Source organism: Achromobacter sp. HZ34 (assembly GCF_002209485.1).
In the GTDB taxonomy this organism is placed as follows: domain Bacteria; phylum Pseudomonadota; class Gammaproteobacteria; order Burkholderiales; family Burkholderiaceae_B; genus Bordetella_C.
This window is the reverse complement of the sequence record NZ_NJIX01000003.1, coordinates 226388-685933: the sequence shown is the minus strand read 5'-3', so window position 1 is coordinate 685933 and position 459546 is coordinate 226388. Positions and strand designations below refer to the sequence as shown.

Here is a 459546-nt window from a genome sequence, read left to right as displayed (position 1 = left end):
GCGTGGCGCAGATCAATGCGAAATCGACCGGTACCGCGCGGCCGCCGCCTAACGGTGTCACTTCGCGGGCCTGCAGCACACGCAGCAGACGTGCCTGCAAGGACAAGGGCATGTCGCCGATCTCATCGAGGAACAGCACGCCGCCCTGGGCCTGGCGCAGCAGGCCTTTGCTGCCCTGCCTGCGTGCACCGGTGAAGGCGCCATCCTCGTAGCCGAATAGTTCGGACTCGATCAGCGTTTCCGGCAGCGCGGCGCAATTGACCGCCACGAATGGACCGCCAGCGCGTTCACTGCGCTCATGCATCTGCCGCGCGAAGATTTCCTTGCCTGTGCCCGTCTCGCCTTGCAGCAATACGGCGACGCCGGCATCCAGCAAGCGCACCGTGCGCGCCAGTTCGCTCAGCGTCGCCGGATCGAACCAGTACGATTGCGATGGAACGGCCGGCTGCTCGTCCTGCGTCCGTTGATGCCGCGCGCGCCGCTCGCGCGTGGAAGCGACCGGCAGGGACGCTGCTGGTGCCGCAGTGCGCAACGACAGATCATGCCGCTCCGCCGCAAGCGCCGGCGCGCTGTGGAACCCGCCCTGATCCGGCCAGCGCACCCGCGCGTGCAGCATCTGTCCATCCTGGCGATGCAGGCGCCCGGCGGCGGCAGCTTGTCCGGGCGAGCCGGCGAACAGGTCGTCATAGCGGAACACCCCCAGGCCCGCGCGGTCGATGCCAAGCAGCGCCAAGGCGTGGCGATTGGCCGCGACCAGTGTGTCGCCGTCAAAGGCCAGCCGGGCCGCCGTGTCCCGCTCCAGGCCATCCGCCCGCGTGTGCAGGCGCAGCATCAGGCAGGACGCCGCCAGATCCTCGAACAGCGCGCTCTCCACCTGGTCGATGGCAGCCCGCAGACTGTCCCCGGCATCGCGCCAACGGCCATCCGCGTGGCACGTCAAATCCAGCAGGCCCAGCGTCCGCCCAGCGGGATCCAGGATGGGCATGGCCGCGCAGGTCAGCACGCGATTCGGCTCGAAATAGTGCTCGGCGCCTTGCACGGCAATGGCGCGGCGCTCGACCAGCGCGGTGCCGATGGCATTGGTCCCCGCAGCCGCTTCACTCCACGACGCGCCGGGCGCCAGGGCCAGTTGGCTGGCACGGTCCAGGAAGTCGGCACTGCCGCCGCTGTCCAGCACCAGGCCTGCCGCATCGGTCAGCACCACCAGGCCCCCGGCGGCGCGGGCACGCTGTTTCATGTCCGCCATGACCGGTGCGCACAAGCGGCGCAAGGCAGCGTGACGGTCCAGTTCCTGGCGCAGCTCGGTCTGGGTCAGCAACGCCGGCAGGCGGGCACCGCGCATGTCCTGGCCGGACTCGGCGCAGCGGCGCCACGAACGCAGGATGGGATCGGCCAACAGATGCTCCGGAACGACACCCTTCTGCCGGAACAGCCGGCGCGCCGCGCTTAGCGCGGCCTGGTGGGACGGTATGGACATGATGGTCTCCGGTAGGCGTTCTGCGACACCTGTCGCCGTTCTCTGTCGCAAAACGCGACAGCACGGTCCGGCACGCGCCAGCGGCCGGCGGGCTACGGCGTACTTTCGCACGCGTCCTTGGCCTTGTCCACGCGCGTAACTTTCCCACACCGGTTCCCACACCGGTGACGGCCCGATCCCTGCGCGGCAGTGCATTGAGGGGCGGAGCGCCTGGGACCAAATTGGCATGCATATTGCAACAACACAATCAGGCCCGTCGCCAGGGTCATCATTCAAAACAGGAGACAGCATGGATACCGCTACCCGCGTCGCCCCGGATGCCTACGGCACCCCCGTCAACTTCAAGAAGCAATACGACAACTTCATCGGCGGCCGTTGGCAGGCGCCCGCCGAGGGGCAGTATTTCGACAATGTGACCCCAGTCACCGGCCAGGTGCTATCCCGCAATGCACGTTCGACCGCGCGCGACATCGAACTGGCGCTGGATGCAGCGCACAAAGCCGCTCCCGCCTGGGGCAAGACTTCCGTCGCCGAACGCACCCGCATGCTGAACCGCATCGCCGACATCATCGAAGAAAACCTGGAACTGCTGGCCACGGCGGAAACCTGGGACAACGGCAAGCCAATACGCGAAGCCCGCGCCGCCGACCTGCCCCTGGCCGTGGATCACTTCCGCTACTACGCCGCCGCCATCCGCGCCCAGGAAAGCGGCCTGTCGGAAATCGATGCCGATACTGTCGCCTACCACTTCAAGGAACCGCTGGGCGTGGTCGGCCAGATCATCCCCTGGAACTTCCCCATCCTGATGGCCGCCTGGAAGGTCGCCCCCGCACTGGCCGCCGGCAACTGCGTGGTGCTCAAGCCCGCCGAACAGACACCCACCGGCATCCTGGTGCTGGCCGAACTGATCGCCGACGTGCTGCCTCCAGGGGTGCTCAACATCGTCACGGGTTTCGGCCTGGAAGCGGGCAAGCCCCTGGCCTCCAACAAGCGCATCGCCAAGATCGCCTTCACCGGTGAAACCACCACCGGGCGGCTGATCATGCAGTACGCCTCGCAGAACCTGATTCCCGTGACGCTGGAACTGGGCGGCAAGTCACCCAATATTTTCTTCGCCGACGTCGCGTCGCAGGACGATGATTTCTTCGACAAGGCCATTGAAGGCTTCGTCATGTTCGCGCTGAACCAGGGCGAGGTGTGCACCTGCCCCAGCCGCGCGCTGATCCAGGAATCCATCTACGACCGCTTCATGGAACGCGCGCTCAAGCGCGTGGCCGCCATCAAGCAGGGCAATCCGCTGGACGCCGACACGATGATAGGCGCACAGGCTTCCAGCGAGCAGCTGGAGAAGATCCTGTCCTACCTGGACATCGGCAAGCAGGAAGGCGCCAAGGTGTTGGCGGGTGGCGCCCGCGCGCAGTTGAACGGCGAGTTGAAGGACGGCTATTACGTGCAGCCCACGGTGTTCGAAGGCAAGAACAACATGCGCGTGTTCCAGGAGGAAATCTTCGGACCGGTAGTGGCCGTCACCACCTTCAAGGATGCCGACGATGCGCTGGCGATTGCCAACGATACCTTGTACGGCCTGGGCGCGGGCGTGTGGTCGCGCGACGGCAATACCGCCTATCGCATGGGCCGCGCCATCCAGGCCGGCCGCGTGTGGACCAACTGCTATCACGCCTATCCGGCGCATGCGGCGTTCGGTGGGTATAAACAGTCCGGCATCGGGCGCGAAACGCACAAGATGATGCTGGACCATTATCAACAGACCAAGAACCTGCTGGTCAGCTACAGCCCGAAGAAGCTGGGCTTCTTTTAAACAGGCTTCTCTGAACCGGGCTTGTTCTGGCGCAGGACGCTGCGGGAGCAGGGCGGGGCGGCGTGGGGCCGCCCCATCTGTTGCCCCATTCTGATACCGGGGCCGGCCCCCGGCCGGCATACCCAGACACTCCAGCATCAATGACCCCTGCCGCTTACGGCAAGCAGGCAGCGCTACAAGGGAGCAAGGCATCATGGCCACTGTGCAATCGACAGGCGACGCTCACACCGCCGTGCGCGCCGAAGGAGACATCGGCAAGGTCACAGCCACGCCCGTCGCGTTGGCATTGATCGCGGAACTGACCGCGGAATACGGGCCCATCATGTTCCACCAATCCGGCGGCTGCTGCGACGGCTCGTCGCCCATGTGTTATCCGCAGGGCGAATTCCTGCTGGCCGACCACGATGTCCTGCTGGGTGAAATCGGCGGCGCGCCCTTCTACATCGGCGGCGCGCAATATGAAGCGTGGAAGCACACCGACCTGATCATCGACGTCGTCCCCGGCCGTGGCGGCATGTTCTCGCTCGACAACGGCCGCGAGAAACGCTTCCTGACCCGCTCGTCCATCTGCGCCATGCCACCGGCGCAATGAACGACCAGGCGATCAGGCGATCAGGCGCGCCAGTTCCGCGCCAGGATCCGGCGCGCGCATGAAGGCTTCGCCCACCAGGAAGGCATCGACGCCCTTGGAACGCATCAGTTGCACATCCTCCGGCTTGAGGATGCCGCTTTCCGTCACGACGCGGCGGCCGGCGGGAATGCGCGGCAGCAGATCGAGCGTGTTGTTCAAGGAAGTCTCGAACGTGCGCAGGTTGCGATTGTTGATGCCCAGCAGCGACGTGCGCATGCCCAGGGCCACCTCCAGTTCCTGCGCGTCGTGCACTTCCACCAGCACGTCCATGCCCAGGTCCATCGCGCACGCTTCCATGTCCTTCAGTTGCGACGGCGTCAACGCGGCGGCGATCAGCAGCACGCAGTCCGCGCCCAAGGCACGCGCATTGATGATCTGGTAGCTGTCGATCACGAAGTCCTTGCGCAGCACCGGCAGCGGGCATGACGCGCGCGCCTGGCGCAGATGGTCGTGCGAACCCTGGAAGAACTGCACGTCGGTCAGCACCGACAAGCAGGCCGCGCCATGCGCCGCATACGTCGCGGCAATCTCGGCGGGGTTGAAGTTGTCACGCAATACGCCGCGCGAAGGCGAGGCTTTCTTGATCTCGGCAATGACGCCGGGCTTGCCGGCGGCGATCTTGTCTTCGATGGCTTGCGCGAAACCGCGCACGTCTTGACGGGCCTGCGCTTCGCGCAGCAGTTCCGCTTCACTGCGCAGTTGGCGCGCGGTGGCGACTTCCTCGGCCTTGACGGCGAGGATCTTCGCAAGAATGTCGTTCATTTCAAATATTTCCCGTTCAGACCTTCCGGGTGTAGGCGCAGAATTGTTCCAACTTGTCCCGGGCAGCGCCGTTGTTAATAGTTTCAAAAGCGAGTTTCAAACCCGCGTCGATGGAGGGCGCGCCGTTGCCGGCGTAAATCGCCAGGCCTGCATTCAATGCGACGATGTCGCGCGCCGGTCCGGCCGTGCCCGACAGGGCTTCGACGATCAGGTCGCGCGATTCCTCTCGATTGGACACCTTGATGCCACGGTTGGACATCATGGATAGCCCGTAGTCCTCTGGATGGATTTCGTACTCACTGATTACGCCGTCCTTCAGTTCACCGATCAAGGTGGCAGCGCCCAGCGAGGCTTCGTCCATCCCGTCCTTGCCATGCACCACCAGTACATGGCGCGAACCCAGCCGCTCCAGCACGCGCACCTGGATGCCGACCAGATCCGGATGGAACACGCCCATCAACTGGTTGGCCGCGCCGGCGGGGTTGGTCAATGGACCGAGAATATTGAAAATGGTTCGCACGCCCAATTCCTTGCGCACCGCCGCCACGTTCTTCATGGCGCCATGGTGGGCCGGCGCGAACATGAAACCTATGCCCGTGGCCTCGATGCATTCGGCCACTTGCTCGGGCGTCAATTGCAGGTTGGCGCCCAGGGCTTCCAGCACATCCGCGCTACCGGAGGACGACGAGGCACTGCGATTGCCATGCTTGGCGATCTTCACGCCGGCGGCCGCGGCCACGAACATGGCCGTGGTCGAGATGTTGAAGGTGTGGCTGCCGTCGCCGCCCGTGCCGCACATGTCCAGCAGGTCTTCGGGATAGGGCGTGTGCACCGGCGTCGCGAACTCACGCATCACCTGCGCGGCGGCGGTGATCTCGCCTATCGTTTCCTTCTTCACGCGCAGCCCCATCAGCAGCGCGCTGGCGATCTGCGGTGACAGTTCGCCGCGCATCAGCATACGCATCAGGTGAAGCATTTCGTCGTGAAAAATTTCACGATGCTCGATGCAACGGGTCAGCGCTTCGGAGGGAGAGATGGTCATGGTCTACGCCTTTGCGGCTTGTCGTCAGATATTCAGGAAGTTGCGCATGAGCGCATGGCCATGCTCGCTCAATACCGATTCCGGGTGGAACTGTACTCCGTAAATCGGCAGGGTTTTATGACGCACGCCCATGATGTCACCGTCGTCGGCGGTGGCGGTCACCTGCAGGCAGTCCGGCAGGGTCTTGGGATCGATGGTCAGCGAGTTGTAGCGAATCACCGTGTAGGGCGTCGGCAGGTTGGTGAAGATGTCCGTGCCCGTATGGATGATGCGTACCGTCTTGCCGTGCATGATGTTGGGCGCGCGCACGATGTCGCCACCGAAGGCGGTACCGATGGCCTGGTGGCCCAGGCATACGCCCAGGATGGGCAGCTTGCCCGCGAATTCCTTGATCAGCGCCACCGAGATGCCGGCCTCGTTCGGCGAGCAGGGGCCGGGCGACACGCAGATGCGGTCCGGCTTCATGGCGTGGATTTCTTCCAGGGTGATCTGGTCGTTGCGCGCCACCTTGACGTCCTCGCCCAGTTCGCCGAAGTACTGCACGAGGTTGTAGGTGAAGGAGTCGTAATTGTCGAGCATGAGCAGCCGGGACATAGTCAACCTCTTGAGCGTCAGAGCGAAATGGGAGAAAGGGAGGGCTGCGCGGCGCGCACACGTCCGTCGCGGGCCGGCCTGGCGGCGGCGGCGGGGAGTGTCGGGAGGATAGGACGGTAGAGCATCGGGCAATCTCCTGGGTTCTTGGAGCCGCCGTGCCGGGGAGCCGTCTGGGACATGACCTCGCTGCCGGTACGGCGGCAAGGTGCGATTCATAAACGCAACAACGTGCCGCTTCTTAAGAGAAGCGCCACCACTGGGTGTTGTTCGTTGCGTAGAGCATCACGGGTTCGAATTACCGGAAAAAATCGCGAAATAAACGCCGTCGAGTGTAGCGCAAAGCCGCAAAGGCTGTCGACACGCGATTTATTAGATGATGATCGTAATATTAAATAGTATGATGATCGTCATCCAATGGCAGGGCGTCTTCCCTGCCGTGAACACGGAGTGCCATTTCATGCAGAACAGCAAGGCTGCCGGCGACGGGCCGGCCGCGCCCGGGGCCGCCCTCGAATCCGCATCCCAGGTCCCATCCCAGGCCTCGACCGAGGCGCCGCCTCGGGCGTCCAACCAGGCCGCCCCCGAGACTCCGCGCAAACGGCGGCGCCTTCTTTGGATCATCCTGGTGCTGGTGGGCGTCGCCGTTATCGCGGGCGCGGCGTACTGGTGGCTGGAAGGCCGCTTCCACGAGTCCACGGACGACGCCTACGTGGGCGGCAATGTGACGGTGATATCGCCACGGGTATCGGGCTATGTGGCGCGCATCCTGGTGCAGGACAATGCCTTCGTCCACGCCGGCCAGCCGCTGCTGGAACTGGACCCCGCCGATTTCCATGCCCGCCTGGACGAGGCCCGGGCCGAAGCCGATGCGGCTCGGGCCGCCCTGGTCCGCCTGGCCGCGCAGGCCGACCTGGCGCAGGCGGATATCACCCAGGCGCAGGCTCAAGCCGCGGTGGAGCAGGCCGCCATCGTCCTGGCCGAACGCGACGACCGTCGCTATGCCAATCTCGCCGATACCCATTCGGGCACGCAACAGGATGCGCAACGGGCGCAGACGACGCTGGCCCAGGCCCGCGCGCGTCTGCGAGCCGCCCAGGCCGCCGTCAGCGCACGCCAGCACGAGGCGGCGGTGGTGGCGGCGCAAACCGGCGAAGCCCGCGCGCGCGTCGAACAGGCCGAGGCCAGCTTGCGTGCCGCCAACTTGAATGTGGGCTACACGACGCTGGCCGCGCCGGTCGATGGCTATGTGGGCAACCGTTCCGCGCACCCGGGCACCTTCGTCGCCGCAGGCACGCAGCTGATGTCCCTGGTGCCGGCGCAAGGCTTGTGGGTGGATGCCAATTTCAAGGAAGACCAGATCCGTGAGATGCGTCCCGGCCAGGCGGTGCGGATCGCCGCCGACGTCGACAGCGGGCTCAGCGTGACCGGCCATGTGCAAAGCCTGGCGCCGGCCACGGGCGCCGTGTTCAGCGTGATTCCCGCGCAGAATGCGACCGGCAACTTCACCAAGATCGTGCAGCGGGTGCCCGTGCGCATCGTGCTGGATTCCCAGATGGCCGCGCTGGGCACCTTGCGCGCGGGACTGTCGGTGACGGCCACCGTCGATATCAGGAAGCCCTGATCATGAACGCCACGGCAACAGCCTCAGGCAGCGCTGGCGCGCCGCCGCCCCATCCGCCCGTGCTGCCCTTCGCCATCATGTGCATGGGCATGTTCGTCGCGCTGCTGGACATCCAGATCGTGGCGGCGTCGCTGCAGGACATCGGCGGCGGCCTGTCGGCGGGACAGGATCAGATCGGCTGGTTGCAGACGGCCTATCTGATCGCCGAGATCATCGTGATCCCGATGTCGGGATGGCTGACCCGCGTGTTCTCCACGCGCTGGCTGTTCGCGGCGTCAGCCTTCGGTTTCACGGTGGCCAGCCTGCTGTGCGGCCTGGCCTGGAACATCGAAAGCATGATCGTGTTCCGCGCCCTGCAAGGCTTGATCGGGGCATCGATGATACCCACGGTCTTCACCTCCACCTTCCATTACTTCCCCGGCAAGCGCCAGCCCCTGGCCGCCGCCACCGTGGCGACCATCGCGTCGGTGGCGCCCGCGCTGGGACCGGTGATCGGCGGATGGATCACCGACACGCTGTCGTGGCGCTGGATCTTCTACATCAATCTGGTGCCGGGCCTGCTGGTGGCCCTGAGCACCGCGGCGCTGGTGGATATCGACGAACCTGACCTGTCCTTGCTGAAGGGCGCCGATTATCCCGGCATCGTGTTGCTGGCGGTGTTCCTGGGCTTCCTCGAATACGTGCTGGAAGAGGGCTCGCGCTGGAACTGGTTCGACGATGCCGGCATACGCCAGGCGGCGTGGGTGGCCGGCGTGGGAGGCGTGCTGTTCGTCTGGCGCAGCCTGGTGTTCGAGCGGCCCATCGTGGACTTGCGTGCCCTGACCAACCGCAATTTCCTGATCGGCTGCATCCTGTCCTTCATCACCGGCATGGGCATCTTCAGCACCATCTACCTGCTGCCGCTGTTCCTCGGCTACGTGCGGGGTCTGTCGGCCTTGCAGACCGGCACCATCGTGTGCGCGACGGGCCTGGGGTCTTTCCTGGGCGTTCCCGTGTACGTGGCGCTGGCACGCCGTGTCGATGCGCGCTGGCTGATGACGCTGGGGCTGGCGATGTTCGGCCTGTCCATGTTGAGCTTCAGCAATATCACCTCGGATTGGGATGGCGACCAGTTGTTCTGGCCGCAGATCATCCGCGGCTTTCCGCAGGTCTTCGCGGTGGCGCCCGCCGTCACGCTGGGCTTGGGCAGCCTGGCGATGGCGCGCCTGAAATACGCCAGCGGGCTGTTCAACATGATGCGCAACCTGGGCGGTGCCGTCGGCATTGCCCTGTGTGGGGCCATCTTGAACAACCGTACCAATCTGCATTTCGATCGCATTGCCGGGGCGCTCAATAGCGCCAATCCGGCGCTGCAGTCCTTGCTGGATGGCGCGCAGGCCCGCTTCGGGCAGGTGCTGGGTGACGCGGCGCACGCGCAGACCGCGGCCCTGGTGCAACTGCGCGCGCTGGTTTACCGCGAGGCATCGACCATGGCGTATGCGGACGCCTTCATCGTCATGGCGTCCGCATTCGCGCTGGCCGTCGTGCTCGCCCCCATGCTGCGCAAGGTCGGCGCGCGGCCGGCCGGTACTGATACAGGACATTGAGATGGAAACGTTGAATACATGGGCACGTGTCGCCACGGCCACCACCGGGTTGGCGTTGGCCTTGAGCCTGGCCGGTTGCATGTCGGGCCCCGACTATGCGCGGCCGGACATCGCCATGCCCGATGCGTATCACGCGCAGGCCACGGCGGCGGCGGATCGCGCGCCGGCCGCGGACCTGGCGCAATGGTGGGCAGGGTTTCGGGATCCGGTGCTGGACGGCCTGATCCAGCGGGCCTTGGCGCAGAGCCTGGATTTGGCCGCCGCGCAGGCCCGTGTAGCGCAGGCGCGGGCAGCGGCTGGGGAGGCGGCGACGGCGTGGCTGCCGCAAGGAGCGCTGGACGGCAGTGTGTCGCGTGAACGGCAGTCCACGGTCGGCCCGCTGGGCACGATCGCCAGCCAGTCGCCCGGCTATGACCGTAATCAGACCGTACGTACGCTGGGTGCCGGCGCCAGTTGGGAACTGGACCTGGCGGGTGGCCTGCACCGCAGGGCCGAGGCCTTGCGTGCACAGGCCGACGCCGCCGAGGCCGCGCATATGGGCGTGCGGATTTCCATCGCCGCGGAGACGGCCGATGCCTATTTCCAATTGCGCGGGGCGCAAGCCGCGCTGGTCCTGATGCGGGCGCAAGTCGACACCGACACCCGCTATGTTGCCGTCATGGAAGATCGCATGCGGCAGGGCGTGGCCCTGGACCGCGACCGCGACGACGCCGTCGCACGGCTGCGCCAGGACGATGCCCTGTTGCCGCCTTTGCGCGCGCAGGTGGAGAAGCAGGGCAATCGCCTGGACGTGTTGCTGGGCGATAGTCCGGGCGCCGATGTCGCAGGCGTGCGCAGGAACGGCAGCCCCGCCGATGCGGCTGCGCTACCCAAGGACTTCAGCGTGACCTGGACGCTGCCTGGCATCCCCGGCAGCTTGCAGCCTTCTGCCTTGCTGCGGCGCCGGCCCGACGTCGTGGCGGCGGAGCGGCGCCTGGCCGCCGCCACGGCGGGCATCGGTGCGGCGCTGGCGCAGTACTACCCTGATGTGTCCTTGTCCGGCCTGCTCGGGTTCGAGCGGTTGGGCGATGGCAATCTCTTCTCCAGCCAGGCCTTCCAGCCGGCGGCGCTGGCGGGCCTGCACTGGCGGCTGTTCGATTTCGGCCGCGTGGACGCCGAAGTGGCCCAGGCGCGCGGCGCCCAGGCCGAGGCTTGGGCGGCGTACCGGCAGGCGGTGCTGCGCGCCAGTGAAGACGCGGAGAACGCGCTGGTGACACTTGCCCAGGTCGATGACCAGGCCGCCGCGCTGCAAGGCGTGCTGGCCGCCAGCACGCGTGCCAAACAATCGGCGCAACGGGGCTATGGCCAAGGCACGGCCAGCATGGTGGAGATCCTGCTGCGCGAAAGGGAGGTGCTGCAGTCCAGGCGCGCATGGGTGCTGGCCGATGTCGACCGCGCCCGCGCCACGGTCGACGCTTATCGCAGCCTCGGCGGCGGCTGGAATGGGCAGGATGCCCAGGTCGGGCAGGGGGCGGGGGCCGGGGTGGCAGGGCAGGGCGGGCCGGAGGCGCAGGCCAGGCCAGACGCGCAACGCGGCCAAGACCGGCAGGACGGTCCAGGGACCATCTCATGATAAGTTGCGTGTCATCTCATTGAGGCCAGAACCATGCGCTATCGCCCGGAACATAAAGAGGAAAGCCGCCGCAAGGTGCTGGCGGCGGCCGCGCGGGCCATTCGTGAGCAGGGGCCCAACGGCGTCAGTGTTGCGGCGGTCATGGGCGAGGCAGGGCTGACCCACGGCGGCTTCTATGCGCATTTCCCGTCCAAGAGCGCGCTGATCGCGCAAAGCATCGAATTCATGTTCGACGAAATGACGGCGCGGCTCGACGAGGTGATGCGGGACAAGCCGCCGCGCGCAGCGCTGGCGGCATATGTCGACAGCTATCTATCGGGCGTGCACTGCGAGACGCGCAATGCCGGCTGCCCCATCGCGGCCTTGGGATCCGAAGTGCCACGGCTGGACGCCGAAGCCAGGCAAGCCTTCGCGCGCGGCATGGCCCGGCGCCAGGAGCGCATCGCGGGCTTGTTGACCGGCATGGGCATGGACGCGGCCGACGCCACGCGCGCGGCCCGCTCCATCCAGTCCGAGTTGCTGGGCGCGCTGGTCAGTGCCCGTCTCGTGGAAGACGCGGACCGCGCCGCCATCCTGGACGTTTCGCGCCAGTCCCTGCGCGAACGCTACAAGCTGGACGACGCGGGCTGATGGACGCGCACGGCATGCGGCGATAGCCACGCCGCGCCCCCGTTGGCGCATGACTGTGAACGCGTAATCAAGCGGCCGCGGCACACGCCACAGCATGCATCACTGCGCCGGCGCCGCGGCCTTGTCGAGGAACCAGAGCAGATCCCCGCGCGGCGCCACCAGCCCCGCCGGCGTGCGCGGATCATGGCGGCGGGCCCGCGCGACCGGCTCCCGTTTGGCCTGTCCCTGAGCCAGGAACATGACGGTATCCGCGCTATCCAGCACGGGATATGTCAGCGTGATGCGCGGCTCCGGCTTCTGTCCGACCACCGCCACCGCCCATTCCTTCTCTTCCAGCAACTGCGGCGCTCCAGGAAACAGCGAGGCCGTGTGGCCGTCATCGCCTATCCCCAGCAGATTCAGATCGAACAGAGGCCGGTTGACGTCCAGACGCTCCGCGCCGTAGAAATCCCGCAGCGTCTGCGCATAACGCTGGGCGGCCGCTTCCGGCGTGCCGTCAGTGGGCACCGGATGCACGTTACCGGCCGGGATGGGCACATGATCGATCAACGCCAGTTTCGCCATGCGGTAGTTGCTGTCCGGATGGTCGTGGGGCACGAAGCGTTCGTCGCCCCAGAACAGATGTACCCGCTTCCAATCGATGCGACGCGCCAGGTCCGGACGGGCCAGCCGTTCATACAAAGGCTTGGGCGTGGACCCGCCAGACAGCGCCAGCGCATAACGATCCTCGCTGGCCTCGATATGTTCGACCAGCCATTTGGCTGCGCCTTCGACCAGTTCGGCAGGCGTGGCGAAAACTTGCAAGGTGCCGCTGGCGGCGGGAGTATGGGTAGATCCGGTCATGGCTTGCTCCAGGTTAAGGGCCTATGCACAGGTCCAGAGGGTTGGGGCCAGGGGGGCTCAGTCCTTCTTCTCGACGTGACCGCCAAAACCAAAACGCATGGCGGACAGGATCTTGTCCGCATACGTATGTTCCTGGCGTGAACGGAAACGCGCAAACAGGGCGCCGGCCAATACCGGCACCGGTACCGCCTGTTCCACGGCGGCATCGATGGTCCAGCGGCCTTCGCCACTGTCGGCCACCTCGCCGGAGAACGTGCTCAATTCGGCGTCGCGCGCCAGCGCGATGGCCGTCAGGTCGAGCAGCCAGGACGACACCACGCTGCCGCGGCGCCAGACTTCCGCGACGTCGGCCACGTTGACAGGCAGGCGCTGGTCTTCAGGCGTGCTGTCCGATCCCTTGGACCGGAGCAGGTCGAAGCCTTCCGCATAGGCCTGCATCAAACCGTATTCGATACCGTTGTGCACCATCTTCACGTAGTGCCCGGCGCCGGCAGGGCCGGCGTGGATATAGCCTTGCTCGGCACGCGGATCGCTGCCCTCGCGTCCCGGCGTGCGGGCGATGTCGCCCAGTCCCGGCGCCAGGCAGGCGAAGATGGGATCCAGATGATCCACCACCTTCTTCTCGCCGCCTATCATCATGCAGTAGCCGCGTTCCAGGCCCCAGACACCACCGGACGTACCGACGTCGACATATTCGATGCCGCGCGTGGCCAACTCGCGGGCGCGCCGCATGTCGTCCTTGTACATGGTGTTGCCGCCATCGATGATGATGTCACCGGGCTGCAGCAGTCCGGCCAGTTCCTGGATCGTGGCCTCCGTGATGGCGCCGGCGGGCAGCATGACCCACACGGCGCGCGGCGCGGGCAGCGCCTGCACCAGGGCCGCGACGCTGGCCGCGGCGCCGCCGCCATCGGCGCTCAAGGCGGTGACGGCGGCCGCGGCGCGGTCATAACCGGTCACGGCATGGCCGCCGCGCAGCAGACGGCGGGCAATGTTGGCGCCCATGCGACCCAAACCGATCAATCCTATATGCATCTTCTTTTCCTTCCATGGCAGAAGCCGGCGCGGGCGTCGGCCCCGCACGGCGATATGCCCGCTACTTTATCGCGCTGGCGAATCTGACGCCCGCCTGTCAGATCTTCAGGACGATCTTGCCCAGGTGGGCATTGGTCGCCATGCGTTCCAGCGCCTCGGCCGCCTGCTCCAGCGGAAACACACTGTCGATGGGCAGGCGCAATGTGCCATCCGCAACCGCCTTGCCCAGGTCGGCCTGCATCGCGGCCGTGATGGCGCGCACTTCCTCGACCGTGCGCGTACGAAACGTCACACCGGTATAAGTGATGCGGCGCAGGGCATGCAGGTTGAAGTCCACCTGGCCTTGGCCGCCGCCCAGGCGGCCGACGTTGACGATGCGGCCAAGAATGGCAGCAGCCTGCATGGTGCGCTGGAAATCCGGGCCGGAAATCTGGTCGATGATGACGTCCGCGCCCTTGCCGTGGGTATGGGCCACGGCCTGGTCGGTCCAGTCTTCATCCTTGGGGTCCAGCGCGACGTCGGCGCCGAACTCGTGCAGGCGGGCCCGGCGCGCGGCATTGGTGGACGTACCGATGACCTGCGCGGCCCCCAGATACCTGGCGATCTGCATGGCCATCAGGCCGACGCCGGAACTGGCGCCATGGATCAGTACCGATTCGCCGCGCTTGAGCTGGGCGCGCGTTACCAGGGCATCGTGCATGGTCTGCAGCGCCAGCATCAACGTGGCCCCTTCCTCGAAGGACACATCGGCGGAAGGGATAGGCATGGAGCGGCCCCAATCGGTCACCGCGTATTCCGCGAAGGCGCCGGGGCCGGTGCACATGACGCGCTCGCCGACCTTGCGTTCCGTGACCCGCGAGCCGACATCGACGATTTCGCCGGCCCATTCCATGCCCAGCACGCTCTCGTTCTGCGCAGCCAGCGTGGCCAGGTCGATGCGGTTCAATCCGGCCGCGCGCACGCGCACCAGGATCTCGTTAGGTTGGGGAATAGGCAGACCGACATCCCGCAGGACAGCGCCTTGGTCGGTGGAGAGAATGGCTTTCATGCAGTGTGGCTACGACTCGGACAGCGAGGGCGCATGATACGCCGGGTCACCCTGCCATGTATTGCAGCGCTGTCATGAAGGCGCCCGGCCTGGCGAATAAGAGGTATCAGCGTAGGCAAACTCGCCGGTTAATGTCAGCAATTAGTTGTAGGTGAATGTATTTGCGACGGTGCTGAAAAATTTTCTGGATGCATCGTCGTGGTGCGGCGCATTGGATTTGGCACCGCTACGGCCCTCGGCGCGGGGCCATGAACGGCTTCGGACACCATTCAGGTGCGCAATGGTGGCGCGGTGCCGAGCCCTGGCGCAGTGGCTGCCCCACTATCGTGCAGCCCCAGGGCGGCCTGCGCGGCACATCGGTGCGAGGGCGCTTTTATTCAGGCAAACTTTGAAGGTAAACTTCATATATTCCCGCATCGAACCACGCCCCGATGGTGTTGCTGACAGATCCCGGCGCGCGTCCCTTGCCTGACGGCCCCTCCCGGACGTCGGTTTCGAAGGTAACTCCATGACCACCCCACGCGCCCGTTCGGGCACCCAGGAAACGCTGCGCATCGCGGCGGACCTGCGTGCGTCCATCAGCCGTTTGCGTCGGCGCCTGCGTGATGAAACGCCGACGGCCGCGCTGACATGGCCGCAGGTCACGGCGCTGGCGCAGCTGGAGCGTCTGGCCTGCGCCACAGTCACCACGCTGGCGCGCGCGGAAGGGGTCAAGCCCCAATCGATGGGCGCCCTGGTGGCGTCGCTGCACGAGGCGGGCTACATCAACGGTGTGCCGGACCCTGACGACGGCCGCCAGACTTTGTGGTCGATGACGCCCAAGGGCCAGGCCTGGTTCAAGGCGCATCGCGCGGCGCGCGAAGACTGGCTTTCCGGCGCCATCCATACGCGCCTGGATCCGGCCGAGCGCAAGACGCTGGCGCAGGCGGTGCGCCTGCTGGAAAGGCTGGCACAGGTATGAGCAGCGTCATGTCCTTTCCCCGCGTCCTGCTGCCCCGTCTGCGTACCTGGTCCTTGCTCATCGCGGTGTCCGCCTTGCTGGCCGCACTGCTGCATCATGCCGGCCTGCCCGCGGGCCTGATGCTCGGCCCCATGCTGGCGGCCGTGCTGGCCATGGTGGCGGGCATGCAGGTGCGGCTGTCCAGTCCCTTGTTCATCGCCGCGCAAGGCCTGATCGGCTGCATGATCGCGCGAGGCATCCCGCCTTCGGTGGTGGGCACGGTGGCCGATAAGTGGCCCTTGTTCTTCGGCGGCGTGGCCGCGGTCACCATCGCGGCCAACGGGCTGGGTTATGTGCTGGCGCGCTGGCGCGTGTTTCCGGGGACCACGGCCGTGTGGGGCGCATCGCCCGGCGCGGCGGCCGCGATGACGCTGATGGCGGCATCCTATGGCGCCGACACCCGCCTGGTCGCCTTCATGCAATACCTGCGCGTGGTGTGTGTGGCCGTGGTGGCGTCGCTGGTGGCGCATCTGTTCGTGGAGAGCGGGGTACCGGAGGCCGCGCCGCCCGTGGCGATCGATTGGTTTCCGCCGGTGTCGCCGTGGGCCTTTCTGGTGACGATGGTGCTGGCGCTGGGCGGTTCGTGGCTGGGAAATGCGCTGCGGATTCCGGCGGGCGCCTTGCTGCTGCCCATGGGCATCGGCATTGCCCTGCATCTGATCGAGGGCATGACGCTGGAGCTGCCGCCCTGGTTGCTGGCGATGGCCTATGCGGCAGTCGGCTGGAATATCGGGCTGCGCTTCACGCGTCCCATCCTGGCGGTGGCGTGGCGGGCGCTACCCAAGGTGCTGGTCTCGACGTTTGCGTTGATCGGTATCTGCGGGCTGTTCGCCGTGGCCTTGGTGAAGCTGGCGGGGATCGATCCCTTGACGGCCTACCTGGCCACCAGCCCGGGCGGCGCCGACTCGGTTGCCATCATCGCCGCCACCAGCCACGACGTGGACATGTCCTTCGTGCTGGCGATGCAGACCTTGCGCTTCGTGCTGGTGGTGATGACGGGGCCTGCCATCGCCCGCTTCATCGCCGGTCGGGTGACGCGCGGGCGGGCGTTGGAAGGGGTTTAGGCGGGGCTTGTTTCCGTCTCCGGCGACAGCGCGCCCTTCACTTTTTCCATCGCGACGATGGAAATATCGAACGCGTCCAGGACCTGCTTCTGGAACGCGGCGAAGTCCGCTGGATCTTCCAGGGCGTTGATGGCCCTCGAACCATTACCCAGGGTATGGCCGAGGGGTTTCAGGACTTTCTGCGCGTCCCAGTACGAATCTTGCTCGGCTTGTGTGAGCACGTTGCGGAACGCTTCCTGGGCGGCGGGTTTGCTTTGCTCTTGCGCGCTCGGGGCGGTGGTGCCGACGGCTGGCCTGGTCTTGAACGCGTTGTTCCGAGGGTCGAGCAGGTCGTACATGCTGGTCAATCCGCGGAATTTGAGGCCACGAAACTCGTCCATGCCTGCCACCTTTTGCACGTCCTTCCTGCCGCTCTTCGCTATATTCAAGCCTATATCGAGGGTGGTCACCGCGATTTCTTCCGGGGTTTGAGGAATCGACCTGTTGGCGGTGGCGTAGGTATCGTTCGCGGCGGCCGGCGGATTCGTCTGCGCGGAGGCCGGGAAAATCATCTCACGCATGGCGTTGAAGCCATCGCGCAGGCGATTCAGCTGCGCCGCGACGAAACTGCCGATCCCGCTGTACCAGGGCTGGGATGGCGTTTCCTCGGGCGGCCGCGGATTGAAGACGAAGTTGGAATTCTCCCCTGTGACCATGGCGGCAATCGTTGCAGAAGGCTGGACGGATGGCGCGCCGAGATTGCCGGGCTTGGGCAGAGGAGGGGTCGGAGCGGGACCGAGCGGCCAGTTGTCATCGCCCTGCGCGAACAGCCACCTTGAGGGAATCAGATGCTGCCGCTGCGGCCGTGGCGGCGCTGCATGCTCGGCCGAAGGCTGGCTGGCCTCGGACTTCGGTACGTCATCCTCCGCGTCGATATACGGGATGTCGTCCGCAGTCCCGCCGATGTGGGAATGTGACGTGCCTTCGGACGCCGGGGTTGCGGATTTTTCGGCGATGGTTCGGGATTTGGCCGCTACAGTCGGAGGCGTCGGGACGTACCAGATGGAAGACCCTGACGAACCCGAGCCCCTTGAGGCGGCGGACGGTGGCGGGCTTGCGTCATCGGAGCAATAACCTGCATCCTCTGAATCCGTGCGGTTGCGGGTCGCACGGTGGTCGGGAGAGGTTTGCACGGCGAGGATCTTGGCATTGCCCTTCTTGCGGGACTGGATCAGATCGTGTCCCGCGGAATTGAGTGTCACCCTTTCCTGCCCGACCTGGACCGTGATCGCCGGCACGAGGGAAAGGAATCCCGGGCTGCTCGCGAGTTTGGACTGTTCTCGCTCGATACTGGCCGAGTCCGGCGAATGGGTGGGGGAGGTCACAGTGAGGGCGGTCGATCGCATGGCGTGCTCTTATCCAGAAAGATGGCCGGCCCAGGAGTGAATGAGCGATGCTCAAGGCCGAACTATGCTGGTAAGTAACGGCGACCCATGATGAGTTTCCTCACGCCGAAGCAAATCCGTCCGCCGCAAACAGGACTTCATGACATGCCGGCTCCACGCTACCTTCAAACAAAACGCCTTCCCTTCGGGAAGGCGTTGACTTTGATAGTGGGAGGGCGCGCATGCGCGCCGCAAACTCAGACCGGCTCGTCCAGCCCGTTCTGCACCTGCTCGGCAGCCCGCAGAACCGCACGCGCCTTGGCTTCCGTTTCAGCCCATTCGGCTTCGGGATTGGAATCCGCGACGATCCCGGCAGCGGCCTGCACATACAGCGTGCCATTCTTGATCACCCCCGTGCGGATGGCGATGGCCACATCCATTTCACCGCCATAGCTCAGATAGCCCGCCGCGCCGCCGTAGATGCCGCGCCGCACGGGCTCCAGCTCGTCGATCAGTTCCATGGCGCGTACCTTGGGCGCACCGGTCAGCGTACCGGCGGGGAAGGCCGCGCGCAGTACGTCCATGCTGGTCATCTGGGGATTCAGATTGCCCGTGACGTTGGACACCAGGTGCATGACGTGCGAATAACGCTCGATGGCCATGGTGTCGGTCACCTTGACCGAACCCACCTCGGCCACGCGGCCGACGTCATTGCGCGCCAGGTCGATCAGCATCACGTGCTCGGCGACTTCCTTGGGATCGGCACGCAACTCGGCGGCCAGGGCGGCATCTTCCTCGGGCGTGCCGCCGCGCTTGCGCGTGCCGGCCAGCGGACGAACGGTGATCTGCGATTTTTCAGCGCCTTGCTCGATCACGCGTTCCTGCCGCACCAGGATCTCGGGCGAAGAGCCCACGACCTGGAAATCGCCAAAATTCCAGAAGTACATATAGGGCGACGGATTCAGGGACCGCAGCGCGCGATACAGCGACAGCGGCGAATCGCGGAAGGGCTTGGCGATGACCTGGCCCACCTGCACCTGCATCAGGTCGCCGGCGGCGATGTATTCCTTGGCGCGCAGCACCGCGGCCAGGTAGTCCGCCTTCTTGAAGTCGCGCCTTTCCTCGGTCTGCATGCTGGCGTGGCTGTAGGGAATTTCCACCGGCTTGCGCAGCTTGGCGCGCAGTTCACGCAGACGCAGCTGGGCCTGGGCATACGCTTCGGGCTTGCGGGGATCGGCGTAGACCATCAGGTAGATGCGGCCGGCCAGGTTGTCGACGATGACCAGTTCGTCCACATGCAGCAGCATGATGTCGGGCGTGCCTTCGTCCATGCCGGCCGGGAAGGGCTTGACCGCCGGGCCCAGGCGCGGCTCGATATGGCGCACCGTGTCGTAGCCGAAATAGCCGGCCAGGCCGCCGGCGAAGCGCGGCATGCCCGGGCGCAGCGCCACTTTGAAACGGGACTGGTATTGCTCGATGAAAGCGAGCGGATCGCCCTGGTGGGTCTCGATCACCTTGCCGTCGTGCAGGACTTCGGTGGTCGTGCCGGTGGCGCGGATCACCGTGCTGGCCGGCAGGCCGATGAAGGAGTAGCGGCCGAAACGTTCGCCGCCGACCACCGATTCCAGCAGGCAGCTCATGCGGCCACCCTGCGGGCCGGCGTGGGCCAGTTTCAGGTAGATGGCCAGCGGGGTGTCCAGGTCGGCGTAGGTCTCCGCCACCAGGGGGATGCGGTTATAGCCTTCCTTGGCCAGCGCTTTGAATTCCAGTTCGGTCATGTCGGTCTCGGGTGGTGTGTGGTTGCACGCCGGGCGTAAACAGCAAAAAGCCCGGCCATCATTCTGGTTCCGGGCTTGGGGATCGTCCTGCTGTGTGCGGCGCCGTGTACGAATACGTTCAGCGCGGCGCGTCGGTCATCGCCACCCGGAAGACAAACGCCACCAGCGCCAGGTGGCGCGAGCGGGTTGCGACAGGGTCAGGGCGATCATGATCGTTATGACTATGCGGTAAGAGCTATGCGGTAAGAATGTCAGGCCGTTTTCAGGACGGCGCCATCGCGCGCGATCCAGTCGGCGGCCTCGACTAGCGTGGCAACTATACCATCGACTTCCAGGGTACGCACGTCGACGCCCTCGTTGTAGCCATAAGGCACTACCAGCGTCCGCGTGCCGGCGCCGCGGCCGGCCTGGGTGTCGTTCAGCGAATCGCCGATGGTGACGGCGTACTCGGGCGCCACGTCCAGCAGCGCGCAGGCATGCTGCACGGGCTGCGGATCCGGCTTCTTGCGCGCGCAGGTGTCGCCGCAGACCACGGCCTGGAAAAAGCCGGCCAGGCCCGTGCGTTGCAGCAGGGGCAGCGTAAATTCGGTCGGCTTGTTGGTGACCACGGCCAGCTTCAGGCCCAGCTCGCGCATGGCTTTCAGGCCATCCAGGACGCCGTCGAAAATCCTGGCCTTGTCGCCGTTGACCAGATGGTAGTGGCGATAGAAGGACTCGCGCGCACGCTGGAACAGTGACTCGTCGCATTCACTGTCGGACTGTGAAGCGGCCAACGAAGCCGCCAGCGTGCGGCGCACCAGGTTGTCCACGCCCTTGCCGACGAAGGTGGCGATGACGTCTTCGCGCAGCACCTCCATGCCCAGTTCCACGCGCATGGCGTTGGCGGCCATCGCCAGGTCGGGAATGGAGTCCAGCAAAGTGCCATCGAGGTCCAGCAAGGCGGCGCGGAAAGTGGTCATGGGTGGCGATTCCTGTTCAGGCTTTCAAGGTCTTGGCGCGCGCCAGTTCCTGGCGCATGGCGTCGATCGTGGCTTTGTAGTCGGGCTTGCCGAAGATGGCCGAGCCGGCGACGAAGGTATCGGCCCCGGCTGCGTGGATCTGTGCGATGTTCTCGACCTTCACGCCACCGTCGACTTCCAGCGCGATGTGGTGGCCGCCGGCTTCGGTCCAGCGGTCGATGCGGGCGCGCGCCTGGCGCAGCTTGACCAGGGCATTGTCGATGAAGCTCTGGCCGCCGAAACCGGGGTTGACCGACATGATCAGCACCAGGTCCAGCTTGTCCATCACGTAGTCCAGGTGTTCCAGCGACGTGGCCGGATTGAAGACCAGGCCGGCCTTGCAGCCATGGTCGCGGATCAGTGACAGGGTGCGGTCGATATGGCGCGTGGCTTCGGGGTGGAAGGAAATGATGTCGGCGCCGGCCTTGGCGAACTCGGGAATCAGCGCATCCACCGGCTCCACCATCAGGTGCACGTCGATCGGCGCCTTGACGTGCGGCCGGATGGCGGCACAGACCATGGGGCCGATGGTCAGGTTGGGGACGTAATGGTTGTCCATGACGTCGAAGTGGATCCAGTCCGCGCCGGCCTCGACGACGTTGCGCACTTCCTCGCCCAGGCGGGCGAAATCGGCGGACAGGATGCTGGGGGCGATGCGGGGGGCGGGAGTCAGGGACATGATGGTCGGCGCTCGTACAGAGAGGAAGGACGACGGAAAGGGCGACGGGAATTCAGGGGATAATGTGCCATTATTGCAGTTTGCCCGTCGGGCATGCTGTCACGCCACCCTGGAGAGCCGGAAATCCCGTGAAACCCTACGATCTTTCGGTGACTGTCGAGCCGCAATTCGTGCCCGACCAGTCCGACCCCGGCGAGCAGCAATATGTGTTCGCTTACACGGTCCGCATCACCAATACCGGGCAGCACCCGGCGCAGGTCATCAGCCGCCATTGGGTCATCGTCGATGGCAACGAACGTGTGCAGGAAGTGCGCGGCCTGGGCGTGGTGGGCCAGCAGCCCCTGCTGGCGCCGGGCGAGACTTTCGAATACACCAGCGGCTGTCCCTTGCCCACCCCGGTCGGCACCATGCGTGGCACCTACCACTGCGTCGGCGAAAACGGCATTCCGTTCGAAGTGGCCATTCCCGAATTCCTGCTCGCGATGCCGCGTACCTTGCATTGAAGCGCCCCGCAATGCCCCAGACTTTTCCCAGATTTTCCCCAGGTTTTTTCGCGGATTCCTGCGCGGATTTTTCCCCGAGTTTTTCCCGTCCAATGCGTGCCGGCTTGCTGGCCGCCGTGGTCCTCCTGGCCGGTTGCTCGACGCTGGAATCCGAGCCTGAAACCCCGGCCACACCGGGCACCGTACCCGCCGTCGCCGCGCCCGAAGGGGCGTTGACGGTGCCGCCCCTGTCGGCCCTGCCGGACACGCCCGCACGCGCCATGGCCGGGCGTTTCCAACGTGTCAATTACGCCGATCTGCCGCGCTGGCGCGAGGACGACCTGATGCATTTCTGGCCGCTCTTCCTGCGCAATTGCAAAGGCTTGATGCGGCCGACGTCGGGTAGCCTGGCGGTGCCGGCGCGCGCTGCCCCGCGCGCCTGGCAACCGGTCTGCGCGGCGGCCATCGATCCCGCCCGCATGCCGGCCGCCAACGATCCGGAAAGCGTGCGGCGCTTCCTGCAGACCTATCTGCAGCCCTGGCGCCTGTTGGGCGCCGACGGCAAGCCGGCGAGCAATACCGTGACCGGTTACTACGAGCCCCTGGTGCGCGGCTCGCGCACGCAGAGCGGCCTGCATCAATGGCCGCTGTATGCGCCGCCGGCCGACCTGTTGACGGTGGACCTGGGTTCGATTTATCCGGAACTGGCCGGCAAGCGTGTGCGCGCCAAGCTGGACGGCAAGCGCGTGGTGCCCTACGACACCCGCGCCGCCATGGACGCCAATCCCGCGCGCCGCCCGCCGGCCCTGGTCTATGTCGATGATCCCGTCGACAATTTCTTCCTGCAGGTGCAGGGATCGGGCCGGGTGCAGCTGACGGATGGGCCGGACGCCGGCAAGGTCATCCGCCTGGCTTATGCCGATCACAATGGCCAGCCCTATGTCTCGATCGGCCGCTGGCTGGTGGAAAAAGGCCAGATGACAGCGGATCAGGCGTCGATGCAGAACATTCGCGCCTGGGCGCAACGCAATCCGGGCCGGGTGCAGGAAATGCTCAATGCCAATCCCGCGGTGGTGTTTTTCCGCGAGGAACCCGTCAACGATCCGGAACTGGGACCGCGCGGCGCCTATGGCCTGCCCCTGGCTGCCCGGCGTTCGGTGGCGGTGGATGCCAGCTTCGTGCCGCTGGGTACGCCGGTTTTCCTGGACACGACCATGCCGGCATCGGAACAGCCCTTCGACCGCCTGGTCTTTGCCCAGGACACGGGCACGGCCATACGCGGCGGGGCGCGCACCGACGTCTATTGGGGTTACGGTGACGAGGCCGGACAATTGGCGGGCCGCATGAAACAGCGTGGCCAGATGTGGGTGTTGTGGCCCAAACAGGCAGGGGAGCCGTCGGCGCGATGAGCAAGGAAATCCTGGTTTGCGGCGCCGGCATCGTCGGCCTGGCGACCGCCCTGGCCCTGGCCCGGCGCAAGCAGCCGGTGGCGGTCCTGGCGCCGCGGCCGGCACCGCTGCCGCCGGCCGGCGACCCTTATTACCCGCGCGTCTACGCCATTTCACCGGCCAGCCAGCGCTTCCTGGCCGAGCTGGGCATCTGGGATGCGCTGCCGGCCGAACGCATCATGCCGGTGCAGGCCATGGAAATCCATGGCGATGCCGACGGCTGCGTCACCCTCGACGCTTGGCAGGCGGCCGTGCCGCAACTGACCTGGATCGTCGAATCCAGCGAAATCGAGCGCGTGCTGATGCAGGCCACCCGTTTATCGGGTATTTCCTGGATCCAGGACCGCTGCGTGGGCTATCAAGGCGGGGCGGTGCTGACGGAGCAGGGCGCCCAATTGCGCGCCGACCTGATCATCGGCGCGGACGGCGCCAAGTCGCCTCTGCGCCAGGCCGCCGGCTTGCAGCAGCAATCCGCGCCCTATGACGATATCGCCCTCGTGACCCACCTGGATGCCGAGCTGCCGCATCAGGGCACGGCTCTGCAATGGTTCCGCGAGGACGGTGTGCTGGCGCTGCTGCCGCTGCCCGACAGCGCGCGCGGGCCCCAGGTGTCGCTGGTCTGGTCCCTGCGCAGCGCCGCGGCCCGGGCCATCCTGGCCTTGCCGCCCGCAGAGCAGGCGGCGCGTCTGCAGGCCGACCTGGCGCTGGCCACCGCGGGCCGGCTGGGCCGCTTGACCGTCAATGCGCCGGTGCATGGTTTTCCGCTGTTCCTGGAGCAGTCGCAGATGATCGCGCCCGGGGTGGCCCTGGTGGGTGATGCGGCGCATCGGGTGCATCCGCTGGCCGGGCAGGGGCTGAACCTGGGCCTGGGCGACGCGCTGGCGCTGGCCCAGGCGGTGGGCGAACGTGAGTCTTTCCGCGCGGCGGGCGACATTCGCGTATTGCGCCGTTACAAACGGGCCCGTGCGGAGCCGCTGCTGGCCATGCGCCTGGGCACGGATGGGCTGCATCGCCTGTTCGATAGCCACGCGACGCCCCTGGCCTGGCTGCGCAATGCCGGGATGAACTGGGTCGACCGGACCCCTGCGCTGAAACGTCGCCTTATCGCCCAGGCCTCCGGGCTATGATCGATCATATATAGCCCGGCGCTATCAAGCGCCAGCAATACCGGGCAGCGATGAACCGGATGGCCGCATCGGTGTCCAACGCCTATGACCCGCCTCGACGCGGGCGTTGTATTGCCTATTGGAGATGTAATGAATTTACGATTATGGTCCGTCGCCGCCGCGCTGGCGGGGGCGCTGGCGCTGACGGCAACCGTGCAGGCACAGGACAAGGCGGTTTCCACGCAGTCCGCCGGCCAGCCGGCCGGCCCGGGCGAGAAGGTCACGGGTACCGGGCAGCCGGGCGCCGCGGGCGACAAGGTCTACGGCACCGACCGGCCGGCGCCCGCGGGTGCCAAGGTCGTCGGTACCAGCCAGATGCAGGGCGCGACGGACCCCGCCGTCGCCGAGGCTATCAAGGGCCGGTTTGCCGAGCGCTTCCCCGATATGCAGGTCACCGCCGTGCGGCGTACGCCCTATGGCCTCTTCGAAGTGCAGGTCGGGATGGATCTGGTCTACACCGACGAGGACGTATCCTGGGTGATGGAAGGTCCGCTGATCGATGCCGCCACGCGCCGGGACGTCACGCGTGAACGCCAGGAAAAGCTGGGCGAGGTGCCTTTCGACCAGTTGCCGCTGGATCTGGCCATCAAGCAGGTGCGCGGCAATGGCGCGCGCAAGGTGGCGATTTTCGAAGATCCCAACTGCGGGTATTGCAAGCAGCTGCGCCATACGCTGGAAGGGCAGACGAATCTGACCATCTACACCTTCCTGTACCCGATCCTGGCGCCGGACTCCAAGACCAAGGTGCGTGACGTCTGGTGCGCGTCCAACAAGGCGGCCACGTGGGACGACTGGATGCTGCACGGCAAGACGCCGCCGACGGCGAATTGCAATGCACCTGTGGATAAGTTGCTGACCCTGGGCCAGAAACTGATGGTGCGCGGCACGCCCACGCTGTTCTTCGCCAATGGCTCCCGCGTCAGCGGCGCCTTGCCGATCGAGGAATTGCAGGCCCGGCTGGACGCGAAGTAGGAATGGCGGCCCTGGGCATCGCTGCGGGCCTGGATCGCCAGGCGCTTTGCCAAGGGCCAATGCCGGAGCCCCTGGCTGCAGCTTCGTGAACGCTCTTTGCACATATCGCCGTCGCTTTGCGACGGCGATTCTTTTATGCTCCCATCGCAGAAGCAAACACCGGCCATGAAGTACCGATGACAAGCGGTACCGCCGCCGACCAAACGCAGTACCGGCAAATCCTGCCTCGGCTCGCGCCCCCTCATTCTTCCCTCCCAGGAGACGGCTTTGAATATCGCGATTCTTGACGACTACCACGGCGTCGCTGCCGATTACGCCGACTGGTCGGCGCTGGGCCCGCAGGCCAAAGTGCAGGTTTTCCGTGAAGCCCTGCCCGAAGCCGACCGTGCCGCCGCACTGCAACCCTTCGACGTCATCGTGATCATGCGCGAGCGCACGCCCTTCCCGGCGGCACTGATCGATGCCTTGCCCAATCTGCGCCTGCTGGTCACCACCGGTCTGCGCAACAATTCCATCGACATGGCCGCCTGCAAAGCCCGCGGCATCACGGTTTGCGGCGCACCGGGCGCGGGCGACGCCGTCAACGCCACGGCGGAACTGGCGTGGACCCTGATCCTGGGCCTGTTCAAGAACCTCTGCACCGAAGACGTGACCATGCGCCGGGGCGGCTGGCAGACCGGCATGCCCTTGCCGCTGGCCCGCAAGCGCCTGGGCGTGCTGGGGCTGGGCAAGCTGGGCCAGGCCGTGGCCCGCGTCGGCAAGGCCTTCGATATGGACGTGGTGGCCTGGAGTCCCAACCTGACGCCGGAGCGGGCACAGGAGGGCGGCGCCACCTACGTCAGCAAACACGATCTGTTCGCCACGTCGGATGTGGTCAGCGTCCACATCATCCTGTCCGACCGCACGCGCAATGTGGTCGATGCAGAGTGCTTCAGCGCGATGAAGTCCACTGCTTATCTGGTCAATACTTCACGGGCGGGGCTGGTGGACCAGGACGCCATGATGAACGCCTTGCGCCACAAGCGCATCGCCGGCGCCGGCCTGGATGTCTACGGTGTCGAACCGCTGCCGGCCGACGATCCCATCCGCCATCTGGACAACGTGGTGTTGACCCCGCACCTGGGCTACGTCAACGAAGACAATTTCCGCGCTTTCTACGCCAACGCCCTGGCTGCCATCCAGGCCTGGGTGGCCGGCAAGCCGATTCGGGAACTTTGAGAAATACAGGGTCCGCCTGATGGCCGACCCTGGCCTGGCCGCCCGGCCACGCGGCGCCCTGGCCGGGCGCTTTCCGGCTGGGCGCCGCCGGCTGGGTACCCCCGGCTAGGCGCCCCCGGCCAACTGCCCCGGCGGGGCGCGCACCCGCCGTTAAATCGCTCCCCCATCCATGAAAACGCCCGCGGCTTGCCGCGGGCGTTTTGCACTTATGATCGAAGCGCATTTATCCCGGCTCATGGGAGAAATCATGGAAAGGATCCCCGTCGACGTGCGCCATTGCGATACCTTGCGGATCGCGCTGGAATGCCACACCTGTTTCGAATGGCTGATGCCCGCCGCCGATGCCTTTCGCGCACGCTGGCCCGACGTCGAAGTGGACCTGGTCACGGGCTATCAATCCGACCCGGTGGCCCTGCTGCACGAAGGCCGCGCCGACATCGCGCTGGTGAACAACCTTGAGCCCCAGCCCGGCACGGAATTCTTTCACCTGTTGCGCTACCGCCTGATGGCCATCCTGGCCAACGACCATCCGCTGGCGCAAAAAAAAGTCCTCGAAGCCGAGGACTTTCGCGATGCGATGCTGGTGACCTATCCGATACCGGAAGACGCGCTGACCATCGTGCGCCAGGTACTCAAGCCGGCCGCCATCCCATTCACCCGGCGCACCATGGCGCTGACGCTTGCCATCGTGATGCTGGTGTCCGGCAGCCGCGGCATCGCCGTGCTGCCGCGCTGGGTGGTGCAGACCTACCTGCAGCGCAAGTATGTGTCGGCGCGGCCCATCACGGAACCCGGCTTGACCGCGGAGGTCTGGGCGGCGACTCGCACGGAAGACTGCGACAAGCCCCATCTGCTGGCGTTCATGACGCTGGTGCGCGAGACCAGCACCACGCACCTGGCCGACATCGTGTGATGCCCGCTGCGGCCAGGCGGGTGCACCTCGCCGGCCGCAGCGCACAGGTCGCCTCACGAAACCGCCGTGAGGCGCGCCCGTTACGCCATCTGTACCTGCGCCTGCACCGCGTCCGTTTCGTCCGGCGTGAGCGGCGCCACTTCCTCGGGGGCTGGCGGCGTCGTGCGCTGCCGCAAATGAATCGCATGGTCGGCCTGGCTTTCCCAGATGCCTGCATGCACGCGCGCCAGCACCACGGGATCGTCCAGCAGCTTGATCTTCTGCGGTTCGGTCAGCACTTCCACGCCCAGGTCCAGCACGCGTTCCACCTGTTGCTGGCGCTGTGCTTCGTTCAGCGCGTTGGGCCGGTGGCGGCCCGTGGCCATGGCGCAGGCCAGGGCGTTGACCGTGGGATTGGCCACCGCATCCTCGAACCTGGGGATATGCGGTACCGCCCGGTTCTGCGCGGTATAGCGCCGGGTGGCCTGCAATTCGGTGGGCGGCTGGGTCTCTTCCGGGATGCGGAACAGGCGATCCAGATACGCCCGCCGGCCCAGGTCGACCCGGCTGGAGGCCACCGACAGCGGGATGATCAGCAGCAGGGACGCCAGGATGGGCGCCATCCACAGCAGGAAGATGGGATTGAGCCAGGCCACCAGGGCCGCCCAGCAAATGCCCAGCAACGTCTGGCCGCCGTGGCGCTTGAAGGCGTCGCCCCAGGTGGTCGCGTCGTTGTCGCGCGCCGGCGAAATCCACTTGGCCGAGAGCCCCAGGAAGGCCGCCACCACGAAGCGGGTGTGGAACAGCATGCGCACCGGTGCCAGCAGCATCGAGAACATCACTTCCAGCAGCATGCTGCGCAGCGCGCGGCCACGGCCGCCATACAGCTTGGCGCCGCGCGCCCACACCAGCAGGATGCCGAGGATCTTGGGCAGGAACAGCAGCACGAAGGTCGTCGAGAACAGCGCGATGGCCTTGTCCGGATGCCATTGCGGCCAGATCGGGAACAACTGGCGCGGTTCGACGAAGTACTGCGGTTCGGTCAGGGTATGCACCGCCAGCAGCGCCGTCGACAGCAACAGGAACAGGAACCACAGCGGCGCCGACAGATAGGACATCACGCCGGTCACGAACACCGCACGGTGTACCGGATGGAAACCGCGGATGAAGAACAGCCGGAAGTTCATCAGGTTGCCGTGGCACCAGCGCTGGTCCCGCTGCACTTCTTCCAGCAGATTGGGCGGCAGTTCTTCGTAGCTGCCCGGCAGGTCGTAGGCGATCCACACCCCCCAGCCGGCGCGCCGCATCAGGGCTGCCTCGACGAAGTCATGCGACAGGATGGCGCCGGAGAACGACCCCTTCCCGGGTAGTGGCGCCAGCACGCAGTGGCGCATGAACGGCGCCAGCCGGATGATGGCGTTATGTCCCCAATAGTGCGACTCGCCCAGCTGCCAGTAATGCATGCCGGCCGTGAACAGCGGGCCATAGACACGGGTGGCGAACTGCTGGATGCGGGCGTACAGGCTGTCCATGCCGCTGGCTTGCGGCGAGCTCTGGATGATGCCGGCGTCGGGGCTGGCTTCCATCAGCTGTACGAGTTTCTTCAGGCATTCGCCGGTCATCACGCTGTCGGCGTCCAGCACCACCATATAGCGGTAGTTGGCGCCCCAGCGGCGGCAGAAGTCGTCGATATTGCCGCTCTTGCGTTTGACGCGGCGGCGGCGGCGGCGATAGAAGATGCGGCCGACGCCCTGTACCGCCTTGCACAGCTCGACCCAGGCGCGCTGTTCGGCCACGCAGATGTCGGCCTTGTAGCTGTCGCTGAGAATGAAGATGTCGAAGCGTTCCAGTGAATCCGTCTGGGCCAGCGATTCATACGTGGCCCGCAGTCCGGCGAAGACGCGCGAGACGTCCTCGTTGCAGATCGGCATGACGATGGCCGTGCGGGCGGTTGGCTCGATGTCCTTGTCGTCGACCCCGCGCGCTGAAATACTGTAGCGGTCGCGGCCGATGAGCAGTTGCAGGAAGCCCATCATGGCCGTCCAGAAACCGGCCGACACCCAGGCGAACAGCAGGGCGAACAGGAACAGGATGCCGATTTCCAGGATCTGCCGGCCCTGGTAGGGCAGCACGCCCTTCATGTAGTAGGTGGCGATGACCGTCTGCACCACCACCAGGAACAGCAGCGCCATGCGCCGGCGGCTGCCGGCCTGGCGCCAGCGCGGATCCATTTGCGGGGCGACGGCCTGGTAGTCCGGCGCCACGCTTTCCCTTTGGCCCCGCAGGCGGCGCCAGCCGCGCACCAGCGGATTGGGCGTCCAGGGTTCGGGCGACATCGGGGTGCGGTTCAGCGGCGGGGCCGAAGGCAGGCAGATGCCGGCGATTTCGGTCTGCGTCGCGAGCTGGGCCGCTTCCTGGTCCACGGCGTCGCCGGCTGCCAGCCGGCCGCGGGCCGATGCGGCCACGGCGTTGTCCAGGGGCGGAGCGCCGTCGGCCAGCTTTTGGTGAACGGCGGTAAGCGGCGCTTCGCCTGAACTCGCCGCCTCCGCCGCCAGCCGCTCGAACGCCGCCCGATTTTCGGGCGGCAGCGCAAGGCGGCTCAGGTAGTCCGAGACGTCATTGAGAGAGGAGGAGTTATTTTGCTTCAGGTTCATTGGGCAGGCGGTAGCTCCAGGTTTCCGACAGCGGCGCCTGGCCGTTGGTCAGGAAAGCCCGCATTTCCACCGGTTTTGTCTGGTCTTTCACATTCACCCGCAACGTCAGGCGGCGGCCGCCCGTCACGCTGTTGGGACGTACGCTGTTCTCGACGATCTGGCCATTGCCGTCGACCCACGTGTCAGCGGTGACGGTGGAGTCGGCCGGCAGCGACTTGAGCGAGTCACCGACGAAGTCCACCACGAAGGTGATGCTGCCGTCGGAGCGGCGCACCAGATCCGCACCCTTCACTTCATCGCGTGAACGGCGGGTCTGTGCCACCCAGGCCAAGGGCGTAGCGTGGGCCTTGCTGTCGGTCATCGTCCAGGTCATGCGGTAATCCGCATCCAGGGGCTCGCCCTTGCCGGGCGGCTTCTCCGGCACCCAGAAGGCGACGATGTTGTCATTGGTTTCATCTTTCGTGGGGATCTCGATCAGCTGCACGCTGCCCTTGCCCCAGTCGGTCTTGGGCTCGATCCACAGGCTGGGCCGCTTCTCGTAGTGATCGTCCAGGTCTTCATAGCGGCTGAATTCGCGGCCGCGCTGCAGCAGGCCGAAGCCCTTGGGGTTCTCCGCGGAGAACGCGCTGACTTGCAGGCGACGCGGATTCGTCAGCGGACGCCAGACCCATTCGTCGTTGCCGGTGTGGATGGCCAGGCCATCCGAGTCGTGCATTTCAGGACGGTAGTTGGCGACCGGCGAAGGCTGGTTCGAGCCGAACAGGTACATGCTGGTCAGGGGTGCCACACCCAGGCGGCCCACCTGGTCGCGCAGGAAGATGCGGGCCTTGACGTCGATCACCGTGTCCTGGCTGTTGGGCCGCAGCACGAAGCGATAGGCGCCGGTCGCACGCGGCGAGTCGAGCAGGGCGTAGATGGTGAGGTAATTGTCCTCGGGGGCCGGGCGGGCGATCCAGAATTCGCGGAAGCGCGGGAATTCCTCGCCGGAGGGCAGGGCGGTGTCGATGGCCAGGCCGCGTGCGGACAGGCCATACGTCTGGCCTTTGCCGATGACGCGGAAGTAGCTGGCGCCCAGGAACGAGGCCAGCTCGTCGTCCTTCTTATCGGCGCTGTTGACCGGAAACAGCACGCGGAAGCCGGCGAAGCCCAGGTTCTTCAGGGCCGACGGGTCCAGCTTCAGGCTGCCGTAATCGAAGTCATTGGGATCGAACTGGATCTCGTGCACGCCAGCCGCGTCGATCTCGTTGATCTTCACGGGGGTGTTGAAGTGCATGCCCTCGTGATAGAAATTCAGCTGGAACTTGGTGCCCGCGCCGCGCCAGTGCAGGCGGTCGTTCTTGAACCGCACCTGCTGGTAGCCGGCGAACTTCAGCTCCTGCAGCGAATCGGGCAGGTTGGGTTCGGGTGCCTTATAGCTTTTGTCGGCCAGTTCCCTGGCCTGCTTCATGACATCGAAAAACGAGAAGGCGCGCGCGGATTGGGCATAGCCCATTCCGGCGAAGGCGGCCGTCGTCAAGACAAGGGCAGACAACGCGCCGGTCAACCGGCGAAAGGAAAACGAGAACACGTGAGTCGGCCTCTGGCTCCAATGGGTGGGATGGATGTTACAGCGCGATTTTTGCACAATGTCCACATCGATTGTGCCGGGAGCCCGGGAAACGTGAAATAAATTCTTGCGAGGCGTTATTCCTTAATTCAGAGTGATTGAACCGTGAAGAAGACATCACCATGCAAATAACTATTCCCGATGATTACCAGGATTGCGTGCGCGGACTGGATTGCTATGCGTCCCTGGCCGCGCATCGAGTGACCATCTACCAGGACAATACCAAGGACCTGGATGAACTGGCGCGCCGCTTTGCCGACGCCGATGCCATTGTGCTGACGCGGGAACGCACGGCGGTGGGTGCGGCGCTGCTGGACCGCTTGCCGCGCCTGCGCTTGATCAGCCAGATCGGCAAGACCGCCTCCCATATCGACCTGGCCGCCTGTACGGCGCGCGGCATTGCCGTGGCCGAAGGCAAGGGCAGCGGCGCCGCCACGGCGGAACTGACCTGGGCCCTGATGCTGGCCAGCCGCCGCCATCTGGTGCGCGAAGCCAATGGCCTGCGTGCGGGACGCTGGCAAGCCACCTTGGGCCAGGAACTGTGCGGACAGCGCCTGGGCGTGTGGAGTTATGGCCGAATCGGGCGCCAGGTGGCTGCATACGGCGCGGCCTTCGGCATGCATGTGTGGGTGTGGGGCGGTCCCGCATCGACGGCCGCGGCGCGGGCCAACGGTATCGAGGTGGCGCCCACGCGCGAAGCCTTCTTCGCGCAGAGCGATGTGCTGACCCTGCATCTGCGCTTGAGCGAGACGACACGGGCCGCGATCACGCCGGCCGACCTGGCACGCATGCGGCCCGGTGCCTTGCTGGTGAACACCAGCCGCGCTGAACTCATCGAGGCCGGCGCGCTGGCGGCGGCGCTGCAGGCGGGCGCGCCCGGCTACGCGGCCGTCGACACCTTCGAGTCGGAGCCGGTGCTGGGGGCCGATCACCCCTTGCTGCATCTGGATAACGCGTTGTGCACGCCACACCTGGGCTTCGTTGAAAAGGACAACTATGAAGCCTACTTTGGCATGGCCTTCGACAACATCAACCGTTTTTTTGCCGGCGCGCCGACGAATTTGGCCAATCCGGAAGTGTTGACGCGATTGCGCGGGGCCTGACGACGTTCGGCCCCGGGTAGTCGATGCCGCCGCCCGGATGCCTATTCTTCGAAATCCCCCGTCCCCAGCGGCGTCACACCGTCGGTGGGGGCGTTGAGCGCTTCCTCGGCCGCGCGGCGTATGCGGTCGCTGCCGCGTTCAAAAGCCTTGAGCAGGCCGCTGCCGGTGCTGTCTTCGGCACCGAAGCATTCCCGCAGGGCGTCGCCGGAAATTTCAAACTTGCGGGGCTCGCCCTTGATGGTCAAGGAAAAGATGATCTCATCGTCCTTGAACTGGGCATTGGTCGCGCTGGCAAAAGTTCCCATAGTGCATCTCCCGTGGGTGAAACAAGCGTCATGCGCACGCACCTTGCAGTGCGTGCGCATGACGCTGTGAAACTGGCCCGCGCCCGTCAGGGGCACACCCCCGGCGACTGGCGGGCCGGCCGTCCAAGCGGGAGGCTTAGCGGGAACCGCCGGTATTGGGAGCGGAATTGGTCGGTTCGGCCATATTACCGCTGGTGCCGTGGTTCATGCTGCCAGAGCTGCTCTTGGTGCTCTTGCTATGCGATTTGCCGTTATGGGTGGCATCGCTGTTCTTGGTGCCCTTCTGCGTGTTGGCGCTGGGCGTGGCACCAGAATTCTTCGACGTCGGATTGGCGGTGCCAGGAGGAACCTTGGCATTGTTCGGCGGCGTGGCCGTCGTGTCATTCGGCGTGGTCGACGGCGTGGTGGGGGCCATCGTCTGTGCTTGGGCCGCGCCCGCGATGCAGAACGAGGCGATGGCCAGGGCGGAAGTCAGGCGGCGAAGCTTCATGAGTATCTCCTTGACGTTGCTGGAACTTGGTTTGAACAGAATGGAAAGCGCAGACCATTCCGCAAGCACCGTGCCATCCGCCTTCCAGGCGAGGGTATATCCCACGCGAAATGACACATTTGGCCCTGGCTGGCGCCACCTCGAACGAATAGTCCCCGGTCGGCCCGTCGATTCGTGAATCAATAAGTAACCATTCCGCGGCGGTACTTGACGCCCGTATTCGGCCTTAACGCCGGCTGGATTTCACTGCGAACGTGAATTTCATGGTGAAGCGGGGATCCACCCCAGCAGCCTGAACCAGGCGTAATCCAGCGGCACCAGGATGGCGAAGGTGATGACCGCGACGGCCAGGCACAGCATCAGGCCGGCGCGCGGCGGCACTTTGCCCATGCCCATGGCGACGACGAAGGGCGCGGCCTGATAGGGCAGCACCGGCGTCGCATAGCCGATCACCTGGATCATGAGCACCGTCAGCAGGGGCAGGCCGCTGCCGTCGGCCAGGGCCTGCGCCAGCGGGGTGTACAGCGCGGGCACGCCGTTGGCGGTGACGACGAAGTTGAGTACGCCGGTCAATCCGACCAGCGCGTAGAAGCTGCGCAGGGGCTGGGCGGGGTCCAGCGGCAGCAGGGGCAGGAGCCAGCGTCCGATGGCATGGCCCAGGCCGGATGCGGTGACCAGCGCGGCCAGGCCCAGGATGGCGGCGACGTACAGGCAGGTGCGCACGTTCACGCCGGCGGCGAATTCGTCGCCGTTGAGGAAGCCCACGCGCGGCAGCAGGCACACGCAGGCGGCGGCCAGCCCCACCCAGGCCGGCGAGATGCCGTGCCAGGTGTCGGTCATCCACAGCAGCAGGGTAATGACCAGCAGCACGCTCAGGCGTTTTTCGGCGCGGGTGAGCGGCGTGCGGGCGGTGGCCGCGACGATGGCTTGCGGTCTTGCGGGGAACATCAGGCAGATGGTGGCCAGCAGGACCAACCCTTTCAGGATCGCCAATACCGGGGTATGCAGCCACAGGTAGGACAGATAGGCGAAATGCACGCCATAGGCCTGCTCCGCCGCGCCTGCCATGACCAGGTTGGGCACGTTGGCGGGCAGGATGCTGGCGGACAGCTGGTAGGTGCCCATGCCGACGGCTAGCGCCAGGCCGATGCGTCCGCGGCTGCCTTCCGTCAGGCCGGCGCGGTCCGCCAGCGCCATCACGATGGGCATCAGCAGGGCGATGCGGCCCATGTTCGACGGCATGACGAAGGCCAGGCCGTAGGTCAGCAGGATCACGCCGCCCACCATGCGTGGCCATGAGCCGTTGAGCCGTGTGGCCAGGGTGCCGGCCATGCGGTCGGCCAGGCCCACCTTGCGGATGGCCAGGCCCAGCACGAAGCCGCTCAGTACCAGCCAGAACGCCGCCGAGGCGAAGCCGGAGAAGATCACGTCGACCGACGCGACGTGCAGGATCGCGGCGGCCGCGAAGAACAGCAATGCGACCAGGTACTCGGGCAGGCGCGCGGTGGCCCACAGCACGATGGTCACGGTCACCAGAATGGCGGCCGGCAACAAACCAGGATCCACGAACAGTCTCCTCAACTCAGATTGAACCAGTGGTTATCGGGCGCCAGCCCGAAGACGATGGGTGGGATTCCCCCGCCATCGATCCGCAGCCACAGGGGCGCCAGCCTGAAGACGATGGTGGGATTCCCCCCGCCATCGACACCGTAGCCACTGGGGCGCCAGCCCAAGGAGGGGGCCGGTGGGGGTTCCCCCCACACAAAAAACACCCTTCGTCAGCAGCGAACGCCTTATCCAACTTATATTTATGCCCGGCGCGGAGAATATGACGAAACCGGCAAATTTGAAAATCGCGCTTGCATGGCCCTTGCATGGGCGGCCGGCTCACCGCGTGACGATGAAAACCTCCGTCAAGCCACCCTCCGGCCTGGTCTGCACCCCTTGCCCAGCCTGCAGCACCACCGACTTGCGCCGGTTCCAACGCCCTTCGCTAACTTCAACCGTGCCGGATCTCACTTCCACACGCACGGCGGAACCCGCGCGCCGCAAGCCGAAGCTGCCTTCGTCGGTACGCGCCACCACTCCACCGGCTTTCGCTTCGAATGGGCGATCCGCATCCTTGTTGATCGTGAATTCCGCGGCGCCATCGCTCAGCCTGACTTCACGCCGGTGCTTGTAATACTGCACCTCCAGCGCGGTGCCGGTTTCCAGAACGACTCGCGATCCATCGGGCAGCTCGGGCGGCGCCTGATCCGCCGTGGCAGCAGGCAGATGCACGCTATAGGTGGGCGTAGCCAATATCTCCGGCAGCGTCAGCACCGCCATCAACACCATCATGGTGGCTACGCCAAAACGGCCCGCGCGGCGGCGCCGCAGTTCGTCGCGGCGAGCGATCGGATGCGTGGGCAGCGGACGGCGGAAAGGCATGGGGGCGGGCAGCGGACGAAAAACGGGAATTCTACGCGGCGCGTTCATCCCTCACGGAACTCGTCATCGAAACCTGGCCCCAAGTTTCGAACGACCCACAGCGCGTCCGTTCCCGACCTCGATGCCCTAGCCATCGGAATAGCATTCCCGCGCCCTGCCTGACTGCCCACTTCATCGAAACCGCCGCGGGCGAATGATGGCGGATCCGCGATTTTTATCCGGATAGCAGGGGTGAGGGTGGGGGAAATGCCATGTTCTTGCGTCTATATCTATAAGATGCTCCGTTGCAAATTCACGGAACTGGTCTACGAGCGCTCGGTCCCAAGTTTCGACCGAGACGAAATCCCGTAAAAGACACTGATGCCCAAGTCACCGAAACGGCCTCTTTTCCGCATAGCCACTGTTGTCGTCGTCGTCCTGCTGGCGCTGTCGGCCTGGGCCTTGCTGCGTACGCGCGAGGTCGTCGATACCTCTCCCATCACCCGTGGCGACATCGAAGTCAGCGTCACCGCCCTGGGCACGCTGCAGCCGCGCAGCTATGTGGACGTCGGCGCGCAGGCCTCCGGCGAAATCCGCCGCATCGCCGTGCAGCCGGGTAGCCAGGTCAAGAAGGGCGACCTGCTGGTGGAGATCGATCCCGCCGTGCAACAGGCCAAGGTCGATGCCGACATCGCGACGCTGGACAGCTTGCGGGCCCAGCGCACCGAGCAGGAAGCCCAGCGCGACCTGGCCCGGCAGCAATATGAACGCCAGCGCCGCATGGCGCGCGAAGGGTCCACCCGCGACGAGGATGTCCAGACGGCTTATGCCGATTTGCAGGTGGCGCAAGCCCGCATCGCCAACCTGACGGCGCAGATTGCCGGCGCCTCGTCCACCTTGAAGGGCGACCAGGCCCAGTTGGGCTACACCCGCATCTACGCGCCCATGTCCGGCACCGTCGTCACGCTGGATGCGCGGGAAGGGCAGACGTTGAACGCCACCTACCAGACGCCCAAGATCCTGCGGATTGCCGACCTGTCCTCGATGACGGTCTGGACCGAGGTGTCCGAGGCTGACGTGCGGCGCGTGAAACCGGGCATGAAGGTGTATTTCAAGACCCTGGGGGACGACCGCCGCTGGACTGGAAGCGTGCGCCAGATCCTGCCCGCGCCCCCCAATCCGCCTGAAAGCGATACGAGCGGCGGTGGCCAGAAAGCGGCCAGCGCCTCCACCGCGGGCAAGGTCGTGCTGTATACCGTCCTGTTCGACGTCGACAATGCGGACGGCGCATTGATGCCGCAGATGAGCGCGCAAGTGTTCTTCATCGAAAGCGCTGCCACCAACGTGGTGCTGGCGCCGATACCGTCCCTGCACGCCGTGAAGGACAAGCCGGGGGTCTACACCGCCCAGGTACAGGAGGCGGAAGGGCGCATCGTCACCCGCGAAGTCCAGACGGGCGTGCGTGATCGCCTGCAGGCCGAAGTCTTGTCGGGCTTGCAGGCGGGCGATCGCATCGTCACGGCGATCCACCGCGTGCGCGCGGCGGACGGGAAAGTGCAATGGTAGGGCCTGCGCTGATCGACCTGCGCGACATCCGCAAATCCTACGGCGGCACCGATGGCAGCCCGGCCACCGAGGTGCTGCGCGGCGTATCGCTGTCCATAGCCGAAGGCGAGTTCGTGGCCATCATGGGCGCATCGGGCTCGGGCAAGTCCACGCTGATGAACATCCTGGGCTGCCTGGACCGCCCCACGTCCGGCCAATACCGCTATGCCGGGCAGGACATCGCCACGTTCTCCGCCGACGAACTGGCGTGGCTGCGGCGCGAGGCTTTCGGTTTCGTATTCCAGGGCTATCACCTGATACGCACGCTGGATGCCTTGCGCAACGTCGAGGTTCCCGCGGTCTACGCCGGCGGTTCGGTGCGCGAACGGGAAAGCCGTGCCCGTGCCCTGCTGACCCGCCTGGGCCTGGACGAACGCATGGAGCATCTGCCCAATCAGCTGTCGGGCGGACAGCAGCAGCGCACGTCCATCGCCCGCGCCCTGATGAACGGTGGCCAGATCATCCTGGCCGACGAGCCCACCGGTGCGCTGGACAGCAAGAGCGGCGCGGAAGTGATGGTGCTGCTCAGGGAACTGGCGGATGCGGGACACACCATCATCCTGATCACGCACGACCGGGACGTGGCGCGCCAGGCGCGACGGATCATCGAAGTGCGTGACGGCCAGGTGATGGCGGACTATGCCGTCGATGCGGTCGATGCGGTGGCACCCACCGCCACGGCCGCGCCGCCGATACTGGCGTCCAGACCGATCGCAGGCAGCGACTTCACCAGGCGCATGCAGGAAGGCGTGGCGCATACCGCCAGCGCCTGGGCCGACATCCGTGAAGCGCTGATCTCGGCGCGGCGTGCCTTGGCGGTCAACCGCTTTCGCACGATATTGACCTTGCTGGGCATCATCATCGGCGTGGCTTCGGTCGTCGTCATGATGGCCATAGGCGCGGGCACGCAGGCGAAGGTACTGGAGAAGATGGCCGTGTACGGCACGAACCGCATGTACGTGATTCCCGGCAGCGACAACCCGCGTGCATTGGGCGGTACGTTGACGGAAGCGGACGTGGCCATCGTGCGCCGGGTGCCCAATGTCGCGGACGCCATTCCGTTTCTCAAGGGGCAGGTGACGTTGCGCGCGGGCAACGTGGACACGTCCGTGTCCGTATGGTCGGTGGCCAGCCATGCTCCTGCCATCCTGAACTGGCAGCCGGCGCGCGGGCTGTTCTTCACCGATACCGATGAGCGCGAACTGGCCACCGTGGTGGTATTGGGCAAGAAAGTCCGCCAGCGGCTATATGGCGAGCGCAACCCGGTGGGGCAGTACGTACTCGTCAACAACGTGCCTTTCCAGGTCATCGGGGAGATGAACGAGAAAGGGGCCACCACTGGCGATTCCGATGACGACGACGTGGCGCTGATTCCTTTTTCCACGGGCAGCAGGCGCGTGCTGGGCACAACCAACCTGTCGTGGATTTCGGTTCTGGTCGACGATGTTTCCAAGGCCGGCGCGACGGAGAAGCTGATCACGGAGGCGCTGACCGAGGCGCATCACGTGCAGGACTTCAAGACCTTCAATATGGCAGCGGTGGTGCAGGCGCAGAAGGAGACGCAGCAGACGCTGACGCTGATGCTGGGCTTGATCGCGGCGGTGTCATTGCTGGTGGGAGGCATAGGGGTGATGAATATCATGCTGATGACGGTGCGCGAGCGCACGCGGGAGATAGGCATCCGCATGGCTACCGGAGCGCGGCAGCGCGATATCCAGCGCCAGTTCCTGAGCGAGGCGGTGGTGGTGTCGCTGGTGGGCGGCGTGGCTGGCGTGGTGATCGGCCTGGCCATAGGCATCGCCTTGATCGCCCTGGGTGCGCCGGTGATTTTCTCGATCCGCGCCATCCTGGGGGCATTCGCGTGCGCCTTGGCAACCGGTCTGATCTTCGGCTTCATGCCGGCCCGCCAGGCCGCCAGGCTGGATCCCGTCGTGGCATTGGCGAGCGAATGACGACGGCTGGATATTCCCTCAACCCGGATTTTGCTGAAGGTGCATCCGCCCTGGCCATAGCCCCGCCCGCACCCGCGCGGGCAGCGCGCGTCCTGTCGCGTGGCATGGCCTGCATCGCGGTGCTGGCCGCGGCACTGTCGTTGAGCGGTTGCGGGTTGCCGGTGGCGCATACGGATGCTGGGCTGTCTTTGCCTGCCGCCTGGCAGGCGCCCCACGCAGCGGGCGCGACCGACGCCGCGCGGGTGGACGCGCAATGGTGGCGTGGCTATGGCGATGCCGAGCTGTCCCGCCTGATCGGCCAGGCGCGGGCCGACAGCTATGACGTTGCCGCCGCGGTGGCACGGGTACGCCAGGCCGAGGCCTCCGCGCGCATCGCCGGTGCGCCATTGCTGCCCGAGCTCAATGGCAACCTGCAGGCCGAGCGGGTCAAGCAAAGCGGCTTCCCCGCCCAGACCCTTTACAGCGCTGGCCTGTCGGCCAGTTACGAGCTGGACCTGTGGGGCGGCAATCGCGCGGCCCGGCAGTCCGCGCTGGCCACGCTTACCGCCAGCGAATACAGCCGTGATGCCGTCCTGATGACCCTGACGGCCGGCGTCGCCAATACCTATCTGCAGACCTTGGCCTTACGCGAGCGGGCCGACATCGCGCGGCGCAACTTGGCGACAGGCGAACGGATCCTTGCCTTCATCGAGTCGCAATACCGGGCGGGTGCCGCGACGGCATTGGACCTGAGCCAGCAGCGCGGCCTGGTTGCCAGCCTGCGCCAGGCGGTGACGCTGTTCGACCAGCAGGCGCGCGAAAGCCAGACTGCCCTGGCCATCCTGACGGGCAAGCCGCCGCAAGGTTTCGCCGTGGCCGCCAACACGCTGGACACCCTGCATGCGCCCAGCGCCGCTGCCGGCGTGCCGTCCGACCTGCTGACGCAACGGCCCGACGTCGCCCAGGCCGAACGCCAGCTGGCGGCGGCCGATGCCGACGTCACCGTGGCGCGTGCCGCCATGTTGCCCAGCGTCACGCTGACGGCGTCTTACGGTTCTGGCAACGATCATGTGCGCGGCCTGTTCGATCATCCCTTGCACGACCTCGTTGCCGGGGTGACCGCGCCCATCTTCAATAATGGCCGTCTGTCGGGCCAGCGCGACCTGGCGCTGGCGCGCCGTGAAGAGTTGCTGGCGGACTACCGCGGCGCCATCGTCAACGCCTTGGGCGATGTGGAAACGGCGCTCAACGCCCTGGATGGTTATGCGCGCCAGCAGCAGGACCAGGACGAAGTCGTGGCCCAGGCCCGCGAAGCCGTACGCCTGGCCGAGTCCCGCTACCGTGCCGGCGCCGAAACTTTGCTGACCCTGCTGGACACGCAACGCACCCAATTCAACGCCGAAGACGCCGCCGTCCAGCTGCGCCTGTCCCGCCTGCAGGCGTCGGTGTCCTTGTACAAAGCGTTAGGGGGCGGCTGGAAAGAGGGTATCGTCGCGGATGCCGCATTCCAGGGCCACCAGCCCAAGTCGGACGCGCTGGCCAGGCGCATGTAGCAGAGGCAGCGCAAAGTCTACCTCCGGCGCGGCAACGAGAACGCCATCATGGGTGTGTTCTCAACCGCGCTCCAGCGTGCCAGCGCGGCGCTTGCGGGCCGACAGGATATGCCGGCGCATCAATATCTCGGCCAATTCCCCATCGCGGTCCTCGATCGCGGCGACGATCCGCTCATGCTCCAGCACTGCGCGCCGACGCAGTTGCTGGTAATCCGTGGGGGTGCCGCGATACAAGCGCAGCAGCGGGTACAGCTCACCACACAGCAGGCTGATCAACATCGGGTTGTGGCTGCTGCGCGCCACCGCGTGATGAAAATCCTGATCGGCCTTTTCGTACGCGACATCTGGCGTACCCTCATTCCCGCCGGCGTCGAGGCTCCAGCTGTCCGGCGCGCGTACCGAGGCACGTAGTCGATCGATCTCCTCCGCGCTTGCATGCTCGGCTGCCAGGCGCGCGGCCATGCCTTCCAGCGCCTCGCGCACCACATACAACTCGGCCAGCGACTGCACGGAAGGCATCACCACCCGCGCGCCTTGATTCGCCGAGCGCGTGATCAGATTTCGCGCCTGCAAGCGGTGCAGAGCCTCTCGCAGAGGGCCCCGGCTGATTCCGTACTCGCGCGCCAGCGCCGGCTCGCTGATTTTCGCGCCGGCGGCCAGTTCGCCCGCCAGGATGGCATTCGACAGGCGTTGATATGCCTGTTCGGCCAGTGTCGGCTCTTTCGCATCAGCTTCCATGGTGCCCCCGGAGTGTTGACAATATACCCTCAGAATGTAGGACTTCTTTGGTATTTCTGGTGATTTTTCTCAAATGTGTTGACATTATACGGTTCGAACTGGAAGATGCGGCGTAAGTTAAGAGGAGACGAAGATGAATGCAAGGGTTTCCCGTACGCCCGCCGGGCAACTGCGCGACCTGCTCGCCAAGCCCGGTATTTTGATCTGTCCTGGCGTGTTCGACGGCTATAGTCTGCGCCTGGTCGAACAGATGGGATTCCAGACTGCCAACATCACAGGCGCGGGCCTCAGCGAAAGCAACCTGGGCTGGGCCGACGTCGGCATCATGGGCTACAGCGAAAACGTCCGTGCCTCGGGCGCATTGGCGGCTATCAGCTCCATTCCCTTGTCTGCCGATGGCGACACCGGCTATGGCAACGCGTTGAACGTTTACTTCACGGTGCAAGGTTTCGAACGCGCCGGGATCGCCAGCCTGTTGATCGAAGACCAGGTCTGGCCCAAGCGCTGTGGTCACATGGAAGGCAAGCAGGTGATCTCGGCCGAAGAGCACGTCGAGAAGATCCACGCTGCCGTCCAGGCGCGCAAGGATCCCGACTTCGTGATCAAGGCGCGCACCGATGCCACCGCGATCCATGGCTTGAAGGAAGCCATCCGTCGTCTCAATATGTACGCTGAGGCAGGCGCCGATCTGCTGTTTGCCGACGCGTTGATGAGCGCCGAAGACATCGCCACTGTGGCACGCGAAGTCAGCAAACCGCTGTCGGTGAACATGGGCTTCGGGATTCGCAATCGACCGACCACGCCGCTGTTGTCGGCCAGGCAGCTTGAAGACATGGGCGTGAAGGCCGTGTCGTATCCGCGTATGCTGACCGCCGCCGCGATCCAGGGCATGAAGAACGCCCTGGCCGTGTTCGGCACCATGATCGAGACCGGCGAGCCGGTCGACCGCCCCGACCTGCTGGTGCCCTTCGATGAATTGAACGAACTGATGGGCCACGGCAAACTCGGCGAGCTGCAGAAAACCTTCACGCCTCGCGGTTGATACAGTTCAAGCGCGAGATGGCCATGAACAACTCCTTCGGTACGCTCCGCGCCCTGACGGCGGACCTTCATTATTACAGTCTGCCGGTACTGGGCGAGACCCTCCACGTGGACCTGCGGCGCATGCCGGTCTCGCTCAAGGTCTTGCTGGAGAATCTGCTGCGTCATGAAGACGGTGTCATCGTGACGCGCGAGGACATCCTCTCGCTGGCGCGTTGGCCGGAGGGCGATGCCCTCGGCCGCGAGTTGTCCTTTCATCCGGCGCGCGTGCTGATGCCCGATTCTTCAGGCGTGCCCCTGTTGATCGATCTCGCCTCGATGCGCGATGCGATGGTCGCGCGCGGGCTCGATCCGCAGCGGGTCGATCCGGTCGTTCCCACTCAGCTGGTTATCGATCACTCGGTACGAGTCGACCGCTCGGGCAGCCCTGACGCCTTTGCCTACAACCTGAAGGCCGAGCTCGAGCGCAACCGCGAGCGCTACGGCGTGGTGCGCTGGGCCATGTCGCAGTTCAGGAATTTGCGCGTGGTGCCGCCAGGCAACGGCATCGTGCATCAGGTCAATATCGAGTATTTCGCCCAGGTGGTCAGCACCGCCGAGCGCGACGGCGTGATCCTGGCGTTTCCGGACAGTCTGGTCGGCATGGACAGCCACACACCGATGGTCAACGGCATGGGCGTGTTCGGCTGGGGCGTGGGTGGCATCGAAGCGGCGACCGCGATGTTCGGTCAGCCAGTCGGCCTGCAGACGCCCCGGATCGTGGGCTGCCGCCTGAACGGCGCGCCGCGCCCCGGCGTGATGTGCACCGATATCGTGCTGGCTTTGACGCGCTTTCTGCGGGAAGCTGATGTACTAGCGGCGGTAGTCGAATTCTGCGGCCCGGCGCTGGATCATCTGACGCTGCCCGATCGCGCCACGATCGCCAACATGGCCGCGGAATACGGCGCCACCATGGGCTTCTTCCCCATCGACGACGAGACCTTGCGTTATTTGCGCCAGACCGGCCGCACGCCACAACATATAAAGTGCGTGGAGCTTTATGCCCGAGCCCAGGGCCTGTGGCGCGACCAGCCGCCGGACTTCCAGACGCTGCTGGAGTTCGACTTGTCGACCGTGGCGCCGGCGCTGGCCGGCCCTTCGCGGCCTGAGGCGCTAGTGCCGCTCTGCGACGTCGGCCAACGCTTTCGCGCCACCTATTCCGAGCGCGGCACCGCCGAAGCCGCGGCGCCGCCTGGCGGCAGCCGCCAGCGGCCACTGCGGCATGGCGATATCGTCATCGCCTCGATTGCGTCGTGCACCAATACCGCCAACCCTCATCAGGTCATCGCCGCCGGCTTGCTGGCGCGTAACGCGGTGCAACGTGGGCTGAGCATGCCAGGGTGGATCAAGACATCGTTCTCGCCTGGTTCGCGGGCGGTCTCGGCCATGCTCGACAAGGCAGGCCTGAGTCCCGCACTCGACACGCTGGGCTTCAACGTGGTCGGCTTCGGCTGCATGGCCTGTGGCAGCAACAGCGGCGTGCTGGCAGCGGAAGTCAGCGCGGAGATCAACGCTGGCAAGCTGGTGATGGCAGGCATCATCTCCAGTAACCGCAACTTCGACGGCCGCCTCAACCCGGCAGTGCGCGGTACTTTCCTGGGCTCGCCACCGCTGGTGGTGGCCTATGCACTGGCCGGCTCGATCCTGTGCGACATCACGCGCGATCCGCTCGGAGAGGGCAAGGATGGGCGCCCTGTCTTCCTGGCCGATATATGGCCCGGCGACGACGAAATTCACGAAGTCCTCACCCATTCGCTGACTCAGGATCTGTTCCGCGACGCCTACGACACCTTCGCGGACCCGGGTCCCGAATGGCACGACATTCCCTACGGCAAAGCGCCGGTGTTCGCCTGGGACGAGCGCAGCATGTTCCTGCGCGCGCCGCCCTTCCTCGATCTGCCGGGCGACAGCACCGCGCCGATCGAAGGCGCGCGCATGCTGCTGATGGTGGGCGACGATCTGACCACCGACCACATTTCTCCGGGCAGCCTGGTTCCGCCCGATAGCGACGCGGGCGTCTATCTGGCCGAGCACGGCGTAGCGCCCGAGCGCTTCGGGACCTATATCAGCCGGCGCGCCAATCACGAGGTGATGGTGCGCGGCACCTTCGCCAACCCGCGCCTGCGCAATGAGATGGAGCCGGACAAGGAAGGCGGCTATACGCGCCATCAGCCGGCTGGCGAAGCGATGTCCATTTTCCACGCCGCGCAGCGCTATGCGGCTGAGGGCGTGCCGCTGGTGGTGGTGGCCGGCAGCAACTACGGCTGTGGCTCATCGCGCGATTGGGCCGCCAAGGGTACGCGCCTGCTCGGCGTACGCGCGGTGCTGGCCGAGAGCTTCGAGCGCATCCATCGCTCGAATCTGGTCGGCATGGGCGTGTTGCCGCTGGAATTCCCGCCCGGCGTGACCCGCCTGACTTTGGGCCTGACGGGCGCGGAGCGCTTCGACATTCCCAATATCGCCGGCGCGCTGCACCCCGGCACCAAAGTCGATGTTCGCATCACCTATGCGGACGGGCGCGCCGCGACCCTCTCCCTGACCAGCCGCGTCGACACCCAGCGCGAAGCCGACTGGGTTGGCCATGGCGGCGTGCTTCCCTACGTCCTGAATCAATTGGTGGCTGCATGACCTCGACCTCCCTCGCGACACCCGCAGCGTCGGTGACGCCGGACATGGCGCCGGCCGCCAGCTTGACTGCTCGCATTTGCGAACGCATCGTCGCCGCCGCGCAGACGCCGTTGGAAGGTGACCTGCTACGCGCGGCACGGCAATTATTCCTTGACGGCCTAGCCGTCGCGGTCGCAGGCGCAAGACTCGAACATTCCCCGCGCCTGCTGCTGGAGCACTTCAAGGATCCACTTACCGGTAGCGGCAGCGGTGCCACCGCCGCCGTGCTGGGCCTGGACGACCGTCTGGGCACGATCGCCGCGGCGATGGTGAATGGCGCCTCGATGCACGTGCTGGATTTCGAGCCGATGTGGGTGCCCGCCACCCATGCGTTGTCGCCCGCGCTGGCGGCCACCCTCGCGCTGGGCGAGGCGATCGGTGCGAGCGGTGCGCAACTGCTCAAGGCGATGGTGCTCGGCATTGAAATTCAAGGACGCCTGCGCCAGGCCGCGGGCAAGCTGCAATCGCATCAGCTCAAGTTCCATCCACCTGGCTTTGTCGGTCCGATCGGCGCCGCGGTGGCCTGCGGCTATCTGCTCGACTTCACGGCTGAGCAGTATGCGAATGCAATCGGCATCGCCGGCTCGCGCTGCGGCAGCTTGTTCGTCAACCTGGGGACGATGACCAAATCCAGCCACTGCGCGTACGCCGCCGCGGCTGGCCTTGAAGCGGCACTGCTGACGCGACGCTGCTTCACTGCCACGCAAACCTTGTTCGACGAGGCGCCGCAAAGCTACGGCGACGCGTTCTTCCCGGTCGGATTCCAGGGCGAACGGCTGCTCGAGTTCGGACGCCCCTTCCGCGTGCTGGACCCTGGCTACGCAATCAAGGTCTTCCCGGCCAAGTTCACCACCCACTATGCAATCACCGCCGCCTTGCTGGCGCGCCCGCAGATTCCCGACTTGGCGGCCGTCAAGCAGATCCGCATGCGCGCCGCCGACGTTCCGTCGAGCGATCGGCCGCATCCGAAGGGGGGCCTGGACGGCAAGTTCAGTCTGCAGTACACCGCCGCGGCCGCGCTCGTCGACGGGCAGGTCGGCTTGTCGACGTTCACCGACGAGATGTTGGCGCGACCGGCCATGCAATCGCTGCTGGGCAAGATGCAGGTGACCTTGTCGCGCGACATCCCCAGCATCTATACGGAAGGCCGTTACCTGGAAATGGAAGTCGAGCTCGACGACGGTACCGTGGTGTGCACCCGTTGCGATCGGCCCCGCGGCTCGTGGGGCGCGGAGCCCATCACCGAGCAGGAGCATCACGCCAAAGCGCGCGACTGCCTGGCGACGTGGCTCGACGCCGCGGCGGTTGAACATTGCGTGGCCGCTTGCGATCGCATTGAACAGCTCGACTCGCGCGGTGTCGCCGAACTGTTGGCGCTGGCCAGCAGCGGGCGGCTTGATCCACCGGTATAGCGAAGACTTGGGACCCACCAGCCTGAAAGCAGGGAGACAATGCTGTCAAACAATACCAATCCGCGCGGCACGACCGACGCAGAGCCCCACTCGGGCACCACGGATGGCGCTCAAGGCCTGTTGACCATGCCCGGCGCGAGCAGTGAGCCTGAGGCGCCATCCACGCCGGTCATGCACACCATGCGGACTTTCTCGATCGGCGGACAGCGCTACGGCGTCGATCTGGCTCATCTGGGTTTTGTCACAGCGATCGTGGCGTGGTGCGCCTGGTATGGCGTGGACGCCTGGCGCGCGCAGAAAACCATCACCAACCTGATCCTGATCGTGCCCGCCGTGGTCGGCGCCCTGGTGTTGTACGTTGTGATCGCGCTGAAGTGCTTCAAGCGCGTCCCTCCCCAAAGCGTTCCCGCCCGCGGTTTTACCCTCGCCACTGGACGCAACCCGCTCAAGCCCGGCATGGCGAGCAGGATCGCCGTCACGATGGCGATGCTGCTCGCCTTCGTGATTGTCGGCCCGACACTCGGTTTCGACATCGCCTGCTTCGCCTACATCGCGGCCATGCTGCTGTTCACCGGCGAGCGCCGTCTCTGGGTGCTGCTTGGCGTGCCGCTGCTGTTCTGCGCACTGGTGCTTTACTGCTTTACCCAACTGCTCTACACCCCGCTGCCACTGATGTTCTTCCGAGGCAACTCATGATCGACATGCACGCCCTGTTGTCCGCTCTGCAGATGCTTGGGCACTCTTGGCAACCCTGGCTGGTCATCGTACCCGGCATCCTGATCGGCCTGACGGTGCATGCCGTGCCAGGCCTGACCACGTCGATGGCTTTGGCGATCTGCCTGCCATTGATCCCCTACATGGATTTCCTGCAGGCGCTGATTTTCATGACGGCGATGTATGGCGGCGCCTTGTTCGGCGTGGCAATCCCGGCCGTGCTGTTGAATGTGCCCGGGTCGGCAGCAGCGGTCGGTACCACTTTCGACGGCTTTCCGATGGCGCAGGCCGGCAAGCACAATGAGGCGCTTGGGCTGGCCTTGTGCTCTTCCTGCCTGGGGCAGTTCCTGGCCTATCTGATCCTGCTTGCGCTGGCCGAGCCTATTGCCAATTTCTCGATGAAGCTGGGCCCGCCCGAAATGCTGGTCGTGTCGCTATGGGGCCTGGCGCTGATAGCGCGCCTGCGCGGCCGACATCTGGCGCGTGGCCTGCTGGCGGGGGTGTTCGGCCTGCTGCTGGGCACGGTGGGCATGAGCGCTCAAGGTGCCGCGCGCGGCACCTTCGGCATGTCGGACCTGCTCGACGGCGTTCCGCTGGTACCGGCGATCGTCGGATTGTTCGCGGCCGCCGAGTTGTTCAATCTGGTGGGGCGGGACTACATCGTCGACGACGCGACCCGCCGGCGCGTTGACGGTCGCCGCATCCTGGCCGGCATCGTCGAAACCTTCCGGCATCCCGGCACGGTATTGCGCGGCGCCTTGCTGGGCACCGGCATCGGCGTGTTGCCCGGCGGCCATGCGATCGCCAATCTGCTCTCGTATTCCGAAGCACGCCGCGCCGCGCGCGACCCGGAGCGTTTCGGCAAGGGTGACCCGCGTGGCATCGTCGCGGCAGAGTCGGCCAATGCCAGCTCCGAGGGCGGCTCGATGGCCACGCTGCTCGCGCTGGGCATTCCGACGGGCGGTGCCACCGCGGTGATGCTGATTGCGTTTGGCATGCATAACATCACTGGCGGCCCAGCTTTCATGCGCGACCACAAGGATCTGGTCTACGCGGTGATTCTATCCAGCCTGGCGCAAGTCTTTTTCCTTGGCGTGCTCGGGTTCGGGTTCATCTACATCGCTGGTTTCACCGTCAAGGTGCGCCTCCGCATGCTGGTGCCGATCGTGCTGGGACTGGCGGTGATAGGCAGCTACGCTCTGGCGCAGAACCTGGCGGGGCCGCTCACGCTGGGCGTTTTCGCGGTGATCGGCTGGCTGATGCAGCGCTTCGATTACCCGGTTGCGGCGATGGTGGTGGGCATGCTGCTTGGACGCGAGACCGAGGGCGCCTTGCTGCGCAGCTATCAAATGAGCGGCGGCGACCTGCACTACTTCCTGACGCGGCCGATCGCATTGGTACTACTGGGACTGCTGATTGTGTCGCTGGCCTGGCCGCTGCTGCGCGATCGCCTCAAGCGCCGCACGCGCGCCGCGGTGCTCGGCGACACGCATTAGCGCCGGCCGTGCTCAAGGATGGGCCAGCGAATCGGCAGGCCCCACCCATGAAAAATCGGCAGTTCGCTGAATATGATGGAGGAGACCATGACAATCAACCGCAGAAGCTTTCTGGCCAGCAGCATCGCGGCGCTGGCGGCTCCCGCGCTGACGCGCACCGCGTTTGCCGCCGACGATGGCTGGCCGCGTCGCCCGCTCACCATACTCACGCCGTTCGATGTCGGCGGCAGCGCCGATCGCATGGCGCGCGGCTTTGCACAGTACATGCCGAAGTATCTTGGCAAGCCGGTCCAGGTCGTCGACCGGGCGGGCGCTGGCGGCATGATCGGCACCACCTGGTTCATGCATCAACCCGCCGACGGCTATACCGTGATGCTGACGCCGGCAACGCCCTTCATTCCCGTCAACATCCTGGTCACCAACGCGCCTTACAAACTGTCCGACATGACCTTCGTGAACGCGCAGTGGAAAGACGATACCGTCCTGCTGGTGCCGAAGGATCGCCCGTGGAAAACCGCCAAGGAGCTTATCGACGCGATCAAGGCCAGCCCGGGCAAGATTTCCACCGGCGTCGATTTCGGCTCGGTGGGCCATATCACCACGATGGCCTTGCTCGACGCACTGGGTCTGAAACCCGAGGCAATACGCATAGTCACCTTCGACGGCGCCGGCGCGATGCGCACTGCGCTGGCCGGCGGCCAGATCGACTTCAATATCGGCCAGGTCGAAGGGGCAGACTTCATCAAGGATTTCATCCGCCCGCTGGCGTTGTTTCTCGACCATCGCCGACCCGATTACGATGTGCCGCCGATCAACGAAGTGCTGGCCGACTATCACACCTCAGTGCCCATCATTCCCGGCTCGGTGCGCTCGTTCGTTTACCGGGCCGAGTTCAAGGCCCAGCACCCGGACGACTACGCGAAGTTTGTCGCTGCCTATCGGGCCACCATGGCCGACGACGGCTTCAAGAAGTTCCTGGCTGATAACAGGATGGGCAACGACTGGGTCGGTGAAGAAGAGACCACGCGCATCATGCAGGTCAGCTTCGACACGCTGGCCAAGTATAAGGACTTGATCAAGCCGTCGTGATCGGCACAGTATTTCTCTTCATCCTTGGCGCTTGCCTGTCGCTTCTGCTCAGCCTTCACCGCTCAAATCAAGCCCGTGCTGGCCATCCAATCGGAACGCGCCGGGGTTGCACCCAGCTGACAGCACGATAGACCGCACTTTGCGCGCTCCAGCTTCGCGCAGTCGGTCGCAATATTTATGCGGCGACGACGCGTTTCCGTCCGGAGAAAGGGGATGCGCTCGTGGCCAGGCTCAGCGACACGGGCACAGGCGCGGGCCCCACATCAATGCCGTTGAGGCGGTCGCGCACAAGGGCGAATGTTGTCAGCGGGGCTCATAGCCAAGATTCGAGAACTGCCCCTGGCTCAACCGAGCCCACCCGAACCACAAATGAAAAACGCCCAGCCGAAGCTGGGCGTTTTGGAAATCTTTGGTGGCCTGGGGCGGAATCGAACCACCGACACAAGGATTTTCAATCCTCTGCTCTACCGACTGAGCTACCAGGCCAACGAAGTCCGCAACTATACACAATTTTTTGAATCCGTGCTGACCGGAAAGCAGAAAAGTTGAGCAAAATTAAAGGTTGCGCACTTATTGCTCACCTGGCCTGCGTCGCAATCTGTCATTTTTACGCCAAGCGCTATAATCGTCTCGCCCTGGGAGCCCCGCGTCTGGCGATCCACCCGGTTCCACCACGCCCGGCCCTCCCCCCAGTCCGCATAGCGCGCGGATTTCGCACAAATGTCGGTAGACGTTCTTACTTTCGGCCTGAATCACACCTCCGCTCCGGTTTCGGTGCGCGAGCGCGTGTCGATGCCCGTCGATCTGTTGCGTCCCGCCCTCGATGGCCTGCGTAGCGCCTTCGGCGGCAGGGTGCGCGAAGCGGCCATTCTGTCTACCTGTAATCGCACCGAGGTCTATTGCGCGGCCGACCCGCTGGTCGCCGAGCAATTGCCCGCATGGCTGGCCGACGTCAATCGCCTGCGGGCCGTCGACCTGCAGCCGCACCTGTATCGCCACCAGCAGGATGGCGCCGTGCGCCACGCCTTCCGCGTCGCCAGCGGTCTCGATTCCATGGTGCTGGGCGAAACCCAGATCGTCGGCCAGATGAAGGACGCCGTGCGCGCCGCCGGTGAAGCCGGCTCGCTGGGCACGCTGCTGCACCAACTGTTCCAGCGCACGTTCTCGGTCGCCAAGGAAGTGCGCTCGCAAACCGCCATCGGCGCCGAATCGGTGTCCATGGCCGCCGCCGCGGTGCGCCTGGCCGAACGCGTGTTCGGCAATATGTCTGAAGCCCGCACGCTGTTCATCGGCGCGGGCGAAATGATAGAACTCTGTGCTACCCACTTCGCCGCCCAGAAGCCGCGCGACATGGTGGTGGCCAATCGCACCGCCGAGCGCGCCGAAACCCTGGCCGGACGCTTCGGCGCCGGCACCATGAAACTGGCCGACCTGCCGGACCGCCTGGCGGAATTCGACGTCATCGTGTCCTGTACGGCAAGCTCACTGCCCATCCTCGGCCTGGGGATGGTGGAAAGGGCTACGCGCCAGCGCCGCCACCGCCCCATCGTCATGATCGATCTGGCCGTGCCGCGCGACATCGAACCCGAAGTGGGCCGCCTGGACGACGTCTACCTGTATTCCGTCGATGACCTGGGCCGCGTGGTGCAGAGCGGCACCGACGCACGCCGCGCCGCCGTCGTGCAGGCCGAATCCATCATCGAAGACCGCGTGCAGAATTTCATGCATTGGCTTGAGACCCGCGCCGTGGTGCCGGTGATCCAGGACCTGCATGCGGCCGCCGACGACGTGCGCGCGGCCGAACTGGACCGCGCCCGCCGCCTGCTGGCGCGCGGCGAGTCCCCCGAGGCGGTGCTGGAACAACTGGCCCACGCCCTGACACAGAAGTACCTTCACGCGCCGTTGGCCGCACTGAACCGCAGCGAAGGTGAAGACCGCACGCAGCTGTTGGCCATGGTGCCGCGCCTCTTCCCCGGCCGCGACAATCGGCGTTAGCGACTCTCGTCGCGTGCTCGCCGCCGGCGCGGCCGTTCAGGTCCGCGCCTTCATTTTCCCGTTTCCTTTCTGCGCTGACCTATGAAATCTTCCATGCGAGAACGCCTGGAGCAATTGTCCAGGCGGTTGATCGAGCTGGATGCCCTGCTCGCCGAGCCGGATGCCGCTTCCGATATGGACCGCTTCCGCAAGCTTTCGCGCGAGCGCGCGGAAATCGAACCGGTGGTGCAGGGTTTCGCCGTCTACACCCGCGCCGAGGACGATCTGGCCACCGCGCAGGAACTGCTGGCCGACCCGGAAATGAAGGCCATGGCCGAGGACGAGATCAAGAGCGCCAAGGCCAGGATCGAGGAGCTGGGCGCTTCGCTGCAACTGCTGCTATTGCCGCGCGATCCGGACGACGGCCGCAGCCTGTTCCTGGAAATCCGCGCCGGTACCGGCGGCGACGAAAGCGCGCTGTTCGCCGGCGATCTGCTGCGCATGTACACGCGCTACGCCGAACGCGTGGGCTGGAAAGTCGAGCTGATGTCGGAAAGCGCGTCGGAACTGGGCGGCTACAAGGAAGTCATCGTCCGCATCGACGGTGACGGCGCCTACGGCCGCCTGAAGTTCGAATCCGGCGGCCACCGGGTGCAGCGCGTGCCGGCCACCGAAGCCCAAGGCCGTATCCATACCTCGGCCTGCACCGTGGCGGTGATGCCGGAAGCCGACGAGATGACCGACATCGTCATCAACCCGGCCGACCTGCGTATCGACACCTTCCGTGCCAGCGGCGCGGGCGGCCAGCACATCAACAAGACCGATTCCGCGGTCCGCATCACCCACTTGCCGACCGGGCTGGTGGTGGAATGCCAGGATGATCGCTCCCAGCACCGCAACAAGGACAAGGCCATGCAGGTGCTGGTGGCCCGTCTGCGCGACAAGGAATTGCGCGAGCGGCAAAGCAAGGAGGCGGCGCAGCGCAAGAGCCTGATCGGCAGCGGCGACCGTTCCGAGCGCATCCGTACCTACAACTTCCCGCAGGGCCGGCTGACCGACCACCGCATCAACCTGACTTTGTACAAGCTGCTGCAGATCATGGAAGGCGACCTGGACGAGCTGGTCCGCGCCCTGATCGCCGAACACCAGGCCGAGCTGCTGGCCACGCTGGGCGAGGACTGAGTGGCCACCGCCAAGGACATCCTGTTTGCCGCCGGGCTGCCCCGGCTGGAAGCGCGCATGCTGCTGGAGTACGTCTTGCAGAAGCCGCGCAGCTGGATCCTGGCGCACGACACCGACCCGCTGCCGGCCCAGGCCGTGCGCGCCTACACCGTGCTGGCGGCGCGCCGCGCGGCCGGCGAGCCCATCGCCTACCTGCTGGGCGAACGTGAATTCATGGGCCATTCCTTCAAGGTGGGGCCGGATGTGCTGATCCCCCGGCCGGAAACCGAGCTGCTGGTGGAAACCGGGCTGGAATGGCTGAAGGGCTTCGACTCGCTGTCGGTGCTGGACATGGGGACGGGCAGCGGCGCCATCGCCATTTCCATCGCGCTGGCCCGCCCCGACGTGGCGGTGCTGGCGACCGATTACAGCCTGGCCGCGCTGAAGGTGGCGGCCGAGAACTCGATCAAGCTGAAGGCTCGGGTGCATTTTTCCCCGGGTGATTGGTACCAGGCCCTGACGGCCGTGAAGAAATTCGACCTGATCGTTTCCAACCCCCCTTATATTTCCCGCCAGGACCCCCATCTTGAACAGGGTGACTTGCGCTTCGAGCCCCGCCAGGCCCTGACCGACGATGCCGACGGCCTGCAGGCCCTGCGTACCATCATCGCCGGGGCGCCCGATCACCTGAAACCGGGCGGCGCCCTGTGGGTCGAGCATGGCTGGGACCAGGCGTCCGCGGTGCGCGGCTTGCTGCAGCAGGCCGGCTTGCGCGGCGTCGACAGCCGGCGCGACCTGGCCGGTATCGAGCGAATTTCCGGCGGGTACCTATAATCAGGCCATTCGGTAGTTTTATCCCAAGACCCCATTTTTTTCATACGGGCCTTCCGGCCCAGCGAGTGAACCATGAGCGACGTTCAAGAATTCCTGCGTGAAACCGTCACCCAGCACCCCGTAGTGCTGTTCATGAAGGGTACCGCGCAGTTCCCGCAATGCGGTTTTTCCGGCCGCGCCATCCAGCTGCTCAAGGGCTGTGGCGTGAAGAAGCTGGTCACCGTCAACGTGCTGGAAGACGACGAAGTCCGCCAGGGCATCAAGACGTTTTCCAGCTGGCCGACGATTCCCCAGCTGTACATCGCCGGTGAGTTCGTCGGCGGTTCGGACATCATGACCGAACTGAACGAAAGCGGTGAACTGAAGAAGATGCTCGAAGAAGCGGGAGCCACTGCGTGACGCAGCCCAAGCGCCGGCTGGTGGTCGGCGTGACCGGCGCCACCGGTTCGCTGTACGCGGTGCGCCTGCTGCAGGCATTGCAGGAGGTCGACGATGTCGAGTCGCATCTGGTGGTGTCGGCTTCAGGCGTGCTCAACGCCAAGCATGAGCTGGACATGAGCCGACAGGCGCTGCACGCACTGGCGGACCACGCCTACAGCGTGCGCGATGTCGGGGCTACGCTGGCCAGCGGCGCGTTCACCACCGCCGGCATGGTGATCGTGCCGTGCTCGATGCGTACGTTGGCGGCGGTGGCCGTGGGGCTTTCCGACAACCTGATCACGCGCGCGGCCGATGTCACGCTCAAGGAGCGGCGCCGCCTGGTGATGATGGTGCGGGAAACGCCTTATAACCTGGCGCACCTGCGCAATATGACGGCCGTCACCGAAATGGGCGGCATCGTGTTTCCGCCCCTGCCGGCCTTCTATTTCAAGCCGTCCTCGATCGAGGAAATGGTCGACCAGACCGTGGCGCGCGTGCTGGACCTGTTCGGTATCGCGGTGCCCAGGCCGCAGTGGGAAGGCACCTGACGGGGCCGCGCCCCACGGGTCAGGGTGCCCAGACGGCGCCTTGGCGGGCCCCCGCGCCCAATCGATTCATTCGAACCTGACGAAGGACAGCGGTGTTTCGCGCGGGCCGCTCTGTTGGGCGTCCTGCGGTGCCGGCGCCGCGCAGCCATCGCCGCCTTGCTCGCCGCCATCCAGGCCGTCCACCGGATCTTCCAGGTCGAAGGCCGTGTCGCCGTTCGCGTCGGGCTGGCCGGTGGGGCGCAGGCCGGCGAAATCGAACAGCTGGCGGTCCATCAGATGCGATGGTGCCACGCTGGCCAGGGCGTTGAAAACACTCCACGACCGCCCCGGATATTTGCGATCCCACTCCCTCAGCATGCGTCCGACTTCCTTGCGCTTGAGGTTTTCCTGCGTGCCGCACAGGTTGCAGGGAATGATGGGGAAGTTCTTTTCCACCGCATAAGCCGCGAGGTCGGACTCCTCGATATAGGCCAGCGGGCGGATGATGGTGTGGCGGCCGTCGTCGGAGACCAGCTTCGGCGGCATGGCCTTGAGCTTGCCGCCATAGAACATGTTCAGGAAGAACGTGCCCAGGATGTCATCGCGATGATGGCCCAGGGCGATCTTGGTACAGCCCAGTTCGTCAGCCACGCGGTACAGGATGCCGCGGCGCAGGCGCGAGCATAGCGAGCACATGGTCTTGCCTTCCGGTACCAGGCGCTTGACCACCGAATAGGTGTCGCGCGTTTCGATGTGGAAGGGGACGCCCAGGTCACGCAGGTAATTGGGCAGGATGTCGGCCGGGAAGTCCGGCTGCTTCTGGTCCAGGTTGACGGCGATCAGGTCGAAAGGGAAGGGCGCCCGTTCGCGCAGCCGCATCAGCACGTCGAGCATGCCGTAGGAGTCCTTGCCGCCGGACAGGCAGACCATGACGCGGTCGCCCGCCTCGATCATGTTGTAGTCGGAGATCGCGCGCGTGGTTTCGCGCGCCAGCCGCTTGGCCAGCTTGTTGGCTTCCAGGCGGGCCTTGGCACGGCCGTCCCTGGCGGCCTCGGCCGCTGTCCTGGCTTGCGTGGCTTGCAGCGTTGCCGCGGCGTGGGCCACGGCGGGATCGAGAGCATTCATGATGGGGCAGGCAGGTCAGCGAGTCGTGTAGGTCTCCACGCCCACGGCGGCGCAGTCGGAAAAGGCCATCGGCTTGCTGATGCGGATGCGCACCGCGCGGATGTCCTTGAAGTCATTCATCAGGCGCTCGGCCACCTGGTCGGTCAGGGTCTCGATGAGATTGACGTGCGAGTGCGTGCACACCGCCACGATGACTTCGCGCAGCGCGCGATAGTCCAGCACGCTGTGGATGTCATGGTCGTCCACGTCGCGGGTGATGTCGACGTCGATTTCGGCATCGACGTGCAGCGGTTGCGTGGCGCGGCGTTCGTGTTCCAGGATGCCGATGCGGGCGTCCAGGGCGAGGCGGGAAAAGATGATGCGGCGGGTAGGCATGATGGGGAGCGGAGAAATGAGCCCCTGCATTGTAGTTCCCCGGGCGCGATGGCGGATCGACGCCGGTGTGCGCGGCGCGGCCCCGGCCCGCGTGCGCGGCCCCGCGGGATTGCTGCCCCGCCGGCTGCCACGCCGGCAGCCACCCAGGCAGCCACCCCGCCACGCGCTGATCGCCAGGGCCGCGGCTGGCCCGGGGGGCGCGGCCGCTACAATTCTCTTCATATTCAACTTGAGCAAAGATTGAAATGCCGCAATATCGCGACGCCATCATCGTGGGGGGCGGCCCGGCCGGGGCGTCTTGCGCCATCTGGCTGGCCCGGCTGGGACTGGCGCCGCTGCTGGTGGAGGCCGATGCGCGCCTGGGCGGCCTGCCCAATGACAATCCTTTCGCGGACGACTGGATCGCCACGTTGCCGGGCGTGACCGGCCAGCAGGTGGGCGCCAACATCGCCCGCAGCGTCGAGGCGGCCGGTGTGCCGGTGCTGCGCGGCCACCGCGCCGTGGCGGTCGCCCGCGCTGACGAGGGCTACAAGGTGACCGTGCAGGCGGTGTCTGCAGCAGGGCGGACGGTTAGGGAGAAAGACCAGGGCGGCAGCCAAGGCGCCGGTGCTGCGTCGAGCGGCGGCTCCGACGGGCTGGCGGCCGCTCGGTCCGCGGAGGGGGCAGAAGACGCTTCCACCATCCTGTTCGGCCGTCATCTGGTGATTGCCTCCGGCGTGCGCGCCCGCAATCTGGCGGGGGCGGCGCCGGGTGACCGTTGGCCCGGCGTGCTGGTGGGGCCGGGCTCGGCCATCGTGGAGCAGGACTATGCGGGCCTGTCCGTGGCCATCCTGGGGGGCGGCGACAACGGTTTCGAGAATTACGCCTATGTGAAGCGCCGCGGCGCGCGCACGGTGCATCTGTATGCCCGTGGCGTGCGGGCACGGCCGCAACTGGTCGACGCGGTGCCGGCGGCGGACTTGCGGGTGGGCAGCTACCGGGTCGACCCGGTCGCCCGCCACGTCGACGGCCATCCCTACGATCTGCTGCTGGTGCTGTACGGCTGGGAGCCGCAGGCGGATTTCGCCGCCGGGCTCGACCTGCGGCGCGATGAGCGTGGCTATATCCACACGGACTTCGCCACCGCGCGCGCCAGCGCCGAGGGGGTCTACGCCATCGGCGAGGTCGCCAATCGCATGCACCCCTGTGTGGTCACATCGATGGCCGACGGCGTGGTCGCCGCGAAGGCGATCCAGGCCGCTTTGCAACGGTAGCCCGGCTTCCCTTCCTACCGCGCGGCGCCCGTCAACACGCATTCCAGCGGCGCCTGCGGCGCCAGCCGTACGCGGAAGCTGCGTAGCTCGTCACGGCGGAACACCTGCATGGTGACCGTATCGCCAGGCCGGTACTGCGCTATCAGCAACTCCAGGCCGGCCGGCCCGGCTACACGCAGCCCGTCGATGGCAACCAGTTCATCCCCCGCCGACAGGCCCGCCTTGTGCGCGGCGCCGCCTTCCAGCACGCCAGCCAGCGCCACCCCCTCACCTTGCTTGCGCGTGCGGGCATCCAGGCTGGGCAGGTTGGATGCCGTCGTCCATTGCAAGGTAATGCCCTGTGCGGCCAGCAGTTCGGCCAAGGGCAGGTCCGCATGGCCCTCCGTATAGCGTTCGATGAAGGCCCGCACGTCCACGCCGGTGGCCTCGCGCACCAGGGCAGGCAAGGCATCCTCGGCGATGCCTTGCGGCCGGCCCTGATAGAAATCGCGGCCGTAGCGTTGCCACAGCAGCCGCATGACGTCGTCGAGCGAATGGCGGTCGGCGGATTCCTGGCGTATGGTCAGGTCCAGCCCCAGCGCCACCAGGGAACCCTTGGTGTAGTAGCTGACGATGGCGTTGGGCGAGTTCTCGTCCTGCTTGTAGTAGCGCGTCCAGGCATCGTAGGAACTTTGCGCCACCGATTGCTTGAGCCGGCCGGGGCCGCGCGTCACCGCGGTGATGGTCTTGCCCAGCATGCGCAGGTAATCGTTGCTGGTGATGGTGCCTGAACGCAGCAGGAACAGATCGTCGTAATACGACGTGAAGCCTTCGAACACCCACAGCAGCCGGGTCAGCGCCGGTGTGCGCAGATCATAGGGCGCGAACGCCGCCGGCTTGATGCGCTTGACGTTCCAGGTGTGGAAGTATTCATGGCTGACCAGGCCCAGGAACGTACGGTAACCCTCGCCCTGGCCGATCTGCCCCTTCACCGGCAGATCCTTGCGCGCGGTCATCAGCGCGGTCGACGCGCGATGCTCCAGCCCGCCGTAGCCGTCGCCCGTGACCATGGTCATGAAGACGTAGCGGTCGCTGCTGTCCAGAAAGGGCGCGCGCTTGCTGCCCGGCTCGAAGAAGGCGATCTGCGTGGCGCAGATGCGTTGCACATCCTCGACGATGCGCGGCAGGTCCAGGCGCGGCATCACGCCCGTGAACACCAGCTCATGTTCGGCCCCATGCGCTTCGAAGCGCGCCACTTGCGGCGTGCCCATTTCCACCGGATGGTCGATCAGTGCGTCATAGTCAGGCGCGCGATACAGCCCGAAGCCATGCCGCCGCGCCGCGCCGGCGATGCCGCGTGCTTCAGGCAGGCTGGTGTAGACCTTCCAGTCGGCGATGCCCGGCGGCGGCGCGATGTCCAGCAGGCAGGGCTGCTGGGCCTGGCCCTCGACGCACAGGAACACGCTGGTGCCATTGAAGAAGCCGTGCGTTTCGTCCAGATGCGCACCGCGCACCGACAGGTCCCACGCGTACACCGTATATTCCACCACCAGCGGCCCGTCGCAAGGCGCGACTTTCCAGGTATGGTTATCGGTCTTGCGCACCCGCAGGCGCCGTCCGCCGGCGCGCGCGGCCAGGGTTTCGATCTGGCGCGAGAAATCCCGGATCAGGTAACTGCCCGGAATCCAGGCCGGCAGCGACAGGGACTGGCCATCGACATCCGGCTGGTCTATGGTCAGCGTGACGCGGTAGCGATGGCCGGCCAGGTCGTGGGGTTCCAAGCGGTAAATTATGGGATGCGTCATGAGGATGCGGTCGCTTGCGTATTAATGTGCTTATTAATGTGTATTGATTGCTGCATTCTAAATGCTAAAAAATCGGTCTTGATCCCCTCTGAAGCTGTGCGAGTATGCCGCCCCCGCGGGGGCGGCCCTTCAAACAGCTTTGAATATTTATGCAACCTTGGTCGCGCCCCGCGGGGGCCGGCCTTCAGGAGACAACCATGAGCGAATCGTTGGTGCTGGTCGAAACCCGTGGCCGGGTGGGTTTATTGACGCTTAATCGGCCCAAGGCCCTGAACGCGCTCAACGACGCCTTGATGGACGAACTGGGCGCGGCCTTGCTGGCGTTCGATGGCGATGACAGCATCGGTGCCATCGTCATCACCGGCAGCGAAAAAGCGTTCGCCGCCGGCGCCGACATCGGCGCCATGAAAGACTGGTCGTATATGGACGTGTACCGCAGCGACTACATCACGCGCAATTGGGAAACGCTCAAGCGCGTGCGCAAGCCGGTCATCGCCGCGGTGGGCGGCTACGCCCTGGGCGGCGGCTGCGAACTGGCCATGATGTGCGACATGCTGATCGCCGCCGACAGCGCCAGGTTCGGCCAGCCCGAAATCAAGCTGGGCGTGATTCCCGGCGCTGGCGGGACCCAGCGCCTGCCGCGTGCCGTCGGCAAGGCCAAGGCCATGGATCTGGTCCTGACCGGGCGCATGATGGGCGCCGAGGAAGCCGAGCGGGCAGGGCTGGTCTCGCGCGTGGTGCCGGCCGCCAAGCTGCTGGACGAGGCCATCGAGGCGGCCACCGTGATCGCCTCGATGTCGATCGCTTCGGTGATGATGGCGAAGGAGTCGGTCAACCGTGCTTTCGAGAGCTCGCTCAATGAAGGCCTGCTGTTCGAGCGCCGCGTCTTCCACTCCCTGTTCGGGACCGAGGACCAGAAAGAAGGCATGACCGCCTTCATCGAAAAGCGCGAAGCCCGCTTCAAGCATCGTTAGTATTTGTTGCATCGGCTGGCGGGGCTGGCGCGCCCCGCCAGATCGCACCATACCTGAAGCCAGCACGAGGCGTGCGCTCGTGTGGGCTCGGCGGCGTGGCGGCGGGCTGTAAGCGGTGCAGCCCGCCCTGTCACCGTTGCGACTTGAAACGCATGGGCGAAATCTGTTTCGCGGCCCGGGGCCTATCCTGACAGCCGGCATCTCGCTTGCTGATGAGCGCGCCTATTCAGCCTCAGCAGCCCAAGGCAATCTCAAAGGAGCCCCCCGATGCGTAATCTCTCACGTCCTCACCCATTGCGCCTGGCCGTCCTGGCCTGCGCGATCGGCATGAGCTGCGCGGCCGCGGCCCAGTCGCCCCAGCCGACCTTCCGCCTGGTCTCCGAAACGCCTGCCGCCGCGCCGGTGGCCGCCGCCACCGTCAGCGGGCAGGAACTGCATGACATCGCGGTCGATGCGTATGTATATGCCTATCCCATGGTGCTGATGGAGCTGACGCGCCGTGGTGCCACCAATGTGCAGACGCCGCTGGATGGCCGCGCACCGGTGAACATGTTCGGCCACAAGACCGCGTTCCCGGATGCGAACACCCCGAATGCGCGCTGGCCCAGCACCGACACCCTCTATTCCAGCATGTGGTACGACGTCAGCCGTGAACCGCTGATCGTGCGCGTGCCCGATGCCGGCAACCGCTATTACTACCTGACCCTGCTGGACATGTGGACGGACGTGTTCGCTTCGCGCGGCACGCGCACGGTGGGCAACAAGCCCCAGGCTTTCGCCATCGTCGGTCCGTACTGGCAAGGCACGGTGCCCCCCGGCGTGGACGTGGTGCGCAGCCCCACCTCCACCGGCTGGGTGCTGGGCAACGTCCAGACCAACGGTCCGGCCGACTATCCTGGCGTCAACCAGTTCCAGTCGGGCCTGGTGACGCAGCCCCTGAGCACGGTCAGCCCGGCATACAGCCAACCCGGCCAAAGCGCCCGCACCTATATGCCGGTGGCCGGCAACGTCGATCCCAACGTCAACACGCAGACACCGCCGGCGGACCAGATCGCCACGATGGACGCCGCCACCTTCTGGGGCATTTTCCTTGACGTGGTCCGCAACAACCCGCCGCACGCCAACGACAATCCCATGCTGGATCGCCTGCGCCGCATCGGCCTGGGCAACGGCCAGGCGCTGGCCTACAGCAGGCTCGATCCGGCGGTGCAGCAGGCCCTGGCGCAAGCCGGTCCGGAGGCCGGCCGCCGTATCGCCGACTACGTGGCCGGGCTGGGCGACGGCTACAACGGCTGGAACACCGTATCCGAAGGCATCGGCACCTACGGCACCGACTATCTGCGCCGCGCCGCCATCGCTTACGCGGGCCTGGGCGCCGGCGTGCCGGAAGACGTGATGTATCCGGTCACCTCGATCGACTCCAAGGGCCGCGCCCTGGACGGTGACGAGGATTATGTCCTGCACTTCGACAAGGGCCAGCTGCCGCCGGTGAACGCCTTCTGGTCGCTGATGCTGTACGGCCCGAACCAGGCCTTCACCGCCAACCAGGCCAACAAGTACGCACTCCACAGCACCGATTCGTTGAAATACAACAGTGACGGTTCGCTGGACATCTACATCGGCCACAAGGTGCCGAGCCGCGAGAAGCAGAGCAACTGGCTGCCCTCGCCGGAATCGGGTCCGTACATGTTGAACATGCGCCTGTACTGGCCACGCAGCATTGCCCTGGACGGCAGCTGGGCGCCGCCGCCGGTGAAGCGCGACTGATAGTGCTCGGTGTTTTACCCGCCGGATGGAAGGTCATCCGGCGGGCCTCCGCTGATCGCGGCCGGCCGTGGCTTGTCCCCATGGTCGGGATCGCGTTAGGGGCGGCCTGCGAGGGCCGCCTTTTTTTGCCTTTTCAAAGCGATATGTCCCCAGATGAGTGTTGTACACTCAGCGCCTCGTCAGCTATTCCGTTTGCGATGGGCGTCACTAACACGCTATACTCCAAGAGTTTGACGCTTGCAGGATAAACAACGCGACGCGTCGTCAGCAGGGAATTTTCATTACATAAGCTTCACTATAGACATCACGACATAGACATCCCCACGGGTGCACATTGGGTCCTGAAGAGCAGGCCCAAGCGCTGTGCCCACGCGGTTAGAAGCATCTCTGGCTGTTCGGTTTTCGTAGAAATTTCAGGTAGATAGGTCGGGTTAACAGTCCGCTTGCAGTTCACCATGCGGCGCGTGAGCGTCGGCGTGTCGTGACCCGAGCGGGTGGCCGAAAATCCCTGATTGTTACGAATCCAGTTGGTTGGAGGGGTCCCGGGCAGTACAGGCCGGGCGCTGGCGGGGGAGGTAAATGAGTGGTGAGAAATAGTGAAGACAACCGGGAGGCGGTGGCCGATGAAAGTCGGCGGTCGTGACCAGGGGGCGGCATGGTAGTGCATGAGACGGAAAACCGGGACGCATCAGTAGCGGACCGGGTCGCGCGGAACGCGGCACACGCTCATGCGCACGAGCCGGAAGGCATCAAGCTCAGTGCCGCGGACAAGGCGGCGCTGGATGCGAGAGCCGGTCGGGGGCTGGTGCGGGCGATCATGGCTCAAGGTGTGATGGCATTGCTGGCGACGGTGATTGCCGGGGCGGTAGCGGGGTCGGCGGCAGCTTGGTCGGCGTTGGCGGGGGCGGGGGCTTATTTCCTACCGAATACCCTGTTTGCGCTGCGCTTGTTGCTCAACGCGCACCAACCTGGACGGGCCAACCCGTTCACGTTTTTCCTGGGTGAAGCATTCAAGCTGGGCATGACGGTTTTATTGTTGGGGCTCACGGTGTATCTGGGCCGCGGGCATATCGTCTGGCCGGCGCTGTTGATCGGTTTGTTGTGCGTGCTCAAAGGGCATGTATTGCTGCTGATGACAGGCAAGTTGTCATAGCGACGCATCAAAGTTTTTGTTCTAACGGCTGGCGCCTGCGCCAGCGACAGCATACAGGGTAGGAATCACATGGCTGCCGCCAGCGACGTGTCGCCTCAGTCGGAATATATCCAGCACCATCTGGTGCATCTGAATAATTTGGGTGAAAAGCAGTCCGCCATCGCCCAATTCAATATCGTCAACTACGACTCGCTGTTCTGGTCCATCCTGATGGGCCTGGTCGTGGTGTTCTTCCTCTGGCGTGCTGCCCGCAAGGCCACCAGTGGCGTTCCGGGCCGGTTCCAGATGTTCGTGGAATCGCTGGTCGACATGGTCGAAGAACAGGCCAAGGGCATCGTCCACAATGAAGTGTCGCGTCGTTTCGTGTCGCCGCTGGCGCTGACGGTGTTCCTGTGGATCGTCATGATGAACGCGCTGGACTTCGTTCCCGTCGATCTGCCCGCCACCATCTTCCGTTGGATCGGCCTGGGTTCGCATCACGGCGATCCCCTGTACTACCACCGCATTCTGCCGACCGCCGACCTGAACGTGCCGATGGGCATGTCGCTGGGCGTGCTGCTGCTGATGTTCTATTACGGCATCAAGATCAAGCACCCGGGCGGTTTCGTCAAAGACCTGATCAGCGCACCTTTCCATGGCCACGGCGTCATGGCAATCGTCCTGCTGCCGTTCAACCTGCTGTTGAACCTCATCGAGTACGCCGCCAAGTCCGTTTCGCTGGGCATGCGGTTGTTCGGCAACATGTTTGCCGGTGAACTCCTGTTCATGCTGATCGCCCTGCTGGGCGGCGCCTGGACGGGTTTCAACGCCACCAGCATCGGTTTGGGGATTGGCCAGATTCTGGCCGGCTCCATCTGGGCTATTTTCCACATCCTGATCGTGTTGCTGCAGGGCTTCATCTTCATGATGTTGACCCTGGTCTACATCGGCCAGGCACACGAAGGGCATTGATAGACCGGTAGCCCGGACGCCCCGAGTTCGTCGATGCGGGGGAGTATTCCCGTATCGGCAGCAAGATCTTCTTGCATAGCGCTGTACCTCTTGCTTTACCCCTTACCAATATTTTTGACTTCAGATTTCTAAACAAGGAGTTGTCATGACCAACGTAGCTTTCGTTGCTCTCGCTTGCGGTCTCATCATCGGTCTGGGCGCTATCGGCGCTTGCATCGGTATCGCGCTGATGGGGGGCAAATACCTGGAAGCTTCGGCTCGTCAGCCTGAACTGATGAACGCCCTGCAAACCAAGATGTTCCTGCTGGCTGGCCTGATCGACGCCGCGTTCCTGATCGGTGTTGGTATCGCCATGCTGTTCGCGTTCGCCAACCCGTTCGTCGGCTAAAGGCGAAGTCCCGTCGCCTGGCGGCGGGCATGGAGTCCGGCGGCGCGCCTCGCGTCTTACCGCCGGCACAGTATCGAGTGCTCGCGGCGTCTTCGATGAAGACGCCGGAGCCTTAAGGGTTTAAAGGGAACGACCGTGAATCTGAACGCGACAATCATCTTCCAGATGCTCGTGTTCTTCGTTCTGGGCTGGTTCACGATGAAATTCGTGTGGCCGCCCCTGACGAAGGCGATGGACGAACGCCGCCAGAAAATTGCTGACGGCCTGGCCTCCGCCGAAAAGGGCAAGGCTGACCTGGCTCAGGCGCAGGCGCGCATCAGCCTCATCGAGGCCTCTGCCAAGTCCGAAAACCACGCCCGTATCGTCGAGGCGGAAAAGCAGGCGAACCAGCTGATCGAGCAGGCCCGCCGCGAAGCCGAAGCGGAACGTGCGCGTATCGTGGCGCAAGCCAAGCAGGACGCCGAGCTGGAAGGTCAGCGCGTGCGTGACTCCCTGCGCGACGACGTGGCTGCCCTGGCAGTCAAGGGCGCCGAACAGATCCTCAAGCGCGAGGTTGACGCCCGCGCCCACGCCGAGCTGCTCAACCAGCTCAAGGCGCAGCTTTAATCCAGGAACGTCATGGCTGAACTATCGACTGTCGCCAGACCTTACGCCGAGGCACTCTTCGGCGCCGCGCTCGACGACAAGACCAGCGGGCTGCAAAGCTGGTCCGATCTGGTGAGCGCAATGGCACAAGTGGCGTCCAATGCGGACGTGCGCGAGGCCATGGCCGACCCGCGTCTGGACGACGCACAGCGCGCGCAGACCTTCACCGGCCTGCTGAAGGGCGAGGTGCCTCAGGCAGCACGCAACTTCATCGAGCTGCTCGCCCAGAATGACCGCTTGCTGCTCCTGCCTGAAATCGCCAGCCAGTTCGTGACGCTGAAGAATCGTCACGAAGGGTCGGCGCAGGCTGACATCACCAGCGCATTCGAAATGTCCGAAGCCCAGGTCAAGGACCTGACCTCGGCGCTCGAACTGAAGTTCGGGCTGAAGCTCAAGCCGCGCGTCACGGTGGACTCGTCGCTGATCGGCGGCGTGCGCGTGGCGGTCGGCGACCAGGTACTCGATACATCCGTGCAAGCCCAATTGGCCCGCATGCGCGACACGCTGTCGGCGTAAGCCAGGCGACTAAACAGGATTCCAGGAGTCTGAACATGCAACTCAATCCCTCCGAGATCAGCGAACTGCTCAAGAGCCGCATCGAGGGCCTGGGCGCTTCGACCGATATTCGCACCCAGGGCACGGTGGTTTCCGTGACCGACGGTATTACCCGCATCCATGGTCTGTCCGACGTGATGCAGGGCGAAATGCTCGAATTTCCCAACAACGTTTTCGGCCTCGCGCTGAACCTCGAGCGCGACTCCGTCGGCGCCGTGATTCTGGGCGACTACACCGGCGTTTCCGAAGGCGACCAGGTCAAGACGACCGGCCGCATCCTGGAAGTCCCGGTCGGTCCGGAACTGAAAGGCCGCGTGGTCAACACGCTGGGCGAGCCCATCGACGGCAAGGGCCCGGTCAACACCAAGGAAACCGACATCATCGAAAAAGTGGCGCCTGGCGTTATCGCCCGCCGCTCGGTGTCGCAACCCCTGCAGACCGGCGTCAAGGCTATCGACGCCATGGTGCCCATCGGCCGTGGCCAGCGCGAGCTGATCATCGGCGACCGCCAGACCGGCAAGACCGCCGTGGCTGTCGATACCATCATCAGCCAGAAGGGCAAGGGCGTCACCTGCGTGTACGTCGCCATCGGCCAGAAGGCATCGACCATCAACAACGTCCTGCGCAAGCTCGAAGAGCACGGCGCCATGGACTACACGATCATCGTCGCCGCCACGGCTTCGGATTCGGCCGCCATGCAATACCTGGCCCCGTACGCCGGTTGCACGATGGGCGAATACTTCCGCGACCGCGGCGAAGACGCGCTGATCATTTATGACGATCTGACCAAGCAGGCCTGGGCCTACCGTCAGGTGTCGCTGCTGCTGCGCCGCCCGCCGGGCCGCGAAGCCTACCCCGGCGACGTGTTCTACCTGCACTCGCGCCTGCTGGAACGCGCTGCCCGCGTGAACGAAGAGTACGTCGAAAAGTTCACCAACGGCGCCGTGAAGGGCAAGACCGGTTCGTTGACCGCCCTGCCCATCATCGAAACCCAAGCCGGTGACGTTTCCGCTTTCGTGCCGACCAACGTGATCTCGATCACGGACGGCCAGATCTTCCTGGAAACCGACCTGTTCAACGCCGGTGTCCGCCCCGCCATCAACGCCGGTATCTCGGTGTCGCGCGTCGGTGGTGCTGCCCAGACCAAGGTCGTCAAGAAGCTGTCCGGCGGTATCCGTACCGACTTGGCGCAGTACCGTGAACTGGCCGCCTTCGCGCAGTTCGCTTCCGATCTGGACGACGCCACCCGTCGCCAGCTGGAACGCGGCAAGCGCGTGGTCGAACTGCTCAAGCAGCCGCAATACCAGCCGCTGCAAGTGTGGGAACTGGCCATCACGCTGTACACGGTCAACAACGGCTATCTGGACGACGTCGATGTGCCGCAGGTGCTGGCTTTCGAAAAGGCCCTGAAGGATCACGTCAAGGCCAAGCACGAAGGTCTGATCCAGCGCGTCGAGGACACCAAGGAACTGTCGAAGGATGACGAGGCCGAACTGGCCGCCGCCATCGCGGAGTTCAAGAAGCACGGTGCGTTTTAAGACACCTTGACTGCCCGTTAGGTTGGCGCCGGCGGATTCCGCCGGTCCCAGCGTAACGGGGCCGGCGCCGCCCTCCAGCCGCCGGCCCGTCACACCAGGAAAGCGCAATGCCCGGAATCAAGGAAATCCGAACCAAGATCAAGAGCGTGCAAAACACGCGCAAGATCACCAAGGCGATGGAAATGGTCGCCGCATCCAAGATGCGCAAGGCGCAGGAGCGGATGCGCGCGGGCCGTCCGTATGCCACCAAGGTGCGCGAGATCGCTGCGCACCTTATGCAGGCCAATCCCGAGTACAGCCACCCCTTCCTGATCGAACGCGAACAGGTCAAGGCGGTGGGTGTGGTTCTGGTGACCACCGACAAGGGCTTGTGCGGCGGTTTGAACACGAACGTGTCGCGCGTGGCCCTGGCCAAGCTCAAGGAGTTCCAGCAAAAGGGCGTGCAAGTGCAGGCCACGGCGCTGGGCAACAAGGGCCTGGGGCTGCTGACCCGCATCAAGGCGAACCTGGTGTCGCAGGAAATCGGGCTGGGCGATGCGCCCAACCTCGAACGCCTGCTGGGCGCCATCAAGGTTCAGGTCGATGCGTATCTGGACGGCCGTATCGACGAGCTGTACGTGGCCACGACCCGCTTCATCAACACGATGAAGCAGGAGCCCGTGTTCCTGCGTCTGCTGCCGCTGCCGGATGCCAAGATGGAAGATCCCTTCCACAGCCCGAATTCCACCGAAGCGAGCCACGCTGAAGTGAAGTCGGAGTACAGCTGGGACTACATCTACGAACCCGACGCGCGTACGGTCATCGACGAGCTGTTGCATCGCTATGTCGAAGGCGTGTTGTACCAGGCAGTCGCCGAGAACATGGCCTCGGAGCAGTCGGCTCGCATGGTGGCCATGAAGGCCGCCTCGGACAATGCCAAGAAGGTTATCGGCGAATTGCAGCTGGTCTACAACAAGACCCGCCAAGCCGCGATCACCAAGGAAATTTCGGAAATCGTGGGGGGCGCCGCCGCCGTCTGACGTCCAGCAGGACGTCCGCGGATGCTGCATCCCGACAGGAAAGTTATCAAAGGAATCGACATGAGCAACGGAACCATCGTTCAGTGCATCGGCGCCGTGGTGGATATTCAGTTCCCCCGCGATCACATGCCCAAGATCTATGAAGCCCTCACCCTGGTGGATGAAGGGACTTCGTTCGTGGAAAAGGGCCTGACCCTCGAAGTCCAGCAACAGCTGGGCGACGGCGTGGTTCGTACCATCGCGCTGGGCTCCAGCGACGGCCTGCGCCGCGGCATGCAAGTCGCCGGCACCGGCGCCCCCATCTCGGTGCCGGTCGGCGTCGGCACGCTGGGTCGCATCATGGATGTGCTGGGTCGTCCGATCGACGAAGCCGGCCCCATTCAGCACGAAGAAAAGCGCGCCATCCACCAGGAAGCGCCGCGCTTTGACGAACTGTCGCCTTCCGTCGAACTGCTGGAAACCGGCATCAAGGTTATCGACCTGGTGTGCCCGTTCGCCAAGGGCGGCAAGGTCGGCCTGTTCGGCGGCGCCGGCGTGGGCAAGACCGTCAACATGATGGAACTGATCAACAACATCGCCAAGCAGCACAGCGGCTTGTCGGTGTTCGCCGGTGTGGGCGAGCGTACCCGCGAAGGCAACGACTTCTACCATGAAATGGAAGAGTCGAACGTTCTGGACAAGGTCGCCATGGTGTTCGGCCAGATGAACGAACCTCCCGGCAACCGTCTGCGCGTGGCGCTGACCGGCCTGAGCATGGCCGAGAAGTTCCGCGACGAAGGCCGCGACATCCTGTTCTTCGTCGACAACATCTACCGCTACACCCTGGCCGGCACGGAAGTGTCCGCGCTGCTGGGCCGTATGCCGTCGGCAGTGGGTTACCAGCCGACGCTGGCCGAGGAAATGGGCAAGCTGCAAGAGCGCATCACCTCGACCAAGACTGGCTCGATCACCTCCATCCAGGCCGTTTACGTGCCGGCGGATGACTTGACCGACCCGTCGCCTGCCACCACCTTCCAGCATTTGGACTCGACCGTGGTGCTGTCGCGTGATATCGCCGCCCTGGGTATCTACCCCGCCGTCGAACCGTTGGACTCGACCAGCCGCCAGCTGGACCCGCAAGTGGTTGGCGAAGAGCACTACGCCACTGCCCGCGCCGTTCAACAGACGCTGCAGAAGTACAAGGAACTGCGCGACATCATCGCCATTCTGGGTATGGACGAACTGTCGCCGGAAGACAAGCTGAGCGTGGCGCGCGCCCGCAAGATCCAGCGTTTCCTGTCGCAGCCTTTCCACGTGGCCGAAGTGTTCACCGGCTCGCCTGGCAAGTACGTGCCCTTGGCCGAAACCATCCGTGGTTTCAAGATGATCGTCAACGGCGAGTGCGATGCGCTGCCCGAGCAGGCTTTCTACATGGTCGGTACCATCGACGAGGCCTTCGAGAAGGCCAAGAAACTGCAATAAGGATCGGATATGGCTACCCTGCATGTTGATGTCGTCAGCGCGGAAGCGTCGATTTTCTCCGGTGAGGCGAAATTCGTGGTTCTGCCTGGCGAAGCGGGCGAGCTCGGCATCCTGCCGGGGCACACCCCGCTGATTTCGCGGATTCGTCCGGGGACGCTGAAAATCGTGCGAGCCGACGATGGCGAAGAAAACGTCTTCGTCGCCGGGGGCATCCTGGAAGTGCAACCGGGCAGCGTGACGGTCTTGGCCGACACCGCTATCCGCGCTGCCGACCTGGATGAAGCCAAGGCCGAAGCCGCGCGCAAGAAGGCCGAAGAGGCCTTGCGCAATGCCAAGGACACGGCGGACATCGCCGTGGTCGAAGCTGAACTGGCGATGCTGACGGCGCAAGCCATCGCGGCGCGCCGTTTGCGCGGCGGTCGCGGTACGCACTAAGCGCTTCAGCGCTGAGCGATCCTGCTGGTGTGTCGGCAGCCCTTGCGGGCTTGCTTACCCCAGCAAAAAAAACCAGGCCTCGGGCCTGGTTTTTTTGTGCCTTGCGCAACATGTCTGCATATCTGGCTAAAATGTTGAGATCGATTGTCATTCAACTATTCAGTCAGCCCCGCGGAGACCTCCAGGATGGCCAAGCTGCCGATCAAGACGTGGTACGCGATACACAAATGGACCAGCCTGGTCTGCACGATTTTCCTGCTCATCATCTGTGTGACCGGGTTGCCGCTGGTTTTCCACGAGGAAATCGAGCACTGGCTCGATGATGCCAAGCCCTACGCCCAGGTGCCGGAAGGCACGCCGCGCGCCAGCCTGGACGGGATGGTGGCGACCGCCTCGCGCATGTTTCCCAACGAGGCCATCGAGTACGTCTTCATCGACGACGATGAACCGCAGGTCTATCTGGGCATGACCCCCAATCGTGCCGACAAATCGCTCAACCATGCGCTGCGTTTCGACGCGCACACCGGTGAAGTGGTGAAGGCCATCGGGTCCTCGGCGCAGGAAGGCCATAGCTTCATGGACGTCATGCTGCGCCTGCATATGGACCTGTTCGCGGATCTGCCTGGCGAACTGTTCCTGGGTTTCATGGGCCTGCTGTTCGTGGTGGCCGTGGTTTCGGGTGTCGTCCTGTACGGCCCCTTCATGAAGAAGATCGAATTCGGCACGGTGCGCGGCGACCGTTCCGCACGCATCAAATGGCTGGACCTGCATAACCTGCTGGGCGTTGTCACGCTGGTCTGGGCTTTCGTGGTCGGCCTGACGGGCGTGATCAACGAGCTCTCCACGCCGATGTTCCGCTACTGGCAGTCCACCGCCTTGCAGGGACTGCTGGAACCTTATCGCGGCAAGCCGACGCCGCAACTGGGCCAGTTGGCGTCCCTGGACGCCATTGCCGCGACCGTGAGCAAGTCGTCGCCTGGCATGACGTTGACGTCCATCACCTTCCCCGGCAACGCCTATGGCAGCCCTTATCACTTCATCACCTGGTCCAAGGGCCAGACGCCGCTGACTTCGCGCCTGTTCAGCCCCGCGCTGCTGGACGCGCAGACGGGTAAATTATCCGCCCAGGTCGAGATGCCCTGGTACCTGCGCGCGCTGGAAGTGTCACGGCCCCTGCATTTCGGCGACTACGGCGGCATGCCCCTGAAGATCATCTGGGCCTTGCTGGACGTGGTGACCATCATCGTGCTGGGCAGCGGCCTGTATCTGTGGATCGCGCGGCGCCGCACCGCTGCCGCACGCATCGCGGAACTGGAAGCGCGCCACAAGGCCTGGGCCGACGCACGCGCCTGACGCCCCACCGGCGACCAAAGCATCCGTGCAGCTTTTCCCTTAAGTGGGCGTTGCAATGCGGAGCTTCCGTATTGCCCGGGTACTCACCGATCTCTAGCCTTGGGTCTCCAAGGCAAAAGACATACGGGAGTAGCGAACAATGCGCGAGACGCTGGACTGCGGTGTATTGATGGTGCCGCCGCATCACGGCTGGATGCTGGAATGGATCAGCCGGCATGCCCAGGCCCTGGGCCGTTTGCGGCTCTATCCCGTGCACTTCGACGAGAAAACCCTGGGCGGTCCGGCCGGCACGGCGTCAGCCGTGCATGCGTCCACGGCGGCCATGGTGCCCACGGTGCCTGGCGGCGCGCCGGCGATGGAAGTCCCCGCCGAGGTGCTGTCACGCCTGGCCATCCCCCTGCGCCGCTACGACGTGTGCGTCCTGCCGGTCACCCCCGCTACGGTGGCCTGGACCCGCACTGCACTGGCTTGCGCCCGTTCGCAATTGCATACGCCGTTGCTGGCCCTGGCGCGGGGCCTGAAGGCCGCGGCCGTGCAGGACCTGCTGGTGTTGGGGCTGCAGGACTTCGCCCTGCATCGCGCCTGCGCGGACGAGTTGCGCGCGCGCCTGTCGCGCCTGGCCGAAACGGCGCCGCGCGCGGACCTGGCGCCCGTGGCCTATACGCTGCAGGCACCGGTGGCCCTGTCCATCAATGACACGATGGTCAGCTATGACGTCATCAGGCGGGGGGCGGAGCGCCCGGGGCGGGCGCGGCCCGGTAGCGACCGTCCGCATGCGCCGGGCGCGCCGGGGCTGAATGCCGCGGCGGCCCCTGCAGCCACCGCGGACGCCGATGGCAGATATGACGAGGATCCCGATGCGATCTCCTTCCTGGACGAACTCGCCAGCCAGCGCCGTTCGGCGGACCGGGCCGCGCTGGGGGCGTGCGGCGCCGCCGGCCCGCGCCGCATGCCGGGCATCACCCCGGACGAGCCGTTTCGCGTGGCCAAGTCCCGGGTGGTCGGTTGTTTCGAGCGCGATTACGTCCGCACGGCGCTGTCGCGCCACGCCGGTAACGTGGCCAGCGCTGCCCGCGCGTCGGCCAAGCACAGGCGCGCCTTTTGGGCTTTGATGCGCAAGCATGCCATCGACGCCGACCCCTATCGCGTCCACGAAGGCGCGGAGGAAGACGACTGACCGGGCATGCCCGAGGCCAGAGGGTAAAATGGCCGGCTTGATCAAGAGAAAGAACCAGAGAAGCCTGTGTCCACTGCCACGCTGAAGAACGACGTATTCCTGCGCGCGCTGTCGCGCGAGCCGGTCCCGTACACGCCCGTGTGGCTGATGCGCCAGGCCGGCCGCTACCTGCCGGAATACAATGCGACCCGGGCCCGCGCGGGCTCCTTCATGGGCCTGGCACAGAACCCGGCGTTCGCCGCCGAAGTGACCCTGCAGCCGCTGGAGCGTTATCCGCTGGACGCGGCCATCCTGTTCTCCGACATTCTTACCGTGCCCCACGCCATGGGCCTGGGCCTGGAGTTTCGTGCGGGCGAGGGGCCGCATTTCGACCGTCCCGTGCGCGACGAAAGCGATGTCGACGCGCTGAGGGTGCCGGACATGGACGCGCTGCGTTACGTCTTCGATGCGGTGTCGCTGATCCGCCGCGAGCTGGACGGCCGCGTGCCCCTGATCGGTTTCGCGGGCAGCCCCTGGACCGTCGCGTGTTACATGGTCGAAGGCAAGGGCAGTTCGGACTACCGCCTGATCAAGTCCATGCTGTACGGCCGTCCCGACCTGCTGCATCGCATCCTGGAAATCAACGCGCAAGCCACGGCGAACTATCTCAACGCCCAGATCGACGCCGGCGCCCAGGCCGTCATGCTGTTCGACAGCTGGGGCGGCGTGCTGGCCGACGGCCTGTACCAGCAGTTCTCCCTGGCGTATACGCGCCAGGTGGTCGCGGCCCTGAAGCGGGAAAACGAAGGCCGGCGCGTGCCGGTGATCGTGTTCACCAAGGGCGGCGGCCTGTGGCTGGAAGATATCGCCGCCTGTGGCGCCGACGCCGTGGGCCTGGACTGGACGGTCAACCTGGCCCAGGCACGCCGGCGCGTGAACGACAGCGTGGCACTGCAGGGCAACCTCGATCCCATGTCCTTGTTCGGTGGCGGTCCCGCCGTCCGGGCCGAGGCCCGCCGCGTCATCGACGGGTTTGGCAAGGTTGGACAGGGTGGTCATGTGTTCAATCTGGGCCACGGAATTTCGCAATTCACTCCGCCTGAAGCTGTAGCTGAATTGGTCGACGAAGTGCATGGCTACAGCCGCGCGTTTCACGCCAGCTAGCGCTTATGTGAGTAATCGCTTCGCCGGTTTGGCGCTACCACGGCCCGCTTCAAATCCAAGTTGTGCACAGCAACGAGGGTATAAGCAAAACAGTGCATCTTCTTAGTTTCAATCTGGAAAGTTTCGCTAAGTGCTTGATTGATAGCGATAAAATTAAATCAAAAAATATTTGGCGTGAATCTTGAGCTTGTGGTAGCCCGGCAGTGAGGGGATATCCCAAAGATTTTCCCCAAAGTTATCCACAGGACGTCAGGCTACGTTTCAGCGGTGTTTCAAGTCACGGCGGGACAGAGCCTTAGCGTCCATTTGCAGAATTCACTTTAATTCCAGCCACCACTCCAGACCCTCATCCTTTTTGCCGATTGTGTCCCTTCCCATGCCGCCATCCGCTCCGCCCGCTGACTTGCTAGCCGACGCGCCGGGCGAACTGGCCGCGCCTGGACCTTCGGATGCCATGGGGGCACCGGCCGCGGCTGCGACAACGGCGGCGCTGGGTGCGATGGGAGCGCCGGACGCACCGGAGGCGCCGGGTGTAGCCGGTGCAAGCGGCGCGGCGGGCGTTGCCTGGGTGAGGGTGGCGCTGGACGTGCCTCTGCCGGGTCCTTTCGACTACCGCGCGCAGGCGCCGCTGGCGGCGGGGCTGCGCGTGATCGTGCCGTTCGGCCGTCGCCGCATGATAGGCGTGGTTGTGGATAATCCCGCCGAGCCGTCCTTCGATCCTGCCCAGGTCAAGGCGATCGAGCGGGTGCTGGACGATCTGCCGCCTTTCGGGGCCGATTGGCTGCGCCTGGCCGCGTTCGCCGCCGATTATTACCAGCGCCCCCTGGGCGAGGTGATGTTGCCGGCCTTGCCGCCGCCCTTGCGCAAGGTGTCGGCCTACGAAGGCCAACGGTCGGCGACCGGCCCGGTCGCCCGGATGGACCAGCGCGCCGCGCCCAATCCGTCCAAAAAGAAACGGACCTCCAAGGCCTTACAGGCCACCACGGCCTCCCCCGCCGCCCCCATGGCATTGGCCGGCGCCCCCGTGGCTGCCGTCGCGCCCGTCCTCAACCCAGACCAGCAGGCCGCTGTCGACGCCATCGCCGCCGTGCAGGGCTTCAAGCCGGTGCTGTTGCATGGGGTCACCGGCAGCGGCAAGACCGAGGTCTACCTGCATGCAGCCGAGCGCGTGCTCGCGGCTGGCCGCCAGGTCTTGCTGATGGTGCCGGAAATCAACCTGACCCCGCAGCTGGAAGCTGTCCTGCGCGCGCGCCTGGACACCGTGGCGGGCCCGGGTGCACTGGCCGTGCTGCACAGCGGCCTGGCCGACGGCGAACGCCTGCAGGCCTGGGCCCGCGCCCAGCGCGGCCAGGCGCGCGTGCTGCTTGGCACCCGCATGTCCGTGTTCGCCGCGCTGCCCGACCTGGGCCTGATCATCGTCGACGAAGAGCACGACGCGTCCTACAAGCAGCAGGACGGGCTGCGCTATTCCGCGCGCGACCTGGCCATCTGGCGCGCCCACGACCTGGATATCCCCGTCCTGCTGGGTTCCGCCACGCCTTCGCTGGAAAGCTGGCTGCATGCCGAACGAGGCCGCTATCTGCGCCTGACCCTGGCCGGCCGCGCCAAGTCCAGCAGCCTGCCGGCGATACGCCTGGTCGACACGCGCCGCCTGGCGATGAAGCAGGGCCTGTCGCCGCAGCTGACCGATGCCATCGGCAAGCGCCTGGAACGCGGCGAGCAATCGCTGGTGTTCCTGAACCGGCGCGGCTATGCACCGGTGCTGCATTGTTCGTCCTGCGCCTGGGTCAGCAATTGCCCGCGTTGTTCCGCCTACACGGTGCTGCACCGGGGACCGGGCGCGGGCGGCCACTTGCTGGCCTGCCACCACTGCGGCTTCCAGGCGCGCGTGCCGCGCGCCTGCCCGGAGTGCGGCGACCAGGATCTGCAACCCATGGGCCGCGGCACGCAACGCGTGGAGGAGCACCTGGGCGAGCTGTTCCCCGGCGCCCGCATCCTGCGCATCGACGCCGACAGTACGCGCCGCAAGGGCAGCGCGCAGGCGCTGTTCGCCAGCGTCCACGCCGGCGAGGTCGATATCCTGGTCGGCACACAGATGGTAGCCAAGGGGCATGATTTCTCGCGCCTGGGCCTGGTCGGCGTGATCAATGCCGACTCCATGCTGTTCGCCCATGATTTCCGCGCCCCTGAACGCCTGTTCGCGCAGTTGATGCAGGTGGCGGGGCGGGCCGGCCGCCATACCGAAGGCGGCGAAGTATTGATCCAGACCGGCTATCCCGAACAGCCGGTCTACCAGGCGCTGCTGCGGCACGACTATGCCGGCTTCGCCCGCCACGCCCTGCGCGAACGGGAAAGCACCGGCTTGCCGCCTTATGCCTACCAGGCCCTGCTTACCGCCGAGGCGCGCGAGCTGGCGCAGGCGCTGGCCTTCCTGCAGGAAGCGCGTGCCTTGCCGGAAAGCACCGGCGCTTTCGGCACCCTGGCGTCGACGATTACGCGCTACGATCCTGTACCGCTGCGCGTCGTCCGGGTGGCCAACGTCGAGCGCGCCCAACTGCTGGTGGAAAGCGGCCATCGCCCCGCGCTGCAGGCCTTCCTGTCCACCTGGTCCGCCATGCTGCCGCAAGTGGCCAGCGCCCACCGCGTGCGCTGGCAGCTCGAAGTCGATCCCCTGGAAATCTGATCCCGCCATGTCCAACTCCGTTCCCGCCGGTTTGAATGCGCCGCAGCGCGAGGCCGTCCTGTACCTGGGCGGCCCCTGCCTGGTGCTGGCTGGCGCGGGCAGCGGCAAGACGCGCGTCATCACGCAGAAGATCGCCTACCTGCTGCAGGATTGCGGCTACCAGGGCCGCAACATCGTGGCGCTGACCTTCACCAACAAGGCGGCGCGCGAGATGGACGAGCGGGTCAAGACCCTGGTCGAGCGCAAGCTGTCCAAGGGCCTGACCATCAGCACCTTCCACGCGCTGGGCGTGCGCCTGTTGCGCGAGGAAGCGCGCCATGCCGGGCTCAAGCCGCAGTTCTCCATCCTGGATGCGGACGACGCCATGGGCATCGTGCAGGAACTGCTGGCCACCACCGACAAAAGCCGCCTGCGCGCCGTGCAGCAGACCATTTCGCTGTGGAAAAATGCCTTGCTGGATCCGGATGGCGCGGAGAAGTCCGCCTCCACGCCTTCGGAGTTCGAGGCCGCGCGCGTCTATCGCAGCTATGCCGCCACGCTGGCGGCTTACCAGGCGGTCGATTTCGACGACCTGATCCTGGTGCCGGCGCGGCTGCTGGAAAACAATGAAGAGGTGCGCACGCGCTGGCAGAACCGCGTGCGTTATCTGCTGGTCGACGAGTACCAGGACACTAATGTGTGCCAGTACCGGCTGGTGCAGCTGCTGACGGGCGATCGCGCCATGTTTACGGCGGTCGGCGACGATGACCAGGCCATCTATGCGTGGCGCGGCGCCACCATCGAGAACCTGGCCAAGTTGCCCAAGGACTATCCCAGCCTGAAGCTGATCAAGCTGGAGCAGAATTACCGTTCGGTGCAGCGCATCCTGGCCGCGGCCAACGAGGTCATCGGCAAGAATCCCAAGCTGTTCGACAAGAAGTTGTGGTCGGACCTGGCGCATGGCGAACCCATCGTCGTCACGCCCATGGACGGCGAAGAGGCCGAGGCCGAAGCGACCGCCATGAAGATATCCGCGTCGCGCTTCGAACGGCAGGCGCAGTGGAAGGACTATGCGATCTTGTATCGCAGCAATCATCAGTCGCGCATCATGGAACAGGCGCTGCGCAATCTGAAGATTCCGTACACCATCGCCGGCGGCCAGAGTTTTTTCGACAAGGCGGAGATCCGCGATGTGCTGGCGTATCTGCGCCTGATCGCCAACGACGAAGATGATCCCGCCTTCATCCGTGCGGCGACCACGCCCAAGCGCGGCATCGGCCAGACCACCTTGCAGACCTTGGGCCAGTACGCGGCCGACCGGCAGCTGTCCCTGTTCGCGGCGGTGTTCGAGCATGGGCTGGAAACCCGCCTGCAGCCGCGCCAGCTGGAACAGTTGCGGGTGTTCGCGGAGTTCATCCAGCGGATCCAGTGGCGGGCCGGGCGCGGCAAGGCGGGCGAGAAGCCGACGTCGGCGGAACCGGCTGGCGTCATCCTGGACGACCTGCTGGGGGCCATTCAGTACGAGCGCCATCTCTACGACATCATGGAAGAGAAGCCGGCGCAGTCGCGCTGGGCCAACGTGATGGAGTTGACTTCCTGGCTCAAGCGCAAGTCCGAGGAAGATGGACTGACCTTGTTCGAGCTGGTGCAGCATGTCGCCTTGGTGACCATGCTGGAGCGGGGGGAAGAGGAAACGCCTGATGCGGTGAAGATGACGACGCTGCATGCGTCCAAGGGCCTGGAGTATCCGCACGTCTACATGGTGGGCGTGGAAGAGGGCTTGTTGCCGCACATGGGCAAGGACGAGGAGGAAGGCGATCCGGCCAAGGCGGCCGAGTCGCTGGCGAGCCGCATCGAGGAAGAGCGGCGCTTGATGTATGTCGGTATCACGCGGGCGCAACGCACGCTCAACCTGAGCTGGTGCAAGAAGCGCCGGCGGGCCCGCGAAGACCTGGTACGCGAGCCTTCGCGTTTCATCGAGGAAATGGGACTGGGGGATGCCCGTTTCCCCGAAGACGAGGAAACCCGCGCCATGAGCCCGAAACAACGCCTGGATATGTTGAAGGCGTTATTAAAAAAATAGGCAGGCGCATTGCGCAGGCCTGTTCGATTTGGAACGTCGTGCAGGTGGTCTGGCGACTCCGCTGACGCCGCCTCGTGAGCAGGCTTCTTCAGAAAATTTTTGAAGGGGTTTTTTAAAAAAACCCCTTTTTCATTTTTCTGAAGAACTCCGCTCTTACTCCAGGTCGCGCAGCAGCAACTGCCAGAACTGAGCCCGCGGGGCCAGCGTGCTGACCAGGATGTATTCATTCAACGTGTGCGCGCCATCGCCATCGGCGCCCAGGCCGTCCAGCGTAGGCACCCCCATCGCCGACGTGAAATTCGCGTCGCTGCCCCCACCCGTCATCGGCGCATCGTCCAACTCGAAACCCGCTGCCGTGGCGAACAGGCGGGCCTTGCCCAGCAACTGCGTCGTGGCCTCGGACTTCACCATCGGCGGGCGATTCAGTTCCACATCGATGTCCAGCGACACGTCCGGACCGACCGCCGTCAAACCCCGCATGCGCGTCAAGGTGTCCTCGGCCGCTTCCATCGTCGGCACGCGGAAATCCACCACGCAATTGCACAAGGCCGGCACCGTGTTGGTCACCGTACCGCCGCTGATGGTCCCGACGCTGACCGTGACACCACGCTCGTAATCCGTCATCGCTTCCAGGGCCAACACCTGATGCGCCATTTCCCGGATCGCGCTGCGGCCCTTCTCATGCTGCATGCCGGCATGCGACGGCCGTCCCTTGACCTGCAGGCGCAGCATGCCGGTGCCCTTGCGCGCGGTCACGCACTTGCCGCCGTTGGGGCGGGCCGGCTCGCACACCAGGCCATAGCGCGCATTGCCGGCATAGGACTCGATGGCGGCACGCGACGCATGGCTGCCGGTTTCCTCGTCGGGCACCAGCAGGAAATCGATCGGCAGGCGGGTCGCGTCCGGCTTGGCCAGCGTGGCCAAGGCCGTCAGCGCCAGATAGATGCCGCCCTTCATGTCATAGCTGCCCGGCCCGTAGAGCTTGTCGCCGTCGATGCGGCAGGGGTTCTCGTTCAAGGTGCCGACCGGATGCACCGTGTCCATGTGCGCCAGCACCAGGACACCGGGGCGCGTGTCGCCCTGGGCACGGTTGGTCACGTACAGCAGCGGACCAACGGCGTCGCCCAGCGACGTCAACTGCGTGGTCAGGCCGGCGGCGCGCGCCTGCTGTTCCACCAGCGCGGCCATGGCGGCCACGCCGGCCGGCGAGTTCGACGGCGACTCGCATTCGATCCATTTGCGGATGCCCTCGGCCAGCGCGGCCGAATCAGGCAGATTGGAAGAGATGGGCAGGGCGGACATGATGTGGCCTCTCGGTTTGATACCCGGTTCGGTATCGTTGGATTGTGTACGTGCTGAATGACGCGGTGTTTGTCCAAAGGTTGCCTGGCAGCGGAAACAGGTCGGACGCGGCGCGCTCGCACTTCGGCGCGGCGGCGGCCTTCCTGGCTCCGCGCTCAGGCGACGTTCTTGCCGGCCAGTGCCGCCATCGTGGCGTCATCGGGCATGCCGCCGTCGAACCACAGGCTGGCGCAGACGGCCGACATGGCCTTGCCGTCATGGCCGATGCCGGGCACGGAAATCAACTGCCAGTTGAACGGCACGCCGCGCCGCTCCGCTTCACGGCGGCCGGCTTCGAAATAATGCCGGGCGCGCGCATAGCGATGCGGTCCCTGCCGCAGTGCCGCGGGTTCGGAAGGAAGGTTGGGATCGCTGGTGACGATATCCTGGTCGCCGGCCAGCAGCGTCATTGGATAGGCCAGCAGGCGCAACAGATGGTCTTCGGTCAGCCCCACGCCATCCAGTCCTTCCGGATAGGGATGGTCGAACGTCGGCAGCGTGTACCAGCCCGGATTGCCCGCCGTCACCGCCTTGAACGGCGCATGCGACTGGCTCGACATCAGGCGATGGACGAATTGCCCGCCGGCGGAGTGGCCGAACAGATAGGCCTGGTCGGTGGTGGTGATCTCGGCTTCACGCAGGTCGGCGAAGATGCGCTGCGGCAGCACGTAGGTCCAGCCGGCCACCGGACGCACATTGCCGCCCGGCGTGAAGACGCGGCCGTTGTTGTAGCTCTCGACCCCCGGCCAGATTTCATTGGAGAAGGTCGGCGCGACGATCAGCAGCTTGTGCTTGTCGGCCGCGGGGATCCAGAAGTCGCGATAGTCGTCGCCGTTGCGCAGGACGCCGTGCTGCACGATGACGACCGGCCGGTCCGGCGTATAGCCATAGGGTCGGTAAGTCTGCAGCGTGAAGGGACGATCGCTGTTGCGGTCCTCGTCCAGGTAGGCCATGGCATTGCGCCCGGCGTGGTTCAGTTCAAGGATCAGGCGTTCGACGTTATTCGATGGCACGGGCATGATGGGATCTCGGTTTGCGGGGCGGTGGCTCACGCGCTCGCGCTGTTCAAATGGCAGGCTGACCAGTGCCCTGGCGCTATTTCTTCCAGCGGCGGCACTTGTTCACGGCAGCGCGGCATCGCATGCGGGCAGCGCGGATTGAAGGCACAACCCGGCGGTGGCGCCAGCGGCGACGGAATCTCTCCCTTGATCGGCACGAACTGGCGGCCGCGCCGCGCCACGTCCGGTACTTCGGCCAGCAGCGCCTGCGTATAGGGGTGGTTGGCGCGGGCGAAGATTTCCGCCGCGGTGGAGATCTCAACGATCTTGCCCAGGTACATGATGGCCACGCGATCGGAGATGTGCTTCACCACGCCAAGATCGTGGCTGATGAACAGATACGTCAGGTCGTGCTGCTCGCGCAGGTCCATGAACAGGTTGATCACCTGTGCCTGGATGGACACGTCCAGCGCCGCCACCGGTTCGTCGCAGACCAGGAAGGACGGCGACACCATCAGGGCGCGGGCAATGCCGATGCGCTGGCGCTGGCCGCCGGAAATCTGGTGCGGCAGGCGCTCGCGGTATTCGGGGTCCAGGCCCACCGAGGCCAGGATGCTCTCGATGCGCGCGGGAATCTCCGCCGCCGGCGCCAGCTTGTGCACCTTCAGCGCCTCGCCGAGGATCTGCTTGACGCGTTGGCGCGGATTCAAGGAAGCCTGCGGATCCTGGAAGACCATCTGCACGCCCAGCACGTAGTCCAGGCGTTCACGGCCGCGCAGTTCCGTGACCGGGCGGCCCTGGTAGCGCAGGTCCCCTTCGGTCTGGCGATACAAGCCGGCCACCACGCGGCCCAGGGTCGACTTGCCGCAACCGGATTCGCCCACCAGGCCCAGCACCTCGCCCCGCGCGATCGACAGGCTGACACCGTTGACGGCGTGTACCGTGCGCCGGTCCAGCGGCCTGCCGGCCAGGGCCAGCAGGCGCTGCGCCAGGTCGGGGCGCTGTTCGAAACGTTTGTGGACGTTGTCCAGTTCGATCACTGGCGCGCCGGGGGCTATGCCGGCGGCCTTGGCCGGCGCCGCCGTAGCGGGCGACGGCACGGTAGTGTCCTGTGTGCTCATATCCTGCATACTCATTGCACCACCTTCACATCCACCTGCGCGGCCGGCGCCGGGCCGGCGGCCTTGACTGGCGCATGGCAGTGAAAGCTGCGCTTGCCCTCGTTGGTCACGCCGGGGAAGGTCTCCGTACAGCGCGTGATGGCGTTCGGACAGCGCGGCCGGAACGGACAGCCCGAGGGCCGTGCCGACAGCGTGGGCGCCATGCCGTTGATCTGCTGCAGGCGCCCGCCCGGCGTGGCGGTGCCGGGCATCGAACGCAGCAGGCCTTGCGTGTAGGGGTGGCGCGGCGCTTCCAGCACTTCCGCCACGGGTCCGGTCTCGACGATACGGCCGGCGTACATCACGGCCACGCGATCGGCCAGTTCAGCCACCACGCCCAGGTCATGGGTGATCCAGATCAGCGCGGTGTCATTGTTGCGGCAGATCTCCTGCATGCGATACAGGATCTGCCCCTGGATGGTGACATCCAGCGCCGTGGTCGGCTCGTCGGCGATGATCAGGTCCGGGTTGTTCAGCATGGCGATGGCGATCGCCACGCGCTGGCGCATGCCGCCGGAGAACTCGTGCGGATAGCTGCGCAGGCGCGATTCGGGCGAGGGTATCCCCACCATGGCCAGCGCGTCGCGGCAGCGTGCCATGGCTTCGGCCTTGCTGACGTTTTCGTGGGTCAGGATGGCCTCGGCCATCTGCTCACCGACGCGCAGCACCGGATTGAGCGTCATCAGGGGATCCTGGAAGATCATCGCGATGCGGTTGCCACGCAGGCGGCGCATGCTTTCTTCATCCAGTTTGCGCAGGTCCTTGCCCTTGAACTTGACCTCGCCTTCGACCACTTCGCCGGGTGGGTCGATCAGGCCCAGCAGGGAAAAGCCGGTGACCGACTTGCCGGAACCCGATTCGCCGACCAGGCCCAGGATTTCACCCCGGCGCAGCGTCAGGTTGACGCCGTCGACGGCCGGCCAGGCGCCGGCGGTAGTGTGGAATGCGGTGCGCAGATTGCGCACGTCGAGAATAATGTCGCTCATCGTCGCGGGTCCAGGCTGGCGCGCAGACGGTCGCCCAGGATATTGATGGTCAGGATCAGCAGCAGCAGCGCGATACCGGGGAACAGGCTGATCCAGTAGTCGCCCGACAGCAGGTACTGGAAGCCATTGGCGATCAGCAGTCCCAGGGAGGGTTCGGTGATGGGCACGCCCACGCCAAGAAAGGACAGCGTCGCTTCCAGCGCAATGGCGTTGGCGATCTGCACGGTGGCGTAGACCATGACGGGCCCCATGCAGTTGGGCATCAGGTGGAACAGGATGATGCGCCAGGCGGGAAAGCCCAGGTTGGTGGCGGCTTCCACGTATTCCTTGCGCCGTTCCTGCAGGGCGCGGCCCCGCATGATGCGGGCGTAATGCGCCCATTGCACCAGCACCAGCGCCAGGATCACCTTGTCCACGCCGCGTCCCATCACGGCCAGCAGCACCAGCGCCACCAGGATGGAAGGAAAGCCGAGCACGAAGTCCACCACGCGCATCAGCACCGCATCGATGAGGCCGCCGGCGTAGGCGGCCACCAGGCCCACCACGCTGCCTACCGCGGTGGCCAGGAATACCGCGCTCAGGCCCACCAGCAGGCTGATGCGCAGCCCGTACAGGATGGCGCTGAGCATGTCGCGGCCCTGGTCATCGGTGCCGAGCCAGTACATATGGCCGTCCATCGAGGCCGAACGGGGCGGCAGGCGGCCGTCGAGCAGGTTCAGGTTGGCAAGGTCGTAGGGATTCTGCGGCGCGAAATAGGGGGCCAGCAGAATCACCACCGCCAGCACCAGCAGCACCAGCAGGGTGCCGCGCGCAGTGGGCACCGCATGGAGTTTCTTCAGGATGGCCGCGCGGCGTGGCGTCTCCGCGATGGGAGGCACGGTGCGCGTGCGGGCGGAATGGTCAGGAGTGGGCATGAGAGAGGGCCTGGAGTGTCAATGCGCCGGTGCGAGCAGGCGTACGCGCGGATCGAGCACGGCATAGAGAATGTCGACGATCAGGTTGATGACCACGAACAGCATGGTGACCAGCATCACGTAGGCGACGACCACCGGGCGGTCCAGCTGGTAGACGCTGTCGATGAGCAGCTTGCCCATGCCAGGCCAGGCGAACACGGTTTCGGTGATGGTGGAATAGGCGATCAGGTGGCCCATTTCCATGCCGATGACGGTGACCACCGGAATGAGGATGTTGCGCAGGATGTGGCGGCTGACGATGCGGCCGGGCCGCAAGCCCTTGGCGCGCGCGAATTTGACGTATTCCTGGTTCTGCGCCTCGGCCACGCCGGACGCCGTCATCCGCAGCACCAGCGCAACATTGGCCAGCGCCAGGTTGATGGCGGGCATGATCAGGTGGGCCCAGCCGTCACGCGTGAACAGGGACAGCGGCACGCCTGCCACGGATACCGTGTCGCCCCGTCCCGATGCCGGCAACCAGCCCAGCCACACCGCGAACAGCAGGATCAGCATCATGCCCTGCCAGAAGTTGGGCAGCGAGAAGCCGAGCACCGACGTGCCCATGATGGTCTTGCCTAGCGGGGTGTCGCGGTACAGGCCCGCCACCAGGCCCAGCGGAATGCCGACCAGACAGGTCATGCCAATGGCTACCAGCACCAGTTCGAAAGTGGCCGGCATGCGTTGCAGGATCATGTCCAGCGCGGGGACACCCTGAACGAAGGAATTGCCCAGGTCCCCGTGCACGGCGTTCCACAGGAAGTGGGTGTATTGCTGCCATAGCGGCAGGTCCAGGCCCAGGCGGATGATCATGGCCTGGCGGTCGGCGGGGCTGGCTTCCGGGCTGACCAGCAGCTCGATCGGGTCGCCCACCGCATAGACCGCACAGAAGACGACGACCGAAACGGCTAATAGAACGAACAGGCTTTGCAAGAGCCTGCGCAGGATGAACAATGCCACGCGGAGTTCCCTAACAGTATTGGCGCGCATCCAAGAGGGACGCGGGCGATACTTTAACCCGATGAACAGGGGCTGGCGGCGTGCCTGGCCCCTGTTACGCGGGGTTTGGGCATGCCTGCCAGGGGATAGCGGCGGTGGAGCGGAAAAAGCTAGGGCAAACACCTACGCTGGCGCGGCGGGCGAGCGCCGTCGCGGGCCGGGTCCCGCACATCGATCTCTACCCGCTGGTCCCACACCCCCGCCTGGTCGTGCACAGGATCCAGGCGCCGCGGATCCAGCCTGATGCTGTCCCGCCTGAGCCCTTTGGTGTGCGCCAGGTAGTCGGCCATCTTTTCCAGCTTGGGCATGACCGACTGTGCGTTGGCCCGGGTATAGCCGGTGAGGGTGATCTCCGATGCGTCCCTGCCGAAAGACTTCTTCACGTCGAAGGCGATGATGTCGAGACTGCGGCGTTCCACGGTGGACAGGCCCACGGGCAGCATGGACGCATGGCGCATGGATGCATGTCGCACGAACGATGCAGGCGTGGTGGCCCATGGCGTCACCTCTTCCAGGATCGCGTAGCTCTGCCTGCGCCGGTTGCCGTCCCTGACGACGGGGGGCGTGGGCGCGGCGGCCGGCTCCGGTGCCGGCGCGGCGGCCTCCCGCCGGGTCTTCTTGCTGGTGGCTGCGACATAGTGGATATCCACCGACCCATGCTTGCTCTGGTCGTCCCAGAAGGCGATCCTCTTGATCTTGATTTCGAACAGGCGCGGGTTCAGGCCGTGGTCGACCATGTGGCGCTTGAGCTGCTCGACCAGGGACAACACGCGATCCGTATCGTCCTTGGAGTAGCCCGTCAGTTCGATACGCTCCAGGTCTTCCGTCTTGCGTTGGGCCAGTTCCGCGTTGAACTCGGCGCGAAGCCGAGCAGTTTCCGCGGCCTCGCGGGATGGCTCCGGATCCGTGGAGCGGCGCCGGCGCTGCTTCGAACGCGCGCTTTTATCCGCCGTCTCGTCCGGATTTTCGTCCGAGTTGTCGAGCATGAGCTCGCGCATGTCCGCCATGCGCGAGGCCTTCGACATTTCATCGAGCGTGGCCAGCATCCTGTAGGTCGCGTCCATCATGGGCGCCGTAAGGGCTGCATCGCGCGGGGCTGGTTTGGCGCTGGCGTCGGGCGGCAGGGCACAGAAAATCGGTGAGTGGAATCGCATCATGGGCATCGCAAGTCTTCCTGGACAAAAAGCGTTGCAAGAGTGCCTCTGAGTAGGAGGCACGCCCGATTTCGTTCCCGGATTTCCATCTGCCGCATGCGCTCACGCCAGATCCTTGCCCGCCTGGTCCGGGCCGATCTTGCGTACGTGGAACAGGGTGACCCGCGGGGTCTCGGGGCTGGAGACCAGGCGCAAGTCGACCAGCACCTTGTCACCCAGCCTGCGAGGCAGGTCGGCAGGCCTGCCATGTGTGACGCGCACGATGCGCGCTGCCGGGATGCCGCATTGCTGCTCCAGGCCAGTGCTGACGGCGTTCACCATGGCATCCATTTCTTGCGCCGATTTCTCGCCAGGAAAACCGTGGACGGTGATGCTGTGGAATTGCGCGGGATCGCGCAGGTTGCAAAGATTGGTGAACGTGGGGGCGTCGGAGGTTGCCGACGCTGGCGTGCCGATGGGCGCGGGTGTAGCCACCGCGGTGGGCGTGGCTTGGGAAAACGACAGCGTGCTGGACATCGCGCAGCTCCAATAAAAAGTAAGAAGCTGTTATGTGGCGCGATGTCCTTAACCATTCCCACCTGAACGATTTATTTTTTCAGTCCCCCAGTTCAGCCTTTCAGATCCGCTGCGCGATCGGTTGGGCCAGCCGCACCATCGTCACGCCGGGCCGCACATTGACCGCGGGCATGATCAGCACGCAGTCGTCGTAGGGCGTGGTGACGGCTTCGCCATCCGACCAGGCGATGACAGTGCCCGCATGGGGCAGCTTTTCCAGGCCTTTCCAGGGTTGGGAGAAGCGGAAGTCCATGCTCTTGGCGGCGATGGCATCGGTCACGCGCAGTGCCTCCTGGCTGGGCGCGGCCGGCGCGAACCACGTGCCCGGCAGGTGTGCCGCCTCGACGATGCCGGAGGCCACCAGGAAACGCGCCACCTGGTCGATCGCCACCTGATGAGCGGAGGGGGCGCCGTGAAAGCCGCACTCGATCAGCAGCGAGCGTGCACCATTGTCCTGTGCGGTGCCGAAGCGGCCGTAATCGCGCATGCGCACGCCGGCAGCGTGGCCGGCATCGGCGATGATGTGCGCCGGATTGCCCAGCGTCAGCGCGAGGTCGATATTGTGCTGGTGCACGCCGGACATCTGCAGCGGCACCGTGGAATTGCTCATGGAGTGGATGTCCAGCAGCCAGTCCGCCTTTTTCACCCAGGGCAGGATCTGCGCGGCACGGCGCCGTTCCTGCGTGGAGGAATCCGCCAGCTTGTCGTCCGACCAGACGCGGTTCATGTCTTCGTCGACGAAGCGCGAATCCGTATAGGACGCGGCATCGAAACGGTCGAAAGCGGCCAGGTTGCAGAACGCCAGGGTGAGGGCGCCGCGGCGCGGCCGCAAGCCGGCAGCCAGGACGTCCTTGAGCGCCCAGGCACCGCACAGTTCGTTGCCGTGTATCAGGGCGGTGATCATCACCGTGGGGCCGGGCTGGCCGGAGTCGAAATGCCAGACGCCTTCGGTGCCGGTGTTGCCGGCGCGCTCCACATTGATGTCGGGATAGGCGAGTTCGAAAGGGCGCAGGGGAATGCCGGTGCTGCTGGCGGTGGACATCGGGCCTCCGGGGGTAGGTCGCTCGGAAAATGGGAAAGGCAAGCGGAAGAGCAAGGATACGCATTGGTGAGCATCGGTCAAGCAGTCCGCGTGGGCGACCGCCACGCGCCGCAGGCGACCTCTCAGGCAGTTGCAGCAGACCGCTGACCCGGCCCGTATTTCCCCGCAACGACGCAACGAATTAGTCAAAAATTTCACGTCATTTGCATCGCGTTTGGCTAGTTGTGCCGGGGCCGGTTATAGTTTGCACCCATCCTCCCAGGCCGGTCCGCCACCATGCAAACCGACTACGCAGAACTTGTCCGACGCACGATACGCAGTGTTCCGGATTGGCCCAAGCCCGGCGTGGTGTTTCGCGACATCACCCCTGTGCTGCAAGACCCCCGCACTTTTCGCGCCCTGATCGATCTTTTCGTCTACCGCTACATGCGTCAAAGACTGGATCTGGTCGCGGGTGTGGACGCACGCGGATTCATCATAGGCAGCGTGCTCGCCTATGAGCTGAACCTGGGCTTCGTGCCGGTGCGCAAGCAGGGCAAGCTGCCCTACCGCACGGTGGCGGAACCTTATTCGCTGGAATACGGCAATTCGGCGGTGGAAATCCACACGGATGCGGTGCGCACCGGCCAGCGCGTGCTGCTGGTCGATGACCTCATCGCCACCGGCGGCACCATGCTCGCCGCCGTCAAGCTGCTACAGCGGCTGGGCGCCAATGTGGTGGAGGCCGCGACCATCATCGATCTGCCCGACCTGGGCGGCGCGGCTGCCGTCGCCAGTACCGGCACGCCGCTGTATTCGATCTGTCGCTACGACGCCGACGGCAGCGAAAGCGCGGCCGGCGCCGGCGTTTAAGGCCGGGTCCGGGGCCTCACTGATCCGGGCGACCCGGGCGCTGCCATCGCCCCGGGTGCCGCCATCTCTAGTGCTGGTCCTTCAGGCGCGGCTTGATGTAGTCCAGGAACGCGCGCGTCTTGGCCGGCAAGGTTCGCGACGGCAGCAGCGCGAACAGCGGCACCGGCGTCAGGTTCCAGTCCGGCAGTACCCGCACCAGGCCCGTACGCTCGATGGCACGTTCCATGGCGTCGTAGACCAGCAGGGGCACGATGCCCATGCCCCGCACCGCCAGCCGGCCCAGCATGCCCATATTGTTCGAGGCCAGGCGGCCGATCACCTGCACCCGTTCGGCCCGTTCGCCGGAATGCAGCATCCAGAACTGATACGCATCGCTTACCAGCGGCCGCAGGCATTCATGATGGCTGAGGTCGGCCGGCGTGCGCGGCTCGCCATGGCGGGCCAGGTAGGATGGCGCCGCGTACAACTGGTGCGCCATCAGCACCACCTGGCGCGAGATCAGGCTGGAATCGGGCTGTTGCCCGAAGCGCAGCACCAGGTCGTAGGGGTTGCTGATGGGATCGATCGGCCGCACGCTCAGGTCGAAGTCGCACTCGATGTCGGGGTACTCGGCGATGAAGTCGCGGATGATCACCGGCAGGAACAGGCTGGCCAGGCTGGGCGGCAGCGAGATGCGCAGGCGGCCCTTGGGCTGGGCCGCCATGTCCTGCAGCTGGTCGTGGGCGATGCGCGCCTCTTCGACGATATGGCGGCAGCGTTCGAAATAGATCGCGCCGGCCTCGGTCAGGTCGATGCGCCGCGTGCTGCGGTTCAGCAGCTTCATGCCCACCGAACGTTCCAGCTCGGTGACGCGGCGCGACAACGTGGCCGACGGGATGTTCAGCGCTTCGGCCGCATGGCTGAAGTTCTTGCGCTTGGCCACCTCGACGAACAAGGCGATATCGTTAAGCTGGATATCCACGTTTGAAGTCCCAGCGCCCGGCAGGGCAGATGCAGAATCGACATTCAGGCGCGGCCGCGGGTGCGCCGCCGCGCCTGCCAGGGCCGGCGCACTCGCGGGCCCTGGAAACAGGGGAAAAACTACAGGAAAAGCTTATACGCCGGATTCTCGGTTTCGTTCCAGTACGGGTAGTCCACTTCTTCCAGGAAGGTCTTGAACTGCTTCTTGTCCCCGGGTGGAACCTGGATGCCGATCAGGATGCGGCCGTAGTCGGCGCCCTGGTTGCGATAGTGGAACAGGCTGATGTTCCACTCCGGCTTCATCGAGTTGAGGAAGCGCATCAAGGCGCCCGGCCGTTCGGGAAATTCGAAGCGATACAGCACCTCGTTCTGCGTCAGCGTCGAGCGGCCTCCCACCATGTGACGCAGGTGGGTCTTGGCCATTTCATCGTGGGTCAGGTCCAGCGTATCGAAACCATGCTTGCGGAAGTGGCCCGCGATCTTGTCCGACTCGGCCGGCGAGGCCACCTGCACGCCCACGAACACGTGCGCGCGCGCGCTGTCGGATATGCGGTAGTTGAATTCCGTGACGCTGCGGTCGCCCACCAGTTCACAGAACTTGCGGAAGCTGCCGCGTTGCTCGGGCATCGATACGGCGAAGACCGCCTCGCGCATTTCGCCCACTTCGGCGCGGTCGGCGACGAAGCGCAGGCGGTCGAAATTCATGTTGGCGCCACAGGAAATGGCCACCACCGTCTTGTTCTTCCACTTGTGCTGCGCCAGGTATTGCTTGGCGCCGGCCACGGCCAGGGCGCCGGCCGGTTCCAGCACGCTGCGCGTGTCCTGGAAGACGTCCTTGATGGCGGCGCAGATGGCGTCGGTGTCGACCACCACGAAATCATCCACGTACTGCTTGACCAGGCGGAAGGTCTCGGCGCCCACCTGCTTGACCGCGGTGCCGTCGGAAAACAGGCCGACATCGTTGAGCATGACGCGGCGGCCCGCCTTGATGCTGCGCACCATGGCGTCCGAATCCTCGGTCTGGACGCCGATCACCTTGATGCCGGGACGCAGTTGCTTGATATAGGTGGCCACGCCGGAAATCAGGCCGCCGCCGCCGACGGCGACGAACACCGCATCCAGGTCGCCGGGATGCTGGCGCAGGATCTCCATGCCCACCGTGCCCTGGCCGGCGATCACGTCGGGATCGTCGAAGGGATGGACGAAGGTCAGCTTTTCCTTCTTTTCCAGCTTGGCGGCATGGGCGTAGGCGTCGGAGTAGCTTTCGCCTTCCAGCACCACCTCACCGCCCAGGCGGCGCACCGCGTCGATCTTCACTTGCGGCGTGGTGGTGGGCATGACGATGACGGCGCGGCAACCCAGGCGGCGGGCCGACAGGGCCACGCCCTGCGCGTGATTGCCGGCCGAGGCCGCGATGACGCCGCGCGCGCGCGCGGCCGGCGTCAGGTTGGCCATCTTGTTGTAGGCACCCCGCAGCTTGAAACTGAATACCGGCTGCGTGTCTTCCCGCTTGAGCAGAATCGCGTTCGAAATTCGCTGGGACAGCAGAGGTGCCGGGTCCAGGGACGTCTCGACGGCAACGTCGTAGACTTTCGAAGTGAGTATGCGTTTCAGGTAATCGGTAGACATGAGGGGGGGTGGGAAATTTCGGCTTGACGGGAGGTGGTTCTCAGGGTTGCTAGCGTCGGGCAGATTACCACAGGGCATAAGGCCGATAACGCGCTCGCGGGCCCGGCTAAACTGCCGCAATGGAAGAATCCCTGATGTCCTCGATCGACTGGCTGCTGCAGGTGCTCGCCCTGCCCAATGTGGGCCTGAGCGCCATCTTCATCATCAGCCTGATATCCGCCACGCTCCTGCCGCTGGGCTCGGAGCCTGCCGTGTTCGGGTACGTCAAGCTGGCGCCCGACATGTTCTGGCCGGCCATCCTGGTGGCGACGGCGGGCAACACCATCGGCGGCGCCATCAGCTACGCCATGGGCCTGGGCGCCTGGCGGGCGGCGGAGAAATGGAAGGAAAAGCATCCGCACAAGGCCGACGAGGCCAAGTCCACCGCCACCGAGAGCCGCTGGCACAAGCGCGCCCACGACTGGTGCCACCGGGTGGGGCCGCCGGCCCTGCTGCTGTCCTGGCTGCCGGCCGTGGGCGATCCCCTGTGCGCCGTTGCGGGATGGCTACGTTTGTCGTTTTGGCCTTGCGTGGTCTACATGGCAATCGGTAAATTCCTGCGCTACCTCGCCATGACTGGCGGCCTGATCTGGCTGTTCCCGCAAACCTGACCGGTGCGGCAATTTCTCAGATTCTTGTAAGCATGTGGCCGCGCAACGCTTTTTCGGCGCCACTCGGGGGGTATGCCCTGGGTCTGGCGTGGCCATGACGTAAAATGCGCTTTTAAGGGCCCACCCTCAGCATCCATGAACGCCCCCATCGCCAGCATGATCCTCGACGCGGCGACGCCGCCGGCTCCCGGCACCCGCCTGCGAGAAATTCCCTACAACTACACCTCGTTTTCCGACAAGGAAATCGTTGGCCGTCTGCTCGGCGCGGACGCGTGGCAGTTGCTGTCCGATCTGCGGGGCGAGCGCCGTACCGGGCGCTCCGCGCGCATGCTGTACGAGGTATTGGGCGACATCTGGGTCGTGCGCCGCAATCCGTATCTGCAGGACGACCTGCTGGAAAATCCCAAGCGCCGGCGCCAGCTGATCGAGGCCTTGCACCATCGCCTGGGCGAAATCGACAAGCGGCGTGAACCGACGCGCATCGACTTCCAGGAAGGCCGGGACCTGTATCGCGACGAGAAGGTGTTGCAGCTGATCGAGCGCGCCCGTGCCGCCATCGCCGCCTTCGAAGCGCAATTCGACGAAACCGCCGCCCTGCGCAAGCAGGCGCAGAAAGTCCTGGGCCGCATCACCGCCCGCGACAACATCAAGTTCGATGGCCTGTCGCGCGTGGCCCACGTCACCGACGCCACCGACTGGCGTGTCGAGTACCCCTTCGTGGTGCTGACGCCGGACAATGAAGACGAGATCGCCGCCATGGTGCGCGGCTGTATCGAGCTTGGCCTGACCATCATTCCCCGGGGGGGCGGCACCGGCTACACCGGCGGCGCCATTCCGCTGTCGTGGAAGTCGGCCGTCATCAACACCGAGAAGTTCGAAACCCTGGGCCAGGTGGAGTCCTGTACCCTGCCGGGCCGCGATGGGGAAGTTGCGACCATTTTCACCGGTGCGGGCGTGGTCACCAAGCGCGTGGCCGACGCCGCGGCCGCGGCGGGATTCGTCTTCGCCGTCGATCCCACTTCGGCGGAAGCGTCCTGCGTGGGCGGCAATATCGCCATGAACGCGGGCGGCAAGAAAGCCGTGCTGTGGGGCACCGCGCTGGACAATCTGGCCTGGTGGCGCATGGTCGATCCGGAAGGCAACTGGCTGGAAGTGACGCGCCTGGCGCACAACATGGGCAAGATCCATGATGTCGACGTGGTCCGTTTCGAACTCCAGTGGTTCGACGGCCGCGGCAAGCCCGGCACCACGCCCCTGCGCAGCGAAGTCCTGGAAATCGAAGGGCGGCGTTTCCGCAAGGAAGGCCTGGGCAAGGACGTCACCGACAAGTTCCTGGCCGGCCTGCCCGGCGTGCAGAAGGAAGGCTGCGACGGGCTGATCACGTCCGCGCGCTGGGTGCTGCATCGCATGCCCGCGCACACGCGCACCGTCTGCATGGAATTCTTCGGCCAGGCGCGCGACGCCATCCCGTCGATCGTCGAGGTCAAGCATTACCTGGACACCGACGGCAAGAAGCGCGGCGCCATCCTGGCGGGCCTGGAACACCTGGACGAACGTTATCTGCGCGCGGTGGGCTACGTCACCAAGAGCAAGCGCGGCGTCCTGCCCAAGATGGTGCTGATCGGCGACATCGTCGGCGATGACGACGCCGGCGTGGCCGCGGCCGCCAGCGAAGTGGTGCGCCTGGCCAATACCCGTCACGGCGAAGGCTTCGTGGCGGTGAGCGCCGAAGCGCGCAAGAAATTCTGGGCCGACCGCTCGCGCACCGCGGCCATCGCGCGTCACACCAACGCCTTCAAGATCAATGAAGACGTCGTGATCCCGCTGAACCGCATGGGCGAGTACACGGACCACATCGAACGCATCAATATCGAACTGTCCACGCGCAACAAGCTCAAGCTGCTGGACGCGCTGGATGCCTTCCTGGCCGAACCCCTGCCGCTGGGCAAGTCGGAAGACGCCGAGGACGCCGAGATCACGCGCACGGAACTGCTCAACGAGCGTACCCGCCACGCGCAGGAGATCATCGACGGCACCCGTGCGCGTTGGCGCTGGATGCTGGACCATCTGGACCTGCCGCTGACGCAGGCGCTGCCGGACCTGGCGCGCCTGGGCCTGGTGCACCTGCAGTCGACCCTGGCCGACCGCCTGGCGGCGCAGCCGGACGCGCGCGTGTTCGATGTGGTGCAGGACCGCACGCTGCGGACGTCGTGGAGGACCGAAGTGCTGGCGGAAATGCAGCGCGTCTTCCCGGGCGATGCCTGCAAAAAGGTACTGGACGAAATGCGCGCCATCCATGCGCGCGTGCTCAAGAGCCGGGTGTTCGTGGCCTTGCACATGCACGCGGGCGACGGCAACGTGCATACCAACATCCCCGTCAACTCCGATGATTATGAAATGCTGGGCGAGGCCAACGAGGCCGTGGCGCGCATCATGCAGATCGCGCGCGACCTGGACGGCGTGATTTCGGGCGAGCACGGCATCGGCCTGACCAAATATGAATTCCTGACCCAGGAGGAGCTGCAGCCCTTCCAGGACTACAAGCGCAAGGTCGACCCGCAAGGGCGCTTCAATGCCGGCAAGCTGATGCCTGGCGCCGACCTCACGCATGCCTGGACGCCCAGCTTCAACCTGATGGGGCATGAATCGCTGATCATGCAACAGAGCGAGATCGGCGCGATCTCGGCGTCGGTCAAGGACTGCCTGCGTTGCGGCAAGTGCAAGCCGGTGTGCGCCACGCATGTGCCGCGTGCCAACCTGCTCTATTCGCCGCGCAACAAGATTCTTGCCACGTCGCTGCTGGTGGAAGCCTTCCTGTACGAGGAACAGACTCGCCGTGGCGTCAGCCTGAAGCATTGGGAAGAATTCGAGGATGTGGCCGACCACTGCACGGTCTGCCACAAGTGCTACAACCCCTGTCCGGTGGACATCGACTTCGGCGACGTGTCGATGAACATGCGCGCGCTGCTGCGCCGCATGGGCAAGAAGTCCTTCAATCCGGGCACCGCGGCGGCCATGTTCTTCCTGAACGCCAAGGATCCGGCCACCATCAACGCCACCCGCAAGGCCATGGTGGGCGTGGGCTACAAGATGCAGCGCACCGCCAACGAGCTGCTGTCGGGCCTGGCGCGCAAGCAGACGCGCAAGCCGCCGGCGACGGTGGGCAAGGCGCCGCTGCGCGAGCAGGTGGTGCACTTCATCAACAAGAAGATGCCGGGCGGCCTGCCCAAGCAGACGGCGCGCAAGCTGCTGGATATCGAGGACGCCAATTACGTTCCCATCATCCGCGATCCGCAGGCGACGTCGGCTGAAACCGAGGCGGTGTTCTATTTCCCGGGCTGCGGTTCGGAACGGCTGTTCTCGCAGGTCGGGTTGGCTACACAGGCCATGCTATGGCATGCGGGGGTGCAGACCGTGCTGCCGCCCGGCTATCTGTGCTGCGGCTATCCGCAGCGCGGCAACGGCATGAACGACAAGGCCGACCAGATCATCACCGACAACCGGGTGCTGTTCCATCGGGTGGCCAACACGCTGAACTACCTGGACATCAAGACGGTGGTGGTCAGCTGCGGCACCTGCTACGACCAGTTGGCGGGCTATGAGTTCGAGAAGATCTTCCCCGGCTGCCGGCTGATCGATATCCACGAGTATCTGCTGGAGAAGGGCATCAAGCTGGACGGGGTGCAGGGGGTGCGCTACATGTACCACGATCCCTGCCACACGCCGATGAAGCTGCAGGACCCCATGAAGACCGTGAAGTCGCTGGTTGGCGACGGCGCCATCAAGAGCGACCGTTGCTGCGGCGAATCCGGCACGCTGGCGGTGTCGCGGCCGGATGTCTCGACCCAGGTGCGCTTCCGCAAGGAAGAGGAGTTGCGCAAGGGCGGGGACGCGATCCGGGCTGACGGCTTTGACGGCGACGTCAAGGTGCTGACGTCATGCCCGTCCTGCCTGCAGGGCTTGTCGCGCTACCAGGGCGATACGAAGATGGAGGCCGACTATATCGTGGTGGAGATGGCGCGCCATATCCTGGGTGAAGACTGGATGGCTTCATACGTGAAGCGGGCTAACGCTGGAGGCATCGAACGGGTGCTGGTCTGATTTTTTCTTGGAGCGTGCCGCTGAGGCGGCGCGCCCCGTGATCCCGATTCCGTGCATGAGGCGCCCGCTTGAGCGGGCGCTTTTTTTTCGCCGCGTGCCTAAGCCATTCCCTTAGTTCGGATCGTCGGAAACAATCAAAAAAACCAGCAAACTGTCGCGTAACATTTGAGTGATTAAACTGAATAAAATCGAGATAAACGCGATACAGAGCGCAAATTTACGACAATTCGAGGTAGATTTGACGAAATTTGAAGTCAATTTATGCAAAAAATTGCCGAACAATTGTCGTGCGCAATACAATTATGTTTCTATCGGTTTCCAGCTAAATTAATTCGCGCGCATCGGGCGGCGCCACTCATATAACGGAGAAGATGAATTCATGGAAATGAAGGCGCCCGCGACCATTCCATATTTTTTGCAGGAACAGGTCAGACGCATGATCGTGGACGGGACTCTGCGTCCCGGCCAACCGTTGCGCGAACAAGAACTCGAAAGGCGCTTCGGTACCAGTCGCAGTCCCATCCGCGAGGCGCTGCGCCTGCTGGAATTGAGCGGTCTGGTCACCCACGCCCAACGGCGCGGCTTCCGTGTGGCGCTGTACAGCGAACAGGAAATCCGCCACATCTACCAGCTGCGGGCGGAGCTCGAAGCCTACGCCATAATCCGGTTGGCGGAGCACAGCGACCTGGCGCCGCTCATGGTCGACCTGCACGGCTTGTACGCGCGGCTGCAGGATTGCCGGCCCGGCGAAGGCGAGCTGGATTGCCTGGACCTGACCCGCGAATTCTTCAACACCATCGTCCTGCTCAATGACAACAGGCCACTGACGGCCGCGCTATCCAAGCTGACCGACCGTTGCGAGCCGCTGCGCCACATCGTGCTCAGGCGCGAGGTCACGCCCATCGCACAAGTGGTCGAAGGCGTCGGCCGCATCGTCAGCGCGCTGCGCGACCATGACCTCGTGCGCGCCGCGGCTGTCCGCCGCGAGATGACCGAGGCTTTCCTGACGGTGGTGGTCCGGGCGTACGCCGCCGAGGTCTACCCGGAGATCGTGGCAAGCGCGTGAAGACCGGGCCTGCAATGGCAGGCTTCCGCTTCACGCGCGGCTCCCGCCAACCGCGCGGCCGCCAGGTCTCAAGCGATCGGGCCGCCCGGCATGGTGCGCACGGCGATGCCGGCTTTTTCCAGCGCGGCGCGGATGCCGGTGGCGAAGATCACGGCATTGGGCTGGTCGCCATGGATACACAGGGTGTCGGCCTGCACGGGAACGTCCTTGCCGTTGACGGAGCGCACCTTGCCTTCAGAGGCCATGCGGACCACCTGGGCCACGGCCGTCTCCAGATCCTCGATCATGGCGCCGGGGCGGCTGCGGGGCGATAGCGAGCCATCGTCCTGGTAGGTGCGGTCGGCGAAAACTTCGCTGGCCACCGGCATGCCCAGTTCTTGCGCGGCCCGCAGCAGTTCGCTGCCGGCCAGGCCGTACAGGACCAGGGACGCGTCGACGTCGTGCACGGCGCGGCAGATGGCCTGCGCCAGCGCCACGTCCTTGACCGCCATGTTGTACAAGGCGCCGTGCGCCTTGACGTGATGCAGGCGCGCGCCCTGGGCCGCGGCGACGCCGGCCAGGGCGCCCACTTGATAGACCACCATGTCGTAGGCTTCGGTCGGGCTGATCTGCATGACGCGGCGGCCGAAGCCGGCCAGATCGGGCAGGCTGGGATGCGCGCCCAGGGCCACGCCCTGCGCCAGGGCCGCGGCGACGGTGTGGCGCATGGTGCCGGGATCGCCGCCGTGGAAACCACAGGCGATATTGGCCGAAGTGACGTACTGCAATACGGCTTCGTCATTGCCCATGTGCCAGGCGCCGTAACTCTCGCCCATGTCGCAGTTCAAATCTATGGTAGATGCCATGCTCGATTCTGATCCTGTGATTGTCGAATGCCGCGGTTGCGCCGCGCGGCCCTGTGCGCAGTGTAATCACAGTGCGTGCGCGAATACAAAAACGCCGCCGGTGGGGACACGGGCGGCGGTCGTGGGATTGCGGCAGGGCGCCAGGACTTACTTGGCGAACAGCGATTCCATATTCTTGAACGACTTGAATTCCAGGGCGTTGCCCGACGGATCCAGGAAGAACATGGTGGCCTGTTCGCCCACTTCACCCTTGAAGCGGATGTAGGGCTCGATCACGAACTTGGTGCCGGCGCGGGTCAGTTTGCCGGCCATGTCTTCCCAGGCTTCCATGGGCAGGATGGCGCCGAAGTGGCGCACCGGCACGTCGTGGTCATCGACGGGGCTGGTCTGCTTGTGGCCGCATTCGTCCGGCGCCAGGTGGGCGACGATCTGGTGGCCGTAGAAGTCGAAGTCCACCCATTCCGGGGCGCTACGCCCCTCCGGACAGCCCAGCAGGTCGCCGTAGAAGGCGCGCGCTTCGGCGATGTCCCGCACGGGGAAGGCGAGGTGGAAAGGAGGAATGACGGCGGTTTGAGCACTCATGATGAATCCAGGAACGGGAAACGGAAAAACACAGTGAGAGGGGGGATCACGCCTGGCCGGCAAATGGCCCGGCGCTTCAGACAAGACGAAGTTTAGGGCTTGTTTTTTCGATTGAAAAACGATATTTTTTGATCCTTAGCAATCAGAAAAATGATGCTCGTTAATCTGTCCTGATACGCTGCGGCTCTAACCCCGCCAAGCCTCAACGCCGGCCGTTGCTACAAGGCCGGGCCCTCGGCCCCAGCCCGAGCCCCGCCTCGGCCCCGGCCCCGGCGCCCCCGCGGCTCCCGGCCGGGGGCCGGGGTCTTATGAAAAGCCCCCGACCCCCCGACCCCCGACTCCATGACCATGCTTCGTGAATTCAAAACCTTCGTCGCCGTGGCGCGTGATGGCACCTTTACGGGGGCGGGCCAGCAGCTGGGCCTGACGCAATCCGCCGTCAGCGCCCAGATCCGCCGGCTGGAGGATTTCATCGGGGCAGACCTGTTCGACCGCGGCGCGCGTAACGCGTCCCTGAACGCGGCGGGCCGGGAAGTACTGGCGCACACGGAAGAATTGCTGGGCCTGGTCGACCGCATGGTGCGCCAGGTGGGCAGCGGCCACGTCTCCGGCGCCCTGCGTGTGGCGGCCATCGCCTCGGTGCAGCAGAGCCTGCTGGTCCAGGCCGTGGCCGCGCTGCGCGCCGACTATCCAGACGTCAGCGTGCGCATCGTGCCCGGTGTCTCGCTGGCGCTGCTGGGGCAGGTGGACGCGGGCGAGGTCGACCTGGCGGTCCTGATCCGTCCGCCTTTCACCCTGCCGCCGGAGCTGGACTGGCGGCCCTTGCTGGCCGAGCCCATGCTGGTGGCGGTGCCCGCCGCGCTGCCCGACATGCCCTGGCGCGACGCCCTGGCCAGGCTCCCCTTCATCCGCTATGAGCGCGCGTCCTTCGGCGGCCGCCTGGTCGACAATTTCCTGCGCCGCCACCGCATCGCGGTGCACGAAGCGGTCGAGCTGGACGAAATCGACGCCATCGCCAACCTGGTGCGCAACGGCCTGGGCGTGGCCGTGCTGCCGCATACGCGGCAATTGAATACGGAAGGCTTGCTCCTGCTGGACCTGGGCGCCGCCGCCTTCAACCGGGAAATCGGCATCGTCTCGCGCCGCAATACCGACCCCGACGGCCTGGCCGGCCAGATGTCCCGCTGCCTCATCGCCGCCGCGGGCGCCGGCTGACCTGCCCAGGCCTTACAGCGCTTTTTCGCAACGTATCGTGATCGGATGCGCACGTAGCGCCGCGATCACCTTATCGTTGACGTTGCCGTCCACGTCGGTCACCACATAACCGATCTCGCCGCGCGTCTGCAGGTTCTGGCTGAGGATGTTCAGCCCTTGCTCGGCCAGCAGATTATCCAGCGTCCCCAACGCGCCCGGCACGTTCTTGTGGATATGCAGGATGCGCGCCGTACCCGAGTGTTCGACAAACGGCAGCTCGGGGAAATTCACCGCCCCCTTGGTGGTGCCGCTCTGCATGAAGCGCACCAGCTTCTCCGCCACTTCACGGCCGATGTTTTCCTGCGATTCCTGCGTGCTGCCGGCAATATGCGGCGTCAGGATCACATTGGGCAGGCCTACCAGCGGACTGGCCAGGGGCTCGTCCTTGCTCTTGGGCTCCACCGGGAACACGTCCAGCGCCGCGCCGCCCACATGCTTGGAGGTCAGCGCCGCGTGCAGGGCGTCGATATCCACCACGGTGCCGCGCGAAGCGTTGATCAGGATCGCGCCCGGCTTCATCTGCGCCAGGGTTTCGGCATTCATGATGTTTTCCGTGCTGCGGCCGCCCGGCACGTGCAGGGTGACCACATCGCTTTGCGCCAGCAATTCGGCCAGGGTCGACACCGCGCGCGCATTGCCCAGCGGCAGCTTGGCTTCGACATCGTGGAACACCACGCGCATGCCCACGCTTTCAGCCAACGTGCCGACCTGCGAGCCGATATTGCCGTAGCCGACCACGCCCAGCGTCTTGCCGCGCGCTTCATAGGCGCCATTGGCCGTCTTGTCCCAATGACCCTCGTGCACACGGTCATTCTTCTCCGGCACGCGGCGCAGCAACAGGATGGCCTCGCCCAGCACCAGCTCGGCCACCGAGCGGGTGTTCGAGAACGGTGCATTGAAGACGGGCACGCCGCCGAGCATGGCGCTGTCCAGATCGACCTGGTTGGTGCCGATGCAGAAGCAGCCGACCACGCGCACCGACGGAAATTCCTTGAACAGCGACGCATCCAGGTGGGTGCGCGAACGGATGCCGACCACTTCCGCGCCCGCCAGCGCCGCGCGCAACTCGGCGGGCGGCAGCGACGAGGAGTAGGTCGCGATATCGTTGAATCCCGAATCGCGGAAAACGGCAATGCCGCTGGGATGGACATTCTCGAAGAGGACGATCTGCGCCATGCTGCTTAGCTCCAAATACAAATGAGAATCATATTCTATGAGTGCGGATAGTACTGCCGCACGCGCTCGATGTCGCGCAGGGGGGCTGCATGGTCGACGCGGTGAGGCACCTCAGGCGAACTGACTTTCAGCTGTACGCGTAGCCGCCCGTACGTATTAACCCTGAGCACGCTAGAGTAGCTCGTGCCCGCAACCGGCATGCCCCAAGCCCATGGCGCAGGGAGGGGAATGAATTCTTCTTCGTTGTCCTGGCCGGGGTTGTCCTTCCTGTCTATCCCGCAAGATATCCCGCCGGCCGTGCCGCCTTGTTCTTATTCCGCGACGCGTTCGGCCGGGAAGGTCAGCGAGAACGTGCTGCCCTTGCCCACGTCGCTGACGATGCCCAGCTCCGCATCGTGGCGCATGGCGATGTGCTTGGTGATCGCCAACCCCAGCCCGGTCCCGCCCACGGCACGCGAGCGGCCGCGATCGACTCGGTAGAAACGCTCGGTCAAACGCGGAATGTGGCGCGGCGCGATACCGATGCCGGTGTCGTGCACGCTGTAGCGGGCGCCGCCATCGGGCAGGCGTTCCCAGGTGGAGGTGATGGTGCCGCCGTCGGGCGTGTAGCGCACCGCATTGGTCAGCAGGTTGGCGAAGGCCGAGGTCAATTCATTTTCCGCACCCAGCACGTCCAGGCTGTCGTCGATGTGCCATTGCATGTCGTGCCGTCCGGCCGACAACGCTTCCACCTGCTGGCGCACGTTCTGCAACAGCGTGCCGATGCGCACGGGATGCGGCTCCGCGCTGGGCGACGATTCCAGCGTGGACAGGGTCAGCAGGTCGGCCACGATGGCCTGCATGCGCTGGGCCTGCTCGTGCATCATGGAAAGGTACTGGTCGCGCTGTTCCTGCGTCAGCGCTTCCTGCGGCATGTCGCGCAGTGTCTCCAGGAAACCGGCCAGCACCGTCAGCGGCGTGCGCAGTTCATGCGAAACGTTGGCGACGAAATCGCGCCGCGTGGTTTCCAGCTTCTCGATCTGCGTGACGTCGCGCGTGATCAGCAGGCGCTGGTCACGGGCGTAGGCGGTCAGCTGCATCATCAGCAGGCGCTCCTGGCTGCCGATCGCCACGCGTACGAGTATGGGTTCGGGCCAGTCCGCCTGGCGGCTGTAGTCGATGAATTCCGGGGCGCGTACCAGGTTCAGCAGATTGGCCCCGCGGTCGGCGGGCAGGCGCAGGCCCAGGTGCTGGCGGGCCACGCGGTTGCACCAGTCGATCTGCAGGTCCTGGTTCAGGGTAACGGCGCCGTCGGGCAAGGCCTGGGCCGCGGCCAGCATGCCTTGCATGGCGTCGCGGCTCTCGCCCAACTGGCGAGTCTGGGCACGCACGTAGCGGTACAGGGGGGCAAGGATGTCATCCCAGGGGCCGACCGCCACCGGCGGCGATTCCTCGGGATTGCGCGCCCAGTGGGCGGCGCGCTGGGTGCGCAGGCTGCGGCTGATCAACATCAGCGACAGGGCCACGCACATCAGGATCCAGCCGAACGGCGCGCCCAACAGCCATTGAACGAGGGCGGCAGCAACCGCCCACAAGACTATGAAAACGATCGTACGCAGCCAGATCATGGTGCGGCATTCTACCCTGGTGGAGTCGCGCTCAGCGCGAGGGAAGCTGGGCAGTAAACCGGTAGCCGCTGCCGCGCACCGTCTCCACGTGCAGGTCGTGGCCGCTGGGCTCCAGCGCCTTGCGCAGGCGGCGGATGTGCACGTCCACGGTGCGCTCTTCCACGAAGACGTGGTCGCCCCAGACCTGGTCCAGCAACTGCGAGCGCGAGAACACCCGTTCCGGATGCGTCATGAAGAAATGCAGCAGGCGGAATTCGGTGGGCCCGATCTGCAACGAATGGCCGCTACCGTTCAGGCGGTGCGTGACGGGGTCCAGGCGCAGGCCGGCGACGTCGATCACGTCATCGGTCAGCTGCGGCGCGCGGCGGCGCAGCACGGCCTTGATACGCGCCATCAGCTCCTTCGGCGAGAAGGGCTTGGTGATGTAGTCGTCGGCGCCGGCTTCCAGGCCGTCGACCTTGTCCTGCTCCGAACCCTTGGCGGTGAGCATGATGACGGGAACGGTGCGGGTGCGCTCTTCATTGCGCAGCTTGCGGGCCAGGGACAGGCCGGAGGTGCCGGGCAGCATCCAGTCCAGCAGGATGAGGTCGGGCAACTCGGCGCGAATCAGCGTTTGAGCCTGGTCAGCGTCGAAGGCGCGCAAGACCTTGTGGCCCGCGAACGACAGGTTGACCGCAATCAACTCCTGGATCGCGGGTTCGTCTTCGACAACGAGTATGGTGCTGGACATGGATGTTTGTTAACAGTAATACGGATCTGTTTGATGGCGGGACGAGGCCGGCCTGAGGCGCGGCGGCGTCGAAACATTGCGATAGTATGGCCGTAATATTTCAGGTATGTGACGGCAGCCGCCCAGGGCGCCATGTTTGTCCTTATTTTTGCGGGGGCGGTTCCTGGGGCATGGCTCGTGGTCTCAGGACGATCCCGCGGCGATGCCAGGGCAGTCCGATGACGATCCCGGGCGATCTCCGGGTGGCGCTGGCCGGCAATCGGCTACCATTGCGCCTTGACCCCGGAATCCACCATGCAAAACCCTTCCACGCCCCCCGAGTCGTCCGCCGGAACCACCCATTTCGGCTTTTCGACGGTCCAGGAAAATGACAAGGCGCGCAAAGTCGCCGAAGTGTTTCACTCCGTCGCCTCGCGCTACGACGTCATGAACGACCTGATGTCGGCGGGCCTGCATCGGATCTGGAAGGCCTTCACCATAGGGCGCGCCGCCATCCGGCCAGGGATGCGGGTGCTGGACATCGCCGGCGGCACGGGCGATCTGGCCAAGGCGTTCGCGCGCCGCGCCGGCCCCACCGGGGAAGTGTGGCTGACCGACATCAACGATTCCATGCTGCGGGTCGGGCGCGACCGCATGACCGATGCCGGCCTGCTGCTGCCCGCGGCGGTGTGCGACGCCGAAAAGCTGCCTTTCCCCGATGGCTATTTCGACCGTGTCAGCGTGGCCTTCGGCTTGCGCAACATGACGCACAAGGATCGCGCGCTGGCGGAAATGACGCGTGTGCTCAAGCCGGGCGGCAAGCTGCTGGTGCTGGAGTTCTCGCGGGTCGCCAAGCCCCTGGCGCCCGCCTATGACTGGTATTCCTTCAACATCCTGCCCTGGCTGGGCCGCAAGGTTGCCGGCGACGAGGCCAGCTACCGTTATCTGGCTGAATCGATACGCATGCATCCCGACCAGGACACGCTGGCCGACATGCTGCGCACCGCGGGCCTGGAGCGCGTGCAGTACTTCAACCTGACAGCCGGCGTCGCCGCGCTGCACGAGGGCGTGCGACTGGCATAAGCGCCACACGCGCGGCTTCCCTGGGGACGGCGCTTGTCCTGGGCGGCAATCTCGGCTATCCTCTGCTTTCAGCAATCTGTAAGCAATCGCCTGACCCTGCATCTTGAGTGTGCAGGGTCTACCTGAAAGGGCTCCGCCCTATCGGGCAATGGCGGGATACCCAGGAGTATTCGTCATGTCCAGCCGTCTCTTTACCCGGTTTACCGCCGCGGCCTTGATCGCCGTGGCCGGTGCCGCGATGATCGCCACCTCTTTCGATGCCGAAGCCAAGCGCATCGGCGGTGGCAGCAGCGCGGGCCGCCAATCCAGTAACGTCACCACCCAACGCCAGGCCACCACGCCGCCGAGCGCCGCCAGCAATACCGCCGGTGCCACCAGCGCTGCCGCGCCGGCCGCGGGCGCAGCCGCCGGTGCCGCCGCCGCGGGCGCGCGCACGGGCGCTTCGCGCTGGCTGGGCCCCATCGCCGGTATCGCGGCGGGCCTGGGCATCGCCGCCCTGCTGTCGCATATGGGCCTGGGCGGTGCCTTCGCCGAAATGCTGTCCAGCATGCTGCTGATCGGCCTGGTCATCTTCGCCGTCCTGTTCATCGTGCGCCGCCTGCGTGGCGCGGCGCCGCGCCCTGCCATGCAGGGTGCCTATGGCATGAACCGCGACAACGGCGCGGCCGACCAGAAGGCGCCGGCCTGGCGCGATGCCATCCTGCCGCCCAAGGCGGCCGAGGCGGCACCGGTCGTGCAGCAAACCGCTTTCCAAGGCAACACGTCGGGTGGTGCGCAAGGCAATTCGCAGGATGCAGGCCAGGGCAATGACTGGGTCATTCCCGGCGACTTCGACACGCCGCGTTTCCTTAACGAAGCGAAGGAACAATTCAAGCGTATCCAAGGCATCTGGGACAGCGGCGACACCGATCGCCTGCGTGAATTGCTCACCGATGACCTGATCATTGAACTCAAGCCGCAAATGCTGGAACGCAAGGGCGAACCCACCAAGACCGATGTGGTCCTGCTGAACGCCGAGCTGCTTGGTATCGAATCCGTGTCCGACGGGCACCTGGCCAGCGTGCGCTTCTCCGGCATGCTGCGTGAGGCCCCCGGCGCCGAAGCCTTCCGTTTCGAGGAAGTCTGGAACTTGTTCAAGCCTGCCCAAGGTGGTTGGTTGCTCGCCGGGATTCAGCAGATTCCCGTCGAGTTCGCCAGCTGAGGGTGGCCTGAGCGGGCGGAAAGCAGGTGCAACCTGCCTTCCGCCCTCCCGTCCGCCGCTCCCGGGGGGGAGGGCGCGGACACGCGATAGTCGGCGGTACCAAGCCTTCGATCGCGTCGTCCAGCCAACGGCGGACGGGTCAAAGAGCATGTGGGTTTTCTTCTCTTGCGGTGCGCCTTGCTCGGGCAGCCGCCCTGACACCGGCTCTTTCGAGCCGGTTTTTTTCGTTAGTGCACGCTGGCTCCGGTCATGCCGCGGCCCACAGCGCGCGGGCGGCTTCGGTGGCCTCGGCGCAAACGGCTTCAAGGTCGGCGTGGACAGGACGTCCGCCGCGCACGACGATTTCTCCGGCGACGATGACCGTATCGACGTCGCGGCCCTGGCCAGTGTGGACGAGGGTACCCACCGGACGGGTAAGTGGGACGAGATGCGGGCGCCGCGCGTCCAGGATGACCAGATCGGCGGCCTTGCCGACGGCCAGGCTGCCGATGTCCTCGCCCATGCCCATGGCATCGGCGCCGCCTTGGGTGGCCATGTGGAACACGTGTTCCGGCTGCCACTGCTCGTCGACCTTGCCTTCCTGGATGCGCGCAGTGGCAAGCGCCCAGCGCATGACTTCGATCATGTCGCCATGCTGCGTGTCCGTGGCCAGGGCGATGTTCAAGCCGGCGCGGCGCAGCATGGGCGTGGGCGCCAGGCGCCCCGATGCCGCGTTGCACTTGGGGATATGAACAACGTGCACGCCTGCCCGCGCCATGCGCCGCGCGTCATCCTCGTCGACATAAATGCAGTGGCCGGCCAGAAGCTGGTCGTTCAGCAGGCCCGCTTCCGCGAATACCTGCGCCGACGTCCTGCCACGGCGTGCCTGCACCCGCTCGACTTCGGCGCGGCTCTGGCCCAGGTGCGTATTGACCCGCAGACCGCGTGTCCGGGAGGCCTCGGCGACGGCGTGGAGCAGCGTGTCCGAGCACGTGTCCGCGGCATGCGCGGCCAGTTGCACGGTGACACGGGAATGCCGGCTCCACGCGTCGACCAGTTGCAGGCCCTGGTCGAGCAAGTGCATGCCGGCGTCCACATCATGCACCCACTCGCCACTGCTTGCCACGCGATCGAAGTCCACGTCCAGGATGCGCCAACTCGCCGCGACACGCAGGCCCAGTTCGGCAATGGCGGCAGTGGTGACGTCGGCATGCGTGAAATGGTCGCCGATGACAGTCGACCCCGCCAGCAAGGCTTCGAGCGCGCCCAGGCGGGCGAAGGCACGCGCCTGTTCCGGGGTCAGGTCCGACGCCTTGGGGATGCCGGGTGTGTAGGAGGGCGCGAATCCCAGGTCCGCGGCGACGCCGCGCACCATGGTCAGCACTGAGTGGGTATGTACGTTGACCAAGCCAGGCGTGACCAACCGACCGTCAGCCTCCAGCGTCGCGCTGGCGCCCTGTGGCGGTGCGACGGTATCCAGCCAGGCGATACGACCGTCACGGATCCCCAGGAATGCGTGCGTCAGGCAGGGTCGCGTGGGATCGGCGGTAAGTATCGTGGCGCCGCTGACGAGAAGGTCCAAGGGCGCGGAAGCGAGGGGAGCGGTCTGCATGCGTCGGCGTCTCGGAATCAGGGTTGGGCCGTGTCAGGACGGGCGGCATCGGTCAGCGCGGCCAGCCAGGGCAGGTGGCGATGGCGCGAGCGGGTCGCGCGCGCAGGCACGGGTTTTTCGCAATGCAGGAAGCGGCCCACGCCGGCCTGCCCCAGATACACGCCGTTCTCATATACCACCTTGCCGCGCGACAGCGTAATGGCGGGCCATGCCTGCAACTGGCGGCCTTCATAGGGGGTGTAGTCGACCTCATGATGCAGGTCGGTGTTGCGCACGATGTGCGGTGTGCCGGTATCCCAGATCACCATGTCGGCATCCGCCCCGATGGCGATGGTGCCCTTGCGGGGATAGAGGCCATACAGCTTGGCTGGATTGGTCGACGTGAGCGCGACGAAAGTATTGATGTCGATGCGGTCCTCCAGCACGCCTTCGGAGAACAGCAAGGCCAGCCGCGTTTCCAGCCCGGGTATGCCATTGGGCACATGGTTGAAAGGCGTGTCCGGACCTTGCGCCTGCTTGCCTTGGGGATCGTCGTAGCGGAAAGGTGCATGGTCCGAGGAAAACACCTGGAACGTGCCATTGGCCAGACCGTTCCAGATCGCCTGCTGGCTGGCCGCGTCGCGCGGCGGCGGGCTGCAGATGCAACGGGCGCCGTGCATGCCTTCACCTTCCAGGTCAGCCGCGGTCAGGAACAGGTACTGCGGGCAGGTCTCCGCGTAAATGGACAAGCCGCGGGTCTGGGCCCAGCGAATCTGGTCGGTGGCCTCGGGGCCGGAGACGTGCACGATCAGGATGGGCGTATCGAGCAGTTCCGCCAGCGAGATGGCGCGGTGCGTGGCCTCGCGCTCCACGACGGGCGGGCGTGACAAGGCGTGATAGCGCGGGCTTTGCAGGCCGCGAGCCAGCAGGCGTTCGGTGAGCCACGCGATGCAGTCGCTGCTTTCGGCGTGGATCATGGTCATCGCGCCTTCGCGCCGCGCCACATCCAGGACGTCGAGGATCTGGCCGTCGTCCAATTTCATGTCGTCATACGTCATGTAGATCTTGAACGACGTATAGCCTTGTCCGATGAGCGCGGGCAGCTCCGTCTGCACGACATGCGGCGTCGCGTCCGAGACGATCATGTGAAATGCGTAGTCTATGCAGGCCTGGCCGTCGGCCGCGGCATGGTAGTCGCTTACCGCCTGCGCCAGCGACTGGCCTTTCATCTGGGCCGCGAAGGGAATCACCGTGGTGGTGCCGCCGCAGGCCGCCGACCGCGTGCCGCTGAGGAAATCGTCGGCCATGCGCGAGCCGTCGCTGGTCGGCTGGGCCAGATGGCAATGGGCGTCGACCCCGCCCGGCAGCACCCAGCGTCCGCCTGCGTCGATTTCCTTGACGGCGGCGGGAAGCCCTTGCGCCAACGCAACGATGCGGCCTTCGCGCACGCCGATGTCGGCTTCGAAAATGTCGCCCGCGGTGGCTACGCGGGCATTGCGCACAACCAGATCCAACATGGCGGATGCGTTCATGCCAGATCCTGGAACAAAGAACCCCAGCCCCGGATGCGGCGCGTATCGCCGCCGGCAAGCTTGATCGACTTCCAGACCGCGGTCGAAACGGTGTCGTAGATGGGTATGCCGATCTCCTGTTCGAGTTCGGCGACCAGCGGCGCGCCACGCAGGTTGGTGCAGAAGATGGAGATGGCTTGCGGCCGTGCCTCGGCCACTTCGCGCACCATGCGCCGGATGGTGGCGTCATCGACTTCGGAGAATGAAAAATTGTCGCGCTTGCCCAGGTGGCGTTCGGCCACGCAGTCGTAGCCGCTGGCCGCATAGTTGGCCAGGATGCGCGCCTGCACGTCGTCGGTGTAGGGCGTCACGAGACCGAAGCGGGTCACGTTACTCAAATCGAATATTTCGTTCAGGGCGAGAACGGATGTGCAGGCCGCGATCCCGGTGCGTTCCTCGATGCGGCGGCAGAGTTGCCGGTCGGCTTCGAAGCCCAGCCATCCTGAAGACGTACCGTTCCAGCAGATGGCCGACATGCGGGCGTGCGACAGCAGTTCCGCCGCTTGCAGGATGGCTGCATCGTCGAACTGCGCCAGCGCGCTATCGGAAAGGGCGATCTCGGTCACCACGAAGCGGCCGAAATGCGCGCTGGCATCGTCCAGGCCGGCCAGCATCGCGCTGGTCACGGGTTCGAGGATGGTGTTGGAGGAGGGCGTGAGCATGCCCAGCAGCAGGCGTTTGGTCATGGAGGAGGCTCGATGTCTGTTCGTCGGCAAGGACGGTTCAAAGGCTTGGATGAAATGGGCCGGCCGGCCCGGCGGCGTCAGGCCGCGCGTGCCAGCGCGGCTTCCTCGCGGATCAGGCCCAGCACATGGCGCTTGATTTCATTGAAGTGAGGTGTCGTCGTGTCGCGAGGCCGGGGCAGGTCGATGGGAATCAGTTCGCGGATGCGGCCGGGACGATGCGTCATGACGGCTACCTGTGTGCCCAGGATCAATGCTTCCTCGACGCTATGCGTCACGAACACGATGGTCGACCGCGACTTCTGCCAGATCGTCACCAGTTCTTCCTGGATATCGGCCTTGGTCTGCGCGTCGAGGGCCGCGAAAGGTTCATCCATGAGGATGACGCCGGGATTGAGCAGTAGCGCGCGGGCGATGCCCACGCGCTGGCTCATGCCGCCGGAGAGTTCGGCGGGGTAGTGTTCCTCGAACCCGGTCAGCCCGACGAGATCGATGAAGGGCTGAGCCTGCCTGCGCCGTTCCGCCTTGCCGGCACCGCGCAGGCGGTAGGGGAAGGCGACGTTTTCCCACACCGGCAGCCAGGGCATCAGCGTTGCCTGTTGGAACACCATGCCGCGGTCCGCGCCGGGTGCGGTGACGGGCTTGCCGTTGACCAGGACGCGGCCCTGGGTGGGATGCTCGAACCCCGCCAGCATGTTCAACAGGGTCGACTTGCCGCAACCGGACGGCCCCAGCAGGCAAAGCAGTTCGTGCTCACCCAGGCTCAGCGAGACGTCGCGCAGCGTGACGAGTTCGGTATTGCGGCGGGCATCGCGGAAGGTCTTGCCGATGCCTTCGAAAATGACATGACTCATGATTCGTCCTTCAACGGTGGCCGCCCTGCAGCGTGGTGCCCCGTTGCCAGTGCAGCGCCGACGCCATCAGGCGTTTGAGCAGCAGGTCCGACAGATAGCCCAGCAGGCCGATGCTGGCCATGGCGGCCACCACGATGTCGTAACGCAGGAAGTAGTAGGAGTCCCAGAGCGAATAGCCGAGTCCGCTCTTCACCGCCACCATTTCGGCGGTGACCGTCAGCATCCACGCCGATCCGATGGCGATACGCAGGCCGGCGAAAATGCTGGGCAACGACGCCGGCAGTACCACGTGCCTGAGCAGTTGGCCCTGCGTGGCATCCATCATGGATGCGGCGCGGATCAGGTTGCGGTCGACGTTCTTCACCCCGTGAATGGTGTTCATCAGGATGGGGAAGAAGGCGCCAAGGAAGACCAGGAAGATGGCCGGCTTGTCGGCGATGCCGAACCAGATGATGGCCAGCGGAATCCAGGAAACGGGGGGGATGGGCCGCAGGACCTGGACCGTGGGTTCCAGCGTCTTTTCCACCCACTTCCACCAGCCGATGGCGACCCCCAGCACGATCCCGCTCACCGCGGCGATGGCATAGCCTGCCAGCACGCGCGACAGGCTGGCCAGGGCGGCGGCCAGCCAGTGTCCGCTATAGGACTGTGTACTGCCGTCGGTGCCGAAGATCCAGTCGGCCCAGGTCAGGAACACGCGGGAAGGGGCGGGCAGCAGGGCCGGCGGTATCAGGCCGGAACGCGCGAACGCCTCCCAGCCCGCCAGGATGATGAGCGGCACGATGAACCGCTCCTTGTTGGTGAAAAGGCGCATGGTCATCCGCTCCGCGTATCAGAAGCCCAGTTCCGTCTTGGGCTTGCCGGTGGCCTTGGACAGGAAGTCGTAATTCATATGCTCGGGAATCTGCGCGGACACGTCGGTGGCGACGTAGTGCAGGTCCCGCATCATCTTGGCGATGGCCAGGGTGGGCTTGAGGTACATGTCGTAGTCGGGCTCGGCGTTCTGCAACGCCTGCTTCGCCACGGCCGGATCCAGCGCGGTGTACTTGGTGATCACATCCACCCAGGCCTGCTGGTCCGTCTTCAGCTTGCCCACCAGGGCCACCACGGCGTCGACGGTGGCCTGTACTTCCTGCGGGTGGTTCTTGATGACGTCGGAGCGGGTGACGATGAGATTGGTCAGCTTGCCGGCCGCTTGGTCATAGGGAAAGTCGAAGTGCTTGCCCGCGCCCGTGATGCGGATCTGCGACGCGAACGGCTCCACCGTCGATACCAGGTCGATCTCGCCTCGCTGCAAGGCCGCCGCGTGATCCGCCGGATTCGGGATGTTGAGGAACTGGACGTCCTTGTCGGGATCGATGCCATGCTTGGCCAGCACGCCCCGCATGTGCAGATCCTGGGCGTTGCCGCGCGAAGCGGCTACCCGCAGCGGTTTGCCGGCTTTCTTGCGCTCTTCCACCAGCTTTTTCAGCCCGGGCCAGTCTTCGCCCTGCAGCGCCACGCCGGGCGCCATCAGCATTTCCGAGCCGCCGTTGACCTGACCCGAGATCGCCACCACGTCAAACCCCTTGTCGAGCGCGGTAACGAAGTGCAGATAGGTCACCTGGGCGACATCGATGCTCTTGGATACCAGGGCAGTCAACACATCGTTGCCCGAAGTAAAGGGGGTGGCCTCGATCGTGACGCCCTTGGCGAGTTGCGGGGTCAAGGCCATGGGCAGGCAGTGCGCGCATTTGGCGAAGCCCAGGGTGATGGTCGGCGTGGCGGCCTTTGCGGTAGGGGCGTATTGCACGATGGCGGCCATGGCCAGGGCGGCCAGCGTCCGGAAGAAAGGCATGTAAGGCTCCTGAAGTATCGATGGGGGCCGCGGACAGCCCGGGCTTGAGCGATGCTGCAGCCTTTCATGCAAAGACTGTGCCAATTTCTATATGGATTGCGCACAATCGTGGAAGCATTTGTTCGACAAGGGTTTTGTGGTCAAGACTTGGTGTTAACCCGGCATTCAGCCCTTGGTCGTTTAAGTGTCCGTGATCGAAAGTGGGGAATGCCTGCACCGGAATTTGCCCACAGTTGGTGCCATTCATCAATTACAAAGTTTTCTCTTTCCAAGGCTTTTGTGCGCAATCTAAAATGCGATTGTTCCGGCGCGGCGAGATGGGCCCGACAGGGTCTCCATCCGGCTTTGCACCTGCATTCCCTAGCTACTTCCTTATTCCGACATGACGTCTCCCCTCGACTCCGGCGCTTCAGCGGCCATCGCCAGCCCCCGCGGCCGCCGGCCCAAGTCCCTGTCCAATGACGAGATCCACGCCAAGTTGCAGCAGGCTGTCCTGGAGCACCGTCTCAAGCCCGGCACTCGCCTGGTGGAGGACCACCTGGCCGAAGTCGCCGGCTCCACCCGTGCCCGGATCCGCCAGGTACTTTTGCGCCTGGCGCATGAGAGCCTGGTCACGCTGGTGCCGAACCGGGGGGCGTGCGTCGCCAGCCCGACGGTGGAGGAAGCGCGCGAGGTCTTCGCCATGCGGCATCTGCTCGAACCGTCGATGGTGCAATGGCTGGCGGAGCGCCCGCGGCAGGCTGACGTACAGCGCTTGCGCGAGCACGTGGCGCAGGAGGCCGCGGCGCGAGCCGAAGGCGACAGGCCGCGCATCATCCGCCTGTCGGGTGAATTCCACATGCTGCTGGCGGAGCTGACCGGCAATCGCATCCTGTCGCGTTCCCTGCGGGAACTCTGCGCCCAGACCTGCCTGGTCATCACCCTCTACGACAAGCCGAATACCCCGGCCTGCCCCTATCACGAACACGAGGACGTCATCGATGCCATCGAGGCCGGCAACGGATCGCGGGCGGCGGAGTTGATGCGGCATCACCTGCACCATATCGAGCAGACGCTGGCGCTGGATGACCCTGCGGGGGAGGCACCGGTGGACCTGCAGGCGCTTTTTGCCTGAGGCCGGAGCCGCGCTGCCGCGGCCAGCCCTGGTTCATTCAGCCGCCATGGCCGGTGGGGCGCGGCGCCGGTGCATCTCGCGCTCGTATCTCCCGGTTCCGGTTAACCGGTAAACTCGACCCTTACTGTTTACCGTCCCTGCCGGCGGCCCGATCGGGCTGCAACAGAACCTCATGCTGCCTTTCCCTGCCTTGCCCCGACCATCGCGCCTGCTGTGTAGTGCGCTCAACGCCCTGCTCAAGCGCGAGGAGTGGGCGCGCGATCGTCTGGCCCGCCATGCGGGCAAGACGGTACGGTTCTCGTTCGGCCGGATGCAGCTGGCCCTGACGGTGGATGTGCAAGGCTACGCGGACGTGGCTGACGACGCCATCGTGCCCGATGTCACGCTGACGCTGGACAGCGGCAAGTTCAGCCTGGCGCGCCTGCTGGGTGGCGAAGGCAAGGCGCTGGCGCGGGCATCGGCCCGCGAGCGCGCCGATGCGTTCGCCGACATGACGCATATCTCCGGTGACGCGGGTCTGGCCCAGGTGGTGGCCGAACTGGCCGCCAACCTGCGTTGGGACGTGGAAGATGAACTGGCGCTGGTGGTCGGCGATATCCCTGCCACGCGTCTGACACAAGGCGCGCGCAGCGTGACCCGTGGCGCCCGCGACGTGGCCCAGCGTATCGGCGGCAATGTGGCCGAGTACCTGTCGTACGAGCAGGGCATGCTGGCCAATCGTCCCGTGGTGGAAGGCTGGCGCGGCGACCTTGCCCGCGCGACGGCCGGCGCCGATGCCCTGGCTGCCCGCCTGGCACGGCTGGAAGCGCGTCTCAGCCGTCTGGATGGGGGTGGTTCAGGCAACGCTGCCGCGAAGGCTGCGCCGAACACCGCCGCCTCGAACATTGCCTCTCCTGGCAGCGGTAATTCCAATAACGGCACCAACCACGGCATGTCGAATAGCAGCCGGTCAGCGATGGGGCAAGCCTGAACACCATGCTGAGCTTTCTGCGCTTTATCCGTATCGTTTTCGTCGCCTGGCGCTATGGCCTGGATGAACTGGTGCTCTCCGGCCTGAAGCACCCGATGGCCGCGCTGCTGCTGCGCTTCGTGCGCTTCGGCCGGCGGCCGCGTGCGCCGCGCGGGGTGCGCCTGCGCCGCGCGCTGGAATCGCTGGGCCCCATTTTCGTCAAGTTCGGCCAGGTACTGTCGACCCGCCGCGACCTGATCCCGGCGGATATCGCCGCGGAACTGGCGTTGCTGCAGGACCGCGTGCCGCCTTTCCCGTCGAAGCAGGCGGCCGAGTGCATCGAGACCGCGCTAGGTGCGCCACCTGCCACGCTGTTCAAGCATTTCGAGGTCGATCCCGTCGCCTCGGCCTCCATCGCCCAGGTGCACTTTGCCGTGCTGCATGACGGCCGCGAAGTGGCGGTCAAGGTGCTGCGGCCGGGCATGCTCAGCATCATCGAAAAAGACATGGCGCTGCTGCGCATGCTGGCCGGTGTGATCGAGCGCCTCGGCGCGGACGGCCGGCGCCTGAAGCCGCGCGAGGTGGTGGCGGAGTTCGACAAGTACCTGCATGACGAACTGGACCTGGTGCGCGAAGCCTCCAATTGCAGCCAGTTGCGCCGTAACTTCGGCCCGGAGTCGAATCGCGGCGGCGTGCTCATCGTGCCCGAGGTGATCTGGGAGTTCACCACCAGCACCGTCTTCACGATGGAGCGCATGTACGGCATTCCGGTGGGGCAGGTCGATCGCATGCGTGCCGCCGGCATCGACATTCCCAAGCTGGCGCGCACCGGCGTGGAGATTTTCTTCACCCAGGTGTTCAGCGACGGCTTTTTCCACGCCGATATGCACCCGGGCAATATCTACGTGTCGGACCGGCCGCAGACCTTGGGCCACTACATCGCGCTGGATTTCGGCATCGTCGGCTCGCTGTCGGAGTTCGACAAGAACTACCTGGCGCAGAACTTCCTGGCCTTCTTCCGCCGCGATTATCGCCGCGTGGCGCAATTGCATATCGAGTCGGGGTGGGTACCCCCCGAGACCCGCGAGGAAGAGCTGGAGGGCGCCGTACGCGCTGTCTGCGAGCCTTACTTCGATCGACCGCTGTCCGAGATTTCCCTGGGCCAGGTGTTGTTGCGCCTGTTCCAGACCTCGCGCCGCTTCAATGTGGAAATTCAGCCACAGTTGGTGCTGTTGCAAAAAACCTTGCTCAATGTGGAAGGGCTGGGGCGCGAGCTCGATCCCAACCTGGATTTGTGGAAGACCGCCAAGCCTTATCTCGAACGCTGGATGCGCGAACGCATGGGCTTGTCCGGGATCCGCAAACAGCTGGAGAAAGAGGCCGCGCAGTGGTCCCAGATGCTGCCGGCGCTGCCGCGCCTGCTGCACGAACAGCTGTCTCGGCCCAATGTGGAGCCGGCCGTGCTGGTCGAACTGGGCCGTCTGCGCAAGGCCCGCGAGCACGGCAATCGGCTGCTGACGGCCATTGCGGCGGTGCTTGCCGTGGGGGTGGCGCTGGTTATCTGGTTCCACGTCCGTTAGCATCCTGGGCGCTTGAACAGGGACTTGACTCGTAACCGTTCCAGGTGTGAGTCATGTTTCTGACATAATTCTGTCATTACACGTTCGCACGCGAGAGCGATAAAGGCGACTGCGGGCTTTGGGGGCCCGTGGGTCGTACGCGCTAAGTTTCCCGTTCGGCCGATTACAAACCCGATCCCGGGCGCAGCCATGCGCCCGCGTCCGGCAGGGGAGACTTGCGCAATGAACGCGGTCGATGGCCTGAGGGACGGGATCTTTGAACCACATCAGGGCCTATATCTCATGCTTTATCCGGAACTCTTCAAAACCATGGAAGCCGTACGCTGGAATATGTCGACCGACATACCCTGGGACGACTTCGATCGGAGCAAGCTGTCGGACGAGCAGGCCAATACGATCAAGATGAATGCCATCACGGAGTGGGCAGCGTTGCCCGCGACCGAGATGTTCCTGCGCGACAACCACGGCGACAGCGATTTCAGCGCTTTCATATCGGTCTGGTTTTTCGAAGAGCAGAAGCACTCGCTGGTGCTCATGGAGTATTTGCGCCGCTTCTGCCCGGAACTGCTGCCGACGGAGGAAGAACTGCACAAGGTGCGTTTCGAATTCGATCGCGCGCCCGCGCTGGAAACGTTGATGCTGCATTTCTGCGGCGAGGTCCGCTTGAATCACTGGTACCGCTGCGCCGCCCAATGGCACACCGAGCCGGTGATCCGCGCCATCTACAGCACCATCGCCAAGGATGAGGCGCGCCATGCGGGTGCGTATCTGCAGTACATGCGACGCGCGCTGAACGACCGAGGCGCCGATACCAGCCAGCAGGCCAAGATGGCCTTCTCGAAGATCGGCATGTTGATGGCATCGGCGGGGCGCACGCAGCAGGCGATGCACCCCACCAATCTGCACGTCAACAAGGACATGTTCCCGAATGACACGGTGCAGTCGAAGCTGCCGGATCCGGGCTGGCTGGAGCGCTGGCTGGATTCGCAGATCCGTTTCGACGGCGGCTGGGAGCAGAAGGTGGGGGACCGCATCCTGCACATCCTGTCCAAGCTGCTGGACCGCACGTTCGAATCCGCCAAGGATCTGAACCGCTATCGCAAGGAAACCATGGCGGCGATGGGCGGCAAGTCCGGTCTCATCCTGCCGCCGGGTGTGGGCGACACGGCACTCGCCGGCGTCTGAGCGACGCTTGCTTGCGCAAGGCGAGGCCGGGCAGGGCTCGGGCTGGTGTGGGTAGCGCAGCGCTGGCCGTCCCGTAAAATGCGCGCATGACTGCCCGTTTCGAATCCAAGATGCTCACCCGCCAGGAATGCGCCGCCGCCATCGCGGAGGGCCGCCTGGCGCGCCCGTTGGTGTTCACCAATGGCGTGTTCGATATCCTGCACCGTGGCCACGTCACGTACCTGGACGAGGCGGCCCAGCTGGGCGCGACACTGGTCGTGGCGGTCAACACGGACGCGTCGGCCCGCCGGCTGGGCAAGGGGCCCGAGCGGCCGCTGAACAATGAGCAGGATCGCGCCGCCATGCTGGCGGCCTTGGCGTGCATCGGTGCCGTCACGTGGTTCGACGAAGACACGCCGCAGGAATTGATCGCGGAGTTACGCCCTGACATCATCGTCAAGGGCGGCGACTACGACATGGAAAAGTTGCCGGAGACGGCGCTGGTACGCAGCTGGGGCGGACGCGCCGTCGCGGTCCCGTTCGAATTCCAACGGTCTACCACGGCCTTGGTGAAGAAGATCCAGGGCGGTAAATAGCGCTCGACCAAAGCCCGATTGGGCCGCCAGCGGCTTGCCACGACCCTTTTTCTTGTGGGGCCCTGCGGAGCCCCACGCCCCCCCAAAAAAAAGACCTGTGCATGGCACAGGTCTTTTTTGATCACGAAAGTTGCGGGCAGGCTATGCCAACGTCCCCTGGCCCCGGCGTTCGATAGCGTCACGGCTCGCGGCGCCGGGAATGGGGACCGGAGGGCCCACATAAAATCTGTCTTCTTCCAGAAGGAAGAACGGCCCTGCCGTCCAGCGAAAACCCCTGTCCTCAGAACTTGAACTGGGAGACAGTAGCGCCGCGCAGGGGCTTGACGATGGTTTCGAACAGGTTGACCGTCTCGAAACTGGCCGCGGTGCTGCGCGTGATGCGACAGGCCGTCATCACCGGCGCCTGGCCGACGATCACGACCATGCGGCCGCCGATGCGCAATTGGTACTTCAGCCCATCCGGCACCACAGGCACGGAGCCAGTGATCAGGATGGCGTCGTATTCGGTGCTGCCCCAGCCATTGCGGCCGTCGCCGGTTTCGATCTTGACGTTGCCGACATTGTTCAGCTGCAGGTTCTGCTGCGCGAAAGCAACCAGGCGGCTGTCGATCTCAATCGAGGTCACCTGCTGCGCCAGCGCGGCCAGCAGGGCGGCCTGGTAGCCGGAACCCGTGCCGATTTCCAGCACGGCGTCGGTCGGCTTGAGCAGCAGCTCCTGCGCCAGACGCGCTTCGGTCTTCGGCGGCAGCATGCTCTGGCGGGTGTCCACCGCGTTGATTTCCAGCGGGATCTCCAGATCGGAGAAGGCCAGCGTGCGATACGCCGGGGGCACGAATTGTTCGCGACGCACCTTGAACAAGGCGGCCAATACGTTTTCGTCCAGCACATCCCAAGGGCGGATTTGCTGTTCCACCATGTTGAAGCGGGCTTGTTCGACGTCGGGCAGAGTGGATGCGTTCATGACAGCACGGAAGAATTTCGGAGATGACGGCGGGGGCAATTGTACCGGCTTGCGCGCCAGGGTGGGTTGCAGGGGCCTTCCGCCGGGTACAGCCCGCCAGTCTTACAGAACTCTGACCTACCACCAGGCGTGGAAATGATGCACCGCCCCATGGCCGCTGCCAGCGTCCAGGCGGCTGGAATGCCGGATGGCCTCGGTCAGATAGGCCTTGGCGCGCCGCGCTGCTTCCGGCACGTCGTCGATCTGCGGCAGCAGTGCCGCCAGCGCGGCCGACAGGGTGCAGCCGGTGCCGTGCGTATTGGCCGTGTCGATACGATGGCCGGGCAGTTCGATCATGCGGTCGCCGTCGTGCAGCAGGTCGATGACGTCGTTGCCGGGCAGGTGCCCGCCCTTGACCATGACCCAGCGCCGGCCGTCATAGGCCATCTTGTTGCGCAGGCGCTCGGCCACGCGGCGCATTTCCTTCACCGACTCCACCGGCCGCTCTTCCAGAAGCACGCCGGCCTCCGGCAGATTGGGCGTCAGCATCGTCGCTTGCGGCAGCAGCGCTTCGCGCAGGGCACCGACGGCGTCGCGTTCCAGCAGCAGGTCGCCGCTCTTGGCGACCATCACGGGATCCAGCACCACATGCCAGTCGCGGTCCGCCGGGCGCCAGCGTGCCAGCTTCTCGGCCACCACCTGGATCACCGGCATCTGCCCCAGCATGCCGATCTTGACGGCATCGATGCGCACGTCGGTGAACAGTGTGTCGATCTGCTGGCCGACGAAAGCGGGCGGCACCGGGGAGACGCCGGTGACGCCATGCGTGTTCTGCGCGGTAAGCGCGGCGATGACGCCGCAGCCATAGGCGCCCAGTGCGCTCATGGCCTTGATGTCGGCCAATACACCGGCGCCGCCGGAGGGGTCGACGCCGGCGATGGTCAACGCATTCGGAATGGGACGAGGCTTGCTCACCGCACCACGCCTTCCGTCGGGGAGGTAGGCTCGGCGCTGTACAGCTTGCGCGGCATGCGGCCCGCCAGGTAGGCGGCGCGGCCAGCCTCGACGGCCAGCTTCATCGCGCCGGCCATCAGCACCGGGTTACGGGCGTGGGCGATGGCGCTGTTCATCAGCACGCCGTCGCAGCCCAGTTCCATGGCGATGGCGGCGTCCGAGGCCGTGCCCACGCCGGCATCCACCAGTACGGGAACGCGGGCCTGGTCGATGATCAGGCGCAGGTTCCAGGGGTTGACGATGCCCATGCCGGAGCCGATCAGCGAGGCCAGGGGCATGATGGCCGACGCGCCCAGGTCTTCCAGCATGCGCGACTGGATGGGATCGTCGGCGCAGTACACCATCACCTTGAACCCTTCATCGACCAGCGTCTTCGTGGCCTTGAGCGTTTCCGGCATATTGGGGAAGAGGTTGGTGGGATCGCCCAACACTTCCAGCTTCACCAGATCGTGGCCGTCCAGCAGTTCGCGCGCCAGGCGCAGCGTGCGCACGGCTTCGTCGGCGGTATAGCAGCCGGCGGTATTGGGCAGGTAGGTGAACTGCGAGGGCGGGACGAAGTCGAGCAGGCTGGGTTCGTTGGCGTTCTGGCCGAGGTTCACGCGGCGGACCGCGACGGTGATCAGTTCGGTGCCGCTGGCGTCCAGCGCCTGGCGGGTCTGCTCGAAATCCTTGTACTTGCCGGTGCCCACCACCAGGCGCGAGCGGAAGCTGCGGCCGGCGACGGTAAAAGTGTCTTGGGAGTTCATGATGATGCCAAAAGTGAGGCCGAAATTGAGGCCGTAACGGCGGGGGCCGTCCGACCGGCCACGCCAGGATGACGTCGCGGTTTAACCGCAATCATAAAACAGCAGCGCCCCGAATCCGCCCCGTCGCCGGCAGGGTCTTTGCTCCAGGCGGGGCCAAGCCAGGGGTCAGGGGCCAGAAGCCAGAAGCCAGAAGCCAGAAGCCCAAGGCCCAAGGCCCAAGGCCCGAGGCCCAAGGCCCAAGGCCCGGGCCTCGGGCCCCGACCTCCGACGCATGGCGCCACATCGGATGCTCCCTTCCTGGCAAGCCGCAGCCACAGGGGCGCTAGCCCAATAGGGGGGCAATGGGGGAACCCCCATTTTCAAAAAAACCTCTATCAAAAAACCTCTTCGCCAGCGACCGCGGGCATCGGGTGCTCCCGTCGCTTGCCAAGCCGCAGCCACAGGGGCGCTAGCCCAAAAAAAGGGGCGATGGGGAACCCCCCATCATTAAAAACTTCTCGCCAGCAGCCGCGCGCCGACCGGCTTTGCCATTGCCCCTCAGCGCGGCACTGGCGGCCGGGCCTGGTCCAGGGCCTGGCACAGGGCCTCGGCGGCGTCGATCAGCCGTGGGCCGGGGCGGTACAGCGTATCGGCGTCGACGCCGTAGATATGGCCGGCCAGGGCCGCGGGCAAACGGGTCTCCTTCCAGGACGAGGCCAGCGTGCGCAACTCCTCGATGCCGCTCACACCGGACACCACGGCGTCGGGGCGTGCCGCCAGGACCGTTTCCAGGCCGACTTGCGACGCGGTGGCGGGCGCATCCGCGAAGACATTGACGCCGCCGCAGATGCCGATGGCATCGTTGACGATGCTTTGCTTGTTCAAGGTGAACAGCGGGTTGCTGCCGGCCTGGATGAAGACGCGTACCGGCGGCCGCCCGCGATAGCGCTCGGCCAGCTTGGCCAGGCGTTCGCGCAGGCTGGCCGCTTCCTTGTCGGCCGCGGCTTCGGTGCCGAACAGGCGGCCCAGGGTCGCGACTTCATCGGGGATGGCAGCCAGGGTGCGTGGATCGCTGAAGAACACAGGCACGTTCAGGGTGCGCAGCGTGGGCATCAAGGGCTCGGCCGCGCCCGGCAACCAGGCGATGACCAGATCGGGCCGCAGCTCGGCCACGCGTTCGACATTGGGCCGGGTGCCGTCGCCGATGGAAGGCACCTGCTTGACCTCTTCCGGAAAATCGCTGCCCTGGATGGTGCCGGCCATCGCCTGGCCCGCGCCGGCCGCGTAGACCAGTTCGGTCGCATGCGGCGCCAGCGTGATGACACGGCGCGCCGGTTGCTCCAGCGTAACGGTGCGGCCCTGGTCGTCGGTGACCGTGATCGGGCCGGCCGGCACCGCTGCCGCGGCGTCCGTCTGGGCGGCTGAGCCCGCCTGATCCGATTTGCCCGATTGGCTCGTCCGCCCCATTCCGGCGGCGTGGTCCTTTTGCGCCGTTGCGCCTGCCTGTCCCGCCTTGTCGTCGCCCGCTGGCGGCGCGGCGCCGCAGGACGCCGTGGTCAGCGCTGCCGCCATCAGGCCGGCAATGAAAACGCCCCATCGCGCCGGCGGGCGCAAGGGGGCGAAGAAAGAAGTGCTACGTCGCATGATGTGCTGTGGACAAAGCGCCGCGGACGCGGCGCGATGCCACGATGCTACATGCGCCAGCTCAGGTTCACAAACGCGTTGGAACCTGGCGTGCGATAGCCTTCGACCAAGGTGTACTTCTTGTCGAACACGTTGTTCCAACGGACGCTCACCTGCAGATTGCGCGTCAGTTCATACGATGCCAGCAGGTTGAAAAGGCCATAGCCGGCCAGCTTGTCGCCGGTCATCGCGTCGGTACGGTCTTCGGTCAGGTAGACCTCGCCTCCCAGCAGGAAGCTGCCCCAGCGATGATCCGCCGACAGGCGCAGCACGGTGTCCGAACGCTGCGGCAATTGCTCGTGCGTGTCGGTGTTGCGCGGATTGCTCAGGTCCAGGCTGGCACGGATGCGCGTGTCGCCGAACTTGCGCATGCCCGTGAAGGTGACCCCTTCGAGCAAGGCGTGCGAGATGTTGTACGGCTGATAGACGCTGAACGGATCTGCGGCATCGACGGCCTGGTTGATGATCAGGTTCTTGACCTTGTTGTGATAGTAGGTCACGCCCGCTTCGGCATCGTCGTCCTGGTAGCGCAAGCCCAGCTCATAGTTCTGCGAGGTCTCGGGACGCAGGTTCGGGTTGCCCTGGAAGCCGCCGTCGTTGTGCCAGTACAGCTCGTTGAAGTTCGGCGCACGGAAGCCGGTGCTATAGCCGGCGGTGGCGCGGACCTTCTCGGTGATGTCGAAACCGTAGGTCAGGCCGCCGGTGGTGCGATCGCCGTACTGCGAGTTGTTGTCGTTGCGCAGGCTGGCCTGCAGGTGATGGCGGCCGAAGTCACCCAGGTAGACGCCCGTGAAGGAATTCACGTGGCGGCGCGTCTCGTCGTAGTTGCCGAAGCTGACCGGGAAGTCGTTGAAGTTGCCGATGTCACCGGCGGCGCGCTGTTCCAGGTGCTCATAGGCAAGCGTCAGCTTCTGGCCCTGGGCCAGTTGCAGGTCGTGCTGCCAGGTGAACTGGTTCTGGCGCGTGCGGAACACGCTGCGGCCATCGGGCGTGTTGCCGAAGACTTCATCGCCGGGCGCGTTCTCGCTGCGGTTGTAGTCCAGCGAGCTGCCGAAGCGCAGCGTGCTGGTCCAGAAGTCCGTCAGGCGGTTGGTGCTGGTGACCGAATAAGTTTCCAGCCGCTGGATTGAGCGGTCGTTGAACGCGGGCGAATTGCCCATGTCGTAGCCGCCGTTCACGGACGTGCGGTAGTACTGCACCGACAGCGTCTGGCCGCGCAGCCACTCATAACCCAGCGAAGCGGCTACGTTGTTCTGGTAGTAGCTGTCCTTGTCGGGGTTGTGATAATAATTTTTCTTGTTGGTGGCGTCGAAGCCGTGGCTTTGCTGGTAGCCGGTGGACAGGCTGTAGGTCCAGCCGTTGGACGCGCCCGACAGGCCGGCGTTGTAGCTGCTGGTGCCGTAGGTGCCGAAGCCGACGTCGGCGAAGGCCGACAGCGGCTTGTCGGTGGCGCGCTTGGTGATGATGTTGATGACGCCTCCGATGGCGTCCGAGCCATACAGGCTGCTGGCCGCGCCGCGCACGATTTCGACGTGGTCGATGCTGCTGGCGGGCAGGGCGTTGAGTGCTGCCAGGCCGTTGGTGGCGTTGTTGATGCGTTGGCCGTCCACCAGCACCAGGGTCTGGTTGCTGTTGGCGCCGCGCATGAACAGGCTGGTGACCGTCTGCGGACCGCCGTTGTTGGCGTATTCGATGCCGTGGCTGCGCGACAGCACTTCGGCCAGGCTGCTCTGGCCGGCGCTTTGCAGTTCTTCGCTGCCGATCACGGTGACGTCGCCCAGGACGTCCTTCAGCGGCTGTACGCTGCGGGTGGCGGTGACGACGACGGTATCCAGCTGTGATACAGCAGGGGCGGAATTGGCGGGGGTTTGCTGGGACCAGGCCCAGGCGGGAGCCAGACAGGCGAGCAGGCCTGCGCTACGCAGGACAAAGCGGGACTTCATGAGTGGACCTCGGTAGGACGCGCGACCCCGCACGTCATTCACGAAAAAATCGGAATCACGCCGGATACGGCGGGTTGGTGCCCTTGCCTGGCAAGTGATTCCACGGGCGAATCGGCCGGTATCGGGCTGTCGCGCGTCGCCGCGCGAGGACCGTTGCGGGGGCAGCACAGGCTGAGGAGGCATGTTTACCCGTGTGTGGGCGGCCTTCCTTCCTGTTTCCCGTTTGACTTTCACCCGCCGGGCCCGGCGCGGCAGGCGCCGCGAGCAGGTCCGGTTGCGTTGAAAGCACCGATTCGAGGTTGCGGACTGTAACACGGCACTTAGGGCTTACAGGGGTTTTGTTACCATTACGCTTTGATTTAGCGGGACTTTTGTTGTCCTCACGCCACCCGCTTATTTGCCATACTCCTGGGTCCGCGCAAGCGTCCCATTCAATCAGGATCGACCGTGTCTTATCCCGCCATGCCCTACCCCTTGTCCGCTTATACGCACGGCGCCGATTTCGTGCGCGGACTTGCCGACCGCATCCTGATCCTGGACGGCGCGATGGGCACCATGATCCAGCGCTACAAGCTGACCGAGGCCGACTTCCGCGGCCAGCGCTTCGCGGAACATGGCAAGGACCTGAAGGGCGACAACGAACTGCTGACGCTGACCCGGCCGGACGTGATTTCCGAGATCCACCGGCAGTACCTGGCCGCCGGCGCCGACGTCATCGAAACCAATACCTTCGGCGCCACGTCCATCGCCCAGGGCGACTACGACCTGCCGGAACTGGCTTACGAACTGAACAAGGAATCGGCGCGCCTGGCGCGCGCGGCCTGTGACCAGTACAGCACGCCCGATCATCCGCGCTTCGTCGCGGGCGCGTTGGGGCCGCAGCCGAAGACGGCGTCGATCTCGCCGGACGTCAATGACCCCGGCGCGCGCAACGTCACTTTCGACGAACTGCGGGTGGCATATGTCGAACAGCTCAACGGCCTGCTCGACGGCGGCATCGACGTGGTGCTGATCGAAACCATCTTCGACACGCTCAACGCCAAGGCCGCCATCTACGCGGTCGAGGAAGTCTTCGAAGCGCGCAATGTGCGCCTGCCGGTGATGATCTCCGGCACCGTTACCGACGCGTCCGGCCGCATCCTGTCGGGGCAGACGGTGGAAGCCTTCTGGAATTCGGTACGGCACGCCCGCCCGGTGACCATCGGCCTGAACTGCGCGCTGGGAGCGGCGCTGATGCGGCCCTACGTGGCCGAGCTGTCGAAGATCTGCGACGCGTATGTGTGTGTGTACCCCAACGCCGGCCTGCCCAACCCGATGAGCGACACCGGCTTCGACGAGGAGCCTGCCGATACCTCGGCGCTGCTGGAGGAATTCGCGCGCGCCGGCCTGGTCAATATGGCGGGTGGCTGCTGCGGCACGACGCCGGACCATATCGCGGCCATCGCCGCCAAGGTGCGCGAGCTGACGCCGCGCGTGGTGCCCGAGATCGCCGTCAAGACGCGCCTGTCGGGCCTGGAGCCGCTGAACTTCGACGAAGAAACGCTGTTCATCAACGTCGGTGAGCGTACCAACGTCACCGGCAGCAAGATGTTCGCGCGCCTGATCCGCGAGGAAAAGTACGACGAGGCCCTGGCCGTTGCCCGCCAGCAGGTGGAAAACGGCGCCCAGATCATCGACATCAACATGGACGAGGCCATGCTGGATTCGGTGGCCTGCATGAGCCGCTTCCTGAACCTGATCGCGTCCGAGCCCGACATCGCGCGGGTGCCGGTGATGATCGACAGCTCCAAGTGGGAAGTCATCGAGGCCGGCCTGAAGTGCGTGCAGGGCAAGCCGGTGGTGAACTCGATTTCCATGAAGGAAGGCGAGGAAATCTTCCTGCATCACGCGCGCCTGTGCCGCCGCTACGGCGCGGCCATGGTGGTGATGGCCTTCGACGAGCAAGGCCAGGCGGATACGCTGGAACGCCGCAAGCAGATCTGCGGCCGCGCCTACAAGTTGCTGGTCGAGCAGGAAGGGTTCGCGCCGGAAGACATCATTTTCGATCCCAACGTCTTCGCCGTCGCCACGGGTATCGACGAACACAACCACTATGCCGTCGATTTCATCGAGGGAACGCGCTGGATCCGCGACAACCTGCCGCATGCGCGCATTTCCGGCGGCGTCTCCAACGTCAGCTTCTCCTTCCGCGGCAACGAGCCGATGCGCGAAGCCATCCACACGGTCTTCCTGTATTACGCGATTCGCGAAGGCATGACCATGGGCATCGTCAACGCCGGCCAGCTGGGCGTGTATGCCGACCTGGAACCGCGCCTGCGCGACCTGGTGGAAGACGTGGTGCTGGATCGCCCGGAACCGGTCGGCAAGACCGAAGCCGATGACGAACGCACGCCCACGGAGCGCCTGGTGCAGTTCGCCGATACCGTCAAGGGCTCGGGCGCCAAGAAAGAGGAAGACCTGGCCTGGCGCGCCCAGCCGGTGGGCAAGCGCCTGACGCATGCGCTGGTACACGGCATCACCACCTTCATCGTCGAGGACACCGAAGAAGTGCGCCAGGAAGTGGAGGCGCGTGGCGGCCGTCCCATCGAGGTGATCGAAGGCCCGCTGATGGACGGCATGAACGTGGTCGGCGACCTGTTCGGCGAAGGCAAGATGTTCCTGCCGCAGGTGGTGAAGTCCGCGCGCGTGATGAAGCAGGCGGTGGCCCACCTGATCCCCTTCATCGAAGAGGAAAAGCGCCAGATCGCGGCAGCCGGCGGCGATGTGCGCGCCAAGGGCAAGATCGTCATCGCCACCGTCAAGGGCGACGTGCACGACATCGGCAAGAACATCGTCACGGTGGTCCTGCAATGCAATAACTTCGAAGTCGTGAACATGGGCGTGATGGTGCCCTGCGCCAAGATCCTGGAAACGGCCAAGGCGGAGAACGCGGACATCGTCGGCCTGTCCGGCCTGATCACGCCCAGCCTGGAAGAGATGGCCTACGTCGCCGCCGAAATGCAGCGGGATACGTATTTCCGCGACCGCAAGGTGCCGCTGCTGATCGGCGGCGCCACCACCAGCCGCGTGCATACCGCCGTGAAGATCGCGCCGCATTACGAGGGGCCGGTCATCTACGTGCCGGACGCCAGCCGTTCGGTGGGCGTGGCCACCAATCTGGTTTCGGACCAGTCCGCCACCTATCTGGCCGACCTGGCGCAGGAATACGAGGACGTGCGCCGGCGCCATGCCAACCGCAAGGCCACGCCGCTGGTGTCGATCGAGGAAGCGCGCGCCGCGCGGCCCGTCATCGACTGGGCCACCTATACGCCGCCGCGCCCCAAGTACATCGGTCGCCGCAACTTCAAGCACTACGACCTGGCGGAGATCGCCACCTACATGGACTGGACGCCTTTCTTCCAGACCTGGAGCCTGTTCGGCCAATACCCCGCCATCCTCGATGACAAGGTCGTGGGCGAACAGGCGCGCAAGGTGCTGGCCGACGGCCAGGCCATGCTCAAGCGCATCATCGAAGGGCGTTGGCTGACGGCCAATGGCGTGGTGGGTTTCTACCCGGCCAACCGCGTCAATGACGAAGACATCGAGATCTACGCCGACGAGACGCGCGAGAAGGTGCTGTTCACGTGGCGCAACCTGCGCCAGCAAGGGGTCAAGCGCGAAGGCGTCAGCAACAAGTGCCTGGCCGACTACATCGCGCCGAAGGACAGCGGCAAGCTGGACTATATCGGCCTGTTCGCGGTCACCGCCGGCCTGGGCATCGAGAAGAAGGAAGCAGAATTCGAGGCCGCGCAGGACGACTATTCCAGCATCATGCTCAAGGCCCTGGCCGATCGCCTGGCCGAAGGCTTCGCCGAATGCCTGCATGCGCGCGTGCGCAAGGACCTGTGGGGTTACAAGGCGGACGAGACCCTGGACAACGACGCGCTGATCGCCGAGAAATACGTCGGCATCCGGCCGGCGCCGGGTTATCCGGCCTGCCCGGAACACGTGGTCAAGCGCGAGCTGTTCGAAACGCTGGATGCTTCCGCCATCGACATCACGCTGACCGAAAGCTATGCCATGTTCCCGGCGTCCAGCGTGTCGGGTTTCTACTTCAGCCATCCCGATTCGCAGTATTTCAACGTCGGCACCATCGGCGAGGACCAGTTGCACGATTACGTGCAGCGCAGCGGCCGCACGGAAGAAGACGTGCGCCGCACGCTGGCGCCCAACCTGGGGTAGTGCGCCGGACCATGAACGTTCCCGCCAGCACCGCGGTACACGAAGGGTCGGCCCTGCGCCGTCACGCGCTGGGCGATTTCGTGCGGGCGGCGCGCTCGCGCATCACGCCGCAGATGGCGGGGGTGCCGACGGGGCTGCGGCGGCGCACGCCCGGCCTGCGGCGCGAAGAGGTGGCGCAGCTGTGCGGCATCAGCGTCACCTGGTACACGTGGATCGAGCAAGGCCGCGAGGTGTCGGTTTCGCCGGCGGTGTGGGCGCGCATCGCCACCGTCCTGCAATTGGGGCGGGCCGAGCGTGCCTATCTGTTCGAGCTGGCGGAGTGCGCCGACCCCAGCCATCCGCGCGATGAACCCGCGGGAGTGTCGGGGGTGCTGCAGGACAGCGTGGACGCCATCAGCGTGCCGGCCTATGTACTGGACCGCTGCTGGAACCTGATGGCGTACAACCCGCAGATGCGCGAGCTGTTCGACGACTGGCCCGTGCGCGATGCGGCGCCCAATCTGTTGCGCTACATTTTCCTGGATCCGGCCGCGCGCCAGTTGGTGGTGGATTGGGAGCAGCGCGCGCGGCGCGTGGTGGCGGAGTTCCGCGCCGACGCGGGGGCGCATCTGGATGAAGAGGACGTGCGCGCGTTGCTGGACGACCTGACGCGCGCCAGCCCCGCTTTCGGCCATTGGTGGACCCGCCATGCGGTGATCGAACGGGAAGGCGGGCTGCGCGACTTCGACCATCCGCGTATGGGCATCCTGCGCTATCGCCAGGTGACCTTCCGCCTGGCGACGCATACGGACATGAAGCTGATCATGCTGCTCAAGGAGTGAGCAGGCGTTTACCGCCGTTCACTCCGTGAACACCACCAGCTTGCCGTCTTTCCACGTGTACAGCTGCGCCGACAGGCCGTAGGCCGATTGCGCCATGATGCGCGCGGCCATGTCGCGCAGGGAGCGCACGCTGTCGCTGTCTTCGCGGCCGCACACCAGCAGCTCGTCGCGGGCAGGCACGGCCACCACGGGGTCGCCCTTGATCTCGACGCGATCGCGCCATTCCTGCGCCAGGAATACGAAGCTGGCGTCGTAGTTGCCGTCCGCGCGCACGCCGTAGCGGCCGTCCTGGCCTTCCACGGTCAGCGCGGACAACTGGCGGCGCAGGTTCTCCAGCGCCAGCGGCATCAGCTGCTCGCGGGTCAACCCCAGGGCTTCCAGTTCGCCAGGCGCGACGTAGCTCATGGCCTCGGGTTTGTCTTCCACGAAGGCCACCAGCAATTCATCGGTCAGCGGTTCGGTGATGAAAGCTTCCTTGTTCTCGATGCCCGCGGCGTCCAGCTGCTTCAGGCTGGTGGTCAGCCACATGGTGGTCTTGACCAGGGGCAGGATGCTGGCGCGGCGCGTGGCCGGATCGGCTTCCTGGCCGGTAGGGGCGGCATCCAGGTGAGCGGCGATGATGGCATCCATGTCGGCGGGCGACTTCTGGTAGGCCGCGTAGGCATTGCCCAGGAACTGGTTGACTTGCATGCCGCCGGGCATGACCCAGTGCACCTTGACGCCAGCCGCGGTGGCGGCTTCTTCGATCTTCACTTCCGCGTCGGGAAAACGCCCCTGCGCGGCGCTGGCATAGGCCTTGGCGAAATCCGCCACGTCCATGGCGCGCGCCTGCCGGGCAGCAAAAATACGGGAAAAAAAGGTCATCGGGATTCCAGAAAACCCGCGTTGCGGGAAGGGAAAGATACCGCGATGATATCGTCCCCCTCCGCAAACCGCGAAATCCCCTACAGCTTGTGGTAGACCTCGGCGCCCTTGCGGACGAATTCGACGGCCTTTTCCTGCATCCCCTTCTGCAGCGCGTCCTTCTCGCTCGCGCCTATGGTCGCCGCATAGTCACGGACGTCCTGCGTGATCTTCATGCTGCAGAAGTGCGGGCCGCACATCGAGCAGAAGTGCGCCACCTTCATCGAGTCCTTGGGCAAGGTCTCGTCGTGGAACTCCTTGGCCGTGTCCGGATCCAGGCCCAGGTTGAACTGGTCGTCCCAGCGGAACTCGAAGCGCGCCTTCGACAGCGCGTTGTCGCGGATCGACGCGCCAGGATGTCCCTTGGCCAGATCGGCCGCGTGGGCAGCGATCTTGTACGTGATGATGCCGTCCTTGACGTCCTTCTTGTTGGGCAGGCCCAGGTGTTCCTTGGGCGTCACGTAGCACAGCATGGCGGTGCCGTACCAGCCGATCAGCGCGGCGCCGATGCCGGAGGTGATGTGGTCGTAGCCGGGGGCGATGTCGGTCGTCAGCGGTCCCAGTGTGTAGAAGGGCGCTTCGTGGCAATGCTCCAGCTGCAGATCCATGTTCTCCTTGATCATCTGCATGGGCACATGGCCGGGGCCTTCGATCATGACCTGCACGTCATGCTTCCACGCCACCTGGGTCAACTCACCCAGCGTCTTCAGTTCGGCGAATTGTGCTTCGTCATTGGCATCCCAGGCCGAACCCGGGCGCAGGCCGTCGCCCAGCGAGAAGCTGACGTCGTAGGCCTTCATGATTTCACAGATTTCCTCGAAGCGTTCGTAGAGGAAGCTTTCGCGGTGGTGCGCCAGACACCACTTGGCCATGATGGAGCCGCCCCGCGAGACGATGCCCGTCATGCGGTCCGCCGTCATGGGGATGAAGGGCAGGCGCACGCCAGCGTGGATGGTGAAATAATCCACGCCCTGTTCGGCCTGCTCGATCAGCGTGTCGCGGAAGATTTCCCAGGTCAGATCTTCGGCCTTGCCGTCGACTTTTTCCAGGGCCTGGTAGATCGGCACCGTGCCGATCGGCACCGGCGAGTTGCGCACGATCCATTCGCGGGTCTCGTGGATGTGCTTGCCGGTGGACAGGTCCATCACCGTGTCGCCGCCCCAGCGGATCGACCAGGTCATCTTTTCGACTTCTTCGGCGATGCCGGAGCTGACGGCGGAGTTGCCGATGTTGGCGTTGATTTTTACGAGGAAATTACGCCCGATGGCCATCGGCTCCACTTCGGGGTGGTTGATGTTGGCGGGGATGATGGCGCGGCCGCGGGCGATTTCGTCGCGCACGAATTCCGGCGTGATGATGCTGGGAATGGCGGCGCCGAAGGACTGGCCGGGATGCTGGCGCAGCATGCGTTTGACGAGTTTTTCACCCTCGGGGCCACTGGCGCGCAGCGATTCCAGGTATTGTTCGCGGCGCAGGTTCTCGCGGATGGACACGAATTCCATCTCGGGCGTGATGATGCCGCGGCGGGCATAATGCATCTGCGACACGTTGGCACCGGCCTTGGCGCGGCGCGGCGGACGCTGCAGATCGAAACGCATGGCGGTCAGTTTGGGATCGGCCAGGCGCTCCTTGCCGTAGTCGCTGGTAGGGCCCGTCAGCAGTTCCGTGTCGCCGCGTTCCTCGATCCAGCCGCGGCGCAGTTCGGGCAGGCCGCGACGGATGTCGATCTTGGCATCGGGATCGGTGTAGGGGCCGCTGCAGTCATAGACTGTCAGCGGGGGGTTCTTTTCGCCGCCGAACATGGTCGGCGTATCGTCCTGGGAGATTTCCCGGAACGGCACGCGGATGTCCGGGCGTGAACCTTGCTGATAGATCTTGCGGGAACGGGGCAGGGGTGCGACGGCTGCTGCATCGACCTCGGCCGTGGCGGCGAGGAATTTAGGATTGGCGTTCATTGAAGCTCCAAGACTGGTGAGTTGGAGCCGAATCGGGTCGGACCGACACAAGGGATGCGGGTTGTTGCACGAAGTCATCCCATACCGTGTGCCGGAACGCTCCCAGCATCGGCATTATCCGTACTGGTACGAAGGGACTCTCTCAACCTCCCGCCGGCCATGCCGGCAAGGAAGTACCCCCGCGTGAACATCGAAGTATAGAACGGGTTAAAAGCCTGTAGTGTTGTGGTCATGTTTTACGGGCATTACAAATGGAAGCAGTATCACCTTGTGTCGGGCACTCAGCGCCCTGTAAACTTTTTTTGTAACCGTCGGCTTGCCGACGTGATTCAACCAGATCAAAAACAGGAAGAACTCCATGCAGATCACCCTTCGTAAGCTGGCTCCCGCGTTGCTTATCGCCACACTGGCCTTGGCGGGTTGCCAGACCCCTGGTCAGAAAACCGAGGGGTCCCAGCCGTCGACTACCGGTGCATCGACGCCTCCCGGCACGCCTTCGACGACGCCCAGCGCGCCGCCTTCGGGCCAGGCCACGGTGCCGGCGGTGGGCTTCCTGCTGGCGCAGAACAATCCTGGTCCGGGCTTGACCGAAGTGAAGTTGAGCGATGGTTCCATCTATGTGCAGCGCCAGCCCGTGCTGACGCGTGCCGATCTGACCGAGGCAGCGCCGCTGGCCAGCCGCCAGGGTGAAAACTATGTCGGCTTGCGCTTCACCGAAGGCGGTGCCCGCACCTTGACGACCGTGACTACGCAGAACGTCGGCAAGTTGCTGGTGCTGGTGGCCGACGGCAACATCCTGGCTGCCTTGCGCATCAGCGAGCCCTTGACCCGTGGCGTGCTGGCCTTCGGCGTGAATAGCGCCCAGACCGCGCAGGACATCGTTGCCAAGGTGCGTGGCGACCAGCCGGCCGCCGGCGCGCCCACCACCCCGATCACGCCGCCTGCTTCGACAGCACCGCGCCAGTAAAGCCGCAACAGGCGAGGCGCGCAGGCTGTTTGCGCTTCGTCTCCACTGCAGCAATGATTCCGGCCCGCTAAGCGGGCCGGAGTCGTTTGGCAATGAGGGGGGGGCGATCATCCGCCCCATTTGGGCGGATGGCTCGCAGAGACCACGGGCGCTGATGGCTCACGCGATCAGCCTGCGCGGATGAACGGGGAAGGGCGGAGAGGTGGCGGCCGCGGTGGGTCAACCGCGGCGTCGTGCCCACGTTGCAGCCGCTTTGGTATGGCACGGATGCAAAGAGGTACGCGAGCACTACAGGGGAGGGGCAGTGACCGCGCACCGGCCTGGTAAGGCCGGCATGCTGCGGGCACGACGACAACCGCCGACAGGTAAGTGCCGGATAGCCAGAATCCGATCCAGCATTACCCGGCCCGCGCTTTTTACGCAGGCCGGTATGGGGAGGCTACGTTGTGGTGATTTGCCATGCGGCAGCGGCGGACTTCCCCGCAGCATGCTTCGCCACTGCGGCGAAATCCCCCGCCGGCTTACTTCGCCGCGTTGACCATATACCGCACCGCGGCGCGGATATCGTCTTCCGACGCGTTGGCGGCGCCACCCTTGGGGGGCATCGCGCCCTTGCCGGTGAGAGCCACCTTGACCATGGCGTCTTCGCCGGTCTGGATGTACTTGTCCCAGGCGCTCTTGTCGCCGAACTTCGGTGCGCCGGCCACGCCAGAGCTATGGCAGGCGAAGCAGGTGCTCTTGTACAGTTTCTCGCCCGCCGGATTGACGGCCGCCTGGGCGGTCGCGCCTTGGGCGGGAGGCTGCTGGCCGGCCGGCGGTGCCGCTTGTGCCGACGGTGCCTGCTGCGCGGGCGCGGCAGCGGCGGTCGCTGCGTTCCCGGGTGCGGCTGGCGGGGTCTGGGCTGCCGTGGCTTGCGCCGGCGCTTGCTGGGCCTGGGCCGTCTGGCCAGCGGCAGGCGCTGCCGCCTGGCCGCCACCCTGTGGCGCGGCGCCAGCGGCCGGGGCGCCACCTTCTGGCGCAGGCGCTGCCGGTTCCGGCAGATTGCCGCCCGACTTGTTGGCCATGAACACCACTGCGCGCGCTACTTCATAGTCGCTCAGGGAGGGATTGCCTCCCTTGGCGGGCATGGCGCCTTTGCCGTGGAGGGCGATGTTCAGCATCGCCTCGTAGCCTTCCTTGATACGCGGCCCCCAGGCTGCGCTGTCGCCCACCTTGGGCGCGCCGGCCACGCCGGCGGCGTGACAGGACGTACAGACTGCGGCGAAGACTTGTTCGCCGGTCTTGAAGACCTTGGGAGCGGTGATGTCGACGAAGTCGAAACCCGCCACGGGGGCAATGCGTTTATTGATGGCGTCTGGCGTTAGCGCGTTGGAACCTGCGCCGCTGCGGCCTTGCGAGACCACCATATTGACCAGCATCAGGATGATGATGATCGGGATGACGAAAGATAGAACGACCGTAACGATCAACTGCTGGGGGGTCTTGATGAGTGAGGCATGTTCTTGTGTATGTTCTTGCTCTTTGCTCATATCCTAATCCTGCTATCGGTGTACCGGGGCGCCTGCACGGCGGCAACAGTGATTCAAAGCAGGGCGGCAAGCCAGCAAACCGCCATTCGCAGCGAGTGCAAACCGGACGATTATAGCGGCCTGAATCGTCCCTGGAATGGTGCGCCGCCGCAGGCCCAGCACCGATCCTGGATTTAGGTACAATACCGCCTCCCTTGTGCCCGTAGTTCAACGGATAGAATGAGAGCCTCCGAAGCTCTAGATACAGGTTCGATTCCTGTCGGGCGCACCAGATTTACATGAAAAAGCCCCGGCCATATGGCTCGGGGCTTTTTCGTGGGTGCCAGGGGCGCGCGGCGTTCAGGGGGCCAGCGACGCTCCTATCGCCAGCATGCGCTGATGTATCCGCGCCAGGTCGTCTTCGCTTAGCTCCAGCACGGCCGCCATGTGGAACAGGTTCGAGAATTCGAGGGAACGGGGCGTCGCTCCGCCGGTGTACTTGCGCCAGTGCTGTTCGCCCACGCAGGCCAAGGCGGCCATTTGCTTGCCGGTGTAGCCCAATTCGTCCTTGAGCGCCTGGAGGTCTGCTGGTGTTGGAGGGATGTATGCCATGACGAAAAACCCGCCTGTCGGCGGGTTCCTTCGGTTATCCAGCCAGGAGCTTCGCCAGGGCTGCGCCGCTGGTGAACGCGGCTGCGATGAGGATCATCGGATACCAGGCGCGCTCGCGGATCATCTTCGAGGCTTCCGCGTTCAGCTTGCTGGTTTCCGCCATCAGCTTCGCGATCTCCGCTTCGGTTTTGATGGTATCCAAGGCTTTTTCCATTCCGTCTTCCTTGCGGGTATTCGGACTGCACGAGGGACGCGCTATCCATGTGTGGAATATAGCGCATTGCGCCACTTTGCAAAGACTTATGACATGCTGTCGGGACTTTGCGCGAAGGCCCCGGTGGGTCGCACTTCGGCTGTCTCGGTTCCCTGATGCGGACCCCGACTGCGCAAGGAATTCAGTCATAGAAAAGCTCCAAGCCAATTCATTGGCTTGGAGCTTTTTATGCCTCGGGTGGTCGGGCTCAGGTACCCGCCATACTTACCAGACGCCTCACTCGATGAACGACTTGGTGCTGTACATCGAATGCGGCAGGCGGTTCAGGATCGGCAGTCCGGTGGCCCCGCCTCGGCGACGGGCGGCGTGCTGTCCTTCTCCTCATCATCGTCATGGCCGCCGCAAGCGGTGAGCAGTGCGAGCGAACTTGCCAGTGTGGCGGCCAGCACGTTGCGTTTCCAGTACTTCATGGTCCTGTATCCTGATTCTGATTGGAGACAGGATTCTTTAAGGCGCGTATGACGCTCACGTGAATTAAGGAAGAGCAGAGGATAAAGACTCGTCGCTCCGATGGCTGCAATGTTGCCGTGTTAACGCACCGGGTTCGAGGCGGATCCGGGGCTGGTCCGCAGACCGCGTCTCGGTCCCCAGGCGCGGTTTTGTTAGAATCCAGCCCGAGTCAGTGCGAGACGTCCCATCATGGTGCGTCCAATGCGTGCCTCCCCCCGTGATCCGGAATGTCCCTGCAAGCGTCGTCGCCGGGGCATGCGCGGCGTACGACATCGCTCCGGTTTCACCTGCTGTCCGATGGCAGCATCCTTGAGCCTCCGTGCTCATCCGGAAGTCCTGGCACTTCCCACTTGAAGCCTTCCAGCTTCTCAACCAATCGGCATTCGATCCCTTCCTCCCCCACGAGGACGGGCGTGCTTTTGCTTGCGCACAAAAAGGAGATCCCCAGCCCGTGACCCTGTCATTCAGCAACCCAGTGAAGAAAACCTTGCTCGCCATGTCGTTGATGGCGGCCCATGCCGGTGCCGCGCATGCGGAAACCGCCGTCACCCTGTACGGCATCATCGATATCGGTGTGGGCTATGAACGCATCCGCGGCGACGGCTTCCATGCCAGCCGCATCGGCGAAGTGCATGGCGTGGCCAGCGGCTCGCGCGTCGGCTTGCGCGGCGTGGAAGACCTGGGCGAGGGCCTGTCGGCCGTCTTCACGCTGGAAAGCGGTTTCGCGCCGACCAATGGTGAAAGGCAGCAGGGCAACCGCCTGTTCGGCCGCCAGGCGACACTGGGCCTGAATTCCACGAAGTGGGGCCGCGTTGAATTCGGTCGCCAGATCAACATGGCCTCTGAGCTCTTCTCGGCGATCGACCCCTTCGGCACCAGCTATAACGCAGCCAACCTGGGTACTACCCTGGGCGCCACCAATACGATGCGCCTGGATAACCTGGTGCTGTATCACTCCCCCGTCTTCAATGGCTTCCAGCTGGGCGTCGGCTATTCGTTCAATGCGGACGACACCGTGGACGACAGCCCCGGCTTCGCCACGGCGGACAACAACCGCGCCGTCACCGCGGGCCTGTCCTATAGCAATGGCCCGCTGTTCGTGGCGGCGGCTTATGACGGCCTGAGGAGCAACGCTGGCGCGGCCGGCGGACAATCCGACGCCAGGCTGCGCGAATACAGCCTGGGCGCCACTTATGATTTCGACGTGGTAAAGGTCGCGGCGTCCGTGGGCCAGACCCTCGATGGCTGGTATGTCGGCCAGACCCTGGCCATCATGCCTGGCGGCAGCGACCGGGACTTCGGCTATTTCAAGCTGGCCGACGGCTTTCGCGCCACCTCGACCATGCTGGGCCTGACCGTACCCGTCAGCAATTCGACGGCGATATTCACGTCGTGGCAGCGCGCGGCACCGAACAACAGCAAGCTGACCGGCGACGACAAGACCTTCAACGTCTACGCGGTGGGTGCCACGTACACCCTGTCCAAGCGCACTAACGTGTACGCCTATGCTTCCTACGGCGACAACTACGCCTTCCGCGACGGCGTCACGGACACCGCGGTGATCACGGGCATACGCCATCAGTTTTGATTCATCGCGGCGAACGGCTGACGGCTAACCGCGATCGGCGGCGCGGGCCGCCGCGCCGTCACTTCCCCCCGGGTTCGATCCGTGCGACGGCGTTGTTATTCCCCGCTGTCGCCCCCATATTGGCTTCTGGCGTCATTGTCGGTGGTCAGCGCGGTGTTAACGTCACTGGAACGAAATCTGGAGAAATGCTCATGCACACGGAAACTGGTGCGGCCGGCGTAGGTTCGGCCGGCGTAGGTGCGACTGGCAAAGACGCGGCCGGCGCTCAAGCCTCCTTGAGCGAAGAGGACCTGAGCCGCCTGAAGGAGGCGCGCAATATTCTGGAGCATCCCGGTCTTACCGCGCGCCTGTCCAATTACCTGGGCAAACCCATCGAATATGCCCTGGACATGCTGCCGGCCAAGGCTGGCGGCTTGATTACCGAGGCGACCCAGAAGGCCATACATGCCGCGCTGAAAGCCGCATTGCTGACCATGGGCAAGGGCGGCGGCGCGGCGGTGGAAGCCGTGGGACCGGCGCCATCCGCGTCGAAGTGGCTGCACAAGGCAGGCGCGGCGGTCAGCGGTGGCGTGGGCGGCTTCTTCGGCCTGGCGGCGGTCACCGTCGAATTGCCGGTGTCGGTCACCATCATGATGCGGGCCATCGCCGATGTAGCGCGCGGCGAAGGTGCCGACCTGGGCGACCTGAACACGCAGATCGATTGCGTGCAGGTGCTGGGGTTGGGCGGCCGGGCGAAAAACGACGATGCCGCCGAGGTGGGCTATTTCGCGGCACGCGAAGCCATGGCCAAGGCGGCGGTGGACGCTTCCTCGTTCCTGGCCACCGGCGGCAAGCTGGGCGCGACCGCCGCGCCGCCCCTGGTGCGCCTGATCAATGCGGTGGCCAGCCGGTTCGGCGTCCAGGTCACTGAAAAGGTTGCCGCCCAGGCCGTACCGGTAATCGGCGCGGCCGCCGGCGCCGTGATCAACACCGCCTTCGTCAATCACTACCAGCAAATGGCGCGCGGCCACTTCATCGTGCGGCGGCTGGAAAGGAAGTATGGCAAGGCGGTGGTCGAGACGGCGTACCAGCAGCTGGCGAATTAATGGGATTTGTCCCATTGCTTACCGCCCCATCCGGGGCATACTCCCATCTTTGGCGTCTTGCCCCTTTTCCCATCACCGCGCCGACGCGATTCCACGCGCCGAGCCGCAAGAATTTCCATGGTGTCAGCCTAACGCATGCCGCACGCACAACCCGCTTCGTCGCAAACCCCTTCATCGCAGCCCTCTTCGTCACAGCCCGCTTTGTCGCAGTCCTCCGCGGACAGCGCCGGCCAGGATCCCTATCAGTATCTCGAATCGCTCGACAGCGCCGTGGTCGACAAGTGGGTGACGGGGCAAAACCAGCGCACGCTCGATGCCTACGGCAAGGGGCCGGATTTCGATGCCATGGTGGACCGCCTGACGTCCATCTACGATTCGCAGGATCGCATCGTCGCCTGCTCGCGCTGCGGTGACTGGGGTTACAACACCTGGACCGACGCCGATCATCCCCTGGGCCTCGTGCGCCGTACGCGCTGGCAGGCCTGGCTGGACGGCGCGCCGGTGTGGGAGACCATCCTGGACGTGGATGCGCTGGAGCTGAATCAGCCCATGGACGACGCCGAAGGCGATGAAGACGATGCGGGCGATGAAGGCAGCGAAGATGGCGAGGAAGCGATCCGCTGGACCTTGCAGGACTTCGAACTGCGCTATCCCGACTACGACCGGGCGCTGGTCAGCCTGTCGCCGGATGGTGCGGATGCCTGCATCGTCATGGAATTCGACGTCCAGGCGCGTTGCTTCGTGGAAGGCGGTTTCGAGCTGCCTGACGAGGGCCAGCATTCCATCGGCTGGATCGACCGGGACACGGTCTATGTGGGCTGGGACGACAGCGCGGTAAACGACGACCCTGCGCTGACGGATGCCGGCAATCCACGGCAGATCCGCAAGTGGCGACGCGGTACGCCGCTGGAATCGGCACCGATCGAATTCGAGTGCGCGCAGACGGATATCTCCATCAACGTCTGGTACGACTATCTGCAGCGGCGCCATCTGGCCGCACGCGCCACGGCCTTCTTTCGCACGGAATGGTTCTGGCTGGACGAAGCCGGCGCGCAATGGCGGCAGTACGACGTGCCGCCCGAAGCGGAGATCGACGAATGGCGCGGCTGGCTGTTCGTCACGCTGCGCGCGGACTGGCATGTGGGTGGGCAGGTGCATCCCGCCGGTTGCCTGCTGACCATCCGGCGCGATGCCTTCGTGGCCGGCGCGCGCGACTTCTTAGTCTTGTTCACACCGGGGCCGCGCCGCGTGCTGGATGACCTGGACTTTACCCGGCATTGGGTGCTGGTGTCGGAACGGCAGGACAGCGCGCCGCGGCTGACCCTGTGGCGCCTGCCGCAAAGCGACAGCGAGGCCTGGCAGGCGCACCCCTACACCTTGCCGGCAGGCAGCGAAGTTTCGATGGAGTCGATCGATGCGGAGCGCGACGACACGGTGTTGATACACGTCGATCATTTCCTGGTGCCACCATCCTTGTATTACGGGGATCTTGGCGACGCGCGCGCCGGTGGCCCTTCGGGGCCGCGGCCAGGCGCGGATGCCGCTGCGGGAGGCGATGCTATCGCCGGGGCCGATGCCGTGGCCGTGGCCGATGCCGTGGCCGTGGCCGTGGCCGGAGCCGGGGCCGGGGCCAATGCCGATGCCTTTGCCGCCGCGGCCGGCTGGCACCTGTTGGCGCGCATGTCGCCGAAATTCGACAGCGCGGGCATGTCGGCGCAGCTGCGTTACGCCACCGCGCCTGACGGTGTGTCGATTCCTTATTGGGTCGTTGGCCGTCTGCCGGCTGCCGGCGCCGCGCCGCAGCAGTGCCAGCTATACGGCTATGGCGGCTTCGAGGAGCCGCTCGACGCACCTGCCTACTCCGCGACCACGGGAGTTACGTGGCTGGAGCGCGGCGGTATCTACGCCATTGCCTGCATCCGTGGCGGCGGCGAGTTCGGCCCGACGTGGCATCAGGCCGCGCTACGCGAGAAACGGCCAGTGGCGTTCGACGATTTCATCGCCGTGGCGCAGGCGCTCATCGATACGGGCGTGACCACGGCGAAGCAATTGTCGATCAGCGGCGCGAGTAATGGCGGCTTGCTGACCGCCGCTTGCATGGTGCGGCAACCGGACCTGTTCGGGGCGGTGCTGTCCGATGTTCCGGTGCTGGACATGGCGCGCTTCCATCTGCTGTTGCAGGGCGCGACGTGGACAGAGGAATACGGCAATCCGGACGATCCCGCGGCGCTGCAATCGCTACTCGCCTATTCGCCTTATCACCGGGTCCGCGCCGATGTCGACTATCCCCCGGTCCTGTTCAGCGCGTCGGCCAGCGATGACCGGGTGCACCCCGGTCACGCCCGCAAGATGGCGGCGAAGATGCAGGGCGAGGGGCACCAGGACGTCTGGTACCTGGAACGCCGCGAGGGTGGCCATGGCGCGGGGGTGGACGCCCGGACCACGGGCATGACCTCCGCGCTGGAGGCAGGTTTCCTCTGGCGCATGACGGGACAGTGATTGTCGCGGGGCACATTCGCCCTGCATGGCACCGGGCCGTGCCGGCGCTAGCGTTCCGGCAGCGCCAGGTGCGCCGGCAAGGTGATGGGCAAATCCAGCAGAAATCCTGCCAGGGACTTGCCGTGCGAATCCAGGTTGAGGGAATCGTTGACCCCGCCATCCAGCACGTGATCGATGACGAAGTTCATGGCGGATAGATTCGGCAGCAGATGCCGGGTGATGGTGCCCGGCTCGCGATGCGCATAGACCGCGCGCACGGCCTCCGGCGTCACCTGCTCCACGAGAATGTCGTAGTACTCCGGCCGATAGGCGATGACGCTGATGTTGCAGCGGTCGCCTTTGTCGCCGGTACGGCCGTGGGCGATGTCGTAAAGGCGAACCTCTCGCGTCCCGGCGTCCGTGGCATTGGCCGCGCCTTGGGCTGCCGCAGGGGCGGCCGTGGTTAAAGCCATGGCAAGCGCCGGCGTGGTGGCGGAACTGTTCATTGATAGATCTCGTAGGAAGCCGGCACCAGGTCGCGGTCGACGTAGCCGGAGCGGGTTTCCAGCCGCGGCCGGATGGCGGCGCGTACGCCGCCCCCGCCCGCGGGGCCGCAGCAATAGAGGGCGTTGACCTCACGCGTCAGCGCTTCGGCGTCCTCGCGCCGCGTAAATGTGGCGGCCAGACGCAGGCGGACATCGCGCGCACCGCCATCGGGATGTTGCGATAGCAGGGTGCCGCGATCGTCGGCAAGAATGCTCAGCACGCCGATCAGGTCCACGCGCAATTTCACCTGGTCACCCAGGCGCGCACGCACGACATCGGCGGCCAGGCGCGCGCGCGCTTCCGCGCGAGGGCCGCCATAGGAAATCTCCGCTTCGGCCAGCCAGCCGCCTTCGTAATAGGCGTTGACCTTGAGCGTGGGCGGCCGCGCATGCCCGCGCACGCCGGTTAGCGCGACGGTATCGGGACCGGTTTCGGCGATGCGCGCAGCGGAGATGTCGGCGACCACATCCGGCGTCAGGTACGCGGCGGGATCATGCACTTCGTAGAGCAATTGTTCGGTGACCGTGCGGCGGTCGACCACGCCGCCCGTGTGCGCGGCCTTGCCGATCTCGCAGGCGCCGTCGGCATCGATGCGGGCAATCGGAAAACCCACGTGGGCCAGGCCGGGAACGTCCTTGTAGCCTGGGTCGGCGAAATAGCCGCCCGATACCTGCGACCCGCATTCGAGCAGGTGGCCGGCCATGGTGGCGGGGCCCAGGCGATCCCAATCGCTGGCGTCCCAGCCGTAATGCGCCATCGCTGGTCCGACGACCAGGGAAGGATCGGCGACGCGGCCGGTGACGACGATGTCGGCGCCATCGCGCAGGGCCGCGGCGATGGGTTCGGCGCCCAGGTAGGCATTGGCGCTGAGCAGTTCGCCTTGATGCGTCAGGCCGGCCTGGGCCAGCACGTGGGTGCTGTCGGGACGTGCGGTCAGGTCATCGCCCTTGACGACGGCGATGCGGGGCGCGCGCAGGCCCGCCTGGCGTGCCAGTTCGGCGATGCGGCGGGCCGCGCCGGCCGGGTTGGCCTGGCCGAAATTGCTGACGATGGCGATGCGGTGTTCCAGGCAGGCGCCCAGGATGGGCGGCAGAAAGAGGTCGAGCAGCGGCTCATAGCCCTTGCCGGGATTGGCGCGGCGTGCGATCTGGGCCAGCGCCAGGGTGCGTTCGGCCAGCGTTTCGAAGATGAGCGTCCGTTGCCCTTCGCGGCGGCGCAGGGTGTCGACCACCGGAATGGCTGCATCGATACGGTCGCCGGAAAATCCGGCGCCGCAGCCTACCCACAGGGGGAGTTTGCCCATGCTTGCGTCTCGCTCACGTTATTCGAGGAATGACCTATTGTGGGCAACGGGGTGGCCAGAAGTAAAATCGAAAATTCGGAACGATTGATTTGAAAGGCCGATGACGAATCGACGCCTCGGTCTCAAACGGCGCCGGGCGGCTTCCCATCTCTGCCTAACTCGCCCACGTGCGCCAGCAACAGATCATGCAGGGCCTGCGCGGGCATCGACAGTTCCTTGTTCTTGCGGCTCAGGATATAGATCTCCCGCGTCAGCGGCGGCCCGCCCAGGTCGCGGATCACCAGCTCGGGCCGCTGGAACTGGTACAGCGTCAGCGTAGGCACCACGGTGATGCCCACATTGTTCTCCACCATGGCGCTGACGGTGGCCAGGTGTTCCAGCTCCAGCACGTTGTTCAATTCGAGCCTGGCGAACGCCGTGTCCAGCAACTGCCGCACGCTGCTGTGCTTGACGAAATTGATGAAGGGATAGCGGGCAATCTGCTCCAGCGTCACCGGCTTGCGCGTGGTGGCCAGCGGATGCCCACGCGGACAGACCAGGTGGAAACGGTCCGTCCACAGCAACTCGCGACGCAGGTCAGGCGCGTAGTGATCGGTGGTGGCCAGCGCGAAGTCGATCTCGCCATGGGTCAGCAGTTCCACGCATTGCTGCGACATGCCGTCGCTAACGGCGGTGGTCACGGCCGGATATTCTCCGCGGAAGCGGCGCAGCACCGACGGCAGCCAATTGGCCGCGATGGAGGGCAGCGCCGCCACGTGCACCTTGCCGACGCGCCCGGTGGCGTAATCGCGCAGGTCGCGCAAGGCGGTATCGGTCTCGAACAACGTGCGGCGCGCGAAGGCGTCGAACAGGCGTCCGAAGGGCGTCAGCGACACGTTGCGGGTATTGCGCACGAAGAGCTGCGCGCCGAGTTCTTCTTCCAGCGATTTGACCAGGGCGCTGAAGGCAGGCTGCGACAGCCCGATGTCGGCCGCCGCCCGCGTGAAGTTACCGTGATCGGCGGCCGCCACGAAGGCGCGCAACTGCCGGGTAGAAAGATTCATCTGGAATGCCGATGGCGAGGTGGGATTGTTCCGATTTTATTGCCTATGACTATTGCGCTGTTGCGGCAAAAAAAAGGCGGGTTTCCCCGCCCTGCATCCCGGTCCCTCGGCGCGGCGCCATGGCCGCTTTCTTCCTGCTACGTTCCGTGGATGTAGATCGGGCTCGAGTAGATGAAGTAGCCGTCTTCGGTCGTGACACGGACATAGATGGCATTGTCCTCGCCTTCATGCAGGGGCACTCGCACCCGTTGCCGCATGCGGGTGACCTTGTTCTCGTCGGGCAGGCGGAAGATCTGCAGGCGACGCTGGATGCCACCGTTCTCGCGCACGATGGGTTCGAGGCCGATGTCCGCCACCGGGACGTCGATGTCGATCAGCGGCGTGCGAACGCTCAGTGTGCCGGCTTGCGCGTCTTGCAAGCGCACGTCGACGCCGCTGAAACCGCCGGTCGTCAGCGATTGCCAGCGCAGATGCGCCGGGGCGACCTGGTCCAACGTCTTGTCCAGGTTCCAGAAATTGATGGGCTGGGGATCGACGAAGGCATTGCCTTCCAGCGTCGCCTCGCCATCCCATACGGTCTGGCGCCCGCGCCCGCGATACCCGGAACCTTCCCACACCAGGCGGATGCGGCTGCCCAGCTCGGACTCGGTGTAGGGTTGCAGCACATGCACCACGTCCATGCGGTTGCGCACTTCGATACGTTCGATAGGCCCGTGCGTGGCGACGTCGAATTCGAATTCGATGAAATCGCCGTCATAGGCCACGATGGCGCCCATGTCCACGCTGTCCACGGCGCTCTGCGTCACGGGCAGGCCCAGCTTGGGATCGTCGGACCAGCGTTGCGCCGGCTGGGCGAAGTGGGCGCGCACATCCAGGTAGGCGCGGCAGCCGGTGGTGGCGTAGTGGCGCCGCTGGCGCAGGCATTCGGCGATGGCGGGGCGCGTAAGTTCGTCCGCGATCAGGCAGCTCAGGCCGCCGTAGGCGCCGAACAGCGAAGCGCCCGGATGGCTGGCGCCATGGCGGCCCTTGTGGCCGTCGCTATTGGCCAGGATGCCCACGCGGTAGCCTAGCTTGAAGGCGTCCGCCAGCAGCCATTCGAAGGTGCCCCAGTCGGAATGGATTTCGATGGACCGCTCGATGCGCGCGTCATGCGACAGGGTGATGTCAGCGTAACGGCCGCCGATGTGGGCGAAGACCACCACCTCCTCGTCCTTCAGCGCCTCGAACAACTGGTCGGCGCTGTTGCAGTCGCTGTCCAGGTCCGACAGGTCGTCGACCAGCGCATGCGAGGACCGGTGGATGGGCCGTCCTTCACGCAGGTACATGACGTTGCGGTCGCCACCCAGGCCGGTGTTGCCGGACCATTCGTAGCCCGGGAAGATGATGAATCGGCCGTCTTCGTTGTACTTGGCCGTCAGGACATTGAGGTGTTCCCAGAAATCCGTGGTGATCTGGAAGTCATTGCCCTGGTGGCTCATCACGTCGAGGAAGGCGCGCTCGCGCGCGAAGGTGATCAGTTCCTCGGCGGAATTGGTGCCTATGGTCTCTTCGGACTGGCCGTGCAGGTCGCCCCAGAAATGGCCGCGCTGCGCTTGCGCCACCACGCGGCAAGGATTGCTGCGCGCCAGCACCTTGCCATCCTGCAGGACCTCGATTTCCAGATCGCCGGTCGCCTCGGGCACCAACCCGTCGATGACGGTGGCGTACTCGCCCGCTTGCACCGTGACGCTGGCGGGCAACCCGGCCAAGGGCAGGTTGGCGCGCAAGGTGTAGGTCGCGCCCATGCGATGCGACGGGTTGCCCCATTTGTCCTCGCCCTTGAAACCCAGGCGCAGGGGTTTGCCGCTGACGGCCAGGCTGGGCAGGATCGCCTTGTAGCTGGCCGGCGGCCCGGCGATCACGGAAATGGTCGGCGAGTCCTCCAGTTCGACGTAGTTGTAGGTGGCGAAGGCATCGACCAGTACACGGAATTCGAAGGTGGGCTCATGGAAGGTCTGCACACGCATGCCGGGTGAACCCTGGCGCGTATCGCCGAAGCGGACGATGATCTGCTCGCTTTCTTCCAGGTAACCGCGCACCACGCGGATGAACAGCGTCTTGTCCCAGGGGCGGATGTTGCGCTTGCCGTCGTACTCGACCTGCAGGACGGCGCCATTGCTGGCCTCCACCGTGGTGTAGTTCCAGCCCGCGGGATCGTCGAATTGTGGCTTGCCCATGTCGCTGGCGAAACGGTGCACGATCTTCAGCGAACCGGTGTCATCGATGCCGAAATAGCCGGCGGTATAGATCAGCGTGAAGCTTGCGAAGCTGCCGGCTTCGAATTCACCGGAGGGGTCGATGGTGGCGGACCCCATCTGATGGCGTGCGTACAAGGAATGCGGCATGGCGGACTCGCGGACGATGATGAGGGCAGGCAAAAGGACAGTCCATGCTAGCGACACCGCGCCCATGCTCCTATGGTATATAGGCTATTTCTCTATGACGTGACGTTATGGAAGAGTTCGTCGAAGCCGTTTCGCTACGGCAATTGCGCGCCCTGGTGTCCGTGGCCGACAGCGCCAGTTTCACAGGTGCCGCCGAGCAGCTGGGCATGTCGCAGCCGTCAGTGAGCCATCTGATCCGCCGCCTGGAAGCCGAGGTCGGTCAGACCCTGGTGGTGCGCGGCCGCGAAATCAGCCTCACCGGCCAGGGGCAGAACATCGCCGACGTGGCCCGGCGCGCCATCCTGGCGATAGACGCGGCGCTACGTGAATGCCGGGACAACACCTCCTTGAAAGCCGGCTCGGTCAACGTTGCGGTGGGGCACGTCAGCGCGGCCACGCTGCTGCCGCAGATCCTGCATCGCTTCCAGAAAAAGCATCCGGAAATCGAGTTGACCGTGGTCGATTGCATGGTCGAGCAGATTCGCGCCAAGCTGCTGTCGCACGAGGCCGATATCGGCCTGGGTGCCGTGACCGGCGTGGATGATTCGAAGATCCTGATTGAAAAGCTGTGGGACTGCGGCATCAGCCTGTTCATGCGCGACGACCACCCATTGGCCCGGCGTACCAGCATCGACGCGCGGCTGCTGGCCGAACTGTCCTGTATCCAGCTTAATCCCAACGCGCCGGCCTGGCTGGCGATCAGCCGCAAGCTGATCGCGGCGAATATCTATCCCCGGGTGGAGCAGCGCGTGGTGCTGGTGTCGACCGCGGTCGGCATGATCCAGGCGGGCATGGGTGTTGCAATGATGCCGCGTATCGCCGAGATTCATATGCCGCGCGGGATTAAGGGAATTCCCTTGTGCAAGCCGGAGCTGGAGTGGCCGATCGCCATCGCGCGCCTGTCCAATCATCCCTTGTCGCCAGCCGCGCAGGCCTTTGCGGCCGTGGTGCGCGCGACGGTCAAGGAAACCGGCGCGGCGTCCCCGGCATAACGCGACGTCATGATGGTATAGCAAGCATGCTCTAGGGGCAGGGGCGGACATTCGCTACGCTGCGTTTTGTGCAGCGCCGCATCCGCGTCGATGCCGCAGCGGGAGCACTTCCGCGCATCCTTGCCATCATCGACCGTCGGAGTCGTCATGAAAAAAATATCAGGGGTAATCCTGGCTGTCCTGGCCGGCTGTACATTCGCGGCCCACGCCGACACCTTTCCTTCCCACCCGATTACGCTGGTCGTGCCGCTGGCCGCCGGCAGTACCGCCGACATCCTGGCGCGTGCCATCCAGCCCGAGTTGTCCAGGCAGCTGGGCCAGAGCGTGGTGGTGGAAAACAAGGCGGGCGGCAGCGGCCTGATCGCCATGCAGTTCGTCCAGCGCGCGGCGCCCGACGGCTATACGCTGGTGCTGGGCACCAACAATACCTGGGCCATCAACAAGGGGCTGTTCAAGTCGCTGCCCTATGACCCGCAAAGGGATTTCAAGCCGGTCGCCTACCTGTCCGGCGGCTCCAACGTGCTGGTCGTCAAGCCGGACAGCGAGTACGACTCGGTCAAATCCCTGGTGGCGGCGTTGAAGGCGCAGCCGAACAAGCTGACGTTTTCTTCGGGCGGCAACGGCACGACGCATCATCTTTCGGCTGAATACCTGAAATCGCTGACCGCGACGCAAGCCATGCATGTGCCGTATCGCGGCGCTCCGCAAGGCGTTACGGCGGTGATGGCGGGAGAAGTGGACTTTGCCTTCTACAACACGCCCAGCGTGTCCGGCCTGGTGCGGGACGGCAAGCTCAAGGCCCTGGCGACGACCGGTGAAGCGCGCTCGCCGCTGCTGCCCGATGTGCCGACGATGATCGAGGCGGGGGTGCCGGGCTACGTGATTTCCGTCGACTTCGGCCTGATGGCGCCGGCCGGCACGCCGGACAGCATCGTCACGCGGTTGAACCAGGCCGCGCGCACGGTGATGAAGGATCCGGCTTTGCAGAACAAGTTGAAGGGCCAGGGCTACGAAGTCTTCAGCGACGATACGCCCGCCCAGTTCGGCAAGTTCATTCAAGCCGACATCGACAAATGGGTGCCCCTGGTTAAAACGTCGGGCGCGAGTATCGATTGACGCCACGGATCCGCCGGCGGCGGTCCTGGCTGGAGAGCGCCGATGCGCTCTCAGCGCGCTTCATACACCTCGTCCGCGGCCAGCAGGACATCCACCGGCGGGTCGAAGCCGATCACACGGGCGGTTTCCAGGTTCAATGCGATGGTGGCGGGATCGCGCCAGATCTGCCGCAGTTGCCGCGGCTTCGCGCCATTGAAGATGCGCGCGATCGCTTCGGCGAAGAACAAACCGAGCGCCGTGTGGTCCGATTGCGCCAGGCTCATCAAGATGCCGTTGCGCACGTCCTCCGCTCCGTGCATGGAAAAACTCGGCACTTTGGCTGCGCGCAGCACTTGCGACACCATGCCGATGTTCAGGGACGTGATGCCGATATGCGTGGTGACGTAAACCGCGTCCACCTGGGTGCTGACCTCCTGGTAGCACGCCACCACATTGCGCAAGGCGGTCTCGCGATCCAGCCCCTCGGCCCGGGCATCGCAGCGGACCAAAGTGAAATCCAGTTCGCTGGCCAGGCGTTCGATGGCATCCACCGCGCTGATGATGCGGCCCTCCCGCGTGTTCTCGTACACCAGGCCCAGGCTCTTGAACGGCACGGTGTCGTGGAACAGCCGCAGCTGCCGCGCATAGCGTTCCGGATAGATGTGCACGAACAGATTGTCCAGGCCGCTGTCCTTCGGACTCTTGACGATGTTCGCCGCGATGGCATCGCTGGTCGATGCCACGATGGTGGGCACCGGTGCGCCCAGCGTCACCATATCTTGCCCCGCCAGGGTTCCCATGGCGATGACCAGATCGATATCGTGCTGCGCGCGCAGGCGATTGGCGAAGGCTTGCCGCAGCGCCGGCCGTAGATTGTTGTCGAAGCTGGCGGGGATCCAGCACGCATCGGCAACGAACTCCAGCACATCGCTACGCGCATTGGCCGCGACGAACAGCCAGATCTCGTGATCGGTCAACCCTTCGGGTAGCGGTGCGATGTGCAGCCAGCCCAACGCTTGCAGGCCGTCGACGATGACGCGCACGGTGCGCTGGTAGTTGGGGTGCTCGCCGCTGGCCACATAGCCGATACGCCATTTGGCGCCGTCCGGCCGCCGTCTGGGCGAAATCGGCACGTCCAGATTGGCGTTGGCCATCTGCCGGTGCAGCCGGGGCATGGCGGGCGCGGCCTGGGCCTCGGGTTCGACGAGCGGGGCGGGCGCCACCTGCAGGTCGTCCACGCAGGTCGGCGGCGTGCCGGTGCAATGCGCCAGCGTGGCGCCGCACAGCGCCAGCAACAAGGCCACGGTGGGCAGGACGAGGGGCGGGGCAGTACGTGGAGGCAACATGGAATTCCGGAGTTGGTTTGCTACCTGTGAGCCGCGCTCGGCTCGGGTGCACCGGCATGGATACATCGGCCAGCGGCTCATGGACGGCGAATCACGATCAGCGTGATGTCGTCGGATTGTTCGGCGCCGGCCGCATACTGCTTGAGGTCCTGGACGATGCCCAAGGCCAGGGCGGCCGACGACGTCACGGGATAGGCAAGGCGTGCCAGCAGCCGTTTCTCGCTATACAGCCCACCGTCGGAACCGGCGGCTTCGGTGACGCCATCGGTGTAGCCCACCAGCACTTCGCCGCGGCCCAGTTGGGTGACCAGCGGGCGATAGCTGGTGTTCTCGATCACCCCGCAAGCCGGCCCGCTGCGCTCGGTCAGCAGGCGGGCCCGGCCCTGCCCGTCGATGATGGCGGGCGGCGGGTGGCCGCCATTGGCCCAGTTCAACCCGCCGCTTTTCAAATCCAGCACACCCAGCAGCAACGTGACGAACATCATGTTGGGATTGTTTTCCGCCAGGCGGTTGTTGATCCTTTGCAGCATGCGCGCGGGATCGTGTTCGTCTTCGGCGGTAGCTCGTATCAGCGTGCGGGTGACGGCCATGAACAAAGCCGCCGGCACGCCTTTGTCGGAGCAGTCGCCAATGGCGATGCACAAGCGGCCGTCGGGCAGCATGAAGTAGTCGTAGAAGTCGCCGCCCACCTCCTTGGCGGGCAGCATCAGCGCATACAGGTCGGTGCCGTGCAAGGTGGTGTCGGCCGCGGGCGGTGCCGGCAGCAGGCCGGTCTGGATCACCCGGGCAATGTTCAATTCGCTCTCGTACCGTTCGCGGGTGGACGCTTCCTGCATCAGCCGGCCGATGTTTTCGCGCAGGCGGCGATTCATGAACAGGAACGAGGCAGCCAGCCGGCCGACTTCGTCGCGCCGCTGGCGTGGCAGCGCGGCGATATGGTCAGGGACGTTGGCAATGATCGTCAGGTCCTGCTGCGGCAATTGGCGGGCATAGCTGGTCAATTGCTCCAGCGGCCGCACGATGCGGATGGCGAACATCCAGGCGAACAGCAGCGCCAGCAGCAGCGTGCCGCCGAAGATCAGCGCCTGCCTGTGCAGCAGGGCCATGGCCGGCGCGGTGAAGTCGCTTTGCGGCACCACCGCGGCCAGCGTCCACCCCAGCGGCTTGAATCGCACCGCTTCGATGATCCACAGGCCATCGCCATCGTCGTAGTCCAGCCGCTCCGGACGATCGGAAGCGGTGATGCCCTGCAAGGTCTGCTTCAACGTCAGGCCCGTGCGGCGGTCGACGCCGTCCTCCAGGCCCGTTTCGCTGGGCGGCGGGGCCACCATGCTGCCGTCGTCGGCCACGATGAACATGCAGCCCGATCGGGCCAGGGTCAGTTCGCTCAACGTTTCACGCAGGGCGGTGTTCATCTGGTGGCGGCGCATCTCCACCTGGTCGATGACATCCTGCACGCTGTCGCTGACCACCACCACCCAATCCCACGGCGCGAAGTAGCCGAAGTAGGCATAGCGCGCCTGCCCGGGCGAACGCACCGCTTCCGCCTGGCCGTGGATCTGGGCCAGCGAGGGTAGCTCGGGCTTGCGGTACATGGCGAAGCCGCGCCCCAGGGCGCGGCTTTCGTCGTACATGGCCTGGGCCAGGGGCCGGCCCTTGAAATCGGTGAGGCTGGTCAGGTCCTCGCCTATCCAGCGCCGGTCACCGGATGCGATGACGCGCCCATTGGCGTCATAGATGGCCGCGTAGCGCGGATGCCCCAATGTCAGTTCGTTGATCCAGGCGCGTGCCATGCCGCGGGCGTCGTCTTCGGTGACCGTGCCGCGACGGGCCAGTTCGGCGAATTCCAGCAGAATGGCTTGCACCGTTCCGCCGAGTTGCTGCAACTGGCGCCGGCCGCCGCGGACGGTATTGATCTTGTCGTTCAGCAGGGCGGCCCAACGCGCTTCGATGTCCCGCTGCACCAGGTCCACGGCATTGCCCACGGCGTGGGCTTCGCTGGTGGAGACGGTCTGCGTCACGTCACTGCTGCTGACCACCATGACGAAGCCGGCAATCAGCAGCAGCAGGACGACGATCAATAGAAATATCTTGCTGCGTAACGATCGCAGAGGCAGGAGCGAAGGCAAGATCGGGATCACGATGCGAGGATCGGTACACGGCCGGTCAGGCCCGTGAGCAGTTCGGGAGCAATGCCGCCGCAGGCCGCGGCCACGTGCTCCGCCGACAGTGCGGGAGTGCCCCACAGCACCACCGGCGAACCGACGGTGGCATCGGGGTGGGCGCTGAGATCCACCAGCATGCAATCCATCGTCACCTGGCCCAGGCCGGGCGCGGGCCGGCCGTTCACCAGGACCGGCACGCCGCTGGGGGGATGGCTGGGGTAGCCGTGCGCATAGCCGCAATTGATCACCCCGATGCGCATGGTGACCGGGGCGATGAAGGCGCCGTGATAGCCGATCGGGGTGCCGGCCGCAACGGTGCGCACGGCAGCCACGTGGGCATGCAGGGACAGCGCGGGCCGCAGCCCCAGGCTGTTGCCGTGGCGGTCGGGCAGGGGGCTGATGCCATACAGCAGCCGGCCCGGGCGCACCCAGTCGGTGGTCGCCATATGTTGGGAATGGCACAGGATCGCGGCGCTGTTGCAGGTGCTGCGCGGGCCCGGTAGCGGCGCCGTCAGGGCGCGGAAGCGCGCCGCGGCCGCCGCGATACCGGTGGGCGTGTCGGCCGCGGCGAAGTGCTGCAAGTGGCCGATGCCGGCGATGTCGCCCCGCGTCAGCCAGGGCACGCAGCGCGCATAAGCCGCCTGGTAGTCGTCGTATGCCAGGCCGCAATAACCCAGGTCGCCGATATGGCGCAGCCAGATCCAGGGCGGCGGGCAATGCAGGGGGCGGGCTTCCAGCCAGTCGAGCTGTTCCGCATGGGAGATCACCAGATGCAGGCCGGGCTGGTCCAGTTGCGTGACGTCCATGACGTCCTGCAGGCCGCCGTAGACGAGTATGGGGCCTTGCCAGCCTGTGTCACGGCAGGCGGCGACGTCAGCCAGCTGTCCCACCGCCAGGCCGTCGGCGCCGGCGAGCGCGGGAACCACGTGGCGGATGCCATGGCCATAGGCGTCCGCCTTGACGGTGGCCCAGATGCGCGGACCCGCGGCAGCGCTGCTGCCTTTGCCCAAGCGGCGCCGCACTTGCTCCAGATTGTGCGTGATGGCGGCGGGATCCACCCTGGCCACCACGCCCGTGCCGGTCGAAGCTATCGCAAAATGGAGCATCGTTAGAGGCCGTTGATGTCGGACTTGTTTGGAATTGGAAACATCTATGTGGATGCCATACCGATTCCGGTTCCCACATGCGGAATGAACCGGGAACGCATTTCCGTCACATAAGAAGTTTTGCAACGGCGGCGGCGTCGCCCGGCGTGCATATACGGGAGCATTTCCTCATGAGCCTCACCACAGCCCGAATCGGCTCCATCCTCCTCGTTTCTCCCGAGGGGCAAATCAATAGCGCCAATGCCGGCGCCATCGAAGCGGAGCTCATTGCCCTGGTCGACAAGGGGGAACGGCAGGTCATATTGGACATGTCCCGGCTGAACTACATCTCCAGCGCGGGTTTGCGGGTGGTGCTGGTGCTCGCCAAGCGGCTGAAGCAGCAGTCGGGCTCGCTAGTGCTGTGCGACATGCCGTCGCACGTGCGCGAGGTGTTCGATGTCAGCGGCTTCCTGGTGATCCTGACCGTGACGGATACGCGCGAGCAGGCCATCACGCGCCTGACGGCGCATTGACATGGCAGGGCGTCGGCGGATCAGGGGTTGTCCTGCGAGGTGTACTGCAGCTTGTCCAGCGCGAACCCCTGTGTGCTGATGATGCGCAGCGCCTTATCCAGCTCGGGTTTGTCCAGGTTCGGCGTGCGCGACAAGATCCACAGGGAGCGGCGGTTGGGCGAGGCCACGATGGACCAGCGATATTCCTTGTCCAGGCCGATGATCCAGTAGTCGCCGGAGAACGGCGGCATGAAGGTCACTTCCAGCTTGGTGTTGTTGCTGCCGTCGACGACCTCGGCCACGCCGCGGGCCTCGTCGATGCTGCCGTCGCGCTTGCGGCAACGATTGGTCACCTCGACCTTGCCGTCCTTGCGCGGTACATATTGCGCCGACACGTCGCTGACGCATTGCTTCTGGAAGAAACGGGGATAGCGGGCGATCTCGTACCACTTGCCCAGATAGCGGGAGATGTCGACCTGGGCCACTGTCTGCACGGGAGGCGGGTCAGACTGCGCCGCCATACAGGCCGTGCAAGACCCGCTCAGCGCAAGCACCAGGGCACCGTATGCCAACGTCAGATTCAGCGGCTTGCGCATGGTGATACCCCCCTCACGGCCATGGATGCAGGACGGCGCCGCCAGTGGAAGCTACTGGGGCGGCGCCGGTGCATCGATCATACGCGTGGCAGTACCAGCGGCGCCTGCGCGGCCTCCATATAGCGTGCCAAATATGTATCGAAATCTACGTCATCGGCCGCTTCGATGGCCGCCTGTTCCGCTGCCGAGGCGCGCGCCCATTCCTCGTACTGCCGGGTCTTTTCGGCGGGCAGCGGCGTGGCGCGCAGGGTCCGTGCATGCGCCTGGCTTTGCGCCAGCGTGAATTCCTGGAAGGACGCCTTGGCGCTACGCATGTCGTCGATCAGGCGCGCCGAGGGCGTCGCGTCAGGCTGGGTAATTTTTTCGAACTGGGCCGCCAGTGCGCTGCGATAGGCGTTGCCGCCATAGGTGTCGTCCAGCACCTGGGCATAGGGCGCGATGCGGTCCAGCAGCTCGCGGCCCCAGTCGGCCAGCGCGATCGGCGTACCCTCGCGGCTCAACTGCAGGCCGGGGCGCCGGCCTTCGGTCACCACCACGCTGAAATTGTCCGCGCTGTGCTGACAGAAACCATTGGCGGGGAAGAAGGGACTTTCGCTGGCGGCACAGAACAGCAGGAAGGCATCGACGAAGCGGCTGGTGGTGGCGGAGATGCCCACCGGCGCGTAGGGATCGATGTCCAGGCAGCGCACTTCCACATACTGCACACCGCGTTCAGCCAGCGCCGTCATGGGGCGTTCGCCGCGCCGCGTGGCGCGCTTGGGACGGATGCTGGAGTAGTACTCGTTTTCGATCTGCAGGACATTGGTATTGAGCTGGATCCACTCGCCGTCGCGCTGGGTACCGATCTGGCGATACGGCTCCCAAGGCTGCGTCACCGCCGCATGCAGGCGTTCCAGGAAGGTGGACAGGTCGTTGTAGCAAAGCTTGAGTTGCGACTGTGCCTTGTTCTGGTAGCCCAGGTCGCTCATGCGCAGGCTGGTGGCATAGGGCAGGTACAGGGTCTGCGCATCCAGGGCCTGCAGCGGATGATCGCGTCCGCGCAGGAAGTCGCGCGCCAGCGCCGGCGCGGCGCCGAACAGGTACATCAGCAGCCAGGAATAGCGCGAGAAATTACGGATCAGCCCGATGTAGCCGGCCGAACGGCGCGCCTTGTCGTCGGCGCCGGGCAGGTCCAGCACCTGCCACAGGCGATCGTCCAGCGAGAAGTTGTAGTGCACGCCGGCGATGCATTGCATGGTCTTGCCATAGCGTTCCGCCAGGCCCCGCCGGTAGACGTGCTTGAGGGTGCCCGTATTGGACTTGCCGTACCAGGCGATGGGGATGTCGGCTTCCGCCGGCAGATCGGCCGGCATGGACTGGTTCCAAATGAGCTCGTCACCCAGGTTGGCATAGACGTAGCGGTGGGTGTCTTCCAGTTCGCCGATCAGGCTGGCCACGTCCTGGCGGGTGCCGGTGATCAGCTCCAGCAGGGACTCTGAGTAATCGGTGGTGATGCGTTCGTTGGTCAGCGCGGAGCCCAGCGGCGCCGGATGGGGCGTGCGCGCGAGGCGGCCTTGCTCATCCACGCGCAGACCCTCTTTTTCGATGCCTCGCAAGGTATGGCCCAGCAATTCGCGATGGTCTTGCAGGCGGGCGAGGCGAAGGGAGGTGGTATCGGTCACGGCGCGCTTTTCAAAATTAGGCGATAAGGAAGGGGATTTTACGGGTTCCCCGGGAACGGGCGCCGAGTAACCTGCGCCGCCGGGGGACAATCCTGCCGCTGGCGTATTATCGGCGCTTTCCCGGTCGATATGCCATGATGCCCAGGCCCCTTTTCCTGCCGCTGCGCGCTGCCTTGTCGGCCGCGTTTCTGGTGCGGTCTGCGGCCCCGCGTCTGGCCGCGCTTTTCGCCCCTTTTTTTGCCGGGATTTTGGTCATGGCGCTGTCCGCTTGCAGCCCGACCTACGACTGGCGCGAGCTGGACGTGGCCGATGGCGCCGCCCGTGCCGCTTTTCCGGCGCGGGTGCGCACGGAAAGCCGCGACATCACCCTGGATGGCAGTGCCCTGGCATACACGCTGGATGCGGCGCGGGTCGACCAGGCGGTTTTCGCGGTCGGCCACGCTTCCCTGGCGGGCCTGCCCGACGCGCGCCGGGAGGCGCTGGCCAAGGCGCTGATGCGTTCCCTGTACCAGAACCTGAAGGCACAGCCTCCGGCTGACCTGCCGCCGGCCGGCACGGATATCGCCGTGCAGGGCGAGGCGGGCGGCAAGCCTGTCCTGCTGCTGGCCCGGATCTGGGTGCGGGGAGACCTGCTGATCGAAGTGGTGGCTACGGGCCCGGCGGACAAGCTGCCGCGGGCCGAGGCGCAAACCTTCGTGCATTCGCTACGGTTTCGCCAGTAACCGGGCGAGTCGGCTTGCCGGACTGGTCCAGGTCCAGCAGGCCCAGCGAAATCGCGGTAACGACGGCGACACGCCGGTTGCGGGCCGACAGCTTGTGGCAGGCGTTCTGCAGGTGGAAATTGATGGTTCTTTCGCTGACGCCGAGAAGTTGGGCGATTTCGCGGCTGGGCTTGCCTAGGGCTGCCCAATGCAGGCAGGTGTGCTCCCGCAGTGACAGTGCGCGTCTGAGCATGACGTTAACCGTAGGGATGGAGGGGTGCGAGCCATCTTGCGCCGATTTCCCGGCCCCGGCCAGCATTGATCCTGAGACGGCTCACCGCGCTCGATTCGAGCGGCCGCACGAATCACCCTGGGGCGGACGTGTTCCGTGGTCGGCGCCCCTGGTGGTAGAATTCCCGCACAAATTCGTTCGGCGCCGATTTGCCTGATCCGCTTGCGGGCGCCTCATAAATCCAGCTAAAGAGGTCTGCATGACTGCAACCATCCAGCATCCGGCTGTCGGCGCGGTAACGCCCGAAGCCATTCCGGCGCAGGCCGGCGCCCCGATCGCCGCCGACCCCGCCGCTTCTGTTCCTGATACCGTTTCTTCCGGCGCGCCGCCGTCCGGTTCCGTGGGGACGGTCGCGCCGATATTCCTGACTTTCGACACCCCCTTGCCGCTGGCCAGCGGCCAGTCGCTCACACGCTATGAACTGGCCGTCGAGACCTACGGCACGCTGAATGCCGATCGCAGCAATGCGGTGCTGGTGTGCCATGCGCTGAATGCCTCGCATCATGTCGCCGGCATCAATGCGGCGGATCCCAAGGACATCGGCTGGTGGGACAACATGGTCGGCCCCGGCAAGCCGGTGGACACCGAACGCTTCTTCGTCATCGGCATCAACAACCTGGGCTCCTGCTTCGGCTCCACCGGACCGGCTTCGATCAATCCGGATACCGGCGCACCCTGGGGCGCGGCTTTCCCGGTGTTGACGGTGGAAGACTGGGTCCACGCGCAGGCCCGCGTCGCCGACCATTTCGGCATTGCGCGCTTCGCCGCGGTGATGGGCGGTTCGCTGGGCGGCATGCAGGCCCTGAGCTGGGCCACGGTGCTGCCCGAGCGCGTGGCGCACTGCGTGGTCATCGCCAGCACGCCGCGCCTGTCGGCACAAAATATCGCCTTCAACGAGGTGGCCCGGCGCGCCATCATCACCGACCCGGATTTCCACGGCGGCGATTATTACGCACACGGCACGGTGCCGGGGCGCGGCCTGTCGGTGGCCCGCATGATCGGCCACATCACCTATCTGTCGCAGGACGACATGGCCGAGAAGTTCGGTCGCAACCAGCGCGCGCCCGGCGCGGATGGCGCCTACCGTTACGGCTACGACGTCGAGTTCGAGGTCGAGTCCTACCTGCGTTACCAGGGTGAGAAGTTCTCGCGCTATTTCGACGCGAACACCTACCTGCTGATCACGCGCGCGCTGGATTACTTCGATCCCGGCCGCACGCATGGCGGCGATCTGGCGCGCGCCCTGGCGCCGGCGCAGTCCGGCTTCCTGCTGGTGTCCTTTTCCACCGATTGGCGCTTCCCGCCGGAGTGTTCGCGGGAGATTGTGCGCGCGCTGTTGAAGAACGGCCGGCCGGTGACCTACGCGGAAATCGACGCGCCGCACGGCCACGACGCGTTCCTGCTGGACGACGCGCGCTATCACGCCGTGTTGCGCGCCTACTATGACCGCATCGCCCGCGAACTGGGACTGCCGGAACGCGCGGCCGGGGCCGCGCCTTTGACTACGACGGCGGCCGGGGCCGCGCCTTTGACCACCGCTGCCGCCGCGGCACCCGACGCGGGAGCGCTGTAATGACGGGATCGACCTCCATCGCGGCGCCGGGCGTCCTGCGTAACGACCTGGCCCGCATCGCCAGCTGGGTCCAGCCCGGCTCGCGCGTTTTGGACCTGGGCTGCGGCGATGGCGAACTGCTGGCGCATCTGCGCGACGAGCGCCAGGTGAACGGCGCCGGCGTGGAGATCAACGACCAGTCCGTCATCGCCTGCGTGCGGCGCGGCGTCAACGTCATCCAGCAGAACCTGGAAGAGGGCCTGGCGCTGTTCGACGCGCAGCAGTTCGACACCGTGGTGCTGTCGCAAACGCTGCAGTCCATGCATCACACTGAACACATCCTGCGCGAAATGGCGCGGGTGGCGCAGTACGGCGTGGTGTCCTTTCCCAACTTCGGCTACTGGCCGCACGGCTGGCAGATCCTGCGTGGCCGCATGCCGGTGACGGGCCAGATGCCCTACGCCTGGTACAACACGCCCAATATCCACTTGTGCACGCTGCGCGATTTCGAAGGTCTGGCGCAGCAGCTGGGTCTGCGCATCCTGGAGCGCGCCACCTTCAATCACGAGCGCGAGGTGCGCCTGATGCCGAGTTGGCGTAGTACGCTGGCGCTCTATCGTTTCACCGCCGGCTGAGGCCGGGCGGCCAGGTCAGGGAGCCCCGCTATTTCCTTCGTTGCCAACGTCTACACCAGCCGCCGCGTCGCGCCGCTGATGCTGCTCGGTTTTTCCAGCGGGCTGCCGTTGGCGCTGACCGCCGGCACCTTGCAAGCCTGGGCCACCGTCGAAGGGGTATCGCTGCAGGACATCGGTTTCCTGACCCTCGTGGGTACGGCCTACACCCTGAAATTCCTGTGGGCACCGCTGGTCGACCGCTATGTGCCGCCTTTCCTTGGCCGCCGCCGCGGCTGGATGGCCCTGACCCAGGTGCTGCTGGCGCTGGGCATTGCCGGCATGGCGCTGCTGTCGCCGGCCGGCCATCTGGGGGCGCTGGCCCTGGTGGCGGTGGTGGTGGCCTTTCTGTCGGCCACCCAGGACATCGCCTTCGATGCCTACAGCACGGACGTGCTGCACAAAGAGGAGCGCGGCGCGGGCGCCGCCGTCAAGGTGCTGGGCTATCGCGTCGCCATGCTGGTGTCGGGCGGCCTGGCGCTGATCCTGGCGGACAGCTGGCTGGGCTGGCGCGCGACCTATGTCCTGATGGCCGTGCTGATGCTGCTGTGCGTGATCGGCACCTTGTGGGGGCCCGAACCCGAGCACCCCGCACCCCCGCCCCGTTCGTTGAGCAAGGCGGTGACCGAACCGCTGCATGAATTCTTCAGCCGGCGCGGCGCCATGACGGTGCTGCTGCTGATCGTGCTCTACAAGCTGGGCGATGCCTTTGCCGGCGCGCTGTCCACGACCTTCCTGCTGCGCGGCGCCGGTTTCACGCCCACCGAGGTGGGCACGGTGAACAAGGTCCTGGGCCTGGCGTCCACCATCGTCGGTGTGCTGGCGGGCGGGGCGCTGCTGGCGCGGCTGGGGCTGTACCGGTCCCTGATGCTGTTCGGCCTGCTGCAGGCCGTCTCCAACCTGGGCTATTGGGTGGTCGCGGTGGCGCCCCATCACATCTACACGATGGGGTTGGCGGTGGGGCTGGAGAACCTGTGCGGCGGCATGGGGACGGCCGCCTTCGTGGCCTTGCTGATGGCGCTGTGCAAGCAGGAGTTCTCCGCCACCCAGTTCGCCTTGCTGTCGGCCTTGTCGGCCGTGGGGCGCACGTATCTGGCGGGGCCTTTGACGCCGGTGCTGGTCGACCGGCTCGGCTGGCCGGACTTCTTCCTGGTCACGGTGGCGATTGCCTTGCCGGGACTGGTGCTGCTATGGCTGCGACGGGGCGACATCAATGCCCTGGACCGGGATGTGGATTAAAGAAAAGGCCCTTGTCTTTTCCGTTCTGTTCCTCTTTTCTTGAAGAAAAGAAAAGGAAGATTCCCGCCTCTCCAAGAAAGGAGAAGAAGGATGGGAAGCCAGATAATCTAAGGGTTTGCCAGCACAGCGGCGTTCTTTCGTACCAAGTGGGCCGCGCAGTGTGATAATCGTTGCAAAGCATCCTGGAGCACGTCATGTCAGCGCCCACGGAGTACTCGGCATCGTTTTCCGCTTCCACTGCAGCGTCGCCGGCGACCGCAAGTCCCGTAGCGAGCGGCCCCATCCTGCTGGCGACCGACCTCAGCGCCCGCTGCGACCGCGCCCTGGACCGGGCGGTGGTGCTGGCCAAGGAGCGCGGCGTGCCCTTGATCGCGCTGCATGTGCTGGAATCGGTGCCCGCCACCGCCAGCCCCGCGGCGCCATCGTGGCGCCGGCTCAGTGAAGATCATCGGGAACTGGCGCGCTATCGCCTGGGACTGGATCTGGACGATCCCGAACTGTCCGTCGAAATCCACGTGGAAAGCGGTGACGCGTCTGACCGCATCGTCGAACTGGCGACGCGGCATGGCTGCAGCCTGATCGTCACGGGCATCGCCCGCGATGAATCCCTGGGCAAGCTGTTGCTGGGCTCCACCGTCAAGAAGCTGGTGCGGCATGTGTCGGTGCCGGTGCTGGTGGTCAAGAACCGCCCCCATGGTGGTTACCGCGAAGCCGTGGTCGCCACGGACTTTTCACCTGAATCGCGCCATGCCTTGCAGGTCGCGGCGGCGCTGTTTCCCAGCACGTCGCTGCTGCTCTTCCACGCTTACGACACGCCTTTCGGCATGCGCCGCCTGGCCGAGGGGCTGGGCGACGATGCCCAGCGCGACGCCCAGATGGAAATGGACGAATTCCTGGCCGCCACGCCGGGGCTGCCGGCCGGGGTGCCGGCGCGCGCCCTGGTCCAGGATGGCGAACCTGAAACATTGCTGTCGGATTATGTATTCGCGCAGCGCTGCGAAATGGTGGTGGCGGGCACGCGGCGGATCAAGGGCCTGATGGGCGCCATGGTCGGCAGCGTCGCCGAGCGCCTGCTGGAAGCCCTGCCTTGCGATGTAATGCTGGTGCGGGGTGTGGATCCAGACAGCAAGTGATTGCCGTGCGCCAGCCGTCCCAGAACGGCGGCGCCTTCCATAAGTGGGGATGGGAGCAGGGGATACGATCATGCAGACTTCAGTGGAAACGCTATTGGCCGCGGTGTTTGCGGGCGCGGACCGGAAATTTGGCGCGGGCGGCAACGCGGCTGGCGAGCGGGCGCAGGGCGGGACGGTAGCGGGTGGCACCGTATTGCGGGGCCCCATTCTTCTGGCGACGGACTTGAGCGCGCGTTGCGACCGCGCGCTGGATCGCGCCATTTTGCTGGCGCGCCAGTTCGATGTGCCCCTGCTGGCGGTGCACGTGCTGTCGCCGCCGCACTCGCTGTCGCTGGGCGCGCCGGTGCCGACCGACGTCACGCCGTTGGTGCAACAGGCTGAAGCCCGCCTGCTGCGGGATCTGGATGGCCTGGTGGATGGCATCCAGGTGGCCGTGCGGGTGTGTACCGGCGAGCCGGCCGCACGTCTGCGACAGGTGGCGGAGGACGAAAAATGCGCCCTCATCGTCACCGGCCTGGCGCGCGACGAGACCTTGGGCCGCATGTTGCTGGGCACGACCGTGGAAAGGCTGGTGCGGGAGACCTCGCGGCCGGTGCTGGTGGTGAAGCGGCGCGCCCGTGTGCCTTACCAGGACGCCGTGGTGGCCACGGATTTTTCGTCCGGGTCGCGCTGGGCGTTGCGCGCCGCGCTGGCTTTGCTGCCGCCCGAGGCGCTGACGCTGTTTCATGCTTTCGAGCTGCCGCGCGGGCCTTTGCGCGATACCAGTCCGGACACCCAGACGGCCAAGGGATTCCAGCGCATCGCGGAGGAAAGCGCGCTGGACTTCGTCAATGCCACCCCGGAACTGCATGGCAAGCCGCAGCCCCGCTGCCAGGTTGCCGCCGGCCGGGCGGAACGGGTGGTGATCGACTATGTGCGGCAGGCGCAGGCCAGCCTGTTGGTGGCCGGCACGCATGGGACGGGGGGCTTGACCGGCGCTTTGCTGGGCAGCGTGGCCGAGGCCTTGCTGGAACGGGCGCCCAGCGATGTGATGGTGGTCCGGCAGCCGCCTGCGGGGTGATGGGAGCGGGAACGGGCGGGCGCCGCCGCGGCATTGCGCCTGCGGCCGTGGCAATGCGCCTGCGGCCGTGCAATGCGCAGGGCGGCTGGTGGAGCGCAGGGAGCAGCGCCGGGTGGCGCGGCGGCCTTGCCATGGTGCTGTAACCGCGCTGCTCGACAATAGCCAGGGCCCGGGCTATGCTCCGGAGCGCTGTCGAATTCCTTTCGGCGGCGGATTGCACAAAGGACTGGACATGGATTCCATCGAAGCCACCGTCGGCGCCGCCGTCGGCCTGCAGCAAGCCAACGCCATGGCCGAGGCGCAGAACTCGCTGGTGCGCAAGGTGCTGGACAACCAGGCCGATCTGATCACCAGCCTGGTCGATTCGGCGATCCCCCAGCTGTCGTCCTACGGCATGGTCGGCACACAGTTGCACGTAACGGCGTAATAGCCGGCACGACCTGCACGCTTGCCGCTGCGCCCAGCAGGTGCATCGTGCCTGCCCCCGCCCGCGCTGGCCGGACATCGCCTGACGCAAGGGTGCGTGAGGGGCTACCCTCACAAAAAAAAACGCCTTCGTGCCTCGTACTCAGACCTTCGTCTCGTAGTCGATGATCAAAGGCGCGTGGTCGGAAAAGCGTTGATCCTTGTAGATCGCGGCCGTGCGCGCCGTCGCGGCGATGGCCGGCGTGGCGATCTGGTAATCGATCCGCCATCCGACGTTCTTGGCGTAGGCCTGGCCGCGATTGCTCCACCACGTATACGCTTCGCCCGTCGTGTCGGGATGCAGGCGGCGATACACATCAGCCCAGCCCTGCTCGCTCAGCACCTTGGTCATCCAGGCGCGCTCTTCCGGCAGGAAGCCGCTGTTCTTCAGGTTGCCCTTCCAGTTCTTCAGGTCGATTTCCTGGTGCGCGATGTTCCAGTCGCCACACAGGATGACCTCGCGGCCGCATTTGTATAGCTCGGCCAGGTGGCCGTAGAAGTGCTCCATGAAGGCGAACTTGGCCGTCTGGCGGATGTCGCCGCTGGAGCCCGAAGGCAGGTACACCGAAATCACCGACAGCTTGTCGTAGACCAGTTCGATATAGCGGCCTTCGTTGTCGATTTCGGGCACGCCCAAGCCTTCGATCACCTGCAGCGGCTGCTTGCGGGCATAGATGCCGACACCGCTGTAGCCCTTCTTTTCCGCGTAATGGTGATAACCGTAAAGGCCCGCCGGGTTGAGCATCTCCGTGGTCATGTCGGCGGCCTGCGCCTTGAGTTCCTGCAGGCAGGTGAAGTCGGCTTTCTGCGCTTCCAGCCAGGGGAAGAAGCCCTTGGTGGTGGCGGAACGGATGCCGTTGAGATTGGCGGAGATGACTCGGAGCATGGGGATCCTGGTTCGTTGATGCGTCTTCTCGCATGCGGCTGGCGGGCATGCGGCAAGGATGGCCGCGGCGCGCTGGCGTGGCGGCGGGGCCGGACGCGGTAGAGTAACTGAAAGCGCCACGACGGACGTTCTGCTCCAGGCGCACGTGGCGCCCGGCCCGCCCGCGCGCGGCGCCGGGCATGCCGGGCCGGGGCGCGGCGGGATGGAGTTCCGGATCCCGATAAAATGCTGCTTTCGTGCCTCTTTCGGATCCCCAAGCATGTCCACTTCTTCCACCGCCCAGGATTTCGTCCGTTTCGCCCTCGACCAGGGGGTGCTGCGTTTCGGCAGCTTCAAGGTCAAGTCCGGCCGCATCAGCCCGTATTTCTTCAACGCGGGCCTGTTCAATAGCGGCGCGTCCGTCGGCCGCCTGGCCGCGTTCTACGCCCAGGCCCTGGTCGATTCGGGGATTTCCTTCGACATGCTGTTCGGGCCCGCGTACAAGGGCATTCCGCTGGCCACCGCCACCGCCGTGGCCCTGGCCCAGCATCCCGCCAGCGCCGGGCGTGACATTCCCTTTGCGTACAACCGCAAAGAGGCCAAGGACCATGGGGAAGGCGGCACGCTGGTGGGCGCACCCTTGCAAGGCAAGGTCGTGATCATCGATGACGTCATTACCGCGGGCACGTCGGTGCGCGAATCGGTGGAGATCATTCGCGCCGCGGGCGCCGAGCCGGCCGCCGTGCTGATCGCCATGGACCGCATGGAGAGGGCCGGTGCGGATGACGCCCTGTCGGCGCATTCCGCCGTGCAGGATGTGGCGCGCACCTATGGCATGCCGGTCGTCAGCATCGCGTCCTTGAGCGCCATCATGACGCTGTTGGAGCAGGATGCGCAGTTTGCCGAGCATCGGGCATCGGTGCAGGCCTATCGCGCCAAGTATGGCGTGACGGCATAGTCAGCGCTCTGGGCGCTTCGATCTTTGGTGATCAAGGTGCCCTGAAGTCGAAAGCCCTCGGGGTTGGATTAATCCAACCCCGAGGGCTTTCTTTTTGGGAAGGGAGGCTCGGCCGGAAAGGTGGCCGCCGGCAGGCAAGGCACGGCATAGCCTGTCCCGGCCAAATCAGGCAATGCGCGGCCTCGCAAGACGACACGTCACCTCGCAAGCCGCGCTTGGCAAGGCCATGCGCCGCCGGGCCAGGCCGGTGGTTACGCCTCCAGCTTTTGCTTCAACAGGTCATTGACCTGTTGCGGGTTGGCCTTGCCCTTGGCGGCTTTCATGATCTGGCCGACCAGGGAGTTGAAGGCCTTCTGCTTGCCGGCGCGGTATTCCTCGACAATGGCCGGGTTGGCGGCCAGGACTTCGTCGATCATGGCGCCGATGGCACCGCTGTCGCTGATCTGCTTCAGGCCGCGCGCCTCGATGATGGCATCCGGTTGGCCGCCGTTTTCACCGGCCCACATGGCACCGAAGACGTCCCGCGCGATCTTGTTGGAAATGGTGCCGTCGGCGATGCGCCCGATCAGCGCCGCCAGCGCCGCCGCGGGCACCGGCGATTGCGCGATGTCTTTTTCCTCGCGATTCAGCGTGGCCGCCACTTCGCCCATGACCCAGTTGGCCCCCAGCTTGGCCTGGCCGGCCGGCAAGGCCTGCGCCACGGCTTCGAAGTAGTCCGCCAGCCCGCGGCTGACGGTCAACTGCGCGGCGTCGTAGTCCGACAAACCATGATCGCGCACGAAGCGCTCGCGCTTGGCCGAAGGCAGTTCGGGCATGGACTGGCGCACCTGCTCCACCCATTCCGGCGAGATCACCAGCGGCGGCAGGTCGGGGTCGGGGAAGTAGCGATAGTCGTGCGCGTCTTCCTTGCTGCGCATGCTGCGCGTTTCATCGCGGTCGGCGTCGTACAGGCGGGTTTCCTGCACCACCGTGCCGCCGTCCTCGATCAGTTCGATCTGGCGCCGCGCTTCGAACAGGATGGCGCGTTCCAGAAAACGGAAGGAGTTGACGTTCTTGATCTCGGTGCGCGTGCCGAACTCGGCCTGGCCGACCGGCCGCACCGACACGTTGGCGTCGCAGCGGAAGGAACCTTCCTGCATATTGCCGTCGCAGATACCCAGCCACACCACCAGGCTGTGCAGTGCCCGCGCGTAAGCCACGGCTTCGGCGGCGGAACGCATTTCCGGCTCGGTGACGATTTCCAGCAGCGGCGTGCCGGCACGGTTCAGGTCGATGCCGCTGGCGGGGGCGCCGGACGACAACTGGAAGTCGTCGTGCTGCGACTTGCCGGCATCTTCTTCCAGGTGCGCGCGCGTCAGGTTGACCGTCTTGGACTCCTCGCCGACGAAGAACGACAGCGAGCCGCCCACCACGACCGGCAGCTCGAACTGGCTGATCTGATAACCCTTGGGCAGGTCGGGATAGAAGTAGTTCTTGCGCGCGAACACCGAGCGCGGAGCCACCTTGCCCCCCACCGCCAGGCCGAAGCGGATGGCGCGTTCGGCCGCGCCACGGTTCATCACCGGCAGGCTGCCGGGCAAGGCCAGGTCAACCGGATTGGCCTGGGTGTTGGGTGCGGCGCCGAAGCGCGTGCTGCTGCCCGAAAAAATCTTGGAGTCGGTGGAAAGCTGCGTATGCGTTTCCAGGCCGATGACGATTTCCCAGTTCATGTGTCAGACGTCCTGCTTGGACGGCACGCGACGGTGCCAGTCGGTCACTTGTTGGTAGCGGTCGGCGATGGCCAGCAAGCGGCCTTCGTCGAAGTAATTGCCGATGATCTGCAGGCCGACCGGGCGGCGCGCATGGTCGCCCTGGCCGAAGCCGCAGGGAATGGACATGGCGGGCAGGCCGGCCAGGCTGACGCCCAGCGTGTAGATGTCGGCCAGCCAGTCGGCCGTCGGATCGTCACGGTTGTCACCGATGTTCTTGGCCACCGTGGGCGCCACGGGGCCCATGATGACGTCGCAGTGCTCGCCCAGGGCGCGCTGGAAGTCCTGCGCGATCATGCGGCGCAGGCGCTGCGCCTGCAGATAGTAGGCATCGTAATAGCCATGCGACAGCACATAGGCGCCCACCAGGATGCGGCGCTTCACTTCGTCGCCGAAGCCTTCGGCGCGCGAGCGGCTGATCATCTCGTTGAGGTCGCCATACTCGGCGGCGCGATGGCCGTAACGCACGCCGTCGTAGCGCGACAGGTTGCTGGACGCTTCGGCGGGCGCAATGACGTAATAGGCGGGGATGGCCAGTTCGGTGCGCGGCAGCGATACGGGCACGCGCACCGCGCCCAGTTCCTCGAACTGGCGCAGCGCGGCTTCCACCGCGGCGTGCACGTCGTCGGCCAGGCCGGCGCCGAAGTACTCGGCCGGCACGCCGATGCGCAGGCCTGCCAGCGGGCGCGCGCCGGCGCCATCATAGGTGGACTGGGCGGCGGCGAACGCGCGGCCGATGCGGCCCGGTTCGTTCACCACGCCATCGCATTTTTCCAGGCTGGTGGCGTCGCGCGTATCGAAGCCCGCCATGGCGTCGAGCAAGGCCAGTGCGTCACGGCTGCTGGCGGCCAGGGGGCCGGCCTGGTCCAGGCTGGAACCGAAGGCGATCATGCCGTAGCGCGAGACCGTGCCGTAGGTGGGCTTGATGCCGGTGACGCCGCACAGCGCGGCGGGTTGGCGCACCGAGCCGCCCGTGTCGGTACCGGTGGCGGCGGCCACCAGGCGGGCCGCCACCGCGGCGGCCGAGCCGCCCGAGGAGCCGCCCGGCACGGCGGCCGTGTCCCAGGGGTTGCGCACCACGCCGAATGCGGAGTTCTCGTTGCCCGAGCCCATGGCGAACTCGTCGCAGTTCAGCTTGCCGATGGACACCGCGCCGGCCTCTTGCAGGCGCTCGACCACGGTGGCATCGAAGGGGCTGACGTAGTCGGCCAGCATCTTGCTGCCGGCGGTGCTGCGCCAGCCGCGCGTGACGAAGGCGTCCTTGTGCGCGATGGGAATGCCGGCCAGCGGGCCGGCCGTGCCGGCGGCGATGGCCGCATCGGCGGCGCGCGCCTGCGTCAGCGTCAGTTCGGCGTCGATATGCAGGAAGGCATTCAGGTCTTGCGCGGCCTGGGCGGCGTCCAGGGCGCTTTGCGCCAGCTCGACCGCGCTGACCTTGCGCTGGTCCAGCGCGGCGCGCAGGGCGGCGATACCGTCGAATTCGTTATGCAGGGCGGGTTTCGTCATCGTCATTCCAGAACCTTGGGAACCAGGAACAGGCCATCGGCCGCTTCCGGTGCGTTGGCCAGCAGTTCCGCGCGGCGCTCGGGCGAACCGGCTTCCGTCACGGCGTCCTCGCGCAGGCGCAGCACGATATCTTCGTGCGCCGACAGCGGGTGGGCCAAAGGTTCGACACCCGTGGTATCGACGGCTTGCAGCCGTTCGATGATGTGCAGCATGCCGTTGAGCTCGTCCTGCGCACGCGCCAGGCGTTCGGGAGTCAGCTCGATGCGGGCCAGCCGGGCAATGCGGGCCACGTCTTTTTCGTTCAGCGCCATGGGGATGTAATAAATATTGAAGCAGGCAGGTGGATGCGGTCGTCGCGCAGGGGTCATTATCCCCGGGCGCGGCGCAATGGCGTTCACGGCAGGCGGGAAAGCCGCCAAGCACGCTTGTAGGCCACTCTTTCCGTTACAAACCTGGGAATAGCCGGAAAAAGCGGCCTATTTCCCGGGAAATTATAAGTTATGATTCACGGTTTAATCGCTGCACCCGTCAGGCGGGCCCGCCACGCAGGCCAACGCCCGGTAGCAGCGCGTACCCAATTCCTGAATTAGCTGAGCCCCCATCCATGTTCGGATTTCTGCGTAGTTACTTTTCCAGCGATATGGCGATCGACCTTGGCACCGCCAACACGCTGATCTACGTTCGTGGCAAAGGCATTGTGTTGGATGAGCCCTCCGTCGTCGCCATTCGTCACGAAGGCGGCCCCAACGGCAAGAAGATCATCCAGGCAGTCGGCCACGAAGCCAAGCAAATGCTGGGACGCGTTCCCGGCAATATCGAAGCCATCCGGCCCATGAAAGACGGCGTCATTGCCGATTTCACGGTCACGGAGCAGATGCTCAAGCAGTTCATCCGCATGGTGCATCCGCGTAATATGCTGGCTCCCAGCCCGCGTATCATCGTTTGCGTACCCTGCGGATCGACCCAGGTCGAACGCCGCGCCATCCGCGAGTCCGCGCTGGGCGCCGGCGCTTCCCACGTCTACCTGATCGAAGAGCCCATGGCCGCGGCCATCGGCGCCGGCCTGGCGGTTTCCGACGCCAGCGGTTCGATGGTGGTGGACATCGGCGGCGGCACCACCGAAGTGGCGGTGATTTCGCTGGGCGGCATGGTCTACAAGGGTTCGGTGCGCGTCGGCGGGGACAAGTTCGACGAAGCCATCGTCAATTACATCCGCCGCAATTACGGCATGCTGATTGGCGAACCTACCGCTGAACTCATCAAAAAACAGATCGGTTCCGCCTTCCCGGGTTCGGAAGTGCGCGAAATCGAAGTGAAGGGCCGCAATCTGGCCGAAGGTGTGCCGCGCAGTTTCACGGTTTCGTCTAACGAAATCCTGGAATCGCTGACGGATCCCCTGAACCAGATCGTTTCAGCCGTGAAAATTGCGCTGGAACAGACTCCTCCGGAGCTGGGTGCCGACATCACCGACAAGGGCATCGCCCTGACCGGTGGCGGCGCGCTGCTGCGTGACCTCGACCGCCTGCTGCAGGAAGAAACCGGCCTGCCGGTGGTGGTGGCCGACGATCCGCTCACCTGCGTGGTGCGTGGTTGCGGCGAGGCGCTGGAGCATCTGGAAAAGCTGGGCGCCATTTTCATCAACGACTGATTTATCCGCCTTTCCGACGCTACCTGCCCGGTGGCAGCGGCGGGGCGGCCTGGTACCAGGCTACGCGCCTGTGAGTGTCCATGCCCCAACATCACGGCACCGCTCCGCGGCTATTCAGACAAGGACTACCCGCCGAGGCTCGGCTGGTGGTCCTGGTCGCGCTTGCGCTGGCCTTGCTGCTGGGCGATGCCCAGTGGCACGTCATGGAGCCCCTGCGGCGCGCCGTGTCGGTGGTGCTCTATCCCTTCCAGCGTGTCGTGCTGCTGCCGCGCGATGTGGTGCAGCAGGTGAACGAGTGGTTCAACGCCGCCAACCTGGTGCGCAGCGAAAACGAGGCGTTGCAACGCCAGCGTATCGAACTGGCCCAGGTGGCCACGCACGCGACGCAGCTTGCCGCGGAAAATTCACAATTGCGTAGATTGCTGGGCGTGGCCGACAGGCTGGCGCAGCAGACGGTGGCCGTGGAAGTGCTGTACGAACCGCCGAATTCCTTCAGCCACCGCCTGGTGTTCAACAAAGGCAGCAGCCAGGGCCTGGCCCCGGGCATGCCGGTGATCGATGAAGGCGGCGTGGTCGGGCAGATCGTGCGCGTCACGCCCATGACGGCGGAAGCCGCGCTGGTCACGGACGAGCAGGTGTCGATTCCCGTGGAGTTGTCGCGCAATGGCTTGCGTTTGATTGCATTCGGCGCGAACTCGCCGGGCAGCATGGAAGTCCGTTACCTGTCGGCCAATGCCGACATCCAGGAAGGCGATACACTCGTCACCAGCGGCGTCGGCGGCCTGTTCCCGGCCGGCCTGCGCGTGGCCAAGGTGAAGTCGGTCCAGCGGGACACGGCATCGGGCTTCGCGCGCGCCTTGTGCGAGCCGCTGGCTCATCCCGAACGTTATCGCCATTTCCTGGTTCTGCAGGTGGACGTAAGTCGTGCCGAGTCCAACCGCAAGGAGGCCGAACCCAGTGAGTCGGACAAAGCAGACTGAAGCTTCCAGTACAGACCGCATATCTTTGGTGCGCAACCGCCGTTCGGTCGAACCCGAGCGCCTGGTGCGCCCGGCGCATGGCTTCATCGTCTGGGGCTCGCTGATCCTGGTGTGGCTGGCATCGCTGTTGCCCTGGCGGCTGTGGCCGCAGGCGCCGGACGTGCTGGTGCTGGTCATCGCGTTCTGGTGCGTGCATGAACCCAGGCGCGTGGGCATGGTCACCGCTTTCATCTTCGGGCTGCTGATGGATGTGCATGACGCCAGCGTGCTGGGCGATACGGCGTTGCGCTATACGTTGGTGGCCTACGGCGCCGTCATCATCCATCGCCGCCTGCAGCGTTTCGATCTGTGGGGCCAGGCCATGCACATGCTCCCCATCTTCTTCAGCGCGCATCTGCTGACCACCGTGATCTACGCCTGGATGGCCGGCAAGTGGCCGGGCTGGAACTGGGCCGTGGGCGTGGCGCTGACCGCCGCCATCTGGCCGCTGGTCGGCTGGGTGCTGCATCTGCCCACGCGCGGCGCCGACGACGTCGAATCGGCGTCGGTCTGACGCCAGCTGTGCCGCCTCATGTTTGAATTCAAGAAAACCGGCTTGCAGCAGAAACAGCGCTTCAGGCTGCGAGCCTGGGTGGGCGGCCTGTTCGCGCTGATCTGCTTCGGCGCGTTGGTCGGCCGCTTCTGGCTGCTGCAGGTGGATCGCTATGAAGGGCTGTCGGAACGCGCCGACCGCAACCGCATCGCGGTGGTGCCGATTCCGCCACGGCGCGGCGACATCCTCGACCGTAATGGCGTGGTGCTGGCGCGCAACTACCGCACCTATACCCTTGAAGTCGTCCCCGCCAATGCCGGCAACCTGGACAAGTTGTTCGAGGCGATGACCCAGGTGGTGTACATCAGCCCGGCCGACCAGCGCCGCTTCAAGCGCAAGGTGGCGGAGTCCAGCCGTTACGCCAGCCTGGTGCTGCGCAATAACCTGAACGAAACCGAAGCCGCGTGGTTTGCCGCGCATGCTTTCCAGTTTCCCGGCGTCGAGCTGCGCGCGCGCTGGGTGCGCGAGTATCCGCAAGGGACGTCGGCGGCGCACGTGGTCGGCTACATCGGCCGTATCGCGGACAACGATGTGGAAGACCTGGACGCCGCGGGCGAATTGGGTAACTACCGCGGCACGGAAAACATCGGCAAGAAGGGCGTGGAGAAAACCTGGGAAGCCGAGCTGCATGGCAAGACCGGACTGGAAGAGGTCGAGATCACGGCCGGCGGCCGTCCGGTGCGCACGCTGCGCCGCATCGACCCCGTGCCGGGGTCGGACATCCAGCTGTCCATCGACCTGGGGCTGCAGAAGGTGGCGGAAGAGGCCTTTGGCAACCAGCGCGGCGCCCTGGTGGCGATCGATCCTGACACGGGCGAGGTGCTGGCGTTCGTGTCGCAGCCGTCTTTCGATCCCAATCTGTTCGTCGATGGTATCGACGTAGACAGCTGGCGCATGCTGAATGACTCGCCAGACCACCCGCTGATCAACCGGCCGCTGTACGGGACCTATCCCATCGGGTCGACCTACAAGCCCTTCGTGGCCATGGCCGCGCTGGAGCTGGGTAAGCGGCGCGCCACGGATCGCATTGCCGACCCGGGTTATTTCGAATTCGGCGGACAGAAGTTCCGCAACGCTGGCGGCGCCGCGTACGGTCCCACCGACATGCACAAGGCCATCGTGGTGTCGTCCGATACCTACTTCTTCTCGCTGGGGCCGGAACTGGGCGTCAACGCCTTGCATGACTTCACCAAGCAGTTCGGTTTCGGCCAGATCACCGGCATCGACCTCGAAGGTGAGAAGCGCGGCGTGCTGCCGTCCACGGAGTGGAAGCGCAAGGCGTACAAGGACAAGGACAAGCAGCGCTGGTACGCCGGCGAGACGATTTCGGTGGCGGTGGGGCAGGGCTATAACGCGTTCACGCTGCTGCAGCTGGCGCAGGCCACGGCCACCCTGGCCAACGACGGCCTGTTCCGCAAGCCGCATCTGGTGCACGCCATCGAGGACCCGCGCACAGGGAAGTACAAGCCCACGCCGAGCGCGCCCGACTACCAGATTCCCCTGCACAAGGAGAACCTGGCCGTGGTCAAGGGCGCCATGGCGGACGTGGTGAAGGTGGGGACCGCGCGCCAGGCCTTCCGTGGCGCGGCGTACCAGGCCGCCGGCAAGACCGGCACGGCGCAGGTCTACAGCCTGCGCGGTGCGCGCTATCGCGCCGGTGCGGTGGATGAACGCCTGCGCGATCACGCGCTGTTCATGGGGTTTGCGCCGGTGGAGCATCCGCGCATCGCGGTGGCGCTGATCGTCGAGAACGGCGGGTGGGGCGCCAGCGTCGCCGCGCCGATCGCGCGCAAGGTGGAAGATTATTGGCTGCTCAAGGATCACGGGCAGGAGCCGCCGCGCACGCCGAACGTGGCGGCCAGCGATAACGCTGCCATCGATCATGCTGGCTTGAACGCCGTCGCCAGCCGCGCCGCGGCCGTGGCGCGCAAGGCGGATGCCTTGGCGGATTCGGAGGAAGCCGCGGAACGCGACAACGGCGGCCTCGAAAATGCCGATAACGGTGGCAGGAGCGGGGGTGGCGGCAATGGCAACAACGCCAACGTCGGCACCGGTAGTGGCGCCGGCGCCGGTAGCCAGGGCCCGGGCGGCCCCGCTCTCGGTCCTGACGGGCAACCCGAGTCTGTTGGCCGGGTGGCGCCGTCGCGCAATATGGCGGTACCCGCCGATGCGCCCAATGCGCCCGTGCCGGGCCGGCCGGGCGGCATGTCTTCGGTGGGCGCCGCGCCCGGGGTGCCCGGCACGCGCAACAGCGGTAACGGCGCCGCGAACACCACGCCTGGCGTGCGCCCGCGCGCGGTGCGTCCGCCGGAAGCCCTGAGCGATCCGCAGGGACGCACGGCACCGGGCAGCAGCGGCAACGCTGGCGGCACGGGCGGTGTCAATCCGAACGCAAATCCGAACGCAAATCCGGGCGCAAGCAGTGGTGTGAGCCGAGGCACGGCCTTGGGCGCGCCGGCATTCGGCGGCTTGCGTGAAGTGCCGGCACGCCGCTTGGCACCGCAGCCCGGTGGCGCCGCGCAACAAGGACGTCAATGAAACGCATCGCCCTCATCCTGTTGCGCGTCTTTACCGCATTCGATTGGCCCTTGCTGCTCATCCTGGTGATGTTCGCCGGGCTGGGCCTGACCGTCATGCATTCCGCGGTGGGCAGCACCGACTGGCGCTTCGCCGACCAGTCGCGCAACTTCCTCATCGCGTTCGTCGCCATGTGGGTGGTGGCGTTGACGCCGCCGCCACTGCTGATGCGCCTGGCGTTGCCGTTCTACATCGTGGGCGTGGCGCTGCTGGTGGGCGTGGACCTGTTCGGTGAAACCAGCAAGGGCGCAACCCGTTGGCTCAACCTGGGCTTCACCCGCATCCAGCCGTCGGAGATGCTGAAGATCGCCTTGCCCATGATGCTGGCCTGGTACTTCCAGCGCCACGAAGGGCAGGTGCGCATCCGCGACTTCCTGGTGGCTGCCGCGTTGCTGGTCGTGCCGTTCGGCCTGATCGTGCGCCAGCCCGATCTGGGCACGGCGCTGCTGGTGTTCGGCGCGGGCTTCTGCGTCATCTATTTCGCCGGCTTGTCCTTCAAGTTGCTGATCCCCGTGATGCTGGCGGGCGTCATCGGCATCGGCACACTGGTGTCCTACGAAGACCAGCTATGCCAGCCCGAGGTCGACTGGGTGGTGCTGCACGACTACCAGAAACATCGCATCTGCACGCTGCTGGATCCCAGTTCGGATCCCCTGGGCAAGGGCTTCCATACCATCCAGTCCATGATCGCCGTGGGTTCCGGCGGTTTGTACGGCAAGGGGTATATGAAGGGCACACAGACTCACCTGGACTTTATTCCGGAACGCACCACCGACTTCATCTACGCGGTGTACGCGGAGGAATTCGGCCTGTATGGGGGCGTCATGATCCTGGTGCTGTATGGCCTGCTGATCGCGCGGGGGCTGACCATCGCCACCCGCGCCACCACCCAGTTCGGCCGCCTGCTGGCGGGCGCGCTGACGATGATGTTCTTCATCTACGTGTTCGTGAACATCGGCATGGTCACCGGTATCCTGCCGGTGGTGGGCGTGCCCTTGCCCTTCATGAGTTATGGAGGAACGGCCTTGCTCACCGTAGGCGTTGCCTGCGGGATGCTCATGAGCATCAATCGCTACCGCGGGACGAAGGTGTAGCCAGGGGCGTGTAGCGAGGCCGACCACGAAGGCCTACCACGCAGGCTAGGTCAGGCGGGCAGCATGTGCGGCAGGCCCGCCGCGAAAAGACCGTCCAGCAGTTTGCGCACGGGGGCGGGCAGGGCGACGTGGGCCAGGTCGGCTTCGTCGACCCAGCGTTGCGGCATGGGGGCAGCGGGCTGCTCGCCAGTTGTGGAAGGCGCTTCTTTCAACGTCACGAACCACGGTCGCACATGCAGGCGGAAGTGGGTGAAGGTGTGCGCGAAGGCAGCCAGTTCGCTGACGGCGCCGGGCTGCGCGCCCAGCGCTTCACAGGCCATGGCCGGATCCAGCGCGGGATCGAATTCGGGCAGGCTCCACAAGCCGCCCCAGATGCCGGGCGAGGGCCGCTGCTGCAACAGGACGCGGCCGGCGTGGCGCAGCACCAGCATGCCGGTGCTGCGCTCCGGCGTTGCCTTGCGCACCTTGGGCGTAGGCAGTTCGGCCTGGCGTCCCTCGATGCGGGCCACGCAGGTAGCCTGCACCGGGCAGCGCGGACAGTCCGGCTTGCCGCGCGTACAGAGCGTGGCGCCCAGGTCCATCAGCCCTTGCGTATAGCTGGCCATATAGCCGGCCACGGCATCGGTGGCGGATACGCCAGGGTCTTTCCTGGCGCGCGGCTTCGATGAGGCAGCATCGCTCTGGGATGGGGCGGTGTTGGCGCCGCCCGCGGCCGCTATGACGGAAAGAATCGCGGCGTCCGCGGGAGCCGCGGCCACCTGTTCCTCGGCCAGGGTCCACAACCGCGTTTCCACGTCGCGCTTGGACGGATCGCCGGCGATGCCGAAGTGCCGCGTGAATACCCGTTTGACGTTGCCGTCCATGATGGGCGACGTTTCGCCATAGGCAAACGCGGCGATGGCCGCGGCGGTGGAGCGGCCGATGCCGGGCAGGGTGGCGATGGTTTCCGCGTCCGGGGGGAAACGGCCATCCCAGTCGCGCACGATTTCCTGGGCGCAGCGATGCAGGTTGCGCGCCCGTGCGTAATACCCCAGCCCGGCCCAGTAGGGCATGACCTCGTCCTGCTGCGCGGCGGCCAGCGCGGCCAGGTCGGGAAAGCGCTCCAGGAAGCGTTCGTAATAGGGAATGACGGTGGTCACCTGGGTTTGCTGCAGCATGATCTCCGACAACCAGATGCGATACGGGTCGCGGGTGTTCTGCCAGGGAAGGTCATGACGGCCATGGCTGCGTTGCCAGGTAACGATGCGGGGGGCGAAATCCATGGATGTGATTTTATGCCGGGGGCGGCTGGCCGCGGCCGCCTGCATCAGTGTTACCTGGCGCGGGCGACGCATCGGGGTCGTCCCAAGGATGTCCCCTATTGCGGGAACGTCCGCCTGGAGTTACAACCCCAGCACATAACAAGTTATCGGCAAGTCCTGTTCGGCATTGGCCGCCGGCTGCCTGAAGCGTATGCCTGGTTTGGTCCGCGGTGCTCCAAAAGAGCTGACGCTGAGCCGACCCGGGCTATCCACGACAAACTGGAGACAAGATGAACGCCCCCCTTACGCCGGCGCAACGCGCTGCGCTCGCCTCCGTCCAGCTGGACGACAAATACACCCTGCATAGCGGCCGCGCCTGGATGAGCGGCATCCACGCCCTCGTGCGCCTGCCCATGCTGCAGCGCGTGCGCGACCTGGCCGCCGGCTTGAACACCGCCGGCTTCGTGTCGGGCTATCGCGGCTCGCCCCTGGGTGGTGTCGACCTGAATATGTGGAAGGCGGCCAAGTACCTGAAGGAACACCACGTCGAATTCCAGCCGGGCATCAATGAAGACCTCGCCGCTACCGCCGTCTGGGGATCGCAGCAGGTCAACCTGTTTCCCGGCGCGCGCTACGACGGCGTGTTCGGCATGTGGTACGGCAAGGGCCCGGGCGTGGACCGCAGCGGCGACGTGTTCAAGCACGCCAACGCCGCCGGCACGTCCAGACACGGGGGCGTGCTGGTGGTGGCCGGTGACGACCACCCGGCCAAGTCGTCCACGCTGCCGCACCAGAGCGACCATATCTTCAAGGCCTGTCTGATCCCGGTACTGTTCCCGTCCAGCGTGCAGGAAGTGCTGGATTTCGGCCTGCATGGCTGGGCCATGAGCCGCTATGCCGGCGTCTGGGTCGGCATGAAATGCATCACCGACATCGTCGAAGTCTCTGCCTCCGTCGATGTCGGCGCGGATCGCGTGCGCATCCTGCTGCCGGAAGATTTCCGCATGCCGCCCGACGGCCTCAACATTCGGCTGCCGGACACGCCGCTGCAACAGGAAGCCCGCCTGCTCGACTACAAGCTGTACGCGGCCCTGTCCTACGCGCGCGCCAACGGCCTGAACCGCGAGCTATGGCAGGTGCCGGCGGACCAGGCGCGCTTCGGCATCATGACCTCCGGCAAGGCTTATCTGGATACGCGCCAGGCCATGGCGGACCTGGGCCTGACCGACGACGTCTGCCGCCGCATCGGCGTGCGGCTGTTCAAGGTAGGCATGGTGTGGCCGCTGGAAGCCACCGGTACGCAGCGCTTCGCCGAAGGCCTGGACGAAATCCTGGTGGTCGAGGAAAAGCGCCAGGTGCTGGAATATCAATTGAAGGAAGAACTGTTCGGCTGGATCGGCACCGGCCGCAAGATCCCCCGCGTGGTGGGCAAGTTCGACGACAAGGACGGCGGCGAATGGTCGGTGCCGCAGGGCAACTGGCTGCTGCCCGCGCACTACGAATTCTCGCCCGCCATCGTGGCCAAGGTGATAGGCGCGCGTCTGCTGCGTTTCGACCTGCCCGACGACGTGCGCGCCGGCATCCAGGCGCGCCTGGCCGTGATCGACGCCGCCGAACGGGCGCTGGCGCGGCCGCGGGTGGTGGCCGAACGCAAGCCCTGGTTCTGTTCGGGCTGTCCGCACAACACCTCGACGCGCGTGCCGGAGGGCTCGCGCGGGCTGGCCGGTATCGGCTGCCACTACATGGTGACGTGGATGGGCCGCAATACCCAGGTGTTCACGCAGATGGGCGGCGAGGGCGTGCCCTGGATCGGCCAGGCGCCCTTCACCGACGAGAAGCACGTGTTCGCCAACCTGGGCGACGGCACCTATTTCCATTCCGGCCTGCTGGCGATACGCGCGGCGGTGGCTGCCAAGGTGCCCATCACCTACAAGATCCTGTTCAACGACGCCGTGGCCATGACGGGCGGACAGCCGGTGGACGGCCCCATCAGCGTGCCGATGATCACGCGGCAGATGGCGGCCGAGGGCATCGCGAAGATCGTCGTCGTCACCGATGAGCCGGAGAAATACCGCAATGTGCAGGGCCTGGCGCCCGGTGTGCCGGTGCATCACCGCGACGACCTGGACACGGTGATGCGCGAGCTGCGCGAATATCCCGATGTGTCGGTGCTGGTATATGACCAGACCTGCGCCACCGAAAAGCGCCGTCGCCGCAAACACAATGCGTATCCGGACCCCGCCCGCCGCGTGGTCATCAACGAGCGGGTCTGCGAAGGCTGCGGCGACTGTTCGGAGAAATCGCACTGCCTGTCGGTCGAGCCGCTGGAAACGGAATTCGGGCGCAAGCGCGCCATCAATCAATCCAGCTGCAACAAGGACTTCTCCTGCCTCAAGGGCTTCTGTCCCAGCTTCGTCACGGTGGAAGGCGGCAAGTTGCGCCAGCCCAAGGCGCTGGCGCAGGAAGGCGCCATCGATGCCGGCGTGCCTGAACCCACGCTACCGGATCTGCGCAAGGCCTACGGCATCTTCATCGCCGGGGTGGGCGGCACGGGCGTGGTCACCATCGGCCAGTTGCTGGGCATGGCGGCGCATATCGAAGGCAAGGGCTGTTCGGTGCTGGACATGGCGGGGCTGGCGCAGAAGGGCGGTGCCGTGCACTCGCACGTGGTGCTGGCCCAGTCGCAGGAGGACCTGCTGAACACGCGGGTGGCGATGGGCGAAGCCGACGTGGTGCTGGCGGGCGACCTGGTGGTGGCCACCGGGCAGGACGCGCTGGCGCGCATGCGGGTAGATCGCACCCGCTTGCTGCTGAATAGCGATGTGGCGCCCACCGCGGCCTTCGTTGGCAACCCGGACTGGCAACTGCCCGGCGGCGATCTGCTGCAGGACCTGCGGCGCGCTTGCGGTGCGGGCAATGTCGACGCGATGGACGCCGCCGAGTTGGCGACGGGCCTGCTGGGGGACGCCATCTATGCCAATCCCTTGATGATGGGCTACGCCTGGCAGAAGGGCTGGATACCACTGTCGCAGGAAAGCCTGCTGCGCGCCATCGAACTCAATGGGCAGCAGATACCCAGGAACCAGGCGGCCTTTGCCTGGGGCCGCCGCGCCGCGCAGGACCTGGCCGCGGTGCAGGCGCTCATTCAGCCTGTGCCCCAAGCGCTGAACCGCAACGCGGCGGCCGGCGCCGACACGCAATTGGACGACGAAGGCGCGGAGGTCATCGAGATCCGCCGCGGCGCGCGTTCAGCAGGAAATGCCGGCAATGCGGGCAGCACGGACAGCATTGGCAACACCATCGTCACGGCCAATTCCGCGGCGTCGGCGCGTCCCTTGCCGGCATCGGTGCAGGCGCTAGTGCGCACGCGCAGCGACTTCCTCAAGCAATACCAGAACGCCGCCTACGCGCGCGGCTACGAGGAACTGGTGGAACAGGTGGCCCAGGCGGAACGGGCGGCCACCGGCACGGCGCGCCTGACCGAGGCCGTGGCGCGCTATTACTTCAAGCTGCTGGCCTACAAGGACGAGTACGAAGTTGCGCGGCTCTACACCGACGGTGAGTTTCTCGCCGCCGTGAACCGCCAGTTCGAGGGCGACTGGAAGCTGAACTTCCACCTGGCTCCGCCCACCTTTGCCAAGCACGATGCGCAAGGGCATCTGGTGAAGCGGTCCTATGGGCCGTGGATGCTCAAGGCCTTCGGTGTGCTGGCGCGCCTGCGCTTCCTGCGCGGCACGGCCCTGGATCCCTTCGGCCGCACTGCCGAGCGGCGCGCTGAAAGAGCGCTGATCAAGGACTACCGGGAGACGCTGTTGCGCAGCATCCTGCCGAAGCTGGATCGTGGCAACCTGGATGCCGCGGTGGCGCTGGCGAACCTGCCGGAGCATATCCGCGGCTACGGCCACGTCAAGGAAGCTTCGATGGAGAAGGCGGCCACGCAAAGGGCCGCGCTGCTGGAAAAATTCTCGGCGCCGGTGCGGGAAATCGGCGGCGTGCGCGCGGCATGAAGGCCAGGCGGGCGCCGCCCCTTTCCGGCCACGCTCAGACCGTGGGTGCGCTGACCTTGCGGCGCACGGGCATGGAGAAGAGTTCCACGCGCGGCTTGGCGACCGCCTTTTCCTGCAAGGTCTGCGCCACGGCTTCTTCCCGCTTGGCGATGATCTCGGTGGCGCGGGTGCGTGCGTCCATCTTGCGCAACCTTACGCTGCCATCGTGCGGGAAGTAGTTGACGCGCCTTGCGTAGACGTCGCCCAGGTCTTTCGCCTTGACGGGTATGCCTTCCGTCTTCAGGTAGTTCAGTACGAACTGGCCATTACGCTCACCGATGTTCATCTGCTGCATGGCCGACAACACCGCGCCGCCGCCGAACACCTTGGCTTCCAGCCGCTCGCGCACCGCCCCTGCCTTGAGCAATTCGTTGATCAGCATTTCCATCGCAAACGCGCCGTAGCGCATCGTGGCGGAGGCGGGGGACTGGCTGTCGCCTTCCGGCAGCATGAAATGGTTCATCCCGCCCACGCCCGTCTGCGGGTCGCGTATGCACGCGGCGACACAGGAACCGAGCACTGTCGTGATCATCAGGTTTTCGCCAGTGACGTAGTACTCGTTCGGCAGAACCTTGACGGCCTGGCAACTGAACGTACTGTCGAAATAGTGGCGCGTCGCGCGGGCGTCACGGGCGGTCGTCATGGATGCGGATCACGAAATACGGAAAGAGGACAGGAGAAAGATTGCCAAAAGTTTCAAAGTTTTCTGAATTATACGAGGTTAGCGCGCATAAACAGTTAAGCCTTTCTTACGTGACATGGAGGCCGGCACCGCCGGCGCGTCATTGCGTCATGGTTTCCAAGCAATATTGCATGCCGGCGGTGGCTTGATAAGGCGGATTAAGCGGCTTAAAAGCGGGTACTGCGCTTGACTGACCAGCGCGCCGACAGCGCGGCCAGTATGCCGGCGGCGATCACCGCCGCCGCCAGCCAGGGCAGTTCCGGTAGATGAATGGCGAAATCCGCGCCATAACTGCGCGCCAGGGACAGCATGGCGTCGTTCAGCGGCGTCAGCGCCAGGGCGGCCACGCCTATGGCCAGCAGCGCGGCCAATGCGCCGGACAGGGCGCCCAGGTACAGGAAAGGGCGCCGCACGAAGGATTCCGTCGCGCCCACTAGGCGCGCCACGGCGATTTCCTCCCGCTGCGACAGCGCCTGCATGCGTACCGTATTGAAGACCGTGGCCAGCACCACCATGGCGACGCTGGCGGCGACGAAAATCAGCCCGATGCGGCCGAAACGCAACAGCGCCTCCAGCCGCTGCACCCATTGGCTGTCCAGTTGCACCTGTTCCACCTGGTCCCAGGTCTTCCAGGTGGCGGCCAGGTCGTTGGCGATGCCGGCCAGGCCTTCGCCGTCGCGCAGGGTGGCGACCACGGCATCGGGCAGGGGGTTGGACGGCAGCACGGCCAGGGCGTCGGACCAGGCGGGGTTGCGGCGCAGTTCGGCCAGCGCGCTGTCGCGGCCGATCACGCGGACATTACGCACCTGGGCGTCGAAGTCCTTGCGGATGCGGTTGGCGATGCTGTCGGCGCTGCCCGCCGGCGCGTTCAGCTTGAGGAAAACCGTGAGTTCGGGCGCTACCGATACCTGGCGCGCCAGGGGCTGGACCGACACCAGGATGGCACCGCCCAGGATGGGCAGGGCCAGCGCCAAAGCCATCACCAGCAGGTTGGCGGCGGAGGAGAACGGTTGGGCCAGCATGCGGCGCAGGGTGATGCCCAGCGCGTAGCGGTGTTGTCGCAGCCAGGCGTTCATGCTTGGCCCCTGTCGGCGGGGGTTTGGCCGGCAGCTTGGCCGGCAGCCTGGGCGGAAACTGGCATGGAGCCACGGCCCGCGGCCATCCCGCCATTCGCGGTGCCTGCCGGCGCAGTGAGAGGCGTCACGGGCGTCGGATGCGAATCGGCGAAGCGGCCCGGGTCGATACGCAGCACCCTTTGGGCATACTGGGCCATCAGCTCGACGTCGTGCGAGGCGATCAGGGTGGTGACGCCGACCCGGTTGAAGTCGCGGAATACGTTCATGATGCGCAAGGCAGTTTCGTGATCGAGGTTCGCCGTCGGTTCATCCGCGATCAGGATGGCGGGACGGTTGACGATGGCGCGGGCGATGGCCAGGCGCTGTTGCTCGCCACCGGACAGCTCGATGGGATTGGCATCTTCCTTGCCCGCCAGGCCCACCTTGTCCAGGGCGGCGCGCGCCCGGCTGGCGGCCGAGTCCAGCGGCTGGCCGGTAACCGCCAGCGGCAACATGACGTTTTCGAAGGCGCTGCGGTCGTACAGCAGATGGGTATCCTGCAAAATCACGCCCACCGCCCGGCGCAGATACGGGCGTGCGCGCGCCGGCAGCTTGTCCAGGCGCTGGCCGTTGACCTGGATGGAGCCACGGCTGGCCGCTTCCAGTCCGCCGATCAGCTTGAGCAGCGTCGACTTGCCGGCGCCCGATGGCCCGGACACGAAGACGAATTCGCCCGCCGTCACGCGGAAGTTGATATCGGCCAGGATATTGCGGCCGCGCCCGTAGGATTTGAAGACGTGCTGGAATTCGATCATGGCGAATGTGTGCGAGTAGCCGCCAATAGTACCGTGCGGCGGTCCGACAGGGATTTCCCGCATGTCCCTATATTTCTCGGAAAGCTACCATCGACCACGCACTTTGACGGCGGTACCCTCCGGCCCCGCCGCAAACTTCATACAAATCCACGGAGATCGCAATGAAAACCTTCAAGATCGCAGCAATCGGTGCCGTCCTCCTGGCGGTATCGGGCGCCGCCCATGCCGGCACCACGTTCGACAACGTAAAGAAGAAAGGTTTCGTTCAATGCGGCGTGTCGACCGGCGTGCCCGGCTTCTCGGCCACCGACAGCAAAGGCGAATGGAAAGGCCTGGACGTCGACATGTGCCGCGCCATCGCCGCTACCGTGTTCAATGACGCCAGCAAATTCAAGGTCACGCCGCTGAATACGCAGCAGCGTTTCACCGCGCTGCAGTCCGGCGAGATCGACGTGCTGACCCGTAACACCACCCAGACCCTGACGCGCGACACCACGCTGGGCCTGATCGGCACGGGCGTCAACTATTACGACAGCCAGGGCGTGATGGTTTCCAAGGACCTGGGCGTGGACAGCGCGAAGAAGCTGGGCGGCGCCACGGTGTGCGTGCAGCCGGGCACCACCACGGAATTGAACCTGGCCGACTGGTTCCGTGCCAACAAGATCGATTTCAAGCCGGTGGTCATCGACAAGTACGACGAAATCGTGCGCGCCTTCTCGGCGGGCCGTTGCGATGCCTTCACCACCGACAAGTCGCAGCTGGCCTCGACCCGCACCACGCTGGAAAATCCCGACAAGTACGTGATCCTGCCGGAGAACTTCTCCAAGGAGCCGCTGGGCCCCATGGTGCGCCAGGGTGACGACCAATGGTTCAACGTCGTGCGCTGGGCCCTCAACGCCATGCTGGAAGGCGAAGAGTACGGCATCACTTCGAAGAACGTCGACGAAATGCTCAAGAGCACCAATCCCAACGTGCAGCGCATCCTGGGCGTGACGCCGGGCATGGGCAAGAACCTGGGCGTGGACGACAAGTGGGCCTACAACGTCATCAAGAGCGTGGGTAACTACGGCGAAAGCTTCGAAGCCAACCTGGGCGGCGGCAGCCCGATGAAACTGCAGCGCGGCATCAACGCGCAATGGCAGCAGGGCGGCCTGATGTACGGCTGGCCGGTACGCTGATTGCGCCGGGGTCGGCCCTTGCCCAATGGCGGGGGCCGGCCCGGTCGCGGTGGATCCGACGGCGGCGGCCTCTGCCGCCCGTCCCGTTGGATCCTGGCTTACCGCTATCAACCCGTCCAGGACGCGGATACGTTATGACGACTTCTTCCAAAACCCCGCCCACCGGGGCTCCGCCGCGCAAATTGTCCTGGAACGATCCGGGTGTGCGCGCCGTGGTCTACCAGGTCGTCGCGTTGGCCGCCGTGGCCTGGGTGATCTGGTTCCTGGTTTCCAATACGCTGCATAACCTGGCGGTGCGCAATATCGCCACGGGCTTCGGCTTCCTTGGCCGCGAGGCCGGCTTCGCCATCGGCGAGACCTCCATCAATTACTCGCCAGCCAGTACCTATGGCCGCGCCATCATGGTGGGGCTGGTCAATACCCTGCGCGTAGCGGTGATCGGCATCGTGCTGGCGACCATCCTGGGAACGCTGGTAGGGATCGCGCGCCTGTCCAAGAACTGGCTGGTGGCCAAGCTGGCCTCGGCCTATGTCGAGGTGATGCGCAACATACCGCTGCTGCTGCAACTGTTCTTCTGGTACGCCATCATCACGGAAAACATGCCGGGACCGCGGCAGGCGCACCAGCCGTTGCCGGGCGTGTTCATTTCCAATCGCGGGCTCAAGCTGCCCACCCTGCAAGGGGACGCGCTGGACTGGATGCTGGGCGGGCTGGGGGTGGCCATCGTCGCCATCGTCGCCCTGGCGCACTGGGGTAACAAGCAGCAGGAGAAGACCGGCCGCATCTTTCCGCTGACGCGCTGGGCCGTTCTGCTGATCATCGCCTTGCCCCTGGTGGGATGGCTCATCAGCGGGGCGTCGCTGGCGCTGGACGTGCCGGTGCTCAAGGGCTTCAACTTCCAGGGCGGCATGACGCTGTCGCCGGAGTTCGCGGCCTTGCTGGCAGGCCTGGTCATGTACACCGGCGCGTTCGTGGCCGAAGTGGTGCGCTCGGGCATCCAGGCCGTCAACCATGGCCAGACGGAAGCCGCCAGCTCGCTGGGCCTGCGCCGTAGTCTGGTACTGCGCCTGGTGGTGCTGCCGCAGGCGCTGCGGGTCATCATCCCGCCCATGACCAGCCAATACCTGAACCTGACCAAGAACAGCTCGCTGGCGGTGGCCATCGGCTATCCGGACATCGTGTCGGTGGTCAACACCACGCTGAACCAGACCGGGCAGGCCATCGAGGGCATCCTCATCATCATGGCCGCCTACCTGACGGTCAGCCTGTCGATCTCGATCTTCATGAACTGGTACAACAAGCGCCTGGCGCTGGTGGAGCGTTGATATGGCAAGCTCCCACACCCCCACCGAAGCGTTGCCGCCGCCGTCCAGGCACGTGGGCGCCTGGGCCTGGGTCCACACACGGCTGTTCTCGTCGCCGCTGAACATCCTGCTGACGGTGCTCATCGCATGGATGCTGTTGATGTGCGTGCCGGCCGCGGTCGAATGGCTGTTCATCAAAGCGAATTTCTCCGCCTCGTCGGCGCAGGAATGCCGCGCCTCGGGCGGCGCCTGCTGGGCCTTCATCCGGGAAAAGCATCGCCTGATCCTGTTCGGCACTTATCCCTACGACGAACAGTGGCGCCCGCTCATCGCCACCTTCATCCTCATCGGCGTCATCGTCTGCAGCGCCGTGCGGCGGTTCTGGAAGCCCTGGCTGCTGTGGGTCTGGGTGTTGGGGCTGACGCTGGTGGCCGTGCTGATGTGGGGCGGCATGCTGGGCCTGACCTACGTCGAGAACGCCCGCTGGGGCGGCTTGCCGCTGACGCTGATCCTGGCCACCTTCGGCATCGCCTTCGCCTTTCCCATCGGCGTGCTGCTGGCCTTGGGACGGCGCTCGAAGATGCCGGCGATCAAGGCCTTGTGCGTCGTGTACATCGAACTGATCCGCGGCGTGCCGCTGATCAGCCTGCTGTTCATGTCGTCGGTGATGCTGCCGCTGTTCCTGCCGGAAGGCTTCTCCATCGACAAGCTGCTGCGTGCGCAGATCGCCATCATCCTGTTCGCCGCGGCCTACATCGCCGAGACCGTGCGGGGCGGCCTGCAAGCCATCCCCAAGGGGCAGTATGAAGGCGCCGATTCGCTGGGCCTGACGTACTGGCAGCAGATGCGCAAGATCATCCTGCCGCAGGCGCTGAAGATCGTCATTCCGCCCCTGGTCAGCATTTTCATCGCGCTGTTCAAGGACACGTCGCTGGTGGTGATCATCGGTATCTTCGACCTGACCCTGGCGGCCAAGGCGGCCCTGTCGGACGCCGCCTGGCGCGGCTTCGGCGTCGAGGCCTACCTGTTCATCTCGCTGATCTATTTCGTCTTCTGCTTTTCGATGTCCAAGTACAGCCAGGCGCTGGAGCGCCGGCTGGCGCGCGGACACCAACGCTAATCGCGCGGGCTGGCGCATCCGTCACGGTGCGCCGCCCGCCTCAAGGGGAGCACCCTCATGGCCGAAGCCATCATACGCATGCAGGACGTCAACAAGTGGTACGGCCAGTTCCACGTGCTGCGCAATATCAACCTGAACGTCGAACCGGGCGAACGCATCGTCATCTGCGGGCCGTCGGGGTCGGGCAAGTCGACCATGATCCGCTGCATCAACCGGCTGGAAGAACACCAGCAGGGGCAGATCGTGGTGGACGGCACGGAGTTGACCAACGACCTGAAGAAGATCGAAATCATCCGGCGCGACGTCGGCATGGTGTTCCAGCACTTCAACCTGTTCCCCCACCTGACCGTGCTGGAGAACCTGACGCTGGGGCCGGTCTGGGTGCTGAAGAAGTCCAAGGCCGAAGCCGAAGCCACGGCCATGAAGTACCTGGAACGGGTCCGCATTCCGGAGCAGGCCACCAAGTTTCCCGGCCAGTTGTCCGGTGGCCAGCAGCAGCGCGTGGCCATCGCGCGTTCGCTGTGCATGAATCCCAAGGTCATGCTGTTCGATGAGCCTACCTCGGCGCTGGACCCCGAAATGGTCAAGGAAGTGTTGGACGTGATGGTGACGCTGGCGCAGGAAAGCGGCATGACCATGCTGTGCGTGACCCATGAAATGGGCTTCGCGCGCAAGGTGGCCAACCGCGTCATCTTCATGGACCGCGGCGAGATCATCGAGCAGAACACGCCCGACGCCTTCTTCGATAATCCGCAAAACGAGCGCACCAAGCTGTTCCTCAGCCAGATCCTGCATTGAGGGACGGGGCCAGGGACCGCGCACTGGGCCCGGCTGTTGTGCCGGCGCGCCAGAATGCCGCGTTTCTTGAAACGTAGCCTGCTCTTGAGTTTTGTCACTGAATGCGTCGGGTTATGCTACGCGCTGCCTATAAAAATGCATTTGAGGAGATGAACTCATCATGGCTATTACTGCATGGGGCGCGGTGCGCCGCATCCTTTTGGGCGGCGCCCTGGCCCTGGCCGCCGTCGCTCCCGGCCTGACCCAGGCCGCCGACTATCCCGGCAAACCCCTGCGTTTCATCGTGCCTTACCCGCCCGGCGGCCCGCTGGACACGATGGCCCGCCTGCTGGCGGAAAAAGTGCGCGATTCGCTGGGCCAGCCCGTGATCGTGGAAAACCGTGCCGGCGCGGGTGGCAATATCGGCGCCGACCTGGCCGCCAAGGCCAATCCCGATGGCTACACGCTGGTCATGGGTGCGGTGGCGACGCACGCCATCAATCCCTTCCTGTTCGCCAACCTGCCTTATGACCCCATCAAGGACTTCGCCCCGGTCACCATCGTGGCGTCGGTGCCGAACGTGCTGGTCATGAACGATGACTTCGCCAAGAAGAACCACATCGAGAAGCTGGGCGACCTGATCGCCTATGCCAAGGCCAATCCCGGCAAGCTGAACTACGGTTCGGGCGGCAACGGCAGCGCCGGCCATCTTGCGGGCGAGTTGCTCAAGGCGCGTGCCGGCATCAATGTCGAGCACATCCCCTACCAGGGCGCCGCGCCGGCGCAGCTGGCGCTGTTGTCGGGCCAGTCGGACTTCATGTTCGACAACCTGGCCGCGTCGGCACCGCTGATCAAGGACGGCAAGGTCAAGGCGCTGGCCGTGACCACCACGGTGCGGTCCTCGCTGTTGCCGGATGTGCCGACGGTGGAAGAAAGCGGCGTCAAGGGCTTCGACCTGGGCACCTGGTTCGGCGTGTTCACCACCGGCGGCACGCCCGCGGCCGTGGTCGACAAGCTGAACAAGGCCTACAGCCAGGCGCTGATGCAGCCGGACGTGCGCCAGCGTCTGCTGACCATGGGCTCGGAAATCAAGCCCATGAGCGAAAAGGAATTCGCCGCCTTCGTGGTCAGCGAGAAAGACAAGTACAAGGAAATCGTCAAGCTCTCGGGCGCCAAGCTCAACTGATCGATCGCGTGTCTTGATGGTTGTGCGGCCCGGGTTCGTCCCGGGCCGTTTCATTTACCCGGGGAACTGGTTCAACGTGGCTTGCCCGGGTTGGGAGTGAACAGGCGCGGCCTGGGCGGATGCGCCGGGTCGCCCTGCTTCTCCAATGTGGACGCCGCCGCCGGATCGATATCCTTCATCGACATGGCCTGCCTGCGTTCGATGATGGCCTTGCAGTGGCGCCGATAGGGTTTGCCTTGCGCCGGGATTTCCACGCTTTCCGTCTCGCTTCCCCTCACCGCCTCCACGATTTTGCGCAGGACCGAGGGCAGTGCCGCGTTCTGCCGCGTGTGCCGCCGGCCGGTGATGGTTTCGCCGCGCTTGAAACCGGGCATGTGCGCTTGTGGATTCACTGGCATCTGCGCGCGCATCGTTGCGCGGGCGCTGCTTGGCTGGACGCTGAAGGTCCGGTCTTCCAGTATCCCGCGTGAGGGCGCCATATCCGCGGAGCCTTGGCCGCAGGTAGGGAGGAATGCTGCGGGGCTGGGTGCGGGCTGGGTGGAGAGCATGTCCTTTTCCTCGCTGGTGGTTGCGCCAGGCGTATCGTCGGGCGACTTCGTCAGGCGAATATTAAGCAGCGAATCGCCGCAAGGCTGTCTCCGCCATTCTGACGTTGATGTGGGAAAGTACTGTTGAGGCAGGAGAATCCACGCCCTGCCCAGGCAGTCTTCAAGCCGGTTTGGCCTTGCGTCCGCGCGAGATGCCCGCGCCCGCCTCGGGCTTGAGTTCGGCCAGCATGGGCGCCGACGCCAGCACCATGGCGGCGATGGACAGGAAGGCGCAGGCGAAATCGAAGTGGCTCGCGTGCTCGCGGCCGGACAGGGTCATCGACAACTGCATCACCCCCGCGGCCAGCGCCACGCCCGCCGCGCGTGGCAGGTTCTGCGCCATGCCGAAGAACGAAGTGGCGGCGGACAGCTTGTCACCGGGGACGTCGGCATACGCCAGGGCGTTCATGCACGCGAAATTCAGCGAACGCGCCAACCCGACGACGACCAGCAGGATGAAGATAGCCGTTTCGGGCCAGGCCGGGGTCAGCGTGGCGCAGGCGGCCAGCATCGCGGCGAAGGCGAAGGTGCCGCCCAGCAGGATGCTGCGCACGCGGAAGCGCTGCAGGAAGAATTGCGTCATCGGCCGCATGCAGAAGGCGCCGATGGCGCTGGCGAACGAGATCAGCCCGCTGCGCGACGCCGACAGGCCGAAGCCCAGTTGCAGGGTGATGGGCACCAGGAAAGGCATGGCGCCAGCCCCGGCACGGAACAGGCTGCCGGCCACCGTCGACGCCTTATAGGTGGGAATCGCCAGCAGGGAAAAGTCGATGGCGGGATGTTCGACACGGCGGCAATGCCAGACGGTCAGGGCGAACAGCCCCAGCCCGGCCACGATGGCCAGCCAGGCCCAGGAGTCCGGCACGATGCCGCGCCCGACGGTCTCCACGCCCACCATGAAGATGCTCAGCGCGGCACCCATCAGCGTCATGCCGCGCAGGTCCAGCTTGGGCGGCCGTTCGGTCTTGCTGGCCGGAATCAGGCGTGCCACCAGCACCAGGCCCAGCAGGCCGATGGGCAGGTTGATCCAGAAAATGGCGCGCCACGAAAACGTGTCGGTCAGGAAGCCGCCCAGCGGCGGTCCGATCACCGGGCCCACCATCGCCGGCATGGACAGCCAGGTGGTGGCCGACAGCAGGTCTTCGCGCCGCACGCCGCGCAGCAGCACCAGGCGGCCCACGGGTACCATCATGGCGCCGCTGATGCCCTGCAGGATGCGCGCCGCGATCAGCCAGCCCAGGCCGCCGGACAGCGCGCAGGCACAGGACGACGCCGTGAACAAGGCGATGGCCGACATGAAGACGCGCTTGGCGCCGAAGCGGTCGGCCACCCAGCCGCTGACCGGTACGAACACGGTCATGGCCACCAGGTAGGACGTGATGGCGGCGCTCAGGTGCACCGTGTTGACGTGGAGGTCGCGCGCCATGTCCGGCAGCGCGGTGGCAATGGCGGTACTGTCGATGTTCTGCATGAACAGCGTGGTGGCGACCACCATCGCGATGATGCGGAAATTGCCGTGTTGAGTCACGGATTGAGTCAGGGGTTGAGTCACGTGTCGAATCAGGGGTGTTTCGCCCAGCCCTTGCTCAATTCCACGGCCTGGCGCCAGCGTGCCAGCCGGGCCTGGCGCTGGTCGTCCGACCAGGTTGGTTCGAAGCGGCGCTCGGCCTGCCATTTATCCGCGTAGTCCTGCTGGTCGCGCCAGAAGCCCACCGCCAGGCCTGCCAGGCCGGCGGCGCCCAGCGCGGTCGATTCGGCGACGCGCGGGCGCACCACCGGCACGCCCAGCAGATCCGCCTGGATCTGCATCAGCAGGTCGTTGCGGGCGGCGCCGCCGTCCACCCGCAGTTCGGACAGCGGGCTGGGACTGTCGGCATTCATGGCCTGCAGCAGTTCGGTGCTTTGCAGGGCGATCGATTCCAGGGTGGCGCGCGCCACGTGCGCACGGGTGGTGCCGCGCGTCAGCCCTATCATCAGGCCGCGTGCGTAGGGATCCCAATGCGGCGCGCCGAGGCCGGCGAAGGCGGGGACGAGAAATACATCATCGGTGTCCGGCACGCTGGCGGCCAGGGCTTCGACGTCGGCCGACTTGGGGATGATGCCTAGGCCGTCGCGCAGCCATTGCACCGCCGCGCCCGCCATGAAGACGCCGCCTTCCAGCATATAAGTGGTCTGCCAGGGCGCGGACGCGGACGCGGATTTGGCCGCGGGGCTGGCCATTGCCGTGGCCATTGTCGCGGACGCCGACGCGGATGCCGAGCCGGGCAGGCCCCAGCCCACGGTGGACAGCAATTGGTGCTTGGAACGGGCGGGCTGCTCACCCACGTTCATCAACATGAAGCAGCCGGTGCCATAGGTATTCTTGGCCATGCCCGGCGTGAAGCAGGCCTGGCCGAAGGTGGCCGCCTGCTGGTCGCCCGCCACGCCGGCGATGGGGATCGGGCCGCCGAAGCACTCTGGCAGGCTGTGGGCGATGACGCCGCTGCTGGGCGCCAGTGACGGCAACAGGCTGCGCGGGATGTTCAGGCGCTCCAGCAGTTCATCGCTCCAGTCCTGCTTGTGGATGTCGAACAGCAGGGTGCGCGAGGCGTTGCTGGGGTCGGTGCTGTGCACCTGGCCGCCGGTCAGTTGCCACACCAGCCAGCTGTCGATCGTGCCGAAGGCCACTTCGCCCCGTTCGGCGGCGGCGCGGGCGCCCGGGACGTGGTCCAGCAGCCAGGCCAGCTTGGTGCCGGAGAAATAAGCATCCAGGACCAGGCCGGTGCGCTGCTGCAGCCAGTCCGCATGGCCGGCCGCGCGCATTTCGTCGCACCAGGGCGCGGTGCGGCGGTCCTGCCAGACGATGGCGGGCGCCAGCGGCTTGCCGGTCTTGCGATTCCAGATCAGGGTGGTTTCGCGCTGGTTGGTGATGCCGATGGCGGCGATGTCGGCCGCGCTGGCGCCCGCATTGCGCATGGCCTCGCGGGCGACCGCCAGCTGGCTGCGCCAGATTTCATCCGCATCGTGCTCGACCCAGCCCGGCTGTGGGTAGTACTGGCGGAATTCGCGCTGGCCGGTGGCGCGGACTACGCCCTCGCGGTCGAACAGGATGGCCCGCGAACTCGTGGTGCCCTGGTCCAGGGCAAGAATGTATTCATTCTTCATTGTCGTTGTTTACCGTCGCTGCCGCCTTGGCTCTGCGGCCGTTTACCTGGTCGCCAGCGTTCGGGTCCAGGCGGCGGAACGAGAAATACGACGCCGCGCACAGGATGCCGATCACGAGGAAGCCGCTGACGGTGTCTCCGACGGATAGTGTATCGGCTCCGCGCAGGGCCATGCTCACGTTCAATGTGACCGCGGCAACCCCCACCCCGATGCTGACGCCCAATTGTTGCGCCATGGCGGCGAAACTGCTGGCGCGGCTCATGAGCTTGGGCGGAATGTCGGCGTAGGTAAGCGTATTGACGCCGGTGAACTGCAGCGAGCGGAAGAAGCCGCCTACCAGCAGGACGACGATCATCAACCAGGGCGGTGTGTCTGGCCGGAACAGGGCGCAGGCCACGATGAAAACGCCGGTCAACACGGCGTTGACGGTGAGGACGCGGCGAAAGCCGAAGCGCCGCACGATGGGCGTGGCGACGAACTTCATCAGCAGCGCGCCCGCGGCGCCGGCGAAGGTGATCATGCCCGCGGCCAGCGGCGACAGGCCGAAGCCGATCTGCAACAGCATGGCCAGCAGGAAGGGGGTGGCGCCCACCGTGAAGCGGCACAGGTTGCCGGCCAGCGTGGAGATGGCGAAGGTGGGAATACGCATCAGCGACAGGTCGATGATGGGATAGTCGATGCGGCGCGAGTGGCGCACGTACCAGAAGCCGCACAACAGGCCGACCGCGATCAGGCCGAGTAACTGGGTATGGCCCATGACGTCGTGGCCGATGGCTTCGAAACCCGTCACCAGGGCGGCCAGGCAGATGGCGCTGAGGAAGAAGCCCAGCCAGTCCAGCTTTGGTGGATCGGCATCGCGTACTTCCTTGATGTAGCGCAAGGTCAGGGCGATGCCGAAGATGCCCATCGGCACATTGATCAGGAAGATCCAGTGCCAGGACGCATAGGTGACCAGGAAACCGCCCAGCGGTGGCCCGATCATCGGGCCCAGCAGGGCGGGGATGGACAGGAAGGACATGGCCTTGAGCAGGTCCTCCTTGGGCACCAGCCGCAGCAGGATGATTCGCCCCACCGGCACCATCATGGCCCCGGCGATACCCTGGGCGATGCGCGACAGTACCAGTTGGGTCAGGTCCTGCGAAATGGCGCAGGTCACCGAGCTGAGGGTGAACAGGACGATGGCGGCGATGAACACGCGCCGCGCGCCGAACCGGTCGGAGGCCCAGCCACTGATGGGCACGAATACCGCCGCCGCCAACAGGTAGGACGTGATCGCCACGTTCAGCCGCACCGGGGTGGACCCCAACGACGCGGCCATGGCCGGCAGGGCGGTGGCTACCACCGTGGCGTCCAGCATCTGCATGAACAGCGCGCAGCCCACGATGAAGGGAATCATGCGGGCGGCGCGCAGGGCGTCGGGGTCTTGGAGGGATGGCGAGGGCAGAGCCGAGGAGGAGGCGGAAGAAGTCGAGGCAGACATGGGGGTCCGGGAGGCGCGGCGGAGGGCGACAGCAGAAGCCCGCACATTGTAAACCCGGGGCTCTGACGGGCGGCTTGACGCCCCGGCGGGCAGTTTGGCAGCGGTGCAGTAAACTGGCGGCAACTTGCCAATTACCTACCAACTACCCACCGACACTGGTGCCATGGCCAAAACCTACGAATCCGAGATCACCCTGTTCCTGAAGAACTTCAAACAGGCCCATCCCGATGTCGAAAAGCGCCAGCGCGAAGGCCGCGGCCTGCTCTGGGACAAGCCGCAGGATCCTGAACTGCTCGAAGGATTCCGCGCTGCCCGCGTGCAGCAGAAGCCTTACGTCTATTCAGCGGACTGACGCGTTCGGTCCCGGCCATGCCGCAGCATCGTTCCGTGCCAGGTCCCGACCTGGCCGCGCTGGTGGAACCCCCTGTGGATAGCACGCCCGACATCGTCGACAGCGTAGCGTTCGCTCGCCTGTATGGCGAGCCGCTGTTCAAGATGCCGCAGGATCTCTACATCCCGCCGGACGCGCTTGAAATCTTCCTGGAGGCCTTCGAGGGGCCGCTGGATCTGCTGCTGTACCTGATCCGCAAGCAGAACTTCAATGTGCTGGACATCCCCATGGCGGATGTCACCAGACAGTATCTGTCGTATGTCGAACAGATTCGCCTGCACAACCTGGAGCTGGCGGCGGAATACCTGCTCATGGCGGCGATGCTGATCGAGATCAAGTCGCGCATGCTGTTGCCGGTGAAGAAGAGCGACACCGGCGAGGAAGTCGAGGATCCGCGTGCCGAACTGGTGCGGCGCCTGCTCGAATACGAACAAATGAAGCTGGCGGCGCAAAAGCTGGACCAGCTGCCGCAACTGGGCCGCGATTTCACCCGCGCCCAGGCCGTGGCCGAACTGACCGTCGAGCGCGCCATGCCGGATGTCAGTGCCGAGGACCTGCGCCAGGCCTGGGCCGACATCATGAAGCGGGCCAAGCTCAACGCGCACCATCACATCACGCGTGAACAGCTGTCCGTGCGCGATCACATGACGCACATCCTGCGGCGCCTGAACGACGTGCGCTTCATGGAGTTCACCGACATGTTCATGGAGCGCCTGGACGAAGGAGCGACCGCCGCCGTGGTGGTGGTGCATTTCATCGCCATGCTGGAACTGGCGCGCGAGTCGCTGCTGGAAATTACACAGGCCGAGCCCTACGCGCCCATATACGTCCGCCTGGCTTATACCAGCGTGGCGCAGGCGGCCTGAGCGTACGCACGCCAGGCCGCAGCTTTATCCGGAGACATTCTTGAAAGTCGTACACAGCATCCAGGAACTGCGCGATCATTTGCGCGGGCAGAACCGTGTTTCGTTCGTGCCGACGATGGGCAACCTGCACGCGGGCCATCTGGCGCTGATGAAACTGGCGCGCCAGCATGGCGATCCCGTCGTTGCCAGCATTTTCGTCAATCGCCTGCAGTTCGGTCCGTCCGAGGACTTCGATCGCTACCCGCGCACGCTGGCCGAGGACATCGAAAAGCTGGAGCGCCAGCGCGACGTCTACGTGCTGTTCGCGCCGGACGAAAAAGAGATGTACCCGGAGCCGCAGAATTATCGCGTGCAACCGCCCGATGACCTGGGCGACATCCTGGAGGGCGAGTTCCGGCCCGGCTTCTTCAAGGGTGTCTGTACCGTGGTGCTGAAGTTGCTGTCCTGCGTGCAGCCGCGCGTGGCGGTGTTCGGCAAGAAGGACTACCAGCAGCTGATGATCGTGCGCGCCATGTGCCGCCAGTTCCAGTTGCCGGTCGAAGTGCTGGCCCATGAAACGGTGCGCGCCGACGACGGTCTGGCGCTATCCTCGCGTAATCGTTATCTGACCGATGCCGAACGCGCCGAGGCGCCGCGGCTGTATGCGCAGCTGCAGGCCATGCAACAGCGCGTGAAGTCGGGCCTGCAGGATGTGGTGGCGCTGGAGCAGGAAGCGGCTGCCCCCCTGGCCGCGCGCGGCTGGGAGGTCGACTATATGTCGCTGCGCCGCCAACGTGATTTGAAGGCGCCCGACAGCGCCGACTTCCAGGCGGGCGAGCCGCTGGTGGTGCTGGCCGCGGCCAAGCTGGGCAAGACCCGGTTGATCGACAACCTTGAGTTGTAATGCGCCTGCATGGCGCGTACGAACGATGCGTACGAGTCATGCGCTCGCGTAGTACACCTATGTAGGACGGGCCTGTCCACCCTGTAAGTTCTGGCAGCTTACAGGGCAAGGACACGCATGCAAGACTCCCTTCCATCCCAGCCACGGAGGAAGGGTCCCATGATGTCTCGTATGCATGTGCCGGCAATACGGGCGCCGGCCTGTACGCCCCAGCCGGCCTGTTCGCCACAGATAGAACTCACGTTCCGCGAGCGGGAGATCTTGCCCTATCTGATCAGCGGCAAGTCCAACAAATACATCTCCATCGAAATGTCGATATCGATGCGTACGGCGGAAGCCCATCGCGCCAACATCCTGCGCAAGGTTGGCGTACGTTCGACCATGGAGCTGGCATGCCGGATGTGCCCGCACCGGCGGGCCCGGGAATGATCAGGTCAGGGATTGCACTTCGGCGGCGTCTGCTTGCCCAGTTCGTCGATGGGATCGAGGTCAGGCTGGCGCGTCAGCGTGTAGTTCAGATTGGGCGCGACACCGGCCAGCGAGCGCAGGCGCAAGACATTATTGGCGGCGACCACGAATTCGGCGCGTGAGTTGCCGTCGGCGCCCGTCAGGAAGACGCGCGGCGGCTTTTCGTCGGTGGAGTCCCAGCAGCCTTGCTCGGCCACGGCCTTTTCCTTGTGGCTGGCATCTTCCAGGTAGGCGGAACGGCCGCGCCAACGGCCATTGGGCGCCAGGGTCAGGGTGATGCGCTGGGCTTCGCAATTCAGGCCGGCGGCGAAACAGGGCAGGGTGCCCATATAGGTCTGCGGCTGCGGCACCAGCTTGCTGGCCGCCTGGCCGGCCGCGGGGGCGAGCGCCGGCGCGTCGGCGCTGGCGATGGTGACCGGGGCGGCTTGGCCGTCCTCGGTGGTACGGCCTTGCTGCACGGCCTGCTGTTGTTGCGCGGCGGCTTGCTGTTGCTGGCTGGGGGTGGCCGGCTTCAGGTCGATCTGCAACTGCGAGGGGGCGCGGAACATAGGACGGGACCCGGCGTTGTTCGCGTTGTACTGGGCATCGCCCAGCGTGCTGGCGCCCGGCGGATCGTAGTAGCCGGGTTCGCGCTGCTGGGCGCAACCGGTCAGCGGCCCCAGGATGGCCAAGGCGATGAGGCCGGAGGCCGTCAGGCTCGTACGTGCGGAAACAGGGGCAGGCGAGGGTCGTTCGAGCGCGGCGGCAGGCATGATGTATCCAGAAATCAAAATTTAGAGGTAATTCTACGCATGATTGGGGCGCCGCGGGCGGCGGCTTGGGGCGGCGATTTGGACATTCGGCCGCCGCGCTCAATAATGCGCGTCGACGGCCGTTGCCACGGCCCCATAGGGAGCACCATGCAGTCCATATTTGCCATCGGCACCACCAGCGCGATCTTCCTGGCCGCCATCGCGGGCCTGGTGGTCGGGTCCTGGTTGACCAGGGTGGTGGACCGCCTTCCGCGCATCATGGACTACGACTGGGAAGCCCAGTTCCGCGAATGGCGGGGCGAGGCCACGCAGCCGGAAGAAGATCGCCCCAGCCTGTGGCGGCGCGCCTGCCGCTGCCCGGCCTGCCAGGCGCCGGTCACCGGCTGGCGCCGCCTGCCCCTGCTCGGCTGGCTGTTGCTGCGGGGCCGCTGCGGCGCTTGCGGCCAGTCCATCTCGTGGCGTTATCCGGTGCTCGAAGGCATGACGGCCCTGGGCTTCGCCGCCTGTGTCTGGCGTTTCGGGCCGGGTGTCCAGGCCGTGTGGGCCATGCTGCTGGTGGCGGGCTTGCTGGCGCTGGCCTGGATAGACATGGATACCGGCCTGCTGCCCGACGTCATCACGCTGCCGCTGCTGTGGGCGGGCCTGCTGGCCAATGTCGCCGACACCTTCGCGCCCACGACCCAGGCGGTATTGGGCGCGGCGGTGGGCTATGGCCTGTTGTGGCTGCTGTTTCATGGCTACCGCATGCTGACCGGACGCGAAGGCATGGGCTACGGCGACTTCAAGTTGCTGGCGGCCCTGGGGGCCTGGCTGGGCCTGGCGGCACTCCCGCTGCTGCTGCTGGCGGCCTCCCTGACCGGTGCCTTGGCGGGTTTGTTCCTGATCGCCACGCGACGGGCGCGGCGCGGCCAACCGCAACCATTCGGCCCTTATCTGGCGGCGGCTGGTATCGTGGCGTTGTTCTGCGGCGGACTGCCGCCTGGCTGGCTCACGTGATGATTCGTATCCACATCCGCAACGATGGGTAACCAGAGGCAAGTACAAACCCCTTCATGATGTCCGCATCCTCACCTTCCACCCATTTGAAAATCGGCCTGACCGGCGGTATCGGGTCGGGCAAGACTTATGTCGCCGACCTGCTGGCCGAGTGGGGCGCCAGCGTGATCGATACGGACCGGATCGCGCATGCGCTGACGGCCCCGGGTGGTGCCGCCATGCCGGCCATCGAACAGGCCTTCGGCGCGCGCGCACGCCGTGCGGACGGTGCGCTTGACCGCGACTGGATGCGCGAACAGGTGTTCGCCGATGCGCAAGCGCGCGGGCGGCTGGAAGCCATTTTGCATCCGCTGATCGGCGCGCGAACCGACGCCCAAGCCGCGGCCGCGACGGGATGCTATGTGGTCTTCGTGGTGCCCCTGTTGATCGAATCCGGTCGCTGGGTGCAAAGGGTCGATCGCGTCTGTGTAATCGATTGCGATCCCGAGACACAGATTGCACGCGTGCAGTCGCGCAGCGGGCTGACGATATCGACCATCCAGCGTATTATGGCGGCACAGGTCGCGCGGGCAACCCGCCTGGCGGCCGCGCACGACGTGATACTCAACGACGGCGCGACCTCGCCGGAACAATTGCGCGCGCGGGCGAAAACCCTGCATGAACAATGGTGCGCGCTGGCGGCGTCACTGCCGGCGTCCACCCATCGCGGTGCATGATGTTCCCCCAACCATTCCGGCTTCGGCCGGTTTATTGACGGACCTGTATCGAGCGTGATTCTTTACGAATATCCCTTCAACGAGCGTATCCGGGCATACCTGCGCCTTGAATACCTCTTCGACCGGTTGTTCTATTTCGCCCGTCCTGGCGACGCCAAGAATCATCAGATCGCTGTCGCGACCATCTTCGATATCCTCGATGCCATCGAGCGTACCGACATCAAGACTTCGGTATTGCAGGACATGGAGCGTCAGCGTCTGCAACTGGTGGCCTTGCGCGATCACCCCGGCGTGTCGCAGGACGCGCTCGAAGGCATGCTGCGCGAAATGGAAAAGACCACCAGCGGCTTGTCCACCCAGGGCAAGGCCGGCCAGCCGCTGCGTGAAAACGAATGGCTGGTGAGCTTGCGCGGACGCCTGGCGGTGCCGGGCGGCGCCACGCAGATCGAAATGCCCTCCTACCATGCGTGGCAGCACAAGCCCGAGGAAGTGCGCTGCGCCGACCTGCAGGCCTGGATGGCGCCGCTCAAGCCGCTGAGCGAGGGCGTGACCATAGGCTTGCGCCTGATGCGCGAATCGGGCCGCAAGCAGGAGGCGACGGCCGAGCAGGGCGCTTTCCAGCAGATGCTGGGCGGCCGCTCGCACCAGCTGCTGCGGGTCTGGGTGGCCGACGATGCCGGCGTCTTCCCCGAGATAAGCGCCAATAAGTACATGATTTGGATCAGGTTTTCCACGCAGGGCGGGGAAGCCAAGCCACAGCAGGTAAGCCGCGACGTACCGTTCCAGATGTCGCTCTGCAGCACCTGAGCGGTGGAAGGGCGCCGGGGCGCTCTCGCCCGCGCGGAGCAGGCCAGGTCGAGGCCAACGCACGTCTAAATAGCGTGAAATCGATGCGGCTTATCCTGTTTTTGCCCTCAGATCGCTAAATCATGTTGCGGACGATTTCAAATCACAGTCGTTCTCACATAAAAACCCCGGAGTGTGATGGACAATAGCGGCTCTTTTCGCTGAATAGACGCCGGATCCCATCAAATGGTTGAATCGACTCCCGCCGCCAAGTCTTCCCGCACACGTCGCCGTGTGATCGGCTGGACGATCGTTGCCTTGATCGTGGCGGGTATCGCCTGGCTGGTCCTGCGGCCCACCCATCAGGGCGGCAGATGGCAGCGGGGCGGCCAGCCACCCGCCGCGGGTTCGCCAGGCGCGCCGGGCACCTCGGGCACACCTGTCGCCGGGGCTCCCGGATCTCCAACGGCCCCCAATGCCCAGGGCACCCCTGCCGCCGGCGGCCAGGGCGGCGCGGGCCGCGGCTCGCGTCCCGGCGGTCGCGCCGGTGGCGCCGGCGCCGCCGGCATGGGCGAGCCGCCCGTTCCCGTGCGTGTGTTCACCGCCGCCACCCAGGACATGGACATCACACTGCCAGCCCTGGGCACGGTCACCGCCTATAACACCGTGACGGTGCGCAGCCGGGTCGACGGCGAGCTGGTGAAGGTGAATTTCAAGGAAGGCCAGTACGTCAAGGCCGGCGATGTGCTGGCGCAGGTCGATTCGCGGCCCTATGAAGTGCAATTGGCCCAGGCCCTGGGCACGCAGACGCAGAACCTGGCGCAGCTGGACAACGCCCGCCGCGACCTGGGGCGTTACCAGGCGCTGCTGAAGCAGGAATCCATCGCCAAGCAGCAGGTCGATACCCAGGCCGCGCTGGTGCGCCAATACGAAGGCACGGCCAAGACCGACCAGGCCAATGTCGACTCCGCCCGCCTGCAGCTGACCTACGCCCGCATCACCGCGCCGCTGACCGGCCGTCTGGGCCTGCGCCAGGTCGACCAGGGCAACCTGGTGTCCTCCGGCGATACCAATGGCCTGGTGGTGATCACGCAGACCCAGCCGATCGCGGTGGTCTTCACCTTGCCCGAAACCCAGCTGCCCGCCGTGCGCGAACAGATGCGCGCCGGCCACACCCTGGAAGTCCTGGCCTACGACCGCGCCAATACCAAGCAGTTGTCCTCCGGCGTGCTGGAAACCCTGGACAACCAGATCGACGTCACCACCGGCACGCTCAAGATGAAGGCGCGCTTCGACAATGGCGACGACGCCCTGTTTCCCAACCAGTTCGTCAACGTGCGCCTGCGCGTCGAGACGCGCAAGGGCGTGACCGTGATTCCCAATGGCGCCGTGCAGCGCGGCTCCAAGGGCCCGTTCGTGTTCGTGGCCCAGCCCGACAACACCGTGGTGGTGCGCCAGCTCAAGCTGGGGCCCGTCAACAACGACATGGTCGCCATCGATGACGGCTTGAAGCCCGGCGATCGCGTGGTCATCGAGGGCACCGACCGGCTGCGCGCCGGCGCCAAGGTGGAGGTGGTCACCGATCCCTCCAGCACCATCCCCGCCTCGCCCGGCGCCGCGCTGGGTGCCGAACCCGGCGCCAGCACGAGCGTGCCGGCCAGGAACACGCCGTGAGTCCGTCACGCGCCTTCATCCTCCGGCCGGTGGCCACCACGTTGCTGATGGTGGCCATCCTGATCGCGGGTGTGATCGCCTACCGGCTGTTGCCCGTGGCGGCGCTGCCCGAGGTCGACTATCCCACCATCCAGGTGGTGACCTTGTACCCGGGCGCCAGTCCGGACGTCATGACGTCCCTGGTGACCTCGCCGCTGGAACGCCAGTTCGGCCAGATGCCGGGGCTGAACCAGATGTCGTCCACCAGTTCCGGCGGCGCTTCGGTAATCACCCTGCAGTTCAGCCTGGACCTGTCGCTGGATGTGGCCGAGCAGGAGGTACAGGCGGCCATCAACGCCGCCTCCAACCTGCTGCCCAACGACCTGCCGGTGCCGCCCACCTATAACAAGGTGAATCCGGCCGATGCCCCGGTGCTGACCCTGGCCATCACCTCGCCCACCATGCCGCTGCCGCAGGTGCGCGACCTGGTGGAAACGCGCATGGCGCAGAAGCTGTCGCAGGTGCCCGGCGTGGGCCTGGTCAGCATCGCCGGCGGCCAACGCCCGGCGGTGCGCGTGCGCGTCAATCCGCAGGCACTGGCGGGCAACGGCCTGTCCCTGTCGGACCTGCGCACGGCCATCGTCGCCGCCAACACCAATCAGCCCAAGGGCAACCTGGACGGGCCGATGCGCTCGACCACCATCAACGCCAATGACCAGCTGAAGTCGCCGACCGACTATAACGACCTGATCATCGCCTATCGCAACAATGCGCCGCTGCGCCTGTCCGACGTGGCGCAGACGGTGCAGGGCGCCGAAGATATCCGCCAGGCCGCCTGGGCCGGCGAAAAGCCGGCCATCCTGCTGAACGTGCAGCGGCAGCCGGATGCCAACGTGATCGACGTGGTCGACCGCATCCAGGCGCTGATGCCGCAACTGCGCCTGTCGCTGCCGGCCACCCTGGACTTGAGCGTGGTGGCGGACCGCACCCAGACCATCCGCGATTCCATCAACGATGTGCGCTTCGAACTGATGCTGTCGATCGCGCTGGTGGTGATGGTGACCTTCGTGTTCCTGCGCAGCGTCACCGCCACCCTGATTCCCAGCGTGGTGGTGCCGCTGTCGCTGGTGGGCACCTTCGGCATCATGTACCTGGCCGGCTTCACGGTGAACAACCTGACGCTGATGGCGCTGACCATCGCCACCGGTTTCGTGGTCGATGATGCAATCGTCATGATCGAGAACATCGCCCGTCACTTGGAGGAAGGCGAGACGCCGTTGCAGGCCGCGCTGAAGGGCGCCGGGCAGATCGGTTTCACGCTGATCTCGCTGACGTTCTCGCTGATCGCGGTGCTGATCCCGCTGCTGTTCATGACCGAAGTGGTGGGCCGGCTGTTCCGCGAATTCGCCATCACGCTGGCGGTGTCCATCCTGATCTCGCTGGTGGTGTCGCTGACGCTCACGCCGATGATGTGCGCGCGCCTGCTGCGGCCGGAGTCCGAAGCCCGCCATGGCCGCTTCCACCATTTCACCGGCGCCATGATCGACAAGCTGATCGCCGGCTACGACCGCATGCTCAAGGTGGTGCTCAACCACCAGCCCTTGACGCTGCTGGTGGCCTTGGGCACCTTCGTGCTGACCGCGCTGCTTTACCTGATGGTGCCCAAGGGCTTCTTCCCGCCGCAGGACACCGGCATCATCCAGGCCATCACGCAGGCGCCGCAAAGTATTTCCTTCGGCGCCATGGCCGAACGCCAGCAGGAGGCCGCCAAGATCATCCTGGCCGATCCGGCGGTGGCTTCGCTGTCGTCCTTCATCGGCGTGGACGGCAGCAACGCCACGGTCAGCGCGGGCCGCATGCAGATCGTGCTGAAGCCGCGCGACTCCCGCAGCGACTCAATGGCCGATGTCATCGCCCGCCTGGGCGATTCGCTGGCCGGCATGCAGGGCATGACCGCTTATATGCAGCCGGTGCAGGATTTGACGATCGAAGACCGCGTCAGCCGCACGCAGTACCAGATGACGCTGTCCAATCCCGATCTCAAGGTGCTCAGCGAATGGACGCCCAAGGTGATCGAGCGCCTGTCACGCGTGCCGGAACTGGCCGACGTCACCGACGACCTGCAGGACGAAGGGCTGCAGACCTTCGTCGATATCGATCGCGACGCCGCTTCGCGCCTGGGCATCACGGCGGCGACCATAGACGAGGCCCTGTATGACGCCTTCGGCCAGCGCCTGATTTCCACCATCTTCACGCAGTCGGCGCAGTACCGCGTGGTGCTGGAAGTGATGCCGCAGTTCAGCCGCGGGCCGGAGTCGCTGTCGCAGATCTACGTCCCCACCGCGGGCGGCACCCAGGTGCCGCTTTCCAGCGTCGCGCATATTTCCGAAAGCCGCACCGTGCTGGCCGTGAACCGGCTCGACCAGTTCCCGATGGTGACGGTGTCCTTCAACCTGGCGCGAGGCGCGTCGCTGTCGGGCGCGGTCAAGGCCATCCAGGCCGCGGAAAAGGACATGGGCCTGCCCAGCGCCATCGAAACGCGCTTCCAGGGCGCGGCGGCGGCATTCCAGTCGTCCCTCACCAGCACGCTGTGGCTGGTGCTGGCGGCCATCGTCACGATGTACATCGTGCTGGGCGTGCTGTACGAAAGCTTCATCCACCCGGTCACCATCCTGTCGACGCTGCCGTCGGCCGGCGTGGGGGCGCTGCTGGCGCTGCTGCTCACCGGCAACGAGCTGGACATGATAGGCATCATCGGCATCATTTTGCTGATCGGCATCGTCAAGAAGAACGCCATCATGATGATCGACTTCGCCCTGGATGCCGAGCGCAAGCGCGGCATGGCGCCGCGCGAAGCCATCCATGAAGCGGCGCTGCTGCGCTTCCGGCCCATCCTGATGACCACCCTGGCCGCGCTGTTCGGCGCCGTGCCGCTGATGCTGTCGACCGGTACCGGATCCGAATTGCGCCAGCCCCTGGGCCTGGTGATGGTGGGCGGGCTGCTGCTCAGCCAGTTGCTGACGCTGTTCACCACGCCCGTCATCTACCTGATGTTCGACCGCATGGGCCAACGCTGGCGCGCGCGCCGCGCGGCCCGCCGCGGTGAGCCCGCGGCCGGAGCACCGCGATGATCCTGTCGGCGCCCTTCATCTACCGGCCGGTGGCCACCACGCTGCTGGCGCTGGCCGTGGTGCTGGCGGGGGCGCTGTCCTTTTGGCTGCTGCCGGTGGCGCCGCTGCCGCAGGTGGACATTCCCACCATTTCGGTGACGGCGCAGTTGCCGGGCGCCAGTCCGGAGACGATGGCATCCAGCGTGGCGACGCCACTGGAGCGGGCGCTGGGTTCCATCGCCGGCGTGGCGGAGATGACCTCCAGCAGCACCCAGGGCTCGACCCGCGTGACGCTGCAGTTCGACCTCAAGCGCGACATCAACGGCGCCGCGCGCGACGTGCAGGCCGCCATCAATGCCTCGCGCACCCTGCTGCCCACCAGCCTGAAAAGCAATCCGACCTACCGCAAGGCCAATCCGTCGGACGCGCCCATCATGACGCTGGCGCTGACCTCGCCCACCCATACCCAAGGCGAGCTGTACGACCTGGCTTCCACCATCGTGGCGCAGAAGCTGTCCCAGGTGAATGGGGTAGGGGACGTGACGGTGGGCGGCAGCTCGCTGCCGGCGGTGCGGGTGGAACTGCTGCCCGGTGCGCTCAGCAACCAGGGCGTGTCGCTGGACGAAGTGCGCACGGCCTTGTCCAATGCGAATGCCAACCGCCCCAAGGGCTTCGTCGAAAGCGACGACAAGCATTGGGTCATCATGGCCAGCGACCAGTTGAGCAAGGCGGACCAGTACAAGCCGCTGATCGTGTCATGGAAGAACGGCGCCGCGGTGCGCCTGTCGGACGTCGCCACGGTGACCGATTCGGTGGAAGACCTGTTCCAGACGGGCTTCTACAACAACGACAGATCCATCCTGCTGATCGTGCGGCGCCAGGCCGATGCCAACATCATCGACGTGGTCGATGCGGTGCGGGCGCAACTGCCGCAGCTGGAAGCGCAGATGCCCGGCAACGTCGACATCCGCGTGGCGCAGGACCGCACGCCCAGCATCCGCAGCTCGCTGCATGAGGCGGAGATGACGCTGGTGATCGCCGTGTTACTGGTGATGCTGGTGGTGCTGGTGTTCCTGCGCAGCTGGCGCGCGGCGCTGATTCCCAGCATTGCCGTGCCGGTGTCCCTGGTCGGTACGTTCTCCATCATGTACCTGTGCGGCTATACGCTGAACACCATCTCGCTGATGGCGCTGATCGTGGCCACGGGCTTCGTGGTGGATGACGCCATCGTCGTGGTGGAGAACGTCATGCGCCACGTGGAAAGGGGCATGACGCCCATGCGCGCGGCGCTGCGCGGGGCGCGCGAAGTGGGCTTCACGGTTTTGTCGATGAGCCTGTCGCTGGTGGCGGTTTTCATTCCCATCCTGTTGATGGGAGGCGTGGTGGGCCGCCTGTTCCGCGAGTTCGCCGTCACGCTGTCGGCGTCCATCATGGTGTCGCTGGTGACCTCGCTGACCCTGACGCCGATGATGTGCGCGCGCATGCTACGCCACGATGCCGACCGCGTGCAACGGCCGCCGGGGCGGTTCGCGCGCTGGTCCGAGCGGGGCTTCACCTGGCTCAACAAGCTGTACGAGGACACCCTGGCCTGGACGCTGCAGCACAGCCTGCTGATGGTGTTCGTGCTGCTGGTCACCATCTGCCTGAACGTCTATCTGTACGTGCACGTGCCCAAGGGATTCTTCCCGCAGCAGGACACCGGCCAGCTGCTAGGCTTTTTCCGTGTCGACCAGGGCACGTCCTTCCAGGCCACCTTGCCCAAGCTGGAATACATGCGCAAGGTGGTGCAGTCGGATCCCGCCGTGCAAAGCATGACGGGTTACGCGGGCGGACGCGGGGGCAGCAACAGCAGCTTCATGCAGATCCAGCTCAAGCCCCTGTCCGAACGGGGCGTGTCGTCGGAGGTGGTGATCGATCGCTTGCGCGGCCGCTTGCAGAGTATTCCCGGGGCGCGCATGTTCCTGGTGGCGCAGCAGGACATCCGTGTCGGCGGCCGCGCCAGCAGCACCGGTTCCTACGATTACGCGCTGATGGCCGGCGACCTGCAACTGCTGCGGACGTGGATGCCGAAAGTGCAGCAAGCCCTGGCCACGCTGCCCGAACTGGTCGACGTCGATACGGACGTCGAGGACAAGGGGCAGGAAGTCGACCTGGTGATCGACCGCGAAGCGGCCACGCGCCTGGGCGTGGACATGACCGACATCTCGGCGGTCCTGAACAATTCCTTCAGCCAGCGCCAGGTCTCGGTGATGTATGGGCCGCTGAATCAGTATCACGTGGTGATGGGCGTGGACCAGCGCTTCGCGCAGAACGCCGAGTCGCTGCAGAAGATCGACGTCATCTCCAGCAGTGGCGCGCGCGTGCCGCTGGCGTCCTTCGCCCGCTTCCAGGTGGGCGCCGCGCCCTTGAGCGTGCAGCACCAGGGGCTGTTCGTGGCCGACACGATTTCGTTCAGCCTGGCGCCGGGCATCGCGCTGGGGCAGGCCAGCGCCGCCATCGATGCGGCGGTGGCGCGCATCGGCCTGCCGTCCGACCAGATCCAGGCCAGCTTCCAGGGCACGGCGGCGGCCCTGCAGCAGACGCTGTCGCAACAGCCGTGGTTGATCCTGGCCGCGCTGGTCACCATGTACCTGGTGCTGGGCATGCTCTATGAAAGTTTCGTGCATCCACTGACCATCCTGTCGACCTTGCCCTCGGCGGGCATCGGCGCGTTGCTGGCATTGCTGCTGGTACGCATGGAGTTTTCCATCATCGCGCTGATCGGCGTGTTTTTGCTGATCGGCATCGTCAAGAAGAACGCCATCATGATGGTCGACTTCGCCCTGGAAGCGGAGCGGCGCCACGGGCTGAGTCCGCGCGACGCCATCTTCCAGGCCTGCCTGACGCGTTTCCGGCCCATCCTGATGACGTCGATGGCGGCCATCTTCGGTGCCTTGCCCTTGGTGCTGGCCAGCGGCACCGGCGCCGAATTCCGCCAGCCCCTGGGCGTGACCATCGTCGGCGGCCTGGTGGTCAGCCAGCTGCTCACGCTGTACACCACGCCCGTGATCTACCTGTATCTCGACCGGCTACGCCATTGGGCGCGCCGCCGTCAGGCCGCCCGCGCCGTGGCAACCACTACCGACTATTCATGATGCGTCCGTCCTTTCCTTCTTCCAAAGCGCGTGCATCCTTGCGCGCGGTTGCGTCCGCGCGGTTGCCGGCGTCGCGTGCGCGGCCCCTGCTTGCCGTACTCGCCCTGTGCGGCGCGCTGAGCGCCTGCGCTGTCGGCCCCGACTACGTGCGGCCGGGCCTGGACGTCGGCGCGGCGTTCAAGGAAGCGCAGCAGGGCGCACCGGGCTGGACGCCGGCGCAGCCCGGCATCGCCACCGACAGCGGCTGGTGGCATGTGTATGGCGATGCCACGCTCGACGGCCTGATGGACCATCTGAACACGGCCAACCTGGACATCGTCCAGGCCGAAGCCAACTACCGCCAGGCCCAGGCACTAGTGCGCGGGGCGCGATCCTCCTTCTTCCCGACGGTGGGCGCGAACGCCGGTGTGACCCGTTCCGGCAATGGCAGCAGCGGCAGCGGCACCGGCGCCAGTTCGGTCGGCAATGCCTATGTCCTGGGCGGCTCGGTCAACTGGGAGGCCGACCTGTGGGGCTCGATCCGCCGCAACGTCGAGGCCAGCCAGGCCAGCGCCCAGGCCAGTGCCGCCGACCTGGCCGGCGCCCGCCTGAGCGCCCAGAGCACGCTGGCGCAGGACTACTTCCAGCTGCGCATTCTGGATGAACAGAAACGCCTGCTGGAAGAAACCGTGGCCGCCTATGAGCGTTCACTGACGCTGACGCAGAACCGTTTCAATGTGGGCGTGGCCGGCATGGGCGACGTGTCGGTGGCGCAGACCCAGCTGGAAAACACCCGCGCCAATCTGATCGACCTGGAATGGCAGCGCGGCCAGTATGAGCACGCCATCGCGGTGCTGCTGGGCGTGGCGCCTTCCACCTTCGCGCTACCGGCGCAGAAATTCACGCAGCAGGTGCCGGCCATTCCGATGGGCCTGCCTTCGCAACTGCTGGAGCGCCGGCCGGACGTGGCGGGCGCGGAACGCCGCACCGCGCAGGCCAATGCGCAGATCGGCGTGGCGGTGGCGGCCTGGTTCCCCGACCTGACGTTGTCGGCCTCGGGCGGTTTTCGCAGCGGCGAGTTCGCGCAGTGGCTGACGGCGCCGGCGCGCTACTGGTCGATCGGTCCCGCGCTGGCGGCTACCCTGTTCGACGGCGGACTGCGCAATGCGCAGATCGATTCGGCCCGGGCCGCTTATGATGCGCAGGCGGCCGCCTATCGCCAGACGGCGCTGGGCGCGTTGCGTGAAGTCGAGGACTACCTGATCCAGCTGCGTGTCATGTCCAACGAGCAGGACGTGCAGCGGCGCGCCGTGGAGTCCGCGCGCCGTTCGCTGGTGTACACCCGCAACCAGTACGAACAAGGCCTGATCGACTATCTCAGTGTCGCCACGGTGCAGGCCACCGCCCTGTCGACCGAGCGCAACGCGATCAGCCTGCTTGGCAACCGGCTGGTCGCCAGCGTGCAATTGGCTGCCGCCCTGGGCGGCGGCTGGGACGGCGATGTCCAGCCCAAGCTGGCGGCGGACAAGCCCTAGGGGGGAACAGAGCTAGTGCGCGTCAATCCAATCCCGGGCGTAGATCGTCCACCGATCTGGTATCGAAAATGGTTTTTTGAAGTCGTGGGGGCGGTGCCGGTCGTCGGCGCGGCTGTTTTCACGATGGTGCGCTTCTGGCGTTCGCCGCAAGACCGGCTGTTCGCCGACCTGGCGCTGGGGGTGGTGGTCTGGGTATGCCTCGTTTCCCTCCTCAAGATCCAGATCGCGCGGCGCCAGGACTCCAAGGAAGCGCCGGAAGAAACCCATGACGGCTTGTACGCCGCGGTGTCGGTGGCGCACGCGGCCATCAAGAACCTGATCGAATTGCAGAGCGATACGGAGGTCGACCTGCGCGCCACCTTCCATCGCGTCGTGCCGCCTCTGGATAATCCGCAGCGCCTGCAGCAGATCATTGCCTACATCGGCGACAGCGACAGCGCCGGCGCGGGCCGGACGTTTTCCGTCAACACCGGCATTACCGGCCAGGCGGTCCGCAACAAGGAGCCGTACATCATGGAGAGCGTCGCCGCGACCGAGGCGGAGCATCGCGCGGAACTGGTCGCTGATTGGGGTTACACAACGGCGCAGGTGGCCCAAATCAAACCGGGACGCATCACAGCCGCCGCGCTCCCTGTGCTGGACCGAAGTGGACAGCACGTCCTCGGAGTGCTCTACTTGGACTCAAGCGTTCCGCGCATATTCAGTGAGTCCCAATCGTGGCAGATGCTGGTCGCCATTGGTGACGCCGTCGGCGATTACGTAACGCGGAGGTATTGAAGCTATGAACACGCAAACCCAGAAGGCGGCTTATCCCACTCGCTACATCGAGCGTGCGGAAATCGTCTCCAAGCCCGGCGCCAAGATCACCGTCACCCGCCTGCGTCTCACCCAGGCTGGCCGCGCTGCCTTGACCACGGGCAGCACGGGTATCACCACCGGCGTACCGGAAAACGACTCGCTCTTCGACGGCAAGCACCACCAGGTACCCGCCTGACGATACAAAGCCACCCGAGGGTGGCTTTGTTTTAGTGCTCATTGGCCTTTCATCGGCGCTTATATCGGGTCGTTGCCGGTTCTTTATCGAAACACGGCCCGGATTGCCGCCACGCCATGCGCGCCGTGCTGGCGCGCCGCCGTCAACGTCTCCGGTCCTTGACCGCCGATGGCATAAGCCGGCACGCCGGCATCGGCGATGATGGCCTCGAAGCCTTGCCACCCCACACCGGCCTGGCCAGGATGGCTGGCGGTAGCGGCGACGGGTCCGGCGACGATGAAATCCGCCTCCAATTCGCGCGCCACGGCCACTTGATCGGCGTCGTGCGTGGATACCGCCACCTTGGCCTGCGGGCCCAGGGCCGCGCGCAAGGCTTGCGCGGGTCCGGAATCAGCGGCGTGATCGACGGCGCGACCAGCGACGAGGTCGGCAGCATCGGCCGCGCGCAGATGCACACCGTCCGCCTCCGTCCACCAGGCCCGCGGGTGCACGCTGTTGACCAGCACCTGCGCACCGGCAGCGCGGCAGCGCTGCAGCACCGCCTGCAGCGCCGCATGCAGCGAAGGCGCATCGGCCCCATCGGGCCAACCGGGCTCGCGCAATTGCACCAGCCGCAGCCCACCCACCAGGGCCGCATCCAGGCGTTGCAGGAAAGTGGGCAGGCCGTCGGCCTGGCCGATATTGCTGATGCCGTAGGTATCGGGCAATTGCAGCCAGCGCAGCGGCGGCAGCGTGGCCGGCAAGACGTCACCGACGTCCGTTGCGCGCGCCGGATCCACCCACCGCAATTGCTGGTTTTCCAGACCGCGCGGCTCGCCCTCCCATTGCGTCACCCGGCAGAACGCCAGGCGCACCGTGGTGTGCGGATAGACGTGGACGTAGGTGACCCAAGGCGTTGCTTCGGTCACCCGGATGCCCAGTTCTTCCTCCAGCTCGCGCGCCAGGGCCTGCAGCACGGTTTCACCCGGCTCCAGCTTGCCGCCGGGCAATTCCCACCAACCCGACCAGGGCTTGCCTTCGGGACGCTGGCCCAGCAGCAACTGGCCGTCGCCGCGCAGGATCAGGCCGGCCGCGACATCGAGGATCTTCTCAGACATGCCGCGCCGCCCAATCGCGGGCGAACTGGAACGCCACGCGGCCCGAACGCGAGCCACGCTCGATACTCCATTGCAGCGCTTCCGTGCGCGCCGGGGCCACGTGTTCCTCGGGGCAGCCCAGTTCGCGCAGCCAGTGGTAGACGATGTCCAGGTAGTCGTCCTGGCGGAAGGGATAGAACGACAGCCACAGGCCGAAGCGCTCGGACAGCGAAATCTTTTCCTCGACGGTTTCGCCGGGATGGATTTCGCCATCGGGTTGATGCCTGGCCTGCAGGTTCTCGCTCATGTACTCGGGCATGAGGTGCCGGCGATTGGACGTCGCGTAGATCAGCACGTTGTCGCCCGACGCCGTCACGGAGCCGTCCAGCACCGATTTCAATGCCTTGTAGCCCGCCTCGCCTTCTTCGAAGGACAGGTCGTCGCAGAACACGATGAAGCGTTCCGGCCGGTCGCCGATCATCTCGACGATGTCGGCCAGGTCGCCCAGGTCGGACTTGTCGACCTCGATCAGGCGCAGCCCCTGGTCGCCGTAGGTGGCCAGCATGGCCTTGACCAGCGAACTCTTGCCGGTGCCGCGGGCGCCGGTCATCAACACGTTGTTGGCCGGCTTCTTGTCGATGAAGTGGCGGGTGTTGCGATCGATGATGTCCTTCTGGCGCTCGATATGCTGCAGGTCGCCCATATCGATGCGGGAGATGTGGCGCACCGCGTCCAGCCAGCCGCGCGATCCGCGCCGGCGCCAGCGAAAGGCGCGGGCCGTCCAATCGATTTCCGGCGGCGCCGGCGGCAGATAGGCTTCAAGCTGCGCCAACACCCGCTCGGCGCGGGAGATCAGCGTGGTGAAATCGTTGTTGGTCACTTCGATATCCCGGATCAGGAACGATAATCGGCGTTGATGCTGACGTAGTCGTGCGAGAAATCGCAGGTGTAGACCGTGTCCGTCACCGACCCGCGGCCCAATGCGATGCGCACCAGGATCTCCGGCTGCTTCATCACGCGCTGGCCGTCTTCCTCGCGGTATTCGGGATTGCGGCCGCCGCCCGTGGCCACCAGCACGTCGTCCAGCCACAGCCGCAATTTCGCGGTGTCGAGATCGTCGATGCCGGCATAGCCGACCGCCGCCAGGATGCGGCCCAGGTTGGGGTCCGATGCGTAGAAAGCGGTCTTGACCAGGGGCGAATGGGCCACGGCGTAGGCCACTTTGAGCGCCTCTTCCGTCGTGCCCGCTTCTTCCACGCGGATGGTCATGAACTTGGTGGCGCCTTCGGCGTCGCGCACGATCTTCTGGGCCAGTTCGGCGGCGGCGGCCGACAGCGCCTGGTGCAGCTCGGCATAGGCGGCATCGCTGCTGCTGTTGACCTGCAGGCCCGACTGGCCGCTGGCCATGATGATGAAGGAATCGTTGGTGGACGTGTCGCCGTCGACCGTGATGCGGTTGAACGACACGTCGGCGATCTCGCGCGCCATGCGCTTGAGCAGGTCGGGCGCGATGCCGGCGTCGGTGGCCAGGTAGCCCAGCATGGTCGCCATATTGGGCCGGATCATGCCGGCGCCCTTGCTGATGCCGGTGAAGGTGACGGTCTTGCCGCCGATGCTGCGGCGTACCGACGCAATCTTGGGTAGCGTGTCGGTGGTCATGATGCCGTGGGCGGCGCTGAACCAGTTGTTGGGGCCCAGGTTGGCGATGGCGGCGGGCAGCCCGGCCACCACGCGGTCGACCGGCAGCGGTTCCAGGATGACGCCGGTGGAGAAAGGCAGGATCTGGTCGGCTTGTACGCCCAGCAGCTTGGCCAGCGCGGCGCAGGTGTCGTTGCAGCGTTGCAGGCCGTCAGCGCCGGTGCCGGCGTTGGCGTTGCCCGTGTTGATCACCATGGCGGCGATCTGCGTGCCCGCCGCGAGATGCGCTTCGCACACCTGTACCGGCGCGGCGCGGAAGCGGTTGCGGGTGAAGACGCCCGCTACGCTGGTGCCGGGCGCCAGGCGGAATACCGTCAGATCGCGTCGCCCGGTCTTGCGAATGCCGGCTTCGGTTACACCGATTTCGATGCCGGGAACGGGGAAAATGTCGGATTCCGAGGGGATTTGCAGGTTGACGGCCATGTCGCTAGTCTCAAGTTGGCGGGCCGCGCGCGGCGGTCCGGCTGTCACAGGGAAACGCTTATTATCCCAGTGTTTTGCGACCGCCATCGTCGCGGGCTACGCCCAGGGCATCGCGCAGTGTCTGCGCGCGCTCGGCTGCGCCTCCATCCCGCGGCGGCGCCTGGCCCTTCGGCAGCGTTTCCGAACCGCGTCCGACCTGCTTCTGGACCCTTCAGGGCGTGAGCCCGATCGACGCATAGTCCAGCACGCCGGCGGCACGATTCGTCAGCACCGAGCGTACGGTGCCGTCCGCCGCCTGCAAAACGGAATTGCCGGCGGCTACCTCCTGCCCGCCTTCGCGTTTGGCCGAGCGGCCGCGTGACGGACTGAAGATCAGGTCGCCCGGCTGGGCACCCACCAGCGTGGTGCTGGCCGTCGCCACCCGCGTGCCGGGCGGATAGGTCATGGGCCCCCGGGTCAGGGGCTGCGCCAGGGCGCCTTCGAAGGACTGCAACTGGCGCTTGGTGTCCAGCCGCAGTTCGACCTTGATCATGGGCAGGCCCTGCACCTGCATCGGCTCGCTGCCATCGGTGCGCAATAGCCAACCTTCGGCCAGGCGCGGGTCGCTCGCGGGCGTGGTGCCGCTGCGCAGGCTGGCCCAGGTGCCGGCGGGTATCGCCTGCTTGTCGAGCTGGTTGCCGGCCGCCAGGTGGCAGCTGCTGAAATGCAGCTTGCCGTCGGCCGCGGCGACGCGGAATTCGACCATGTGGCCGTGGGTGCAGCGCCAGCCGCCGATGTCCTGGTCCTGGGCAATGTTGGCCGACGCGCCGATGACCGTGGCGGCGGCGCCGTCGCCACGCACGTAGCGGCGCAACTGGTTGATGCGGGCGCCGTCCAGCGCCACGGCGGTCGGGAAGCGCGCCAGTTCGAAATCGCCCAGTTGCCCCGGGGTCTTCAGCACCAGCCGCGTGTTGGCGGGCATGGCGATGCCGCCCAGCTCGGCGCCGTGCTCCAGCACCACGGTGCGGCGCGCCAGATCGGCCGTTGCCGTGCGTGCCGCCAGCCAGCGTTGGGCCTGGCCCGCAGGGAAAATGGCGCCCACCAGGGCCAGGATGCCCATGGCGAACAGGCATTTACGGGGGTGTTCGCGGACGCGCAGGCGTGCTGCGGGGGTGGTACAGAGGACGGCGATCCAGGTGAGCAGTGTGGCAAGACATATCAGCGATGCCACCAGCATCGGATAGAAGTTGCCGCCGGGCAGCGCGACCGGAATCATCGGGAGGGGAGAATAAGTCGGTTGGATGAAGGGTCCGCGACGCAAGCGGGCCATGGACAGCAGTGTAAGCGTTCCCGGCGTTGTGCAGGTAGCCGCGGTTACAGTATGAGCGACTATGCGAAAAATACAAAAGAAGCATTTTGAAACACAGGACCTATTGTCGCGTGTCGCCCTCAGAGCTGCGTAATTTTTGATCTAAGGCAGGTTTTCACCCGCATTTCAAGTGGTATTTCAGGCTGGAGCCTTCTACACTATGCGCCTTTATGACAAGGTGTGTGTGCACTATTAACAGTGCCTGCTCCATAGATTGTCAGATAAAAGACATTTGGGTCAGTTTTTGTAACTGACGCTACGATGGCGCGGGTGGGGCGGATGGGACCCCGGGGCAGCGCGGGGAGAATTTCCACGATGGCGAAGTTGGGGTTGCGCGCGAAGTCTCTGCTCGCGCTGGTATTGGCGTGTCTATTGGCGCTCATTCCCACGGTGTTCCTGGGATGGCATGCGATGGAACAGGTGCGCGAGCATTTCGGCCGCGCGTATGCGGACAATTTCGCCCTGTTGAGCCGCCAGCGCATCCTGGCGCCGGTGTCGCGCGAACTGGCCCTGTCGCAGCGGCTGGCGCATTCCGAAGTGACGCGGCAATGGCTGCAGGCCGAAAACGATCCGGCCAAGCGCGCCCTGTTCTTCCGCGAGGCCGAGGGTTACCGCCACGATTTCCGTTCGCATGCGTATTTCCTCATCGTCGCCAATAGTGGCAACTACTATTTCAACGACGACGACAAGGCGTTCTCGGACCAGCCGCGCTACACGCTGAATCCGGCGGATCCCAATGACAGCTGGTTCTACAGCAGCGTCAAATCCGATGCGGCGTACAACATCAACGTCAATCCGGATGCCAAGCTGCAAGTCACGCGCGTATGGTTCAACATCATCGTGCGCGACGGCGGCAAGCCGGTGGCCATCACCGGCGCCAGCCTGGACCTGAGCGATTTCCTGCGCGAATTCGTCGGCAGCGGCGAACCCGGCGTGACGCCCATGATCATCGATGGCCAGGGCGCCATCCAGGCCCATCCGGATCCGACTCGCATCGCCTACAACTCCGGCACCGGCAACGCCAGCGATAACGCCAAGATCTACAGCATGATCGGCGACGCCGAGGGCAAGGCCGCCTTGCAGCAGACCATGGCCACCGCGCAGGCCCAGCCGGCGCAGGCGCATACGCTGTGGCTGCGCCTGCAAGGCAAGCGGCAACTGGTCTCGGTGGCGTACGTGCCGGAACTGCACTGGTACGTGCTGGGGGCGGTCGACCTGCACGCGGCACGGGTGGTGGACATGACGTGGGTATGGCCCGCGCTGGTGGCCTTGCTGCTGCTGGTGGGCGGCCTGCTGCTGGTGTTCGGGGTGGCCGTCAACCGGCTGGTGCTGCGCCCCATCCGCAATCTGCAGCAATCGGCCCGGGCCATTGCCGACGGCCGCTACGACGTGACCCTGCCGGCGGGCGGCGCCGATGAAGTGGGCGATCTCAGCCGCGCCTTCGGGGTGATGGCCGCCAAGGTACGCAGCCATACCGCCGAACTGGAAAACAAGGTGCGCGAACGCACCGTGGAACTGGAGGCCGCCAACCGCGCGATGGCCGCCGTCAACAAGAAGCTGGGCGATTCCATCGATTACGCCAGCTTGATCCAGCAGGCCATCCTGCCGGACCGCCAGATGGCGCACTCGCTGGGCCTGCGGCACTTCGTGATGTGGAAGCCGCGCGATGTCGTGGGCGGTGACTTCTACGTGTTCCGCGCCGACGGCGACAATTTCCTGCTGGGCGTGATGGACTGCGCCGGGCACGGCGTGCCGGGCGCCCTGATGACGATGCTGGTGCGCGCCGCGGTGGATGTGGCGCTGGCGGAGGTGGGGCCGGCCGATCCGGCCGCCGTGCTGACCCGCACCGACGCGGCCATCCGGGCGATGTTGCGCGATGCCCAGTTCCCCGAAACCGTGGCTACCAACACCGACGCCGGTCTGGTTTATATTGACCGCTCGCGTGGCCGTCTGCTGTTCGCCGGTGCCAAGATTTCCTTATACGAAAGCAATGGCGATGACTGCCGCGAACACAAGGGCGCCCGTCGTGCCTTGGGGGAAAAGCGCCAGGGGGAATATGCCAATGTCGAGTTGCCGTTGACGCAAGGTTCCAGCTTCTACCTGACCACCGACGGTTTCCTCGACCAGGCCGGCGGCGAGTTGGGTTATGGCTTCGGCGGTACGCGGTTCGCCCAAATGCTGCGGCAAAATGCCCGTTTGCCGCTGGCGGAGCAAAGCGATGCCTTCGAGCGGGCCCTGGCCGAGTATCGCGGCAACCTGCCGCAACGCGATGACATTACGATATTGTCTTTCCGGTTCGAATAAACGCTTTACTTCAGTCACGGATCTCTTATGAATGCCTCGGATCTTTACGCGCTACGCGAGCGATTCAACCAGGACCGCACCTTGCTGTGCTTCAACGGTCCGATTTCGCGCAGCCTGATCGAGGAGATCGGCAATGCGTTAAAAAACTACCTTGAGATCGACCAGGCGCGTCCGGCGGAAGCCATGGATGTCTTTTCCGCGTACATCGAAATGACGCAGAACATTCGCAATTACGCATTGGAACAGGGCTATGGTGAAGCCGATGCGGCCGCCACCGTGGTCATCGCGCGCGATCCCGAAGGGCGTTATACGGTGTCGGTGGGCAATCGCGTGGAGTTGGCCGACGGCGAACGCCTGGTACGGCGCGTCGGGGAACTCGCGACGATGGACAAGGCCCAATTGAAGGCCGCCTACAAAACCCAGTTGCGCCAGCCGCGCGACCCGTCCGCCACCACTGGCGCCGGCCTCGGGCTGATCGATCTGGCGCGGCGGGCCAGCGCCGGCATTGAAGCCACCATGAGCCCGCACGGTGACGGCCGCGGTTTTTTCAGCCTGAGCGTTGTCATCTGATTCGTACCGGCTACTTGCAAAGACTACCCACATGAATGATTTGAATATTCCCGCCACGCAGTCGACGCCCGCCATCGAATCGGACGTTTCCCGTGGAGTACTCGTGTTGCGCGGCGACTCCTACCCGGAGAATTCGTTCGAGCTGTTCGGCCCCGTCATCAAATGGGTCGACGAATACCTCGTCAGCAGCCAGGCCCCGCTGGCCTTGTCGCTCGAACTGCAGTATTTGAATACCAGCAGTGTCAAGGCAGTCATGGACATTTTCGACCTGCTCGAAGCGGCCCATGGCGAGTCGCGCGAGGTCTCGGTCATCTGGTATTACGATGCCCGCAACGAGCGCGTCGGCGAATTGGCCGAAGAGTTCAAGGAAGACTGCACCTTCCCCTTTGAAGTCGTAAGCCGGTGATGAAGAAACGCTACCAGGATCTCGAACGGCGGATTCAGATCCTCTTGGCCGATCCGGCCTATGAGGAACATCCGCTGCACGAGGCCCTGGCCGATCTCTGGCAGCATACGAACGACCAGCTCGACCGGCTGGAGCGTATCTCGTATCTGTCCGACGCCTTTCAGTCGATGGCGCGCCAGCGTGAGCGCGGCCTGGTCGATCGCTATGACCGCGAACTGCGCCGGCTGGCCAAGATCGTGCGTATTTCCGACGGCTACCAGGAATTGATGCGTGGCATGAATGCCTCGCTGAAGGAGTCGTCCAGCCGCGATCCGCTGACCAATCTGCTGAATCGGCGCGCCTTGATGGAGCGCCTGAAGGACCTGGCCGATCCTTCCGCCGACGGTGCCGATGGATTCGTGGTGGCGATGCTGGACGTCGACCATTTCAAGCGCATCAACGACCGTTATGGCCACGAAGCGGGCGATCGCGCGCTGATCGTGCTGGCAGAGATCATGCGCACCAACGTGCGCGATACGGACGACGTGGCGCGCTGGGGCGGCGAGGAATTCCTGGTGTTGCTGCCTGCCGTCAAGCTGAGCGAGGGCGAAGGCATCATCGACCGCATGCTGGACGCGGTGCGGCGCAAGACCCTGGAAATGGACGGCGACGAGTTGACCCTGACCGTCAGCGTCGGCATGGCGCGCTATCAGCAGGGCGAGCATATTTCCACTTTGCTCAGCCGCGCCGACCGGGCGCTGTACTTGGCGAAGCAGGCCGGCCGCGACCGCGTCGCGCTGGAAACCGAAAATTGAAAAAGGCACCCCACGGGGTGCCTTCGACTTGGGCCTCGCCTTGGGGGCTGCCTTTCATGCCCCCGAGCGGTAACAGCCTGGCCCTCGACCTTGCCGCGGGTCCTGCGCAGGTCAAGCGATCATCAAAAGAACTTTTTTAATACGTTTTTTAAAAAAACGTTTACCAAAAGCGGTTCTGTGCTCTGCGCGCGCGGCGCCTTCCCGGCTTATTTCATCTCTTTGAACACCGCCTCCGCGGCGTCCAGCGTCTCTTCGATGACGGCATCGTCGTGGGTGGCCGACACGAAGCCCGCTTCGAATGCCGAGGGCGCGAAGTGCACGCCGCGGTCCAGCATGGCGTGGAAGAAATGCTTGAACGCCTCGACATCGGCCGCCGACACTTCGGCCAATGACGTCGGCACCTGGGCCGAGAAGTACAGCCCGAACATGCCGCCGATGGCGTCGGCGCTGAAGTCCAGGCCGGCGGCGCGCGCGCGCTGCTGCAGGCCGTCGGCCAGCTTGCGGGTCTGCGTTGCCAGGTTTTCATAGAACCCCGGCGCGGCGATCAAGCGCATCGTCGCCAGCCCGGCCGCCACCGCGACCGGATTGCCCGACAGCGTGCCCGCCTGGTACACCCCACCCAGCGGCGCGATATGGCGCATCACTTCCGCGCTGCCGCCGAAAGCGCCCACCGGCATGCCGCCGCCGATCACCTTGGCCAGCGTGGTGATGTCGGGCTTGACGCCGGTCAGCCCCTGCACGCCTTGCGGGCCGACGCGGAACCCCGTCATCACTTCATCGAAAATCAGCAGCGCACCGTGGCGGGTGCAGGCCTCGCGCAGGCCTTCCAGGAAACCGGCGCGCGGCTTCACCAGGTTCATATTGCCGGCCACCGGTTCGACGATGATGCAGGCAATGTCCTGCTGGTATTGCTCGAAGGCGGACTGCACGCCTTCCAGATCGTTGTAGTCCAGCACCAGCGTGTGCTCGACGAATTCCGCCGGCACGCCCGCCGACGTGGGATTGCCGAAGGTCAGCAGGCCTGATCCGGCCTTCACCAGCAGGCTGTCGGCGTGGCCGTGGTAACAGCCTTCGAACTTGATGATCTTTTTACGGCCAGTTGCGCCGCGCGCCAGGCGGATGGCCGTCATGGTGGCTTCGGTGCCGGAGCTGACCAGGCGCACCTGCTCCATGGACGGCAGGCGTTCGATCAACAGCTCGGCCAGTTCGATTTCCGCTTCGGTGGGCGCGCCGAAGGACAAGCCATGCACCGCGGCTTCCTGCACCGCGCGCACGACGTCGGGATGGGCGTGGCCAAGGATGGCGGGGCCCCAGGAGCCGACGTAGTCGATATAGCGCTTGCCTTCCGCGTCCCACACATACGGCCCGACAGCGCGCGCGATGAAGCGCGGCGTGCCGCCGACGGAGCGGAAAGCGCGCACCGGCGAGTTGACGCCGCCGGGGATGCTGCGGGAGGCGCGTTCGAAAAGTTCGGCGTTGGTGGACATGACGGTGAATCTCGCTAAAGACGATTGGTACGGCTGGTACGTCGGGGACGATGGGGCGGCGGCGGACGCCGGCCTGGCCGGGCAGGCCGGCCGGCACCCGCTTCAAGGACGCGGCCGGCCCTTGGGCAGGAAGGGATGCGCATAAGCGGCGGCGGCGCTGGCGATGTCGGCCGCTTCGAACAGGCCGTTGACGGCCGCGATGGCGTCGGCGCCGGCCTGCGCCACCAGGGGCGCGTTCTCGGGCGTGATGCCGCCGATGGCGACCACGGCGGGGCGCGGCGCGGCTTGGTCTTCGGTCAAGGCGCGTGCTTCCGTCAGCAATTCCAGGGGGGCGCGCACGGCTTGCGGCTTGGTGGAAGAGGGGAAGACCGCGCCGAAGGCGATGTAGTCGGCGCCCGCGGCCAACATGTCGCGGCCACGCTGGATGTCGTTGTAGCAGGACGCGCCGATGATCAGGTCTGGCGCCTGCGCCCGTACCTGGGCGACCGCGGCATCGTCGCGGCCGACGTGCACGCCGTCGGCGCCGATCTCCAGCGCCAGCTCCCAGTGGTCATTGATCAGGAAAATCACGCCCAGTTCGCGGCACAAGGGCGCCAGCGCCAGCGCCTGCTCCCGTCGCTGCGCGGCGGGGATGTCCTTGCGCCGCAGTTGCAATGCGCGCATGCCGCCGGCGGCGGCTTGCTGGACCGCGCGCAGCAGGCGTGCGGTGTCGTCCCATTCCGGCGTCACGCCGTACAGGCCGCTGGGGAAGCGTTGGGCTTTCATCAGGGCAGCATCCGGTTGGCTATGCGCCGGCCCATGCCGGGCAGGAAGCTGGCTGCCACGGCCGCGTCGGCCAGGGGCAGGGATTTTTCCACGGCTTCAGGGACTTCCATGCCCTGGGCCAGGCAGGCGGCCAGCGTCGTGGCCAGCAGGCCGCCGCTGTCGCTGCTGCGGTCGGGCGGCGGCTGCCAGGGCCAGTTGGTCGTGGTGCCTTCCGGCCCCACCAGCAGATTGACGGCATGGCCAGGTCGCAGCGGTGCACCTAAAGCAAGTACCCACTTTGCGCCGGCACCGACCATGGCGTGGGCCGCCGAGGTGGCTTCACCGATTTCCAGGGTGCCGTCGCTGAGCCACTGCGCCAGGCGGGCGTGTTCGACGACCACCACGTCGGCCTGCGGCAGCACCAGTTCCAGCGTGGCGGCCAGCAGGTCGTCGGCATCGTCCTGGGCGGCGGCATCGGCCGGCAGCGGCGAGCGGTGTCCCAGGTGCAGGACCAGCGGCACCTGGCTGTAGTCGGCGGCGATCTGCGCGACCGCGCTGGCGCATTCGGCGCTGTAGAGGCCGCCCACCTTGATGGCTTGCACCGGCATGTCTTCCAACAGGCAACGGGCCTGGTCGTCGAGCAATTCCGGCGAGATCGAATGGACTTCTTCCATGACCGCCGTGTCCTGCACGGTAATTGCTGTGATCGCCGCCAAACCATGGCAGCCCATGCGAGCGCAGGTCACGGCGTCAGCCGGCAGGCCGTCAGATCCGGTGGGATCGGCGGGGCCAAATATGAGAACGATGGGCGGAGTTGCGGCAGTCACGTGTACAGCGAATCAAAATGACAGCGTCTGATTTTTTGTGCTGAGTCAGACTAATGCCTATTGGGTTTCGGTAAGATCGACCCCATTCTAATGGATCGCGCTTACCGTGTTGCCGATGTCGCTACGAAAATGGGGACTTGGACGACGGGGGGCGCCCGAAAACGATTTGGAAGCTTGAGAGAACTATGAGAACCTGGATGTGTTTGATCTGTGGATGGGTCTACGACGAAGCCACCGGCCTGCCCGAAGAGGGTATCGCCGCGGGCACGCGCTGGGAAGATGTCCCGCCCAACTGGGTCTGTCCTGAATGCGGCGCGCGCAAGGAAGATTTCGAGTTGATGGAAATCTGACAGGGCGTCCGCGCCGGGCCAGTCCGCCAGCAGCCTGTTGCGCTCCCATGCGGTGCGTCACCCTTTAGGAATACGCCATGACCGACGAAAGCCACCCCGATGTACCCGGCGAATCCCCGTCCGTCGACTTTTCCAACCAATTCCTGATGGCCATGCCCAATATGGTCGAAGGCAGCCTGGCGGGTTCCGTCATCTACATCTGCGAGCACACGACCAAGGGCGCGCTGGGCCTGGTGATCAACCGTCCCACCGACCTTACCCTGGGCACGCTGTTCGAGCGGATCGAACTGGACCTGGAGATCGCGCCCGTCAAGGCGACGCCGGTGTTTTTCGGCGGGCCGGTGCAGACCGACCGCGGTTTCGTGCTGCATATGCCGCCGGGGGACTACAACTCCAGCATCAAGCTGGGGGGCCTGGCCCTGACCACCTCGCGTGATGTATTGCAGGCGGTGGCCGAAGGCAATGGCCCGCAGCAGATGCTGGTCACCTTGGGTTATGCGGGCTGGGGTGCCGGCCAGCTGGAAAGCGAAATGGCGCGCAACGCCTGGCTCAACGTGTCGGCCGACCCGCACATCATTTTCGACGTTCCGCCGGAAGATCGTTATCCCGCGGCACTCAAGCTGTTGGGTATCGATCCCGTCATGCTGGCGGGCGATGCCGGCCATGCCTGACGAGACCCTGCTGGCGTTCGATTACGGCATCAAGAAAATCGGCATCGCAATTGGCAATACGCTGACGCGGCAGGCTCGACCCCTGGAAATCCTCTATGGCGAGGCGCTGGGGCCGCGCTTTGCCCGGATCGAGGCGCTGCTGGCCGAATGGCAGCCGCAGCGAGTGGTGGTGGGGCTGGCCTTGACGGCCGACGGGGGCGAGCAGGAGGCTTCCGCGCGTTGCCGCCGGTTCGCCAACCGGCTGCATGGCCGCTTCGGTGTGAAAGTGGAACTGGTGGATGAGCGCGGGTCCAGCATGCAGGCCCAGGCCCTGCTGGGTACCCATGCCGACGACGACGCCATGGCCGCTGCGGTGATTCTTCAACGCTACCTGGATGCGTTGCCGGAGTAAGGGACGCGTTTGAAGGCGTCCAGCTAGGGAGCAAACCCAGGGTGGCGCGGCCAGGAGGCTCGTTTGGAGGAGCCGCCCAGGAGCGCCTGCCCCTTCGCTTGCTCTACGAAATCAAAGAGGAATTTCTTTAGAAATTCCTCTTTTCTTAATCTGCTGCTTAAGCACCCCGGCGCCACGGGCCACCGAGTGATGTGTACGTCACCGTCCGGGTCCGTTCGATGACGGCGTGTCGTGTTATGGTTGCGCCCGGCGAGCCGTCGGCTCGGCCGTCCTATTCTCCTCTGATTCACCCATGACCGTCCTGGACTTCGGCTGCCCGTATTCCGACTTGACTCACGATAGGCTTGCGCCGCGCAGCGAGCGCTTGGCGGCGGCATGCCGGGGCGCCCGGCCATGACGCTGCGGTTGCTGCGATTCATTCCGCGAGTTGTGGTGGTGATTCTGCTGGTCCTGGTGGGCCTGATCCTGGTGGGCACCGTATACCCGTTCATCGGCGTCAAAGGGCGGGCCTTGCTCAATCGCACCTGGTCGCGCTGCCTGATGCGCGTCTGTGGCGTGCGCCTGCTGGTTCGCGGCACGCCACGCATGCGCGAAGCCGTCCTGCTGGTAGGCAACCATGTGTCGTGGATCGACATTTTCGTGATCAACGCCGTGCGACCCACTGCCTTCGTGGCCAAGGCGGAAATCCGCCGCTGGCCCGTGGTGGGCTGGCTGGTGGCCGGTGCCGGCACTTTGTTCATCGAGCGCGGCCAGCGTCACGCGGTGCAGACGGTGGGGGCGGCGATGCAGCGCCGCTTCGCGCATGGCGAGGCTGTCGGCCTGTTTCCCGAGGGCACCACGACCGAGGGGTATGACCTGCTGCCATTCCATGGCAGCCTGTTCGAGCCTGCGCGCCAGGCCGGCGTCACCATCCAGCCGCTGGCCTTGCGTTTCCTGCGCAATGGCAAGCGCGACCATTACGCCGCCTTCGTCGGGGAAGAGTCGCTGGTGGGCAATCTGTGGCGTGTGTTGAGCGAACGCGGCCTGGCCGTGGAAGTGGTCTTCCTGCCGCCGCTGGCCCAGACCGATCCCGATGGCACACCCGTAACCCGACTGGAATTGTCCCGCCGCGCCCGCGAAGGCATCCGCTCCCACTTGCTGTGAGCAATATTCGAACGTCTTCTGCCGGGTATTCGCCGGGCGCGCCCTGCGCATCCCCAATGCTTATGAGCCGGGCGTCGAATCAGCCGTGCCGCCCAGCGCAGGGGCGATAGCCCAAAGAGGAAGCGATGGGGGCTCCCCCATCATAAAAATAAAAAATCTATTTTCGTGAGATTCAGCCGTCCGAGCCCGGATCCAGGCCCTCGCCGCAGGCCACCTGCACCAACTTCCGGTCCCGCATCCGCAGCGCGGTCAGCTTGCCGCCCCAGACGCACCCCGTATCCAGGCAGATGACATCCTTGCGCAGCAACAGGCCCAATGTCGACCAGTGGCCGAACACCACGGTAACGTTGCTGGTGGCGCGATTGGGTACGTCGAACCAGGGAATCAGCCCGGGCGGCCACGCGCCGGGCGCGACCTTGGTGGCGAACTCCATCCGGCCGGACAGCGTGCACAGCCGCATGCGCGTCAGGGCATTGATGATGACTCGCATGCGCTTGCCGCCGCGATACTGCTCATCCCAGCGCGTCGGCAGATTGCCGTACATCTTTTGCAACGCACGTTGCCAGTTGGGCCCGCGCAGGGCGTCCTGCACTTCGCTGGCCAGGGCCAGGGTCTTGGCCACGTCCCATTTCGCCAGGGTACCGGCATGCACCATCAGGTGATCGTGGGCGAAGTGTGCCAAGGGACGGTGGCGTACCCAGTCGATCAACTGCTTGGCGTCGGGCGCCGCCAGGATGTCGTCGATGGTGTCCGACTTGCCCGGCTTGCGCACGCCCGCCGCCGCTGCCAGCAGATGCAGGTCGTGATTGCCCAGCACGGCAACGGCGCGCTCTTCCAGCTCCATCACGCGCCGCAGGGTCGCCAGCGACTTGGGACCGCGGTTGATCAGGTCGCCCGCGAACCAGAACCGCGCGTTGGGGTCTTCATTCAGCGCCGGCTGCGCCAGCAATTGATCCAGCGGCTCGCAGCATCCCTGCAAGTCGCCGATCATCCAGATATCTTGGCCCTTCATACCGGCGACTTGCTCCAGGGCGCACGTTGCGCGAAATTGCGCGAAATCGCGTGCCGGTATTCCATCAACGTCAGCGCCCCAAGGGCCAGCAGCAGGGCGATGGCATTGGGCCCGAGCGCTGTCAGCCATGGCGGCCAGTGGCTGAGCATGCCGACGTTCAGCGCCAGCTGGTTGCACATGAAGAAGGCCACCCCGACCAGGATGCCGATGAAGACCTTGGCGCCTACGCCGCCCCGCCGCGTCTGCATGAAGGCCACCGGCGCGGCGATGGTCATCATCACCAGCAGGGTGAAGGGGTAGACCGCCTTGCGCCACAAGGCGACGACCTGGCGGTCGTATTGCAGGTTGTTATGGCGCAGATAATCGATGTAATCCAGCAGGGTCACCACCGACATCCGTTCCGGCGTCAGTACCCGTGCCAGCAGCCGTTCCGGCGTCAGCGTGGTGTCCAGCACCCGGCGCGGCAATTTGACGACCTGCAGAATCGCTTCCTTGGGCGGCTCGGCCTTGTCCAGGGCATCGACGGCGTTGGGCGCGATGCGGTTCTCGACGACGTTTTCCATGACGAGGTCACCATGGGAGAACACGCCGCGTTCCGCCTTGGACAGGGCAATCAGTTCCTGGTCCTTGCGGAATTCGTACAGGGTGATGCCTTCGACCGCGCCACTGCCGCCCAGCGACAGGATGTTGATGGTGCGGCTGCCGCCGTCCTTGGTCGGCTCCTTGAACCAGTAGCCGCTTTCAAGCCGGCCGTTGCCGGCCTTGCCGCGATAGACCAGGTTGGCCTCGCCGCCCTTGATCTCGGCGGCCGGGGTCACCCATTCCGACAGCATGGTGGCGCCGACCACCGCGGGGATGGTGACGATCCACAACATGCCCAGCAGGCGCATGCCGCTGACGCCCGACACGCGCAGGATGACCAGCTCATTGCGCTGGGCCAGGCTGGCGAGGGCAAGGATGGCGCCGATCAACAGGCCGATCGGCAGCAGGTCGTACAGCCGTGTGGGCAGCGCCAGCGCCTGGATGTAGAACAGGGCCCAGATGGTGAACTTGCCGCCCAGGTTGTCCAGGTCGTCCACCAGGGCGAAGAACGTGAACAGGCCTATCAGCGCCAGCAGCACGACGGTGCAGGAGCGGTAGATTTCACGAGCCAGGTAACGGCGGGCGGTGCGCATTGGAAAGAAGTGTCGCGGGAAAAATCTCGAGCGGGACGAACCGGCATGAACGCGTGGTTCGCCAAACCGGGAAGCTTAACAAATATGCGGGGCTTCTGCGCCGGCCATCGTGGCATTCAGGCGACGTTACATGCTATGCGCGCATGCAAGCAAAACGTTCATGATCTTCATGAATGGCCGCACGCCTGTCAATGCGGTATCTCTGCCTGCGGTATCCGGCGTTGCAGGATGCCCGTGCGGGAGTTCAGGTAGCTGGTGCTGCGATGCTTGTCGTAGTAGCGCGGATTGGGCAGCATGGCCGCCAGGCGCGCGGCCTGGGCCGGGCTCAGGCGCGCCGCGCTGACGTTGAAGTAGTGCTGGGAAGCGGCCTCGGCGCCGAAGACGCCCACTCCCCATTCGGCGACATTCAGGTAAAGCTCCAGGATGCGCTGCTTGCTCATGACCCATTCGATCATGAACGTCAGGATCAGCTCCTGGCCCTTGCGTAAATAGGTGCGTGAGCCGGACAGGAACAGATTCTTCGCCAATTGCTGCGTGATGGTCGAGCCGCCGCGCATTTTGGCGCGCCCCTCGTCAGCCTGCTTCTGGTTGTATTCCCAGGCTTTGCGCATGGCTTCCCATTCGACGCCGTCGTGTTCGAGAAAATTGGAGTCCTCGGATCCGATCACCGCGCGCTTGAGGTTGTTGCTGATCTGGTCATAGTCGACCCAGGTGAACTTGAGCTTCGCGCGCGGGTCGTCCTTGCGCAGCTCGGCCAGCTGAGCGCGCATCACGGAACTGCTCGCCGGATTGCTGTTGGCGTACCAGACCACCATGCAAAACAACCAGAGCTCGTACAGGATGGCCAGGCACAGCAGGGCCATCAAGGTGGCCAGGATGGTGCGTTTGACGGTCCAGTGGCCGCCTGCCGAGCGACGTGTCGCCATGCTTCTTCCCATGCTTGGCCTAGCGGGCCGGCGTTGCCAGGGCCGCGCGCAGCGTTTGCAGCACCGGTTCCGGATCGGGCCTGACCTGGTGCCAGATGTAGAAGCTTTCCGCGGCCTGGCCCACCAGCATCCCCAGGCCATCGGCGCAGCGCGCGGCGCCGTCGGCCGCGGACTGGCGCATGAAGGCGGTCGGTTGGGCGCCGTACATCATGTCATAGGCCAGCGCGCCGGGCGCATAGAGGCCGGCCGGCAGATCGGGCGGCGCGTCGCCCAGACTGCTGGAAGTGGCATTGACGACGACGTCCCAGGGGCCGCCCAGCGCGGCCTCGTCCAGGCCGCCGGCGCTTACCGCCGGGCTGGTGGCGCCGCTGTCGCGCAGCCAGTCGGCGGCCAGGTCGCGGGCCCGCGCAGCGGTGCGATTGACGATATGCAGGCGCGCGCAACCGGCTTGCGCCAGGGGCTGCAGCACGCCGCGCGCGGCGCCGCCGGCACCCAATAGCAGCAGACGCGCGCCTTGCAGGTCCACACCCAGGCGGCGCAGGTCTTGCACCAGGCCGACGCCGTCGGTATTGCAGCCGTGCAGCACGCCGTCGCGTTGCCACAATGTGTTGACTGCACCAGCCAGACGGGCGCGATCGCTCAGGTTGGCCTGGGCCAGTTGCCAGGCTTCCTGCTTGAAGGGCACCGTCACATTCAGGCCGCCGCCGCCTTGCGCGAAGAAATCCCGCACCGTCGCCGTGAAACCGTCCAGGGGAGCCGGCAGCAGGCTGTAGTCCAGGTCTATGCCGGTCTGCCGCGCGAACAGGGCGTGGATCTGCGGCGAACGGCTGTGGGCCACCGGATTGCCGATGACCGCATAGTGGCGCTTGCGACCCGTGGATTGCGTGGAGGACTGCGTCTGGCCCTGGCCGGATGGGGAAGACGGGAGGGTCATGGCGCGTGGGTTTCCAGGGTGTCGTTGACGAAATTCCAGGTCCGCGTGATGGCCAGGACGTCGGTGTCGCGGGCGATCTCGGGCGGGAAGGGCGGGAAAGGGGCAGACATCTGCACGATGCGGCGCGCCGCCTGGTTCAGCACCGCCTGCGGCGAAGGGCTGTCGATCTCGACGTCCGCCACGCTGCCGTCGGCGCGCACATACACTGTCATGCGCAGCGAGCCATACACCTTGCCGCGCGCTTCGTCCGGATAGTATTGGGTGCCTATGGTTTCGACCCGGTTGCGCCAGGCGTCCAGGTAGGGCGCGAAGCGCGAGGCCTCGGCGGCCGGCGCCACGAAGGCGCGGCGCGGCTTCTTGTTATAGGCCTGCACGCGCTGCGACAAGGCGGCCACCTGGGCGTTCTGCAGCACGCTGTCCTGGTCGGCGTCGTCGCGGCCGGGCTCGGCGGCGTGCGGCGTGGGGTCGCCCTGCTGATGGGCGCGGCCGGCCTGGGTCAGCGCCGTCAGCTGCGTCAGCAGTTGCTGCTGCTCGGTCTCCAGCTCTGCCTGCCGCTTGTGCATGGCGTCCAGCACGATGGCGTTGGGCGCGTCGCCGGACTGCGGCAGCGGCGACTGCGCCATGCCCTTCTCGGCGTCGCCGCCCCCTTCGACGTTGGCCTGAGCGCGCGCCTCGGCCTTGGCCGGGGCGTTTTCCGTACGCGTATTGACCAGGATGACTTCCAGTGACTGCGCCGGCGGATGGGGCGTGCGCGGGGGCGCGAAGCGCAGCGCCAGCACCACGGCGTGGACGAACAGCGAGATCACCAGCCCGATCCACAGGTAGTGTTGCGCACGCGCGCTCAGCCAGCGCGCGGATCGGGTCAGGGAGGAGGAAGGCAGAGTGTGTTGCACGCGGGCATTTTAGGCCCGTTTCACGGTTTGCCCAGGGGGCAGGGCTGGTCTACCCCGGGTTCGGCCCGGGTTCGGCCCGAGTTTGGTCCGGGTGCTGGGCCAGACCCGGTCCTCCCTTTGCCCCGTGCGCGGGCCCGCCGCTCATCCCTTTGCCGCAGGCGGAAATATCCAGACCTGCGAGGCCGGCAGCGCCAGACGGCAGGCGCCGGCGGCTCGGCTTTCGTGGCCGTAGGCGCGCAGTGCCATGGCATTGACGGACTCCTCGCCGGGGGTACGGAACAGGTACTCCCACTTGTCGCCCAGGTACATGCCCGTCATCAATTGCATGTCCAGGTGGTTGCCCTCCGGATCATCGGCCAGACGCACCTGCTCCACACGGATGACCGCGGTGGCCTCCTGGCCCACGCTCAAACCCTGCGTCGCCTGGCCCCACAACTGCCAGCCCGTTCCCTCGATGCGTGCCTTGCCGTCGCGGATCTCGGCGACCCGGCCGTTCATGCGATTGTTGCTGCCCATGAATTCGGCGCAGAACAGCGTCTGCGGCGAACCGTACATCTGCTGCGGCGTGCCCTGCTGTTCGATGCGGCCGTTGTTCAGCAGCAGGATGCGATCGGAAATCGCCAGCGCCTCGCTCTGGTCGTGGGTCACCATCAAGGCCGACAGGCCCAGGCGCACGATCAGTTCACGCAGGAACGCGCGGGCTTCTTCGCGCAATTTGGCGTCAAGGTTGGACAGCGGTTCGTCCAGCAGGATCACCGGCGGGTTGTAGACCAGCGCCCGGCCGATGGCCACGCGCTGTTGCTGCCCGCCCGACAATTGATGCGGATGGCGCGCCGCCAGATGACCCAGCCCTAATTGGTCCAGCACTTCCTGCACGCGCTGGCGCGTTTCCGCGGCCGGCGTGCGGCGCAGTTGCAGGGGATAGGCGACGTTGTCGTAAACCGTCTTGTGCGGCCACAGCGCGTAGGACTGGAAGACCAGCCCCAGGTTGCGGTCCTCGGCCGGTACTTCACCCTTGGCGCCGTCGAACACCACGCGTTCGCCGATGGTGATCCTGCCGCGCTTGGCGGCTTCCAGGCCGGCCACCGCGCGCAGCAGCGTCGTCTTGCCGCTGCCCGACGGGCCCAGCAGGGACACCACTTCGCCCTGGCGCAGTTCCATCGACACGCCCTTGAGCACCGGCACGTCGCCGTAGTCCAGGTGCAGGTCTTCCACTGAAAGTTCAATCATGAAGTTTCACTCCGAATCGCAGGGCGATGCCCAGGCCGATGACGACCAGCACGATATTGATAAAGGACAGCGCGGCCACGATGTCGATGGCGCCGGTTGCCCACAGCGATACCAGCATCGACCCGATGGTCTCCGTGCCGGGCGACAGCAGGTACACGCCGGTGGAGTATTCACGCTCGAAGATGAGGAACATCAGCAGCCATGCGCCGATCAGGCCGTGGCGCGCCAGCGGCACGGTGACGTGACGCGTCACCTGGCCGCGGCGGGCGCCCGAGCTGCGCGCGGCTTCTTCCAGTTCCGGCCCGACCTGCAGCAGGGTGGAGGAGATCAGGCGCAGGCCATAGGCCATCCAGACGACGGTGTAGGCCACCCAGACACTGAAGATGGTGCTGCGCACGCTGCGCAGCCATTCGACGAAGTTCTCGCGCAGCCAGTCGGCGTATGGCAGGAAGGACAGCAGGCCGCCTTCGTCCAGGGCATTGTCCAGCCATAGCGGCACGAACAGGAACACCCACAGGAAGGCCAGGCCGGCCAGCAGGCCCGGCACCGCGCGCGGCACCAGCACGCTGTAGTCCAGGAAGCGGGTCACGCCGTCCTGGCGCCGGTGCATGGCCAGGCCGATGAAGCCATAACAGACCACCGCCAGCACGCCGCCGATCACGCCGATGGCCACGGAGTTGACGATGGCGCGGATCAGGTTGGGCGATGCGAACACGCTGCGGAACGCTTCCAGCGACAACACGTCCACCAACCTGACGCCCATGCCCCAGTTGGACACGAAGGCGCGCAGCATCACGCCCACCAGCGGCACCACCACGGTGACGAACAGCCACGCCGCCACCACGCCGCCCGCCGCCCAGCGCCATTTGCCCAACGGCAGGGCACGCGCGCGCGAAGCCTTGCCCTTCATCGTGACGAAGCGGTTGGCGGTGCGCATCAGGCGCCGTTGCAGGGCCACCAGCGGAATGGTCATGCAGATCAGCACCACCGTCACCGCCGCCATCAGGTGGTAGGACGGCACGCCCAGCTTGTTGGTCAGCTTGTACAGATAGGTCGCCAGCACCAGGTTGCCTTCCGGATCGCCCAGCACCAGCACCAGGCCGAAGACTTCCAGGCCCAGGAAAAACAGCAGCACGCTGGCGTAGAGCAGGGCCGGGCGCACCATGGGCAGGCTGACCGTCATCATCACGCGCAGCGGCGACGCACCGGTGATGCGCGCGGCTTCCTCCACGTCGGAACCCATGCTGCGCAGGGCCGAGGAAATGTAGAGATAGGCATGCGGCACGTGCGTCAGGCCGGCGATGATGACGATGCTGGTCATGGAATAGATATTCCATGGCACGAAGCCCAGCAGGTCCTGCGTCCATTTGGAGAAGAAGCCGACCGGGCCCGCGGCCACCACATAGCCGAAGCCCAGCACCATGGGCGAGACGAATACGGGCACCAGGATCAGCGGTTCGATCCAGCGCCGGCCCGGCAGGTCGGTGCGTATCATCAGGAAGGCCAGCATGCCGCCCAGCGGCACGGCGATGATGAACAGGCCGAACGCCAGGATCAGGCCGCTGATCAGGGCTTTATAGAAATCGGGGTCGTCGAAGATGAAGCGAAAGGCGTCCAGGCTGACGACCTTGGACGGCATGAAGAAGGGCGCCGACAGAAAGCTCTGGTAGATGATCAGCGACAGCGGCACATAGATGGCCAGTGCCGTGATCACCACCGTCACGCCGCGCGGCAGCGACTGCCATTTTGAGCGCAATGACTGCATGATGGGATCCTGATAAAGAGCCGGGAACGGGCGGGGGCCGCAGCGGGACCGCCCGCCTGGGCGGCCCCCTCATGCATGGCCCGTATTGGCAACCCCGGGAGGGGCCAAGCGCTTATTTGCCCGCGGCGGCGCGCCAATCCTTGATGAACTCCAGGCGCTTCTTCTGCTCCAGGTAGTCCAGCAGGGTTTCGTTGACCGGGATGGGCTTGAGCGCGTTGCCCAGCTTCTTGGTCATGCCGTCGACGTCGTTGTCACCGGGGATGTCGTCACGGATCGAGGCCATGTCGGCCTGGTTGGCGACGATGTCCTGGCCCTTCTGCGACAGCACGTAGTCCTGCCACAGCTTGGCGGCGTTGCGATGCTTGGACTTCTTGGCGATGAAGGACACGCGCGACAACACCAGCGTGTAGTCGGTGGGATAGACGATGCCGATGGACGTGTCCGTCTTGGCGCGCGCCTCGGCATACGAGCCGAGGATGTTGTAGCCGATCAGGTTCTCACCCGACGACACGCGTTCCATCATCGTGCCGGTGGAGGACTGCACCACCAGGCCGCCCTTGGCGGTGTCGCGCAAGGTGTCGAAGTACTTGCTGTCGTTGGCTTTGTCCTGCACCGCCAGCATGAAGCCCACGGCGGACTTTTCGATGTCGTAGGTGGTGACCTTGTTCTTGAACTTGTCGGTCTGCGACGCGATCAGCTTGGCCAGTGCGGCGTGGGTGCTGGGCACGTCGGCCTGCGCGATCAGGCGCTTGTTGTAGATGAAGACGGCCGGCTCATAGGTGGTGCCGTAGGCGGAATCCTTCCACACGGCCCACGAGGGCAGCTTGCCGATTTCAGGCGACTTGTATTGCAGGGCATAGTCGGTCGCCAGCTTCAGCGCCGAATCCATCGACGAACTCCACACCACGTCGCCGCTATTGCCGCCAGCCGCCTGCTCGCTGATGAAGCGGTTGTACAGCTCGGTGCTGTTCATGTCGTTGTATTCGACCTTGACGCCGGGATAGGCAGCCTCGAAGCCCTTGATGAGGGGGCCGGCGGCCTTGGTGTCGGTGGTCGAGTAGATCACCACGGTGCCTTCCTTCTTGGCGCCATCGATGATCTTCTGGTAATCGGCGGGGTAGCCGGCGGGGACCTGGGCCAGGGCACTGGCGGAAGCAAAGGCGAAAGCGGCGGCGCAGGCGGCCGCGAGGCGGGACTGGGCAAGCATGGGTGTCTCTCCGTATTGGAATTGTTCTAGGCGACTTTTTCGTCGTCTGGACGGCATCTTAGGATCGCAATACTGTCGCCGTCCTGTCGTCGACAATCTACGGGAGAGTGGATAACAGATACCGGGACTCGGCAAAAAGCGTCCTCATCATCAATCGCGATTGGATGCGGCGCAGGCACGCCGGCGGCGCTGATCGCTATGAGGGACGGAACGAGACTAATCCAGGCTCGACGGCGTGGCCGCGGACTCCGCGGGCCGCGGCGACGGCCGCGGTGGCGGGAGCGAGGCCGGCGGCGTGTCGCCCACCAGTCGGGCCCAGTTGCGGATGAAGCGCGCCTGGCGCTGGCGGTCCAGGCCGGCCAGCAAGCCCGGGCCCATGGCGATCGGTTGCACGATGCCTGACGTACGCGTCAGCACGCCGTCGGCCGTCCACGGGCCAGGCGTGCCGGCGATGAGCGAGCCCAAGCCGGCCTGGCGTGCGGTCGCGGCCTGGCCGGCCGGCGACAGCAGCCAGTCGACCAGCGCGCGCGCCAGCGCCGGCTGGCGCGTCTTGCGCGCGATCAGCACCGAACGTGTCAGCACCAGTTCGTAGTCCTGCGGGAAAACCACGCCGATGCGTCCGCTCGCGGCCTCGCGCGCCAGGGCATGCGAGCCCAGCACGTTGTAGCCCAGGTCCAGTTCGTCACGCTCGATGGCGTCGAGGATGTCGGTGGCGCAGGCGGCGCGGCGCACTCCCGCGCGGCCCAGCGCGTGGGCCAGGCCCCAGAAATCGGACGAGACCTGTTCGTCCTGCTCGGCCAGCAGATAGCCGACGCTGCTGCGCGTCAGGTCATAGGTGCCGATACGGCCGTGCAGGGCGGCACCCTCGCTTTCCAGCAGGCGCAGCAGCGCCTGGTGCGAGCGCGGCGCGGTGGCTTCGGTGTAGCGGCGTGGGTTGTAGACGATGACCACCGGTTCCAGCGTGAAGCCGAACACTTCGTTGCGCCAGGTGGCCCATTCCGGCATGCCGGCCGTGCGGGTGGTCTCGTAACGCAGCGCATAGCCATCGTTGGCCAGGCGGATCTGCAGGTCGGTCGCCGGGCTCATCAGCACGTCGACGTCGGGCAGGTGATCCGCCACGGCGGCTTCGTAGAGCGCACGGCTGCCCATTTCGCGATAGGTCACCGCCACGCCGGGATGGGCGTTCTGGAAAGCCTGGATCAGGCCGCTCATCGTGGGCGTGTCGGTGGTGCCGGCGATGGCCAGCACCGGATCGCCGGGCGTGGCGGTCGGATAGCGCGTCGTCTCGGGCTCCCTGCCGCAGGCGCGGGCCGGCACCGCCGCCGGAGCCTGGGCATTGCCCTCGGCACCAGCTTCCGCCGGGGCCTGTGCCCGGGTTTGCGCCAGGGGCTGCGTCGAAGTCTGCGCCCGGGCCGGCGCGGGCGCCGACGTGGCCGCCAGCAAGCCCGCCATGGCAAGCGCCAGCACGGCCAGCGTCTTCTTGTGAGCTGTCTTATGAGCCGTCTTGTATGCCGGCTTCACGCGCCGCATCACCACCTTGGCCGCCAGTCCGCCCCCCGGGCGGTTTTGCAGCCACAGCGTGCCGCCATGCGCATTGGCCACCGTACGCACGATGGCCAGCCCCAGCCCGGACCCCGGCTGGCCGGCACCGCTTGTGCCGCGCTGGAAGCGTTCCTGCACCCGTTCCATCTCGTTGTCCGGAATGCCCGGGCCATCGTCATTCACCGTGATGGCCACGCGCATGGCCGCCACTGGCGTGACGCGAATCTCGACGGGTCCTGCCTCCGCGTAGCGCAAGGCATTGTCGACCAGGTTGCGCAGCATTTCCCGCAAGGCCACGCGATCGCCGGTGACGCGGGCGCGCCGCACCTCCGGCGCGATGAAGATGCGCAGCCGCGTCGCCTCCAGCGGTCCGATATGGTTGCGCGTGTCGTTGACGATTTCAGCGATACCCACGCTGGCGGTGCCGCGCATGCCCAGGCGGTGGGTAATGGTGGCGTCCATCAGCAGTTGGCTGACCAGCTGGCTGGCCAGCGTGGCGTTCTGGTGGATGCGCGTCACGCGCTCATGGAGACGTTGCGGGTCGGTCTCTTCCATCGCCACCTCGGCCTGCGCGCGCAGCGACGCCAGCGGCGTGCGGACTTGATGCGCGGCATCGGCCACCAGCGTATTGATGTTACGCATGGCGCTTTCCAGCCGCGGCATGACGCCGTTCAGCGCCTCCGCCAGCCGCGTGACTTCGCGTGGCGCGGGCATGTCCAGCGGACGCAGGTCGTCAGGATCGCGCCGGCTCAGTTCCTGCTCCATCGCCGCCAGTGGCGCGAACGCGCGGCGCAGGCCGAACCACAGCAGGGCCAGCGCCAGTGGCACGATCACCAACAGCGGCGCGATGGCGCGGTGCCAGATCTCCGTGGTCAAGGTGTTGCGGGCGTCCAGGGTTTCGGCGACACGGATGGTGACCCAGCCGGCGTGCGGGCCGCCCGCCACCAGGCGGCCCACCGTCGCCACGCGTACGGGCTCGTCGCGATAGTCGATGTCATCGAATACGGGGCTGGAAGAGCGCGCCGGCTCCAGGGACCAGGCCAGGTCGTCATAGCCGGTGATGGCCGCGCCATCCGGGCCGCGCGCCGTGTAGAACACGCGGTCCATGCCGGACAGCATGGCCAGCGCGGCGTGCGGCGGCTCGACCACGATGCCGCCGTCATCGATGCGTACCGATCCCGCGATGGTCAATGCCGAGGCGGCCAGCAGGCGGTCGAACGCCCGGTCGGCGGCGCGGCGCGCATCGTGGTGCAGGAATAACGCCACGCCGATGGACGCGCAGCCCAGCAACAGCAGGCCCATGGTGAAAATGCGCCCGTGGATGGAGACACGGCGCGCGGAGTCGCGGCGCTCGATCAAGCCGTGACGCTCTCGCTGATGCGCGCCTGGTAGCCCACGCCGCGCACCGTGACGATGTCCACCGAGGACGACGCCAGCTTCTTGCGCAGGCGCGAAATCAGCAACTCCAGGGCATTCAGCGAGACATCGTCCAGATCGAACAGCTGGCTCATCAGTCTTTCCTTGGCCACCGTGCTGCCCTGGCGGCTGAGCAGGATCTCCAGCAGGCGGAATTCGCGCCGGCCCAGTTCCAGCGGCATGCCGTTCAAGGCGGCGGTACGTCCGGCCAGGTCCAGCGCCAGGTTGCCATAGGTCGCCAGGCTGGTGGTGCGGCCGGCGGGGCGCCGCATCAAGGCGCGCAGGCGGGCTTCCAGCTCGCGCAGGTCGAAGGGTTTGACCAGGTAGTCGTCGGCGCCGAGGTCCAGCATGTCGATCTTGTCTTCGATTTCGGAGCGGGCCGTGACGACCAGCACCGGCGCTTCCACGCCGTTGCCGCGCAGTTCGCGGATGACGTCGAAGCCGCTCTTGCCGGGCAGCATGATGTCCAGCACCAGCGCGTCCCAGGTTTCGTGGCGGGCCCACTGCAAGGCGGACTCGCCGTCGCGTACCCATTGGACGCTGTGGCCCGCATTGCGTAGCTTGCTTTCGACCGCATCGCCAAGGTCGAGATTGTCTTCGACGAGCAGGATGCGCATGTTGTCTCCCCTTGGGGCATGTTTTTGCCGCACGCGCCGATGATAGCTCACCGGCGCGCCGGCCTTATCGCCCGGTGCGCCGGCTTGCTATTCAGGCGGCCGGGGGCGGGGCCTGCGGCGCATCATCCGCCGCATCGCCGGTGGCATCACTCGCTCCATCTCCCGCAGCATCATCTGCCGCATCCGCATCCGCATCCGCATCCGCATCCGCCTGCGCTTGCGCCACTTCGCCGACATAGCGGCATTCGGCTTCCAGCGCCAATTCGTCGGTGCCCAGGATGTCGATGGTGACCTTGGTGCCGCGGTCGAGCGATGGCATACCGCCCACGCGCACCACCAGCGGCGCGTTGCCCAGGCGCACCAGATCGTCGCGCAGCACGCTCGCGGTGGTACGGGTGACGTTCTGCTGCTTGAGCCAGCGCAGGCACCAGTAGCGCTCCATCGAGTTCTGGAAGTCCGCCCAGGCGGCGTATTGCGCGTCGAAGGCGCCGATGATGGCGAACAGGTCGGCATCCTTGGGCTTGAAGGGCGCCACCAGGCGTGCCGATACCCCGTTGTCCACCGTGGCGATGAGCTGCCATTGGTTGACCAGGTCGACGTAGCGACGCAGGGGCGAGGTACTCCACGCATACTGCGGCACGCCGATCGCTTCGTGCGGCAGCGGCTGGGTGCTCATGCGCACGCGGCCGGCCTGTTGCGAACGATAGATACCCGGCACCCCGTGCTGGGCCAGCAGGCCGCCCCACTGGTTATTGGCCAGGATCATGAATTCCGCCACCATGCGGTCCAGCGGCGCGTTGCGCTGGCGCGGCACCAGGCGCACCGGCGTGTCGGGATTGTCGGCGGGGCCGTCCAGGTAGAAGCTGTACTCGACCCGGCTGTTGTTTTCCGGCTTGCCGCGCACTTCCTCGCGTTTGGCGCTCAGGGCCAGCGCGACGCGCCACAGCGGCCGCAGCCAGTGGGCATAGGGCAGGTCGGCCTGCGGATCGGCCAGCGCGGCCTCGGTGATGGCGCCGTCCAGGGTGTTGTGGCGCAGGTTCTCGCGCACCACGATGCGTTCCACGCGGCTGACCGATTCCACCACTTCGCCGGTCGACGGGTTGATGGTCGCGTACAGCGACAGCGCCGGCACCTCACGTCCCGCATCCAGCGAAAATGCCTGGATGACGGCATCCGGCTGCATGGGAATCTTGTCGCCGGGCATGTAGACCGTGGACAGGCGCGCGCGCGCCAGGGCATCCAGTTCGCTGCCACGCGTCACGGCCAGCCCGGGTGCGGCCACGTGCACGCCGACACGGACCAGGCCGTCCGCCAGTTCGGTGACCGACAGCGCATCGTCGATTTCCGTGGTGGTGACGTCGTCGACCGAATAGATTTCCGCGTCCGCCAGCGGCAGTTCCTTGTCCAGCGGCGGCACCACGACTTCCGGAAAACCGGTGCCGCGCGGGAAGTTGACGGCCAGGAAGCGGCGCATATGCAGGGCCAGCGCGTGGGGCCACGCGCCCAGCTCCAGCAGCAGCCGGTCGGGTGTCTTCTGCAGGCGCGCGCAGGCGGCGTCCAGCGCCTTCCATTGCTGGGTGTTCTTGTCGGGCCGGATCAACAGGTTTTCGGCGGCGGCGCGGATTTCGTCCGGCAGTTTGCCGGCGGCCATGTCGTCAACCCAGTGTTCCTGCTGCTCGGCTTGCAGGCGTTTTTTCTCGATGGCGGCCAGGGCGGCGGCCAGGATGTCGGGCGGGGCCGGACGATAGCGTCCCTTGCCGCGCCGATGGAAATACGCCGGCGCGCCGTGCAGGCGCATCAACAGGGCCGCCTGCTCCACCGGCGAAGGCGTGTGGCCGAAGTAGTCGGCCGCCAGCGCGGGCGTGTCGAATTCCTCCTGCGGCGCGCACTCCCACAGGAATTGCAGGTCGATGTCCGCCGCGGCCGTCTCGGCCTGGCGCAGCAGCTCGGTGGGCTCCGGCTTGTCGAAGGTGAACAGGGTGTTGGCCCGCTTGATCTTGCTGCGCTTGCCGGAGTCTGCTTCAACCTGGAGGCTGGCGTCCGTTTCGGACATGATGCGGCCGGCTTTGAAAGCGCCGTCGTCTTCGTAAAACACGTGCATGGTCAGGATCTGTCGGTGGGCGCGGCACGCAAGCGGCCGCGCGCAAATGCGGGGTTCTTGTCAGGCGCCGGGCGCGCCAGCCCGGCGTGGTTCATCTAGGTATATATATGCGTACAGGTGGCAAAAAATTCCGGCTTCGGCATGGCATGCGCGCATGCCGCGGCGGGCTATGAGTGTCCATCCCGCAGCGCGAATTCCAGGACTTCGGGCAGATATTTTTCGAAATCGGCAATGCCATGGTCGCTGCCGGGAATGATGCGCTGGCGGCAGCCGGCGTAAAAATCCCGCATTTCCTGCCAATCGAGCACTTCGTCGCCCGTGGCGGCCACCAGGAAATAGCGCTCGGGCCGGGTCGGACGCTCGATCTCGATGGCGGCCAGTTCCGCCACAAACTCTGGTTGGAATTCGAATGGCTCGCCCGAATGATACATAGTCTGCGCGCCGACCTGGGTGGCGAGGTCGCGCGGCGCGTGCACCGCCGGGTTCAGCAGCACGGCGCGGCAGCCCAGCTGCTCCGCCAGCCAGCCGGCGTAATAGCCGCCCAGCGATGAGCCGATCACCGTCAGGGCGCGCGGGCCGCTGGCTGCCTTGCCGTCGGCGCCGGGGCTGCGTCCGGCCCGGTCCAGCAGTTCATGGGCCAGCGACATGGCCAGTTCGATTGCCTCGCGCGGGCTGGCGGGCAGTTGCGGGCAGCGCCAGTCGTCGGCCAGGCCGCGATCGGCCATGGCCTGCGCCATCAGGCGTGCCTTGAACGAGGCCGGCGAGGACCGGAATCCGTGCAGATAAAGGATCATGATGATTTCCGCCCGGTCGCATCCGGGTCGGCCGGGCTGCCGGCCTGGACCCTGGCCAGGGCATCGAGCAGCTTGCCGTGCACGCCGCCGAAGCCGCCGTTGCTCATCACCAGGATGTGGTCGCCAGGGCGGGCCGCCTGCGCGACGGCGCGCACCAGTTCATCCAGATCGTCGTGGCTGGATGCGCGCGCGCCCAGCGGCGCCAGCACCTTGGCCGGATCCCAGCCCAGGGCGTGCTTGCCGCTGCTGGCGCCGAAGCAGAACACCAGGTCGGCATCGGCCAGCGCCGCCGGCAGGCGGTCGGCCATGGCGCCCAGCTTCATGGTGTTCGAACGAGGCTCCAGCACCGCCAGGATGCGCGCCGGTCCGACCTGGCGGCGCAAGCCTTCCAGGGTGGTGGCGATGGCGGTCGGGTGATGGGCGAAGTCGTCGTAGACCTTGATGCCATGCACGGTGCCGCGCAATTCCATGCGGCGCTTCACGCCCCCGAACACGGACAAGGCGGCGATGCCGGTGGCCGCGGGCACGCCCGCATGGTCCGCTGCCGCCAGGGCGGCCAACGCATTGGCGCGGTTGTGCGCGCCGGTCAGGTCCCAACGCACGCGGCCGACGGTTTGGCCCTCGTGTTGCACCTCGAAGCTGCCGTCGTCGGCGGGGGCGCCAGCCTCCCAGGCCGCGCCCGCGCCGAAACGCACCACGGGCGTCCAGCAGCCGCGCCCCAGCACCCGGTCCAGGGCGGCATCGGCCTGCGGCAGCACGATGCGGCCGCCAGCGGGGATGGTGCGCACCAGATGATGGAACTGGGTTTCGATGGCGGCCAGATCGGGGAAGATGTCGGCGTGATCGTATTCCAGGTTGTTCAGGATGGCGGTGCGCGGCCGGTAGTGGACGAACTTGGACCGCTTGTCGAAAAACGCCGTGTCGTATTCGTCCGCCTCGATGACGAACCAGGGTATTTGCGGGTCGAAACGGGCCGACACCTTGAGGTCGCTCGCCACGCCGCCGATCAGGAAATTAGGCTTGAGCCCGGCGTATTCCAGGATCCAGGCCAGCATGGAACTGGTGGTGGTCTTGCCGTGCGTGCCGGCCACCGCCAGGACGTGCCGGCCGGCCAGTACGTTTTCGCACAGCCACTGCGGGCCGGAAACGTAGGGCGCGCCGGACTCCAGAATGGCTTCCATCAGCGGATTGCCGCGCGTGACGACGTTGCCGATGACGTAGAGGTCGGGCTGGAGCGCCATCTGGTCGGCGCCATAGCCTTCCGTCAACGCGATGCCTTGTTCCTCCAACTGCGTGCTCATGGGGGGGTAGACGCCGGTATCGCAGCCGGTGACGGTATGGCCGGCGGCGCGCGCCACCAGCGCCAGGCCGCCCATGAAAGTGCCGCAGATGCCGAGAATGTGCAGATGCATGAGGTATTTCTCCTGCACGCATTGTAGAGGGTGCCCGCCCCTCGGACTTTTCTGCTGGACCTATCCGTCGCGCGGCAGGTGCCACGGCGCCAGGTAATGGGTAATATCACGGGCATGGACAGACGCACTTTTCTTTTGCGCACGCTCACGCTGGCGACGACGGCCTGGTTGGCGCGCTACATGCCGACGGCCCTGGCCGCCGACGCCACTGCTGGCAAGGACGCAGGCGCAACCGGCGACTTGCTGACCCGCGCGTTTCCCGACCTCGACGGTGGCAGCCATCGCGTCGGCGACTGGCAAGGTAAGCCTGTCTTGATAAATTTCTGGGCGACATGGTGTGCGCCGTGCGTCAAGGAGATGCCCGCGCTCGATGCCTTGAGTAAACAGCACCCGCAGGCACAGTTCGTGGGCATCGGCGTCGATACCGCTGACAACATGCGCAAATTCGTCGCCAAAGTGCCGGTTTCCTACCCTCTGCTGGTGGCAGGTCCGGGGGCGATAGATCTCATGCGTGGCCTGGGAAATGGCCCGGGTGGTTTGCCTTTTTCCGTGCTGTTGGACAAAAATGGCGGAATTAGCCATAAAGTTCTCGGCACGGTGAAGGAAGATGAGGTGAGCGCCTGGTTGAAAACCCTAGGTGCGTGATGTCGAGCTGTTTCCACCATGGACAAATAAGGCAATTTGTCGTAAAAAGCTGCCTTATTGATGGTTTTCGCGGCAGATTAACCTGCCTGCAGTCTCGGCGTCCTCGTGGCGCCGTGTTTGTAAGCGGACTTCCGCATTCAATACTCAATATTCATTAATCCGAGGTCCGGCGCGATCGGATGCCTGCCGGTAGCGGGCATCGGACGGCGCGCGGGGACCGGAAAGTAGCAATGGCGCAACGCATACTGGTCTTGCACGGCCCGAATCTGAATCTGTTGGGCACCCGTGAGCCGGGAATCTACGGCAGCCTCACGTTGGCTCAGATCAACGACAACCTTGTCGCCCTGGCGGGCGAACTGAGTGTCGGGCTGCAGCATTGGCAAGGCAATCACGAAGGAGATCTGGTCGATCGCATCCAGGCCGCGCGCCAGGATGGCACCGACTTCATCGTCATCAACGCCGCCGCCTACACGCACACCAGCGTGGCCGTGCGTGACGCACTGGCCGCGGTTTCCATCCCTTTTATAGAAGTACATCTGTCCAACTTGTATAAGCGCGAGCCTTTCCGGCATCACTCCTATTTGTCGGATCTGGCCGTGGGACTTATTTCGGGCCTGGGCGCGGACGGCTACGAAGCCGCTCTGCGGTATGCGGCGCGGCACTGAACCGCGACATCTCCAAGCTTTTCATCTCCACCTAAGCGTACGGCACCCATCACTACGGGCGCATGCCGTCACAACACCGGGAAGCAGCTTCATGGACCTCCGAAAACTTAAAACCCTGATCGACCTGGTGGCCGAATCGGGCATTGCCGAACTGGAAATCACCGAGGGTGAAGGCAAGGTTCGCATCGTCAAGTTCTCCCAGACCTTGCAGCCCGTGGCCTACCACGCCCCCGAAGCCATGATGGCCGCCGCGCCCGCCGCTGCCGCCGCCGCCCCCGCCGCTGCCCCGGCCGCGCCGGTGGTGCAGGGCCACGCGGTGAAGGCGCCCATGGTCGGCACGTTCTACCGCTCGCCCAACCCGGGCTCCGCGCCCTTCGTCGACGTCGGCCAAACCGTCAAGGAAGGCGATCCGCTGTGCATCATCGAAGCGATGAAGCTGCTCAACGAGATCGAAGCCGACAAGTCCGGCGTCATCAAGGAAATCCTGGTCGAGAACGGCGAGCCCGTCGAATACGGCCAACCTCTGTTCGTCATCGGCTAAAGCGATAGCTTCCATGTTCGAAAAAATCCTGATCGCCAATCGCGGCGAGATCGCGCTGCGCATCCAACGCGCTTGCCGCGAGCTGGGCATCAAAACCGTGGTCGTGCACTCCGAGGCCGACCGCGAAGCCAAATATGTCCGGCTGGCTGACGAGTCCGTGTGTATCGGCCCGGCGCCCTCGCGCGAAAGCTACCTCAATATGCCCGCCATCATCTCGGCGGCCGAAGTCACCGATGCGGAGGCCATCCACCCCGGTTATGGCTTCCTGTCGGAAAATGCCGACTTCGCCGACCGTGTGGAAAAGAGCGGTTTCGTCTTCATCGGCCCGCGCCCGGACTCGATTCGCCTGATGGGCGACAAGGTCAGCGCCAAGCGCGCCATGATCGAAGCCGGCGTTCCGGTGGTGCCCGGTTCCGAAGGCGCCTTGCCCGACAACCCGCAAGAGATCATGCGCATTGCGCGCGAGGTCGGCTACCCGGTCATCATCAAGGCCGCGGGCGGCGGCGGTGGCCGTGGCATGCGCGTGGTCTACACCGAAGCGGCCCTGATCAACGCGGTCACCATGACGCGTTCGGAAGCCGGTGCGGCCTTCAACAACCCGGAAGTCTATATGGAGAAGTTCCTTGAGAACCCGCGCCATGTGGAAATCCAGATCCTGGCCGATGGCGGCCGCAACGCCGTCTGGCTGGGCGAGCGCGACTGCTCCATGCAGCGCCGCCACCAGAAGGTGATCGAAGAAGCGCCCGCGCCCGGCATCGCCCGTCGCCTGATCGAGCGCATCGGCGACCGCTGTGCCGACGCCTGCCGCAAGATCGGCTACCGCGGCGCCGGTACCTTCGAATTCCTGTTCGAGAACGGCGAGTTCTACTTCATCGAGATGAACACCCGCATCCAGGTGGAACATCCGGTGACGGAGCTGATTACCGGTATCGACCTGGTACAGCAGCAGATCCGCATCGCCGCCGGCGAGAAGTTCACGCTGCGCCAGCGCGATGTCCAGTTCAAGGGCCATGCCCTGGAATGCCGTATCAACGCCGAGGATCCGTTCCGTTTCGTGCCCAGCCCTGGCCGCATCACGAACTGGCACACCCCCGGTGGCCCGGGCGTGCGTATCGATTCGCATGCCTATAACGGCTATTTCGTCCCGCCCAACTACGACTCGATGATCGCCAAGGTCATCACCTATGGTGACGATCGCGAGCAGGCCCTGGCCCGCATGCGTATCGCGCTGTCGGAGATGGTGGTCGAAGGCATTTCCACCAACATCCCCCTGCACCGGGAACTGCTGCAGGATGCCCGCTTCATCGAAGGCGGCACCAGCATCCACTACCTGGAGCACAAGCTCGCGCAACGTCCCTGAGCGCTGCTACTACAATCAGGGCCTGTGGGCCCTGTTTTTTTACCGGCAGGGTCAGGTATCTGACGGCCGGACCGGGCTCCGGGACGGCGTATTCAAGACGGAAATCATTATGCGTGAGCTCGTGCTCCATTGCCCCGAGGCGCAGGCGGAAGCCGTGTCCGACGAATTGCTGGCGGCCGGCGTGCTGTCGGTGTCGGTCGAGGATGCGGACCGTGACACTGAACAGGAAAATCCTCTGTTCGGCGAGCCCGGCACCGAGCCCGACGTCCAGGCCTGGGAGCACAACCAGGTCGTCGCCTTGCTGCCCGATGGCGCCGATCCGGCGCAGATCATCGAGGAAGTGGTCGGCGTCCTGGGCCAGGATTACGCCGCCGCGCTGGCGGACTGGTCCCTGCGCGACGTGCCCGATGCCGATTGGGTGCGCCTGACGCAGGCGCAATTCGGCCCCATCCATATTTCCGACCGCATCTGGATCGTGCCCAGCTGGCATCGTGACGATCCCGCCGTGCCCGGCATGGACAAGACGCCGGACGGCGGCGGCATCCATATCGAACTGGATCCGGGCCTGGCTTTCGGCACGGGCAGCCATCCCACGACCCATCTGTGCCTGGCGTGGCTGGAAGCATCGCTGCCGCAGGCGGCCACGGTGCTGGACTACGGCTGCGGTTCCGGCATCCTGGCCATCGCCGCGCGCAAGCTCGGCGCTGGTGAGACGGTGGCGGTGGACATCGATGAACAGGCTGTCATTTCGACCCTGGACAATGCGCGCGTCAACCAGGTCGAGGTGCGGGCCATGTTGCCGGATGCCATGCCCGATGGCTTGAGCGACGTAGTGGTGGCGAACATCCTGTCCAATCCGCTCAAGGTGCTGGCGCCGCTGCTGACCAGCCGCGTGGCGCCCGGTGGCTCGCTGGTGCTGTCCGGCGTGCTGGAACGGCAGGCCGATGAAGTGTGCGCCGTCTATGCGAAATACTTGCAGATGTCGGTATGGCGCGCGCTCGACGGCTGGGTTTGCCTGCATGGCCGCCGGACCTGATCGCCGCTGAAGCGGAACGCGCGCCATGGCCCTGACCACACGCTGCCCTCACTGCGGTACCGCCTTCAAGGTGGTCGCGGACCAATTGCGGGTACGCAATGGGCTGGTCCGTTGCGGCGTCTGCACCCGGGTGTTCGACGGCTACGAGGCGATCGTCGACGAGGACATGCCGGTATTGGCGCCTGCGCCTGAGCCTGTGGTGCCTCCTGCGGTGAAGCCGCAGGTGCCGCCCGTTGTGCAGCCTGTTGTGCAGCCAGTCGTGCAGCCAGTCGTGCAGCCGGCTGCGCCGCCCGTGGTGCAGTCCGTTGTGCCGCCAGCAGCGCCGCCGTGGGATACCCCGGTCACGCCTCCGGTTGCGCCAATCACGCCGGTCGCGCCGGCCACGCCGATCGCACCGATCAAGGTGCGTGAGGATATTTCCGACGCTCAGTTGTGGGCCAAGGAACCCGTCCTGTCCGCCGAACCGCCCGCGGTCCTGCGGGGCCGGGCCGACGCGGGACGGCAGGAGCCTACATTCATCGTCCGCGACGAGCCCGAGGACGAAGACGAACCGTTCGACGACGACGATGCCGCCCTCCCGCTTCCCGGAGAGCGGGCGCCAACGGCTAGCGGCGCGAAAGACAACGTGCGGCACGACCCGCGCGACGGCTTGCGATATGGCTTGCAAGATGGCTTGCAAGGCGACCCGCAGGTCATCCGCCAGCGCCAACGGCCGGTCTACGTCGATCCCGCCGATGACGAATACGACGACGACCTGCACGGCCATCCGGTCACGGACGCCGATGACCGGTCGCGCGACGACTTCGGTGCCGACCGCTTCGGCAGCCGTGTCAGCCATGTCGTCAGTCCTGTCAGCCCCGCCAGCCGCGACGACCACGACAGCCACGAAAGCCCCGTCTACATCTACCCCGACCGCGACCATCGCGCCGACCAGGACGATGACACCGGCCCCGAGGCCTATACCCCGGTCCGAGGCGACGCGCGTACCCGTTACGACGACGACGTCGACGCCGGCATGGCGCCACCGGTCTTCATGGACGAGTCGCGCCTGCGCCGCGCCGCCCTGATCCGCCGCCTGTGGGCGGTCGGTTGCCTGTTGGCCCTGGTCGCGCTGGGCCTGCAGGGCGTCTACGTATACCGGTCGGCGGTGGCCAGCAGCGTGCCAGCATTGCGCCCGGCCTTGCAGTCCGTCTGCGCCGCACTGGGCTGCGAAGTCGGCTACGCCCGCCGGCTGGAGCGCATTTCCATCACGGCATCGACGTTGCAGCCGCCCGCCGGGGCGACCGCTACCGGCGATGGCATCACCCACCTGGTCCTCAGCGTGACCCTGCGCAACCGCTATGACAAGCCGCAACCCTGGCCGGCACTGGTGCTGGAATTGACCGACCTGTCGGATACGGTCGTGGTGCGCAAGGTGTTACGCCCCGAAGACTATCTGCCCACGGGCACGCGCGGCGCTTTCCCCGCCGGCGGTGAGCAAAGCCTGAGTGTCCCGCTGCGTATCGCGGGTGCCCAGGTCAACGGCTACCAGCTGGACAAATTCTTTCCCTGATTTCCCCAATAAAGGACTCCCCATGGCATCCCCTGTGCTGGTTTGCGGCTCGATGGCTTTTGACACGATCGCGGTTTTCGAAGGCCGTTTCAAAGAGCACATCCTGCCGGAGCGTGTCCAGTCCCTGAGCGTCTCCTTCCTGACGCCGTCCATGCGCAAGGAATATGGTGGCTGCGCCGGTAATATCGCCTACAACCTGAAGCTGCTGGGCGGCAATCCGGTCCCGGTCGCCACCGTGGGCGAGGACGCCGGCGATTACCTGGAACGCCTGCGCACGCTGGCAATCGATTCCAGCCGCGTCAAGGTGATTCCCGACACCCTGACCGCGCAATGCTTCATCACCACCGATCTGGACGATAACCAGATCGCCGCCTTCCACCCCGGCGCCATGAGCTTCTCCGCGCAGAACGACGTCAGCGGCGCCGAGGCGGCCTGGGCGATCGTCGCGCCGGACGCCAAGGAAGGCATGTTCGCCCACGCCGAGCGTCTGCACGCAGCAGGCATTCCCTTCATCTTCGACCTGGGCCAGGCCATGCCGCTGTTCGACGGCGCCGACCTGCGCCGCATGCTGCAATGGGCGCAGGTCCTCACGGTCAATGACTATGAGGCAGGCGTGGTGGAACAGCGCACGGGCAGCAGCATTGCTGAGCTGGCACGGGGCTTGCAAGCCGCGATCGTGACGCGGGGCGGCGAAGGTGCCAGCCTGTGGACGAAAGAGGGTGAACAGCAGATCGCGCCGATCGCGGCGGCGCAGGTGGTGGATCCCACCGGTTGCGGCGACGCACATCGTGCCGGTTTGCTGTATGGCCTGAGCCTGGGCTGGAGCTGGCTGGACTGCTGCCGCCTGGGCAACGTGATGGGGGCAATCAAGATCGCCTCCCGCGGTCCGCAGAACCATCGTCCGTCGCGCGGGGAGATTAGTAATACCTTGCTACAGTCGTATGGAATCAGCCTGCCGGTGTGAAGGCCGCTATGCCATGTGCAAGCGCTGGATACGGGGTGGAAACTTTCGACTTAGGCTAAGCACTAAGGTAAAGAAATCGTTGCAGGCTATTGCGAGAACGCCGTTTGGTTCTCGTTAACCCTAGCCGTAGGCGTATTATCTACATCGCAGCAACCCCGATCCAGGAGCTCGCAAAATCATGAATCAAAACAAATCATCTCTTATTCCCACTCGTGCGCGAGCCGTACGTTGGCTGGCCGCTGGCGCGGTCGCCACCTCTTTCGCCTTGCTTGCGGGTTGCGCCAATAACAGCGCGTCCAGCGGCGTGTACAGCTACGATCAGGCTCAACGCGAGCAGATCGTGCGTACCGGCACCGTGACCGGTGTGCGTCCCATCACCATCCAGAACGACAAGTCCTCGGGCGCTGGCCTGGTGGCCGGTGGCGCGCTGGGCGGCGTGGCGGGCAATGCCATCGGTGGCGGCAGCGGCCGCGCCATTGCCACGGTCGGCGGCGTCATTCTTGGCGCGCTGGCGGGTAATGCCGTTGAAAACCGCGTCGGTACCAGCTCCGGCCTGGAAATCACCGTGCGTCTGGACAATGGCGAGTCGCGTGTGGTGGCCCAGGCCGCCGACACCCCGGTCAGCGTTGGCCAGCGTGTCCAGGTGATCAGCGGCAACGGCCCCACCCGTATCGTGCCGATGTAATCCTCAGTCGTTCAAAAGGCCTGGGTCCGGTGCTGCACCGGACCCAGGCCTTTTTCATTTCCGTCTGCAGCGACGGATCGTGCAGGAATTTTCAGAGCGCGAAAATGGAGTAGCTGATACGCGTGATGACCATCACCGCGCATTGGCCCAGCACGACCAGGACCAGCGGGGAGAAGTCGATGCCGCCACGCGGCAGGATACGCCGGATCGGCTCCAGCAGCGGATCGGTGAGCGTCTGCAGCAAGGGCATCACGGGCGCCAGCGGATTGACCCACGACAGGATGGCCTGGGCCAGCGTCACCCACACCAGCAGGTTGAAGGCCCAGCGCACCACCGTCAGGAAAGACACCAGTACGGCGGGCCCCAGGGTGGAGACGGGCATCACCAGGCCCAGCACCAGCAGCCAGGTCAGCAGCAGGTAGACCAGGGCGGTCAGCCAGGCGGCCAGCAGGCTGGCCCAATCGACCAGGCCACGCGCGGGCAACAGTTTGCGCAAGGGCATCACCAGCCAGTTGGTGGCTTGGTAGATCACCCGCGCCAAGGGATTGAACGGATGCATGCGCACCGCGTGCAGCCAGGCCCGCGCGATGAGCGCGGCGCCGAACAGGGTGAATACGGTATCGAGCAGAAAACTGGTGATGTCGCCGAACATGGCCGCCTTGATCGCAAAGTTAGAGTTCTACGGCAATGCGCATTCTCGCATGAATGGGACGCAGCATCTGTCATTGAAAAAGCCACCTGGCTTTGGACCAGGTGGCTTCAGGTACCGCAGGTACTGCTTCGACTGACAGTCAGTCCTTACGGACGGCCGCCCGTCGGGAAGGGCCACGAAGCGGCGGGATTCAGTGCCGTCTTCGCGCCAGGCGCAGCAGCGGTCGAAGGCGCAGCAGCGGCCTTCTTCGCAGCAGCCTTCTTGGCAGGGGCCTTCTTCGCAGCAGGCTTCTTCGCAGCAGCCTTTTTCGCAGGGGCCTTTTTGGCTACAGCCTTTTTGGCGGCCTTCTTGGCAGTCGCTTTCTTGGCGACGGCTTTCTTGGCAACAGCCTTCTTGGCTACAGCTTTCTTGGCGACCTTCTTGGCGGCTACCTTCTTGACTGCGGCTTTCTTGGCCGGAGCCTTCTTGGCGGCGACTTTCTTGGTGGCGACTTTCTTGGCCGCAACCTTCTTCACCGCTTTCTTCACGGCCTTCTTGGCCGCTACTTTCTTGACTGCGACTTTCTTCGCAGCAACCTTCTTCACCGCGGCTTTCTTGGCCGGGGCTTTCTTCACCGCGGCCTTCTTGGCCGGGGCTTTCTTTACCGCCTTCTTGGCGGCTTTCTTGGCAGTTGCCATGGTCTTGCTCCTTAGGTTCAGGGGTCCCAGAACTTAAACCCGTGCACCGGCCCGCCACATGGCGGGTCGCTGCCCGGGCTATTCATCGGCGCATATCCGCTGCCCCTTGCGGGCGGCAGCCACTACGATGTGCGCTAATGAATACGGCACAACCATTTGATATGGCCCCCGCACAACGAGGCGCGAGCCATTTCAAATGGCGCGGGTGGGCGATGCACCGCATCGCCTACCGCTATGTCTAATCAGCCTTCGACACCCTGAGCGGGATCATTCCCAGTTCAGCGCGCCTCCGGTTTGGTATTCGATTACTCGGGTCTCGAAAAAGTTTCGTTCCTTCTTCAGATCGATCATCTCCGCCATCCACGGGAAGGGATTTTCTTCCTGCGGGAACAGCGCTTCGATACCGATCTGCTGGCACCGACGATTCGCGATGAAGCGCAGATAGGACTTGAACATCGGTGCATTCAGGCCCAACACGCCGCGCGGCATCGTGTCTTCGGCGTAAGCATATTCGAGTTCGACCGCTTTGAGGAAGAGTCCACGAATTTCTTCACGGAATTCCGGCGTCCACAAATGCGGATTTTCGAGTTTGACGGTGTTGATCAGATCGATGCCGAAGTTGCAGTGCATGGACTCATCACGCAGGATGTACATGTACTGTTCGGCGGCGCCGGTCATCTTGTTCTGGCGGCCCAACGCAAGAATCTGCGTGAAACCCACGTAGAAGAACAGGCCTTCCATCAAGCACGCGAACACGATCAGCGACTTCAGCAGCGTCTGGTCGGCTTCCGGTGTACCCGTCTTGAAGTTGGGATCGGCGATGGCGTCGATGAACGGAATGAGGAATTCGTCTTTGGCGCGGATGGACGGAACTTCGTTATACGCGTTGAAGATTTCCGACTCGTCCAGGTCCAGGCTTTCGACGATGTACTGATAGGCGTGCGTGTGGATGGCTTCCTCGAATGCCTGGCGCAGCAGGAACTGGCGGCATTCGGGGGCCGTGATGTGGCGATAGGTGCCCAGCACGATATTGTTCGCAGCCAGCGAATCGGCCGTGACGAAGAAGCCCAGATTGCGTTTGACGATGCGACGCTCGTCTTCCGTCAATCCGTTGGGATTTTTCCACAGCGCGATGTCGCGCGACATGTTGATTTCTTGCGGCATCCAATGGTTGGCGCAAGTGGCGAGGTATTTTTCCCACGCCCATTTGTACTTGAACGGCACCAGCTGGTTGACGTCGGTCTCACCATTGATGATGCGCTTGTCGGCTACCTTGACGCGATGCGCGGCGCCTTCGCCCGAAGGCGAGGCAGCTTGCGCTTGCGCGGCGGGCAGGGCGGAGTCACCGAACACGCCGGTGGCCGCGCGCGTCGGCACACCCGCTGCCGGGTTGGAGTTTTGCGCTGCGGGTTGCAGCGCGACGTTGTCGTCTTCCCAATTAATCATGCTTGAATTCTCCGGGGGCAATTACTGGCAGGCTTCGCACTCTTCGAAACCGGGATCGCCCGGTCGCATCGTGCAAGCAGCCCCGAGTATTTCGGGTTCCGGCAAGTTTTGTGCCGGACCCGCCGCCGACGTCGAGGCAGCAGCCGGATTGCCATTGGAAACGGCGTTCAATTCGCCGCCCCGGCCCGTGGATTTTTCCGCGCTGGTGGCGCCAAGCGTGCGCAGGTAGTACGTGGTCTTCAGACCACGCTGCCAGGCAAGCTTGTAGGTGTCGTCGAGTTTCTTGCCCGATGCGCCAGCCATGTAGATATTGAGAGATTGCGATTGGTCGATCCATTTTTGCCGGCGCGAAGCCGCTTCGACCAGCCAGCTCGGTTCGACTTCGAACGCGGTGGCGTAGATCTTGCGGAGTTCAGCGGGCACGCGATCGATGCGGGACAGGCTGCCGTCGAAATACTTGAGATCGGCGACCATCACTTCGTCCCAGAGACCGAGTTTCTTCAAGTCACGTACCAGGTAGTCATTGACGACCGTGAACTCACCGGACAGATTCGATTTAACGTAGAGGTTCTGGTAAGTCGGTTCGATGCAGGCGGATACGCCAATAATATTTGAAATTGTTGCCGTTGGGGCGATTGCTACGCAATTGGAGTTGCGCATGCCGTGTTCTTTGATGCGTGCGCGCAACGCATTCCAATCGAGCGTGCTCGATGCATCGACATCGACATAGCCACCACGCGCTTCACGCAGCAGATCGAGCGTGTCTTGCGGCAGGATGCCGCGATCCCACAACGAGCCTTCATACGATTGATAGCGGCCGCGTTCTTGCGACAGCGCGCTCGATGCCGCGTAGGCGTAGTAGCACACCGCTTCCATCGAACGATCGGCGAACTCGACGGCGTTTTGCGAAGCGTACGGCACGCGCATCATGTGCAGGCAATCCTGGAAGCCCATGATGCCCAGGCCCACCGGGCGATGGCGCTTGTTGGAATTCGCCGCCTTCTCGACCGCGTAGTAATTGATGTCGATGACGTTATCCAGCATGCGCATGGCGATGCTGATGGTGCGTTCGAGCTTCTCGTGATCCAGTTCGAAGCCGCCGTTGGCGGTGGGCTTCATGTGCGCGACCAGGTTCACCGAACCCAGGTTGCACACAGCGATTTCCGAATCGTTGGTGTTCAGCGTGATCTCGGTGCAGAGATTGGAGCTGTGCACCACGCCCACGTGTTGCTGCGGCGAACGGATGTTGCAAGGATCCTTGAACGTGATCCAGGGATGGCCGGTTTCGAACAGCATCGACAGCATCTTGCGCCACAGCGTCAGCGCCGGCATCTTCTTGAACAGCGTCAGGTCGCCGCTGGCCGCGCGGGCTTCGTAGCCCAGGTAGGCCTTCTCGAATTCCTGGCCGAACTTGTCGTGCAGGTCCGGGCAATCCGACGGCGAGAACAGCGTCCAGTCGCCGTTTTCGATGACGCGCTTCATGAACAGGTCGGGAATCCAGTTCGCCGTGTTCATGTCGTGCGTGCGGCGGCGTTCGTCGCCGGTGTTCTTGCGCAGTTCCAGGAATTCTTCGATGTCCAGGTGCCACGTTTCCAGGTACGTGCAGACCGCGCCCTTGCGCTTGCCGCCCTGGTTGACCGCCACGGCGGTGTCGTTGACCACTTTCAGGAAAGGCACGACGCCCTGGCTTTCGCCATTGGTGCCCTTGATGTGGCTGCGCAGCGCGCGCACGGGGGTCCAGTCATTGCCCAGGCCGCCGGCGTACTTGGCCAACAGGGCGTTTTCCTTGATGGCATCGTAGATGCCTTCCAGGTCGTCGGAGACCGTGGTCAGGTAGCACGACGACAGCTGCGAGTGCAGGGTGCCGGCATTGAACAGCGTCGGCGTGGAGCTCATGAAGTCGAACGACGACAGGATCTCGTAGAACTCGATGGCGCGGCCTTCACGGTCCACGCCCGGCTTGGTTTCACCCAGCGCCAGGCCCATGGCGACGCGCATGAAGAAGACCTGCGGCAGTTCGATGCGGCTGCCGCGGATGTGCAGGAAGTAGCGGTCGTACAGCGTCTGCAGGCCCAGGTAGCCGAATTGCAGGTCGCGCTTGGCGTTCAGTGCCTTGGCCAGGCGCGGCAGGTCGAATTGCGCCAGCTTGGCGTCGAGCAGTTGCCCTTCGATGCCGCGGGCGATGAAGGTGGGGAAGTAGTCGGCGTAGCGGGCCAGCATGTCGTCTTGCGACACTTCTTCGCCCAGCACTTCCTTGCGGATCGTGTGCAGCAGCAGGCGGGCGGTGACCGGGCTGTAGGCCGGGTCCTTCTCGACCAGCGCGCGCGCCGACAGGATGGCGGACTTGTAGACTTCGTCGACCGGGATGCCGTCGTACAGGTTCTTGACCGTTTCCTTCAGGATGGCTTCGGTGTCGATGTAGTCGGTCAGGCCTTCGCCGGCGGCGTTGATGGTGGCGCGCAGGGACGACAGGTTGAGCGGGCGCTTGACGCCGTTGTCGGTCACGTTCAGCGTGTGTTCGGGCTCGACGGCTTCAGCGGTCCTGGTCTTCTGGTCGGCGGCGGCACGCTCTTGCGTGCGCTTTTCACGATAGAGGACGTAGGAGCGAGCGACGTCGTGTTCACCCGAGCGCATCAGCGCCAGTTCGGCGTGGTCCTGGATGTCTTCGATATGGAAGGTACCGCCGTTGGGGCGGCTGCGCACGAGCGCATGCACGACCTGGCTGGTCAGCGTCTCGACGATTTGGCGCACACGCGCCGAGGCGGCACCCTGGCCGCCGTTGACGGCCAGGAAGGCCTTGGTCAGCGCGATGGCGATCTTGCTGGGTTCGAATCCGACCACCGCGCCGTTTCGGCGGATGACCTGGTAGCCGGCCCATTGCGCATTGGTGGCGGCGTTTTCGGTTTCGGTAGGCGGCACGGCGGTTGAGGGCCGAGTCACAGAGGCGATCGAAGTCTGCATGGAAGCTCCTGTGCGAAGAAAAGAGACGCGAGGGCTTCGCGTCTGTCTATATATGTAGTGGCGTACGAACCGGGAGGGCGGTCAAGGATGCTCGGCAATGGCAACCTGGCGGATCACCGCATGGCGGCGTCCGAACACAAGATATAGTTGCTTTAACTCTCCCGGGCACTAATTCTAGTGGCTGAATCGGCCGGGGACAAGCCCATCGGCGCAAACAGTTTGAGGCGGATTTGTTACTGGGGTGATCTCCTGGTGGTCCTGCTGTTTCGACCCCTCGTCCCGGCGCGCATTAACAGGCGCTATGGGGCGAAGTGGCCGCTTCACTTCAGGCGGCGTCGATTCCGGCGTAATTTTTGTCGAGGCTGCGTGAGAGACGAGAGGGAAGGGAAGAAGGGAGGGAGAGGGGATCCCCCTCTCCCTTTCCTTGCTTCTTTCCGCACTTCCACTTTTCGTCTTCCCTTCTGCCTCTCTTTCGCTCCGCTCGGAAAAGCCCTGTCGGCGCAAAAGGGGCGATGGGGTCTTTTTCATCAGAAAAAGAAACGCCTTCCTGGCCTCGGTTGAAAAAAGCCGCAGTGGCCATATGGGCGCCAGCCCGGAAAAGGGGCGATGGGGGCTCCCCCATCAACAAACCCTCGCTTGCAAGCAAACTCATCAGGCCGAATCGCTGTGCAACTGTTGCGCAATTGCACAGCGCTGCTATCTCGGCATTGCATCTTATGTACACGCTATTCAGAATGAAGTCTCTTGTCGCATAGCCTTTTTTCCCGGATTTTCCGGGGGTTTTCGACATTTCGAGGATTTCATGAGCAGTCGAGTTGCATTCTCCGATGGCCGTCGTGCCAGCGGATTGTTGTTCAGCGGCATGATGGCCGCGACCTTGGTTTTGACGGGCTGCGTCACCAAGAAACCGGAGCCGACGGCAGCCGCCGCGGCGCAGGCAGCGGACCAGCCGCCCAAGCCGGTCGCCTGCACGCCGGTCGCCGCCGACTCACCCCTGGTTGGCACCTGGTACTCCGTGTCGACGCCGCGTGGCGTGGCCGGCAACCTGCAGGCCGTGACGGTGTTGTCGCCCGATGGGCGCATGACCTATCAAACCCAGCTGAAGATCGGCAAGAAGATCCGTCCCGCGCTTAGCGAAGCCGGTTGCTGGACCTACGCCGAGGGCGTCTACACGATGCAGACCACCACGTCGTACGGCGAGCCGGTCGACATCGGCGATCCCATCTACCGTAACCGTTACCAGATCGAGAAACTCGACGGCAAGCGCGCGCAGATGCGTGAACTGAAGCCGAACGGGCAACTGATCACCGCTACCCGCATGGCGTCCAACTACCGCCTGCCCTGAAGCTGGCTCTGCAACCGGGCCGCCACGGCGACACCGTGGCCCGCAGCGCCCCGCTGGCGGATGCCAGCCTGGACGCCGGGAGCCAAGCCCTGCCTTCAGCCCTGCAGTTGTCCCAACCGCGCCAGCACCACATCCCTGCCTAGCAAAGTTAGCACGGCGTCGATCGCCGGCGTCTGCTGCTGGCCGGTCACGGCCACGCGCAGGGGAATGGCCAGTTGCGGCATCTTCATGCCGCGCTCGGCCAGCACGGCCTTGATGGCGGCCGACAACGCTTCACGCGTCCAGTCGCCGGCGCTCGCGCGCAAGGCGAAATCCGCCAACGCGGTCCGTGCGGTCTCGGTCAGGTGCTGGGCCGCCAGGTCGGCGGCGATGCCCGGGAAGTCGCCGCAGAACAGCATGGCGCCATCGGCCAGCTGTTCCAGGGTCTCGGCGCGGTCCTTCAGCAGGTGCATGACGGCGGCCAGGTCGACCGCGTCGGGCTTGCCACCGCGCTTGGCGATACGCGGCGCCACGCGCGTGGCCAGTTCATCGTCCGCCATCTGGCGAATGTAGTGGGCATTGACCCAGTTGAGCTTCTTCGGATCCCATTGCGAAGCGGACTTCGACAGATGGCGCGTGTCGAACCACTCGACCAGCTGTTCGCGGGTGAACAGCTCGTCATCTCCATGGCTCCAGCCCAGGCGCGCCAGGTAATTGATCATGGCCTCGGGCAGGTAGCCGTCGTTGTCGTATTCCATGACGTTGACCGCGCCGTGGCGCTTGGACAGCTTCTCGCCGTCCGGACCCAGGATCATGGGCACGTGGCCGTATTCGGGCAGTTGCGCGCCCAGGGCCCGCAGGATGTTGATCTGCCGCGGCGTGTTGTTGACGTGGTCATCGCCACGCAGCACATGGGTGATGCCCATGTCCCAGTCGTCGACCACGACGCAGAAGTTGTAGGTGGGCGTGCCATCCGGACGGGCAATGATCAGGTCGTCCAGTTCGCCGTTGTCGAAGCTGATCGGACCCTTGACCATGTCGTTCCAGCTGGTCGCGCCCGTCTGCGGATTGCGGAAGCGCACCACCGGCTTGACGCCTTCCGGCACCGGCGGCAGGGTCTTGCCGGACTCGGGGCGCCAGGTACCGTCGTAGCGTGGCTTCAGGCCGGCCGCGCGGGCCTTCTCGCGCATGGTGTCCAGTTCCTGCGGCGAGCAATAGCAGTGGTAAGCGGTGCCGGCGGCCAGCATCTGCGCCACCACCTCGCGGTAGCGGTCCATCCGCTGCATCTGGTAGAAAGGGCCTTCGTCGGGCTGCATGCCCAGCCAGTCCATGCTGTCGAGGATGGCTTGCACGGCTTCGGGCGTGGAGCGTTCGACGTCCGTGTCCTCGATGCGCAGCACGAAGGTGCCCTTGTGGTGGCGGGCGAAGGCCCAGGAAAACAGCGCGGTGCGCGCGCCGCCCAGGTGCAGGAAGCCAGTGGGCGAGGGCGCGAAGCGGGTGCGGATGGGAGCAGTTTGGGTCATCGAATTAGGCCGGTCATATTGCGTTCTGCACGCATTTTAGAATAGCGTACGTAATTCATGCTTCGACACGCGCTCGCCTCCCTGTTTGGACCCCGCTCACTGGTCATCGTCGCGGACCGGCCGCTGCCCGGCGCGGCCGTCCTGCCGGCCGCGCTGGTGGCGCGCACCACGCGCGTCGACGTGCCGCCCGGCGTGGCCCCGGACATTCCCGCCCACCTGACCGGCCTGGCCGATGACGAAAGGCCGGATCTGGGGCTGGTGTGCGTGTCGCCGTCCGTGTTCGCGGAAACCTTGCGCCGGCTGACGCCGCGCGCCCCACGCGCCCTCATCGTCCTGCCGCACGAGGAGCCCGATCCCTACCCGCGCGGGACGGTGGCCTTGTGCCAGGCCTGGGCCCAGGAAAACCACTGCCAGTTGCTGGGACCGCGCGCGTTCGGCGTGCAGCGTCCCCACGCGGGCTACAACTTCAGCCAGCATCCGACCCTGGCGCGCAGCGGCCGGGTGGCGCTGGTGGCGCAGTCGCGCTCCATCATCGCCGCCGTCATGGATTGGGCCGAGGACGTGCACATCGGTTTTTCCACCGCCATTGCCCTGGGCGACGAGGCCATCGTCAAGCTGGGGCCGGTGCTGGATTACCTGGCGACCGACCCGCGCACGGACAGCATCGCCTTGTACCTGGAGGACGTCGGACCGGCGCGCGAATTCATCAGCGCCTTGCGGGCGGCCGCGTCGGTCAAGCCGGTGGTGGTGCTGAAAGCGGGCCGCGGCCAGGACGACGACGCCGTGTTCGATGCCGTCCTGCGCCGGGCCGGTGCGGTGCGGGTGCGCTATTTCGTGCAGCTGTTCTCGGCGGTGAAGGTACTGGGCTACGCCCGCCGCCCGCGCGGCCGGCGGGTGGCGCTGCTGTCCAATGGCAGCGGGCCGCCGCAGTTGGCGCTGGATCTGCTGGGCCCCGATGCGGCGGTGGAGCGCGCCGACCTGGCGCCGGCCAGCCGCCAGGCCCTGGAAGCGCTGCTGGAGCCGGGCGCGGCGGTGGCCAATCCGGTGATCACCACCGTGCCGCTGACGCCGGACAGGATCGAGGCGGCGCTGGGCATACTCAACGACGATCCCCAGGTCGACGGCGTGCTGGTGCTGCTGGCGCCCGACGCCCTGGCCGACATGCGGGCGGTGGCCGAGCGCCTGGCCCAGGTGGCGCCGCGGGCGCGCAAGCCCATCGTGTCCTGCTTCATGGGCGATGCCGGGATGCGGCCCTTGCGGCGCATGCTGGACGATGCCGGGACGTCGGCTTTCCGCACACCGGAGTCGGCCGCCGACGCGTTCGGCGTGCTGTCCACCCATTTCTATAACCAGCAATTGCTGCTGCAGACCCAGACCGCGCTGCCCCAGGCCGTGCACAGCGGCGACGGCGCCGCGCATGCCATCGTGCGTGGTGCGCGGGAAGCCGGCCGCCTGACCCTGGAACCGGCCGAGGCGCGCGACCTGCTGGCGGCTTTCCAGGTGCCAGTGCAGGACACCATGCCGGTCGGGCTGTATGAACCGCTGTCGCGGCCCCTGGCCATTCGGGTGCAGCGCGACGCGCACTTCGGGCCGGTGATACGTTTCGGCGCGGGCGGGCCGGACGCGGTGCTGAGCCTGGCCGATCGCGGCATGGACCTGCCGCCGCTCAACGGATTCCTGGCGCGCCAATTGATAGAGCGCAGCCGCATCTGGCGCAAGGTGCTGGCGACGCGGTTGGGCACCGTCGTCACCGAAGCCCTGCAGCAGGCCCTGGTACAGGTGTCGGAACTGATCACCGAACTGCCGGACGTGGCCTCGCTGGATATCGATCCGCTGTATGCCGGCGAAACGCGCCTGTACGCGCGGTCGCTGCGCGTCACGTTGACGGCGGACGCGGCGCAAGACAGCCAGCGGCTGGGCGGCTATCCGCACATGGCCATCCATCCGTATCCGTCGCGGCTGGTGCAGGATCGCACCTTTGCCGATGGCACGCCCTGGGTCATCCGGCCTATCCGGCCCGAGGACGGCGAAGCCTTGCAGGATTTCATCCGTAATCTGTCGGAGCGCTCGCGTTACATGCGGTTCGTGTCGATGATGCGTGAGCTGACGCCGCGCATGCTGGCCCGCTACACCCAGGTCGACTATGACCGCGAGGTGGCCCTGGTGGCGACCACCGAGGTGCCGAATCCTGCCCACCGTGGCCACCTGCACGAGGTGATCATCGGCCTGGCCCACTATCTGCGCAATCCGGACGGACGGGGCGCCGAGTACGCGCTGGTCCTGCGCGATGACTGGCAGGGGCGCGGGCTGGGCGGCCAATTGATGCAGGCCCTGATAGCCGCGGCGCGCGAGCAGGGCCTGGAATATATCGACGGCCTGGTGCTGGCGGCCAACCGCCCGATGCTGACGCTGATGCAGCGGCTGGGCTTCACCAATGATCCGGCGCCGGACGACGACGCGACCATGCGCCGGCTATGGCTGCGCCTGGACGGCGATTGACGCCGTCCATTCCCAATTACTGGCGATTGACGCCGTCCATTCCCGATACTGGCGACTGACGCCGTCCGCGCCTAGGCCAGCACTTCCTGCAGGAACGCTGAAATATCCGCCACTTCCTCGGCGCATACCGAGTGCGGCATGGGGTAGTCGTGCCAGCGCACGTCATGGCCCAGGGAGGTCAGCAGGTCGCGCGACGCCGTGGCGCGGGGCAGTTCCACCACCGGGTCGTAGGTGCCGTGCGCCATGAAGATGGGGGTGTCCTGGTTGGCGCCGTGACGCTCGGCCGCCGCCAGGTCCAGCAGCGGCAGGTAGCCGGACAAGGCCATCATGCCGGCCAGTTTCTCCGGCAAACGCAGGCCCGTATGCAGCGTCATGGCGCAGCCTTGCGAAAAGCCGGCCAGCACGATGCGCGAGGTGGGGATGCCGCGGGCATTTTCACGGGCGATGATGGCGCGAATGGCGGCTTCGGAGCGGCGGATGCCAGGACCGTCCTCGCGCCGTACCAGGTCGCGATTGAATATGTCGTACCAGGCGGGCATGGCCATGCCGCCGTTGATCGTCACCGGCTGCACCGGCGCGTTGGGGAATACGAAGCGCACCGCCAGCGTGGCGGGCAGGCGCAGTTCCGGCACGATGGGCACGAAGTCGTTGCCGTCGGCGCCCAGGCCGTGCATCCAGATGACGGTGTGGGTCGGCTGCGGGCCGGTCTGCAGTTCGATGCAGTCGAGCAGGTCGGGCGTGGTGTCTGAGGTCATGCAAGATCCTTCAATGCCTGGAACAGCGCCCGATAGTGCTTGCGCTTGGGCTCCTGCCCCTGCTGCAGCTCGGTATTGGCGCGGGCTTCCTTGCGGGCTTCGCGGATCACCGTGCGCAAATGTTGCACATCGGCGCCCGGATACAGGTTCAGCAGCTCGGTCAAGGCGGTGTCGTCGTCGAGCAGGCGTTCGCGCAGCTTTTCCAGGCGATGCATGGCGGCGGTTTCTTCGCGCGAGCCGTTGCGCCAGATGTCCAGCTGCCGGCGGATGTCGTCGGCAGGGGCGTCGCGCATCAGCTTGCCGACGAAGTGGGTCTGGCGGCGCAGGCCTTCCCGGCTGGTGGTGCGCTGGGCTTCGCGGATGGCTTCATACAGGCGTTCGGCCAGGGGCAACTGGCGTAGCCGTTCCGGCGAGAGCTCGATCAGCTCCTTGCCCAGGTCGGTAAGCGCGAGCATCTCCCGCTTGACGTGCGACTTGCTGGGGCGGGTATAGCCGTGGTCGTCTTCGTCTTCGTCGTCGTTGGCGAGGGGGGCGGGCTGGTCGTGCATGGTGGCTGATAGTGGAGATGACAGGACCTGGGTATGATACCCGTCTCTCTGAAGCGAGCTTTCATGGTCAACTCCTCTTCCTCCCTGCCGATTGCCGAAAACCACGCGCGATTCAGCGAACTGGTCGAAAGCGCCCTGGCGCACGCCCGCAAGATCGGCGCCAGCGATGCCGCGGCCGAAGTTTCCGAAAGCCTCGGGCTATCGGTGTCGGTGCGCAAGAACGATATCGAGACGGTCGAGCAGACGCGCGACCGTTCCCTGGACGTCACCGTCTACGCGGGCCAGCGCCGCGGTTCGGCGTCGACCTCGGATTTTTCGCCCGACGCGCTGCGTGAAACCGTGGAGGCTGCGTGGCATATTGCCAGCGCCACCGCCGAAGACCCCGCCGCGGGCCTGCCAGACGCCGAAAACCTGGCGCGCGACTACCCGGATCTGCAGCTGCACCATCCCTGGGCCATCGATACGGACGCCGCGGCCGAGCTGGCCTTGCGCGCCGAACGGGCCGCGCGTGCGGTCGATTCCCGCATCACCAATACGGAAGGGGCGTCGCTCGGGACGTATGAAGGGCAGTTCGTGATGGGCAACACCCGGGGTTTCCTGGGCGGCTATCCCTATTCGCGGCACAGCCTGTCGGTGGCGCCCATCGCCGGGCGCGGCAACAAGATGCAGCGCGACTTCTGGTATTCCAGCGAGCGTGACGCGCGCAATCTGGCCAATCCCGAGGCGGTCGGCCGCTATGCCGCCGAGCGTGCCTTGTCGCGCTTGTCGGCGCGCCGTATTCCCACCGGCAAGTTTCCGGTGCTGTTCGAGGCGCCCCTGGCGCTGGGCCTGCTCGGTGCGCTGACCCAGGCCACCAATGGTGGCGCGCTGTACCGCAAGGCCACCTTCTTGCTCGACAGCCTGGGCAAGCCGGTGCTGGCGGACCATCTGGATGTGACCGAGGATCCGCACATTCCCGGCGCCATGGGCAGTTCGCCGTTCGACGACGAAGGCGTGGTGACGCGGGCGCGCGATGTGGTGCGGGGTGGGGTGTTGCAGGGTTATTTCCTGTCTACCTATACCGCTCGCAAGCTGGGCATGGCGGTGACGGGCAATGCGGGCGGTTCGCACAACCTGACGTTGGCGTCGCGCAACACCCAGCCGACGGACGATCTGCCGGCCATGTTGCGCAAGATGGGTACCGGGCTGCTGGTTACCGAGTTGATCGGGCAGGGCGTGAATTACGTGACGGGCGACTATTCACGGGGCGCGTTCGGCTACTGGGTCAAGGATGGTGTCATCCAGCACGCGGTCGAGGAAGTGACCATCGCGGGCAACCTGGCCGACATGTTCCGCCAGATCGTGGCGGTGGGCGCGGACGAAATCCTGCGCGGCACCAAGCGCACGGGCTCGATCTTGATAGAGCAGATGGCTATCGCCGGAGCGTAGTAGGCCCCCCGTACCACGCTGCGCGTGGGCCCCCCAGGGGGCGACACCGGCGGACCGGGGGACCCGGTCTACGCTGTCCCCGATGGGACGGCGTTCTTGAGCGAGGCCAGGGCCTGATCGCGCATTCGCCCAGGCCGGCAGACGACCCAAGGGCCATCGCCGTGGGCGACAGCCAGAAAGGAGCAATGGGGAACCCCTATCAAAAAACTTCTTGCTGGATGCACGCTGCACCCAGGTTCGCCGGGCTGCGATGATGGGCGATAGCCCAAGAAGGGGGCGATGGGGGACCCCCCATCATGAAAAACGCTCCCTGCTGGAAGCACACCGCATCCCCAAAAAGCCAGGCAGACGACCGATTTCTGCCTATTCCGGCCGGAATTAGCCGCTTTTGGCGGTTTTCCAGGGTTTCAAGCCGCAACAAATCGAGTAATAATGTCGGGCTTGCCCGCGTTCGGTCCTGTAAGTCAAGACCCGCGCGGCTGAAATTCATCCGCGTTCTTGCACTTTTTTATCCGTCGGACGCGGCGTAGGTCGTCGACAAGTCTTATTCGTCCAGCCCGGGCGCAAGACCCTGGCGTTTACACATACGAGCGTGAGAGAGGGTGTTCCCATGATTTTCACTTATAAGAAATTGCTGGCCGCCGCGGTGCTGGCCGCTTCCCTGCCCGCCGCTCACGCGGCTGATATCAAGCTGGGCGTGGCCGAGGCCCTGTCCGGCGGCGCCGCTCAATACGGCGTGGCCATCCGCAACGGCTTCCAACTGGCCGCTGAAGAAATCAACGCCGCCGGTGGCATCAACGGCAACAAGCTGGCGCTGGTGATCGAAGACGAACAGGGCAAGAAAGAAGAAGCCATCAACGTCTTCAAGAAGCTGATATTCCAGGACAAGGTCCTGATGACCTTCGGCCCGACCCTGTCGAACTCGGCCCAGGCCGCCGACCCCGTCGCCCAGGCCGGCAAGACCGTCGCCTTCGGCACGTCCAACACCGCCGACGGCATCACCTCCATCGGCAACTACGTCTTCCGCAATTCGGTGACCGAGGCCGACGTGCTGCCCGCCACCCTGAAGATGGCCATGGACAAGGCTGGCGTGAAGAAGGTCGCGGTGCTGTATGGCAACGACGACGTCTTCACCAAGAGCGGCTACGACAACTTCAAGAAGGCCCTGGATGACCTGAAAGTCCCGGTCACCACCACGGAAACCTTCGCCAAGGGCGACGTCGACTTCAAGGCCCAGCTGACCAAGATCAAGGGCACCAACCCGGACGCCATCGTGCTGTCGGCGCTGTTGGCCGAAGGCGGCCCCATCATGGTGCAGGCGCGCCAGATCGGCCTGAACGTGCCGTTCATTGGCGGCAACGGCATGAATTCGGTTAAGATCTTCGACCTTGCGCCTGGCGCGGCGTCGAACGATCTGTGGATCGGCAGCCCCTGGTCGATCGAAAACCCGGCCGCTGAGAACACCAAGTTCATCGCTGCCTACAAGGCCAAGTACAACGCGGCGCCGGATCAATTCGCGGCGCAGGCGTATGACGCGATGCACATCGTTGCCGAAGCCCTGAAGAAGACCAAGCTGTCGGGCGATCTCACCGCCGACCGCGCCGCCCTGCGCGAAGCCCTGCCTGGCGTGACCTGGACCGGTGCCACCGGCGCCTTCAAGTTCCGCCAAGCCAAGGACCGCGCCGGCAAGCCCGCCGGTTACGACGCCGAGCAAGCCCCCATCGTCAGCGTGACGAAGGACGGCAAATACGTGATCGTGAAGTAATCCCAAGTATGGCGAGCGCGGCCCCGGCCGTGTTCGACGCCTTGCGGGCCGCGGCCACCGTCGCAGCCCGCAAGGCGTTTTTCGATTCGGAACCCCAGGTATGTTGGAACAACAATTCGTCAATGCCTTGTCGCTGGGCTGTGTCTACGCCCTGTTCGCACTGGGCTTCACGCTGGTCTTCGGCGTGTTGGGCATCATCAATCTGGCTCATGGCGCCGTGTTCATGGTGGGCGCGTATGTCGCGCTGGCCTTCATTACCAAGCTGGGGGCTCCGCTATGGCTTGCCGTCATCGGCGCCTTCGTCGTGGCCGGCGTGGTGGGCGCCCTGATTGACTGGCTGGTGCTCAAGCCGCTGCGCAAGCGCAACGCGCCGCACCTGATCCCCATGATCGCCACCATCGGTGTCGGCATCATCCTCAACAACGGCATGCAGGGCGTCTACGGCGCCAGCAACCAGCGCTTCCCCGCCGGCATCGTGCCGGACCAGACGCTGGTGATCGCGGGCATGCATGTCACGGTCATCGAGCTGGCCATCATCTTCCTGTCCTTCGCGCTGATGGCGGTGCTGATGCTGGTGATGCACCGCACCCAGTTCGGCCGCGCCCTGCGCGCCATCGCCGAGTCGCCCAAGGCGGCCTGGCTGCTGGGGATCAACGTCGAACAGCTGTTCCTGGTGACCTCCTTCATGGCGGGCGCGCTGGGCGGCGTGGCCGGCCTGCTGATCGGCCTGTACTCCAACGCCGTCTTCCCGCTGATGGGCCAGCCCATGCTGCACAAGGGCATCGCCGTCATCATCCTGGGTGGCATGGGCGACATCCGTGGCGCCATGCTGGGCGGCCTGTTCCTGGGCTTCGCCGAGGTGCTGTCGGTCGCGTACATCGGTTCGACGATGCGTGACGCGGTGGCTTTCGGCCTGCTCTTCCTGATTCTGCTGGTGCGCCCCCAGGGCCTGTTCGGCAAAGTGGTGCAACGCAAGGCTTGAGCATGAGCGGACTCGAAAATTTCTGGAATATCTACGGCAACCTGGTCATGTCGCTGGGGACCAACGCCTTGCTGGCGTTGTCCATCTGGCTGACGCTGGCCTGCGGCATGCTGGCCATGGCCAACGCGGCTTTCATGGGCATCGGCGCCTATGCGGCGGCGCTGCTGACGATGAACTACGACATGCCGTTCTCGGTGGCGCTGGCGGGCGGCATGGCCGCGCCGGCCGTCGTCGCGGCGCTGATCGGCCTGCCCACCATCCGGCTATCCGGGGTGTACCTGGCGATGGCGACACTGGGCTTCGGCGAAGTGGTGCGGGTGGCCATCCTGAATACCGAATCGGTGACCGGCGGCGCGCTGGGCCTGAATGGCATTCCGCAACTGACGCAGTGGTGGCATGTGGCGGGCGCGGTGGTGATCGTGCTGCTGGTGCTGTGGCGCGTGCGTGCCTCCAAGGTGGGCCGTGCCTTCGACGCCATCCGTGGCGATGAAACCGCCGCCGGCCTGATGGGCATCGACGTGCGTGCCAACAAGATGCTGGCCTTCATCCTGGGCGCGGCCGTCGCCGGCCTGGCGGGTGCGCTGAACGCCCACCTGACGTTTTTCATCGGCCCGCAGGAATTCGGTTTCGACCGTGGCGTGGAAATCCTCACCATGACCATCCTGGGGGGTATCAACAGCCTGATCGGACCGCTGCTGGGTAGCGCCATCATTACCGTGCTGCCGGAAGCGCTGCGCGGGCTGGGCGATTTCCGCCTGGTCGCCAACGGGGTCATCCTGGTGCTTATCGTTCTGTTCCTGCCGCAAGGCATCTGGGATCCGGCGCGTTTCGCGCGCTGGACGCGCAAGGGAGGCAAGCGCCATGCTTGAGCTCTCCAATATCTCCATGCGTTTCGGCGGCCTGCATGTGCTGCATGACGTCAATTTCAAGGTGCCGCAGGGCTCCATCTTCGGTCTGATCGGCCCCAACGGTGCCGGCAAGACCACGGTGTTCAACATCATCACCGGCCTGTTGCGCCCCAGCGGCGGCAACGTTTCGTTCGATGGCAAGAGCCTGATCGGCGTCAAGCCGCATCGCATCACCCGCGCCGGCGTGGCACGTACCTTCCAGAACATTCGCCTGTTCAAGGAAATGACGCTGCTGGAAAACGTGGTGGTGGGGGCCTACCGGCACATGCACTACGGCGTCGGCGGCCTGTTGTTCAGCCTGCCCAATTTCCGCAAGCACGAGGCCCACGCGCGCGAGCGCGCGCTGGAACTGCTGAGCTGGATGAAGCTGGACCACAAGGCCAACGACCTGGCCGACAATCTGTCCTACGGCGAACAGCGCCGCCTGGAGCTGGCGCGCGCGCTGGCCACCGAGCCGCGCCTGTTGCTGCTGGACGAACCGGTGGCCGGCATGAACACCGGCGAGCGCGCCGAACTGATGCGCGAGATCGAGGCCATCCGCGGCCGCGGCTACACCATCCTGATGATCGAGCACGACATGCGTTTCGTGATGGGGCTGTGCGAGACCATCGCGGTGCTGAACTTCGGCAAGATCATCGCCAGCGGCGAGCCGGACGCGATCCGCAACAATGAACAGGTCATCGAGGCTTACCTGGGCCGCGACGACGAAGAGGACGAGCAAGCCGCGGAGGTGCGCGCATGACCGCCATGCTGGAAATACGCGGCCTGGAAATCAATTACGGACACATCGAGGCCGTGCGCGGCATCGATATGTCGCTGGACGCCGGGCAGATCACCGCGCTGGTGGGCGCCAATGGCGCCGGCAAGTCGACCACCCTGCTGGCCTTGTCGGGCCTGTTGCCCAAGGCCAAGGGCTCGGTGCTGTTCGAAGGCGAGGACATCACGCGCCTGGCCCCGCACCAGATCGTTGCCCGCGGCATCGTGCAGGTGCCCGAAGGGCGCGCCATTCTCACCACCATGACGGTGCGCGAGAACCTGGAACTGGGGGCCTATCGCCGCGGCCGGGCCAAGGTCGAGGACGATCTGGAATACATCTTCAATCTGTTCCCGCGCCTGAAGGAACGCCTGCAAGGCGTGGCCGGCAACCTGTCGGGCGGCGAACAGCAGATGCTGGCGATCGGCCGCGCGCTGATGGCCAAGCCGCGCCTGTTGCTGCTGGATGAGCCGTCCATGGGCCTGGCGCCCATCGTCGTGCAGGAAATCTTCCGCGCCGTGCGCACCATCAATGCCAGCGGCCTGACCCTGTTCCTGGTGGAGCAGAACGTGCGCCAGGCGCTGAAGATCGCGCAGAAGGGCTACGTGCTGGAGAACGGCGCGCTGGCCCTGTCGGGCAGCGGCCGCGAACTGCTGGGCCACCCCCGGGTGCTGGAAGCCTACCTGGGCGGTTGACCAGGCAGGCCGTTCAGTTGAGCGGGACCGTGAAGCAGGCCTCGATTTGCGCACGGTCCATGCCCGCGCGCAGGCACAGGGAAAGCAGGATGCGCGACTTCTGCGGATTGTGGAAGCCCGCGGGGATCAGCTTGTCCTTGCCCTCGTTCCACAGGAAGCCCGCGCCGCACACCGTCGATTTCACGACCGGGATGCCGCGCTCCACGCAGGCATTGGCGTGCGTGACCATGGCGGTGGACATGGTGCCATTGCCCGTGGCGGCAATCACCAGCCCACGCGCGCCCTGGTCCAGGAAATAGTCCAGCACGCCCGGATCATCGTTCAGATGCGTGTGGACCACGGCCACGCGCGGCAAGGCAGCGCCCGAGGACATGTCGAAGGGCGGCGGCAGCAGCGGTTGCGCGGCATGCGCGTAGAACAGCGGCTGGGTGCCCATCATCACGCCCAGGAAGCCGGCATCGTGCGTCTGGAAGGTGTCGACCGCCATGGTGTTCGTCTTGGAGACATGGATGGCCGAGGCGATGCGGTCGTTGGCGCAGACCAGCACGCCGCGGCCACGCGCCTTGGGCGAGGCGGCCAGGGCAAAGGCGTGTATCAGGTTCAGGGGCCCGTCCGCGCTGATGGCGGAGTTTGGCCGCATCGCGCCCACCAGCACCACCGGTTTTTCATGGCGCAAGGTGAACTGCAGGAACGCCGCGGTTTCCTCAAGGGTGGCGGTGCCGTGCGTGATCACCACCCCGGCAACATCGTCCTGCGCCAGCTGGCGGCTGATGCGGCCATGCAGCTCCAGCAGGTCGGCGTCCGTGATGTCGGCGCTGACGACGTTGCGGAACTGTTCCGGCACGGGCGTGCAGAAGGACTCCACCTCGGGGATTTGTGCCAGCAGTTCGGCGCCGCTGAGGACGCCGGCCCGATAGGATGTCGTGTCGAGATTGGACTCGGATTGCCCCGCGATGGTGCCGCCGGTGAAGATGACCGCGACTTTGAGTTTGCTCATGATTTCCCTTGTAGATAGCCTTGCCGCCGGGCAGTGACCGGGCCTTCGCGGTTAGCGATACTTCCTTCGACTTGCGCCGGGAAGAGATTCTTTGCGTGGTGGGCGAGTCGGGTTCCGGCAAGTCCGTCAGCGCCAACGCCAACGCCATCATGGGCCTTCTGCCCGACTTCCTCAAGCCGGTCGTCGGCCGTATCGTCTTCGACGGACGCGACCTGCTGACGCTGCCCGAGAGCGAGCTGCAAGGCATGCGCGGCAGCCGGACAGGCATGATCTTCCAGGAGCCCATGTCGGCACTGACGCCGACCATGACCGTAGGCGACCAGATCATCGAGGTCATGGCCCTGCACAACATGCATACGCCGCAGGAGCGCCGCGCGCGCATGCTGGCGCTGCTGGGGGGAATCTTGCCGATTACTACGGCGTGAGAGTGGTGGCGCGCGTCGTGGCCGCCGATCCCACGGCGGTGGTCGACCAACGCCTGCGCGTCATCGGACTGCGGGGCCTGCGTATCGCGGACGCGTCCATCATTCCCCAAACCCCGTCGGCCAGCACCTGTGCCGCCGCGATGATGGTGGGTGAGCGGGCGGCCGACATGATTCGGGAGGATGGGCGGCGCTCAAGCTGGTGGTCCTTCATCCAGCCTTCCTATATATATAGAGGGCAACAAGCCAACCCGCCGCGTCGCGGCTCTATCCGGGAGTGAGATTGTGAGTGCAAGCTATCGAACAGAAGGTGTCTACGAGGCGGGCGATGTGGTGCTGCAGTCAGGCCTGACGTATCGTGGATTGCGTATCGGCTATGCCACCTACGGCAAGCTCAACGCCAACCGCGACAACGTGATCCTGTTTCCGACCTCCTACGGTGCAACCCACCTGGACCAGGAACACATGATCGAGCCAGGCGGCGCGCTGGACCCGGACCGCTATTTCATCGTCATTCCCAATCTGTTCGGCAACGGCATATCCAGCTCGCCGTCGACCAGCGCGTGGCCTCACGTGGGGCCGCGTTATCCCCACACGACCCTGTACGATGCCGTGCACGTCCAGCAGCGCATGCTGGCCGAGGTCTGGGGGATCGAGGAATTGGCGCTGGTCTATGGGTTTTCCATGGGCGCCATGCAGGCCTATCACTGGGCCGCCCTGTTCCCGGACCGGGTCCGGCGCATCGCCGCGGTGTGCGGCGCGGCGCGCTGTTCCCCGTACAACCGGGTGTTCATCGACGCCGCCAGCCTGGCACTGACCGCGGATGCCGCGTGGCAGGACGGCGAGTTTCGCGCCTTCCCGCAACGGGGGTTCCGGGCGATGGGGCGGGTCTACGCGGCCGCGGGTCTTTCGCAGGATTTCTATCGGGAAGAAGCGTGGCGGACATTGGGCGCCAGTTCGCTGGAGGATTACCTGATCCGTTTCTGGGAAGGGCATTTCTCCCGGCGCGATCCGGCCGATCTGCTGGCGCAGTTCTGGTCCTGGCAGCATGGCGATATCGCCGCCAACGATCAGTACCAGGGAGATTTCGTCGCGGCGCTGCGGGCAATCACGGCCGAGGTATTGCTGATGCCGGGCGATCACGACATGTATTTCCGCGTCGCGGACAGCGAGATCGAAATGGGCCATCTGCGTCGCGCCCAATTGAAGCCCATTCCTTCCATCTGGGGACACCGGGCCGGCAACCCCAACGGCCTGCCGGCCGAGCGCGCCTGGATAGCGCGGGAGGTGCAGGCCCTGCTGGCTCGCGGCTGAGCAAGGGGTGGCAGGGTGTTTTTGCCACGGCCCCGGCGCTTTGCGCCCCGCTGTGTTCAAAAATTGCTCAATCCATGCTAGAATCGCAGACTTCCCTTGTTTTCCGTACTCGCACGGGCGAACCAACAACGCTTAGGCGGGGCGGCGAAGGGGGGGATTCCAGGCGGGATTTCTCCGCCGGAAAACACATATTTCTCTCTAGGAACCATCATGAAGACCTTTGTGGCCAAGCCGCATGAAGTCAAGCGTGACTGGTTTGTGATCGACGCGAAGGGCAAAGTCCTCGGTCGTGTGGCCAGCGAAGTCGCACGTCGTCTGCGTGGCAAGCACAAACCCGTTTTTACGCCGCACGTTGACACTGGTGATTACATCATCATCATCAACGCCGCCGATATCGTCGTTACCGGGAACAAGGCGCTGGACAAGAAGTACTACCGCCACTCGACCTACCCGGGCGGTATCAGCGAGACCAACTTCGGTAAGATGCAGCAGCGTTTCCCCGGCCGTGCCATTGAAAAGGCGGTCAAGGGCATGCTCCCGAAGGGTCCGCTTGGCTATGCCATGTTCAAGAAGCTGAAGGTGTACGCCGATGACAAGCATCCGCACACCGCGCAGCAACCTCAGCTGCTGGAAATCTAAGGAATCGACATGATCGGTAACTGGAATTACGGAACCGGCCGTCGTAAAACTTCGGTGGCGCGTGTGTTCCTCAAGAAAGGCTCGGGCAAGATCGTCGTCAACGGCAAGCCCGTCGACGAGTTCTTCGCTCGTGAAACCGGCCGTATGGTCGTGCGCCAGCCGCTGGAACTGACTGGCCACCTGGAGTCCTTCGACATCCGCGTCAACGTGCATGGCGGTGGCGAGTCGGGTCAAGCCGGTGCAGTGCGCCACGGCATCACCCGCGCGCTCATCGACTACGATGCCACGCTGAAGCCCGCGCTGTCGCAAGCTGGCCTGGTGACCCGCGATGCTCGTGAAGTCGAACGTAAGAAGGTCGGTCTTCGCAAGGCGCGTCGTCGCAAGCAGTTCAGCAAGCGTTAATGCCCAGCAAAAAGGCCGCGAAAGCGGCCTTTTTGTTTATGCTGAACGCTTGGCGCGCTTTCTCTGCTGCAAAAAACATGTCTCGCTCGGTCTTGTTTCGCATTCTGCTCGTCCTGGTGGTCGGTCTGGTGATCGGCGGGGAAGCGATGTACCTGGTTCTGCGGCAGCGCGATGCCGAGCCCGGCGCGCCCACCCCCGCGGCGATGCAGGCCTTGAATACGGAATTGGCCCAGCGCGGCGCCGACCTGGAGTTCGTGCGGCGGCAGTTGGACATGGCCGAGGGCGAGCTGGCGGTGGAACGTTCGACGCGCGAGAGCCTGACGACCCAGGTCAATACGCAACTGGACCAGCTTGGCACCTTGCGTGACAGGCTGGCCTTTTATGAGCAATTGCTGCCGCCCGGCCCTGGCGGCGTGGTCAGCGTGCGTGGCCTGGACGTCGAGCATACGGCGGACGGCCTCAGCTACCGCGTCCTGTTGATGCGCAGCGCCCGCAGCGGCAGTCCGCCTTTCGTCGGCAGCCTCCAGTTCGTGGCCGACGGCACGCAGGACGGCAAGCCGAAAACCGTGGTGCTCAACCTGTTGCGCCCGGGTACTCCCACGGCGGCAAGCGCCACGCCGAAATCCGGGGCTGACACCATCCCCTTCGATTTCGATCAGTATCAGCGCGGTCAGGGGCTGCTGGCCCTGCCCGCTGGCTTTGTCCCCAATTCGATCACCCTCAACGTGCTGGAAGGCGGTGTGGTACGGGCGACACGCTCAGTAAAAGGTCCCTTCTGAGTGATCGACGTCAATAGCCCCGGTCCCGTGTAGGTGTATTGGGCGGGCTTGCGCCGCGCGCAGTATAGTAGACAAATATGCCGGTGCCTCGGTGCCGTCTGAATTCGCCCTCATAGGGCAGGAGTCCCGATTATGAACGCTGTTACCGAAACCGTAGACCTGCAAGCCCCCCCGCCCATTCCCCTGGTGTTCACCGATTCGGCCGCGGCCAAGGTGAAGGATCTGCTGGCTGAAGAAGGCAATCCCGAGCTGAAGTTGCGCGTGTTCGTGCAAGGCGGCGGCTGTTCCGGCTTCCAGTATGGTTTCACCTTCGACGAGACCGTCAACGAAGACGACACCGTGCTGGACAAGGAAGGCGTGCAGTTGCTCGTCGACCCGATGAGCTTCCAATACCTGGTAGGCGCGGAAATCGACTACAAGGAAGATCTGGAAGGCGCGCAATTCGTCATCCGCAACCCGAACGCCAGCACCACTTGCGGCTGCGGCTCGTCGTTCTCGGTTTAAGTTCGCGGTCGCGTCAGGCGGGATAAAGCGCGCCAAGTATGCGCGGCCCGCTTGCACCGGTGACCTCCGGCAAGCCAGCCGGGACGCGGTCCAGGAAAGCCTGGGCCAGCCAGGCGAACGCAAAAGCCTCCACTGCCTGCGCGGGTACCCCCACCTCATCGGTGGGGCGTACCGGCCGTTGCAGGCAGTCGCTCAAATCCCGCATCAGCCCGCTGTTCCTGACGCCGCCCCCGCATATCAGCACTTCCCGCGTGTCCGGCGCGTGCGCCACGATGGCGTCCGCTGCCGTGCGCGCGGTGAAGCGTTGCAGGGTGGCCTGGATGTCCTGGGGCTGCAAGGCACGGCAATAGCCGGCCCAGGCGGCCAGGCGCTGGTCCAGCCAGGTGCGGTTGAACAGGTCGCGGCCGGTGGATTTGGGCGGCGCCAGCTTCAGCCAGGGTTCGCTGGACAGCAGGTAATTGAGAATGTTGTCGTCGGCCTTGCCACTGGCCGCATAGGCCCCGCCGTCGTCGTAGGGCTGGCCGGTCTGGCTTTGGCACCAGTCGTCCAGCAGCATATTGGCGGGACCGGTATCGAAACCGACGATGGGACGGCCGGGGGCCAGCAGCGTCACATTGGCGATGCCGCCCAGGTTGAGGATGGCGCGGGGCGTATCGGCGCCGAAGAGGGCCGCGTGGAACGCTGGCACCAGCGGCGCGCCCTGGCCGCCCGCGGCGACGTCGCGGCTGCGGAAGTCCGCCACCACGTCTATGCCGCAGCGTTCGGCCAGCAGGGCCGGGGCATTCAATTGAACGGTAAAACCCAGGTCGGGGCGATGCCGCACCGTCTGGCCGTGAACCCCGATGGCGGCGACGTCTGCCGCGGCCACGCGGGCCTGGCGTAGCAAGGCCTGCACCACGTCTGCGTAAAGCCCGACCAGGGCCTGCGCGGCAAGGGCCGCGCGTTCGAGTTCGTCGGGACCGCTGGTGTTCAGTGCGAGGAGCGCCTGGCGCAGGTCGGCCGGCATGGTCGCATCGGCTTGCGCCAGCAGTTCGGGCTGGGCGCCGCCCAGCCGTACCAGCACCCCGTCCACCCCATCCGTGCTGGTGCCGGACATCAACCCGATAAGCAAACGTGGTGTGCTCATGGTGTCCGGCTCCAGAGGGATGTTGGCGTGGGGTATGGCCTGGCCTAGTTCATGCCGGCGCTGGCCAGCGCGCCCGGCATGGCTTGCTGGAACTTGGCCAGCAGTTCGATCTGCTGGCGATAACCGGCGGCCAGCTTGGCGAAGGCCGCCTTGTCGTTGCCTTCCAGGCTGCGTGCCACCGGCAGGTCCACCGACAGGGGATCGATCGGTTCGTTGTTGACGCGGAATTCATAGTGCAGGTGGGGGCCGGTGGCCCAGCCGGTCATGCCGACATAGCCGATGACTTCACCCTGCGTTACGCGCGCGCCTTTGCGGATGCCTTCGGCGATCCGGCTCTGGTGCGCGTACAGCGTAGAGTATTTGCCGTCGTGCTTGATGATGACGACGTTGCCATAGCCATTCTGCACACCCGCGAATTCCACCGTGCCATCCGACGTGCTGTGGATGGGCGTGCCGGACGGCGCTGCGTAATCCACACCCTTATGGCCGGTCCACGTCTTGTGGATCGGGTGCATGCGCATGCCGAAGGTCGAGCTGATACGGCTGAATTTCAGCGCGGTGCGCAGGAACGCGCCGCGCAGGCTGGTGCCGTCGAAGCCGTAATAGGCCCCGCTGTTGCTGCCCTCCGGACCGAACCAGACAGCCGTGTAGGTCTTGTCCTGGTTCTTGAACTCCAGGGCCAGCACGCGGCCGGCGCCGGCGTAGCGGCCGTCGTGCGAGCGCACTTCGTAGACCACGCGGAATTCGTCGCCCTGGCGCAGGTTGCGCAGGAAGTCGATCTTGGCGCTGAGGATGTCGGCCATCTGCATGGTGACCGAATCGGGCACGCCGGCTTCGTCGGTGGCAGCGAACAGGGAGGACCGGATGGTGCCCACGGCCACACGGGTCTGGCGATCCGTGTTCTGCGTGACTTCCTCGGCCTTGTAGCCATCGCCGTTGGGAACCACATTCAGGTAGCGGGTTACCACCTGGCCATCGCTTTCATTGCCAGGGGTATGGATATAGCGCAACCACAGCAGCTTGCCGGACTCATCGGTGGCCGCCTGCACGGACCGGCCAGGGTACAGCTTGTAGATGCTGCGCGCGCTGGGGTCGTGGGTCAGGAAAACCTGCAGCTTGTCGTCGTCCAGTTCCAGCCGCTGCAGCACCGCTGCCAGCGTGTCGCCGGGACGGATGCGCGCTTCGCTGATATAGGGGGCGTCGGCGTTGGCGCTGACCTGGTACTCGTCCGGCGTCAGCGTCATGACGCTCTGGACCAGCTGGGACGGGGGGAGGTTGCTGACGTCGCCTTGCGGGACCATGCCGACCGCGGCGGCGGCGGCGAACAATCCAAGGGCGGAGGCGACAAGAACGCCACGGAAAAACTTGGCGCGTTTGGTGATCGGTGCTTCGGCGTCTACTAGCAGCGGGGCATTCGTCTGTGCCGCGCTGGCCGCCGGGTCTTGAAACCCTCGGGTCATCGTCGAAAAAACCTTGGGGACGGAACCCCTGTATGACAGTTGCGTATGATTAGGGCGCTATCCTAGCCCATTCGGCTAAAATTTTCGACCAATTTTCAGATCTTTCCATAGGTAAATGTGCTGAAAATTGCCCTCCGTCTCCTTTCCGACGGCTGGCCGATTTCTCCGTTCAGAATTCCCGTCCTGGTTCAGCAAGGTTGTCCCTGACTATGTCCCACCCTGAAGCTCCCATTACTCCCGAGGTCGAGGCCGACCTGCGCGTTGCCAAGCGTGGCTGCGACGAACTGCTGGTCGAGTCCGAATTCGTACGCAAGCTGGCGCGCAGCCGCGCCACCGGCGTGCCGCTGCGCATCAAGCTGGGACTGGACCCCACGGCGCCCGACATCCACCTGGGGCACACCGTGGTGCTGAATAAAATGCGCCAGCTGCAGGACCTGGGCCACAACGTCATTTTTCTCATCGGCGACTTCACGTCGATGATCGGCGACCCCAGCGGCCGCAACCACACGCGCCCACCGCTGACGCGCGAGCAGATCGAGGCCAACGCCAAGACCTACTATGCCCAGGCCAGCCTGGTGCTGGATCCGGCGCGTACCGAAATCCGCTACAACTCCGAATGGTGCGATCCCCTGGGCGCGCGCGGCATCATCCAGCTGGCCTCGCGCTACACCGTGGCACGCATGATGGAGCGCGACGACTTCACCAAGCGCTTCAAGGGCGGCGTGCCCATCGCGGTGCATGAATTCCTGTACCCATTGATGCAGGGCTACGACTCGGTGGCGCTGAAGTCCGACCTGGAACTGGGCGGCACCGACCAGAAATTCAACCTGCTGGTGGGCCGCGAGCTGCAGAAGGAGTATGGCCAGGAACAGCAGTGCATCCTGACCATGCCTTTGCTGGTGGGGACGGATGGCGTCGAAAAGATGTCCAAGTCCAAGGGCAACTACATCGGTATTTCGGACACCCCGGAATCGATGTTCGGCAAGCTGATGTCGATTTCCGATACCCTGATGTGGCGCTACTTCGAACTATTGTCCTTCCGCACGCTGGAAGACATCGCCGCCCTGAAGGCAGAGATCGACGGCGGCCGCAACCCGCGCGACGCCAAGGTCGCCCTGGGCCAGGAGATCGTCGGCCGTTTCCACGGTGCCGCGGCGGCGCAGGCTGCCCTGGCCGCCTTCGAGGCGCGCTTCCGTGATGGCGCCCTGCCGGAAGACATGCCCGAGGTCAACGTGGCCGGTGCGCCGCTGGGTATCCTGAAGGTGCTGCGCGAGGCCGGCCTGTGCGCGTCCGGCGCCGAGGCCCAGCGCAACATCGAGCAGGGCGGCGTACGCGTCAATGGCGACAAGGTGGAAGACAAATCGTTGCAATTGTCCGCCGGCGAGTATGTCATCCAGGTGGGCAAACGCAAGTTCGCCCGTGTAACCTTGGCCGGGTAGTTGGCGGCGCCGTACGACCGAATCTGTAAGCCTGGATTGGAACTACGCAAGTCAATTCAAAACAGATACGCTTAAGTCTGTCCGACGCATCAGGAGGCATGCCATGAAGCTCGCGAGCTTGTCCTTTTCCGATAACGAGGCTCTTTCCGACCGCTACGCGTTCGGCCGCATCGACGCACAAACCCATATTGCCCTAAGCGATAACTGCAACCCCCAGTTTTCATGGGACGACGTGCCCGAAGGCACGCTTTCGTTCGCCCTGGTGGCGCACGATCCCGACGTGCCCAGCAAGCCGGATGACGTCAACCAGGAGGGGCGCCAGGTGCCGGCGGATTTACCCCGGGTGGATTTCTACCATTGGGTGCTGATCGACCTGGCCCCGGAAACCCGGGAAATCGAGGAGGGTGCTTTTTCCAACGGCATCACGCCGCGTGGCAAGGGCGGTCCGATGGCGCCCCAGGGCACCCGCCAGGGCGTCAACAGCTATACGGACTGGTTTGCGGCCGATCACGACATGAGCGGCGATTATTTCGGCTACGACGGCCCGTGCCCGCCGTGGAACGACGCCATCGTGCACCACTACGTCTTCACCCTGTATGCGCTAAGCGTACCGAAGCTGGACCTGGAGGGCGCCTTTACGGGGGCCGACGTGCTGGCGGCGATCAAGGGCAAGGTGCTGGCGCAGGCCGCGTTGACGGGGACCTACACCCTCAATCCTGACCTGGCGCCCAAGCAGATCGGCACGACTTCGGCCTGACCTGGGGCTGTCCGGGGCGCGCGGCGTCCCGGATGGCGGCGGCAGGGTGCAACGGCGGGCTTGCCCGCCGTTTTCATGTCTGCCGTTTTCATGCCCCGCCGTTTTTATTCCCGCCATTGCGTGGCAATCCACAACCGCCATCTGCGTGAAATATTTTCATGCTTGCTTGAATAGGGTTTTCCCTTGACCTGATTCCGGCGCCTATATGCGCGTTTCGCGGTGTTTTAGCGCGCTTTTCTGTTCGTTTCGTAATGTGGGACGTGACGGCAGGGTCTCTTGGGGGCTGTCATTTGTGGGTCGCGCTGTAAACTACCGCCTATCCCCTGGTTTTCCCCGATTTTCAGACTTTCCTCTCAGGACTTTCCATGTTTGACCGCTCCCGTACGATCTCCCAGGTCGACCCCGATCTCTGGGCCGTTATCCAGAAAGAAAATGTGCGCCAGGAACAGCACATCGAACTGATCGCTTCCGAAAACTACGCCAGTCCCGCCGTCATGCAGGCGCAGGGAACGCAGCTCACCAACAAGTACGCGGAAGGCTACCCTGGCAAGCGTTACTACGGCGGTTGCGAGTTCGTGGACATCGCGGAGCAGTTGGCCATCGATCGACTGAAGCAGCTGTTTGGCGCCGAAGCCGCCAACGTGCAGCCCAACTCGGGTTCGCAAGCCAACCAGGGCGTCTATATGGCGGTCCTGAAGCCGGGCGACACCGTGCTGGGCATGAGCCTGGCCGAAGGCGGTCACCTGACGCACGGCGCGTCGGTCAATGCGTCCGGCAAGCTCTACAATTTCCTGCCCTACGGCCTGGACAGCGCTGAAGTGCTGGACTACGGCAAGGTCGAAGCGCTGGCCCAAGAGCACAAGCCCAAGCTGATCGTGGCCGGCGCTTCCGCCTATTCCCTGCACATCGATTTCGAACGCATGGCCCGCATCGCGCGCGACAACGGCGCGCTTTTCATGGTCGACATCGCCCACTACGCCGGTCTGGTGGCGGGTGGCGCGTATCCCAACCCGGTGCCGCATGCCGACTTCGTCACGTCGACCACGCACAAATCGCTGCGCGGTCCCCGTGGTGGCGTGATCATGATGAAGGCCGAGTTCGAGAAGGCCATCAATTCCGCCATTTTCCCGGGCATCCAGGGCGGTCCCCTGATGCACGTCATCGCCGCCAAGGCCGTGGCGTTCAAGGAAGCGCTGCAGCCGGAATTCAAGGGCTACGCCGAGCAGGTGGTGAAGAACGCCAAGGTGCTGGCGGAAACCCTGGTCAAGCGCGGCCTGCGCATCGTCTCCGGCCGTACCGAAAGCCACGTCATGCTGGTTGATCTGCGTGCCAAGGGCATCACCGGCAAGGAAGCGGAAGCGGTGCTGGGCCAGGCTCACATCACGGTCAACAAGAACGCCATTCCCAACGACCCGGAAAAGCCCTTCGTCACCAGCGGTATCCGCCTGGGTACACCGGCCATCACCACCCGTGGCTTCAAGGAAGCGGAAACCGAACTCACCGCCAACCTGATCGCCGACGTGCTGGACAACCCGCGCGACGAAGCCAACATCGCCGCGGTGCGTACCCGCGTCGATGCGCTGACGGCCAGCCTGCCGGTCTACGGCGGCTGATCAGGGTCCGGCAACGTGCGCTGTCCATTCTGCGGGCATACGGACACCCAGGTCGTCGACAGCCGGGTGTCCGAAGAAGGCGATACCATTCGCCGGCGTCGCCGTTGCCAATCGTGTGACAAGCGCTTCACGACTTACGAACGGGTCGAGTTGACCATGCCGTCTATCGTGAAGCGCAATGGCAGCCGCAGCGATTTCGAGCCAGGCAAGCTGCGCGGCAGCTTGTCGCTGGCGCTGCGCAAGCGCCCGGTCAGCACCGAGGACGTCGACGCCGCCGCGGCGCGCATCGAAGAGACGCTGCTGGCCAGCGGCAAGCGCGAAGTGCCGTCCGCTTATGTCGGCGAGCTGGTCATGAACGAGCTGAAGAAGCTCGACAAGGTGGCCTACGTGCGCTTTGCCTCGGTCTACCGCAGTTTCGAGGACATCGGCGAATTCATCGAAGCCATCCGTGAGATGCAGGGCCCACTGTTGCAAGGCAAGCTGCGCAAGGAATAAGAGGGTCGCTGCTGGCGTCAGCAAGCTTCCCACATTGTTCGCTGTCGATGGACGGCCATCCCCATCAATCGCCGTTGCGCCAGGCGCCTGGCGACAGCGCTTCGAACTTGCGCCAGACACGGCGCAGGTGATGCACCGAACCGAAGCCGGCGCGCTCCGCCACATTTTCCAGGCTCATCCCGCTCTCCCGTACCAGTTCCCGCGCCATGGCGATGCGGATCCGGTGCAGGTATTCCAGCGGCGAACAGCCGGCATGGCGCGCGAACAGGCGGGCCAGATGACGGCTGCTGGTGTGCGCCCGCTTTGCCATGGCCTGCGCCGACCACGGCGCCGCGGGTTCCTGCACGATGGCATCCTGGATCCGGTGTACGACGGGATGCAGGTGATTGCGATGCTCCAGCCAGGGGGAAACGGCGGGGTCGTCGCCCTCGCGGCGCAGATAGACCACCATTTCACGCGCCACCGCGCTGGCCACCCTGGCACCGCACAGGTTGGCGGTCAGGTGCAGGGCCAGGTCGATGCCGGCGGTATAGCCGGCGCTGCTCAGTACGCGCCCGTCCTCCACGAAGATGCGGTTATCGAGCACCCGCGCTTCGGGGGCTATCCGCGCCAGCATGCCCAGGCAGGAATGATGGCTGGTGCAGGCGCGCTGGTCGAGCAGGCCGGCCGCCGCGGCAAGCAGGGCGCCCCAGCACACCGTCATCAGGCGAAAGCCATCGGCGGGATGGCGCCGCGCCAGCCAGTCCACCAGTTGCCGCGTCTCCTGCTCTTGCCAGGCGATCTCCGCACCCACCGTCCCCACCACCACGGCCAGCCCATGCGCGGGCAGCCGTTGCGGCAGCGGCGCCAGCCCGGCCAGGCGCAAGCCGGGCAGGCCGCTATCCATGCCGGCGGCGGGACCGCAAAAATGCAGTTCGAAACTTCCCGGCGCGTATTTGTTAGCCACCCGGAACACCTCGGCCGGACCCGCGACATCCAGCAGGACGGTTCGCGGCAGCAGGATGAAATAGACCGGCGTGGAGACGGGCGGCAGGGCGGCTGCCGGCGCTGCGGGACTGTGGCGTTGGCTTGCCTCCATGAGCGCTAGGCCGCCAAGGCCCCTGCCGCGTCGACGATGCGGGCGAAGCGTCCGTCCAGCACCAGCATCGTACGGTCACGGATATCGGCGGCGGTGTAACGGCGGCCGGCGGCGCTGACCATGGGAAAGGTCAGCGTGGCGTCGGCGACGAAGCGCACCTGGAAGCCGGCGTCGGAGGCGTGGCGCGACGTCGTTTCGCAGCATTGCTCGGTACGGATGCCGCAGACGATGACTTCCTCGATGCCATGTTCGCGTAGCCAATGCTCCAGGGTGGTGCCGTTTCCATCCCTGGAATAGAGCGCGGAATGCACCGTTTTGTGGAATGTCGCCACGGGCGTGTAATGGATTTCCTCCAGCGTGCGCACCAGGCCGGACTGCGGCGAGAAAGGATCATCGGCCGGCGCGTCGGGCTCGTGATGAAAAATCCGCAGCGCGGGAATACCCGCGGCGGCTGCCTGGCCGAGCACCTGCTTGAGCGCAGCGTAAAACACCGGCAATTCTTTGTCGTCCCAATACGGACGCCGCCGGAAGGATTCCTGCACATCAATGACCAGCACTGCTTGTTTCATGTGACTCTCCGGGAAACCGGCGATTGGCGCCGGTATGCAACGCATTGTGCAACCCGGCCCGTTGTCATGCCAGATCCGGGCCGGACCATATGCGGACCGATTCGGACATCGCCATGATGCCCGTGTGGGCAATCCGGCGCCAGCGCAATGACGAGGCCGGGCATACAATTCACACGTGACTACCGAAGCCGACCTGCACTGGATGCGCCACGCATTGGCGCTCGCCCGAACCGTTATGTACACGACCACGCCCAATCCCCGGGTGGGGTGCGTCATCGTGCGCGATGGCCGTGTGATTGGCGAGGGCGCGACGCAGCCGCCTGGCGGTGCGCACGCCGAGGTCGGTGCCCTGCGCGATGCGGCAAGGCGTGGCGAGTCCACCGCCGGCGCCACCTTCTACGTGACCCTGGAACCTTGCAGCCATTACGGCCGCACGCCGCCTTGCGCGGATGCCGTGGTGGCCGCGGCGCCGGCGCGCGTGGTGGTGGCCATGGGCGATCCCAATCCGCTGGTGGCCGGGGCCGGCCTGGCGCGTCTGCGCGACGCCGGCATCGCCGTCACGGCAGGCATCTGCCAGGAAGAAGCTTTGGCGCTGAATGCCGGCTTCGCCGCGCGCATGAGCCGCGGCACGCCCTGGACCTGGCTCAAGCTGGCGGCGTCCCTGGATGGCCGCAGTGCCCTGCATAACGGCATGTCGCAATGGATCACCGGGGCGGAAGCGCGCGCCGATGGGCATGCCTGGCGTGCGCGGGCGGACGTCATCCTGACCGGCATGGGCACCGTGCTGAAGGACGATCCGCAACTGACGGTGCGGGATTTCGACCTGCCGCGCCAGCCGCGCAAGGCGGTTGTGGACAGCGAACTGCGCCTGCCGGAAAACGCCCGCCTGCTCGACGGTTCCGAGGTATGGGTGTTTACCACCAGCGACGACCAGGAGAAGGCCCGGCGCTTGGAGCAGCGCAACGCGCGCGTGATCCGCCTGCCCGCCGCCGGTGGCGACGCAGCGGATGGCGCGCCTGCGGCCAGCGCCTCGGACGGCCGGGCCTCCGCTGGCCGCGCCTTTCCCGGCCGCGTCGACCTGGCAGCGATGCTGCGGTGGATGGGCGAGCAGCAGGTCAATGAAGTGCATGTGGAGGCCGGCGCCGGCTTGAGCGGTGCGTTGCTGGCCGCCGATTGCGTGGACGAGGTGTTGGCCTATATCGCGCCGGTGTTGCTGGGCGATGCCGCCGGCATGGTGGGCCTGCCCATGCTGGAGCACCTGAAGGAAGCGCGCCGTTTTGAATTCATCGATGTAGCGCGGCTGGGCGGCGATGTGCGCCTGCGCGGCCGCTATATGGAACGTTGGCAGCAGTTGATGACGGCTGCTGCCGCCAGTTGAGGCGGGCCGCGCACAGGCGTTGCCCTATTGTTTACCCCTAGTCCTCGGCGGCCAGGCCGCGCAGGCGCACGGCTTGCGTGCCTACTTGCCATCCGGCAACGGAATGGTGGCTCCGGTTCAAGGAAATTACCAGGAGTGAGTTCTTATGTTTACCGGCATCGTGGCGACCGTGGGACGTATCGTACGTGTCCAGCCTTTTGAATCCAATGACGGCGACGCGGGTTTACACCTGCATATCGACGCCGGCGCACTGGACTTGAGCGATGTGGGGCTGGGCGATTCGATCGCCATCCAGGGAGCCTGCATGACCGTGGTCGCTTTGCAGGGTCGTGAATTCCAAGTGGACGTTTCGCGCGAAAGCCTGAATCTCACCACCGGATTGGCGCAGCCTGGCGAAGTGAACCTGGAAAAAGCGCTGCGTCTCGGCGACGCCCTCGGCGGCCATATGGTGTCCGGCCACGTCGATGGCCTGGGTGTCGTGGAGAGCTATGAACAGGTCGGTGAATCGAGGGAGCTTATCATCCGGGCCCCCACGCAAATCGCGAAATATCTCGCTTATAAAGGCTCTGTTACCGTAAATGGCATCAGCCTCACGGTAAATCGCGTGGAAGATATGCCCGAAGGAAAGGGTTCCAACATAAGTATTAACGTTATTCCGCATACCCAAGAGGTGACCACGTTGCGTAACGTAAAGGCGGGCGACAAAGTCAACTTGGAAATCGACACGATTGCACGCTATGTCGAACGCATGCTTAGCGCGCCGGGCGCGAAGGAAATCCATCGCGGCGTGTAGGTCTTCAACAGGATTGGACGGTCGCGCGTTTCTCTGTTTTTTGTGGTGAGAGGCTGATGGCGTATATCGAGATGATTTATTTCAATGCGCGTTTTCCCCTCTCTTTTTGCGGAACTTGTGTTGTTTGTCACTGGACTAAACCATATCGCCGCGGACCGTAATGCCGTGTGTGTGTGTCGAAAGCAACAACGCATTGCGATGTATGACCCACGAATGAACTAATGGCGAATACCTCTAGCAGTGCAGAACACACAGGCACACAATGAGCTAACGGGAGCTTAGTAGACCTTTTCGCACGACGTTGTTGGAGGTGTCACGATGCTGAACATCGTAGAAGGCTTCAAGTCGCAGTACGCCAGGGATCAGGAAGCGGAGCTGACCCTTGAGGAATACCTCAATCTGGCGAAGCGTGATCCGATGGCGTATGCCAGCCCCGCCGAGCGGATGCTGGCTGCGATCGGCGAACCGGAGATCATCGACACTCGCAACGATCTGCGGCTGTCCCGGTTGTTTGCCAATCGCATCATCCGGCGCTATCCAGCCTTCAAGGAATTCTTCGGCATGGAGGACGTGATCAGCCAGATCGTGGCCTTCTTCAAGCATGCCGCGCAGGGCCTGGAAGAACGCAAGCAGATCCTCTACCTGCTGGGACCGGTCGGCGGCGGCAAGTCTTCCATCGCGGAACGCCTGAAATCGCTGATGGAGAGTTACCCCATCTATGCGCTCAAGGGGTCCCCGGTCAACGAGACGCCGCTCGGCCTGTTTCACCCGGATCGTTTTGGCGAACAACTCGAACAGGAATACGGGATTGCGCGGCGCTACCTGAGCGGCATCATGTCGCCTTGGGCCATCAAGCGCCTGAAGGAATTCGACGGCGACATCTCGCAGTTTCGCGTCGTGCGCCTGAACCCGTCCGTGCTGCGCCAATTGGCGATCGCCAAAACCGAGCCGGGCGACGAGAACAACCAGGACATTTCCTCGCTGGTCGGCAAGGTCGACATCCGCAAGCTGGATCGCTATTCGCAGGACGACCCGGATGCGTACAGCTACTCCGGCGGCCTGTGCCAGGCCAACCAGGGTTTGCTCGAATTCGTCGAAATGTTCAAGGCGCCCATCAAGATGCTGCACCCCCTGCTGACGGCCACGCAGGAAGGCAACTTCAAGGGTACCGAAGGCTTCTCGGCGATTCCGTTCAACGGCAGCATCCTGGCCCACTCCAATGAATCGGAGTGGCAGACCTTCCGCAACAACAAGCACAACGAGGCCTTCCTCGATCGTATCTACATCGTCAAGGTGCCGTACTGCCTGCAGGTGTCGGAAGAAGTCTGCATCTACGACAAGCTGCTGCGCAACAGCTCGCTGAGCGAAGCGCCTTGCGCGCCCGGCACCCTGGACATGATGGCGCAGTTCTCCGTGCTGACCCGTATCAAGGAGCCGGAGAATTCCAACATCTATTCCAAGATGCGGGTGTATGACGGCGAGACGCTGAAGGATGTCGATCCAAAGGCCAAGTCGCTGCAGGAGTACAAGGACTACGCCGGTACCGATGAGGGCATGAACGGGGTATCGACGCGTTTCGCGTACAAGATTCTTTCCAGCGTCTTCAACTACGACCAGACCGAAGTTGCGGCCAACCCGGTGCACCTAATGTATGTGCTGGAGCAGCGCATCGGCCGCGAGGACTTCCCCGAGGACACGCGGCGGCGCTATCTGGAATTCATCAAGGGTTACCTGGCGCCGCGTTATGCGGAGTTCATCGGCAAGGAAATCCAGACCGCCTATCTGGAGTCTTATTCGGAATATGGCCAGAACATTTTCGACCGCTACGTCACCTTCGCGGATTGCTGGATCCAGGATGAAGAATTCCGCGATCCGGAAACCGGCGAAAGCTTCGACCGCTCGGCGCTGAACGACGAACTCGAAAAAATCGAGAAACCGGCGGGCATCGCCAATCCGAAGGATTTCCGCAACGAGATCGTCAATTTCGTGTTGCGGGCGCGTGCCAACAATAGTGGCCGCAATCCGACGTGGACCAGCTACGAGAAGCTGCGCGAAGTGATCGAGAAGAAAATGTTCTCGAATACCGAAGACCTGCTGCCCGTCATTTCCTTCAATGCCAAGGCTTCGGCCGAGGACAAGAGCAAGCACCAGAGTTTTGTCGAACGGATGGTCGATAAAGGCTATACCGAGAAACAGGTGCGGCTGCTCTGCGAATGGTATTTGCGGGTCAGAAAATCCTCCTGAGCGGGGTGCTATGAACTCACTTATCGATCGTCGTCTCAATGGACGCAACAAGAGCGCCGTCAATCGGGAACGTTTTCTTCGGCGCTACAAGACTCAGGTACGCAAGGCAGTCCGGGACCTGATTCGCGAGCGCTCGATCGAAGAGATGGATCAGGGCGGGGAGATCAATCTGCCCACCCGCGACATCTCCGAACCCCGGTTCCGGCATGGACCCGGGGGCGATCGGGAGATCGTGCATCCGGGCAACCGCGAGTTCGTCGCGGGCGACACCATAGACCGGCCCCAGGGTGGGGCCGGCCAGGGTGGCGGCAATGAGCCGGGCGAAGGCGACTCGGTGGACCAGTTCACGTTCACCCTGTCGCGTGCCGAGTTCCTCAATTTCTTCTTCGAGGACCTGGAATTGCCGCATCTGGTGCGCACCCAGCTGGGTGACGTCAACCAGAAGAAATGGCAGCGCGCCGGCTACACGACGACCGGGTCGCCCAGCTCGCTTAGCGTCAATCGCACGTTGAAGGCTTCCTTGTCGCGCCGTATCGCCCTGAGCGTGGGCGCGCGCCAGGAATTGACGGCGGCGGAGGACGCGCTGGAAGCGTTGCTGGCCGACAAGGCTTCGGACGAGCTGGTGCAGGCCGCCCGCGATCAGGTGGAAAGCTTGCGCGGCCGGCTGGCACGGGTGCCTTTCCTGGATGAAATCGACCTGCGTTATCGCAATCGCGTGTCGGTGCCGGTGCCGGTGGCGCGCGCCGTCATGTTCTGCCTGATGGACGTTTCGGGCTCCATGGACGAAACCAAGAAGGACATGGCCAAGCGCTTCTTCACGCTGCTTTACCTGTTCCTGACGCGCAAGTACGAGCATGTCGACCTGGTTTTCATCCGCCATACCGACAATGCCGAGGAAGTGGACGAGGACACCTTCTTCCACGATCCGAAGAGCGGCGGCACGGTGGTGTTGTCAGCCCTGGAGCTGATGCACGAGATCATCGCCAAGCGGTATTCGCCGTCGACCTGGAATATCTACGCGGCGCAGGCCAGCGACGGCGATTCCTTCGGTGCCGACGCCGGCCGCAGTGTGCGTTTCCTGTCGGAGCACTTGTTGCCGGCCACGCGGTATTTCGCCTATATCGAGCTGCACGACATCCATGACGTGCGCAAGAGCAGTCTGTGGGCGGAATACGAACGGGAGCCGGCCGAGCACTTCGTCATGCGACGCATATCCGACCGCTCGGAGATTTTCTCGGTGTTTCACGAGTTGTTCCGCAAGGAGGCCGCATGAACGCCATCCTGAATGCGCTGGAAGCCCCCGCCACCGGCGACCTGCCGGGCGGCGGCACGCCCGGTGAAGGGCCTATCTCGACCACGTCGGAATGGACGTTCGAGCTGCTGCAACGCTACGACGAGGCCATCGCCAAGATCGCGGCCGAGTTCAAGCTGGATACCTATCCGAACCAGATCGAGGTCATCACGTCCGAGCAGATGCTGGACGCGTATGCCTCGGCCGGCCTGCCGGTCGGCTATGCGCACTGGTCCTACGGCAAGGATTTCATCGTCAACGAGCAGGCCTATCGCAAGGGCGCGCAAGGCCTGGCGTATGAGATCGTCATCAACTCTGATCCTTGCATCGCCTATCTCATGGAAGAGAATTCCATGGCGATGCAGGCCCTGGTGATCGCCCACGCCAGCTATGGCCACAACTCTTTCTTCAAGGGAAATTACCTGTTCCGCCAGTGGACCGACGCCGAGGGCGTGGTGGACTACCTGGTGTTCGCGCGCAAATACGTGATGGCGTGCGAGGAACGCTACGGTATCGACGCGGTGGAGGAAATTCTCGATTCCTGCCATGCGCTGTCCTCCCACGGGGTCGATCGCTACAAGCGGCCGGCGCCGGTGTCCTATAAGGCAGAGCTGCAACGGGTGGCGGACCGCGAGGAATACCAGCGGCTGCAATTCAACGATCTGTGGCGCACGGTGCCCAAATCGGAAGAGCAGGAAAAGGGCCGCGAAAGCGTCTTTCCGCCGGAGCCGGAGGAGAACGTCCTCTACTTCATCGAAAAGCATTCGCCCAAGCTGCAGACCTGGCAGCGGGAACTGGTGCGTATCGTGCGCAAGATTGCGCAGTACTACTATCCGCAGATGCAGACCAAGGTCATGAACGAGGGCTGGGCCACGTTCTGGCACTACACCATCCTTAACCGCATGCATGAAAAGGGGCTGGTGACCGACGGCTTCATGATCGAGTTCCTGCAGAGCCACACCAATGTGGTGAGCCAGCGGGGTTTCGACCAGCGTGGCTATGGCGGCATCAATCCCTATGCGCTGGGCTTCGCCATGATGACGGACATACGCCGCATCTGCGAACATCCGACCGAGGAGGACCGGCGCTGGTTCCCCGACATCGCGGGTGGGGATTGGCTGAAGACGCTGGACTTCGCCATGCGCAACTTCAAGGACGAGTCCTTCATCTCGCAATACCTGTCGCCCAAGCTGATCCGGGATTTCCGCTTCTTCGCCATTGCCGACCACGCGTCCAACCCCAAGCTGGAAGTGGCGGCGATCCATGACGACGAAGGCTACCGGCGCGTGCGCAAGCTGCTCGCCGAGCAGCACAACCGCGACAACCAGGTGCCGGATATCCAGGTGCTGCGCTACAACCGCGACACCGACCGGTCACTGGTGCTGCGCCATCTGCAGACGCGCGGCCGGCCGCTGGTGGCCGAGGATGCCGAGGAAGTTCTCAAGCATCTCGGGCGCTTGTGGGGCTTCAAGGTGCGCCTGGAGGAAACCGACACCAGCGGGGAACGGATGTCCTATCGGGAAGTGACGCCGTAAGGCGGCTGTCGTGCCACGCAGTCAGAAAAGCCCCGGGGCGAATGCCCGGGGCTTATTTCTTGGCGCAGCTGCAATGCAGTCGCAGCGCTTGCTCCTATTCAGCCAGCCTGGCTTCCTTGATCAGTTCCGACCAGCGCTTGGACTCCGCGTCGATGAGGGCCGAGAATTGCGCGGGCGTGCCCTGTATGGCTTCGGCGCCTTGCTCGGCCAGCATGTGCTGCATGGCTGGCGTGGCGACCACGTCGCGCAGCTCGCGGGACAGGCGGTCCACCAGGTCGGCGGGCATGCCGGCCGGTCCCATGAGACCGTACCAGGATTCCACCACGCAGTCGCAAGCGCCGGCTTCCTTCATCGTGGGGACGTCGGGCAGCATGGCGCTGCGCTTGTCGCCCGCGATGCCCAGGCCCTTGAGCTTGCCTTCCTTCACTTGGGCCGCGACACCGGGCACGTTGGCGAAGAGGATTTGCACGCGTCCGCCCATCAGATCGACCATGGCGGGACCGACCCCTTTGTACGGGACGTGCGTGAACCGGGTGCCGGTCTTGAGCATGAATAATTCGCCCACCATCTGGTTGACCGAGCCTATCCCCGCGGATGCCATGCTCAACTCGCCAGGGTGGGCCTTGGCATAGGCGGTGAGGTCGGCCAGGTTGTTCACCGGCAGGTCGGGTGACGTGACCAGGACATTGGGCAGGCTGGCGAATTCGCCGATGGGCGTGAAGGCGGTCTTGGGATCGAAGCGCAACTGCTTGGACAGGTAAGGCAGGATGGACTGCGCTCCCATCGTGGCCAGTAGCAAGGTGTAGCCGTCCGGGGCCGCGTTGGCCACCAGTTCGGCGCCGATCAGGCCGCCGGCGCCGGCGCGGTTTTCCACGATCACCTGCTGGCCCAGGCGCTGCGACAGGTTGTCGGCCAGGAGCCGGCCCATCAGGTTGACGCTGCCTCCTGGCGCGAAGGGGACGATTAGGCGGATGGGTTTGCTGGGATAGGACTCCGCCGCGTGAGTCGCGAGCGGGAGCGCCAGCGCGGCGCCCAGGATGAGTCGACGCAGAATGTTCATGGTGGTTTTCCCCTTGGAATCTTGTGCTTCGTTCAGTGCTCGATGCTTCTTGCCGGGCCTTCAACGCCCGCAGTGCTCGCAGTGCCCGCAGTGCCCGCAGTACCTTCAGTACCTTCAGTGCTTGCAGTGCTCAGCGCCGCCGGCGGAGTCACTGCCCCGCCGCCGCCAACTCACGGGTCTGTTGCGTGAGCGTCGCGGCGGCGTCGGCGATGCGGCGCCGGCAGGTCTGCGTTTCGTCCAGCAGGTGAGCGCGCATCCGCGCCTGCCGCTCGATGCTTTCAATGACGCGTTCGTGTGCCGGTCCACCGAGGATCTTGCGCGAGGCGACATTGCGCCGCGGATCCAGGCAGTCCGCGACGGTAGCAGCGCTCAGGCCCGCCGGCCGGCCCAGTTCTTCGTGGCAGGCGGCGTCGATCAGGGCGGTGTCGATCCGGTCGGCGGTAATGCCCTGGTCCAGCGCGCTGCGCACCACCGCGCCGACGACATGGTGAGCGTCGCGGAAGGACATGCCAGCCTCGCGCACCAGTGCGTCGGCCAGGTCGGTGGCCGTGGAGAAGTTGCCGCGCGCCTGCGCCAGCATGGTTTGCGGGCGCGGCTGGGCGCGATCGACGATGAGGCGCAACAGCGCCAGACAACGCGTGGACTCGTCCGCGGCCTCGTAGAAACTGCGCATGCTTTCGCGGCTGCCGTCGCCCGTGTGGGTGAAGTTGGTGCCCTTGATGGTGGCCATGGATGCCGTCAACAGGCCGAGCATGTGTCCTGCCTTGCCCTTGAGATGCTCGAGCACGGCCGGGTTCTTCTTCTGCGGCATGATGCTGGACGTGCTGGCCACGCTGTCGGGAAATTCGATCAAGCCGAACTCCGGCGTCGACCAGACGTAATAGTCCTGCGCGACCCGGCTCCACGTGACGGCGGCAATGGTGATCGACGACAGGATCTCCAGGGCAAAGTCGCGCGAGCCCACCGCATCCAGGGCGTTGGGCACGGGCGCGGCGAAACCCAGCCAGCCGGCGGTGATGCCGCGATCGATGGGGAAGGCCGTGCCGGCCAGGGCGCCCGCGCCCAGGGGGCAGGCATCCAGGCGGCGCAGGCCCAGGTTCAGGCGGTCGATGTCGCGGAGTATGGTCTCGGCCACTGCCGTCAGGTAGTAGCCGTAGGTGATGGGCTGGGCCGGCTGCAGATGCGTGTAGCCCGGCATGACCACATCGGCATGTTCACGGGCTCGCGTCAGGGCGGCGTCGTGCACGGCGGCCATGGCGTCGATCAGGTCCAGGATCTTGGCGCGCGCCTTCATGCGGTCGACCGTGGCGCCCATGTCGTTGCGGCTGCGCGCCATGTGCAGGCGGCCGCCCGCGTCGCGGCCGGCGATCTCCATCAGACGCGCTTCGTAGTTGAAGTAGGCCTCTTCGCGGGCGGCGTCCAGTTCGACCGCGTCCGGCCCTTCTTCTTCCATCCGCAACAGCGCGCGGGCCAGGGCGGCGGCGGTGGCCGTGTCCATCAGGCCGGCGCCATGCAGCATCAGCAGATGCGCCTGGTTGATGCTCGTCAGGTAGCCGAAGTTGGCGTGAAATTCGCGCATGAGGCGCGGCGTGTAGATGTACTCGCGTACTTCGGGTGCGAGGGCCTCTTTGAGGCGTCGACTGACCTTGGATTCCATTTTCCTGCTCCGTTGAAACGTCTGCGGACCAGTATGAAAATGCCCCCCTGTAACGTCAAATCAGTTATCTTGGCGCATCGATACATTCTTGATATGGGCGCGGAAGCAAGCGTTTCCGCAGCGGCGCGGCATGAATTTCAAGCAGATAGAAACCTTCCGCGCCGTCATGCTGACGCGCTCGATGACGCTGGCGGCGAGTCAGTTGCACACCTCGCAGCCCAACGTCACCCGTGTGATTTCACAGCTGGAAAAGGAAGTCGGCTTCGCCCTGTTCGAGCGCGTTGCCGGACGCATTTTTCCCACCATCGAAGCAGAGGCTTTGCTGCGTGAAGTCGAACGGGCCTTCGTCGGGCTGGACAGCCTGTCCGAGTCGGCCCGCTCCATACGCCAGTCCGGCACGGGCAGCTTGCGGGTGGGGGCGGTGACGTCGATCGCCATGAGCATCATCCCCGAGGCCATACGCCTGTTCACCGAACGCTATCCCAAGGTGCCGGTGGTGATCCATACCAGCGGGTCGTCGGCCGTCGCACAGTGGACGGCCATGCGGTACTGCGACGTGGGGCTGGTTTCCTTTCTCTCAGACATCCCTGGCATCGAGAGCGCCCTGTTGCGCAAGGAGCGCGGCGTCTGCGTCGTGCCCAGCGACCACCGCCTGGCGCGTAAGCGGCTGATCAAGGCCAGGGACCTGGCGGGCGAGCGCTTCATTTCCCTGCCGCATGGCAGTTCCACGCGGCTGGCCACCGATGCGGCCTTCGAGTCGGACGACCGGGAGCTGACGATAGAAACGCCTTACGCGACCACCATCTGCCGCATGGTGGGGCTGGGACTGGGGGTGGGTATCGTCAATCCCATCGTCAGCCGCAGCATGAAGACGCCTGGTACGAAGGCAATCGCGTTCGAGCCCGTGATTGAATTCAGCAGCTATGTGCTGCGGCCCGCCAATACGCCCAGCACGCGGCTGGTGCGGGCTTTCCTGGCGTGCGTGGACGAGGTGTGGATATAAGGGTTTGTACGGATGTGCCCGTGGGGCGGCACCATCGAGAATCACCCGATTCACCCAGAATCACATTTGCAAATTCCTTCCTTGTCTACCAGCAACACCGCCCCGCCTTCCGCCGATATCCTGCTGTCGTTGCGAGGGGTCACCGTGGACTTTGCCTCCGACTCCGGTCCCGTGCGTGCCGTCGACGGCCTCGACTTCGACGTACGTCCTGGCCAGACCCTGGCCATCGTGGGCGAATCGGGCTCGGGCAAGTCCGTCACTTCCCTGGCCATCATGGGCCTCACCCGCTATACGGGCGGGCGCGTCAGCGCCGGCAGCATCGTGTTGCGCGACAAGGAAGGCCAGGCGCTGGACCTGACCCAGGTTTCCGAAGACCGGATGCGTGCCTTGCGCGGCAACGACATCGCCATGATCTTCCAGGAGCCGATGACGTCGCTGAATCCCGTCTACACGGTGGGCGACCAGATCCAGGAAGCCATCGTGCTGCATCAGCGGCTGGCGCCGGCGGCTGCGCGCCAGGCCGCGCGGGCCCTGCTGGAGAAAGTGCGCCTGCCGGATGCGGAGCAGATGCTGGACCGGTATCCGCACCAGCTGTCCGGCGGCATGCGCCAGCGCGTCATGATCGCCATGGCCCTGTCCTGCCAGCCGCGCCTGCTGATCGCCGACGAGCCCACTACCGCGCTGGACGTCACCATCCAGGCGCAGATCCTCAACATCATTCGCGAGCTGCAGCGCGACCTGGGCACCGCGGTGGTGTTCATCACGCACGATATGGGCGTGGTGGCGGAAATGGCCGACGAGGTGGTCGTCATGCTGCGCGGCAAGAAGGTGGAGCAGGGCACGGTCAAGCAGATTTTCGAGGCGCCCCGGCACGCCTATACCCAGGCCCTGCTGGCGGCCGTGCCGCGCCTGGGCAGCATGACCGGCACCGACCTGCCGCGCCGTACGCAGCAGACGCTGCTGGACGGCGACACACTGCGCCAGGTGGGCGCCGCCTATGACCAGGATACGGCGGACTATCGCCAGCCCTTGCTCAGCGTGCGCGGCCTGACCACGCGCTTCGACGTCAAGCGCAACTTCCTGGGCCGGGCCACGCATCGCGTGCACGCGGTGGAAGGCGTCAGCTTCGATCTCTATCCCGGTGAGACCTTGGCCCTGGTGGGCGAGTCGGGCAGCGGCAAGTCGACCATCGGCAAGACCCTGCAGCAGCTGGTGGCGCCGACGTCAGGCGAGGTGCGCTTCGATGGGCGCGATATCTTCTCGATGGACCGCGCGGGCAGCCAGCGGCTGCGCCAGGAAATCCAGTACATCTTCCAGGATCCATACGCGTCGCTGGATCCGCGCAAGACCGTGGGTTTCAGCATCGCCGAGCCTGTCGTCACGCACGGGCTGCTGGACGGGCAGGCCGCCATCCAGCGGCGCGTCGCCGAGTTGCTGGAGCACGTAGGCCTGGAACCCGGGCATGCCTCGCGTTATCCGCACGAGTTTTCCGGCGGCCAGCGCCAGCGCGTGTGCATCGCGCGCGCCCTGGCCAGCAAGCCGCGGCTGATCATCGCCGACGAATCGGTGTCGGCCCTGGACGTGTCCATTCAGGCGCAGATCCTGAATCTGCTGATGGACCTGCAGAAAGAACACGGCCTGTCCTATCTGTTCATCACACACGACATGGCGGTGGTGGAGCGGGTCAGCCATCGGGTGGCGGTGATGTACCTGGGGCAGATCGTCGAGCTTGGCAGCCGGCGCCGCATCTTCGAGGCGCCGCGCCATGCCTATACGCGCAAGCTGTTGGCGGCAGTGCCGGTGGCCGAGCCTGGCCGCCATATCGATACCAGCCTGGTGTCCGGGGAGATCCCCAGCCCGGTGCGGCGCGTCGGCGATGAGCCGGCGCTTCTGCTGCTGGATGAAGTCGAACCGGGGCATCTGGTGGCCCGTTGATGGTTCACAGGTTGTCCCTTGATCGTCCGTTATTTCGCAGTTGATTGCCCGTTTTGCCATTGCCATTTCCACCGCGAAAGGCACCCTGACCTTGTTCCCTTATCGATTCTGCACCTGGAGGCAATCATGTTTACCCTGAAAAAAACCGCGGCCGCGATGAGCGTGGCGCTGGCGCTGGGCGCCGGGGCATTGTTGCCTTTGTCCGGCGCGCACGCGGCCGGCACCATGACGGTGGCCATCACGCAGGATGCCGGCAGCTGGGACCCGATCGACACGTTCGTGACCTGGTGGGGATCGGTCGGCAGCAACATCTATGACGGCCTGACCATGCGCGGCGCGGACATGAAGCTGCAGCCGGCGCTGGCGACCAGTTGGGAATTCCTGGACAACAACGCGCGCATCCGCTTCAAGCTGCGCGAAGGCGTCAAGTTCCACGACGGCGAGCCCTTCGACGCCAATGCCGTCAAGTTCACCTTCGATCGGCTGCTGAGCCAGGAAGGCGCGAAGGGTCCGCAGCGCTCCAACTACACGTCCATCGACAAGGTGGAAGTGGTCGATGCGCACACGGTCGACTTCATCATGAAGCGCCCCGATCCCGTGATACTGACCAAGCTGGCCGGCTATGGCGGCATGATCGTGCCGCCGAAGTACATCCAGGAGAAAGGGGATGCCTACTTCAACGAACATCCCGTCGGCACCGGCCCGTTCAAGTTCGTCGACTACAAGCCCAAGGTCAGCCTGACGCTGGCGCGCAACGATGACTACTGGGGCGGCAAGCCCAAGCTGGACCAGCTGGTGTATCGCTTCATCGCCGAACCCGCGACGCAGGTGGCGGAGCTGCAGGCAGGACGAGTGGATATCGCCACCGTCATTCCCTTGAACCTGGTCGCCACCATCGACAAGTCGTCCAACGCGCATATCGTCAGCACCAGTGGTCCGGTCACCATCGTGGTGCGCTTCGATACCGTGCATGGCATCACCGCCAAGCGCGAGGTGCGCCGCGCCTTGACCATGGCCGTGGACCGCGACGCCATCATCAAGCAGTTGCTGATGGGCAAGGCCAAGCCTATCGCCAGCTTCCAGGGCGATCTGTCCTTCGGCTACGACCCGGCGCTCAAGCCGCTGCCCTTCAATCCGGCCGAGGCGAAGAAGCTGCTGGCGGCGGCGGGTGTCAAGCCCGGCGAAACCATCCAGCTGGATGTGCGCGGCAGCGATTCCCAGTTCCGTGAAGTGGCGCAGGCCATGGCCGCCTACATGCAGGCGGTGGGCGTGAAGGTCACCATCAAGCCGTACGAGACGCCGGTGCTGATCAACGACATCATCCCGCAGGGCAAGACCGGCGCGATGTGGCAGAACCAGTGGGGCGGCTGGACGTATGACTACGACAACACCGCGTATCTGATGTACCACTCCGGCGAGAAGTGGAATCCCTACGACAAGGACGCCAAGCTGGATGCGATGCTGGAGTCGCAGCGCAATACCTATGACGTCAATGAACGGCAGAAGACCTTGCGCGCGGTGGCGGCGTATGTGGCGGACCAGTCCCTGGACCTGCCGATGTACGCGCTGGATACCGTCGTCGGGGTGAACAATCGCGTCAAGGGCGCGGAGATCCCTGGGGATATCCGCTTCCGCTTCGTCAACGCCAGCGTCGAATAAAGGCCGGGAACGCCGCGGCGTCGATCTTTTGAACAGGGCCCCGGCTTGCCGCCGGGGCTTGCCAAGAAAAGTCTTATGACTGGTTTTATCGTCAAACGCGTGCTGCAAGCCATCTTCGTGGTGCTTGCGGTGACGCTGCTGGTTTCCTACGCGGTGCGCCTGACCGGCGACCCGGCGGTGATGCTGAGCCAGGGTGCCGGCAGCATCACTGAACAGGATCTGCAGAACATTCGCGCCGGGCTGGGGCTGGACCGCCCATTCGCCGTGCAGTACCTGTCCTATATGGGCGGACTGCTGCAGGGGGATTTCGGCCGCAGCTTCGCCGGCGGCACGTCGGTGGCGCGGCTCATCGGCGATGCCTTGCCGGCCACGCTGATGCTGGCTTTCGTCTCGCTGGCGCTGTCCATCCTGATATCCGTGCCGCTGGGGATCCGCGCCGCCGTCAACAAGGGCAAGGCCAGCGACCAGGCGATCCGCATCCTGTCGCTGGTGGGCTTGTCCTTTCCCAACTTCTGGCTGGCCTTGATGCTGGTGCTGCTGTTGTCCATCACCTTTCCGCTGTTGCCGCCTTCAGGGTGGGATGGCCCCATCAGCCTGGTGATGCCGGCGCTGACCATGGCCATCATCCTCAGCGCGACGAATGTGCGGCTGGTGCGCACCACCATGCTGGAGACACTGTCGGCGCAGTACATCATGGTGGCGCGCAGCAAGGGCCTGCGTGAACGCGTGGTGCTGTACAAGCATGCGCTGCGCAACTGCGCCATTCCGCTCATCACCTATATGGGCCTGCAGTTCGGCGGCCTGATCGGCGGCATCGTGGTGATCGAGAAAGTCTTCAACTGGCCGGGCATGGGGACGCTGGCCTTCGACGCCATCGCGTCGCGCGACTATCCCGTGTTGCAAGGGGCGGTCACCGTGCTGGCGCTGGTGATCGTCGTGGTCAATCTGTTGGTCGACACTGCCTACGGCATCGTCGATCCCCGCATTCGTACGCGTTGAGGCGCCATGCAGACGATACTTCCCAATGAAGCCGCGCGGCGTGCCGCCGCCCGTCGCCGATTCCGTTCCCTGGAGTTCGTGCTGGGCGTGGTGCTGACCGCCGTGATGGTGCTGGCGGTGCTGCTGTCCGGCTGGCTGTTTCCCGATGGCGGCGAGGCCATGGACCTGGGCGCGCGCCTGATCGCGCCGTTCCAGTCCTGGGCGCATGTATTCGGTACCGATCCGCTGGGCCGTGACGTGCTGGCGCGCGTGGTGGTGGGTGGGCAGATTTCGCTGACCGCCGGATTCTTCTCGGTGCTGTTCGGCGCCTTGCTGGGCACGGTGATGGGGCTGGTGTCGGGCTATTACCGCGGGGTGTGGGACGTCATCGTGATGCGCTTTGCCGACGTGCAGCTGGCCTTGCCCTTCATCCTGGTGGCGATCACGTTCATTTCCATCCTTGGGGGTGGGCTGTTCAACGTGATCTTCTTCATGGTGATCTCGCAGTGGGTGCAGTATGCGCGGCTGGTGCGCGCGCAGGTACTGGCCTTGCGCGAGCGTGAATTCGTGCAGGCGGCGCGCGCGTTCGGCGTGCGCGACCTGGCGATGCTGCGGCATCACATCGTGCCCAATCTGCTGGGGCCGCTGATCATCCTGATGGCCTTGAACGTGGCCAACAATATCCTGTTGGAAAGCAGCCTGACCTTCCTGGGCCTGGGGGTGGATCCCACCATTCCGAGCTGGGGCGGTATGCTTGCCGATGGCCGGACCTATTTGCAGACCGCGTGGTGGGTCAGCGTGTTTCCCGGTCTGGCCATCATGTTGACGGTGCTGGGCCTGAACCTGCTGGGCGATTGGCTGCGTGACCGTCTCGATCCCACCGGCAAGGTGTAGACATGGCAATACTGCTGGAACAGACTTTCGAGCGCACCCTGGATGCCTGGGTGCAGGAGTTTTCCGACCCCGCTTACCGGGGCGCCCGCGTTCATGCGTGGCTGTTCGAGGGGGCCCCGGCGCGGCGCGCGGCGGAGCGGCGTCTGGCACAGGTGGGCGTGGAGGCGCATTTTTATAGCGCGTACAAGCCGCTGGTGCATTTCTTCCTGGACGAAGTCGAGGTGAACGGGCTGGCTGGCGTAACCGTGCGCTATCCGGTGCATGCCGAGGCGCCACGGCGCCGGTTCACCTTGGAAGCCTATCCGCTGGTCGGCATGCTGGACACCATCGAGGTCACTTTCGAGCCGGGTGGTCCCCAGCTGGAGTATGCCATCGAGCTGCGCTATGCCACCGCTCGCACGGAGCAGAAGAAAGTGTTCGCGCCAAACCATGTCGTGACCGACCATGCCGGCGTTGTCAGCCTGACGCCGACGGGATGGGTGAAGGTGGAAGGGGCGGACGGCAGAGTGTTGCTGGACGAGGCGCGTCCGACTGAGTATTCGCGGATGCACGAGACGATATTGCGCGTCGTCGGCGATCATCCTTGGGGTGACAGCGAGCCTTATTTCGAGCGGCTGGAGATTGCCGTGGATCTGCCGGGAATCGAGCGTGACACCGGCTACGAGGACGAGGTCATCAGTACCTTCGAGGCCATGCACGAGGAGATCTACTTCGGTTTGCTGGAGGTATTCCAGCGCCATTCGGGGCGGCCGCCGGGAAACCGCGGCATGCAGCCGGGGCAGATCGTGCCGGATGTCCGCCAGAGCGAGCGCGAAATCAAGCTGCGCATCGCCACCGAGTCGTTCGCGCCGGTGAAGGAGCTGGTGGCGCGGTCCTTGGGGACGCCGTTGTCGGAGGTCAACGGGCCGCTGTCGCCCGAACGCATTGCGCATGAGATGCACGTCGTGGGCGGCGAGCCTTTCAGCGTGCGGACGCGGCAAGGGCGTGCCGTGCTGGGCAGCTATGTGCGGGGCGCGGAGCCGGCCGTGGTGATTTCCGGCGGGCAGCATGCGAACGAAGCGTCCGGCGTGGTTGGTGCGCTGGCGGCCGCGCATGTGTTGAAGTCGCGGGTGGATTCGCATTTTGTGTTGATCGGGCTGGAGAATCCGGATGGCTATGCGCTGTTTGGACAGCTTTGCCAGGGCAATCCTCGGCATATGCACCATGCTGCACGATATACCGCCCTGGGCGATGATCTGGCTTATCGCGAGAAGGCGCCGTATTACGAACTGGAGGCGCGGTTCAAGGCGTATGAGGTGAGTGGTGCGCAGTTGCACATCAGCCTGCATGGTTATCCGGCACATGAATGGACGCGGCCTTTGTCGGGTTATCTGCCGCGTAATTTCGAGTTGTGGACCGTGCCCAAAGGGTATTTCCTGGTCTTGCGGCACCAGCCGGGGTGGGGCGGCAAGGCGCGCGCGCTGATGGAGAACATCACCGTCCGGCTTGCACGGGAGCATCCGGAGCTGATTCGCTTCAATGCCCGCCAGGTGGCGCTATTCCAGGCGCATGCGCAGGAGCGGGGCTTTGACATGCTCAACGGTATTCCCGTGCAGATAACCGAGTCGGCGAACGAGCGGGTGCCGCTGATGTTGATCAGTGAATTTCCCGATGAGACGGTCTATGGAGACCGGTTCCGGTTTGCGCAGGTCGTGCAGACGGCGACGGTGCTGGCGGCGGTGGACGGTTATTTGAATTGTGTGACGCGGGGTGGGGTGGGGCGGTAGGGCTGGTAGTCAGCTCGTGGTGTCGTCGTCGTGGAGGTTGTGAGCGGCGCCGACGCCTGCGCCCAGGCCCATACCCATGCCCATGCCGGCGCCGCCACCACTACCACCGCCTTCGCCTCCGCCTGTTCCGCCGCCACCACCTCCGCCGCCTCCCACACCCGCATTATCCTTGCCGCCTTCCTTGCCTTTCCCGCCCGAGGGGGCGGGGCGAGCGGGGCCCTGCTCGGGGATGATCACTGCGCGGGGTATGGGTTCCAGGTCCAGCACCTTGCGGATGAAGTTTCTCAGGGACACCACCAGGTCGGCGGTATGGACGGGCCGACCCTGCGCCATTTCGGTGGCTGCGTGCGCCGCCATCCTGACCTGTTCTTCCGTTCCCAGCAGGATGATGTCCGACAGCGCTGCTTCGACTGCATCGCGGATGCGGCGGCGGCGTTCGGATGGATTGCCGTTGTCGCCGTTGGCGGCATCGTTGGGGGCTGGCAGCGTGAGCGCCGTGCCGGTGGGGGCGGGGTCAACGGTACCTGCGGGTGGCGCGGAAGTTTGGGCGGTACCGGATGTCATCGTGGGCGCCGCAGCTGATTTGGCGGCATCGGACGCGGACGTGCTGCCTTTCGTGCCCAGGCGTAGATCACGCAGGTGCGTGGGGTCGACCAGCAGGCTCCCGGTGAACGATCCGCCCAATGTCTTGTAGGCAGCGATAAGCGTACGCAGGCGCTCATTGACCTGCCTGTTTTCGCGCTGCCGCCTTTGCTGGATCGTCTGCATCACGATGAGGCGGATCCCCACGCCGATCAACGTAAATACCGCGAGGCCCAGCAGGGTGGAGAGCAGTGCCTGCCAGGAGCTGAAATCCAGATTGCGCATTGTCGGTGGCCTTTGGGGATTGGTGAGGTATTTTGGCTGACTGACGTTGCCCACGCTTGCCAGCACGTTTCATCTGGATCTGCTAGAATCGCGGATTGCCGTTTTCCGTTTCGGGTCTGCCCGGACGAAAAATCCGGATCAGGACAGGTGGCCGAGCGGTTGAAGGCGCACGCCTGGAAAGCGTGTATACGTCAAAAGCGTATCGGGGGTTCGAATCCCCCTCTGTCCGCCAAGAATTCAACCTGGCCAGTCCAGGAACCAAGGAACCCCGTAGCGTTTATCGCCTGCGGGGTTTTTTCGTTTGATCAACAGCCGGCGAAGACGGCCCACCCATAGCAAGCATTAATGGTGGCAATAGCAGCATTGGTCTCTTTTTTGGAAAGGTGATTTAGCGGATATCGGGTTTATCCCTAGGGCTTGCGAGCGCAGAATTCAGTCATCGGGAACAGCAACAGACCACACGGAATTAGCCGACACGGTCTGCTCCCACTGACTAGGACTAGGAGAACTGCCATGAAGACCATCGCCACCTCGCTGATCGTTTCGTTTGCCCTGATTGGTGCCGCCCAAGCCGGTACCCCCCGCGGCGACATCGACAACGTGCCTTTCCAAGGTACCTACGGCCAAGCCGACAGCTCGACCAGCCGTGCCCAGATTCAAGCCGAACTGCAACAAGCGAAGAACGAAGGCCTGGTTGCCTTCGGTGACAGCGACAACGTCGCGTTCTCGGCTCAAGCCGAATCCAACGTGTCGCGTGCCCAAGTCGCCGCTGACGTTGCGGCAACGCCCGGTGCTACCGCCTTCGGCGACACGAACAACGTGCCTTTCCAAGGCTGATCGCAAGAGCATCGATCAGGGAGCGCGAGATCGTGTTCCAGCATCACCTGATCGAGCATTACCGAATTGCAGGATCGCAGTGAAGAACTCGACAGGCAGCCATCGGCTCAGCCTGCTGAAATAAACCGCGCCACTACGCGCGGCCAGAATAGAAGTCCGGCTTGCCAGGCGTGCTGGCCTGGCGGGCTTCCCGACGCGAGGCGGGAGCAGTTCTCAAACTCCTCGCGATGCAGCAAAACGGCCCCGTGTTTCCTCACACGGGGCCGTCTTTTTTTTAGCGAAACTGTTTATATCGGTGGCAGGCTGCGTGCGGTCTGAGTCCTTGTTCCTAGCCTCGGCCTCTCATGGCGCGCCGCGCCGCCTCGACCAGTAAGCCGCTGCGAGTGGCGCCGTGAGCTTTCGCGTAAGCGTCGATCAATATCATGATTGGCTCGATGCTCCTGGATTGGGCGCGGGACCGGCACTTCGTCACCTTGTTCCGCAAGGCCTTCGAGGGGTACGTCGATAGCTTCCTTGACGCAGTCCAGCGCTTCTTCGAATGTGTCACCTGCTGAAAAACAACCGGGCAGATCGGGTACGGTTACGCCATAGCGAACGCGGTCGCTAGTTTGTAGGACTACGGGAACTCTCGTCGTTCAACTCGCTTTGTATCGCCGAGCACGCCTCGATGGCGGCCGAGAGTAGCGGGCCGTTGATGCGTCGGCCCCTGTAATCATCGACGAAGTAATTGACCCGTTCGGCCAGATGCTGAATGGAGAGCGCCATCGTCATCCCCAAACAGGTGCCAGGATCTATCGTCGGTGTGGTAGTCCGCTCGTGCAGGCTTTATGGGCTTCATGGGAAGCGAGTGTCCTTCATGCGTAAACGTTGATGATACCGACGCCGCTCAAATCCTGGTTTATCTCGCTGCTGCTTTCGATGCTTGCCGCGAAATCCTCGTCGGCCAGTCCGGCATAGAACGACATGTCGCCGTCAGTGACTCGCCATGTATGTCCGTCCTGGAGCAGGTCGACTCGATTTGCAGGAAGACCCCATCTGCCACCGTGTCGGAGGCAACCTCCGCGAGCGACTGATGAAAAGTGTGGGAGGCATAACATTTCCACACTGCCGCTGCCGCGTTGGCCTCTGATGTTTTCACCTGCATCCTCGTGAGTCATATAGACCGCCTTTTACCGTGGTATCCAGCCTCGGGCAGCAATCGTCCTTGCCGCCAATCTGTCTGTGCAACGCGCGTTGCAGCTGCATGTTCTGCAAAATCAGACCGGTCCTACAACGCGGTTTCTCTGCTGCATCTGTTTGATAGCAGCGGGGGGCGGCTTTCCATAGCGATTGTTTATTGGGGGAATAGCAGCATTGCCTTCTTTTTTGGAAAGGTGATTTGGCGAATATCGGGTTTATCCCTAGGGCTTGCAGGCGCAGAATTCAGTCATCGGGAACAGCAACAGACCACACGGAATTAGCCGATACGGTCTGCTCCCACTGACTAGGACTAGGAGAACTGCCATGAAGACCATCGCCACCTCGCTGATCGTTTCGTTTGCCTTGATCGGTGCCGCCCAAGCCGGTACCCCCCGCGGCGACATCGATAACGTGCCTTTCCAAGGTACCTACGGCCAAGCCGACAGCTCGACCAGCCGTGCCCAGATTCAAGCCGAACTGCAACAAGCGAAGAACGAAGGCCTGGTTGCCTTCGGTGACAGCGACAACGTCGCGTTCTCGGCCCAAGCCGAATCCAACGTGTCGCGTGCCCAAGTCGCCGCTGACGTTGCGAAGACGCCTGGTGCCACCGCCTTCGGTGACACGAACAACGTGCCTTTCCAAGGCTGATTGCAGGATCGCAGTAAAGAACTCGACAGGCAGCCACCGGCTCAGCCTGCTGAAATAAACCGCGCCACTGCGCGCGGCCAGAATAGAAGTCCGGCTTGCCAGGCGTGCTGGCCTGGCGGGCTTCCCGGCGCGAGGCGGGAGCAGTTCTCGAAGTCCTCGCGATGCAGCAAAACGGCCCCGTGTTTCCTCACACGGGGCCGTTCTTTTTCGTCGAGACCGGCGATATCACCGGCTATGAACGATCAGGCCGCCGGCCTTTACGATCCGGGCCTGCTCCTTTTACTTGCCCACCGGACGCACCGGCATTCCCGCCGCGACCCAGGCTTCCGTGCCGCCGCGATACCAGAACGTCTTGAACTTGCCTCGGCCCGCACGCAGCGCGGCATTGTAGGAACTGCGGTCGTTCAGCCCCGGGCCGAAGAAAATGACAGGGCTCGCCGTGTCGCCCTTGGTCTGCTTGGCAAGCCATTCCACGAGTTGATCCTGGAACGAGTCAGTCAGGCTGCCATCGCGTCCGGCATCAGGCACCTGGATGGCGCCAGGTATGGTCTGGTCGAGCTTGCCCGTGTCGATCAGCAGGACCTTGTCGTTCGACATCAGGTAGTTGGCCAGCTGCGCCGTGGTCACCACCGTTGCAAGCGGATTCGTCGTCGGCGTGGGCCCCTTGTATGGGGCCGGATAAAGAACCTGCGTCGGCGGCATGCCGAAATCCTTGGCTTCATCGAAGTTGCCGGCCGGGACCGGCACCGGCGCGGCGGCGGTCGTGCGGTTGCCGCCCTGGGGCGCTGCCGCGCCGGCCGAATTCGACGGCGCCGCACCTGCTCCCGCTCCGTTCGACGCGCCCTGGCCCTTCGCCATGGTCCAGCCATCGACGGTGTTCATCTCCATGTCCGAGACCATGTTGAGCATGTAGCTCAGCAGGTTGTAGCACATGGTGATGCTGGCATCTTCATGGCTGTACCACGCGTTCAATTGATCGCAGTCGCGGTAGACCACGGTCAACGGACGCGGCAGTACATAGGTCTTCGCCAGGTCCTGGATGTTGCCGGTGATGCCCTCTTCGAAGGCGGCTTGGAAGTATTTGCCGACCCGGTACTTGGAAGGCTCGAACTTCACGGTGATCTTGGCGCCCGGGGCATTCGCGGGTTGCGTGCCTTCGGGATTCCAGGGGCCTACCCGCGTATACGGCGCCAGGATGGTGCGCCAGGCGCGGTTCTGCTTGGTGTATTCCTGCTCGCAGCGGCCCAGCGTACGGTCGTTCATGCCGGTCGCTTCAGCAATCTTGCCGAACACGTTGGGATTGCCACCATAAATGACGCAGAAAAAGTTGCGGAAGCGCTTCAGGTCGGCGGTATGTTCGTCCTGCCAGGGCGTTTCGCCGTTGCCGTTCGCTTCGTTGATCTTGCCGCTGTAGTACCACTGCAAGGCGCCATAGATGGCGACCTCGCGGCCTATCGTATCGATATCCGCGCTGTTGGACTTGTAGATCGTCGGGTCCACCAGGCGCAGTGCGGAAAAGATATCCACGGCGTCTTCTTCCGGACCGGTCGAGGGCAAATCCAGTTCGTTGATCAGCGCATGGCCGAACTCATGGATGAAGACGCTTTGCACGATACCGAGGTAGGCGGCGACACGGCGTATATCGGTGCCGTCGAACTGGGGAATCGGGCCGACACCAGAGAAGCGTTGCTCCATGGGATTGAGGATGGCACCGGCAGGGTCGCCAGCGGGCGCATTGTTCTTGGCGGAACCACCAGAGCCACCAGAGCCACCAGAGCCACCAGAACCGCCAGAACCGCCAGAACCGCCAGAACCTCCCGAACCGGCGCTGTCGGCGGCTTGCTTGGCCTGCGCCAACGTCATGTTCTTGAAATCACCGATACCGAACAGCCCGGTGTCATAAGCCATCAAACCCACCTGGTCGATTGCCAGCGTGCTCGGCTCCACCGTACCGACTTTCTTGCCATTCAGGAGAAACGTGGCGCCGTCCTCCGACTCGATCATCTGGATAAGGTCTTTACCGCCCAGTTTCGCCGCTTTGGGCTGATTGGCGATCTTGATGTTTTTCCCGCCGACGACGCAGAACAGATTCGCGTCGGCCGAGGCCGTGATTTCCATCAGGCACAAATTGCCGGAGCCCGTGTTGCGCAGGAGCACGCCGATCGACGCATCCGGCTGCTTCGATTCGACCGTGATGCTGGCGGAAAGATAACGGCCGGCGCTGCCCGCCGCGCGCGGGTCGAGCACCAGCGTCTGCTCGGATTGCTTGGCGTTGTCATTTTGCAGAATGAACCAGCCGCCCTGTTCGCGATACGTCCAGCCATCGCGTATCTGGGATTTCTCAGCGCCGCGCAGGGGGCCGAGCGGGTCGGAGCTTGCCGCCGAAGCCGGGTTTGCAGACAGAACGCCAAGGCCACTCGCCAGCGATACCGCCATTGCGCACATTATCCGGCGGGCGATTCGCCGCGCACCTGGATACACGTCTTTCCGATTCATCAAATACTCCACGGCCACTTGGCCGACACCTGAGACCAAAACAACATGTTGTGCGCTGTAAGACGTAATTACGGCATTTAGCAGAACATGCAAGCAAAGGTGAAATATAGACGTGTGCGCCAGAGGGAAGATTAAGTCCCGAGGGTCAAAATGAATCGGAATGTAAATTTAAACAAGCGCGGATTTGATTCGCCCGTATATACAGCGGGGCCGGCAAAATCCTGGATATTTCGCTTCAGTTGCTGCAACGCAACGGATCACCGGAACCGGCAGCGCTGGATAATCGACCAAATGCCTGAAACCTGCGGCTGAATCGCGGATCATTATCCGGTTCGCGCCGCCTGCCTGTTGGGAACCTTTCCGCAGGCCATTATCGATGGGCCATCAACATGCATTTCGATCTGATCCAATCCTTGAGCATCGCCGGGAAAGCCGCCGTTCCAAATGACGACCGCATCGGCTGCGGCGACCAGCACGCCTGGGTGATCGACGGGGCCACTGACTTGGGCCCGCCCGGGCTGATGGGTGAACAGGGCGGCGCCGCCTGGTTGGCCGCGACGGCACACAAGGCGTTTTCAGCCGCGTCGGGGCCCATCGCCGAGATCTGCGTATCGGTGTTCGAGACCGTTGCCGCGTCCTACGAACGCGATCGGCGCCGGGACCCGGTGGCGCGCTGGGAAGTGCCTCGCGCGGCTTTCGCGGCGGTGGCCATCGAGGACGCCAGCGTTGCATGCGCCTACATCTCCGACTGCGTCGTCCTCCATCGCGGCGCGGCAGGGGTGGCTTTCCTGACGCCGGTGCCGGATCGAGGAGTGGAACTGGCCGAGGCCGCCGCATTAGGGCCGGGGGCAGGCGCGGGCGGTGTACGGTCCGCGGCCGTGCTGGCGGATCGGCGTGCGTCGCGCGAGCGCGCGAAGGTGGCGCTGGGAATCGACGCCGGGCTGATCGAGGCCCATACGCAGTATGCGCGGACAGGCTTGGCGGCAGGCGACGACCTGTTCCTGCTGAGCGATGGCTACGCCGCCTTGTTCGATACCTACGGCCGTTACGATGCGGCCAGCTTCGTCGCCCGCGTGCTGGACACAGGGCTGGTGCCGCTGGCGGCAGAACTGCGCCAGATCGAGCTCGAAGACGCGGCGTGCCTGCGCTATCCCCGCTTCAAGCCGAGCGATGACGCCTCGGCCTTGTGGATAAGGGTGGGCTAGCCGGCGCCGGCAGCCTAAGACGAGAGCCGGGGCCGAGGGCGGGGACCATGGCCGCGCTTCGCGGTGCGCCGGTCAGGCCGTGCGGATGAACAGGGCGTGCAGTTTGCTCCAGAAATTTCCGCCCAACACGAAGAAGCTGGCGACCAGCATGGCGTCGCCCAGGATCTGGATGGGCCAGATGGGCTGACCGCTGCCGGGCCATATCCGGTCGATATACGGCGCCAGCACTGAAGAGATCAGCGGCAGCGAGAACATCACGACGCCGATGGCGTGGCGCACGGGGCCGACGGTCCTGACGGGCGCCAGCCGTTTCGCATGGCCGAAAGCGGCCGCCTTCAGCCGCAGGAATCCCGCCTTGCCCATCACTGCGATGCACGCGACCATCACCACCTTGTTGGCGAGGAAAACCACCCCGGTGACGGTCGCAAGGCGTGACCCGGAGATCCCCAGCGCACCGGCCAGCGGCACCAGGAGCCACAATGCGGGCGCCAGGACGAACAAGATGATCCCGAGCCTGAAGCGCCACTTATCCGTGGAGGCGCCTGCCGCGCTATCGTCCGCCGTCGTCATGGTGTGCCCCCCTGGAATGCCTTGTAGCGCCTGGTTTCGGGCGGCCATTATGCGACGCGCGGGCGCGGCAAGAAACCCTCGGGTTGAGGCGGGGCGGCGTCGGCATCGCCGGATGCCGGATGCCAGCCCCCGGTGCGCGGGAACTCCGGCATCTGCTCATTCGCTATCTAGCTCGGGTACGCGGGCCCAGGCAGGGCCGGGGTCGAATCGGGTGATGGCTTGCGCCTTAGCCGCGGTGTCCAGGCCCAGGTCGGCCTGATACACCTGGCCGTCATGGCTGACGATGAAGCTCTTGATGCCTGTGTTGCCGTATTCCACGGGCCAGGCGATGACCGCGAAGCCGCCGAAAAGCTTGCCACGCACCAGGTAATCGTAGGCTCCGCCGGGAGCATGTATTCCCTGTGACTTGAGCAGCTTGAAGAAATAACCGTGGAAGCCGGCATCGCGGCTATTGCTGGGGATCGCATCGACGAAGGCCTGGCCCAGGGGGCTGGGCGTTTGTCCGGGAGCGTCTGGCCAATACAAGCCGTCGTGCTTGCCCTGCGAGCTCACCAGCTTCGAGGCATAGACGAGCAGGCGGTTGTCGTCGTGATGTGTCTGTGCATATTCGCGCTGTGCGTCGTAGACGGCGAGCATGGTCTGGATGACCGCCAATTCGTTGCGGCCGATGCGGCGTAAGCGCATTTCCTCGGCGCCGGCGGCGGTGTCGAAGTGCCAGCCATCGGGGTGTTCGACGAGGGGAATCGGGAAGGTCCAGCCAGCGTTGCCGACGGCGATATGCGCATGTCCGGCTACTCCTGGTTCGACGAAGTGCGATTGCATCCATGCCGAGATGAATGCTTCCCGGTCCGTGGTGCCGAGCGGGGGGATCAATTTTCGGAAGTCGTCGCCGAAGAGGGAACGCAGCTTGGCTTCGCTGTTGTTTTCGATGGCGTTGCCGAAGGCGGTCATGGCGGATGTGGGGGAGTCGAAGCCCATTTGCGCGTGGACGTTCGATGCCATCGTCAGGGCGAGGACGGCGGCTGTCCAGTTTTTCAGCATGCCGGATGAAGGGATTTCCATGGTTGTCTCCTTAGCGTCTGCCGCCACCGCCACCACCGCGCACGCCTCCTCCTCCGCCGCGCGCTGCGCCGCCGGATGGGCGGCTGGCGCCCGACCCTTGCATGCTAGATCTGCCTCGGTCGTAGCTGCGCTGGGCTGCTGCGCCGCCGCCGCTTACGCCAGTGAAGGCGTTGTCGCGCTTGCCACCGCCATGGCCCGGCGTGGGCCGGGCGGCGTTATGCGGGACAGTGCGGTTGGCCGAGTTGCCCTGATGAGTCGTGGACGCACGATTGCCCGTGGCGGCCGAATTGCTTGCGCCGCCCCGGCGGTCCGCGCCTGCGCCCGGTGTCACGTCACGGCGTGCTCCCGTGCTTGCGCCAGCGGCGGCGTTTCGGCCCGCGCCGGTTGCGGCGTTACGTCCCGCGCCATTCCCTGCTCCGCTTGTCTCGTTCCGGCCTGCGCCGGTGCCCGCGCCGGTTGCTGCGTTACGGCCCGCGGACGCGGTTGCAGCGGTGCCCGCGCCCGCCGCCGTAGCCGTATCACGGCCGCGGTATTGGGCGCGCTTGTCCGCACCAGGCACCTGGCCCGCCATCTTGTCCCGGGTGGCATTGTCGCGATACGCCACGCCTTGCCGATGCGCGGGATCGTGCTGCCAGCGGCCGCTTTGCCCCTGGGTGCCTTGTCCCTGCGTACGTTGCCCTTGTATTCCTTGCCCTTGCGCCCTTTGCCCCTCCACTTTCGCGCGGGCGGAATTGCGGTCGATATTCGTCACTTTGTTATAGTCGATGTCGACATCTCCACCGCCCCAGTCGCAGTCGCTGAAGATGGCGCCGGCGGCTGCGACGCCGACGCCCCAGGCCAGGCCGGTCATCAATGCCGTGCCAGGGTAGTAGGCCGGCGGGGGCGGCCAATACGTCGGTGGATAGGCGGGCGCGCTCCATCCTCCGTACACCACCGTCGGGTTGTACGAAGGCACGTAGATGACCTGCGGATCGGTGGATTCGATGCGCACCACCGACGTCCCGCCGGACGCTCCGCTGGAATCTCCACGCGAGGTCCCACCTGAAGCTTCTCCTGAAGTCCCGCCGGTAGTCCCGGCGATATTCCCCCCTGAACCTCCATCCGAAGTCACGCTGACCTGGGGCGCCGCCTCCACGATCACGGTCTGCTGGACGTTGGACGTCAGGTTGCCAGCGTTCTGCGCGCGCTTGCGCAAACGCTGCACGGCGGCGAACACGTCCTGTTGCTGCGCCAGGAAGGCATCGCCCAGCTTCTGGGTCCAATCCAGCTTGTCGTTCATCGGCCCCAGGATCTGCGGGAATGCCACCAATGACTTCACGCTGACATCCCACGATTGGTTCTCGACGGCCTTCACCGCCGCATCGCCTTTGAGCTTGGGGTTCTCCTTGACCCAACGCGACGCATGCAGGATCTCCAGGGGATACGTCGAGGCCATCAATACCTGCGCCAGCAAGGCGTCCGGATATAGCGCGATCGGGGCGACCAGCGCTTCGATTTCCTCCGGTGCGAAAGCCGGGGGCTGCGGCGCCTCCGCAGGCGCGGAAGGATTGGGCGGCGTCTGACCGGCCGCACGCCCCGGTGCGATGGCCATGACAGACACACATATCGACAATGAAAAAGCGACGCTTATGCTTAACCGTTTCATGATGTGCCTCGCTGCCAGGCCCTGATCATTGCCACACAGAGCCGTTCCGAAGGGACCGTCAGGAAGTTGGGAGATCTGGGGCCGTTGGCGCTGCATCAGGGCCACGTTTCTCCTGATAATGGGCAATCGCCTGATCGAGGTTGTGAAACAGGCGCGTGGTTCCCAGCGTTGCGCCCAGTGGCGATCTTCGCACCACTGCCAGCACGGCGGGACTCAGCCCAGTCATCCACAGCGTGACGCGGGATGACGCCAGCCGCTTTTCCGCGTCGTCCATCATGCGCAGCGCGGTGTACTCGATATCGAAAACATTGCTCATGTCCAGCACCACGATCCGCGGCTGGGCGGCGTCGATCAGGTCGCGCATCTTCTGCCCCAGGTTGCCCACGTTGACGAAGAAGATGCGCCCCTCCGGACGGAGTATCAGCAAACCGGGAAAGGACTCATCGTCCGGGTTGGATGAAGATGCAGGGCGAAACACCGTGGTCCCGCGTTTGCGTCGCAGCATATGCACAGGCGGATTGGAGACCTGGTAGGCCAGCGATGCCAGCGACACAACGATGGCAACGAGTATCCCTTGCAGGGTTCCCAGCAGCACGACGCCGGCAAGCGCCACCAGAGCCCAGGCCAGCTCCGTGCGCCGTATCCGCAACACCGCGCGGAATTCCGCCGGCTCGAACAGGCCGACGGAATACACGACCACCACTGCGGCCAACGTCGCCTGTGGCATCAACCCGATGAGCGGCGCCAGCAATGTCATCACGGCGAGTACGACCACGGCTGTCACCAGCTCCGCCACTTGGGTGCGGGCTCCGGCGCGGAAGTTCACCGCGGTCTGGCTGGCACCGCCGCCGGCAGGCATGCCGCCGAACAGCCCGCCCCCGATATTCGCCAGCCCGGTCGCTATCAGTTCCCGGTTGGCGGCGGGAGACGGCTCGGCGTCGCGCACGAAGGCCCGGCCAGCCGCTATCGTTTCGGTGAAACTCATCAATGCCATGCCCAGGGCGATGGGCCACAGTTGCGTGACCAGCGCGAAAGCGGGCAGCGTCAGGGACGGCAACCCCGTCGGTACGTAGCCGATGGACTCTACGCCATAGCCACCCAGGCCCAGCAGGGCCGATGCCGCGATCGCACCGGCCACGACCAATAGCGGCGCGGGCGCACGCGGCACGAAGCGCGTCAGCACCAGCAACACGCCCGCGGTCAGGGCGGCCACCGCGACCGTGGGCAGGGATGTTGCCGGAAATCCCTGGATAATTGCCTGCACATTGGCGACAAAGGCGCCCTTGGGAAAATGAATGCCCAACAGCTTCGGCACCTGGTCGATGACGATGACGATGGCGATGCCAGCCTTGAATCCGATCAGCACCGGTTCCGAGATGAAGTTGGCCAGGAATCCCAGGCGCAGGACGGACGCCAGTACAAGCACCACGCCGACCAGGATGGTCAAGGTCGCGGCGGCCGCGGCGAGCGCCACGGCATCGCCGTCCGGCGCCGCGCGTTCCAGCGCCGTCGCTGTCAGGATGGCCAGCGTGGTGGTGGTGCTGACACTGAGCGTCCGCGACGAGCCCAGCATCGCATAAAGGATCATCGGCAGGAACGCCGTATAAACCCCGGCTTGTACCGGCAGCCCCGCGACGGTGGCATAGGCCAGTGCCTTCGGAATGACCACCGTTGCCGTCGTCAGCCCCGCCAGCAGGTCCTGCCTGGCCCACGCCGCCTGGTATTGGCGCAGCCACGATGGCGCAATGCTTGACTGCTTGCCAGCGCGACCGGGAGAGTCATGGTCCATGGGAGCCAACCCTGAGAAGGACGTACTTTCAGAACTTTTCGGGGATGAACCTGAATTTGTGCTCGGATTCACGGTAGTCGCCGCCTTTCTGGCGCTTCGGCAGCTTGACCCGCTCGCGGGGCAGGGACTTGTACGGGATGCTGGACAGCAGGTGGCTGATGATATTCAAGCGGGCGCGCCGCTTGTTGTCGGCTTGGGCTACGAACCAGGGCGCGAAATCCGTGTCGGTGGCGCGGAACATATCGTCGCGTGCGCGCGAGTAGTCGTACCAGCGGCTGTAGGACAGCAGATCCATCTTCGAAAGCTTCCAGATTTTCCGTTCGTCGCTGATACGCGCTTCCAACCTGCGCTTCTGCTCCTTCTGGCTGACTTCGAGCCAGTATTTGAGCAGGATGACGCCGGAGTCCGTGATGGCGTGCTCGACCAGCGGCACATCCTTCAGGAAGGTGGCGACCTGCTCTTGGGTGCAGAAACCCATCACGCGCTCCACGCCGGCGCGGTTGTACCAGCTGCGGTCGAAGATCACGATCTCTCCCGCGGCGGGCAGATGGGGCAGGTAGCGCTGCACATACATCTGGGTTTTCTCCCGATCGGTGGGGGCAGGCAGGGCGACCACGCGAAACACCCGGGGGCTGACGCGGTCGGTGATGGCCTTGATCGTGCCCCCTTTCCCCGCGCCATCGCGCCCTTCGAAGATTACGCAGACCTTGGCGCCTGCGTGGATCACCCATTCCTGCAGCTTGACCAGTTCGACGTGCAGCCGCCGCAGCGCTTTTTCGTACTGCTTCCCGGAGAGCCTGTCGTGCCCGTCGACTGGCGCGGATGCGCTGTCCGTTTGTTCGCTCTTGGAATCGGCCATCATTGCGCTCCTGAGTCCGCAGCTCATCCGCATCCGTGGTTCAGCCGGTCGGACGCGGATGTTTTCAGGGAATGCCGGTCATGCTTCCGTCTGATCAGGCACATCATGGCGCAGAACCGCGCGTTCGGGCATTGAACCAAGGTCCAATAGCCTGTACGCAACGGCAGTCATACGATCCTCGCTGGATTTGAGCGGGAGCCTCACATGGCGATTGTGCGGGCGAGATATGAGCACGGTGGCGCTCGGGACTATCGCGTCAAGGGCTGGATCAGGCTGCTCGGCGCCGCGTCCCTGTTGCTGCTCGCCGCCTGCGAGAAGGCGGCCAACGAGACTCCGCGCGCACCCATCGAGGTCACCGTCATGACGGTTGCCCAGCGCAATACGCCCGTGCAATTCGAATTCGCCGCCCAGACCCAGAGTTCGCGTGAAGTGGAGATCCGTGCCCGTGTCGATGGCTTCCTGGATAAGCGCACCTACGTGGAAGGGGATCTGGTCAGCGCCGGACAAACGCTATTCCTGATGGACCCCAAGCCCTTCGAAGCCGCGTTGAAGACGGCCAGGGGACAGCTGACCCAGCAACAGGCGCGCTGGACGGTGACCAAGGCCAACCTGGCGCGCGTGCGGCCCTTGGTGGCGCAAAATGCCATCAGCAAGAAAGACCTGGACGATGCAATCGGTAACGAACAGGAAGCCGCTGCCGCGGTGATATCCGCGCAAGGGCAGGTGCAGAGCGCCGAGTTGAACCTCAGCTATACGACGATCAGGTCGCCGCTGGCGGGCTTGTCTAGCTTTGCGGAGCAGCAGGACGGCAGCTACCTGACCGCGGGGCCCGGCGGACTGCTCACCCGCATCTACCAGCTGGATCCGATGTGGGTGAATTTCAGTATTTCCGAAAACGAGATGCTGGCCTGGCGCGACCAGATCGCCAGAGGGAAGCTGCGATTTCCAGAGCGGCAGGATTTCGAAGTCCGCCTGGTGCTGGCCGACGGCAGCGTGTTCCCGACAGTCGGCCACATCAACTTCGCCAACCCGGCCTTCAATACGCAGACGGGAACCTTCCTGGTGCGGGCGTCTTTCGCCAACCCGCAGGGAACGCTGCGTCCGGGCCAGTTCGTGCGCGCGCGCGTTTCAGGTGCCGTGCGCGAGAGCGCGATACTGGTGCCGCAACGCGCTGTGCTGCAAGGATCCAAGAGCCATTTCCTCTGGGTGGTCGACAAGGAAGGCAAGGCGCAGCAGCGGGTGGTCGAAACCGGCAGCTGGCAGGGTGACAACTGGTTCATCACGGACGGGCTCAAGGCGGGTGAGCGGGTCGTCGTCGACGGCGCGATCCGCGTGGTCGCCGAAACGGCGCTGAAAATCACCGACGCCACCCAGGCGGCGAGTTCTCCAACGGGGCAGGGCGCGCCGCCGCGCCCTGACAAGAGCGTGACGAATTGACCGGACGGGCGAATGAATATCTCCCATTACTGCATCGACCGGCCGATTTTCGCGTCGGTCATTTCCATCGTCATCACCCTGGGCGGCGCGGTGGCGATGCTGGCCTTGCCCATCGCGCAGTTTCCAGAGATAACGCCGCCGCAGATCACCATCAGCGCCACCTATCCGGGCGCGAACGCGGAGGTGGTGGCGAATAACGTCGCCGCGCCGATCGAGCAGCAGGTCAACGGCGCCGACAACATGATCTACATGAACTCGTCCAGTTCATCGACGGGTAACCTGACGATCAACGCCTTTTTCCAGATCGGCACCAACCCGGAGCTGGCCCAGGTCGATGTACAAAATCGCGTCAATTTGGCGCTGCCGCAATTGCCGTCGTCCGTACAGGCGCAAGGCATACAGGTGCAGAAGAAGTCGTCCGCGTTCATGATGGTGATCGCGGTCTACTCGCCCACGCAGCGCTACGACGCCACCTATATCGCCAACTACACCAATATTTATGTACTGGATGCGCTCAAGCGGATACCAGGGGCCAACCAATCTTCGATATTCGGCAATCCCGACTATGCGATGCGCATCTGGCTGAAACCGGACCGGATGGCGCAGTTGAGCGTGACCGCTTCGGACGTGCAGAAGGCGGTATCCAACCAGAACCAGCAGTTCGCCGTCGGCCGGATCGGCCAATCGCCAACCGGCGCGCCTGTCGAACAGTCCTTCCCCGTCACCACGACGGGCCGGCTGACGGAGCCGGCGGAGTTCGACAACATCATCATCCGCGCGGCCAGCGGCGGCGCCGCCATTGTGCGCCTGAAGGATATCGGCTACGCCGAGCTGGGGCAGAAAGACTATTCGATCCGCAGCCGCTACCAGGGCAAGCCCGCGACGGTCCTGGCGGTCTACCAGCAACCTGGCGCCAACGCGCTGGATGTGTCCGCGAAGGTGCGGGCGGCGCTGGCGGAGATGAAGAAGTCCTTTCCCGAGGGCCTGGACTACAGCATCGCCATGGACACTACCGAGTTCACGCGGGCGTCGATCTCCGACGTGATCAAGACCTTCTTCGAGGCATTGGTCCTGGTGGTCATCGTCGTCTACGTATTTCTGCAAAGCCTGCGCGCCACGATCATTCCAGTGTTGGCAGTACCGGTTTCCATTGTCGGCACGTTCAGCGGCATGCTGGCGCTGGGGTTCTCGATCAATATGCTGACCCTGTTCGGCATGATCCTGGCCATCGGCATCGTGGTGGACGACGCCATCGTGGTGATCGAGAACGTCGAACGGAATATGACCGTGCACAAGCTCAGTCCCAATGCCGCCGCCAAGCGGGCCATGGACGAAGTTTCCGGGCCGGTGGTGGCGATCGTCCTGGTGCTGTGCGCGGTGTTCGTGCCCGTGGCTTTCCTGGGCGGCATCACCGGCCAGATGTACAAGCAATTCGCCATCACCATCGCCATCTCGGTGATCATCTCGGGGATCGTTGCCCTGACGCTGTCACCCGCGTTGGCCGCGCTGCTGCTCAAGCCCGGCCATCACGAGAAAAAAGGCTTCTTCCGCTGGTTCGAAAACGCTTTCGGCAGGATGACCGCGCACTATTCGACCGCCGTGAAGAAAGTCATCAAGCACTCCCTGATCGGCCTGTTGCTGTTCGGGGGAATGATCGTGCTGACCGTGGTCATGATGCGGGCCATCCCGTCGTCGTTCCTGCCGCCCGAAGACCAGGGCTACCTGCTGGGGGCGGTGATCATGCCGGATGCGGCCAGCCTGGATCGTACGGGTGCGGTTTCCGGGAATGTCACGGACTACTTCATGGCGCAACCGGCGGTCCAAAGCGTGGCGGTGGTGGACGGCTACAGCCTGCTGGACAACCAGAACCGCAACAACGCGGCGACGTTCTTCGTCGGATTCAAGGGTTTCGAAGAACGATACAACTCCGACAATATCAAGACGCAGAACGCACGCGCGGTGCTGCTGGGCGCCTATCGACACCTGTCCCAGGTGAAGGAGGGCATCATCCTGCCGGTCAATCCGCCGTCGATACCTGGCCTGGGAACCACGGGCGGCACGGAAATGTGGATCCAGAGCATGGGCGACGCCACCATCCCGCAACTGGCCCAGGTGGTGGAAGACTACACCGCTCGCGCGCGCCAACGCCCCGAATTTGCCCGGGTCACTTCGACGTTCTCGGCCGCTTCGCAGCAGCTGCTCGCCGATGTCGACCGCGATAAGTCGGAGACGCTGGGGGTGCCCATCGAAGAGGTATACAGCGCGATGCAGACCCTGTTCGGGTCGCTATATGTGTCGCAGTTCAATCGGTCGAGCCGGCTCTGGCAGGTGATCCTGCAGGCGGAGTCGTCGTATCGCGTCCGGCCCGAGGATCTGGAACAGATCTTCGTGCGCGGCAAGGGCGGGGCCATGGTGCCCCTGAAGTCCGTGGTGACGACCCGATTCGTTACCGGGCCGGATCTGGTGACCCGCTTCAACAATTTCCCGGCCGTCAAGATCACCGCCGACGTGGCGCCCGGCTACAGCGCCGGCCAGGTCATCGCCGCGCTCGAAGCGGTGGCCAGGGAAGTGCTGCCGCCGGGATACGGCACCGCGTGGAGCGGCGAGGCCTACGAGGCGCGGCAGGCCGGCAGTACGTCGGCGCTGGTGCTGGCCTTCGGGCTGATCATGGTGTTCCTGATCCTGGCGGCGCAATACGAGAAATGGAGCCTGCCGCTGGGCGTGCTGTTGACCGTGCCATTCGCGATATTTGGCGCTGCCCTGGCGACTATGTTGCGTGGCCTGGAGAACGATGTCTATTTCCAGATCGGTTTGACCATGCTGGTGGCGCTGGCCGCGAAGAACGCGATTCTCATTTTCGAATTCGCGGTCTTGAACCGCGAGGCCGGCAAGTCGGTCTACGACGCCGCGCTGGTCTCCGCCAACGAACGCCTGCGCCCCATCGTGATGACGTCGCTGGCGTTCATTCTGGGCTGCGTACCGCTGGCGATCGCCACGGGTGCCTCGGCGAACAGCCGTCACTCGATCGGCACCGGCGTCATCGGCGGCATGCTGGGTGCGACGGTGATCGCGGTGTTCTTCATTCCGATGTTCTTCTATGTGCTGGAGACCATGTCGGAGAGGTCTTCCAAAAAAAAGGAAAAGAAGGAAGGCAAGGAAAGCAGGGAACCCGCGGAGCGGGCGGAACCCCCGAAACACCAGGATGCATGATATGCGCGCCGCGGCCGGCCCCTTCCTGCTGGTATGCCTCGTCAGTGGCGGCTGCACGCTGGGTCCGGATTACCAGCGTCCAGCCGTGGACACGCCTGCCACCTTCCGCTTCAACGATGTCGATGCCAAAACCATCGTGGACACCGGCTGGTGGGAGCAGTTCAATGACCCCGCCTTGGATGCGGTTGTCGCCACTGCCTTGGCCGAAAACAAGGACGTGAAAATCGCGGCCGCGCGTATCGACCAATTCCTGGGCCAGTTCCAGACCACGCGCGCGCAGTTGTACCCTCAGCTGGGGGCGGGCTTGAACTCCCAGCGCCAGCGTCTGCCGCTGGGATCGCCGGACCTGCCGGTGGGCGTGGACCCCGTGTTCAACCAGTTCTCCGCGGTGCTTTCGGCCTCGTGGGAAATCGACGTGTTCGGCAAGTTACGCCGGCAAACGGAGGCCGCGCGGGCGGCGTTACTGGCTAGCGAAGAAGGGCGGCGGGCGACGATACTGGCCCTGGTCGCATCGGTGGCCTCGACCTATGTCAACCTGGTATCGCTGGATCGGCAACTCGACATCGCCAAGGCCACCTCCGAAAGCCGCGCGGAGTCGGTGCATGTTTTCTCGCTGCGTTTCAAGTATGGCGAAGTGTCGCAGATGGAGCTGGCGCAAAGCCAGTCCGAATACGAGGCATCCCTGGCCACGATACCGCAATTGGAATTGCAGATCGCGCAGCAGGAGGACGCGCTGTCGGTCCTGTTGGGACGTAATCCAGGGCCGATCCAACGGGGCCGCAGCCTGGATGAGCTGTCCGCGCCCCTGGTGCCAGCGGGATTGCCGTCGGAATTGCTCACGCGGAGGCCGGACCTGCGGCAGGCAGAGCAGAACCTGGTCGCCGCCAACGCGCTGATTGGCGCCGCCCGCGCGTTGTATTTTCCATCGATCTCCCTGACCGGCCTGCTGGGGACCGCCAGTGGCCAGTTCTCTAATCTGTTCACGGGTCCGTCCAAGGTATGGTCGTATGCGGGCGCGGTGACAGTGCCGATATTCACGGCCGGTGCCATCAGCGGCCAGGTCAAGCAGGCGGAGGCGCAGCGCGAGCAGGCCTTGCTTGAGTATGAGAAGGCTATCCAGGTGGCGTTCCAGGAGGTTGCCGACGCCCTTGTGGGTGTGCAGAAGACCCGGGCCGCGCTGGTGGTGCAGGGCCGCCAGGTCGATTCACTGCGCACGTATGCGCGCATGGCGCGGTTGCGCTATGAGGGCGGCTATACGAGCTATATCGAAGTGCTGGACTCCGAGCGCAGCCTGTTCAATGCGCAGCTGACGTATGCGCAGACCCAAGGGACGGTCTTTATCTCCATCGTCAATCTCTATAAGGCGATGGGGGGCGGCTGGGTGGAGGAGGCGGAGAAGATGACGATGTCGGCGACTCCGACTCGGACCCCGTGAGCGGTCCGGCCTGAAGGCGCGATGCCAAGGCAAGACCAGGCTGCGCGTGTTCAAACAGCGCAACCGGATGATGGCGAAAGGCTGGCGAACTACGGTCACTCGTCGTATTTATTGATCCTTTGTCCCTGCACCCCCAGCCCGGCCATCAAGCCTTCCTGGCTGAAGATGAAGGCGTACACGTCTGCCTTCAATGTGGTGGTAGTCATCGATTTGGCCATCCCGCTATCGACCACGACCACGCTCGGTCCGACCCCCAGCGACAATCCGGCGCCGCTCGACAATTCGGCGATCGCCGTATCCGTCATCAGGAACAGCACCTCCGAGTAGGATTGCGCGCCGGCTTGCAAGCCGAAGGATAGTCCGCTGGCGCCGTAATAGCCGATGACCTTGCCTGCCTTGTTGAACATCACGCCGTTGCCGGTATGTCCGCCGACCAGCAGGCCCGCCTTGACGACATCGGGAAAGACGAGGACCGCCTTGGCGTCGGGCCGCAGCACGTCCCTGGCCCAGGGTTCCTCGGCGAACAACTGAGTGAGCGCCCTGCGTGCGTCATCGTCCAATTTGGGATCGCCGCCTCCCTTGACGGTGGGGTTGTTGGAACAGGCCGTCATGGCGAGGAAGAATGGAATGACGATGACAAGCCGAAGAATCTTGTTCATGGGGATGCCTCTTCGTGAGTACGGTCGGTTCGATGCGGCCATGTGGCGATGGTCATTGAAGCCCCGGGTTGCGCGCGGATTCCGTCCAGGTAGCTTTACGGTCATCGCTCCGGTGCTCGTCATAGTGAGGTACCCCCGGCGCTGTAGCCATTGGACCTTGGTCCAATGGCAATCCCGTGCCATTCGCGCGTTCATTGTGTTCTGGACGCGCTGCGCTACGAGCACAGTATGCGCAGGCGAGTTGCCTCATGTGGGGCCGCAGTAGCCTCCTGGTATCCGCGGGAGGGAAAGGGGAATGCCATGAATACTGAATCCGCCGGCGATCAGCATCTGGATCACCTGTTCTCGAACTCCGCCGCGCGAATGGACCGCTGGCGCGACCTCAATGCCAAGGCGCAGGCCTGGGCCGCGGAAACGCGCAGTGGTGGCAGGCAACGTGGCAGCGCACCCATGCTGGAAGCGCTCGAGGGCGTGCGTCCCATGGAAGCGTATTTCGCCTACCCCGGCGCGCTGTTGTTGCGGCTGCTTGACGAACGCATCGCGGACGGTGACGCCAGGGGCGCGGCGCGCCTGGTCCTGCGTATAAGCAATGCTTTGCTGTCAGGCAGTTACCGGTACGAGGAGGGCGTCTGGGAAGAAAGCGACGACGCGGATGCTGATGTGCCTGACCGCATGCCTCCCGGACTGGGCGAAGTCGGCACACGGCGGCCGTATTTCGAAGCGCTGTTCGTCACACCGGCGTCGACCGCGCGCCTGGCGGCCTTGGCCAGGGAAATCCGTCACTTACGGCGGCCGGACGACCTCATGGTTTATGAGGCCGTGATGGTGGGGAGTTTCGAGGACGCCTTTCTCGCCGCCGTGCTCAATGGCAAGTTGGAAGCGGTCGTGATCTACGACGGCATTCCGATTCCCTCCGCGCATGATGTCCCGCTGTTGCGCGAATTCCTGCGTATCCACAAGCATCTGGATACATCGACCGCCACCCCGCGCGAGGTCGCCATCCAGCTGGCGCAGGCGATCAAGAATCTACGGCCCGAACTCGATATCTATGTGTTGACGGACCGGAAGGTGGAAGAGCTTGCGGGCGATCGCAGGGCTTCCATGATACGCCGCGTTTTCTACGAGGTGGAGGAGCCGATGGAGGTGCATCTGAACATTCTGGAAGGCGTGCGCGATCGCTACGCCACACCTTACTTCGACAACCTGAAACGCTACGCCACCCGGCCTATCGGCACGTTTCATGCGTTGCCCATTGCGCGGGGAAAGTCCATCATCAAGTCGAACTGGATCCGCGATTTCGGCGAGTTCTACGGCCTGAATCTGTTCCTCGCGGAAACGTCGGCGACGACCGGCGGCATGGACAGCATGCTGGAGCCCACCGGCAACATCAAGGTCGCTCAGGAGAATTTTGCACGCGCAGTCGGGGCAGACCAGGTTTTCTTTGTGACCAATGGCACGTCGACGTCCAACAAAATGGTCTATCAGGCGGTTACCAAGCCAGGCGACATCGTGATCGTGGACCGCAACTGCCACAAGTCGCACCACTACGGCATGGTGCTCTCGGGTGCGCAGCCGCTGTACGTCGAGGCGTTTCCGATGACCGAGTACTCGATGTATGGGGCGGTGCCGCTGCGCACCATCAAACAGGCGTTGCTGAACCTGAAGACGGAAGGGCGGCTGGATCGCGTGGTAATGGTAACGCTGACCAATTGCACCTTCGACGGCCACATCTACAACACGCGCCGCGTTATGGAAGAATGCCTGGCCATCAAGCCCGACCTGATTTTCCTCTGGGATGAAGCCTGGTTCGGTTTCGCGCGATGGTCACCGTTCCTGCGGCCTCGCACGGCCATGGGTGCAGCGGCGGCGCTGCAGCAGTGGCGCGCCGATCCGGCTGCCCAGGAGGCCTGGGACGCACAGGTGCAGGAGGTGGGCGCAGACCTGGACCCGAAAGACGAGCGCCTGCTCGACAGACGCCTGGTGCCCGACCCCACCCGGATGCGCATCCGCGTCTATGAAACGGATTCCGTGCACAAGTCGATGTCCAGCTTGCGGCAGGGATCGATCGTGGCTGTGCGCGACGAGGACTACCAGCATCATGCCTCGGCGTTCCGCGAGGCGGTATTCATTCATGCGTCGACTTCGCCCAATGCCCAGATCATCGGCTCCCTGGACATCGCGCGCCGGCAGATGGAACTGGAAGGCTATGAGCTGGTCATGCGCGCGATCGAGATCGCCTTGGCGATCCGCAAGGCCATCGCCAGTCATCCCTTGATCTCGAAGTACTTCAGCGTGCTCGGCGCCGACAAGATGGTTCCGGAAGAATTCCGTCCTTCCGGATTCGTCGACTACCTGCGGCCTGGCGGCAACTGGATGATCGCGGCCAAGGCCTTGATGGAAGATGAGTTCTGCCTGGATCCCACGCGGCTGACGCTGGTGTGCGGTACCGCCGGCTACGACGGCACTGCCTTCAAGAATCTGCTGGCTTCCCGCTACAACATCCAGTTGAACAAGACTTCGCGCAACAGCGTGCTGCTGCAGAGCAATATCAACAATACCCGTAGCGACGTCGCCCTCTTGATCAAGGTCCTGCTGGAGATTTCCGAGGAGATCGAAGCGCGCATCGGCAAGGATGGCGACGCGGGGCGCGCCGCCTTCGACAGCCAGGTCAAGAACCTGATGGAGGATGTGCCGAATCTGCCCAACTTCAGCCGCTTCCATGACGGCTATCGCGAGGATCCTGGCAGCGTGACGCTGGAAGGCGATATGCGCTCGGCCTTCTTCGCCGCGTATAACGAGGATGAGTGCGAATACCTGCCGCTCAGGAGCCAGGCCGTGGACGACAGGCTGGCGAACGGACCGGACCTGGTCTCGGCCAACTTCGTCATTCCCTATCCACCCGGCTTTCCCATCATGGTGCCCGGGCAGATCATCGATGCCCACACCATCGAATTCATGCGCAAGCTCGATGTGAAGGAGATCCACGGCTACAACGGGGCGCGCGGACTAAAGCTGATCAAGCCGTCCGCCATCAAAGGTCGCAGCCCCGCGGCTTGACGCGCACGTCGCACCGGGCTTGTCACGACGACGGGCCGGTGCATCGCTTCCCATCCAGGAATCGAGGAGAGAGCCATGGAATGGTTTTTCGGATTTCTGAAGTCGAGTCCCTATATCCTGTTGTTCTTCACCGTGGGCCTGGCCGTCTGGCTGGGGCGCCTGACCATCAAGGGCTACGGCCTGGGGATGGTGGCCGGCGCCGTGATCGTGGGCGCGGTGCTGTCGATCTGGGCGTCGACCTATGGCATCAAGCTGCAGCTGGATAATTTCGTTCGGCTGCTTTTCTATTATCTGTTCATGTACGGCGTCGGTTTGCGCGTGGGGCCGTCCTTCATCAACAGCCTGAGCCGCGACAGCTGGGGCTTCACGCTGCTGGCGGTACTCGCGCCCGTGCTGGGCCTGGTGCTGGTGGTCCTGGGTGTCATCTGGACCGGCCTGCCGGTGGGTACCGCGGGGGGCATACTTGCGGGCAGCCAGACCATGTCTGCGGCCATCGGGTCGGCGGAGCAGGCCATCACTGATGGCGTCGTGGCACTGCCGCCAGGCCTGACGCGAGAAGGCGCGACGGGCATGATTGCGCTGTCCTACGGCATTACCTACATATGGGGAACAGTCGGCATCATCCTGATCGTCAAGTACCTGCCCCGCTGGTGGGGCGTGGACGCCAGGGCGGCCGCGAAGAGGTACGAAGATGAAGTGGGCGTGACCAATGTGGATGACGCCGGCCTGTCTGGCTACCGCGCGGGGGGGCTGCGCGCCTATCGGCTGGAGAACCCGGCCAATGTGGGCAAGAGCATCAGGCAGTTCCGCGAGGAAAACCCGGAGTATCGGGTCATCAACGTGCGGCGCAACGACGAGTCGCTCGGCGCGGATCCCGATGTCGTCATGCTGCGGGGCGACGTGGTCGCCTTGGGCGGACGCTTGGAATCCTTGACTGAAAAAATGGGATTGCTCGGGCACGAAGTTGCCGACCCCAAGGCCCTGAATGTGCCGCTTGACCAGGTGGAGATCCTGGTGACATCCAAGGATGTGGTCGGCAAGCCGCTCAAGTCCTTTCGTAATTCTGAAATCGCAGGACAGGTGCAGTTGACCAAGATCGAGCGGTCGGGCGTGCCCATGCCGATCGGCCTGGAGACGACGCTGAAGAAGCGTGACGTGCTGTTCGTCACGGGTCTCAAGCCCGCCGTGAAGCGTGCAGGTGAGCTGTTCGGCATCATCGCGCGCCCCAGCACCGCGACCGATCTGTTGACACTGTCCGTCGGCATGATCCTGGGATTCCTGATCGGCAAGATCGAGTTCCCCGCCCTCGGCAGCAAGGTCGGGCTGGGCAATGCGGGCGGCCTGCTCGTGTCCGGCATCATCGTAGCGTCCATCTCGTCGCGCTTGCGGTTTTTCGGCAGTACGCCGAATGCCGCGCGCAACGTGCTCGAGGATCTTGGGCTGGTGGTGTTCGTCGCGATCGTGGGCTTGAACGCCGGCGCTACCCTGCTGGAGCAGTTGACGGGAGCGATTGCGCTGAAAATATTCCTGGTCGGCTTTGTCGCTTGCACCATACCGCCTTTCATCGTCTGGGCGATCGGCTACCACCTGCTCAAGACCAATCCTGCCGTATTGATGGGCGTTACGGCGGGTGCGCGCAGCCATTCCGGTCCCTGCCGCGAGGCGGCCAAGGAAATCGATAGTTCGGTGCCGTGGATGGGGTTCCCCGTGGCGTATGCGATCTCCGGGGTACTGCTAACCATTTTCGGCTACTTCGCGATGGTCCTGGCGCATTAGACGGGGCAGGGATCTGAAGGGGCGGGGCGCGCAAGGCGGAACGCAACAGGAGATGAACATGTCGTTCGACTGGATCGTGGCGCTGCTGCGCCGCTCGCCGGAAATGGCGCTGTTCCTGGCGGTCCCTATCGGGTATGTGCTGGGCAGCATCAAGATCGGCAATTTTTCACTGGGAACCGTTACTGGCGCCTTGATCGTTGGTCTGGCCATCGGTCAGGCCGGCGTTGCCATCGACCGGCAATTGCGCTGGAGCCTGTTCTACCTTTTCCTTTTTGCAAACGGTTATTCCGCGGGACCGCAATTCTTCCAGGCGCTGAAGCGGGACGGGTTGAAGCCCATGGTGCTTTCACTGGTGATCGTTGTCTTCGCCGTGGCGCTTGCGGTAACCATGGGAAGGCTGCTCGGCCTGGACCCGGGTCTGACCGCGGGCCTGTTCGGCGGCGCGCTGACGCAATCGTCGGCCATGGGTACGGCGACCGACGCCATCATGAACCTGCCTGTGCCGCCAGAAGCCCAGCGCATGATGATCAACCACATTGCAGTAGCCGATGCACTGACATACGTATTCGGGGCGGTTGGCTCGATTTTTTTCCTGAGCGTTCTCGCGCCCATGATCCTGCGTGTCGACCTGCGTAAGGAAGCGGCGCTGCTGCAGGAACAGTACGGTATGCAGGACAACGCCGACGGCAGGCTGTCCGGCTACCGGCAGTTCGCGGCGCGTGCGTACAGGATATCGCCCGAGCAAGAGATGGCGGGTCTGCGTGTTGGCGAAGCTGAGCGGAAGTATGAAGGGTATCGCTATTTCGTCGAACGTATCCACCGGGGCGATCACGATATCGAACCGACCGCGGACGCGGTCTTGTTGCCAGGAGACGTCGTGGTGGTACAAGGACGTACCCAGGCGCTGGTGAACGTTGGTCCGCGTTTCGGCAGCGAATTGAACGCGCCCGAGCTGCTCGATTTTCCGGTGTCGATAGAGAAGATCCTTGCCACGCAGAGCGCGGTCATCGGTCCCACCCTGGGCGAACTGCTGAACGGGGGAGCGCTCAATCTGCGCAGCGTGGGCATGCGGTCGTTGACGCGCGGCGGGCATGATATTCCGTTCGGCCTGGCGACCCGGATCAGCCGTGGCGATGTCGTCGAATTGGTCGGCCCCACACAGGCGGTCCAGCGGGTGGCGGCGGAGATCGGCCACTCATTGCCCCCGCCCTCTTCGACCAAACTTTCCGTGCTGGGCTTCGGCGTCCTGGCGGGTCTGCTGGTCGGCTTGCCTTTCGTGGATCTGGGCGTGCTCAGGCTGACGTTAGGATCCAGCGTCGGCGTGCTGCTCGCCGGCTTGTTATTCGGCTGGCTGCGCACGCGCCGGCCCGCCCTGGGCGAGATTCCGCAGCCCGTGCTGGATTTCCTGATCAACTTCGGGCTGGCTGCCTTCGTTGCGGGGGCGGGTTTGCAGGCTGGACCGGACTTCGTTCGCGCGCTCAAGGAGCTCGGGATTTTCATCGTCCTGGCTGGTGTCGTCGTTACCTGGGTACCGCTGCTCATGGCTCTGTTGGTCGGGCGCTATATCATGAGGATGAACCCGCTGCTGCTGCTTGGCGGGTTGGCCGGCGCGCAGACGTTTACCGCCGCGTTGGCCGCGGTGCAGGAGAAGGCCGACAGCCGTATCCCGGTCCTTGGTTATACGGTGCCATACGCCACTTCCAATATCCTGCTGACGACCTGCGGCGCCGTGGTGGTGGTGCTGGCCTATGGGTGATGCGCCAGCGGGCATTGCCGGTACGCTGACGTACCGGCGCGACGCTGATCCATCGCCGCTCAGGGCGGCAATGTCGCATGGATCGCCCGCGCGATGTCCGCGCTGACGTCCGCCAAGGCTCGGCTGTGGGCATCGACCAGTTCGTCATAGCTCTGCGAACTCAGCGGCTCTTGCGCGAACGTGCGGCCGCTGTCTGCCTTGCCCGTCTTGGCGGAGCGCACTGTCCAGAGCGCCGCGATCGTTGCCGCATCGCCGGGCACGGACTCGAAGCGCTGTACCTCGATCGATACCCGATATGACTGGTCTTGCTGGTCCCATTGCTCGGTGGTGGATACCAGCGCCCCGGGCAAGGACTGCGCCAGGTCGGCGGCCAGCACATGCGCGATCTGCTCTTTCAGCGGTTCGGCCCAGCGGGTGTACTCATCGATCCTGACCTGTGCGGCGCTGGTGCGCAGCACGAACTGCGGGCGGTCCACCATTTCCGGTACCGAGACTTTGTCGATCGCGATGCTGACAGGAGTAGCCAGATGCACGTTTTCTTGTGGCGTCTGCGCGTTCAAGGTGTAGAACTTCGCGGGTGGCGAGGTCGCGCAGGCAGCCAGGGCTAGCGGCAGCGTTGCCGCCGCAAGGTTCATTGATGAAGAGTGTCGTGCCATTATCTGATCTCCGGTTTTCCACGTAGAAGCGCCTCGGGATGGCGCTCCAGGTAATCGGCCAGTGCGCGGATCGACGCCGCCATCCTGGCCAGATCTCGCATGGTTTCGGCGGTACCTTGCAGGAGCGCAGGCACCGGTTGCATGGATCGGTTGGCTGATTCCAGCGCGGTGCGCGCGGCAAGCAAAGCCGCGCGGGCGTCGGGCGCCACGCTGGTGTTGAGCGTCTTCATCAGTGCGCTGGCGTCTTTCAATCCCTGGCGCAGGTCCTTGCCTATGTCATCCAGGGGCAGCTTGTTGAATTTGTCGACCAGGCCGGTGATCGAATCCTGCAGGGATTGCAGGTTGCCCGGGGTGGTCGGCAATTCTGGCGTGCCCTCGCCGAAGGTCACCGAGGCCTTGGGCGCCTTCGGGAAGAAATCCATCGCGACGTATAGCTGCCCCGTCAGCAGGTTGCCAGTCCTGAGTTGGCCCCGCAGGCCGTTCTCGACCAGCCATTGCGCCATTTGTCGCGGATCTCGCGCCAGTCTGCCGCCTTGCGACCCCGACACATAGCGCGACGTGAAGCGTTCCGGGTAGATGCGCACTTCCACGGGAATGCTGAAGTCCCTGGCGCTGGCGTCGAAGCGCGTATAGATGCCGGTCACCTCGCCAATGACGATGCCGCGGAAATCGACGGGCGCGCCCACCGCCAGGCCGCGCACCGACTCGCGGAAATTGAAGATGTAGGTGTCGGCGATGCGGTCCTGGCGCTTCATGGCATCGGTGCGGTTCATGAACAGCGTGAATTCGCTGTTGGCGTCCGCCGCATTCGCTCCCACGGCCTCCGGTGGGTTCTGGAAAGCCAGGCCGCCGCCGATGACGGAAACGAGGGATTGGGTCTCCACCCTGATGCCGCTGGAGTCGAGCGAGACGTCGACGCCGCTGGCATGCCAGAAGCGCGTACCCGGCTTTACGTAGCGGTCGTAGGGGGCGTTGACGAAGACGTGGAGGACGATGCCTTCACCCTCGGCATCGAGCGCGTAGGAAATCACCTGGCCCACCTTCAGCCGCCGGAAGTACACCGGCGCGCCGACATCGAGCGACCCCAATGTCTCGCTCTTGAGCACGTATTCGCGGCCGGGCACGTCGCTGGTGAACACCGGGGGCTCCTCCAGCCCGGTGAAGTCGCGTCGCTTGCGGGTTTGCGAGCCGTTGTCCATGCCTATGTAGGAGCCGGACAGCAGGGTGCCGAGGCCGGACACGGACCCGCCGGAGATACGGGGACTCACCACCCAGAAGCGCGTGTCCTCCACCAGCAGGTTGGCGGCGCTCTTGGCGAGCTCGGCGGTGGCGATGACTTTTTTGTTGTCCGGTGCCAGGTCCACGCTATTGATCACGCCGATGTCTACGCTCTTGAACTTGATCTTCGTCTTGCCTGCTTCCAATCCCTCGCCGGTGGCGAAGCTGATGGTGATGGTGGGACCTTTTTCCAGGATCGCCCGGGCCGCGAGCCAGCCCCCGATCACGATGGCAATCAGCGGCACCAGCCAGACGAGCTGCACGCCCCAGCGCGAGGGCGGCCGGGCGACCGCTTCGGGAATGGCGTCCGTGCCCGCATCGTCGCGCCCGGCGTCGGGGTCAGGCATGGCGCTTCTCCGGTCGATCCCACAGCAGGCGCGGGTCGAACGCCCGCGCGGCCAGCATCGTCAGCACCACCACCGCGCCGAAGGCGATGGCCGCCGGTCCCGCCCTGATAGTGGCCAGCGCGCTGAACTGCACCAGCGCGACGAGCATGGCGATGACGTAGATATCCAGCATCGACCAGGGTCCGACGAATTCCAGCAGGCGATAGATGCGCGTGTTGCGCTGGAGCATGCCGCGCGCGTGCAGCTGTACGCTGATCACGAGAAACATGAGCGCGAGGATCTTCAGCATGGGCACCGCGACGCTGGCGATGAACACGACGATGGCCAGCGGCCAGGAGCCGGAAATCCACAGGTAGACCACGCCGCTCATGATGGTGTCGTGCTGCGCGCCGAACAGGGAGCTGGTGTACATCATGGGCAGCAGGTTGGCGGGGATGTACAGCGCCATCGCGGCCACCAGTAGGGCCCAGGTGCGGGCGATGCTGTCAGGCTTGCGAAAGTGCACTCGCGCCCCGCAGCGGGGACAGTCGCCTTCGTGGGCGTGCGCCAGTGGCGCGGATAGCAGTCCGCATTGATGGCAGGTGAAAAGGCCCGCGCGCGCGGCGCATGGCGCGGATGGCCCGGGCCAGGCATCCGGGATGTCCTGGTGCCGCCAGACGGTCCGGGGGTCGAACGATGCGGCCATGGCCGCCAGTGAAATCATCGCGGCACCGAAGGCCCACAGGCCGACAGCAGGCACCACGCTGGCGATATGCACCAGTTTCACCAGCGCGACCAGGATGCCGACGAGCAGGACTTCCGTCATGCTCCATGGCCGTGCCAGCTGCAGGACGCGATAGGCCAGGTGGCGCCGCGGCGGCGCGAGCTTGAGCTTCAAGGGAACCAGCAGGTAGAGGATGGCCAGGATCTGCAGCGCGGGCATCAGGATGGTGGTGGTGAGGACCAGCGCGCTGACCGGCCACATGCCATCGCGATACAGCAGCACACCCGCGCCAGACAAGGTGGTCTGGACTATCGTGCCGCCGACCTTCAGCCCGAGTATTGGAAAAGTGTTGGCGACGAAGAGGAATACGGTTGCCGCCAGGGCCCAGGCCAGGGTTCGATCGATGCTGGCGTGACGGCTGCGATACAGTTCCGCTCCGCAGCGGCGGCAGCGCGCGGTGCCGCCGGGCGGCAGCGCCGTCTCGCGCTGTAGCAGGTCGCAGTCGTGGCAAGCAATAAGGCCCATACGGCTCATGGTGTTTCGCTTCCCCGTGGCGGTTTCCGTGTCGTGCGATCGCTACGCCTTGCGGTTGGCCGCGGAGGCGCTGTTTGTGGCTGCCTCGGTGGCTGTGCTGGCGTCTGTCACGGCGGCGGCGCTGGCAGCCGCCCTTACAGCCGTCCTCACCGCTTCAAGGAAGGCCTCATCGTCGAAGGGCTTGCGCAAGTACGCCATGGCGCCTGCCGCCAAGGCGCGCTGGCGCAACTCGGCCTCGTCATGCGCCGTGATGAAAACCACGGGGACGCCGTTGCCGGACAAGCGCTGCTGCACCTGCAGTCCGTTCAGGCCGGGCATATGCATGTCGAGGACGATGCAGGCCGGGCGGTAGGATGGTGTCGACTCGAACCGGTGCAGGAAGAGGTCCCCTGTCTTGAACGTATCGGCGGCGATGCCGATGGAGCGCAATAGCCGCTGGATGGCACGGCTTACCGAATCGTCGTCATCCACGACGGCGACGAGCGGCATGGCGTGGTTCATGGCGAACATTTCCCTGTTGGGTACCGTCCGTGAGGCGCAACTGACGGCAGGGACAAAGGTATGACAGGGGCTGGAATGCGGATATTGGACCTTGGTCCAATGCCGCGCTATGGCTTCGGCGCCTGCGCGGGAAGCAGCGCGATGCCGGCTTTATCGGTGGCCCGCGCCAGCTCGACCAGTGAGTGCGCCGCCATCTTCTCCATGACCCTGGCCCGATGGACCTTGATGGTTTTTTCGCTGATACCCAGCTCGCCGGCGACCTGTTTGTTCAGGAGGCCATTGAGCAGCAGCGCCAGCACTTCGCGTTCGCGCGGGGTCAGGCGGTCCAGGCGCTGCCTGAATTCGGCGAGTTCGGCACGGCGCGCAAGCGCCTGCCTGGCATTGTGCAGCGCTTTCTCCACTGCCAACAGCAGGTCGGTGTCTTCGACGGGCTTCGCCAGGAAGTCCGCCGCGCCCGCCTTCATCGCCCTGACTGTCGTTGCCGTGTCGTCGTGCCCTGTAATGAAGATGATGGGCAGCGAGGCGCTGGTCGCGTTGAGTTCGCGTTGCAGGTCCAGGCCGCCGAGGTCCGGCATGCGTACATCCAGGACCAGGCAGGCAGGAAATGCTGCATCCAGGGGGAATTCGAGGAATTCGGCCGCCGACGAAAAGGCGGCCACGCGGTAGCCTGCGGTGCGTAGCAGCCGCGCCAGGGCGTGACGGACCATGGCGTCGTCGTCCACCAGGAAAATGGCAGGCGCGGACACGGTTGCGCTGGTCGTCACGCCGCGCAGCGTGGGTTCGTCATGGCGGGTACGGTGAAGAGGATCGCCGCGCCCCGCTCCTGGTTGCGTTCTGCCCATATGCGCCCCCCATGCATTTCCACGATAGAGCGGCTGATGCAAAGACCCAGTCCCAGGCCTTCGCGCTTGGAAGTGAAATAGGGCTTGAAAAGGCTGTCGAGGGCGTCTCCCGCGAAGCCGCAGCCGCGGTCGCGTACCGCGACGCGGATCATGCTGGCGCCGTCCAGCGTCGCTTCGATGGCTACCGCGCGGTCTGGCGCGGAACGGGTCGCCACGGCATCGAATGCATTCAGGACGAGGTTCAGTACGACCTGCTGCAGCTGTATCTTGTCACCCGCGACCGGGGGCAGATCGGCGGCGATGTGCAGGGACAGGCGTACGCCACGGAAGATCGCGTCGCTGTGCAACAGGGCGGCGACATCCTCGATCACACCCGCAAGACGGAGAGGCGCGCGCTCGGGTTCTCCTTGCTTGACGAGCAGGCGGACCTTGCGCAGCACCTCACTGGCGCGGTGGTTGTCCTTGACCAGGTCTATCAGTATTTCCCGCAATTCCGCTATGTCCAGGGGCGCGGTGGCGAGCAGGCGCTGGGCGGCCTGCGTGTTGCTGAGGATGGCGGTAAGCGGCTGGTTCAGTTCGTGCGCCAGGGACCCGGCGAGTTGCCCCAGCGTAGAGACGCGCGTCAGATGCGCAATGGCGCTTCGATTGTCCTTCAGCTCGGCGTGTTCGGTCCGGTCCGCGATGGTGATCAGTGTCTCGGCGGCGCCATCGGACTGCAAGCGCTTCGCCGTGACGCTGGCGGGAAACTCGGAGCCGTCCTTGCGGCGCGCGAGCGCGTCGCTGCCACATCCCGGGGCCGGCGCCTGCAATCTCGCCACCCGGCTCATGCGGCGGCGGGATGGCGGGCCACCGGCCTGCGAGGGGATCAGCGTGTCGATGGCGGTGCCGATCATGGCATCCTTGCCATAGCCGAATAATGCCGCCGCCGCGGAATTGGCGAACCTGATGAAACCGCTCCTGTGCATCAGGATGGCAGCGTGCGGGAGCAATTCCAGGATTGCATGTAGCTGCGTGTCGTCCTGCAGGACGGGTCCCGTGAATGGCTGCGCGCCAAGCATGTGCCCGTGCCACCTCTTGTAGCCCTTGGGCGCGCTGTGGCGGGGGGCGGATGGACTCCTGGCTACGGCATTGTCGGCGGGGAGCATCGTGCCGTCTCCTCTTTCTCTGGTAGTCGGCCAACCGCGCTGTGGGCGCTGATGTTCAACTCGCCGCACCCCGGTCACGGAGGAGTTGTAAATCAGCTTACTCGCGGAGTTTTGCGACGTAAAGGGATTAATCCCTTTTTAGATAGCTGCACCTCGTATGTGCAGCCCGTTGCGCGGCCCCCTCAGCCGGCGAGTTGCGCGCGGATCGCGGCCAGCGATTGCTTCTGCTGCCCCTGGGCGTCGTGATTTTCCGGCGCCAGCCAGCGTTCGAAGGACTGTTTCAACAAAGGCCATTCCGTATCGATGATGGAGAACCAGGCTGTATCGCGCGTGCGGCCCTTGTAGGCGATGGCCTGGCGAAAGATGCCTTCGAAACTGAAACCCAGGCGCGCGGCCGCCGCGCGCGACGGGGCGTTCAGGCTGTCGCACTTCCATTCGTAGCGGCGATAGCCGAGCTGGTCGAACGCGTAGGCCATGAGCAGGAATTGCGCCTCGGTGGAGATGGGCGTGCGCTTGAGCAGGGGCGAGAAGGTGACGTGGCCGACTTCGATCACGCCCACGGCCGGCGTGATGCGCATCAGGGACAGGGTGCCGACGGCTTTCTGCGTACGCAGGTCGATGACGGTGTAATGGCGCGGATCGCTGCTGCGCGCGGCGCTTTCGGCGTACGTCTTGAACGCCTCCAGCGTCGCCGGCCGCTCCAGCGACAGATACGTCCAGTCGCGGCCGTCGGGGGCGGCTTGATACGCGGCATGCAGGTCCTCGGCATGGCGCTGCGCGTCCAGCGGTTCCAGCCGGCAATAGCGGCCCTGCAGGGTGACACCGGCAGGTTCGGCGCGTGCCGTCCAGTCCGGCAGCGCGGCGCCTATGGGTTGTCCGTATTCGTTGGTGCGAGTGGCCATGGTCATATGCGATAGGGGAGCGGAGGGAACCCAGCCATTCTAGGGGCATTGTGGCTTGAGCGAATAGGCCACTTGATGTGAATTTATCCAGGCCACTATTCGCAGGTGCCCGAGCGGTAGCACCGCGAACCGCCGCGCGCCGCGCGCCTGGCGGCGGCCGCTTTGCCGTGCGCCGGAAAAAAATCCGCAGGTTCCGTATAGTGTGTTTTCCCATATACGCCCCGGCAACGGGGCCGCGCTTTGGATCCGGCCACCATGAGACAGCAGCAGGCAGAGAGCGATAAGGAAACACCCTTGCTGGAGGATATCCGCCTGCTGGGGCAGATATTGGGCGAGGTGATACGCGAGCAGGAGGGCGAGGAGGCCTATGCCCTGATCGAACACATCCGCCGCTTGGCCGTGGCGGACCGGCGGTCCAGGCCCGGCCTGGCCGACCCGACGGACCCAACCGACCCATCGGGCTTGCCAGACCCGAGCGACCCGGACGAGGGCCAGCTGGAAGACCTGCTGCACGGGCTCTCGGGCGAGCAGGCCGTGACGGTGGTGCGCGCGTTCACCTATTTCAGCCACCTGGCCAATCTGGCCGAGGACCTCCATTTCCTGCGCCGCCGCGAAGCGCACGAGCGGCGTGGCGAACAGTCGCGCGGCAGTGTCGCCGGGGCGCTGGATCGCCTGGCGGCCGCCGGTGTCGGCCAGGCCGACATCGTCGCCACCCTGGAGCGGGCCTATATTTCGCCGGTCTTGACCGCACACCCCACCGAGGTCCAGCGCAAAAGCATCCTGGACGCCGAAAAAGCCATTGCCGACCAGCTGGGCCGTTGGGAGCAACTGCGTGCCGACCCGGCCCGCGGCGAAGCCGATGCGCGCCTGCCGGGCTATCGGCGCCAGACCGAGGCGGCCATCCGCGCGCGCGTCACCCAGCTATGGCAGACGCGCATGGTGCGCAGTGCCAAGCTGACCGTGCAGGACGAGATCGACAATGCCTTGAGCTATTACGAATCGACCTTCCTGGCCGAGGTGCCGGCTTTATATGAAGGCCTGGAAGATCGCCTGGACGTGGCTCGCCTGCCGGTGTTCTTCAGGATGGGCCAGTGGATAGGCGGCGACCGCGACGGCAACCCCAATGTGTCCGCCGCGTCGCTGCGTTACGCCCTGCAGCGCCAGTCGCGCGTGGCCTTGCGCCATTATCTGGCGCAGGTGCACGCGCTGGGCGCGGAGCTGTCGCTGTCGGAGCGGCGGGTGGCGGTCAGCGCGGCGCTGCAAGACCTGGCGCAGTCTTCCGATGACGACAGTGAACGGCGCGCCGACGAACCGTATCGGCGCGCCTTGACGGTCGTCTATGCCCGGCTGGCGGCGCGCCTGCGGGCCCTGTCGGCCAACGAGAACATCTACCCGCATGAAAGCGTGACGCGTCCGGCTTATGCGACGGTGGGCGAGTTCCTGCAGGATCTGCGCGTCGTGCAGGCCTCGTTGCAGGAGAACCATGGCGCGGCCTTGGCGGCCGGGCGCTTGCGCACGCTGATACGCCAGGCCGAGGTGTTCGGCTTTCACCTGGCCACGCTGGACATGCGCCAGAGCTCGGACCGGCACGAGGCCGTGATCGCCGAGCTGCTGCGCACGGCGGGACTGGCCGAACACTATGAAGCGCTGGACGAGACGGGACGCCGCGACCTGTTGCTGCGCACGCTGGCCGATCCGCGTCCCTTGACCATTCCTGGCCATGCGTATGGCGACCTTACCCGCGGCGAGCTGGACATCTACGCCGCCGCGCGGGACGTGGTCGAGACACACGGTGCGAACGCGCTGCGGCACTACATCATCAGCCATACCGAGGACGTGAGCGATCTGCTGGAAGTGCTGGTGCTGCTGAAAGAAGCGCGCATCCTGACGGGCGAGTGGCCCGCGCAGGCACGCACGCCGGTCATCGTCGTGCCGCTGTTCGAAACCATCGGCGACTTGCGGCGCGCGCCGGACATCATGCGCGAGTACTACGCGCTGCCGGGCATCGCGGCCATGGTGCTGCGTTCGGGCGCCGAGCAGGACGTCATGCTGGGCTACTCCGACAGCAACAAGGATGGCGGCATCATCACCAGCCATTGGGAACTGTACGTGGCGGAAGTGGCGTTGGCGCGGTTGTTTGCCGATCTGTCGGCGCAACACGGCACGCCGCTGCGCCTGCGCATGTTCCACGGGCGCGGCGGCGCGGTGGGACGTGGCGGCGGCCCCAGCTACGAGGCCATCCTGGCGCAGCCGCCCGGCACGGTGAACGCGCAGATCCGCCTGACCGAGCAGGGCGAGGTGATCGCTTCCAAATACGCCAACCCGGAGATCGCGCGGCGCAACCTGGAAACGCTGGTGGCCGCCACGCTGGAAGCCACCCTGCTGCCGGATGCCCATCCGGTGCGGGAGGAATACCTGGCCGCCGCCCAGGCCCTGTCCGACGCGGGCATGGCCGCCTATCGCAATGTGGTCTACGGCATCCCCGACTTCGCGTCGTATTTCTATGAAGCGACGCCGGTGCGCGAAATCGCTGAACTCAATATCGGATCGCGGCCGGCTTCGCGCAAGCCGGGCCGCAAGCTGGAGGACCTGCGCGCGATTCCGTGGGGTTTCGGCTGGGGCCAGAGCCGCCTGACCCTGCCCGGATGGTTCGGGCTGGGCAGCGCCGTGGACCGCTATGTCGCCACGCACCCCGACGGCACGGAAGCGGCCTGGAAGCTCTTGCGCGAAATGCACCAGGAGTGGCCCTTCTTTCGCACGCTGGTGGCCAATATCGACATGGTGCTGGCCAAGAGCGATATGAACCTGGCCCGCAAGTACAGCACGCTGGTGGAGGACCGGGCGCTGGCCGCCACGGTCTTCGACGCGATCGGGGCGGAATGGCATCGCACGGTGGCCGCGCTGGCACGCATCACGGACAGCACCGACCGGCTGGCCGGCAACCCGGGTTTGGCGCGCTCGATGCGGCATCGCTTTCCTTACATCGACCCCTTGCATCATATCCAGGTCGAGTTGCTGCGGCGCTGGCGGGCGGGCGAGACGGATGAGCGGATCCAGACGGCCATCCACATCAGCATCAACGGCATCGCGGCGGCCTTGCGCAACAGCGGCTGAACGCGGGCCCGGACACGTACGCCGTGGCGTGTCCGGGCCCGCGCATCCAGCTGCGCAAGGGCAGGGCGGTGCCGTGCCCTTTTCCTATAACTGAACGTGCGAAACGGTATTAGACGCGCCTGATCCCCACTCCTACACTGCTTTTGCCGCTCAAGACGGCATGAAAAACGCAAGGCAGGAGACAGGCGTGATACAGAAGTATTCCCTCTACATAGATGGCGCACGCGTGCCCGCCACGGGCGGCCGCGTACTGCAAAGCACCAATCCCTATACCGGCGCCGTGTGGGCCGAGATTCCCGATGCCGGCGCCCAGGACGTGGCTGCCGCGGTCGCCGCCGCCAACCGCGCGTTCGAACGCGAGTGGCGCCATACTCCCGGCATCAAGCGCGCCGCCCTGATGTTGAAGCTGGCGGGCTTGATCGAGAAAGATGCCGAGCGCATGTCGCGCATCGAAAGCACCGACAACGGCAAGATCGTGCGCGAGACTCGGCCGCAGATGCTGTGGGTGGGCCGGCAACTGCGTTACTTCGCCGGTTATGCGGACAAGCTGTTCGGCCAGCAGGTGCCGGTGGACCAGCCTGACGTCATGGACTACCTGACCTTGGAGCCCTATGGCGTGGCTGCCTTGATCACGGCATGGAATTCACCGCTGGCCTTGCTGGCCAACAAGCTGGCACCGGCATTGGCGGCGGGCAACTGCGTGGTGGTCAAGCCTTCCGAGCACGCGTCGGCCTCGACCCTGGAGTTCGCGGCGCTGGTGGAAGAAGCCGGCTTTCCGGCGGGCGTGTTCAACGTGGTCACCGGCGGCGCGGATACGGGCCGCGCGCTGGTGGAAGACCCTGGCGTGGCCCTGGTCAGCTTCACGGGCAGCCCTGGCGTGGGCCGCGAGATCGCCGCCATGGCGGGGCGCCGCCTGGTGCCGGTCAAGCTGGAACTGGGCGGCAAGTCGCCCAACATCATCTTCGACGATGCGGACCTGGATCGCGCCGTGGTGGGCGCCCTTGCGGGCATCTTCGGTGCCACCGGACAGACCTGCGTCGCCGGTTCGCGCCTGCTGGTGCAGCGCAAGGTGCTGGACGAAGTGGTCAAGCGCCTGGCCGAACGCGCACCGCGCATACGCATGGGCGATCCCCTGGACCCCGCCACGGAAATGGGCACGGTGGCCAACGAGCCGCAATTCCGCCGCATCCTGGCGGCGATAGACAGCGCCAAGGAAGCCGGCGCGCGTCTGGTCACGGGCGGTGGCCGGGCCCAGGGCGAAGGCCTGGGCGAGGGTTACTTCATCCAGCCGACCATCTTCTCCGACGTGGACAACGCCAGCCATCTGGCGCAGGAAGAAATCTTCGGACCGGTGCTGGCCATCATTCCCTTCGATACCGAGGAAGAGGCGATAAGGCTGGCCAACGACAGCCGCTACGGCCTGGCCGCCGGCCTGTGGACGCGCGACCTGGCGCGCGCCATGCGCGTGTCGCGTTCGCTGCTGGCGGGGTCGGTGTGGGTCAATACCTATCGGGCCCTGGCGGCCGGCGCACCCTTCGGCGGCTTCAAGGAGTCCGGCATCGGCCGCGAACGAGGTGAAGCAGGCCTGCGCGAATACCTGACCACGCGCAACGTGATGATCGACTATTCGACCGAAGTACGGGACCCGTTCGCGATCCGGACATAAGCGTCAGGCGGCAGGCCGGGGCCGACGCAGCCGACCCGGGCAGCGCGGCTGCTCGGGTCCGCGTCGTCGCTTCGAAGTCGTCGTGCCAACGTAGAAAAAAAGGAGACAGACATGGGAGACAAGACTATGCAAAAAAACACGGCGCCGGTGCCTGGCGCGGGCCGACGCGCATGGATGCAGCGCGCACTGATACTGGGTGGCGCCGCCATGTTCGGCACGGGCGCCGCCACGCGCGCCATGGCGGCCGCCGCCGATACCGCCTGGCCCATCGGGCCGATCCGCCTGGTGGTGCCCTTCCCGCCGGGCGGCTCGGTCGATACCGTCGCACGCACCCTGGGCCCGCAACTGGCGACGCAACTGGGGCAATCCGTCATCATCGAGAACCGGCCCGGCGCCAGCAGCGTGATGGGCGCCCAGCACGTCAAGCAGTCCAAGCCGGACGGCTACACCATCCTGCTGAATGCCTCGCTGCAAGTGGCCAATCCGGTGCTGCTGACGACGGCCACCTACGATGCCTTGAACGACTTCGTGCCGATCACCGAGATCGGCGCGCAGCCGCAACTGGTGGTGGTGCGGGCCGACGGCCCGTACAAGACGATGGCCGACCTGGTGGACGATGCGCGCAAGCGTCCGCGCCACGTCACGTGGGCCATCGCTGCCTTCGGCGCGGCGGGCCACCTGGCCTGCGCCCTGGTCAACGTGCAGGCCCAGGTCGACATGCCCATCATTCCGTACAAGGGCGGAGGCCCGGCCTTGATGGATGTGATGGGCGGACACGTGTCGGCCCAGATCGAGCCCATGGCGTCGGCCTATCCGCATGTCCAGGCCGGCAAGCTGCGGGCGCTGGCCGTGACCAGCGCGCAGCGGCTGGCTTCCCTGCCGGACGTCCCCACCGTGGCGGAAAGCGGCTTTCCGGGCTTCGACATGCCCAGCTGGTACGGCTTGTGGGCACCGGCGGGCACGGCGCGCGCCATCGTCGACAAGGTGCAGGCCGAAACGGCCAAGGCGCTGAAAGTGCCGACGGTAGCGGAAAAGCTGGCCGCCATTTCCTTCATTCCCATGGGCACTTCGCCGGAGGACTTCGCCAAGTATTCGGCGAGTGAACTGGACAAGTACCGCGACCTGATCAACAAGGCGCATATCAAGGCGGACGCCTGATACGCCGTCAAGCTGGAGCAGACAGTATGAGCAAGTACAAGACTCTTGGATTCATCGGCCTGGGCGTCATGGGCGAGCCCATGTGCAACAACCTGGTGCGCAAGGCGGGCCTGCCGGTGCATATCTTCGATATGAACGCTGAGGTGGTGGGGCGCGTGGCGGCCAACGGCGGCAAGCCCGAGGCCTCGGCGGCCGAGGTCGGCGCCAAGGCCGACGTGGTGTTCCTGTCGCTGCCGTCCATCGAGCAGGTGGAGCCGGTGGCGCGCGCCCTTGTGCAGGGCCCGCGCAAGCCGTCCATGATCGTCGACATGAGCACCAGCGATGTGGCGCGCAGCCGTGCGCTGGCAGCCGAACTGAAGGCGCAGGGCGTCGAGTTCGTCGACGCGCCGGTGGCGCGCACGGCGGAAGCGGCGGTCAAGGGCACGCTGCTGATCAGCGTGGGCGGCAGCGATGCCGCCTATGAAACGCTGAAGCCGCTGCTGTCCTGCATGGGCTCGGATGTGCTGCATTGCGGTGACACGGGTTGCGGCCAGATCGTCAAGATCCTCAACAACATGATGGTCTTCATGACGGTCAATGCCCTGTCCGAAGTGCTGACCATAGGCCGGCGGGCGGGCATGGATGGCGAGCGGCTGTTCGAGTTGCTGTCGGGCGGCTCGGCGGACAGCTTCGCGCTGCGCAACCACGGCATGAAGTCGCTGGCCAAGGACAGCTTCCCGGAGAAGGTGTTCCCCATGGTCTATGCCATCAAGGACGCCAGCCTGGCCTTGTCGCTGGCGAAGTCCGGCTCGTTCCAGCCGCGCATCGCCCAGTACACGCATGACACCATGTGCCAGGCGCGCGATGCGGGCTTCGTCAACAACTACCATCCCGCCGTGGTGCAGTTGATCGATGGCCGGGTGGCGCCCAAGCAGGCGTTGAAGGTCTAGTCGTCGTCCGGCGCCAGGCGCGGCAGGATGTCGCGCGCGATCTTGAGCGTGAGCTCGGACGCGTGCTTTTCGCTCCAGATCGCTTCCATGCGCACCTGCCCGGCAGTCGCCGGCAGGTCGCGGAAGCGTACGCCGGGATAAGCGCTGGACGCATAGGAGCGCGGCACCAGCGCCACGCCGAAGCCCAGCCGCACCATCTGGAAGATGGTCAGGGGACTACGCGCGGTGTGTTTGAACGACGGGCTGAAGCCCGCCTCATAGCAGCTGGCGACGATGGCATCGAAGACGGTGGGACCATGCTCGCGCGCCAGGGCGATCATGGGCTGGTCGGCCAGGTCAGCCAGCGTGAAGTCGGCTTTGTCGGCCAACGCATGCTCTTGCGGCAGCACCGCCATATAGTGTTCACGATAGACGGGCAGGCGCATCAGCTTGCTGCGGTCCGGGCGGATGTGCACCAGGCCGATGTCCAGCTGCCCGTGGCTGACCGCCGTGACCTGGTCCTGCGATTGCATGTCGCTGACAGAGATCTCCACCCGGGGATAGCGTTCGCGCACCATCTGGATGAAGGTGGGCAGCACGTGGAACAGGGCCGACGTCGCCACGCCCAGGCGCAGCACGCCGGCGTCGCTTTGGGCGGCGCGCACCGTGGCGCTGACGGCGGTTTTCATCTGTCCCAGCAGCAGCCGGCTTTCGCGCAGGAATACCGCGCCCGCATCGGTCAGCTTGACCTCGCGACGGGTGCGGTGGAATAGCTGCACGCCGATGTCTTCCTCCAGCAGTTTGATGTGCTGCGACAGCGGCGGCTGGGACATGTGCAGCCGCTCGGCGGCGCGGCTGAAACTCAGTTCTTCCGCGACCATGACGAAATAGCGCAGTTGTCTCATGTCCATGGGGTGTCCCGTGATTCTGGTTATGGACCGGAGAATAACTGAAGCGGCTGGCTGCTATCCGCCCAACGCGCGCGCCACGGTACGCACAGGCGTGTCCAGGCCGGCTGCCAGCAGTGTATCCAGCACGGCCTGGGTGCGATCCTTGGGCAGGACCAGGCTGGCATTGGCGCGGAACTTGGCGGCGATATCGTCCAGCCCCAGGGCCCGGGCGCCGCTGCCCAGGTTCATGGGGACGTGCTGATGCAGCTTGCTGCCCGTTTCCAGTTCCACGGTCACCGCGCCCGAGAAATACTTGGGGAACTCGGTGTCTTGCTGCTTCACGCAATCCACCTTGGCGGCCAGCGCCAGGATGGCCGGATCCGCCAGGCTGGCGTCATCGAGTTCCGACAAGGCGAACTGGCCGCGCAGCAGGCAGGCCGCCACCACGAATTGCGTGCTGAACTTGGCTTCGTAGTCCGACCGCGGCACGCGCTTGGCGGCGGCGGGTTCCGCCACGATGGGCAGCGTGGCTTCCGGCACTTCGCAAACGACGCGGCGGATCCGGGACGGATCGCCGATCTGGGCATGCAGCTTCACGCCCGCCTCGGCGCAGCCATGGATGAAATGGCAGACCGGGTAAGGCTTGATCGACGTATCGAGCAAGGTCCATTCGTGGCCCAGGTCGCGGATGATGGATTCCGTGTCGACGGTGCCCGCACGGTCCTGCATGTGGGTGTCGAAGAAGCCGAATTTTCCTTCATACGGGCGATCGGGCCCGTGGAAGCCGGCCTGCACCATCTGCGCCGCGGTGATGCCGGCCAGCGCGCCCCAACCGGGGTGCATGCGCTTGGTCCAGGCGCCGTTCTCCAGGAAGACCTGCACCCCGGCGGCCGTGCTGGCGGCCACGCCTTGGACCGCGACGATCTGGTCTGCGTTCAGGCCCAGCAGCTTGCCGGCGATGACGGCCGCGCTGAAGTGCGATACCAGGCCGGTGGCATGGAAGCCGGCGTGATGGAAGCCGCCCTTGACGGCACGGCCCAGGCGGATGCACGTCTCCATGCCGGCCGCATAGGCGGCCAGCAGGTCGCCCCAGGACGCATCGACGACTTCAGCCATGGCCAGGGCGGCGGGCAGGCAGGCGACGGTGGGGTGGACGATGCTGCCCGGGTGGGTGTCGTCGAAGTCCAGGCCGTGGATCAGGTAGCCATTGGACAGCGCGGCGTCGCGTGGCTGCAGGCGTTCGGCGCCGCCGATCACCGTGGCGGTGCCGGGCGCGCCGGCGGCGCGGAAGCCGGCCAGGCCGGGCGCCGCGAAGGGAAAGTGGCGCGACGCGTAGGCCAGGCCGATGGCGTCGATGATATGGAGCAGGGATTTGGTCCGCACGTCTTCCGGCAGGTCGGCGGGACGCAACGCATGGGCGAAGCGGGCCAGGCCGAGGGCCAGGTTGGAGGACGGGACGGGCAGTTGGGAAGCACTGTGCATGGCGATCTCGGAATGCGTTGGAGAGCAGCAAAAAGGGCAATGAAACGGGCGTACGAAAACAGCTGAAACGAAGAAGGGCGGCCGGGCGGACGCCGCGGCCTCAAGCCGTCTTGCAAGCTGGAGTCTCGCAAGCTGAAGCCTCGAAAGCCGCGGTCTTGGGCGCCTCGTGCAAGACAGCGATCGCTGCCTGGGTGCCCGGTACGCGGGGATAGCGCTCCAGCACCTGCGGGTCATGCCCCGGCACGAAATGATCGGGGCTGTCGGCCAGCTTCATCAATCGGGTGTGACCCGCAAGCATGGCCGCCACGTCCACCACCACGGGGAAGGGCAGGCGGCGCGTCACGTTGTCGTAGTAGTGGGCGGCGTCGGACGCCAGGATCACCCAGCCGCGCGCCGTGTGGACGCGCACGGCCTGCAGCCCTCGGGTATGGCCGCCGATCAGCAGCAGCTCGATGCCGGGGGCGAAGGTGTCGTCGCCCTCATGGAACACCACCCGGTCATCGTAGACGCGGCGCACGAAGTCGCACACGTCCTCGACGGCGAAAGCGCGGCGCAGCATGGGTTCGCACATGCAGCGGCCCGTGGCGAAGGCGGCTTCGGCGTCCTGCAGGTGGAAGGTGGCATTGGGCAGCTTGTCCAGGTTGCCGGCGTGGTCCCAATGCAGGTGGGTCAGGATGACGTCGCGGATCTGGTCGGGGGCAATGTCCAGCTGGCGCAAGGCATCGATGGGACAGCATTCGAGGGGCCGGCCGCGTGCGCGGGAACCGCGTTCGCCGAAGCCGGTGTCGACCAGTATCACCTGGTCGCCATTGCGGATCACCCAGACGAAGAAGTCCATGTTGACGACGCCGTCGTGCTCGTCGCCGCCCAGGATGAAGTTCTCCGGGCCGCGCCGCTGCATGGTGGCGTAGCGCAGGGCATAGACTTCGTACTCGGGCAGATCGGGGGCGTTGCGTTGCAAGGTTGTCTCCTGTTTTTTGGTCTTTTCAATGCGGGGCGCACCGGAAGCATTCGGCGCAGTGGTCGCCGCCAGCGCGCGCTGGCGCACTACGTCTCACGCTCCCAGATAGGACTTGCGCACGAAATCATCGGCCAGCAGCTGTTCCCCCGTCCCGGTCTGCATGATGGCACCCTGTTCCAGTACATAGGCGCGATGCGAAAGGCGCAGGGCCAGGCGGGCGTTCTGTTCAACCAGGATGATGGACAAGCCGGTTTCCCGATTCAGTATCTGGATGGCGTCGGCGATTTCGGCGATCACCTTGGGTGCCAGGCCCAGCGAAGGCTCGTCCAGCATCAGCAGGCGCGGCTGCGCCATCAAGGCGCGGCCGATGGCCACCATCTGCTGCTCGCCGCCGGACAGCGAGCCGGCCATCTGGCCGCGCCGCTCGGCCACGCGCGGGAACAGGGTATAGACGTGGTCCATGGCCCGCTGGCGCGTGCTGGCGTTGCGCACGGCGTGCGCGCCGACCTGCAGGTTCTCCAGCACGGTCATGCGCGGGAACAGGCGCCGCCCTTCGGGCGACAGGGCGATGCCGCGTTGCACGCGCGCCGCCGCCGGCAATTGGGCGATGGGCTCGTCATTCAAGGTGAGCGTGCCGCCGGCGGGCAGCTTCAGGCCCATCAAGGCTTTCAGCGTGGACGACTTGCCGGCGCCGTTGGAACCGACCAGCGCCACGATCTCGCCCTGGTTGACGTCGAAGGAAATGCCATGGACGGCCTCCAGCGGTCCATAGCGCACCGCAAGCTGGCGGGCTTCAAGCATGGGCATAATCGGGGGCTCCCAGGTAGGCTTCGATCACGGCGGGATTGGCGCGGATGTTGGCGGGGGTGTCGTCGGCGATCTTGCGCCCATGCACCAGCACCACGATGCGCTGGCACAGGTCCATCACCAAGGCCATGTGGTGCTCGACCAGCAGGATGGACAGTTTGCGTTCCCGTTGCAGCTGCTTGAGCAGGCGGCCGAATTCGGCGCACTCTTCACCGTTGAGTCCGGCGGCGGGTTCGTCCATGAGCAGCAGGTCGGGCCGCGTGGCGATACCCACGGCCACGCCCAGCTTCTTCTGGTGGCCATACGACAGGCCGCCGGCAACGACGTCGCGATACGGGCCCAGGCCGGTCAACTCCAGGACTTCCTCGACTTCGTTGGCCGCCGCTGCCAGGGCCTGGCGGCGCGTGCCGGTGGGCAGGATCTGGGTCCAGATCGAGCCCGGCAAGGTCGACAGCGCGCCCCGCTGGATGTTCTCGGCGACGGTGGCCGTGGGATAGACGGCCGTCGACTGGAAGGTACGCGCCAGGCCGTGGCGCACCACGCGGCTGGGCGCCAGGCCGGTGATGTCGCGCCCGTGCAGGTGGACCTGGCCGGCGCTGGGCCGCAGCGTGCCGCTGATCAGGTTGAATGCCGTGCTCTTGCCGGCGCCGTTGGGTCCGATCAGGCCGACCACTTCGTCACGGCCGACATCGAAGGTCAGTTCGGAGACGGCCTTCAGGCCGCCGAAATTGCGGCTCAGTTCGCGCACTTCGAGCATCGCGCTCATGCTTTGCCTCCCTGTGGTTTTTCTTTTTTTTGCGCGGTGCGCGAACGGAACAGACTGGCCAGGCCCTGCGGCAGGAACCGCAGCATCAGGATCAGCGCCGCGCCGTAGAAGATATTCTGCGTCTCTACCGCGCCGCGGAACAGTTCCGGCAGCGGCGTCATGATCAGCGCGCCAATGACCGGTCCCAACAGATAGCGGCGGCCGCCCACCACCATCATGATGATCAGGGCCAGCGACAGGTGCATGCTGAAGCCTTCGGGCGACACGTAGCGCAGGTAATGTGCCGTCAGCGCCCCGCCCAGCCCCGCCAGCGCGCTGCCCAGGGTGAAGGCGTAGCGCTGCGTGCCGCGCACGCTGATGCCGGTGGCTTCGGCCAGTTGCGGGTTTTCTCCCACCGCGTCGATGGCGTGGCCCGCCGGCGAGCGATAGAGGGTATGCAGCAGCCAGATGACCCCGGCCGCGCACGCCAGCGCCAACACGTAGAAGCCGGTCTTGTAGTCCAGCACGTGGCCCAGCACCGCGGCGGGCGGCACGCCCGTGATGCCGTTGGCACCGCCGGTGACGCTGTCGCCCTCCAGCAGGACCAGGCGCACGAACTCGCCGAAGGCGAAGGTGAGCAGCACGAAGTACACGCCCGTCAGCCGCAACATGACGGTGCCCAGCAGAAAGGCGAACACGCCCGCCACCACCATTGCCGCGATGGCGCCCAGCAGGAAAGGCTGACCCAGGCCCAGGACGACCAGCACCGATACATAGGCGCCGATGCCGGCGAAGGCGCCATGGCACAGGGATACCTGGCCCGCGCGCGCCAGCAGGGACAGGCCGCTGACCAACACTATGTTGATGCAGATCTGGATGGCCATGTGCAGGGTGAAGTCCTTGCCGATGGCCAGCGGCAGGATCGCCAGGGCCAGCAGGACCAGGGTGCCCAACAGGGACCAGGGCTTGCGCCGTGAGGTGGGCGGCGCGGCGGGCGCCGCGGTCGCCAGCAGAACTTTGCCGTCTTGCATGTCAGGCCTCCGAACGGCCGAACAGTCCGGTCGGGCGGACGATGAGCATGGCCATGACGAGTACGAAAATCAGGATTTCAGCGATGCTGTTGCTCATGAACGTGCTGGTCACGCTTTCCGCGAGGCCCAGCAGCAGGCTGGCCAGTGCCGCCCCGGGAATGCTGCCCAGCCCGCCAAGAATGACCACCACGAAGGCCTTGAGCAGCGGCGTGGCGCCGATGAAGGGCGATACCGAAAACAGCGGCGCCATCAGCGCGCCGGCGATGGCCGCCAGGCCGACGCCGATGCCGAAACCCAGGGGATACATGATGCGGGTGCGTATCCCCTGGGCGGCGGCGATCTCGGTGTCCTGCACCACCGCGCGCAGGGCGCGGCCGGTGCGGGTATGGCCCAGGAACAGATACAGGGCCAGCAGTACCGCCAGGGAAAAACCGACCACGTACAGCCTGGACATCGGCACCACGACGGCGCCCAGCGTGATGGCGCCGTCGGCCACGGCCGGCATGAACTGCGAGTCCGGGCCGTACAGGATCAGGGCGCCGGCCTGCAGGATCATCGCCAGCCCGATGGTGGCGATCATGCCGTTCAGTTCGTCGTGGCGGAAGGGCTTGAGCACCACTTCCTCCACCACCCATCCCACGGCAACGGCGAACAGGAACGCCAGCGCCACCGCCGCGATGAAGGGCAACTCATAGTGCGAGACCAGGATGTAGGCGGCGAACGCGCCCAGCATGTAGAACTCGCCATGAGCGAAGTTGACGATGCGCATCACGCCGAAGACGAGGGTGAAGCCCACCGCCATCAGCAGATACAGCAGGCCGATGATCAGGCCGTTGACGAGCGCCTGTGCGAGTAAAGTGGACGTGGTCATGGCGGTCACTTCACATCGACGCACTGCTCGACATTGCAGCGGGCGCGCACCACTTCGACACCGTCCTTCACTTCAGAGATGAAGAAGGGCGATTCGATCTGGTGATCGATGCCGTACTTCTCCTTGCCGCCCCAGTTCAGCTTGCCCTGGATGCCGGGATAGTCCTTGATCGCTGCCAGGGCGTTGCGCACCTTCTCCGAGTCGGTCACCGTGCCGGCGTCATGCATGGCCTTGAACAGCATGTGGGTGCCGTCGTAGAAGGCCGGGCTGAAGCCGTTCATCTTCTTGTTGTATTTCTTCTGGTAGCGCTGGGCATAGTCGGCCACCGCCTTGTTGTCCGGGTCGGTCAGCGAGCTGACCATCATCCCTTCGGTGGCGGCCTTCCCGGCTACGGCGACGATTTCCGGGGTGGCGGGGCCACCGTTGCGCACGATCGGACCCTTGAAGCCCAGTTCGCGCGCCTGCTTGACGATCATCCCCCCAGTAGCGGGCGAGTTGCCGTTGAGGTCGATGGCGTCGATGCCGGCCGCCATCATGCGGGTCAGCAGCGGCACCATGTCCACGCGTTGGCGTTCGAAGAATTCCTTGGAAGACAGCGACGCGCCGGCCTTGGTGTAGGCCTTGTCCAGGTCGCGCGCGATCTGCTGGCCCGACTCGTCGTTGGGGAACAGGGCGCCGACCTTTTTCAGGTTGTAGTGCTTGACCAGCCAGGCGATGGACGGATACGAGGTTTCCTCGGTGGTCAGGTTGGGGCGGAAGGAGTAGGGCTTTTCCGGGCTCAGGGCCTTGGCGGTGAAGCCCAGCGTCATGATGATGACCTTGCCGGGTTCGGTCACGGGCTGCACGGCCAGGGCGGGCGCCGAGCCCATGGGACCGATGATGTACTTGACCCCATCGTCGGACATCAGGCGGTTGGTGGCGGTGACGGCGTCGCCCGACTGGTATTTGTCGTCATAGGGCACCAGCTGGACCTTGTAGCGCTTGCCGGCCACCTCCAGGCCGCCCTTGGCGTTGACATCGTCAGCCGCCAGTTCCGCGCCATACAGCAATGCCTGGCCCCAGGCGGCACCGGGGCCGGACAGGGTGACGACGGCGCCGATTTTCAGCGTTTCCTCCGCGTGCACGGGCGTGGCCAGGAACAGGGCGGCGGGGATCAATGCCATGCAGATCGATTTCATGTTGTCTCCTTGGTTTTATTCGCTGTTTTTTATTCGTTCGTGCTACTGACGTTTCAGGCTTCAGGCGCCGGCGTTATCCGTGCCGGCCCGGTGTGGAGCGCCGCGCGCGCTCCGGTCTCTATGCCGCGATGTCCAGCGGGATCTCGATATCCAGCAGCGGCGCATGCTGCTGTGCGCCATAGACGTCGGTGTCGCCGACAGCGCCCGACGCGATGCGGCGCGGCAGCGTCGCCTTCCAGGCCAGCGCCGGCGCGTATTCGGTGAACAGGATGTCCGCCTCGGCCACGCCATACAGCTGGGCGATCAGCGCGGCGTTGATGACGCCGGTCTCGCGCACCTGTTCGAACAGGGCCGGCTTGTCGAACATGATGTCCAGGGTGATGTGGAAAGGCCCGGCATTCTTGCTTTTGCACGCTTTGGCGATGTGCTTGAGCTTGACCATGGTGTCTCCTAGACGTCCTCGTAGCGGATGGGGAACATGCGCAGGGGATCGTCGATTTCAATGACGTGCTGCAGCATGAATTCGTAGATGGCTCCGCGTTCGATGTCCGACGGGGAGAAGGGGAAAGCCATATTCCCTTCACGGCACATGCGGCCCGGGAAGTCGGAGTGCAGCAGGGTGACGCGTGCCAGCGACAGGGCGGCGTTGGCGATGTCCTGCGTGCGGGCCACCACCTCGGCGATGATGGCCACTTCCGTGGGCGCGTCGTCCGGATGCGGTTCCCAGGCGCCCATGACGCCGTCGCGGCCGTACAGGCGCAGCACCAGCTGGTAATCCTCGGTGGCGATGCCCAGGGCCTTGACCTTGGTGGCGGTCGACTCGCGCACGAAGTCCATGAAGGTGTCGATCTGTCCGATCAGCCCGGGGTCGCGCGTGGCGGCGATGGCGATGGCGCTGTAGCCGGCCAGGCGCGCACCCTCCAGCTTGATGGAGTAGGGCCGTTCGGACCAGCGCATGCCGGTGATGCGCACGCGGCGATCGGTCAGCGCCTTGATGCGGCAGTCGCTGGAATCGACCACGCCGCCCGGCTCGTAACGGATGATGGGGCTGGCGTTTTCGTGCAGCGCCTGCACGGCCACCGACAAGGGCGTGCAGCGCAGTTCGGGGTTGAGCGGTTCGGTTTCGACGTAGTCCTCGCCCACCGTCACCATCAGGCAGTCGTGCTTCTTGGGGATGGCCGCGTTGCAGGCGCATTCCAGGATCTTGCCGGCATACCAGGCGGGAGCGGGGGGCAGGCCGTGGTGCATGGCCAGGGCGGCCCACGGCGCCGGGTCGGTACCGCGCCCGCCCAGTATCACCTGGGCGCCGGCCTGCAGCGCGGCGAGGTAGGGTTCGGGCCCCATCATGCCGACCACGCGCACGGCTTCCTTGAGATCGGCCGCGCGCAACTCGGGCGCGTTGTTCAGCGGTTTGATGCGGCCGGCCTCCAGCTGTTCCAGCAGGAAGCCCTGTTCCTGTTCGGCTTCGATCAGGGCCATCTTGAAATGCAGGCCATGTTCGGCGGCCACTTCCCGGATGATGTCGGCGCAGGCCGCCAGGTGCGGCGTGCCGCCGGCGCCGCCGCAGGTACCCACCATCATCGGAATGCCGTTGGCGATGGCACCGCGCAGCAGCAGCCCCAGGTCGCGCTTCATGGCCAGATGCGAGTTCAGCGTCTTGCCCGATCCCAGGTAGTGCGGCCCGGGATCGCTGCTGCCGCCGTCCACGCCTATCATGTCCGGCTTCAGGGCCAGCGCGGCCTGCAGGGACGCTTCCGGAAACCCGTAGCCGAGGATGCCGCTGGCCGACATCATGCGCACGCTTTTGCGAGTCATGCTGTCTCCTCAGGCGCGGCCGCGCCAGTCGCCGGCGGCCGGCTTGGGCACGCCCAGGTTGCCGCGCAGGGTGGTGTCGCCGTATTCCTTGCGGAACAGGCCGCGCTTCTGCAATTCCGGCACGACCAGGCGCACGATGTCTTCATAGGTGCCGGGCACCGAGGTGCCGGACAGCACGAAGCCGTCGCAGGCGGTCTTGAACCATTCTTCCATCTGGTCGGCGACCTGCTTGCCGGTGCCGCAGAACACGGGGCCGTCGTTCAGCGTGCCGCGGCCGGAGGCCTCGACGAAATCCTTGACCGAGGGATTGCGCTTGCCGCTGACCTGCACCACCTTGTCGCGCAGGCTTTGCCACGACATCGCCGCCAGTTCCTCGTCGGTGAAGGGCTGTTCGTAGGGACGGCCGGAGAAGTCTATGTTGGACGTCTCGCCTATCATGGTCAGCCCATCGATGGGGCGCGACAGGCCGGCCACCAGGTCGCGCTGCTCGCGCGCCAGGCTCTCGGTTTCGGCGACGATGATCTTCACCTCGGCGGCGATCTTGCAACCGTTCGGATCGCGCCCCGCATTGCTTACGCCGTCCTTCAAGGCCTGGTATTGCTTCACGCCATTGGCCAGCGTGGGGTACTTCGCGAAGACCACTTCGGCCCAGCGCGCGGCGAAGGCCAGGCCGCGGCCGCTTTGGCCGGCCTGCAGGATGACGGGATGGCCTTGCTGCGAACGCGGCACGGTCAGCGGACCGCGCGAGTTGAAGAAGCGGCCCTTGTGATCCAGGCGCGTCACCATGTCGGGATCGGCGAAGTAGTTGTTTTCCTTGTCGGCGACGATGGCGCCTTCCTTCCAGGTGTCCCAATGGCCCATCACCACTTCCATGAACTCGTCCGCGCGGTCGTAGCGCAAGTCGTGCTCCAGGTGTTCCGAATGGCCGAAGTTGGCGGCTTCCGAGTCGTTCATGGAAGTGACGACGTTCCACGCGACGCGGCCCTTGGTCATCAGGTCCAGGCTGGCGAACAGGCGAGCGACGTGGAAGGGTTCGTAGTACGTGGTCGAGTAGGTGGCGCCCAGTCCCAGGCGCGAGGTGGCCATGGCCATGGCCATCAGCACCGACGTCGGTTCCAGCTTGACGGCGCGCACGCCGTGCTTGACGGTGTCGCGATGGCTGGCGCCGTAGATGTCCGGCATGGCCAGGCGATCGTCGAAGAATGCCATGTCGAACTTGCCCTCTTCCAGGGTGCGGGCGACACGTTGGTAGTATTCCGGCGACAGGTAATCGGTCATGCTTGACGGATGTCGCCAGGAACCCACATAGTTCGTGCAGTTCTGGGCTTGCATGAATGCAACCAGGGTCATTTGTCGTTGCGGCTTGGTCATGTCGTTGCTCGTTATGAGTGCGGGTGGAATGCCTGAAATTTGATAGGCAGTATTGGGTCGCATCGGGTCGAGCACAATTTCCGCGCAGTGATACATTCATAACGAACATGAATAAATCTTTGGATCCGCCCTCACTGTGCCGTCTTGAACTCGCTGAGCTGGAGACCTTTCTCTGGGTGGTGCGCGAGGGCAGTTTCAGTGTTGCAGCGCGCAAACTGCATCTGTCGCAGCCGGCGGTGACCAACCGGGTCAAGCGCCTGGAAGACAAGCTGCGTGTGAAGTTGCTGGTGCGCACCACGCGCCGTGTTGAGGCAACGCCGGATGGAGAGCGTTTGCGCGATGCAGCGGAACAGGCGGTGGCGGGCTTGCGCGAAGCGCTGCGGCATTTCCAGGTAGCGTCGGATTCCGAGCGCAATACGGTGACGGTGGCGGTGACGCCGATGTTGTCCGCCACGGTGATGCCGTCGCTGATCCATGCTTATACGGAACGCTATCCGGATGTGCGCATCGTGCTGCACGACCTGCCTTACGATCAGGTGCTGCGGGAAGTTGCCGAAGGGCGGGCCGACCTGGCGGTGGCGGCCCTGGACGGCACGCCGCGCGGCCTGCGTTTCCAGACGCTGGCGGAGGAGCCCATGCTGCTGGTGGTGCCCGCGCGCCACGCGCTGGCGGACCAGGAGGCGGTGACCATGGACATGATCCTGCCTTATCCGCTGATGATGCTGGACCGCTACAAGTCCTTGTTCAAGCGGCTCAAGGATGAATATGCGGTGCGCGGCGCGCCCTTCAGTCCGGCGACCATTGCCACGTTGCCGACGCTGCTGGGGATGATAGACGCCGGCAACGGCATCACGCTGTTGCCGCGCAGCATGGCGCAGAACAATGGCCGCCGGTCGCGGGTCACCTTGAGCATCTCCGATCTGGATGCGTCGCGGCGTTATGGCAGCCTGGTGGCCAGCAAGGCCGAACTCAACGCCGCCGCGACGAATTTCCAGGCTTACCTGCGCAAGCATTTCAAGGCGACGCTGGAAAGCATCGTGTGACCGCCAGCGCCACGGTGCTTTTATTCCCGTTCGCTATAGGTGCATTCATTTCCGCAAATTGTCCCGCCGCCCCGGCGACTCCTAGACTGTGCGCAGTCTGATCCCCGTCGGATCATGAGGAGAACGGCCATGCAGGCCATGGACAATAAACGGCAGACTTCAGAGTTGGAACGCGTCATGGACGCCTTCGACCATCGGGAATTTCGGCGCACCCTGGGCGCATTCACCACGGGCGTCACGGTGATCACCACCGTGGACGACGCCGGCAAGCCATATGGCGTCACCGCCAACTCCTTCAGCTCGGTCTCGCTCGATCCGCCGCTGATCCTTTGGAGCCAGGCCCTGACCTCCAGCAGCTACCCCGCCTTCCGCGACTGCGAGCGCTTCGTGGTCAACATCCTGGCGGACCACCAGGTACACGTGTCCAACCAGTTCGCCAAATCGGGCGACGACAAATTCCTGGGCATCGCGGTACGCACGGGCCTGGGCGGCGTGCCGGTCATCGACGACAGCGCCGCGCATCTGGAATGCCGCAAGGTGGCCGCCTATCCGGGCGGCGACCACGTGGTCTACATCGGCCAGGTCGAACGCATACACCGCAGCGCCCACCGCCCGCTGGCCTTCGGCGAGGGCCGCTACATGGTCACCTTCGCGCATGACCTGGGCGAGGCGCGCGGCGCGGCGAACGGGTCGGCAAACGGATCGGCCGGGTCGGCAACCAATAGCGGCATCGCCGCGCTGGAGGCCGTGCGCATGGCCGGCGCCGCCCTGGCCGAAACCTGCGAACGTATCGGCCAGCGCACATTGGGGCTGGCGGTGTGGGGCAACCAGGGTGCCACCATCGTGCGCTGGGAGCCGTCGTCGCAGCCGGTCAGTCCTTATCTGCAGACCGGCGTCGTGGTCAGCCTGACGCAATCCGCCACCGGGCTGGCCTTCGCTGCCTTCATGCGGCCCGGCGTGGTCGAGGATGCCGTGCGGCACGAACTGGGGCTGCGTGCCGCGGAAGGGCATCCGGACGAGGGGCAGTTTGCCCTGCGCCTGGCCGAGGCGCGCGAACATGGCATGGCACGGGCCGTGGGCTGCGCGCCGTCACCGCGCCATAAGGTGACGGTGAATGCCTTCAGCGTGCCGGTCTTCGATGCGCAGGGGGATATGGTGCTGGCGCTGTCCACCACCTGCGAGGCCGAACGCCTGGCACCCGATTGGGACGGCGAAGTGCCACAGACCTTGCGGGCGACGGCGCGGCGGCTGTCGGAGCGATTGGGTTATCGGGGGAAATAAGGAGGCGCTCTTGCGTCGCCTTTGCAAGGACGTCTCGAAAGCGTTGCCGGCCGCGTCACGCGGCCGGCCGTCCATGCCATGCCAGGCATTCCCGTTCCGGCAGCGGACTCAATCGATCTTCGCGCCGGAAAACCTGACGACTTCCCCCCACTTGGTGATGTCGTCATCTATCGTCTTGACGAACTGCGCCTGCGTGCCCCCCAACGGCACGAAGCCCAAGGTCGCCAGCTTGTTGCGGAACGCCGGCGTCTTCAGTGCATCGTTGATCGCGCCATTGACCCGGTTGACGATTTCCGGCGGCGTGCCCTTGGGCGCCAGCAAACCGAACCAGGTGTCGGACAGCAGCGTGGGATAACCCGCTTCCGCGGTGGTCGGTACGTCGGGCAGCATGTCGGAGCGCTTGGGCGCCATGACGGCCAGCGCCTTCAACTTGCCATCCTTGACCAGCGGCGCGGCGGCCGTGACGCCGGGAAAGGCCAGTTGCAGCCGGTCCCCGACCAGGTCGGTGAATACCGCGCCGGGCGAGTTGTAGGGCACGTGCATCATCGAGACCCCGGCGGTTTTCTTGTACAGCTCGCCGGACAGGTGATACGAACTGCCGCTGCCGGTCGAGCCGAAATTCAGCCTGTCCGGATTCTTCTTCGCGTAGGCCGTCAGCTCGTCGAGCGAATTGATCTTCAGGGACGGCTGCACCACGATGATATTGGGCACCGACGCGATCAGCACAATGGGCACCAGGTCCTTCTGCGGATCGTAGGCCTTGTTGTGATACAGCGTGTTGGCGGGCACCAGCGTGCCGGTCCAGCTGAAAAGCAAGGTGTAGCCGTCGGCGGCGGACCGCACCACGGTTGCCGAGCCGACGTTGCCGTTGGCGCCCGGCCGGTTCTCGACGATGACGGATTGCTTCAGGCTGTCGCCCAACTGCTCCGCCACCATACGCGCCAGCGGGTCGGAACTGCCGCCCGGTGCCGCCGGCAGGATCAGGCGTATGGGTTTGCCGGGCCAGGTGTCGGCGGCATGGGCCGGCGCAGGCGTGAACGTGGCCAATGCGGCCAGCGTGGCGAGGCCGGAGCCCAGCAGGAAGCCCGCCAACAGGCGCCGCCTGCAATGAGGTCCCGCATCTTGCGGGGAACTACGCCTGGACTTGGAAGCGCGGTGGAACATGGTTGTCTCCGATATGTTTTTTTGTTTGTTTCAGTACGACTTCGGCATTCCCAGCACGCGTTCTGCAATGTGGCTGAGGATGAGTTCCTGGCTGACCGGGGCAATGCGGGGAATCATGATTTCCCGCAGATACCGTTCGACGTGGAATTCCTTGGCGTAGCCCATGCCGCCATGCGTAAGAATGGCTCGTTCGCATGCGCGAAACCCGGCCTCCGCCGCGAAGTACTTGGCCGCATTGGCCTGGGCGCCGCATTCGCGGCCATTGTCGTAGAGCCAGGCCGCCTGCTGCATGAGCAACTGGGCCGCTTCCAGCTCCACCCAATTCTGCGCGAGCGGATGTTGAATGCTCTGGTTCTGTCCGATCGGCCGGCCGAACACCACGCGTTCGCGCGCATAGCCGGCGGCCTTGTTCAGCGCGGCACGTCCCACGCCGATGGCCTCCGCGGCCAGCAGCACGCGTTCGGGGTTCATGCCGTGCAGGATGTACTTGAAGCCCTTGCCTTCCTCACCGATGCGGTCTTCGATGGGAATCTCCAGGCCGTCGATGAACAGCTCGTTGGAGTCGACGCATTTGCGCCCCATCTTTTCGATCAGCTTGACGTCGACGCGGCTGCGGTCGAGATCGGTGTAGAACAGCGTCAAGCCCTGCGAGTGCTTGCCGGGACCGAGTTCTTCCAGCGGCGTGGTGCGCGCCAGCAGCAGGATCTTGTCGGCCACCTGGGCGGTGGAGATCCACACTTTCTGGCCATGCACCACATACTTGTCGCCTTGCCGCACGGCACGGGTCTTGAGCTGCGTGGTGTTCAGGCCGGTATTGGGTTCGGTGACGCCGAAGCAGGTCTTGATCCTGCCTTGCGCGATAGGCGGCAACATGCGCTGCTTCTGTTCTTCGGTGCCGTAGACCGCCACCGGCATCAGGCCGAAGATATTGATGTGGATGGACGAGCAGCCGCTCAGGCAGGCGCCCGATTCGGCCACGGCCTGCATCACGATGGACGCTTCCTGCACGCCCAGGCCGGCGCCGCCATAGGCTTCCGCAATGGCGGTGCCCAGCCAGCCGGCCTCACCCATGGCGCGGTAGAAGTCTTCCGGGAAGGCGCCGTCGGCGTCGCGTTCCAGCCAGTAGCTTTCAGGAAAACGCGTGCAGAGGTCGTCGACCGCCGCGCGGATGGAAAGGTGTTCCTCACTAGGTTCGAAATTCATGTCAGCGTCCTTTCCATTGCGGTGCGCGTTTTTCGGCAAAGGCCCGCGGTCCTTCCTGCGCGTCCTCGCTCAGGTAGACCGGCTCGAACAGCGCATGCGCGGCATCCAGCGCGTCGCTGCGGCCCATTTCGGTGGACAGGTAGACCAGTTCACGCGCGGCCTTGACCGTCAGCGGCGCGTTGGCGGCGATGCCGCGCGCCAGCGCGACCGCGCTGTCCAGCAACTGGGCGTGCGGCACCACTTCATTGACATAGCCCAGCGCGTGCGCGCGCTGGGCGCTGATGGGCTTGCCGGTCAACAGCACTTCCATGGCGATGCGCTGGGGCAGCATGTGGATGAGCGGCGCGGCCCATGGCATGCCGCGGCCAACCTTGGCTTCGGTGATGCCGAAGGTGGCGTGTTCGGACGCCACGCACAGGTCGCACATCTGCGCGAACAGCCAGCCGCCGGCCAACGCCACGCCATTGACCGCGGCTATCGTTGGCTTGGAGCTGCGCACGCTGTCGCCCAATACGGGGAACATGTCGCGGGGCGGGACCTGCAGCCGCATGGCCGCGGCTTCCTTCAGGTCCATGCCGGCGCAGAAGGCCTTGTCGCCCGTGCCGGTAAGGATGCCGACACGTAGCGCCGGGTCTTGTTCCAGGCGCTGCCAGGCCTGCTTCAAGCCATCGATGACGCCGCGGTTGATGGCGTTGCGCTGGGCGGGCCGGTCTATCGTGATGACGGCGATGCAGCCGTCGACGATGTCGAAGGCGATTTCATCGGTGAGGCGGATCGTGGCGTTGCCACTGAAATTGCCACTGAAATTGCCACTGGGATCGCCACCGGGGTTGTCGCTGCGTTGCGTGGTGTCTTCGTTCACAAATCGCTCCAGGTGGCGCGCGCCGCCTGCAGCAGCGCGTCGCGATGTTCAGGGGCCGCGATGGCGGTGAGGGCCTTGACGCGTTCCCGCAGGCTGCGTCCGCGCAGCTGCGCCACGCCGTATTCGGTGGCGATGAGGTCGACATCGCTGCGGGCCGTGGTCACAGGGCCGGCCAACTGCGCGGTGATCTTGCTTTCGCCGTTGCGGCCGGTGGCCGTCAACGCGATGATGGAGACGCCGCCGGTCTGCACCGCCGCCCGCACGAAATCCACCTGGCCGCCCACCGCGCCGATGTGTTGCGCGCCGATGGCCTCGGCATTGACCTGGCCGGTCAGGTCGACCTCCAGCGCGCTATTGATCGAGACCAGGTTGCGCACCCTGGACAGCGTGGAAAGATGATGGGTGTAGCCCGTCTGGCACAGCCGGATGGCGGGGTTCTCGTGGGCGTAGCGATACAGTCTTTGCGTGCCGAACAGCACGCCGGTGATGGTGACGCCGGCGTCGATGCCTTTGTGGGCGTTGTCGATGGCGCCGCTTTCGATCAGGTCGATGACCGAGTCGCCTATCATGCCGGAGTGGATGCCCAGGCCGCGGCGCTCCGCCAGCGACGCCAGGATGGCTTCCGGCACGGCGCCTATGCCCAGTTGCAAGGTCGCGCGTTCCGGGATGTACGGTGCCAGGTGCCGGGCGATGCGCAATTCCAGCTCGCCGAATGGCGCGGTGGGCAGCTCCAGCGGCGCGACGTCGCTGTTCACCGCCACGGTGAAGTCCTCCGCGCGCAGGAGACGGTCGCAATGGGACCAGGGCACGGCCGGATTGATTTCCGCGATGACCACCCGCGCGCGCGCCAATGCGGCCTGCAGATAATCGTTCACCAGGCCGAAGCTGTATTCGCCGCGCGCGTTCGGTGGACTGACCGACAGCAGCAGCACGTCGCTTGGAATCTGCCCGCCGGCCAGCAGGCCGGCCACGGCGGAGATGTGGCAGGGCACGGGATCGAGCGCGCCTGCACTGGCCAGTTTGCGCAGGGTGCCAATGCCGCCTATGCCTTTGAAGCGCAGATGGTCGACGTGGTCCGGACTGAACGTGCGCGAGAAGCCCGTGCCCAGGAAAAGCTGGGCGCCGCTATAGCTGGCCCGCTGCTCGACCAGCCTGGCGGTCAGGCCCAGCGGCTCGCCCATGCCCTGGCCGAAGATGATGCCGTCGCCGGGGCGGATGTATTGCGCCAGGTCCAGCGCGTCCAGGGACATGGGCCCTTTCATGATCGTTGCGCCGCGGCCAGGATGGCCTGCGAATGTTTCAGCAGAGGCCCGTCCACCATGCGGCCTTCGAAGTCGATGGTGCCGATGCCGCGCGCGAGGGCGGCCTCGTAGGCGGCCACCAGGCGGCGGGCGTATTCGATTTCCGCGGGCGTGGGCGAGAAGGCGGCGTTGGCCAGTGCCACCTGGGCCGGCGCGACACAGATCTTGCCCTGGTAGCCCAGATCGCGGCCCGCGTTGGCGTCAGCGGTGTAGAGCGCGTCGTTGCGGATATCGAGCACGGCCTGGTCGATGGCCGGGATGCGGCCCACATGCGCCGCCATGATCACCCAGCCACGGGCGGTGGCGACTTCGGCACCGCCTGGGGTACGGCGGCCGCCGATGTCGGCCGCATAGTCTTCCGCGCCGAAATACACGGCCAGCAGACTGGGCGTTTCTTCGCAGATGCGCTGGGCATTGAGCACCCCGCGCACGGACTCTATGCCGCCTATCACTCCGATTGGACGCGACCCTTGCGCGTGCGCGATGCCATGTTGCACGGGGAAAGCTTGCGCCGGTGTCTCCAGCTTGGGGATCACGATGGCGTCGATATCGCATTCGAAGGCGGCCTGCAGGTCCAGCAGGTAGTGCGGCGAGTCCGGTACGTTCACGCGTACGGCCAGGCGCGACTGCAATCCCGCGGCGCGTACCTGCGCGACGGTGTCGCGCAAGGCCGCGCGGGCCTTGGCCTTCTCCGCGTCGGGCGTGCCGTCTTCCAGGTCGATCACGCAGCAGTCGGCATGGAAGCGGGGAAACTTCACGGCCAGTTCGGGGCGGTTGGCGGGGGCGAAGAACAGCGAACGTATCATGGGGTCTCCGGGGGATGCAGATCGGGCGCCGCCGCCGCGTGGCCCGCGGCCAGCATGGCGTCGACTTCAGCGGGCGTGTAGCCTAGTTGCGCCAGGATTTCGCGCGTGTGCTCACCCAGGCGGGGCGCATGGCGACGCAAGGTCGTCACGGGATTGTTCTGCCAGCGCACCGGCACGCGCATGCTGCGGATGCGGCCTTCGCTGGGATGTTCCGCATCGATGAAGAAGCCCGTGGCCTTCAGTTGCGGATCGTCGAGGATGCTGAGCAGGTCGTGCATCGGCATGAAGGGCACATCCGCCGCTTCCAGCAGGGCCATCCATTTAGCGGTGCTCTTCTCCAGGAAGATGCGCGCCAGTTCGCCGTAGACGAAATCGATGTTGCGCGAGCGGCCACCGTAACTGGCGAAGCGGGGATCCTCGTCCATGAGGGCGGCGCGTCCGACGGCGCCGAGGAAATCGCGCCATTGCTTGTCGGTATAGACCAGCGCGCAGATGTAGCCGTCGCTGGTCTGGTAGGGACGCCGTTCGGGCGACAGCTGGCGCGCATAGCCGCCACCGTCCAGCGGCGGCTCGTAGGTGAGCCCGCCCAGGTGGTCGCCCAGCACGAAGGCGGCCATGGTCTCGAACATGGGAATGTCGACGCGGTCGCCACGGCCGGTGCGCTGGCGTGCCAGCAGGCTGGCCAGGATGGCGTTGACGCCGGTCAGTCCCACGATGCGGTCGGCCATGGCGGTAGGCACATAGCGGGGGATGCCGCCGGACGCCTTGGCGATCAGGTGCGGCAGCGTGGTGGCGCCCTGGATCAGGTCGTCGTAGGCCGGCCGCGCCGCGTAGGGGCCGTCCTGGCCGAAGCCGAACAGGCCGGCATAGACGATGCGCGGATTGATGTCCGCCACCGCTTCGTAGGACAGGCCCAGGCGGGCCATGGCCTGCGGCCGCACGTTGTACATGAGGACGTCGGCATCGGCCAGCAGGTGCTTGAGCGCGGCAAGTCCGCCGGGCTGCTTCAGGTCCAGCGCGATGCTGCGCTTGTTGCGGTTGGCGTTCAGGTAGACCGGTCCCATGGCGTCGTGGCGCGCCGGGCCGATCTGGCGTACCAGGTCACCCTTGGGGGCTTCGACCTTGATGACGTCCGCCCCCATGTCGGCGATGGCCTGCGAGGCGAACGGGCCCATCAGCACGGACGTCATGTCGATGACCTTGACGCCCGCCAGCGGGCCCGTGGCGGCTTGTGAAGCTGTCTCCGATCTCATTTTTATGGCCGATTTGTTCATTGGCGTGAACAAATCATACACAGGCAGGAACGAAATCGGTGAAAATGAACGCCTGGGATTTACCCTTGGAAGCGGGGTATCGTCTCCCGAAGTTCTTTTGAGCGACGATTATCGGGACGTCGGCTCGCGCGGTGGGGCGCCACCTGCGGCCGCGGTGGGAGCGCCTGGCGCGCGAGATCGCGACTTTTTTTCGTAGAGATCAGGTCTGGGAGGACCGCGGTGAGTATCAAACAAGTCGGTAATGTCCTGGACCTGCTGGAATATTTCGCGGGGCGGCAGCGGCCGGCCAGCCTGGCGGAGATCGCGCGGCATTTCGGCTGGCCCCGTTCCAGCACCTTCAATCTGCTGTTGACGTTGACCAATCGGGGTTTCCTGTACGAGCCGCGTGCGCGTGCGGGCTATTACCCGGCGCCCGTCTGGGCGGAACTGATCACGCAGATCGAACGCGGCCAGCCCATCCCGCACGGCATGCGCGCCCTGCTGGATCAACTGGTGCGGGAAACGGGCGAGACCGCGGTGCTGGCGGCGGCCAGCGGCGTGCATGCGCTGTTCATCGAGACGGTGGAGTCGCCCAGCGCCGTGCGTTACGCGGCGCCGGTGGGCAAGCGGGTGCCGTTGCACGTGACGGCGACGGGCCGCGCGCTGCTGTCGCAGATGGCGGCCAGCGACCGCGCCGCCATCCTGGAGAAAGCGGTGTACGAGAAATACACCGACACGACGCGCGTGTCCGCGGCGCAAGTGGAAGCCGAAATCGCCGCGTCGGTCGAACGCGGATGGTTCGCGGGCAATGCCGAATACACCCAGGACCTGGGCGGCGTCGCCATGCCCTTCGCCTTCGGCGAACGCCGTTATGCCTTGCTGGTCGCCGGCCCCATGTTCCGCGTCGCGCAACGCCTGCCGGAACTGGCCAAGCTATTGCGCGAGCGCCTGGCGCAATACCTGGCCGATGAGAGCGACACTTAGCGCACTGCATCGGAGCGGCCGGCCGTTCGTTGTATGCTCGCGGGTGTATCGCAATGCCGACGTCGGGACTCCCAAAGCCGGATTGTCCGAGCACTCTCAGCCGGGCTGTATGGTCCGGCCCTTCTCTCTACGACGTATCGCCATGAAGAAAACCGATCTGGAAAAGAACAAGGCCCTGAAGCTGCAGGGCCAATTGAAGAACGCCGGCACGCCGCAGCGCTTCGGCACGGCCGCGGCGCAGGTGCCGGACCGGCGCGACCGCCGGCGCCTGGACCAGGCCCAAGGCCTGGTGTCCTTTCCCGTCAAGCTGCCGCAGACCCTGGCCGATCAATTGCGCGCGCTGGCGGTTGAACGCGGCACGGGTGTGAACGAAGTCACCGCCGAACTGCTGGAGGCGGCGCTGGCGGCGGGTGCGAGCCAATCCGCATAAACGCTCAACCGCCTTTACACAGCGACGCACGCAACGCTTCGATGACCTCGGCCCAGCCTGCACCAGCGCGTTTGCGGTGCAGGGTGAGCGACGGATACCACGGCGTGTCGTTGCGATCGAGTTGCCAGCGCCAGTCAGGCATGGCGGGCAGCAGCAGGTCCGTAGGGATACCCAGGGCGCCAGCCAGGTGCGCGCTGGCGGTGTCGACGGTGATGACGCCATCCAGGTTGGCCAGCAACGCGGCGCTTTCCGAAAAATCGCGCAGGGCGTCGTTGGGGACATGAAGGTTGTCATGGCCGGGCACGGCGCGCCATTGCTCGATGGCGGCCAGGTCGGCGGGACGGATGTCCTTCTGCACGCACACGAAGTCGCACGGGGTATCCAGCAAGGGCGCCAGTTCGGCGAAGGCAATCGAACGGTTGCGATCGTCAGGATGCTGTGGATTGCCCGACCACGCCAGGCCGATGCGTCGACGGGCAGCCGCGCTGCGCGCCGGCAGCAATGCCGCCCATTCCTGCCGCAAGGCTTCGTCGGCGTGCCACGGCTGGCCCGGCGGCCAAGGTTCGACACGCTGTTTCGATAGTGCGAGCGGCAAACTGAGCAGCGGCACATGGCGGTCGAAGGCCGGCGTCGGCACATCGTCGCCAACGACGGTGACGCCCGCCAGGTTGGCCCGCAGCAGCGGCGCCAACGACGCCTGCACGCGCAGGACCACGCTCCCCGCCAAGGGGATCAACGCCGTGACGTAGCGGCTGAACTGGATCGTATCGCCCAGGCCCTGTTCGGCATGCACCAGCAAGGTCTTGCCGGCCAGCTTGCTCTCGCCCAGCCAGGCCGCGCCGGCGTAGGGCATGGCCTGGCCGCCGTCGCGCCAACGCCATTCGTAGTCACGCCAGCCATGCGTGAACTGGCCCAGCAACAGATTGGTCTGGGCCCGGTTGGTGCGTGCGCCGGCATGCTCGGGATCGATGGCCAGCGCATGCTTGAAGTGGCGCAGGGCGTCGTCGAAGCGATGCTGGTCGCGCGCCAGCACGCCCAGATTGATATGCGCGTCCAGAAACCGGGAATCCAGCCTGATCGCGCTTTCGTAGGCCTGGCGCTCTTCCTGCTGGCGTCCTAATGCGCCCAGCACCACGCCATGCATGTAATGCAGCCCAGGCGCGCGCGGCGCCAAGGCCAGCGTGCTGTCCACCACCGTCAATGCCTCGTTGCCGCGTTCCAGGCGCAGCAGTACGTCGACGATGCTGCCCAGCAGCGAGATGTCGTTATTGGACAGGCGGTAGGCATCGCGAAAGCGCTCCAGCGCCGTTTCCAGCTGGCCGTTGCGCGCATGCACCGCGCCGGCGTCGCGCAGCAGGCCGGCGTCCCTGGGGCGCAGCGCCAGCGCGCGTTCAAACTGGTCCGCCGCCAGCGTCAGCGATCCGGCGCGGCCGAGCGCGTAAGCCAGGGCCGCGGCCAGTTCGCCGTCATCGGGATGCGCCGTTGCCGCGGGAGTGAGAAGGTCGACAGCCGAGCTGTAGTCGCCGCCTTGAAAAGCCTGCGCGGCGCGCGCCAGGATGTCTTTACTGGATTCGGCCGCGGCCATGTGCGTACTTCCTTACGATTAAAGCTGATCGAACTTCGCCCCAAGGGAGCGGGTCCCGGTGGCGAGGATGGCGTCAACGATGACGGCATCGACACAGGCTGCGGCGCTGGCGGCAGCGGACAGCCCTGGAGAACCCGCCATTCTAATCCAGCCGACCGCGCGCGCGTGGCGAGCCACCTGCCCGCCGCCCTTGCTCCCTGGGCGCCGGCAGCGTCTGCCGCGCAGCATCGACGAAACGCGCCAGCGGCGCATCCGCCGGCGGCGCTCGATAGACCAGCGTCAGCGGAATCGTGAATGCCGACGCCTTATGCAAGGGGCGATACACGACGCTTTCCTGATGCAACACCTGCAACGTGCGCGGCAACAAGGTAATGCCGCGTCCCGACGCCACCAAAGTGACCGCCGATAGCAGACGCGGTACGTCCGCCACGACACGTGGCGTGAAACCCGCCTTGGCGCACGCGGCCAGCAGTTCGTCCTGTACGCCGGGACCGTCTTCCCTGCGGTACAGGATGAAGGGTTCGGCCGCCAGATCCGCCAGGGCCAGCGCGCCGCGTTTGCCAGCCAGGCGATGCTCGATGGGCACGGCCACCACCATCGGTTCCTGGTCCAGCACCAGGGACGACAAGGTGGGATAACGCCGGGCGGACGCCCGCACGAAGACCGCATCGAGCGCTTCGCCCGCCACCGCTTCGAGCAGGTCGCGCGTGGTGTTCTCCTGGGAATCCAGGGCGATCATGGGGTGGCTCGCATGAAAAGCGCGTATCAGCTGCGGCACCCGCGGATGCAGCGACGCTGAACTGGTGTAGCCGACGGCGATGCGGCCAACCTGCCCGCGCGTGGCCTGCTGCACCCGCAAGGCGGCCCGCTCGGCGCCGGCGACCAAGGCCCGCGCGTCTTCCAGGAACACGCGGCCTGCCGTGTTCAGGCGCACGCTGCGCGGGGTGCGGTCGAACAACTGCACGCCCAGTTCCCGCTCCAGGTCGCGGATCTGCTGGCTCAGCGGCGGCTGCTGGATGCCCAGGCGCTGCGCCGCCCGCGTCATATGTTCTTCTTCCGCGACCGCGATGAAATAACGCAGGTGGCGCATCTCCATTTAGGATATTTCCTGAGTCTGCTTGTGATATGTCTCATATATTTTACATATGGACAGGGCAGTCCTAAGATGGCGATTCCATCGACACCCCCGCAGGCCCGAGCCATGAGCATCGACTTCCACTCGCAGGAAAACAAATACACCTATGCCACGCGCACGGCCAACGAAAGCTGGGCGCGCGCGGTGACGGCCGCCGTGGATCCGCGCGGCAAGCGGGTGGTGGATGTAGGCTGCGGCGGCGGCATCTATTCCCAGGCGTGGGCCGACCTGGGCGCGCAAAGCGTCACCGGCATCGATTTCTCCGAGCAGATGGTCGCCGCCGCCCGCGAAAAGGCGGGTGCGCGTTCCAGGCTCTCTTTCCAGACCGGTACGGCCCAGGCCACCGGGCTTGCGGCTGGCGCGGCCGACATCGTCTTCGAGCGCGCCCTCATCCATCACCTGAAGGACTATGAAGAATCCTGCGCGGAGGCCTGGCGCCTGCTGGCACCCGGCGGCACGCTGTTGATCCAGGATCGCACGCCGGAAGACGTGGGCATCCCCGGTTCGCCGACGCATATCCGCGGCTATTTTTTCGATTGTTTTCCGCGCCTGTCAGCGGTGGAAGCCGGTCGCCGCCCCACCGATGCCAAGGTCCGCGCTGCCTTGCACAAGGCGGGCTTCCAGTCGGTGGAGAGCGCGACGCTGTGGGAAACCCGCAGGGTCTACGCCCACTTCGACGATCTGGCGCAGGACCTGGCCAGCCGCACTGGCCGCTCGATCCTGCATGAACTCAGCGACGAGGAATTGCGGGCGCTGATCGCCCACATCGGTGAACGCACGGGCCGCGCCGAGCCGGTCGAGGAACAGGACCGCTGGACGCTGTGGATCGCGCGCCGGTGACGCAGGGGACCCAATGCGGTGATCCGCGGTCGATCCCCTGCGCTGCCATCACGCCGCGGCGCGCTTGGGCAACTTCCAGTTCGGCCGCAGGAAATGGCAGGTATAGCCATTCGGGATGCGTTCCAGGTAATCCTGGTGCTCCGGCTCGGCTTCCCAGAACGGTCCCACCGGCGCCAGTTCGGTCACGACCTTGCCGGGCCACAGGCCGGAGGCATTGACGTCGGCGATGGTGTCCTCGGCGACGCGCTTCTGTTCGTCATCGGTGTAGAAGATGGCGGAGCGGTAGCTGGTGCCCAGGTCATTGCCCTGGCGATTGGGCGTGGTCGGATCATGGATCTGGAAGAAGAATTCCAGGATCTGGCGAAAGCTGGTCTTGGCCGGATCGAAAATGATCTCGATGGCTTCGGCATGCGTGCCGTGGTTGCGGTAGGTGGCGTTGTCCACGTCGCCGCCGCTATAGCCCACACGGGTGCTGATGACGCCATCGAAGCGGCGGATCAGGTCTTGCATGCCCCAGAAGCAACCGCCTGCGAGTACTGCGCGTTCCTGGCTCATTTCACGTCCTCCACTTGATCGATGTAGGCGCCATAACCTTCGGCTTCCATCTGGTCGCGCGGGATGAAGCGCAGCGACGCCGAGTTGATGCAATAGCGCAGGCCGCCGCGGTCGCGCGGGCCGTCCGGAAATACGTGGCCCAGATGGCTGTCGCCATGCGCCGAGCGCACTTCGGTACGAATCATGCCGTGTGTGACGTCACGCAACTCATTGACGTTGGTGTCCACGATGGGCTTGGTGAAGCTGGGCCAGCCGCAATGCGAGTCGAACTTGTCGGCCGAGGCGAACAGCGGTTCGCCGGAGACGATGTCCACGTACAGGCCAGCTTCCTTGTTGTGCAGATATTCGCCGCTGCCGGGAGCTTCGGTGCCGCTTTCCTGGGTGATGCGGTACTGCTCCGGGGTCAACCGGGCAATGGCATCGGGGTCTTTGCGGTAGCTCATTCTGCACTCCTTGTCGCGGGGGGAGCCGCCTAGATGGGGGGTGGCGCGCCTAATTCAAGTGGGGGAAGACGCGGCGCATGGCGGATTTTGGCGTATCGTTCATCAATCATAAAGGAGACCCACCATGAGCAATGCGTCCCCCTCCCAGGCAGCACCGTCATCCTCCTCGTCCGTGGTCGCCGCCGAGCGCCGCCAGCGCGTCAGCGAGACCCTGGCGGATATCCGCCAGCTTCTGGCGGGCCGGGAATTGAGCCGTGAGTTGCTGGCCGATGTCAGCGCCCGCCTGGAGCGGCTGGCGCAGGCAAGCGAACTGTTCGGCAGCGCCGACTTTCCGCCGCCCGCGGGGGGCCAGGGTGAATCGACGCGGTACCGGCTGAACCCGGATGACGGCGACAGCGATATCGCGCTGTATCTGAATTCGATCAATCCGGGCAAGACCTCGGTGCCGCACAACCACACCACGTGGGCCGTCATCGTGGCGATTTCCGGTGAAGAGTTGAACCGGATCTACCAACGCTCGGACGACGGCAGCGACGCTGAACATGCCAAGCTGGCCCTGTCGCATGAGCAGGTCGTGCGCCCCGGTGCGTCCATCGCCTTCCTGCCCGACGACCTGCACAGCATCCACGTCACGGGCAATGCGCCGACGCTGCATTTCCACCTTTACGGCCAGCCGCTGGAAACGCTTAGCGGCCGCATCGGCATCGAGCCGGACACCGGCCGTATCATCAACTACAACAAGGCGAAGATGACCAAGAGCGTGGCTGCCGGCGGCTAGGACACCGACGCCCGCGGGCCGGTGTACCGGGCATGTGTCTGTTCCTCCCAGGACGCGGACGGGCACCGGCTATTGCCTTGCTCGATCCAGCCGGATTGAAGTTGAACCAAATGGCTCCGCTTGCGGAGCCATTTCAGTTTGAATTCAAGGTTTTTTGAGTAGAAAGGCGCACGCGACAACAGAAGCACGGCGCCGCCGGCATCGCGAGGAGACGACACATGCTGGACCACACCAAGAAGATGGCAACCAACCAGGCGGCCACGAACGAGCAGGCCAAGGACGAGCAGACCCCTGGGCTCACCCGCCGCCACTTCCTGCAGGCCGGCATGCTGGCCGGCGCGGCGCCCGCGCTGCTGGCCGCGGCACCGGCGCGGGCCGCGGACGCTGCGACCACCCCCGCTCCCGCAGGCGATGCGAAGGGCGCGGCAACACCCGCCGCGAAAAGCGACGCTAAAGCCAAGCCGGAGGGTAATGGGCAAGGCAAGGAACAGGACACCAAGGGCGGCCAGACGGTGACCTTGGCCGCCTACGGCGCGGCCCTGCGCTACGAACAGATCCCGCCGGACGTCCTGCAGCGCGCCAAGGACGCCATGACGGATGCGGTGGCCACCATCATCTATGGGGCCGAACTGCCCTGGAGCAAGATGATCATCGCGTATGCGCGCCAGAATGGATCGGGAGGTAAAAGCCAGATCCTGGGCAGCGGCACGCAGCCCGTGCATCCGCAGATGGCGGCCCTGGCGCAGGGCGCGATGGCGCACGCGTTCGAACTGGACAACCTGACCAAGCCGGACAGTGGCGCGCATCCTGGCGCGGCCCTGTTTTCCTCCGGCCTGGCGATGGCGCAGGACAAAGGCCTGGGCGGCAAGGCGCTGCTGGCGGCCTTCGTGGCCGGGGCCGAAGTGATGCTGCGTATCGGCTATGCCACCAAGCACACCAATGAAGAGCGCGGTTTCCATGCGCCCGGCACGACGGGGCCTTTCGGCGGCGCGGTGACCGTGGGGCATCTGCTGGGCTTCGACCAGGCGCATATGGTCAATGCCATGGGCATCGCCGGCTCTTGCAGCGGCGGCCTGCTGGCCTTCGCCCACGCGGGCAACGGGGCCATGGTCAAGCGCTTGAATGTCGGCCGTGGCGCCGAGGGCGGCGTGGTGGCAGCGGATCTGGCGGCCCAAGGGTTCACCGGCCCCAGCACGGTGCTGGAGGGCGAAGGAGGATTCCTGCGCGCCTTCTGCCCTGAATACGATCTGGCCGAATTGACCAAGGGCCTGGGCAGCACCTACGAGACCATGAACATCATGATCAAGCGCTACGCCTGCCACATCACGGCGCACACGCCCGTGGAGGCGATACTGGGCCTGCGCAAGGCGAACGGTTTCAAGGCAGAGGATATCGACCGCATCACCGTCGCCGGCAGCCCGCGCATGACCACGGTCAACAATATTCCCAAGCCGGCCGATTCCTTGCTGGCGCAGTTCAGCATTCCTTTCTGCGTGGCGCTGGCCATGTATCGCAATCCGGTCGACCCGCGTTCGTTCGACGAGAAGGTGGCGCAGGACCAGCAGATCCTGGCCTTGACCCAGCGCGTGAGCATGGAGCTGGCGCCGGGACAGAAGAACAACGACCTGGCCAGCACGGTGACGGTCAAGCTGAAGGACGGCCGCGAATTCAGCAGCCACGTCACTGCCTTCACCGGCACGCCGGAGCACCCGCTGGACCGCGCCGGCCTGCGCGAGAAGTTCATGCTGCTGACGCGCAGCCATCCGGAGGCCGCCATGGCCAGGCTGTTCGACCGCATCCAGGGCCTGGAGAAGGAAAAGAACCTGGACTGGCTGCGGGTCTAGGCAATATCCAGGGGCGGGAAGGACTTGACCAGGTCGTCCAGACGCTTGATCTGCGTCAGGAAAGGCTCCAGCTGATCCAGCGGCAATGCGCTGGGGCCGTCGCACTTGGCGTTGTCCGGATCGGGATGCGCCTCCAGGAACAGGCCGGCCAGGCCGACGGCCATGCCGGCGCGCGCCAGCTCCGCCACCTGCTCGCGCCGCCCGCCCGAAGCAGCGGCGCCGGCGGCGCGCTGTTGCAAGGCATGCGTGACGTCGAAAATCACCGGCAAGCCGTTGGAGCCTTTCTTCATCACGCCGAAGCCCAGCATGTCGACCACCAGGTTGTCATAGCCGAAGGCGGTGCCGCGATCGCACAGGATGACCTGCTGGTTGCCGGCTTCCTGGATTTTCTCGACCACGTTCTGCACCTGGCTGGGACTGAGGAACTGCGGCTTCTTGACGTTCACCACGCGGCCCGTCTTGGCCAGCGCCACCACCAGATCGGTCTGGCGCGCCAGGAAGGCGGGCAGTTGCACGACGTCGGCAACCTCGGCCACGGGCGCGGCCTGCCAGGTTTCGTGCACGTCGGTGATGACCGGCACGCCGAATTCCGCCTTGACCGCTTCGAAGATCTTCAAGCCTTCTTCCATGCCGGGGCCGCGATAGGAATGGATGGAAGAACGGTTGGCCTTGTCGTAGGAAGCCTTGAACACGTAGGGAATGCCCAGCTTTCGCGTGACTTTCTGGTAGTGCTCGCAGGACCGCAAGGCCAGCTCGCGCGACTCCAGGACATTGATGCCGCCGAACAGCACGAAGGGCCGGTCATTGCCGCAGGCGATGTCCGGCGTGATGGAAATGGTTTGTTGGGTCGGTTGTTGGGCCATGAGACGCTACCTGAAAGGCGGAGATCCGGGCAGTATATCGCCGGCCGCGCCTGGTCCGGCGCCGGGTTCGGTGCTTCCCCCGGGCGGCGTGATCAGCGTCCTTTCAGGCCGCCTCGGACACAATCGGCTCGCCCCTTCATAACCATTCCTGCCAGGGACCCCCCATGCAAAGGCAATTGCTGATCCTCATCGAAATCAAGCAGACCAACCTGACCGTCTTTGAGGAAGCCGGTTTCCAGCTGCATTTTGCCGTGACGCCGGCCGCGCGCGCGCAATTGCCGGCCGAGTTGGCGGCCACCATCGATGCCGTGGTGACCAACGGTTCGACCGGCTTCGAAGCCCATGAAATGGCCGCCATGCCGCGCCTGCGCATCGTCTGCGCCCTGGGCGCCGGCTACGAAAAAATCGACGTGGCGGCAGCCCGGGCGCGCGGCATCGCCGTCAGCAATGGGCGGGGCGCCAATGACAACGCGGTGGCGGACCACGCGCTGGCGCTCATGCTGGCGGCGGCGCGCGGCATCGTGCAAAACGATCAGGTGGCGCGCGGCGGCAATTGGGGCGCCAGTTCACGCATCGAACGGCCGACGCTGCATGACAAGAAACTGGGCATCCTGGGGCTGGGCACCATCGGCCGGCAGATCGCCCGCCGCGCGGCCGGTGGTTTCGATATGGCCGTGGGTTATCACAACCGCCGCCCGGTCGAGGACGGCGGCAGCATGGTCTATTTCGACAGCCCGATGGCGCTGGCGTCCTGGGCGGATTTCCTGGTGGTGGCGACACCGGGCGGCGCTGCCACGCATCATCTGGTCGACGCGGCGGTACTGGGCGCGCTGGGACCGGATGGCTTCCTGGTGAATATCGCGCGCGGCAGCGTGGTCGATACGCAGGCGCTGCTGGCGGCGCTGCATGCCGGCACGATCGCGGGCGCCGCGCTGGACGTGGTGGAGGGCGAACCCGACGGCATGCTGCCGGAGGTTTTCCGCGCGCCCAACCTGACCTTTACCCCGCACATCGCGGGCCGCTCGCCGGAAGCCCTCGCCGCCACCGTCAAGCTGGCGACCGCCAATTTGCTGGCGTGTTTCGAGGGCCGGCCCTTGGTCACGCCGGTGGATGGCTGATTACGCTCTCACGCATAGGCCTGCCGCGCCTGTACCAGCAAGGCGGGGACGATGTCCGGGCCGTAGTGCCGTTCGAAATGCCCGACGATGCCCTTGAGCATGTTATGCCTGTGCGCGGCGGCGCCAGTAAAGGGCGGCGGTGAGGGCGGCCAGGGCCGCTATGCCGGCGCCGGCGGTTTCGGCGGGGTGGCGTTCGATCACGCGCCACGCCTGCACGTAGCGAAAGCGCGCGGCGCCATCGAAGTCCGGGTCGGGGCAATTGCGGCCGAAGGTGGCGCCGAAGGGCACCGCGGCGCCATTCTTGACGTACTGCATGTAGATCGCACGGGCGCGGCCGGCATCGTCATCGATGATGAAACGGGTCGCACGGCATAGGGTGGCGGCGTAGGCCTGGGAGCGGGGCGGCAGCAGCTCGGCCGCCTCGACAGCATGATCCGCGGCGACTTCGCGATAGTGGAAGCGCGCGTAAGGCTTCGCCTCCGACGCGGCATAGCGGCGGCGTTCTTCATCGGTAACGTAAGGCCCCGCCAGATCGCGCGCCGCGCGTTTGGCTGGCGTGTCCACACGTGTAGCCGCCCCGGCGCCCGCATTTTGGCCAGCGTCAGCACTTGCCGTGGCCCCGCCTTGGCCGGCGTCAGCCCCCGCCGCCTGGTCCTGCCCCGCCGCGGCGCCTTGCCAGCTGCCGTCCTCGGTGCCGCCGCGGCCAGCGCCGTAGGTGTAGCCGCCGTCATACACGGCATAGTCCGGATCCTGTTCATAGCCCAGCAGATCCATCCCCTGGCGGCGCGCGATCAGCGCGGCGCGATACCAGGCGCGCGCCCGCGTCACATCACGCCACGCATCCCGCGCCTCGTTCAAGGCGGCGTCGTATGCCGCCGCGGCCTGGCGCGCCCGGGTCGGGGTCATCACCATCTGGCCATCCGCCCAAGTGACGTTCATGAAACGCGCGTCGTCGTCCGGCGGGAAATACGCCAGCGCCTGCTGGCGTTGGCCATCGCGCATGAGGCGGCGCGCCAGCAACTGGCGCAGGCGATCGGCCACGGTGACCGGGTGCTGGTAGAGCCAGTTGCTCTGCGCCGTCGCGTCCATGGTTTTCATGTCGACGGCGGGTACCGGCGTGGCAGGCACATGGGCATTCACATAGTCGCGCAGTTCATCCGTGGTCAACACCCGTTCAGCCACGTACGCCACGTCGTTCCAGTAGTCCCCCATCACCGGCCCATCCTCCGGCAGGCTGCCGGGCTGGGCCGCCGTGGCCGCCTGGTACAACTGGTCGAGCGCGTCGACATACTGCCCGCGCGCCAGCGACAGCACTCCCTGTTCGCCTTGCAAGCGCGCCAGGCTGGACGACTCCAGGCTGCCATCGTTTTGCGGGAAGGCCTGCACCGCATGGGCATAGGCTTGCGCCGCCGCCGCGGCGTCGCCCTGGCGGGTGGCCAGCTTGGCCCGCACCCACCAGGCCAGGGGCGTCTGCATACGGGCGGCCAACCGTGCGGCAAGATCGTAGCGACCCACGCGATAGGCCAGCGCGGCGACCCGGTCGGCGCTGTCCAGGCGCGCGGGATCCAAGGTGGCCAGGGCCGCGGTCAGTGCCGTCAATGCCGGGTTGGGCGTGATGCGGGTATCGCCGACACCGGCGTCCGCCATGCCGTGCTGGCCGTTGATGCCTTCGATGGCAAACACGTCGGTGGCGCTGTCCGCCTTGCCGTCGACGATGTCGCCCAGGCGGGCCAGTGCGTAGGTGACCAGCAGGCGTTGCGCAATGGGATCGTCGATCAGGCTGCTGGCGCGCACCGGATTGCCCAGGGCCCAATCGGCCAGGGTGCGCAGCGATTGCAGGCCGCTCTGCGAGCCTTGCGCGGCCTGCTCGGCGTACAGATGAATGGCGCGCTTCATCGCGGCTGGAGAGATGGTGTCGGCGCAGCCGGTCTGGCCATTGATCTCGTCGTTACCGCAAGTGCCGTCGCCGCCTTGCAGATAGAGCAGGGCCTGTTGGCCATAGCTGGCCACGGCCAGTCCCTGGCTGTCGTCGGCACCCGTACGCGCCAGTTGCCGTACCCGCTCATAGGCCCGCGCGACATCTTCGCGCCAGGCGTTTTCAGCGGCCTGTTCGGTCAGCAGGTGACCCGAGGGAGAACGATTCGAAGCGGGTTCTTCAGCCGCGCCCGCAACACCGGCCGGATTGCCGCCCGCGCCCGCCGCTGTCGATGAGGAAGGCGTGCCGGCGGCACCGCCACCGTGGCCCGCATCATCCCCAAGGCCATCATCCGCGGTGACATAGCCCTGTGCCTTCAATTCCGCCAACATATACGCCGCCCACACCGCGCGCGCCGCGCCATCCTGCGCGGGCAGGTCGAGCACGGCCTGGAAGCGGCGCGCCGCCCGTTTGGCGACGACGTTCGGATCCTTGTCGGCGTCCTTGCCGACGTCGTCCGCGGCCGCGTGGGACAAGCGATAGTCCACCGCGCCGGCCGTATACAGGCGCAAGGCCGGCGGCAGTCCCGCGCCCGCCGCATAGGCGGCGTCGCCGTTGGCAGCCTGGCGCACAGCCTTGAGGCGTGCCGCCACGTCGGTGCTCAAGGCCTTGTCCGCGTCATCGGGCGTGCCCTGCGACGCCGGGCTGCCGTAATAGCCTTCCTGGACGTGGAATTTGTCCTTGCTGCTGACCAGATGGCTCACTTCATAAGTGAAGGAGTTGGTCGGCGTGGCGCCCAGCGTACCGCCGCGGTCGTCCAGCAACTGCGGTGGAAAGTCCGGTCCGCAGGCGATGACCAGCGTGCCGCCGGCCAGGCCGGCGAGCAGCAGCGCAAGTCCCAGAGGGCGGCGCGTGCGTTTATTGGGCGAAGGTGAGACGGGGTTGTGCATCGTTGCAGCGTAGCCAGCCGATGTTGCGTTGAAAGTGGGCGCGCAGCAGTCCTTCATGGGTGCTGCGCAAGTAAAGTCCGGCGCTGTCGCGTTCCAGCGCGTAGCCATTGATGCCATCCGCGGCGGCGCAATCACCGGCGATCCGGATGATGCCCGGCAGCGGCGCGTCGCTGTTGCCGCGATTGGCCAGCAGCATATCGCGCGCGGGGCCCGCGCCGTCCAGCGTAATGGTGAGTTCGGATTGCAGCGGCTGGCGCGTCAGCACCGCGCGCCAGGTGGCCAGGCTCCAGGCACGCTGGTCCTGGTCGGTGGGCAGGCGAAACCAGACCAGGCCGGCCAGGCCCGCCAGCTGCCGTTGCCGTTGCCGTCGCTGTTGCTCCAATTCCGCGCTGAACTGCGCCAGCACCTTGGGTTGCGCCACCAGTTCGGCGTCGCGCGAGGACGGCGCCAGGGTGGGGCGTTCGCTTTCCACGGTGAGGATGCGGCCGGCTTCATCCCAGGCCACGCGCGTGCCGTAGCTGGGTAGGGCCACGCGCCACGGCCGCTGGGTGCGGCGCGCATAGTCCTTGACCCAGGCCGCCGCGCGGCGGGGATTGAACAAGCCCAGCGCGGGATCGAGTACCGCGTGCACTTGCAGGATGGAGCTGTCCGGCACAGCCAGTAAAGTGTCCAGGTCGGGGCTCTGCAGCCAGGTCGGCAGGGCGGTGATGGCCAGGGGCACATCCAGCCCGTCACGCAGAAGCCGCAGCAACACGGCATAGGCGGGCAGGCGCGCGGTGGCGCAGTCATAGTCGATTTCGACGCCGCCGATGCGCACCCCCGCGGCGCGCCAGGCCTGCATGCGTTCATGCAGCCGCGCGCGGATGGCGTCCGCGTCCAGCCGGTCGGCGCGGCCATCCAGCCGCAGCACCAGGACGACGGGTTCGCGCAGCGCGGCCAGCGTGGCGTAATCGGGCGCGGTATCGGCCCAGCGGCCGCCGGCGTCCATCTCGGCGCCGAGCACATGCCAGGCCGCCACGATGTCGTCACTGGCGCGCAGCGCCTGCACCAGCGCGGGCGTCCAGGCGCGTTGCCAGACATAGGCGTCGTTGGGCAGGGGCGCGGCGTCCCGTTGGCAGGCGGCCAGCGGCAGGACGAGCAGTAGCAGGGCGCACAGCTGGTAGAGACGCGGCATGATGCGGAAACAGGGATACCCGATGCAACAAGCGGGGGATTCTAGCTCGCGTCCCGTGCCGTGGCCTATGCTTGAGGCATCTGCTTACAGTGTGGACGGATCAATATCATGGAATACAAACGCCTGGGTAATACCGGCATGCTCGTGTCGCCGCTGGCGCTGGGCTGCATGACCTTCGGCGTGCCGGAGCGCGGCACGCACCCCTGGACGCTGGACGAGGAAGCCAGCCGGCCCCTGATCCGCGAAGCGCTGGAAGCCGGCATCAACTTCTTCGATACCGCCAACAGCTATTCGGCCGGTACGTCGGAAGAGATCGTCGGCCGCGCCTTGAAGGAATATGCGCGGCGCGACGAAATCGTGCTCGCCACCAAGGTGTATTTCGGGCCGGGCGATGCCGGCGAGAAGCGGCGGCCGAACACCACGGGGCTGTCGCGCAAGGCCATCTTCGAGGGCATCGACGCCAGCCTGCGGCGCCTGGGCACGGACTATGTCGACCTTTACCAGATCCATCGCTGGGACTACCACACCCCGATCGAGGAAACGATGGAGGCCCTGCATGACGTGGTCAAGGCGGGCAAGGTGCGCTACATCGGTGCCTCGTCCATGTATGCCTGGCAGTTCGCCAAGGCCTTGCATGTGGCCGAAGCCAACGGCTGGACCCGTTTCGTGACCATGCAGAATCACCTCAACCTGCTGTATCGCGAAGAAGAGCGCGAGATGCTGCCGTTGTGCCGCGATGAGGGCATCGGCGTCATTCCGTGGAGCCCGCTGGCGCGTGGCCGCCTGGCGCGCGCCTGGGACGACCGTACCGCGCGCGACGAGAGCGACGCGGTGAGCAAGAAGCTGTATGGCAACACCGAAGAAGCCGACCGCCGTGTCGTCGAAGCTGTCGGCGCCATCGCCGCGGCGCGTGGCGTGCCGCGCGCCCAGGTGGCGCTGGCCTGGGTCATCGGCAAGGCGGGCGTGACGGCGCCCATCATCGGCGCCTCGCGTTCGGCGCAGTTCCAGGACGCCATCGCGGCCTTGCAGTTGCAGCTGACCGAGGACGAGGTGCGTGCCCTGGAAGCGCCTTACGTGCCGCATGTGGTGACCGGCTTCGAGTAGTCAGCCCGGCGGCTGTTCGCTTGCAACCAGGCTGGCGAGTAGCGGCGCCGTGGCGGCCGACAGGGTCCAGCCCAGGTGGCCGTGCCCCGTGTTGTAGTAGACGCCGGGCCGGCGGCCGCGCCGTACCACGGGCATCATGTTCGGCGTCATCGGCCGCAAGCCGCACCATGGCACCACGCGCTGGGTGGCGACGCCGGGGAAGTGCCGCCGGGTCCACTGCACCAGGGGCTCGATGCGATCGGCGCGGATGTCCTTGTTGTAACCGTTGAATTCCGCCGTGCCGGCAACGCGGAAGCGCGCGCCCAGCCGGCTGGTGACGATCTTGGCCGCCTCGTCCAGCAGGCTGACCCGGGGTGCCGCCTCCTCATCGCCGGGCTGGTCCAGGTGCACCGTAATGGAATAACCCTTGACCGGGTAGACCGGCACGCGGTCGCCCAGTGTGGCGGCCAGGGCCTGGCTGGCGGGGCCCGCGCAGATCACCACGGCGTCATGGCTGGCCTGGTCGACGTGGCCGTCGGCGTCGCGCCACTGCACGGTGTGGGCGGCGTTCAGGGCCGCGCTTTCCGGCCTGACCGCCAGCACCTCGCAATCCTGGCGGAACGCCACCCCGCGCCGCGCGCAGGCCAGGGCCAGGCCGCGCGTGAACTTGTGGATGTCGCCGGTGCTGTCCGACGGCGTGTAGAAAGCGCCATGGCACGGGGTGCGCAGCGCCGGCTCGATGGCGCGGGCTTCCGCGGCCGTGACGGCATGGCGTTCCAGTCCGCCACGTTGCAGCAGCGTATTGCCGCGGCGGGCCGCGTCGAAGCTGGCCTGGTCATGGTAGATGTGCAGGATGCCGCGCCGCTCCAGGTCGAAGTCTATGCTTTCCGCTTCCGCCATCGCGAACAGGTGCGCGCGCGCTTCGATGGCCAGGCGCGTGGTGGCCACGGTATTGCGTTCGTGATCGGGGATGTGGCGCATGAAGCGCGCCAGCCAGCCGTATTTGTGCAGGCTGAACGCAGGATTCAGCAGCAAGGGCGCGTCACGGCGGAACATCCACTTCAGGCCTTTGACCAGGGTGGCGGCGCTGTTCCACACCTCGGCGTTGCTGGCCGAGAGCTGGCCGCCATTGGCGTAGGACGTTTCCATCGCTGGATAACGCTGGCGGTCGTAGACGGTGACGTGATAGCCCAATTGCGCCAGGGCATAGGCGGACGTGACGCCGGTGATGCCGGCGCCAAGGATGGCGATGCGGGTCATGGTGACTCCGGGGTAGGGTGGCGGCAGGCCAAGCGGCTGCCGCGCCCCCTCTGTCCACGGTACCTGAGAGTTTCACCGGCGCTGGCCTGGCGGCCAGATGCCGGTTCCCCTTCGGTGGGCGTCATCCGACGCCGCTCTCCAGAGTCTGTCTTGCCCGTCGCGCAGTCCTTTGTGCCTGAGAGTTTCCGGGGCGGTTGCTCCGTCGGCGCCAGCCTGGGCTGGTCTCTCCTGTGCGGCGGTGTGGCGCTGATTATGGCACGAGGTGGCGACGCGCGGGTACCCGGTTGAACACCAGGGTTCCGGAAACGATATGCAACTTAATGCGGGGGAGTGTACTTTTTACACGGCCGCAAAATTCTTCGAAGCCTTCGTTATATTTTTGGATTCATATCGCTTTGAGCGCGATTTGCCGGGCGATGGAAGGAAAAAAGCATGCAGATCGGCGAAGTCTTGTTACGTCGCATGCCGCGTATTTTTGACTGATTTGCTTACTTCGGCAATTTGTCAGCTATGTATCATCCGCCTCGTTACAAATCCTGCTCACCCGAATTGCCGAGGAATCATGATGTTCGCGCTCCCCCGACCCTTCCGCCATGCCCTCGTCCTGGCCGCCGCTTGCGTGCTGGCGGCTTGCGGCGACGACACGGCCAAGTCCGCGGATTCGCCTTCCTCGGCCAAGGCGCAGGCGGCCTCGGCAGATCAGGCCCGGGTCATCAAGTTCAACCAGTATGTCGACACGGCCAACAAGGTGAACAGTTCGTTCAGCGACGCGCTGGACCGCTACAACAAGTACAACGTCCCGGCGGTCAATGCCAAGAAGCCGATCAAGGACTTCACCATCCAGAACGATATCTATATCGATCGCACCAAGGACGGCCTGGAAAAGGCCTTGGCCATGCAGCCGGCCATGCCGGCGCTGGACGGCCCGGCCAAGCCTTTCGCCGACGCCCTTGCCAAGCTGTCGCCGCTGAGCCATGAACTGCAGAACTACGGCGAATCCAAGGGCTACCTGGCCGACGGTGGCGCCAAGGCGCGCGAACTGAGCCCGGCCTATGTGGCCGCGCTGACCGAAGTGGCCAAGCAGGAAGACGCCTTCTACTCCGGCCTGTCGGAGCAGGACTTGCAGAACACCAAGACGGCTTTCGAAAACGCCAAGAAGGACACCGCCGCCTATTACCGCATCGGTCTCGTGTATTGGGGCAAGGCGGCGCAAGGGCAAGCCACTACCTTCATGGCTGGCGAAGGCCTGGGCGAGCATCTGCAGGGCTTCAAGGATGCCATCGGCCAGGTCAACGACATGGGCCAGGGCTACGACCGCAAGGTACGTGAACAGAACCAGAAGGGTTGCCCCAACCTGATGATGCACGTCAACCAATACGTGGGGGATGGCCGCACGGTCATCAGCAGGACGGAAGACGGTACCTACGTCAAGGAGGCCAAGGACCGCTCTCCCGCCATGCAAATGATGCTGCGTCAGCGTGACGATATCCGCAACCTGCGGCAGCACTTCAACAATATCGTCAGTGCCTTGAATACCAACGCCTGCTAGGTCGGTCCGCCAGGGCGAAAGACCCTGGGGCAGCGTGGGATGGGCCCCGACGCTGCCGGACCGCAAAGCGCGCACACGCAAGTGTGCGCGCTTTGTTTTTTGTCACGCCCGATTTCAATCTGCCCGGCTCCCTGTCATTGCGATGTCATCGGCAACGTCGATCATCCGCATGCACATTTTTGGACTTGTGTAATTTTGTGCAAGTTCATCCGACCCCTACGGAGCCCTGCATGACCGAAAGTTTCCTGGACCGGCAGCCACGCGCGCGCCTGTCATCCGTCGTACGCGCGCTTGCCGCCGCGTGCGCCGTGGCGCTGATGCTCAGTGCCTGTGGCGGCGATCACGACGATGACGACAAGAACAATAGCGGTGGCGACACCACCACGCCGACCAATCCCTCCGATCCGAGTACGCCGACGACGCCCGAGCCGGTGTTGCATTGCGCGCCCTGACCCGTCCACGCCCACAGACATCACAGCCGACATGATCGACAATTCCAAACGAGATTTCCTGCGCAAGACGGCAGGCGTGACCGCGGCCGGCGCCGCCCTGAACCTGTTCCCGCCCAGCATTCGCCGCGCCCTGGCGATTCCGGCGAACAACCGCACCGGCACCATCAAGGACGTCGAGCACGTGGTGATCCTGATGCAGGAAAACCGCTCCTTCGACAACTACTTCGGCACGCTGGCCGGCGTGCGTGGCTTCGGTGACCGCTTTCCGATTCCCCTGCCCAGCGGCTTCAACGTGTTCCAGCAGCTCGATACCGACGGCAAGCCGGTGCTGCCTTACCATCTTGACCAGTCGGCCGGCAACGCCCAGCGCGTCGGCGGCACGCCGCACAGCTGGACCGATGCGCGCGACGCGTGGGACAAGGGCCGCATGTACCAGTGGCCCAAGTACAAGAACCAGCAGTCGATGGGCTATTTCACCGAAGCGGAAGTGCCTTTCCAGACGGCGCTGGCCAATGCATTCACGGTTTGCGACGGCTATCACTGCTCGCTGCACGGCGGCACCAACACCAACCGCCTGTTCCACATGACCGGTACCAACGGCGCCACGACCACGGGCCAGGTGGTGGTGAACAACGTGTTCGACGGCTTGAACAGCACCGACTCGCTGGTCAACGGTTTTGACTGGACCACCTATCCGGAACGGCTGGAAGCCGCCGGTGTATCGTGGATCGTCTACCAGAACATGCCGGACAACTTCACCGACAACGCCTTGATCGGTTTCAGGAACTACCGCAACGCCAACCTGGCGTCGGGCAAGCCGGTGTATAGCGACCAGGCGGCGGGGACCAGCCCTGCGTACGACCCGTCCACCGACAACGCCGGCAATCCGCTGTACAAGGGCATCGCCAACACCATGCCAGATGGCGGCCTGCTGGGTACGTTCAAGCAGGACATCCTGGACGGCAAGCTGCCGCAAGTGTCGTGGATCGTGGCACCGGAAACGTATTCGGAGCACCCCGGACCGTCGAGCCCGGTGCAGGGGGCGTGGTATGTGCAGGAAGTGCTGGACGCGCTTACCGCCAATCCGGATGTGTGGTCCAAGACCGTGCTGTTGATCAACTTCGACGAGAACGACGGTTTCTTCGACCACGTGCCGCCGCCGTGCGCGCCGTCGATCGACCAGGCCACCGGTACCTCCCACGGCAAGTCGACGCTGAGCACGGCCGACATGTCCTATGAGTACTACACGCATCCGAACGTGCCGGGCACCAGCATGCCCGCGCAGGATGGCGACTGCTACGGCCCCGGTCCGCGCGTGCCCGTGTGGGTGGTTTCGCCCTGGAGCCGCGGCGGCTGGGTCAACTCGCAGCAGTTCGACCACACCTCCGTGCTGCGCTTCCTGGAAACGCGCTTCGGCATCGCCGAAACCAACATCAGCCCGTATCGCCGCGCGGTGTTCGGCGATCTGACGTCGGCCTTCAACTTCTCCACCCCCAACGACGAAGCCCTGCAGACGCTGGCCGGCCGCAAGACGCAGGTGCAGGCCGATGCGTTGCGCACGGCGCAGGAAGCCCTGGCCGCCGTCGCCTTGCCCAGCCCGCAAAAGCTGCCCAACCAGGTCCTGGGCACGCGGCCTTCGCGCGCGCTGCCTTATGAGTTGCATACCAGCGCCCGCACCGACGCCACCGCGGGTACCGTGCAATTGATCTTCGCCAACACGGGCACCCAGGCCGCCGTGTTCCATGTGTACGATCGCCTGCACCTGGACCGCATTCCGCAACGTTATGTGGTGGAAGCGGGCAAGCAGCTGGATGACACCTGGAATGCCTGGTCGGACAACGGCGGCGCCTACGATCTGTGGGTGTTGGGCCCGAACGGCTATCACCGTGCCTTCGTCGGTGACCTGAGCGTCGAGCGCGATGCCACCGTGCCGGTGCCCGAAGTGCGGGTCTGCTATGACGTGGCCAACGGCAACGTCTACCTGACGCTGATGAATCGTGGCGCCGGCACGGCCACGTTCAACGTGCGGGCCAAGGCTTATCGCAACGATGGGCCCTGGAACGCGTCGGTCGGCGCCGCCGCCACGCAGGACATCCATTGGGACCTGAGCGACAGCAGCGCCTGGTACGACTTCGTCGTTACCTGCCCCAGCCAGCCGACCTGGTCGCGCCGCTTTGCCGGCCGCGTGGAAACCGGCAAGCACGGCATCAGCGATCCGGCCATGGGCGAAGGCGACTTCTAAGCCACCTGGCGCCACGGATCTGCACGCGCCAGCGTGAAACGGGCCCGCCGGTTTACCGGTGGGCCCGGTGCCGTGTGCGTAAATGCCGTAGCGACACGGCGTTCAGTTCAAGTATAAGGAGGGGGCTCACCCCCGCCTCGATCCGCGGGCTGCCTTTTGCTGCTTAGATATCCGAATTTCCATCACCAGGTTTTCAGCATTCTCTCAGGCCCCATGCTCCAAGAAGAACGCGTTCTGCGCATCAAATCCCTGCTCGATGAATACGCGCGCATGAGTACCGACCAGTTGGCCCAGGCCCTGGCGGTATCGCGCGAGACGGTGCGGCGCGACATCCTGGAGTTGGAAGCGCAAGGACTGTTGCGGCGCGTGCATGGGGGCGTGGTGGCCACTGCCGCGCGCCTGGAACCGCCGTTCGTCGAGCGCCAGCGCCTGCATGCGCGGGAGAAGCGCGCCATCGCCCAGGCGGTGCTGCCTTTGCTGGCGCCGGGACAGACGCTGTTCCTGGATGCCGGCAGCACCACCGGCATGTTGGCCGAGGTGTTGCCGTCGGTGCCGGACCTGACTGTCATTACCAATTCCGTGCTGATCGCCATGAAGCTGGCGTCCGCGGCCCCGCCCGGACGGGGCGCGTGCTCGGTGATCCTGCTGGGTGGCCGTCCTTATGCCGACGTGCAGGCCACCTATGGCGCCGCCACCGTCAACGAGATCGCCCGCTATCATGCGGATATCGCCGTGCTGTCGCCGGTGGGCTTGACCGCTGAACAGGGGGCGACCAACTACGAGCACCATGAGGCCGCCGTGGCCGAGGCCATGGTGCGGCAGTCCAAGCGTCTTTATGTGCTGGCCGACTACAGCAAGGTGGGGGTGACCAGCCGCGTCACTTATGCACCGGCCGAAAATATCGATGTGGTGTTCAGCAACCGCAAGAATGTCGATGAACGGGAGTGGCGCCAGCTGCGCAAGGCGGGCGCGAAGCTGGTGCTGGCCTGAGCGGCCGGGGTCCCACGCAAAAGAAAAGCCGCCGTGCGCAAGCAGGCGGCTTCTTTTTTCGTGGCGCCGTTCAGCCTTTGAGCATCAGGTCCATGTTCTGCACGGCTGCGCCGGACGCACCCTTGCCCAGGTTGTCGAGCAGGGCCACCAGGTTGACCTGGTCCTGGCCGGGCGTGCCGAACACGAACAGCTTCATGGTGTCCTTGCCGGCCAGTTCCACGGCGCTGACGCGATCCAGCTTCTGGCTTTCCGCCAGGGGCACCACGGTGACGATGTCCTGGCCGGCATAGTGCGCGGTCAGGCAGGCATGGATGCTTTCCAGCGTCGCGCCGGGCGCCAGTTGGTCCAGCACCAGGGGCACCTGCACGATCATGCCCTGGGGAAACTTGCCGACCGAGGGCGCGAAGATGGGCAGGCGCGGCAGCAGGCCGTGGATCTTCATCTCCGGCGCGTGCTTGTGCTTGAGCGGCAGGCCGTAGAGGAAGTGCGGCGAGTCGATGGCGTCCGGATGGGTGGGATCTTCCATTTGCGCGATCATCTGCTTGCCGCCGCCGGTGTAGCCCGACACGGCATTGACCGTGACCGGATAGGCATCGGGGATGATGCCGGCCACGCGCAGCGGGCGGATCAGGCTGATGGCGCCGGTGGGGTAGCAGCCGGGGTTGGCGACGTAGCGGGCCGCGGCGATCTTGGCGCCCTGGCCTTTTTCCAGTTCAGCGAAGCCGTAGGCCCAGGCGGGGTCGACGCGATAGGCCGTGGACGTGTCGATGATGCGGACGGTCTTGTTGTCGGCCAGCATGGCGACGGCTTCGCGCGAGGCAGCGTCGGGCAGGCACAGGATGGCGATGTCGGCGCTGTTCAGCAGGTCCTCGCGCATGGCGGGGTTGCGGCGTTCGGCTTCCGGGATGGACAAAAGCTCCACGTCACGGCGGCCGGCCATGCGGGTGCGGATCTGCAGTCCCGTGGTGCCGTGTTCGCCATCGATGAAGATCTTCGGTGCCATATCGCTACGCTCTCTTAAGGTGAGGGGGTGAAAAAGTGTGGAATCTGTATTTATAACGTCTTCAGGTGACTGGTGTGGGGGATGGGGGCGTGCGGGGGCGATTTTTTATTCACGGGGCGTGATTCGTCGCAATTTGCAGACAAGGAGGATTGGTTTTTTTGGGGGCTCCGCCCCCAAGGCCCCCCTGCGGTGGCTTGGAGTAGCGCAATTCGCCGGCAGGGGGGATAAGTTCTCTCTTGGGGGCTCCGCCCCCAAAAGCCCCACGGCTGTCAGCCCTGAATGCCGCGATTAGAGGCGGCTCTCCACCGTCGCCCTGCCTGCCGCAACGGGCGGCGTTGGTGGCAGGGCCCCTAAACAAAAATGTCATCTCTCTGCACGGACCCGGCGCCGCGCTTGTCGCAGCGGGGGCGTTGGGGGCGGAGCCCCTGAACAAAAACCTTATCTTTCTGCATGAACCCGGCGCCGCGCTTGTCGCAGCGGGGGCGTTGGGGGCGGAGCCCCTGAACAAAACCTTATCTCTCTGCATGAACCCGGCGCCGCGTTTGTCGCGGTGGGGGACGTTGGGGGCGGAGCCCCCAAACAAAAAACTTTCCCTCTCTGCCAGAACTCGGCCTTCCCCGGAGCACTCTCTCGTTAAATTACTTACATATTTCTGGTCACGCGTGCGTTCTTTATAGGGACGCATGGATGGTAGCGGGATAGAATCGCCGCATTCCAGCACGCTCCGGGGGGAGGGATGGCCAGCATCTACGATCTGAAGCCCAAGTTCCAGCAACTGCTGGACTGGCCCACGCGCAAACTGTATGGCGCCGGCGTAACGGCGAACCAGGTCACGCTGGCCGCAGCGGTGATCTCCGTAGCGCTGGGAGCCGCCCTGGCCCTGCTGCTGGCCCGTCAGGCCAGCGGCGGCGCACCCGTGGGCCTGCTCTGGCTGGCCCTGCCCGTGTACCTGTTCATACGCATGGCCCTGAATGCCATCGACGGCATGCTGGCGCGCCGGTACCACATGCAAAGCCCCCTGGGCGCCTTGCTGAACGAGGCCGGCGACGTCGTCTCCGACGCCGCCCTCTACCTGCCCTTCGCCCTGCTGCCCGGCATTGCCGGCGGCTGGGTGGTGACCCTGGTCCTGCTGGCCGCGCTCAGCGAAATGGTCGGCGTCCTGGGCCAGACCGTAGGCGGCGGCCGCCGCTACGACGGCCCCCTGGGCAAGAGCGATCGCGCCTTCCTGTTCGGTCTCATCGGCCTGCTGCTGGGATTGGGCGTGCCTTACCTGGCCTGGTTCACGCCGGTCATGGCCCTGGCCAACGCGCTGCTGGTACTGACCATCTGGAACCGCGGCCGCCAGGCGCTGCGAACCGCCCGCGCCGCCCAAGCCGAGGCCCAGCCATGAAGACGCCTCGCGTCCGCATCGACGCCGGCCCTGCCGCGTATCCCGCCCACGCCGCCCAGACGAAGGCCCAACCATGAACGCCTGGTTCCCCGCCACCTTTTTCCCCGCATCCCAACTGCCGCTCTATTACGCCTTCGGCGGCGTACTGGTCCTGCTGATCATCGCCAGTGTGGTCTCGCTGGCATTGAAGCGCGCCCGGCCCGCGAAGAACTACACGGAACTGCGCCAGCGCGTGCGCACATGGTGGTGGATCGCGGCCATCTTCGGCGTGGCGCTATGCCTGCATCCCAAAGGCGCCATCATCCTCATGGCCCTGGTCAGCTTCCTGGCATTCAAGGAATACCTGTCGCTGCTGCCCACGCGCCGTGCCGACCACGTCGTGCTGCTGTGGGCCTACCTGGCCATCCCCCTGCAATATTGGTGGATCTGGCAGAACTGGTACGGCATGTTCATCATCTTCATCCCGGTCTACCTGTTCCTGTTCCTGCCCATGCGCATGGTGATGGTCGGCGATACGCGCGGCTTCCTGCAGTCTGCCGGAACGCTGCATTGGGGCATGATGACCACGGTGTTCAGCCTCAGCCATATCGCTTTCCTGGTCAATCTGCCCGACCTGCACGGCCCGCGCCCGCTCACCGGCGGCATGTATGTGTTCTATCTGTTGCTGCTGACGCAACTGAATGACGTAGCGCAGTACATCTGGGGCAAGTGCATCGGCCGCCACAAGGTGATTCCCAAGGTCAGCCCCAACAAGACGGTGGAGGGCCTGGTGGGCGGCGTATTGACCACCACGCTGCTGGCCTGGCTGCTGGCGCCTTGGTTCACGCCTTTCACCACGCTGGAGTCGGTGCTGGTGGGCCTGTTGATCGGCGTGGCGGGCTTCATCGGCGACGTGGTGATGTCGGCGGTCAAGCGCGACATCGGCGTGAAGGACGCCAGCAGCATGCTGCCGGGACATGGCGGCATACTCGATCGCCTCGATTCGCTGACCTATACCGCGCCGCTGTTCTTCCACGTGCTGTACTTCCTGCACTACTGAAACGGACCGGGACGATGACGCGCTGGCAACGATTCCTGCGCATGGCCTTCGCTGCCCTGGTGGCGCGCCCCGTCGTGCGCCTGTGGCTGGGCGTGAATGTGCGCCACCAGGAACGCCTGCCCTTGCGCGGCCCCGCCATCGTGGCGGCCAATCACAACAGCCACCTGGACATCTGCACGCTGCTGTCGCTGTTCCCGCTGGCGCGCGTGCCGGACGTGCAGCCGGCGGCGGCGGCGGACTATTTCATGAAGGGCGGCCCGCTGACCTGGATCGCGCGCAATCTGGTGGGCATCGTGCCTGTCGTGCGAGGCGGCGGGCGGGCGGGATCAGCCAAGGCCAAGGCCGGGGCCGCTGCTGGCAACGGCAACGGCAACGGCAATGGCAGCGCAGCCGGCAATGGCGAACGCCGCGATCCGCTGGAGGGCTGCTACCAGGCGCTGGAGCGTGGCGGCATCCTGGTGATCTTCCCCGAAGGCACGCGCGGCGAGCCTGAACAGATGCAGGCCTTGAAGTCCGGCATCGCCCACCTGGCGCGACGCTTTCCGGACGCGCCGGTGATACCCCTATATATGCATGGCCTGGGCAAGTCCATGCCCAAGGGCAGCTTCGTTCCCCTGCCGGTTTTCGTCGATATCTTTGTCGGCCGTCCGCTGTCCTGGCGCGCCAACGCGCTGGACGACAAGACCGTGTTCATGCAGACACTTACCGACCGTTTCGCCAGCCTCAGGCTCAAAGCCCGTCCCACGCGCGATGACGCGCATGATGACGTCGACCAGGAGAATGCATGACCGCTCGCGCCCTTACCGAACATAGTTTCGCCAGCCATGACGGCGTGGCCTTGTTCTATCGCCACTGGGCGCCTGCCCCTTCCACTGCCGCTTCGGCCCCTGCGACTGCCGCGTTGGCTCCAGCCCCGGCTGCGGTAATACCGTCCACCAGCCCTGCGCGGCCGCGCGCGGTAGTGCTGTTCCATCGGGGCCATGAACACGGCGGCCGCATGATGCACGTGGCCGATGAGCTGGACCTGCCGGATCACCATGTCTTCGCCTGGGATGCGCGCGGGCTGGGACGTTCGCCCGGCGAACGGGGCTACGCGGAAAACTTCGGCGTGCTGGTACAGGACGTCGATGCCTTCATCCGCCATATTTCGCAGGACTACGGCATCGCGGTGGAAGACATCGCCGTGGTGGCGCAGAGCGTCGGCGCGGTGGTGGTGGCCACCTGGGTGCACGATTACGCGCCGGCCATCCGCTGCATGGTGCTGGCCTCGCCCGCCTTCGACGTCAAGCTGTACGTGCCGCTGGCGCGGCCCGGGCTGGCCTTGATGCAGAAGGTGAGGGGCAAGTTCTACGTCAATTCCTACGTCAAGGCGCGCTACCTGACGCATGACCCGGAACGCATCACGTCCTTCATGGCCGATCCGCTGATCACGCGGCCGATCGCCGTCAATATCCTGCTGGGGCTTTACGAGGCAGCGGATCGGGTCGTGGCCGACGCCGCGGCCATCCACACGCCCACGCAATTGCTGATTTCCGGCGCGGACTGGGTGGTGCGGCACAAGCCGCAATTCGACTTCCTGGAACGCTTGTCCGCGCCCATCAAGGAGTCGCAGGTCTTCCCCGGCTTCTTTCACGACACGCTGGGCGAGCAGGACCGCCACCTGCCCATCGCCGCCGCGCGCAGCTTCATCCTGCGTTGCGAAGCGGCGGAGCCGGCTTTGCGCATGGCCCAGCCCGCTTTGCTGGCAGCCGACCAGGAAGGGCCGACGCGGCGCGAGTTCGATGCCTTGCAGTTGCCGCCGGACAGCCTGGCGGCGCGCGCATGGTGGGCCGTGGGCCGCCTGGGTATCCAGGCCGGTGCCATGATGTCCGCCGGCATGCGGCTGGGCGTGGACACGGGATTCGATTCAGGATCCACGCTGGACTATGTCTATCGCGATCAACCGACTGGCCGCGGACCGCTGGCCTGGCTGGGCCGTTACGCCGACAAGGCCTATCTGGACAGCATAGGGTGGCGCGGCATCCGCGTGCGCAAGGCCAATCTGCTGGCCTTGATCAATCGCGCGGTGGATCGTCTGGTAGCGGCGGGTAAGCCGGTGCGCGTGGTGGATATCGCCGCGGGGCATGGCCGGTATGTGCTGGAGGCCCTGGCGGCGCGCAAGGCCGAGGTGCAGCGGATTCTGCTGCGTGACTACAGTCCCTTGAATGTGGAAGGCGGCGGGCGCCTGATCCAGGCGCTGGGGTTGGCGGACATCGCCAGTTTCGAACGGGGCGACGCCTTCGACCGGGCCGGCCTGGCCGCGCTGGATCCGGCGCCCACGCTGGCGGTGGTGTCCGGCCTGTATGAACTGTTTCCGCGCAATGACGGCATCCAGGCCTCATTGTCCGGCCTGGCCGGCGCGATGGCGGCGGGCTCGGTGCTGCTCTATACCAATCAACCCTGGCATCCGCAGCTGGAAATGATTGCCCGCACGCTGACCAGCCATCGGGCCGACATGCCCTGGGTGATGCGCCGGCGCACGCAGGCAGAGATGGATGCCCTGGTCGCCGCGGCGGGATTCCGCAAGGTCGAGCAGTTGACCGACCAATGGGGGATTTTCACGGTATCCCTGGCGGTGCGGGATGACGCCGCCTGACACGGAGCGGGCGGCAGCGCGCGGCGGGCCGGACGACGCTGGGTCGATCCCCGGCGCGGGGATGCCCACGGGACGCTTGCCGGTCGATGACCACCGGCCGACGCTGCAGGCCGCGCTGTGGCTGGTTTTCCTGGGACCGTTCTTCTTTCTCAGCTACGGCTACGCCAACCATTACAGCAGCGGGCTGCCGCTGGTGGGCAGCTTCGTCTATGGCTGGGAACAGGATCTGCCGTTCTGGCCGTGGACCATCCTGCCATACATGTCGATCGACGTGTTTTATGCGATCTCGCTGTTCGTCTGCGGCAGCCGCGCGGAGTTGCGCACGCATGCCGGACGGCTGCTGGCGGCGACCCTGGTGTCGGTCGCCTTCTTCCTGCTGTTTCCCCTGCGCTTCTCCTTTCCGCGCCCGCCCACGAGCGGGTTCAACGGCTGGCTGTTCGATCTGCTGACGGGCTTCGACCTGCCTTTCAACCAGGCGCCATCGTTGCACATCAGCCTGTTGATGATCTTGTGGACCTGCTATGCGCGGCATGTGCGGGGCGTGGGGCGGTGGTTGCTGCACGGCTGGTTCGCCCTGATCGGCATTTCCGTTCTGACCACCTATCAGCATCATTTCATCGACGTATGGACGGGGGCGGCGGTGGGCGTCCTGTGCCTGTACCTGCTGCCAGGCGCGCCATGGACGCTGCGTTTCGGAGGCAGGAACGCGGGCGCTGCGCCTGTCGATGGGGCGGATCATGCGGTGGGTGTGCAGCAAGGCGCCTTGGCCGACGATGACCTCGTTCGGCGCCGAAAACTGGCGCGGCGTTATGCGCAGGCCTGCGCGGTCTTTCTGCTGCTGGCGGTGGCGGCGGCCCGGGCGGACGCGGTGACCGCTACATTGCTGCTGTGCTGGCCGGCTTTCGCGCTGGCGATGGTGGCGCTGGCCTATGACGGCCAGGGCGAGCGGATTTTCCAAAAGCAGCACGGCCGCATGCGCTGGCCGGCGCGCTGGGCCCTGGCGCCTTATCTGCTGGCGGCGTGGGTTTCTTCGCGGCTTTACACCTTGCGCGTGGCGCCCTATGTCGAGGTCTATCCCGGCGTATGGCTGGGCCGCGCGCCGTCCACGCGCGACCTGCGCCGAGGGGGCTTCACGGCCGTGGTCGACCTGGCGGCGGAGTTTCCCGCCCGGCGCGCGGCCCTGCGTCTGGATTACACGCAAGTGTCGATGCTGGACCTGGTGCTGCCTACGCAAGCCCAATTGACGGCCGCCGCCAATGCCATCGCCGCGGCCCGCGCGCCTGCCGCGGGTTCGAGCGTCGAGGGTGCGGAGAAGGGCGCGGAAAAGGAAGGCGCGGACATCGACAGAAGCACAGGGGAGCCGAATCGCCTTCTCGTGCATTGCGCGCTAGGATATTCGCGTAGCGCGCTGGCTATCGCGGCGTGGCGTGCCTTGCAGGGTGACGACCCCGAGTGGGTCATCGAACATCTGCGCGCCCATCGAGCGATCGTCATCAGCCCGGCGGCGCGGCAGGCCTTGCGGATGATCGCCGGAAAAGGACCATCGGAATGACCTCCGCCACGAAGCTTCCCGACGACGATGCCTTGCGTCACCCGGATACCGGGCATGTCCTGCTGGCCGTCCTCGCGCAAGGCCGGCACGCCGCCCGGCTATCGCTGCTCCTGGCCATCGCGGCCGTCGCATTCTTGGGACTATCTGTCATACGCCAACTAGGCGCGGCAGAGTCGATGGCGCCATGGACGGCCGCATGGCGCAATCTGCCGGCGGCAGCACTATGGCTGAGCCTGCTGGTGGGTATGGTGCAGCGGTATTACGCCTTGCGGGTGCGGCTGGATGCCCGCTTGTTCGGGCAGATCTACACGCACCCGGCCGTCACCGACCAGGATCTGCAAAGGATGGACGAAGGCCTGGCGTTGCTCGGCGTACCCCAAGGCGCAACACCCCGTGGCCTGCGTTCCCGCTGGACGGGCGCCTTGCGCCTGTTGCGGTGGCAGATGGCTTGCTGCGTGGCGCAGGCAGCCTGCGTCCTGGCAGCGGGCGCCCTGGTGTGGCTGCATTGATTGGCGTCACCAGGGGGCTGAGCTAAGCGGCCGCACACTAGGCGGCCGCACATCAAGCGACCATACACTCAGCGACCACACAGCGATCGACCACACCAAGCAGCCGCAATGAACGGCGGTACCGGCCCTGCGCGCTATTGCGGCTATTGCGCCCAGCCAAGCGTGCTCTGGCGCCTGCGGGCCACGAACCTGACGCTCAGACGCGAGGTGCCGTGGCTACGGACGGACCCAGGTTCCGCCGCATCGCGGCTTTCAACCATGGCGCCGCTGGCCTCGGTCTCCCGCGCACAAGCCTCCCGCACAGCCGTGCGGGGGACCTCGGCGCCTTCGACTTCGATTCCCTCAACGTTCGCGCCAGCCATTGGCTCCTCCTTCCCGGTGGTCATGCTGCGACCCGGTCGCCGTGCCCATGTTCAACAGCGGCGGTTGCGCTTCGCGCGCCCGCAGGCTGGCTTGGCGCAGCATGACGGGAGGGCTGTAGGGCGGACGCACATCCATGATGCGCGGCGGCGTGATCGTGCCTTGGTAAGTCTTACCCGTGCCATGCGCACCCGCGGCCGGCTTGGCCTGGGTGCCGGCGGCACGTGGACGCTGGGGCGCCGATGCAGCACCCAGCGCTTCATTGCCGTTCTCGTCGTCGCCGATGCGATGCACCAGCACTGTAGTGGCGCGCGCCAGACGGGCGTGGGTTTCGAGCAGGTCCGCGCCCGCCGTGGCGAGAGCGTGCTCCAGGGGAGGGCGATGCCCGTGACCGTGAATTGCCTTGTCCATCATGATGCGCTCCTTGGATGGGGAGAAGGTTGATTGCGGGCGACCCTACGCAAGATGCGTTCCTCGCGTGGTTCCCTGCGATGCCGTGGCGCATCATGCGGTGCCCGGCGCGCCAGCGGAAGCGTGCGGATGAGGTAGAAAGGCTCCACCGGAATACGTAAAACCCCCGGCCTGCCAGCGATTCGTAAGGGATGGCATTACAATCCGCAGACCTTTCCACGGGCCCCAGCATGAGCGTAAAGACCGCGTTACGAGTCATAGAAATCATCGAGGTCTTCGCCCGCGAGAAGCGGCCCTTGTCGCTGTCCGAGCTGGCACGCCTGCTGGATGTGCCGGTGTCCAGCTGCCTGGCGCTGATCCGCACGCTCAACGAACTGGGCTATCTCTATGAAGTGGGGCGGCGCAACGGCTATTACCCGACCAGCCGCCTGCTGGCCAAGGCGCAACTGATCTCCAAGGCCGACCCCATCCTGGAACGCGTCTATCCCAGCCTGGCCGAATTGCGCGATGCCACCCAGGAAACCGTGGTCTTCGCCAAGTTGTCGACGGATCGCCGTGTCGTCTATCTGGAAGTGCTGGACTCGCCGCACACCATCCGCTACGTCGCGGCGGCGGGGGAATTCCGGCCGGTGCATGCCAATTCGCTGGGCAAGGCGCTGTTGTCGCTGATGTCCGCCGAAGAGCGCCGCGAGCTGCTGACCAAGGCTCCGCTGGAACGCTTCAATGAGCGCACCCTGGTCGATCTGCCGGCCATCGAGGCCGAGCTGGCGCTGTCGCGCGAGCGCGGCTGGTTCCGAAATCTCAGCGAATCGATAGACGAGGTGGGAGCGGTGGCATGGCCGGTGACGCTGGGCGGAGAACGCTACGCGATCTCGGTGGGCGCGCCGGTGTATCGCGTCGAACCCAACCAGGCGGCTTACGCCAGCATCCTGCGCGCCGCCTGCGCCGCGCTGGAGCGGCATGAATAGATGCGGCGCGCCGTCCGGCGCCGCTACGCCGTGCCTGGCTGCCGTTGAACTGACCCAGGGGCAGAGCTAAGGCCCAGGCCTTGGCCTTCAGCCGGGCGTGCCGTCCAGCGTAGCCTGCGTATCCAGCAGGGCCTGGATGGCGGCGTCCGAATAGCCGGCTTCGCGCAGGATCTCCAGGCTTTGTTCGCCCAGCCGCGGCGCATGGCGGCGCAGGGACGTCGGCGTGCCCGCATAGCGCCCCAGCGGCGCCGTGGTGCGCAGGCGGCCTTCGGTCGGATGATCCACGTGGCGCACGAAATCCACCGCCTTCAGGTGCGGATCGTCGATCATGTCTTCGATCGTGTACAGCCTGGACGCCGGGATGTCGGCTTCGGCGAACAGGCGCAGCCATTGTTCCGTATCGCGCTGCTCGATGATGCCGGCCAGCCAGGCATACACCTCGCTGATGTGCGCGGCGCGCGCGCCGTGCGTGGCGAAGCGCGGATCCTGCTTCATCTCCGGCCGCCCCACGGCGTCGAAGAAATTGCGCCAGTGCTTGTCGTTGTAGACCAGCAGGCAGATATGGCCGTCCTTGGTGGCGTAGGGTTTGCGATGCGGCGCCAGCAGGCGCGCATAGCCGGTCTCGCCCATGGGCGGATCGAAGGTCCAGCCGCCCAGGTGATCGCCCAGGGTCATGTGGGCCATGCCCTCGAACATGGGGATTTCCAGGCTTTGGCCACGGCCATGCGCGCGGGCATGCAGCACGCCGGCCAGCAGGGCGATCGCCATCTGCAGGCCGACGGCACGGTCGGCCAGGGTGATGGGCGCATAGCGCGGGTCGCCCCCGCTCTGGCGCCGATTCAGGTCGGCGATGCCCGCCTGGCCCTGGATCAAGTCGTCATAAGCGGGCCGGCCGGCGTAGGGGCCGGCTTCGCTGAAGCCATAGGCGCCCGCGTACACGATGCGGGGATTGCGGGCGGCGAAGGCGGCGTAGTCCAGGCCCAGGCGCTGCATGGCCTGGGGCCGGATGTTGTACAGCACGGCATCGCAGCTTTCGGCCAGTTTCAGGCAGGCCTCGCGCGCGCCCGGCTGTTTCAGGTCCAGTACCACCGAACGCTTGTTGCGGTTCAGATGCAGGTACAGGTGTCCCATGCCGGGATTGCGCATGGGACCGACGGCCCGCATATTGTCGCCCGCCGGCGGTTCCACCTTGATCACATCCGCGCCCAGGTCGGCCAGGATCTGGGTGGCGTACGGACCCATGACGACGGCGCTCAGGTCCAGAATGCGCACGCCGTGCAAGGGGCCGGTGACCGCGTCCGGGGCGCCGGCGCCGGCCTGGGGCGCGGTGCCATTCGTTGCGGCGGTGCTTGAAGCGTGTTGCGCGGTGTGCTGCGCGGCGGGTGAAGCTACGGTCATTCCGGTGCGATTCCTGCGTCCTGGATCATCTTGCCCCACAGGTCGCGCTGTTGCGACACGAAGGCGGCGAAGTCCTCGGGCGTGCCGCTGAAGGCGTCGAATCCGAGGTTGGCGAAGCGTTTAAGGGTGGCGGGGTCCTTGACGATCTTGTTCATCGCCGCGTTCAGCTGGTCCACCACGTCCTTGGGCATGCCGGCGGGGCCGAGCAGGCCGTTCCACGAATTGATGTCGAAGTTCTGGATGCCGGAATCCTGCATCGAAGGGATATCGGGCACCACATTGCTGCGGGCCGCCGTCGACACGGCCAGCGCGCGTAGCTTGCCGGCCTGCACGTAGGCCAGGCTGGAGGCGACGTCGGTGAACATCAGGTCGACCTGGCCGCTCATCACGTCGGTCATGGCTTGCGGCGTGCCCTTGTAGGGAACGTGCAGGATCTTGATGCCGGCGCGGTCGGCGAAGGTGGCGCCGGCCACGATGCCGGTGCTGTTGCCGCTGGCGTAGGTCAGCTTGCCGGGATGCTGTTTGGCGTAGGACACCAGGTCTTTCACGGACTTGATCGGCAGCGTGGGATTGACCACCAGGATGAAGGGCAGGTTGCCGCCGCGTGCGATCGGGGTGAAGTCCTTGACCGGATCGTAGGGCACGTTCTTGTTAAGGAAGGGCGCGGCCGAGTGCGAGGTATTGGTGGTGATGAACAGCGTGTAGCCGTCCGGCTTGGCGCGTGCGACGTAGTTGGCGCCGATGGTGGCGTTGCCGCCCGGCTTGTTTTCCACGACGACGGAGCCGCCCAGGATGTCGCCCAGCTGCTGGGCGAAGATGCGGCCCACGGCATCGGTGCCGGAGCCGGCCGGGAAGGGCACGACCACGGTGATGGGATGGTCGGGGTATTTGGCGAACGCGGGGGCCGAGGCCAGGGCGGCGCCGGCGGCCAGGATCGCTACGCTATGGCGCAGCCAGACGCTGGCGCGAGGCATGAAACGCATGATGATTGTCTCCGTGGATGTTTTTATTAGGGGTTGTGGTTTCTTGGGCTGCGGATCCCTGTCTGGACATCTCATGGTCCGGACCGTGGATCCGCCGGGTCCGGCGCGGGCGCAGCCGCGGCGTGGCGAGGGCCATGCCGCAACTGGCGTCAGCGGATGACGCGGTCCGCTCGCTCTTCGTAGGGCGGGGTGTAGATCACCAGCAGCCGGGCGGGCTCGTCGCTGGTGACGGTGAATTTGTGCGGCAGTTCGGGCGGGAAATAACAGCAGTCGCCGGCGACCATGTCCACTGCCTCGCCGTTCATTTCGGCGCGGGCGGTGCCGGAGAGCAGGTAACAGACCTGTTCGATGCCGGGATGGGCATGGGGCAGCGCGCCCTGGTTTTTCTCGATGACGCCCAACAGCACTTCGACGCCCTTGGAGCCGACGGTATCCGGGCCGATCAGCCGCTTGTTGGTCGTGCCCACGTGATTGGCGGGATGGTAGCCGGGGATTTCAGCTTCGCGCACCAGCCAGCTGGGGGTCTTGGACATGCAGGTCTCCTTTCTCATTTGTGAAAATGTTTTTACTACTGGGAAAAGGAGGCGTCAATCGTGGATTGCCCGATTTCGGGCTTTTGCAAGGATGATCGGGCATCGAGCCCCCCGCCCCGCGCTCCGCAGGGGGGCCCTGCAGCCCAGAAAAATAAAGAACCCGCCAGCGGCGGGTTCTTTTTGGGGGTGGCAACTGGCTACGCCAGCGCCAGCGGCGGGGCTCCGGGTGGCGTAGAGCACGGCCCATCACGAGCCCATGCCACAAAGTCCGTGGCAGAGCGGGGCGGGAGGGCCAAGTTGGCGGGGTCCGCCAACCCCGCTCCGGGCCGGGGCTACGCTATGTGGCGCGAAGCGCCGCGGGGGACGGTGTTGATGTCGACCTGTGCAGGAGCCAGGGCGGAACGGACGTGGTCTACGGCCCGTTCCGGGCTGGCATGTCCGCACATGAAGACGTCGAGCGCGGCGTAGCTGTGTTCGGGCCAGGTGTGGATGGTGATGTGCGATTCGCTCAACAGAACCACGCCGGTGACACCCTGGCCGCCACCGAAATGGTGGAAATGCGCGCCCAGTACCTGGGCTCCCGCCCCAAGGGCCGCCGCGGTCAGCAGGTCGCGCAAACCCTCCGGGTCGCGCAGCAACGCAGGATCGACGCCGTGCAGATCCGCCAGCACGTGCCGCCCCAGCGGCGGCACCACATGTCCTGCCGCGTGCGCGACGATCGCTCCGGCGCCCGCCGCCTCGACCGTCGCGGCCGCGGCCGCTTGGGCCGCCTTCGCCGGCGCCCGGGTCGCCTTCATTTATGCGACCCGCTGGACGAATAGCCGGACCGGCCGGACGTCCCGCCACCCCAGCTGCTGGTGCCGCCCGACGAATATTTGCCGATGCTGCTATTCGAGATGGTCACACCGCTGACGACGACGACGGCATAGATGATGTAGAGCACACGCCACATGAATCATTTATCCCGAAGCTTGTTTTGCAGCCAGATCGGCAGCCACAGAAACAGACCGCCGACGATGAGCCCCAGCCACTGGCCGTTCTCCAGTTCGTCGGCATTGAAGAAAAACATCGCCACGCTGGCGAACAGCGCCACACCAGCCAGGCTGTTGCCCTTCGACGCCTTTTCCTTGACCTCGCCCAGCTTGGGCAGGTTGAACCAGCGCCCGACCTGCGCCGGGCCGACCCGTTCGGACACGGACCAGCCCAGCTCCGCATCGGACGTCTCGCGCGTCAGCTTGTTATCGCCCAGCGCGTAGTCGGTGATGTGCGTGACGTCGCCCACCTTCACGCGCCAGTTGAAAGCCCCCAGCGCCAGCTTCACCTTGGAGTCGTAGTCGTACAGCTTGTCGTAGCGCTTGCCGTTGAAGGCGTAGCGCTTGTCGGTCACCTGCGCCGGCCAACGATCGCAGACGCGTACCTTGTCCCAGCCCTCGTCGCTTTCCACCAGCCACAGGAAACCCTTCTTCGGGCTGTACAGCAGGTATTCGATCCAGCGCGACGTTTCTTCGGGATCGGGATCCTCGCACTGCATCAGGCCGATCAGCGTGTACGCCGCATCGTCGATGGTGGCCTTCGCGCCCAGCGACAGCGTGGTGGAGAGGGACGAGACTTTCTTCTGCTTGGCCAGCACCTCGGCCGTCTCGCCAGCGCAATCGATTTCTGATCGGCAGTTGGGGCAGATCACCTGCGTGGCCACCGCCGCGGCAAAGGAAATGGGGGCGCCGCAACTGGGGCAGTCGAGCGCCTTGATCTTGCCGACATAGTTGCCGGCGGTTTCCTCCACCAGATGTTCGGCGCGCAAGGATGCGCGCTGCATGTCGTCCAGCGAATAGGCCTTGCCCTGGTAGACCTGGGGCACGGGCGTATCGGAGTAATCGAGCGTGAGGAATTCGTCGAGCGCGCGGAAGTCCGCGACCACCGCCTCCCAGCCATCCGCACCCACCGCGAAAGGCAGTTCGCCTTGTCCCGACACCGCGCGGCAGCGCCGGATGTCGGCGGCGTAATAGTTCTTGCCGTCCAGGCTGATCGGATCGCCAGGGGACAAGTCATCGAAGGCGGGTAGCGCCGGATCCTTGTCCTTGGGCGCCCGCGTGCGGGTGACGGCGTACTGCCCGGAGGCATCGGACAGCCAGCCGTCGGTGCCGTCCTCGAACCACACATACCATTCGTTCCAGAAGCCGGCGTCGTAGCGCAGTTGCAGGCGCCCGACGACGTCGAAGCGCTTGCCCTCGTACTTGCCGGTGCTGGTGATCTGGATCGGCGAGTAGTCTTCCAGCACCTCGGCCATCTCGCCGATGCGCTTGACCGACTCCGCGTCTTTCAGCAGCGTGCTGCGGCAGGAGCCGCATATCGCCATGACCGAGGCCGCGGACTTGAACTCGACCGGCGCGCCGCACTGGGGACACAGGATACGTTGCATGGGCGCCCGTCAGCCACCCGTGAGCCGCTTCAGGATGTCCGCCTTGGCGGCGTCGTAATCCTGCTGCGTGATGAGATTCTGGTCCAGCATGCCTTTCAACTGCTGCAGTCGCTGCGCGGGATCGGCGCCACCGCCTGCCCCGGCTGAACCCGCGGCAGCGCCAGCACCGGCGGCCGCGGCGTTCTGCGCCGGCTGGCCCTGGCCTTGCCCTTGTCCGGTCAGCGAGCCCAGGCCCGCGGCCATCGTCTGGCCCAGCGCCGCGCCCGCTGCCAGGCCCGCGCCCACGCCGGCGATACCGCCTTCGTTCTGCGCGGCCAGCGGAATGGCGCTGGCGGTCTGGTACTGCGTGTACTTGTTCAGGTCGCCCGTCATGCCGATGGCGATACGGGTGTCCAGCGCCTTCTGCAACTCCTCCGGCAGCGAGACGTTCTCCACCGTGAAGTTGTCCAGCTTGACGCCGTAGCGTTCGAACACAGGCGCGAGCGCGGTGGCGATGCTTTGCGACATCAGCCCCTGGTTGGCGGCCATGTCGATGAAGGGCACCGACGAACTGCCCAGGGTGCTGCTCATGGTGGCGACCACCATATTGCGCAACTGCTCTTCCAGGTCGTCCACCGTGTACGTGTCGCGCGTGCCGCTGATCTCGCGATAGAACAGGCCCGGGTCGGCGATACGGTAGGAATAGATGCCGAAGGCGCGCACCCGCACCATGCCGAATTCACTGTCGCGTATCGTCACCGGCTGCGCGGTGCCCCAACGGCGGCCCAGCTGCAGGCGGGTGCTGAAGAACACCACGTCCGACTTGAAGGGCGACTCGAACAGCTTGTCCCAGTTCTTCAGGTACGTCAGGACCGGCAGCGTCTGCGTGGTCAGCTTGTACATGCCGGGACCGAAGACGTCAGCGACCTTGCCTTCATTGATGAAGACGGCCATCTGCGACTCGCGCACGGTCAGGCTGGCGCCGTACTGGATTTCGAAATCCTGCATGGGATGGCGCCAGGCGAGGACGCCGTCCGTATCCTCGTTCCACTGAAGGATGTCAATGAACTGCTTGCGAATAAATGAACCGAGGCTCATGGCGGCTCCCGAATCGTAAGTGTCTAAGTGATAGTCAGGTCAGGCAAGCGGCGTTGATGATGCCCACCGATAAAGACAGGCCGCCCATCAGCCCGCCCATCGCGACATTATTTTCGGCGATCGCCTGGTTCATGCCGCGGATGACGCGCGCCGCAATGGAATAGGCCACCACCTGGGTGACCATGGCGCCGGCGGCCCAGGCCAGGAACATGCCATAAGTGGCGTGCGTGGCGATGCTGGAATACAGCGTCAGGCTGAAACCGACCAGGGCACCGCAATAGGAGAGGGCGGCGGCGCCGTTGCCGGCGCGGATCAGGGCCATCTCGTCGAAGGCCGTGATGTAGGAATAGATGACGGCAAACAGACCGAGCATCACCAGAGCGGACACCAGGTAGATCAGGTAGGCGTAGGCCGGCATCGTGAGCATGGATGTCTTCTTGGTTGTAAAGAGGGACGGTTCGCGGGGGCGGTTCGATATACTGCCAGCAATTCTCGCCTTCCGGAAGCACCCATGCGTGATCGCGCGCTGATACTTTCTGTATTGATTGTTGCATCATGTGGCTTAGGCTACGAACTTATCGGGAGCGCGCTCGCCAGTTATCTTCTCGGCGATTCGATTCTGCAGTTCTCCACAGTCATCGGTTGTTACTTATTCGCCATGGGCGTGGGGTCCTGGTTCTCCCGCTACGTGGCCGATGACGACGTGCTGGACCGCTTCATCGACGTCGAACTGCTGGTGGGCCTGATCGGCGGTGTCTCGGCCGCCGTGCTGTTCCTGGTTTTCGCATGGGTGGCGGCGCCCTTTCGCGCGGCACTCTATGTTTGCGTGTTTGTGATCGGCCTGCTGGTGGGCATGGAGATACCGCTGGTGATGCGCATCTTCAATCGCCAGCGCACCGAATTCCGCGAACTGGTCAGCAAGGTGCTGGCGTTCGATTACCTGGGCGCGCTGGTGGTGTCGCTGGTGTTCCCGCTGCTGCTGGCGCCTTACCTGGGCCTGCTACGCACCGGTTTCCTGTTCGGCATCCTCAACGCCAGCGTGTCCTTGTGGACCGCGTGGCTGTTTCGTGAGCACCTGGCCCGCGCCAAGGACAAGGTCTGGCGCGCGGCGCTGGTGATGGGCGTGCTGGCGGTGGGCTTCGCGCTGTCGGGGCAGATGACGGGCTGGGCCGAACGGGGCTTGTATGGCGACCAGGTCATCCATGCGGAAACCACGCGCTATCAACGCCTGGTGGTGACACGCTGGCATGACGACCTGCGCCTGCATATCAACGGCAACCTGCAGTTCTCCTCGCGCGACGAGCACCGCTATCACGAAGCCCTGGTCCATCCCGGCCTCGACGCCGTGCCATGGGCCCGCAATGTCCTGGTGCTGGGTGGTGGCGACGGCCTGGCGGTGCGCGAAATCCTCAAGCACAAGAACATCGAGCACATCACCCTGGTCGACCTCGATCCGGAAATGACGCGGCTGTTCTCGACCTCGCAGCCCCTGGTCGAACTGAACCAGGGATCCTTGACGGACAAGCGCGTGACGGTGATCAACGCTGACGCCGGCGCGTGGCTGGAGTCCAACTCCAACGTCTATGACTTCATCGTGGTGGACTTTCCCGATCCCACCAATTTCGGGTTGGGCCGCCTGTATTCCACCCCGATGTTCCGCCTGATGTCGCGCCATCTGTCGGAGAACGGCTATATGGTGGTGCAGTCGACCTCGCCTTACTTCGCGCCGCATTCCTTCTGGAGCATCGATGCCACATTGAAGGAAGCCGGCCTGCATACGTGGCCCTACCACTGCTATGTGCCGTCCTTTGGCGATTGGGGCTTCATCCTGACCAGCAGGCGCGCCGACTACACGGTGCCGGATCGCGTATCCGTGCCCACGCGCTATCTGGACGGGCCCACCATGAAGGAACTGTTCCATTTCCCGGTCGACATGCCGGCGCTGAACATGCCGCCCAACCGGCTCAACGAGCAGTCGCTGGTGCGCTACTTCGACGAAGACTGGCGCAAGGTCCTGCGCTGATGCGGCGCCGTACCTTCCTGCTCGGCTCGGCGGTAGGCGCGGCGGCGCTGGGCACCGCGGCGCGCCTGACGATACGTGAAACCGTGCCGACGGTTGCCTATCCCGGCATGCGCGAGGGGCATGGCCTGCGTGACGGCGCCGCCCTGCCTGCCCCCAGTGGCGAGCAGCGTGCCGCCGTGGCCGTGCTGGGTGCGGGCGTGGCGGGCTTGTCTTGCGCCTGGCAACTGGCGCGGCGCGGGTATCGCGACTTCGTCGTGCTGGCGGGACCGGAGTTCGGCGGCAATTCGTCGGGCGGCGGCGCCGGCGATCTGGCCTATCCGCGCGGCGCGCATTATCTGCCGCTGCCGTCGCGCGCCAGCACGCACGTGCGCGAGATGCTGGCCGAATTCGGCGTGATCCTCGATGGCGCGCAGACCGAGCGTCCGTATATGGATGAAGCCGTCATCGTGCACGGCCTGGACGAAAGACTGCTGCGCGACGGGCACTGGGGCGACTCGTTGGTGCCGCCGGGCGCCACGCCCGCGGAACAGGCGCAGCACGATGCCTTCTTCCGTTACGTCGACGGCCTGCGCGATGCCGTCGGCAAGGATGGCCGCAAGCTCTTTTGCATCCCCATCGCCTTGTCGTCCCAGGACGCCGAATGGCGCGCGCTGGATCGCCTGACCTTCAAGCAGTGGCTGGTGGACAAAGGCTACACGTCGCCCGCGCTGCATTGGTATTTGAACTACTGCTGCCGCGACGACTACGGCGCGCCGCATGACCGCGTGTCGGCCTGGGCCGGGCTGCATTATTTCTGTTCGCGCGACGGCCATGCGAGCAATGCGCCGGATGGCGCCGTGTTGACCTGGCCCAACGGGCTGGCGCGCATGGTGGCGTACCTGCGTGCATCCATCACACGCCATCTGGGCCATGAGGACTGGCTGGTGCCCGGTACGGCGATGCGGGTGGAGGAGCAAGGGCAGGGCGTGGAGGTGCTGGTGGCCGATGGCTTCGAGACGGCGCCGGGGCCGGTGACGCGCACGCTGCGCGCGGACCGCGTGGTCTGCGCGATGCCCTTGTTCGTCGCGGCGCATGTCGTGCGCGGCATGGCAGGCTATGGCTATGACCATGCCGTGCATCAGTCGCCGCACGCGCCGTGGCTGGTGTCGAATTTCACCTTGGAAGGTTTCCCTCCGGAACTGGACGGGGCGCCGCTGGCCTGGGATAACGTGGTCTATAACGGGCCGGGGCTGGACAGGCCGGGACTGGGGTATGTCGTCAGCACCCATCAACTGATCCGCGTGGCGCCGCCGTCGCGCACCGTGTTCACCGCTTATGAGGCGGTCAGCGTGGACAGTCCCGAACAGGCGCGACGTTGGCTGGCCCGCGCCGATGCGCGTGAGTTGCGCGACCACGTGGCGGTGGATCTGCTGACGGCTTATGACGACGCGTTGTGGCGGCACGCCAGCCGGCTGGACATCACCGTGCGTGGGCATGCCATGGCGACACCGGCGCCCGGGTATCTGGGCAATGCCGGCCTGGCCGCCTTGCGCGAGGTCGACGGCCGCGTGCTGTTCGCGCACGCCGACCTGTCGGGCTATTCGGTATTCGAGGAAGCCTCGTGGTGGGGCGTAAGCGCGGCCTCGCGCATCCTTGGCGAGGCCTAGGGTTTGATCCGTGGCGCGCGGTGTGAATCAGGCCACGGCGGGGAAGTCCACTTCGGTGTCGTTGATGCGGTTGAACACGTTGGTGAACGTGATCACGGCCACGGCCAGCGCGATGTCGACCAGTTGGCGGGCGTCATAGCCAGCCGCGACGATGGCCTGGTATTCCTCATCGCTGACCGTGCCGGGATGAAGCGCGATGTGGCGCACGAAGCGCACCAGCGCATCGCGCCTGGCGTCGCCGGTCGGTTCGCCGGCACGGGCGGCGCGCATGGCTTCGGGGCTCAGGCCGGAAAGCTTGCCCACCATCGTGTGGGCAGCCAGACAGTAATCGCACCCAGAGGCTTGGCTGATCACCAGCTTGACGGTTTCCTGGTCCTGGCGGCTGAGCGTGCCTGCTGACAGCGCGGCATCGGCTTGCAGCATGGCGCCCAGGGCGGCCGGGTCGTGAGTGGCCAAGGTGGCATAGGCATTGGGCACACGGCCGACCGATTTCTTGATCCTGGCGTAGATGTCGGCGGTGGCGCCGGTGGTCTGGTCGAAAGCGAGCATGGGCAAGCGGGACATGGTGTAGCTCCTTGAAGTTTTTTCGGGTCAGCGCCATCGGGTGATGGCATGGCTCCACTTTACGGAGCAGGACTCGGCTTGGTAATGTCGCGGCAACTCATAAACATGCTCAAGCGGCTCACATGGACAGCCTGGTGTTTTCAATGGTGTTCGCCCCGGTGTGGGCTCTGGCGTCGGTCCCTGGGCCGGCCCCGGGACCGGCCCAGGCCCAGGTCAAGGTCAAGGCCCCGCTGGCTCGATTTACCGCCTCTGCCTCGCCGGTGCCGTCGGCCGCCATATCGGTATTGCCATGGATTGGCTGAGCCGGCTGCTGGAACTGGCACCCGTTACCGGCCAGGTCGACATCCGTTGCCGTTTCGGCGCGCCCTGGCGTATCGAGCAGCCGCCAGCCGGCGAGGGCGAGATTCCCTATCACGTGGTGTTGAGCGGCACGGCCTTGCTGGACCGGGACGGCGCTCCGCCTCTGCGTCTGCAGGCGGGCGATGTCCTGCTATTTCCGCAAGGCGCCGCGCATGCGCTGCACGACGGCAGCGGCAAGCCGGGGCAAGCCATTCGATCCCGTGCGGGCGGGTCTCTGGAGTTCAAGGAGACCGCCGCAGGCGGCGCGGACCTGGACCTGCTGTGCGGCCGCTTCCTGATCCATCCGCAGCAGGGGCACCTGATACGCGATTACCTGCCGCCGCAACTGGTTATCCGGCCTGTCCTGGGCGATATTCCCCTCGGCGCCGATCTCGATCACACGGCAGGCGATGGCCCGGAATCGGCGCAAGCGCCGGCCGCTGCCTCGGACGCCTCGGACGCCTCGAACGCCACGAACGCCTCGAACGCCTCGAACGTCTCGGCCGCTGCGGCCACGGCAGACGCCTCGGACGTCTCCGCTCGCCGCTTGCGGCAACTGCTGCTGTTGATGCGCAACGAGGCCAGCGGGGATGGCCTGGGCGGACGGGCGCTGCTCAACGCCTTGTCGGCCGCACTGTTCGCCCTGGTCCTGCGTCACGCCAGCGTTGCGGGCGCCGAGCCGGCCGGGCTGCTGGCCGTGGCGGGCGAGCCGCGCCTGGCGCCGGCGCTGGATGCCATGTTCCAGGACGCCGCGCATCCCTGGACCCTGGAGGACCTGGCACAACGCTGCAATATGTCGCGCGCCACGTTCGTGCGCCATTTCCAGTCGCGGATCGGCCGGCCCGCGATGGCCTTGCTGACCGACATCCGCATGGCCCTGGCGCTGGATCATCTGAAAAAAACCGCCATGTCGACCGCCGCGGTTGCCGAGGCCGTCGGCTACCAATCCGAAGCCGCCTTCCAGCGCGCGTTCAAGCAACACACCGGCAATACCCCCGCCGCCTGGCGCGCCGCCGCCCGCGCAACGCCGCTGCGGTAAGCACGCTTACCGATATTGCAGGCTAATCCTCCGCCCGCCCGCGGCGCCGCAGGCCGGTCGGTGACAGGCCGGTCCAGCGTTGCACGGCCCTTTGCAACGTGCGCGCATTGGTGTAGCCGCATTCCGCGGCAATCTGCTGCACGTTGCGCGACGACTGCGTCAGCAGCGCCATCGCGCGGGCGTGTCTTTCTTCCTCCAGCAGCGCTGCATACGTCAGCCCTTCTTCCTCCAGCCTGCGCCGCAAGGTCCGTTCGCTGGTGTGCAGGCTGGCCGCGATGGCGCCCAGCGGCATGGGCGCGGCCAGATCCCGGCGGATGGCCTGGGCCACCAGGGCGTGCAGTTCCGACGGCGCGTGCCGCCGGTCAGCGCGGGCGCTCAGATCGCGTTGCACCTGGGCCAGCACCACGGCGTCGGCGCTGCGCACCGCATAGGGATCGCGCGGAAAGTGCAGGCGGTTCTGGCCCGCGCCGAAGCGGACCGGGCAGCGGAACACATGTTCATAGGCGGCCCCATACGAAGGCCGCATGCTGGCCAGTTCGACCAGGCGCGGATTGAACAGATCGCCCACCACCTGGCGGCAGATCTGCGCCATTGCCGCGAAGAAGTGATCGACCACGAAGCCGTCCACCACACGGTCGACGAAATGTGAACGGGCGGCCAGGCACCAGGTCTGGGGGTGGTCTTCGCCATGCAGCGACAGCAGCCGCCCGCATTCATGCTGATGCTCGATGGCGAAATCCAGCAGCGCGCGTGAATGGCGGCACGCCATGAAGCCCAGGCTGACCAGGCCCCAGGACACCGGATTGACCGCCGCCCCCAGTTCCAGGCCCAGCGCGGGCCGGCCCAGCAGCCGCAGCGCACGCCGGATGACATGGGCATATTGCGCGCGCGACACACGATAGTCGGCGTCGTACAGATCCTCCGGCTGGAAGCCCGCGCCGTCGCAAAGCACCGCCGGATCGTGACCGCCCCGCAACGTGTCGGCCATCAGCTGGCGCAAGACAACCGGACAGACGTCCGCGGCTGCTGGAGCGGGCGCGGCCGGTGGCAGGGAGGTGCGTAACGGGGAAGAAAGCATTCTCGGTCAGCCCGTAGTCAGCAAGTGCTTAGAAATTGGTTAGCAATAGTCAAACAATGGATCTGAATTGAGATTGATTGTATGTTTGGTTAGCAAAGATAACAAGATTGGCCGACCTGATGCATTTCTTTGGCCGATCAAACCGTATTGCTGCACCGCAAGACTGCCGTTGTCCAGGTTGGCTGGAAGGTATTTCCTCCGGCCGGCCAGGACGACAACTCCCCTCCTGGCCGGCAAGCGGCTGGTCCGCAAGGCATGTCGGGGCGTTGTCGTTGGTTGTTTTGTCGTGGATCCGCTGTCATGGCGGAGGATGCCGGCAAAGGTTTAGAGGCTGTTCATGAACGGAGTTCGGCATCTTTGGGGGCGCTGGATAGCGACCCTCCTCGGACTGGGGGGAGGCGTGGCCACCGCGGCGTTTTCGGCGTGGTCCACCTGGGGTTGCGCCGTGGGTGCCATCCTGGCCGCATTGGGTATCGCCGCGGGCTGGCGCAGCCGCGTTGAAAACGTCGATGACGACGCCGTGCAGCGCCATATGGACAGCCTGGAACGTTTCGGTACGGACCTGGCGCCCGTCTGGTCGCGCCAGATCGAGTCGTCGCGCAGCCAGATGGAAGAAGCGATCACGGCGCTGAGCATGCGGTTCGGGGAAATCTCCGTGCGCCTCGACCAGACGCTGAGGCTGTCCATGAACAACGGCGGCAGCGGTGAACGCTCGGCCGCCGCGGTATCGGCGCGCAGCCAGCAGCAGCTGGATGGGGTGCTGCAGCTGCTGCGCGACGGCATGCAGACCAAGGCCGACATGCTGGGCAAGGTGCACGGCCTGCAGGGCTTCGTCGATGAGCTGCAAAGCATGGTGCAGGCCATCGCGATGGTGACGCAGCAGACCAATCTGCTGGCCATCAACGCCACCATCGAGGCCGCCCACGCCGGCAGCCTGGGCCGCGGCTTCGCCACGGTGGCGCAGGAAGTGCGGGCCTTGTCCAAGCAGTCCGGTGAAACTGGCGCCCGCATCGCGGAAAAAATCGAATTGATCGGCGCGGCCATCCTGCAGACCTGCACGGCCGCCGAGCAGACCACCAAGCGCGAACAGGAGGCGATCGCCGCGTCCGAGACCGCCATCCAGCAAGTCCTGGAAGGCTTCCAGACGTTCGCCGAGGGCCTCACCGAGACCACCGACCGCCTGCGCGAAGAAAGCCAGGGCATCCAGGCCGAGGTCAACGACGCCCTGGTACAGCTGCAGTTCCAGGACCGGGTCAGCCAGGTGATGGCGCACGTGGTCGCCAACATCGAACTCCTGCCTGCCGTGCTGCAAGACCACCGCCGCGAATGCGACGAGGCCGGCGTCCTGCTGCCGCTCACCGCCGCCGGCCTGCTGCAGGAGCTGGAGAAAACCTACGCCATGGCCGGCGAACGCGAGCTGCATCGCGGCGCGCCCGCGCAAGCCGCGGCCGCCAGCGACGACATCACTTTCTTTTGAGGGAGCAACATGGCCAAGACCATACTTATCGTCGACGACTCCGCCTCGGTGCGCCAGGTAGTGGGCATCGCCTTGCGCGGTGCCGGCTACGACGTCATCGAAGGGCGCGACGGCCAGGATGCGCTGACCAAGCTGACGGGCCAGAAGGTCCACCTGATCATCAGCGACGTCAACATGCCGAACATGGACGGCATCACGTTCCTGAAGAACGTGAAGCAATTGCCGGCGTATCGCTTCACGCCGGTCATCATGCTGACCACGGAAAGCCAGGAAGAAAAGAAGCGCGAAGGCCAGCAGGCCGGCGCCAAGGCCTGGGTGGTCAAGCCATTCCAGCCGGCCCAGCTGTTGGGCGCCGTGGAAAAACTGGTACTGCCGTAATGAATGTCCAGACACTGCGCCTGGAAGGCGAGCTCACCATCTACACCGCGCAGGAAGTGCGTCAGCGCTTCCAGCAGGCCCTGGCCGCCGATGCGCTGCCGGTGCCGCTGTGCGTGGACTTGAGCGGGGTTACCGAACTCGATACCTCCGGCGTGCAGTTGTTGCTGGCGGCGCGCGCGCTGGCGCAGACGCGGCAACGCGAAATGCGGCTCGGCGGTCTGGCCGCGCCGCTATGCGAAGTCATCACCCTGCTGGGCCTGGAAAGCGCGCTCATGGAAGCAGCGCCGGCCGGTAATAACGAAACCGCTGACTTGGCGGCTGACGTAGCCGCCGCAGTAGTTGCCTGAGCACGGAGCGACACATGGATATGGATCAGGCGCTGCAGACCTTCATCACCGAGAGCCGCGAGCTGTTGGCGGAAATGGAGGAAGCGCTGTTGACGGTGCAGGAAGAGTCCGACCGCGGGCCCGCGATCAACGCGATTTTCCGCGCGGCCCATACGATCAAGGGATCGGCCGGCCTGTTCGGCATCGACGCCATCGTCGAGTTCACGCACGATGTCGAAAGCGTGCTGGACCGGGTGCGTGAAGGTGCCATTCCGATCGACGCCGACATGGTGGCGTTGATGCTGGCATGCAATGACTACATAGGCCGCCTGGTCGACGTGGTCGATGGCGGCCAGGCGCAGGGCGGGGACGACGCGGAGTCGCGGGTGGAAGGGGGGCTGCTGCGCGAGCGCCTGGGCGCCTATCTACGCGGCAACATGGCCGCTTGCAGTGGGTCCTCCGCGCTCGTTCTTGCCGCGGGCGCGGACAGCCCGGGCAGCGCGCTGGTGCCCGCCGCGACGGGGACCAGTACGGGGAGCAACGGCGCCATCGACGCCCTTACTACCCACGCCGACCACTGGCACATCTCACTGCGTTTCCACGAGGGGGTATTGCGTAACGGCATGGACCCCTTGTCTTTCATCCGCTATCTGCAGCGGCTGGGCCGCATCACCGGCGTCGCCTGCCAGACGGGCCGCTTGCCCGCCCTGGACGACATGGATCCGGAAGCCTGCTACCTGGGCTTCGAGATCGGCCTGGACAGCCCGGCCGACAAGGCCACCATCGAAGGCACCTTCGAATTCGTCATCGACGATTGCACCATCCGCATCATTCCGCCGCACAGCCGCATCTCCGACTACGTCAGCATGCTGCAGGACCTGGGCGAGGAACCCGCGTTGCTGGGCGAGATGCTGGTGCGTTGCGGCACCCTGACCACGCGCGAGCTGGACGAAGCGCTGCGCCTGCAGCGCCAGGACGACAACGTCGAGCCCCTGGGCCAGATCCTGGTGCAGCAGCAGTCGGTGGCGCAGCCGGTGGTGGCGGCGGCCCTGGACCAGCAGCGCCAGGCCAAGGAAAAGAAGGCCGGCGACAGCCGTTCGGTGCGCGTCGACGCGGACAAGCTCGATCATCTGATCAATCTGGTGGGCGAGCTGATCACCGCATCGGCCGGCGCCAGCCTGGCCGCCGCCCGCACCGGCAGCGCGGACGCGCAAGAATTTTCGTCGCAGGTGGCCGACCTGGTCGAGGCCGTGCGCGATAGCACGCTGCAACTGCGCATGGTGCGTATCGGCGCCACCTTCAACCGTTTCCGCCGGGTCGTGCACGACGTCGCCCGCACGCTGGGCAAGCGCATCGAACTCGTGATCACCGGCGAGGAAACCGAGCTGGACAAGACGGTGGTCGAGAAGATCGGCGATCCGCTGACCCATCTGGTGCGCAATGCCATGGACCATGGCATCGAGGCGGCGGACGTGCGCGTGGCGCGCGGCAAGCCGGCGCACGGCACCATCATGCTGGACGCGCGCCACGAGTCCGGCCACATCGTCATCGAAGTGCGCGACGACGGCGGCGGACTGGACCGCGAGCGTATCCTGGCCAAGGCGGTGGAACGCGGCATCGTCGAGATGGGGCAGGTGCTGTCCGACAGCGAGGTGTTCAACCTGATCTTCGAGCCGGGCTTTTCCACCGCCGCCGCTGTGACCGATCTGTCGGGACGCGGGGTCGGCATGGATGTGGTCAAGCGCAATATCGAAGCGCTGCGCGGCAGCGTCGACGTCACCAGCCAGCCGGGCGCCGGCACGCTGGTCACCGTGCGCCTGCCGCTGACGCTGGCCATCATCGACGGCTTCCAGGTAGGCGTCGGCCGCTCGCGCTTCGTGCTGCCCCTGGACATGGTGGACGAGTGCGTGGCCTTCAGCGCGGTCGAAGGCGGCAGCTATACAGACCTGCGCGGCCACGTCCTGCCCTTCATCCGCCTGCGCGAGATGTTCGCGCTGCCGGGCCAGGCAGGCGTACGCGAGAACATCGTGGTCGTGCGCCATGGCAGCCAGCGTTGCGGCCTGGTGGTCGACACCTTGCTGGGCGAAACACAGGCCGTCATCAAGCCGCTGGCGCGCATCTTTGCCGGTGTGCGCGGTATCAGCGGGTCGAGCATCCTGGGCAGCGGCGAAGTGGCGCTGATCCTGGACGTGCCGGCCCTCATGGAAAAAGCAAAGCTTCCCACCTCAGCCGGGGTTGCCCGGTAAACGCATGAAGCCTGGGATCGGCGCAGCAGCGCCGGCAGGCCATCAATCAAGATCTAGGAGCAAGGCCATGTTTGGGAATATGAAGGTCGCCACGCGGTTGGCATTGGGATTCGGGGTGGTGATCATCCTGCTGGTGGCTATTTCGGTGCTCAGCCTGCAACGCCTGGAAAAAATCAATGATGGCCTGACCATCGTTACCCAGGATCGCTATCCCAAGGTTGCCCTGCTCAACGACAACGTAATACGCACGATCGACGATGGCCGTGTATTGCGCGGCATGCTGTTGACGAATGATGCCGTCGAACTGGATCGGCAGAAGAAACGCCTGGCTGACAACATGGCCGTCAGCCAGGGCAACGTGGACAAGCTGCGCAAGACCATTCGGGACGAAAGCGCGAGCAAGCTCTTGAAGGATGTCCAGGATACCCGCCGCCAGGTCGACCAGACGATCGAGCGCTTCCAACAGTTGTTCGCCCAGGACAGGGAAGCCGCCGCGGCTTTCGTCAAGAGCGACGTGCTGGCGGCCAACACCGCTTCCGAAAATGCGCTGCGCGCGCTGCTGGCCCGCCAGGTCCAGCTGATGGAAGAAACCAATACCGAAGGCGACGTGCTCTACGCCGAGACCCGCACACTGGTCTTGTCCATCGCCATCGCGGCAGCGCTGCTGGCCCTGCTGATCGCCTTCTTCATTACGCGCAGCCTGCTCAAGCTGCTGGGCGGCGAGCCGAATTATGCGGCCGCCCTGCTGCGCAAGGTGGCCGACGGCGATCTGTCGGTGACCGTGCAGACCAGGAAGAACGACAGCACCAGCATGATGGCGGCCGTCAAGGAAATGGTTGCCCGCCTGTCGCAGGTGGTGACCGAGGTCAACAGCAGCGCCGAGGCGCTGGCGGGTGCGTCCGAGGAAGTCAGCGCGACGGCGCAATCGCTGAGCCAGGCTTCCAGCGAACAGGCCGCCGGCGTGGAAGAGACCAGCGCGTCCATCGAGCAGATGACCGCGTCGATCGCCCAGAACACCGAGAATTCCAAGGTCACCGACGGCATGGCCACCAAGGCCGCGGCGGAAGCCGCCGAGGGCGGCGAGGCGGTGACCTCGACCGTGGCTGCCATGAAGCAGATCGCGCAGAAGATCGGCATCATCGACGACATCGCTTACCAGACCAATCTGCTGGCTCTGAACGCGGCCATCGAAGCGGCGCGCGCCGGTGAGCACGGCAAGGGCTTCGCGGTCGTGGCCGCCGAAGTGCGCAAGCTGGCCGAACGCAGCCAGGTGGCCGCGCAGGAGATCGGCGGTGTTGCCAGCAGCAGCGTGGATCTGGCCGAACGGGCCGGCCGCCTGCTGGAACAGATGGTGCCGAATATCCGCAAGACCTCCGACCTGGTGCAGGAAATCACCGCGGCGTCCGAGGAGCAGTCCTCCGGCGTCGGCCAGATCAACGCGGCGGTCACGCAACTGAGCCAGACCACGCAACAGAACGCGTCCAGCTCCGAGGAACTGGCGGCGACCGCCGAGGAAATGAGCTCGCAGGCCGAGCAGCTGCAGCAGGCCATGGCCTTCTTCAAGCTCAGCGGCCGTGACGGCAGCCGCGAGGGTGGCGGCACGGTCGTGCGCGCCGCGGGCAAGGCACGCCGCAAGCCGGCGCCTGCCGTGCAGCGCGCGCCGGTCTTCGCCCGCGAAGCGCTGGATGCCGACGCTGGTGCCAAGCTTGCATTCGCCGGCGTGGACGCGCCGGACGAATCGCAGTTCGGCCGCTATTGATCGCGGAGCGCTGCGATGAATCAGCTTTCCATTTCCGGGGGATCGGCCAGGCCGGCCGAGTCCCTGCAGTACCTGACGTTCATGCTGGGTGGCGAGATGTTCGCCATCGGCATCCTGTCGATCAAGGAAATCATCGAGTATCACGACCTCACCGTGGTGCCCATGATGCCGGCGTCCATCCGGGGCGTGATCAACCTGCGCGGCGCCGTGGTGCCGGTCATCGACCTGCAGGCACGCTTCGGCCGCGCGGCCGCGCCCGTGACCAAGCGCACCTGCATCGTCATCGTCGAGATCGACGAAGGCGAGGGCGGCCGCCAGGTGGCGGGTGTGGTGGTGGACGCCGTCAACGAAGTGCTGGACATCGCCGCCTCGGATATCGAACCGCCGCCCTTGTTCGGCGCCGGCGTGCGCAGCGACTTCATCGCCGGCGTGGGCAAGGTGCGCGGGCGCTTTGTCATCCTGCTGGCGGTGGCACGGATCCTGGCCCTGGAGGCCCTGCCTGACAGCGCGGCACTGGCCGACGCCGTGGCGCTGCCCGGCGGCGCGCACCAGGCCCAGTCCCTGCTGTCGCGCGATCCGTTGGCGACGGTGGGCTGAACAGGTATCCACCGTGTTGTCCAGCCTGCGTTCCATCCTCGTGGTTGACGATAGCCTGCCCCAGCGGCGCCATACGGCGTCGCTGTGCCGCGAGCTGGGTATCGCATCCATCCACGAGGCCGGTGAAGGCGAGGAAGCGCTGGCGCTGCTCGATACCGTACGGCCGCTGCCGCAGGTGATGGTAGTGGACATCGAGATGCCCGGCATGGATGGCGTCGAGCTGATCGAACAACTGCGCATCCGTGCCGTCCAGGTCGACCTGATCATCGCATCGGGCCGCGAGAGCGCGATGATCGACTCGGTGGTGGCGATTGCCCAGGATATGGGTTTCAACGTGCTGGCCGGCCTGGAAAAGCCAGTCACGCGGGACGCCTTGCGCCATGCGCTGGACGACTACGGCGCGCTGGCGCGGCCGCGCCGTGGCGGCCCGGACGAGGCCGCGCCGATTCCGCCCGGCATGCTGGAGGCCGCGCTGGGCCAGGACCAGATCCACATCGTGTACCAGCCCAAGGTGGATATGAACACCGGCCTGGTGCGAGGCGTGGAGGCCCTGGCCCGCTGGACCCACCCCTTGCTGGGCGAGGTGTCGCCGACGCGTTTCGTGCCCCTGGCCGAGCAGTACGGCCTGATCCAGCCGCTGACCTTTACCGTGATGGAGAAGGCGCTCGCCCAGGCGGCCAGCTGGAACAGCCGCGGCCTGCGCCTGACCCTGTCGATCAACCTGTCGCCGCTATTGCTGGATTGGCCCGGCCTGGCACGCGACATCGTGGCCGTGGTGCAGCGCCTGCATGTGCCGCCGGAACAGGTGAGTTTCGAAATCACCGAAAGCTCGCTGGTCGACCCCGGCGGCCATGCGCGCGGCCTGTTGGCGCGGCTGCGGCTGCGCGGCTTCGGCTTGTCCATCGACGATTACGGTACCGGCTTCTCGTCCATGCAGCAGCTGGCGCGCATCCCCTTCACGGAATTGAAGATAGACCGCAGCTTCGTGCATGGGGCCATCAAGCGCAAGAACCTGCGTGTGATTCTCAAGGCGGCCATCGACATGGCGCGCCAGATGGGGCTGGTGTCGACGGCCGAGGGCATCGAGGACGAAGAGGATTGGCAACTGCTGCGCGAGCTGGGCTGCATGGTGGGACAGGGCTACTTCATTGCCCGTCCCATGGCGGGCAGCGCCATTCCCGGCTGGCTGCGGCAGCACAGGTATCGGGTCGATGGCTTGCGCGAAGGGCCATGGTGGGGCGCACGCGAAGGCGGCGAAATCATCGAACCCTGATACCGATTCCGATTCCGATCCCGCGCCTGATCCCTGCTTCCCAAACGCCGTTCTTCCCTTCACTCCCGCCCGCACCGTATCCCGCATGTACGCCATATCCGACCAGGAGTTCACCCAGTTCCAGCGCTTCATCTTCGATGCCGCCGGAATCAGCCTGTCGCCCGCCAAGAAGGCGCTGGTCTGCGGTCGCCTGGCCAAGCGCCTGGAGGCACGCGGCCTAGACAGTTACGCGGCCTATTTCGCCTTGCTCAAGAGCGGCCAGGAAGGCGCCGAGACGCAGATGGCGATCGACCTGCTGACCACCAACGAAACATATTTCTTCCGCGAGCCGCGCCATTTCGAGGTGCTGGTGCGCGAAGCGCGGGATGCGCATGGACAGGAGCAGGGCGAAGACCAGGAGCCCGCGCCGGCGCGCAAACCCAAGCTCGTCCAAGGCCGGGCCCCGCAGCTGCGCACCGGCCAGCCCTATCGCGTATGGAGCGCGGCCAGTTCCACCGGCGAGGAAGCCTACACCATCGCCATGGTGTTGCATGACAGCCTGGGGGGACGTCCCTTCGAAGTGGTGGGCACCGACATCAGCACGCGCGTGGTGACGCGTGCGCGCACCGGCCACTATTCCGAACAGCGTGGACGGCAGATCCCGCCGGCCATGTTGAAGCGCTACTGCCTGAAAGGCCTGGGCCCGCAGGCCGGCACGTTCCTGGTGGACCGGGCCTTGCGCCAGCATGTGCGCTTCAGCCACGCCAACCTGAATGCGCCGCTGCCAGACCTGGGCGCTTTCGACGCCGTGTTCCTGCGCAACGTGATGATCTATTTCAATGGCGAGACCAAGCGCCAGGTGGTCACGCGCGTCCTGTCGCAGCTCAAGCCGGGCGGCGTGCTGTTCGTCGGCCATTCGGAAAGCCTGCACGGCATCGACGCCGGGGTGACCGCGGTGATGCCGTCCGTCTATCGCAAGGTCTGAGCATGCGTGAATCTCCACTTGCCTGGCGCGCCAGCCCATCCTCCGGGGGGGGCGTTGGCGTTACGCCGGAATTGCCGCGCATAGACGTGTTCCTGCAACCCGGCGATTATTTCGTCGGCGCCGCCGAGTATCGCGTGCGTACCCTGCTGGGTTCCTGCGTGTCCATCACCTTGTGGCACCCCCGCCACCGCCACGGAGCGATGTCGCATTTCCTGCTGGCGTCGCGGCCGAAGCATGGCGCGCCGCTGGACGGCCGCTATGGCGAGGAAGTGGTGGAACTGATGCTGCAGGCGCTGGAGCACAAGGGGATACGGGTGCAGGAATGCGAAGCGAAGATCTTCGGCGGCGGCAATATGTTCCCCGGCCGCTCCTACCCCCAAGCGGTGGAGATCGGCCGGCGCAACGGCGAGGCCGCCCGTGAACTGCTGCGCCAGTGCGGTATCTCGGTGCGCTCCGAACACCTGTTCGGCAGCGGCCACCGGCAAGTCATTTTCAATATCGCCACCGGTGACGTCTGGGTCAAGCAAGCCCTGCTCGTGCCGCCGGAGCGCTCAACTACGTAAGACCCCGGGGCTTCATGTCTACCATCAACGTCATGGTCATCGACGATTCAGCCGTGGTGCGCCAGGTGCTGGCCGGTGTGCTGAACGACGCACCGGATATCGCCGTCAGCCACGCGGTGGCCGACCCGCTGCTGGCCATCGAGCGGCTCAAGCAGGCCGGCCATGCCTGGCCCGATGTCATCGTGCTCGACATCGAGATGCCGCGCATGGACGGCCTGACCTTCCTGCGGCTGCTGATGCAGGAACGCCCCACGCCGGTGGTGATCTGTTCGACGCTGACGGAGAAAGGCGCACGCACTTCCATCGACGCGCTGGCCGCCGGCGCCGTGGCCATCGTCACCAAGCCCAAGCTGGGCCTGCGCCAATTCCTGGTGGATGCCGCGCAAGAGCTGATCGCCACGGTGCGCAGCGCGGCGCGCGCGCGCGTGCGTCCCGGCGCGCCGGCGCCGGCCGTGCCGCCGCCAAAGTTGAGCGCCGACGCGGTGTTGCCGCCGGCGCAGGTGCGCGCCATGGCGCAGACCACGGAGCGGGTGGTCGCCATCGGCACTTCCACCGGCGGAACCCAGGCACTGGAAGAAGTACTGACCGGTTTGCCGCGGGTGTGTCCCGGCCTGGTCATCGTGCAGCACATGCCGGAGAAGTTCACCGCTGCCTTCGCGGCGCGGCTGGACGCCGTGTGCCGCATCACTGTCAAGGAAGCGCAGGCCAACGACCGGGTGGTGCCGGGCCGTGCCTTGATCGCGCCGGGCGGGCGCCACATGGTGCTCAAGCGCAGCGGCGCGCAATACTACGTCGACGTACTGGACGGTCCGCTGGTCAACCGGCATCGGCCGTCGGTGGATGTGTTGTTCCGCTCGGTGGCCCGCAATGCCGGCGCCAACGCGCTGGGCATCATCATGACCGGCATGGGCGACGATGGCGCGGCCGGCCTGCTCGAAATGCGTAGCGCCGGCGCACGCACGCTGGCGCAGGACGAGGAAAGCTGCGTGGTGTTCGGCATGCCCAAGGAAGCGATCAAGCGTGGCGGCGTGGAGCGCGTCGTGGCGCTCTCGGCGCTGGCTCGCGAAATCCAGGCAGTGGCGGGGCGCTAAGTGCCGTCACCGGCACCGATGCCGCGGCCAGGTGTTCGATGGTGGTCAGGTCCAGGTCTGCCAGAGCGGTGTGGACGCGCTTGAGGAAGGCATCGCATTCCGGATGGCTGGCACGGGCTTGCGCCAGCCACACGCGCAATTCGGTGACCTCGCCATCGTGCGCCAGCCGTGCCAGCGTCTGGCGCGCCGCCAGCGGCGGCAACGTCAATACGGCTTCAAGGAAACGCGGCGGCGGCGCCACGCTGACCGGCGACATGGAAACCAGCGTCTGGTCCACCCCCGGCACTTCCAGGCTGAAACTGAAACGCGCGCCGTCGCCGGGCGTGCTGGCCAGGCTCAGCTGGCTGCCCATGCCGCGCACGATGTGTTCCGCGATGAACAGGCCCAGCCCGACGCCGCCGTGTTCGGTGCGCAACTGCTGGAAGGCGCTGTAGATCTCCGCCTGGCGTTCCAGCGGGATGCCGGGGCCATTGTCGGCGACCATGAATTCCAGGATCCAGTGGTCCTCACGCCGCAGCGAAGTCACGCACAGCGACACCCGGCCGTCCTGGGTGAATTTGGCGGCATTGTCCAGCAGATTCAGCAGCACCTGCCGCAGCCGTCCCGCATCGACCATCACGCTGATCGGCAAGCTGGCGGGCGGCAGGAAATGGAAGGCATTGCGCTTGGCCGCGCAGAAGGCCACTGCATGGCCGATGACCTCGCTCAGCAGCTGGGTGGGCGAGGCCGGCGCCGGCACCAGCTCCAAAGGCTGGGTCTGGCCGCGCGCGAAGGTCAGTACCTCGTCGACCAATTCGAACTGGTGGCCCAGGCTGCGTTCGATCACATCGAGGTGGGATTGCTGCTCCGGGGTGGCGGCTGCCCGCACCAGGCGCATGTAGTTGGCGATGGTGGCCAGCGGCGCGCGCAGGTCATGGCTGATATAGCCCAGCAACTGATCCTGTTGCCGGCTTTTTTCGGTGGCCTGCTGCAGCGCCTGGTCCAGCGCGGCGGTCTGCATCTGCACCTGGACGCGCATCTTGGCACGGTCGCGCGGTGCCATGGTGGTGGCATCGCGGACGCGGTGCGGCAGCCGGTTGGTCCAGGCCGCCAGCATGGCCAGCGTCGATCCCAACGCCAGCAGCAGCAGGGCCGACATGGCGTTCATCCCCAGCTGGGGGTACAGCACGATGTGCGATTGCAGATCGCGCAGGCTGTCCGTATGCAGCGCCGTGTGGCATAGCAAAAGCGCCGCGGTGGTGCCCAGCAGCCGCATCGTGGGCAAGGTGCGGCGCGGCAGGAAAGGCAGCACGGCCAGAAGACTGACGCCCACTACCGCGCCCATGGCGGTCAACAGCACCGACACCGTATACAGGTCGGTGGTCCAGGACGCCACCAGCAGGCCGGCCAGCAATGCCAGCACCATGTCCACCGCCAGCAGCCCACCGGCCAGCAGCGGGTCGCGCCGCGCCACGCTGCGCAGGAACAGAACGAACAACACCACGCTGATGCTGCCCAGCACCAGCTCCGCGCGGCTGCCCCAGCCCACGGCGTCGGGCCAGAACATGGTCTGCGCCTGGCCGCGGATGGCGGCTTCGTACAGCGCCTCCGCGGCGGCCAGCAGGCCCAGGTAGACGTAGGGTGTGCGTTGCGTGATGCAGCCGATCAGCACCGCGCACCAAGCCAGCGCCGCCAGGCCGCCTATCAGCGCGGCATCCCAGGCCAGCGTGGCCGACTTGACCTGCGCGTGGCGTTCGGCCGATTCCAGGATCGGCATGATGCTGTCGGGCAGGGCATTGCGCACGCTGATGTAGAAATGCACCCGCGCGCCGGGCGCCAGCACGAAGTGGTTGCCATCGCGGCCGTTGGCACTGGTATTGGTATGTTCGTTCAGTGGAACGGCGCTGCCGAAGTGGGTTCGGGTCCAGGTCCCGCCCAGCTCCATGTTCACCTCGACCTCGTCCGTATTGGCGGAGGCGGCGATCAGCGCAAGCGACTGCGCAACGGCGGAATCGTTTTGAATAGCGATGCGTAACCAGCGCGTGGCCTGCGCGGGCTGCGCCTGCGGATGCTTGCTGGCGCGCTGGAAGATGCCGGGGGACGCCCGCGCCATGCTGAGTATGTCGGACAGCTGCAGCCGGCCTGTCACATCGTCATAGACATCCACGTAGGGCGCCATGGCGACGGGCTCAGCCGGCGCAGCACTCAGGCGAAATTCCCCCGCCCACGCCGTCGCGGCGCTCAGCAGCGCGGCAACGACGAAAGCCAACCTGCAGAGGATCGCTGGGATTTGCATTGTGGTCTTGCGGGCGGCACATGGGGTGTTTGTGCCGTGACGGCGCGACGCGGCCGCGCTACCGATGCCATGTGCAACTGGCTACTGCAGGTGATGTAGTGAATAGTATTGAACTTAAATAATTATTTCAATCGAATCCCGACAAGGATGTTGCTAATAATCGTAAACGAAATTTGTGTACAAAAATCTTTCGGAAATTTGCGGCCGTGGTGACTGGCTTCCACAAGTTTTGCGAGGTTTGCATGCAAAAGCCGTCCGAAAATTGCTGAATAAGCGACTGCGCCCGCTTCAGGAGGAGCGCGTTTTGCCGCGAGTGGGGTCTATTGTCCCCGAAACCCTGGCATGGCGCTTGCACCCGCGTGACGGATATTTGCACGAGGTTCCCATCTAGGGCGCCTCGGGTATTCCCATCTGGAGATTGCCATGGCGCCCGATGCCCCCCGCCCCGTTTCGCCTGGAGTCCCGTCAGGGGCCGCCAGCCTGGTTTCGACCACACTACTCGTCAATGGCGAGTCCCACACCCTGGAACTGGACCCCCGCACCACGCTTCTTGACGCGCTGCGTGACCACGTCAGCCTGACCGGCACGAAGAAGGGCTGCGATCACGGCCAATGCGGCGCCTGTACGGTGCACATCAACGGCAGGCGCGTAAATGCCTGTCTGGCGCTGGCGATCGCCCATGTGGGCGACACCATCACGACCATCGAGGGCCTGGGCCAGCCGGGCCACCTCCATCCCATGCAGCAGGCTTTCGTCGAGCATGACGGCTATCAGTGCGGTTACTGCACCTCGGGGCAGATCATGTCCGCCGTGGCCCTGCTGGAAGAACCGTGGGGGCCGGACGATGCCGAAGTGAAGGAAGCCATGAGCGGCAACATCTGCCGCTGCGGCGCCTACGGCAACATCGTCGCCGCCATCCAGGACGTGCGCCGCAAGGCGTGAGGAGGCAGCCATGCAGAACTTCCATTTCGTGCGAGCCGCCGATGTCGCGGCCGCGGTGCGGGCCGGAGGCGCGTCGCCTACCGCCCAGCAGGGCGCCCGGGTGCGCTTCCTGGCTGGAGGCACCACGCTGGTCGACCTGATGAAGCTGGACGTCGAACAGCCCGAATATGTGGTCGACATCAATCGCCTGCCGCTGGACGAGGTCGAGTCGACGCCGGACGGCGGCCTGCTGATTGGCGCGCTGGTGCGCAATGCGGATCTGGCGCAGGACGAGATCGTCCAGGTCGACTATGCTGTCTTGTCGCAAGCCTTGATGGCGGGAGCTTCCGCGCAACTGCGCAATATGGCGAGCACCGGCGGCAATCTGCTGCAGCGCACTCGCTGCGTCTATTTCCGTGACCCCGCGTCGCCGTGCAACAAGCGCGATCCCGGCAGCGGCTGTCCGGCCATCCAGGGCTTCCATCGCAACCTGGCGGTGCTGGGAACCAGCGAGCACTGCGTGGCCAGCAATCCATCGGACATGAACGTGGCCTTGATGGCATTGGAGGCCACGGTACACATCGAGGGGATGCAGGGTCGGCGCACGGTTCCCATCGGCGACTTCTTCTACCTGCCCGGCGACACGCCGCAGCGGGAGACGGTCTTGCAAGCGGGGGATCTGGTGACGCATGTGTCCTTGCCGGCGCCGCGCCAGGGCAGCCGGTCGGTGTACCTGAAGCTGCGCGACCGCGCCTCCTACGAATTTGCCCTGGCTTCTGCCGCGGTGGTCCTGGGTATCGCCGATGGGCGTATCGACCACGTGCGGGTGGCCCTGGGCGGGGTCGGTACACGGCCTTGGCGCGCGCCCGAAGCGGAAGCCCTGCTGCAGGGCCAGGCGCCCGACGAGGGTGTCTTCCGCGCCGCGGCGGATGCCGCGCTGCGCGATGCCCGGCCGCTGCGGGATAACGGCTTCAAGGTGGAACTTGCACGCCGTTGCCTGGTGCAGGCCTTGCGCCAGGCAGCCGCGGAGCCGGCCGCCGCCGGCGCCGGAGTTTCACGTTGAACAGCGTAAGCCGCGTAAGCAGCATGAGCACGACGAGCCGCTGGGCACGACGCGCACGACAAGCAGGATAAGGAGCGACCATGTCCACTGTTGCAGAAAAACCGACGACGGCCGCGCCGGCGTCTACTGGCTATGCCGTCATCGGCAAGGCAGTCAGCCGTATCGACGGGCCCCTGAAAGTCAGCGGCCAGGCCACCTATACCGCCGACTTCCATTTCATCGGCATGCGCTACGCCGTGCCCGTGTGCAGCACGATTGCCCACGGCCGCATCGCGGCGCTGGATACGGCAGCCGCCGAGGGCATGCCGGGCGTGCGCCTGGTCTTGCATCGCGGCAATATCGGCCCCCTGTACCGGGTGCAGGGCGCGATGCTGGACGAAGCACGCCCGCCTTTCGATGACGATGTGATCCGCTACTACGGCCAGTATGTGGCGCTGGTGGTGGCCGACACGTTCGAGCAGGCCACCGCCGCTGCCGCTGCCGTGCACGTCAACTATGTCGCGGCGGCGCCGGATGTCGATCCGCATCTGGAAAGCAAGGACGCGCCCGAAGTAAAGAGCGAACGGGGCGATGCGGCGGGTGCCTACGACGCCGCGCCGGTGCGCGTCGACCAGACCTATGCCACCCCCGCCGAAACCCACAATCCCATCGAGCTGCATGCCACCGTGGCAGTGTGGGATGGCGAGGCCTACACGCTGTACGAGACCTCGCAAGCCGTCGTCAACCACCAGGCCGTGATGGTGCAGATGCTGGGGACCAGCAAGGAAAACGTCCGCGTGATCACGCGCTTTCTGGGGTCCGGCTTCGGTGGCAAGCTTTGGCCCTGGCCCCATGCGGCCCTGGCCGCGTGCGCCGCGCGGCAGCTGGGCGTGCCGGTCAAGCTGGTGCTGACGCGTGCCATGATGTTCCAGAACGTCGGGCACCGGCCGCGCACGCAGCAGCGCATGCGCCTGGGCGCGGAGCACGACGGCAGGCTGCTGTCCCTGCGGCAGGACTACTTGAACCAGACCTCCATCCTGGATGACTACGAGGAAAGCTGCGGCGAAGCCACGCCGCATATGTACCGCACGGCGAACCTGCGCGTGACCGCGGGCCTGGCACGCCGGCATATCGGCACGCCCACCTCCATGCGGGGGCCAGGCGCGGTGCCGGGGCTCTACGCGCTGGAATCCGCCATGGACGAGCTGGCGCTGGCCTTGAACATGGATCCGCTGGAACTGCGCCTGCGCAACGAACCGGATCACGACGAAGGCAATGGCCTGCCGTTTTCCTCGCGGCACCTGGTGGAAAGCCTGCGCGTGGGGGCCGAACGCTTCGGCTGGGCTGAGCGCAATCCCGCGGTGGGGTCCATGCGGGGAGACGGTGCCATCCTGGGATGGGGCATGGCTGCCTGTTCCTGGCTGGGGGCGCGCCAGCCTGCCCAGGCCAGCGTGACCTTGCGTGCCGATGGCACGGCGCGGGTGGCCTGCGCAACGCAGGACCTGGGTACGGGAACCTATACCATCATGGCGCAACTGGTCAGCGAGGTAACCGGCATTGCCCTGGAGCGCATCGAGGTCGTCCTGGGTGACACCGCGTTGCCGGAGGGGCCGCTTTCCGGCGGCTCCACCGTCACGGCATCGGTCATCCCGGCAGTGCTGCAGGCCACGCGCGGCGCGGTCAAGAAGTTGCTGAAGACGGCCACCAAGACCAAGGCCTATGCGGATCGCAAGCCGGATACGCTGGCGATGAGCGCGGGCCGCGTCCATGCCAAGGAGGCCGACGCGCAGTCCGGGGTTCCCTATGGGGACATCGTGGCCGAGGCGGGGCTTGGCGCGATCACCGCCGATGCCAATGCGGCGGAGGGCGGCTTGAGCGGCGATCCCCTGAAAAAGAAGTGGTCGATCAATTCCTACGGCGCGCACTTCGTCGAAGTGATGTGGTGGCCTGAAATCGCCCGCCTGCGCGTCAACCGCATCGTCACGGTGATCGATGCCGGCCGCATGCTCAATCCGCGCGCGGCGCGCAACCAGGTCGAGGGCGCGGTGGTCATGGGTGTGGGGATGGCGCTGTTCGAACACACCCACTATGACCCCGCCACCGGCGCGCCGGTGAACCGCAATCTGGCCGACTACATCGTTGCCACCCATGCCGACAGTCCCAGGATAGACGTCACGTTCCTGGATTATCCCGACCCGGTGCTCAACGAACTGGGCGCGCGCGGCGTCGGCGAGATCGGTCTGGCGGGCACCGCGGCGGCGATCGGCAATGCCGTGTATCACGCCACCGGGGTGCGCAAGCGGGAGCTGCCCATCATGATCGAGGACCTGCTGGGGACCTGAGGCCGGGGCCCGGAAGCCAGGCACCCGAAGCCAGGATCCCGAAGCCAGGATCGCAGGGCTGAGCCTCCCAGGCTTACCCCAAGGCGATCGGGTCGAGGCGGCCGCCGGCATGAATGGCCGGCGCGCACGCCGCCGCGATGGCCAGCAGCTGCGCGTCGGAGAAGCGCGGTCCCACCAGCTGGATGCCCAGGGGTAGCGCGCGCTCGCTCTTGCCCACCGGAATGCCGACGCAGGGGACGTGCAACAAGGTCCACATCGCGTTGAAGGTGGGATTGCCCGTGTCCTGCAGGCCCTCGGGGGCTTCACCGGGCGAGGGCGGCGTCATCAGGACGTCGAACTCGCCGCCGCGGCCCCCGCTGGTGGTGGCGAACAGCGTATCGAACTCGGCGCGGCAACGCGCGGCCAGGTCGTAAGCCTCGGCCAACTGCGCCGGCGTGATCTCGCGCGCGTTCTCCACCAGATCGCGGAAGTCCTGGTGCAGCAGATGGTGGCGCCCCAGGTAGTCCGGCAGGAAGGCGGCGCGGCCTTCGCCCCGCATCACCGTCTGTTGCGCGGCATCGAGCCCGTTGAAAGGCGCGGACAGATCGAACTCCACCACCTTCGCGCCGGCTGCTTCCAGGCGCTTGCCCGCTTCCATGAGCGCGGCCCGGCCCCAGGCATCGGCGGCCTCCCAGTTGGGGCCGCGGCACAGGGCCACGCGCAAGCCGCGCAGCGACGGCGCCTGGGCCTGGGTTTGAGTCTGGGGTTGAGCTTCTACCATGCCGGGCAGCCTGAAAGCCTTCCCCACCAATTGCAGGTCGGCGACCGAGCGCCCATACCACCCTATGGTGTCCAGCGTGTGCGAGTACATCTTGGCGCCTTCCCGGCTGACGATGCCATGGGTGGGCTTGATGCCGTAGATCCCGTTGAAAGCAGCGGGGCGGATGTGGGAACCGCCAGTCTGCGTGCCGAAGGCCAGCTGCACCTGGCGATCGCCGACAGCCGCGCCGGAGCCCGACGAAGAGCCGCCCGGCGTGTGCGCCAGGTTGTGTGAGTTGCGGCTGGCGGCGCGCCGTCCGCCGGACGCGAATTCAACCGTGTCGGTCTTGCCGACGACCAGCGCGCCGCTATGGCGCACCACCGCCACGCAGGCGGCGTCCTGGCCCGGACGGTGGTTTACGTAAAGCGGCGAGTTGTGCTGGGTGGGCATGTCGAAGGTATCGATCACGTCCTTGACCCCGAAGGTCAAGCCATGCAGAGGACTGCGCGGGGAGGTCTTGTCCAGTTCCCGCGCATTGCGCAGGACAAGGTCGGGATCGACGTGGCTCCACGCGCGGATCACCGGCTCGCGTGCGGCGATATAGTCCAGCGTGGAGCGGGCCAGTTCCTCCACGGACAGCTTGCGGTCGGCAATCAGCGCCGACGCTTCGGAGGCGGTCAATTCATAGGGCTGCATGGCAAATCCTCGATGTCAGCGTTGGATGGGCGTCGGGGTCGGCATGGCGAACACCAGGGCCGGCTCGTTGTCCTTGATGGGCTGGCGCGGTATCGCCAGACCGGTGCGGGTGACGTTGGCGGACAGTTCGTGCATGCGGGCCAGCATCGCGGCCGGTAGCGTCAGGCCGTAGCGCCGGCAATGAGCGGCGATGTCATCGGCGCTCCAGGCGGGGGTAGTTTCCAGAGGCATGGCAAGCTCCAGGTGAAAGACGTGGAAAACGGGAAAGGGTTAGCAGGAAGCAGGGAACAGGAAACAGGAAGCAGGAGACGAAAGAGGGCTGACAACAATGAGCGCAAGTCAGATCCGCGGGCGTTGTGCGCGCCAGTCGGTCTCGCGTTCGTAGGCGCGCGCCACCTGCAGCACGGTGACCTCGTCGAACCAGCGTCCGACGACCTGGGCGTTGGTGGGCAGGCCGCCCGCATCGAAGCCGGTGCAGAGGGTCATGGCGGGGTGGCCGGATGCGTTGAAAGGCGGGCAGGCGTTCTCGCTGGTGAATGTGCGCAGGATGTCGTTATCCGCGAAGGGCGGCGCCACGTGGTAGGCGCAGGGCGCGATCACGGCATCGACCGAATTCAGCATGGCATTGGTGGCATCGGTCAGTTCGCGCCGTCGCCGTTGCGCCGCCAGGTAGTCGACCGCGCGCGTGGTGTAGCCCGACATCAGCTTGTCGCGCAGCGCGTAGCCCATGTCGGCGCCCCGTTCCTGCAGGTCGCGTTCATGGATGGTGAGCGATTCGCTCCAGTTGATGACGGACGTCACCGCGCGGTAATCCGACACCGGGGCCGGCAGCACCACATCGACCAGGCGGGCGCCTTGCGCCTGCAAGACCCGCGCCATGTCTTCCAGGCCCGCGCGATTGGCGGCATCGACCAGGCCGGTTTCATTACCCAGGTCGCGCAGCACGCCTATGGTCAGGCCGCGCACACCTCGTTCCAGCGCGGCCAGGTAATCCGCCACCGGTACATTGGCGCTGCCAGGATCGCGCGCGTCGTGGCCCGCCACCGCGCGCAGCATGATGGCACTGTCTTCCACCGTCCAGGTCAGCGGCCCCGGGGTGTCCATGGAATAGCAATTGGGCAGGATGCCGTGCCGGCTGATGCGGCCATAGGTCGGTTTCATGCCTTGCAAGCCGCAGGCGGCCGCCGGCAGCCGCACCGACCCGGTGGTGTCGGATCCCATCGCCACCATGGCGGTGCCGGCGGCCACCGCAGCGCCGGAACCCGTGGACGAGCCGCCCGTGAAGTGGTCGAGATTCCAGGGATTGCGGGCCGGTTCGAAAGGCAGGTCGAAGTAGACGCCGCCGTTGCCGGTGCCGTATTCCCACGTGTTGAGCTTGCCCAGCAACACCGCGCCCGCGTCGGCCAGTTTCTCCACCACCGCGGCGTCGTGATCGGGCACGAAGTCCAGCAGCAGCCGCGAGCCGCCGCAGGTGCGCACGCCGCGCGTGTAGTAGTTGTCCTTCACCGCGTAGGGGATGCCGTGCAGCGGTCCGCGCCAACGGCCCGCCATGATGTCGGCCTCGGCCTGGCGTGCGCTGGCGCGCGCGCTGTCGGCGGTGACCAGCAGATAGCTGTGCACGCGCGCGTCGACGGCTTCGATGCGCGCCAGGAAATCATCCAGCAGTTCGACCGGCGACAGTTCGCGGGCCTGCAACAGGCGGGCAGCTTCGCCGGCCGAAAGGTGAAACAACGCGCGGTCCTGGGTGAGGGGCATGATCTTCCCTTGGCGAGACAGGTGTGAGGGGGGCTGCGGACGCGATCAGAGTTGGGGGCGATGCGCGCGCCAGCCGGTGTCGCGTTCGTAGGCCCTGGCCACCTGGAATACCGTGCTTTCATCGAACCAGCGGCCGACGATCTGCGCATTCGTCGGCAGGCCGGCGCCGTCGAAGCCGGTGCAGACAGCCATGGCCGGATGCCCGGACATATTGAAGGGCGGGCAGGCGGTGTCGGAGGTGTACGCGATGACGCGGTCGGGGTCGGCGAATGGCGGCGCGGTATGGAAGGCGCAGGGCAGCACCAGGGCATCGACACTGCGCAGCAGCGCGTCCGTGGCGGCGGCCAGCTCGCGCCGCCGGCGTTGCGCGGCCAGGTAGTCGACTGCGCGCGTCATGAAGCCGTTCATCATCTTGTCGCGCAGGGCCTGTCCCATGTCGGCGGCCCGCGTCATGAAGTCCTGCTCGTGGATGGACAGCGATTCGGTCCAGTTGATGACCGAGCTGGCCTGGCGGTAGTCGGTCACGGTTGCCGGCAGGCACACGTCGACCAGCGTCGCGCCTTGCGCGGCCAGTACGCGCGCCATGTCCTCGATGCCTTGCCAGTTGGCGGCATCGACCCGCTCGCCTTCGGCGCCCAGGTCGCGCACGATCCCTATCCGCAACCCGCGCACCCCGCGTTCGAGGCCCGCCAGGTAATCCGGCACGGGCACGTCCACGCTGCCGGGGTCACGCGCATCGTGGCCGGCCATGGCGCGCAGCGCGATGGCGCTGTCTTCCACGGTCCAGGTCAGCGGTCCCGGCACGTCCAGGGTGTAGCAGTTGGGCAGGATGCCATGGCGGCTGACGCGGCCGTAGGTCGGCTTCATTCCTTGCAGGCCGCAGGCGGCTGCCGGCAGGCGCACCGATCCGCCGGTGTCCGAGCCCAGCGCGAACATGGCGGTCCCGGCTGCCACTGAAGCGCCGGCGCCGGTCGATGAGCCGCCGGTGAAGTGATCCAGGTTCCAGGGATTGCGCGCGGGCTCGAAGGGCAGGTCGAAATGCACGGCGCCGGTGCCGGTGCCGTATTCCCATGTGTTCAGCTTGCCCAGCAGGATGGCGCCGGCGTCGCGCAGGCTTTCGATGGCCGCCGCATCGTGGTCGGGCACGAAGTCCAGTAGCAGCCGCGAGCCGGCGCAGGTGCGCACGCCGCGGGTGTAATAGTTGTCCTTCACCGCGTAAGGGATGCCGTGCAGCGGTCCACGCCAACGTCCGGCCATGATGTCGGCTTCGGCCTGGCGTGCGCTGGCGCGCGCGCTGTCGGCGGTGACCAGCAGGTAGCTGTGCACGCGGGCGTCGACGGCTTCGATGCGCGCCAGGAAATCTTCCAGCAGTTCGACCGGCGACAGCTTGCGCGCTTGCAGCAGGCGGGCGGCTTCGCCGACGGACAGGTGATAACGCTCGGCGCTCATGCGGAATGTTCCTGTAGAAGGGTGATCTGGGAAGGGGGCAGGATGCAGCGCGCCGCGTGGCCGGCGCCTTCGCGCCCGGACAGGGCGGGCACCGCGCTGTCGCACACGGCCTGGCGCACGCCGCAACGCGGCGCGAAGCAGCAGCCGGGCGGCAATGCCGCCAGGTCCGGGGGCGCGCCCGGGATGGGCGCCAGGTCTTCGCCGCGCTGGCCGCCATGGACGGTCGAGCGCAGCAGGCCTTGGGTATAGGGATGGGCGGGATGGTCCATGATGTCCGCGATGGCGCCAGTCTCGACGAAGCGGCCGGCATACATCACGGCCACCTTGTCGGCCACTTCGCAGGCCACGCCAAGGTCGTGCGTGACGAAGATGGTGGCCATGCCCAATTCGCGTTGCAGCTCGCGCATCAGCAGCAGCACCTGGATCTGCACCGTGGCGTCGAGCGCGGTGGTCGGCTCGTCCGCCAGCAACAGCTTGGGCCGGCAGGACAGGGCCAGGGCGATCATGGCGCGCTGGCGCAGGCCGCCAGACAGTTCGTGCGGATACGCGGCCAGGCGCCGGGCCGCCGAAGGAATCTGCACCAGCTCCAGCAGATCGAGCGCGCGGCGCATGGCGGCGCGGCGATCGCAGCCGTCGTGGCGCCGCACGGTCTCGGCGATCTGCTGGCCGATGGTGTACACCGGATCCAGGGCGGTAAGCGGCTCCTGGAAGATCATGGAGATCAGGGAACCGCGGATGTCCGGCAGCTTCTTGCGCGGCAAGGCCAGGACGTCGGTGCCGTCCACGCGCACCTGGCCGCCCAGCTGCGCGCTGTCAGGCAACAGCCGCATCAGCGCGCGCATGGTCACGCTTTTGCCTGAACCCGATTCGCCCAGCAAGCACAGGACTTCGCCCTGGTTCAAGGTGAAGCTGACGCCGTTGACGACCGGCAGGTTCATGTCGCGGTTGGAAAAACGCACGGTCAGGTCCTGCACCTGGACCAGTGCCGAAGTGGGGCTGGGATCTGTCATGGCGGTCTCCTCAAGCCTGCAGGCGCAGCAGGCGGGTGGCGGTCTTGGTGCCGGCAGCGTCGCTGGCCGCGTGCAGGGCGGCGGCGCCGGTCGATGCCGAACTGTCGGCGGCCGTCAGCGGGAAATGGCAGGCGGTCAGGTGGCCCTCGTGGTCCGGCGCCGCCGCCAGCGCGGGGGCCTCGGCCGCGCAGCGTTCCTGCGCGCGGGGGCAGCGGGTGCGGAAGCGGCAGCCCGAAGGCGGATTGATCGGGTTGGGGGGATCGCCGGACAGCGGCGGCTGCGCCACGCGCCTGCGCGGATCCATCGAAGGCCGCGATGACAGCAATGCGGCGGTATAGGGATGGCGGGTAGCGCCGTAGATGCGATCCACCGGTCCCGACTCCACCACCTGGCCCAGGTACATCACCATCACGCGATCGCTGATGTACTGCACCACGTTCAGGTCGTGGGAGATGAAGATATACGTCAGGCCGAGATCACGCTTGAGTTCGCGCAACAGGTTCAGCACCTGCGCTTCGACCGACTTGTCCAGCGCCGAGACCGACTCGTCGAGGATCAGCACGCGCGGACCCATGGCCAGCGCGCGGGCGATGTTGACACGCTGCCGCTGCCCACCGGACAGTTCATGCGGATAACGCTGGGCGTAGCTTTCCGGGTCCAGTCCCACCATGCGCAGCAGCGTCAGCGCCCGGGCCCGCGCCTGCGCGCGCGGCATGCCACCGACGGCCGGGCCGAAGGCGATGCTGTCGGCCAGCGTCAGGCGCGGATTGAGCGAGGCGTAGCTGTCCTGGAACACCATCTGCATATTGCGGCGCAGGTCGCGCACACTGATGCCGCGGACATCGGATACTTCCTCGCCGTCGAAGATCACCGAGCCCGCGTCCGGTTCGATCAGGTGCATCAGCAGGCGCGCGGTGGTGGACTTGCCACAGCCCGACTCGCCGACGATGCCCAGGGTCTCGCCCTTGGCGACGTCGAAGCTGACACCATCGACGGCGCGCACGACGCTGCGCGGGCCGCGCAATGCCGTCCGGCCGATGTCGTAGTGCTTCTGCAAGTCCTTGACGATCAGCATGGGCTGGGCCGGGCCGCCCCGATCGCGCGGATCGGGGCCGCTGTCGCGGTCCAGCAGGCGCAGCGCGTCGCCGTCGCGGGCCGCGCCGGGGGAGACGCTGTTGGAAATTTTTGGACGAGTCTGCTTCTTGCCTCGGAATAGCATGTGGCGCTCCTTATCCGTTCTTGACGTCCATGGCACTACGCAGGCCGTCGCTCATCAGGTTGAAGCACATCGAGGTCACGAAAATCATGATGCCGGGCAGGATGGCGGTCATCGGTGCGACGTAGATGGCCTGGCGCAAGGTGTTCAGCATCAGGCCCCATTCGGCGTTGGGCGGGCTGACGCCCAGGCCCAGGAAGCTCAGGCCCGAGGCGATCACGATGCTGACGCTGATCAGGCTGGAGGCATACACCAGGATGGGACCGACGACGTTGGCCAGCACATGGCCCTGCACGATGCGCCAACCCGACGCGCCGGTGGCGCGCGCCGCCTCCACGAAGTCCTGCTCACGCACCTGCGTGGTGACGCTTTCGGCGATGCGCGCGATGGGTGGAATGAAGACCAGCGTCAGCGAGACGATGCTATTGAGCAGGCCGGCGCCCAGCGCGCCGGAAATGGCCACCGCCAGCAGCACCGAAGGAAAGGCGTAGAACACGTCGATCAGGCGCATGATGATCATGTTCCAGCGCCCGCCAGTGAAGCCCGCGATGATGCCCAGGCCGCCGCCGATCAGCGTCGCCAGCACCACCGGCACGAAGCCGGTGAACAGGGACAGCCGTGCGCCGAAGACCAGCCGGGCCAGCATGTCGCGCCCCAGTTCGTCGGTACCCAGCAGGTGGCCCTGGTAGCCGGGTGGCTTGAGGCGCCGGATCATGCTCATCTTGAAAGGATCGTCCAGCCCCAGCCACGGGGCGGCGATGGCGACGCCGATGATCGCCAGCAGGATGGCGGCACAGGCCAGCGTCAGGGGATCGCGCGACAGGCGGCGCCTGACGGTGTGCCAGTAGCCTCGGCTGGGCCGGCGGAAGGCGGCGGCCGGTGCGATCGCGGCGGCGGCAGGTACGGTCTGCATGCGCATGGAGGTCTCCCGTCAGGCGCGCTTGACGCGCGGGTCGACGAGCATCTGCAGCACGTCGACGATCAGGTTGGTGAAGACGAACAGCATCGCCAGCACAAGAATGGTTCCCTGCAGGATGGGCAGGTCGCGCGTGAAGATGGCCGAGTTCAGCAGGAAGCCGGTGCCCGGCCAGGAGAACACGGTTTCCACCAGGATGGAGCCGCCCAGCATCTGGGCGAACTGCAGGCCCATGACCGCCATGACGGTGGGCGCCACGTTCTTGGCGACGTGCAGGAACACCTGCGGGCCACGCAAGCCCTTGGCATAGAGCGTCTGCACGAATTCCTGGCGGCGGATCTCGCTGACCGACGCCCGCACCGAGCGCGCGATGATGCCCATGGGAATGACGGCCAGCGTCACCGCCGGCAGGATCAGGTGCGCCAGGTCCGGGCCCCCCATGCCCGTGGCCGGCAGCCAGCGCAGCTCCACCGAGAAGAACACGATCAGCACCATGCCCAGCCAATAGTGCGGTAGCGACACGCCGGTCACGGCCACGGCCGTCACCGTGCGGTCCACGCCGCGCCGCCGCGTGTAGCCGGCCAGCGCGCCCAGTGCGCAGCCCCCTACGAAAGCCAGGAAGATGCTGGCGGCCGCCAGCAGCATGGAATTGGCGATGGCCGGGCCGATCTCCGCCGAGACCGGGCGGCCGGTCTTGATCGACATGCCCAGGTCGCCCTGCGTCACGCGTCCCAGCCAGATCAGGTATTGCAGGGGCAAGGGCTTGTCGAAGCCATAAGCGGCCTTGATTTCCTGGACCACCGAGGCCGACGCGTTCTCCGGCAACACGGCGCTGATGGGGTCGCCTGGGGCCAGATGCACCAGGGCAAAGCAGACCAGGGTGACGCCCAGCGCGATGGGCAGGGTGTAGACCAGGCGGCGCAGGAAGTATCTGAGCATGGCGCAATCCTTACTGCAGGTAGACCGGCGTCAGGTCCTGGAACCAGCTTTGGGCCTGCACGAAACCCTTGACGTTGGGCGCCATGGCGCGCGGGTTCAGGTCATGCACCACCCAGATCCACATGGCCTGGTCGACGATGCGCGTGTGCAGCTTGGCCAGGATCGCATCCTGCTTGGCGGGATCGAATTCCACCTTGGCGGCGGCCGCCAGTTCGTCGGCTTCCTTGTCCTGGAACCCGCCCCAGTTGTAGCCTGCCGGGGGCTTCATCTTGGACCACGACGTACCGATCAGGCCGATGTCCGGATCCCAATAGCCGAAGCTGTTGTTGATTCCGTAGACGCCCTTGTTTTCCGGCGCATCGGAACCCGCGCGGCGCCGTGCGCGCAGCGCTTCCCATTCAAGCACTTCAAGCTCGACGTCGAAGCCGACCGCCTTGAGGTTTTCCTGGACGAATTCGTTCATGGGCAGGGGCTGCATCTGTCCCGAACCCGAGGTCGAGATGGCGAACTTGACGTGCAGGGGGTGTTCGGGGCTGTAGCCGGCTTCCTTCATCAGCTTGCGCGCCTCGTCCGGGTCGTAGCGGATCTTGAAGTTCGGCTTGCCGAACCACGGATGCTTGGGATCGACCATGCCTTCGGAGGGAATGGCGGTGCCGCCGAGGAACTCCACCAGGCCCTTGCGATCGATGGCCAGGTTGGCGGCCTTGCGTATGCGGATGTCGCGGAAAGGCGAACCTTCCGAATAGCTCAGTTGATAAGGCCAGTTATGCGGATAGATGTTGGTGACGATCTGCATGCCCGCTTCCTTCAGGCGCGGCAGCGTGTCGGGCGGCGGCGCTTCGATCCAGTCCACCTGCTTGGACAGCAAGGCGGCCACGCGGGTATTGGGATCCGGCATCATCAGCAGCACCATGCGATCGGACTTCGGCACGCGCTTCGGATCCCAGTAATCGGGGTTGCGCACCAGCTCCGCGCGTTCGCGCGGCACCAGTTTGTCCAGCTTCCAGGGGCCGGTGCCGGAGGGCTTCATGGCGAACTTGTTCCAGTCTCCGCCCACTTCCTTGTAGCGCGCCGGGCTGGAGATGCCGACGTCGGCGATCAGGAACGGGAACACGGCGTCGGCCGATTTGGTGGTGATCTCGACGGTCATCGGATCGATGACACGGTAGGACGCGATGTTCAGCACGTATTGGCTGGCCTGCGTGGCCTGGGCCTGGTCGAACTGCGGCGCGTCGCGCTTGAGCAGCTTGTCCAGGTTCCAGACGACGGCATCGGCGGTGAAGGTCGATCCATCGTGGAACTTGACGTTGGGGCGCAGCTTGAAGGTCCACTTGGTGTGCGTGGCCTCGTCCACCGACCAGCTCTCGGCCAGGGCCGGACGCAGCTTGGCGGCGACGTCCGAACGCGACAGGTCCCAGTTGATGAGGCCGTCATACAGGGTGAAGCCGATGAAGCGCATCCCTTCGCCCCCCTGGCTGGCCTGGCCGGTGGTCAAGGGGACGTCGGACAAGGTGGTGGCGACGCGTAGCACCGATTCCGCGCGAGCGCCGGCAGTGGGCAAGGCCAGGGCGAGCGCGGCGGCCATGAGGGGAGCCGCAAGTTTTTTCAGGAGCAAGATGGTTCTCCGAAGCGAAACACGGTTTGACGTTGATCCCGGCGGGGGCCGGGTAATGCGGGTGTGGTGTTTAAAACGGTGTGCGGCGCCAGGTGCGTGGCGGCGGCCTCATGCAAGCGCCGCGGCATCAGACGACGCGGTGGCCTGCGCGGCACGGGCGTTGGTTTTATTGGCGGCGGACTGCGCGCTCAAGCTGGCGATGTCGGGACGGCGCTGGCGCCAGGGCGTGGCCTTTTCGTAGGCATCGCCAACGCGCAGTACGGTGGCTTCGTCGAACAGGCGGCCCGCCAGTTGCAGCGAATAGGGCATGCCGTCGTCGTCGTAGCCGTTGCAGATGGACAGGGCGGGATTGCCGGCGGAATTGAATGGCGTGGTGTAGTTCGGCGCCGCGAACATCCAGTGCGGCGATGTGGGTTCCAGCTTGCCGGCCGGTTCGGTGCAGGGCACGGCCAGCAGGTCCACCGTCCGGTAGACCGCCTGCATGGCGGCAGCCAGCCGTGTCCGCATGCGCATCGCCTGGATGTAGTCCTCGGCGCGTAGTACCGCGCCACAGATGATGCGATAGCGCAGGCTGGCGCCGAACAGTTCGGGCCGCGTGCGCAGGTCCGTTTCATGGATGGCGTAGAGCTCGCCCATGGCGATCACGCGTTTGCAGTCGTTGTATTCGAGCAGGGAAGGCAAGGTCACGGGCCGAAGCGTCGCGCCCAGGCCACGCAGCACTTCCAGCGAGGCTTCGAACGCCCGCCGGTTGCCCGGTGACAGCGGCACCTCTTCATCCATCCAGTGCCATGGCACACCGATCACCAGGCCACGCGCATCGCCATTGAGCGCGGCGCGATAGTCCGGCACCGGCAGGTCGACACTGGCGGGATCGCGGGGATCGTGGCCGGCGGTGAGGTTCAGCAGGATGGCCAGGTCTTCGCTGGTCCAGGCCATGGGACCGGCATGGTCGTGGCTGAACGAATTCGGCAGCACGCCGACACGGCTGACGCGGCCATAGGTGGGCTTGATGCCCGCGATGCCGCAGGCAGCGGCCGGCATGCGGATGGAGCCGCCCGTGTCGGTGCCCATCGTCGCCAGGCAAAGGCCGGCGGCGATGGCCGCGCCAGAACCGGATGACGAGCCGGCGGGGTGGCGCGTGGTGTTCCAGGGATTGTGGGCGGGCGGGGCGACGACATCCCAGGACGGTCCGCCGTGCGCGAATTCCCAGGTGGTGGTCTTGCCCAGGAAGACGCCGCCGGCGCCGGCCAGCGCGGCCTGGGCGTGACAGTCATGCGCCGGGACGTTATCGGCCAGCAGGCGCGATTGGCCGGTGGTGCGCACGCCCGCGGTTTCGTAGACGTCCTTGAGCGTGTAGGGAATGCCGTGCAGCGCACTGCGCGGACCGTCGCGCATGATCTGCGCTTCAGCAAGGCGTGCCTCGATGCGCGCCCGCTCGGGCGTGGGAGTGATAAGGCTGTGTAGCGCGCCGTCGACGTCATCGGCCCTGGCCAGGCAGGCTTCGGTCAGTTCGACAGGAGACAGCGCCTTGGTGGCAATCAAGCGGCTGGCTTCAGCCAGGGTCAGGAAAGTCGGATCCGTGTGCATGCGATACCCTTCGCGCTGACGCGCGTCGTAATGCCCTGCTTGGGACGTTGCGCGCCGCGCGGACATGCCGCGGGCGGACAGCGTGACGATTCTGTGGGGAAGCGCGCGGCTCAGGCCGCCTGGTCCAGCGCCTGGTCGAAAGCCTGGGCGACGAAGATGTGCGCGGGCTCATCGGCGCGCGCATTGCCCCGGCGGATGCGGCCCAGCATCGGGCCGACATAGCGGTAGGCGTCGACCAGTTCGGCTAAATGTGGAGGGGAGAGCGCCAGGCCGGCATGCGCGGCAAGCACGGCCAGGGTCAGTTCGGGCGCGGCGGCGTCGCAAGCGCCGGGTTTGGCTGCAACGGCATTTGCTGCGCTTGCACAAACGCCAGGCGAACTGGTTGCGCCCGCCGCGGGAGGCGAGATGACTGAATCGGACACGGTAAAGCCCCTTGATATGTCTGGGTTCATGTGCGTGCTGCGAGTGCACAAGTCCCTGTTTTCAACTACTTAAGCTGTGAATGCCGAATTAAACAGTTGTTTGATTCTAGGTAGGGGGATTTGAGGCGTCAATATGCAAATGCGGAAAAAATGCTCCCTCATGGAAAGCCCTGATGCGAAGTCCCTCTCTGTAGGGGCTTGTTCTGTAGGGGTAAATCCGAATGCTGCGTTGCGGAATCGCTACCGCTTGTGGGCGGATGCCTGGGCCGCTTAGAATCTTCATTCACTACAATTTAAAACATGTGATTTATCGAGGACGACATGGCGGATTCCCACGATGGGTCGGATACGACCCTTGCGCTGACCGACGGGACAGCGGCGGACATGCCGGTGCCCGATCGCATCCTGGTTGCCGCCAAGGAATTGATTGCCCGCAAGGGGCCGGTGGCGACGACCGTGCGCGATATCTGCGAAGCATCGGAAGTGAACGTGGCGTCGATCCACTATTACTACGGCTCGAAGGAGGCGCTGGTGAAGTCGGTGTTGCTGGCGGTGCTGGAGCCGGTGAATATCGAGCGGCGCGTGCGCCTGGAAGACGCACGCCGGCAGTTCGGCGACACGGCCATTCCCGTTCCGGTGTTATTGGAGGCCTTGTTGCGGCCGTTGGTCGCCTGCGAACGCGCGGCCGATGGCGGGCGTCTGTTCGTACGCATGGAAAATCATCTGCGCGCGGTGCCGGACAGCGACTACACGCTGTTCGTATCCAGGCAGCTGGACGGCTATGCGCAGATGTTCATCGAAGCGCTGGCGGTCGCGTTGCCGCAGTTCAAGCGCGCCGAGCTGATCTGGCGCTATGAATTCGTGCGGGGCTCGGCCATGCATCTGCTGGCCAACTGCGATCCGCTCTCACAGAAATTCAAGGTGTTGGCCGGTGACGGCGCCATGGTCGACCTGGAGGACAACGAATTGATCCTGCGGGAGCTGCTGGTGAATGCCCTGCTGGGCCTCAGCGCTCCCGCGGCCTGGACCGATCGGGACATACTGTCGCGCGGGAACTAGCCCGCGCGATTTCGCCTCATTCCGTCGGGAAGGGATTACGTTCCGCGAAGCCGGCTTGATGCCAGTAAGGGTAGGGACGATCCACCTTGCTGGCGGCATCCAGCTTCGCCACTTGCTCGGAGGTCAGGTTCCAGCCCACGGCGCCCAGGTTGGCGCGCAGTTGCGCCTCATCGCGCGCGCCGATCAGCACGGTGCTTACCGTGGGACGTTGCAGCAGCCAGTTCAGCGCGATCTGCGGCACGGTCTTGCCGGTCTCGGCGGCCACTTCGTCTAGTGCATCAACGACGCGATAGAGATATTCGTCCGGCATCTGCGGGCCCATGTCGGCGGTCTTGTGCAGCCGGCTGTTGGGCGGCAGCGGCTGGCCGCGGCGTATCTTGCCGGTCAGGCGGCCCCAGCCCAGGGGACTCCACACCACGGCGCCCACGCCCTGGTCCTGGCCTAGCGGCATCAGCTCCCATTCGTAGTCGCGGCCGATCAGGGAGTAGTAGGTCTGGTTGGCGACGTAGCGCGGATAGCCGTAGCGGTCCGCCGTGGCCTGCGATTTCATCAGGTGCCAGCCGGAGAAATTGGACACCCCCGTGTAGCGGATCTTGCCGGCGCGTACCAGCGTGTCCAGGGTCGACAGCACTTCTTCCACCGGGGTCTTGGCGTCGAAGCCGTGCAGCTGGAACAGGTCGATGTAGTCCGTGCCCAGGCGCTTGAGCGCGTCCTCGACCGCGCGTATCAGGTGAAAGCGCGACGAGCCCACGTTATTCGGGGTGTCGTCGAAGCGGAAGGTTGCCTTGGTCGAGATGATGACCTGGTCACGGCGTCCCTTGAGCGCTTCGCCCAGGACTTCCTCCGATGCGCCACGCGAGTAGATGTCCGCGGTGTCGAACATCGTCACGCCCGCTTCCAGGCAGATGTCGATCAGGCGGCGTGCTTCGGCGACGTCGGTGCTGCCCCAGGCCTGGAAGAACTCGCCTTTGCCGCCGAACGTGCCGGTTCCGAAACTGAGTACGGGCACCGTGAAACCGGATGCGCCCAAGTGTCGGTATTCCATGTAGACCACCTCGCTGAAAAAATCTTGCACAGGCGGGTCGCCGCATGCGACCCACGGATCGACGATGATGGCCGAGGTAGCGGCCGGGAAAAAGGGGGGCTGGTCGTTTTCTGCATTCCAGAAGCCGGAACAGTGGGGGGGACATCCGGCCCCGTATAATCGCCAGACCCTGGCATGGCCAGTCTGCAGCCGAACCCGCCGATGGAAAATCCCGTTGCCGCCGAACTCGTCGCCGTGCTCGCCGCGGTGACCGATGGCCAGCCCCGTGTGCTGACCACGGAGGACGCGCGCGCGTTGCCGGCGGGGCCTTTCGAACCCAATCATCGCTCGCTGCAGGCGGGCTTGCGTGCCTGGGTGGAGACGCAGACCCATCATCCCTTGGGCTATGTCGAGCAGCTTTATACCTTCGCCGACCGGGACCGTTCCGGCTTGGGCGACACCCAGGTCATCTCCGTCAGCTATCTGGGGTTGACGCGCGAGCCCGCGGAGACGGGTGTGGCCAGTGTGGGCTGGCAGAGCTGGTATCGCTATTTTCCTTGGGAAGACCGGCGCCAGGGGCCGGGAGCCTTGATGGCGGAGGTCATCGAGCCGCGCCTGGCCGCGTGGGTGGGTGGCGCCGCCGATGCCGCCATGCGCCAGCGGCGTGCCGACCGCGCGGCCATCAGCTTCGGCCTGCATGGCGGCGCGTGGAATGAGGACATGGTGCTGCAGCGTTATGAGCTGCTGTTCGAAGTGGGGCTGGTGCCGGAGGCGCAGGGCGTTACCGGCCTGCCGCCGTTGCCGCCCGTGGTGCCGTTGCCGGGCACGCCCATGCGGCATGACCATCGGCGCATACTCGCCACCGGCATTGCGCGCTTGCGCGCCAAGATCAAGTATCGGCCGGTGGTTTTCGAGTTGATGCCGGCCGAATTCACCTTGCTGCAATTGCAGCAGGCGGTGGAAGCGTTGGCGGGGCGTGGCTTGCACAAGCAGAATTTCCGTCGCCTGATCGAGCAGCAGGATCTGGTCGAGGAAACCGGCGCCATGGCCAGCGGCGCCGCCGGTCGTCCTGCCAAACTATTCCGCTTCCGCCGCGACGTCCTGCTCGAACGCGCGATCTCCGGCAGCAAACTGCCCCTGGCGCGGGAGCTGCATCCGGTGTGACCGGCGCGGCGTTACGTGGTGGTGGCAATCCAATCCGGCTGACTACGGCAGGCTCGACACGAGCGGACGCAAAAAAGCCGGCGCGAGGCCGGCTTTTTAACTTCGGAATTCCTGGTGGGCGGTACAAGTTTCGAACTTGTGACCCCTGCCGTGTGAAGGCATCCGGGCGCGCGTCAGTCATTAAAAATCAATGACTTATGCGCTTCTGCGCTACCACTGAGTGGCCGCCCGTGACTCGCAGATGACTCGCAGGACAGCGGTGCCCCAACCTAGGAGCACCCTATGGGAACCGTAGTAAAGCGCACTGACAATGCCGGAAGGCCCACCTACCAGGCCCGAGTTCGCCGGAAGGGCCATGTCGCCCTCTCCCGGAACTTCAGCACCGAGTCCGCAGCGGATCGCTGGGCAGCGGCTCAGGAGGCCGCACAAGATGCCGGAACGTTCATAGACGACCGCAACCTACACCGGACGCTTCTAAGCGTTCTATTCGAGCGCTATGCGGCCGAGGTGTCCCCGTTGAAGCGCGGGGGCGACATGGAGAAGCTGCGGATAAAGCACCTGCTCAAGTCGCCCCTCGCCTCCTACAGTCTCGCCAACCTAACCGGTGACGTGATGCGCCAATGGCGGGATAACCGGCTGCGGGACGTGTTGGGATCGACCGTGAACCGGGAGCTGAACCTCATAGGGCACGTCATAGAAACCGCCCGGAAGGAGTGGGGCTACCCAGTTGTCCTGAACGCCGTGCAGCAAATCCGCCGGCCCAAGAACCCGCCACACCGCGATAGGCGTTTCCGGGAAGGTGAGGAGGCCGCGTTACTGTCTGCCGCAGACCGGACCCGTGGCGGGTACCTTCGCAACATGATCGAACTGGCCCTGGAAACCGCCATGCGGCGCGGTGAACTCCTGGCGTTGCAATGGGATGATGTCCACCTGGAAAAGCGCATGCTGCACGTCCGCATGTCCAAGACAGGCCGGGGGCGCGGTATCCCCCTGTCCCTAAAGGCGGTTGCGGTCCTACAGCGCATACCCCGGCACGCTGGCCGCGTGTTCGAAGGCGTCACGTACGAGGCCGTGAAGCAGTCCTTCCCGCGCGCATGCGAATGGGCAGGCCTCAAGGACTTCCGATTCCATGATTGCCGACACGAGGCGACTAGCCGTTTCATAGAGAAAGGGCTATCCCTCGCGGAGGCAGCAAGCATCACCGGCCATGCCAACGTCAGCATGCTCCAGGTGTACGTGCATCTCCAGGCGTGGAAGCTGGCTGATAGGCTGGATTGAGAAGCGGCGGCTGGATTCAGCAACACAACAGGCCAGCGGTGCGAGAATAACGACGAGGGTGTTTTCGCGCCCTCGGTCCTTTAGCGCACCGCGTAGGCGGTGACGATCTGACATACGCACGCCGTAGGGCTGCCGGACCTTCTTTTTTATAAAGGAGGCGGCAATGGCCCGCGTCACAAAATTCCGAGAGAAATGGCGTTGTCAGATTGAGCGTCAGGGGAACCCTGAACTGTCCAGAACGTTCCTTAAACGCGCGGACGCCATTGCCTGGGGCAAGTGGGCCGAGGCCGAGCTGGCCCGTGGGCGGCCCGTAGAAGAGATACTGTGTGGCGTCCCTGAGCAGCCATTGCCGGTGTCGCTCGCAAGTGAAGCCCCGCCTCCGCCCAGCAACTACACAGTGGGCGATTTGATTCGCCGCTATCTGCTGGAAGTATCGCCACATAAGAAGTCCGGCAAGTACGACGCCTCGACCATGCGGCTCTTGCTTGCGGACTTCGGCCGGCTCCCAATCACAGCGTTAACCTCGGGCGCGTTGTCGGCGTATAAAACGAGGAGGCTACGCAGCGTGTCCGCAAGCAGCGTCACACACGAACTCGGGATGTTGCACAGGGCTTATGTCTTGGCACGGGAGGAGTGGGGAATAGAGTTCCCCGGCCCCATTCCGCGCACACGAAAGCCGCCGCAGCCCAAAGGCCGCACACGCCGGGTATCCGATGATGAACTCAACAAGATCCTGGCAGCCACCGAATCTACGGAGCTTCCCATAATCGCTAGGTTTGCTGTGGCGACGGCCATGCGCCGGGGCGAGCTGATGTCCATGCAATGGGAACACATCGACTTGCTCAAGCGCACGGTACTGCTGCCGGAAACAAAGAACGGACATAGCCGTACTGTGCCGCTCACCAGGGCAGCGGTAGCCCTGCTTGAGAGCGTCGGCCCACAGCCCTCCGGGCCGGTTTTTCAACTGCGGCCGGACTCCGTTTCTCAGATGTGGGGCTACGCAGCCCGCCGGGCAGGAGTGCATGACATCAGATTCCACGATACGCGCCATGAGGCCACGTCGAGGTTCTTCGAAATGGGCTTGAGTCAGATAGAGGTATCCAGAATCACCGGGCATCTAACCCTCTCCATGCTGAACCGATACGTTCACCTTCCGTCAACGCACCTGTTGGAGAAGCTGGATGCTGCCGACGATAGGAAGCGCGCCATAGCGGGTTCGGACAAGGCGTGGGGGAAGACGGGTGGCGGAAAGGTTCGCAGCAAGAAAGCCGGCCTGTGGCGCAAGCTCAGGGCCAACGGGGACAAAGGCTAATCTCCCACCAGCTGGCTGCCCTGCCGAAGGCAGCATTCACGCCAGCCGAGATTGCGGGCGACCGGCTTTCACCGGGCCGCCTCTGTCACTAGATGCGGATGCCCACGCCGCCAGCAGTGCCTCCGATGGAAGGGGACGAGCCGCCCTGGTAGCGGCGGCGCGGATTGTTCTCATCGTCACCGAACGACAACTGCACGTCCGGCGTCCCTTCCTGTGGCGCTGCCGCAGCTGCCGCAGCGATCTGCGCCGCCTGAGCTTGCTGATTAATGGCTGCAACCTGCGCAGCGGTCTGTGCCGAGGCTTGATCACGAATGCTCGCGGCCTGCTGGTTCGCTGTATCACGGGCAGTCTGCGCTTGCAGGTTAGCCGCGTCCCGTGTGGCCTGTGCCTGTTGGGCAGCTGCCGCCGCAGCGGCCTCGGCCTGGGCGGTTCTACCCATGTCGAACACATTGGCAGAACCTTCACCTGTGAATGTTGGGATTCCGTTGGCTTCCAGGATCGCGTCCCCGCCGCGCAGCGGATCAATCTTCTTCATGCCACTTTTGCTGATGTCAACCACCTTCTTGGCGATGTGTCCCATTAGTTCTTTTCCTTCAGTAATTGGATTGCCGCGACCGTGTAGCCGTCGCGCTCGTATGCGCGTGTAAGCCCGCGCCTGCCTACTGCATTGCCCGTGACAGCACCTACGCACCCGTGGTAATCCACAAGTGCGTCTATGGCGCGCAGGACGGTGTTGTAATTCCCCGGGGTTTCTTCGAGGCGCAGGACCATTTGCTCTATCCACAGTGGGGCAGTGGCGTACCAGGGAGCGCCCACCTCGTACAAGATGAGGTAGCCGTCCGTGATGGCCGCGAATACTTCCCCGTTCTCGATGGCCTGCAGGCCAGCTTCGAAGGACACGAAGCGTGTCAGTGGATTGCCTGCTTCTGATTGGCTCTTGAAGTGCTGCTCAAGGGCAGCGCGAACGGAGCAACGTTGTTGGTCCGTCCAAGATGAAAGCGGGATCAACTGTGGTGTCGATCCCTGGGTACTATCAGTCGTATGACTTCCTTTGTTGTCGCCCGTGCATTGCGGGCAGATGGCTTGACTCACTAGTTGCCTAGCAGCCTGCTTGACGCCGATGCGCGTAGTACCCTTTGCGCTTGAAGTAGCAAGCGGCATTGCACTCGCTGCTACTGCGGGTCATTTGCAGACGAACGCCTTCCGCGCGGTCTCGGGAATTAATGCGTTGCTTGAGGCTGGATGTGATGGACATGATTGACTTCCACTGTGACAGGAAGCCCGCCGTTCATCCGCCAAGATGTGGGCGGCGGGCCAGAGCAGAATTGGCGGATCGGCACAGTGGCACCGACAGGGGCGAACCCCTTTCCACTCGGCCCGCCATAGAGGCGTGCAGAGACTACGGACGTAAAAATAGCCGCAGGGCGCGGCAGTCCGCCGACTGTGATTCCGGCCGCCAAGCCAGGCCGCGATTGTTTACGCGGCGGTGTGATTGTGTGCGAAGCCCCGCAATCGCGTCAATCACTTTCTCCCTCAACCCCGCAGGTATCCGCGGAGCTTCGCAGCCACGTAACGCGTATGCGCGGCGTCTGGTGTGTCCGCAAGAGCACGGATGCTATCGGGCACAAGATGCCAGAAATGCTTGAACAGCGCATCCTTATCGCGGGCCTCCAGGTTAAGCAGGCCTACCCGATAACGTTGGCCGTCTCGGTGCGTCATGATCACATCAACGGCACCGCCAAGCGGCGATCCATTCAGAACTTCCGGGGCAGCGTGTACCTCAATACCTCCGAGCCACTCGGGCAAACTCGGCACGGATTGCTGTTCCTCGGATACCGCCGCGCTTTCCTGAGCAGGGCCGCCACCCTCAATCCAGCCCAGGCGGACCAACAGGGTCCGGAACGCGGGATCAGCGGCAGCGGTGCGGTACAGCGTCGCCCCGTCCATCCTTTCGGCCAGGTCGGGAATGTCCCAGCCCCGGATAGAGGCGGTGAGATGAACCCGCCCTGTAGGTGACTGGCGGGCCACATACTCGCCCTCCCGGTACTCCACGTACTCACCGGCTCGGTCCCTACGCTTCCGTGCTTGGATGTCCCGCAGGCTTTCCACGGAGCGATTAGCAGGAGGCTGGATGCCGCGCTGTATCAGGGCGAACGGCTGCCTGTTCCTTGCTATGAGACAAGCCCAGCAACCACCGTTGTTAACCCGTCGCTTGTTACTGGCGCACTGTTTGCATGCGGCGCCGACGTAGTACGCCCTGCCTTCCGTGAAGGCTTGCCAGCGGGCAGCTGACGAAACGCGGGGACGTAAGGCAGCGGCGAATGCAGGGTCAGCCTCGGAGAGCTTGCGTAGCTTTTGAGTCAGGTATTTCCCCCTCGGCTGTACCCCGTGAAGCGCAAAGCGTGGATCGGGCTTCCGTGTAATGACTTGCCGGTCACGCTTCCGCATGCAGCCTTGCTCTAGCATCCCGGAAGGCCTTGGCAGCTAACTTGGCTGCTTCAACGTCATCAGCCTCAATCTCTGTGCTCATCTCGCGGGAGTAGACGGCTTCCTCCTCAACCCTTTTAGCCTTGTCGGCGGCCTGTTGTATCAGCCAATCCGCACGCACCTGGGCGTGCTCCATCCAGGCGGTTGCGGTTTCTGCCGGGATGCCCGCGCCACCAAGCAAGGTAAGCAGATTGTGCTCGGTACCGTCGGTATCTCGCACATAGGGCTTATCCCGCCGCCAGCGTATTGCCCGGTCCTTGCCAGCGATCCGCACAAGCTTCTTTGAGATGAACTGTACTGAGCCGCTATTGCTGTCTCCTCCGGTGGGGCGGGCCGCTGCGCCATCAGCGCAAGGAGGCCCGGCCCGCAGCATGTCGGCGATAAGGTTCAGTTGAGTATGCACCTTCGGATCAAAGTGGAAATTCCTGACCAATAGGGCTATTTCCTTTAGCTGCAAGTCCGTCAGGGGCTTGTACCAGTACGTCTTATCTATAACGGCATCCGTGCCAAGATGCACTTGAACCCGCGAGGTCAGTTCTGCGAACAGGTCGGCAGACTTGTACGTGAGCATGTAGGGCCGCGCAAGCAGGATGGCTACGGCCTCTTGGGCCGCAGCGTAATACGCCTTCGGCTTCTGAAGCGCAATGCGGTAGGAAACGCGGAATTGTGCCAGGCCGAATACGCGGTCAGCCTCCGCAGTAACTGATTTTGCCGTCTCAGCCATTCGGTGGCGTATGTACTTCTGCTTTTCGGCCAATAGAACCTTCTCCCGGGCACGGGTGGCTTGAATCGTCATAGTTATTCCTTGGTAAATACGCGCGCCGCCGCCTCCCTGCCGTCTTATAGGACGGCGATGAGACGTTGCGCTGCAAGGTGTTGGGATGCCAGTTACGGCGGATTATTAGGCGCAGCAGGGGTAAGCTGTTCCCTCTTTTCCACTATCCCTATGTAGGGGGATAGGGTTATTCGAACATCGGGAGCCGAATGCTCAAAACTTGCGCATTGCGTTCCTGCGCATGGGATGATCGGTGGATACGTGGAGCCGGAGCAGCCTCGGGGAAGCGCTGGCCCGACCGCGCAAGGGCGCGCACTGACAAGCGCCGGAGCACGCCGAGACAGCGAGTCATTCAGTTGAGTCCAGCTCGCTACCGAATTCGAGCAATGCCGCACTAGTCAGTAGCGGATTGAGCCTGCGGTAGTCCCGGTAATCGGCTAAGGCACATTCCAGGATCGAACTGCGTTTAGGCAGGCTCGGGCCTTGAATCTGGAATCCGAAGTCTAGCGCGCCGCCCGGGGCGTAGGGATTGCGGCCAGCTGCTATCTCGCCCTTGATAGCCCGCCGCAGCTCAATGGCCTCGAAGCGCATGATGTCCTGTACAGCCCAAGCCCGCTCCGGGTACTCCCAGGTGTCCCAGGCTACCTCCGCCTGAACAGCCAGCGCGGCGCTTGCCGCAGCTAACTCCGCGTCATCCATCGCCTTTAGCTCCTCACAACGGCGGGTGTGCTCGGCGGCCTGACGCAGTGCTTCGGCATGCCTCTGTTCAAGCTCGGTCAGATGCGCCGCTTGCTTCTCATTCAACGGCGGCAACCTTGGGCTTGGGACCGGGTTTGCGAGGTTTGGCCCAAGAGGGAAGCGTCCCGGTTAGGGCGATCACGGCACGGCGATACGCAGCGGCACCCAGGCCTGCAGTGGGCTTACGGATCTTCTCAAAATACTGTGCTTCCGTGGTGTTCTGTTCAAGTGGATGGTGATGCATGGCTCTCCTTGTGAGTCCGACATACAGCCACAGCAGACGTGCCTGTATCCCAGTGGGTACTGAAATACCCTCGATGGCAATTGTTGACGTTACCGGGCGCGGCCCGCAGTTACCGGGCAGGTGAATTTCTGCCGGGCATGGCAGGGCAGTGAGAAATACAGCGCCGGGTGAGTACGGCCCGCGTCCCGTTCACTACGCGGGCGCGGCCAATGGTCAGATTATTAAAGAGCGGGTACAGCGGCCAAATGCAAAAGGGCGCTAACCGCGCCGCTCTCGTTTGGAAAACAGTCTGGTTAGCGCCCTTAGTGTCCGCGTGCCGGGGATGAAAGCCTGGCAGCGGGTTGAGTCGTTGGCGGCGCGAGTGTTTCATCGCGGTTCAACTCACTGCCCGGTCTGTTTCGCGGGCAGGTCCAAATAAGTGGACGGGTCGGACTCTACATGTGTCCGGCGCGACGCGTCAATAGCTTTCTAGTGGCCGCGACACAGCGCGTCCGAATTGCAGGGGCCGCACTATGTCCAATCGGGTACCGATTCATTCCATGCGCCGATGCTCAACGGCGCTATTCCGCCGCCTCCGCCACTATCCGCTGTACGGTGCCTACACCGCATCCAACCGCCTTTGCGATCTTCATCATGCCCTGGCCTTGAGCGCGCAGCTCTTTGACCTGTTGAACCACCTGCGGCGATACCTCGGGCCTGCCAAGGCGTTTTCCTTGGGCAACGGCGCGCGCCAGGCCTGACTTAATGCGCTCCTGAATCATGCTGCGCTCGAACTCAGCAAACACCCCGCACATCTGAAATAGCATCCTGCCGCCTGGAGTGGTCGTATCGATTCCCTGTTGCTGTAGGTACAGGTCCACCCCCTTGGCCTGTATCTCCCCGAGGAAGCCCACTAGATCCTGTAGGGAGCGGCCCAGGCGGTCTACTGACCAGGCGGCGATCACGTCGAACTCCCGCCGCGCAGCGCCCTTCAGCAGGCGGTCGAACTGTGGGCGCTGGTCCCGGCCCTTGGCCCCGCTCACCGCGTGGTCTACGAACTCTCCTACAACCTCCCAGCCGTGCCGGGCCGCTGCGGCGCGCAGTTCTACAAGTTGGTTTTCCGTGGTCTGCGTGTCCGTGGACACCCGTGCATAGATGGCAACGCGCTTGGCTTTCATGTCCGCCTCCGATTCAGGAATAAGCAGAGCTTACTGACCGTCTATACGAAAATCAAGTATTTATTGTATAGCCATACGGACGCCTTGCTCCAGAGGGAGGCATGCAGGAAACTCCGGCGGGGTTTTCTGTATAAGGGGGAAAGGCCGGGTTGGGAAATTCTCCGGACCTTTTGGGGCGGTGCCTACACTGGGTTATTCCTACAACACAACTTGGCGGGACCGCCTGCCGAAGGACATTATGCAAATCGATCTGAAAGACCCCGCGCAATTCACCAAGAACCGCGTGCGGGAGTTGATCGCATCACACGAGGATGGCCGGCATTGGCAGTTACGAGTGACCCGTCAGGGCATCGCATACATCTCAGATGTGGTGGGAAACGTCCACTGCGACGGCCTCGCCTTTTGGTTCGAGTCTTGGACCGGAACGGGCTATGTTGGACCACAGGCCGCTGACGATGACGAATGGGTTAACAGCATCCACGACGCGCTCGACTGGAATTGGCCGATGCCTACATCCCGATACATTGACAACTACTGACAGGAAGGGAGATGAAGCCGGGCGGCCCCTTTGGACCGCATTTTCGCAAAGTTGGCCGCGACCCCGGTACGGGGGAAATGGCAACGCGCGCGAGTGGCGCTACCCCCGCAGAAAATCGCATCACTTTTTAGCCCGAAGTGTTTTACACTTCGCGCCAATCTTTAGTGGCAAAACCCTATGCAATTCTCTACTCCTCTGCGATACCCAGGCGGCAAGGCTCGTTTGGGAAGTTGGTTAGCTGAGCTGCTCCGGCATAACAAACTTAGTGGCGGTCAATACGTAGAGCCATACGCGGGCGGGGCCGGTGCGGCAATCTTCCTTCTCAGCAGGGGGTATGTGGACTCGATAGTGCTGAATGATGCTGATCCTGCGGTCCATACGTTCTGGAAAGTCATCACCCAGGATAGCAAGGTCTTCATAGAGATGGTCGAGGCAACTCCCGTCACGATGGAAAGTTGGTATGTCGCAAAGGAAGTGCTCGCATGCCCTGAACAGCATTCGGACCTGGCCATAGCGTTCTCCACCTTTTTCCTTAACCGTACCAATCGATCAGGGATTTTGTCTGCTGGGGTGATCGGAGGAAAACAACAAACGGGAAATTACAAGCTGGACGCAAGGTATCAGAAAGCCGATCTTGTCGCTAGGTTGAAGCAAATCGGTGCTCTCGCTGGCCGCATAGAGATTAATGGGCTGGACGCGATGGAGTTTGTGGGAAGCCTACGGCCAAGTCCCAAGACGCTCGTGTATTTGGATCCCCCATACTACGAGAAGGGTAGCTGCCTATACCGCAACTTCTATGAGCCAGAGGACCATCAGGCCATCGCCGAACGAGTAGGACAGCTCGACATACCTTGGCTCGTGACTTATGACAACTGTCCGCCGATACGGGATCTCTACGCGCAGCACCACTCCGCTGAGTTTTCCATGGTCTATTCCACGTCCCTACAGCGCCCCGTGGGTTCCGAGATCATGTTTTTCAGTGGTCTGTCTATTCACTGCACACCTTTTCTAAAAAGGTGAAGCTACGCCCAGCAAGCGACTACGAACGGGCAAATGTGGTCCCACAATGTGTGGAGGGTTTGTCGGTCCGGGTGGTATTCCGGCTTATGTACGAATCTCTGCAGAGTTTCAATGCTTAGTAAGTCGTTCTCTGTTCTGGCGTGACTCAGTATCACATCTCGTTCAAGCTCCGAAATGACGCCCGCACCGCACATGTGGCGCACTGCGCTACCCAAGTCTCGCTGTAATTTTTTTTCGGGTTGGTGACCGATTGACTCCAAATAGTGAAAAACGCTCATCTCAATCAACACACGTAACAGAACCGCTACGGCAAGCGTTGTACTCTCTGTTTTGAGCTGCCGTAGGTCGGAAATTACGCCCCTTACTTTCCAATGGTCGTCATCGATCTTGCCTGGGTAAATTCCACGAGCAAATAATTTTGGCCGGTCCCAATTGGCCTTGGGTTTGCTACCTCTTCCACCCGCATGATTGCCTTTACCGCCGTCCCCGGTTGTGCCCGCCCCAGCATTCCCTGAAGGCCCGCCGCCCGCGCCTCCTGTGGTTTTTCTGGTTCCGCCCGACCCGTTTCCGTCATTCGCCCCAGCGCCGGTTCCGTTTCCATCGTTTTTTGTTCCGTCTGCATCGGCCTTTGCCGCGCCCGCGTCATTGGTTGCCGGATCAACAATGCCGCACTCTCTTTCAATCTCGCTGATGTACGCGTCTTGCTGTCCTTGATTAAATACTGTGTTGACGTTCTTCTTCAGCGTTCCGAAGTCGGTCACGATTTTCTGTGCGACCTTGATGCACGACTTCTCATCAAGCCGCAGGCTGAATTCGTCTGCCGTGACATCGAATCCGAGCCGCGCTAAGTTGTCCGTCGACAGGAATCGAGTTAGGCTTGTGACCGGAAAGTCATCATCGATGTCTATGCCTTGTTGTTCTGCCCACAAGAGCAGTTGGCCAACACGTCTGTTTGGGTCCGATCGATTGTGCTGCATCATGAACGCAGTGCGTGGATACGTGTCCCATGTGAGCTGCCCGACGCCGGATTGGGTGCCGGAGTGTCGCAATAAAATTTCGGCGACCATTGTCTGTTCGTTGTCACAGGCTAAGCAGTCTACGGCGAGAGGTATCTTGTCTTTGTATGTCTCGCTAATGTTGCGAAACTGCTGTCGTAGTCCTTCCTTTTGACAGAGGTTCGGATTTAGCAAAAGCTTCAATGCGGCAATGCGACGATTCCCGTCGCGAACTACCCAGTTGTCCTTGTCGTCCTTACTAACGAGGATAGGAATTGTCGACAAACCGTTCTGTGCGATGTGCCTAGCCAACTCCACGATCTGCGAGGATTTCCGCAGGATGCGTTCCATACAGTTCGCTTGATCTACTCCAGCTCGTATGCGGGCGTTCGTGGTATCCAACAGCAGGACAGGGATCGGTAACGACGGAACGGAGTAAAAGCTATTTCGGCTCATTTGGATGGCTGTCTCGACATCTCTGGAAATAGCATGTTACCGGCTAATTGGAAATCCGACGTTATTAATGGGGCCAATGGTAAAAAAAAAAGCAAAAAAAACTGTTGTCCACGTGTCGCTTGCGGTGGCTATACTCGCCCCGCCAATGTGGAGCTGGGTGCGGTGCTGCTTTGTCCAACTAGGCGCAGTTTTGAATCCCCATGCCCCGACAAATTATTTGGCCGCATCCTTGCGCAAGCAGAGACAAATAAGCTCCCGGTAATCGCACCGCGGTTCTTGTTGGCACCTCGGACATGACAGGATCGCGAAACGCGGGCGTCTTTCGGCTGCGGACCTCGCCTTCCTTGGTCTTGGGCGGGGCGTTCACCCTAGGCGTACGCCGATCCGGTCGAAGGCTGGCGGGTGCTTGTCACTTCGGTGCGGAATGGGGCACCCCGCGCTATCGAATGTGCGTAGCATCGGTTTTCGCCTTAGCGCTGGCAATAACAGAGGCCGATGATTAGTCAGGCGTCCTAGGTGGAAACGCCCGTTAAAGATTTGCACTATGCGTTGCCCACCGCGTGACGCGGCGGAACGGAAGGCTGTTCAGAGGATTTGCGCCGAATCGCCCTAGACCGCACAAATGTTATGGCCGGCGCAACATTAGGAGGGCGGGACCACGCCGCAGACAATCGTAGCGGATTTCGGCCGTGCACGAATCCCTTCCGGCGAATCCGAATACGGGAAGTTCGGCGGCGAACCATTGTCTGCCCCGGTTACCGCCCTACGGCCGTGAGCTTCTTATCGAGCCAACCGTATTTAGTTCGTAAGCTCGGATCCGTTGAGTCCTTTTGGGCTTTGACTAGTTCTCTCAATTTTTCATAGTGGCGTACTAGACCGGTTTGTCCATCATCGAACTCGTCTACGTGATGAGGTGATAGATAGTCCACGTAACGCCAGCCATCATTGTCTTCGGGTAGGTTGTGCGTCTGCATTCCGCCTAGCTCTTGATGGTCCATGACCGAAGGCCAAGGCCCCTCGCTAACGATGTTCCTGTCGAGAATGATCCGGGGTGTACTCGCGGCCTGCTCTAGTTTGTAGGCTCGAATAAATGCCGGTCCAAAGGCGAGATGATCTTTGTGATACATCTTCCCCTTTGAGACGCCACCGCGAAGCAAGATACCATGTGCGGCTAGCTCTACTGCAAGAAAGAATGCAGTATTTACGACGGTGTATAGGCCCCAGACATCATCAGCCCTAGCCGAAAGAATCATCGAATCGGAGAACTGCGTGACCCGAACTATCTCCTCGTTGCCTTGAGATACCTTGGCGGCCTTGCGCATTGCAGAAACTATCTCGCTCGGTGCCCAGACGCCCCTTTCAACCGCAGCGGCGAAGCCTAAGAAATCAATAAATGCACAGAAGCGATCTTCATACGCAGTTGCCGGTGTCGGAATCGTCATCGACGACTTCTCCAGGTTGATGAATGTGACGCACCGGCCATACTATGCCTCGGCAGTTGCGTCAGCATGATACGCCGGCTCTGTTTTGTGCTCGGCATCGCCGCGTTCCGGCCGTACGGCGCCAAGCCGAATGCCGCTTAGCCTGCAATTATGCGGGCACATTCCGGACACATCGTTAAGGTAGAAATCAAGGCCTCGGGGCGCTGCCGCCTTCCCCGAGGGAACCCAGAGGGGGCTGTGAGTTATAGCCCACCAAACGCAAAAAAGCCCTGAGCAATACGCATCAGGGCTTCCAGCTAATTACCGCTGGCAGGACGAAACTGACCCCTGCCGTTTGTTATGCTTCTGAGCGAGGGCGATCCGCCCTCTGGCACCGTTGGCTCGCATTTGGCTCGCGGCCCGGGAACTCGCTTCAGCAAGGACCGCAAGTCCTTGATTTAATTGGTGGGCGGTACAAGTTTCGAACTTGTGACCCCTGCCGTGTGAAGGCAGTGCTCTACCACTGAGCTAACCGCCCGAAGTGAGACAGCGAATATAGCACGGTTTTTTGGAGATCGGCAAGCGGGAATGAAAAATAACGACACGATCGTCAGTTGCACTTCGCTGCCCGAAACATTTGTCAGGCCGGCTTCATGGGGGTGAAACACGGATCTCCAGGTTTCCCCGGCTTGCTTCATGCCGCCGGCGCGGCCTCGGTCGGTGGCGGCAAGGGATCATAGGTGCGCCAGACACTGGCTCCGCCCACGGACTTGTCCAGGACCAGCAGGTACTCCTGGTGCTCCGCCAGCTCTTCCGGGCTGGCCATCAACACCGGCAGGCCCGACGCGTCGAAACGGGCCAGCACTTCGCGGCCGGTCTCGTTGCCACCGTCCTCGTCGACCTCGATCAGCAGGGCATCCTGCCCTCGCGTCATCGCCAGCCAGACTTCGCCCAGCAACTGCGCATCCAGCAATGCCCCGTGCAGCGTACGGTGCGCGTTCGAGATGCCGTAGAAATCGCATAGCGCATCGAGCGAATTGCGCTTGCCAGGGCGCTGCTGGCGCGCTTCCATCAGCGAATCGGTGATCTTGGCGCAATACTCCGTCATCACGGGCTTGCCCAGGCGCGCCATCTCGGCGTTGACGAACTTGGTATCGAACGCTGCGTTGTGAATGATCACTTCGGCCCCGCGCATGAACTCCATCAGTTCGTCGGCTACTTCCGCGAAGCGCGGCTTGTCGGACAGGAATTCGGTGGTCAGGCCATGCACCGCCAACGCTTCAGGATCGCTGTCGCGGTCCGGATTGAGGTACACGTGCATATTGCGGCCAGTGACCGTGCGGTTGAGCAGTTCGACACAACCGATTTCGACGATGCGGTGGCCCTGGGCGGGATCCAGCCCGGTGGTTTCAGTATCGAAGATGATCTGGCGCATGGAGGCAATCACGTAGCAAAAAACGGCAAGGCGACAGTGTACGCCACCCAAATGCGCGACCGGGCAGCGCGCCCGGCCCCGCTCAAGCCGCCCCGGTGCGGCGCGTGAGATCCTGCCGCCGCGCCTCTTCCACGCCCCGGTTGGCCAGCAGATCGGCCATCTCGTTACCGGGATCGCCCGCGTGTCCGCGCACCCAGCGCCACGTCACCTGATGTCGCTGCACCTGCTCGTCGAGCAGCCGCCACAGATCGGCATTTTTTACAGGTTTTTTCTCGGCCGTCACCCACCCGCGCCGCTTCCAGTTGGCCAACCACTCGGTCATGCCCTTCATCACATACTGCGAATCAGTGTGGATGGTGACATTGCAGCCCTTGTTCAACACGCCCAGGCCCTCGATGACGGCCATCAGTTCCATGCGGTTATTGGTGGTCGACATCTCGCCGCCATGCATGGTTTTCTCATGCGTGCCCGCTCGCAGCAACACGCCCCAACCGCCAGGCCCGGGATTGCCCTTGCAAGCACCATCGGTCCAGATTTCCACCTTGGGGAGCGCGTCAGTAGCCAAAACGATAGATTCCACTCAATTCAACAAAATCGTAGCCGCGCATGATACGCGCTACCAGTTGCACGCGGCCGCCCGCACATGCCCGCGGTCAAAGATCCCCGACGCGATGGTTCGCCACCACCGAAGCCGCCGCAGGCGCCTTGCGCTTCTGCTTCCACGCCGGCCCGATCAAGCGCATGCTGGCCACCCGTTTGACGGCGGACACCACATACACCGCGCCGCACACCGCCCACCACCGATCCCCGGCGGATTCCAGGAATTTCCAGCGATCCAGCCAGATATCGGTCTGGCAGGCGGGCGCATAGCAGCCGAAACGTCCGCGATCCACCTCGAAGGACAGCAGCTTCAGCCAATCCTTCACCCGCGCCAGCGACACCTGGGCCGACGGCGCATGCGGCAGCCACGGCTCCATGCCCGGCATGCGATTGCGCGCGCCCCACAGGCTCCAGGGATTGAAGCCCGATATCACCACTCGCCCCTCCGGCATCAGCACGCGTTCCACTTCACGCAACACCTCGTGCGGCGCGTCGGTACACTCGAACGCATGCGGCAGGATCAACAGGTCGACGCTGCCTGATTCGAACGGCAACGCATGCGGATCCGCCACGGTGCAGGCCTGCCAGCGTGCCGCCACCTCGGGTTCGGGCATGACTTCGCCCACGTAAGCCTTGAAAGGCATACGGTTCGCACGCAACAGATCCAGCTCGGCCAGCCCCACCTGCAGGGCATTGAAACCGAACACGTCAGCGACTACCGCATCGAATTGAGCCTGCTCCCAGCGCAGCGCATACTGCCCCGGTGGTGTCTCGAACCACTCGGCCAGTTCTACAATCGGCGCAATTTCTTCTGCCACGCTTTGGATTCCTTAGATCATGCAAGCTACCCACGCCCCCGCTGGCGTCGGCGCCCAGGGTCCCGTCATCCTGCCGGTGCCGGCCTTCGCCGACAACTACATCTGGCTACTGCGCAATCAGGGCCTGGCCGCCGTGGTGGACCCCGGCGACGCAGCCCCCGTTTTTGCCGCGCTGGAAAAACTGGACCTGCAACTGCGCGCCATTCTACTCACGCATCACCACGCCGACCATGTGGGCGGTGTGCTGGAGCTGGCGCGCGCCACCGGCGCCGTGGTGTACGGCCCCGCGCTTGAAACACTGCCACGTTGTGACTTTCCTTTACAAGAGGGCGATCGAGTGCAACTGCACGAGCTGGATCTGGACCTCGGCGTGCTCGATGTCCCTGGCCACACTGCAGGCCACATCGCCTACTGGGGCCGCGCGGCCGGCGTATCGGCCGCGCTCTTCTGTGGGGACACACTGTTCGCGGGCGGCTGTGGCCGGCTGTTCGAAGGAACGCCCGCGCAAATGTACGCATCCTTGGAAAAATTCGTAACATTACCGCCTGAAACACAAGTTTTCTGCGCTCACGAGTACACTCTGGGCAACTTGCGCTGGGCATCGGCCGTAGAACCCGCCAACCGCACCCTGCATCAGTGGTATCAGCGGGCCCAGCAACTGCGCGAACAAGGTCTTCCGACTCTGCCCTCTTCGATAGGCCAGGAGAAGGACACAAATCCGTTTCTGCGCACCCAGCAAGTTGATGTTGCCAAAGCTGCCGCAGTTCAGGCTGGGCGTTCACTAACCTCGCCGGTCGAAGTATTTGCCGTACTTCGGGAATGGAAGAATAACTTCAAGTGATCTGACTGATGAAATTGCTCCGACTGATTGTTCCCCTGCTGTTTGCCGTACTGGCAGGCTGCGCGGGAACAGCGCCGAAACAGAACCTGTCTGACGCCGATTCCAAGCAACCTGGATACCCCAATCGATATGTCGCCGCGGTGACTTCGCGCACCGTCGACCTGACGCACCCCGCGCGTGACGTCTGGGACCGTATCCGCCGTGGTTTCGCCATCCCCAATCTGAATACGCCACTGTCCGAGCAATGGACCGAGTACTACGCGTCGCATCCCGAAGCCATGCAACGCATGGCCGAACGCGCGGGCAAATATCTCTACTACGTCACCGACGAAATCAACCAGCGCGGCCTGCCTACCGAATTGGCACTGCTGCCTTTTGTCGAAAGCGCCTACAACCCGACCGCGCTGTCTCGCTCGCAAGCCTCGGGCCTGTGGCAATTCGTCCCGGCGACGGGCACGCACTACAACCTGAAGCAGGATTGGTGGCGCGACGAACGGCGCGACCCGATCGCCTCGACCAATGCGGCCCTCGACTACCTGAGCAATCTGTTCGACATGCAGGGCGACTGGTATCTGGCGCTGGCCTCCTATAACTGGGGCGAAGGGTCGGTGCAGCGCGCCATGGCCAAGAATGCCGCCGCGGGCTTGCCGACGGACTATCTGTCCTTGTCCATGCCTGACGAGACCCGCAATTACGTGCCCAAGTTGCAGGCCATCAAGAACATCATCGCCGACCCCGCGAAATACGCGATGGTGCTGCCGCCGGTGGGCAATCAGCCCTATTTCGCCACGGTCCAGAAGAGTCAGGACATGGACGTGGAAGTGGCTGCCCGCCTGGCCGAAATGCCGGTGGACGAGTTCAAGGCCCTGAATCCCTCTTTCAACCGTCCGTTGATACGTGGCGAGCACGCCTCCACGCTGATCCTGCCGGCCGACCGCGTGGCCATCTTCAACGCCAATATCGATGCCTACAAAGGCCAGCTGTCCAGTTGGAAGGTGTATAGCGCGCGCCGTGGCGAATCGTATGCCGCCATCGCCAAGCGTTTCGGCGTGACCGAAGCCACGCTGCGCCAGGTCAACGAGATTCCGCACCGGCAGAAATCCGCCGTGGCGCAGAATCTGCTGGTGCCTGGCAGCGGCGGTGGCGTGCAAGTGGCCTCGCTCGATATGTCGGATGGCGCGGAGCGCGCGGAGATCAAGCCGGCGGTGGCGCAGAGCCCGGCCCGCCTGGCCTCCGTCAAGCCGAATGCGGTGAAGCCCAACGTCCGCCAGCACACGGTGCGCAATGGCGATACCCTGTTCTCGCTGGCGCGCCAGTACAGCACCTCGGTGGACGCGCTGCGGGCGCTGAATAATCTGAAGGGGAATAACCTGAAGGTGGGTAGCACCCTGCGCGTACCGGGCACCAGCGTCCGCGGATAATTCATACCTGATTCATGCTGGCCGAGAGAAATCTGATTCTCTCGGTCGCGGCCGTTCCAGATACTACGTGGGCAATCCACCACTTTCTGGAACGACAAATGTCCGTCAAGCATGACCATTCTCTGCTTTGCAACTGCGGTACCACGCAGGATTCTGGCGCTAACACAAGCCAACCTGCCCGCCGCCGCTTCATGGGCCTGACCATGGCCGCCGCGGCGGCGAGCGGCCTGGCCTTGAGCGCCGCGCCCGCGCTGGCCGCCGCGCCCAAGCTGCTGGCCCCGCTGCCCGCCAACACCCCGGACGAAGCCGTGGCGAAACTGCTGGCCGGCAACGCCCGGTATCTGCGCCTCAGGCACACGGGGTCTCCGCGAGACTTCGAAATGCTGCGCTCGCAAACGGCGGAAAGCCAGTCGCCGTTCGCTGCACTGCTGGCCTGTTCTGATTCGCGCGTCCCCGTGGAACTGCTATTCGACCAGTCCATCGGCAATATCTTCACAGTGCGCGTGGCAGGCAATGTCGCCTCGTCGGTCGTTATAGGCAGCCTGGAGTACGCGGTGGAAGCCTTGAAGGTCAAGACCCTGATGGTGCTGGGCCACACCCAATGCGGCGCCGTCAAGGCGGCCCTCGACAACAAGGACGTGCCGGGGCAGGTCACCACCCTGTATTCCTATATGCGCACGGCCATCACCAATACCCCGTCGAAGGGATACCGCGCGGTGGTCGAGCAGAACGCCATCGAGCAGGCCAAGGTGTTGAGCACTGCGTCGCCGGTCATCGCCCAGCACGTCGCGAGGGGCGACCTGCGGGTGCAACCCGCGATCTATGACGTTGAAACCGGCAAGGTTGCCTTGCTGTCGGTCTAGCGTTGCCTTGCCATGGCCAGGGCGTCGCCCGCCCATGGCATCGCCCTGCTATGGCGCGTCGACCGCGTAGTCGAACACCAGCACGCCGTCCTGCGGTGCCAGCAGCGGACCGACGAACGCCTTGAATTTCTCATGGTGTGGATCGAAATGCGCCGGGTCATTCACGATGGGCTTGCCGACGTAGTAGTTGCGGTCGCCGGCGGAACTGAACGCCACGGTAAAACCCTGCTCGAAGCCCAGGCCGGCCCCTTCCATACTGTTTTGATGGCCGGAGGTGATGGAAAGGATATAGGGCGACGCGGCCCCGCTACGCTTCGATTCGCGCAGCGCCAGGAAGCGGTGCTGCACCTCCTGCTTCTGCGCCATCGTGACATCGGGCTTGTACTTGAACAGCACGACGTGCAGCAGCAGGCCGGGCTGGTAGCCAGTGCCGGTAAATACATCATCGGACGGACGCGCGGTCATGGCTGCTCCTGATACAGCGGTGGCAGCCGGCAGGCTGGCGGAAACGGCATTCGTGGACAAGTGGCTCAACAGGGAACCGGCTCCCCCTTGCAGCAAGCGGCGTCTCATATCGTACATGGCGGGATCACTCCTGGATGACCGGACCAGCCCGATCGCTCGCCGTTATACCCATCCATGGCCGGCTGCTGCCATCAGATATATCCTCGCCTTCCTGCCCCTGTCGCCGCCAGGCTGCTCCACATAACCTAAAATGGCGGTTTTCCAGATCCGTCATCAAGGACCAACCATGGGTTTTCTCGCCGGTAAACGCATTCTCGTCACGGGCGTCCTGTCCAACCGTTCGATCGCCTACGGCATCGCGCGCGCCTGCCATCGCGAAGGGGCCGAACTGGCCTTCACCTACGTCGGCGAGCGATTCAAGGACCGCGTGAGCGAGTTCGCCGCCGAATTCGGCAGCAAGATCGTGCTGGAATGCGACGTGGCCGAAGACGCGCAGATCGCTTCGACCTTCGACAGCCTGGCCCAGCACTGGGATGGCCTGGATGGCCTGGTGCACTCGATCGGCTTCGCGCCGCGCGAGGCGATCGCCGGCGACTTCCTGGAAGGCCTGTCGCGCGAAGGCTTCCGCGTCGCCCATGATATCTCCGCCTACAGCTTCGCCGCCATGGCCAAGGCCGCGCTGCCGCTGATGAAGGACCGCAAGGGGTCGGTGTTGACGCTGACCTACCTGGGCGCGGAACGCGTGGTGCCGAACTACAACACGATGGGTTTGGCCAAGGCGTCGCTGGAAGCCAGCGTGCGCTACCTGGCGACGTCGCTGGGCCCGTTGGGGATTCGCGCCAACGGGATTTCGGCCGGTCCCATCAAGACGCTGGCTGCCAGCGGGATCAAGGACTTCTCGTCCATCCTCAAGTACGTCGAGGCAAATGCGCCGCTGCGCCGCAACGTCAGCATCGATGACGTGGGCAATGTGGCGGCCTTCATGCTGTCGGATCTTGCCAATGGCGTGACCGGTGAGATCACGCACGTGGACGCGGGGTTCTCGACCATCGTTCCGGGCATGGAATAAGCTGGGCTTGCGCTATTTCATAGGGTTTTTTGATGATGGGGGGTACCCCCATCGCCCCCTTTTTGGGCTACCGCCCCGGGGCCGCGCTGTCTAAGTACAGGCTGGATGCGCACGGACAGGCTACGCTAAGCCGCCGGCGCCAGTTCTGTCGAAACCTGCACGTCCGTTTGCGTCATCAGCTTGTGGATGGGGCAGCGGCCGGCGATGTCCAGCAGTTCGGCGCGCTGTTCTTCGCTGAGGTCGCCGTTCAGGGTCAGCACGGCCTTCAGGCGATAGACACCTTTTCTTTCTTCCGCATTGTCGCGCTGGACGTCGACGTCGATGGACATCAGCGGGATGCCCTTGCGCCGCGCGTACAACGTGACCGTCAGTGCCTTGCAGGCGCCCAGCGAGGTGTCGAAGAAATCATGCGGATCCGGGCCGTCGCCTTCCGGCGGCGGCATGTCGATGGGCAGATCGTGCGCGTTCGCCGTGGCGGTGAATTGCAGGCCCTGCAGGGCGTTCTGGCGGATAGTGATGGTCATCGCGGCTTCCATGTTGATAACGACGGCCGCGAATCCACGCGGCTTCATGCTTGCCAGTGCTTTTTAACATCCATCGTGCCACCGCGCGGGGCAGCAGCCTGCCTGCCCCTCGGCGCCGTCCGCCATGACGATTTCTACGCCGCCTGGATCAATCGGCGTGCAGGTTCATGCTCGCGGTCAGCGTGGAGAAGCGATCGATGTCATTGTCGATCAAGGTCTGGAAGACCTGCGGCGAGCTGCGCGTGGGGCTGAAGCCCAGCTGGCGCAAGTCGTGCTGGACGTCTTCGCGCCGCATGATGTCCGCCACGGCGGTGTTCAGGCGTGCGATGACGGCCGTGGGCGTGCCCGCCGGTGCCAGCAGTCCGTGCCATTGGTCCAGCGTGTAGCCAGGAAAGCCCTGCTCCGCGACGGTCGGCACGTCGGGCATCAATTCCGAACGTTGCGGTGACGTCACCGCCAGCGCGCGCAGGCGGCCCGAGGCCAGGAACGGCGCGGCACTGGAAGCCGTGACGATGCCCATGCCGACCTGGCCGGACAGCACGTCGGTCAGCGCCGGTCCGCAGCCGCGATAAGGCACGTGCTGCAAGGCGCGCCCACTGGATCGGCGCAGCATTTCGCCAGCCAGGTGCTGGGGCGTGCCGTTGCCGCAGGAAGCGTATGCCAGTTGCGGGACGGATGCGGGCGGCGCGGCGGGATCCTGCCGGCCGGCGCTGGCCAGCGCCTGGCCCAGGGTATGCAGGGGCGAGGCCGCCGGCACGACCAGCACGGACGGTACGAAGGCAACGTTGATGACGGCGCGCAGGTCGCGCTTCGGTGAGAACGGCAGGTTGCGATAGACGCCAGGATTGATGGCGTAGGAGCTGTTGACCATCAGCAGGGTGTAGCCGTCGGGCGCGGCTTCGGCGACAGCGCGCGCACCCAGGTTGCCGCTGGCGCCGGGGCGATTCTCGACGATGACGTTCTGCCCCAGTTCCCGGTTCAGTTCGGCGCCCAGGCGGCGCGCCAGCAGGTCGGTGCCACCGCCTGGCGGGAAGGTCACCAGGATGGTGATGGGACGCTTGGGAAAGCCCGCCGCCGCGGCGGCGGCAGCGGCCGGGCCACCCGCCGGCTCGGCCACGCCCAGGCGCAAGGCGCCCAGCGACAGGCCGACGGCCGCAACCAGGAAGGCGCCCGCGGCACGCAGGCGATTGCGCGCCCGGCGCGGCGCCGGCGCCCTGACGGTGACGCTTGAGCCGTCTGCATCGCTGCTGCCATCGGCGTTGGCGTTTACGGCGTCACCCTTACGAACAGGCTC

At 65.2% G+C, this 459546-nt stretch carries 391 protein-coding genes, 5 tRNA genes, 5 pseudogenes and 3 riboswitches (2 of these 404 only partly in view); of the genes and pseudogenes, 206 read left to right on the top strand and 195 right to left on the bottom strand.

What is annotated here, in order from left to right:
- Positions 1-1477, bottom strand: partial view of a sigma-54-dependent Fis family transcriptional regulator gene (locus tag CEY05_RS15160; protein ID WP_088599119.1) — the 5' portion only. 485 nt of this gene lie to the left of the window's left edge; only the first 1477 of its 1962 coding nucleotides appear in the window; the start codon lies at positions 1475-1477; its stop codon lies beyond the left edge, outside the window.
- 289 nt (positions 1478-1766) lie between these two features.
- Between CEY05_RS15160 and adh the strand changes: the two genes are divergently transcribed.
- Entirely contained in the window at positions 1767-3296 is a 1530-nt protein-coding gene (adh, locus tag CEY05_RS15155) for an aldehyde dehydrogenase (RefSeq protein WP_088599118.1), read from the top strand.
- 193 nt (positions 3297-3489) lie between these two features.
- Complete coding sequence (locus CEY05_RS15150; RefSeq protein WP_088599117.1) at positions 3490-3888, top strand: DUF779 domain-containing protein; 399 nt, start codon at positions 3490-3492, stop codon at positions 3886-3888.
- A 12-nt stretch (positions 3889-3900) separates the two neighbouring features.
- On the opposite strand, the gene trpC is transcribed toward CEY05_RS15150, so the two are convergent.
- Genes trpC through CEY05_RS15135 form a run of 3 tightly spaced genes read right to left on the bottom strand, consistent with a single transcriptional unit; the run spans position 3901 to position 6325 of the window.
- On the bottom strand, positions 3901-4689 hold the full coding sequence (trpC, locus tag CEY05_RS15145) for an indole-3-glycerol phosphate synthase TrpC (RefSeq protein ID WP_088599116.1): 789 nt from the start codon (positions 4687-4689) through the stop codon (positions 3901-3903).
- A 16-nt stretch (positions 4690-4705) separates the two neighbouring features.
- The gene (gene trpD / locus CEY05_RS15140) at positions 4706-5731 is read right to left on the bottom strand and encodes an anthranilate phosphoribosyltransferase (protein ID WP_088599115.1); all 1026 of its coding nucleotides are present in this window, start codon (positions 5729-5731) and stop codon (positions 4706-4708) included.
- 24 nt (positions 5732-5755) lie between these two features.
- Positions 5756-6325 carry an aminodeoxychorismate/anthranilate synthase component II gene (locus tag CEY05_RS15135; RefSeq protein ID WP_088599114.1) on the bottom strand — a complete coding sequence of 190 codons (570 nt, stop codon included), beginning with the start codon at positions 6323-6325 and terminating at the stop codon, positions 5756-5758.
- 397 nt (positions 6326-6722) lie between these two features.
- On the opposite strand from CEY05_RS15135, the gene CEY05_RS15130 reads away from it, so the two are divergent.
- The 4 genes from CEY05_RS15130 to CEY05_RS15115 are packed head-to-tail and all read left to right on the top strand — an operon-like array spanning position 6723 to position 11774.
- A complete protein-coding gene (locus CEY05_RS15130) occupies positions 6723-7946 on the top strand; it encodes an HlyD family secretion protein (protein WP_233161530.1) in 1224 nt (407 codons plus the stop codon).
- Positions 7947-7948: 2 nt separating this feature from the next.
- The gene (locus CEY05_RS15125) at positions 7949-9532 is read left to right on the top strand and encodes a DHA2 family efflux MFS transporter permease subunit (protein ID WP_088599113.1); all 1584 of its coding nucleotides are present in this window, start codon (positions 7949-7951) and stop codon (positions 9530-9532) included.
- Between the two features lies 1 nt (position 9533).
- A complete protein-coding gene (locus tag CEY05_RS15120) occupies positions 9534-11144 on the top strand; it encodes an efflux transporter outer membrane subunit (protein ID WP_088599112.1) in 1611 nt (536 codons plus the stop codon).
- 33 nt (positions 11145-11177) lie between these two features.
- Positions 11178-11774, top strand: a complete 597-nt coding sequence (locus CEY05_RS15115; protein WP_088599111.1) for a TetR/AcrR family transcriptional regulator — start codon at positions 11178-11180, stop codon at positions 11772-11774.
- 99 nt (positions 11775-11873) lie between these two features.
- Here CEY05_RS15115 and pgl read toward each other — a convergent pair whose 3' ends face one another.
- The 3 genes from pgl to CEY05_RS15100 all read right to left on the bottom strand — a co-directional run bounded on the left by pgl (position 11874) and on the right by CEY05_RS15100 (position 14700).
- Positions 11874-12617, bottom strand: coding sequence for a 6-phosphogluconolactonase (gene pgl / locus CEY05_RS15110; protein WP_088599110.1), 744 nt, complete (start codon positions 12615-12617; stop codon positions 11874-11876).
- A gap of 57 nt (positions 12618-12674) precedes the next feature.
- A complete protein-coding gene (gene gnd, locus CEY05_RS15105) occupies positions 12675-13652 on the bottom strand; it encodes a phosphogluconate dehydrogenase (NAD(+)-dependent, decarboxylating) (protein WP_088599109.1) in 978 nt (325 codons plus the stop codon).
- 97 nt (positions 13653-13749) lie between these two features.
- Positions 13750-14700 (bottom strand): zinc-binding dehydrogenase, encoded by a 951-nt coding sequence (locus tag CEY05_RS15100; RefSeq protein ID WP_088599108.1) that lies wholly within the window; start codon positions 14698-14700, stop codon positions 13750-13752.
- A 508-nt stretch (positions 14701-15208) separates the two neighbouring features.
- On the opposite strand from CEY05_RS15100, the gene CEY05_RS15095 reads away from it, so the two are divergent.
- Both CEY05_RS15095 and CEY05_RS15090 read left to right on the top strand, forming a co-directional pair.
- The gene (locus CEY05_RS15095) at positions 15209-15661 is read left to right on the top strand and encodes a MarR family winged helix-turn-helix transcriptional regulator (protein ID WP_088599107.1); all 453 of its coding nucleotides are present in this window, start codon (positions 15209-15211) and stop codon (positions 15659-15661) included.
- 8 nt (positions 15662-15669) lie between these two features.
- On the top strand, positions 15670-16764 hold the full coding sequence (locus CEY05_RS15090; RefSeq protein ID WP_088599256.1) for an AbrB family transcriptional regulator: 1095 nt from the start codon (positions 15670-15672) through the stop codon (positions 16762-16764).
- Here CEY05_RS15090 and CEY05_RS30965 read toward each other — a convergent pair.
- From CEY05_RS30965 to rpe, 4 genes are all read right to left on the bottom strand, one after another.
- Positions 16761-18149, bottom strand: coding sequence for a hypothetical protein (locus tag CEY05_RS30965; protein ID WP_143220448.1), 1389 nt, complete (start codon positions 18147-18149; stop codon positions 16761-16763). The genes CEY05_RS15090 and CEY05_RS30965 overlap by 4 nt on opposite strands.
- A gap of 236 nt (positions 18150-18385) precedes the next feature.
- Complete coding sequence (trpE, locus tag CEY05_RS15080) at positions 18386-19906, bottom strand: anthranilate synthase component I (protein ID WP_088599105.1); 1521 nt, start codon at positions 19904-19906, stop codon at positions 18386-18388.
- A gap of 251 nt (positions 19907-20157) precedes the next feature.
- Positions 20158-20865 (bottom strand): phosphoglycolate phosphatase, encoded by a 708-nt coding sequence (locus CEY05_RS15075; RefSeq protein WP_088599104.1) that lies wholly within the window; start codon positions 20863-20865, stop codon positions 20158-20160.
- 16 nt (positions 20866-20881) lie between these two features.
- Entirely contained in the window at positions 20882-21583 is a 702-nt protein-coding gene (gene rpe / locus CEY05_RS15070) for a ribulose-phosphate 3-epimerase (RefSeq protein WP_088599103.1), read from the bottom strand.
- 128 nt (positions 21584-21711) lie between these two features.
- Between rpe and apaG the strand changes: the two genes are divergently transcribed.
- From apaG to CEY05_RS15040, 6 genes are all read left to right on the top strand, one after another.
- On the top strand, positions 21712-22086 hold the full coding sequence (gene apaG / locus CEY05_RS15065) for a Co2+/Mg2+ efflux protein ApaG (protein WP_088599102.1): 375 nt from the start codon (positions 21712-21714) through the stop codon (positions 22084-22086).
- A 92-nt stretch (positions 22087-22178) separates the two neighbouring features.
- Entirely contained in the window at positions 22179-23474 is a 1296-nt protein-coding gene (locus tag CEY05_RS15060) for a murein transglycosylase A (protein ID WP_088599101.1), read from the top strand.
- The gene (locus tag CEY05_RS15055) at positions 23471-24640 is read left to right on the top strand and encodes a UbiH/UbiF family hydroxylase (protein ID WP_088599100.1); all 1170 of its coding nucleotides are present in this window, start codon (positions 23471-23473) and stop codon (positions 24638-24640) included. The genes CEY05_RS15060 and CEY05_RS15055 overlap by 4 nt, the downstream gene beginning before the upstream one ends.
- 129 nt (positions 24641-24769) lie before the next feature.
- The gene (locus CEY05_RS15050; RefSeq protein ID WP_088599099.1) at positions 24770-25651 is read left to right on the top strand and encodes a DsbC family protein; all 882 of its coding nucleotides are present in this window, start codon (positions 24770-24772) and stop codon (positions 25649-25651) included.
- Between the two features lie 267 nt (positions 25652-25918).
- The gene (locus CEY05_RS15045) at positions 25919-26869 is read left to right on the top strand and encodes a D-2-hydroxyacid dehydrogenase family protein (RefSeq protein ID WP_088599098.1); all 951 of its coding nucleotides are present in this window, start codon (positions 25919-25921) and stop codon (positions 26867-26869) included.
- Between the two features lie 247 nt (positions 26870-27116).
- Positions 27117-27782 (top strand): LysR substrate-binding domain-containing protein, encoded by a 666-nt coding sequence (locus CEY05_RS15040; protein WP_088599255.1) that lies wholly within the window; start codon positions 27117-27119, stop codon positions 27780-27782.
- 80 nt (positions 27783-27862) lie between these two features.
- On the opposite strand, the gene mdoH is transcribed toward CEY05_RS15040, so the two are convergent.
- On the bottom strand, positions 27863-30415 hold the full coding sequence (gene mdoH, locus CEY05_RS15035; protein ID WP_088599097.1) for a glucans biosynthesis glucosyltransferase MdoH: 2553 nt from the start codon (positions 30413-30415) through the stop codon (positions 27863-27865).
- Positions 30396-31907 carry a glucan biosynthesis protein G gene (locus CEY05_RS15030; protein WP_088599254.1) on the bottom strand — a complete coding sequence of 504 codons (1512 nt, stop codon included), beginning with the start codon at positions 31905-31907 and terminating at the stop codon, positions 30396-30398. Before CEY05_RS15030 ends, mdoH begins: the two co-directional genes overlap by 20 nt.
- Positions 31908-32143: 236 nt before the next feature.
- Between CEY05_RS15030 and CEY05_RS15025 the strand changes: the two genes are divergently transcribed.
- Complete coding sequence (locus CEY05_RS15025) at positions 32144-33124, top strand: D-2-hydroxyacid dehydrogenase family protein (protein ID WP_088599253.1); 981 nt, start codon at positions 32144-32146, stop codon at positions 33122-33124.
- A 41-nt stretch (positions 33125-33165) separates the two neighbouring features.
- Here CEY05_RS15025 and CEY05_RS15020 read toward each other — a convergent pair whose 3' ends face one another.
- From CEY05_RS15020 to CEY05_RS15005, 4 genes are all read right to left on the bottom strand, one after another.
- Positions 33166-33429, bottom strand: coding sequence for a DUF1488 family protein (locus CEY05_RS15020; protein ID WP_088599096.1), 264 nt, complete (start codon positions 33427-33429; stop codon positions 33166-33168).
- A 136-nt stretch (positions 33430-33565) separates the two neighbouring features.
- Complete coding sequence (locus CEY05_RS15015) at positions 33566-33919, bottom strand: hypothetical protein (protein ID WP_088599095.1); 354 nt, start codon at positions 33917-33919, stop codon at positions 33566-33568.
- A 261-nt stretch (positions 33920-34180) separates the two neighbouring features.
- Complete coding sequence (locus CEY05_RS15010) at positions 34181-35485, bottom strand: SLC13 family permease (RefSeq protein WP_233161529.1); 1305 nt, start codon at positions 35483-35485, stop codon at positions 34181-34183.
- 321 nt (positions 35486-35806) lie between these two features.
- On the bottom strand, positions 35807-36349 hold the full coding sequence (locus tag CEY05_RS15005) for a FecR family protein (RefSeq protein WP_158219342.1): 543 nt from the start codon (positions 36347-36349) through the stop codon (positions 35807-35809).
- A gap of 360 nt (positions 36350-36709) precedes the next feature.
- Here CEY05_RS15005 and CEY05_RS15000 point away from each other — a divergent pair, with 360 nt between their 5' ends.
- The 3 genes from CEY05_RS15000 to CEY05_RS14990 are packed head-to-tail and all read left to right on the top strand — an operon-like array spanning position 36710 to position 41417.
- Positions 36710-37894, top strand: coding sequence for an efflux RND transporter periplasmic adaptor subunit (locus tag CEY05_RS15000; protein WP_088599093.1), 1185 nt, complete (start codon positions 36710-36712; stop codon positions 37892-37894).
- Positions 37888-39885 (top strand): MacB family efflux pump subunit, encoded by a 1998-nt coding sequence (locus CEY05_RS14995; RefSeq protein ID WP_088599092.1) that lies wholly within the window; start codon positions 37888-37890, stop codon positions 39883-39885. The genes CEY05_RS15000 and CEY05_RS14995 overlap by 7 nt, the downstream gene beginning before the upstream one ends.
- Positions 39882-41417, top strand: coding sequence for an efflux transporter outer membrane subunit (locus CEY05_RS14990; RefSeq protein WP_233161528.1), 1536 nt, complete (start codon positions 39882-39884; stop codon positions 41415-41417). The genes CEY05_RS14995 and CEY05_RS14990 overlap by 4 nt, the downstream gene beginning before the upstream one ends.
- Before the next feature lie 60 nt (positions 41418-41477).
- On the opposite strand, the gene CEY05_RS14985 is transcribed toward CEY05_RS14990, so the two are convergent.
- A complete protein-coding gene (locus CEY05_RS14985; protein ID WP_088599091.1) occupies positions 41478-42155 on the bottom strand; it encodes a GntR family transcriptional regulator in 678 nt (225 codons plus the stop codon).
- Positions 42156-42288: 133 nt separating this feature from the next.
- Here CEY05_RS14985 and CEY05_RS14980 point away from each other — a divergent pair, with 133 nt between their 5' ends.
- The 6 genes from CEY05_RS14980 to CEY05_RS14955 all read left to right on the top strand — a co-directional run bounded on the left by CEY05_RS14980 (position 42289) and on the right by CEY05_RS14955 (position 50613).
- The gene (locus tag CEY05_RS14980; RefSeq protein ID WP_088599090.1) at positions 42289-43197 is read left to right on the top strand and encodes an oxaloacetate decarboxylase; all 909 of its coding nucleotides are present in this window, start codon (positions 42289-42291) and stop codon (positions 43195-43197) included.
- A 23-nt stretch (positions 43198-43220) separates the two neighbouring features.
- Positions 43221-45863 carry an aconitate hydratase AcnA gene (acnA, locus tag CEY05_RS14975; protein ID WP_198952782.1) on the top strand — a complete coding sequence of 881 codons (2643 nt, stop codon included), beginning with the start codon at positions 43221-43223 and terminating at the stop codon, positions 45861-45863.
- A complete protein-coding gene (locus tag CEY05_RS14970; RefSeq protein WP_088599089.1) occupies positions 45860-47314 on the top strand; it encodes an MmgE/PrpD family protein in 1455 nt (484 codons plus the stop codon). The genes acnA and CEY05_RS14970 overlap by 4 nt, the downstream gene beginning before the upstream one ends.
- 39 nt (positions 47315-47353) lie before the next feature.
- A complete protein-coding gene (locus CEY05_RS14965) occupies positions 47354-48010 on the top strand; it encodes a tripartite tricarboxylate transporter TctB family protein (RefSeq protein ID WP_088599088.1) in 657 nt (218 codons plus the stop codon).
- Complete coding sequence (locus CEY05_RS14960) at positions 48007-49524, top strand: tripartite tricarboxylate transporter permease (protein ID WP_088599087.1); 1518 nt, start codon at positions 48007-48009, stop codon at positions 49522-49524. Before CEY05_RS14965 ends, CEY05_RS14960 begins: the two co-directional genes overlap by 4 nt.
- An 87-nt stretch (positions 49525-49611) precedes the next feature.
- Positions 49612-50613 (top strand): tripartite tricarboxylate transporter substrate binding protein, encoded by a 1002-nt coding sequence (locus CEY05_RS14955; RefSeq protein WP_158219341.1) that lies wholly within the window; start codon positions 49612-49614, stop codon positions 50611-50613.
- A 410-nt stretch (positions 50614-51023) separates the two neighbouring features.
- Here CEY05_RS14955 and CEY05_RS14950 read toward each other — a convergent pair.
- Positions 51024-51099: transfer RNA gene (locus CEY05_RS14950), tRNA-Phe, on the bottom strand.
- Positions 51100-51333: 234 nt separating this feature from the next.
- On the opposite strand from CEY05_RS14950, the gene hemA reads away from it, so the two are divergent.
- From hemA to CEY05_RS14925, 5 genes are all read left to right on the top strand, one after another.
- Positions 51334-52608, top strand: coding sequence for a glutamyl-tRNA reductase (gene hemA / locus CEY05_RS14945; RefSeq protein ID WP_088599085.1), 1275 nt, complete (start codon positions 51334-51336; stop codon positions 52606-52608).
- 81 nt (positions 52609-52689) lie between these two features.
- Positions 52690-53769, top strand: a complete 1080-nt coding sequence (prfA, locus tag CEY05_RS14940; protein ID WP_088599084.1) for a peptide chain release factor 1 — start codon at positions 52690-52692, stop codon at positions 53767-53769.
- Positions 53770-54582, top strand: coding sequence for a peptide chain release factor N(5)-glutamine methyltransferase (gene prmC, locus CEY05_RS14935; protein ID WP_088599083.1), 813 nt, complete (start codon positions 53770-53772; stop codon positions 54580-54582). It abuts the gene before it with no gap.
- 72 nt (positions 54583-54654) lie between these two features.
- Entirely contained in the window at positions 54655-54981 is a 327-nt protein-coding gene (grxD, locus tag CEY05_RS14930) for a Grx4 family monothiol glutaredoxin (protein WP_088599082.1), read from the top strand.
- Complete coding sequence (locus tag CEY05_RS14925; RefSeq protein WP_088599081.1) at positions 54978-55550, top strand: UbiX family flavin prenyltransferase; 573 nt, start codon at positions 54978-54980, stop codon at positions 55548-55550. Before grxD ends, CEY05_RS14925 begins: the two co-directional genes overlap by 4 nt.
- 66 nt (positions 55551-55616) lie before the next feature.
- Here CEY05_RS14925 and ttcA read toward each other — a convergent pair whose 3' ends face one another.
- Positions 55617-56654 carry a tRNA 2-thiocytidine(32) synthetase TtcA gene (ttcA, locus tag CEY05_RS14920; RefSeq protein ID WP_088599080.1) on the bottom strand — a complete coding sequence of 346 codons (1038 nt, stop codon included), beginning with the start codon at positions 56652-56654 and terminating at the stop codon, positions 55617-55619.
- A gap of 15 nt (positions 56655-56669) precedes the next feature.
- Entirely contained in the window at positions 56670-57029 is a 360-nt protein-coding gene (gene folB, locus CEY05_RS14915) for a dihydroneopterin aldolase (RefSeq protein ID WP_088599249.1), read from the bottom strand.
- Between the two features lie 245 nt (positions 57030-57274).
- On the opposite strand from folB, the gene CEY05_RS14910 reads away from it, so the two are divergent.
- A complete protein-coding gene (locus CEY05_RS14910) occupies positions 57275-58282 on the top strand; it encodes an NAD(P)/FAD-dependent oxidoreductase (protein WP_088599079.1) in 1008 nt (335 codons plus the stop codon).
- Between the two features lie 14 nt (positions 58283-58296).
- Here CEY05_RS14910 and CEY05_RS14905 read toward each other — a convergent pair whose 3' ends face one another.
- A complete protein-coding gene (locus tag CEY05_RS14905) occupies positions 58297-60066 on the bottom strand; it encodes a M61 family metallopeptidase (RefSeq protein WP_088599078.1) in 1770 nt (589 codons plus the stop codon).
- Between the two features lie 197 nt (positions 60067-60263).
- Here CEY05_RS14905 and CEY05_RS14900 point away from each other — a divergent pair, with 197 nt between their 5' ends.
- The 16 genes from CEY05_RS14900 (at position 60264) to CEY05_RS14825 (ending at position 79370) form a co-directional block, all read left to right on the top strand.
- Positions 60264-61040, top strand: coding sequence for an enoyl-CoA hydratase (locus tag CEY05_RS14900; protein WP_088599077.1), 777 nt, complete (start codon positions 60264-60266; stop codon positions 61038-61040).
- A 267-nt stretch (positions 61041-61307) separates the two neighbouring features.
- Positions 61308-62807: a DUF1254 domain-containing protein gene (locus tag CEY05_RS14895; RefSeq protein ID WP_088599076.1), complete on the top strand. Its 1500-nt coding sequence runs from the start codon at positions 61308-61310 to the stop codon at positions 62805-62807.
- A gap of 655 nt (positions 62808-63462) precedes the next feature.
- A complete protein-coding gene (locus CEY05_RS14890; protein WP_088599075.1) occupies positions 63463-63960 on the top strand; it encodes an ATP synthase subunit I in 498 nt (165 codons plus the stop codon).
- A gap of 69 nt (positions 63961-64029) precedes the next feature.
- Entirely contained in the window at positions 64030-64911 is an 882-nt protein-coding gene (gene atpB / locus CEY05_RS14885; RefSeq protein ID WP_088599074.1) for a F0F1 ATP synthase subunit A, read from the top strand.
- A 145-nt stretch (positions 64912-65056) separates the two neighbouring features.
- Complete coding sequence (gene atpE / locus CEY05_RS14880) at positions 65057-65299, top strand: F0F1 ATP synthase subunit C (RefSeq protein WP_003815363.1); 243 nt, start codon at positions 65057-65059, stop codon at positions 65297-65299.
- A gap of 135 nt (positions 65300-65434) precedes the next feature.
- Positions 65435-65905: a F0F1 ATP synthase subunit B gene (locus tag CEY05_RS14875; protein WP_088599073.1), complete on the top strand. Its 471-nt coding sequence runs from the start codon at positions 65435-65437 to the stop codon at positions 65903-65905.
- Between the two features lie 12 nt (positions 65906-65917).
- Complete coding sequence (locus tag CEY05_RS14870; RefSeq protein WP_088599072.1) at positions 65918-66460, top strand: F0F1 ATP synthase subunit delta; 543 nt, start codon at positions 65918-65920, stop codon at positions 66458-66460.
- Positions 66461-66495: 35 nt separating this feature from the next.
- Entirely contained in the window at positions 66496-68037 is a 1542-nt protein-coding gene (gene atpA / locus CEY05_RS14865; protein WP_088599071.1) for a F0F1 ATP synthase subunit alpha, read from the top strand.
- A 107-nt stretch (positions 68038-68144) separates the two neighbouring features.
- Positions 68145-69056: a F0F1 ATP synthase subunit gamma gene (gene atpG / locus CEY05_RS14860; protein WP_088599070.1), complete on the top strand. Its 912-nt coding sequence runs from the start codon at positions 68145-68147 to the stop codon at positions 69054-69056.
- A 60-nt stretch (positions 69057-69116) separates the two neighbouring features.
- Positions 69117-70517 (top strand): F0F1 ATP synthase subunit beta, encoded by a 1401-nt coding sequence (gene atpD, locus CEY05_RS14855; RefSeq protein ID WP_088599069.1) that lies wholly within the window; start codon positions 69117-69119, stop codon positions 70515-70517.
- A 9-nt stretch (positions 70518-70526) separates the two neighbouring features.
- On the top strand, positions 70527-70952 hold the full coding sequence (locus CEY05_RS14850; RefSeq protein WP_088599068.1) for a F0F1 ATP synthase subunit epsilon: 426 nt from the start codon (positions 70527-70529) through the stop codon (positions 70950-70952).
- 186 nt (positions 70953-71138) lie between these two features.
- Complete coding sequence (locus CEY05_RS14845) at positions 71139-72305, top strand: PepSY domain-containing protein (RefSeq protein ID WP_088599067.1); 1167 nt, start codon at positions 71139-71141, stop codon at positions 72303-72305.
- 139 nt (positions 72306-72444) lie between these two features.
- Positions 72445-73482: a hypothetical protein gene (locus CEY05_RS31725; RefSeq protein WP_233161527.1), complete on the top strand. Its 1038-nt coding sequence runs from the start codon at positions 72445-72447 to the stop codon at positions 73480-73482.
- 66 nt (positions 73483-73548) lie between these two features.
- The gene (hemE, locus tag CEY05_RS14835) at positions 73549-74625 is read left to right on the top strand and encodes a uroporphyrinogen decarboxylase (RefSeq protein WP_088599066.1); all 1077 of its coding nucleotides are present in this window, start codon (positions 73549-73551) and stop codon (positions 74623-74625) included.
- Between the two features lie 499 nt (positions 74626-75124).
- Positions 75125-77308 carry a primosomal protein N' gene (locus tag CEY05_RS14830; protein WP_088599065.1) on the top strand — a complete coding sequence of 728 codons (2184 nt, stop codon included), beginning with the start codon at positions 75125-75127 and terminating at the stop codon, positions 77306-77308.
- A 7-nt stretch (positions 77309-77315) separates the two neighbouring features.
- On the top strand, positions 77316-79370 hold the full coding sequence (locus CEY05_RS14825; protein WP_088599064.1) for a UvrD-helicase domain-containing protein: 2055 nt from the start codon (positions 77316-77318) through the stop codon (positions 79368-79370).
- A 153-nt stretch (positions 79371-79523) separates the two neighbouring features.
- Here CEY05_RS14825 and CEY05_RS14820 read toward each other — a convergent pair whose 3' ends face one another.
- From CEY05_RS14820 to CEY05_RS14780, 9 genes are all read right to left on the bottom strand, one after another.
- A complete protein-coding gene (locus CEY05_RS14820; RefSeq protein WP_088599248.1) occupies positions 79524-80657 on the bottom strand; it encodes a M20 family metallopeptidase in 1134 nt (377 codons plus the stop codon).
- Between the two features lie 170 nt (positions 80658-80827).
- The gene (locus CEY05_RS14815; protein ID WP_088599063.1) at positions 80828-81730 is read right to left on the bottom strand and encodes an alpha/beta hydrolase; all 903 of its coding nucleotides are present in this window, start codon (positions 81728-81730) and stop codon (positions 80828-80830) included.
- A gap of 29 nt (positions 81731-81759) precedes the next feature.
- Positions 81760-82845: an ABC transporter ATP-binding protein gene (locus CEY05_RS14810; RefSeq protein ID WP_369825947.1), complete on the bottom strand. Its 1086-nt coding sequence runs from the start codon at positions 82843-82845 to the stop codon at positions 81760-81762.
- On the bottom strand, positions 82842-83855 hold the full coding sequence (locus CEY05_RS14805; RefSeq protein ID WP_088599062.1) for an ABC transporter ATP-binding protein: 1014 nt from the start codon (positions 83853-83855) through the stop codon (positions 82842-82844). Before CEY05_RS14805 ends, CEY05_RS14810 begins: the two co-directional genes overlap by 4 nt.
- Positions 83852-84769, bottom strand: a complete 918-nt coding sequence (locus CEY05_RS14800) for an ABC transporter permease (protein WP_088599061.1) — start codon at positions 84767-84769, stop codon at positions 83852-83854. The genes CEY05_RS14805 and CEY05_RS14800 overlap by 4 nt, the downstream gene beginning before the upstream one ends.
- Positions 84770-84787: 18 nt before the next feature.
- Positions 84788-85765, bottom strand: a complete 978-nt coding sequence (locus CEY05_RS14795; RefSeq protein WP_088599060.1) for an ABC transporter permease — start codon at positions 85763-85765, stop codon at positions 84788-84790.
- A gap of 149 nt (positions 85766-85914) precedes the next feature.
- The gene (locus CEY05_RS14790; RefSeq protein ID WP_088599059.1) at positions 85915-86967 is read right to left on the bottom strand and encodes a hypothetical protein; all 1053 of its coding nucleotides are present in this window, start codon (positions 86965-86967) and stop codon (positions 85915-85917) included.
- A 93-nt stretch (positions 86968-87060) separates the two neighbouring features.
- Positions 87061-87474: a hypothetical protein gene (locus CEY05_RS14785; protein WP_088599058.1), complete on the bottom strand. Its 414-nt coding sequence runs from the start codon at positions 87472-87474 to the stop codon at positions 87061-87063.
- Between the two features lie 100 nt (positions 87475-87574).
- Positions 87575-88555, bottom strand: coding sequence for a succinylglutamate desuccinylase/aspartoacylase family protein (locus CEY05_RS14780; RefSeq protein ID WP_088599057.1), 981 nt, complete (start codon positions 88553-88555; stop codon positions 87575-87577).
- 276 nt (positions 88556-88831) lie between these two features.
- Here CEY05_RS14780 and CEY05_RS14775 point away from each other — a divergent pair, with 276 nt between their 5' ends.
- Positions 88832-89407: an adenine phosphoribosyltransferase gene (locus CEY05_RS14775; RefSeq protein WP_088599056.1), complete on the top strand. Its 576-nt coding sequence runs from the start codon at positions 88832-88834 to the stop codon at positions 89405-89407.
- A 67-nt stretch (positions 89408-89474) separates the two neighbouring features.
- Here the strand turns inward: CEY05_RS14775 and CEY05_RS14770 are convergent, their stop codons facing one another.
- Both CEY05_RS14770 and ilvA read right to left on the bottom strand, forming a co-directional pair.
- Positions 89475-90368, bottom strand: a complete 894-nt coding sequence (locus tag CEY05_RS14770; protein WP_088599055.1) for a LysR family transcriptional regulator — start codon at positions 90366-90368, stop codon at positions 89475-89477.
- Positions 90369-90487: 119 nt separating this feature from the next.
- A complete protein-coding gene (ilvA, locus tag CEY05_RS14765) occupies positions 90488-91996 on the bottom strand; it encodes a threonine ammonia-lyase, biosynthetic (protein WP_088599054.1) in 1509 nt (502 codons plus the stop codon).
- Positions 91997-92115: 119 nt separating this feature from the next.
- Between ilvA and CEY05_RS14760 the strand changes: the two genes are divergently transcribed.
- From CEY05_RS14760 to CEY05_RS14750, 3 genes are all read left to right on the top strand, one after another.
- Entirely contained in the window at positions 92116-92646 is a 531-nt protein-coding gene (locus tag CEY05_RS14760) for a YqaA family protein (RefSeq protein WP_088599053.1), read from the top strand.
- A gap of 135 nt (positions 92647-92781) precedes the next feature.
- Positions 92782-96747 (top strand): FAD/FMN-binding oxidoreductase, encoded by a 3966-nt coding sequence (locus CEY05_RS14755; protein WP_088599052.1) that lies wholly within the window; start codon positions 92782-92784, stop codon positions 96745-96747.
- 379 nt (positions 96748-97126) lie between these two features.
- A complete protein-coding gene (locus CEY05_RS14750) occupies positions 97127-97813 on the top strand; it encodes a GntR family transcriptional regulator (protein ID WP_088599051.1) in 687 nt (228 codons plus the stop codon).
- 68 nt (positions 97814-97881) lie between these two features.
- On the opposite strand, the gene CEY05_RS14745 is transcribed toward CEY05_RS14750, so the two are convergent.
- Complete coding sequence (locus CEY05_RS14745; RefSeq protein ID WP_088599050.1) at positions 97882-98658, bottom strand: LamB/YcsF family protein; 777 nt, start codon at positions 98656-98658, stop codon at positions 97882-97884.
- A 147-nt stretch (positions 98659-98805) separates the two neighbouring features.
- Positions 98806-99240 carry a VOC family protein gene (locus CEY05_RS14740; protein WP_088599049.1) on the bottom strand — a complete coding sequence of 145 codons (435 nt, stop codon included), beginning with the start codon at positions 99238-99240 and terminating at the stop codon, positions 98806-98808.
- Between the two features lie 348 nt (positions 99241-99588).
- On the opposite strand from CEY05_RS14740, the gene CEY05_RS14735 reads away from it, so the two are divergent.
- Positions 99589-100455: a LysR family transcriptional regulator gene (locus CEY05_RS14735; RefSeq protein ID WP_088599246.1), complete on the top strand. Its 867-nt coding sequence runs from the start codon at positions 99589-99591 to the stop codon at positions 100453-100455.
- Positions 100456-100467: 12 nt separating this feature from the next.
- Here CEY05_RS14735 and serA read toward each other — a convergent pair whose 3' ends face one another.
- From serA to phoB, 3 genes are all read right to left on the bottom strand, one after another.
- The gene (gene serA / locus CEY05_RS14730; RefSeq protein WP_088599048.1) at positions 100468-101670 is read right to left on the bottom strand and encodes a phosphoglycerate dehydrogenase; all 1203 of its coding nucleotides are present in this window, start codon (positions 101668-101670) and stop codon (positions 100468-100470) included.
- Positions 101671-101981: 311 nt separating this feature from the next.
- Positions 101982-103277 (bottom strand): phosphate regulon sensor histidine kinase PhoR, encoded by a 1296-nt coding sequence (gene phoR, locus CEY05_RS14725; protein WP_088599047.1) that lies wholly within the window; start codon positions 103275-103277, stop codon positions 101982-101984.
- Between the two features lie 31 nt (positions 103278-103308).
- Positions 103309-104007, bottom strand: coding sequence for a phosphate regulon transcriptional regulator PhoB (gene phoB / locus CEY05_RS14720; RefSeq protein WP_057653923.1), 699 nt, complete (start codon positions 104005-104007; stop codon positions 103309-103311).
- A gap of 294 nt (positions 104008-104301) precedes the next feature.
- Here phoB and ubiE point away from each other — a divergent pair, with 294 nt between their 5' ends.
- Entirely contained in the window at positions 104302-105069 is a 768-nt protein-coding gene (gene ubiE, locus CEY05_RS14715) for a bifunctional demethylmenaquinone methyltransferase/2-methoxy-6-polyprenyl-1,4-benzoquinol methylase UbiE (RefSeq protein ID WP_088599046.1), read from the top strand.
- Positions 105070-105244: 175 nt separating this feature from the next.
- Entirely contained in the window at positions 105245-106270 is a 1026-nt protein-coding gene (locus CEY05_RS14710; RefSeq protein ID WP_088599045.1) for a Tim44 domain-containing protein, read from the top strand.
- Positions 106271-106517: 247 nt separating this feature from the next.
- Here the strand turns inward: CEY05_RS14710 and CEY05_RS14705 are convergent, their stop codons facing one another.
- The 6 genes from CEY05_RS14705 to CEY05_RS14680 all read right to left on the bottom strand — a co-directional run bounded on the left by CEY05_RS14705 (position 106518) and on the right by CEY05_RS14680 (position 112785).
- Positions 106518-107861 carry an amidohydrolase family protein gene (locus tag CEY05_RS14705; RefSeq protein ID WP_088599044.1) on the bottom strand — a complete coding sequence of 448 codons (1344 nt, stop codon included), beginning with the start codon at positions 107859-107861 and terminating at the stop codon, positions 106518-106520.
- Between the two features lie 17 nt (positions 107862-107878).
- A complete protein-coding gene (gene hydA, locus CEY05_RS14700; protein WP_088599043.1) occupies positions 107879-109372 on the bottom strand; it encodes a dihydropyrimidinase in 1494 nt (497 codons plus the stop codon).
- Positions 109369-110097 carry an aspartate/glutamate racemase family protein gene (locus CEY05_RS14695; protein ID WP_088599042.1) on the bottom strand — a complete coding sequence of 243 codons (729 nt, stop codon included), beginning with the start codon at positions 110095-110097 and terminating at the stop codon, positions 109369-109371. The genes hydA and CEY05_RS14695 overlap by 4 nt, the downstream gene beginning before the upstream one ends.
- Positions 110098-110174: 77 nt before the next feature.
- Positions 110175-110948 (bottom strand): ABC transporter ATP-binding protein, encoded by a 774-nt coding sequence (locus CEY05_RS14690; protein WP_088599041.1) that lies wholly within the window; start codon positions 110946-110948, stop codon positions 110175-110177.
- A 10-nt stretch (positions 110949-110958) separates the two neighbouring features.
- Complete coding sequence (locus tag CEY05_RS14685) at positions 110959-111762, bottom strand: ABC transporter permease (RefSeq protein ID WP_233161526.1); 804 nt, start codon at positions 111760-111762, stop codon at positions 110959-110961.
- 18 nt (positions 111763-111780) lie between these two features.
- On the bottom strand, positions 111781-112785 hold the full coding sequence (locus CEY05_RS14680; RefSeq protein ID WP_088599039.1) for an ABC transporter substrate-binding protein: 1005 nt from the start codon (positions 112783-112785) through the stop codon (positions 111781-111783).
- Positions 112786-113167: 382 nt separating this feature from the next.
- On the opposite strand from CEY05_RS14680, the gene CEY05_RS14675 reads away from it, so the two are divergent.
- From CEY05_RS14675 to rfaE2, 5 genes and pseudogenes are all read left to right on the top strand, one after another.
- Complete coding sequence (locus CEY05_RS14675) at positions 113168-113899, top strand: GntR family transcriptional regulator (protein ID WP_088599038.1); 732 nt, start codon at positions 113168-113170, stop codon at positions 113897-113899.
- 172 nt (positions 113900-114071) lie between these two features.
- Positions 114072-114725: pseudogene (locus CEY05_RS14670) on the top strand (SCP2 domain-containing protein); the annotation flags it as partial.
- Positions 114726-114874: 149 nt separating this feature from the next.
- Entirely contained in the window at positions 114875-116428 is a 1554-nt protein-coding gene (gene ubiB, locus CEY05_RS14665) for a ubiquinone biosynthesis regulatory protein kinase UbiB (protein WP_198952781.1), read from the top strand.
- Between the two features lie 282 nt (positions 116429-116710).
- Entirely contained in the window at positions 116711-117613 is a 903-nt protein-coding gene (locus tag CEY05_RS14660; protein ID WP_088599245.1) for a ferritin, read from the top strand.
- An 86-nt stretch (positions 117614-117699) separates the two neighbouring features.
- Complete coding sequence (rfaE2, locus tag CEY05_RS14655) at positions 117700-118188, top strand: D-glycero-beta-D-manno-heptose 1-phosphate adenylyltransferase (RefSeq protein ID WP_088599035.1); 489 nt, start codon at positions 117700-117702, stop codon at positions 118186-118188.
- Positions 118189-118468: 280 nt separating this feature from the next.
- Here the strand turns inward: rfaE2 and CEY05_RS14650 are convergent, their stop codons facing one another.
- From CEY05_RS14650 to CEY05_RS14630, 5 genes are all read right to left on the bottom strand, one after another.
- On the bottom strand, positions 118469-119149 hold the full coding sequence (locus tag CEY05_RS14650) for a protein-L-isoaspartate O-methyltransferase (RefSeq protein WP_088599034.1): 681 nt from the start codon (positions 119147-119149) through the stop codon (positions 118469-118471).
- Positions 119150-119266: 117 nt separating this feature from the next.
- Positions 119267-120103: a bifunctional hydroxymethylpyrimidine kinase/phosphomethylpyrimidine kinase gene (gene thiD / locus CEY05_RS14645; RefSeq protein WP_088599033.1), complete on the bottom strand. Its 837-nt coding sequence runs from the start codon at positions 120101-120103 to the stop codon at positions 119267-119269.
- Positions 120100-120888, bottom strand: coding sequence for a thiazole synthase (locus CEY05_RS14640; RefSeq protein WP_088599032.1), 789 nt, complete (start codon positions 120886-120888; stop codon positions 120100-120102). The genes thiD and CEY05_RS14640 overlap by 4 nt, the downstream gene beginning before the upstream one ends.
- Before the next feature lie 537 nt (positions 120889-121425).
- Complete coding sequence (locus tag CEY05_RS14635) at positions 121426-122334, bottom strand: cobalamin-binding protein (protein WP_088599244.1); 909 nt, start codon at positions 122332-122334, stop codon at positions 121426-121428.
- A gap of 224 nt (positions 122335-122558) precedes the next feature.
- Positions 122559-124493, bottom strand: a complete 1935-nt coding sequence (locus tag CEY05_RS14630) for a TonB-dependent siderophore receptor (RefSeq protein WP_088599031.1) — start codon at positions 124491-124493, stop codon at positions 122559-122561.
- A gap of 447 nt (positions 124494-124940) precedes the next feature.
- Here CEY05_RS14630 and metH point away from each other — a divergent pair, with 447 nt between their 5' ends.
- The gene (gene metH / locus CEY05_RS14625; protein ID WP_088599030.1) at positions 124941-128714 is read left to right on the top strand and encodes a methionine synthase; all 3774 of its coding nucleotides are present in this window, start codon (positions 124941-124943) and stop codon (positions 128712-128714) included.
- 11 nt (positions 128715-128725) lie between these two features.
- The gene (locus tag CEY05_RS14620; RefSeq protein WP_088599243.1) at positions 128726-129535 is read left to right on the top strand and encodes a helix-turn-helix transcriptional regulator; all 810 of its coding nucleotides are present in this window, start codon (positions 128726-128728) and stop codon (positions 129533-129535) included.
- 18 nt (positions 129536-129553) lie between these two features.
- Here the strand turns inward: CEY05_RS14620 and CEY05_RS14615 are convergent, their stop codons facing one another.
- Both CEY05_RS14615 and thiC read right to left on the bottom strand, forming a co-directional pair.
- Positions 129554-130399 carry a DUF1444 family protein gene (locus CEY05_RS14615; protein ID WP_088599029.1) on the bottom strand — a complete coding sequence of 282 codons (846 nt, stop codon included), beginning with the start codon at positions 130397-130399 and terminating at the stop codon, positions 129554-129556.
- 80 nt (positions 130400-130479) lie between these two features.
- Positions 130480-132393, bottom strand: a complete 1914-nt coding sequence (gene thiC, locus CEY05_RS14610; protein ID WP_088599028.1) for a phosphomethylpyrimidine synthase ThiC — start codon at positions 132391-132393, stop codon at positions 130480-130482.
- Positions 132394-132751: 358 nt separating this feature from the next.
- On the opposite strand from thiC, the gene CEY05_RS14605 reads away from it, so the two are divergent.
- Positions 132752-133360: a preprotein translocase subunit SecD gene (locus tag CEY05_RS14605; protein ID WP_088599027.1), complete on the top strand. Its 609-nt coding sequence runs from the start codon at positions 132752-132754 to the stop codon at positions 133358-133360.
- A 521-nt stretch (positions 133361-133881) separates the two neighbouring features.
- Here the strand turns inward: CEY05_RS14605 and CEY05_RS14600 are convergent.
- A complete protein-coding gene (locus tag CEY05_RS14600; RefSeq protein WP_088599026.1) occupies positions 133882-134889 on the bottom strand; it encodes a cytochrome c5 family protein in 1008 nt (335 codons plus the stop codon).
- A gap of 196 nt (positions 134890-135085) precedes the next feature.
- Between CEY05_RS14600 and CEY05_RS14595 the strand changes: the two genes are divergently transcribed.
- A tRNA-Arg gene (locus tag CEY05_RS14595) sits at positions 135086-135160 on the top strand.
- A 68-nt stretch (positions 135161-135228) separates the two neighbouring features.
- Here CEY05_RS14595 and CEY05_RS14590 read toward each other — a convergent pair.
- From CEY05_RS14590 to CEY05_RS31260, 3 genes are all read right to left on the bottom strand, one after another.
- Complete coding sequence (locus tag CEY05_RS14590; RefSeq protein WP_088599025.1) at positions 135229-135480, bottom strand: helix-turn-helix transcriptional regulator; 252 nt, start codon at positions 135478-135480, stop codon at positions 135229-135231.
- A gap of 34 nt (positions 135481-135514) precedes the next feature.
- Positions 135515-135694, bottom strand: coding sequence for a hypothetical protein (locus CEY05_RS14585; protein WP_088599024.1), 180 nt, complete (start codon positions 135692-135694; stop codon positions 135515-135517).
- Positions 135695-136017: 323 nt separating this feature from the next.
- Entirely contained in the window at positions 136018-136164 is a 147-nt protein-coding gene (locus tag CEY05_RS31260; protein WP_158219340.1) for a hypothetical protein, read from the bottom strand.
- Positions 136165-136679: 515 nt separating this feature from the next.
- Here CEY05_RS31260 and CEY05_RS14580 point away from each other — a divergent pair.
- From CEY05_RS14580 to CEY05_RS14570, 3 genes are all read left to right on the top strand, one after another.
- Complete coding sequence (locus CEY05_RS14580; protein WP_088599242.1) at positions 136680-137792, top strand: porin; 1113 nt, start codon at positions 136680-136682, stop codon at positions 137790-137792.
- Between the two features lie 191 nt (positions 137793-137983).
- Positions 137984-138877: an EcsC family protein gene (locus tag CEY05_RS14575; protein ID WP_088599023.1), complete on the top strand. Its 894-nt coding sequence runs from the start codon at positions 137984-137986 to the stop codon at positions 138875-138877.
- A 201-nt stretch (positions 138878-139078) separates the two neighbouring features.
- Entirely contained in the window at positions 139079-141376 is a 2298-nt protein-coding gene (locus CEY05_RS14570; protein WP_158219339.1) for a prolyl oligopeptidase family protein, read from the top strand.
- A gap of 47 nt (positions 141377-141423) precedes the next feature.
- On the opposite strand, the gene CEY05_RS14565 is transcribed toward CEY05_RS14570, so the two are convergent.
- The 4 genes from CEY05_RS14565 to CEY05_RS14550 form a co-directional block, all read right to left on the bottom strand.
- Positions 141424-141861: a hypothetical protein gene (locus tag CEY05_RS14565; RefSeq protein WP_233161525.1), complete on the bottom strand. Its 438-nt coding sequence runs from the start codon at positions 141859-141861 to the stop codon at positions 141424-141426.
- Positions 141858-143204, bottom strand: coding sequence for an acyclic terpene utilization AtuA family protein (locus tag CEY05_RS14560; protein WP_088599022.1), 1347 nt, complete (start codon positions 143202-143204; stop codon positions 141858-141860). The genes CEY05_RS14565 and CEY05_RS14560 overlap by 4 nt, the downstream gene beginning before the upstream one ends.
- Before the next feature lie 122 nt (positions 143205-143326).
- Positions 143327-144247, bottom strand: coding sequence for a LysR family transcriptional regulator (locus CEY05_RS14555; RefSeq protein ID WP_088599021.1), 921 nt, complete (start codon positions 144245-144247; stop codon positions 143327-143329).
- 137 nt (positions 144248-144384) lie between these two features.
- The gene (locus CEY05_RS14550) at positions 144385-146631 is read right to left on the bottom strand and encodes a DUF3604 domain-containing protein (protein WP_088599239.1); all 2247 of its coding nucleotides are present in this window, start codon (positions 146629-146631) and stop codon (positions 144385-144387) included.
- A 107-nt stretch (positions 146632-146738) separates the two neighbouring features.
- Between CEY05_RS14550 and CEY05_RS14545 the strand changes: the two genes are divergently transcribed.
- On the top strand, positions 146739-147662 hold the full coding sequence (locus tag CEY05_RS14545) for a LysR family transcriptional regulator (protein WP_088599020.1): 924 nt from the start codon (positions 146739-146741) through the stop codon (positions 147660-147662).
- A gap of 147 nt (positions 147663-147809) precedes the next feature.
- Complete coding sequence (locus tag CEY05_RS14540; RefSeq protein ID WP_088599019.1) at positions 147810-148778, top strand: tripartite tricarboxylate transporter substrate binding protein; 969 nt, start codon at positions 147810-147812, stop codon at positions 148776-148778.
- A gap of 50 nt (positions 148779-148828) precedes the next feature.
- On the opposite strand, the gene CEY05_RS14535 is transcribed toward CEY05_RS14540, so the two are convergent.
- The 3 genes from CEY05_RS14535 to alr all read right to left on the bottom strand — a co-directional run bounded on the left by CEY05_RS14535 (position 148829) and on the right by alr (position 153374).
- Entirely contained in the window at positions 148829-150103 is a 1275-nt protein-coding gene (locus CEY05_RS14535; protein ID WP_233161524.1) for an ABC transporter substrate-binding protein, read from the bottom strand.
- Positions 150104-150180: 77 nt separating this feature from the next.
- Positions 150181-152184, bottom strand: coding sequence for a SpoIIE family protein phosphatase (locus CEY05_RS14530; RefSeq protein ID WP_233161523.1), 2004 nt, complete (start codon positions 152182-152184; stop codon positions 150181-150183).
- A 56-nt stretch (positions 152185-152240) separates the two neighbouring features.
- Positions 152241-153374 carry an alanine racemase gene (gene alr, locus CEY05_RS14525; RefSeq protein ID WP_233161522.1) on the bottom strand — a complete coding sequence of 378 codons (1134 nt, stop codon included), beginning with the start codon at positions 153372-153374 and terminating at the stop codon, positions 152241-152243.
- Between the two features lie 170 nt (positions 153375-153544).
- Here alr and CEY05_RS14520 point away from each other — a divergent pair, with 170 nt between their 5' ends.
- The gene (locus CEY05_RS14520; protein WP_088599018.1) at positions 153545-153886 is read left to right on the top strand and encodes an STAS domain-containing protein; all 342 of its coding nucleotides are present in this window, start codon (positions 153545-153547) and stop codon (positions 153884-153886) included.
- A 20-nt stretch (positions 153887-153906) separates the two neighbouring features.
- Here the strand turns inward: CEY05_RS14520 and CEY05_RS14515 are convergent, their stop codons facing one another.
- Both CEY05_RS14515 and gshA read right to left on the bottom strand, forming a co-directional pair.
- Positions 153907-154461: a lipocalin family protein gene (locus CEY05_RS14515; protein WP_088599017.1), complete on the bottom strand. Its 555-nt coding sequence runs from the start codon at positions 154459-154461 to the stop codon at positions 153907-153909.
- Positions 154462-154538: 77 nt separating this feature from the next.
- Positions 154539-156122, bottom strand: coding sequence for a glutamate--cysteine ligase (gshA, locus tag CEY05_RS14510; protein WP_088599016.1), 1584 nt, complete (start codon positions 156120-156122; stop codon positions 154539-154541).
- 254 nt (positions 156123-156376) lie between these two features.
- On the opposite strand from gshA, the gene CEY05_RS31255 reads away from it, so the two are divergent.
- Positions 156377-156844, top strand: coding sequence for a hypothetical protein (locus tag CEY05_RS31255; protein ID WP_158219338.1), 468 nt, complete (start codon positions 156377-156379; stop codon positions 156842-156844).
- On the opposite strand, the gene CEY05_RS14500 is transcribed toward CEY05_RS31255, so the two are convergent.
- Positions 156771-157076: a helix-turn-helix transcriptional regulator gene (locus CEY05_RS14500; RefSeq protein WP_088599234.1), complete on the bottom strand. Its 306-nt coding sequence runs from the start codon at positions 157074-157076 to the stop codon at positions 156771-156773. The two genes, CEY05_RS31255 and CEY05_RS14500, sit on opposite strands and share 74 nt — an antisense overlap.
- 170 nt (positions 157077-157246) lie before the next feature.
- Positions 157247-157325, top strand: a riboswitch (SAM riboswitch).
- On the opposite strand from CEY05_RS14500, the gene CEY05_RS14495 reads away from it, so the two are divergent.
- From CEY05_RS14495 to CEY05_RS14470, 6 genes are all read left to right on the top strand, one after another.
- Positions 157315-158688: a homoserine O-acetyltransferase gene (locus CEY05_RS14495; protein ID WP_088599015.1), complete on the top strand. Its 1374-nt coding sequence runs from the start codon at positions 157315-157317 to the stop codon at positions 158686-158688. (Overlaps the previous riboswitch by 11 nt.)
- Entirely contained in the window at positions 158688-159302 is a 615-nt protein-coding gene (gene metW, locus CEY05_RS14490) for a methionine biosynthesis protein MetW (RefSeq protein ID WP_088599014.1), read from the top strand. Before CEY05_RS14495 ends, metW begins: the two co-directional genes overlap by 1 nt.
- A 30-nt stretch (positions 159303-159332) precedes the next feature.
- Positions 159333-160577 (top strand): muropeptide transporter, encoded by a 1245-nt coding sequence (locus CEY05_RS14485; RefSeq protein ID WP_255407773.1) that lies wholly within the window; start codon positions 159333-159335, stop codon positions 160575-160577.
- A gap of 194 nt (positions 160578-160771) precedes the next feature.
- Entirely contained in the window at positions 160772-161710 is a 939-nt protein-coding gene (locus CEY05_RS14480) for a universal stress protein (protein WP_088599012.1), read from the top strand.
- A 70-nt stretch (positions 161711-161780) separates the two neighbouring features.
- Positions 161781-162770: a universal stress protein gene (locus CEY05_RS14475; RefSeq protein WP_088599011.1), complete on the top strand. Its 990-nt coding sequence runs from the start codon at positions 161781-161783 to the stop codon at positions 162768-162770.
- Positions 162771-163002: 232 nt separating this feature from the next.
- On the top strand, positions 163003-163197 hold the full coding sequence (locus tag CEY05_RS14470; RefSeq protein ID WP_088599010.1) for a hypothetical protein: 195 nt from the start codon (positions 163003-163005) through the stop codon (positions 163195-163197).
- Positions 163198-163338: 141 nt separating this feature from the next.
- Here the strand turns inward: CEY05_RS14470 and CEY05_RS14465 are convergent, their stop codons facing one another.
- Complete coding sequence (locus CEY05_RS14465; RefSeq protein WP_088599009.1) at positions 163339-164121, bottom strand: exodeoxyribonuclease III; 783 nt, start codon at positions 164119-164121, stop codon at positions 163339-163341.
- 259 nt (positions 164122-164380) lie between these two features.
- On the opposite strand from CEY05_RS14465, the gene pyrE reads away from it, so the two are divergent.
- Positions 164381-165058, top strand: a complete 678-nt coding sequence (pyrE, locus tag CEY05_RS14460) for an orotate phosphoribosyltransferase (RefSeq protein ID WP_088599008.1) — start codon at positions 164381-164383, stop codon at positions 165056-165058.
- A gap of 251 nt (positions 165059-165309) precedes the next feature.
- Here the strand turns inward: pyrE and gatB are convergent, their stop codons facing one another.
- The 3 genes from gatB to gatC are packed head-to-tail and all read right to left on the bottom strand — an operon-like array spanning position 165310 to position 168623.
- Complete coding sequence (gatB, locus tag CEY05_RS14455; protein WP_088599007.1) at positions 165310-166767, bottom strand: Asp-tRNA(Asn)/Glu-tRNA(Gln) amidotransferase subunit GatB; 1458 nt, start codon at positions 166765-166767, stop codon at positions 165310-165312.
- A gap of 3 nt (positions 166768-166770) precedes the next feature.
- The gene (gene gatA / locus CEY05_RS14450; RefSeq protein WP_088599006.1) at positions 166771-168312 is read right to left on the bottom strand and encodes an Asp-tRNA(Asn)/Glu-tRNA(Gln) amidotransferase subunit GatA; all 1542 of its coding nucleotides are present in this window, start codon (positions 168310-168312) and stop codon (positions 166771-166773) included.
- 2 nt (positions 168313-168314) lie between these two features.
- Entirely contained in the window at positions 168315-168623 is a 309-nt protein-coding gene (gatC, locus tag CEY05_RS14445; protein WP_088599005.1) for an Asp-tRNA(Asn)/Glu-tRNA(Gln) amidotransferase subunit GatC, read from the bottom strand.
- A 293-nt stretch (positions 168624-168916) separates the two neighbouring features.
- Here gatC and CEY05_RS14440 point away from each other — a divergent pair, with 293 nt between their 5' ends.
- The 5 genes and pseudogenes from CEY05_RS14440 (at position 168917) to rodA (ending at position 175203) form a co-directional block, all read left to right on the top strand.
- Complete coding sequence (locus tag CEY05_RS14440; RefSeq protein WP_057653883.1) at positions 168917-169960, top strand: rod shape-determining protein; 1044 nt, start codon at positions 168917-168919, stop codon at positions 169958-169960.
- An 80-nt stretch (positions 169961-170040) separates the two neighbouring features.
- On the top strand, positions 170041-170940 hold the full coding sequence (gene mreC / locus CEY05_RS14435; protein WP_088599004.1) for a rod shape-determining protein MreC: 900 nt from the start codon (positions 170041-170043) through the stop codon (positions 170938-170940).
- Between the two features lie 28 nt (positions 170941-170968).
- Complete coding sequence (mreD, locus tag CEY05_RS14430; protein WP_233161521.1) at positions 170969-171493, top strand: rod shape-determining protein MreD; 525 nt, start codon at positions 170969-170971, stop codon at positions 171491-171493.
- A gap of 18 nt (positions 171494-171511) precedes the next feature.
- Positions 171512-173344: pseudogene (gene mrdA / locus CEY05_RS14425) on the top strand (penicillin-binding protein 2); the annotation flags it as partial.
- A 722-nt stretch (positions 173345-174066) separates the two neighbouring features.
- Complete coding sequence (rodA, locus tag CEY05_RS14420; RefSeq protein WP_088599002.1) at positions 174067-175203, top strand: rod shape-determining protein RodA; 1137 nt, start codon at positions 174067-174069, stop codon at positions 175201-175203.
- 50 nt (positions 175204-175253) lie between these two features.
- On the opposite strand, the gene CEY05_RS14415 is transcribed toward rodA, so the two are convergent.
- Positions 175254-176465, bottom strand: a complete 1212-nt coding sequence (locus tag CEY05_RS14415) for an A/G-specific adenine glycosylase (protein WP_233161520.1) — start codon at positions 176463-176465, stop codon at positions 175254-175256.
- A gap of 269 nt (positions 176466-176734) precedes the next feature.
- Here CEY05_RS14415 and CEY05_RS14410 point away from each other — a divergent pair, with 269 nt between their 5' ends.
- Entirely contained in the window at positions 176735-180451 is a 3717-nt protein-coding gene (locus CEY05_RS14410) for an indolepyruvate ferredoxin oxidoreductase family protein (RefSeq protein ID WP_088599001.1), read from the top strand.
- 34 nt (positions 180452-180485) lie between these two features.
- On the opposite strand, the gene cheD is transcribed toward CEY05_RS14410, so the two are convergent.
- From cheD to CEY05_RS14395, 3 genes are all read right to left on the bottom strand, one after another.
- Complete coding sequence (gene cheD, locus CEY05_RS14405) at positions 180486-181133, bottom strand: chemoreceptor glutamine deamidase CheD (protein WP_088599000.1); 648 nt, start codon at positions 181131-181133, stop codon at positions 180486-180488.
- A 206-nt stretch (positions 181134-181339) separates the two neighbouring features.
- The gene (locus CEY05_RS14400; RefSeq protein ID WP_088598999.1) at positions 181340-182248 is read right to left on the bottom strand and encodes an ABC transporter permease; all 909 of its coding nucleotides are present in this window, start codon (positions 182246-182248) and stop codon (positions 181340-181342) included.
- Entirely contained in the window at positions 182245-183042 is a 798-nt protein-coding gene (locus tag CEY05_RS14395) for a cell division ATP-binding protein FtsE (protein WP_233161558.1), read from the bottom strand. Before CEY05_RS14395 ends, CEY05_RS14400 begins: the two co-directional genes overlap by 4 nt.
- Before the next feature lie 161 nt (positions 183043-183203).
- On the opposite strand from CEY05_RS14395, the gene CEY05_RS14390 reads away from it, so the two are divergent.
- The 5 genes from CEY05_RS14390 to CEY05_RS14370 all read left to right on the top strand — a co-directional run bounded on the left by CEY05_RS14390 (position 183204) and on the right by CEY05_RS14370 (position 188607).
- Positions 183204-184220 (top strand): amino acid ABC transporter substrate-binding protein, encoded by a 1017-nt coding sequence (locus CEY05_RS14390; RefSeq protein WP_088598998.1) that lies wholly within the window; start codon positions 183204-183206, stop codon positions 184218-184220.
- Positions 184221-184354: 134 nt separating this feature from the next.
- Positions 184355-185545 (top strand): amino acid ABC transporter permease, encoded by a 1191-nt coding sequence (locus tag CEY05_RS14385; RefSeq protein ID WP_088598997.1) that lies wholly within the window; start codon positions 184355-184357, stop codon positions 185543-185545.
- A 1-nt stretch (position 185546) separates the two neighbouring features.
- A complete protein-coding gene (locus CEY05_RS14380; RefSeq protein ID WP_088598996.1) occupies positions 185547-186644 on the top strand; it encodes an amino acid ABC transporter permease in 1098 nt (365 codons plus the stop codon).
- 57 nt (positions 186645-186701) lie between these two features.
- Complete coding sequence (locus CEY05_RS14375; RefSeq protein ID WP_088598995.1) at positions 186702-187442, top strand: amino acid ABC transporter ATP-binding protein; 741 nt, start codon at positions 186702-186704, stop codon at positions 187440-187442.
- 160 nt (positions 187443-187602) lie between these two features.
- On the top strand, positions 187603-188607 hold the full coding sequence (locus tag CEY05_RS14370; protein WP_088598994.1) for a tripartite tricarboxylate transporter substrate binding protein: 1005 nt from the start codon (positions 187603-187605) through the stop codon (positions 188605-188607).
- Between the two features lie 71 nt (positions 188608-188678).
- Here CEY05_RS14370 and CEY05_RS14365 read toward each other — a convergent pair whose 3' ends face one another.
- The 4 genes from CEY05_RS14365 to CEY05_RS14350 form a co-directional block, all read right to left on the bottom strand.
- Positions 188679-189155 carry a hypothetical protein gene (locus tag CEY05_RS14365; RefSeq protein WP_158219337.1) on the bottom strand — a complete coding sequence of 159 codons (477 nt, stop codon included), beginning with the start codon at positions 189153-189155 and terminating at the stop codon, positions 188679-188681.
- A 160-nt stretch (positions 189156-189315) separates the two neighbouring features.
- Complete coding sequence (locus CEY05_RS14360) at positions 189316-190689, bottom strand: MFS transporter (protein ID WP_088598992.1); 1374 nt, start codon at positions 190687-190689, stop codon at positions 189316-189318.
- 65 nt (positions 190690-190754) lie between these two features.
- The gene (gene glpK, locus CEY05_RS14355; protein WP_088598991.1) at positions 190755-192338 is read right to left on the bottom strand and encodes a glycerol kinase GlpK; all 1584 of its coding nucleotides are present in this window, start codon (positions 192336-192338) and stop codon (positions 190755-190757) included.
- The gene (locus CEY05_RS14350; protein ID WP_369825955.1) at positions 192328-193734 is read right to left on the bottom strand and encodes a DHA2 family efflux MFS transporter permease subunit; all 1407 of its coding nucleotides are present in this window, start codon (positions 193732-193734) and stop codon (positions 192328-192330) included. Before CEY05_RS14350 ends, glpK begins: the two co-directional genes overlap by 11 nt.
- A 247-nt stretch (positions 193735-193981) precedes the next feature.
- On the opposite strand from CEY05_RS14350, the gene CEY05_RS14345 reads away from it, so the two are divergent.
- The 4 genes from CEY05_RS14345 to CEY05_RS14330 all read left to right on the top strand — a co-directional run bounded on the left by CEY05_RS14345 (position 193982) and on the right by CEY05_RS14330 (position 196387).
- Positions 193982-194170: a DUF3460 family protein gene (locus tag CEY05_RS14345; protein ID WP_088598989.1), complete on the top strand. Its 189-nt coding sequence runs from the start codon at positions 193982-193984 to the stop codon at positions 194168-194170.
- 17 nt (positions 194171-194187) lie between these two features.
- Entirely contained in the window at positions 194188-195075 is an 888-nt protein-coding gene (locus tag CEY05_RS14340) for a ScpA family protein (RefSeq protein WP_088598988.1), read from the top strand.
- Positions 195076-195115: 40 nt separating this feature from the next.
- A complete protein-coding gene (gene panC, locus CEY05_RS14335) occupies positions 195116-195958 on the top strand; it encodes a pantoate--beta-alanine ligase (protein ID WP_088598987.1) in 843 nt (280 codons plus the stop codon).
- A 159-nt stretch (positions 195959-196117) separates the two neighbouring features.
- The gene (locus CEY05_RS14330; RefSeq protein ID WP_088598986.1) at positions 196118-196387 is read left to right on the top strand and encodes a LuxR C-terminal-related transcriptional regulator; all 270 of its coding nucleotides are present in this window, start codon (positions 196118-196120) and stop codon (positions 196385-196387) included.
- A gap of 5 nt (positions 196388-196392) precedes the next feature.
- Here the strand turns inward: CEY05_RS14330 and CEY05_RS14325 are convergent, their stop codons facing one another.
- On the bottom strand, positions 196393-197178 hold the full coding sequence (locus CEY05_RS14325; protein ID WP_088598985.1) for a copper resistance protein NlpE N-terminal domain-containing protein: 786 nt from the start codon (positions 197176-197178) through the stop codon (positions 196393-196395).
- 147 nt (positions 197179-197325) lie between these two features.
- Here CEY05_RS14325 and CEY05_RS14320 point away from each other — a divergent pair, with 147 nt between their 5' ends.
- The 9 genes from CEY05_RS14320 (at position 197326) to CEY05_RS14280 (ending at position 210081) form a co-directional block, all read left to right on the top strand.
- Positions 197326-198174: an A24 family peptidase gene (locus tag CEY05_RS14320; RefSeq protein ID WP_088598984.1), complete on the top strand. Its 849-nt coding sequence runs from the start codon at positions 197326-197328 to the stop codon at positions 198172-198174.
- Positions 198175-198233: 59 nt separating this feature from the next.
- A complete protein-coding gene (coaE, locus tag CEY05_RS14315) occupies positions 198234-198890 on the top strand; it encodes a dephospho-CoA kinase (RefSeq protein WP_088599232.1) in 657 nt (218 codons plus the stop codon).
- A gap of 54 nt (positions 198891-198944) precedes the next feature.
- Entirely contained in the window at positions 198945-199697 is a 753-nt protein-coding gene (gene zapD, locus CEY05_RS14310) for a cell division protein ZapD (protein ID WP_088598983.1), read from the top strand.
- A gap of 225 nt (positions 199698-199922) precedes the next feature.
- A complete protein-coding gene (locus CEY05_RS14305; protein ID WP_143220439.1) occupies positions 199923-201350 on the top strand; it encodes an MdtA/MuxA family multidrug efflux RND transporter periplasmic adaptor subunit in 1428 nt (475 codons plus the stop codon).
- On the top strand, positions 201347-204460 hold the full coding sequence (locus CEY05_RS14300) for an MdtB/MuxB family multidrug efflux RND transporter permease subunit (protein WP_088598982.1): 3114 nt from the start codon (positions 201347-201349) through the stop codon (positions 204458-204460). The genes CEY05_RS14305 and CEY05_RS14300 overlap by 4 nt, the downstream gene beginning before the upstream one ends.
- A complete protein-coding gene (locus CEY05_RS14295; RefSeq protein WP_088598981.1) occupies positions 204457-207573 on the top strand; it encodes a multidrug efflux RND transporter permease subunit in 3117 nt (1038 codons plus the stop codon). The genes CEY05_RS14300 and CEY05_RS14295 overlap by 4 nt, the downstream gene beginning before the upstream one ends.
- Positions 207570-209087 carry an efflux transporter outer membrane subunit gene (locus CEY05_RS14290; RefSeq protein ID WP_233161518.1) on the top strand — a complete coding sequence of 506 codons (1518 nt, stop codon included), beginning with the start codon at positions 207570-207572 and terminating at the stop codon, positions 209085-209087. The genes CEY05_RS14295 and CEY05_RS14290 overlap by 4 nt, the downstream gene beginning before the upstream one ends.
- Positions 209088-209102: 15 nt before the next feature.
- Entirely contained in the window at positions 209103-209864 is a 762-nt protein-coding gene (locus tag CEY05_RS14285; protein WP_143220437.1) for a GAF domain-containing protein, read from the top strand.
- 4 nt (positions 209865-209868) lie between these two features.
- Positions 209869-210081, top strand: a complete 213-nt coding sequence (locus CEY05_RS14280) for a sulfatase (protein ID WP_088598979.1) — start codon at positions 209869-209871, stop codon at positions 210079-210081.
- An 83-nt stretch (positions 210082-210164) separates the two neighbouring features.
- Here the strand turns inward: CEY05_RS14280 and CEY05_RS14275 are convergent, their stop codons facing one another.
- The 4 genes from CEY05_RS14275 to CEY05_RS14260 all read right to left on the bottom strand — a co-directional run bounded on the left by CEY05_RS14275 (position 210165) and on the right by CEY05_RS14260 (position 214533).
- The gene (locus tag CEY05_RS14275) at positions 210165-211178 is read right to left on the bottom strand and encodes a Nudix family hydrolase (protein ID WP_088598978.1); all 1014 of its coding nucleotides are present in this window, start codon (positions 211176-211178) and stop codon (positions 210165-210167) included.
- Complete coding sequence (locus CEY05_RS14270) at positions 211171-212037, bottom strand: ATP-binding protein (RefSeq protein ID WP_088598977.1); 867 nt, start codon at positions 212035-212037, stop codon at positions 211171-211173. Before CEY05_RS14270 ends, CEY05_RS14275 begins: the two co-directional genes overlap by 8 nt.
- A 14-nt stretch (positions 212038-212051) precedes the next feature.
- Positions 212052-213278: a bifunctional glutamate N-acetyltransferase/amino-acid acetyltransferase ArgJ gene (argJ, locus tag CEY05_RS14265; protein ID WP_088598976.1), complete on the bottom strand. Its 1227-nt coding sequence runs from the start codon at positions 213276-213278 to the stop codon at positions 212052-212054.
- A 211-nt stretch (positions 213279-213489) separates the two neighbouring features.
- A complete protein-coding gene (locus tag CEY05_RS14260; RefSeq protein ID WP_088598975.1) occupies positions 213490-214533 on the bottom strand; it encodes a hypothetical protein in 1044 nt (347 codons plus the stop codon).
- A 408-nt stretch (positions 214534-214941) separates the two neighbouring features.
- Between CEY05_RS14260 and siaA the strand changes: the two genes are divergently transcribed.
- From siaA to siaD, 4 genes are read left to right on the top strand one after another with little or no spacing between them, the layout of a single operon-like run.
- Complete coding sequence (siaA, locus tag CEY05_RS14255) at positions 214942-216930, top strand: biofilm regulation protein phosphatase SiaA (protein WP_088598974.1); 1989 nt, start codon at positions 214942-214944, stop codon at positions 216928-216930.
- 27 nt (positions 216931-216957) lie between these two features.
- Positions 216958-217500, top strand: coding sequence for a biofilm regulation protein kinase SiaB (gene siaB, locus CEY05_RS14250; protein ID WP_088598973.1), 543 nt, complete (start codon positions 216958-216960; stop codon positions 217498-217500).
- A gap of 31 nt (positions 217501-217531) precedes the next feature.
- The gene (gene siaC / locus CEY05_RS14245) at positions 217532-217906 is read left to right on the top strand and encodes a biofilm regulation phosphoprotein SiaC (RefSeq protein WP_088598972.1); all 375 of its coding nucleotides are present in this window, start codon (positions 217532-217534) and stop codon (positions 217904-217906) included.
- Entirely contained in the window at positions 217906-218700 is a 795-nt protein-coding gene (siaD, locus tag CEY05_RS14240) for a biofilm regulation diguanylate cyclase SiaD (protein ID WP_088598971.1), read from the top strand. The genes siaC and siaD overlap by 1 nt, the downstream gene beginning before the upstream one ends.
- A gap of 206 nt (positions 218701-218906) precedes the next feature.
- Here the strand turns inward: siaD and hemL are convergent, their stop codons facing one another.
- The 3 genes from hemL to CEY05_RS14225 form a co-directional block, all read right to left on the bottom strand.
- Positions 218907-220187, bottom strand: a complete 1281-nt coding sequence (gene hemL, locus CEY05_RS14235) for a glutamate-1-semialdehyde 2,1-aminomutase (protein WP_088598970.1) — start codon at positions 220185-220187, stop codon at positions 218907-218909.
- 102 nt (positions 220188-220289) lie between these two features.
- Positions 220290-220952, bottom strand: a complete 663-nt coding sequence (gene thiE / locus CEY05_RS14230) for a thiamine phosphate synthase (protein WP_088598969.1) — start codon at positions 220950-220952, stop codon at positions 220290-220292.
- On the bottom strand, positions 220952-221758 hold the full coding sequence (locus tag CEY05_RS14225; RefSeq protein ID WP_088598968.1) for a hydroxymethylpyrimidine/phosphomethylpyrimidine kinase: 807 nt from the start codon (positions 221756-221758) through the stop codon (positions 220952-220954). The genes thiE and CEY05_RS14225 overlap by 1 nt, the downstream gene beginning before the upstream one ends.
- Before the next feature lie 185 nt (positions 221759-221943).
- Here CEY05_RS14225 and CEY05_RS14220 point away from each other — a divergent pair, with 185 nt between their 5' ends.
- From CEY05_RS14220 to CEY05_RS14205, 4 genes are all read left to right on the top strand, one after another.
- On the top strand, positions 221944-222108 hold the full coding sequence (locus tag CEY05_RS14220) for a rubredoxin (RefSeq protein ID WP_088598967.1): 165 nt from the start codon (positions 221944-221946) through the stop codon (positions 222106-222108).
- A 77-nt stretch (positions 222109-222185) separates the two neighbouring features.
- Positions 222186-222779 carry a YqgE/AlgH family protein gene (locus CEY05_RS14215; protein ID WP_088598966.1) on the top strand — a complete coding sequence of 198 codons (594 nt, stop codon included), beginning with the start codon at positions 222186-222188 and terminating at the stop codon, positions 222777-222779.
- Positions 222772-223170 carry a Holliday junction resolvase RuvX gene (gene ruvX, locus CEY05_RS14210; RefSeq protein WP_088599229.1) on the top strand — a complete coding sequence of 133 codons (399 nt, stop codon included), beginning with the start codon at positions 222772-222774 and terminating at the stop codon, positions 223168-223170. The genes CEY05_RS14215 and ruvX overlap by 8 nt, the downstream gene beginning before the upstream one ends.
- A 399-nt stretch (positions 223171-223569) precedes the next feature.
- Positions 223570-224313 (top strand): 1-acyl-sn-glycerol-3-phosphate acyltransferase, encoded by a 744-nt coding sequence (locus CEY05_RS14205; RefSeq protein WP_088599228.1) that lies wholly within the window; start codon positions 223570-223572, stop codon positions 224311-224313.
- Between the two features lie 172 nt (positions 224314-224485).
- On the opposite strand, the gene CEY05_RS14200 is transcribed toward CEY05_RS14205, so the two are convergent.
- The 13 genes from CEY05_RS14200 to mpl all read right to left on the bottom strand — a co-directional run bounded on the left by CEY05_RS14200 (position 224486) and on the right by mpl (position 241337).
- Entirely contained in the window at positions 224486-225325 is an 840-nt protein-coding gene (locus tag CEY05_RS14200) for a symmetrical bis(5'-nucleosyl)-tetraphosphatase (RefSeq protein ID WP_088598965.1), read from the bottom strand.
- Entirely contained in the window at positions 225322-226500 is a 1179-nt protein-coding gene (gene lptG, locus CEY05_RS14195) for an LPS export ABC transporter permease LptG (RefSeq protein WP_088598964.1), read from the bottom strand. The genes CEY05_RS14200 and lptG overlap by 4 nt, the downstream gene beginning before the upstream one ends.
- A gap of 188 nt (positions 226501-226688) precedes the next feature.
- Positions 226689-227426, bottom strand: a complete 738-nt coding sequence (gene mtgA / locus CEY05_RS14190) for a monofunctional biosynthetic peptidoglycan transglycosylase (RefSeq protein WP_088598963.1) — start codon at positions 227424-227426, stop codon at positions 226689-226691.
- Positions 227427-227445: 19 nt separating this feature from the next.
- On the bottom strand, positions 227446-228360 hold the full coding sequence (aroE, locus tag CEY05_RS14185; protein ID WP_088598962.1) for a shikimate dehydrogenase: 915 nt from the start codon (positions 228358-228360) through the stop codon (positions 227446-227448).
- Positions 228357-229253 carry an energy transducer TonB gene (locus tag CEY05_RS14180; protein WP_088598961.1) on the bottom strand — a complete coding sequence of 299 codons (897 nt, stop codon included), beginning with the start codon at positions 229251-229253 and terminating at the stop codon, positions 228357-228359. Before CEY05_RS14180 ends, aroE begins: the two co-directional genes overlap by 4 nt.
- A gap of 141 nt (positions 229254-229394) precedes the next feature.
- Positions 229395-230483, bottom strand: a complete 1089-nt coding sequence (locus CEY05_RS14175; RefSeq protein ID WP_088598960.1) for an ABC transporter ATP-binding protein — start codon at positions 230481-230483, stop codon at positions 229395-229397.
- Positions 230476-232248, bottom strand: coding sequence for an iron ABC transporter permease (locus tag CEY05_RS14170; RefSeq protein WP_088598959.1), 1773 nt, complete (start codon positions 232246-232248; stop codon positions 230476-230478). Before CEY05_RS14170 ends, CEY05_RS14175 begins: the two co-directional genes overlap by 8 nt.
- A 112-nt stretch (positions 232249-232360) precedes the next feature.
- Entirely contained in the window at positions 232361-233455 is a 1095-nt protein-coding gene (locus CEY05_RS14165) for an ABC transporter substrate-binding protein (protein ID WP_088598958.1), read from the bottom strand.
- 216 nt (positions 233456-233671) lie between these two features.
- The gene (locus CEY05_RS14160) at positions 233672-236299 is read right to left on the bottom strand and encodes an extracellular solute-binding protein (RefSeq protein WP_088599227.1); all 2628 of its coding nucleotides are present in this window, start codon (positions 236297-236299) and stop codon (positions 233672-233674) included.
- Between the two features lie 53 nt (positions 236300-236352).
- The gene (locus CEY05_RS14155; RefSeq protein WP_088598957.1) at positions 236353-237030 is read right to left on the bottom strand and encodes a response regulator transcription factor; all 678 of its coding nucleotides are present in this window, start codon (positions 237028-237030) and stop codon (positions 236353-236355) included.
- 91 nt (positions 237031-237121) lie between these two features.
- Positions 237122-239131, bottom strand: coding sequence for a ribonuclease catalytic domain-containing protein (locus CEY05_RS14150; protein ID WP_088607526.1), 2010 nt, complete (start codon positions 239129-239131; stop codon positions 237122-237124).
- A gap of 167 nt (positions 239132-239298) precedes the next feature.
- Entirely contained in the window at positions 239299-239928 is a 630-nt protein-coding gene (locus CEY05_RS14145) for a YqiA/YcfP family alpha/beta fold hydrolase (RefSeq protein ID WP_198952801.1), read from the bottom strand.
- Positions 239922-241337: a UDP-N-acetylmuramate:L-alanyl-gamma-D-glutamyl-meso-diaminopimelate ligase gene (mpl, locus tag CEY05_RS14140; protein ID WP_088598954.1), complete on the bottom strand. Its 1416-nt coding sequence runs from the start codon at positions 241335-241337 to the stop codon at positions 239922-239924. Before mpl ends, CEY05_RS14145 begins: the two co-directional genes overlap by 7 nt.
- Before the next feature lie 96 nt (positions 241338-241433).
- On the opposite strand from mpl, the gene CEY05_RS14135 reads away from it, so the two are divergent.
- The 8 genes from CEY05_RS14135 to CEY05_RS14100 all read left to right on the top strand — a co-directional run bounded on the left by CEY05_RS14135 (position 241434) and on the right by CEY05_RS14100 (position 248785).
- Complete coding sequence (locus CEY05_RS14135) at positions 241434-241982, top strand: TlpA disulfide reductase family protein (RefSeq protein WP_088598953.1); 549 nt, start codon at positions 241434-241436, stop codon at positions 241980-241982.
- A 230-nt stretch (positions 241983-242212) separates the two neighbouring features.
- A complete protein-coding gene (aroQ, locus tag CEY05_RS14130; RefSeq protein ID WP_088598952.1) occupies positions 242213-242647 on the top strand; it encodes a type II 3-dehydroquinate dehydratase in 435 nt (144 codons plus the stop codon).
- A gap of 91 nt (positions 242648-242738) precedes the next feature.
- Positions 242739-243188 (top strand): acetyl-CoA carboxylase biotin carboxyl carrier protein, encoded by a 450-nt coding sequence (gene accB / locus CEY05_RS14125; RefSeq protein ID WP_088598951.1) that lies wholly within the window; start codon positions 242739-242741, stop codon positions 243186-243188.
- A gap of 13 nt (positions 243189-243201) precedes the next feature.
- Complete coding sequence (gene accC, locus CEY05_RS14120; protein ID WP_088598950.1) at positions 243202-244548, top strand: acetyl-CoA carboxylase biotin carboxylase subunit; 1347 nt, start codon at positions 243202-243204, stop codon at positions 244546-244548.
- Positions 244549-244657: 109 nt separating this feature from the next.
- Positions 244658-245584 (top strand): 50S ribosomal protein L11 methyltransferase, encoded by a 927-nt coding sequence (prmA, locus tag CEY05_RS14115; protein ID WP_088598949.1) that lies wholly within the window; start codon positions 244658-244660, stop codon positions 245582-245584.
- Between the two features lie 25 nt (positions 245585-245609).
- Positions 245610-247136 carry a DUF3426 domain-containing protein gene (locus CEY05_RS14110; RefSeq protein ID WP_088598948.1) on the top strand — a complete coding sequence of 509 codons (1527 nt, stop codon included), beginning with the start codon at positions 245610-245612 and terminating at the stop codon, positions 247134-247136.
- A gap of 22 nt (positions 247137-247158) precedes the next feature.
- Positions 247159-248100, top strand: a complete 942-nt coding sequence (locus CEY05_RS14105) for a carbohydrate kinase family protein (RefSeq protein ID WP_088598947.1) — start codon at positions 247159-247161, stop codon at positions 248098-248100.
- 178 nt (positions 248101-248278) lie between these two features.
- The gene (locus CEY05_RS14100) at positions 248279-248785 is read left to right on the top strand and encodes a glycine zipper 2TM domain-containing protein (protein ID WP_088598946.1); all 507 of its coding nucleotides are present in this window, start codon (positions 248279-248281) and stop codon (positions 248783-248785) included.
- Positions 248786-248876: 91 nt separating this feature from the next.
- On the opposite strand, the gene CEY05_RS14095 is transcribed toward CEY05_RS14100, so the two are convergent.
- The 5 genes from CEY05_RS14095 to CEY05_RS30945 all read right to left on the bottom strand — a co-directional run bounded on the left by CEY05_RS14095 (position 248877) and on the right by CEY05_RS30945 (position 255311).
- A complete protein-coding gene (locus CEY05_RS14095; protein ID WP_088598945.1) occupies positions 248877-249437 on the bottom strand; it encodes a YggT family protein in 561 nt (186 codons plus the stop codon).
- A gap of 146 nt (positions 249438-249583) precedes the next feature.
- Positions 249584-250114, bottom strand: a complete 531-nt coding sequence (locus CEY05_RS14090; RefSeq protein ID WP_088598944.1) for a histone H1-like DNA-binding protein — start codon at positions 250112-250114, stop codon at positions 249584-249586.
- 267 nt (positions 250115-250381) lie between these two features.
- Entirely contained in the window at positions 250382-251560 is a 1179-nt protein-coding gene (locus CEY05_RS14085; protein WP_088598943.1) for a ribonucleotide-diphosphate reductase subunit beta, read from the bottom strand.
- 21 nt (positions 251561-251581) lie between these two features.
- Positions 251582-254521: a ribonucleoside-diphosphate reductase subunit alpha gene (locus tag CEY05_RS14080; RefSeq protein ID WP_088598942.1), complete on the bottom strand. Its 2940-nt coding sequence runs from the start codon at positions 254519-254521 to the stop codon at positions 251582-251584.
- Between the two features lie 325 nt (positions 254522-254846).
- Complete coding sequence (locus CEY05_RS30945) at positions 254847-255311, bottom strand: hypothetical protein (RefSeq protein ID WP_143220435.1); 465 nt, start codon at positions 255309-255311, stop codon at positions 254847-254849.
- 12 nt (positions 255312-255323) lie between these two features.
- Here CEY05_RS30945 and CEY05_RS14075 point away from each other — a divergent pair, with 12 nt between their 5' ends.
- Positions 255324-255866, top strand: a complete 543-nt coding sequence (locus CEY05_RS14075) for a hypothetical protein (protein ID WP_369825945.1) — start codon at positions 255324-255326, stop codon at positions 255864-255866.
- Between the two features lie 95 nt (positions 255867-255961).
- Here CEY05_RS14075 and gltX read toward each other — a convergent pair whose 3' ends face one another.
- Positions 255962-257368, bottom strand: coding sequence for a glutamate--tRNA ligase (gltX, locus tag CEY05_RS14070; protein ID WP_088598941.1), 1407 nt, complete (start codon positions 257366-257368; stop codon positions 255962-255964).
- A gap of 57 nt (positions 257369-257425) precedes the next feature.
- Between gltX and CEY05_RS14065 the strand changes: the two genes are divergently transcribed.
- Positions 257426-259867 (top strand): GNAT family N-acetyltransferase, encoded by a 2442-nt coding sequence (locus tag CEY05_RS14065; protein WP_088598940.1) that lies wholly within the window; start codon positions 257426-257428, stop codon positions 259865-259867.
- A 71-nt stretch (positions 259868-259938) separates the two neighbouring features.
- On the opposite strand, the gene CEY05_RS14060 is transcribed toward CEY05_RS14065, so the two are convergent.
- A complete protein-coding gene (locus tag CEY05_RS14060; protein WP_088598939.1) occupies positions 259939-260622 on the bottom strand; it encodes an alpha/beta hydrolase in 684 nt (227 codons plus the stop codon).
- Positions 260619-261170 (bottom strand): ribosome biogenesis factor YjgA, encoded by a 552-nt coding sequence (gene yjgA, locus CEY05_RS14055; protein ID WP_088598938.1) that lies wholly within the window; start codon positions 261168-261170, stop codon positions 260619-260621. Before yjgA ends, CEY05_RS14060 begins: the two co-directional genes overlap by 4 nt.
- A 63-nt stretch (positions 261171-261233) precedes the next feature.
- Here yjgA and pmbA point away from each other — a divergent pair, with 63 nt between their 5' ends.
- From pmbA to CEY05_RS14025, 6 genes are all read left to right on the top strand, one after another.
- The gene (gene pmbA / locus CEY05_RS14050) at positions 261234-262598 is read left to right on the top strand and encodes a metalloprotease PmbA (protein ID WP_088598937.1); all 1365 of its coding nucleotides are present in this window, start codon (positions 261234-261236) and stop codon (positions 262596-262598) included.
- A gap of 610 nt (positions 262599-263208) precedes the next feature.
- Positions 263209-264363 (top strand): ABC transporter substrate-binding protein, encoded by a 1155-nt coding sequence (locus CEY05_RS14045; protein ID WP_088598936.1) that lies wholly within the window; start codon positions 263209-263211, stop codon positions 264361-264363.
- Positions 264364-264463: 100 nt separating this feature from the next.
- A complete protein-coding gene (locus CEY05_RS14040; RefSeq protein WP_088598935.1) occupies positions 264464-265345 on the top strand; it encodes a branched-chain amino acid ABC transporter permease in 882 nt (293 codons plus the stop codon).
- 2 nt (positions 265346-265347) lie between these two features.
- Positions 265348-266214 carry a branched-chain amino acid ABC transporter permease gene (locus CEY05_RS14035; RefSeq protein ID WP_088598934.1) on the top strand — a complete coding sequence of 289 codons (867 nt, stop codon included), beginning with the start codon at positions 265348-265350 and terminating at the stop codon, positions 266212-266214.
- The gene (locus CEY05_RS14030; protein WP_088598933.1) at positions 266207-266995 is read left to right on the top strand and encodes an ABC transporter ATP-binding protein; all 789 of its coding nucleotides are present in this window, start codon (positions 266207-266209) and stop codon (positions 266993-266995) included. The genes CEY05_RS14035 and CEY05_RS14030 overlap by 8 nt, the downstream gene beginning before the upstream one ends.
- Positions 266992-267702: an ABC transporter ATP-binding protein gene (locus tag CEY05_RS14025; protein ID WP_088598932.1), complete on the top strand. Its 711-nt coding sequence runs from the start codon at positions 266992-266994 to the stop codon at positions 267700-267702. The genes CEY05_RS14030 and CEY05_RS14025 overlap by 4 nt, the downstream gene beginning before the upstream one ends.
- A 13-nt stretch (positions 267703-267715) precedes the next feature.
- Here the strand turns inward: CEY05_RS14025 and CEY05_RS14020 are convergent, their stop codons facing one another.
- Positions 267716-268699, bottom strand: a complete 984-nt coding sequence (locus tag CEY05_RS14020) for an asparaginase (protein ID WP_088599225.1) — start codon at positions 268697-268699, stop codon at positions 267716-267718.
- A 14-nt stretch (positions 268700-268713) separates the two neighbouring features.
- Between CEY05_RS14020 and CEY05_RS14015 the strand changes: the two are divergent.
- The 7 genes and pseudogenes from CEY05_RS14015 to erpA all read left to right on the top strand — a co-directional run.
- A pseudogene (locus tag CEY05_RS14015) lies at positions 268714-269094 on the top strand (ATP-binding cassette domain-containing protein); the annotation flags it as partial.
- A gap of 26 nt (positions 269095-269120) precedes the next feature.
- The gene (locus CEY05_RS14010; protein ID WP_088598931.1) at positions 269121-269402 is read left to right on the top strand and encodes a GMC oxidoreductase; all 282 of its coding nucleotides are present in this window, start codon (positions 269121-269123) and stop codon (positions 269400-269402) included.
- Positions 269403-269406: 4 nt separating this feature from the next.
- Positions 269407-270435, top strand: coding sequence for an alpha/beta fold hydrolase (locus CEY05_RS14005; RefSeq protein WP_198952780.1), 1029 nt, complete (start codon positions 269407-269409; stop codon positions 270433-270435).
- Between the two features lie 210 nt (positions 270436-270645).
- Positions 270646-271074 carry a 50S ribosomal protein L13 gene (rplM, locus tag CEY05_RS14000; RefSeq protein WP_088598929.1) on the top strand — a complete coding sequence of 143 codons (429 nt, stop codon included), beginning with the start codon at positions 270646-270648 and terminating at the stop codon, positions 271072-271074.
- Positions 271075-271083: 9 nt separating this feature from the next.
- Positions 271084-271476: a 30S ribosomal protein S9 gene (gene rpsI / locus CEY05_RS13995; RefSeq protein ID WP_088598928.1), complete on the top strand. Its 393-nt coding sequence runs from the start codon at positions 271084-271086 to the stop codon at positions 271474-271476.
- 77 nt (positions 271477-271553) lie between these two features.
- Positions 271554-272255 (top strand): DUF6776 family protein, encoded by a 702-nt coding sequence (locus CEY05_RS13990; RefSeq protein ID WP_143220433.1) that lies wholly within the window; start codon positions 271554-271556, stop codon positions 272253-272255.
- A 132-nt stretch (positions 272256-272387) separates the two neighbouring features.
- A complete protein-coding gene (erpA, locus tag CEY05_RS13985) occupies positions 272388-272759 on the top strand; it encodes an iron-sulfur cluster insertion protein ErpA (protein WP_088598926.1) in 372 nt (123 codons plus the stop codon).
- Between the two features lie 13 nt (positions 272760-272772).
- Here erpA and CEY05_RS13980 read toward each other — a convergent pair whose 3' ends face one another.
- Both CEY05_RS13980 and CEY05_RS13975 read right to left on the bottom strand, forming a co-directional pair.
- Positions 272773-273885, bottom strand: coding sequence for an anhydro-N-acetylmuramic acid kinase (locus CEY05_RS13980; protein ID WP_088598925.1), 1113 nt, complete (start codon positions 273883-273885; stop codon positions 272773-272775).
- 44 nt (positions 273886-273929) lie between these two features.
- Positions 273930-275345: a M23 family metallopeptidase gene (locus CEY05_RS13975; RefSeq protein WP_198952779.1), complete on the bottom strand. Its 1416-nt coding sequence runs from the start codon at positions 275343-275345 to the stop codon at positions 273930-273932.
- 209 nt (positions 275346-275554) lie between these two features.
- Between CEY05_RS13975 and tyrS the strand changes: the two genes are divergently transcribed.
- The 4 genes from tyrS to nrdR all read left to right on the top strand — a co-directional run bounded on the left by tyrS (position 275555) and on the right by nrdR (position 279649).
- Complete coding sequence (tyrS, locus tag CEY05_RS13970; RefSeq protein ID WP_088598924.1) at positions 275555-276784, top strand: tyrosine--tRNA ligase; 1230 nt, start codon at positions 275555-275557, stop codon at positions 276782-276784.
- 103 nt (positions 276785-276887) lie between these two features.
- Positions 276888-277541: a YbhB/YbcL family Raf kinase inhibitor-like protein gene (locus CEY05_RS13965; RefSeq protein WP_088598923.1), complete on the top strand. Its 654-nt coding sequence runs from the start codon at positions 276888-276890 to the stop codon at positions 277539-277541.
- A 365-nt stretch (positions 277542-277906) separates the two neighbouring features.
- Positions 277907-279154: a serine hydroxymethyltransferase gene (gene glyA, locus CEY05_RS13960; protein WP_088598922.1), complete on the top strand. Its 1248-nt coding sequence runs from the start codon at positions 277907-277909 to the stop codon at positions 279152-279154.
- A 15-nt stretch (positions 279155-279169) separates the two neighbouring features.
- Positions 279170-279649, top strand: a complete 480-nt coding sequence (nrdR, locus tag CEY05_RS13955) for a transcriptional regulator NrdR (RefSeq protein WP_088598921.1) — start codon at positions 279170-279172, stop codon at positions 279647-279649.
- A gap of 64 nt (positions 279650-279713) precedes the next feature.
- Here nrdR and CEY05_RS13950 read toward each other — a convergent pair whose 3' ends face one another.
- Positions 279714-280727, bottom strand: a complete 1014-nt coding sequence (locus CEY05_RS13950; protein ID WP_088598920.1) for a GlxA family transcriptional regulator — start codon at positions 280725-280727, stop codon at positions 279714-279716.
- Between the two features lie 5 nt (positions 280728-280732).
- Complete coding sequence (locus tag CEY05_RS13945; protein ID WP_088598919.1) at positions 280733-281296, bottom strand: cysteine hydrolase family protein; 564 nt, start codon at positions 281294-281296, stop codon at positions 280733-280735.
- Positions 281297-281498: 202 nt separating this feature from the next.
- Here CEY05_RS13945 and ribD point away from each other — a divergent pair, with 202 nt between their 5' ends.
- From ribD to CEY05_RS13920, 5 genes are all read left to right on the top strand, one after another.
- Entirely contained in the window at positions 281499-282674 is a 1176-nt protein-coding gene (ribD, locus tag CEY05_RS13940) for a bifunctional diaminohydroxyphosphoribosylaminopyrimidine deaminase/5-amino-6-(5-phosphoribosylamino)uracil reductase RibD (RefSeq protein WP_088599223.1), read from the top strand.
- Between the two features lie 145 nt (positions 282675-282819).
- Positions 282820-283467 (top strand): riboflavin synthase, encoded by a 648-nt coding sequence (locus CEY05_RS13935; RefSeq protein WP_088598918.1) that lies wholly within the window; start codon positions 282820-282822, stop codon positions 283465-283467.
- Between the two features lie 318 nt (positions 283468-283785).
- The gene (locus CEY05_RS13930) at positions 283786-285711 is read left to right on the top strand and encodes a PrkA family serine protein kinase (protein ID WP_088598917.1); all 1926 of its coding nucleotides are present in this window, start codon (positions 283786-283788) and stop codon (positions 285709-285711) included.
- A 10-nt stretch (positions 285712-285721) separates the two neighbouring features.
- Positions 285722-286984: a YeaH/YhbH family protein gene (locus CEY05_RS13925; protein ID WP_088598916.1), complete on the top strand. Its 1263-nt coding sequence runs from the start codon at positions 285722-285724 to the stop codon at positions 286982-286984.
- Positions 286981-288537, top strand: coding sequence for a SpoVR family protein (locus CEY05_RS13920; protein ID WP_088598915.1), 1557 nt, complete (start codon positions 286981-286983; stop codon positions 288535-288537). The genes CEY05_RS13925 and CEY05_RS13920 overlap by 4 nt, the downstream gene beginning before the upstream one ends.
- Positions 288538-288631: 94 nt before the next feature.
- Here the strand turns inward: CEY05_RS13920 and CEY05_RS13915 are convergent, their stop codons facing one another.
- Together CEY05_RS13915 and argH are read right to left on the bottom strand one after the other, a co-directional pair.
- Entirely contained in the window at positions 288632-289597 is a 966-nt protein-coding gene (locus tag CEY05_RS13915; protein ID WP_088598914.1) for a tripartite tricarboxylate transporter substrate binding protein, read from the bottom strand.
- A 148-nt stretch (positions 289598-289745) separates the two neighbouring features.
- A complete protein-coding gene (gene argH, locus CEY05_RS13910) occupies positions 289746-291254 on the bottom strand; it encodes an argininosuccinate lyase (protein WP_088598913.1) in 1509 nt (502 codons plus the stop codon).
- A gap of 130 nt (positions 291255-291384) precedes the next feature.
- Between argH and CEY05_RS13905 the strand changes: the two genes are divergently transcribed.
- The 6 genes from CEY05_RS13905 (at position 291385) to CEY05_RS13880 (ending at position 299489) form a co-directional block, all read left to right on the top strand.
- A complete protein-coding gene (locus CEY05_RS13905; RefSeq protein ID WP_088598912.1) occupies positions 291385-292257 on the top strand; it encodes a LysR family transcriptional regulator in 873 nt (290 codons plus the stop codon).
- Positions 292258-292269: 12 nt separating this feature from the next.
- Positions 292270-294192, top strand: coding sequence for a dipeptide ABC transporter ATP-binding protein (locus tag CEY05_RS13900; protein ID WP_369825944.1), 1923 nt, complete (start codon positions 292270-292272; stop codon positions 294190-294192).
- Positions 294193-294318: 126 nt separating this feature from the next.
- Positions 294319-295851, top strand: coding sequence for an ABC transporter substrate-binding protein (locus CEY05_RS13895; RefSeq protein WP_088598911.1), 1533 nt, complete (start codon positions 294319-294321; stop codon positions 295849-295851).
- A 75-nt stretch (positions 295852-295926) separates the two neighbouring features.
- A complete protein-coding gene (locus CEY05_RS13890; protein WP_088598910.1) occupies positions 295927-296850 on the top strand; it encodes an ABC transporter permease in 924 nt (307 codons plus the stop codon).
- Positions 296851-296856: 6 nt separating this feature from the next.
- Entirely contained in the window at positions 296857-297723 is an 867-nt protein-coding gene (locus CEY05_RS13885; RefSeq protein ID WP_088598909.1) for an ABC transporter permease, read from the top strand.
- A gap of 2 nt (positions 297724-297725) precedes the next feature.
- Positions 297726-299489 (top strand): peptidase M14, encoded by a 1764-nt coding sequence (locus tag CEY05_RS13880; protein ID WP_088598908.1) that lies wholly within the window; start codon positions 297726-297728, stop codon positions 299487-299489.
- Between the two features lie 9 nt (positions 299490-299498).
- Here CEY05_RS13880 and CEY05_RS13875 read toward each other — a convergent pair whose 3' ends face one another.
- Complete coding sequence (locus CEY05_RS13875) at positions 299499-300356, bottom strand: hypothetical protein (RefSeq protein WP_088598907.1); 858 nt, start codon at positions 300354-300356, stop codon at positions 299499-299501.
- Between the two features lie 141 nt (positions 300357-300497).
- Between CEY05_RS13875 and CEY05_RS13870 the strand changes: the two genes are divergently transcribed.
- A tRNA-Ser gene (locus CEY05_RS13870) sits at positions 300498-300588 on the top strand.
- 281 nt (positions 300589-300869) lie between these two features.
- Positions 300870-301193 (top strand): DUF4148 domain-containing protein, encoded by a 324-nt coding sequence (locus CEY05_RS13865; RefSeq protein ID WP_088598906.1) that lies wholly within the window; start codon positions 300870-300872, stop codon positions 301191-301193.
- A 287-nt stretch (positions 301194-301480) separates the two neighbouring features.
- On the opposite strand, the gene CEY05_RS31995 is transcribed toward CEY05_RS13865, so the two are convergent.
- A complete protein-coding gene (locus CEY05_RS31995; RefSeq protein ID WP_233161556.1) occupies positions 301481-301762 on the bottom strand; it encodes a type II toxin-antitoxin system HicB family antitoxin in 282 nt (93 codons plus the stop codon).
- 934 nt (positions 301763-302696) lie between these two features.
- Between CEY05_RS31995 and CEY05_RS13855 the strand changes: the two genes are divergently transcribed.
- Positions 302697-303020 (top strand): DUF4148 domain-containing protein, encoded by a 324-nt coding sequence (locus tag CEY05_RS13855; protein WP_088598905.1) that lies wholly within the window; start codon positions 302697-302699, stop codon positions 303018-303020.
- A 279-nt stretch (positions 303021-303299) separates the two neighbouring features.
- Here CEY05_RS13855 and CEY05_RS13850 read toward each other — a convergent pair whose 3' ends face one another.
- Positions 303300-305456, bottom strand: coding sequence for a DUF4344 domain-containing metallopeptidase (locus CEY05_RS13850; protein ID WP_143220431.1), 2157 nt, complete (start codon positions 305454-305456; stop codon positions 303300-303302).
- Between the two features lie 449 nt (positions 305457-305905).
- Here CEY05_RS13850 and CEY05_RS13845 point away from each other — a divergent pair, with 449 nt between their 5' ends.
- On the top strand, positions 305906-306721 hold the full coding sequence (locus tag CEY05_RS13845; RefSeq protein ID WP_088598903.1) for a hypothetical protein: 816 nt from the start codon (positions 305906-305908) through the stop codon (positions 306719-306721).
- A gap of 72 nt (positions 306722-306793) precedes the next feature.
- Here the strand turns inward: CEY05_RS13845 and CEY05_RS13840 are convergent, their stop codons facing one another.
- From CEY05_RS13840 to ppk2, 5 genes are all read right to left on the bottom strand, one after another.
- Positions 306794-307291 (bottom strand): transporter suffix domain-containing protein, encoded by a 498-nt coding sequence (locus CEY05_RS13840; RefSeq protein ID WP_088598902.1) that lies wholly within the window; start codon positions 307289-307291, stop codon positions 306794-306796.
- 156 nt (positions 307292-307447) lie between these two features.
- A complete protein-coding gene (locus tag CEY05_RS13835; RefSeq protein ID WP_088598901.1) occupies positions 307448-308353 on the bottom strand; it encodes a DUF2950 domain-containing protein in 906 nt (301 codons plus the stop codon).
- 10 nt (positions 308354-308363) lie between these two features.
- Positions 308364-309944 (bottom strand): DUF3300 domain-containing protein, encoded by a 1581-nt coding sequence (locus CEY05_RS13830; protein WP_088598900.1) that lies wholly within the window; start codon positions 309942-309944, stop codon positions 308364-308366.
- Positions 309945-310056: 112 nt separating this feature from the next.
- The gene (locus tag CEY05_RS13825) at positions 310057-311787 is read right to left on the bottom strand and encodes a SulP family inorganic anion transporter (protein WP_088598899.1); all 1731 of its coding nucleotides are present in this window, start codon (positions 311785-311787) and stop codon (positions 310057-310059) included.
- Between the two features lie 28 nt (positions 311788-311815).
- Positions 311816-312649 (bottom strand): polyphosphate kinase 2, encoded by an 834-nt coding sequence (ppk2, locus tag CEY05_RS13820; protein WP_369825943.1) that lies wholly within the window; start codon positions 312647-312649, stop codon positions 311816-311818.
- A 201-nt stretch (positions 312650-312850) separates the two neighbouring features.
- On the opposite strand from ppk2, the gene CEY05_RS13815 reads away from it, so the two are divergent.
- Genes CEY05_RS13815 through CEY05_RS13805 form a run of 3 tightly spaced genes read left to right on the top strand, consistent with a single transcriptional unit; the run spans position 312851 to position 318728 of the window.
- Entirely contained in the window at positions 312851-314083 is a 1233-nt protein-coding gene (locus CEY05_RS13815; RefSeq protein ID WP_088598898.1) for an efflux RND transporter periplasmic adaptor subunit, read from the top strand.
- Positions 314084-314095: 12 nt separating this feature from the next.
- The gene (locus tag CEY05_RS13810) at positions 314096-317293 is read left to right on the top strand and encodes an efflux RND transporter permease subunit (RefSeq protein WP_088598897.1); all 3198 of its coding nucleotides are present in this window, start codon (positions 314096-314098) and stop codon (positions 317291-317293) included.
- Positions 317286-318728, top strand: coding sequence for an efflux transporter outer membrane subunit (locus CEY05_RS13805; RefSeq protein ID WP_088598896.1), 1443 nt, complete (start codon positions 317286-317288; stop codon positions 318726-318728). The genes CEY05_RS13810 and CEY05_RS13805 overlap by 8 nt, the downstream gene beginning before the upstream one ends.
- A gap of 95 nt (positions 318729-318823) precedes the next feature.
- On the opposite strand, the gene CEY05_RS13800 is transcribed toward CEY05_RS13805, so the two are convergent.
- Entirely contained in the window at positions 318824-319387 is a 564-nt protein-coding gene (locus tag CEY05_RS13800; RefSeq protein WP_088598895.1) for a YSC84-related protein, read from the bottom strand.
- Between the two features lie 300 nt (positions 319388-319687).
- On the opposite strand from CEY05_RS13800, the gene CEY05_RS13795 reads away from it, so the two are divergent.
- From CEY05_RS13795 to aspT, 3 genes are all read left to right on the top strand, one after another.
- The gene (locus CEY05_RS13795; protein WP_088598894.1) at positions 319688-322444 is read left to right on the top strand and encodes a decarboxylase; all 2757 of its coding nucleotides are present in this window, start codon (positions 319688-319690) and stop codon (positions 322442-322444) included.
- A gap of 75 nt (positions 322445-322519) precedes the next feature.
- The gene (locus tag CEY05_RS13790) at positions 322520-324220 is read left to right on the top strand and encodes an aspartate:alanine exchanger family transporter (RefSeq protein ID WP_088598893.1); all 1701 of its coding nucleotides are present in this window, start codon (positions 322520-322522) and stop codon (positions 324218-324220) included.
- A gap of 58 nt (positions 324221-324278) precedes the next feature.
- Entirely contained in the window at positions 324279-325976 is a 1698-nt protein-coding gene (aspT, locus tag CEY05_RS13785) for an aspartate-alanine antiporter (RefSeq protein WP_158219336.1), read from the top strand.
- 59 nt (positions 325977-326035) lie between these two features.
- Here the strand turns inward: aspT and CEY05_RS13780 are convergent, their stop codons facing one another.
- The 7 genes and pseudogenes from CEY05_RS13780 to CEY05_RS13750 all read right to left on the bottom strand — a co-directional run.
- A complete protein-coding gene (locus tag CEY05_RS13780) occupies positions 326036-326632 on the bottom strand; it encodes a membrane integrity-associated transporter subunit PqiC (protein WP_088598891.1) in 597 nt (198 codons plus the stop codon).
- Positions 326632-328257, bottom strand: coding sequence for an intermembrane transport protein PqiB (locus CEY05_RS13775; protein ID WP_088598890.1), 1626 nt, complete (start codon positions 328255-328257; stop codon positions 326632-326634). The genes CEY05_RS13780 and CEY05_RS13775 overlap by 1 nt, the downstream gene beginning before the upstream one ends.
- Positions 328250-329494 carry a paraquat-inducible protein A gene (locus CEY05_RS13770; protein ID WP_088598889.1) on the bottom strand — a complete coding sequence of 415 codons (1245 nt, stop codon included), beginning with the start codon at positions 329492-329494 and terminating at the stop codon, positions 328250-328252. The genes CEY05_RS13775 and CEY05_RS13770 overlap by 8 nt, the downstream gene beginning before the upstream one ends.
- Before the next feature lie 123 nt (positions 329495-329617).
- A pseudogene (locus tag CEY05_RS13765) lies at positions 329618-329995 on the bottom strand (response regulator transcription factor); the annotation flags it as partial.
- Between the two features lie 107 nt (positions 329996-330102).
- Positions 330103-330759 (bottom strand): response regulator transcription factor, encoded by a 657-nt coding sequence (locus CEY05_RS13760; RefSeq protein WP_255407763.1) that lies wholly within the window; start codon positions 330757-330759, stop codon positions 330103-330105.
- Positions 330756-331982, bottom strand: a complete 1227-nt coding sequence (locus tag CEY05_RS13755) for a nitrogen regulation protein NR(II) (RefSeq protein WP_088598886.1) — start codon at positions 331980-331982, stop codon at positions 330756-330758. The genes CEY05_RS13760 and CEY05_RS13755 overlap by 4 nt, the downstream gene beginning before the upstream one ends.
- 200 nt (positions 331983-332182) lie before the next feature.
- Positions 332183-332884, bottom strand: a pseudogene (locus tag CEY05_RS13750) (GNAT family N-acetyltransferase); the annotation flags it as partial.
- Positions 332885-333139: 255 nt separating this feature from the next.
- On the opposite strand from CEY05_RS13750, the gene ppc reads away from it, so the two are divergent.
- The 4 genes from ppc to CEY05_RS13730 all read left to right on the top strand — a co-directional run bounded on the left by ppc (position 333140) and on the right by CEY05_RS13730 (position 339751).
- On the top strand, positions 333140-335998 hold the full coding sequence (ppc, locus tag CEY05_RS13745) for a phosphoenolpyruvate carboxylase (RefSeq protein WP_088599219.1): 2859 nt from the start codon (positions 333140-333142) through the stop codon (positions 335996-335998).
- Between the two features lie 190 nt (positions 335999-336188).
- Entirely contained in the window at positions 336189-337664 is a 1476-nt protein-coding gene (locus CEY05_RS13740) for an aldehyde dehydrogenase (protein ID WP_369825954.1), read from the top strand.
- A gap of 111 nt (positions 337665-337775) precedes the next feature.
- On the top strand, positions 337776-338822 hold the full coding sequence (locus CEY05_RS13735) for a tripartite tricarboxylate transporter substrate binding protein (protein ID WP_233161517.1): 1047 nt from the start codon (positions 337776-337778) through the stop codon (positions 338820-338822).
- 26 nt (positions 338823-338848) lie between these two features.
- Complete coding sequence (locus CEY05_RS13730; RefSeq protein ID WP_088598884.1) at positions 338849-339751, top strand: NAD(P)-dependent oxidoreductase; 903 nt, start codon at positions 338849-338851, stop codon at positions 339749-339751.
- Here the strand turns inward: CEY05_RS13730 and CEY05_RS13725 are convergent.
- The 11 genes from CEY05_RS13725 to CEY05_RS13675 form a co-directional block, all read right to left on the bottom strand.
- Entirely contained in the window at positions 339748-340641 is an 894-nt protein-coding gene (locus tag CEY05_RS13725; RefSeq protein WP_088598883.1) for a LysR family transcriptional regulator, read from the bottom strand. The genes CEY05_RS13730 and CEY05_RS13725 overlap by 4 nt on opposite strands.
- Positions 340642-340695: 54 nt before the next feature.
- The gene (locus CEY05_RS13720) at positions 340696-342102 is read right to left on the bottom strand and encodes an MmgE/PrpD family protein (protein ID WP_088598882.1); all 1407 of its coding nucleotides are present in this window, start codon (positions 342100-342102) and stop codon (positions 340696-340698) included.
- Positions 342103-342202: 100 nt separating this feature from the next.
- Positions 342203-343003: an N-acyl homoserine lactonase family protein gene (locus CEY05_RS13715; RefSeq protein WP_088599217.1), complete on the bottom strand. Its 801-nt coding sequence runs from the start codon at positions 343001-343003 to the stop codon at positions 342203-342205.
- Between the two features lie 153 nt (positions 343004-343156).
- Positions 343157-343870, bottom strand: a complete 714-nt coding sequence (locus CEY05_RS13710) for an ABC transporter ATP-binding protein (protein WP_088598881.1) — start codon at positions 343868-343870, stop codon at positions 343157-343159.
- Positions 343857-344636 carry an ABC transporter ATP-binding protein gene (locus CEY05_RS13705; protein WP_088598880.1) on the bottom strand — a complete coding sequence of 260 codons (780 nt, stop codon included), beginning with the start codon at positions 344634-344636 and terminating at the stop codon, positions 343857-343859. The genes CEY05_RS13710 and CEY05_RS13705 overlap by 14 nt, the downstream gene beginning before the upstream one ends.
- Positions 344633-345646, bottom strand: coding sequence for a branched-chain amino acid ABC transporter permease (locus CEY05_RS13700; RefSeq protein ID WP_088598879.1), 1014 nt, complete (start codon positions 345644-345646; stop codon positions 344633-344635). Before CEY05_RS13700 ends, CEY05_RS13705 begins: the two co-directional genes overlap by 4 nt.
- 1 nt (position 345647) lies before the next feature.
- Positions 345648-346517: a branched-chain amino acid ABC transporter permease gene (locus CEY05_RS13695; RefSeq protein ID WP_088598878.1), complete on the bottom strand. Its 870-nt coding sequence runs from the start codon at positions 346515-346517 to the stop codon at positions 345648-345650.
- Between the two features lie 5 nt (positions 346518-346522).
- A complete protein-coding gene (locus CEY05_RS13690; protein WP_233161516.1) occupies positions 346523-347695 on the bottom strand; it encodes an ABC transporter substrate-binding protein in 1173 nt (390 codons plus the stop codon).
- A gap of 118 nt (positions 347696-347813) precedes the next feature.
- A complete protein-coding gene (locus tag CEY05_RS13685; RefSeq protein ID WP_088598877.1) occupies positions 347814-348137 on the bottom strand; it encodes a DUF4387 domain-containing protein in 324 nt (107 codons plus the stop codon).
- Positions 348138-348145: 8 nt separating this feature from the next.
- Positions 348146-349510 (bottom strand): acyclic terpene utilization AtuA family protein, encoded by a 1365-nt coding sequence (locus CEY05_RS13680; protein ID WP_233161515.1) that lies wholly within the window; start codon positions 349508-349510, stop codon positions 348146-348148.
- Between the two features lie 9 nt (positions 349511-349519).
- Positions 349520-350881, bottom strand: a complete 1362-nt coding sequence (locus CEY05_RS13675) for an LLM class flavin-dependent oxidoreductase (RefSeq protein ID WP_088598876.1) — start codon at positions 350879-350881, stop codon at positions 349520-349522.
- A 107-nt stretch (positions 350882-350988) separates the two neighbouring features.
- Between CEY05_RS13675 and CEY05_RS13670 the strand changes: the two genes are divergently transcribed.
- A complete protein-coding gene (locus CEY05_RS13670; RefSeq protein WP_088598875.1) occupies positions 350989-351924 on the top strand; it encodes a LysR family transcriptional regulator in 936 nt (311 codons plus the stop codon).
- Positions 351925-352053: 129 nt separating this feature from the next.
- A complete protein-coding gene (locus tag CEY05_RS13665) occupies positions 352054-353205 on the top strand; it encodes a flavin reductase (RefSeq protein ID WP_233161514.1) in 1152 nt (383 codons plus the stop codon).
- 108 nt (positions 353206-353313) lie between these two features.
- Here CEY05_RS13665 and CEY05_RS13660 read toward each other — a convergent pair whose 3' ends face one another.
- The 6 genes from CEY05_RS13660 to CEY05_RS13635 are packed head-to-tail and all read right to left on the bottom strand — an operon-like array spanning position 353314 to position 359794.
- Complete coding sequence (locus CEY05_RS13660; RefSeq protein WP_088598874.1) at positions 353314-354369, bottom strand: tripartite tricarboxylate transporter substrate binding protein; 1056 nt, start codon at positions 354367-354369, stop codon at positions 353314-353316.
- A gap of 30 nt (positions 354370-354399) precedes the next feature.
- Positions 354400-355572: an acyl-CoA dehydrogenase family protein gene (locus CEY05_RS13655; RefSeq protein WP_088598873.1), complete on the bottom strand. Its 1173-nt coding sequence runs from the start codon at positions 355570-355572 to the stop codon at positions 354400-354402.
- Position 355573: 1 nt separating this feature from the next.
- The gene (locus CEY05_RS13650) at positions 355574-356434 is read right to left on the bottom strand and encodes an enoyl-CoA hydratase/isomerase family protein (protein ID WP_233161513.1); all 861 of its coding nucleotides are present in this window, start codon (positions 356432-356434) and stop codon (positions 355574-355576) included.
- Positions 356431-357684, bottom strand: a complete 1254-nt coding sequence (locus tag CEY05_RS13645) for an acetyl-CoA hydrolase/transferase family protein (RefSeq protein WP_088598872.1) — start codon at positions 357682-357684, stop codon at positions 356431-356433. The genes CEY05_RS13650 and CEY05_RS13645 overlap by 4 nt, the downstream gene beginning before the upstream one ends.
- Before the next feature lie 8 nt (positions 357685-357692).
- Positions 357693-358541, bottom strand: coding sequence for a CoA ester lyase (locus CEY05_RS13640; RefSeq protein WP_088598871.1), 849 nt, complete (start codon positions 358539-358541; stop codon positions 357693-357695).
- Entirely contained in the window at positions 358538-359794 is a 1257-nt protein-coding gene (locus tag CEY05_RS13635; RefSeq protein ID WP_088599212.1) for a CaiB/BaiF CoA-transferase family protein, read from the bottom strand. Before CEY05_RS13635 ends, CEY05_RS13640 begins: the two co-directional genes overlap by 4 nt.
- Before the next feature lie 240 nt (positions 359795-360034).
- On the opposite strand from CEY05_RS13635, the gene CEY05_RS13630 reads away from it, so the two are divergent.
- Positions 360035-360778, top strand: coding sequence for an IclR family transcriptional regulator (locus CEY05_RS13630; protein WP_088598870.1), 744 nt, complete (start codon positions 360035-360037; stop codon positions 360776-360778).
- Between the two features lie 142 nt (positions 360779-360920).
- Positions 360921-361208 carry a hypothetical protein gene (locus tag CEY05_RS13625; RefSeq protein ID WP_088598869.1) on the top strand — a complete coding sequence of 96 codons (288 nt, stop codon included), beginning with the start codon at positions 360921-360923 and terminating at the stop codon, positions 361206-361208.
- Positions 361209-361212: 4 nt separating this feature from the next.
- Here the strand turns inward: CEY05_RS13625 and CEY05_RS13620 are convergent, their stop codons facing one another.
- Complete coding sequence (locus CEY05_RS13620) at positions 361213-362793, bottom strand: tetratricopeptide repeat protein (RefSeq protein ID WP_088598868.1); 1581 nt, start codon at positions 362791-362793, stop codon at positions 361213-361215.
- Between the two features lie 142 nt (positions 362794-362935).
- On the bottom strand, positions 362936-363889 hold the full coding sequence (locus CEY05_RS13615; RefSeq protein WP_088598867.1) for a LysR family transcriptional regulator: 954 nt from the start codon (positions 363887-363889) through the stop codon (positions 362936-362938).
- A gap of 105 nt (positions 363890-363994) precedes the next feature.
- Between CEY05_RS13615 and CEY05_RS13610 the strand changes: the two genes are divergently transcribed.
- Complete coding sequence (locus CEY05_RS13610; protein ID WP_088598866.1) at positions 363995-364768, top strand: bifunctional 2-polyprenyl-6-hydroxyphenol methylase/3-demethylubiquinol 3-O-methyltransferase UbiG; 774 nt, start codon at positions 363995-363997, stop codon at positions 364766-364768.
- Positions 364769-364816: 48 nt separating this feature from the next.
- On the opposite strand, the gene msrA is transcribed toward CEY05_RS13610, so the two are convergent.
- Both msrA and msrB read right to left on the bottom strand, forming a co-directional pair.
- On the bottom strand, positions 364817-365323 hold the full coding sequence (gene msrA / locus CEY05_RS13605) for a peptide-methionine (S)-S-oxide reductase MsrA (protein WP_088598865.1): 507 nt from the start codon (positions 365321-365323) through the stop codon (positions 364817-364819).
- Positions 365320-365766, bottom strand: coding sequence for a peptide-methionine (R)-S-oxide reductase MsrB (msrB, locus tag CEY05_RS13600; RefSeq protein WP_088598864.1), 447 nt, complete (start codon positions 365764-365766; stop codon positions 365320-365322). The genes msrA and msrB overlap by 4 nt, the downstream gene beginning before the upstream one ends.
- Before the next feature lie 124 nt (positions 365767-365890).
- On the opposite strand from msrB, the gene CEY05_RS13595 reads away from it, so the two are divergent.
- Both CEY05_RS13595 and CEY05_RS13590 read left to right on the top strand, forming a co-directional pair.
- Positions 365891-366544: a cysteine dioxygenase family protein gene (locus CEY05_RS13595; RefSeq protein ID WP_088598863.1), complete on the top strand. Its 654-nt coding sequence runs from the start codon at positions 365891-365893 to the stop codon at positions 366542-366544.
- A gap of 218 nt (positions 366545-366762) precedes the next feature.
- On the top strand, positions 366763-368388 hold the full coding sequence (locus CEY05_RS13590; protein ID WP_088598862.1) for an MmgE/PrpD family protein: 1626 nt from the start codon (positions 366763-366765) through the stop codon (positions 368386-368388).
- On the opposite strand, the gene kdsA is transcribed toward CEY05_RS13590, so the two are convergent.
- Positions 368385-369251, bottom strand: coding sequence for a 3-deoxy-8-phosphooctulonate synthase (gene kdsA, locus CEY05_RS13585; RefSeq protein ID WP_088598861.1), 867 nt, complete (start codon positions 369249-369251; stop codon positions 368385-368387). The genes CEY05_RS13590 and kdsA overlap by 4 nt on opposite strands.
- A gap of 164 nt (positions 369252-369415) precedes the next feature.
- Between kdsA and CEY05_RS13580 the strand changes: the two genes are divergently transcribed.
- Entirely contained in the window at positions 369416-370369 is a 954-nt protein-coding gene (locus CEY05_RS13580; RefSeq protein ID WP_088598860.1) for an NAD(P)-dependent oxidoreductase, read from the top strand.
- Positions 370370-370471: 102 nt separating this feature from the next.
- On the opposite strand, the gene CEY05_RS13575 is transcribed toward CEY05_RS13580, so the two are convergent.
- A complete protein-coding gene (locus CEY05_RS13575; RefSeq protein ID WP_088598859.1) occupies positions 370472-373234 on the bottom strand; it encodes a hypothetical protein in 2763 nt (920 codons plus the stop codon).
- On the bottom strand, positions 373203-374408 hold the full coding sequence (locus CEY05_RS13570; RefSeq protein WP_088598858.1) for a DUF3142 domain-containing protein: 1206 nt from the start codon (positions 374406-374408) through the stop codon (positions 373203-373205). Before CEY05_RS13570 ends, CEY05_RS13575 begins: the two co-directional genes overlap by 32 nt.
- Before the next feature lie 108 nt (positions 374409-374516).
- On the opposite strand from CEY05_RS13570, the gene CEY05_RS13565 reads away from it, so the two are divergent.
- Positions 374517-375512 (top strand): aldo/keto reductase, encoded by a 996-nt coding sequence (locus tag CEY05_RS13565; RefSeq protein WP_088598857.1) that lies wholly within the window; start codon positions 374517-374519, stop codon positions 375510-375512.
- Here CEY05_RS13565 and CEY05_RS13560 read toward each other — a convergent pair whose 3' ends face one another.
- Complete coding sequence (locus tag CEY05_RS13560; protein ID WP_088598856.1) at positions 375513-376751, bottom strand: D-amino acid dehydrogenase; 1239 nt, start codon at positions 376749-376751, stop codon at positions 375513-375515.
- Between the two features lie 40 nt (positions 376752-376791).
- Positions 376792-376903, bottom strand: a riboswitch (glycine riboswitch).
- Positions 376904-376992, bottom strand: a riboswitch (glycine riboswitch). It lies immediately after the preceding riboswitch.
- Between the two features lie 321 nt (positions 376993-377313).
- Here CEY05_RS13560 and CEY05_RS13555 point away from each other — a divergent pair.
- From CEY05_RS13555 to CEY05_RS13540, 4 genes are all read left to right on the top strand, one after another.
- The gene (locus CEY05_RS13555) at positions 377314-378300 is read left to right on the top strand and encodes a DUF3829 domain-containing protein (RefSeq protein ID WP_233161512.1); all 987 of its coding nucleotides are present in this window, start codon (positions 377314-377316) and stop codon (positions 378298-378300) included.
- A 230-nt stretch (positions 378301-378530) separates the two neighbouring features.
- Positions 378531-378752, top strand: a complete 222-nt coding sequence (locus tag CEY05_RS13550; RefSeq protein ID WP_088598854.1) for a hypothetical protein — start codon at positions 378531-378533, stop codon at positions 378750-378752.
- 31 nt (positions 378753-378783) lie between these two features.
- A complete protein-coding gene (locus tag CEY05_RS13545) occupies positions 378784-380994 on the top strand; it encodes a phosphocholine-specific phospholipase C (protein ID WP_088598853.1) in 2211 nt (736 codons plus the stop codon).
- Positions 380995-381207: 213 nt separating this feature from the next.
- Entirely contained in the window at positions 381208-381984 is a 777-nt protein-coding gene (locus CEY05_RS13540; RefSeq protein ID WP_088598852.1) for a DeoR/GlpR family DNA-binding transcription regulator, read from the top strand.
- A 70-nt stretch (positions 381985-382054) separates the two neighbouring features.
- Here the strand turns inward: CEY05_RS13540 and argC are convergent, their stop codons facing one another.
- Positions 382055-382987, bottom strand: coding sequence for an N-acetyl-gamma-glutamyl-phosphate reductase (argC, locus tag CEY05_RS13535; RefSeq protein WP_088598851.1), 933 nt, complete (start codon positions 382985-382987; stop codon positions 382055-382057).
- A gap of 736 nt (positions 382988-383723) precedes the next feature.
- Between argC and CEY05_RS13530 the strand changes: the two genes are divergently transcribed.
- The 6 genes from CEY05_RS13530 (at position 383724) to CEY05_RS13505 (ending at position 390112) form a co-directional block, all read left to right on the top strand.
- Positions 383724-384377 carry a CDP-alcohol phosphatidyltransferase family protein gene (locus CEY05_RS13530; protein ID WP_088598850.1) on the top strand — a complete coding sequence of 218 codons (654 nt, stop codon included), beginning with the start codon at positions 383724-383726 and terminating at the stop codon, positions 384375-384377.
- A 73-nt stretch (positions 384378-384450) separates the two neighbouring features.
- Positions 384451-385416, top strand: coding sequence for a phosphatidate cytidylyltransferase (locus CEY05_RS13525; RefSeq protein WP_088598849.1), 966 nt, complete (start codon positions 384451-384453; stop codon positions 385414-385416).
- Between the two features lie 14 nt (positions 385417-385430).
- The gene (locus tag CEY05_RS13520; RefSeq protein WP_088598848.1) at positions 385431-386204 is read left to right on the top strand and encodes a 1-acyl-sn-glycerol-3-phosphate acyltransferase; all 774 of its coding nucleotides are present in this window, start codon (positions 385431-385433) and stop codon (positions 386202-386204) included.
- A complete protein-coding gene (locus tag CEY05_RS13515) occupies positions 386201-388051 on the top strand; it encodes a bifunctional alpha/beta hydrolase/class I SAM-dependent methyltransferase (protein ID WP_088598847.1) in 1851 nt (616 codons plus the stop codon). Before CEY05_RS13520 ends, CEY05_RS13515 begins: the two co-directional genes overlap by 4 nt.
- Positions 388038-389603 carry a phosphatase PAP2/dual specificity phosphatase family protein gene (locus tag CEY05_RS13510; protein ID WP_198952778.1) on the top strand — a complete coding sequence of 522 codons (1566 nt, stop codon included), beginning with the start codon at positions 388038-388040 and terminating at the stop codon, positions 389601-389603. The genes CEY05_RS13515 and CEY05_RS13510 overlap by 14 nt, the downstream gene beginning before the upstream one ends.
- Positions 389600-390112, top strand: a complete 513-nt coding sequence (locus CEY05_RS13505) for a hypothetical protein (protein WP_088598845.1) — start codon at positions 389600-389602, stop codon at positions 390110-390112. Before CEY05_RS13510 ends, CEY05_RS13505 begins: the two co-directional genes overlap by 4 nt.
- Before the next feature lie 342 nt (positions 390113-390454).
- Here CEY05_RS13505 and CEY05_RS13495 read toward each other — a convergent pair whose 3' ends face one another.
- Entirely contained in the window at positions 390455-390886 is a 432-nt protein-coding gene (locus CEY05_RS13495; RefSeq protein WP_088598843.1) for a hypothetical protein, read from the bottom strand.
- 227 nt (positions 390887-391113) lie between these two features.
- On the opposite strand from CEY05_RS13495, the gene CEY05_RS13490 reads away from it, so the two are divergent.
- Complete coding sequence (locus tag CEY05_RS13490; RefSeq protein ID WP_088598842.1) at positions 391114-391851, top strand: IclR family transcriptional regulator; 738 nt, start codon at positions 391114-391116, stop codon at positions 391849-391851.
- Between the two features lie 87 nt (positions 391852-391938).
- On the opposite strand, the gene CEY05_RS13485 is transcribed toward CEY05_RS13490, so the two are convergent.
- The 8 genes from CEY05_RS13485 to CEY05_RS13455 all read right to left on the bottom strand — a co-directional run bounded on the left by CEY05_RS13485 (position 391939) and on the right by CEY05_RS13455 (position 398688).
- Positions 391939-393249, bottom strand: a complete 1311-nt coding sequence (locus CEY05_RS13485) for a CaiB/BaiF CoA-transferase family protein (RefSeq protein ID WP_088598841.1) — start codon at positions 393247-393249, stop codon at positions 391939-391941.
- On the bottom strand, positions 393246-394223 hold the full coding sequence (locus CEY05_RS13480; RefSeq protein ID WP_088599211.1) for a tripartite tricarboxylate transporter substrate binding protein: 978 nt from the start codon (positions 394221-394223) through the stop codon (positions 393246-393248). The genes CEY05_RS13485 and CEY05_RS13480 overlap by 4 nt, the downstream gene beginning before the upstream one ends.
- A gap of 158 nt (positions 394224-394381) precedes the next feature.
- Positions 394382-394765 carry a cupin domain-containing protein gene (locus tag CEY05_RS13475; protein ID WP_088598840.1) on the bottom strand — a complete coding sequence of 128 codons (384 nt, stop codon included), beginning with the start codon at positions 394763-394765 and terminating at the stop codon, positions 394382-394384.
- Between the two features lie 332 nt (positions 394766-395097).
- On the bottom strand, positions 395098-395562 hold the full coding sequence (speD, locus tag CEY05_RS13470) for an adenosylmethionine decarboxylase (protein WP_088598839.1): 465 nt from the start codon (positions 395560-395562) through the stop codon (positions 395098-395100).
- Positions 395559-395717, bottom strand: a complete 159-nt coding sequence (locus CEY05_RS31435; protein ID WP_198952777.1) for a hypothetical protein — start codon at positions 395715-395717, stop codon at positions 395559-395561. Before CEY05_RS31435 ends, speD begins: the two co-directional genes overlap by 4 nt.
- A gap of 3 nt (positions 395718-395720) precedes the next feature.
- Positions 395721-397184 (bottom strand): DUF4178 domain-containing protein, encoded by a 1464-nt coding sequence (locus CEY05_RS13465; RefSeq protein WP_088598838.1) that lies wholly within the window; start codon positions 397182-397184, stop codon positions 395721-395723.
- A 9-nt stretch (positions 397185-397193) separates the two neighbouring features.
- Complete coding sequence (locus tag CEY05_RS13460; RefSeq protein WP_088598837.1) at positions 397194-398261, bottom strand: SPFH domain-containing protein; 1068 nt, start codon at positions 398259-398261, stop codon at positions 397194-397196.
- 34 nt (positions 398262-398295) lie between these two features.
- Positions 398296-398688, bottom strand: coding sequence for a DUF350 domain-containing protein (locus CEY05_RS13455; protein ID WP_233161510.1), 393 nt, complete (start codon positions 398686-398688; stop codon positions 398296-398298).
- 84 nt (positions 398689-398772) lie between these two features.
- Here CEY05_RS13455 and CEY05_RS13450 point away from each other — a divergent pair, with 84 nt between their 5' ends.
- Positions 398773-400284: a polyamine aminopropyltransferase gene (locus tag CEY05_RS13450; protein WP_088598836.1), complete on the top strand. Its 1512-nt coding sequence runs from the start codon at positions 398773-398775 to the stop codon at positions 400282-400284.
- Entirely contained in the window at positions 400284-401930 is a 1647-nt protein-coding gene (locus CEY05_RS13445) for an FAD-dependent oxidoreductase (RefSeq protein ID WP_088598835.1), read from the top strand. The genes CEY05_RS13450 and CEY05_RS13445 overlap by 1 nt, the downstream gene beginning before the upstream one ends.
- 27 nt (positions 401931-401957) lie before the next feature.
- Here CEY05_RS13445 and CEY05_RS13440 read toward each other — a convergent pair whose 3' ends face one another.
- Positions 401958-402494, bottom strand: a complete 537-nt coding sequence (locus CEY05_RS13440; RefSeq protein ID WP_088598834.1) for a carboxymuconolactone decarboxylase family protein — start codon at positions 402492-402494, stop codon at positions 401958-401960.
- Between the two features lie 289 nt (positions 402495-402783).
- On the opposite strand from CEY05_RS13440, the gene CEY05_RS13435 reads away from it, so the two are divergent.
- Positions 402784-403872 (top strand): AraC family transcriptional regulator, encoded by a 1089-nt coding sequence (locus CEY05_RS13435; protein WP_088598833.1) that lies wholly within the window; start codon positions 402784-402786, stop codon positions 403870-403872.
- A 22-nt stretch (positions 403873-403894) separates the two neighbouring features.
- Here the strand turns inward: CEY05_RS13435 and CEY05_RS13430 are convergent, their stop codons facing one another.
- On the bottom strand, positions 403895-404950 hold the full coding sequence (locus CEY05_RS13430) for an AraC family transcriptional regulator (protein ID WP_088598832.1): 1056 nt from the start codon (positions 404948-404950) through the stop codon (positions 403895-403897).
- Positions 404951-405287: 337 nt separating this feature from the next.
- Here CEY05_RS13430 and CEY05_RS13425 point away from each other — a divergent pair, with 337 nt between their 5' ends.
- The 10 genes from CEY05_RS13425 (at position 405288) to CEY05_RS13380 (ending at position 415624) form a co-directional block, all read left to right on the top strand.
- Positions 405288-406427 (top strand): methyl-accepting chemotaxis protein, encoded by a 1140-nt coding sequence (locus CEY05_RS13425; protein ID WP_088598831.1) that lies wholly within the window; start codon positions 405288-405290, stop codon positions 406425-406427.
- 9 nt (positions 406428-406436) lie between these two features.
- On the top strand, positions 406437-406805 hold the full coding sequence (locus CEY05_RS13420; RefSeq protein ID WP_088598830.1) for a response regulator: 369 nt from the start codon (positions 406437-406439) through the stop codon (positions 406803-406805).
- Positions 406805-407152 carry a lipid asymmetry maintenance protein MlaB gene (locus CEY05_RS13415; RefSeq protein ID WP_088598829.1) on the top strand — a complete coding sequence of 116 codons (348 nt, stop codon included), beginning with the start codon at positions 406805-406807 and terminating at the stop codon, positions 407150-407152. Before CEY05_RS13420 ends, CEY05_RS13415 begins: the two co-directional genes overlap by 1 nt.
- Positions 407153-407166: 14 nt before the next feature.
- Positions 407167-409377 carry a chemotaxis protein CheA gene (locus CEY05_RS13410; protein WP_088598828.1) on the top strand — a complete coding sequence of 737 codons (2211 nt, stop codon included), beginning with the start codon at positions 407167-407169 and terminating at the stop codon, positions 409375-409377.
- A 67-nt stretch (positions 409378-409444) separates the two neighbouring features.
- Complete coding sequence (locus tag CEY05_RS13405; RefSeq protein WP_088598827.1) at positions 409445-411136, top strand: methyl-accepting chemotaxis protein; 1692 nt, start codon at positions 409445-409447, stop codon at positions 411134-411136.
- Positions 411137-411151: 15 nt separating this feature from the next.
- Positions 411152-411733, top strand: coding sequence for a chemotaxis protein CheW (locus CEY05_RS13400; RefSeq protein WP_088598826.1), 582 nt, complete (start codon positions 411152-411154; stop codon positions 411731-411733).
- A gap of 13 nt (positions 411734-411746) precedes the next feature.
- Positions 411747-413006, top strand: coding sequence for an EAL domain-containing protein (locus tag CEY05_RS13395; RefSeq protein ID WP_088598825.1), 1260 nt, complete (start codon positions 411747-411749; stop codon positions 413004-413006).
- An 85-nt stretch (positions 413007-413091) separates the two neighbouring features.
- Entirely contained in the window at positions 413092-413970 is an 879-nt protein-coding gene (locus CEY05_RS13390) for a protein-glutamate O-methyltransferase CheR (RefSeq protein WP_088598824.1), read from the top strand.
- A gap of 2 nt (positions 413971-413972) precedes the next feature.
- Positions 413973-414533, top strand: coding sequence for a chemotaxis protein CheD (locus CEY05_RS13385; RefSeq protein WP_198952776.1), 561 nt, complete (start codon positions 413973-413975; stop codon positions 414531-414533).
- A gap of 14 nt (positions 414534-414547) precedes the next feature.
- On the top strand, positions 414548-415624 hold the full coding sequence (locus CEY05_RS13380) for a chemotaxis response regulator protein-glutamate methylesterase (protein ID WP_088598823.1): 1077 nt from the start codon (positions 414548-414550) through the stop codon (positions 415622-415624).
- Here the strand turns inward: CEY05_RS13380 and CEY05_RS13375 are convergent.
- Positions 415548-417899: an ATP-binding protein gene (locus CEY05_RS13375; RefSeq protein ID WP_088598822.1), complete on the bottom strand. Its 2352-nt coding sequence runs from the start codon at positions 417897-417899 to the stop codon at positions 415548-415550. The two genes, CEY05_RS13380 and CEY05_RS13375, sit on opposite strands and share 77 nt — an antisense overlap.
- A 423-nt stretch (positions 417900-418322) precedes the next feature.
- On the opposite strand from CEY05_RS13375, the gene CEY05_RS13370 reads away from it, so the two are divergent.
- The 3 genes from CEY05_RS13370 (at position 418323) to CEY05_RS13360 (ending at position 422204) form a co-directional block, all read left to right on the top strand.
- Entirely contained in the window at positions 418323-418841 is a 519-nt protein-coding gene (locus CEY05_RS13370) for a (2Fe-2S)-binding protein (protein ID WP_088598821.1), read from the top strand.
- Between the two features lie 10 nt (positions 418842-418851).
- The gene (locus CEY05_RS13365; RefSeq protein ID WP_088598820.1) at positions 418852-419883 is read left to right on the top strand and encodes a xanthine dehydrogenase family protein subunit M; all 1032 of its coding nucleotides are present in this window, start codon (positions 418852-418854) and stop codon (positions 419881-419883) included.
- Between the two features lie 80 nt (positions 419884-419963).
- Positions 419964-422204, top strand: coding sequence for a xanthine dehydrogenase family protein molybdopterin-binding subunit (locus CEY05_RS13360; RefSeq protein ID WP_088598819.1), 2241 nt, complete (start codon positions 419964-419966; stop codon positions 422202-422204).
- Between the two features lie 73 nt (positions 422205-422277).
- On the opposite strand, the gene CEY05_RS13355 is transcribed toward CEY05_RS13360, so the two are convergent.
- The 11 genes from CEY05_RS13355 to CEY05_RS13305 all read right to left on the bottom strand — a co-directional run bounded on the left by CEY05_RS13355 (position 422278) and on the right by CEY05_RS13305 (position 434548).
- A complete protein-coding gene (locus CEY05_RS13355; protein WP_088598818.1) occupies positions 422278-423639 on the bottom strand; it encodes an amidase in 1362 nt (453 codons plus the stop codon).
- A gap of 15 nt (positions 423640-423654) precedes the next feature.
- On the bottom strand, positions 423655-423870 hold the full coding sequence (locus CEY05_RS13350; RefSeq protein WP_088598817.1) for a hypothetical protein: 216 nt from the start codon (positions 423868-423870) through the stop codon (positions 423655-423657).
- Positions 423871-423978: 108 nt separating this feature from the next.
- Positions 423979-425394, bottom strand: coding sequence for an amidase (locus CEY05_RS13345; RefSeq protein ID WP_088598816.1), 1416 nt, complete (start codon positions 425392-425394; stop codon positions 423979-423981).
- Positions 425395-425439: 45 nt separating this feature from the next.
- A complete protein-coding gene (locus CEY05_RS13340) occupies positions 425440-426843 on the bottom strand; it encodes an amidase (protein ID WP_088598815.1) in 1404 nt (467 codons plus the stop codon).
- A complete protein-coding gene (locus CEY05_RS13335; protein ID WP_088598814.1) occupies positions 426840-427853 on the bottom strand; it encodes an ABC transporter ATP-binding protein in 1014 nt (337 codons plus the stop codon). Before CEY05_RS13335 ends, CEY05_RS13340 begins: the two co-directional genes overlap by 4 nt.
- A 10-nt stretch (positions 427854-427863) precedes the next feature.
- The gene (locus tag CEY05_RS13330) at positions 427864-428928 is read right to left on the bottom strand and encodes an ABC transporter ATP-binding protein (RefSeq protein WP_233161552.1); all 1065 of its coding nucleotides are present in this window, start codon (positions 428926-428928) and stop codon (positions 427864-427866) included.
- Between the two features lie 154 nt (positions 428929-429082).
- A complete protein-coding gene (locus CEY05_RS13325; protein WP_369825941.1) occupies positions 429083-429988 on the bottom strand; it encodes an ABC transporter permease in 906 nt (301 codons plus the stop codon).
- A gap of 12 nt (positions 429989-430000) precedes the next feature.
- Positions 430001-430924, bottom strand: coding sequence for an ABC transporter permease (locus tag CEY05_RS13320; protein WP_088598812.1), 924 nt, complete (start codon positions 430922-430924; stop codon positions 430001-430003).
- A 10-nt stretch (positions 430925-430934) separates the two neighbouring features.
- Positions 430935-432539 carry an ABC transporter substrate-binding protein gene (locus CEY05_RS13315; protein WP_233161509.1) on the bottom strand — a complete coding sequence of 535 codons (1605 nt, stop codon included), beginning with the start codon at positions 432537-432539 and terminating at the stop codon, positions 430935-430937.
- A gap of 108 nt (positions 432540-432647) precedes the next feature.
- Positions 432648-434126, bottom strand: coding sequence for an amidase (locus CEY05_RS13310; RefSeq protein WP_158219335.1), 1479 nt, complete (start codon positions 434124-434126; stop codon positions 432648-432650).
- Positions 434127-434236: 110 nt separating this feature from the next.
- The gene (locus CEY05_RS13305) at positions 434237-434548 is read right to left on the bottom strand and encodes a hypothetical protein (protein ID WP_088598809.1); all 312 of its coding nucleotides are present in this window, start codon (positions 434546-434548) and stop codon (positions 434237-434239) included.
- A 321-nt stretch (positions 434549-434869) separates the two neighbouring features.
- Here CEY05_RS13305 and CEY05_RS13300 point away from each other — a divergent pair, with 321 nt between their 5' ends.
- Complete coding sequence (locus CEY05_RS13300) at positions 434870-435607, top strand: TetR/AcrR family transcriptional regulator (RefSeq protein WP_088598808.1); 738 nt, start codon at positions 434870-434872, stop codon at positions 435605-435607.
- Positions 435608-435623: 16 nt separating this feature from the next.
- On the opposite strand, the gene CEY05_RS13295 is transcribed toward CEY05_RS13300, so the two are convergent.
- On the bottom strand, positions 435624-436652 hold the full coding sequence (locus tag CEY05_RS13295) for an aldo/keto reductase (RefSeq protein ID WP_088599207.1): 1029 nt from the start codon (positions 436650-436652) through the stop codon (positions 435624-435626).
- A 201-nt stretch (positions 436653-436853) separates the two neighbouring features.
- On the opposite strand from CEY05_RS13295, the gene CEY05_RS13290 reads away from it, so the two are divergent.
- Complete coding sequence (locus CEY05_RS13290; protein WP_369825940.1) at positions 436854-437795, top strand: hypothetical protein; 942 nt, start codon at positions 436854-436856, stop codon at positions 437793-437795.
- A gap of 112 nt (positions 437796-437907) precedes the next feature.
- On the opposite strand, the gene CEY05_RS31250 is transcribed toward CEY05_RS13290, so the two are convergent.
- A tRNA-Val gene (locus CEY05_RS31250) sits at positions 437908-438025 on the bottom strand.
- A gap of 52 nt (positions 438026-438077) precedes the next feature.
- Here CEY05_RS31250 and CEY05_RS13285 point away from each other — a divergent pair.
- Together CEY05_RS13285 and CEY05_RS13280 are read left to right on the top strand one after the other, a co-directional pair.
- Positions 438078-439073, top strand: coding sequence for a site-specific integrase (locus tag CEY05_RS13285; RefSeq protein WP_233161508.1), 996 nt, complete (start codon positions 438078-438080; stop codon positions 439071-439073).
- A 163-nt stretch (positions 439074-439236) separates the two neighbouring features.
- Entirely contained in the window at positions 439237-440385 is a 1149-nt protein-coding gene (locus CEY05_RS13280; RefSeq protein ID WP_088598806.1) for a site-specific integrase, read from the top strand.
- Between the two features lie 88 nt (positions 440386-440473).
- On the opposite strand, the gene CEY05_RS13275 is transcribed toward CEY05_RS13280, so the two are convergent.
- From CEY05_RS13275 to CEY05_RS13250, 6 genes are all read right to left on the bottom strand, one after another.
- Positions 440474-440965, bottom strand: a complete 492-nt coding sequence (locus tag CEY05_RS13275; RefSeq protein ID WP_088598805.1) for a hypothetical protein — start codon at positions 440963-440965, stop codon at positions 440474-440476.
- Positions 440965-441477, bottom strand: coding sequence for a hypothetical protein (locus CEY05_RS30940; RefSeq protein ID WP_143220429.1), 513 nt, complete (start codon positions 441475-441477; stop codon positions 440965-440967). The genes CEY05_RS13275 and CEY05_RS30940 overlap by 1 nt, the downstream gene beginning before the upstream one ends.
- Before the next feature lie 441 nt (positions 441478-441918).
- Complete coding sequence (locus CEY05_RS13265; protein ID WP_143220427.1) at positions 441919-442437, bottom strand: hypothetical protein; 519 nt, start codon at positions 442435-442437, stop codon at positions 441919-441921.
- A 382-nt stretch (positions 442438-442819) separates the two neighbouring features.
- On the bottom strand, positions 442820-443668 hold the full coding sequence (locus CEY05_RS13260; protein ID WP_088598802.1) for a hypothetical protein: 849 nt from the start codon (positions 443666-443668) through the stop codon (positions 442820-442822).
- A gap of 327 nt (positions 443669-443995) precedes the next feature.
- A complete protein-coding gene (locus CEY05_RS13255) occupies positions 443996-444451 on the bottom strand; it encodes a hypothetical protein (protein ID WP_088598801.1) in 456 nt (151 codons plus the stop codon).
- Between the two features lie 738 nt (positions 444452-445189).
- Entirely contained in the window at positions 445190-445786 is a 597-nt protein-coding gene (locus CEY05_RS13250) for a recombinase family protein (protein WP_088598800.1), read from the bottom strand.
- 238 nt (positions 445787-446024) lie between these two features.
- Between CEY05_RS13250 and CEY05_RS13245 the strand changes: the two genes are divergently transcribed.
- Positions 446025-446324 carry a hypothetical protein gene (locus CEY05_RS13245; RefSeq protein WP_088598799.1) on the top strand — a complete coding sequence of 100 codons (300 nt, stop codon included), beginning with the start codon at positions 446025-446027 and terminating at the stop codon, positions 446322-446324.
- A 177-nt stretch (positions 446325-446501) separates the two neighbouring features.
- Positions 446502-447344 carry a DNA adenine methylase gene (locus CEY05_RS13240; RefSeq protein WP_088598798.1) on the top strand — a complete coding sequence of 281 codons (843 nt, stop codon included), beginning with the start codon at positions 446502-446504 and terminating at the stop codon, positions 447342-447344.
- 2 nt (positions 447345-447346) lie between these two features.
- Here CEY05_RS13240 and CEY05_RS13235 read toward each other — a convergent pair whose 3' ends face one another.
- From CEY05_RS13235 to CEY05_RS13210, 6 genes are all read right to left on the bottom strand, one after another.
- Entirely contained in the window at positions 447347-448690 is a 1344-nt protein-coding gene (locus CEY05_RS13235) for a ParB/Srx family N-terminal domain-containing protein (protein WP_158219334.1), read from the bottom strand.
- A gap of 860 nt (positions 448691-449550) precedes the next feature.
- Entirely contained in the window at positions 449551-450237 is a 687-nt protein-coding gene (locus tag CEY05_RS13230; protein ID WP_088598796.1) for a hypothetical protein, read from the bottom strand.
- A 442-nt stretch (positions 450238-450679) separates the two neighbouring features.
- Positions 450680-450754 (bottom strand) — tRNA-Val (locus CEY05_RS13225).
- Between the two features lie 156 nt (positions 450755-450910).
- The gene (dnaQ, locus tag CEY05_RS13220; RefSeq protein ID WP_088598795.1) at positions 450911-451651 is read right to left on the bottom strand and encodes a DNA polymerase III subunit epsilon; all 741 of its coding nucleotides are present in this window, start codon (positions 451649-451651) and stop codon (positions 450911-450913) included.
- 82 nt (positions 451652-451733) lie between these two features.
- Complete coding sequence (rnhA, locus tag CEY05_RS13215) at positions 451734-452216, bottom strand: ribonuclease HI (protein WP_369825939.1); 483 nt, start codon at positions 452214-452216, stop codon at positions 451734-451736.
- 88 nt (positions 452217-452304) lie between these two features.
- A complete protein-coding gene (locus tag CEY05_RS13210; protein WP_088598793.1) occupies positions 452305-453069 on the bottom strand; it encodes a class I SAM-dependent methyltransferase in 765 nt (254 codons plus the stop codon).
- 19 nt (positions 453070-453088) lie between these two features.
- Here CEY05_RS13210 and gloB point away from each other — a divergent pair, with 19 nt between their 5' ends.
- The 3 genes from gloB (at position 453089) to CEY05_RS13195 (ending at position 456194) form a co-directional block, all read left to right on the top strand.
- On the top strand, positions 453089-453910 hold the full coding sequence (gloB, locus tag CEY05_RS13205) for a hydroxyacylglutathione hydrolase (RefSeq protein WP_088598792.1): 822 nt from the start codon (positions 453089-453091) through the stop codon (positions 453908-453910).
- Between the two features lie 8 nt (positions 453911-453918).
- Positions 453919-455331: a transglycosylase SLT domain-containing protein gene (locus CEY05_RS13200; RefSeq protein ID WP_198952775.1), complete on the top strand. Its 1413-nt coding sequence runs from the start codon at positions 453919-453921 to the stop codon at positions 455329-455331.
- A 98-nt stretch (positions 455332-455429) separates the two neighbouring features.
- Positions 455430-456194, top strand: a complete 765-nt coding sequence (locus CEY05_RS13195; protein WP_158219333.1) for a carbonic anhydrase — start codon at positions 455430-455432, stop codon at positions 456192-456194.
- Between the two features lie 48 nt (positions 456195-456242).
- Here CEY05_RS13195 and CEY05_RS13190 read toward each other — a convergent pair whose 3' ends face one another.
- Positions 456243-456776, bottom strand: coding sequence for a Dabb family protein (locus CEY05_RS13190; protein WP_198952774.1), 534 nt, complete (start codon positions 456774-456776; stop codon positions 456243-456245).
- Positions 456777-456945: 169 nt separating this feature from the next.
- On the opposite strand from CEY05_RS13190, the gene fabI reads away from it, so the two are divergent.
- A complete protein-coding gene (gene fabI / locus CEY05_RS13185; RefSeq protein WP_088598789.1) occupies positions 456946-457728 on the top strand; it encodes an enoyl-ACP reductase FabI in 783 nt (260 codons plus the stop codon).
- Between the two features lie 125 nt (positions 457729-457853).
- On the opposite strand, the gene CEY05_RS13180 is transcribed toward fabI, so the two are convergent.
- Complete coding sequence (locus CEY05_RS13180; RefSeq protein WP_088599204.1) at positions 457854-458252, bottom strand: OsmC family protein; 399 nt, start codon at positions 458250-458252, stop codon at positions 457854-457856.
- A 148-nt stretch (positions 458253-458400) separates the two neighbouring features.
- Positions 458401-459546 carry the 3' portion of a tripartite tricarboxylate transporter substrate binding protein gene (locus tag CEY05_RS13175; protein WP_088598788.1) on the bottom strand. The gene runs 9 nt beyond the window's last position, so only the last 1146 of its 1155 coding nucleotides appear in the window; its start codon lies beyond the right edge, outside the window; it ends in the stop codon at positions 458401-458403.

What these genes read in the sequence shown, in the direction of transcription:
- CEY05_RS15095 (WP_088599107.1), top strand. Translation starts at nt 15,209, where the DNA reads ATGACCACCCCACGCGCCCGTTCGGGCACCCAGGAAACGCTGCGCATC.
- ppk2 (WP_369825943.1), bottom strand. Translation starts at nt 312,649, where the DNA reads ATGATGGCCGATTCCAAGAGCGAACAAACGGACAGCGCATCCGCGCCA.
- CEY05_RS13625 (WP_088598869.1), top strand. Translation starts at nt 360,921, where the DNA reads ATGAAGAAAACCGATCTGGAAAAGAACAAGGCCCTGAAGCTGCAGGGC.
- CEY05_RS14675 (WP_088599038.1), top strand. Translation starts at nt 113,168, where the DNA reads ATGACGTCTCCCCTCGACTCCGGCGCTTCAGCGGCCATCGCCAGCCCC.
- CEY05_RS13390 (WP_088598824.1), top strand. Translation starts at nt 413,092, where the DNA reads ATGTACGCCATATCCGACCAGGAGTTCACCCAGTTCCAGCGCTTCATC.
- speD (WP_088598839.1), bottom strand. Translation starts at nt 395,562, where the DNA reads ATGAAGGCGACCCGGGCGCCGGCGAAGGCGGCCCAAGCGGCCGCGGCC.
- aroE (WP_088598962.1), bottom strand. Translation starts at nt 228,360, where the DNA reads ATGACCCTCCCGTCTTCCCCATCCGGCCAGGGCCAGACGCAGTCCTCC.
- rodA (WP_088599002.1), top strand. Translation starts at nt 174,067, where the DNA reads ATGAAACGCATCGCCCTCATCCTGTTGCGCGTCTTTACCGCATTCGAT.
- gatB (WP_088599007.1), bottom strand. Translation starts at nt 166,767, where the DNA reads ATGAACTGGGAAATCGTCATCGGCCTGGAAACGCATACGCAGCTTTCC.
- CEY05_RS14415 (WP_233161520.1), bottom strand. Translation starts at nt 176,465, where the DNA reads ATGGATTTCGCCCCCCGCATCGTTACCTGGCAACGCAGCCATGGCCGT.
- CEY05_RS14165 (WP_088598958.1), bottom strand. Translation starts at nt 233,455, where the DNA reads ATGCTTGCCCAGTCCCGCCTCGCGGCCGCCTGCGCCGCCGCTTTCGCC.
- CEY05_RS13300 (WP_088598808.1), top strand. Translation starts at nt 434,870, where the DNA reads ATGGCGGATTCCCACGATGGGTCGGATACGACCCTTGCGCTGACCGAC.
- CEY05_RS14775 (WP_088599056.1), top strand. Translation starts at nt 88,832, where the DNA reads ATGCAAACCGACTACGCAGAACTTGTCCGACGCACGATACGCAGTGTT.
- CEY05_RS13715 (WP_088599217.1), bottom strand. Translation starts at nt 343,003, where the DNA reads ATGCAGCGGCGCGGCCCGGAGAACTTCATCCTGGGCGGCGACGAGCAC.
- CEY05_RS13460 (WP_088598837.1), bottom strand. Translation starts at nt 398,261, where the DNA reads ATGAGCCTCGGTTCATTTATTCGCAAGCAGTTCATTGACATCCTTCAG.
- siaB (WP_088598973.1), top strand. Translation starts at nt 216,958, where the DNA reads ATGAATGCCTCGGATCTTTACGCGCTACGCGAGCGATTCAACCAGGAC.
- CEY05_RS14025 (WP_088598932.1), top strand. Translation starts at nt 266,992, where the DNA reads ATGACCGCCATGCTGGAAATACGCGGCCTGGAAATCAATTACGGACAC.
- CEY05_RS14280 (WP_088598979.1), top strand. Translation starts at nt 209,869, where the DNA reads ATGAACACGCAAACCCAGAAGGCGGCTTATCCCACTCGCTACATCGAG.
- CEY05_RS13880 (WP_088598908.1), top strand. Translation starts at nt 297,726, where the DNA reads ATGGCAATACTGCTGGAACAGACTTTCGAGCGCACCCTGGATGCCTGG.
- CEY05_RS14630 (WP_088599031.1), bottom strand. Translation starts at nt 124,493, where the DNA reads ATGAAGTCCCGCTTTGTCCTGCGTAGCGCAGGCCTGCTCGCCTGTCTG.
- CEY05_RS13285 (WP_233161508.1), top strand. Translation starts at nt 438,078, where the DNA reads ATGGGAACCGTAGTAAAGCGCACTGACAATGCCGGAAGGCCCACCTAC.
- CEY05_RS30965 (WP_143220448.1), bottom strand. Translation starts at nt 18,149, where the DNA reads ATGCGATCGACCGCCCTCACTGTGACCTCCCCCACCCATTCGCCGGAC.
- CEY05_RS13900 (WP_369825944.1), top strand. Translation starts at nt 292,270, where the DNA reads ATGTGCCCGTGGGGCGGCACCATCGAGAATCACCCGATTCACCCAGAA.
- CEY05_RS14155 (WP_088598957.1), bottom strand. Translation starts at nt 237,030, where the DNA reads ATGCGCATCCTGCTCGTCGAAGACAATCTCGACCTTGGCGATGCGGTC.
- CEY05_RS13635 (WP_088599212.1), bottom strand. Translation starts at nt 359,794, where the DNA reads ATGAGATCGGAGACAGCTTCACAAGCCGCCACGGGCCCGCTGGCGGGC.
- CEY05_RS14680 (WP_088599039.1), bottom strand. Translation starts at nt 112,785, where the DNA reads ATGCCTTTCTTCCGGACGCTGGCCGCCCTGGCCATGGCCGCCATCGTG.
- CEY05_RS13195 (WP_158219333.1), top strand. Translation starts at nt 455,430, where the DNA reads ATGTCCGTCAAGCATGACCATTCTCTGCTTTGCAACTGCGGTACCACG.
- CEY05_RS14735 (WP_088599246.1), top strand. Translation starts at nt 99,589, where the DNA reads ATGCTTCGTGAATTCAAAACCTTCGTCGCCGTGGCGCGTGATGGCACC.
- CEY05_RS14060 (WP_088598939.1), bottom strand. Translation starts at nt 260,622, where the DNA reads ATGACCTCAGACACCACGCCCGACCTGCTCGACTGCATCGAACTGCAG.
- CEY05_RS13560 (WP_088598856.1), bottom strand. Translation starts at nt 376,751, where the DNA reads ATGACCCGCATCGCCATCCTTGGCGCCGGCATCACCGGCGTCACGTCC.
- CEY05_RS14215 (WP_088598966.1), top strand. Translation starts at nt 222,186, where the DNA reads ATGACCGACGAAAGCCACCCCGATGTACCCGGCGAATCCCCGTCCGTC.
- CEY05_RS13510 (WP_198952778.1), top strand. Translation starts at nt 388,038, where the DNA reads ATGACGCCGCCTGACACGGAGCGGGCGGCAGCGCGCGGCGGGCCGGAC.
- CEY05_RS14390 (WP_088598998.1), top strand. Translation starts at nt 183,204, where the DNA reads ATGAAAACCTTCAAGATCGCAGCAATCGGTGCCGTCCTCCTGGCGGTA.
- rpe (WP_088599103.1), bottom strand. Translation starts at nt 21,583, where the DNA reads ATGTCCCTGACTCCCGCCCCCCGCATCGCCCCCAGCATCCTGTCCGCC.
- CEY05_RS14030 (WP_088598933.1), top strand. Translation starts at nt 266,207, where the DNA reads ATGCTTGAGCTCTCCAATATCTCCATGCGTTTCGGCGGCCTGCATGTG.
- CEY05_RS14750 (WP_088599051.1), top strand. Translation starts at nt 97,127, where the DNA reads ATGGAAATGAAGGCGCCCGCGACCATTCCATATTTTTTGCAGGAACAG.
- trpC (WP_088599116.1), bottom strand. Translation starts at nt 4,689, where the DNA reads ATGAACGACATTCTTGCGAAGATCCTCGCCGTCAAGGCCGAGGAAGTC.
- CEY05_RS13240 (WP_088598798.1), top strand. Translation starts at nt 446,502, where the DNA reads ATGCAATTCTCTACTCCTCTGCGATACCCAGGCGGCAAGGCTCGTTTG.
- CEY05_RS13725 (WP_088598883.1), bottom strand. Translation starts at nt 340,641, where the DNA reads ATGGACATGAGACAACTGCGCTATTTCGTCATGGTCGCGGAAGAACTG.
- CEY05_RS14345 (WP_088598989.1), top strand. Translation starts at nt 193,982, where the DNA reads ATGGCCAAAACCTACGAATCCGAGATCACCCTGTTCCTGAAGAACTTC.
- CEY05_RS15150 (WP_088599117.1), top strand. Translation starts at nt 3,490, where the DNA reads ATGGCCACTGTGCAATCGACAGGCGACGCTCACACCGCCGTGCGCGCC.
- argC (WP_088598851.1), bottom strand. Translation starts at nt 382,987, where the DNA reads ATGGCACCGAAGATCTTCATCGATGGCGAACACGGCACCACGGGACTG.
- CEY05_RS14910 (WP_088599079.1), top strand. Translation starts at nt 57,275, where the DNA reads ATGCCGCAATATCGCGACGCCATCATCGTGGGGGGCGGCCCGGCCGGG.
- CEY05_RS13485 (WP_088598841.1), bottom strand. Translation starts at nt 393,249, where the DNA reads ATGACCGTAGCTTCACCCGCCGCGCAGCACACCGCGCAACACGCTTCA.
- CEY05_RS14105 (WP_088598947.1), top strand. Translation starts at nt 247,159, where the DNA reads ATGGCATCCCCTGTGCTGGTTTGCGGCTCGATGGCTTTTGACACGATC.
- CEY05_RS14995 (WP_088599092.1), top strand. Translation starts at nt 37,888, where the DNA reads ATGGTAGGGCCTGCGCTGATCGACCTGCGCGACATCCGCAAATCCTAC.
- CEY05_RS13525 (WP_088598849.1), top strand. Translation starts at nt 384,451, where the DNA reads ATGAACGCCTGGTTCCCCGCCACCTTTTTCCCCGCATCCCAACTGCCG.
- CEY05_RS13455 (WP_233161510.1), bottom strand. Translation starts at nt 398,688, where the DNA reads ATGCTCACGATGCCGGCCTACGCCTACCTGATCTACCTGGTGTCCGCT.
- CEY05_RS14815 (WP_088599063.1), bottom strand. Translation starts at nt 81,730, where the DNA reads ATGCCCGTGCCATCGAATAACGTCGAACGCCTGATCCTTGAACTGAAC.
- CEY05_RS13295 (WP_088599207.1), bottom strand. Translation starts at nt 436,652, where the DNA reads ATGGAATACCGACACTTGGGCGCATCCGGTTTCACGGTGCCCGTACTC.
- mpl (WP_088598954.1), bottom strand. Translation starts at nt 241,337, where the DNA reads ATGCATCTGCACATTCTCGGCATCTGCGGCACTTTCATGGGCGGCCTG.
- CEY05_RS14330 (WP_088598986.1), top strand. Translation starts at nt 196,118, where the DNA reads ATGATGTCTCGTATGCATGTGCCGGCAATACGGGCGCCGGCCTGTACG.
- CEY05_RS15090 (WP_088599256.1), top strand. Translation starts at nt 15,670, where the DNA reads ATGTCCTTTCCCCGCGTCCTGCTGCCCCGTCTGCGTACCTGGTCCTTG.
- CEY05_RS13340 (WP_088598815.1), bottom strand. Translation starts at nt 426,843, where the DNA reads ATGAGCGCCGAGCGTTATCACCTGTCCGTCGGCGAAGCCGCCCGCCTG.
- CEY05_RS14110 (WP_088598948.1), top strand. Translation starts at nt 245,610, where the DNA reads ATGGCCCTGACCACACGCTGCCCTCACTGCGGTACCGCCTTCAAGGTG.
- ribD (WP_088599223.1), top strand. Translation starts at nt 281,499, where the DNA reads ATGCGCCACGCATTGGCGCTCGCCCGAACCGTTATGTACACGACCACG.
- CEY05_RS13450 (WP_088598836.1), top strand. Translation starts at nt 398,773, where the DNA reads ATGCGTGATCGCGCGCTGATACTTTCTGTATTGATTGTTGCATCATGT.
- mdoH (WP_088599097.1), bottom strand. Translation starts at nt 30,415, where the DNA reads ATGAACCTGAAGCAAAATAACTCCTCCTCTCTCAATGACGTCTCGGAC.
- CEY05_RS14520 (WP_088599018.1), top strand. Translation starts at nt 153,545, where the DNA reads ATGAGCCTCACCACAGCCCGAATCGGCTCCATCCTCCTCGTTTCTCCC.
- CEY05_RS14305 (WP_143220439.1), top strand. Translation starts at nt 199,923, where the DNA reads ATGGTTGAATCGACTCCCGCCGCCAAGTCTTCCCGCACACGTCGCCGT.
- trpD (WP_088599115.1), bottom strand. Translation starts at nt 5,731, where the DNA reads ATGACCATCTCTCCCTCCGAAGCGCTGACCCGTTGCATCGAGCATCGT.
- CEY05_RS14565 (WP_233161525.1), bottom strand. Translation starts at nt 141,861, where the DNA reads ATGAACAGTTCCGCCACCACGCCGGCGCTTGCCATGGCTTTAACCACG.
- CEY05_RS13680 (WP_233161515.1), bottom strand. Translation starts at nt 349,510, where the DNA reads ATGACTCGCAAAAGCGTGCGCATGATGTCGGCCAGCGGCATCCTCGGC.
- CEY05_RS14705 (WP_088599044.1), bottom strand. Translation starts at nt 107,861, where the DNA reads ATGCAGACCGCTCCCCTCGCTTCCGCGCCCTTGGACCTTCTCGTCAGC.
- CEY05_RS13385 (WP_198952776.1), top strand. Translation starts at nt 413,973, where the DNA reads ATGCGTGAATCTCCACTTGCCTGGCGCGCCAGCCCATCCTCCGGGGGG.
- tyrS (WP_088598924.1), top strand. Translation starts at nt 275,555, where the DNA reads ATGTCCCACCCTGAAGCTCCCATTACTCCCGAGGTCGAGGCCGACCTG.
- CEY05_RS13530 (WP_088598850.1), top strand. Translation starts at nt 383,724, where the DNA reads ATGGCCAGCATCTACGATCTGAAGCCCAAGTTCCAGCAACTGCTGGAC.
- CEY05_RS14515 (WP_088599017.1), bottom strand. Translation starts at nt 154,461, where the DNA reads ATGCGCAAGCCGCTGAATCTGACGTTGGCATACGGTGCCCTGGTGCTT.
- aroQ (WP_088598952.1), top strand. Translation starts at nt 242,213, where the DNA reads ATGGCGCAACGCATACTGGTCTTGCACGGCCCGAATCTGAATCTGTTG.
- CEY05_RS13230 (WP_088598796.1), bottom strand. Translation starts at nt 450,237, where the DNA reads ATGACGATTCCGACACCGGCAACTGCGTATGAAGATCGCTTCTGTGCA.
- CEY05_RS13465 (WP_088598838.1), bottom strand. Translation starts at nt 397,184, where the DNA reads ATGCAACGTATCCTGTGTCCCCAGTGCGGCGCGCCGGTCGAGTTCAAG.
- CEY05_RS14540 (WP_088599019.1), top strand. Translation starts at nt 147,810, where the DNA reads ATGAAAAAAATATCAGGGGTAATCCTGGCTGTCCTGGCCGGCTGTACA.
- CEY05_RS14175 (WP_088598960.1), bottom strand. Translation starts at nt 230,483, where the DNA reads ATGATTGAACTTTCAGTGGAAGACCTGCACCTGGACTACGGCGACGTG.
- CEY05_RS14660 (WP_088599245.1), top strand. Translation starts at nt 116,711, where the DNA reads ATGCTTTATCCGGAACTCTTCAAAACCATGGAAGCCGTACGCTGGAAT.
- CEY05_RS15000 (WP_088599093.1), top strand. Translation starts at nt 36,710, where the DNA reads ATGCCCAAGTCACCGAAACGGCCTCTTTTCCGCATAGCCACTGTTGTC.
- CEY05_RS13670 (WP_088598875.1), top strand. Translation starts at nt 350,989, where the DNA reads ATGAATAAATCTTTGGATCCGCCCTCACTGTGCCGTCTTGAACTCGCT.
- CEY05_RS14380 (WP_088598996.1), top strand. Translation starts at nt 185,547, where the DNA reads ATGGCAAGCTCCCACACCCCCACCGAAGCGTTGCCGCCGCCGTCCAGG.
- CEY05_RS13930 (WP_088598917.1), top strand. Translation starts at nt 283,786, where the DNA reads ATGCTGAACATCGTAGAAGGCTTCAAGTCGCAGTACGCCAGGGATCAG.
- CEY05_RS13925 (WP_088598916.1), top strand. Translation starts at nt 285,722, where the DNA reads ATGAACTCACTTATCGATCGTCGTCTCAATGGACGCAACAAGAGCGCC.
- CEY05_RS13570 (WP_088598858.1), bottom strand. Translation starts at nt 374,408, where the DNA reads ATGCCGCGTCTCTACCAGCTGTGCGCCCTGCTACTGCTCGTCCTGCCG.
- rfaE2 (WP_088599035.1), top strand. Translation starts at nt 117,700, where the DNA reads ATGACTGCCCGTTTCGAATCCAAGATGCTCACCCGCCAGGAATGCGCC.
- CEY05_RS14495 (WP_088599015.1), top strand. Translation starts at nt 157,315, where the DNA reads ATGACTGCAACCATCCAGCATCCGGCTGTCGGCGCGGTAACGCCCGAA.
- CEY05_RS13735 (WP_233161517.1), top strand. Translation starts at nt 337,776, where the DNA reads ATGGGAGACAAGACTATGCAAAAAAACACGGCGCCGGTGCCTGGCGCG.
- CEY05_RS13580 (WP_088598860.1), top strand. Translation starts at nt 369,416, where the DNA reads ATGCAAAGGCAATTGCTGATCCTCATCGAAATCAAGCAGACCAACCTG.
- CEY05_RS13830 (WP_088598900.1), bottom strand. Translation starts at nt 309,944, where the DNA reads ATGGCCATCGCACCGGGGCGTGCGGCCGGTCAGACGCCGCCCAATCCT.
- cheD (WP_088599000.1), bottom strand. Translation starts at nt 181,133, where the DNA reads ATGACGACCGCCCGTGACGCCCGCGCGACGCGCCACTATTTCGACAGT.
- CEY05_RS13935 (WP_088598918.1), top strand. Translation starts at nt 282,820, where the DNA reads ATGTTTACCGGCATCGTGGCGACCGTGGGACGTATCGTACGTGTCCAG.
- atpD (WP_088599069.1), top strand. Translation starts at nt 69,117, where the DNA reads ATGAGCAACGGAACCATCGTTCAGTGCATCGGCGCCGTGGTGGATATT.
- adh (WP_088599118.1), top strand. Translation starts at nt 1,767, where the DNA reads ATGGATACCGCTACCCGCGTCGCCCCGGATGCCTACGGCACCCCCGTC.
- CEY05_RS14385 (WP_088598997.1), top strand. Translation starts at nt 184,355, where the DNA reads ATGACGACTTCTTCCAAAACCCCGCCCACCGGGGCTCCGCCGCGCAAA.
- CEY05_RS14870 (WP_088599072.1), top strand. Translation starts at nt 65,918, where the DNA reads ATGGCTGAACTATCGACTGTCGCCAGACCTTACGCCGAGGCACTCTTC.
- CEY05_RS15100 (WP_088599108.1), bottom strand. Translation starts at nt 14,700, where the DNA reads ATGAAAGCCATTCTCTCCACCGACCAAGGCGCTGTCCTGCGGGATGTC.
- ttcA (WP_088599080.1), bottom strand. Translation starts at nt 56,654, where the DNA reads ATGAATGCTCTCGATCCCGCCGTGGCCCACGCCGCGGCAACGCTGCAA.
- CEY05_RS14615 (WP_088599029.1), bottom strand. Translation starts at nt 130,399, where the DNA reads ATGACCTTTTTTTCCCGTATTTTTGCTGCCCGGCAGGCGCGCGCCATG.
- CEY05_RS15015 (WP_088599095.1), bottom strand. Translation starts at nt 33,919, where the DNA reads ATGAAGCTTCGCCGCCTGACTTCCGCCCTGGCCATCGCCTCGTTCTGC.
- erpA (WP_088598926.1), top strand. Translation starts at nt 272,388, where the DNA reads ATGAACGCTGTTACCGAAACCGTAGACCTGCAAGCCCCCCCGCCCATT.
- CEY05_RS13595 (WP_088598863.1), top strand. Translation starts at nt 365,891, where the DNA reads ATGAGCAATGCGTCCCCCTCCCAGGCAGCACCGTCATCCTCCTCGTCC.
- CEY05_RS13615 (WP_088598867.1), bottom strand. Translation starts at nt 363,889, where the DNA reads ATGGAGATGCGCCACCTGCGTTATTTCATCGCGGTCGCGGAAGAAGAA.
- CEY05_RS14650 (WP_088599034.1), bottom strand. Translation starts at nt 119,149, where the DNA reads ATGAACGCATCCACTCTGCCCGACGTCGAACAAGCCCGCTTCAACATG.
- CEY05_RS14800 (WP_088599061.1), bottom strand. Translation starts at nt 84,769, where the DNA reads ATGCCCACTCCTGACCATTCCGCCCGCACGCGCACCGTGCCTCCCATC.
- CEY05_RS13430 (WP_088598832.1), bottom strand. Translation starts at nt 404,950, where the DNA reads ATGCTTTCTTCCCCGTTACGCACCTCCCTGCCACCGGCCGCGCCCGCT.
- CEY05_RS13700 (WP_088598879.1), bottom strand. Translation starts at nt 345,646, where the DNA reads ATGCAAGACGGCAAAGTTCTGCTGGCGACCGCGGCGCCCGCCGCGCCG.
- coaE (WP_088599232.1), top strand. Translation starts at nt 198,234, where the DNA reads ATGTCCGCATCCTCACCTTCCACCCATTTGAAAATCGGCCTGACCGGC.
- CEY05_RS13855 (WP_088598905.1), top strand. Translation starts at nt 302,697, where the DNA reads ATGAAGACCATCGCCACCTCGCTGATCGTTTCGTTTGCCTTGATCGGT.
- accC (WP_088598950.1), top strand. Translation starts at nt 243,202, where the DNA reads ATGTTCGAAAAAATCCTGATCGCCAATCGCGGCGAGATCGCGCTGCGC.
- CEY05_RS15005 (WP_158219342.1), bottom strand. Translation starts at nt 36,349, where the DNA reads ATGCCTTTCCGCCGTCCGCTGCCCACGCATCCGATCGCTCGCCGCGAC.
- CEY05_RS15040 (WP_088599255.1), top strand. Translation starts at nt 27,117, where the DNA reads ATGGAAAGGATCCCCGTCGACGTGCGCCATTGCGATACCTTGCGGATC.
- thiE (WP_088598969.1), bottom strand. Translation starts at nt 220,952, where the DNA reads ATGAAAGCCCAACGCTTCCCCAGCGGCCTGTACGGCGTGACGCCGGAA.
- CEY05_RS15125 (WP_088599113.1), top strand. Translation starts at nt 7,949, where the DNA reads ATGAACGCCACGGCAACAGCCTCAGGCAGCGCTGGCGCGCCGCCGCCC.
- atpE (WP_003815363.1), top strand. Translation starts at nt 65,057, where the DNA reads ATGACCAACGTAGCTTTCGTTGCTCTCGCTTGCGGTCTCATCATCGGT.
- CEY05_RS14100 (WP_088598946.1), top strand. Translation starts at nt 248,279, where the DNA reads ATGAATCAAAACAAATCATCTCTTATTCCCACTCGTGCGCGAGCCGTA.
- CEY05_RS14760 (WP_088599053.1), top strand. Translation starts at nt 92,116, where the DNA reads ATGGAAGAATCCCTGATGTCCTCGATCGACTGGCTGCTGCAGGTGCTC.
- CEY05_RS13865 (WP_088598906.1), top strand. Translation starts at nt 300,870, where the DNA reads ATGAAGACCATCGCCACCTCGCTGATCGTTTCGTTTGCCCTGATTGGT.
- CEY05_RS14745 (WP_088599050.1), bottom strand. Translation starts at nt 98,658, where the DNA reads ATGGCATCTACCATAGATTTGAACTGCGACATGGGCGAGAGTTACGGC.
- CEY05_RS13330 (WP_233161552.1), bottom strand. Translation starts at nt 428,928, where the DNA reads ATGCTGATCGTCAAGGACTTGCAGAAGCACTACGACATCGGCCGGACG.
- CEY05_RS14830 (WP_088599065.1), top strand. Translation starts at nt 75,125, where the DNA reads ATGGGAGCGCCGGACGCACCGGAGGCGCCGGGTGTAGCCGGTGCAAGC.
- CEY05_RS14035 (WP_088598934.1), top strand. Translation starts at nt 265,348, where the DNA reads ATGAGCGGACTCGAAAATTTCTGGAATATCTACGGCAACCTGGTCATG.
- CEY05_RS13945 (WP_088598919.1), bottom strand. Translation starts at nt 281,296, where the DNA reads ATGAAACAAGCAGTGCTGGTCATTGATGTGCAGGAATCCTTCCGGCGG.
- yjgA (WP_088598938.1), bottom strand. Translation starts at nt 261,170, where the DNA reads ATGCACGACCAGCCCGCCCCCCTCGCCAACGACGACGAAGACGAAGAC.
- argJ (WP_088598976.1), bottom strand. Translation starts at nt 213,278, where the DNA reads ATGGCCGTCAACCTGCAAATCCCCTCGGAATCCGACATTTTCCCCGTT.
- msrB (WP_088598864.1), bottom strand. Translation starts at nt 365,766, where the DNA reads ATGAGCTACCGCAAAGACCCCGATGCCATTGCCCGGTTGACCCCGGAG.
- CEY05_RS14400 (WP_088598999.1), bottom strand. Translation starts at nt 182,248, where the DNA reads ATGAACGCCTGGCTGCGACAACACCGCTACGCGCTGGGCATCACCCTG.
- CEY05_RS13645 (WP_088598872.1), bottom strand. Translation starts at nt 357,684, where the DNA reads ATGTCCCTGGACGCGCTGGACCTGGCGCAATACATCCGCCCCGGCGAC.
- CEY05_RS13370 (WP_088598821.1), top strand. Translation starts at nt 418,323, where the DNA reads ATGGCGCCCGATGCCCCCCGCCCCGTTTCGCCTGGAGTCCCGTCAGGG.
- ubiE (WP_088599046.1), top strand. Translation starts at nt 104,302, where the DNA reads ATGCAAAACCCTTCCACGCCCCCCGAGTCGTCCGCCGGAACCACCCAT.
- CEY05_RS14370 (WP_088598994.1), top strand. Translation starts at nt 187,603, where the DNA reads ATGGCTATTACTGCATGGGGCGCGGTGCGCCGCATCCTTTTGGGCGGC.
- CEY05_RS14710 (WP_088599045.1), top strand. Translation starts at nt 105,245, where the DNA reads ATGTCCAGCCGTCTCTTTACCCGGTTTACCGCCGCGGCCTTGATCGCC.
- CEY05_RS13695 (WP_088598878.1), bottom strand. Translation starts at nt 346,517, where the DNA reads ATGACCACGTCCACTTTACTCGCACAGGCGCTCGTCAACGGCCTGATC.
- CEY05_RS13770 (WP_088598889.1), bottom strand. Translation starts at nt 329,494, where the DNA reads ATGAGCCGTATGGGCCTTATTGCTTGCCACGACTGCGACCTGCTACAG.
- CEY05_RS13610 (WP_088598866.1), top strand. Translation starts at nt 363,995, where the DNA reads ATGAGCATCGACTTCCACTCGCAGGAAAACAAATACACCTATGCCACG.
- CEY05_RS13675 (WP_088598876.1), bottom strand. Translation starts at nt 350,881, where the DNA reads ATGACCAAGCCGCAACGACAAATGACCCTGGTTGCATTCATGCAAGCC.
- CEY05_RS14905 (WP_088599078.1), bottom strand. Translation starts at nt 60,066, where the DNA reads ATGACGCATCCCATAATTTACCGCTTGGAACCCCACGACCTGGCCGGC.
- CEY05_RS14990 (WP_233161528.1), top strand. Translation starts at nt 39,882, where the DNA reads ATGACGACGGCTGGATATTCCCTCAACCCGGATTTTGCTGAAGGTGCA.
- prmA (WP_088598949.1), top strand. Translation starts at nt 244,658, where the DNA reads ATGCGTGAGCTCGTGCTCCATTGCCCCGAGGCGCAGGCGGAAGCCGTG.
- CEY05_RS13845 (WP_088598903.1), top strand. Translation starts at nt 305,906, where the DNA reads ATGCATTTCGATCTGATCCAATCCTTGAGCATCGCCGGGAAAGCCGCC.
- CEY05_RS13790 (WP_088598893.1), top strand. Translation starts at nt 322,520, where the DNA reads ATGGAATGGTTTTTCGGATTTCTGAAGTCGAGTCCCTATATCCTGTTG.
- gltX (WP_088598941.1), bottom strand. Translation starts at nt 257,368, where the DNA reads ATGACCCAAACTGCTCCCATCCGCACCCGCTTCGCGCCCTCGCCCACT.
- CEY05_RS14790 (WP_088599059.1), bottom strand. Translation starts at nt 86,967, where the DNA reads ATGCCCATGATGCGATTCCACTCACCGATTTTCTGTGCCCTGCCGCCC.
- pmbA (WP_088598937.1), top strand. Translation starts at nt 261,234, where the DNA reads ATGGTCAACTCCTCTTCCTCCCTGCCGATTGCCGAAAACCACGCGCGA.
- CEY05_RS14325 (WP_088598985.1), bottom strand. Translation starts at nt 197,178, where the DNA reads ATGCCTGCCGCCGCGCTCGAACGACCCTCGCCTGCCCCTGTTTCCGCA.
- CEY05_RS13435 (WP_088598833.1), top strand. Translation starts at nt 402,784, where the DNA reads ATGGATTGGCTGAGCCGGCTGCTGGAACTGGCACCCGTTACCGGCCAG.
- CEY05_RS14890 (WP_088599075.1), top strand. Translation starts at nt 63,463, where the DNA reads ATGGTAGTGCATGAGACGGAAAACCGGGACGCATCAGTAGCGGACCGG.
- CEY05_RS13720 (WP_088598882.1), bottom strand. Translation starts at nt 342,102, where the DNA reads ATGCACAGTGCTTCCCAACTGCCCGTCCCGTCCTCCAACCTGGCCCTC.
- lptG (WP_088598964.1), bottom strand. Translation starts at nt 226,500, where the DNA reads ATGCGCACCGCCCGCCGTTACCTGGCTCGTGAAATCTACCGCTCCTGC.
- CEY05_RS14810 (WP_369825947.1), bottom strand. Translation starts at nt 82,845, where the DNA reads ATGAGTATGCAGGATATGAGCACACAGGACACTACCGTGCCGTCGCCC.
- CEY05_RS14900 (WP_088599077.1), top strand. Translation starts at nt 60,264, where the DNA reads ATGAGCGAATCGTTGGTGCTGGTCGAAACCCGTGGCCGGGTGGGTTTA.
- CEY05_RS31435 (WP_198952777.1), bottom strand. Translation starts at nt 395,717, where the DNA reads ATGTGGCGTGTGCTCTACATCATCTATGCCGTCGTCGTCGTCAGCGGT.
- CEY05_RS14555 (WP_088599021.1), bottom strand. Translation starts at nt 144,247, where the DNA reads ATGAATCTTTCTACCCGGCAGTTGCGCGCCTTCGTGGCGGCCGCCGAT.
- CEY05_RS13345 (WP_088598816.1), bottom strand. Translation starts at nt 425,394, where the DNA reads ATGCCCCTCACCCAGGACCGCGCGTTGTTTCACCTTTCGGCCGGCGAA.
- glpK (WP_088598991.1), bottom strand. Translation starts at nt 192,338, where the DNA reads ATGAAGAATGAATACATTCTTGCCCTGGACCAGGGCACCACGAGTTCG.
- CEY05_RS13775 (WP_088598890.1), bottom strand. Translation starts at nt 328,257, where the DNA reads ATGCCTGACCCCGACGCCGGGCGCGACGATGCGGGCACGGACGCCATT.
- CEY05_RS13965 (WP_088598923.1), top strand. Translation starts at nt 276,888, where the DNA reads ATGAAGCTCGCGAGCTTGTCCTTTTCCGATAACGAGGCTCTTTCCGAC.
- CEY05_RS13260 (WP_088598802.1), bottom strand. Translation starts at nt 443,668, where the DNA reads ATGACGATTCAAGCCACCCGTGCCCGGGAGAAGGTTCTATTGGCCGAA.
- CEY05_RS14780 (WP_088599057.1), bottom strand. Translation starts at nt 88,555, where the DNA reads ATGTCCACCGCCAGCAGCACCGGCATTCCCCTGCGCCCTTTCGAACTC.
- CEY05_RS13800 (WP_088598895.1), bottom strand. Translation starts at nt 319,387, where the DNA reads ATGAACAAGATTCTTCGGCTTGTCATCGTCATTCCATTCTTCCTCGCC.
- glyA (WP_088598922.1), top strand. Translation starts at nt 277,907, where the DNA reads ATGTTTGACCGCTCCCGTACGATCTCCCAGGTCGACCCCGATCTCTGG.
- CEY05_RS14955 (WP_158219341.1), top strand. Translation starts at nt 49,612, where the DNA reads ATGACAATCAACCGCAGAAGCTTTCTGGCCAGCAGCATCGCGGCGCTG.
- fabI (WP_088598789.1), top strand. Translation starts at nt 456,946, where the DNA reads ATGGGTTTTCTCGCCGGTAAACGCATTCTCGTCACGGGCGTCCTGTCC.
- rpsI (WP_088598928.1), top strand. Translation starts at nt 271,084, where the DNA reads ATGATCGGTAACTGGAATTACGGAACCGGCCGTCGTAAAACTTCGGTG.
- pgl (WP_088599110.1), bottom strand. Translation starts at nt 12,617, where the DNA reads ATGACCGGATCTACCCATACTCCCGCCGCCAGCGGCACCTTGCAAGTT.
- CEY05_RS15030 (WP_088599254.1), bottom strand. Translation starts at nt 31,907, where the DNA reads ATGGGCTATGCCCAATCCGCGCGCGCCTTCTCGTTTTTCGATGTCATG.
- CEY05_RS13545 (WP_088598853.1), top strand. Translation starts at nt 378,784, where the DNA reads ATGATCGACAATTCCAAACGAGATTTCCTGCGCAAGACGGCAGGCGTG.
- CEY05_RS15055 (WP_088599100.1), top strand. Translation starts at nt 23,471, where the DNA reads ATGAGCAAGGAAATCCTGGTTTGCGGCGCCGGCATCGTCGGCCTGGCG.
- ruvX (WP_088599229.1), top strand. Translation starts at nt 222,772, where the DNA reads ATGCCTGACGAGACCCTGCTGGCGTTCGATTACGGCATCAAGAAAATC.
- CEY05_RS13660 (WP_088598874.1), bottom strand. Translation starts at nt 354,369, where the DNA reads ATGTTCCACCGCGCTTCCAAGTCCAGGCGTAGTTCCCCGCAAGATGCG.
- pyrE (WP_088599008.1), top strand. Translation starts at nt 164,381, where the DNA reads ATGTCCACTTCTTCCACCGCCCAGGATTTCGTCCGTTTCGCCCTCGAC.
- CEY05_RS13780 (WP_088598891.1), bottom strand. Translation starts at nt 326,632, where the DNA reads ATGGCACGACACTCTTCATCAATGAACCTTGCGGCGGCAACGCTGCCG.
- trpE (WP_088599105.1), bottom strand. Translation starts at nt 19,906, where the DNA reads ATGACCGAACTGGAATTCAAAGCGCTGGCCAAGGAAGGCTATAACCGC.
- CEY05_RS13950 (WP_088598920.1), bottom strand. Translation starts at nt 280,727, where the DNA reads ATGGAGGCAAGCCAACGCCACAGTCCCGCAGCGCCGGCAGCCGCCCTG.
- CEY05_RS14365 (WP_158219337.1), bottom strand. Translation starts at nt 189,155, where the DNA reads ATGCTCTCCACCCAGCCCGCACCCAGCCCCGCAGCATTCCTCCCTACC.
- serA (WP_088599048.1), bottom strand. Translation starts at nt 101,670, where the DNA reads ATGGCGCAGATCGTCCTCTTCGAGAATGTCCATCCCAGCGGCATTGCC.
- CEY05_RS13895 (WP_088598911.1), top strand. Translation starts at nt 294,319, where the DNA reads ATGTTTACCCTGAAAAAAACCGCGGCCGCGATGAGCGTGGCGCTGGCG.
- atpB (WP_088599074.1), top strand. Translation starts at nt 64,030, where the DNA reads ATGGCTGCCGCCAGCGACGTGTCGCCTCAGTCGGAATATATCCAGCAC.
- CEY05_RS14040 (WP_088598935.1), top strand. Translation starts at nt 264,464, where the DNA reads ATGTTGGAACAACAATTCGTCAATGCCTTGTCGCTGGGCTGTGTCTAC.
- CEY05_RS13275 (WP_088598805.1), bottom strand. Translation starts at nt 440,965, where the DNA reads ATGGGACACATCGCCAAGAAGGTGGTTGACATCAGCAAAAGTGGCATG.
- CEY05_RS14585 (WP_088599024.1), bottom strand. Translation starts at nt 135,694, where the DNA reads ATGGAAAAAGCCTTGGATACCATCAAAACCGAAGCGGAGATCGCGAAG.
- CEY05_RS14080 (WP_088598942.1), bottom strand. Translation starts at nt 254,521, where the DNA reads ATGCAGACTTCGATCGCCTCTGTGACTCGGCCCTCAACCGCCGTGCCG.
- CEY05_RS31725 (WP_233161527.1), top strand. Translation starts at nt 72,445, where the DNA reads ATGCGCGAGACGCTGGACTGCGGTGTATTGATGGTGCCGCCGCATCAC.
- CEY05_RS13480 (WP_088599211.1), bottom strand. Translation starts at nt 394,223, where the DNA reads ATGCCTCGCGCCAGCGTCTGGCTGCGCCATAGCGTAGCGATCCTGGCC.
- CEY05_RS13410 (WP_088598828.1), top strand. Translation starts at nt 407,167, where the DNA reads ATGGATATGGATCAGGCGCTGCAGACCTTCATCACCGAGAGCCGCGAG.
- CEY05_RS15050 (WP_088599099.1), top strand. Translation starts at nt 24,770, where the DNA reads ATGAATTTACGATTATGGTCCGTCGCCGCCGCGCTGGCGGGGGCGCTG.
- CEY05_RS13360 (WP_088598819.1), top strand. Translation starts at nt 419,964, where the DNA reads ATGTCCACTGTTGCAGAAAAACCGACGACGGCCGCGCCGGCGTCTACT.
- CEY05_RS13685 (WP_088598877.1), bottom strand. Translation starts at nt 348,137, where the DNA reads ATGGTCAAGCTCAAGCACATCGCCAAAGCGTGCAAAAGCAAGAATGCC.
- CEY05_RS13840 (WP_088598902.1), bottom strand. Translation starts at nt 307,291, where the DNA reads ATGACGACGGCGGACGATAGCGCGGCAGGCGCCTCCACGGATAAGTGG.
- aspT (WP_158219336.1), top strand. Translation starts at nt 324,279, where the DNA reads ATGTCGTTCGACTGGATCGTGGCGCTGCTGCGCCGCTCGCCGGAAATG.
- mreC (WP_088599004.1), top strand. Translation starts at nt 170,041, where the DNA reads ATGCCCCAACATCACGGCACCGCTCCGCGGCTATTCAGACAAGGACTA.
- CEY05_RS14440 (WP_057653883.1), top strand. Translation starts at nt 168,917, where the DNA reads ATGTTCGGATTTCTGCGTAGTTACTTTTCCAGCGATATGGCGATCGAC.
- siaD (WP_088598971.1), top strand. Translation starts at nt 217,906, where the DNA reads ATGAAGAAACGCTACCAGGATCTCGAACGGCGGATTCAGATCCTCTTG.
- CEY05_RS14635 (WP_088599244.1), bottom strand. Translation starts at nt 122,334, where the DNA reads ATGGGGCGGACGAGCCAATCGGGCAAATCGGATCAGGCGGGCTCAGCC.
- CEY05_RS13810 (WP_088598897.1), top strand. Translation starts at nt 314,096, where the DNA reads ATGAATATCTCCCATTACTGCATCGACCGGCCGATTTTCGCGTCGGTC.
- CEY05_RS14845 (WP_088599067.1), top strand. Translation starts at nt 71,139, where the DNA reads ATGGCCAAGCTGCCGATCAAGACGTGGTACGCGATACACAAATGGACC.
- CEY05_RS14690 (WP_088599041.1), bottom strand. Translation starts at nt 110,948, where the DNA reads ATGAGTCATGTCATTTTCGAAGGCATCGGCAAGACCTTCCGCGATGCC.
- folB (WP_088599249.1), bottom strand. Translation starts at nt 57,029, where the DNA reads ATGCCTACCCGCCGCATCATCTTTTCCCGCCTCGCCCTGGACGCCCGC.
- CEY05_RS14535 (WP_233161524.1), bottom strand. Translation starts at nt 150,103, where the DNA reads ATGTTGCCTCCACGTACTGCCCCGCCCCTCGTCCTGCCCACCGTGGCC.
- CEY05_RS14200 (WP_088598965.1), bottom strand. Translation starts at nt 225,325, where the DNA reads ATGAAGGGCCAAGATATCTGGATGATCGGCGACTTGCAGGGATGCTGC.
- CEY05_RS14350 (WP_369825955.1), bottom strand. Translation starts at nt 193,734, where the DNA reads ATGATTCCCTTCATCGTGGGCTGCGCGCTGTTCATGCAGATGCTGGAC.
- CEY05_RS14360 (WP_088598992.1), bottom strand. Translation starts at nt 190,689, where the DNA reads ATGGTGGTCGCCACCACGCTGTTCATGCAGAACATCGACAGTACCGCC.
- CEY05_RS13540 (WP_088598852.1), top strand. Translation starts at nt 381,208, where the DNA reads ATGCTCCAAGAAGAACGCGTTCTGCGCATCAAATCCCTGCTCGATGAA.
- CEY05_RS14470 (WP_088599010.1), top strand. Translation starts at nt 163,003, where the DNA reads ATGGATTCCATCGAAGCCACCGTCGGCGCCGCCGTCGGCCTGCAGCAA.
- CEY05_RS13190 (WP_198952774.1), bottom strand. Translation starts at nt 456,776, where the DNA reads ATGTACGATATGAGACGCCGCTTGCTGCAAGGGGGAGCCGGTTCCCTG.
- CEY05_RS13665 (WP_233161514.1), top strand. Translation starts at nt 352,054, where the DNA reads ATGCAGGCCATGGACAATAAACGGCAGACTTCAGAGTTGGAACGCGTC.
- CEY05_RS13425 (WP_088598831.1), top strand. Translation starts at nt 405,288, where the DNA reads ATGAACGGAGTTCGGCATCTTTGGGGGCGCTGGATAGCGACCCTCCTC.
- CEY05_RS14465 (WP_088599009.1), bottom strand. Translation starts at nt 164,121, where the DNA reads ATGCTCCGAGTCATCTCCGCCAATCTCAACGGCATCCGTTCCGCCACC.
- CEY05_RS15115 (WP_088599111.1), top strand. Translation starts at nt 11,178, where the DNA reads ATGCGCTATCGCCCGGAACATAAAGAGGAAAGCCGCCGCAAGGTGCTG.
- msrA (WP_088598865.1), bottom strand. Translation starts at nt 365,323, where the DNA reads ATGAGCCAGGAACGCGCAGTACTCGCAGGCGGTTGCTTCTGGGGCATG.
- CEY05_RS13850 (WP_143220431.1), bottom strand. Translation starts at nt 305,456, where the DNA reads ATGGCGGTATCGCTGGCGAGTGGCCTTGGCGTTCTGTCTGCAAACCCG.
- CEY05_RS13490 (WP_088598842.1), top strand. Translation starts at nt 391,114, where the DNA reads ATGAGCGTAAAGACCGCGTTACGAGTCATAGAAATCATCGAGGTCTTC.
- CEY05_RS14500 (WP_088599234.1), bottom strand. Translation starts at nt 157,076, where the DNA reads ATGCTCAGACGCGCACTGTCACTGCGGGAGCACACCTGCCTGCATTGG.
- CEY05_RS13505 (WP_088598845.1), top strand. Translation starts at nt 389,600, where the DNA reads ATGACCTCCGCCACGAAGCTTCCCGACGACGATGCCTTGCGTCACCCG.
- CEY05_RS13875 (WP_088598907.1), bottom strand. Translation starts at nt 300,356, where the DNA reads ATGCGCAATCTGGATTTCAGCTCCTGGCAGGCACTGCTCTCCACCCTG.
- CEY05_RS13980 (WP_088598925.1), bottom strand. Translation starts at nt 273,885, where the DNA reads ATGAGCACACCACGTTTGCTTATCGGGTTGATGTCCGGCACCAGCACG.
- CEY05_RS13885 (WP_088598909.1), top strand. Translation starts at nt 296,857, where the DNA reads ATGCAGACGATACTTCCCAATGAAGCCGCGCGGCGTGCCGCCGCCCGT.
- CEY05_RS14850 (WP_088599068.1), top strand. Translation starts at nt 70,527, where the DNA reads ATGGCTACCCTGCATGTTGATGTCGTCAGCGCGGAAGCGTCGATTTTC.
- CEY05_RS13890 (WP_088598910.1), top strand. Translation starts at nt 295,927, where the DNA reads ATGACTGGTTTTATCGTCAAACGCGTGCTGCAAGCCATCTTCGTGGTG.
- rplM (WP_088598929.1), top strand. Translation starts at nt 270,646, where the DNA reads ATGAAGACCTTTGTGGCCAAGCCGCATGAAGTCAAGCGTGACTGGTTT.
- CEY05_RS13815 (WP_088598898.1), top strand. Translation starts at nt 312,851, where the DNA reads ATGGCGATTGTGCGGGCGAGATATGAGCACGGTGGCGCTCGGGACTAT.
- CEY05_RS14480 (WP_088599012.1), top strand. Translation starts at nt 160,772, where the DNA reads ATGTCAGCGCCCACGGAGTACTCGGCATCGTTTTCCGCTTCCACTGCA.
- CEY05_RS13825 (WP_088598899.1), bottom strand. Translation starts at nt 311,787, where the DNA reads ATGGACCATGACTCTCCCGGTCGCGCTGGCAAGCAGTCAAGCATTGCG.
- CEY05_RS14825 (WP_088599064.1), top strand. Translation starts at nt 77,316, where the DNA reads ATGTCCAACTCCGTTCCCGCCGGTTTGAATGCGCCGCAGCGCGAGGCC.
- thiC (WP_088599028.1), bottom strand. Translation starts at nt 132,393, where the DNA reads ATGAACGCCAATCCTAAATTCCTCGCCGCCACGGCCGAGGTCGATGCA.
- CEY05_RS13280 (WP_088598806.1), top strand. Translation starts at nt 439,237, where the DNA reads ATGGCCCGCGTCACAAAATTCCGAGAGAAATGGCGTTGTCAGATTGAG.
- CEY05_RS13990 (WP_143220433.1), top strand. Translation starts at nt 271,554, where the DNA reads ATGTCTCGCTCGGTCTTGTTTCGCATTCTGCTCGTCCTGGTGGTCGGT.
- CEY05_RS30945 (WP_143220435.1), bottom strand. Translation starts at nt 255,311, where the DNA reads ATGTCGAAAACCCCCGGAAAATCCGGGAAAAAAGGCTATGCGACAAGA.
- CEY05_RS14965 (WP_088599088.1), top strand. Translation starts at nt 47,354, where the DNA reads ATGCTGTCAAACAATACCAATCCGCGCGGCACGACCGACGCAGAGCCC.
- CEY05_RS13640 (WP_088598871.1), bottom strand. Translation starts at nt 358,541, where the DNA reads ATGATACGTTCGCTGTTCTTCGCCCCCGCCAACCGCCCCGAACTGGCC.
- CEY05_RS13915 (WP_088598914.1), bottom strand. Translation starts at nt 289,597, where the DNA reads ATGAACATTCTGCGTCGACTCATCCTGGGCGCCGCGCTGGCGCTCCCG.
- CEY05_RS14340 (WP_088598988.1), top strand. Translation starts at nt 194,188, where the DNA reads ATGCCGCAGCATCGTTCCGTGCCAGGTCCCGACCTGGCCGCGCTGGTG.
- CEY05_RS13495 (WP_088598843.1), bottom strand. Translation starts at nt 390,886, where the DNA reads ATGATGGACAAGGCAATTCACGGTCACGGGCATCGCCCTCCCCTGGAG.
- CEY05_RS13320 (WP_088598812.1), bottom strand. Translation starts at nt 430,924, where the DNA reads ATGCTCAGATACTTCCTGCGCCGCCTGGTCTACACCCTGCCCATCGCG.
- CEY05_RS13335 (WP_088598814.1), bottom strand. Translation starts at nt 427,853, where the DNA reads ATGACAGATCCCAGCCCCACTTCGGCACTGGTCCAGGTGCAGGACCTG.
- CEY05_RS13380 (WP_088598823.1), top strand. Translation starts at nt 414,548, where the DNA reads ATGTCTACCATCAACGTCATGGTCATCGACGATTCAGCCGTGGTGCGC.
- CEY05_RS13405 (WP_088598827.1), top strand. Translation starts at nt 409,445, where the DNA reads ATGTTTGGGAATATGAAGGTCGCCACGCGGTTGGCATTGGGATTCGGG.
- CEY05_RS13565 (WP_088598857.1), top strand. Translation starts at nt 374,517, where the DNA reads ATGGAATACAAACGCCTGGGTAATACCGGCATGCTCGTGTCGCCGCTG.
- CEY05_RS13655 (WP_088598873.1), bottom strand. Translation starts at nt 355,572, where the DNA reads ATGAATTTCGAACCTAGTGAGGAACACCTTTCCATCCGCGCGGCGGTC.
- CEY05_RS14135 (WP_088598953.1), top strand. Translation starts at nt 241,434, where the DNA reads ATGGGTAATATCACGGGCATGGACAGACGCACTTTTCTTTTGCGCACG.
- CEY05_RS13420 (WP_088598830.1), top strand. Translation starts at nt 406,437, where the DNA reads ATGGCCAAGACCATACTTATCGTCGACGACTCCGCCTCGGTGCGCCAG.
- CEY05_RS13290 (WP_369825940.1), top strand. Translation starts at nt 436,854, where the DNA reads ATGGAAAATCCCGTTGCCGCCGAACTCGTCGCCGTGCTCGCCGCGGTG.
- CEY05_RS13375 (WP_088598822.1), bottom strand. Translation starts at nt 417,899, where the DNA reads ATGCAAATCCCAGCGATCCTCTGCAGGTTGGCTTTCGTCGTTGCCGCG.
- CEY05_RS15120 (WP_088599112.1), top strand. Translation starts at nt 9,534, where the DNA reads ATGGAAACGTTGAATACATGGGCACGTGTCGCCACGGCCACCACCGGG.
- CEY05_RS13590 (WP_088598862.1), top strand. Translation starts at nt 366,763, where the DNA reads ATGCTGGACCACACCAAGAAGATGGCAACCAACCAGGCGGCCACGAAC.
- CEY05_RS14410 (WP_088599001.1), top strand. Translation starts at nt 176,735, where the DNA reads ATGAACGCCCCCCTTACGCCGGCGCAACGCGCTGCGCTCGCCTCCGTC.
- CEY05_RS13550 (WP_088598854.1), top strand. Translation starts at nt 378,531, where the DNA reads ATGACCGAAAGTTTCCTGGACCGGCAGCCACGCGCGCGCCTGTCATCC.
- gnd (WP_088599109.1), bottom strand. Translation starts at nt 13,652, where the DNA reads ATGCATATAGGATTGATCGGTTTGGGTCGCATGGGCGCCAACATTGCC.
- prfA (WP_088599084.1), top strand. Translation starts at nt 52,690, where the DNA reads ATGAAATCTTCCATGCGAGAACGCCTGGAGCAATTGTCCAGGCGGTTG.
- CEY05_RS14785 (WP_088599058.1), bottom strand. Translation starts at nt 87,474, where the DNA reads ATGTCCAGCACGCTGTCGTTTTCCCAAGCCACGCCCACCGCGGTGGCT.
- CEY05_RS14605 (WP_088599027.1), top strand. Translation starts at nt 132,752, where the DNA reads ATGCAGATCACCCTTCGTAAGCTGGCTCCCGCGTTGCTTATCGCCACA.
- CEY05_RS14960 (WP_088599087.1), top strand. Translation starts at nt 48,007, where the DNA reads ATGATCGACATGCACGCCCTGTTGTCCGCTCTGCAGATGCTTGGGCAC.
- CEY05_RS13905 (WP_088598912.1), top strand. Translation starts at nt 291,385, where the DNA reads ATGAATTTCAAGCAGATAGAAACCTTCCGCGCCGTCATGCTGACGCGC.
- CEY05_RS14090 (WP_088598944.1), bottom strand. Translation starts at nt 250,114, where the DNA reads ATGGCAACTGCCAAGAAAGCCGCCAAGAAGGCGGTAAAGAAAGCCCCG.
- CEY05_RS13710 (WP_088598881.1), bottom strand. Translation starts at nt 343,870, where the DNA reads ATGCCCATGCTTGAAGCCCGCCAGCTTGCGGTGCGCTATGGACCGCTG.
- CEY05_RS13730 (WP_088598884.1), top strand. Translation starts at nt 338,849, where the DNA reads ATGAGCAAGTACAAGACTCTTGGATTCATCGGCCTGGGCGTCATGGGC.
- CEY05_RS14590 (WP_088599025.1), bottom strand. Translation starts at nt 135,480, where the DNA reads ATGGCATACATCCCTCCAACACCAGCAGACCTCCAGGCGCTCAAGGAC.
- CEY05_RS13250 (WP_088598800.1), bottom strand. Translation starts at nt 445,786, where the DNA reads ATGAAAGCCAAGCGCGTTGCCATCTATGCACGGGTGTCCACGGACACG.
- ubiB (WP_198952781.1), top strand. Translation starts at nt 114,875, where the DNA reads ATGCTGAGCTTTCTGCGCTTTATCCGTATCGTTTTCGTCGCCTGGCGC.
- CEY05_RS14020 (WP_088599225.1), bottom strand. Translation starts at nt 268,699, where the DNA reads ATGAGCAAACTCAAAGTCGCGGTCATCTTCACCGGCGGCACCATCGCG.
- CEY05_RS14620 (WP_088599243.1), top strand. Translation starts at nt 128,726, where the DNA reads ATGAACGTTCCCGCCAGCACCGCGGTACACGAAGGGTCGGCCCTGCGC.
- CEY05_RS14170 (WP_088598959.1), bottom strand. Translation starts at nt 232,248, where the DNA reads ATGCAGTCATTGCGCTCAAAATGGCAGTCGCTGCCGCGCGGCGTGACG.
- CEY05_RS14260 (WP_088598975.1), bottom strand. Translation starts at nt 214,533, where the DNA reads ATGATTCCGGTCGCGCTGCCCGGCGGCAACTTCTATCCGATGCTGGTG.
- CEY05_RS14575 (WP_088599023.1), top strand. Translation starts at nt 137,984, where the DNA reads ATGCACACGGAAACTGGTGCGGCCGGCGTAGGTTCGGCCGGCGTAGGT.
- CEY05_RS13520 (WP_088598848.1), top strand. Translation starts at nt 385,431, where the DNA reads ATGACGCGCTGGCAACGATTCCTGCGCATGGCCTTCGCTGCCCTGGTG.
- CEY05_RS15020 (WP_088599096.1), bottom strand. Translation starts at nt 33,429, where the DNA reads ATGGGAACTTTTGCCAGCGCGACCAATGCCCAGTTCAAGGACGATGAG.
- CEY05_RS14980 (WP_088599090.1), top strand. Translation starts at nt 42,289, where the DNA reads ATGAATGCAAGGGTTTCCCGTACGCCCGCCGGGCAACTGCGCGACCTG.
- CEY05_RS14970 (WP_088599089.1), top strand. Translation starts at nt 45,860, where the DNA reads ATGACCTCGACCTCCCTCGCGACACCCGCAGCGTCGGTGACGCCGGAC.
- CEY05_RS13575 (WP_088598859.1), bottom strand. Translation starts at nt 373,234, where the DNA reads ATGCACAACCCCGTCTCACCTTCGCCCAATAAACGCACGCGCCGCCCT.
- CEY05_RS14295 (WP_088598981.1), top strand. Translation starts at nt 204,457, where the DNA reads ATGATCCTGTCGGCGCCCTTCATCTACCGGCCGGTGGCCACCACGCTG.
- alr (WP_233161522.1), bottom strand. Translation starts at nt 153,374, where the DNA reads ATGCTCCATTTTGCGATAGCTTCGACCGGCACGGGCGTGGTGGCCAGG.
- CEY05_RS14395 (WP_233161558.1), bottom strand. Translation starts at nt 183,042, where the DNA reads ATGATCGAATTCCAGCACGTCTTCAAATCCTACGGGCGCGGCCGCAAT.
- CEY05_RS14375 (WP_088598995.1), top strand. Translation starts at nt 186,702, where the DNA reads ATGGCCGAAGCCATCATACGCATGCAGGACGTCAACAAGTGGTACGGC.
- CEY05_RS15060 (WP_088599101.1), top strand. Translation starts at nt 22,179, where the DNA reads ATGCGTGCCGGCTTGCTGGCCGCCGTGGTCCTCCTGGCCGGTTGCTCG.
- dnaQ (WP_088598795.1), bottom strand. Translation starts at nt 451,651, where the DNA reads ATGCGCCAGATCATCTTCGATACTGAAACCACCGGGCTGGATCCCGCC.
- accB (WP_088598951.1), top strand. Translation starts at nt 242,739, where the DNA reads ATGGACCTCCGAAAACTTAAAACCCTGATCGACCTGGTGGCCGAATCG.
- CEY05_RS14640 (WP_088599032.1), bottom strand. Translation starts at nt 120,888, where the DNA reads ATGAACTCCCAAGACACTTTTACCGTCGCCGGCCGCAGCTTCCGCTCG.
- CEY05_RS13400 (WP_088598826.1), top strand. Translation starts at nt 411,152, where the DNA reads ATGAATCAGCTTTCCATTTCCGGGGGATCGGCCAGGCCGGCCGAGTCC.
- CEY05_RS13620 (WP_088598868.1), bottom strand. Translation starts at nt 362,793, where the DNA reads ATGGCCGCGGCCGAATCCAGTAAAGACATCCTGGCGCGCGCCGCGCAG.
- CEY05_RS14290 (WP_233161518.1), top strand. Translation starts at nt 207,570, where the DNA reads ATGATGCGTCCGTCCTTTCCTTCTTCCAAAGCGCGTGCATCCTTGCGC.
- CEY05_RS14545 (WP_088599020.1), top strand. Translation starts at nt 146,739, where the DNA reads ATGGAAGAGTTCGTCGAAGCCGTTTCGCTACGGCAATTGCGCGCCCTG.
- CEY05_RS15075 (WP_088599104.1), bottom strand. Translation starts at nt 20,865, where the DNA reads ATGACCACTTTCCGCGCCGCCTTGCTGGACCTCGATGGCACTTTGCTG.
- CEY05_RS13515 (WP_088598847.1), top strand. Translation starts at nt 386,201, where the DNA reads ATGACCGCTCGCGCCCTTACCGAACATAGTTTCGCCAGCCATGACGGC.
- mtgA (WP_088598963.1), bottom strand. Translation starts at nt 227,426, where the DNA reads ATGGCGACACGTCGCTCGGCAGGCGGCCACTGGACCGTCAAACGCACC.
- CEY05_RS15025 (WP_088599253.1), top strand. Translation starts at nt 32,144, where the DNA reads ATGCAAATAACTATTCCCGATGATTACCAGGATTGCGTGCGCGGACTG.
- CEY05_RS14550 (WP_088599239.1), bottom strand. Translation starts at nt 146,631, where the DNA reads ATGCCGCATTCCTTGTACGCACGCCATCAGATGGGGTCCGCCACCATC.
- CEY05_RS14220 (WP_088598967.1), top strand. Translation starts at nt 221,944, where the DNA reads ATGAGAACCTGGATGTGTTTGATCTGTGGATGGGTCTACGACGAAGCC.
- CEY05_RS13475 (WP_088598840.1), bottom strand. Translation starts at nt 394,765, where the DNA reads ATGTCCAAGACCCCCAGCTGGCTGGTGCGCGAAGCTGAAATCCCCGGC.
- CEY05_RS14065 (WP_088598940.1), top strand. Translation starts at nt 257,426, where the DNA reads ATGCTTCGACACGCGCTCGCCTCCCTGTTTGGACCCCGCTCACTGGTC.
- CEY05_RS14475 (WP_088599011.1), top strand. Translation starts at nt 161,781, where the DNA reads ATGCAGACTTCAGTGGAAACGCTATTGGCCGCGGTGTTTGCGGGCGCG.
- CEY05_RS14075 (WP_369825945.1), top strand. Translation starts at nt 255,324, where the DNA reads ATGAGCAGTCGAGTTGCATTCTCCGATGGCCGTCGTGCCAGCGGATTG.
- CEY05_RS15130 (WP_233161530.1), top strand. Translation starts at nt 6,723, where the DNA reads ATGATGATCGTCATCCAATGGCAGGGCGTCTTCCCTGCCGTGAACACG.
- CEY05_RS13805 (WP_088598896.1), top strand. Translation starts at nt 317,286, where the DNA reads ATGCATGATATGCGCGCCGCGGCCGGCCCCTTCCTGCTGGTATGCCTC.
- siaA (WP_088598974.1), top strand. Translation starts at nt 214,942, where the DNA reads ATGGCGAAGTTGGGGTTGCGCGCGAAGTCTCTGCTCGCGCTGGTATTG.
- CEY05_RS14320 (WP_088598984.1), top strand. Translation starts at nt 197,326, where the DNA reads ATGCAGTCCATATTTGCCATCGGCACCACCAGCGCGATCTTCCTGGCC.
- ilvA (WP_088599054.1), bottom strand. Translation starts at nt 91,996, where the DNA reads ATGTCTACCGATTACCTGAAACGCATACTCACTTCGAAAGTCTACGAC.
- CEY05_RS13440 (WP_088598834.1), bottom strand. Translation starts at nt 402,494, where the DNA reads ATGTCCCGCTTGCCCATGCTCGCTTTCGACCAGACCACCGGCGCCACC.
- CEY05_RS13355 (WP_088598818.1), bottom strand. Translation starts at nt 423,639, where the DNA reads ATGCAGCCCTATGAATTGACCGCCTCCGAAGCGTCGGCGCTGATTGCC.
- CEY05_RS14150 (WP_088607526.1), bottom strand. Translation starts at nt 239,131, where the DNA reads ATGCACGTGTTTTACGAAGACGACGGCGCTTTCAAAGCCGGCCGCATC.
- CEY05_RS14755 (WP_088599052.1), top strand. Translation starts at nt 92,782, where the DNA reads ATGAACGCCCCCATCGCCAGCATGATCCTCGACGCGGCGACGCCGCCG.
- CEY05_RS14560 (WP_088599022.1), bottom strand. Translation starts at nt 143,204, where the DNA reads ATGGGCAAACTCCCCCTGTGGGTAGGCTGCGGCGCCGGATTTTCCGGC.
- CEY05_RS14095 (WP_088598945.1), bottom strand. Translation starts at nt 249,437, where the DNA reads ATGTTCGGCGACATCACCAGTTTTCTGCTCGATACCGTATTCACCCTG.
- CEY05_RS13415 (WP_088598829.1), top strand. Translation starts at nt 406,805, where the DNA reads ATGAATGTCCAGACACTGCGCCTGGAAGGCGAGCTCACCATCTACACC.
- CEY05_RS31260 (WP_158219340.1), bottom strand. Translation starts at nt 136,164, where the DNA reads ATGAAGTACTGGAAACGCAACGTGCTGGCCGCCACACTGGCAAGTTCG.
- phoB (WP_057653923.1), bottom strand. Translation starts at nt 104,007, where the DNA reads ATGTCCAGCACCATACTCGTTGTCGAAGACGAACCCGCGATCCAGGAG.
- gatC (WP_088599005.1), bottom strand. Translation starts at nt 168,623, where the DNA reads ATGGCGCTGAACGAAAAAGACGTGGCCCGCATTGCCCGGCTGGCCCGC.
- CEY05_RS14275 (WP_088598978.1), bottom strand. Translation starts at nt 211,178, where the DNA reads ATGTCTGAGAAGATCCTCGATGTCGCGGCCGGCCTGATCCTGCGCGGC.
- ppc (WP_088599219.1), top strand. Translation starts at nt 333,140, where the DNA reads ATGAGACAGCAGCAGGCAGAGAGCGATAAGGAAACACCCTTGCTGGAG.
- CEY05_RS14160 (WP_088599227.1), bottom strand. Translation starts at nt 236,299, where the DNA reads ATGGGCCTGCTGTTGCTGGGCTGCGCGTCCATCGGCGTGGCGTTATTC.
- CEY05_RS14985 (WP_088599091.1), bottom strand. Translation starts at nt 42,155, where the DNA reads ATGGAAGCTGATGCGAAAGAGCCGACACTGGCCGAACAGGCATATCAA.
- siaC (WP_088598972.1), top strand. Translation starts at nt 217,532, where the DNA reads ATGAATGATTTGAATATTCCCGCCACGCAGTCGACGCCCGCCATCGAA.
- CEY05_RS14600 (WP_088599026.1), bottom strand. Translation starts at nt 134,889, where the DNA reads ATGAGCAAAGAGCAAGAACATACACAAGAACATGCCTCACTCATCAAG.
- CEY05_RS13555 (WP_233161512.1), top strand. Translation starts at nt 377,314, where the DNA reads ATGATGTTCGCGCTCCCCCGACCCTTCCGCCATGCCCTCGTCCTGGCC.
- CEY05_RS14895 (WP_088599076.1), top strand. Translation starts at nt 61,308, where the DNA reads ATGCGTAATCTCTCACGTCCTCACCCATTGCGCCTGGCCGTCCTGGCC.
- gloB (WP_088598792.1), top strand. Translation starts at nt 453,089, where the DNA reads ATGCAAGCTACCCACGCCCCCGCTGGCGTCGGCGCCCAGGGTCCCGTC.
- hemL (WP_088598970.1), bottom strand. Translation starts at nt 220,187, where the DNA reads ATGTCCACCAACGCCGAACTTTTCGAACGCGCCTCCCGCAGCATCCCC.
- kdsA (WP_088598861.1), bottom strand. Translation starts at nt 369,251, where the DNA reads ATGGCCCAACAACCGACCCAACAAACCATTTCCATCACGCCGGACATC.
- CEY05_RS13755 (WP_088598886.1), bottom strand. Translation starts at nt 331,982, where the DNA reads ATGCTCCCCGCCGACAATGCCGTAGCCAGGAGTCCATCCGCCCCCCGC.
- argH (WP_088598913.1), bottom strand. Translation starts at nt 291,254, where the DNA reads ATGGAATCCAAGGTCAGTCGACGCCTCAAAGAGGCCCTCGCACCCGAA.
- hydA (WP_088599043.1), bottom strand. Translation starts at nt 109,372, where the DNA reads ATGAACGCATCCGCCATGTTGGATCTGGTTGTGCGCAATGCCCGCGTA.
- CEY05_RS13835 (WP_088598901.1), bottom strand. Translation starts at nt 308,353, where the DNA reads ATGGAAATCCCTTCATCCGGCATGCTGAAAAACTGGACAGCCGCCGTC.
- CEY05_RS13975 (WP_198952779.1), bottom strand. Translation starts at nt 275,345, where the DNA reads ATGACCCGAGGGTTTCAAGACCCGGCGGCCAGCGCGGCACAGACGAAT.
- grxD (WP_088599082.1), top strand. Translation starts at nt 54,655, where the DNA reads ATGAGCGACGTTCAAGAATTCCTGCGTGAAACCGTCACCCAGCACCCC.
- CEY05_RS13310 (WP_158219335.1), bottom strand. Translation starts at nt 434,126, where the DNA reads ATGCACACGGATCCGACTTTCCTGACCCTGGCTGAAGCCAGCCGCTTG.
- CEY05_RS13365 (WP_088598820.1), top strand. Translation starts at nt 418,852, where the DNA reads ATGCAGAACTTCCATTTCGTGCGAGCCGCCGATGTCGCGGCCGCGGTG.
- hemA (WP_088599085.1), top strand. Translation starts at nt 51,334, where the DNA reads ATGTCGGTAGACGTTCTTACTTTCGGCCTGAATCACACCTCCGCTCCG.
- CEY05_RS13705 (WP_088598880.1), bottom strand. Translation starts at nt 344,636, where the DNA reads ATGAGCGCGATGCTCGAAGTGCGCGAACTGAGCCGCAATTTCGGCGGC.
- acnA (WP_198952782.1), top strand. Translation starts at nt 43,221, where the DNA reads ATGAACAACTCCTTCGGTACGCTCCGCGCCCTGACGGCGGACCTTCAT.
- CEY05_RS13200 (WP_198952775.1), top strand. Translation starts at nt 453,919, where the DNA reads ATGAAATTGCTCCGACTGATTGTTCCCCTGCTGTTTGCCGTACTGGCA.
- CEY05_RS13920 (WP_088598915.1), top strand. Translation starts at nt 286,981, where the DNA reads ATGAACGCCATCCTGAATGCGCTGGAAGCCCCCGCCACCGGCGACCTG.
- CEY05_RS14685 (WP_233161526.1), bottom strand. Translation starts at nt 111,762, where the DNA reads ATGCGCCTTTTCACCAACAAGGAGCGGTTCATCGTGCCGCTCATCATC.
- CEY05_RS31255 (WP_158219338.1), top strand. Translation starts at nt 156,377, where the DNA reads ATGGCGCTGTCCGCTTGCAGCCCGACCTACGACTGGCGCGAGCTGGAC.
- CEY05_RS14695 (WP_088599042.1), bottom strand. Translation starts at nt 110,097, where the DNA reads ATGACCAAACGCCTGCTGCTGGGCATGCTCACGCCCTCCTCCAACACC.
- CEY05_RS14045 (WP_088598936.1), top strand. Translation starts at nt 263,209, where the DNA reads ATGATTTTCACTTATAAGAAATTGCTGGCCGCCGCGGTGCTGGCCGCT.
- CEY05_RS14805 (WP_088599062.1), bottom strand. Translation starts at nt 83,855, where the DNA reads ATGAGCGACATTATTCTCGACGTGCGCAATCTGCGCACCGCATTCCAC.
- CEY05_RS13180 (WP_088599204.1), bottom strand. Translation starts at nt 458,252, where the DNA reads ATGACCATCACTATCCGCCAGAACGCCCTGCAGGGCCTGCAATTCACC.
- CEY05_RS13350 (WP_088598817.1), bottom strand. Translation starts at nt 423,870, where the DNA reads ATGCCTCTGGAAACTACCCCCGCCTGGAGCGCCGATGACATCGCCGCT.
- atpA (WP_088599071.1), top strand. Translation starts at nt 66,496, where the DNA reads ATGCAACTCAATCCCTCCGAGATCAGCGAACTGCTCAAGAGCCGCATC.
- CEY05_RS14085 (WP_088598943.1), bottom strand. Translation starts at nt 251,560, where the DNA reads ATGATTAATTGGGAAGACGACAACGTCGCGCTGCAACCCGCAGCGCAA.
- CEY05_RS15135 (WP_088599114.1), bottom strand. Translation starts at nt 6,325, where the DNA reads ATGTCCCGGCTGCTCATGCTCGACAATTACGACTCCTTCACCTACAAC.
- CEY05_RS13235 (WP_158219334.1), bottom strand. Translation starts at nt 448,690, where the DNA reads ATGGAACGCATCCTGCGGAAATCCTCGCAGATCGTGGAGTTGGCTAGG.
- phoR (WP_088599047.1), bottom strand. Translation starts at nt 103,277, where the DNA reads ATGATCTGGCTGCGTACGATCGTTTTCATAGTCTTGTGGGCGGTTGCT.
- CEY05_RS13690 (WP_233161516.1), bottom strand. Translation starts at nt 347,695, where the DNA reads ATGAAATCGATCTGCATGGCATTGATCCCCGCCGCCCTGTTCCTGGCC.
- CEY05_RS13445 (WP_088598835.1), top strand. Translation starts at nt 400,284, where the DNA reads ATGCGGCGCCGTACCTTCCTGCTCGGCTCGGCGGTAGGCGCGGCGGCG.
- atpG (WP_088599070.1), top strand. Translation starts at nt 68,145, where the DNA reads ATGCCCGGAATCAAGGAAATCCGAACCAAGATCAAGAGCGTGCAAAAC.
- CEY05_RS13795 (WP_088598894.1), top strand. Translation starts at nt 319,688, where the DNA reads ATGAATACTGAATCCGCCGGCGATCAGCATCTGGATCACCTGTTCTCG.
- gatA (WP_088599006.1), bottom strand. Translation starts at nt 168,312, where the DNA reads ATGACGAAACCCGCCCTGCATAACGAATTCGACGGTATCGCCGCCCTG.
- CEY05_RS13325 (WP_369825941.1), bottom strand. Translation starts at nt 429,988, where the DNA reads ATGCGCATGCAGACCGTACCTGCCGCCGCCGCGATCGCACCGGCCGCC.
- CEY05_RS14740 (WP_088599049.1), bottom strand. Translation starts at nt 99,240, where the DNA reads ATGAGTGCTCAAACCGCCGTCATTCCTCCTTTCCACCTCGCCTTCCCC.
- CEY05_RS13245 (WP_088598799.1), top strand. Translation starts at nt 446,025, where the DNA reads ATGCAAATCGATCTGAAAGACCCCGCGCAATTCACCAAGAACCGCGTG.
- metW (WP_088599014.1), top strand. Translation starts at nt 158,688, where the DNA reads ATGACGGGATCGACCTCCATCGCGGCGCCGGGCGTCCTGCGTAACGAC.